We start from the raw sequence: 461,373 nt of genomic DNA, 5'->3' as shown, positions 1-461,373 counted from the left end.
AATTGTTCATTTTTTACAAATGAAACTAATTTAGGAAGAGGAAAAAACATCAATTCGTTAGCGCAAAAAGCAAAATACAATTGGCTTTTGATTTTAGACTGCGATACTTTTCCAGCCAAAAATAATTTCATTAAAAACTATATTTCAGCAATTTCAGAATCAAAAAATATTCTTTTTGGTGGCATTATATATGACGAAAAAAAGCCAGAAAAAGAACAGCTATTGCGTTGGATTTATGGACAAGAAAGAGAGATTTCGGCCGTTTTGAGTTCTAATTTATTAATCAAAAAAGACATTTTTCTTCAATTTCCTTTTGATGAAGAAATTACAAAATACGGCTATGAAGATTTGCTTTTCTTTTCGGTTTTAAAAAGAAATCATTTTGAAGTTTTTCAAATTGAAAACCCAACTTTTCATCTGAATTTAGAAACATCCAAATTGTTTTTATCAAAAACCAAAACGGCTTTAGAGAACTTAGTTTTTCTTTATAATTCGAATAAAATTTCGAAAGCAGACAGTAAAATCATTAAAGCTTTTGATTTTCTTAAAAACTTAAAATTAACTGGTTTTGTAAAATTTATTTTCGACAAGAATAAAAATAAAATCGAACAAAATTTACTTTCTGAAAAACCATCTTTATTTCTTTTTGACCTTTATAAATTAGGATATTTTTGTTATCTGAAAGTCCAGAGTTCCAGCGGGGCGAAATATTTATAGCAAATAATTTAGAATTGCTACAAAGCTCCAGCGGAGCGAAATCTTTGTGTTCAAAAATATCACCCCGATGGGGTTTTCTTAAAAACCTAGAATGCTTTTCTATAAATATTGCGTCCCACTGGGACTAAAAAGCAATGAATCTCACTAGGAATTAAATAATTTTTATGTTTTCTAGAAACTGCCTCCACTGCTCCATTATTTTTTCAACTGAATAATTTTCAGATGTTGCTTTTGCATTCTTTCCAAATTCAAATCTTGCTTCTTCATTTTCAATCAAAAAAGCAAGTTTTTCAACATACATTTCAAAATTATTATCTGGAATCAAAAAACCATTTTCTTTATTTATAATAATCGTTCTTGGACCAATTGGACAATCATAAGCAATACACGGAATCCCAAACGACATTGCTTCCAATAAAACCATAGGAAATCCTTCTGATCTCGAAGTCATTACGTAAATCGAAGATTCTAAATATTTCTCTTCTATATTTTTGGCGAAAGAAAAATAATTTATGTTTGGTGTTTTTTCTAAAGAATCAATTTCATCTGTATAAATATCCAGAATCCAATCCGGATGTTTTTCGCTCATTTTTTTCCAAATCAACAATAATCGATCTAACCCTTTTTCATAGGAATTTCGGGCAATGGCAATTACTTTTTTACTTTTTAAATCCGAAGTTTTTTCATCTTTAATCCAAGAAGGATTCGGAATTACGATTCCGTTTTTTATGTTCCATTCTCTCAAACTTTCTTCAGAAAGTGCTACTATATTTGCAAATTTTTGCGCCCCAAAATCTTTAAATCGATATTTTATTTTCTGAATTGATTTAGAAACGAAATCTGTTTTCAAAACGTTTTCTTCGACAAATTTTGAACCGTGAACTTCAAAAACAATTGGTCTTTTTGTTTTGACAATAAACGGAAAAACAAAGGCTTTCAAACCATTGTCGGCAACTAAAATTACGTCTGGTTTGATTTCTTGAATGGTTTGATTTATTTGTTTTTGATAGGATTTTAAAAACTGAAAAGCGTTTCCTTTTAAAATCATATTATGAAAGACAATCTCAGAATTGAAGTCATAAAAAAGCAAGTCATTTTCTTCATTTTGAGATAAAATATGAACTTCATAATTAAAATGCTCTACAAAATAATTCGCCTTAATCGACAAGACGCGCGCAACTCCGCCGGAATTTTTTATTTTGGGAACAATATAAAGAAGCTTCATTTTTTAGATTTCAGAAAAGTTTCATAATCCCGAATATAATCGGTTTCTTCAAAAACATCTGAAGCCAAAACAAGACAAACTGAACCTGAAGAAAAATTTTCAAGTTCGCGCCAAATTCCTTTTGGCAAATGCAAACCAATATTTGGCTTGTTCAGCAAATAGCTTTTTTTGTCTTTTCCATCGTTTACAATCACTTCAAAACTGCCACTTAAAGCAATCAAAACTTCATGTTGCTCAATGTGTGAATGTCCGCCGCGAAAAGCAGTGCTAGGAACATCAAAAAGATAATAAACGCGTTTGAATTCAAAAGGCAAAACGCCATTTTGAATAAAAGCCAAATTTCCGCTCAAGTCTTCGACAACGGGAATTTTTAATAATGAAATATCTTGAACTGTTGTCATATATTTAATGTTCCTGCAACAAATTTAGCCATTGCTGTCCAATTTTTTCCAATAAAAATGGATCGATACTATTCTGCGAATTTTGACGGCATTTTTGATATAAATCTTTACTAGAAATCAATAAATTTAGAGCTTCTGTCAATTTTTGCCAATTCTGATTTTCGACTAAAATGCCATTTTCAAAATTAACAATCATATCTCTCGGCCCAAAATCACAGTCAAAAGAAACAACCGGAATTTCGCAGGCCAAAGCTTCTAAAATAACATTCGGGAAACCTTCATTTTTACTGCATAAAACTAAAAATTTAGCTCTGCACAAATATTTAAACGGATTATTTTGATATCCTAAAAGATGCACAAAATCTTGAATTTGATGATCTGATATTGCTTTTTGAAGTTTTGATTCGTAACCATTTCCAACAATCACCAAATGGATTTGTTTCTCAACCAAATCAGATTTTGCATAACTTGAAATCAGTTTGTCAAACTGTTTTATTTCGTTTTCATATTGTCCAATTGCAATTATATAATCAAATGCAATGTCTATTTTTTCAATTTGCTTTTTCACAATTTCTTCTAAATAAACTGGATTATGAATTGTGACTACATTTTGCAATTTATGTTTCGTCTCAATCAGCGTTTTCATTTCATCTGTAAGCGCCACATTTGCCAGACAATGATTGTACATTAATCGTGTCAGCCATGAATTATTGGGCATATAATGATCAATCAAAAAACTATGAACGGTAAAAATTGTCTTGGCATTATAGATAAATCGGGCCAAAATAAGCTCCTGAATAACTTTCGTGCGGAAACGGAAATCAATTATAAAATCAAAATGATTTTCGTTCAAATACTTTTTTAAAGCCTTTAAACGCTTTATTTTATTAAAAATTCCATTTGATTTATTCTTCAGCAAACCCAAATTCACCAATTTCCCCAAATACGGAAAACTTACTTCATCCAAAACAATAATAATATCGACTTCAAAACCTTTATGATGAAAAAAGATGGACAAATTTGCCATTACTTTGTCGCTCCCGCCTCCGCTAAGACGGTATCCAATTAAAGCAATTTTCTTTTTTTGTGAGTCGATATCATTCGTGATTTCTTATTTTCGTATCAAATATAACTCTTTAAAATAAAATACGATTTAGAACCATTAAGGCATTAAGTTGCATAAAGTTTTTGGCTTAATTTTCTTAACGGAGAAAATTAAGCTTATGTTGAACTTAATTTCCTTAATATCTTAATGGTAAAACAAAAAACATGAAGAATAATTCATTGGTGACCATTATTTGCTTGTGCTACAATCATGAAAAATTTGTTGTGGAGAGTTTATTTTCTGCGCTGAACCAAGATTATTCTGCCATTGAAATCATTATTGTTGATGATTTTAGTACGGACAATTCCAGAGATGTCATTAAAAATTTCCTTGTCGATTATCCCCAAATTCAGTTTATTGAAAATGAAATAAATTTAGGAAGTACAAAATCTTTTAATAAAGCATTGAAACTAGCCAAAGGTGATTTTATAATTGATTTGGCTTGCGATGATGTTTTATTACCAAATTGTGTTTCATTGCAAATAAAAGCCTTTCAGAAAAACACATTTAAAAACCTCGGAATTGTTTACGGAAATGCCGAATTAATTACTGAAAATGGCAATCATGATTCGTATTATTTTCCAGTTGATTCAAATAAAAAAACAATTGAAAAACGAAAAACCAGAGATATTTATTTAAGCGTAATTTCAGGTGGAAACAGTATTTGCTCCGTTTCTTCGATGGTTAAAAAATCTGTTTTTGATGATTTAAATGGTTATGATGAAAATCTGGCTTATGAAGATTTAGACCTTTGGATTCGTGCTTCTCGTAAATACGAATTTGATTTTATTGATGAAATTTTGATCAAAAAACGAATTTCTGACAACTCTTTAGGAACTCATTTTTTTATTAAAAACGATTCACGATCCAGAAAAATAAATTATTCTACGTATTTGATAATCAAAAAAGCAATTTCGTTAAACCAAACAAAAGAAGAACATAAAGCGATTTTGAAACGCATTCATTTTGAAATGATTTTGGTGTTTAAAACTTCGAATTTTAAATTATTGTTCCGATATATTGTATTGGAAATAAAGCAACGAATTAAAATATTTTTATCTTTTGAATAAATTATTAGCCACGAATTCACCAATTATTTTTAAAATAAAATTCGTGAATTCGTGGCTATTTTTCTTCATTAAATCGTCAAAAAATCATCTAGTAGCTCTTTTTCTCCCTCCCAATCACGAGAAATATTTGTTTTGATTAATTTGGCAGGAATTCCACCAATTAAAATATTATTCCCCCACGAAGTATAATCTTTATTGCAAAAACTATTTGTCGCAATCGTGCAAAAATCAGGCGTTTCGGTGTTTTTCATAATCGAAATTCGGCTTCCGCTATAATTGTAGTTTCCAATAAAAATTGGTCCTGTTTTCCGTTGTTTTTCTCCAGTAACCGTATCAATCATATCATGAAAATTGGTGTCTATAATTTGGCTTTCAGCTCCTAAACGAACGTAGTTTCCCAGAACAACTTTCTCTAAACAAATCAATTTTCCGCCGGTTCCCATTGAAGACATATTGCCAAATTCGCAATATCCGTTTTCACCAATAAATACAAAATAATCTTTTCCAAATTGCGCGTGGCCTTTAAAAACCATTTTCCCCTGAATATTGATTTCTCCTATTCCTTTCGCAACCGTATTCAATTCATAAGGCTGACCAAAACCGATCATTCCTCTTTTGATGTTTCCCTCAATTTGAATTTCTCCAGAAATGGAAGTTAATTTTACTCTTTTATAAAAGAAAACCGGAAGCTTTTTTGCAATTTCAAAAGGAAACTTCTTGAAATTAAAATACAGCGTTTTGGTCCAGTTTACTGAATAGTAAAACCGGAATTTGTGATAAAATGAGCGACATTTTCTATACGTACTCTTAATCATTTTTATCTTTTTTTCGCTGAACAAATGACGTAAATATTTCGCTTAAATTCATCTTTTTATTGATTTCATAAAAACTAAAACCAAAAGAAACTAAAATCATTAGTGAAAACAAACTATATTTAAAAATCTCATTTTCGATAAATCGCAACAAGAATGAAACGATACATATGACAAAACAAATAAAATAGATTTGGTAAAATTCTTTTTGAAAATAAAAATTATATCGGTTTTTGGTAATGATTTTCAGTCCAATAAAATGACATAAAAAGTAAAGGCAGAAACTAATTCCCAAACCTTCCAAACCATAAAAATAATACCCGGCAATATTCATTAATAAAGACAAAGTATTGAAACCAATAGCGGTTTTAATAAACATTTTCGAATCGCCTTTTGCAATCAAAATAAATCCCATTGACCAGGAAACGGCACGAAATAACATCCCGATAATTCCGGCACAAATCATAGGAATAATAACTTCAAATTTTGAAGTATAAATTACTTTTACAATTAATGAGCTTAAAACCAAAAACAAAACAATAACAGGCGTAATAATTAAAACTGAAATAAAAGCCTGTTGCTGAACGCTTTCTCTGACTTTATCATTATCTGTATTTATAGAGGCTAATTTTGGGAAATAATCCGTGCTCATAACTGTGAAAATAATCCCGACATAGGAATTCAGCAGAGTAAAGCCGGCGTTATAAAAACCAACTTGTTCTAAACCGCCCATTTTTCCAACATAAATTTGAACCAAATATGTTGACAAAAGCGTCAAAACACTGCTAATTGTTAGCATAAAGCCTAATTTCACAATCAGTTTACTTTCAATTAAAAAAAGCGAATTGGGTATTTTTTCCTTTTCAATTTTAATTTTATTCGAATAATAAAATGAAAAAAGCAAAGCTGAAAATGAAGCAATTATAATGGTTGGAAGAATGGCATCAATTTTCAGAAAATAATACAACGGAATCGAAAAAAGTAGTCCAAATAAATTACCGTATAAATTGGCTTTCGCCAAAAGTCGAAAAGATCGCAGACCTTGCAAAACGGCCAATTGTCCTGAACTTAATTGCTTGAACAAAATCGTAACCGAAAGAATTGCAAAAGCATATGTCTGACTTGAATCGCCAAAAGTCATTATGCTCAAAGCTTTCGAAAAAACAAAAGTCAGAAGCATTCCAAAAATTCCGGTAAAAAAACAATCTTTTTTACGATTTGAATGGTTTTCGCAACCGTATTCAAATCTTCATTTTTATAATTTTCAGAGATATTTTTCACCGAACTCGTTTCAATTCCGAAACCTGAAATACTGCTTAAAACTCCTAAAGTTGAGTTCAGCAAAGCGATAATTCCCATTCCGGCCGGACCGATAAAAACGGCAATTAATTTGGTACGAATTATTGAAATTAAAATCGAAAAAAACTGAACACCTCCAAAAAGTGAAGTTGTTTTTAAAATCTGCTGATATGATTTTTTATCAGACACGAATTAGTATTTATTTAAAATTTCGATAATAAAATCTACTTCTGTTTCGGTTAAAACAGGACTTATTGGCAAACTCAAAACTTCGTTGTGAATCTTTTCAGTAATTGGAAATGACAGATTATTCCAGTCTAAAAAAGCTTTTTGCTTGTGTGGCGGAATTGGATAATGAATAACCGTTTGAATGTTATTTTGAGCTAAATAATTTTGCAGAGCTTCTCTGTTTTCTGTTCGGATAACAAATAAGTGAAAAACATGATTTTCGGATAAATCCCAAAACGGAATTGCAATTTTTTCGTTTTTTATTTCTGATAAATAGCGCTTTGCAATTACTCTTCGCTTTTCATTGTCTGCGTCTAAATTGGGTAATTTTAAGTTTAAAAACCCAGCCTGAAGTTCATCTAATCTTGAATTTACGCCAATATATTCGTTGTAATATTTCCGTTCAGAACCATAATTTCGAAGCGAAAAAAGCACTTTTGCCAATTCTGAATCATTGGTTGTAATGGCGCCACCGTCGCCCAGACAGCCTAAATTTTTTCCTGGATAGAAACTATACGCTGACGCTGATTTTAGATTGTAGATTTTTGATTTTTGATTTTTGATTGCACCGTGAGATTGTGCACAATCTTCCACAATTATCAAATTATTATTTTCTGCAATCTCATTTATTTTATCCATTTCTGCTAATTGTCCGTAAAGATGAACCGCTAAAATGGCTTTTGTTTTTGAAGTTATTTTTTCTTCAATTAAATCGGGATTTAGGTTGTAGGTTTCTAATTTTGGCTCGACCAAAACCGGAACTAAATCGGCTTGCAAAATTGCCAAAATGCTGGCAATGTAAGTGTTTGCCGGAACAATAACTTCGTCGCCTTTTTTGAGTTTTCCTAATTCGATATAAGCTTTAAAAATTAGAACCAAAGCGTCAAAACCATTTCCAACGCCAACGCAAAATTGAGTTTGATTGTATTCGGCGAAAGCCCTTTCAAAAGTTTCGACTTCCTTTCCTAAAATATACCAGCCGTTTTCTAAAACCGATTTCAGTTTTTCCTGAAAAGCAGTTTCATACGGTTCGTTTATTTTTTTAAGTCTAGAAATGATATCATGTTTTTTGCTTTGCCCCATTTTTTAAATTTATCAAATAAAGTCACAAAGTTTTTTTTTTAAGCTATTCTTTATTTTTTAATCTCGCAAAGACGCGAAGTCGCTAAGCTTTTTATTTTTATTTTTTTTATAAACTTTGTGACTTCGCGACTTTGCGAGAATTTTTCCTATTGGACATAATATTTTAATCTGTAGCTATTTATTTAAATCGATTTTATAAAAATCCTGATTGTAAACTGTACAGCCTAATTCTTCTTTTTGTTGCAAAAGTCCAGCATTATAGTCCTTTTCGTTTACTGAATTTACGATTCCCATGTCAAAAAAGTGTTTTCCTTTTCGCTTGTATTTATGAATCAAATTGATGAAAAGAAAATCTAAAGCTCTTACTTTCTCGCCTTTTTCAGAAGTTGCTCCATATTGTGATTTTACCACATTTTCAGTTTCAAAAATAGTTATTCCAGCAATAATTTCATCATTTTGGCAGACTGAATATTGCTTGATTTTTTCTGGGAATCGTTGTTTTAAAAAAGTAATCTCTTCGCAAGTATGAACTGGTTTGGCATTGAATTTTTCCAGTAATCTTGGTTCTAGAACATTTTTCCAAAAAGGCTGAAACTCTTGCTCTTCGACAATATCCAAATCAAGATTTTCAATTCTTCTGAAATGCTTCATTTTGCTTTTAGAAATATGCAAAGGCGATTTTAAATCCACAACCAAATTCATTTCTTTTCTTTCTAAAACGGCATTTCTTTTAAACAAAAAAAAGTCCATTTCCTGATTTCCATTTAAAAAATAAAAAGACGGAATTGGCTTATAATGAAATGTTTCCACTTTGTTTTCTTTCAAAAAAAACAAAACAGCATCCAAAATTTCTTCTGCTTTTTCTGCTTTTAACTTTGTAGAAAACACCAAACCTCCATAGGTCAAACCTTGATGCGAGAAAACCGAATTTCCTTTTTTATTTGCTGGCAGAATTGCCTTAAGCTTTTCATTTTCGAATACTAAAAGCGAAAAATCATCAAATCGATCTTTGTGATATTCCATAAAATCGCGATGAAACAAAAAAGTTGCATTTTTAGCTTTTGCAACAAAATCGTTCCATGAATTATAATCATTTTGATCGTATTTTTTAATATTAAATTCTCTCATTTTTTAGCCACGAATTTCACGAATATCACTAATTTACTTTTGTTTCCCTATAAATTTTGAATCAAATTCCATACAATTACACCAATCAAATTCGTGAAAATTAGTGGAATTCGTGGCAGAAAAATAAATTTTCACTTATGATCAAATGCTTTTAAATGCCATTTGTATTTTACAGCCATTAATCGTACTACGATGATTACTAAAGAAGTAACCAAATACAAAATATCATCATTAAGATTTAGTTTTCGCAAACCAAAAAATACGATTCCGCCTAAAATACAAATCGTGGCATAAATTTCTTCTCTAAAAACATTTGGGATTTCATTGCACAAAATATCTCTGATAACGCCTCCAAAACAAGCTGTCATAGTTCCTAAAGCGATACAGATAACAGGATGAAGTCCAGTCAAAATTCCTCTTTCGAGACCAATTAATGTAAAAACACCAAGACCAATTGTATCAAAAAGAAACAAAGAAGTTCGAAGTTTGTCAAAACTTTTTCTGAAAAGAATAGCCAGAAAATATCCTAAAATAATCACATAAACATATTGTATATCGCGCATCCAGCCTACCGGAGTTCTTCCAATTAAGACATCACGGAGCGTTCCTCCTCCTACTGCAGTTACAAACGCAATAATAAAAACCCCAAACGGATCGAGTTTTTTATGCATTGCCGTTAAAGCGCCAGACATGGCAAAAGCCATTGTCCCAATAATATCTAGTAAGTGAAACATTTTCTATTTAGGTGCAAAGGTTCAGAGTTGCAAAGGTGCAAAGGTTCTGTTTAATTCTACTTATTTTTTAACACTATTTCTACTTCAGGGTTTATTTTTTTTATTGCTTCAAAAAATCCGCTTTTGTCTTTTGGAGAAATTACTATTGAATCAGATTTATTATATAAAATCTCCAGTCGATCAATAGAAAGTGCCGGAGCGCTCAACAAACTATTGGTTTCAGAAATTCTTTTTATTTTTTGAATGTCAATTGTAGAATTAATCAAAAAGCCGCTTTTAATTTTTAGTTTTTGTCCAACGATTGTATAGAAAGTAGTTAAGAACATGTGTACTATAAAAACTATTGTAACGAATAAAATTCCACTTGCATCCCAAACTTTATCAAAAAGTGTACTCATTAAAGCGCCTCCAAGAACAACACTTAAAAAAAGAACAAGCCAAATATCTATTTTAGATTTAAATTTTTCCATTTTTAAGCATTTTATTTTTTCACGTAAATCGGACTTCTTTTCAGCAAATATTGGACAGATTCCATCCAGCTATCTTTTACTGCCAAAAAGGGTTTACGCGTTTGAGAGTATATTTTTGTAGCATTTTTGTACATATCAAAATAAACGGTGTAATAGTAATATTGCTGATTATTTGCTGTTGTAGTCGAATAATCATTTGTGGTCACTTTTTTATTATTGTCACTCACTTTTGCATTTCCGCTGTTATATGTCGTTGCAGTTGTTCCAGTTCCAATTGTAAACGAAACTTTTGCCGCAACAATATTATCAACGCCCAATATTTTTTCAAGATCTTCAATAGGAGTTGAATCGATATTGCGGTAATCAATTCCGGCTTTGCTCAATAAACTGTTGGTTGTTCTTAAATCCTGAACCGTCAGTGGTGCAATATTTCCAGACTTATCTAATAATTTGTTATACATATCATTTTGCGCAAATTTTGCCATTTCTTCTGAACTTTGCTGGCTGTCCGAATTTAAAAACGGAACCGGCAATACCGCAATTGTATTCTGCTTTATTTCCGTCGCCGCCACATATCCTGAACCTGACGATGGCGCAGAACTGCTTCCTTGACTTACATCAAATGTCTGAGAACGCCCGCTTGCAAAATCGATTCGGGCAATTTGAGAGACATTCAGAACTATTAAAAGGGTTTCTCCAGGCAAAGAATATTCAACTGTTTTATCTGATATTTTAGAAATTGTACCTTCAATAATCGTATAATCTCTTTTTATGATTTTATCTAATTTTTTTCCGCCTTGAGCGAAAGAAAAAACACAAACAAAAAACAGTATTAATAACGCGGCGACTTTCTTAATTTTCATGGTATTTACGCTTAAGTTTTCCTACTCTTCGGCTTTTCGGTTACTCCTTTTCTAAATATTAAACTTGTTAAATTTAAAAAATTAAATCCAAATCAAGGTTAAGCCACCATTTTAAAGTAAAAAAACTAGAAGAAAAAATCTCGCAAAGACGCGAAGTCGGAAAGTTTATAATATAGCGAATGTAAAAAAGCAATCGAGTCTAAGAACAAGCTTAGCAACTCAGAAACTTAACCACTTTCCTTACATATTCTGAGTGTAGAAATTATAATCTTTCAAAACCACACGAATAAAATCGCTATTGTTTCCAGATTGATTTTTGATTCCGGTAACGCTTTCAATTTTTGCGACTAATTTTCCAATGATTTCAAAATCATTTTTAGCAATACTTTCTTGAAAGTCTCTTTGATGATTCGCATATCATTATCAGATAATTTAATTACGAGCGGATAAGTTGGCACATAAGCCGTTCCAATCTCTTCTAAAATCGTATGACTAATATCGATTTTATTTTTCAGTGTAATTACAGCTGTTCCTGTCGCCATATCACCAAAACGTTGCGTTTTACTATTTGATATTGCAGTAATTAATGCCACCAATCCATAAAATGGCGGAATAAAAAAATCGACCGTTCCAAAAACCAGCGAATCAAATAATCGCCAAACCCAGCTTGATAGCCATCAATTTTAACGACTTTTATCTTCACCAATATTTTCCCAATAGATTGTCCCTCAAAAAAACTTTCCAAGGCAAGCGAATAAAATATAAGCGGAATACCAAACAATAACACAATTGCTCTTTCTGACCAACTGTCTAAATTATCTATTATAAGACCCAGTTTCAGCCAGCTAAAAAAGACAAACCACACCACAAGAATATAGGCAATTTTGACTCCTAAATCAATAAAATAAGCACCCAATCGTTCTCCTACCGAAGCCGATATAAAATTTATTTTGACATTTTGTGTTGTGTTAATAGATAATTCTGACATATTTTATATTTTAGCCTTCAATGAGAGAAGTTGCCTTCATAAAACAAAATAAAGAAAAATGGCTGGAATTTGAGCTAGCTATTTTTGGTAAAGCTAAAAAAATCCTGACGAATTAGCTAATTTGTACATTCAAATGATGAATGATTTGTCGTATGCACAAACGTATTATCCTAAAAGTAAAACCGTTATTTACTTAAATCATCTTGCATCGCAGATTTACCAAAAGATCTACAAAACCAAGAGAACAGAAAAAAACAGAATTCTCGAGTTTTTTGTAACCGAAGTTCCTTTGCTGGTATATCAATACAGACGTTACTTGATTTACGCCTTTATTTTATTTTTTGTGACCGTTTCCATTGGAGTGATCTCCGCAAAATACGACCCAAATTTTGTTCGTCTTATTCTCGGTGATGATTATGTCAATCAAACTTTAGAAAACATTAAAAAAGGAAATCCAATGGCCGTTTATGGCTCTGGAAGCAATTGGGGAAGTTTTATTTCCATCACAGTAAATAATCTTTTTGTGGGTGCGAAATGCTACTTTTTTGGACTTATTGCAGGAATCGGGACCTTTTATATTAGCATGCAGAATTCAATTATGTTGGGTTCTTTTCAATATTTCTTTTATGAACAAGGCGTTTTCTGGAAAAGTGTAAGAGGAATTTGGATTCACGGCTCAATGGAAATCTTCGGAATTGTAATCGAAACCGCATGTGGATTTATTTTAGGTGCTTCTATTTTGTTTCCAAAGACATTTTCTAGATTAAATTCGTTTAAAATTGGCTTCAAAAATAGTTTCAAAATTTATTTAAGTACATTTCCGTTTACCATTGCGGCAGGATTTTTAGAAGGTTACATTACGAGATATTCTATTGATATGCCAAATTGGTTAAGCAGTTTTATTATATTATTTACTTTAGGAATAATTTCATTTTATTATTTGGTTTATCCTTTTATCGTGCACAAAAAAATACAACAATTAGCGGCCCTAAATTGACTTAATCGGAAACCATAATGAATAAGATTTTCTTCATTTTACTTTTTGTTTTCAACTGCAGTTTTTCAAATGCACAAGATTCTATTGTGGCTGAAGAACCGCCAAAAATGGCTTCGATAAAATATACCGAGAAAGATATTCAAATCGATTCAGCAACAGTTGAGCCTAAAACTTTTGAAAAAAAATTCAAAGAACGATACAAAGGCGAAGACTTTGTTTATGAGGTAAAACCTCCTGAAAAAACACTTTGGGATGATTTTCTGGAATGGCTTGCGCGCCTCTTCAGCAAAATATTTACTTTCAGCGATCATAAGTCTTCAGTAAATTTTGTAGCGATACTTTTTAAAACTTTGGCGACAATACTTGTTGTCGTTTTTATTTTTTTGATTGTAAAAGCCTTAATCAATAAAGAAGGCCAATGGATTTTTGGCAGAAATTCGCAAAAAAAGAACATCTATTACTCTGATATTGAAAAAAATATTCATCTTTTAGATTTTGAAAAACTGATTGCCGAAAACATTCAATCTGGTGAAAAAAGAATTGCAATACGATATTATTATTTGTGGTTGCTAAAAGTGATGGCACAAAATAATTACATTGATTGGGATATTGAAAAAACAAATTCGGATTATTTATACGAGATTAAAAGTCCTGCTCATAAAGAAGAATTCACATATTTATCTTATTTGTACAATTATATTTGGTATGGTGAATTTGAAATTAACGAACCTATTTTCCTGAAAGCCGAAAACCGATTTAAAAAAGCTATAAAAACCTTTAACCATGGATAGATCTATAAAAATTTACCTAGGAGTTCTGGTTTTTATTTTTGGCGTGATTTTGTTTACAGGCAAAAAAGAACCAAAACCAATTGACTGGCGCCCTACTTTTTCTGTACATGACAAAATTCCGTACGGACTGTTTGTATTTAATCAGGAAATCAACAAAGTTTTAAAAAATCAGAAAGTTGAACGAATTTCAACCGTAACGCCTTACGAATATTTAGACTCAAAATACAATCCAGACACTTTAGTTGAAGATTACCGAATAAAAGGCACTTTTATGAATATTGCCAACAACGGCGATATTGACGAGCAATCTGTAAAGGAACTTTTTTACTTTGTTTCGCGCGGGAATAGTGCGTTTTTAAGCATGCGAACTTTTCCGCAAATTTTGTTAGACAGTTTAAATCTGAAAGTTCAAAATGATTTAAAACCTGTTCACAACACTACAATTTGGATGGCAAATCCAAAAGCAAGCAAAAAGAAATACATTTTTAAGCAAGCCATTGAAGATTATTTTTCAAAAATTGATACGGCAGAAACTACTGTTTTGGGATATCAAAGCACCGCAAAAAATGAAAAGCATATCAATTTTATAAAAGTCAATTACAACGGAGGTTCTTTTTATTTGCATACACAACCGGCGGCTTTTACTAATTTTCATTTGCTGAGATACAATCACTATCAATATGTCGAAAATTTGTTGTCTCAGATTCCAAAAGGGGATATTTTTTGGTACACCAAAGGGCAAAATAACGAATCGGTTTCAGGTTCTCCGTTGCGCTATATTTTTAGTCAGCCGGCATTAAAATGGGCTTATTTGTTTGCAATATTTGGAATACTGATTTTCATTATTTTCAATGCCAAACGAAAACAACGCATTGTTCCGATACTAAAACCATTGGCAAATTTAACAGTCGATTTTACAAAAACAATCGGGAATTTATATTATCAAGAAGGTGATCACACAAATATTATCGACAAAAAAATCATTTTTTTCTTGAAAAAATGCGAAACGAATATTTGATTGACACCACAAAACTTGACGATGATTTTATTAAAAAACTGCATCACAAAACAGGAAAAAACATTGCCGACATTCAAGAGCTTGTCTTTTTGATCAATGAACATAGAAAGAGTTACCACGGAAGTCTCGAAGAAGATTTAATCCGAATTAATAATGCAATCGAAAAAGTTATACATTAGTATTTTTAATCGAAATTCACCACAAGAAAACATACCAAAACATGGACGAAAATAGCATCACAGAAAACGAAATCACAAACGAAAATGTGAATTTTGAAACCAGAATAAACTTAGCTCCTCTTTTAGAGCACGTAAATGCCATTAAAAAAGAAATTGAAACTGTAATTGTTGGGCAACATAAAATGGTCGATCAGCTTTTGGTTGCTATTTTGTCAAATGGTCATGTTTTGCTAGAAGGTGTTCCTGGTGTTGCCAAAACTATTACCGCAAAATTGCTAGCAAAAACGGTAAATATTGATTTTAGCCGAATTCAGTTTACACCAGATTTAATGCCATCAGACATTTTAGGAACTTCGATTTTCAATTTAAAAAGTTCAGAATTTGAATTTAAAAAAGGGCCTATTTTTTCTAATTTAATTTTAATTGACGAGATCAACCGTGCGCCAGCAAAAACACAAGCCGCTCTTTTTGAAGTTATGGAAGAGCGCCAAATTACAATCGATGGTTCAGCATATCAATTAGACGCTCCGTTTTTAGTAATTGCAACCCAAAACCCAATTGAGCAGGAAGGAACTTATCGTTTGCCAGAAGCGCAATTGGATCGTTTTTTATTCAAAATCGCGATTGATTATCCAAAATTAAATGAAGAAATCCTGATTATTCAGCGTGAGCATTTATTAGAAAATCATGGCAAATTAGAAGCTATAAAAGCGGTGCTTTCTGCGGCAGAAATAAAAGAATATCAAGCGTTGATAAAACAAATTAGAGTGGAGCAGAATTTATTAGAATACATTGCACGAATTGTAGTCAACACTCGTGAAAATGCCTTTTTATATTTAGGTGCTTCTCCTCGTGCGTCAATCGCTATTTTGAATGCTCGCTAAAGGTTTTGACGCTATTCGCGGACGCGATTTTGTTACTCCTGAAGATATTAAAGAAGTCGCCATTCCGGTTTTACAACATCGTGTAATCGTAGCACCAGAAAGAGAAATGGAAGGAATTACAAGTTCTGAAATTATTAAACAAATTATTGAAACGGTCGAGATTCCGAGATAATTGTTAATGATGAATGGTGAATGAAAAATGGTGAATGAAAAATATTAAAATGAAAAATTCTAAAATCTTTATTTTGTCTTGTCTTTTAATTTTGTTTGTTGGTTTTTCGACTGCAAACGCGACTCAATTACAAAACACAAAAAAGTCAATTTATTTTACAAGTGACAAACAACAGCTTGAGACATTAATAAGAAAAACTTATGAATGGGTAGAAACTAAAAACAGCAACAATGATTTTGATCCAATTGATGCTAAAAAAGGCGGTAAATATAAAGGACTAGATCAAAATTCACTTAAAAAAAGATTAGAAGAATTAAAAAGAACCAATTTCTTCTCACAGCAGTTTTTAGACAATTACAGCAAAATTGCATCAAAATTGGATGCAAATCTTAAAAACAAAAAAATTGAATGGCTTGTGGGCGATATGCCTCCTTTTGGAAATGGAGCAAATCCTTGGTGCAATTGCCAGGATTTTCCCGATGAATATTGGAAAACAATGAAAATTAAGGATCTTAAAATTGATAATAACAAAGCTAGTTTAAAATGGATTTGGTTGTGGGATGGAGTTTGGAGTGGTAACTATAAAGTTGAAGCAGTCAAAGAAAATGGAGTTTGGAAAATATCCTATTTAGAAGGTTTTGATTTTACTGAGTTTACCAAAATTTATTAATTTTTAAAGTATCTAAACTTGAAATTCATAAAAAGTCTATATCTCAACAACTTCTTTTTCTATGTGCTAACGGGCATTATAGGACTGTTTGTTTGTGCTTTTATTTTTCCGAATATCTATAATGCTGTTTGGTTTGGAGTTTTGGTTTTGATCACATTTTTGGCTCTTGATATTTTGCTTTTGTATATGACCAGAACGGGATTTGAAGCAGATCGAATTACTCCTGAAAAATTATCAAATGGAGATTTGAATCCGATAAATTTGATTCTGAAAAATCATTATACTTTTCCGGTTTCGGTTAAAATAATTGATGAGATTCCGTTTCAATTTCAGGTTCGTGATTTTAAAATCATCAAAACGGTAAAAGCTTCTGAACAAAAAGAAATCAGTTACGATTTACGCCCAACAGAACGTGGCGAATATTTTTTCGGATATTTGAATATTTACGTTTCTTCGCCTTTGCGATTAATTTCGAGAAGATTTACGTTTAATAACGACCAAATGGTTCCAACGTATCCTTCTTACATCCAATTAAGAAAATACGATTTGCTGGCTTTTTCAAACAATTTATATCAATACGGAATCAAAAAAATTCGTCGAATTGGCCACACAATGGAATTTGAACAAATTAAAGAATATGTTCAAGGCGATGATTTGCGAACAATAAACTGGAAAGCAACCGCAAAGAAAAATGCTTTGATGGTCAATCAATTTCAGGACGAAAAATCGCAATCGGTTTATATGGCGATCGATAAAGGGCGTGTAATGCAAATGCCTTTCGACGGATTAAGTTTACTGGATTATGCAATCAATTCGACTTTAGTTTTATCAAACGTAATTCTGAAAAAACAGGACAAAGCCGGGCTTTTTTCTTTTTCTAAAAAAGTAGAAAACAGAGTTTTTGCCGAAAAAAGAGGCTCGCAAATGCAAAAAATTCTGGAATCTTTGTACAACATAAAAACAGATTTTTTTGAAAGCGATTACAGCCGATTATATGTTGATATCAAAAAAAATATCAATCAAAGAAGCTTGATTATTTTGTACACCAATTTTGAAACAATGGATGGATTGAACCGACAATTACCTTATTTGAAAGGAATTGCAAAAAGCCATTTGTTAGTTGTAATCTTTTTCCAAAACACAGAACTTAATTCGATCATCAACAAAAAAACCGATACGATTCAAGAAGTTTACGACAAAATTATTGCCGAAAAATTCATGTTTGAAAAACGTTTAATTGTCAATGAACTAAAGAAATACGGAATTCATTCGGTTTTAACGCAACCTGAGAATTTGACTTTGGATGCTATTAATAAATATTTGGAAATAAAAGCGAGAGGGATTTTGTAAATCTCAAGTTTTGTATCTTATTGTTATTTTATAAAAAAAACTATCTTGGATCAATTTTATAAATTAGTTTTGGAATAAACATGAAATCTGAACAAATTTAAAACGTATCAAAAATGAAAAAAACAATTCTAATACTGTTCGTTTTATTAAGCTTCAAATCTCAAGCCCAAAAAACAGAAAACATTATCATCATCACAACAGACGGATTTAGATGGCAGGAAGTTTTTAAAGGCGTTGATCAGGCAATTGCCAATGATAAAAAATTCAATCAAGGCGACAGCGCTTACATTTATAAAAAATATGGAAGTGCCGAAATCAAAGAATCTCGTAAAAAACTAATGCCATTTTTCTGGTCTGAAATTGCTTCAAAAGGGCAAATCTATGGCAATCGCGATCTCGGAAACAAAGTCGATGTTGCCAATCCGTATTGGTTTAGTTATCCTGGATATAGCGAAATTATGACCGGAAATGTTGATGTAGCAGTAAATTCAAACGGCTATAAAGCAAATCCGAATGTAAATGTTTTGGAGTTCTTGAACAAGCAACCGAAACTTAAAGGAAAAGTTGAAGCATTTGGCGCATGGGACGCTTTTGATCGAATTTTAAATGAAGAACGAAGCGGATTTCCTGTAATTTCGGCATTTGACAAAGTAGGTGGAAACAAGCCAACTGCATCTCAAAAATTATTAAATGAAATGCGTGACAACTCTTATAAGCCGTTTCATGAAGATGAATGCCTTGATGTTTTCACACATTATCAAGCCATGGATGAACTTAAAACCAAAAAGCCAAAAGTACTTTATATTGCTTATGGAGAAACTGATGAATGGGCGCATCACGGCCAGTATCGTTCGTACTTGGATGCTCGCAAACCAAGTAGATAAATGGATTCAAGAAATATGGAATTTTGTACAAAATGATCCACAGTACAAAAATAAAACAACATTATTCATAACCGTTGACCACGGACGCGGCGACAAAGTAAAAAAACAATGGACAGATCACGGTTCAGATGTAGAAGGTGCATCGCAAATTTGGTTTGCCACAATAGGCCCAGAAATTGCTCCGAAAGGCGAAATCAAAACAGAATCACAATTTTATCAAAAACAATTTGCGCAAACTTTAGCCAAATTAATGGGATATGATTTCACAACAGACCATCCTGTTAATGAAGAGATAAAAGAAGTTTTTGAAAAATAGTTTTTTTTCTGCCACGAATTTCACGAATTACACTAATTTTAATTTGTGGAAATTAGTGTAATTCGTGGCAAACATTAAACAACTTTTTTGAAAAATCTCAGTACCTTAGCACCTTAGAATCTTAGCATCTCAAAAAAATGAAACAAATCACTTCAGTTCAAAATCCGTTTATCAAATCTTTGGTTTTACTTCAAGAAAAATCCAAAGCCAGAAAACAAACCGGAACATTTTTAATTGAAGGCTTACGTGAAATTTCATTAGCCACAAAAGGCGGTTACGAAATTGAAACTGTTTTATTTTTGCCAGAATTAGTTTCCGAATCGGAAATCAACAAGCTAATTTCTTCACCGTTTCAAATAATTGAAATCAACAAAGAAGTTTACCAAAAACTGGCTTATCGTGATACAACAGAAGGTATTTTGGCTGTAGCCAAAACCAAATCTCTTAAATTATCGGACTTAAAATTATCAGACAATCCGTTGATTTTAGTTGTAGAATCATTAGAAAAACCAGGAAATATTGGAGCTGTTTTGCGTACAGCAGATGCGACTAAATTAGATGCCGTTTTAATTGCCAATCCTAAAAGTGACTTATACAACCCAAATATTGTTCGTTCTAGCGTTGGTTGCCTTTTTACCAACCAAATTGCAACTGGAACATCCGAAGAAATCATCGCATTTTTAAAAGAAAAAAGATCAATTTCTACAGTGCAACTTTACAAAACTCTACTTCTTACCACACTCAAAATTTTACAACTCCAACTGCTTTGGTTGTTGGTACAGAAGCAACTGGATTAACGCAAGAATGGCGTGATGCCGCCACCCAAAATATCATCATCCCGATGCAAGGCGAAATTGACAGTATGAATGTTTCTGTCGCGGTAACAATTTTAATTTTTGAAGCCAAACGCCAAAGAGAATTTAAGTAATTTTAATTACCACGTTATGAAGTACAAGTTATTGTTTTTAGCACTATTATTCAGTTTCGCAACCTTTGCACAAATTACCAATCAGGAAGTAGACAATTTAGTAGAACGAACAATGAAAGCATTTGACGTTCCTGGAATTTCAGTTGCAATTGTAAAAGACGGAAAAGTAGTTCTAGCTAAAGGATATGGCGTAAAATCGATCGTAACACAACAAAAAGTTGATGCTAATACACTTTTCGGAATTGCATCAAACAGCAAAGCCTTTACCACTGCTCGCATTGGCAATGTTGGTAGATGAGGGTAAAATAAAATGGGATGATAAAGTGATAAAATATCTTCCAGATTTTAAAATGTATGATGATTTTGTAACTCGTGAATTCACCATTCGTGACTTATTAACGCATAGAAGCGGACTTGGCCTTGGTGCCGGAGATTTGATGATCTGGCCAGACGGCAGTGATTTTACAGCAAAAGACATAGTGCATAATTTACGTTATTTGAAACCAGTTTCGAGCTTTAGAACAAAATATGATTACGACAACCTAATGTATATTATTGCAGGCGAAATTGTTCATGTTGTGAGCGGAAAAACCTGGGCAGATTTTATCGAAGAGCGCATCATGAAACCTTTGGAAATGACTAACAGTGTGGCTTCAATAAAACGCTTAAAAGATACTTCAAATGTAATTACACCACACGTTCCAATTGATGGAAAACTAAAAACGATAAAACGCTACCAAAATCAGCTTTTTGATGGCGCGACCGGAATTTACTCAAGTGTAAATGATTTGAGCAAATGGGCCATTTTGCAAATCAATAATGGAAAATACGGCGATAACAAACAATTATTCTCTGAAAAAGAGCATGATGAAATGTGGCAACTTCAAACTATTCTTCCTGCCAAAACCAGACCGCCATACAATACTCATTTCTCAGGTTACGGATTAGGCTGGTTTTTAAGCGATGTAAAAGGATACAAACAAGCATCACACACAGGAGGTTTAGAAGGTAATGTGACACAGACAACCTTAATTCCGGAAATTGGTTTGGGAATTATTGTTTTAACGAATCAGCAGTCTGGGGCCGCTTTTAATGCGATTACGAATACTATTAAAGACAGTTATTTAGGCATTAAATCGGATGATTATGTCACTGTTTACAGCAACAGAATGAAAGCCACAGAAGAAAAGGCAGATAAAATTACAGACGAAGTTTGGGCTGTTGTTGCTAAGAATAAAAAAGCTAAAATAAAAACTGATTTTTCTAAAATTATCGGGACTTACAGAGATAATTGGTTTGGAGAAATCACGATTATAGAGAAAAAAGGAAAGTTATATTTTGCCTCAAAACGCTCTCCGCAATTAGCTGGGGAAGTTTCTTTTTATAAAGATGGAAATTATGTCGTGAAATGGAATAATGCTTTTTTTCATGCCGATGCCCATTTACTCTTCAAATATGATGAAAGCGGAAAAGTTACTAATCTAAAAATGCTTCCAATCTCTCAACTGACTGATTTTAGTTATGATTTTCAGGATTTGGATTTTTCTAAAGAATAATTTTAGATTTTAGATTTTAGATTTTAGATTTTAGATTTTAGATTTTAGATTTTAGATTTTAGATTTTAGATTTTAGATTTTAGATTTTAGATTTTAGATTTTAGATTTTAGATTTTAGATTTTAGATTTTAGATTTTAGATTTTAGATTTTAGATTTTAGATTTTAGATTTTAGATTTTAGATTTTTCAAAAATCGCTTCGCTCTTTTTGGAATTTGGGATTTAAAAATTGGAACTTATTTCTAAATTATTCTTTTTCCTATGTCAGGCTGAGCGAAGTCGAAGCCCAATTCTTTCATGAAAAAATCTAAAATCTGAAATCTAAAATCTACAATGGAAAAGCCTTGCGTATATTCAAACTAATGCGTATTTTTAGTACTTGAATATGCCGTTATGATAGAAATAGATATTGAGAAAGAAAACAAAGCGATTGCGCAGGAATACAAAGAATTACTTCGAATAAGTTATCAAACTTTAACCCCAGCCGATAAAAAATTAATTCGGAAAGCTTTTGACGTCGCTGTCGATGCTCATAAAGAACAAAGACGCAAATCTGGAGAAGCGTATATCTTTCATCCTATTGCAGTTGCAAAAATTGTTGCCTCAGAAATTGGTCTGGGAGCGACCTCTATTGCCGCGACCTTATTGCACGATGTTGTAGAAGATACACCAATGACTGTTGAGGAAATTGAGCGATTATTTAACCCAAAAGTTGCTCAACTGGTTGAAGGTTTGACTAAAATTTCATTGGTTCAAAAAGACTTGAATGCTTCAATGCAAGCCGAGAATTTTAGAAAAATGATCCTCACATTGAATGATGATGTACGCGTGATCTTGATAAAATTGGCCGATCGTCTTCACAATATGCAGACCATGGATTCGATGGCAGAATACAAACAAACCAAAATCGCATCAGAAACACTTTATATTTATGCTCCTCTAGCGCACCGTTTGGGACTTTACAACATTAAAACCAAACTAGAAGATTTAGGATTAAAATATACTGAACCTGCAATCTACAACGACATTGTAAGCAAAATCAGAGAAACAAAAGAAGAGCAAGACGCTTATATCAAAGATATTTCGGATGTTTTGAAAAAATCTCTTGATGCTGAAAATATCGATTATATCATAAAAGGACGTCCGAAATCGATCTATTCGATTCGCCGAAAAATGCGTGCTCAAAATGTAAGTTTTGACGAAGTGTACGACAAATTCGCTCTTCGAATTGTTTACAAATCTGATTCGCATGACGAAAAATTCATTGCTTGGAAAATCTATTCAATCGTAACCGATCATTATAGACCAAGCCCGAGCCGTTTGCGTGACTGGATTTCATCTCCAAAATCGACTGGTTATGAAGCACTTCACATCACGGTAATGGGACCAAAAGGACGCTGGGTCGAAGTTCAGGTTCGAAGCGAGCGTATGGACGAAATTGCCGAAAAAGGTTATGCGGCGCATTATAAATACAAAAATGGTGCAACCGAAGAAAGTGGACTTGACACTTGGCTGAATTTGCTTCGCGAAGCATTGGAAAATCCAGAAACAAACGCAGTTGATTTTGTGGAAGATTTCAAAATGAATTTGTATTCAAAAGAAATCTTCGTTTTTACGCCGAAAGGAGAAATAAAATCGCTTCCGAAAGGAGCAACTTCTCTGGATTTTGCTTTTAGTATTCACTCTGAAATTGGAATCAAAACTAGAGGAACGCGTGTAAATGGGCGCCTTGTTCCGTTAAATCACGAATTAAAAAGTGGTGATCAGGTTGAAGTGATTACATCTGCAAACCAGAAACCAACGGTGAACTGGTTGGAATATGTTACGACTTCGCGTGCCAAAAATAAAATCAAAAACGTTCTTAACGAGAATACGAAAAAATTGGCGAAGAAGGAAAAGAACTTCTTACGAGAAAATTAAAACACTTAAAAATTACGCTTAACGAGCAAGTTACAAACGAGCTGGTTAACTTTTTTAAACTAAAAACAAGTTTAGATTTATTTTACAGAGTTGGAATTGGTGCGATCGAAAATCAGCAATTGAAAGATTATGCGGCGCAAAAAAGCAATTCGTTTATCAATTTCTTTAAAAATAAAATCAAAAGAAATAAAGATACTGCAGACGAAGATATTCATAAACCAGTCATCAGCGACAATTATGACATGCTGGTTTTTGGAACTGAACATGACAAGCTAGATTATAAGCTTTCGCAATGTTGCAATCCTATTCCGGGCGATGATGTTTTTGGCTTTGTAACGATTAATGAAGGAATAAAAGTTCACAAAAAAGATTGTCCAAACGCAATTGGAATGCAGTCTAATTATGCGTACCGAATCATGAGCGCCAAATGGATTGATTCCTCTCAGGAAGAATTCAAAGCCATTATCAATATTACCGGAATGGACGTTCTTGGACTTACAAATCAATTAACACGAGTAATTTCAAACAATATGAACGTGAATATTCAAAGTATTTCATTGAGTACCGATGCTGGAATTTTTCATGGACAGGTCGCCGTAATTGTTAAAAACAACACTATTTTGAAAAAAATGATCAATGCAATCAAAAAAATTGATGGTGTAGATAAAGTTACCAGAGAATATCGAACGTAAGTAAGTTGAAAGTTTAAAGTCTTAAAGTCAAAAGAAATACAATATCATAATTACTTAAATAAAGTTTTTTATGGAAGATGAAACCTTAGAAATTCCTGAAATAAAGTTTGATGAAAACGGAGAACTTATCATTATCGCTTCTGAATCTTCTTCAAAAGATGATTTTGATTTTTTTCAGGGAAAGTCTTTCATTCGAAATAAAAAATTAAAACAAAGATTTGCCAATTGCACCGAATGGATTGAGTTTCCATCGACTCAGGAAATGTATAAAATCCTGAACGGAATTGGAAATATTGACAATTTTCTAGCCACTTTTGACGGAGAACCTTTTGAAGGAATGACTGTTCGATTATTCAATCCAAAAACAAGATTATGGAGCATTTATTGGTCAGATTCAAACACAGGAATTTTAGACAAACCTGTTGTTGGTTCGTTCGAAAATAATATTGGACATTTTTTTCAAAAGATGTTTATGAAGGAAAAAATGTACTTCAGGTTTTTCGCTGGGATGCCAGAGATCAAGATAATCCAGTATGGAGTCAAGCAATGTCTGATGATAAGGGAAAAACTTGGGAATGGAATTGGTACATGTACATGACAAAAAGCAAATAGGAATTTGTTAATTTTATTGTAATTAAAAATATTTATGTTAATTCAGCTTTTTTAGATTCTCCAAAACTTATCATTGCCAAACCCTGTAAATATTACATTTTTGCCATTCTGATATGATTTTGAACGTTAAACTTTAAAGCCGAAACTTTTATTGATTAAAAATAAAAAATTATCTTTGCAGGATATGACACTTATTTCAACTGACAACACTAAGAATCAAGAAATTGTAAAAAATGTTTTTACAATGTATCTTGAACAAAAAGGGCATCGCAAAACTCCTGAGCGTTATGCTATTCTACAGGAAATTTACGATAGCGAAGAGCATTTTGATATTGAAAACTTATATATCAAAATGAAAAACAAAAACTATCGTGTGAGTAGAGCTACTTTATACAACACGATCGAGTTATTGTTAGACTGCGCTTTGGTTAGAAAACATCAATTTGGACAAAATCAGGCTTACTACGAAAAATCATATTTTGATAAACAACATGATCACATCATTATGACTGATTCGGGCGAGGTAATTGAGTTTTGTGACCCAAGGATTCAAACCATCAAAAAAACGATCGAAGAAATATTTGATATCGAAATCACAAATCATTCGCTTTACTTCTACGGAAACAAAAAGCAGAATTCAAATTCATAGTCTGCAAAATCAGACTTTTCAAAAATTAAAAAAAGAAAATTAACTACATAATCAGTAGGACAACTTAAATTGTCCCAACGCAAATTAAAACAGAATGACCGTAGATTTATTACTAGGCTTACAATGGGGAGATGAAGGTAAAGGAAAAATTGTTGACGTACTTACCTCAAATTACGATATTATTGCACGTTTTCAAGGAGGACCAAATGCAGGACATACATTAGAATTTGACGGAATTAAACATGTACTTAGAACTATTCCTTCTGGAATTTTTCATAAAAACTCAGTAAATATCATCGGAAATGGTGTTGTAATTGATCCTGTAGTTTTTCAAAAAGAAATTGAAGGTTTGGAGAAATTCAATCTTGATATCAAAAGCAAATTAATCATTTCAAGAAAAGCACACTTGATTTTACCAACGCACCGTTTGCTTGATGCTTGCTTCTGAAGCTTCAAAAGGAAAAGCAAAAATTGGTTCTACTCTTAAAGGAATTGGACCAACTTACATGGACAAAACGGGTAGAAATGGTTTACGTGTTGGAGATATCGAATTAGAAGATTTCAAAGATCGTTACAGAGCCTTAGCTGACAAACACGAAGCGATGATCGCTTTTTACGATGTTAATATTCAATATAATTTAGCTGAACTTGAAAAAGAATTCTTTGAAGCTATCGAAGAATTGAAAAAATTAGATTTCATTGACAGTGAAGAATATATGCACCAAGCTCAAAAAGCGGGTAAATCTATTCTTTGCGAAGGTGCTCAAGGATCTTTATTAGATGTTGATTTCGGAACTTATCCTTTCGTAACTTCATCAAATACTACTGTCGCTGGAGCTTGTACAGGTTTAGGAATTGCTCCTAACAAAATCAAAGAAGTATACGGAATTTTTAAAGCTTACGTTACACGTGTTGGTAGCGGACCTTTCCCAACTGAACTTTTTGACGAAGTTGGTGCTACAATGGCAAAAGTTGGTAACGAATTTGGTTCTGTAACAGGAAGACAAAGACGTTGTGGATGGTTAGATTTAGTTGCTTTAAAATATGCTGTTCAAGTTAACGGTGTAACGCAATTGATGATGATGAAAGGAGATGTACTTTCTGGTTTTGAAACTTTGAAAGTTTGTACTGAATACAACTATAAAGGAGAAAACATTTCTCATTTTCCTTATAACATCGAGCCAGAAAATGTAACTCCAATTTACAAAGAGTTCAAAGGATGGAAACAAGACTTAACTGGATTGACAACTTACGATCAATTGCCAATTGAGCTAAAAGAATATATCGAGTTTATTGAGAAAGAAATCGAAGTGCCAATCAAAATTGTATCGGTTGGACCAGATAGAAAGCAAACAATAACAAAATAATACATTTTAAACGCTCTGATAATCAGAGCGTTTTTTTATACAAAATTATTCGCCATATGAAAAATCCAGAAATTAAAATTACAGAAACGAAGTTATTATCAGACAATTGGTATATCTTAAACAAAGTCACGTTTAGTTATCAGAAAGAAAATGAAGCATCTCAAACACACACGCGTGAAGTATACGATCGTGGAAATGGAGCTGGAATTCTACTTTATAATTCAACCAAAAAAACTGTTATTTTAACGCGTCAGTTTCGTTTGCCTAGTTTTCTTAACGGAAACAAAACCGGAATGATGATTGAAGTTTGTGCAGGACTTTTAGACAAAGATAATCCTGAAACCGCAATCATTCGTGAAACCGAAGAAGAAACGGGATATCGCATTTCTAAAGTTCAAAAAGTTTTCGAAACTTATATGTCGCCAGGCGCTGTAACTGAGATTCTATATCTTTTTGTTGGAGAATATAACGAAAACATGAAAGTTAGTGAAGGCGGAGGGTTGGATTCAGAACAAGAAAATATTGAAGTTTTAGAATATACTTTTGATGAAGCTTATGCGATGATTGAATCTGGCGAAATTGTTGATGCTAAAACTATTATTTTACTACAACATGCTAAAATAAAAGGATTGATATAATCGATTTTTACTATTTTAGTATTTGATTTAAAACACTATGATATGCTAACAATCGGACTAAGTAGACTTATAAGACCTTATAACAATATACTCGATTATTATTCAAGTTTTAAAAATGGAATTGTAGAAAATTATCCAATTGAAATATTAGTAAATGATAGTTATGTTTTTAGATTTAAACAAAAATTATCTGATTGTAATTTAGATTTAACTATTCAATTAAGACGTGAGTTAGAAAATTATGGGAGGGCATTTATATTTGTCAATTGCAGAATAATAAATAGTCTCGAACAACAAGATTCCTTAGTATTTAAAATAGAGCCAGAAAAATTCAATAAAACTTTAATTCTAAATTTTTTAAATAATAACAAAATTTTTAAGGAATTTCACTTGTTTAATTCTCACATTGAAAACTGGAATTTAATTACAGATGAACTACATACATATAGTGAATCTAAAAATTCCAATCATTTAATAATGTGTCCCAAAAATCCAATTATTGATTATCAGAAGATTAATATCAATCCAGCAATAATAAAATTTAATAATCGATGGCATGAGAAACATTTAAAGAGATACTCGTTTTGCTTAATTATTATATTTAAAGATTCTCAATTAAGTAAAATTTTTAATTTAAAAGAATATTACTCGCATTACTTTCATCTAGAAAAAATAAATTTTGAATTCGGAAATAAAGAAATAGGTTTTAAAATAAACTCAAATCTTGTAAGTACAGAGTTTGACGAGGATTCTGACCCTGAATTAGATTTTTATATACGTACTCTTTCAATAAATTTAGATGCTATTTCTAATGAAGTTTTTAATCAAAAAAATGATAACAAAATAAACAAAATAGTCCTAGAATTTAAGCATGTCAGAGAAATAGTAAAATACAATTTGGAATTAACAGATATAAAAAACATCGAAAATTTATATTCTCAATGTAAAAATTATATAGATATTTAAGGTGAACGCTTTGAAATGAAAATGAAACAAACAATTTAAAAAATTATGTAACCCTTTTCGGCTATCCTCATTATAACTTTACTTTCATAAAATTACTACCTATGAAAAAGTTATATTATTCAGCAAACGCCCTACTTCTATTGATGTTAGTTTTACTAGGTTCTTGTAAAAAAAGTGAAACCGTACAATTATCAGAAAATAAAAAAGAAAGAAAAGTAATTGAATATAAAAAACCTGAAACAACTGTTTCTTATCAAATTCAAAACACTAAAGAATGGCTTAAAATAAATGAAGCCGACAGCACAAAAATGAATCTTGTTTACGCTTTAAACAGAACCGATAAAGCCAATTTCAAGAAACTGGATTCGGTTGTTATTCCTGCAGATTTCAGTGGCGATTTGGTGTATTATATGCCATTTCCACTCCATGTTTCTGCTTTAGAAGAGGTTTCAAAAATCATTATTTTCTCCTATCCTACTCAAGCTTTTGTCGCTTATGAAAACGGCGAATTAGTTCGTACCGGCCCAACAAACATGGGAAGAAAAAAGATCCTACTCCAACCGGATTATTTTTTACCAATTGGAAAGCCGAACAAACGACAAGTACTTTCAATGACGAATGGGATTTGAAATGGAATTTCAACATCGAAAACAAACTTGGCGTTGGTTTTCACCAATATGAATTACCAGGTTATCCGGTGTCGCATTCTTGTTTAAGACTTCAGGAAAAAGATGCCAAATACCTTTACAAATTTGCCGATGAATGGATTTTGAAAGACAGAGAAAACGTGAAAGTCAAAGGCACCCCAGTAGTTGTTTTTGGAAGTTATAATTTTGATGAACCAAAACCTTGGCTAAAAATGGCTTCAGATCCAAAAACATTAAATATTTCAGAAAATGAAATTGAAAATCAAACCAAGCCTTTTCTGCCTCAAATATTAGAAAATCAAAAACTTAGAGAATCTGAACATACAGAAACACTTTAAAAATATATTATACCTATCAGACAAGAAAGACCGCAACTTAAGCGGTCTTTCTTATTTAAAATTCATTTTGTTTGGTATGCCATTTCAAACGTATTGTAAAAACATCACAACAAGTAAGTTTCTTTTTTTACAATAAATGAATAAACACTCATTTATTATTATATCTTTGCATCGAATTATTAGCTTGATATTATTCAAGCAAATTTTTATTATGAATTAAATCTTATTGACAAAATGAAAACTTCACTTATAGAAAATAAAAAAATTGCCATTATTGGCGGAGGGCCAGTCGGGCTTACAACCGCTCGAATTTTACAAATCAATGGTGCTGATGTAAAAGTTTATGAAAGAGACATGAATGCGCAAGCCAGAACTTCTGGAGGAACTCTTGATATTCATTCGGATTCAGGCCAATATGCGATCCAAAAAGCTGGGTTGATGGAAGAGTTTTATAAATATGCACGCCCAACTGGCGAAAAAATGGCTGATATAGACGGAAATATTACTTCTGATGAAATGCCGAGTGAAACACACGCCTATTCAAGACCAGAAATTGATCGTAATGATTTGCGAAAAATTATGCTGGAAAATCTTAAAGAAAACACTGTTGCTTGGGACAGTCAATTAATAAATATTGAAAAAGAAAAAGGTCAATACATTTTAGAATTTAAAAACGGAACAACAACAAAAGCCGATTTCGTAATTGTGGCGAATGGCGGAAGATCAAATGCCAGAAAATTTGTAAGCGATCAAGAACCTCAACTTTCTGGAACTTATATTATTCAGGGTGAAATCACAAATCCAGAACAAGATTATCCAGAATTCAAACCGAAATACGGGAACGGAAATGTAATGGCAATGGGAGAACAAAAAATGTTTTATACGCACACGATGCGAGATGGTTCTGTGCATTTTGGGGTTTCTTTTAAAGCTCATGAAAACTGGATTTCAAATCACGGAATCAATTTTGAAGATGACAAAACAGTCATTTCTTTTTTGAATGAAATGTTTAAAAACTGGGGAGAAGATTATAAAAAATTCTTTGCTGTTGCTACTGAATTCTCTGGATTACCTTTACGATTATTTTCTTTAGAAGAATCCTGGAAAAAGCATTCAAATATCACGCTTGTTGGTGATGCTCGCACATTTAATGCCTCCGTTTGCTGGCGAAGGCGCAAATATGGGATTATACGATGCTTTTCATTTAACCGAAAACCTGACCAACGGAAAATTTGAAACAATTGATGATGCAATTACTGATTACGAACAAAAAATGTTTGGTTATGCACTACAAGCACAAAGAATGACCAAAAAAATGGAAGATTTACTACATTCTGATATAACTGCAGAAGATATTTTAAGTAGTAGAGTTGAGTAAAGTTTTAATTTCATATTTTCGTTTTGAATAAGCAGAAAAAACTGCATAAAAAACAACCATGAAAAAAATATTCCTTTTCCTTTTTATTTGTACAACGGCTTTAAATTATGGACAATCTAATCAAGTTTTAGATTTCAAAGCAGGTTATGCGCCAGAAACCATCTATAATCAAAACACAAGCAATTCTTCAGATTATGAAATAGCTTATTCAGGGTCAGAAAAATTTCTAGAAGTATTAAAGGAAAACGGAACTGAAAATCCAACAAAAATAAAAAACACTTTTAATGTCGAGACGGTCTCTAAAACTGGAAAAACTGGCAAGGATGGAAATTTTCCGATTACTATCGAGTACCTAAAATCTTATGATGCAAATGGAAAAACCATAATCCCGAGCGGCACTCTATTGTATGGAAAAAGTTCTTTAACTACAATGCCTAAAATGGATTCTATTGTTGCCAAAGGCATGGAAGAAAACCTAAAAAATACGATTTTCCAAATGGTTCAAAGCACCTTTTCGCAACTGCTTTTGCCACAGAAAAAACTAAAAATTGGAGAATCATTCAGTCAAGATAATCCGCTAGTCATACCGATTGCTGGAATCAGCTTTGAAATGGTGATTACCACAACTTACACCTTAAAAAGCATGGATTCAAAAAATGCCTTTTTTGATATTGTACAAACGTACACAATGAAAATGTCAGACAACAGATTTGAAACAAGTGGAACTGGAAAAGGAAAAGGCAATTTGGTATATGACATTCCAAATCATTTTATGGTTGAAAATAATTTAGACATGGAATTTAGTCTCGGCCTGAAACACACTGATTTTTCTATGCAATTGAAATCAAAAAGTGATTTTAAACAAATTTGCAAAATTTCAAAAAATAAAAAAGGCGTAAGATTTATTTCTTACGCCTTTTGCTTTATAGTGAAAACTAAAAATTATCTAGAATAATTTGGAGCCTCTTTTGTAATAGTTACGTTGTGTGGATGACTCTCCGTGATTCCGCTAGAAGTAATTCTAACAAAACGCCCAGTTTCTTGTAAAGTTGGAATATCCTTTGAGCCGCAATATCCCATACCTGCACGAAGACCACCTATAAATTGAAGCATACTTTCGTTCAATTCGCCTTTGTAAGGAACACGTCCAACAATTCCTTCTGGAACTAATTTCTTAACATCATCCTCAACATCTTGGAAATAACGATCTTTTGAACCAGTTTGCATTGCTTCAACAGACCCCATTCCGCGGTAAGATTTGAATTTTCTTCCTTCAAAAATGATAGTTTCACCTGGTGATTCTTTTGTTCCTGCTAATAATGAACCTAACATTACGCAGTCAGCACCTGCGGCGATTGCTTTAGGAATATCTCCTGTATAACGAATTCCACCATCGGCAATAACCGGAACACCAGAACCTTTAATTGCTGCAAGCAACTTCTAAAACTGCTGAGAATTGAGGAAAACCAACACCTGCAACGATACGTGTAGTACAAATAGAACCAGGTCCAATTCCTACTTTTACACCATCAGCACCATTTTCTACTAAATATTTAGCGACTTCTGGAGTAGCAATGTTTCCAACAATTACATCTATTTGAGGGAATTTTGATTTTACTTCTTTTAATGTATTTACCACACCTTCGGTATGTCCGTGTGCGGTATCAATAATGATTGCATCTACACCTGCATTTACTAAAGCTTCAGCTCTTTGAACTGCATCTCCAGTAACTCCAATAGCGGCGGCAACTCTTAAACGACCAAAAGAATCTTTGTTTGCGATTGGTTTTTGAGTCAGTTTTGTAATATCTCTAAAGGTAATTAAGCCTACTAATTCGTTTTTAGCATTTACCACCGGAAGTTTTTCAATTTTATGACCTTGCAAAACTACTTCTGCTTGCTCTAATGAAGTTCCTTCGGCAACAGTAACCAAGTTTTTGCTTGTCATTACCTCAGCGATTGGTCGAGAACCATTTTTCTCAAAACGTAAGTCGCGATTAGTAACAATGCCCTTTAAGATTTTGTTTTCGTCAACAATTGGAATACCGCCAATTCCGAATTCTTTCATGGCATTTTTTGCGTCAGCAATTGTTGAAGTCATTGGCAAAGTAACTGGATCAATGATCATTCCAGCTTCTGCACGTTTTACTTTTCGAACTTTTCCTGCTTGTTGTTCGATAGTCATATTTTTATGTAAAACACCAATTCCGCCTTCTTGTGCCATAGCAATAGCCATAGCGCTCTCAGTAACTGTATCCATAGCCGCAGATACAATTGGAACATTTAATGTGATGTTTCTTGAAAATTTTGATTTGATACTCACTTCGCGAGGAAGCACATTCGAGTAGTTAGGTACTAATAATACATCGTCGTAAGTTAAACCTTCGCCGATAATCTTGGAGTTGTGTGCTATCATGGTGCAATTTCTAGTTGAATTGCGTGCAAATATAGTGAATAAATTGCTAACTTGAATACTAACTAATTCATAAAATTGCATTTACAGGAAAAAACTTACGAATTTAAAATTCCAAAAACTAAGTTCCAAATTCCAATACAAACCGAAAATGAAGTTTTGTTCTTGGAATTTGAAATTTCCTTTTTTTGGAATTTATTCTTCTGGATCTTGAAAAACAAAATTGATTCCGAGTTGAAATGCCGCGCTGTTTGCTTTTGAAATATCTTTATATTCTAAAACATTATTTACTAACGCATAAATATTAAGTTTCCAAATTGTTCCCGAAAGCCCGAGGCCAATATTGGTGCTCGAAAATGTATCGACTGTGTAAGTCGCTTTTAGATCTAATTTTTCAAAAATATTTCGCTTATAAAAAGCCGTTAAAGCAACAAGCGGTTCTCTAGGGGCTGTCATAGCAAAAAACTGAAGTCCCACTGCATTCCTATATCTTTCCTTTACTTGGTCTTTACAATTACAATCAGTATTTGAGCGATAATTGCCAAACGAATATTCGGCAGATGCATATATTTTTGTCGGGCGCCATGTTGTATACTTATTGTATAATGTGTCTCGCGGAATTGCTTTCTTAAATTCATCAAAAACATTTTCAGGGTCATCTGGATTTGTAAAATCTGGATTTGCTCCTTGATATTGATAAACTCCTTTATAGGTAAGCGTTTCAATGTCTTTTGACTGATTTACAAATCCGAGGTCAATAATACTGGCAGTAAACTGAAGATTTTCTTTTGGATAATAAGTCACTCCAGCATCTAATCCCAAACCCAAACTTCCGTTGAAAAAAGTGTTATGAGCAATATCTCTTGCAATATTTCCGTCATATTCATCTTTCGTGAAAGGAGCCAGCCCAGATGTTTTAAGTTCTAAATTTGACGAAATAATTTGGGTATAAAGATTGGGTGTTCCAGGTTCTTGTGCAGTAAATATATAACCAGAATTGTGAACAGAAGTTGCATTTGCACCACTGGAATAAATTTTCGCACGACCACCAAGCACTAATTTGTCGTTCATTTTTTTGTGAAATCCTACATGAAAAACAGAAAGAACTTCGGCTTTGACATTTAAATCATCCAGATGAAAAACTTTCCCCATGTAATTTTTGTTTCCGTCTAAAGCTAGTATTGCTAGGTCTTTTGGCATGTACATAAAAAAATCAAATTCCTGATAGAGACCGAATGAAACATAAGATCGGCTTTCTCTTCCTCCAACTCTGAATCCGCCAGAAAACACTTCCAGCTGTTCATTTGTAACTACTTTGTCATTTCGCGAAGATTTATTGACAACGTCTCTCACTTTCTGATTAAAATCGACTCCATTATTTGCAAATAAATCATAAGCCGAAAAACTGCTCGATCCTGCATTGAATGAGATTCCAGACAATACAGGAAATCCAAAATAATATTTATACGAAACATCTGCACCAGGATTTACTAATGACGATTGCGGAATTGATGTGAAATTATACAACACTTCCTTATTTTGAGAAAAACAAGAAAGCTGAAAAAGCAGTCCGAAAATCAAGAATTTTGCCCTCATTCTACTTCGATTTCAAAATAAGTTGTTGCACTTGATCGCAGTTTTATATTCCCCACGCTGTTTTCATCTAGAGGAGCTCCAGAAGTCATCAGAACAACAAAACCAATTTTCTGGGTTTGCTTTAAAAGTGCTAATCTTTGATTTTCAAAAACTTCGGTAGGGTATTTAATCACATTTGGACTTCCTTTATAAGCAGGTACAGTATAAGATGAAGTAGTAAGAATTTGATCTTGAGAATCTAAAAACAGCATGTTGATCACAAAGCCTCGCGCAATAGTGTTTTCAATCTCTACATCAAATTCAGCTTTTGCCAAATAGTCTCTGAGAAACTGTTTTTTGAAAACATCAAAATTTCTGGAATCATAAGCGATCTGAACTCCTCCATCGGCAATTAGCTCATTTGCCGGAATATCAAAATAAGCGAGATTGGCAACATATACTGGTTCTAGTTTTAAATCATGTACCTGATCAAAATCTAGATCACTTGAACACGATAAAAACAAAATCGCTACCGCGAAAACCCTTACTATACTATTGATGCAATTCAATTTCATGGCTGAAAGAATTTTAAAATAATAGTAACAACTGGGGACTGTTGCTTTTATTGCTTTGATAAGTAAATATAAGATTTTTTTAATGAAACTTACCAAATAATTTTGAAGCCTCATTATAAGCACTTTCAAAACTTAATGAATTTAAGCCTGTAATTTTTTTATTTGCAGTAAAGTACGAAACCAATTTTTCTGTAGGCATATTTCCCGTCAACTTATCAGTTGCCATAGGACAACCTCCAAATCCTTGAATCGCACCATCAAAACGGGTGCATCCAGCTTTCTGTCGCGGCATCGATTTTTTCGAACCAACTGTCTGGGGTCGTATGCAAATGTGCTCCAAACTCGATTTGAGGATATTTCGGAATCAAATTAGAGAAAAGATACGTTATAACATCTGGTGTCGAACTTCCTACGGTATCTGAAAGCGAAAGGATTTTTACGCCCATTCCAGCCAATTTTTCTGTCCACTCGCCTACAATTTCAACATTCCAGGGATCTCCATACGGATTTCCAAAACCCATTGAAAGGTATGTTACAACTTCTTTATTTTTTTATCGGCAATTTCTAGAATTTCTTCTAAAGTAATCAGCGATTCGGCGATTGTTTTATGTGTATTACGCATCTGAAAATTCTCAGATATCGAAAAAGGAAATCCTAAATAGTGAATCGATTCAAATTCTGAAGCCAGAGCCGCACCTTGCGTATTAGCAATTATTGAAAGCAATTTGCTTGAAGTCTGCGAAAGATCAAGCTGTGCCAAAACGGCGACCGTATCCTGCATTTGCGGAATCGCTTTTGGAGACACAAAACTTCCAAAATCAATAGTATCAAAACCTACTCGAAGCAATGCTTGAATATAAGTAGCCTTGTTTTTTGTTGGAATAAAATCCTTGATGCCTTGCATTGCATCTCGCGGACATTCGATAATCTTGATTTCTTTATTCAAAACTTTTTCTTTTGTAAAGCTAAGTTAGTTTCTTTTTTAAAGAAATAAAAATTATGTCGCCTTTCTGTTTCTGAACATGTATTTTTTGTAGAGATGCACTGCATTGCATCTAACGTATTGTGTTCCCTACATTTTGGATTCTCTTTGTGTAGACGCACTGCTGTGCGCCTCTACTATGCTTCGCTATAATTATTGCGGAAAATTGTAATTATAAAAATTATTACCAAAAATTGTAATAAAACAAAATATTACCAAAAAACGTAATAACAAAAAACATTACTTATATTTGTAATAGAAAGTTTATAATTTTTTAATTATATTTGGTTATGACTAGTGTAATTACAGGCGACATTATTGGTTCAAGGCAACAGAAATCAAATCATTGGGTTGAGGATTTAAAAAAATCCTGAGTCCACTTGGCGTTACGCCCAAACAGTGGGAAATTTATCGCGGAGATGAATTTCAAATTGAAGTAAAAAACCCTGAAGAAGCTTTAATAACGGCCATTTTAGTAAAAGCTCGTTTAAGAGCCATAAAATCGGATGCGCGTATGAGTATTGGTTTTGGAGATAAAACACATGATGCTGAAAAAATTTCCGAAAGCTATGGTTCTGCATTTATACATTCGGGAGAGCTTTTTGAAACTTTAAAAAAGCAAAAAGTCACTTTAGCTATGCGAACCGACAATACAGATTTCGATGAAAAAATGAATTTAATGATTCAACTGGCTTTAACTTTTATGGACAGTTGGCTGGCACAATCAGCTGAGTTTGTCGCTTTGGCAATTGAAAATCCAAATTTGTCTCAGGAAGAGCTTGGACAAAAATTAGGCATTAATCAAGCCGCCGTAAGCCGAAGACAAAAACGCGCCCAATTTGATCTAGTCATGAATTTAGACCGATATTTTAGAACTCAAATAAAACAACTTGCCCCATGATTATATTTATAAAACTGCTTTTAGCACATTTATTAGGCGATTTTATCTGGCGACCTAATTCCTGGGTTATCGACAAGGAAAACAAAAAATATAAAAGTATCTACTTATATCTTCATATTTTGCTTCACGGAGTTTTGGCGACCGTTTTAGTTGGAGAAATCTACTTTATCCCTTATGCTATTTTGATTGCTGTTACTCACGGCATCATCGATTTAATCAAATTGAATTTTCAGAAACCCGAAAACAAACGCACTTGGTTTGTAGTCGATCAAATTGCACATCTTTTGATTTTAATTGGAATTGCACTCTTGTATCACAGAAATAGCATTATCCCTTTTCTTCCTTCGAATGAATTTTGGATTTTAACGACAGGTTTTATATTGGTTACTAAACCCACATCTATTTTTATCAAAACCATCATTTCTATTTGGAGTCCGGAGAGCCAGAACAGCCATCAAGACAATTCGCTTGCCAATGCAGGAAATTACATTGGCATATTAGAACGTCTATTTGTAGTTTGTTTTATTTTGACAGGACATTTCGAAGCAATCGGTTTTTTATTGGTCGCCAAATCTATTTTTAGGTTTGGAGATTTACAAGAAGCCAAAGACAGAAAACTTACCGAATATGTAATGATTGGTACTTTAATTAGTTTCGGAATTTCTATCCTTACCGGATTAGCAATTCAAGCACTATTACAGCTGTGCTAAAACTTTTTTGTTGATTGCTTTAATCAACGCCGGGCCTTCATAAATAAATCCTGTGTACAATTGCACTAAACTTGCTCCTGCGTTTAGTTTTTCGATGGCATCATCGGCAGAATGAATTCCTCCTACTCCAATAATTGGGAATGCTTTATTACTTTTTTCTGAAAGAAAACGAATCACTTCTGTAGAGCGTTTTGTCAATGGTTTTCCGGATAAACCTCCCATTTCAGATTGATTAGCAGATTGTAAACCTTCTCTCGAAATTGTAGTATTTGTTGCAATTACACCTGCAATTTGAGTTGTTTTTACAATATCAATAATATCTAATAATTGTTCATCTGTCAAATCCGGAGCAATTTTTAAAAGAATAGGTTTTACTTTTTGAGTGCTTGTTTTTTGTTTTTCAACATTTCTGTTTTGCAAAGTCTGCAACAAAGCTGTCAAAGGTTCTTTATCTTGAAGCGCTCTTAAATTTGGCGTATTTGGTGAACTCACATTTACCACAAAATAATCAACATGGTCATATAAAGCATCGAAACAAATGATATAATCTTTAACTGCCTCTTCGTTATCAGTCACTTTATTTTTTCCGATGTTTCCTCCAATTAAAACACCTGAATTTTTCTTCAAACGTTCTACAGCTTCCAGAACTCCGCCATTATTAAATCCCATTCGGTTAATAATCGCTTGATCTTCTTTTAAACGGAATAAACGTTTTTTGGATTTCCTTCCTGACCAACTGGAGTCACGGTTCCGATTTCAATAAAACCAAAACCAAAATCGCCTAATTCTTTGTACAGCTTGGCATCTTTATCAAAACCTGCGGCAAGTCCAACAGGGTTTTTAAATTTTATTCCAAAAACTTCTCGCTCTAAACGACTGTCTTTTACTTCGTAGATTGCTCTTATAATTGATGAAACTCCGGGGATTTTTGAAATGAATTTTACGAATGAAAAAGTAAAGTAATGCACTTCTTCAGGATCAAACCAAAAAAGTATCGGACGAATTATCAATTTATACATAAGAATTTTGTTGTGTTGTTTTCGGGTGCAAATTTAAATATTATAGTTTAAAAAGGTGCTTTTTTATAAAAAACAAATAATTTGAATTTTGTTCGATTCTTTAATATCTTAAAGTTGAATTCAAAAAAATGCTCCGAAACATGTTTTTTTTGGTTGCAAATTATAAAATGAAACATGTCCCTACCCTGAAAAAGAGCCCCTTGGGTTAGAGATTGTTTAAATTTGAAGAATTTACACACAATTTCTATAATCTTAAACTCATTTCTGATTTTCTGACATTATCAATATTCAAAATAAATTAATTAATACCTTAAAATTATGAAAGCCAGCAACAAATTATTGCTTTTAACACTTCTGTTATTCCTTTCATTAGGTTTAACTACGAAGCTATCAGCTCAGGCAGATCCTAGAGAAGATGTAAAGAAAAACTTCCATGGTGTCATCGAACTTGACATTAGAAATTCAAAACCAGACTGGAAACCCTATACCAAAAAGCGGCTCCAGAAGGCGCACCAAACATATTGTTTATCTTATACGATGACACAGGACAGGTCGCCTGGTCACCTTATGGAGGAGCCATCAACATGCCAACACTACAAAAATTAGCGGACAATGGTATTACCTATACCCAATGGCACACTACGGCATTATGTTCGCCAACTCGTTCTACTTTATTAACAGGGCGTAACCACCACTTAAACGGTATGGCATCCATCACCGAAACTACAGATGGTTATCCTGGAGCAAACGGACAAATCCCAGCTCAGTGTGCTACTATTGGTCAAGTATTACAACAAGCAGGATGGAGTACTTTCTGGATTGGAAAAAACCACAACGTACCGGAACAAGACGTTTCTTCTGGAGGCTCCAAAGTACAATGGCCAACTCAAATGGGCTTTGACCGCTATTACGGATTCATAGGGGGTGAAACCAACCAATGGTATCCTGATTTAGTAGAAGACAATCACTTTATTGAGGCACCTTACACTCCTGAAGAAGGATATCACTTATCTAAAGATTTAGCCGATAAAGCCATTGAATATATCAAAGACCAAAAAGCCACCAACCCTTCTAAACCATGGTATATGTGGTATTGCCCTGGAGCGAACCATGCACCACACCATGCACCAGCAGAGTACATTGCTAAATACAAAGGAAAATTTGATGCTGGTTACGATGCATACCGCGAATGGGTATTACCTCGTATGATTGCTAAAGGAATTGTACCTAAAGGAACTAAAAACACCGATTTCAATTTCTTACCTCCTAACATTGCTAATCCTGGTGATTATGTAAAACCTTGGAATACACTAAGTGCTGATGAGAAAAAATTATTCTCTAAACTAGCCGAAGTGTATGCCGGTTTCTCAGAATACACTGATGCTCAAGTAGGACGTGTTATTGAGTATTTAGAAAAAACTGGTCAGTTAGAAAATACTGTGGTTCTTTATGCCGCCGATAATGGTGCTTCTGGTGAAGGCTCTCCAACTGGATCTGTAAACGAAAACAAATTCTTTAACGGTTATCCTGATGAATTATCTGAAAATTTAAAATATTTGGATAAACTAGGAGGTCCTGATACATACGAACATTATCCAACTGGTTGAGGCTGCAGACTTTCTCTGCTCCTTACAAAATGTTCAAACGTTACAGTAACTATGCAGGAGGAACATGTGATGCATTAGTAATTTCGTGGCCAAAAGGAATTAAAGCACGAGGTGAAATCCGTAATCAATACCATCACTCTACCGATATTGTTCCTACCATTTTAGACATCTGTGGTTTAGAAATGCCTAAAACATTTAATAATATACCACAGTACCCTCTTTCTGGAGTTTCTATGAAATACTCCTTTGATGCCAAACCAGACGCTCCTACTCAAAAACACATACAGTACTATACAATGTTAGGGACTCGTGCCATTTGGAAAGACGGTTGGAAAGCAGTGGCTGTACACGTACCGCTTACAGGTAAAAGCAACTTTGACAAAGACGAATGGGAATTGTATAATGTAGATGTGGACAGAGCTGAATCAAACAATTTGGCTAAAAAGAACCCTGAAAAATTAAAAGAACTTAAAGCCGCTTGGTTTGAAGAAGCGGATAAAAATTTAGTTTTACCACTAGACGACCGTTCTCCTATGGAATTATTAAGCACGGAACGTCCTTCTCAAGAAAAACCAAAGACTCGTTACATTTACTATCCTGGAACTGTCGCCGTACCAGAAGGTGTAGCAGTAAACGTACGTGGTCGTTCATACAAAATTGTAGGTGATGTAGATATTAAATCGGGAGCTTCAGGAGTAGTTTTTGCTCACGGATCCCGCTTTGGAGGACACTCTTTATTCATCAAAGACAATAAGTTATACTATGTTTATAATTTCTTAGGAATTCAGCCAGAACAAACTTTTGTTTCATCGGCTACCTTAACTCCTGGTAAACATGCCTTAGGATTTGAGTTTGTAAGAGAAAGCACCGGTAAAAACGGAGAACAAATTGGTACAGGTCATTTATACATTGACGGCAAAGAAGTAGCCAAAGGCCCTATGAAAACACAACCTGGTAAATTCACACTTTCTGGTGATGGTCTTTGTGTAGGATTCGATAGTGGCGACGCTGTAAGTCATCAATATAAATCACCAGGCACTTTTAAAGGTGGAGAAATCTTAGGTGTTGGTGTTGATATTAGCGAACAAAGCTATGAAGACCTTAACAAAGAAGCTTTAAGAATTATGAAAAGCGAATAGCCTATAGAAAAACAGAATTAAAAGAGGTATTTATGTACTTAAAAAAGTGAATAAAATACCTCTTTTTTATTAAAGATTAAAAACTAATTCACAATGACTAGTACAAGCCATCTTAAAAAAACACTTTTTCTAACAGCCTTTTTGTACTTAATCATTCCAAACAAAGTCTCAGCTCAGGAAAACGAAGAAAAAACTTTTCATCCGCATCATCAAATAGGCATTTCGATTAATCATGTTCATGTTTTTGAAGGACGTGATGACGAAGGAAATCGGGAAACTTTAACGCTTCCTGCGTGGGGAATTGATTACACTTATCAATTTCATGAAAAATGGGCCCTTGGTCTTCATACCGACTTTATAATGGAAAAATATAAAGTCGAAAAAGTATATGCCAACGAAGAAGATAAAGAAACTGTTGAAAGAAGTTATCCTATTGCCCCTGCTCTTATGGGAATTTACAAACCAAACGAACATTGGAGTTTTCTATTGGGGTTTGGAGGTGAATTTGCCAAAGAAGAAGATTTTTCCTCACTCGAGCCGGTGTCGAATACGGGTATGAACTTCCGAAAGACTGGGAAATATTTGGCACTGTGAGCTATGACTTTAAATGGAATGCTTATGACAGCTGGGGAATTGGTCTAGGAATCGCAAAAAATTTTGGAGGAAAATAAACTTATCATCTAAATTATTAAACCTACTATGCACATATATAAAACAAATAAAATTGTTTCGATGTCAAGATGCTTTTTGACATCCTTAATGCTTTTAATTGGTTTTAATGGAATGGCACAGCTCGAAGAAAAAGAAAAAGATACCTCAAAAATAATGACGGTTCGATATGGAGACAAGGGATTTGAATTGCGCACAAAGGACAATAAATTTTTATTCCAATTACATAGCCGACTCCAATTTCGTTTTTCAACACCCAATGATACAGATCCACTAACTTATGATGATTACAGTCAGGATGCTAAAACTACTTTTAAAATAAACCGTGCTAGATTAAAAGTCGGCGGTCATGCTTTTGAGCCTTGGCTTAAATATTACTGGGAATATGAATTGAGTCAATCCAATTTGCTTGATTTCAGATTAATGATTGAAAAATGGGATTATTTGAGTTTTAAAGTCGGACAATGGAAAACAGAATTTACTCGTGAACGTTTCATTAGTAGTGGCGAACAGCAAATGGTGGATCGATCACTAATTAATCGACCTTTTACGGTCGATCGACAATTAGGAGCCGAAGTTTATGGCCATTTAAAAGGAAAAGGTATTGCCGATTTTAATTATTGGTTTGCGACCTTGACTGGAACAGGTCGCGGAAGCACTTCAAATGACGATAATAATCTCATGTATTTTGGAAGAGCACAATGGAATTTCTTAGGCCGATTTTTAGATTTTGAAGGCTGTGATTTAGAATTTCACGAAAAACCAACACCTATTGTTGCTTTTTCTGCTATTACCAATCGAAGCCCATATACTCGATTCTCACAAGCTGGAGGAGGCTCTCTAGACGGATTTGAAGATGGTGGTCCCGGTCAATATAGAGTAAATCAATGGAATTTGGAAACTGCTTTTATGTATCGCGGTTTTTCATGGCAAAGCGAATTGCACACAAAAGAAATAATTGACAAATACAACAACGACAACATGACTGTCATGAAAGGTTATTATGTTCAGGCGGGTTATTTCTTTCATAATACTTTTAAATGGTGGCCTGAACACCTAGAGATGGCGAGCAAGACATGCCGCATATAGACCTGACAATAGTTTACGAGAAAATTTACAAGATGAAACTACTATCGCTTTTAATTGGTTCTTTAATGGTCATAAAAACAAACTGACTTCTGAAGTCAGTTACTTTAGTTTTCAGGATAAAACCTTGCCATTAGAACAAGGCTGGCGCTTTAGAATACAATGGGATATTTCATTATAAGCCGAGAGAAGCATAAAAGGAAATTTCGTTAAATTTTAATGATAAATCTTTTTTTTAATAACTTTATAAAACTAAAACTCTGAAAATGAAAAATATAACCAAAACAATTAGAAAAACGGTTTGTTTGTTTTTCGTTACATCGCTTTTTATGATTTCAATGGATGGTTTTGCGCAACGTGGGCGTGGTGGTTTTCACGGAGCTGGAGGCGGTGGAGCTACAAGACAAGCAAGACCAACAAGAGAAGCGCGTCCAGCTATGCAGTCTAGACCAACTGCAAGCAGACCTCAAGTAAATAGACCTTCTAATACAACTAGGCCAGGAGCAAATAATGGCGGTACAAGAATTAATCCTTCGACAAATAATAGCAACATCCGCAATAACGGAACTGTGAACAATACCAACCGTATTAATAATTCTGGAAACCGAAATACGAATATCAGCGGCAATACTGTAAACAGAAACAGAAACAACGTTAATATAAACGTTAATAATAGCGTTCATGTTCGCAACAACCGAAATACTGTTGTTAGACCAGGTTACAGACCATATACCCGCCCTCCATATGTATATGGTGGCTACAGATACAATTGCTATCATCCTTATTATCCTCGCCCTTATGTACCGTTTTATTGGGGACCAGTTTGGCATCCCTGGGGATTTTTCGTAGCAACATTGGCAACTACTGCAATAATTGTTAGCGTTCAAAACGAAAAATATCATTACGATCAGGGAGTTTGGTACACCTCTACCAATGGAGGTTATACAGCCGTCCCGGCGCCTGTTGGTGGTACTGTAAATAATATTCCAAGTGGAGCAGAAACAGTAAATACCGGAACCGTTAATAATTATTATTACGGAGGTACTTATTACGAAAAAGATGGCGGAAAATATACTGTAGTTGCACCAACCGCTGGAACAGTAGTCGATAAATTGCCTGAAGGAGGTGAAGAAGTAACCATAGGAGATGCAAAATATGTAAAATTTGGCGAAACCTATTATCAACCAGTTCAAGTTGACGGAAAAGATAAATATGAGGTTGTTTCAGTGGAGAAAGAATAATTAAAAACAAATTATCCTATAAATTCTATAAAATAAATAGACTATTAAATATTTATTTTTATAATTTTATCATCTATTAACAGCCAATACATACTTAAAACTATTTCAATGAAAAATAAAACATTTTGGATTTTCGGAATATTGACAATTTCAATAATTTCACTTGCTTACGGTGTAACAAAATTTATCGAGCCGAAAGAAAAAGTGGTTGCAGAAGCAACAGAATGTCATGAAACTCCAAACACTTCAGAAGCATCTGCATTTAAACCCACAATTGAAAACAAAACAAAACCTGCTGGAAAAGCACCAAAAGGTATGGTTTGGATTCCGGGTGGTGAATTTTCGATGGGATCAAATGTTGAAGATGAAAGCTTATGTAGCATAAAAGGTGTCACAAAAGATGCCGCTCCTATTCATCGTGTATATGTTGATGGTTATTATATGGATCAAACCGAAGTAACCAACGAAGAATTTGAAAAATTTGTCAAAGCAACTGGTTATGTAACAGTTGCCGAACAAAAACCAACAAAAGAGGAATTCCCAACGGCAAATGAAGAAGATTTAGTTACAGGTTCTGTTGTCTTTACTCCTACACCTTCAGCAGTTAATTTAAATAATTTTCTGCAATGGTGGCGCTATGAGCCAGGCGCGGACTGGAGACATCCTGAAGGTCCGCAGAGCACTATTAAAGGAAAAGAAAAATATCCTGTGGTACATGTAGTATATGAAGATGCAGTTGCTTACGCAAAATGGGCAGGAAAAAGACTTCCAACTGAAGCAGAATGGGAATTTGCGGCTCGTGGAGGTAAAACCGGAAATCTTTACGCTTGGGGAAATTCTTTAAAACCTAATGGAAAATTTCAGGCTAACATTTATCAAGGCCACTTTCCTATAAAAGATGGCGATTCAGGCGAAGATGGCTTCAAAGGAATTGCACCAACAGCACAATTTGCTCCAAATGCCTACGGTTTGTATGATATGGCTGGAAATGTATGGGAATGGGTCAACGACTGGTATAGTGTGGATTATTACAAAACTTTGGCCGAAAGTGGCGAAGTAACAAAAAATCCGCAAGGACCAAGTGCGTATTATGATCCTAGCGATCCATCTGAAGTAAAACGAGTTCATCGAGGTGGCTCATTTTTATGTACAGATCAATACTGCACACGCTATATGGTGGGGACAAGAGGAAAAGGCGAAATCAGATCTGCTCGCAAACCACGTTGGTTTTAGATGCGTAAAAAGCAAATAATAAACTTAAAACATCAAAAAGGGATTCATTATCGAATCCCTTTTTTTATTAATTCAGATATTGAAAGCTAAATTTTCTTGGAGAAAAAATTTCTATATTTGCTAAAAAAACAAAAAAATGCAACATATCATAGATCGTTTTATCAGTTATGTAACAATTGATACTGAATCAGATCCGAATTCACAAACAACACCAAGTACAGAAAAACAGTGGAATCTTGCCAATAAATTAGTCGAAGAACTAAAAGCTATTGGAATGCAAGAGGTTACAATAGACGATAAAGCATACATTATGGCCACTTTGCCTAGCAATGTTGAGCATGAAGTTCCTACAATTGGTTTTGTTTCGCATTTTGACACTTCGCCGGACTTTAGCGGAGCAAATGTAAAACCTCAGATTGTTGAGAATTACGATGGAAAAGATATCATTTTGAACGCTGAGAAAAACATTGTTTTATCCCCAGATTACTTTAAAGATTTGCTTTTATATAAAGGCCAAACCATCATTACAACCGATGGAACGACTTTGTTAGGTGCCGATGATAAAGCTGGAATTACAGAAATCGTTTCGGCGATGGAATATTTAATTCAGCATCCTGAAATTAAACACGGAAAAATTAGAGTTGGTTTTACTCCAGATGAAGAAATTGGTCGAGGCGCACATCATTTTGATGTTGAGAAATTTGGAGCACAATGGGCTTACACAATGGATGGAAGCCAGATTGGCGAATTGGAATATGAAAATTTTAATGCGGCTGGAGCCAAAATCACTTTCAAAGGAAAAAGCGTTCATCCAGGTTATGCAAAAGGGAAAATGATCAATTCGATGCTCTTAGCAAATGAATTCATCAACGAACTTCCGAAAGGCGAAACACCTCAGGAAACAAAGGGTTATGAAGGATTTTTTCACGTTCATCATATTAAAGGAAATATCGAAGAAACCGTTCTAGAATTGATTATTCGTGATCACAACAAAAAGAGATTCGAAAAACGAAAAGAACTTATTTTCAAGATTGCGAAAAACTTCAATAAAAAATATGCCAAAAAATTCGGGGAAGATATTGTAATTCCAGTTGTAAAAGATCAATATTACAATATGAAAGAAAAGGTTTTACCTGTAAAATACATTGTCGATATTGCTGAAAAAGCAATGAGAGAATTAAACATAAAACCGATCATCAAACCAATTCGTGGCGGAACTGATGGTTCTCAATTATCATTTATGGGATTGCCTTGTCCGAATATTTTTGCCGGCGGACATAACTTCCATGGAAAATATGAATACGTTCCTGCAGAAAGCATCCAAAAAGCTACTGATGTAATTGTAAAAATTGCTGAGTTAACTGCAATTCCAGGGATTTTTGACGTAAACGAAAAACCTAAAAGAAAATAACTATTGGAACCAACAACTGAAAATAAAGGCATGTGGAAATATGGTGGTCAGTGGGAAGAAGAATTGATCCTGCTGAAAGCCATTATTGACAAAACAATTTTAACCGAAACCACAAAATGGGGAGGCTGTGTTTATGTTTTTGACAAAAAAAATGTTGTTGGAATTGGAGGATTTAAGGATTATTTTGCCTTGTGGTTTTTTAATGGCGTTTTTTTAAAAGATGAAAAAAGAAATTAATTAATGCTCAGGAAGAAGTAACAAAATCTTTGAGACAATGGCGATTTTCTTCAAAAGAAGAAATAGACGAAATAGTCATTTTGGAATACATAAAAGAAGCCATCGAAAATGAGAAACAAGGGAAAGTCATAAAACCTTCTAAAAAAGAAGCAATTGTATCTGAACTTTTGAATAAAGAAATGAATCAGAATCCTGCTTTAAAAGAAGCTTTTGAAAAGTTTTCTCCTTATAAACAATATGAGTTTTTAGAATATATTGAAACTGCAAAACAGGAAAAAACCAAAATTTCAAGAATCGAAAAAGTGATTCCGATGATATTAGAAAATATTGGATTGAATGATAAGTACAGGTAGATTAAAATCCAATATTTAAAATCCTAATTCCAAAACTATACGAGACTAAACCTTAGTCAAAGTTTAAAACTTTGACTAAGGTTTTTTAATTTTTCTATCTCTAACAAAATTTATCCGTAAAGTTTGTCATTCCGAGGTACGAGGAATCTTCGCAAGTAGCTCCGTAACGAAAATCGTCAATCTTTGTAGAGTTTCTTGTGGAGATTCCTCGTACCTCGGAATGACAAGATTGAGGCGAATTTCATCACAAAAAAAATCCCAAACTCCATTGGAATTTGGGATTTAATATTTTTTTGAAATTTAAAACCTTAAGCTTTTTTAGCATTCAAAGCGACCGTTTTTTCAATTGAAAGTGACGATCTATCTAATTTCAATTTTCCTGACATTGTTTCAATTACAATTGTCGTTTCGCCTAATTCAGTTAATTTTCCATGAATTCCTCCAATAGTAACAACTTTATCTCCAACTTTTAAAGCTTCTTTAAATTCTTTTTCCGCTTTTGCTTTTTTCTGAGCTGGTCTAAACATAAATAAGTAAATAATTACTCCCATTAGACCTAGCTGAAGATACAACATGTAATTTCCCATTTTTTATATTTTATAATTATTGATTATTAATTTATTTTTACATTAATCCTCGTCCTACTTTTACCATCTTTTTATTGGCAGTAAGTTCTTTTACCAGATTATCTAAAATTCCGTTGATAAAAATACTGCTTTTTGGTGTAGAATACTCTTTTGCAATTTCTAAATATTCGTTAAGAGTTACTTTTACAGGAATTGATGGGAATTTCAAAAATTCGCAAATTGCCATTTTCAAGATAATAGTATCAATTTCTGCAATACGCTCGCTGTCCCAATTTGGCGTTTTGTCATCGTATTCTTTTGCTAAAACTGCTTCGTTCAAAACAGTTCTTCTGAATAAATCTTTTGCAAAATCCTTATCCTCAACATCTTTATATAATTTCGGAACTCTAAAAGCATCTGGGTCTTCCGTTTTGATTGCTTTTAATTGTTTAACGATATGCGTGTTTACAACCGGAATATCATCAACCCAAGTTAATTTATCATCTTCCAGATATTCGTATAATTTTTCATTCGGAACAATAACATTTTCAAACAAATCAACTATAAATTGTCTGTCTTCTTCAAATGTATTGACATTGTTGCTCATGTATTTTTTGTAAATATCACTTGCTTTAATATCATTCAAAAGCAAAATGATATAATCATCATTTAATGACCAATTATTGATTTTACGAGTTTCTAAAGCGATGCTAAGAGAATTGCTTTCGGCAAGAAGTTGAAAAATTTTGTTTTTTACAAACTTTTCGTTAGGATTACGTTCTGCGGCAGTTGCAAGATGTTTTTTGCTTGAAAGATGTAAAAAAACTGACTCTTTTTTGCAAATTTCAATCAATGAAGAAAGCATTATAAGGTATAAGTCCTGAATATTGTCAATGCTGTAAAAAAGAAATTTCTCTTCTTTTTCCATATTGTCAGAACCGCTTTGATGCATTGCATAAATGGATTGCATTACTTTAACGCGTATGTGTCTTCTATTTACCACCTTGTAAGAACATTTAAAAATTAGTCTGCAAAAGTATAACTTTCGAAGCTTATTTTAAAATTATTTCGTAAAAAAGTGGTAGTTTTTAGTCACAGTTTGCAGTCGCAGTCACAATTTACTACAATATATTAAGAATCAAATAAAAAAGTCTCAGTTTCCAGATAAACTGAAAACTGAGACTGAGACTGTAAACTAAAAAAATTATTTCTTAGCGACGTTTTCTAATTTTCTTGCGTCAATACGATTTTGAGCAATTGTAAGTGCCGCCTTATGCGTTGTAATTCCGTTTTTCACAGCATAATCGATAATTTCTAAAGTAGTGTTATAGATATTTTCGGTTTTAGCCATAATTTCTGGTTTACCATAATGAGCTAATTCAGCGTAAACATTGATGATTCCACCTGCGTTAATCAAGAAATCAGGAGCGTATAAAATTCCTCTTTCTTGCAATCTTGCCCCGTGAACATTTTCATCTGCTAATTGATTATTTGCCGCACCAGCAATAACTTTAGCCTTAATTTTGTTTACTGTGTTATCGTTAATGATTGCTCCCATTGCACATGGCGCATAAATATCAACATCAGCAGTGTACAAATCTTCACCTGTATAAATTGTTGCGTTGTATTTTTGAGCTACCTCATATAATTTTTCTTCGTTGATATCAGAAATAGTAACCTGTGCTCCTTCTTTAGTCAAATATTCAACTAAAGCCTCACCTACGTGTCCAATTCCTTGAACCAAAACTTTTTTGCCATCTAAAACATCAGAGCCAAATTGGCTTTTTGCTGTCGCTTTCATTCCTAAATAAACTCCGTAAGCTGTAACAGGCGAAGGATTTCCAGATCCGCCTCTTTCTTCAGAAATTCCAGTTACATAAGGTGTAACATCTCTTACAGTGTCCATGTCTTTTGTTTCCATTCCAACATCTTCAGCTGTAATATATCTTCCGCTCAAAGAATGAACAAATTCTCCAAACTTGCGCATTAGCTCAGGCGTTTTTTGGGTTTTTGCATCACCAATAATAACCGCTTTTCCTCCACCAATATTAAGCCCAGTAATAGCAGATTTATAAGTCATTCCTCTTGAAAGACGCAAAACATCGTTTAATGCCTCCCACTCGGTGTTATAATTCCACATTCTAGTACCTCCTAAAGCTGGCCCCATAACCGAATTATGAATACCAATAATTGCTTTTAAACCTGTATCTTTGTCATTGCAAAATACAATTTGTTCGTGATCGTCAAAAGATAATTGACCAAAAACAGGATCCATTTTTTGAAGTTCCTTTCCAGTTGCGAAAGTTGCATCCATAGCGCTAGTATTAATTAGTTAAAATTATGAATTTGTCAAAAAGACTTCTCAAACATAATTAAAAAATACACATGTGCTAATTTTTTATCTTTAAAATAACAATTTTACAATATAATTGTTTTGATTAAATTGCATTTTATTATAATTTTAATTAATAATAATTCATAATTTTAAATCAATTCGATATCGCATTTCTTAAAAAAATGAAAGAATTAAGCTATTTAAACAAATATTTCATCAAATATAAATTCAGTTTTTCCTTTGGAATTTTAATCACAATAATCGCACAAATTTTCTTTTTGTTTACACCAAAATTGGTCAGCCATTCATTTGACGTTATTGAGCGATTTCTAAAACTTTCAGAAGCAGACCAAAATTCAGCCATTATTAGAGAATTTTACAAACAAGATTTGATTCATAATGTGCTGTTAATCATTGGAAGTGCCATTGTAGCAGGGTTCTTGACTTTTTTAATGCGTCAAACTTTAATTGTAATGTCGCGTCATATTGAGTTTGATTTAAAAAATGAAGTTTTCAAACAATACGAAATCCTTTCACAGAATTTCTACAAACAAAACCGAACCGGAGATTTAATGAACCGAATTTCTGAAGACGTTTCAAAAGTTCGTATGTATGTGGGGCCGGCCGTGATGTACACCATCAACACATTCATTCGTTTTGCGATCGTCATTATATATATGTATAATGTATCGCTGCTTTTGACTTTATATACAATTCTTCCGTTGCCAATTTTATCGTATTGCATTTTCAAATTAAGTTCTGAAATCAATAAACGAAGCACAACTTTCCAACAATATTTATCAAAAGTTTCGAGTTTTACGCAAGAAATTTTTCAGGAATTCGCGTAATAAAAGCCTATTCATTAGAAAATCAGCATCAAAACAATATGATTGATCTTGCTGATGAAAGCAAAAAGAAAAGCTTGGATTTAGCCAAAGTACAATCGCTTTTTGGACCGTTGATGATTGCCCTTATCGGAATCAGTAATTTGGTTGTGATCTATTTTGGAGGCATAATGTACATTAATGGAAGCATTCCAAATATTGGAACAATTGCCGAGTTCATATTATATGTAAACATGTTAACTTGGCCAGTAGCATCATTAGGCTGGGTTTCTTCAATGGTCCAAGAAGCCGAAGCGTCACAAAAACGTTTGAATGAATTTTTGAAACTGGAACCAGAAATTAAAAACAACAATCCAAATTCATCTGAAATTCACGGTTCAATTGCTTTTGAAAATGTGAGCTACACTTATGAAGACACCAATATCGAAGCGCTAAAAAACGTAACTTTTTCAGTGAAAAATGGAGAAACATTAGCCATTTTAGGAAAAACCGGCTCTGGAAAATCGACGATTTTATCGTTGATTTCGCGTTTATATGATGTCACAGAAGGAAGAATTACAATTGACCAAAATGAAATCAGCAGTTTGAACTTAAATGACCTAAGAAACAATATTGGTATCGTGCCTCAAGATGCTTTTTTATTCTCTGATACTATCAAAAACAATATCAAATTTGGCAATGAAAATGCTACTGATGAAGAAGTGATCGAAGCGACTAAAAATGCTGTCGTTCATGACAATATCGTAGCATTCAACAAACAATACGATACTATTTTGGGCGAACGAGGCATCACGCTTTCGGGCGGACAAAAGCAACGTGTCTCCATTGCACGCGCCATAATTAAAGATCCTGCAATTTTGCTTTTTGACGATTGTCTTTCTGCAGTTGATACTGAAACAGAAGAAACTATCTTAAGCAATTTATTTGAAATTTGTAAAAATAAAACTACAATAATTGTAAGCCACCGAGTATCGTCAGCCAAAAACGCTGACAAGATTATCATTTTAGAGGATGGCAAAATTATTCAACAAGGTTCTCATAATCAATTAATAAATCAAGACGGTTATTATTCGTCGTTATATTTAAAACAACTTTCGGAAAAAGAATTACTTTAATTGTTGTGTAATAGATAATTTTTTATGATTTTTGATTACTATTAATTCCAAAAAATGATAGAACGTATTATGAGAGAAAATGACATGTTAGAAAAAGAAGAGATTTTTTCTAAAGTATTACGCGCAGGAAGAAGAACTTATTTCTTTGATGTGAGAGCTACAAAAGCTGACGATTATTATATCACAATTACCGAAAGTAAAAAATTCACTGAAGAAGATGGTTCTTTTCATTTTAAAAAACACAAAATTTACTTATACAAAGAAGATTTTAGTGCTTTTGCTGAAATACTAGAAGAAATGACTTCATACGTCTTGAACCACAAAGGCGAAGAAGTAATCTCTGAAAGACACCAAAAAGATTTTAAGAAAGAATACAGTTCTGATAAAGCTGAAACACAAAGATCTAGCTTTACCGATATTGATTTTGACGATATTTAGTCTCCAGATAACTTTTCAAAAAGTACGAGTCCAATTTGTATAGCATTTTGGACTTTTTTTATATATTTATTTGTGAGATGTGAAATGCAAAATGTGAGATGCACGATTCACAAAACTTCATACATTACATTTTACTTCTAACATTTTACTTTTTAACCAAAAATGAAAAAATTACTTTCTCTACTCGCTTTTATTTTAATCAGTTTTTCAGCATTTGCGCAAAAACCTGAATATGAAACCAAATCAAATATTCAATACTACAACGCCGCAACAAATAAAGCAGACAGCTATATTAACGAAAGATGCGTTTTAGATATTTACTACCCAAAAAACACTAAAGGTTTTGCAACAATCGTGTGGTTTCACGGTGGAGGATTGACTGGCGGAAACAAAGAAATTCCGGAAGCATTAAAAAATAAAGGTTTTGCCATTATTGGAGTTAACTATAGGCTTTCGCCAAAGGTAAAAGCCGAAAAAGCAATTGAAGATCTGCATGTTGCAATAGCGTGGACTTTTAATAACATTGCCAGTTATGGAGGCGATGTTTCTCAGATTTTCGTTTCAGGACATTCGGCTGGCGGTTATTTGGCTTTAATGACAGGATTGGATAAAAAATGGCTTCAAAAAGAAGGAATTGATGCCAATAAAATTGCCGGACTTATTCCGTTTAGCGGACAATGTATTACACATTTTGAAATTAGAAGACAGAACGGAATCCCCGAAAAACAACCAACAATTGATGCTTTTGCTCCTTTATACCACGTTCGTGCCGATGCTCCGCCTCTTTTATTGATTACAGGAGATCGCGAACTGGAAATGTTAGGACGCTATGAAGAAAACGCTTATATGGCCCGAATGATGAAACTTGTTGGCCATACACAAACGAAACTTTATGAATTGGACGGTTACGGACACGGAATGACAGAACCTGGTTTTCCGTTGCTTGTCAATGAAGTAAACCGCATTTTAAAAGAAAAACAAACCAAAAAATAACACTATAAAATCCACGGCAATGGAGACACAACTTTTAATTTTACCTGGACTTGGAGATTCTGGAGAGAAACACTGGCAGACTTTTTGGCACAAAAAATTCGAAAATTCTATTCGAATTGTACAAGATAATTGGGACGAACCACTTCGTGAAGATTGGATTTCACGTCTGAACGAAGAAGTTTCAAAACTTGAAAATCCGACTATTTTAGTTGCGCATAGTCTAGCCGTTTCTTTGGTATTGCATTGGGCAGAAACTAATTTCAATAAAAATATAATTGGCGCTTTATTGGTCGCTCCTGCAGATGTCGATTCACCAGAACACACACCAGAAGAAGTTAGAAATTTTTCGCCAATGCCACTTTATAAATTGCCATTTCCATCTATTGTTGTTGCTAGTGAAAATGATCCTTATGCTTCTTTCGAAAGAAAAAAATATTTTGCTGAAAAATGGGGAAGCGATTTTGTAAACGTAGGCGAACAAGGCCACATCAACTCTGATTCGGATTTAAAATATTGGGAAGAAGGGCAGATTATTTTACAGAAGTTGATTGAAAAGGTTAAATAAGTTTTCAGTCGCAGTCTCAGTTTGCAGTCTCTGTTCAAAACTGAAAACTGAGACTGCGACTGAATACTAACCTATACGCAAACCATTCTCTATCTTAAAATCCGGAGCCAATAAAATAACATCTCCTTCCTCGCCTACTGCACCAAGTACCAAGCATTCGCTCATAAATTTCCCGATTTGTTTTTTAGGAAAATTGACAACCGCTACAATTTGGCGATTTACCAGATCCTCTTTTTTATATCGTTTTGTGATTTGTGCCGATGATTTTCGAATTCCTATTTCGGAACCAAAATCTATTGTTAATTGAAAAGCAGGCTTTCTTGCTTCGGGAAAATCATTCACTTCCATAATTGTCCCAACACGCATATCTGTTCTTTCAAATTCGTTCCAAGTCAAGTCCATTTTATATTCGATCTAGTTTATTTACAAACCTATAATTTTGTAATGAATTGCACTAATTCTATAATGAGTTTTTCTTCCATCCATTTAATTTTAACTATTCATTTTTTTACTAATATTTAAAATATGCAAAATGGAAAATAATATAATAACTCCAGGCATTTCCCTTAAAGATTTTGATTATGAGGTTAATAAATCAAATAGCGATAAATATATTGAAACTGCAAAAGATGTAAAACTTTATGTAAAAGATTATGGAAAGGGAAAACCAGTCATTCTAATTCACGGCTGGCCGCTTTCAAACGAAATGTGGGAATATCAAACAGAATTTCTGATCCAAAATAATTACAGAGTAATTGCTTATGATCGTCGTGGTTTTGGCAAATCTTCTCAGCCTTGGGACGGATATGACTATGATAGTTTGACGGATGATTTAAGCGAAATTATTGAACAGCCGCAATTAGAAGACATTACTTTAGTTGGTTTTTCAATGGGTGGTGGCGAAGTTGTTCGTTATTTTAGCAGACATCGGGGAAAAGGCGTTACTAAAGCAGTTTTAATTTCCTCTATTATTCCATTTTTAGCAAAAACGGAAGATAATCCTGAGGGGCGTCCGAAAGAAAAAGGCGAATCTACTGCCGCGGCAATTAGAGAAGATAGAATTGGTTTTTTGGATAATTTTATCAAAATCTTTTTTGGCGTAAACATCATCAACAAGCCATTAAGCACTTCTTTATTAGAATATTACAGGAACTTATGTACTGTAGCTTCTCCGAGAGCAACTTTGCAATGCGCCGAATCTTTAAATACAACCGATTTTAGAGATGAACTTCACACGATAAAAGTTCCAACTTTAATCATTCATGGAACCGATGATAAAAATGTTCCTATTGAAATCAGTTCAGAAAAAACAGCCAAAGCAATCGAAAACAATACTTTCATTACTTACGAAGGCGCACCACACGGTTTATTTTATACTGAAAAAGACAGATTAAACAAAGATTTACTTGAATTCTTGAATTCATAAAATTAAGTTTTGCCACTCTCGATGGTTTTCTAGAGTGGCAAAAAAATACAATTTGCCACAATATTAAATAGGAGTAAACTTTCAAAAAAGTTTACTATCTTTGCTAAACAAGCAAAATTACTCATTGTGAACACTCTAACAACATTTACAGTTTCTTCTTTGCCGTTTTCTTTTAGAAGAAGACCGCTTTCTGCTGTATTTATTTCACATAGTAAGGCCTTTATTAATTAGGCCTCCGTCTATTTCACTTTTCTTCTTTCAGGCGGAGGATTTACATTTTTTTTAAAACTTTATCTTATTTGACAAAATCAATTTTAGTCAGATATTTTTTTGTTTTTCCACATTTAAGCATTTCAAAAAATCTGCCTTTTTAAAGGTTCTGTAACGGACTGCTTTTACATTTTAAAAGAAGAAAATTCATTCAAAAAAATAATATAAAATTCAAACAGATATGAAACCAACACCCACTTTTAGCAAATCAGATTATCAATTTTTAAGAGAATTGATATTAAAGAGCAAGAATTCTACAAATACGAAAGAAGCGAATCAGCTTTCGCAGGAATTGGATCGCGCTGTAATTAGTAAAGAAAGCGAACTTGATCCTTCGGTAATCAGAATCAACTCTTTGGTAACTATTGAAGATGTAAAAGCTCAAAAGCAAATGAAAATACAGATTGTTTTGCCATCTTCTGCCGATTTAAAACAATCGAAAATTTCAATTCTTGCTCCTTTAAGTGTTGCCATTATTGGATTTAAGGAAAATGACCAAGTTGATTGGGAATTGCCTGCCGGAATCAAGACTTTAAAGGTAATTGCTGTTGATAACACAGAAGTATTCACTTCATAAATTTTTAAACACCTCCAATTGTGAAGGTGTTTTTTTATATCTGTTTGAAAACAAAAAAACTATTCAATAGTAATACTGAATAGTTTTTTTATGTTTTTCTCAATCGTAAACTACTACAATTGCGAATGAATATAGTTTGTTATTGAAGCCATGTTAGTATCATCTAACTTCGCTTTTTTCTGCATGCGAACCAAAATTGGTCGCCATTCTTCTTTCGTAAATTTCGTTGGTTCGAACAATTTATGACATTTTGCACAATTGTTTTCGTATAAACTCTTACCTGCGGCAAGTTCAGGAGTTAGTTCCTTTGCTTTTGCAGTCTCAGTAACTGCCGGAGCAGACTGGAGTAGCAGGTGCTTTTTTTGAACCGCAAGAAGTCGCAAATAATGCTATAGCGGCTAAAGTTAAAATTTTTGATTTCATCGCTTGGTTTCGTTTTTATTTTAAGTAAATATAAAAAAATCCCATACGCCGCGACATATGGGATTGCTATTTAAAACAATACTAAATTGCTTGTAAAATCTTATTTTACGTCCATTAATTCAACGTCAAAAATCAAAGTTGCGTGTGGTGGAATTACTCCTCCTGCTCCTGATGGTCCGTAAGCTAAATCAGATGGAATTACAAAACGAGCTTTGTCACCAACTTGCAATAAAGCAATACCTTCGTCCCATCCTTCGATAACTTGTCCAATTCCTAATTTGAATTCGATTGGTTTTTTCTTGGGTAAGAAGAATCAAAAACTTTTCCGTTTTCTAAAGATCCTTCGTAGTGAACAGAAACTGTTTTTCCAGCTTCAGCTTTTTTACCTTCACCTTTTTGGATCATTTTATAACGTAAACCGCTTTCAGTTTTATCAAAACCAGTCGCTAATTGTTCCATTTTTGCTTCAGATTCTGCTTTCAAAGTCGCTTCTCTTTTCATGCGAGCACCTTTTAAAGAAATGAAAGCTTCGATTGCATTCCATTTTTCAGCTTCTTCACCAACTCTAATGATTTCTACAGATTCTAAAGCATCACCTTGAGCAACCGCATCAACGATATCTTGTCCTTCAACAACATGTCCAAAAACTGTGTGTTTTCCATCTAACCAAGGAGTTGGAACGTGAGTGATGAAAAATTGAGAACCATTAGTTCCAGGCCCAGAGTTTGCCATAGACAAAACTCCTGGACGATCGTGTTTTAAACTTGAAACAAATTCGTCATCAAATTTATAACCTGGATCTCCAGTTCCAGTTCCTTTAGGGCATCCACCTTGAATCATAAAATCAGCGATTACTCTGTGAAAGTTCAATCCGTCATAGAATTTTTGTCCTTGAGGTTTTACTTTATTTTCCATATTTCCTTCTGCAAGAGCTACAAAGTTTCCTACAGTTCCTGGTGTCAAATCATGTGTCAATTTTACTAAAATCGAACCTTTGCTAGTATTGAATTTAGCGTATATTCCGTTTTCCATTGTTGTATTTTTTTATTTGAATGCAAATTTACAAATTAATTTTTTATCAATTTGTCTTTCTATTTTTTAGTCCCGATGTTTCGGGATTGATTTATAAGTAAGTCCGTAAACAGCCAATGACATTAGCGATAAAACCATACAACCTATTGCTACAGCATGCCATTCGCCAAGTTTCCAAAGCAATAATCCGTATGCTGATCCAGCGACAGTTCCTAAAAAGCTAAATGACATAAATACAGTATTTAATCGGTTTCTGGCTTCTGGCAATAACGAATAAACTCGGGTTTGATTTGAAATGTGAACACCTTGGATTCCGATATCAATAAACACAATTCCAATTGCAATTCCGATTACACTTTCGATCGAAAAGTAAAAGATCAAAAAGCTGATTAAAATCAACAAACATCCATAACCAACTGCAATTCTTGAATTTCCTTTATCTCCAATTTTTCCAACCAAAGGCGCGACCAAAGCTCCAGAAGCACCTACAATTCCGAATAAACCAATTGTAGCACTATTAAAACCAAACGGCTCGCCAGAAAGCAATAAAACCATTGTAGTCCAGAAAGCGCCAAACTGAGCAAAGCTGAAAACATTTATTGCCGTTGCTTCACGCAAAACAGGCTGTGTTTTTATAAGTGTAAACAGCGATTGGATTAGTTGCCCGTAAGTTCCTTGAAATTGTGGTTTATTAACGGGGAATTTACTTTGAATAACAAAAAAGATCAAAAGACAAATTCCGGCGACGATATAAAACATCGATCTCCAACCCAAAACCTGACCAATAAATCCGCTTAATGTTCGCGAAAGCAAAATGCCGACCAAAAGACCACTCATAATAGTTCCAATGACTTTTCCGCGCTGTTCATGTGTGCTTAATGACGCGACCAAAGGCAGAATAAGTTGCGGCACAATCGAAGTAATTCCGACTAACAAAGAAGCAATTTGCAAAATCAAAAAGCTTTTTGCCGTCGCCGCAATCAATAATGCAATTACAGAGGCAAAAGTGGTCATTAAAATTTGCTTTTTTCGCTCAATTTTATCTCCAAGTGGCACCATAAAAAACAACCCTACGGCGTAACCTGCCTGAGTTAAATAAGTTATCGTTCCGGCATCAGCTTCAGGAATTTTAAATTCGTTGGCAATTAATACGATCAAAGGTTGGCAGTAATAGAGATTTGCAACTATAAGACCAGTGCAAACTGCCATAAACAGTACGTTGGTTTTAGATAAATTCATGATGCAAAAATACCAATCTAATCTTTAGCAAAACTTTAAAAAAACTATAAATTTTCAAAGTTTAAGTGACTTACCAAACAGAACATAGTGATTTTTTAAACCATATAAGTAATATAAGCTCATTTAAATCTATGTCGGTCAAAACATATAAAAAAAGCTTTTTATTAAACCATATAAGTGATATAGGCTCATTTAAACTAAACGCTTAAATTTTCTTATATCACTTATATGGTTTATTTTTTTAACTTTTAATAGTTCAAAAAGTCTTCTCTTGCTGGACTAAAAACATCAGTAAGCATTCCCTCTTCCAGACAAACCACACCGTGAACAGCGTGAGGCGGAATGTAAAAACTGTCGCCTTCTTTTAACGTTTGTGTTACGCCGCTAATGGTTACATCAAATTTTCCGCTTGCGATATAGGTAACCTGAGAATGATAATGATCGTGCAAAACGCCAATTCCGCCTTTTTCAAAATGAACATTTACAAGCATAATTCGGTCATCAAAAGCAAGTATTTTTCTTTTTATTCCTTCACCAACTACTTCCCATTCTATTTCGTCTCCTTTTATAAATTCTTTGCTCGTTGCCATTTTTAATTATTTTTAATTTTATCAATATCTTTTTTCATTAACGCTAATCCTTCCGCCAAATTATTTTCTTTAAAATATTGCTCCAGCTCTTTCAGCCTTTTTACATTATCATATTTGAATCCGGAATTTAATTTTCTTTGGCAAACTGAACACAATCTAAGCGAATGCTCATCGGTTTCAGATAAACTATTTGTTCCATTCATGGCACAATCGGCTTCAATGCAATGATGCAAACCAAACATGTGCCCTATTTCATGAGAACAAATTTTTAATAATCGCTCTAAACACAAACTGAAATCTGCTCCTGCTAACGTTTTGTCATACAATCTGTGAATCGAACTTACAGCAATTTTATCCCTATAAGATGCAAGTCCAAAAACATAATTCCATTCTGGTTTTGGATACAAATCCATTTCAGTTATTGCCATCAAAGCAATGCCTTTTTCATGTTTCTCTTTCTTTAGAACACTATCTAAAATATAACCTGCCAAAAACTGTTCTTGACCTAGATCTCCTTTTTTCTAACATTTTTCGGAATTATATCATTTGAAACTTCTTTCAAAACTTTCGTCTTCAACTGAAAAAATATTTCCAAATATTGACGAACCAATTCAATTTGTTTGACTTGAAGTGAATCGAATTGACCTATAGGCTGTAAATAAATAATATCTTCCTCTTTTGTTGGCACGACGTGTTTTGTATTCATAAATTGCTCAAAACTCTGTCCTTTTTCCGGATGAGAATATAACCAATCCCCAAAAACAGGTTCACCAAGCTTTATGTCATTTACTTTGATTTTCGTAAAATATGGATCTTCGGGCAGATTTAATTCGGGATTTTCTTTTTTATTGGATTGGCATGAACAAAGAATAACAAAAGCTAGAAAAAGAAGTTTTTTCATAAAATCATCAACGAATTAAATTATATTTTTTGAAATAAAATCACAGCTTGTTTTTATAGATTCGAAAGAATTTGGCACATAATTATTTTCCTGCTCCACAAAAAAGTGAATCATTCCAGATTGTTTTGCTTCTTTGAATAAAAGTTTAAAATCAATTAATCCTGAACCAATTTCGGTATTCAGTGCCTGATTAACTTTATCCATATCTTTTACATGCCACATTTTAAAACGACCCGGATTTTCTTTAAACAATTTTAAAGAATCATTCCCTGATCGTGCGACCCAATATAAATCCAATTCAAAATAAACCAAATCTTTATCTGTTTCTTTCAACAGAATTTCATAGCCTGTTACGCCATCATGCTTTTGGAATTCAAAATCATGATTATGGTACGCCAATTTCAAACCTGCCTTTTTACACATTTTTGCGACTTCATTTAAACGTGCCGCTATTATTTTATAATTTTCAATATTTTTTCTAAAATGTTCCTCAACCCATGGAATAGTCAAAAATTCATTCTTCAAGATTTTAGTCACCTCAATAGCCGCAACAAGTTCAGCAGTATTTCCATCGTATAAAAAAGTTCCTAAATTATAATGTCCGCTCACCGCTTTTAGATTATTAGCATCTAGAATCTTTTTCAATTCTATTGGCGATAATCCCCAAAATTGATCTTTTATAGAAAAACCATAAGTTTCGACGGTTGTATAACCTGCTTTTGCGACTTTCTCTAAAGTTGATTTTACATCCTTTGGCAATTCATCACGCAAAGTGTATAACTGTAATCCAATTTCTTTTTTGTTCATAGTAAAAGCTAATGATGGAGGCGGCTAAAACTGCGTACTGCAGCCAAGCTTGTGTTTATAATAAAGTTTCTTCTTGTTACCATTTTAATTAATAAAATCTAAAAGTAAATCTACTCTTTTTATTGAAACGCGCTACAATTCGCTCAAAAATTGATTCTCAAAATTATGTATAAAAGATGCCAGAGTCGCTTCGGTAGATGTATTTACAATTTTTCCTTTATCATTAACTTTTCCGCGAATGCCTTGTATCAGGATTTGTTCCGAATTTTCAAATTTAGCTTCAACCGTTTTCATAATAAGCAAAAGTTGTTCGTGCGCCATTTCACCTGATGCCGAAGCCGTAATTAAACCAGTTCTTTTTCCAGAAAAAACAGTGGTTGAAACACACCATTCTAATGCATTTTTCAAAGTTCCAGGCAAACTGAAGACATATTCGGGTGTACAAATTAAAATGCCGTCAGCCTGAGCAATTTTATTTCTGAATTCAGTAACTTTCTTCGGAGGAGTTTCCTGATCTAAATCGGGATTAAAATGTGGTAATTGATCTATTTCTTCAAATATTTCAATTTCAAATTGTGAATTTATTTTTTCTGAAATGTATTTCAGGATTTTATAATTGCTTGAATTTTTTCTTGTACTGCCAATAATGGCAAAGATCTTTATTTTTTGAGAAGGCATTTTTCAGATAAAAAAATTAGATTAAGTCTTTAAAAATAAACTTTTCATCATAATCAATTTCAAATTTTTCGAGAAAGTTCAAGTACTCGTCCTTAAAAGTCTTCTTTTTATGATGCAATTCTTGATTCTCAATATAATTTACAACTGCTTTTATTTGCGATTTACTGTATGAAAAAGCGCCATATCCTTCCTGCCATTCAAAATGAGTTTTTGCGAATTTATTTTCGTTTATCCATTTTGACGAATTCTGCTTTACAATTTTCATTAATTCAGAAATCGATTGTGCAGGTCGTATCCCAATTAAAACATGAATATGATCTTCGACTCCGTTTATAGCCAGAAGCTTATAATTATTATTTTTAATAATTCCTGAAATATACTTATACAATTCCTCTTTCCAGTTCTTGTGTATGGTTGCATTTCTATACTTGACCGCGAAAACAAAATGAATATGTATTTGTGTATATGTATTTGCCATATATATAGTCCCTACGGGACATTATTGTAAATCGTTATTTTTTTCTACCAACATTTTATTCCTAGCGGAATAATCATATCGTTGTAAATATAAAAAAGAAAGAATTATCTTTCAATAAATTTATTTGATTTCTAACAGATCAATCAAAAAACTTAAAAGAAAACTTCATATTTAGCAAAAAAGGCGACAACAAAGATGTTCCATTAGGAACAAAATATGGGTAGAAAAAATAGTACCACAAAGCAATTTTGTCCCGCAGGGACTAAACTATAATCTATTTTAAATAGAAATAATTACAAAATAAAATCTATAAGTTGCGCTAGGAACAAAATATCGGTAGCTAAAAAATTATTGTGATAAAGGAATTTTGTCCCGTAGGGACTATATTTATTTCACCGTTAGCAAATTCATTCCCGCTAATTTATTGGAATCTATAGATTGCGGAGAATAATTTTGTTTCTCATTTCTAAAAGAAGATATTTTTCCTGTTTTGTCGACATACATATAAATATAGTTCCAATACATTGGGCCGGCCATTCTCGAATCATGATCATTATCTTTTTCAAAAACCTGATCTGCATAAACTAGAATTTCGCCATTGGCGGCTGTTATCAAATGTTCGGACTGGAGTTCCCCAACTTTTTATCAAATTTTGTTTGGTTTTCCCAATCCATTTATCTCCAGTATTTTTCGAACTTGAGCATGCATATAACATCATTACAGCAAACCATAAAAATATATTTTTCATTAGATCATCGATTTAGATTTAAGGCAATACTTTCATAAGTAAAAACTATGTAATACTAATTAAAATTAAACATTAATTCTTACATAAAAGCTTTTAAATGTTATATAATTATTATTTATTCATTTGACAAACAGACAATTGAAATAAATCCAAAAATTCATCTGTAAGAATCCCAAAACAATGCTTTTGAATATCCTTTTTTCAAAATTTCTCCACATTTACTTTGTATCTTTGCAACCAAACTTTTGAAAAAGAGAAATGCGAATTGATATTATTACACTTTTACCTGAATTATTAAGAAGTCCGTTTGAGGCTTCGATTATGAAACGTGCCATTGATAAAGGTTTGGTCGAAGTACATTTTCACAACCTTCGTGATTATAGCACCAACAGACAAAAAAGTGTTGATGATTATCCATTTGGCGGAGGCGCCGGAATGGTAATGACAATTCAGCCAATTGATGACTGCATTACGCATTTAAAAAGTCAGCGTGAATATGACGAAATCATATATATGTCTCCCGACGGTGAAACCTTGAATCAAAAAATGGCCAATAAAATGTCGATGTACAAAAACATTATCATTTTATGCGGACATTATAAAGGTGTGGACCAAAGAGTTCGAGATCATTTTATTACAAAGGAAATTTCGATTGGCGATTATGTTTTATCTGGCGGAGAATTGGGCGCTATTGTTTTATCTGATGCATTAATTCGATTAATTCCAGGAGTTTTGAGTGATGAAACCTCAGCCTTGACAGACAGTTTTCAAGACAATTTGTTATCTGGACCAATATACACAAGACCCGCTGATTATAAAGGATGGAAAGTTCCTGAAGTTTTAACCAGCGGTCATGCTCGCCAAAATTGACAAATGGCGTGAAGACATGGCTTTTGAACATACTAAAAATAGACGTCCGGATTTGCTGGAAGGGCATTAAAATTTAGTTTCAAGTTTAAGGTTATTTTTGTTTCAAGTTAAAACTCTCGATAGCAACAACTTGAAACCTGAAACCTGAAACAAAACAAACTAAAAATAATTCACAATTTATAATTCATAATTTATAATTATTTTTTACATTTGCACCCGAATTTGACCAACCTCTGGCGAGATCCGTGAATGTTGTTCGAAATAAAACTATAATTTACATTATCATGGCAGATTTATTAAAATTCGTTCAAGACGAATTCGTTGCTAAAAAAGATTTCCCAGATTTCGGAGCTGGAGACACAATCACTGTTTTCTACGAAATTAAAGAGGGTGAAAAAACAAGAACTCAGTTTTTCAAAGGAGTTGTTATTCAAAGAAGAGGTTCTGGAAACACAGAAACTTTCACAATTCGTAAAATGTCTGGAGCTGTTGGTGTTGAGCGTATCTTCCCAGTAAACTTACCAGCTTTACAAAAAATTGAAATCAACAAGAAAGGTCACGTACGTAGAGCTAGAATTTTCTACTTCAGAGAACTTACTGGTAAAAAAGCTAAGATTAAAGATAAAAGAAGATAATCATTTATCAATCTGTTATAAAAAAACTCGTTTCATATTATTTGAAACGAGTTTTTTTATGTCTTCATTTGAACCAATATCAAAACCGTAATTTTTTAATATCAAAATCATCGATTTGACAATTTAAGAAGCACGAAATAACAATCTGATAATTCATCCATTTATAAACAAAACTACACCGTTTTCGGACTGTTTTTATTATATTTGCTCCGCTCGTTTTGAGCCGACTATACTTTTCATATCGTCACCCTTTGACGACACGATTATAAAAAAAAAAATGACACAGAATTCAAAAATTTTTTACACCTTAACTGATGAGGCGCCATTATTAGCGACTTATTCTTTGTTACCAATTGTGCAGGCGTTTACTTCTACAGCAGGTATCGCTATTGAAACAAGAGACATCTCTTTAGCAGGAAGAATTTTATCAAACTTTCCTGAATCATTGACAGATGCTCAAAAAACTGGTGATGCTCTTGCTGAACTTGGTCAATTAGCTACTCAACCAGAAGCTAACATCATCAAATTACCAAACATTTCAGCATCTGTACCACAATTAAAAGCGGCTATTGCTGAATTACAATCTCACGGATACAACGTTCCAAATTATCCAGAAGATCCTAAAAATGATACTGAAAAAGAAATTAAAGCAAAATATGCAAAAGTATTAGGTTCTGCTGTAAACCCAGTTTTACGTGAAGGAAACTCTGATCGTAGAGCTCCAAGAGCAGTTAAAAACTTTGCAAAAGCAAATCCACACTCAATGGGTGCTTGGTCTGCTGACTCAAAAACTAAAGTGGCTTCTATGTCAGGTGGTGATTTTTACGGAAGTGAAAAATCGTTAACTGTTGCTGAAGCAAATGATGTAAAAATCGAATTTGTTGCTAAAGATGGTTCAACAACTGTTCTTAAAGCAAGTACTCCATTAAAAGCTGGAGAAATCATTGACAGCTCTGTTTTAAGCGTAAGCAAATTAAAAGCTTTTGTCGCTGATGTTATTGCTGAAGCTAAAGCCGCAGGAGTTTTACTTTCTGTGCACTTAAAAGCTACAATGATGAAAGTTTCTGATCCAATTATCTTTGGCGCTATCGTTGAAGTATATTTTGCAGATGTTTTCAAAAAATACGCTTCTTTATTCGCTGAATTAAATGTTGATACAAGAAACGGTTTAGGTGATATCTATGCTAAAATTGCTGGAAGACCTGAGCAGGCAGAAGTTGAAGTCGCTATCGATCAAGCTATCGCTAACGGGCCAGCTTTGGCAATGGTGAATTCTGATAAAGGAATTACAAACTTACACGTTCCTTCTGATGTTATTGTTGATGCTTCTATGCCAGCAATGATCCGTACTTCTGGACAAATGTGGAACAAAGAAGGAAAAGCACAAGATACATTTGCTGTTATTCCAGACCGTTCTTATGCTGGAGTTTATACTGCAACTATTGATTTCTGTAAAAAACATGGTGCTTTTGATCCAAAAACAATGGGAAGTGTTCCTAACGTTGGATTAATGGCTCAAAAAGCTGAAGAATACGGATCTCACGACAAAACTTTCCAAATGAAAGCTGACGGTGTTGTTCGTGTGGTTGATGCAAACGGAAATGTTTTAATGGAACAAAACGTTGAAGCAAACGACATTTTCAGAATGTGTCAAGCAAAAGACGCTCCAATTCAGGACTGGGTTAAATTGGCTGTAAACAGAGCTCGTTTATCTGATACTCCTGCTGTTTTCTGGTTAGACGAAAATAGAGCACACGACAGAGAATTGATCGTAAAAGTTCAAAAATACCTTAAAGATTACGATACGACAAACTTAGATATCCGTATTTTAAATCCAATAGTCGCTACTGAATTTACTTTAGACAGAATCATCAAAGGCTTAGATACAATCTCTGTAACAGGAAACGTTTTACGTGACTACTTAACAGATTTATTCCCAATCTTAGAATTAGGAACTTCTGCAAAAATGCTTTCTATCGTTCCATTAATGAACGGTGGTGGATTGTTCGAAACTGGTGCTGGAGGTTCTGCTCCTAAACACGTTGAGCAATTTACAGAAGAAGGATACCTACGTTGGGATTCATTAGGAGAATTTTTAGCTCTTGGTGCTTCTTTAGAGCATTTAGGACAAACTTTAGACAATTCTAAAGCAATTGTTTTATCTGAGACTTTAGATCAGGCAAACGATAAATTCTTAGCAAACGATAAATCTCCAGCTCGTAAAGTGGGACAGATTGACAACCGTGGTTCTCACTTCTATTTAGCATTCTACTGGGCTCAAGCTTTGGTCGCTCAAACTAAAGATGCTGAATTGAAAGCAATCTTTACTCCAATTGTCGCTGAATTTGAAGCTAACGAAGCTAAAATCGATGCTGAATTAATTGGTGCTCAAGGAAAAGCGCAAAATATTGGTGGTTACTATCAGCCAACTCCAGAATTAGTTAGCAAAGCAATGCGTCCTAGCGAAACTTTCAACGCTATTATTGCTAAAATCAAATAATTTCAAGGCATTACAAATGCAATACTGTAAATAAATAAAAAAAGACAACCTTATACGGTTGTCTTTTTTGTTTATCTTAACTAACATTTAACAACCAATTCTTTTTAATATATTAGTAAGAATTCTTAACTATGTAAACCAAAATATAAAAGATGATTATACGAAAGATTGGCATACTTATTTTTTTAGTTTTAACTGCGTTTACATCGTATTCTCAAGAAAAATTTACTCTTAGCGGCACTATAAAAGATAACAAAAGCAATGAAACTTTAATTGCTGTCAATGTTTATATTCCTTCTTTAAAAATTGGAACTACAACAAACGAATACGGATTTTACTCTCTGACAATTCCAAAAGGAGAACATCAAATCGAAATTAGTTATGTAGGTTATCAAATACTGCAACAAACTGTTCTTTTAAATCAAAATACCAAAATGAATTTTAGCCTAAGTGAAGGCGCAGGTCAGGAACTTCAGGAAGTTGTAATCAAGGAAAACAAAGGTAAAATAAATACCAAATCTCCCGAAATGAGCGCCAACAAGCTCTCCATTGCTACTATTAAAAAAATGCCGGTGGTTTTGGGAGAAGTTGATGTCCTAAAATCTATTTTATTGCTTCCAGGGGTTACAAATGCAGGCGAAGGTGCATCTGGCTTTAATGTTCGAGGTGGCGGTGCTGATCAGAATTTGATTTTATTAGACGAGGCGACTATTTTTAATTCTTCTCATGTTTTTGGATTCTTTTCGGTTTTTAATCCAGATGCGATCAAAGATTTAAAATTATACAAAGGTGGAATTCCAGCACGCTTTGGAGGAAGAGCTTCTTCTGTTTTGGATATTTATCAGAAAGATGGAAACAGCAAAGAATTTCATGTAAATGGAGGAATCGGATTAATTTCCAGCCGACTTTTAGCTGAAGGTCCTTTGGTAAAAGATAAAGGTTCTTTTTTAATTGGAGGAAGAGCTTCTTACGCACATTTATTCTTAAAGCTTTCTGAGGATCAAAAAGATAATTCAGCTTATTTTTATGATCTGAATACCAAATTGAGCTATAAATTAAACGACAATAACAGTTTGTATTTATCCGGATATTTTGGGCGAGATGTTTTCAGTTTAAATAAAAGTTTTACGAATATTTATGGAAATTCTACTTTAAACCTGAGATGGAATCATTTGTATTCTGATAAATTGTTTTCGAATTTATCCTTGATCTACAGTGATTATTATTACGGCTTGGATCTTGATTTTGTTGGATTCAAATGGGATTCAGGAATTCAAAATTACAATATCAAATACGATTTCAAACATTATATTTCAGATAAATTTAAATTGAGCTATGGCTTAAACGGAATTTATTACAAATTCAACCCCGGAACCATTAAACCAAGCAGTCCAGAATCAGGAATTAATCCAGATCAATTGGATAAAAAATATGCTTTTGAGCCTTCTATTTATATTGATGCCGAAAGTCAGCTTTCGAAAAAAATCACAATTGCTTACGGATTACGATACAGCTTGTTTTATCGTTTGGGACCTTCTTCTGTAAATCTTTACGAAAACAACAATCCGGTAATTTTCAATTCTGATATGCAGATTTATGAAAAAGCAACACCCATTGGTACTGAATATTATGGCAAAAACAAATCAATCAAAAATTATAATAATCTAGAGCCTCGCTTTTCTATTTCTTATCAATTAAATGACGAACAAGCGATAAAGGCAAGTTACAACCGAATGGCACAATATCTTCAGTTGATTTCAAACACCTCATCACCTACTCCGCTTGATGTTTGGATGCCGAGCGACAATTACATCAAACCTCAAATTGCTGATCAGGTGGCGCTAGGTTATTTTAGAAATATTGAAAACAGTGCTTATTCGTTAGAAGTTGAAACCTATTACAAAGAAATTCAAAACCGACTTGATTATATTGATGGAGCCGATTTAATTGCAAACAATGCCATTGAGCAAGTAATTCTAAACGGGCAAATGCGTGCGTACGGATTGGAAATTATGGTAAAGAAAAACGAAGGGAAATTCAATGGATGGATTTCTTATACTTTATCAAAATCAGAACAGCAAACGCCGGGCAGAACTCCAGAAGAAACTGGAATCAACAATGGCCAATGGTACAGTTCAGCTTATGACAAAACACATAATTTGGCTATAACTTCGGCTTATAATTTAAACGAAAAATGGTCGTTTGGTGCTAACTTTGCATTACAGTCTGGAATGCCGGTCACTTACCCGAACGGACAATATCAATATTTAGGAATCACGGTTCCGAGTTATGGCTTAAGAAACGAAAACCGTTTGCCAGCTTATCATCATTTAGATGTTTCGGCGACTCTGACTCCGAGAAAAAACAAAGACCGAAACTGGAAAGGAGAATGGGTTTTTAGTATCTATAATTTATATAATCGCAAAAATGCGGCTTCAATTAATTTCCGACAAAATACGGATACAGGCGATAACGAAGCAGTAAAAACATCAATTTTCGGAATTGTTCCTGCGGTAAGTTATAATTTTAGGTTTTAAATATCACTTTTTTATTAAAAAAGAAAGCTATGAAAAAAGTTGCTTTATTACTGATCATTTTTATTTCGATTTTCTTTACAGCCTGTGAAGAAGTTGTTGATGTTGATTTAGATACTGCGCCTCCAAAATTAGTTATTGAAGCCGCAATTAATTGGCAAAAAGGTACAAATGGAAGACAACAAACCATAAAATTAACCACTACAACTGGTTATTTCGAAAATGTAATTCCGACAGTTTCTGGCGCTAAAATTTATATAAAAAACAGTGCTAATGAGCAATTTAATTTTACCGAAGTTCCAAAGACTGGCCGTTACATATGCACCAATTTCAAGCCGGTATTAAATCAAGAATATACCTTGACTGTAATTACAAATGGACAGACTTACACCGCTACCGAAACGTTGATGTCTGTTGCGCCTATTACACATATTGAACAAAACAATCAAGGAGGTTTTACAGGAAAAGACATCGAAATCAAGGCTTATTTTAATGATCCTGCAGATGCTGATAATTTCTATTTGTACAAATATGTTTATTCGAATAAAATCAAATCCAATTATTACGTTGATGAAGACAAATTTTTTCAAGGCAATGAATTTTTCAGTCTTTCAGATGACGACGAATTAAAATCTGGCGATGAAATTGAAATAACACATATTGGAATCTCAAAACAATACTACAACTATATGAATATTCTTGTAAGCATTGCGGGAAGCAATGTTGGCGGGTCTTTTCAATCCCCTCCGGCAACTGTGAAAGGAAATATCATAAATAGCACAAATAAGGATAATTATCCGCTTGGATATTTTTCTCTAAGCGAAACTGATCTCAAAAAATACACTATAAAATAAACCGCCCAAAATGGAAGCCCAAATTAAAATTTTGACCGAGAAGAAATTAGTCGGCAAGCATATTATAATGTCATTTATGGAAAATCAAACCTTTCAATTATGGAGCAGTTTTATGCCAAAACGAAAGGAAATTAAAAATACAGTCGATGCTAATTTATATTCCCTAGAGGTTTTCCCAAACGGATATTTTGACAATTTTGACGCGAGTAAAACTTTTCAAAAATGGGTCGCAGTCGAAGTGAAAAATTTTCCTGTAATACCAGAAGAAATGGAAACTCTAATAATACCGACAGGAATTTATGCGGTTTTTATTCATAAAGGCCCGGCAAGCGAAGGTCATAAAACATACCATTCTATTTTTGCAGAATGGCTTCCAAATTCTGAATATACTGTTGACGATCGACCTCATTTTGCCGTAATGGATGAAAAATACAAAAAAGATGATCCCGATTCTGAAGAAGAAATCTGGATTCCGATAAAAAACAGACCTTAACTAAAAATAAAATCATGCTGATCGAAACCATAAAATCATTATTTGAGCGCGATCTCAACAAATTAAGAATTGAAATCGAATCGTATCAAAATGAAAACAATCTTTGGAAGACTGACAAAGACATTTCAAATTCGGCAGGAAATCTTTGTCTGCATCTTATCGGGAATATCAACACTTATATAGGTGCAGAAATTGGAAAAACGGGCTATATTCGAAATCGCCCTTTAGAATTTTCTTTAAAAGATATTCCAAAAGCAGAATTGATTCAAAAAATCGAAAAAACATTAATTGTCGTAAACAATGCCTTAGATTCTTTAACAGAAACTGATTTAGAAGCAATTTATCCGCAGATTGTTTTCGAAAAAGAAATGACAACAGAATTCTTTTTGGTTCATCTTTCGACACATTTGGCTTATCATTTAGGACAGATAAATTATCACCGAAGATTGCTAGATTTTTAATTAGCCCACAGATTTCACAGATTAAATGGATTAATCTTTTTAATCTTTTTAATCCTTCTAATCTGTGGCAAAAAAATCTAAAATATAAAATTCTAACCTTACCTTTGCATCACAATCAAAAATACCAATATGTCATCACATCATATAGTTCGCGACGATCAGGAACCTGCTTTAATTATTGCTAACGGAGTCGCCTGCAGTCCTGAACTATTGGGACAATTGCTGGAATGGTCGCCATTGGTTGTTGTTCTGGATTCTGCTATTGAAAGAGTTCTTGAATTGGGAATAAAAGTTGATGTGCTTCTAGGTGATTTTGATCGCGGGTTTGATCCTGAAATTTACAGAACATCTCAATATCCTATTGAAATAGTTCATACAGAAGATCAAGACAAAACCGATCTTGAAAAAGCCTGCGATTATCTTGTTGATCGAGGAATTCCGGCCGTAAATGTGGTTTGGGCAACAGGAAAACGTGCCGATCATACCATTACCAATCTTACCAATATTGTTCAGCATCGCGATTCTCTTAAAATTGTAATTCTCGATGATCACTCAAAAATATTTCTTTTGCCACGGAAATTTGAGAAATGGTACACAGCGCAAACTCCAATTTCGCTAATCCCAATTGGGGTTGTAAACGGTATTTTTTCAACTAATTTAAAATATGAATTGAATAACGATACTTTGACAATGGGCTACAGAACCGGAAGCAGTAATTCAGTTGAAAAAGATGGACTTGTGACTATTACACATCGTGAAGGTGATCTTTTAATGATGGAATGTTTTGATTAATAAATCCCAGCGGGATGGAATGTTTATAGATGAAAACATTCTCGTGATGAAAAACCCCAGCGGGGTGATACATAAAGCACTATTTCGCTCCGATGGAGCTTATGTTTACTCATAATTTAACAGACTATAAATATAACGCTCCTATGGAGCTTTCGACGAATCCTAAAAAAGGAATACCTATCTTTGTAGTCGAAATCAATCAAAATGAAAGCAAACGACAATTCACAAAAAGACAATTTACATACAAGAAATCTTCATCGCAATCGCTATGATTTTGAAAAACTGATTTCACATTGCCCTGAATTGAAAGCTTTTATTTCTGTAAATAAATACGGAATCGAAACTATTGATTTCAGTAATCCAGCGACTGTAAAAACATTAAACAGAGCTCTTTTACAAACTTATTATAATATTCAAAACTGGAATATTCCTTTACATTATCTTTGTCCGCCAATTCCAGGACGCGCTGATTACATTCATTATATCGCTGATTTATTAGCCGAAAACAATAACGGAATCATTCCGAAAGGAAATTCTATTTTAGGTTTAGATATCGGAACTGGAGCAAATTTGATTTATCCGATATTAGGATATAGTATTTACGATTGGAGTTTTGTTGGAACAGATATTGACCAAAAAGCGATTAAAAATTGCAGTAAAATTATCGAAGCTAATCCAAAACTAATCGATGCTATTGCGTTGCAACAACAACCTGAATCCAGATTTATTTTCAAAAATATTTTTATTCCGGAAGATAAATTCACTTTCACAATGTGCAATCCGCCATTTCATGCATCGGCACAAGAAGCAAATAAAAGTGCTTCCAGAAAAGTTTCGAATTTAAATCCGAAAGAAAAAGAAACACAAATCCTGTTTTAAACTTTGGCGGTCAAAATGCAGAATTATGGTGCAACGGTGGCGAAATCGGGTTTATTACACAAATGATTTACGAAAGCGTCAAATACGGTTCGCAATGTTTGTGGTTTACTACTTTGGTTTCTAAAAAAGAAAATCTTTCTTCGATTTATAAAATTCTGAAAAAGGTAAATGCCATTTCTGTCAAAACAATTGATATGGCGCAAGGCCAAAAAAACAGCCGTATTGTGGCTTGGAGTTTCTTAAATGAAGTAGAACAGAAAAACTTCAAAATCTAAAATACTGATTTTCAGAATCAACTCTTGATAATATAATTTCATTTCACTACATTTAGTGTAAACAATTAAATATCAAGATTATGGCAGAATATGTTGGTTATCTCGCATCTGTTTTTATTGTTGGAGGTTTTTTACTAAAAAACCTCAGAACAATTCGGTTTATTAATATGTTTGGCTGTATCTGTTTTGTCATTTATGGTATTTTTTTAAATGATTATCAAGATTTTAATCAATGGCTTTGGCCTGTTATTATTCCGAATGCTATTTTGGCTTTTGTACAGATTTATTATCTGACTTCTAAAAAAGACCAATCTTAAAATTATGATAGTTTCAGATAAAATTCTGAAAAAGCTTCGAAATTAGATTGTTGTACCTTTAAAAGTAAATTTAATTTTATGCGTACTTCAAAAATATTCTTTTGGTTATTCTTTATTATTTTACTGACAGCTTGTGCTTCTTCGAAAAAAACTAAATTCGAAGATTATGTTTTTAAAACAGAAAGCGACAAACAAAATTATACTGCATCTTACGACAAAGCCCTAAAACTTTGGGATGTTCCTTATACTGAAGAAAATGTAAAAACCAGTTTTGGAACAGCGCACGTTATTATCGCCGGACCAAAAAACGGAAAAGACTTAGTTTTACTTCACGGAATGGATGCAAGTTCTACTATGTGGTATCCAAATATCAATGCTTTGGCAAAAACTCACCGTATTTACGCCATTGATTTTTTAATGGAACCAAACAAATCAACTTTAACCGCAAAACCACTTTCAAAAGAAGAAATTGTCCTTTGGTACAATGAAGTTTTCGATCATTATAAATTAAAGAAATTTGATATTGTCGGCGCTTCACGCGGAGGCTGGATTGCAACATTATTGGCCGTTCAAAAAAACAATTCGATTGACAAAATTGTTTTATTGAGTCCTGCTCAAACCTTTAAATTTATTGATAAACCCAGAAAAACATCCTCGGCTTTGCTTTTAAAATTGTTTCCAAGCGAAAAGAAGTTCAGCAAAACATTAAAAACATTTTCTACTCATCCAGAAAAAATCAGCCCTATTTATAACCGACAATTTTATTTGGCGAATAAATATGCAAAATCCAACTCAAGCATGCTCAAAATGACGCCTTTTTCAGATGATGAATTAGAGTCGATCAAAAATCCGGTTTTGGTATTAATTGGCGATAAAGACGTTATCAATTCAGACGAAAGTTTGGAACGTGCAAAAAAATATCTACCAAACGCCAAAACAATAATGGTTAAAGATGCTGGACATTTTTTAAGTATCGATCAGTCGAAATTTGTAAATGATGCAATGATTGATTTTTTAAAATAGTACGTAATGTGTAGTCCCTACGGGACAATTTTAAAATGTGAAAATATTTTTTCTACCAATATATAATCTCTACGAGATAATTCTGATGCCAATTGATTTTTTTTAATCTCGTAGAGATTATATATTGGTAGAAAAACATTAATCAACGGAAAAATTGTCCCGTAGGGACTACACCACATAAAATCCATGCGATCCTATGCAACCTTATTTGTCTTTTTTATAGCCTTCAAACTTTGTATCTTTACAAAACTAATTTTTCATCAATAAAAAATGAATTTTCAAGTAGCTTCAGAATATAGTCCAAAAGGAGATCAGCCACAAGCCATACAAAAACTTGCACAAGGTGTTGAAGATGGCGAAAAATATCAAACTTTATTAGGAGTTACAGGATCCGGAAAAACATTTACAGTTGCTAATGTTATTCAGGAAGTGCAACGCCCGACATTGGTTTTGGCACACAACAAAACTTTGGCGACTGCAATTGTATTCTGAATTCAAACAGTTTTTCCCAAATAATGCGGTTGAATATTTCGTTTCTTACTACGACTATTATCAGCCAGAAGCTTTTATGCCTGTTACAGGTGTTTTTATCGAGAAGGATTTATCTATCAATGAAGAATTAGAAAAGATGCGTTTGAGCACTACTTCTTCCCTACTTTCTGGGCGTCGTGATGTTTTGGTTGTTGCTTCAGTTTCTTGTTTATATGGTATCGGAAATCCAGTGGAGTTTCAAAAAATGTAATTGAAATTACCCGAGATCAGGTTATTTCGAGAACCAAATTATTGCATAGTTTGGTTCAAAGTTTATATGCCAGAACGGAAGCCGATTTTAATCCGGGAACTTTCAGAATCAAAGGAGATACGGTAGAAGTATATCCAAGCTATGCTGACGATGCGTATCGAATTCACTTTTTGGAGATGAAATTGAGGAAATAGAATCATTTGATGCTCAAACTTCCAAAGTAATCGAGAAATTCAAAAGATTGACCATCTATCCTGCCAATATGTTTGTGACTTCTCCAGAAGTTTTACAAGGCGCTATTTGGCAAATCCAGCAGGATTTAGTGAAACAAGTAGATTATTTTAAAGAAATAGGAAAACATCTGGAAGCAAAACGTCTTGAAGAACGAACTAATTTCGATTTAGAAATGATTCGCGAATTGGGCTATTGTTCTGGAATTGAGAATTATTCCCGTTATCTAGACGGACGTGAAGCTGGAACAAGACCTTTCTGTTTGTTAGATTATTTCCCAAGCGATTATTTGATGGTTGTTGACGAAAGCCACGTAACCGTTTCACAAGTTCACGCTATGTATGGAGGCGACCGCGACCGTAAAGAAAATTTGGTTGAATATGGTTTCCGTCTGCCTGCCGCAATGGACAATCGACCTTTAAAGTTTGAAGAATTTGAAGCCTTGCAAAATCAGGTCATTTATGTTTCTGCAACTCCCGCCGATTATGAATTACAAAAATCAGACGGAATTTATGTGGAGCAAATTATTCGTCCAACCGGATTATTAGATCCAATAATTGAAGTACGCCCAAGTTTGAATCAAATTGATGATTTGATCGAAGAAATTCAGGTGAGATGTGAATTAGACGAAAGAGTTTTGGTCACCACTTTAACCAAAAGAATGGCCGAAGAATTAGCAAAATATTTGACCAAAGTAAATATTCGTTGTCGATACATTCATTCTGAAGTCGATACATTAGAGCGAATCGAAATCATGCAGGATTTGCGAAAAGGTATTTTTGATGTTTTGATTGGAGTCAACTTGCTTCGTGAAGGTTTGGATTTGCCCGAAGTTTCACTTGTAGCAATTTTGGATGCCGATAAAGAAGGTTTTTTAAGAAACCACAGATCTTTGACGCAAACAATCGGTCGTGCGGCAAGAAACTTAAACGGAAAAGCCATTATGTATGCTGATAAAATCACAGCCAGCATGCAAAGAACAATTGACGAAACCAATTATAGAAGAACCAAGCAAATCAATTTCAACACCGAAAATAATATTACGCCTCAGGCTCTAAATAAAAAGATCGATAGCGCCTTTACTAAAAATCCTTTGGTTGAATACGAATTAGGCCATACGTTACCAGTTGTCGCTGAACCAGAAACGGCCTATATGTCTAAAACAGATTTAGAAAAGCTAATTCGTGAGAAACGAAAATCAATGGAAAAAGCGGCAAAAGAATTAGACTTTTTGCAAGCGACTAAATTACGCGACGATATCAAAAAACTTCAGGAACAATTATCTTAATTGTGTTGTTCCTGAAAAACACTAAGCAACTTTTTAGGATCTATAATAGCGTTTGGCGCCTTTTTCATCAGTTCTAAAACTCGTTTTACCGCAGTTGGATTTAATCCCATTTCGAGTGCAATTTGATGTATCGCATTTGATTCTTTTTCATGCAAGATGCCATCGCAATGCATAATCAAAGCCAATCTATAAAATTGCTGAATACGCTGAAACTCAGATCTAGCTACTTTGGTCTTATTCTCTTGATGAAATAAATCCTTAAATTCTTCTTTGCTGATATTCAATTCTTCAGCAACAATCCACAAAAAATCTACCTCACGTTTATGCAAATGCCCATCAATAGTCGCAAATGCAATCATTTCTAAAAGTAAACTTCTTTTTCTTCTTCTGTGTTCATCAAATTATTATTTTTAGCTAAATTATTACATTAAATCTAAAACGCAAAAACGAATGATTCGAGGATTTTTCTTTTTTATATTTCTACTGACATTTACGGTTGGAAATGCACAGGAAAGCACGGCTTCAAAAAACGTATCCACTTTTACCATTGAAGCTCCTCAGCTCAAAACTACCAAAAAAATATGGCTTTACTTGCCCGAAGGTTATTCGGCTTCGCCTAAAAAAAGGTACAGCGTTATTTATATGCATGATGCTCAAAATTTATTTGATGCCAAAACTTCTTATGTTGGCGAATGGAATGTAGATGAAAAATTAGACAGTTTAAAAGCTCCAGTAATTGTTGTGGGAATTGAGCACGGAAACGACAAACGCATCGACGAATTGACTCCTTATAAAAATGAAAAATATGGCGGAGGTAATGCCGATAATTATCTTGATTTTATAGTTAAAACTTTAAAACCTTATATCGACAAAAATTACAGAACTAAAACCAAAGCAAAAAACACAACAATAATGGGAAGCTCTCTTGGTGGTTTGGTTTCTTATTATGCTATTTTAAAATATCCGGAAGTTTTTGGCAATGCGGGTATTTTTTCCCCATCATTTTGGTTTACAAACGACATTTATACTTTAACAGAACAAGCTCCAAAAATAAAACGCGCATCTATTTTCTTTGTGGAGACAAAGAAAGTGATGATATGGTAAATGATTTACATAAAATGGAGCGCTTACTAGACAAGAACCGCTGTTATTGTCTTCATCTAACCAAAACTAGAATTATACCTGGTGGCCAGCATAACGAAAAATTATGGAGAGATGGCTTTGTAAAAGCAGTTCTTTGGCTTGGTTATTGAGCAAAATACACCTAAAAAAACAACATAAAGACGATGAAACTAATTTTAAGAGAATACAACCTAAAACTAAAACATACCTTCACGATTTCAAGGGAATCTATTGATTTTCAACCTTCTTTAATTGTAGAATTGCAAAGCGATGGCTTTTCTGGTTTTGGAGAAGCTACTTCAAATCCGTATTACAAAACTACGGTTCCAATGATGATGGCGGATTTGGAAAAAATCAGAAACATTATTGAAAATACCGAAGACGAAACTCCAGAAGTATTTTGGTCAAAAATACATCCGTATTTAAAAGACGATATGTTTGCTCTTTGTGCTTTAGATCTTGCTTATAATGATTTGTATGCTCGCAAAAAAGGCAAAAAATTATACGAATTATGGAACTATACTACGGAAAGAAATCCGATGACAGATTACACAATCGGAATTGCTTCTATTGACAAAATGGTTTCAAAAATGCAGGAACTTCCTTGGCCAATTTATAAAATTAAATTAGGAACCAAAGAAGATATTGCAATCGTAAAAGAACTCAGAAAACATACCGATGCTATTTTTAGAATCGATGCTAACTGTGGCTGGGGTGTTGAAGAAACGATCAACAATTCTGTAGAGCTTAAAAAATTAGGTGTTGAATTTCTAGAACAACCCATGAAAGCCGACAATTGGGAAGGTCACAAAGAAGTTTTTAAACATTCTGCACTTCCTGTAATCGCAGACGAAAGCTGTATCATTGAAGAAGATGTTGCTAAATGTCATAATCATTTTCATGGTGTAAATGTGAAATTGGTAAAATGTGGCGGATTAACTCCTGGAAAACGTATGATTGAAGAAGCTAAAAAACTTGGCTTAAGAACAATGGTTGGCTGTATGACCGAATCTACTGTTGGGATTTCGGCTATTGCACATTTGCTTCCACAATTGGATTATGTTGATATGGATGGCGCTTTGCTATTAGATAAAGACATTGCAACTGGTGTAAAAATAAAAGACGGAGTCATTTCGTATTCTGATCTTAACGGAACTGGAGTTACACTTTTATAAAAAATGATAGTCGAAAAATTTCCTGATCGCGTTATTGAAATTGACCAAGAACATTATCTGTATTTTGGTGGGACTGCTTATTTAGGCCTTCCAACAAATAAGGATTTTCAGAATTTAGTTGTTCAGAATATTTTAAATTGGGGAACAACTTATGGAAGTTCTAGAACTGCAAATATAAAGCTGAGCGCTTATGATAAAGGCGAAAAATTCTTAGCATCGCATATTGGTTCAGAAAGCGCTATTACCGTTTCTTCAGGAATGCTTGCCGGGAAATTGGTTGTCCATTTAATGAAAAAACAAACCGATTGTTTTTTTCATTTGAATGATACGCACAATGCAATCCAAACTGAAAATAGTTTTCCTGTATTCTTAAACGGAAATTTAAACGATCGTCTATTAGATTCAAAACCAGAAAAGATAACCATTCTTACCGATGGCGTTCCTTCGTTTGAGACAAAACCTGTCGCTTTATCATTTTTAGAAAAAATTCCAAACCACAAAGAAATCACATTGATTGTTGACGAATCACATTCTTTGGGAATTGTTGGCAAAAACGGCAATGGAATTTATTCTTCCATTTCTTTTCCAATTAAAAGAAAAATCATGGTTTCTTCGTTAGGAAAAGCATTTGGATTAACGGGCGGTGTCATTGCAAGTGATTCTAATTTCATTGAACAAATAAAGGAATTAGAAACTTTTACTAGTGCGGCCGGAATGAATCCAGCTTTTGTTCAAACAATTTTTGATGCAAAAGAAATTTATAAAGTACAGCATCAAAAACTGTTGGATAATTTGAATTATATCGATTCTATTTTACTCCCAAACAGTAATGTAAAGTTTGACAAAAGTTATCCTCTGATTTATATCTTATCGCAAGAATTAGTAGAAAATCTAAAAGAAGAAAAAATTATTATTGCCAGTTTCAAATATACCAAAGAAGCTGATCCACTAAACCGAATTGTGATTACAGCAAATCATTTAAAAGAAGATTTAGATAAAATTGTAGCTGTTTTAAATGCGCATTAATTAGTAATTATTTCTCAACATAAAAAATAAAAAAGAGGAAATCCCGTAGTGAGATTTCCTCTTTTTTCGTTTAAGTTATAGTGACTAAATTAATTAGCCCACCATACTTTTGTTTCCATTTTGTCAGCTCCTTGAGCGACAATTGCGGCATTGTAATTTTCTAAATTCAATGTTTTTACACTTGCACCATAAGCTTGCCTTTGCGGAATTGTAGCAGACCCAATCGCTCCAACAGGAACAGTTAGAGCAACAGCATCAGCTCCAAATCTTCTCCACTCATTCCATCCTTCATAACCTTGCATATACAAAGCAATGTGTTTTTGGTAAGCAATAGATTTTAAATTTACATAAGGAAATTGCAATACATAAGCGTCAGCCGCCGCAGTTGTAACTCCCCATTGTGCCATAGAAGCTCTAATTCCTTCAGCATAAAAAGTTGCCGCTGATCCCGGAATCCATCCTAAAGATGCCGCTTCAGCTTTCGCAAAAGAAACTTGTGCATAAGTATAGAAAAATGCAGGAGCAGTTTTATTTTTGATAATAGTATTCGTTATAAAAGAATAATTGGCAACAGTTGTGTTTCCTACAGCCGAAGTAAGACCACCTTTGTAAATTCCACCACCGTTAGTCGCTTTTTCTGCAAATTTTACCAACCTAGGATCTTGTGGTGCAACATTTGTCCCTGTACCAATCAATAAATTTACGAAAGGCTCACTTACTAAATAATCTGTTCTAGTTTCAAAACGGTCTTCCCAAGGATTATCATAAGCCTCATCAGTAATATAAGGATATGTAAAGTTTTGTAAATTTGAAGCAATAGTTCCAGCGTTTAAAGCCTCAACAAATTTTGTTGCGAGCATAACCTCCTGGAGCAGGAAACCTCTTCGATAAGCGCATCGCCATATTTAACTTTAAAGTATTTGCAAAACGTTTCCATTCAGACATCTGAGTCGCTTTTGTGGTAAAAATCACATCGCCTTTTGGTCCTGCACCAGCATCCATAAGTGCTACTGCATCAGTAAGATCTTTAAACAATCCATCATAAATAGCTTCTTGTGTATCAAATTTAGGAAATGGATTATCTAATCCTTTTAAGGCTCCAGTATAGGGAACCATTCCCCAACGATCTGTAATATGCTGAAAAACATAAGCTTTCAAGATCATTGCTACAGCAATTTGGTTATTGTTTGAACCATTAGCTAAAGCGACTCCAGCCGTTGCCGCATTTTTGTTTAAATCTATAACAGCTTGTAAATTGTTTAGAATAGATACATAATTGCTGGTATATTCAAAATTTACTACATCATAAATCGTTTCCTTAGGATATTGTCCGTTTGTGATATATTGTACATAACAAAGTGGCTCAGTTGCAGTAAGAATAGGCGACATTGATCTTTCGGCTCCTGTAAGCAAAGAAGCTGTATTTGCGACACTAGGATAATTTGGATTTAAGTTGGTATCGCCAAAATCAGCATTATCACAAGAAACTGACAACAAAGCAGTTGTTAGTGCTAAAATTGATGTTATTATTATTTTTTTCATTTTTATAATTATAAAGTTAAAACAACATTTAAACCAATAGATCTAGAATTTGGCAATTGAGCCGTTTCTATAAATGGCGTACTTGATGTATTATACGATTGAAGTTCTGATGGATCGATGTCACGATTTGCGGCATAAATCAACCATACATTGTTTGCATAAAGCGCAACATTGATTTTTTCGAAGGGTGTTTTATGCAACACACTTTTAGTTAAAGTATATCCAATTCTAACTGTTCTCAATTTTGCGTATGAAGCGTCTTCTAAGAAAGGCTCAGTAATAGCTCTAATGTTTGACCAATATGTTCTAGTACTTACACGGTAAGCAACATCAGCGCCAGTTGTGGCATCTACACCTTCTACCAAAAGTCCTCCTGAAGTTGGAGTTACTGCAGAATTTAGCATTGCTCCTGTAGCAATACTTGCGCCAGTAGTAGCGTTTACGATTGGATCTCTTTTTGGATTTCCTAAATCATTGTTACCAACTGTTTCAATACCAACTCCTGTTCTATTAATCAATGAATTAGAAACAGAGTAATATTTACCACCTTGTTGGAAATCAAATCCTAAACTTAAATCAAAATTTTTCAGCTTAAAAGATGTCGTTAAACCTCCTGTATAGTTTGGCAAAACATTACCTAAATAGACTCCCAATTCTCTCACATAAGCTCCGGCAGTAGTTAATTTTGGTTTTCCATTTTCATCTCTTGCAATTCTGCTTCCGTAAATAGCTCCCCATTTTTCCCCTACTTGCTCCACCAACTGAACGTTACCCATATTTGAGTTTCCAGACTGAATAATATTTCTCGTAATTCCTGGAGCAATAGCTACTACTTGTCTATCTAAAGTGGCGAAATTGACGCCGATATTCCATTCAAATTTATCTGTTTTAATTGGTGTTCCAGACAATGCAACTTCAAAACCTTTGTAAGTTTGTTTTCCTCCGTTTAGAAAAACGCCACCAATTCCTGTTGAAGCATCCAAATCTACTCTATAAGGCAATTCATTATCTAATCTGTCAAAATAAGAAACATCTAATGAAAGTCTATTATTAAAGAATTTCAAATCTACCCCATATTCTTTTTCTTCGCGATTTCCACCTTTCAATCTTGGATTACTTGGTGTTGTTTGTGTTGACGAAACTGGATAGGTCCCATAAGCCGTTCCGATTCCGTAAATAGGGCTTGTTAAATAAACTCCAGGAAACTGAGGCGCCATTGCATAACCAGCTCTTAATTTACCAAATGTGAAAAAACGATTTTCTGGAATAAATTTAGAGAAAACGAAACTCCCAGAAATACCATAAGTAGCTAATTTATTATCATTTACATCGGCAGTAGAAGCATAATCATTACGATAAGAACCATCAATATAAACAAAATCATCATAACCCACAGAAGCTGTTAAAAAGGTCGCGCGATTTTTTGTTTTGTACCTTTTGTTATCAATAAGCGGTGTTCCCACTGAAGTACTTATACTGTAGAATCCTTCTGAAACTAAACCTCCAACAGTAGTATCGTCCATGTATGTTCTATCATAAAATTGATATTCGAAACCTAAATTTCCTGTGATATCAAATTTGTTGATTTTCTTTTTATAATTTAAAATACCTGAAATTTCATCTTTATTCGTGATTTGAAGACTTTCTTCATAAACAGGAACTTCGGCACCGCCCCAAGCTTTGTAGATATCATAATAATTGTTTCCAATATATGTTTTTCTTATCTCTACAGTAGCCGCCAAATCATCAATAATTTGGTAAGAACCGCCAATTTTTCCATTAAAAGATTTTTGGTCTTCGTTGTTTGGTTGTTCGTATTGATCAAAAAATGGAGAGTTCCAACCTATCGATTTTCCATTTGTCGGACTCGTTCTGTTCCAAGTTACTATTTTACCATTCATACGATAATTTCTTAAATCATCCATATTTAGTTGCCTTTGAAACCATTGTCTCAAACTCGCAACCGCTGGTAAGATTAAGTTTTTATCATTATATCCTGTAGTTTGTCTATCTTGAAATAAAACAGTTGAGAATACTTTAAATTTCTTACTTAAACTAGCCTCTACAGTAAGATTTACATCATACTGAGTTCTTGCTGTATTTGGTACTATACCTTCTTTATCTGTTCTAGTTATACCAAAGTTTATAGAATAGTCTTCACCACCTTTACCAACAGACAAACTAGATCTTTTGGTAACTCCAGTATTGTAAAAATCTTTAATATTATTTGGATTTGGAGAAAAAGGAGTTAGTTTTCCAAATTCTGGCGTCCCTTCTTCCCAGCTATTCCATGCACGTACCATTTGACCTTGCATTCTTGGTCCCCAACTTTCATCTGCCGTATAATCAACAATATCCTGACCGTTGAAAGCGAGCAAAAGAAGCAGGGTCAGTAGCTGGATTATAAGTATATTTTGGAAAAGTTTGAGAATAACCTCCACCATATTCATTTTGAAATTTAGGCAATCCATAAGCATTTTCTAATGAAGAACTTACGTTAAACTCTACTGTAGTAGCTCCCTTTTTACCTCTTTTTGTTGTAATTACAATTGCACCATTTCTACCTTCTGGTCCGTAAAGCGCTGTTGCAGATAAACCTTTTAAAGTATTGATACTTTCAATGCTTTCTGGGTTAATATCACTAATTGTACTAACTTTAATGTTATCAACCACATACAATACTCCTGTATCTCCACGAAGTCTAAGCAAAGAGGTTCTAAAATCGCCACTCGGAGAACCTTGAAATTGAACACCTGCAATTTTTCCAGCCAAAGCGTTATTAAGATCTGTTTCTCTCACCGTAACAACATCTGCTACTCTTACTTTTTGCGTAGCATAACCAAGTGATTTCTCGCTTCTCTTAAGCCCCAAAGCGGTTACTACAACCCCGTCAAGCTCTTTTGCATCAGAAATCATTTTTACATTTAATGTGGTGCTGGCTGTTGTAGCTTTCGTTGATTTATATCCGATAAACGAAAAAACTAAAACAGAACCTTTATTGACACTAATTTGATAATCGCCGTCAAATCCAGTCGTAGTTCCAGCCGAGCCTCCCTCTTCTTGAATGTTAACTCCTGGCATAGGCATTCCTGTCTCATCAGTCACTATTCCTTTGACAGTTATTTTTTGTGCGAACAAAATGCTCGAAGCAAATAAGAACAAAACGAAGGAAAAGATAAAATTCTTTTGTTTCATAAACTTTAGTTAAAAATTAGTTAATAGATTGGTTCGTTAAAGTTGCAATTTAACGTTTTATATCAACAAAATGCGTTTTTATAAGAAAAAAGCACTAAACATTTCTTAAAATATGCATTTATACGCAACAAAAACGCATAAAACAGCAATATTATTAATTTAATTTGCTAATTTTTAACAAGTTATAAATTACAAAAGATTCTAATTTTAATTAACAAGAAACAAAATCATCAAAATTAAAATTTGATGATAACAACAATTTTAGCAGATTGTACCGTACCTTTGTAAAAAATAAACGATGACAAATAACGATATACTTAAAAAACTTCGCGTGGCTTTGATGCTCCGTGATGACCAAATAGTTGAAATTTTAGAATTAGTAGATTTCAGAATTTCAAAATCAGAATTAGGTGCTTTTTTCAGAGCCGAGGACCATCCAAATTATATGGAATGTGGCGATCAGATTCTGCGCAACTTCTTGAATGGTTTGGTAATTCATTTAAGAGGAACAAAAGAAAATCCTAAAAACCCAAATGACGTTTTAGCAAAACATAGAGCTGAAATTCCTAAAAAAGAAACTTCTAAAGAAAGACCTGAATTCAAAGCGACTCCAAAAGATTCTGAAAAATACAGAGGTGATCAAAGTCCATCAAAGTCAGGTTCATCAGCTGGAAAACCTAAGAAGAAATCATTCCCAAAAGGAAATGGAAAACCAGTTGTGGTAGAAAAAGTGGTTTTCAAAAACGGGAAGAATAAAAAGTAATTTATTTAACCGCAAAGCACGCAAAGAATTACGTAAAGTTCGCAAAGTTTTTAGCCACAGATTAAAAAGATTAACACAGATTTTAAAAAATCCTGCGAATCTTTTTAATCTGTGGCTATATTTTTTTACGAGTTGCTGAAATTTTTGTTTCCCGCAGATTTTACAGATTAAGCAGATTTATTTTTTCTTTATCATTAAAAATCTGCTCAATCTGCGAGAGAAAATTTTAAACACATTTATTGTAGAGACGCACTGCTGTGCGTCTACGCAAAGTATTTCCCATTATGGATTCACGAGACGTAGACGCACAGCAGTGCGCCTCTTCAATATACTTTGTCTTAAAAATATTCTTAACCGGAATGTTTTTTGACATAATTACAAACAAAAAATCCACCCCTTTCGGAATGGATTTTCTATATAAATTGATTTCTTATTTTAATTAAGAAAGAGCGACTTTAACTTGGTCAGCGACTTCTTGGAATTGAACTGCAGATAAGATTGGCATACCAGAGTTGTCAATTAATTCTTTTGCAATTTCAGCATTTGTTCCTTGCAAACGAACAATAATTGGCACTTTAATAGCGTCACCCATGTTTTTGTAAGCATCAACTACACCTTGAGCAACACGGTCACAACGAACGATACCTCCGAAGATGTTAATTAAGATAGCTTTTACGTTTGGATCTTTCAAGATAATTCTGAAAGCTGTCTCAACACGTTTTGCATCAGCAGTTCCTCCTACGTCAAGGAAGTTAGCAGGCTCAAAACCAGCGTATTTAATTAAGTCCATAGTTGCCATTGCAAGACCAGCTCCATTTACCATACATCCTACAGTACCGTCAAGGTCAACATAGTTAAGACCAACTTCTTTAGCTTCAACTTCGATTGGATTCTCCTCACGGATATCTCTCATTTCAGCATATTTTGGTTGTCTGTATAAAGCGTTGTCGTCGATGTTAACTTTAGCATCAACAGCTAAGATTTTGTTATCAGAAGTTTTTAAAACTGGGTTGATTTCAAACATTGAAGCATCAGAACCAATGTAAGCATTGTAAAGTGCATCGATGAATTTCACCATTTCTTTAAAAGCATTTCCAGAAAGTCCTAAATTGAAAGCAATTCTTCTAGCTTGGAAACCTTGTAATCCTACAGTTGGATCAATTTCTTCAGTAAAGATTAAGTGTGGAGTGTGCTCAGCAACTTCTTCGATATCCATTCCACCTTCAGTAGAATACATGATCATGTTGCGTCCTGTACCTCTATTCAATAAAACAGAAACATAAAATTCAGAAGTTTCGCTTTCACCTGGATAGTAAACATCTTCTGCAACTAATACCTTATTTACTTTTTTACCTTCAGGCGGAGTCTGAGGTGTGATCAATTGCATTCCGATGATTTGTTCTGCTAACTCTTCAACTTGCTGTAAGTTTTTTGCCAGCTTAACTCCACCACCTTTTCCACGACCACCTGCGTGAATTTGTGCTTTTATTACGTGCCATCCTGTACCAGTTTCGGCAGTTAATTGTTTTGCAGCTGACTACAGCTTCAACCGCATTGTTAGCCACAATTCCGCGTTGCACGCGTACTCCGTAACTTGCTAAAATTTCTTTTCCTTGATATTCGTGTATGTTCATAATATAGAATTTGTCTGGTTCTGAATTTATTTCAGAATAAAAGTGCGACAAAAGTAGCAAAATTCAACTTAATAGTAAAATCTTTTTCGAATTAAAAAACGAGTCATTTCGTTAATAATTGGATATTCTTTTTGAAAGCAAATTTACCGTTAACGAATTGCATCGAAAAAGTTAACACAAAATCACTATATCGTTTGATATTTAACAAAAAACCCTATTGAATTCTAGGCCTCACGACGATTTTTCCTAATATTATTTAATTGTTATTATGATTTTATCATTTCGCAATGCCTTAAATAATATTATTATCATTTAAGAACCGTTTTTCTAATATTACGGTAAAAATGAAAGCAAAAGCACAATTTCAATACATTATGTTTAACGAAATCTTTATTTTTGTAGAAAAAATATCAAGAATGAAAGTTAAAGAACAAGGGCTCTATTTGCCTGAATTTGAACACGACAATTGTGGTGCAGGATTTATTTGTAATTTGAATGGTATTAAGTCAAATGATATTATTCATAAAGCATTGGACATCTTAATAAAATTGGAACATCGTGGTGCCGTTAGTTCTGATGGAAGAACTGGAGACGGGGCTGGAATTTTATTTGATATCCCACATGCGTTCTTTAAGAAAGTATGTGACTTTGAAATCCCTGAAGCGCGTGAGTATGCAGTAGGAATGGTTTTTTTACCAAAAAGCAAAAACCAGGTTTCTTTTTGTATTAATGCATTTGAGGCTACTATTAAAGACCAGAACTTAAAAGTTTTAGGTTGGAGAGATGTGCCAGTTGACGTTGAAAATTTAGGTGAAATCGCCGCCAGAAAAAGAACCAACAATTAAACAAGTTTTCGTTTCTAAAAACGGACAGGATTTAACTGAACAAGAATTTAATGCAAAACTTTTTGCGGCTAGAAAAATTGCTGAACATGCCGTAAGAGGATCTAAAACCTCAGAAAGCCACATGTTTTATTTTACTAGTTTATCGACAACTACTATAATATATAAAGGTCTATTGATGCCGGAAGACATCAGCCGTTATTATATAGATTTGAAAGATCCAGACTTGGTGACGCGTCTTGCGCTTGTACACCAACGTTTCTCTACCAATACATTCCCATCTTGGGATCTAGCTCAGCCGTTTAGATACATGTGTCATAATGGTGAGATCAACACACTTCGTGGAAACGTAAGCCGTATGCGTGCTCGTGAAGAGCTTATGCAGAGTAAAGTTTTTGGCGAAGACATTAAAAAATTATTCCCAATTATCTTAGAAGGAAAATCAGATTCTGCTTCTATGGATATGGTGATTGAGCTTTTATTAATGACAGGTCGTTCTCTTCCAGAGGCAATGATGATGGTGGTTCCTGAAGCTTGGGAAAAACACCAAACAATGTCTCCTGAGAAAAGAGCTTTCTATGAGTACAATGCTTGTATCATGGAACCTTGGGATGGTCCAGCTTCTATTCCGTTTACAGATGGTAACGTAATTGGAGCTTTACTAGACAGAAACGGTTTGCGTCCTTCTCGTTATACATTAACACATAGCGGATTCGTAATTATGTCATCTGAAATTGGTGTATTAGACATCGATCCGGAAGATGTAATTCAGCACGGTCGTTTAGAGCCAGGAAAAATGTTCTTGGTTGACATGAACGAAGGCCGTATCATCGAAGACGAAGAAGTTAAAAAAGCGATCGTTACAAAACGTCCATACAAACAATGGGTTGACGAAAACTTATTGCCATTGGCTAGCGTTCCTTACACTAACAACCCTACTCCTGTTGAAAAATTAGATTTCTTAACAAGACAGCGTTTGTTTGGTTATACTATTGAAGACTTAAAAACAATCATCAATCCAATGGGAAGCGACGGAGCTGAAGCTATCAGTTCTATGGGTAATGATACACCTTTGGCAGTTCTCTCAGATCAACCTCAGTTGTTGTACAATTACTTCAAACAATTGTTTGCTCAGGTTACTAACCCGCCGTTGGATGGTATTCGTGAAGAAATCATTACGGATATCAGTTTAGCGATTGGTGGCGATTTCAATATTTTCGAAATTGAATCTAAACAATGTAAAAAACTAAAAATCCAAAATCCGGTTATCTCTAACGAGGATTTGGATAAAATCAGAAATATCGATCACGCAGATTTCAAATCGGCTACCATTTCTACTTTATATAAAATAGAAAAAGGAGTTAACGGTTTAGAGCGTGCACTTGAAAAATGTGTTCAGGCTACTTTTAAAGCGGTTGAAGAAGGATGCAACATTATTATCTTATCTGATAGAGGTGTTAGCGAAGAATTAGCTCCAATTCCGATGTTATTAGCTTGTTCTTACATTCACCACTCATTAAACATTTTACAAGTTCGTTCTAAATTCGGAATCATCATCGAATCTGCTGAACCTAGAGAACCTCATCATTTTGCTTTATTGTTCGGATACGGAGCAAGTGCAATTAACCCTTATATGGTAAACGAAATCATTCACGATCAAGTTGAAAAAGGTTTCATTACAAAAGTAAAAGCGGATTATGCTGTAGTTAACTACAACAAAGCGATTGCGAAAGGAATCGTAAAAATCATGAACAAAATTGGTATCTCTACTTTACATTCATACAGAGTCAGCTCAGATTTTCGAGATTTTAGGTTTAAACAAAACATTTACATCTAAATACTTCCCATACACTCCATCAAGAATTGAAGGAATTGGTTTGATGGAAGTAGAGAAAGAGGTTAAAAAACGTTTCCAAAAAGCTTTCCCAAATTCAAAAATTGCAAACTTGCTTTCTCTTGAAATTGGAGGTATTTACAGATGGAGACGTGGTGGTGAAAAACACATGTTTAACCCAACTACGATTTCTAAATTACAACAAGCAGTTCGTTTAAACAGCCCAGAAAGCTATAAAGAATATGCAAATGCTGTAAATGAGCAAAGCTCAAACTTAATGACCATTAGAGGTTTATTTGAATTCAACAATTTGGATCCAATTTCTATTGACGAAGTAGAACCTTGGACAGAAATTGTGAAGAAATTCAAAACCGGAGCAATGTCTTATGGTTCTATCAGCCAGGAAGCGCACGAGAACTTAGCGATTGCAATGAACAGAATTGGAGGAAAAAGTAACTCTGGAGAAGGTGGAGAAGATCCAAGACGTTTCCAGAAAGAAATTAACGGAGATTCTAGAAACTCTGCCATCAAACAAGTTGCATCTGGACGTTTTGGTGTTTCGATCAACTATTTGACAAACGCTAGAGAAATCCAAATCAAAATGGCTCAGGGAGCAAAACCTGGAGAAGGTGGTCAGTTGCCTGGAGAAAAAGTGGTGCCTTGGATTGCTGAAACCAGAAACTCTACGCCTTATGTAGGTTTGATTTCGCCTCCGCCTCACCACGATATTTACTCTATTGAGGATTTATCTCAGTTGATTTACGATTTGAAAAACGCAAACCGTGAAGCTCGTATCAACGTGAAATTAGTTTCTGAAGTTGGAGTTGGAACCATCGTCGCCGGTGTTGCCAAAGCAAAAGCTGACGTTATCTTGATTTCAGGTTATGACGGAGGAACTGGAGCCGCTCCATTAACATCTTTACAGCACACAGGTATTCCATGGGAACTTGGTTTAGCTGAAGCTCAACAAACTTTGATTCTAAACGACTTAAGAAGCCGTGTAGTTTTAGAATGTGACGGACAGTTGAAAACAGGACGTGACGTGGCGATAGTCGCTTTATTAGGTGCGGAAGAATTCGGATTTGCAACTGCTCCGCTTGTAGCTTCTGGATGTATCATGATGAGAGCTTGTCACTTAAATACTTGTCCGGTTGGTATTGCAACTCAGGATCCTGAATTGAGAAAAAATTTCAAAGGAACTCCAGAGCACGTAATCAACTTCATGTATTTCATTGCTGAAGAATTAAGAGAAATCATGGCACAGTTAGGTTTCAGAACTTTAAAAGAAATGGTTGGCCAGTCTCAAAAATTAAACGTAGACAAAGCTATCAAACATTATAAAGCTAATGGTTTAGATTTATCAACTATTCTATACAAACCGGAAAAAGCGAAAACGGTTCCTAATCATAATACAACAACTCAAGATCATGCTCTTGAAAACGTATTGGATTTTGACATCATTAAAGAAGCTATTCCATCTATCTATAGAAAAGAGAAAACGAGAGTTACCTTCAAAATCAAAAATACAGACCGTTCTGTAGGAGCGATTTTGAGTAACGAAATCTCAAAAATTTATGGCGCACAAGGATTACCAGATGACACTATTTTAGTTGATTTTGAAGGTTCTGCCGGACAAAGTTTTGGTGCATTCGCAACAAACGGATTGTCATTTAAAATTCACGGAAACTGTAATGATTATTTAGGAAAAGGTCTTTCTGGAGGAAAACTAATTGTAAAAGTACCTCCTACTGCAACTTTCAAACCTGAAGACAACATCATTATCGGAAACGTTGCCCTTTACGGAGCTATTACCGGAGAGGCTTATATTAATGGTATCGCAGGAGAGCGTTTCTGTGTGAGAAACTCTGGAGCAACAGCTGTTGTAGAAGGAATTGGAGATCACGGTTGCGAGTACATGACTGGTGGTACAGTAGTAGTTTTAGGAAAAACAGGAAGAAACTTCGCGACTGGTATGAGCGGTGGTGTGGCTTATGTTTACGATCCAAACAAGAAATTCGATTCTACAGTTTGTAACATGGAAATGGTTGCATTCGATCCAATGGAAGAAGAAGATCTTACAAAACTAAGAAAACTGATCAAAAACCATTCATTGTACACAAGCAGTCCATTAGCAAAAAGAATTTTAGCAGACTGGGAAAATCAAACACAGCACTTCGTAAAAGTAATGCCAACAGATTATAAAAAAGCATTAAAACGAATTGCAGAAGAAAAACAAATAGAAGAATTAATAGCGGGATAAATGATTTTAGAATTCAGATTTTAGATTTTAGATTGAAGTTAACCTCAAAGCTTTGCGAACTTAAAACACTCCAAAAAGCAAAACAAAAACCTTGCGTTCTTTGCGGTTAAAAAAATTGGAATTTGGAATTTAAGAATTGGAATTTGATCATTTAGATTTAATAAAAAAGTCATGGGTAAAATAGGCGGATTTAAAGAATATAACAGAGCCGACGAAAGTAATTTAGCAGTAGCAGAACGTGTTTCGAACTACAACGAATTTACTATTCCGGTACCAAAAGATAAATTAAAAGAACAAGGATCAAGATGTATGGACTGTGGAATTCCTTTTTGCCACAGTGGATGTCCGTTAGGAAATTTAATTCCTGACTTCAACGACATGGTGCATCAGGAAGAATGGCAAAGCGCATTAGAGATTTTACAATCTACTAATAACTTCCCTGAATTTACAGGACGCTTATGCCCTGCTCCATGTGAGAAATCATGTGTATTAGGAATCATCAAAGATCCGGTTTCTATCGAAAACATCGAGAAAAGCATCGTAGAAAGAGGTTTTGCTGAAGGATGGATCAAACCACAAGCGCCAAAAACAAGAACTGGTAAAACTGTTGCCGTTATTGGTTCAGGACCTGCAGGTCTTGCGTACCGCTCAGCAATTAAACAGAGCTGGTCACACGGTTACTGTTTTTGAAAGAGACAATGCAATTGGAGGTTTATTACGTTACGGAATTCCAAATTTCAAATTAGAAAAAGGAATTATCGATCGTCGTGTAGCTATTTTGGAAGCAGAAGGAATCACTTTCAAAACTAACGTAAATGTTGGTGTTAATTTCAGTGTAGAAGAATTAAACCAATTCGATTCTATCGTTTTATGCGGAGGAGCAACTGAAAGAAGAAGCTTGCCAACTAAAGGAATCGAAAGCAAAGGTGTTGTTCAGGCAATGGATTTCTTGACTCAACAAACTAAAGTTTTATACGGAGAATCTATTCCAGACCAAGTAAAAGCAACTGGTAAAGATGTAATCGTTATTGGTGGTGGAGATACTGGTTCTGACTGTATCGGAACTTCTAACAGACATGGAGCTAAATCGGTAACCAACTTTGAGATTTTACCAAAACCTCCAGTTGGAAGAAGCGAATCAACTCCATGGCCTTTCTGGCCGTTGCGGCTTAAAACGTCTTCTTCACACGAAGAAGGTTGCGACAGAAACTGGTTAATCAACACTAAAGAATTCATTTCTAACGAAAAAGGCGAATTAACTGGATTAAAAACAGTTGAAGTGCAATGGAAAATGACTCCAGGTCAGCGTCCAGAATTAATCGAAAAAGAAGGTTCTGAAAAAATCTGGCCTTGCGACTTAGCTTTATTAGCTCTTGGATTTACAGGTCCTGAGAAAACTTTAAGCGAGCAATTAGGAATCGAAACTGATGCAAGAAGCAACTACAAAGCGCATAATTATCAAACAAATGTTCCTCACATCTTCACCGCAGGTGATATGAGAAGAGGACAATCATTAATCGTGTGGGCTATTTCAGAAGGTCGCGAAGCCGCAAGAGAGGTAGATTTATTCCTTATGGGATCTACAAACTTGCCTACTAAAGGAAAAGGAGATTTACCGAGTCTATAATTTTTTTTAAAGATTCTAAGATGCTAAGGTTCTAAGATACTAAGTTTTTTTCCTTGCATTTTATTTAATCTTATTCCGACAACAACATAACTACTAACAAACCCTTGAATTTATATTCAGGGGTTTTGTTTTTGCTATAATTTTTTTTAGCCACGAATTCACGAATTACTCTAATTTATATATGATGTTTAAAACTATTCTTTCCTTTAAATTTCACGAATTTCTATTTTTTTTAATTTCTCTTAATTCGTGAAATTCATTACAAAACAATTTCAACAGCATTTTTAGAATTAGTCAAATTCGTGAATTCGTGGCGGAAAAATTTTCTCATTTTAAAGCATCACAATAGGCATTTTAATAAACATAGTTCCCGCTTTCGGCTCTATCTCTCCGTTCCACTGCGAGGATACCGCCTCCATCGGGGCTAAATTCAAACATTTGGCTTCTTTTAAAAAATTAGGATAAAATAATCTGTGGCAATCAGATAATCTGTGGCAAGAAAAAATCAAATCCATGCAATCTATGGCGAAAAAACTTACTATATTAGCAACTTTCAAAAAGCAGTTATAAAAATCGAAAATAAGCAACTTATTGTTTAAAATAAAACAATTTGTTATAATTTGTTATTTTTCTACAATTTATTTGCTGATACACAAAAGAGTAATAACTTTGTCCAAAATAAGTTTAAAAATGCAAGCAAAAGATTTACTGCAGTTAGCAGACCAATTTGGAAGTCCATTGTATGTTTACGATGCCGAAAAAATCCAATCACAGTACAACAGATTAACTAAAGCTTTCTCTAAGGTAGAAAACTTAAGAGTTAATTATGCCATGAAGGCATTGTCAAACGTTGCGATTCTTCAGTTATTAAAGAACATGGGGTCTGGTTTAGATACTGTATCAATTCAGGAAGTTTTGTTAGGACTTCATGCTGGCTATGAACCCGAAAGAATTTTCTTTACACCAAACGGCGTTTCTCTAGAAGAAATCGAAGAAGTTGCCGCAATGGGTGTACAAATCAATATCGACAATTTATCTATTTTAGAGCAATTCGGAACAAAACATCCTCATATTCCAGTATGTATCCGTATCAACCCACACGTAATGGCGGGTGGAAATGCTAATATTTCTGTTGGACATATCGATAGTAAATTCGGAATTTCTGTTCACCAGATTCCGCATATCTTGCGAATTGTTGAAAACACAAAAATGAGCATTGTGGGAATTCACATGCACACAGGATCTGATATTTTAGATATCGAAGTATTCTTGTATGCTTGCTGAAATCTTGTTTGATACCGCAAAACATTTCAAAGATTTACAATTCTTAGATTTCGGAAGCGGATTCAAAGTGCCTTACAAAAAAGACGATATCGAAACCGACATCGAAGAATTAGGTAAAAAATTATCTAAAAGATTCAACGCTTTCTGTGCTGAATATGGCAGAGATTTGACACTTATTTTCGAACCAGGAAAATTCTTGGTGAGTGAGGCAGGTCATTTCTTAGTAAAAGTAAACGTAGTAAAACAAACAACCTCAACAGTTTTCGCTGGAGTTGACAGTGGTTTCAACCACTTAATTCGTCCAATGTTGTACGGATCTTCACACCACATTGAAAACATCTCAAACCCAAAAGGAAAAGAGCGTTTTTACTCTGTTGTAGGATACATTTGCGAAACAGATACTTTTGCAAACAACCGCAGAATTCAGGAAATTACTGAAGGAGACATTTTATCTTTCAGAAATGCTGGAGCATATTGTTTCTCAATGTCTTCAAACTACAATTCAAGATACAAACCAGCTGAAGTATTATGGATGAACGGACAAGGAATCTTAATTCGCCAAGCCGAAACATTTGAAGATTTACTTAAAAATCAAATTCCGTTGCCTCAAGAAATTGTTGCTACGGTTTAACAATAGAAAAAAAGGAATATCACCTTAATCCCGTTTCTTAATTGAGGCGGGATTTTTTATGCATTTTTATCTCAAAAAATATTAGATCAGATTATAAAAGCTTTAATTTTGTAAGAAATTTATATATTAATGAATTACAAAAAATATGCTCTTATCAAAAATGAATTATCTACAGTATTTCATTTTATAAGTATTGGTCATAAAGGAAATTTCAGAAAAGTAGTTGTTTACTCTCCGACTACAAATCCAAATGTCTTTAATCTTGGTTTTGGAGATTTAAAATATGATTCTTTAAAACAGAAATACATTGTAGACGATCAAGTCACAAATGATAATGGAGATATTAAAATGATTTTAGCAACTGTAGTAAAAACTGCATATGAATTTACTAGTGCTAATCCGCATATAACAATCTTTTTCAGAGGGAGTGATATTAGAAGAACAAATACTTACAAAAGAGCTATAATGTTAAATCAAGAGGAATTATCAGAAACTTTTGATATATTTGGTGCAAGAATGATTGATAATAATAAAATCATAGATGAGCCATTTGATTATAAGAAAGACTATGATGGTTTTTTAATTAAAAGAAAATGAAAAATATAAAAAAAATAATCAAGACAAAAAGATCAACAACTAAGGACTCAAAAATTATAGTTGACACATCTCTCGATAATCTAAAAAATATCGAATTTAAGTCTGGAAAACAAGATGAAATAAATAGAATTGAGTTTAAACTTAGTTTTTAATCTTAAATTAAATATCACCTTAATCCCGTTTCTTAATTGAGGCGGGATTTTTTTTGGTTTCACGCAGATTTTGCAGATTTGAGCAGATTTTTTATATACAATCTTATCATTTCGAAGAATTAGAAATCTTCCTTTCAAATTAGACAAAGAATAGTGCTTAAAAATGAATCTCATACTTTGTAAATATTATTTCAATATTTTAGCATAACCAAAGTTAATTTTTAACAAGGCAAATAAAGTTAAGAGATTATAATTCAGATAGTATGATAAAAAAATTACACTTCTATTATTATGTTTTACAGGAATATGTTTTGGCCAAGAGTTTCCTGAAAAAGATAAAAAATACGACATTGATATATTTGAGTTTCTAATGAAACATATAGAAAAGGATTCAGTCACATTTGAAACATTTTTAGTAAATAGTAAACCTTTTTCAAAATGGGACATCAGACCTTTAAAGAGAGAAAAAGTTTGGGCCTTAGATACTTTTCATAATGCAAGTGAAGTACCCAATTTTATCTTCGGAGCGTTCGCTCACAATTATAATATACAGCAAAAAATGGCAATGGAAATGCCAAATCAATTTTTAGAAAAAGGTCGAGAGAGGAAAAACTTTTTAGAAATTTATCTAAATGAAAACCTGAAAAAATTCGAAAATCTTACCAAACTTATTTCAGATAATAAAAATGAGATTTTTACATCTTATCAAGGAATTCAAAGAGTTGATAATCTATATAAAGAAAATGGACTTTATTGGAAATATATAATCCCTTCAGATTCTCCTTTTCCCATTTCAAATAAGATTGAAAGTAATTTAAAAAAAGCTTTTCGAAACAACTAATCAAAATTTTTGACTTACTTAAGGAGTTAAATATTTATTCCGCTGTTAAAACAAAAAAAGGTATTTTCTATTTGGTTGATGGACTTACTGATAATTCATACGGATTTTATTTCAACACAAAAGGAGAAATGGAAACAGATAATTTTCTTTTCGAAATCTTGACGTTTGAAAAGATTAACAAAAATTATTTTTACTATATAGCAAATTAATTCCCCGCTAGCGCGAGCCTCCCGCTCGTGAACTCAAATTAAGCAAATAAATAAAAACTTTGCATGCTCGAGCGGGAGATTGCAAATAAGGACTATATAAAATGAAAGCTGTATATTAGATATAAAATCAAAAAACTGATTAGCCATAAAACGTTAACAAACCATATATACACTCATGAATAAATTATTTTTTATTATTGTACTTGCCTTTCTTTTATGTTCTTTCAACGAAATGAAACAACTAGAAGAAAAATTCAATTTAAGAGAAAACTATATCACAATTAATCAAACTGATCCTCTTTACACAAAAGGACGGAATATTTTTAAAAGAGATTGCGCGACCTGTCATTACATCGGAATGGATCAAATTGCAACCGCACCAGCCCTAGGAGGTATTACCAAATTGAGAGAGAAGAAGTGGCTTTACAATTATACTCGATATTCTTATCAAATGTATGAACGAGGCGATAAAATTGCGAAAGAAATAAGAGCTCAAGGCTGGGGACTTATGACTTCTTTTCCATATCTCACAAATACTGATCTAGATGCTGTATATTACTTTGTTGAGAAGAGATACGAAATGTCAAAAAAAGGAATTCCGCTTGAAAAATAATTTTGCAAACAAAGTAAAACACGTTTATCCCTGCTAGCGCGAGCGTCTCGCTCGTGAACACAAGTTGAAGAAATCTACAATATAAAAACTTTACGGGCACGAGCGAGACAGCAAAAAGGAACGCAAAGTTTTTATAAGTTGCCTCCAGTTTTAACTGGAGAAATATGTCAAGATCAGAAAAGGCTTTAGCCAAATATTACAATTTGGCTAAAGCCTTAAGCTCCTTTATTATTTTCTCATCCAGCTAAAGCTGGACGCAATTAAACTTTTTTCCTCCCCTCAATATTCGGCAAGAAACCAGTAATAATCCCAATCAAAGGCAGAAACGCACAAATTTTAAAAACATATTCTATACTTGTCGCATCGGCGATTTTTCCTAAAACTGCAGATCCTAAACCTCCCATTCCAAAGGCGAATCCGAAGAAAAGACCGGCTACTAAACCTACTTTTCCAGGCAATAATTCAGTTGCATAAACTAGAATTGCAGAGAAAGCAGAAGAAAGAATCAATCCGATAATTACAGATAAAGTTCCGACCCAAAATAAATCTACATAAGGCAACATCAACGTAAATGGCGCAACTCCAAGAATTGAAACCCAGATTACATATTTTCTTCCAATTCGATCGCCAATTGGTCCGCCAATTAAAGTTCCTGCTCGCAACAGCTCCAGAAAACAAGAATAAATACACCTGCGATTGCTGAATCGAAATATGGAATTTATCAATCAAAAAGAATGTATAATAACTCGTAATACTGCTCATATAAAAGTATTTAGAGAAAATCAAAACCAATAAAATGATCAACGAAGCAATCACTCTATTTTTTGATAAATGATGCGTTTCAATTTTATGCGTGGCTTTATTCGCATTTCTTTCAGCTAAATGTTCTGTGTACCAAAGCGCAATTTTATACAAAGCAAAAATTCCGATTAAAGCGATAATACAAAACCAAGCCACAAAACTTTGTCCATGCGGAATGATTATAAACAGCCGCCAACAAAGGTCCGATTGCGCTTCCGGCATTTCCTCCCAATTGAAAAATAGACTGCGCCAGTCCTTTTTTACCGCCTGAAGCCAAATGTGCGACTCTCGAAGATTCAGGATGAAAAATCGAAGATCCAATTCCGATTAAACTTACTGATAACAATAGAAAAGTGAAATTTGTAGCGATCGAAACCAAAAATAATCCCGTCATGGTGAAACACATTCCGACAATCAATGAATAAGGTTTAGAATTTTTGTCGGTATACATTCCCACGAAAGGCTGTAAAATTGAAGCGACGATTTGATAGGTAAAAGTGATAATTCCGATTTGAGTAAAACTCAGTCCGAAATTTTCTTTAATGAGCGGATATATTGAAGGAACGACAGCTTGTAAAAGATCATTGATTAAATGCGAAAAACTGATTATAAAAAGTATCGAATACGTTGTTTTTTTAATTACTTCTGGTTGTACTTTAACGGTTTCCATGAGTTGTTTTTAGGTTAATGGTATTTTTTAAAAATAACAGCTGTATTATTTTATTACAAAATTGGAATAAATTAGAATGTCAAAATTGCTATATTTGGACAATGAATAATCAGATTCGGACATATCGAATGGCGCAGGATTATGGATACCAAGTCAATCCATTAATTCCTGTTATTGGCTATACTGAAATGGTCAACAACGAAATGTGCATTTCGCACTCGCATCCGCGCGGACAATTGATTTATGCTACTCGTGGCGTCATGAATGTTGTGGTTGGAAATCATATTTGGGTTGTAAATCCGTTGCAGGGATTGTGGCTTCCGGGCGGTGTCGAACATCAGGTTACTTTTCAGAAAGACGTTAATTATTATAGCGTTTTTATTGATCCGTCGGCAAGTGAAGGACTGCCTATAAACAGTTTTTCATTTGATATTCCGATGTTTTTAAAACAGTTGGTCTTCAAAATTATTTCTTTTGGAACAGATGGAAACCTGACGCCTGCGCAACGCAGAGTTATTTCCGTTTTTCTGGATGAACTTGCATTGATTGAGCCAAGCGCTACTTTTTTGCCAACGACAAATAACGAAAGACTTCAAAAAGTAGTTGAACTTTTAATGAATGACGTAGCAAGCAAAAATACAATTGATTATTATGCCGAACTTTCGTTTATGAGCAGTCGAACTTTATCGAGATTATTCATAAAAGAATTGGGAATGAATTTCAGCGATTGGCGTACGCGTTTAAAATTACTTGAAGCGATTAAACGTTTGGGCGAAAAACAATCCATAAAAGAAATCGCTTTGGATTTAGGTTATGAAACTGCCAGCGCTTTCATTTTCATGTTCAAAAAACATTTAGGAAAAACGCCTTCTAATTATATCTTGGAAGATGAAAATGATTCGGATAAAATTTCTGCTTAAAGCTTTTTGACCGCTTTAAACTCAAATAAAAAACTTATTTTAGCTTAGCAAACCCAAAACCCAAATCATGAAAATTACAATTTCCTTGTCAGCTTTATTCATATTGCTTACAACCAATTTATTCAGTCAAACTATTGCTGATTTAAAATTAAAACCAAAAGAAATTCCCAAAGCTTACACGTTCAACGACGGCAATATTTGCATTACGCCACAAGCCTGCACTTTTTATAATGATATTGAAACCTACAGCAATATTGTTGGAACTGTAAAAAGCAAAGCCATTCAGAATTTTAGAAGCAAAGGCGATCGTGGTTCGATTATGTATTTTGAATTTGATCACGTTTTTAAAGGCGATCGTTTTCTGCAAGGATTACTTTGGGGAAAAGACGGCCAGCCAACTGATGAACATCCAGAAGAATATGTCGTAAAAGGAAAATTTCTAATCATTTGGAGTTTCAAACCAGATAGCGTTTTAAAGGAAAAATCAGAAGAAAAAATAGAAAAACTATTGCCATAAAAAACCGAAGAACATCTAAAGAGTAAATTAACTTCATTTAGAATTCATCTTTTCGAATTACTTTTGCTACTGCGAAACTTCATCTTAAATAATAAAAAATGAAACCACAAATACGAATTCTTTCTTATTCAATACTTTTCTTTTTATATCTAATTTCAACACCAATTATTTTAAAGATAGGTGAAAAATTAAAAACGGACCCTTTTGTAACCCTAGGATTCGGTTATGCGGTTTTCAATATTATTTATGCTTTTGTGGCTTTAAAATGGAAACCTATATTGAATGTAATCTACGCTGTAGCAATTGCAACATTGGCCCTTTTTCTGGCTTTGAAGTTTACAAACCTGCATTTGCTTTTTGAGTATGATCCGTATCAGGTTAAAACAGCTATACTTGCAAATGCTGTTTTTGCTGTTATTTTTTGGGAGATTATTTATCAGATTAAAAACAAATTTTCATAACCAAAAAATGAATAGACAAGGCGCCGTTGGAGCATTGCTTGACATTTACGAACAAGCAATTAATGATCTTAAAGATGTAATTAAAACCTTTTCCGATAATGCTTTAACAAAAATCACAGACGAAAAAACAACAAACGAAGATTGCAAATCGATACAAACAATTTTATCACATGTTGTAAGATCGGGCTACATTTATGCCATAAATATTCAGAATCTGAAAGGCCATACTATTGACCGCCCTGAAAAGGTTTTCCATTCAACTATTGAAGAATATTTGAACGACTTAAACAATGTTTTCGAATATACTGAAAATGTTCTCAGAGAAATTAAAGACAATGAACTAGAACAATATGATAATTCATTGAAAATGATGACTTCGTGGGGACAACTTTATGATATTGAACAATTAATGGAACATGCTATTGTACATGTTTTGCGCCATAAAAGGCAAATTGAAAAGATTAAATAATTTACTAAATTTACTCTTAATCATTTCAAAACCAAACTAATGAAACGACTTCCATCAATCGACATCGTACGAGGCATTGTAATGATTATTATGGCTCTTGATCATGTTCGTGATTTGATGCATGTTGATTCGCTAACACAAAGTCCGACAGATTTGTCAACAACTACACCTTGGTTGTTTTTTACACGATGGATTACGTATTTATGTGCACCAACTTTTGTTTTTTTGGCAGGAACTTCGGTTTATCTTTCTCTTCAAAATAATAGTTTAGCCGAAACAAGAATGCTTTTATTTAAAAGAGGTTTTTGGTTAATATTCCTTGAATTTACAATTTTCAATTTCGGATTGTATTTCGATATTGGATTTCACACACTTCTATTTGAAGTAATTGCCACAATAGGTTTTGGATTTATTATTTTAGGATTGCTATTGAAAATTCCATCCAGAATCTTAGGAATTATTGGACTCTTTATTTTAATTTTCCATAATCTTTTGCCTTTTATTTTGGTTTCGCAAAACGTGACTTTAAATCCAATTTTAACGTCTTTTATAAGTCCGTTTGGAACTCCATTTGGGAACCCTTTGTTAGGAAGAGTATTTATTATGGCTTACCCACCTTTTCAATGGCTGGGAATTATGTTTGTTGGGTTTGCTAGCGGAAAATTCTTTGAACTGGAAACCCTAAAAAGAAAAAAACTATTTATCAAAATTGGTTGCAGTGCTTTGGCTTTATTTGTCGCGATTCGCTTCTTGAATATTTATGGCGATCCAGCATTGTGGAATGTTCAAAAAGATGCTGTTTTTACTTTTTTGTCTTTTATCAATGTTACCAAATATCCGCCTTCACTCCTATTTTGCTTACTCAATTTAGGTATCATGTTTTTGCTTCTTGCCTTTGCAGATCAATTTCATAATAAAGTCAAAAAAGTCACTTTAGTTTATGGAAGAGTACCTTTGTTTTACTTTATTGTTCATTTTTATGTCATTCATATTCTGACTATAATTATGCTTTTCGCACAAGATATCAGTTGGTCACAATTCGAATTTGCATCAGGAACTTTTGGGCGTCCAAAAAATACTGAAAGTGGTTTGCCTCTTTGGGCAATTTATTTAATGTGGATTTTTGTTGTGGTAATTCTTTATAAACCTTCAAAATGGTTTGGAAAATATAAACTTGAGAATAAATATTGGTGGCTGAAATATTGCTAAAATTGTAACTATTCCAAAAATTATTTGAACATGAAAAATACAGTTGAAATTGCAAATCGGTTTAGAGAGATTATTTTGAACGGAACTTGGGTTGCCAATACCAATTATAAAGACCAGCTCGAAAATCTGGATTGGAAAATTGCCATTGCTCCGCTTCAAAACTTAAACACCATTGCAATTCTGGCACAACATATTCATTACTACATCAACGGAATAAATCAGGTTTTTAAAGGCGGAACTCTCGATATAAAAGACAAATTCAGTTTTGACTTTCCTCCTATTCAATCGCAATGGGAATGGGATATTTTTCTAAATAAATTTTGGGACACAGCTGAAGAATTTGCTTCTCTGGTTGAAAAAATGCCAGATGAAAAACTAGACGAAGGTTTTGTAGATGTAAAATATGGCACTTACAGAAGAAACATTGACTGTATGATCGAACACAGTTATTATCATTTAGGCCAAATTGTATTGATTAAAAAGTCGCTATCAAACTAAAAAGCATAGACTTAACTTTAAATTTTCTTTCAAATCAGAAGAAATTCTTAATTTTAGAATTCAACTTTAAAACTTTAGTAATGAGAAAATTATTTTTAGCATTTGCATTTTTAATTGGATTGTCTGCCACGGCTCAAACTTCTAAAGAATTGATTGGAAAATGGCAATTGGTAAAATGGACTAAAAACGGAAAAGAAAAAGATATCAAGAAACGTTTTAAAACAGATCAGGTTTTTCAGATTTTTAAAGAAAATGGTGATTTTGAAAGCGTAATTGGTGATGAATCTCATAAAGCAAAATGGAAATTATCAAGCGACAATTCTCAGTTGACTATCGTTTCTGTTATTGTGCCAGTCGTATTTAAAATTAATTCTTTTGACAGTGAAAAACGCAGTATCTCAAATCCTGAAGTAGGCACTTTTGAGTATAAAAAAGTAAGTAACTAAATCACAATCGTTTTTATTACTCGAAAAAAACAAAACTTCTCATCTAGCCCCGATGGAGGCGGCATCCTTTTGTGGTGGGGTTCACCACAAAAGATATAGCGGACAGCGGGACTAAACATTCTTATGAAAACATAGGTTTCTGCTCCTTAAAAAATCTAAAAAAAGGCATAGTTGTTGAAAGTTAAAAAAAGATATATTTACACCTTCAAAAAATACAACATGCAAAAAACTACTTTACTATTTTCTATATTTTTTCTAATTCTTTCTTCGTGCGGTGTAAAAACAACACAAGCGCTAATAAGCGATGGCAATTATGACGGCGCAATTGACCGCGCGGTCGAAGCTTTAAGAACGAATAAAGATTCAAAAGGAAAACAGGATTATGTATATCTGCTCGAAGAGGCTTTTGCCAAAGCAAAAGATCGAGACTTGCGTAATCTGGAAATGCTCAACAAAGAGAATAATCCTGCGAATGCTGAACGCATCTATAATACTTATTTACAGCTCAATAACCGTCAGGAAAAAATTAGGCCGATTTTACCTTTGAAATTATTAAAGCAGGGAAGAAACGCGATTTTTCCATTTGACAATTATTCGAATGAAATTGTAAACAGCAAAAACGCACTTTCAAAATATTTGTATGAAAACGCTTCTGCTCTTTTGAAATCGAACAATAAATTGGATTTCAGAAAAGCTTACGATGATTTTGCCTATTTGGAAAGTATAAATCCGAATTACAAAAATGCAAAAAAATTGATGGACGATGCTCAGTTTAAAGGAACTGATTTTGTAGATGTTTATGCCAAAAATGAAACTAATATGGTAATTCCGAAAATGCTTCAGGACGATTTATTGGATTTCAAAACCTACGGATTAAATGATAAATGGACGGTCTATCATAGTGCCAGACAAAAAAATGTAAACTACGATTACAGTCTGATTATTAATTTTAGAGATATTTATATTTCTCCAGAGCAAATCAAAGAAAAGGAATTTACTAAAGAAAAACAGGTAAAAGATGGCGTAAAAACACTTTTGGACAGCCGAGGAAAGGCTGTAAAAGACAGTCTTGGAAAGGAAGTTAAAGTAGATAATTATAAAATTCTTCGTGCAACAGTTTACGAATTCCGACAATTCAAATCGTGCCAGGTTACTGCAAAAGTGGATTACGTTGATTTGAAATCGAATCAGCTGGTTCAGACATTTCCAATTAGCAGTGAATTTGTTTTTGAGAATATCTATTCGACTTATAAAGGTGATAAAAATGCATGCGAGGACAATTATCTAGGCAACTTCAATAAACGTGCAGTTTTGTTTCCGAATAACGAGCAAATGGTTTACGACACAGGCGAAGATCTGAAAGCCAAGCTAAAAGACATCATTGTAAAGAATAAATTTAGACGATAATTATATAACATGATTATAAAGAAAAAGGCGCATTTTTGATGCGTCTTTTTTTGTTTAGGTTCTTTTCTTTAAAAAAAATATGCTTTTTCTAATTGCGCAACCAAAAGGTTGCGTATATTTGCAACTAATTAGTTGCGTAATTCTATTTAAAAAATGAAACGAGATATTTTTCAAGCAATCGCCGATCCGACTCGAAGAGCGATTTTAGTTTTGGTTTCGACAACGGCATTAACACCAAATGCCATTGCAGAACAATTCAAAACCACAAGACAAGCAGTTTCTAAACACATTAAAGTTTTGAACGAATGTGATTTATTGGAAGAAAAAAACTGGGCAGAGAAATTTATTATCAGCTCAAAATTGATAAAATGAAAGAAGTAGATCAATGGATGGAGCAGTTCAAGAAAATTTGGGAAAGCCGTTTCAGCCAATTGGATCAAGTATTAATGAATTTAAAATCTAAAGAAAATGAAATCTGATCTTTTAATGAATTTTTCCCTAGACAAGGAAAATAAAACGGTAAACGTAAAACGCAAATTCAATGCGCCATTGTCAAACGTTTGGTCGGCATGGACAGAAGCAGAAATTCTGGATCAATGGTGGGCTCCAGCTCCGATAAAATCAAAAACAAAAAGAATGGAATTTAAGGAAGGGGGACGAAGATTATATGCAATGGTTACTCCTGAGGGCGACGAGCGATGGAGTTTTTTTGAATACACTTCTATTTCTCCAAAAACGAATTTCAAACATACATCAACTTTTTGTGATGCTGATGAAAACCCAATTCCGAATTTTGGAAGTTCAAACTGGAGCGTTACTTTTTCCGAAGAAGAAAATGCGACAATTGTTGACATTGCCATTCACAGAGATAATTTGGCCGAAATAGAACAATTAATAGAAACTGGCTTCAAAGAAGGTTTTACATCTGCAATGGACAGCTTGGATAAAATTTTGGAAGCTGAAAAATAAAAGTCTTTTTAAATCACACAACGAATTTAAAATCTAAAGAAAATGAAATCAAATTTTTTAATGAATTTTACAGTAGATAAAGAAACGAGTACCGTAAATGTAAAACGCGAATTTAATGCATCCTTACCTGATGTTTGGTCGGCGTGGACAGAAGCTGAAATTCTGGATCAATGGTGGGCGCCAGCTCCTTGGAAAGCCCGAACTAAAAGTATGGAATTTAAAGAAGGCGGACGCCGACTTTATGCAATGGTTGGTCCAGAAGGCGAAGAACATTGGGCAATTGCCGATTTTACTTCTATTAGTCCGAAGACAAATTTCAAATATTTGGATGCTTTCTGCGACAGCGAAGGAAATTTAAATACCGAATTTCCGAGGTCTAACTGGGATGTCAATTTTTCTGAACAAGACGGTTCAACTTTTGTTGATATTGCAATTAAACACGAGAAACTTTCTGACTTGGAAATGATTATTCAAATGGGATTCAAGGAAGGTTTTACTATTGCGATGGAAGGTCTGGATGCAATTTTTGCAGATAAACAAAAATAATTTTTCATGTTCTTATAAATGAAATCCTGCTTTTATTTAGCAGGATTTTTTTGTTTTAATGAGCTGATTGTATTAATATTAAAATTCGTATTTTCGATTTCAATTATATATCAAAACACAAAACCTTTAACAAAAAAACTAACCGCTCTAAACCTGAAAAAAATGATCAAATTTATTACCGCAATACTTTTGTTTGCCTCTATTTCGGCATTTTCCCAAAGCAAATATGAACTCTCTGATGAAGGAAAAGACAAATTCTATCTTTCTGATTCGATTGCAAATTTGGCTAAAGCCGGAAAAATTAGCGATAAGCCAATTGTAGTTGTTGACGGAATACCACATCGTTTTCAGGACTTGGAAAAAGAAAAGCTTGTTTTGTCTAAAATGGAAATTTCCAAAATTATCGCCATGGACAAACAAAAAGGAATCAGCATTTATGGAAATTATGGAGAAGCCGGCGTGTTGATTGTTACTACAAATAGAAGCAGTTTTTATAAGCCTGTTCAAGTAGTAAAAGAAATAAAAGGAAATTAAGTTTTAGTTCAGGTTTCCAGTTTCAATTTTCATTCGCAATTGTCAGGCTGAGCGAAGTCGAGGCCCTCGTTTCAATAGGAGCGCCCTTCGACTTCGCTCAGGGTGACAATCGGTTTTACAATTAACAATTTATAATTAACAATTCACAATTAATTATCCAAGCCATCCTTCACGATCTAGACTTCTATATTGAATAGCTTCAGCGATATGTCGCGAAATAATTGACGGAGCATTGTCTAAATCAGCAATTGTTCTCGCGACTTTCAGAATCCTATCGTATGCTCGCGCGGAAAGATTCAAACGTTCCATTGCGGTTTTTAGCAATTCTTTTGATTGTGCGTCTAAAACGCAAAATTCACGAATCAATTTACTGCTCATTTGGGCATTATAATGTATGTTTTCGATTTCCTGAAATCTTTTAGTTTGAATTTCCCTTGCCGCCGTAACACGTTTTCTGATTTCGACACTGCTTTCGGCTTTTCGGTCATCTGCCAGTTTTTCGAAAGGAACAGGTGTTACTTCGATATGAATATCAATTCGGTCTAAAAGCGGTCCGGAAATTTTGCTCATATAGCGTTGCATTTCATGCGGTGATGAGGTATTCGGCATACTTGGATCGTTAAAAAATCCACTCGGACTAGGGTTCATGCTCGCCACCAACATAAACGACGACGGATATGTAACCGTAAATTTGGCTCTAGAAATAGTTACTTCACGATCTTCAAGTGGCTGACGCATTACTTCTAAAACATCACGTTTAAATTCTGGCAATTCATCCAAAAACAAAACACCATTATGCGCCATCGATATTTCGCCCGGTTGTGGATAACTTCCGCCACCAACAAGAGCCACATTTGAAATTGTATGATGCGGACTGCGAAACGGTCGCTGATTCATCAAACCGACTTCTTTCAGTTTTCCAGCAACACTGTGAATTTTAGTCGTTTCAAGCGCTTCGCGCAAAGTCATTGGAGGCAAAATACTGGGAACGCGTTTTGCCAACATTGTTTTTCCAGCTCCCGGCGGACCAATTAAAATGATGTTATGTCCTCCAGTCGCCGCAATTTCCATACAACGTTTGATACTCTCTTGACCGCGAACATCTGAAAAATCATGTTCAGGAAAATCGAGAGTTTTGTAAAATTCTGCTCTCGTATCAATTACAGTTGGCTGAAGCGTTCCTTTTCCTTTAAAAAAATCTATTATTTCCTGCAAATTTGAAACACCATAAACATCAAGTCCGGCGACAATTGTCGCTTCTTTTACATTTTGAATTGGCAGAAAAAATCCTTTGTAACCTTCTTCTTTTGCTTTTATTGCAATTGGCAAAGCGCCACGAATAGGTCGCAAACTTCCATCTAATGAAAGTTCGCCCATAATAATATATTGTTCAATTTCGGGGGCCTTTATTTGGTCTGAACCGACTAAAATTCCCATTGCGAGTGGTAAATCGTATGCAGAACCTTCTTTTCTAAGGTCGGCGGGCGCCATATTTATGGTTATTTTTTTCCCGGAAGACTTAATCCGTTGTTTTTTAGAGCGATTGCAATTCTAAAACTGCTTTCTTTTATGGCATTATCTGGAAGCCCAACTAAATGATAACCAATTCCTTTGTCCATATGAACTTCCATTGTAATGGTAGTTGCTTCTACTCCAAAAACGGCACTTCCGTAAACTTTTACTAGCATAATTATTCTTTCATTAAATGATTTTTAAATCTAATGAAAAAATAATTATTGTAAATATTTTATTACAAAAAAATAATCTAGAAAGGTAATTTAATTTGAGATTTGATTTCTTCCACTATTTTACTCAAATCCAAGCAATTCTGGTGCGACCAAAATTCACTTTCAATTTGACTATTTCGAATACAATTATGGCATTCCATAATTTCATGCGAATATCCTTTTCCTAAAACCGGCAAACTGATAACCGCTTCTTTTTCATTGTTTATAGATAAAGAATATCCATCGGCAACAAACCAAGGCGAATTGAGCTCGATTCTTCCTTTACTTCCCGCAATAACCGCTTTCATTTCTGAATCAGAAACAATGGAAGCGTGCAAAATAGATTGTGCCGATTCATATTGCAAGATCATCGAAGTCTGCAAATCAATGTCGTTTTTATGTTTTATGGCTTTTGCAATAATCTCTTTCGGATTTCCCAACAATATATACGACAGAAATAAAGGATAAACGCCAATATCAAATAATGCGCCTCCGCCAAGATTCTTGTCAAAAAGTCTTTGATTTTCAGTTTCGCTTCCGCGGAAAGCAAAATCAGCATTGATGTATTTCACATCGCCAATTGCTCCGTTTTTTACTTGTTGCAAAACTTCTTTTATTGACGGATTAAATCGCGTCCAAAATGCTTCCATAAAAAATCTATTATTCTTTTTTGAAGCTTCAATCATTCGGATTGCATCTGGATACGAAAGTGCCATCGGTTTTTCGCATAAAACATGTTTTCCGTTTTCTAAGGCTTTAATAGACAATGCTCGCATGAGAATTGTGTGGCGTGGCAATGTAAATAATTTCGACTTCTTCATCGGCAAAAAGTGCTTCATAAGAATCATATGCTTTAGTGCAATTAAATTTTTGGGCAAAATCATTGGCTTTAACCAAATCTCTAGAAGCAACTGCTGTCAATTCAGCATCTTCTAGCAATAGCAAGTCTGAAGCAAATTGATTGGCTATGTTTCCCAAACCAATAATTCCCCATTTTATTTTTTGTGAATTTTCCATAAATGTTCTATATACACTATCCATCAGCGGTTTACCAAAATCTTTATCTAAAATAGAGAAAAAACATTTTGGAAAATTAAAACTTATCTAACATATTTTCATATTTTTAGCAACAAATTAGCAAATACCATATGAAAAAAGCCCTACTACTACTCTTTTTGAGCGTTTTTTTAACAAAAACGTATGCTCAAGACTATTTCCCTGTTAATGAAAGTGTGCATAACAAAAGTAAAAATTACACTGTTTTTACAAACGCCACGATTTATGTTACACCAACTCAAAAAATTGAAAAAGGAACATTGCTGATCCAAGACGGAAAAGTAGTTTCTGTTGGAACTTCAATTGCAATTCCTAAAAACAGCATCACAATTGATCTGGCAGGAAAAACAATTTATCCATCATTTATTGATGCTTATACAAGTTTTGGAATCGAAAAACCAAAATCAAACTTACCTCCAGGACGCAACCGCAATCAGATTTATGACACAAAAAGAACGGGTTATTACTGGAACGAAAGCGTTAGACCTGAAGTAAACGGTTACGAAACTTTCAAATATGACCAACCAAAAGCAGAAGAATTTTTGAAAGCTGGTTTTGGTGTTGTTGGAACTCACACTGTTGACGGAATCGCTCAAGGAACTGGAGCTCTAGTCGCTCTTAATAATGAAGACAACAGCAAACAAATCATTTCGAACAAACTAACAAATCACTTTGCTTTTACAAAAAGTGCTTTGACAAGTCAAGCATATCCAAGCTCTTTGATGGGTATGATGGCTTTATTGCGCCAAATGTACCTTGACTTAGATTGGTATAAAAAAGGAAATTCTGAAACCAAAGATTTATCATTAGAAGCTTTGGCTAGCAATGAAAAATTAGTTCAGATTTTTGCAACAGAAGATAAATTGAACAGTTTAAGAGCTTCGAAAATTGCAAAAGAATTTGGCTTAAACTACGTTTTAAAAGGAAGCGGTAACGAATTTGAGAGAATTGAAGAAATAAAAGCTACGAATGCAAAATTCATCATTCCGATAAGTTTCCCAGATGCTTATGATGTTTCTAATCCATATTTATCAAACCAAATTGAATTGGCAGATATGCGTTTCTGGAATCAAGCGCCAACAAACTTGAAAGTGCTTTCAGAAAACGGAGTTGTTTTTGCTCTAACAACAGACAAATTAAAAAAGATTGAAGATTTTAAACCTAATTTATTGAAAGCAATAAAATATGGTTTTGATAAAACAAAAGCTTTAGAAGCGTTAACGACAATTCCGGCGGCGATCTTAGGAAAAAGCGACGAAGTTGGAAGTTTGAAAACGGGAAGTTTTGCCAATTTCATTATTACTTCTGGCGAAATTTTTGACGAAAAAACAGTTTTATATGAAAACTGGGTTCAAGGAAGCAAATATATCGTGAACGATATCAATGCAAAAGATATTCGTGGAAATTACAACTTGACTGTTGGAAAAGATATTTATAAATGGAAAATTGACGGAACGGCTGATGCTCAAAAATCAGAAATCACAACTGCTGATTCTAAAAAAGTAAAAAGCACTTTTTCTATCGCAAAAAATTGGGTTTCACTTGTCATCAAACCTGCGGATACTATTAAATCAAACTTTGCTCGTTTAACTGGATTTGTTGAAAAAACAGATGCGCTTTCAGGAAAAGCTGTTTTAGCAAACGGAGATGAATTAGTTTGGAATGCAGTAAAAACTAATCCGTTTGTGGCAGTAAAAGATACTGTTAAGCCAGAAAAACCAAATGCGGTTATGCCTGTAACGTATCCAAACGTTGCTTTTGGAGATACTAAAAAACAAACGGCTCAAACTTTATTATTCAAAAATGCTACAGTTTGGACGAATGAAAAAGAAGGAATTTTGACTGAAACAGATGTTTTAATCAAAAACGGAAAAATCGTCGCTGTTGGAAAAAACCTTTCAGATGCATCTGCAACTGTGATCGATGCAAAAGGAAAACACATTACAAGCGGTATTATTGACGAGCATTCGCATATCGCAATTTCTAAAGGTGTAAACGAAAGCGGACACAACTCAACTGCCGAAGTTACGATTCAGGATGTTGTTAACTCTGAAGATATTAATATTTATAGAGATTTAGCTGGAGGTGTTACTATTTCGCAATTATTGCACGGATCTGCAAACCCAATTGGTGGTCGTTCTGCAATTGTAAAATGGAAATGGGGTTCTGCGACAGAAGATATGTTGTACAAAAACCAACCAAAATTCATCAAATTTGCTTTGGGTGAAAACGTAAAACAAGCGAATTGGGGAATTGACAATCCAACACGTTTTCCACAAACCAGAATGGGAGTTGAACAAGTTTTCACAGATTATTTCCAATTGGCTAAAGAATACGACGAAAACTGGAAAAAATTCAATGCTGGAAATAAAAAAGGAAAAGCTCCGAGAGTGGATTTGGAATTACAGACTCTTGCTGAAATCTTAAACAAAGAGCGTTTCATTACTTGTCACTCTTATGTAGAGTCAGAAATTTTGATGTTGATGAATGTTGCTGAAAAATTCAATTTCAGAGTAAACACTTTCACGCACATTTTAGAAGGTTACAAAGTTGCCGATAAGATGAAAGAACACGGCGTTGGAGCTTCTACATTCTCTGACTGGTGGGCCTATAAATTTGAGGTTAATGATGCAATTCCGTACAACGGACCAATTATGCACAATGAAGGCTTAGTGGTTGCTTACAACTCTGATGACGCTGAAATGTCAAGAAGATTAAATCAAGAAGCCGCAAAAGCTGTAAAATACGGAAATGTATCTGAAGAAGATGCTTGGAAATTTGTGACTTTAAATCCTGCAAAATTATTACATATTGATGATAAGGTAGGAAGCTTAAAAGTAGGCAAAGATGCCGATGTAGTTTTATGGAGTGAAAATCCATTGTCTATTTATGCTAAAGCTGAAAAAACAATTATTGAAGGTGTAGTTTATTTTGATATCGAAAAAGATGCTCAAAAACAATTGGCCATCACTAAAGAAAGAAACGAATTGATTGGACAAATGTCGCAAGAAAAAAACAAAGGAAACAGCACTCAGGCGCCAACAAGAAAAGAGAAAAGAGAATATCACTGTGATACTTTAGAACAGTTATAAGAGCTTTAGAAAATTCATAATGATAAAAAGATACAACATGATAAATAAGAATATATATAAACTGTTGCTGTTGTTTTGTGCTTCTATACAAATGAATGCACAACAAATTCCAGCGCCAAAGCAATCAAAATCGGTTTTGATTTTAAATGCTACTGCGCACTTGGGGAACGGAAAAGTAATTCAAAATAGCGCAATCGGATTTAAAGATGGAAAACTGACTTTAGTAGCCGATGCAACAACTATCAGACTTGCCGCTGATGCCTATGACACTACAATTGATGCGACTGGAAAACATGTTTATCCAGGTTTTATTGCGTCAAACGCGACTTTAGGTTTAGTAGAAATTGATGCTGTAAAAGCATCAGATGACGAGGAAGAAATTGGAACTTTTAATCCGAATGTGAGAAGTATTATTGCTTATAATTCAGAATCAAAAGTAGTCGAAACTGTTCGTCCTAACGGAATTTTAATCGCACAGGTTACTCCACGTGGTGGAACAATCTCTGGAACTTCATCAATCGTGCAATTAGATGCTTGGAGCTGGAAAGATGCTATTTTAAAAGAAAATGACGGAATTCATTTAAACTTTCCATCAAGTTTCAAAAGATCAGGATCTTGGTTTGAGCCTGGAGTTATTGAGCCAAACAAGGATTATGCAAAACAGTCTGAAGAAATCAATGCATTTTTGATTAATGCAAAAGCGTATAATCAAACCACTCCAAAAGAAAGAAACATTGTTCTTGAAGCTACAAAAGGTTTATTTGACGGAACTCAAACACTTTATATCCACGCTGATGAAGAAAAGCAAATTGTAGATGCCATTCAATTAGCGACAGACAATCAAATTAAAAAGATTGTTATTGTTGGCGGATTTGAAGCTTACAAAGCAACTCCTCAATTATTAAAATACAATGTAGGCGTACTTTTAAGACGTGTACACGATATGCCAACAAGCGCAGATCAAGATGTGAATTTGCCTTATAAAATGGCAAAAATGCTTACTGACAAAGGAATTGTTGTAGGATTAGAAAACAGCGGTGATCACGAGCGTATGAGCGTGAGAAACTTGCCTTTCTTGGCAGGAACTTGCGCCGCTTTTGGTTTAGACAAAGAAATTGCTGTACAGTTAATTACATTAAATACCGCTAAATTATTAGGTATTGATGCTACTTGCGGTACTTTAGAAACGGGTAAAGACGCCACTTTATTTATTTCTGAAGGAGATGCTTTAGATATGCGTACAAACAAATTGACAACTGCTTTTATTCAAGGAAGAAATATCAACTTAGATACTTTCCAAAATAAACTGAACAGAAAATTCAAAGAGAAGTTCGGTCAGAAATAATACATCTTTTTTAATACAAAAAGGCATCAATTGAAATATTCATTTGATGCCTTTTTCATTTGAAGCAACACACTTTAAACAATACATTGAATAATTTGAGAAGAAAAAATCAGTATTTTAAGAATAATAGTATCTTTTTTTCATCATAATTTGCATAAATGGTACTTTTTACCCATTTCAAGATTAATAAATTGTAAAATTTAAGTCTTTTTTAAGATATACACGCAAAATTTAGGGGGTCAAATTTTAAAATTAACAAAAATTAAACAATAGGCTCTATTTTTTATAGGGGTGTCGAATGATTTTATACTTTTATAAAAAATTTAAAACTAAATAACTATGCGAAAAATTATTTTAAGTGTGATCCTCATCACGATTTTGTTACTATCTATTTTTTCTATCTCATTTGTTACTGAATCAAAAACATTAGGCGCTCATGTTGTTGAATTAAAATTAGACACGGGTGATACAGCATGGATGGTTGTTGCTACGGCATTTGTATTATTAATGACTCCGGGATTAGGATTTTTCTATGGCGGTATGGTAGGCAAGAAAAACGTAATCAGCACAATGCTTCAAAGTTTCATGGCAATGGTAATTGTTACAGTACTTTGGGTAGTAATTGGTTTCGGATTATGTTTTGGGCCATCTATAGGCGGTTTCATTGGAGATCCTTCTTCAAATATATTTTTCCAAGGAGTAAGCGCAAACACTGCGTGGGAATTAGCACCAACAATCCCGATGATTCTTTTTGCTTTATTTCAAGCAAAATTCGCAATCATTACTCCAGCATTAATCACAGGAGCTTTTGCAGAGCGTGTACGTTTCTGGGCTTACTTATTATTCATGGTTTTATTTATCTTATTCATATACGCTCCATTATGCCACATGACTTGGCATCCTGATGGATTATTCTTTGGCTGGGGAGTTCTTGACTTCGCTGGTGGTACTGTAGTACACATGAGTGCTGGATGGGTCGCTTTGGCTGGAGCAATTTTCTTAGGAAAACGTAAAGTTCAAAAAGTTAACCCTGCTAGAATTACTTATGTATTATTAGGTACAGGTTTATTATGGTTTGGATGGTTTGGTTTCAACGCAGGTTCTGCTCGCTGGAGCCGGAAGTCTTGCTCGCTCAAGCTTTAGGAACTACTACAATCGTCGCCGCTTCTGTCGCTATGGCTTGGGTTTTCCTTGACAAAATTTTAGGACACAAATTATCTGCAATGGGAGCTTGTATTGGAGCTGTTGTAGGTTTAGTTGCAATCACTCCTGCTCGCTGGTTTCGTAACTATTCCTCATGCTTTAGCAATCGGTATCATCGTCGCAGTAATCAGTAATATTGTTGTGAGCAAATTCCCTAAAGGAAAAATCGATGACGCTCTTGACGTTTTCGCTTGCCACGGTGTTGGTGGAATGGTAGGGATGTTATTGACTGGAGTTTTTGCTTCTAAAAGTGTAAACTCAATTGTTGGTGACCACGAAGGATTAATCTTTGGAGATGCAACATTGTTCTTAACGCAATTGAAAGCTCTAGTAATCGTTTCAATCTTTGCATTCTGTGCTTCTTACGCTTTATTCTTCATTGTAAACAAAATCACTCCTTTAAGAGTTACTGAAGAAAAAGAAGAATTAGGATTAGACATCTCTCAACACGGAGAGTACTTATAATAATTAATTGTCTCTTTTTGCCTTTACAAAAAAATCCCTCTAAGCTAAAACTTAGAGGGATTTTCATTTGAATTAATATTAATCCTTGCTTGTTATTTTAGATTTTAGATTGCAGATTGTAGATTTTAGAACTAAACTCTTATCATCAAAATATTGTAAACACAAACTTTTTAAAACATAGCCCGCGGTTTCAACCGTGGGGACGCATAGAATATAGGTTTGATATTGATTGTGTTCCCGCGGTTGAAACCGCGGGCTATATTTTTAATCGCAATAAGATTGAATCAGAATCTATCTCAATTCATAATTTATAACTCATAACTCATAACTAAAAAATCTTATTTAAAGTTAGAAATCCCTTCCTTAAGCCATTGTAAATATTCTTCAGTAGGAACATAACTTATTGTTGGTTTTGAACTATTTAAATTATTCCCTTCTAAATCTGTAATCACATATAAAGGCTGTGTGTTGGTTTTATATTTTGAAATCATAAAATCAGTCCATTTATCCCCTACAGTAATGATTTCATCACCTGCTTTTGTCACAAATTGCTCATTTTTTGGAAGCTCTCTTTTGTCGTCAACATAAAGAGAAATCAAAACAACTTCATTTTTCAAGATTGGCAAAACCGAAGGATCTGACCAAACATTATTTTCCATTTTTCTACAATTTACACACGCATATCCTGTAAAATCAAGCATTATGGGTTTATTGATTTTTTTGCGTAAGCTAGACCATCTTCATAATCGTGGAAAACCATTATTCCATGCGGTCCTAATTCTGCACCTTCTGGAAGGCCTTCTATCTCTCCAGAAGTTGCATTAGAATTTCCAGAACCCCCAACTCCAAATGGGCTTTCACTATATTGTGGCGGTGGTGGAAATGCGCTGATTAATTTCAACGGAGCACCCCAAAGTCCAGGAATCAAATAAATGGTAAATATTAAAGATAAAATTCCTAAATACAATCTTCCAACTGAAATATGCTGAATTGGGCTGTCGTGAGGCAATGTAATTTTTCCAAATAAATATAATGCTAAAGCTCCAAAAATTGCAATCCAGATCGCTAAGAAAACTTCTCTTTCTAAGAAATGCAATTGCAATACCAAATCAGCATTTGATAAGAATTTGAATGCCAAAGCCAATTCCAAAAATCCTAATACCACTTTTACAGTATTCAACCATCCACCCGATTTTGGCAATGAATTCAGCCATCCTGGAAACAACGCAAACAACATAAATGGAAGTGCTAATGCAGAAGAAAAACCTAACATTCCAACAATAGGTGCAATTCCTCCATTTGAAGCCGCTTCAACCAATAAGGTCCCGACAATTGGCCCTGTACATGAAAATGACACGATTGCCAATGCCAATGCCATAAATAATATTCCGATAATTCCACCTTTGTCAGCTTGTTGATCCGCCTTGTTTGCCCATGAATTTGGAAGCATGATCTCGAAAGCTCCTAAAAACGAAGTTGCAAAAATGATTAAGATCACGAAGAAGATTAAATTGAACCAAACATCTGTAGATAATGCATTTAAAGCATCAGCACCAAATATTTTAGTTACAATCAAACCTAGAATTACATAAATCGCAATAATTGATAATCCGTAAATAATTGCATTTCTGATTCCTTTTGCTCTGCTTTTGCTTTGTTTTGTAAAAAAGCTCACGGTCATTGGAATCATTGGGAAAACGCAAGGCGTAAATAAAGCGACGAAACCACCTAAAAACGCAAAGAAAAAGATAGACCACAAACTTCTTGATGGCGCTGGAGCTGGCATATCTTCTTTAGAAATCGGCTCTTCAATATTTGATTTTACAACTTGAGTTTTTGCTGAATCTGCCGCTTTTGAAATGGTATCCACCGCAATTCCAGTTACTTTTGTCTCATCTTTTTTCGCTTCTGTTATTGCTGGAACTGCGTCCATATTAAAAGTCGACGGAATCGCAATTGAGAATTTTTTATTCGAATTGATGCAAACTTCTTTACAAACCTGAAAATCAAAATCAACATCAACCGTTTTTAAATTTGGGTTGATAATCTTGATTTCTTGCTCGATATGCGCTTTTCCTTCAAAGAAAGTTTCGTTTACGCCAAAAACGTCATTAAACGCCGTTCTGGTTTTTCCTTCTTTTGCCTTTCCAACTAATTCGTAATTTCCTTTTTGATTTTTAAATGCAATTTCCAATGCCAATGGCCCGCCTTCTGGCGTGAACTGCGAATACATATGCCAATCTTTTTCAATTGTCCCATCAAAAATCAAAACAGCATTATTGCCTGCCTTTTTTTCAATTTTAGAAGTCCATTTTACTGGCTCTAAAACTTGAGCATTACTTTTTGCATAAGAAAAAAGCAAAAACAGTAAAAATAAAAGGGATTTACTCCAGTAATTTTTTGTCATTATCGTTTGACGGTATTGATTAAAGTTCATTATTGCAGTTCTATTTTAAGTATATTATTTGTGGTATTTTCAATTTTAAAACGTTCGTCTTGCCTAATTCCAACAACCCAAACTATCTGGTCATCTGAACACAAAATCCACGTTTTTTCTTTTTCAATCAGAGATAATTTTTCGTCTTTAAAAAGCTTGCTCACTTTTTTGATTTCCCCTGCATTCCAAAAGGATGAAAAACATCGCCTTCAGTCCATTTACGTAGAATCAAAGGAAACTGGATTTTTTCAGCATCCACAAATATAGACTTATTTGAGGCTATACTTATGTGACCTACGTTACAAAGTCTCATTTTTAAGGGAAAATTAACTTCTGTCTCATTTTCATGAATTTCAAATTCTTCGTTTTTAGGCTCGTATGAAATGGGGCTCAAAATTAAAGTTTCTCTATTTTTAAGCAATCTGAATTCTTCCGAAAGCACTTGTTTTCCAGATTGTCCATTTACCAAATCGTAAATATCATTCCACGCTGTGAAACCAAATTCATTCAGCCATTGATACAAATACGATTTATAATTGGGTAATTTTTTCAACTGATTTAAATCGAAATGAATATCTTCCCCTTCTTCTTTTGCCACTTGCTGATAAATCATAATCGATGCATCTTCAGCCATTTCCTGCGATTCCTGCAAATACGATTGCGTTTTCTGAAAAGCATTCAAAAAGTTCGGATTGATTTCTTTTAAAATCGGAACTAAATCATGACGGATTTTATTTCGTAAATATTTATTCGAAGCATTACTACTATCTTCACGCCATTCAATATTATTTTCTTCGGCATATTTCAGAATTTCTTCTCTAGAAAAAGGCAAAAGCGGACGAATTATTTTATCATTTTGTTCCGGAATACCAGTTAATCCGTCTAATCCTGTCCCGCGAGTTAGATTGATCAAAAAGGTTTCTAGATTATCATCAGCGTGATGTGCTGTTAAAATATAATCGAAATTTTCTTCATCCAAAATCTCATAAAACCAATTGTAGCGAAGCTCTCTTGCGGCAACTTGTGTCGATAATTTATAATCTTCGGCAAAAGCTTTGGTATCGAATTGTGTGGTAAAAAACGGAATGTTGTTTTGCTTGCAGTAATTCTGAATAAATTCTTGATCTCCAAAACTTTCTAATCCGCGAAGCTGAAAATTACAGTGCAAAACCGCAATTTCGTAAGGCAATTTTTCCAACAAATGCAACAAAACCATACTGTCTAATCCACCGCTTACAGCCAGAAAAAGCTTTTTTTCTGCTAAAAATGGAAAACGAGAAACGATATGATTTTGAAAGTTTGAAAACATTTGATAAATGTAAAAAATTAAATTCTATCTATTTTTAAACGAAATGTTAAGCCGAATATTTTCTTTGCCACGAATAGCACTAATATTTTCTCACGCAGATTTGGCAGATTAAGCTGATTTTTTTACCCTTGAAAAGATTTACGCAGATTTTATTTATTCCTAAATTCAAATTAAATCTGCTCAATCTGCCAAATCTGCGTGAAACAAAAAAACATTTTCAATCCTTTATTGCAAAACTTCGTGCATTGCTTTCGCTTTCAATAAACATTCTTCGTATTCTTTTTCAGGAATAGAAAGCGATGTTATGGCGCTTCCGACAGAAAATGAAACGTATTTATTTTCCTGATTATATAAAATACTTCGGATCACTACATTAAAATCAAAATCGCCTTCGGGAGTAAAATATCCAATAGCTCCGCTATAAAGACCGCGTTTAGTCTCTTCCAGATTTTCGATAATTTTCATCACCGAAATTTTTGGTGCTCCGGTCATGCTTCCCATTGGGAAAGTTGTTTTTAAAACATCAACTGATGAATATTGTTTGTCTAATTTTGAAGTAATTGTTGAAATCATTTGATGAACCTGCAAAAACGAATAGATTTTGCAAAGTTCCGCAACCTCAACAGAGCCTTTTTGCGCAGTGTGAGAAAGATCATTCCGAACCAAATCGGTAATCATAATATTTTCGGCACGTTCTTTTGCATCGTTTTCCAAAAATGTTTTGATTTTTCATCTTCAACAGGATCTGCAAAACGTTTTGAAGTTCCTTTTATGGGTTGCGAAATTATTTTATCGCCAACTTTTTTCAGATATCTTTCTGGCGAAGCCGAAAGCAGATATTGCTTATGATTTTTAAAGAAAACCGAAAATGGTGCTTGTGAAATAACATTCAATTTCTCGAATTTTTCTAACGGATTTATAGTCGCATTTTCAGCAAAAATTCCATGCAAAAATTAGCTTCATACATATCACCTTTGTGAATATGCTCAAGCATTTTTGTCACTTTTTCAACATACAATTCTTTCGAAATTCTCTGTTCAATCTTTAAAGATACAGCACTTTCGACTTTAGACTTTGGGCTTTCGACTATCTCAACTATTTCACTAAAATCATCTTCAAATTCGTCGTCACAAAGTAATAAATACTGAATTTCAAGTTGGTTTTCTTTCAATAAAAATATTTTTTTTGGCTGAAAGAAAAACAAATCCGGAAAATCCAATCCGTCAAAATTATCTGATTTTAAATCTTCGGTACCATTTTTCAAATCATACGAAAGATAGCCAAAAAGCCAATCTTTTGTGGTTTGTTGATATTGTTTTAAATCTTCGAAAGCATTTTGAAAATCGGTTTTTACCGAAGTAAAGGCGTCAACAGCCAGCAGACAGTCAAAACTTGAATATTCCTGAGGATATGAATTGCTGTCCAGAAAAACAATTTCGCGAAAATGTTGCGACCAAACTAAAAGCTGTTGTTTGAATTGTTCTGGATTGGAAATATGTTTATGGATTGAAACTCTCAAAGAAGCATAAATTTTAGACTTCAAAATTACGACAAAAAAATCCTTCATTAATTTTTTTACCATTAAGACATTAAGAAAATTGAGTTCTGAATTCTAAGCTTAATTCCCTTGTATAGTCAAGAAAATCAAGACCAACGCTTTATGAAGCTTAATGCCTTAATGGTTTAAAATAAATTAACAAAAAAATATTGGCACACTTTTTAGTATATCGATTTTAACACTAATCCATAAAATTCGCCATTTGATTAAAAACTACTCTTAAACTTTAACAACAAACCGTATTTACATCGTGTAAATATTTCATTTATTAATCAAATTTTAAAAATTTTATGAAAACAACTGCAAAATTAGGTTTGACCACCTTAATTCTTATTCTAGTATTATTTTCTTGCAAAAAAGCAGATTATGCAACAGCTGAAGCTTCGGAAAATGTTGCAACTATGGACAGCACTGCAATTTCGTCGTCGGCGACAGTCGAGCAAAAAAACAGCAAACAGAAATTTATTCGTACCGCTGATATTAAGTTTAAGGTTAAAAATGTCGTCAAATCTACTTATGCAATTGAAAATGCTACGCAAAAATTCGGTGGATTTGTGACTTACACTAATCTTCAAAGCAATATTCATGATCAGATTAAGACAAAAATCAGCCAAGACAGCACTTTAGAAACCACAAAATATTCTGTCGAAAACAATATCACTATTCGAGTTCCTAACACAAAATTGGACACCGTAATAAAAACAATTGCCAAACAAATTGATTTTTTAGATTTCAGAGTCATCAAAGCCGATGATGTTTCTATAAAAATGTTAGCCAATCAGCTTTCGCAAAAAAGAAACAGTATTTCTGAAAAAAGAGTTGCAAATGCAATTGATTCAAAAGGAAAAAAATTAATGATATTGTAGAAGCTGAAAATACGCTGGACAATAAAAGAGAAGAAAAAGACAATAGCACCATTGAAAATCTCTCATTGCAGGATCAAGTTAACTTTAGCACCATTACGTTGCGGCTTTATCAAAACGAAACCATCAGACAAGAGGTAATGGCAAGCGAAAAAGACAGCGTTGCGTACAAACCTAATTTAGGAATCCAAACCATTGATGCTTTAAAAAGCGGTTGGTACATTCTAGAGTCTATCTTGATTTTCTTTATCAATATTTGGCCGATCATTTTAATAAGTATTGGAGGATTTTTTCTTTACAGAAAATATATCAAGAAATAAGAAAAGTGTTAATAAAATAGCAATTTAATAATGAAAAAATCGTTATATTTGATATAGATTTCAATTAATCCCAAAACAAGGTTAGATCAATTGAAAAATCCTCAATAAAACAGAGTCAAAATACCAATTCTGTTTACGAGGAATTTACGTTAGACGATTTCCAAGCACATTATTTATATTTTTTAACTTATTTAAAAATCCTAAGTATTATGAAAATTGCTACTATTATTGTCCGTGTTTTAATTGGCCTCTTGCTTCTTTTTGCTTCTATTAGTTTTTTCTTTCACTTAATGCCAGCAGAACCAGCAACCAATAATGATTTTAAAGCCTTTAATACAGGTTTAATGGCTTCTACTTATTTAATGCCCTTGGCTAAATCAATTGAATTGCTTTGCGGAATTGCATTTGTAACAGGACGTTATGTAACATTAGCTAATATTTTGATCTTGCCTATTACGGTAAATATCTTGTTCATCAATTATTTCCTGACGCCAGAAGGCCTGCCAATTGCGGGACTATTATTTTTAGGCAACTTATTCTTGATTTACAGATATTGGGATAACTACAAAAGTGTCTTTACAGCTTAATTTATTTTCAATCAGAAATAAAAAACCCGATACCTTAAAGTATCGGGTTTCTTTTTAATTTGTTTTGTCATGTTTTACCCAAATTAGATCGGAAATTTTATATCCAATTTCTTGGGCTTTAATCAGAAAATCAGCTTTAATGCTTTCAGGAATTGTAGTTTCCCTCGAAAGTATCCACATATACTTCAAACTTTCGCCTGCAACAAGAGCATATTTATAATCTTGATCTACTGCGATAACATTGTATCCAGCATAAAAAGGACCAAAAAATGAAACCTTAAGCATACCAACATTGTCCTTTTTGACAAACTTGGCTTTCCCGATACTTTCCTCCCATTTGTCTTTTTTGACATCATAGCCCTTATTATCAACTTTTATAGTGCCATTGTCATTCAGCGAATACTCGGCGGTGACGTTATTTAAATCTTTTTCCCATTTATAATCTAACCTTGCGATTTCATACCATTTTCCTAAATATTTTGCCTTATCAAAGTTGGTGACGGCAACCGCTTTTTTAGGAATTGTAGAACTGCAGGAATAAAGTACTGCCGCAATTCCCGCCCCAAGAAGAACTGGAGCTATATATCTATTCTTCATAATGTTATCTTTTTAATTTAAGTAAAGATAGCATCTGAAATACACATCTAATTTACAAAATATTTCTGTGATTTTATATTTTTCAAATCAAAATATTTTTCGCATTTAGTTTTCAAAACATTTAGTCCCTACGGGACATTTTATTCCCATTAATTTTGTTCTACCAATATTAAACTCCTAGCGGAGTTGAACCATATATTCAATAAAAAAAATCGATTACAAAAGATTGTTATCTCGTAGAGATTATATGTTGGTAGAAAAGAATATTAACGCAATTACAACTAGTCCCGTAGGGACTACACAATATAACCAAACCTAAATATTCTGTACAAAAATGAAACATTAAAAAAAACCGTCAAAACTAAATTTGACGGTTTTAAATATATTTTACGTAAAAAATTATACGTGTAAAGCTCTATTTTCAGTAGTCGCCAATGTTGCTTCTTTTACCGCTTCCGCGAAAGTTGGGTGCGCGTGGCTCATTCTTGAAATATCTTCAGCAGAAGCTTTGAATTCCATTGCAGTAACTGCTTCAGCAATTAAATCTGCTGTACGAGCACCGATCATGTGAACTCCTAAAACCTCATCTGTTTTTTCATCAGCTAAGATTTTTACGAATCCATCTAAGTCAGCACTTGCTCTTGCACGTCCTAAAGCTTTGAATGGGAAACTTCCTGATTTATATTTTACTCCAGCCGCTTTTAACTGCTCTTCAGTTTGTCCAACCGCGACAACTTCTGGCCAAGTGTAAACAACACCAGGAATTAAGTTATAATCGATATGTGGTTTTTGACCTGCTAAAATTTCAGCAACCATTACTCCTTCTTCCTCTGCTTTGTGCGCCAACATCGCTCCACGAACAACGTCTCCAATTGCATAAATATTTGGAACGTTAGTTTGTAAATGATCGTTTACTTCAACTTGTCCTCTGTCAGAAATTTTTACTCCGGCTTTGTCAGCGTTTAATCCGTCTGTGTAAGGACGACGACCAACAGAAACTAATGAATAATCTCCTTCAAGAGTGATTGTTTCTCCTTTTGCATTTTCAGCCTGAACTGTAACAGCATCGCCGTTTCTTTCAACTGATTTTACTTTGTGAGAAACGTAGAATTTCATTCCTTGTTTTTTCAATACTTTAGTCAATTCTTTAGAAAGCGCTCCATCCATTCCTGGAATGATTCTGTCCATGAATTCCACTACAGAAACTTGAGCTCCTAAACGTAAGTAAACTTGTCCAAGCTCGATTCCGATAACTCCACCACCAATAATTACTAAGTGTTTTGGAACTTCTTTTAAAGCCAAAGCTTCAGTAGAAGTGATGATTCTTTCTTTATCAATTTTGATAAATGGTAAAGAAGATGGTTTTGATCCTGTAGCAATTACAGTATATTTTGCTTCGATAGTTTCAGATGTTCCGTCAGCTTTTGCAACAGCAATGTGCGTTGCATCTACGAAAGAACCTAAACCGTTGAAAACAGTAATTTTATTTTTATCCATCAAGTAGTTGATTCCACCTACAGTTTGATCAACAACGGCTTGTTTGCGCGCGATCATTTTCTCTAAATTGATTTTTACATCGCCAGAAACTTCGATTCCGTGATCTGCGAAATGAGCGATTTCTGAATAATGGTGAGAAGAAGATAATAATGCTTTTGAAGGAATACAACCTACGTTAAGGCAAGTTCCGCCTAATGAATTATATTTTTCTACAATTGCAGTTTTGAAACCTAATTGTGCGCAACGAATTGCTGATACATATCCTCCAGGACCTGAACCTATAATGACTACGTCAAATGAACTCATAGTATTTTGTTTTTATTTTAGCGGTTACAAAATTAAGCAATAAAGTTCTGTTTAAAGTTTAATTTTCAATGTTTTTTGCGTGAAATTTTGGGTGTGAGTTTTACCGCAAAGGGCATTAAGAATTACGCAGAGGTTCGCAAAGTTTTGTTTTTTAATCTCGCAAAGACGCAGAGTCGCAAGGTTTTTGATTTAAGATTGAATAGCGTCCAGCTTTAGCTGGATGAGAAATATTGTCAAAATAAAAGGGCTTTAGCCAAACTTATGCAGATTAAACTAAAACCTTTTTCTATCTAAATACAAAACCTCCAGCTAAAGCTGGAGGCAATTCAATCAAAAACTTTGCGACTCTGCGTCTTTGCGAGATTATAAAAAACCTTAGAATCTTAGAACGAAATCACCGTCGAATTCTTCACTTCACTAATCATAAACATACTTTGTGTGCTTCCAATATGTTGTAATGAAGTCAGTTTTGTTACTAAAAATTCCCTGTACGCTTCCATATCTTTTACCAGAACTTTTAAAATATAATCATAATCGCCGCTTACGTGATGGCATTCTAAAACCTCATTTAGTTTGATGACTTCACTTTCGAATTTGGTTAAGAATTCTTTTGTGTGCTGAATGAGTTTTAAATGACAGAAAACGACAAATCCTTTTTCGATTTTGGATTTATCGACTAACGCGACGTAGTTTTTGATTATTCCTTCGCGTTCTAACTTTTTAATTCTTTCATATACCGCTGTAACAGAAAGATCAAGTTTTAAGGATAATTCTTTGGTTGTTTTTTTACTATCGGTTTGTAGTAAAACCAAGAGTTTTTTATCTGTAGCGTCTAAAATCATTTTTTGTTGATAGTTTTTGGTTGATTGTTGATAGTTTTTCTAAATGATAGAAAATCTATTTAAATGCTTTTTACGAATCAAATTTAGATTAAAAATCATTATAAACACATTTTTATAGTTTTAAAATCTAATTATCCGTTTTACGATTGATTATTTTTCTAATTCAATCTTACTTTGAATAAAATTTCTTTTCAAACAACTTGAAACTAACTAAATATGAAAGACTTTAACCCAGCAGATAAAATTCAGGATTTACAATACTTTGGAGAATTTGGCGGTGTGAATCCGTCGATTTCTGATTCTTCGACTTATACCTTTCTTTCGGCTAAAACCATGTTTGATACTTTCGAAGGAAATATGGAAGGCTGTTATTTATATTCTCGTCATTCTTCTCCCAGCAATTTATATCTCGATCAGGCTTTGGTCGCAATGGAAGGAACTGAAACGGCAAATGTTTCTGCATCAGGAATGGGAGCTATTACGCCTACTCTATTGCAATTGTGCGGTGCTGGCGACCATATTGTTTCAAGCCGAACAATTTATGGCGGAACTTACGCTTTTCTGAAAAACTTTACACCAAGATTTGGGATCGAAACAAGCTTTGTTGACATTACAAAATTAGACATTGTAGAAGTCTGCGATTACGCTAAAAACGAAAGTTTTGTATTGTGAGACTGTTAGTAATCCGTTATTAGAAGTAGCTGATATTGCTGGTTTGGCTAAAATTGCTAAAAGACACAATTTGAAATTGGTAGTCGATAATACTTTTTCACCGCTTTCTGTTTCTCCTGCAAAATTGGGGGCCGATATTGTGATTCATAGTTTAACAAAATACATTAACGGAAGCAGTGATACGGTTGGTGGTGTAACTTGTGCGTCGAAAGAATTTATTAATTCACTGAAAAATGTAAATTCTGGCGCGAGTATGCTTTTAGGACCAACAATGGACAGTCTGCGTTCTGCAAGTGTGATGAAAAACCTTCGCACGCTTCATATTAGAATTAAACAGCACAGTCATAATGCACATTTTTTAGCTGATCAATTTGAAAAAGACGGTTTAAAAACAGTTTATCCAGGATTGAAAAGTCATCCAAGTCATGAACTGTATAAAATGATGATTAATCCGGAATATGGTTTTGGAGGAATGCTGACGATTGATGTTGGTACTTTGGAAAAAGCGAATGAATTAATGGAGTTAATGCAAGCCCGAAATTTAGGCTATCTAGCAGTAAGTTTAGGTTTTTATAAAACATTATTCAGCGCGCCGGGAACCTCAACTTCTAGTGAAATTCCGCTTGAAGAACAAAAAGAAATGGGATTAACAGATGGTTTAATTCGTTTTTCGATTGGCTTGGATAATGATATTGATCGTACTTACGAAATGATGAAACAATGTATGATTGAACTTGGGATTTTGAATTCCGCAAAGAATCACAAAGAAGTTTTCACAGAGATACACTAAGAAGTTTCACGCAGATTTAAAAAGATTTAAGCAGATATACGCAGATTTATTTATTATAATAAAATTAAAAAAATCTATTTCAATCTGCTTAAATCTGCAGAATCTGCGTGAAACAAAAGACTTTTTTAATCATTAATATATGGCAAAACAAAAAAGCCGTTTTGAAACAATTTTCAGAACGGCTTTTTCATTTATAATTTATAATTCACAATTAATAATTACCTACGTTTAGTTTACTGTTTTTTCTACTGTAAGTAAAGTAGATTAATAGTCCAATTAATAACCAGATTGTAAAGTAAATCCAGTTCCAAACGCTTAATTCGGCCATCATATACAAACAGCAGATTAATCCTAATAGTGGAATTAAAGACAAGTTTCTTCTAAAAGCCCAAACTGCTAATCCAACTAAAACGAATAGGAAAATCCACATTGGTATTTTGTGTTTGAATAAACCAAAACCTGATTCGTATTTTGCAGAATCAGCAATTGGCAATCCTTTTACCACTTCAGCATATTTCACTTCGTCGTCTTGGTATTGTCCTAATAAATGCTCTAAATCTGATGTTTCAGCAGTTTTATTGTTTACTTCGATACTTTCTAAATATTTAAAAACTTGCTCTGATTCTGATTTATCTAAAGAAGTTACAATTGAAGTAGCATCGTAAATCTGCGGATCGTTATTGATAAACGCCATTGTTGCTTTATTGTTGAATGCAAAAGCATAATACAATCCCGCAATCATTAAAACTGGCAGAATAAATTTTGAATTGATATAAGGCGTTTTGAATTTTCCTCTTGGAATTTCTGGTTTGTTTTGCGGCACTAAAACCCCTGCACAAACTAATACAAAGGCAAATAATGTTCCGATACTGCATAAATCAGTTACCATTGTAAGATTTAAGAATAATGCCGGAATTGCTACTACAAATCCTGTAACTATAGTTGCAAAAGAAGGTGTTTTAAATCTTGGATGAACCGTTGAGAATTTCTTTGGCAATAAACCATCACGGCTCATACTCATCCAGATACGAGGCTGTCCCATTTGGAAAACCAATAAAACGCTTGCCATTGCCACAACTGCGCTGACTGCGATTATTCCCGACATCCATTTTAAGTCTAATTTATCGAAAACGAATGCAAGAGGATCTCCAACATTTAATTCGTGATATTTTACCATTCCGGTTAAAACCAAAGCAATGGCAATATATAAAAGCGTACAAATAATAATAGCCCACATCATACCGCGTGGCAAATCACGTTGTGGATTTTTACATTCTTCTGCCGTTGTCGAAATAGCATCAAAACCAATATAAGCAAAGAAAACGGCTGACACTCCTTTTAAAACGCCGCCAACTCCATTTGGAGCAAACGGATCCCAATTTGCTGTATCCACATAAAACACTCCAACTGCAATTACCAAAAGAACCACACAAAGTTTTACAACAACCATTAAGTTACTTGCATTACGAGATTCTTTCATTCCTCTGTAAACCAAAGCTGTAATTAGAATAATAATGAATAAAGCTGGCAAATCAGTTACAAAATGAAAAGATCCTATTGTTGGCGCTGTCGTCCAAGCTGTATGAGCTTGCTGTAAAGCCGTGCTCAAATTTTCGAATGATTTTCCGCCTCGCATCAAGGCTTCGGCATCATTAAATCCGTTTGAAGCGGTCAGATAATCCATCTGAATCCATTGCGGGAGATGAATCCCGCCACTTTGGAGCAGTCCTGTAAAATAATCACTCCAGGATATGGCAACAGTTATGTTTCCGACTGCATATTCCATGATTAAAGCCCATCCGATAATCCATGCAATTATTTCTCCAAAAGCAACATAAGAATAGGTATAAGCACTTCCTGAAACCGGAACCATCGAAGCAAATTCGGCGTAAGCAAAAGCGAAGAAACTACATGCAAGAGCAGTAAAAAGAAACAAAAATATTACGGCTGGTCCTCCGTCTGCACTCGCTTTTCCGATGGTGCTAAAAATACCTGCGCCGACAATAGCGGCAATTCCGAAAGCAGTTAAATCTTTGGTTGTAAGGTGTTTTCCTAATGCCTCATGTCCGTCTGCCTCATTCTTTGCAACCTGTTTCAGAATATCCTGCACCGTTTTCTTTCGGAATAAACTTGAAAATGCCATATATGTTTTTGCTATTATTAATTAATTTAATTCAGTCGTTCTGGTTTTATTTTGCAAATAATGCAAAAATTATCTTGATTTCAAATATATAAAACCATTTTGTTTTTCTGTGATTTTTTTTGCCACGAATTCACGAATTATTTTTTCAAATCTTTGGCTACAAATTTTCTCTCGCAGATTGAGCAGATTAAATTTTAAAATCTGCATAAATATTTTCATCACAGTAAAAATCTGCATTATCTGCCATCCCGATAGTTATCGGGAGCGAGAGAAATAAAATCTTTGTGAACTTTGCGTTACCGATAGTTATCGGGATTGCGCTCTTTGCGGTTAAATCGAAAACACGAATGTAACATTTCACAAAATGAGCTTACTAATTAGAAGTATTTAATTTTTAAAGAATCATTTTATGGAAAAAATTACGAGACGTTCTTTTGTAAATAAATTTGGGCTTGGTGTTGGAGCTTCGGTTGTGATGACAACACTTCCGTCTTTTATCACCGAAACAGAAAAGACTCATGCGCCTTACACTGGAAAAAAATTAAATATTGCTTTGTGTGGTCTAGGAAATTATGCCTCATTACTAGCTGAAGGACTTCAGGTTTCTGAATATTGTCAACTTGCGGGAATCGTTACGGGAACGCCTTCTAAAGCAGAAATATGGAAAAAAATATAATATTCCTGAAAAGAATATTTACAACTATGAAAATTTCGATTCAATCATAAAAAATAAAGATATTGATTTGGTTTATGTTGTAACTCCAAATGCGTTGCATAAAGAATTTACTGTTCGCGTTGCAAAAGCCGGAAAACACGTAATTGTAGAAAAACCGATGGCAATTACTGCCGAAGATTGCGAAGAAATGATAAAAGCCTGTAACGATAACAACGTGCAATTGGCAATGGGTTATCGCTTGCACTACGAACCGAATCATTTAGAAATAAAACGTCTTGGACAAGAAAAAGTTATGGGACAGGTTCGTTATATTGAAACTGGTCTTGGTTACAGCACCTACGATGTTCGCGATATCAATAAACCGATCGATTTAAATGCCCGAAACGAATGGAGACTTACTAAAAAATGGGCAGGCGGCGGTGCCTTAATCAATTTAGGAGTGTATTGCATTCAGGTTTCACGTTATGTTTTGGGAGAAGAACCAATTTCGGTTACGGCACAATTTGGACATGTGAATAACAAAAATAGATTTGCGCAAGTAGAAGAAAATATCACTTGGCAAATGGAATTTCCGAGTGGTGCTGTTGCGAATTGCGACAGTTCTTATGGTTTTGGTATTGATAGATTTTACGTCGCTACAGATGAAGGTTTTTTCGAAATGAGCCCTGCTGTGAGTTATGGTCCTTTTATAGGCAAAAGATCTGATGGAAAACCATTTAATTTTCCGGCTATAAACCAACAGCAAACTCAAATGGATGAAATTTGTAAAGTAATTTTAGCCAATAAAAAACTTCCAAATCATATTACAGGTGAAGAAGGAATTAAAGATGTTAGAATCATCAACGCCATTTATAAAGCCGCTGAAACTGGAAAGAAAATTATACTTTAATTTTAGCCACAGATTACAATGATTCACACAGATTATTATTTTGTTTCACGCAGATTATTATTTTGTTTCACGCAGATTTAAAATGATTTAAGCAGATAAAAGCAGATTTTGTTTATTTAAATCTAAAATAAAATCTGCTCAAATCTGCAAAATCTGCGTGAAACAAAAATCTTTGCGGTTAAATTATTTCAAGCAATTCCGCAAAATACTAACCGGATGTTGCGCTTCACGTTTTGTTCCATCATAAATTTGATGACGACAGCTTGTTCCTGCCGCAGACGAATTTTTACGTTTTCGGCGGTGTTACGAACTTTTGGGAAAAGCGTATCCTCTCCCATTTGCATACTTACTTGATAATGTTCTTTTTCATAACCAAAAGAACCCGCCATGCCGCAACAACCTGAATTATAAATTGTAACCGTATTATTTTTTGGAAGATTCAGCATCGCAAAAGTCGCTTCAACTGAACTTAAAGATTTTTGATGGCAATGTCCGTGAATTTTAATTTCTTTGGTCTCTTCAGAAAATGAATCTGGAGTTATTTTTCCGTCGATGATTTCTTTTTTGAAGAATTCTTCGATTGTGAAAGCATTTTGCGAAATTCTCTCCGCATTTTCTTTATCCGAAGCCAATCGCAAATATTCATCTCTAAAAGTCAAAATTGCCGAAGGTTCAATCCCAATTAATGGCGCTTTCGCGGAAATTAAGTCTTTAAAAATATTGACATTGATATCCGTTATCTTTTTGGCTTCTTCCAAAAATCCTTTTGAAAGATAGGTTCTTCCGCTTTCTTCGTGATCGACAACTAAAACCTGATAGCCTAATTTAGTCAATAATTCGAAAGCATCGATTCCAATATTTACGTCGTAATAATTCGTGAATTCATCCACAAACAAATACAATCTTCCGTTTGGAAAATCAGTTGCCGCAGGTTTATTGTTTTGATACCATTTTCTGAAAGTCTTTTTCGCCAAAAGCGGCACTTGTCTTTCGGGCGCAATTCCCATTGTTTTTTTAACCAAAGACTGATTCGAAATAAAATTCGTAATCGACGGGAATTTGCTTCCCATTTTATTCAATTTCGCGTTGTTGGCAAAAATCTTGTTTCTGGTCGAAAATCCGTTTGCTTTTTGGTATTGGTATAAAAATTCAGCTTTAAGAGTCGCAACGTCCACATTACTCGGACATTCGCTGGCGCAGGCTTTACAGCTCACACACAACTCAAAAACTTCATATAATTCTTTCTGGTCAAATTTGTTTTCTTTTTCAGAATACGTCAAATATTCACGCAACGCATTTGCTCTTGCACGAGTGGTTTCTTTCTCATTTCGCGTCGCACGATAACTCGGACACATTGCTCCTCCTGCCGATGGCATTTTTCGGCAATCGCCAGAACCGTTACATTTTTCGGCAGAGACGCAAAATTCCTAAACTATCAGAGAAATCCTGAAACGTTTTGATATCTGGTTCTACTCTGCCCGAAATTACACGATGATTTTCGTCCATTTTCAAGGCATTTACAATCTTCCCGATATTTAAAACCGAATTTGGATCAAAAGCTAATTTGATTCTTTTCAGCAATTCGTAATTCTTATCGCCAATCATAAACGGAATAAACTCACCACGCACAATTCCGTCGCCATGTTCACCGCTTAACGAACCTCTGTATTTTTTTACCAAATGTGCCACTTCTGTCGCAATGGTTCTGAATAATTTTAAATCTGATGTTTTCTTCAAATTCAAAACCGGACGCAAATGCAATTCTCCCGCACCTGCATGCGCATAATAAATCGCTTCTTGTCCGTGGCTTAACATCATTGCTGAAAACTCCGCAATATAAGCTGGCAAATCGCTTAATTCTACCGCCGTGTCTTCAATAGAATCGGCGGCTTTGTCGTCGCCCACAATGCTTCCTAAAAGTCCGAGGCCGGCTTTTCTTAATTCATTGGCTTTATCAATATCTGGTCCGTAAATTTTTACGAGCGCGTAACCAAAATTATTTTTTCTAAATCGGCAATTAAAGCGTTTGCCTGATTTTCGGCATCTTCCAACGTGTGCGATGCGACTTCAAACAACATAATCGCTTTAGGTTCTCCAACTAAAAAGAAACGGTTTTTAATGTGTTCACGATTCGTTTTCGTACAATCCAAAATCGTGTCGTCGATCATTTCGCAAGTGTACAAATGATGTTTCATCGCCACCACAACAGATTCCAAAGATTCTTGGATCGTGTGATAATGCGCCACAACCATAATGCTGTGAGGTGGCGGTAAATCGTCCACTTTTAAAGTTACTTCGGTTGTGAAGGCCAAAGTTCCTTCGCTTCCGCAAAGCAGTTTTCCAAGGTTTATTGTACGTTCAGTTCCGCCAAATAATTCTGATCTTAGCAGAATATCAACAGCATAACCTGTATTTCGTCTGTGAATTTCTGGTTTTGGAAACTCTTTTATAATTTCTTCCTGATTTTCTTTTACCAAAAGTTCGTCGTAAACGCTTTTGTAGATTTTATTTTCTAAAGAATCGCCTTTGGTTTTCTCAATAAATTCTGCCGAAGTCAATTCGCCAAAAGCCACTTCCGATCCATCGCTCAAAATCGCTTTTACCTCGGCAATTTTATCACGCGTAACGCCATAACGAATTGAAGTTGTTCCCGATGAATTATTCCCCACCATTCCGCCAATCATTGCACGGTTTGAAGTAGAAGTAATTGGCGCAAAGAAAACGCCATGAGGTTTCAAAAATAAATTCAGTTCGTCGCGAATAACGCCGGGCTGAACTGTAACTGTTTTTTCTCAGCATCGTAACCTAATATTTTGGTAAAGTGTTTCGAAACATCGATCACAAGTCCGTCGCCAACGGCTTGTCCCGCAAGTGAAGTTCCGGCTGTTCTTGGCGTAACCGAAATATTATGTTCTCTAGCAAAACGAATTAATTTGCTAATATCAGCTGTAGACTTAGGCAAAGCCACCGCATTTGGCCGAATCCGGTACACCGATGCATCTGTCGAATAAAGTGTTTTATGAAGATCATCGTATAAAATTGTGCCCTCGAGTTCGCCGGCTAACTGCTCTAAATCCTTAAGTCGTAACATTATTGCTTTCTTTTGAAATACAAAAATAGGGATTTTTTTAAGGTTCAAAGTGACATAGTGACAAAGAGGCAAAGGTTTTCTTTGAGATTGTTTTTGGAGTTGGAATTTGGACCCGAGCGTTAGCGAACAGGCGTAGCAATTTTATTATTTGGAATTTTAACCTGTTTGTCACCCTGAGCGTAGTCGAAGGCCTTTGAAAAAGTAAATTTTCTCTTTTTAATCCATAATTCCTTCTGTAAACTTTTTAGAAAGAACACCAAAAGTCGGTTTCATGAAATCTTGAAAAGCATTTGCCTCTTCAAGGGTTTGAAAAGTTATCGAATGTTCCTCAACCAATGCGTTTAATGTAAAGTTTAAATGCATAATGTAATCTTGAAAACCATCCAGATAATGAGATTTTGCATCTAGTAGTTCCATACCTGATAATTTTTCAAATGGCTGGCGCTTTGCGTTTATATACGCTTCCGCACTTTTAATAAATTCTTCTTTGATTTTTTCGTAACTCATGTCTTAATGATATATGAACTCTAACATTTTTGCCTTCTGTTTTAAAATCCGTTATGGGCAATTTCCCGAATAAGTCTAACGGACAACATGAGTATATGACTTTCTATTTTGAGTAATTCGTTTAATCAAATTTAAAAAAAATAGCGAGTATATCAAAATTTTGAAATACCTCGCTCTGTGAAGCCTCCCGAACTCGAAGCGACAACGATTAGCAAATACAGTTATTAAAATTGGAACGGGTACGAAGTAAGGAGACTTCGCACAGCAAAACTTCTAAATACACTTTAGGTTTCTATAAGACTTTGGAGAGCGGGGCCTAATCCAATTCTCAGTATCTAATTACTTTATCTTTAATGTTGATCCTATTTCTTTAGCCTGATTGAATAAATTATCCAGATAAGTTATACTGCAAAAATTAATAGTTGCTTTATTGTCACCCAAGACAATTTGATAAACCGTTACAGGTCTATCATTAAACTTGCCTATAATAGTAATTTCATAAGCACTTAGATCATTTATTACAATTTCTTTTTCTACTGCTTTTTGAATTTTAATGCCATCGTTTTTATACCAATTTATCATTGATTGGGCATATTTCTTTCGTGCTTCAAAATTTACCATTGAAGGTAGCGACAAAACCTTTATAATATTTAGGTTGGCAGTAGAAAAACTTCCTATGCCATTTTCAGTAAAATAGAAATCTTGTGCTGATAAATTACAAAAAAACTTAAAGTCTGATTTTGAAAGATCCAAATTAAATTTAGCAAAAGCCAAGTAATCTTGATTTTCAGTTTTATCAAAACTGCAGGTTAATAATGCCGAAAGTATATCTTGACGGATTTTTTCATCATCCTTTAAAAACTTTCCTTCAACCATAACAGAGAAATCATTATCTCCAAACATTAAAATAATTCCGTCTGATTCTCCTTCCAATTGAGGGCAATACATTAAATACGCATCGTAGTCTCCAAGTTTAAATTCTTTTTCATAATAAATTATTGCTCCTTTTAATTTATTTTTTGCTATTGATTCTTTAAAACTTGCCTTGTCTTTTGAAAAACTTGTTTTTGTATTTTCAAACACACGAACATTGCCATCATGCTCCTCTTTTCTATACTTTTCAGAAATTACCATTGAAACCCTTGTATTTGGAAAATACGCCTGATTCCCAGATTTCTGTATCTCAACTTTGTCTGGAATTTGAAGATCAATTTTATTAGTTTGAGAAATTGCGCAATAACTTATCAGGTTAACACAAAAAAGTAAAATTAATGTTGATAATTTCATGTCGTTTATCTTTAAGATATTTTCAGTAATGATAGTGTGAATTATTGTAATTGCAAGTTTAATTAGGAGCTATTTCCTGCTGTCCGCTATATCTTTTGTGGCGAACCCCGCCACAAAAGGATGCCGCTCCCATCAGGGCTAGGGCACTTGATTTCATAAAAGCATTTATTGAAAAACCGTTTAAATAAAAGTTTTAGGACGCAACGATAGCGCGGATTTGTAATCCGTGCCCACAAAGTATATCTTTTTCAACTTATATTGTGTCCAATCTTTGCGGGCACGGATTACAAATCCGCGCTAACGGGTGAGTATATCAAAATTTTGAAATATCCTGAATATCATGCGTGCAGTGAGCTATTTCCTCTAAACGCAAGAAAAAACAGGACGACTAAAACCACACAAACAACCAGAGAAAAAGATTGTAAACGTTTATTTATTTCATTTGAAATTTCAAAAGAAAGTGTAAATACATACAGAAACAGCCCCACAAAAAACAATACAAAAGTCGATACTACCATAAAAATTATGCCTTCTCCTACTACAATTTGTTTCAATGTTATTATTTCTTGAGTAGTATAAAAGAAAAAATAGATAAACCAAACCCAATATAAAAAATGGAAAATGTAGGCAAATGTTGACTTCATTTTTGTTTAATTTTAAAATAAAAGTGATTCCTGAATAATCCTATACGTCATAAAAACACATCCAAAAGGAGTTCCTTCTATTCCTTCGATAGTTAACCATTCTAAAATTCCTTCATTTATAAGTTGATAAAGTTCATACTCAATGTAATCTTCACTATAATTTAATTTATGATATTCAGGATGAGTACGAATAAACTCTGAAAATTTCCATTGAGAAAATTTAATTTCATTTATTGTACTATCATACTCATAAACAACTCCGTCTTTCTTAGCTGTACAACCACTTCCGTGAAACCAATATTCAATTCCATTAATTGTTCCTTTTCTTTCAAAAAAGTCACTAGAAAATGAACATGGATTTATATTTTGTTTGTACTTATCTTTTAATAAAGCTTCGAAGTTTCTGATAAATGTAACGTAGTCTGTTAGGATTTTTTCAATCATAATTCAATCAAATGTAAATCGAATATTTTAATCCACAACAACGATAGCTTGAATTTGCAATTGGTGCCCGTAAATTATATATTTTTCAAATTATTATTGCGTTCTATTTGTGCAGGTACGGATTGCAAATCCGCGTTATAGGAAAATTTTAATGATTTTTGTAAACTCCTAAACTTGTAATATTACCAATAGAGCCTTTAAAATCGTATTTTTTTATTCCTTCTTTAACTTTCAATTCTAAATTGATAACTGCCGCTTCGTACTTAGTAGTATCCTTTGTTTCGCCATCTTGAAATTCCATTGCGCAAGGAACCAAATTTGCATCCAAATTCAAAACATCTACTTTACTGACAAACTTTTCATCTTTTACAATTTTTAAATAAACAATTCTATTGCAAGATTCCTTATCTAAGCCCGAAAGCAAGGCTAAATTAAATGGAATTTCATAATCTCTAAATTTGAATTTTATTGACCTCTTCAAAGTATCTTTTGACAGAATTAAATCCTTAGTATCTAAAAAGTCCTAGAAAACTCAATAGGTTTTTCTTCTCTAACTTTTAAATCAGATTCATTTTTAGTGTCTTTGCATGACTGCAATACAATAATGATAATTGTTAAAAATGCGAATAGTCTTGTTCTCATAGTTTTAGTTAAAAAAAATATTATTAGTTACTTGATGAAACACTATAAATTAGTAGAACCTGTCTTTTACAAACTCTAATCAACTTCGCACCAAAAATATTAATTAACTTATTTAAACAAATACGTACTTATACCTGTTTATTTTTCATTATTTTTTACAATTTCAATGTAATTTTATCCAAAATAATCCCATTTTAGCATTATCAAAAAAAGCATTCCATCAAAATGAATAAAAACATAACCGCCCTTTACAATATAGCTCAAAAACAAACCCGAAAAATAATAGGTTTAATGTCTGGAACTTCACTCGACGGGCTCGATTTGGCACTTTGTGCAATTTCCGGCGAAGGCGAAAACACGGTTGTAAAAATCGAACAGTTTGAAACCATCGATTACAACGAAGACATTAAAACCGAAATCAGAAAGGTATTTGCTAAAAAAACAATCGATTTTCAGCATTTGGTTTTACTGAACGCATGGATTGCAGATTTACATGCCGGAATGATCAACGATTGTCTTTCAAAATGGAATATTCCCGCAAGCGAAGTCGATTTGATTGCATCGCACGGACAAACGGTTTTGCATGCACCAAAGTTTTTGCATCAGCAGGAAAAATTCCCAAATGCAACTCTACAAATTGGCGACGGTGATCATATTGCGGTAAAAACCGGAATTATAACATTATCAGATTTCAGACAAAAACACGTTGCAGGCGGTGGCGAAGGCGCGCCTTTGGCGGTTTATGGCGATTATTTGTTATTCAGCAAAAAAGGCGAAAACCGAATCATGCTTAACATGGGCGGTATCGCAAATTTCACTTATTTGCCAGCCTCACAAAACGCCGAAGAAGTCTTTGTAACCGATACTGGAACGGCTAATACGCTAATCGATATTTTCACCAAACAATTTTTCCCTGAAAAAAGCTTCGATAAAGATGCTGAAATCGCCAAAAGCGGTACAGTAAATCAAGAACTTTTAAGCGAATTAAAAAGTGACGCTTTCTTCCAAAAAGCTTCCCGAAAACAATAGGTCAGGAATTATTCAATCATGATTTTGTGAATTCTGCTTTGATGAAATTAGGCTTAGAAAATATTTCGGCACCAGATTTGCTGGCCACTTTAACACGCCTAAGCGCCGAAACGATTGCCGAAGCGGTTTTGTTTGTTGTAGAAAATACTAAAACTCCAATCGATGAGTTTACAGTTTATATGTCAGGCGGTGGCGCTAGGAATCCGTTATTGGTGAGATGGTTACAGGAATTATTGTCTTGTAAATTTGAAAAAAGCGACGTTCTCGGAATTTCAGGCGATGCTAAAGAAGCGGTTTTGTTTGCTGTTTTGGCGAATGAAACGGTTGCGGGAGGAAATTATAATTTTGGTTCAAAAAAGGAATTCCATCGGTAACAATGGGGAAAATTTCTTTTCCTGATTAAATTAAGTTTGCCACGAATTACACAAATTTCCACTAATTTTTTCTGACTGTATAAAAAACAATTCGTGATAATTCGTGCAATTCGTGGCTAAAAAAACACCATTACTTGCGCAAATTGCACTATTTTTTCTTTTTAATTATTCCTTTCAAAAATAATTTGTGAAAATTCGTGTAATTCGTGGCAAAAGAAACTATTTTTGGTTTTTGTTAATATAAAGATTGAAATGCATAAAAATCAGCACTTACTATACTCTATTCTATTTTTGTTTTTCTTTGGATGGAAATCCTTTTCACAGGAAAAAATACTGCATCCTAAAAACGAATTCAGAGGTGTGTGGATTGCGACTGTAGTGAATATTGACTGGCCAAAAACAAGTGCAGACAATGTTGAAAAAGAAAAAGCTGATTATCTTGAAATTTTAGAAACATACAAAAAACTGAATTACAACGCCGTAATTGTTCAAGTTCGAAGCGTTGGCGACGCGATTTATCCTTCTGAATTGGCACCTTGGTCGCGATTTTTGACAGGGAAAGAAGGTTTGGCTCCGAATCCATATTATGATGCATTAGCTTGGATGATCGAGCAAGCGCACAATCGAGGATTTGAGTTTCATGCATGGCTGAATCCGTATCGTGCGACTTTTGATTTGAATAAAAATCTTTTAAGTCCGGGACACGATCTTTTTAAACATCCGGAATGGATGATCGAATACGGCGGAAAATACTACTACAATCCTGCTTTACCTGAAGTTCAGGAACATTTGACAAAAGTGGTAAAAGAAGTCGTTGATAAATACGACATCGACGCCATTCATTTTGATGATTATTTTTATCCGTATGCTGTTCCCGGAAAAGTCTTTAATGATACTGCTTCATACAAAAAATACGGAGCAGGTTTAAGCCTTTCTGATTGGCGTCGTGCCAATGTGAGCAACTTTGTACACACCATTTCAACTACAATTAAAGCAAGTAAACCTTGGGTACAATTCGGAATCAGTCCGTTTGGGGTTTGGCGAAATAAATCTCAGGATCCAAGAGGTTCCGAAACACAATCTACCTCAAATTACGACGATTTATACGCAGATCCAATGCTTTGGATGGATCAAAAATGGATCGATTACATCTTGCCTCAATTGTATTGGAGCATGAACAATACGAGAGCATCTTATTCTAAACTAGTAAAATGGTGGTCAGAAAATGCTAATCCAAATACTGCGATTTATATTGGTCATGCGTCTTATAAAATTAGAGGCGACGGCGATAAAAGCTGGAATTTCATTACCGAAATCCCAACACAAATCGATTTTCTAAGAACCTTCAAAAACGTTTCCGGAAGTGCTTATTTCAGCTCTAAATGGTTTATGGATAAAAACTTAGACGTGGCTCGTCATCTAGAAGAAAATCAATATAAATATCCAGCGCTTCCTGCTCCGGTTCCAAATTTGAAACATGTTATTATTGATACGCCACAAGTTCTTGAATATGCAAAAGACAGCATAAAATATACCTTTACAATAAAAAGTCCGCTGAATACTAAAGTGCGTTATATGGTGGTGTACGGTGGCGACAATATTTCTAAAATCGACATTAACGACGCTACCAAAATCGTTGAAAAAGTTACCATAAAAGAAGTTGATGGAAAAATCACTTTTTCGATTGCTGGCGGAAAACTAAATCTTTACAAAGCCTGCGCCGTAACTTTCATTGATTACTATGCCAACGAAAGTACACCAACTGCCATTGATCTAAAAAAACTTTTAAAAACTATACACCAAATCAACCTAATGAAAACAGATAATAACCCTTGGTTCTGGATTCCCTTTTTAAACTTTGCATCTGGATTGCCATATGCCATAATTATTTCGGTTTCGGTAATTATGTACAAAAATCTTGGAATTTCAAATGAAGACATCGGAATCTACACCAGTTTATTATATCTTCCTTGGGTAGTAAAACCGCTTTGGAGTCCGCTTATCGAATTAATCGGAACCAAAAGAAAATGGTTTTTAGGGATGCAGTTATTAATTTCGATTGCCTTTTTATTAGTTGGATTAACGATTCCGACAAACGGGTTTTTCATGATGTCTTTGGCCATATTTTGGGTCGCCGCTTTTGCTTCTGCTTCAAATGATATTGCGACCGACGGTTTCTATTTATTGGTTTTGCCGGAAGACAAACAATCTTTCTTTATCGGAATCAGAAGTACTTTCTACAGACTTTCTATGCTTGCCGGAAACGGATTGGTAGTACTTTTCGCTGGATATTTGGAACATAAATATGGAGACAATACCAAAGCTTGGTCGTACACGATGATTTTTGTTGGTTTAGTAATGACATTCATCACAGCGTACAATTTTATTTTTACGCCAAAAAATGAGATTAATGTCGTAGAAAACAAGAAAGAAACAACGCACCAAAATTTTGGAACGATATTTACCAGCTTCTTTCAGAAAAAACAAATCGGATTGGTACTGGCTTTTATTTTGGTTTTTAGATTAGGAGAATCACAATTGCTTAAAATGCTAAGTCCATTCCTATTAGATTCTAAAGAATTAGGCGGAATGGGATTAGACACGGAAGCAGTTGGAATCATTTATGGGACATTAGGAATCTCAGCTTTAACAATTGGCGGAATTTTGGGTGGAATTGCAATTTCAAAACACGGACTTACTAAATGGATGTTTCCAATGTTTTTAGCAATGCATCTCCCAATTCTTGGTTTTATTGGCTTGGCTCATTTTCAGCCACAAGAATTATTTCATCTTCATTTAAATTTATATTTTTTCGAAATAAATTCTCCATTAAATCTTTATACTTGTATTACTGTTGTTTTAGAGCAATTTGGTTATGGTTTTGGATTTACCGGTTTCATGATGTTTTTAATTCATGTTGCCGAAGGAGAATCAAAAACAGCACATTATGCACTTGCAACCGGATTTATGGCATTAGGAATGATGCTTCCGGGAATGTTGAGCGGTTTTATACAACAATATTTAGGCTATCAGAACTTTTTTGTTTGGGTTTTGATTACCACAATTCCAGGTCTTATTTTATCACGTTTTTTAAGTTTCCCAAAAGATTTTGGGAAAAAATCAGAAGAAGTTTAAACCCCAAATCAAACTTTTACCTATGGAAATCAATGAAAATTTGCAGGCCGAACGCAACTTGAAAGGAGCTGAGTTCGAAAAAAATGGAAATCTTGAAAAAGCAATTGAATTGTATGAGGAAAATGTCGCAGAAAGCTTTAAAGGAAATCACCCTTACGATCGATTAGCTACGATCTACAAAAATCAACTTGATCTCGAAAACGAAATCAGGGTTTTAGAAAAAGCCATTTTGGTTTACGAAGAAATCACTCTTGTAGACCGATTGGAAGGACTTCCAAAACTTTTCAGATTCAAAAACCGATTGGAAAAAGCTATTGAAACTAAAAAACAATTGGCTAAACAAAAGAAAGCAAAGTTGAAATAATTTTTACCATTAAGATATTAAGTAATTTAAGCCAAGCTTTATGAACTTTCTTGTTGAAAAGAAAAGAATAAAGTAAAACTAAGACGATAAGCTTAATTTTCTTTTACCTCGAATAGATTAAGCAATTTAAGCCATAGCTTTATGAACTTAATGCCTTAATGGTAAAAACATGATAACTAAATTTATTTGACATGGTTACTTTAAAACGTACGAATTCAGACGATATTGATTTTATAAATCTGGTTGCTTTATTAGACCAAGATTTAGCAATTCGAGACGGAGACGATCATGCTTTTTACAATCAGTTTAATAAAACCGATAAAATAAAACATGTAATTGTTTATTACGAAAATGACATTGCTGTTGGTTGTGGCGCTTTCCGCGAAAAAGAAAGCGACAAAACCGAAATCAAACGAATGTACGTTCATCCTGATTTCCGCAATAAAGGAATTGCTTCTAAAGTTTTAGCCGAATTAGAAATCTGGGCCAAAGAAGTGGGTTATACTTATACTATTTTGGAAACCGGAAAAAATCAGCCGGAAGCCATCAACTTATATCAAAAACTAAATTATACCATCATTCCAAATTATCCGCCTTATGAAGAAATGGATAATAGTGTTTGTATGAAAAAGACTTTATAATAATGAAAATTACAGAACAAGCTTTACGACAAAGAATAGGACAATTTTTCTTTCCTGCCGTATTTATGAACGATACAGAAGAAAACATTCAGGAAATGGAACGTTTCATAAAAGAGTATAATATTGGCGGATTGACCTTTTTCATAGTCGTGCGAGCGCGGCAACTAACTACGAAAGCAAGAAAAAAGTAGTTTTTAATGACGACAGCTACGAAAAAATCAAAGCTCTAATTGTTCGTTATCAAAAAGCCGCTTCTACTCCACTTCTAATCAGTATTGATGCAGAATGGGGATTGGCCATGCGTATCGAAAAAACACCGCAATATCCGTATGCAATTACGCTTGGCGCTTTGCCAGAAAGCAAATCAAAATTGGTTTATGAAGTTGGAAAACAAATTGGTTTGGATTTAAAAGCGGCCGGAATTCAGTACAATTTATCGCCTTTGGCAGACATTAATAACAATCCAGATAATCCCGTTATTGGTTATCGCTCTTTTGGTGAAAACAAAGAAAAAGTAGCCGATTTTGCTGTCGAATATTTAAACGGAATGTCAGAAGTTGGAGTTTTAGGATGTTTGAAGCACTTTCCTGGACATGGAAATACGAATGTCGATTCACATTTAGGATTGCCGGTTTTAAAGGAAACTTTAGAAGAATTGATGGAAAACGAATTGCATCCGTTCATCAAAGGAATTGAAAACAATGTTGATTCGATTATGATTGGGCATTTGGCTGTTCCAAGTTTAAATGATGGAAAAGATACTTCAGCGACGTTGTCAAAAGCAGTAATTCAAGATCTTTTGCGCGATAAATTAGGTTATGATGGTCTAGTAATTTCTGATGCTCTAAATATGCACAGCGTTTCTAAATTGTACGAAACCAAAGGACAATTAGAATGGGAAGCTTTTAACGCAGGAAACGATGTTTTATGTTTTGCCGAAAATGTTCCCGAAGGAATTGAAGCGATTTATAAAAACGCTTCACCAGACCGAATCGAAGAAAGCTTTAACCGAATCATGAAAGCTAAAGAAAAAGCAGGAATTCTTTCTGGAAATACCGGTATTTCGGGCGAATTAAATTTCGAAAAAACATCAAAAATAAACTTAGAAATTGCTCAAAATGCGATTACCAAACTTATAGACAACGCAAGTTCAGAATTGGCTTTTGAAGCTCAGAAAAACAACAAATTAGCCAAACTGAGTTTATATAAAAATACCGAGAATACATTCTTCAAAACTCTAAATTCAAAATTACCTTCGCCTGAATTTGCTTTTGAAAATTTAGAAGTTTCCGATATTTCATCCATAAAAAAAGAATTAGAAAATTTTGAAACGATTATCATTTCATTATTTGTTCCAAAAGCAAAACCGCTGAATAATTTCGAAATTGACAATGAAGTTTTAGACTTGCTTTCTGACTTACTACAAACTAAAAAATGCATTGTTTACGTTTTCGGAAATCCGTATTCTTTACCATTAATTCCGAATCTTAAAAAGGCTTCAGGATTAATTGAGGCGTACCAAGATTTTGAAGTGTTTCAAAAAACAGCAGGAGTTCAATTTTTAGAAAAAAATATTTTCAATGGCGCTCTGCCAGTAAATATTGACATTCAATAAGTTAAAACATCAAATAACCAAAATTTATCAACTTATAAATTTTTATAATCACATCTTATTGTAAGAACCTGTACTTATGCCCTACTTTTGCGGCAAATAAATATTTAACGTAAAACGAAAATTATGTCTTTAGTAGGAAAAAATTCCCAAGTATTGCAGTAGATGCTATCTCAGAAATGGGTGACAATTTAAAAATCAACATTTTTGAAGAAGCAGTAAACAACAATAAAAAAGTACTTTTATTTTGGTACCCAAAAGATTTTACTTTTGTATGTCCAACTGAATTACACGCCTTTCAAGCCGCATTACCAGAATTCGAAAAAGAAATACTATCGTAATTGGTGCTTCTTGCGACACAAACGAAGTTCACTTTGCTTGGTTAAATACTCCAAAAAACAATGGTGGAATCGAAGGTGTTACTTACCCAATCTTGGCTGACACTAACCGTAACTTAGCTAACATTTTAGGTATTCTTGATATCGAATCTACAAGCTACAGTGAAGATACTGATTCAGTTATCATCGAAGGTTCAAACGTAACTTACAGAGCTACTTACCTAATCGACGAAACTGGAAAAATCTTCCACGAAAGTGTAAACGATATGCCATTAGGACGTAACGTAAACGAATACTTAAGAATGGTTGACGCTTACACTCACATTCAAACTAAAGGTGAAGTTTGTCCTGCAAACTGGGAAGCTGGTAAAGAAGCTATGTCTGCTGACAGAATCAGTACTGCTGAATACTTAAGCGCTAATTAAGTCGCTAAGATACTAAGGTTCTAAGTTGCTAAGTTTTTAAACTTAACTTTTGAATCTTAAATACAATTCTACAATACAAAGTCAAGAGATTCTAAGGTCAAACTTAGATCTTAGAATCTCAATGACTTAAAAAAATCAAAATAAATCCACACAAAGTTATTCGGTTCGAGAGCAAACTTAGCATCTTAGAACCTTAGCAACTTAGTGTCTAAAAAATAAACTTATGTTAATCGACTTAAACGAAGATACGTTAGCAGATTTAGTTGCTAAAAACGAAAAAGTAGTAGTACAATATTCAGCTTCATGGTGTGGAAATTGCCGTATTATGAAACCAAAATTCAAAAAATTAGCAACAGAAAATGAAGCTATCACTTTTGTTTTGGTTGATGCTGAAAATTCTCCTGAGTCTAGAAAATTAGCTAATGTGAGCAACTTGCCAACATTCGCAACTTTCGTAAACGGACAATTAGTTGGCGAAACGCAAACCAACAAACAAGAAGTATTAATTGACTTAGTAAACGCTATTGTTTAATTGGTTATTTGTTTATTCGTTTAATCGATTAAACAAAAAAACGATTTAACGCTTAAACAAAAAATTATGAAATTACCAGTAATTAAGCATTTAACGCAATTCATCGAAGAAAACGATCAGGATTATATCATTGAAACGATCGAAGTTCTAGAAGCGATGACCGAAATTCCTTCTCTTAAAGATGAAGAACTAGACGTTATCGGCGAATTGATTTCGAACATGTACGGCGCACTTGAAGTACAAAAACTTGTGGCTCAAGGAACTGATAAAAAAGAAGCTTTAAACACGTTTATGAAACGTGTTTTAGGCTCAATCGATAAATAAATCGGCCTCTTTTTCAAATAAAAAACAAAAAAACATGACTGAGAAAGCGTTTCTATTTTAGGGACGTTTTTTTTGTTTTCAGTCTCAGTGGCAGTTTTCAGTCTCTGTTTTGACATAATCTTTGTCAGGCTGAGCGGAGTCGAAGCCAACGCAAAGCAATTCGACAAAGATTATCAATTTAAATTGTGGATTGACTTACGCGGGCTTCGACTCCGCTCAGCCTGACAAGCGTGACGCAAATCTAAAATCTACCTGTTAAAAACTAAAATTATGAGATAAATTCGTGAATCCGTAGCCATCAAAAAACCACTCTTAATCTCTCCTTAAACCCATAACAAATACTTTTAGATTCAAATATTAATCCTTACTTTTGAGCCTCATTAATTTTAAACAAAAATCATGGCTACAATAACTTTAGGAGGAAATCCAGTTCATACATCAGGTGAATTACCAGCAATTGGATCACAATTAGCTGACTTCAAATTAGTTCAAAACGATTTATCTGTTGCTTCATTAAGCAATTTTGCAGGTAAAAAATTAGTTCTAAATATTTTCCCAAGTGTGGATACAGGAACTTGCGCAACATCTGTTAGAAAATTCAATGCAAGTGCAAGCGGATTAGAAAACACTACAGTTTTATGTATTTCAAGAGATTTACCTTTTGCTCAAAAACGTTTTTGTGGTGCTGAAGGTTTAGAAAATGTAGTAAACTTATCAGATTTCCAAACTGGTGCTTTCGGAAAAGCAAACGGATTAGAAATCGTTGACGGACCTTTAGCAGGTTTACACTCAAGAGCAATCATTGTTGTTGACGCTGACGGAAAAGTTCTTCACACAGAACAAGTTGGAGAAATCGCAAACGAACCAAATTACGAAGCGACATTAGCGGCATTATAATATTTTCCTATAAATGGAGTTTCAAAAAGATAATACATTTGTTACAGGTCGGTTAAAAAGCATGACTTATGCTTTTAATGGAGCTGTAAAATTGATTAAAACAGAACACAGCATTATGGTTCAATTCTCACTGGGAATTATCATGACGATAGCTGGCTTCTATTTTCATATTTCACAAACCGAATGGCTATGTCAAACCTTAGCCATTGGTTTAGTTTTAGCTGTTGAAGGATTAAATACAGCTGTTGAAAAAATTGCCGATTTTATTCATCCTGACTACAGCAAACGAATTGGATTTATTAAAGATATTGCTCGCCGGAGCGGTATTTTTTGCCGCAATGACTGCAATAGCAATTGGCTTAATTATTTATATCCCAAAATTTATATAGGCGAAACGCAAGAATGGCAAAAGCAAAAAAAGAAACTGCAGACAAAAAAACAGAATCAAAAGTCGAGAGTATTAGGTCTTGGAAACTAACCAAACAACAAAAGTTTGTTTTGGGATGTCTTCTGATACTCTTTTCAATCGCATTATTAGTTGCGTTTATTTCATTTTATGTTAACGGACAATGGCAGACCGACCAAAGCGCTGTCAACAGTCTTGGAGACCGAGATGAAGTAGTAGAAAACTGGCTCGGAAAATTCGGGGCTTATCTTGCTGATCTGATCGTTTATCGAGGTTTCGGAATAGCATCTTTCATTTTTGTTCGTCTATTTTTCTTAACCGGACTTTTTTAGCATTAGAGCTTTCGACCAAAAAACTAAAAAATACTTGGTTCTGGGATTTATTTGCCTTGATTGTTGTTTCTATTCTTTTTGGTTTTTTCGCTACGTCAGCACCGGAATTAGGAGGAACGATTGGCTATGAATTAAATCTTTTCCTTCAGGATTACATCGGAAAAACAGGAACTTTATTAACCTTGCTTTTCGGACTGATTGTTTATTTGATTTTCAAAATAAAAGTATCGCCTGAAAAAATTCAGTCTTATTTTGATTCGACAAAAAAGGAATTCAACTCTGAATTAGAATCAATAAAACCAATTCAGCCACAACAACCGCAACAACCTGAAAGCGCTTATAATTTAGAAGAATTTGCAATTGAGGAAGAAGATCCTGAATTGGACAATATTCACCTAAAAACCGTTGACAGTCAATTTGAAATCAACAAAGAAGCTTTAAAACCAACCATTTCACACTCATCAGAAATTGACCTGAGTCCGGTTTTAAAACCTATTACACCGTCTACTCCGCAAGTCATTCCAACGCACGACGAAGCATTTGTAATCGAAAAAGCAGAAGAAGAAGATATTATTGAAGAAAATCTAGCTTCTAGATTAGTTGCCGATTTTGGTTTGTTTGATCCAACTTTAGACCTTTCAAATTATAAGTTCCCAACTATCGATTTATTAAAAGAATATTCGACTGGCGGAATTACAATCAATCAAGAAGAATTAGAAGAAAATAAAAACAAAATTGTAGATACACTTCGTAATTACAAAATTGAAATTGCCCAGATTAAAGCAACCGTTGGACCATCAGTAACTTTATATGAAATTGTTCCAGAAGCCGGAATTAGAATTTCGAAAATTAAGAGTTTAGAAGATGATATTGCCTTGTCATTATCGGCTTTAGGAATTCGTATTATTGCACCAATTCCAGGAAAAGGAACTATCGGTATCGAGGTTCCGAACAAAAACCCAACCATGGTTTCCATGAAAAGCGTTATTGGAGCAACAAAATTCCAAGAAGCTGAAATGGAATTGCCAATTGCTTTAGGAAAAACAATTTCTAACGAAACTTTTGTTGTCGATTTGGCCAAAATGCCTCACTTATTGATGGCAGGTGCTACGGGACAAGGAAAATCGGTTGGATTGAATGCTGTTTTAACTTCTCTTTTATACAAAAAACATCCTGCAGAAGTAAAATTTGTTTTGGTTGACCCGAAAAAAGTGGAGCTTACGCTTTTCAATAAAATTGAAAGACATTATTTAGCCAAACTTCCTGATACAGAAGATGCTATTATTACTGATAACGCAAAAGTTGTAAATACTTTAAATTCACTTTGTACCGAAATGGACAATCGTTATTCTTTATTAAAAGACGCGATGGTTCGTAACATTAAAGAATACAACGAAAAATTCAGATCAAGAAAATTAAACCCAGAAGCCGGTCACCGATTTTTACCATACATTGTTCTGGTTGTCGATGAGTTTGCCGATTTGATTATGACAGCAGGAAAAGAAGTCGAAATTCCTATTGCGCGTTTAGCTCAGTTGGCTCGTGCTATTGGTATTCACTTGATTATAGCAACACAAAGACCATCTGTAAACGTAATTACAGGTTTAATTAAAGCCAATTTCCCTGCCAGAATTGCCTTTAGAGTAACTTCAAAAATTGACTCAAGAACGATTTTGGATACTCAAGGAGCTGATCAGTTGATTGGACGAGGAGATTTATTATACACAAATGGAAACGACGTTGTGCGTGTTCAATGTGCATTTATTGATACGCCAGAGGTCGAAAAAATTACGGATTTTATTGGTGGACAAAAAGCGTATGCCACGGCTTATTTACTTCCGGAGTTCATCGGAGAAGAAAGTGGCATCAATCTTGATATAGACATTTCCGAAAGAGATACCCTGTTTAGAGAAGTCGCTGAGATTATTGTCAATGCACAGCAAGGTTCTGCTTCGTTACTGCAAAGAAAATTAAAACTAGGCTACAACAGAGCCGGAAGATTGATCGATCAATTGGAAGCGACCGGAATTGTTGGTCCTTTTGAAGGCAGTAAAGCTCGAAGCGTAAACATTCTAGATTTAAGTGCTCTTGATCAATTTTTTAATAATGAACAAAATTAACCCCATCATGAAAACGAAAATTCAGGAAATCAGAAACAATTCTATCACAAACATGACTAAAAAGTGTCTTCAAATTGCAACTATATTGCTTTTGAGCTTCACTTCTATTCAGGCTCAGGATAAAAAAGCCAAAGATTTATTGAACGAAGTAACAACTAAAATAAAAAGTTACGATAATATTGTGATCGACTTTAAATACTCTTTGAATAATGCTAAAGAAAACATTAATCAAGACAGTAAAGGAAATGTAACAATGAAGGGAAATCAATATGTATTGAACTTCATGGGAGTTACTAAAATATTTGACGGACAAAAAACATACACTATCAATCCTGAAGACGAAGAAGTTACTATTTCTAAAGTAAATGAAAAAGATGACAATGCTATTACGCCTTCTAAAATGCTCACTTTCTTTAATTCTGGATACAAATACAATATGGATATTGTTCAGAATGTTAAGGGAAGAAAAATTCAATACATAAAATTAGTGCCAACTAGTGGTAAAGACCAAAGAAAAGAAATTCTTTTAGGAATTGACGTTCAAACAAAACACATCTATAATTTGATTGAAACTGGAAAAAACGGAACAAAAACGACTTTAACCGTTAATTCTTTTAAAACCAATCAGCCTTTATCAAAAAATCAATTTACCTTTGTAGCGAGCAAATATCCAAAATACTACATCAACAAATTAGATTAATTACGGGTTGAAAATTTTAGACAAATACTTACTAAAAACATTCTTGATTACGTTTACTACGGTATTCGTAATCCTTTTTTTATATTCATTCTTCAAACGGTCTGGCTTTTTATCTCAGAGCTTGCAGGTAAAGACTTGGATTTGATTCTGATTGTAAAATTCCTATTATTCTCGATGCCAAGGATTATTCCGTTAGTTTTACCACTATCGGTTTTACTGGCTTCGATTATGACTTTCGGAAATTTAGCCGAGAATTATGAATTTGCGGCGATGAAATCTTCAGGAATTTCACTTCAGAGAGCAATGCGTATTTTGATTGTATTTATCTTTGTTTTAAGTATTGTTGCTTTTTGGTTTGCCAATAATGTCATTCCGTATGCGGAATACAAATTCGTTAATTTCCGAAAAAATATTGCTCAAGCGAAACCTGCAATGGCAATCGCCGAAGGACAATTTAACGATGTCGGATTTTACAATATCAAAGTAAATAAAAAATCAGGCGAAAACGGAAACATCTTAACAGGAGTTACAATTCATGAAAAGAACAACAATATTGGTGAAAACAAAACTGTCATAAAAGCCAAACACGGTAAATTAATCAGTAATGAAAAATCAAGTATTTTAAAATTGGTTTTAAATGACGGTTATTATTACCAAGACGTTACACCAAAAAAATATGAAGATCGCGCCAAAATACCATTTGTAAAAGCCTCTTTTAAAAAGCAAATCATCAATATCGATTTGTCTGAATTAAACAAAGTTGACGATGACAAAGAAAGCGTAAATAGCACAAACGGAATGCTAAATGTCAGCGAATTACGCTATACTTTAGATTCTTTAAGCAAAAATCTAGACAATGAAATAATTTCTTTTTCAGAAAATATCAATCAACGAGTGGGAATCAAAAAATCCCTATTCCGACAAAAACTGACATAAAGAAAAAGCAAATGCCTAATGATCTTTTGTCATTATATAATACAAAACAAAAGGTAGATATCTTAAAAATGGCCAACAGCAATGTATCCAGCAATATCTATTCAATCGAGGCAACTCAAAAAGATTTAAAAGACAAACAACGCGAGATTAACAAACATCTAACTGCATTGTATGAGAAGTTTGTGATTGCTTTTGCGTGCTTTTTAATGTTTTTTATTGGAGCTCCTTTAGGCGCAATCATCCGTAAAGGAGGATTGGGATTGCCTATCGTATTTGCAGTTTTGATTTTTATTACTTTCCACTTTATCAATACTTTTGGGAAAAGACTTTCGCAAGAAGGCGGTATGACTCCTTTTATGGGATCATGGATGTCATCTTTCATATTATCACCATTGGCAATTTTATTGACCTATCGTGCAACAAACGACAATGGTTTAATAAATTTTGATGCAATCACAACGCCAATTTCTCAAGCATTTCAGAAAATTTCCGAGCGATTTTTTCCCGCTCAAAACAAACAATAATTATGTCAGCAAAAATACAACTAAATACCATTGAAGAAGCTATAGAAGATATTCGTCAAGGTAAAGTGATCATTGTAGTCGATGATGAAGATCGTGAAAACGAAGGTGATTTTTTGGCGTGACCGAAAAAGTAACTCCAGAAATGATTAACTTCATGGCCACACACGGACGCGGATTAATTTGTACACCACTTACAGAAAGTCGTTGCAAGGAACTTGATTTGCGTGCCATGGTAACTAACAATACAGATCACATGGAAACTGCTTTTACAGTTTCAGTTGATTTGAAAGGCAACGGAGTTACAACTGGAATTTCTGCGGCAGATAGATCAAAAACGGTTCAATCCTTAGTTGATCCAAATACAAAACCACATGACTTAGCACGTCCTGGACATATATTCCCATTAATTGCAAAACAAGGTGGTGTTTTAAGAAGAACTGGACATACTGAAGCCGCAATTGATTTTGCAAGATTAGCAGGATTCAAACCTGCTGGCGTTATCTGCGAAATTTTAAATGAAGACGGAACAATGTCGCGCCTGCCTCAACTTATTGAAGTAGCGAAAAAATTCAACTTAAAATTAGTTTCGATTGAAGATTTAGTTGCCTACAGAATGCAACATGACAGTCTGATTGTAAAAAAAGAGGATTTTGATATTGAAACTCGTTTTGGAACATTCAGATTAAGAGCTTACGAACAGACAACCAACAAGCAAATTCATATTGCGTTGACTAAAGGAACATGGAATTTAGGCGAGCCAATCTTAACTAGAATCCACTCTTCACAAGTTAACAATGATTTACTTGGCACTTTGACAAACAATGCAGAACAGCAATTAGACGATATGTTTAAAGTTATTAATGAAAATGGCAAAGGAGCTATTATTTTCATTAATCAAGATATGACAGCCGTTAACCTATTGAATAGAATTTCTGAACTTAAAGCGCTACAGTCAGAAGGAACGTTAAAAGCACCAAAAGTGATTATTGATAGCAAAGACTACGGAATAGGAGCTCAAATTCTTCATGATATTGATATCTCAAAAATTAGATTAGTTTCAAATACTCAGCAAACAAAACGTGTTGGTATGATTGGCTACGGCCTTGAAATCACAGAGTACGTAAACTACTAATTTATGGGGACAATTGAAGAAAGAATCATAAAATCTGAGACTCGAATTTTTAAAGCCGTTTTTCCAAGTACAACCAATCATTATGACACTTTATTTGGAGGAACAGCGCTTCATCTAATGGATGAAGTTGCTTTTATTTGTGCCACACGTTTTAGCCGCAAAAAAGTAGTAACGATTTCAACTGGTCAAATCGATTTTAAAAAAGCAATTCCAGCTGGAACTTTGATCGAATTAGTGGCAAAAGTTGTTAGTGTTGGAAACACGAGTTGCAAAATCCATGTCGACATCTTTATGGAACAAATGTATTCTGAGCTTCGCGAAACGGTAGTTTCTGGAACTTTTTCATTTGTTGCAGTTGACGAAAACAAAAAATCAGTTCCTATTTTAGATGATTTAGGATAATTTTTCAAAAAAGCTCAATTTCAGAAATACTGATAATTAGACACTTGAAAATTATTTCAAAAAAGTTTCAAAAAAACTCCAAAAAAAGTTTTGAGAACCGAAAAACCGTCTTATATTTGCACCCGCAATCAGGCACTGATAGCAACATACTGGAGAAATGGCAGAGCGGTCGAATGCGGCAGTCTTGAAAACTGTTGACTGTAACAGGTCCGGGGGTTCGAATCCCTCTTTCTCCGCTGAAGGCTTAAAAACTAAAGGATAGCAATCTTTACAAAGTTTTCAAAAATGCCTATAAAGAGCGGTAAACCCTGCAAATCCAACGATTTTCAGGGTTTTTTCTTTTATACCGCTTTTCAATATTTATAAAATCGAACAAAAACTTTGTGGCGCATTCGTGGCGCATTTTCAAAGTTCAAATCTGCGCCACAAAATTTCATCTTAAGTCCCGATATCAAAGGGGTTAAGTACGTTTACATCTTGTTTAAATGAGGTTATAATTCTACATTTACTAATCTAATAAGTTGAATTATGCTAGAGAACAGCTTTGGGTTGATTTTCTTTTGAAAGCACCCCGCCACAATGAGAGTAACATTAGAAGTGTTTATTTCAGGATAACCGTTGACGGAATCCCGAAAGAAGCATCCACCAGACGCCAGTGGGACACTGAGCGCTGGAACAAGAAAACCGAAAGAGCAACAGGCACAAAAGAAGATGCAAAGTCCCTGAACTTTTTCTGGATTCACTCACTGCGAAAATCCATGAAATCAAAGCCGAAATTATGTACACCGGAAAACCTATAACTTCCCAAAAGATCATGGACCATGTCATGGGAAGAATAACTCCTAGAGCCAGGGTACTTGAAGAATTTCAAAAACACAATGATGAATTGAAAGCCCTGATTGGAAACGGATATACAGCGACTACATTGGAGCGGTTCAATATTACTAAAAATCACTTAACGGCTTTCATTAAATCTAAATACAATAACAGTGATATTGAATTTGCTGACTTAAATTTTGAATTCATAAAAGACTTTGAATTCTATCTTCGTACCGTAAGGAAATGTGCAAATAATACCACACTAAAATACATTTCCAATTTCAAGAAAATTGTAATACGAGCAATCGATAAAGAAATCATTATCAAAGATCCATTTAAGAATTTTAAAGGAAAGAAAACTAAAATTGTAAAGAAGCCTATATCTGCAAAAGAATTGGCTGAACTGGAAAGACGCGAATTTTCGACTGACCGGCTCAATACAGTGCGTGATATTTTTATTTTCCAGTGTTATACTGGACTTGCTTATATTGATGCATTTCAGCTTCAGAAAGCTGACATAAAAGATGGCGTCGACGGAAATCAGTGGATTTTATCTGAGAGGCAGAAAACAAATTCGACGGCAAGAATCCCGCTTCTTCCAAAGGCGATCGATATTCTTGAAAAATACAAAGATCATCCACTCTGTCTTAAGCGAGGAACTGTACTGCCCGTTTCTTCTAATCAGAAAATGAATGAATACCTCAAAGAAATTGCTTCATTGTGCGGTTTTCCGTTCACACTTAATACACATATGGCACGCAGAACTTTCGGAAGCACGGTAACATTAAACAATAATGTACCCATCAACGTAGTAAAGGAAATGCTTGGACATTCTTCAGTAAAGCAGACTGAGTCTTACGCTATAACAGAACAAGCGACGATAGGTCGAGAAATGTCTGTTCTAACTCATAAACTCAATCAGCAAAAACCTGAGCTTTCTCAAGAAGATTTGAGTACCCTTGAAAAACTAGAAAAAGAAATTCAATTGATTAAAAATAAATATAAAATCGCATCACTTTAGCATAAAATTGAGTTCTAACTAACATCCGACATTATAGAGCTATCAACCTAAGTTTTGATTCACATATTAACTTCTCTAACATGTTAAAATGATACCTCATAGGTTCCAATACTGCTCTCCCCACGGAAAGGCCGAAAAGCCTGAAAATTTAAAGTTTTCAATCTTTTCAAAAAGCCATAAAAAATGTCTGAAGACCTGCAAATTCAAGGATTTGCAGGTTTTTTGCTTTTAAGAGCTATCTTCAAAATTTATAAAAGTGCACAAAACAAAAGGTGCAGAATCGGTGCACTTTCCAGTGGCCCGAAAAAGTGCACCAGAAAAGGCAATAATCCCAGCACTGGCAAGGGGTAAAGAAGGTTAACGACTTGATTTGACAGTAATATTATTCTACATTTATTAACCTAAAAAGTGGAATTATGTTAGAGAGCAGTTTCGGTTTGGGATTCTTTTTAAAAAGACCCAAAATAACAAACAAAGAATGGATTGTATACTTCAGAATTACTGTTGATGGTATACGCAAAGAAGGTTCAACCAAAAGAAAATGGGAAAATGCACGATGGGATCAAAAGTTTGAACGAGCCCTCGGATCAAAGGAAGATGCAAAGTCGCTGAACTTCTTTTTGGATTCGCTGACTTTAAAAATCAATGAAATCAAAACCGAAATGATGTACAGCGGCAAAACCATAACCGCTGAGAAAATTATGGACGAGGTTCTGGGCAGGACAGCGCCAAAGATTAAGGTGCTCGAAGAATTTCAAAAGCATAATGATGAAATGGAGGCGCTTCTTGGAAAAGGCTATGCAAAAGGCACCCTTGACCGGTTTACCATTACTAAAAACCATTTGACTGCGTTTATAAAATTCAAGCTTAAAAAGCACGATCTTGAATTTGCGGATTTGAATCTTGAGTTTGTAAAGGACTTCGAGTTTTATCTTAGAACTGTACGCGACTGCGGCAACAACACCACCCTAAAGTATATTGCAAATTTCAAAAAGATTGTAATCCGCGCCATTGATAAGGAGTTAATCACCAAGGACCCATTTAAGAACTTTAAGGGACGTAAAACAAAACTGGTAAAAAAACCACTCACCGCACAGGAATTGTACGAACTTGAAAGTCATTATTTCACAACTGACAGGCTCAATGTCGTAAGGGATGTATTTGTCTTCCAATGCTACACTGGTCTGGCTTACATAGACGCTTATCAATTAAAGAAAACTGATATCAAAGAAGGCATTGATGGAAATCTATGGATTATGTCCGAAAGGCAGAAAACAAACTCATCATTTAATGTCCCTCTTCTTCCCCAAGCACTGAAAATAGTTGAAAAATATAAAGAGCACCCGCTATGTATCCAGCGTGGAACCGTGCTTCCTGTTTCATCCAACCAGAAAATGAATGAGTATCTAAAAGAGGTGGCAGTCTTGTGCGGCTTTCCTTTTACATTAAACACGCATATGGCACGCCGTACTTTTGGAAGCACTGTGACATTAAATAACAACGTCCCTATTAATGTAGTTAAAGAACTGCTGGGTCATGCATCGGTAAAACAGACTGAGGCATATGCTATAACTGAGCAGGCCACAATCGGACGTGAAATGTCTATTCTCAATAAAAAACTCAATAAAACTGGCTCCAAAATGTCTAAGCCTGATTTGGCGGTTCTCAGCAGGCTCGAAAAGGAAATTCAGGCAATCAAAAAGAAATACAACATTTCTTCGTGATAAATAAATTTCAAAATATATTTAAAATTAAAAGAGGCTATCTCAAATATTTTGAGATAGCCTCTTTTACACAACTTAACTTCGCTTTTATATCCTGGATGATAAGATGGGGTGTACTTAATGTATCCTAAATCCTGAAGCTGTTTAAAATACTTATGATAAGTCGGTAGCGTATTCACATGTGACAGCTCCATAATTTTACTGCGGCTGACTTTAATCCTTCTTCTTTGGCCCTGCCTATAGCCTAATTCCAGTATTGCTGTCAAAATTGATAGATGCCAGACATTTAGTTTAGGATCATTACTATACATTGACAGATAACTCATTATAAAGCTTTCTTTTAATCTTTTAGTGTTTATCATCATCAAAAAGTTTTAGAATATCTTCTTTATTGTAGTAGTACGAGCCAAGCACTTTTTTGAAACGGACTTTTTGGCTTGTTCTAAGATTCTGTACTGAACCTGCTGAAATATCAAGCAGTTTTCTCACAGACTTGCTTTTAATCCACTCTGGTTCCAAAGTTTCTTTCCGTCCAGAATCCTTATCTTTAAATACAGCCTGTATTTTATCAACTAGAAAAAGACCAAACTGTCTCAGATCTTCCTTGGTTACAATTTCATTCATAATACAATTTCATAAAATTATTAATTGCAGAACCTTTAACTGTCCGCATCTGCTGAAAACAAAAAATATACTTCACTGCCACGATTTTTTTAAAAGATGGTCTATACTTTATGTATCCATACTGATGAAGTTCCTGGACACATTTATGATACGTATTTGCTGAAGAAACTTTAGCAATAACAATAATCTCCGAGCTAAAGACAAAAATTGGATTAATGAAGCCCTTAACGGATCTAAATTGTAATAGAGCCGCATAAATGGCAATATGCATCGGACTAATCCGGTAATCATTCTCTATTGCGGTAAAAAAATCCGATAAAGGCTTTAATTTTTCCATAACTTTAAAGTGAAGGAGTTTTTCTTTTCTTTACTTTATTATCTTTCCTCCCTAAATCAACTTCATCAGAATCTAGATTTTTTTTGATCTTTAGATACTGATTCTTTTTGAGATTCAGCCTTTTTTCTTCCTTGCTCTCTCGATGATTAATTCTTTGTAAATTTTCATCATAAACATTAACAGTCTTAAACTGGGGATTTGCCTCCACATACATTTTGCTTTCGACACCGCCGACAACAAAAGTCGCCGACTGAAGGTTTCCTTTCTTTAGCGAATTCAAAAGGTCTTCTTTATACTTCGGAGTATTCAGTTCCTTGATTGAATGTTTTGCCAGACTTGCTTCCAGATCATACCCGTAGTTCTCATGGTATTGATTGAGTTTAAAATTTCCCTGAGAATCTGATTCTTTGAAGTTCATTTTTAACCAGCAATTATAGCTCTCCCCTTCTCTATTTTTAAGATCTTTATTGACAGATCTGCCTTCCATCAAATTATAAGCCTCTTTCATTGTAATACTGGCGCTGTCTTTGTTGATGTAAAAAGTGTGTTCCAGACCAGGTTTGTTCTCTTCTTTCTGCAGATTGACGTGATAGGAATTAAAAAAGTACATATCTGTCTGCTCAGACTTTTTGAAATTTAAATCTACAGTTAGGGTATCTTTATTAGGAACACCATTGTTCATAATGCCAGTGTGCATGATTTTAAAATCCTGATCACCTTTCATCATTTTCTCTCTCAGTTCAGCATCAAACGTCTCTCCAAAGCCAGTGTATTTCAGCTGATCTTTCAGGAATTCAAAATTTTTCTGATTCATAATATTTGTATTTAAATTGTTATCTAATATTTCTTTACTCTCCCTAAATCGCTTAGCAAATCCAGTAAGTTCAAAAGCTTCATTATCGAACGTATTAATTCCGCTCTCTAAAACTGCTCGTAAGTCATCAATAACTGATTCAACCGGCAGGCTCTGAAAATAATTCGCATCATTGGTCATAACCAGACAGTACTCCTTCGCATCCAATGGGTTTCTAAAAAACTCAATTGTGTCGGTATCAGTCACCTCATCGGTATTAAAGGCGACAAATCGATGGCCGATACAAGCCATTTCCTCGGCAAACGACAGCATCATTTCAGTGTCAGCTAAATTGAGTATCATAATTTATTCTAAAGCTTAAAAAGTGTCACTGCTTAATTCTGTAATCGGAAAAACCAGATCAGTCAGGTTATTATTTATATCTACTTCCAAATGTCTTCCGCCGTTTTTTTCAATCATCTGAATCGTTAGATACTTATTCTCCGGGATGGTAAATTTCTCCAGCGCATAGACTTTTATTATTTCAGATTTAAAAGGAATTACAGAAGATGACGAAGTTGCATACAAAGGCTCCAATTCAATTTCCTGTGAGGCAGTTCGTTTTGATTTTCTCTTATCCCTGATAAAGAAACGAAACTGATCAATATCGTAGTTAATCTTTGATTTGTTTTCAAAAACAACACGCAGATACAAAACATTCTGCTGAATAAAGATGCCGTTCACCGCCAGTCTGATCTGATACTTTGATTTTTTTAGACCACCGATTTTTTCTTTTTGGAATATGCGGCCCAAGCACACTGTTCAATTCTTTTCTGATTTTCGTTTTCTAAAGAAAACAGCACGTCCCTGCTTGCGACCACTGCGTTTTCAGCCTTAAAATTTAAGTCAGGGCACAAATCGTCATAATTCAGTACAAAAACGTACAATTTCCCGTCAGAAGTTACAACTGTCAGATTGGTCTGGAAAAAATGCTGTTTAGCGGCTTTTACAAGTAGTATATTCTCAACTCCTTTTGCTTTCTGTACAAGCACTTCTGCGCTTCCTTTATCTATACTCTTGATTGTATAAGGAAAAATAATGCTTGTGGTTTTAGAAAAACCTATTTGTAGATTTTTATACTGGTCTTCGTAAAAGACAGTTTCCCTTGCGTTTGACTGTGGATTAACTGAAACACAAACCAGCGGCAAACTGATTAAAAACAAATAATTCGCTCTTTTCATATTTTCTCTCTTTTAAGGTTTTAAATTCTTTTGTTTTTCATCATACAGCGGCACCTGGTACCCTGCCTTTACAACTACTTTTATGAGTTTTACCTTTTTGCTCATAAGACTTTTGGTCGCCTCGATGCCCATACCTGCGGCCTGTGCTCCCCATGAATCCGAAATCCCAGTAAGACCGAGAGTCTGAATGGATCTGTCAGCTGATGCTTTAGCCACATCCCTGTTAATTGCTCCGGGAATATAGATGCCGTCAATCCCGTCAATATCATAGACTGCCAGCTCGACGGGAAATATCGAATTATTGTACTGGATGTTTGTGATTTTTACCTCAAGCCTCTCCCCTTTTAAAGCCGCCATACCATACAGAAAAGTATTTCTGGGTATCATTGTTCCTTGGAGAAAAATATCATTCGTAAGTCTTAATTTAACCACCGAGCCATTGACAATAGTCTGCGTCTGATGCACAACTGCTTCAATAGAATTTTGTATTTCTTCATCAGGCTGTGCTTCCTCCAGAGAATAAAATTCATTTGTTTTCAAAGAGGTCTGCCAATCGGCATTCCGCTGAAGTGAGCTTATGTTATTCTCTGCTTCTTTTTTCTGCACTGAATATATTTTGCCTTTTTTGCTCTCAGATGTTTGTTTAAGCCTTTCCTGCACATGCGTCGCGGATGCTGTATATCCAAAATATTTTCCAGCATACCGCCTAATTGCTGAAGTTCCGGATCAGGTTCCTGAGGCGTGCTCATCGTCGACATTAGCCCTTCAAGTTTTTTAATCTCTTCCGATTCTCCACTAGAAGTGCCGTAATTTTCAAATTCCCTCATGTCCTGACCGTAAGCAGGGACAGCAGGCTGGCTGATTATGTTTTCAAGAGCCCTCAGCTTCTCATAAACTTTCTGTTCATTGCGGTCCTGAAAAGACTGAGAATTAAAAGCTGATCTGTTTTTTGGAAGCATGCGGGATTCAAAATCACTTGTGGAAAAAGAATCTGATTTATCTTCCGAGACTTTATTATCAATATAGTTAGGATCTTTTTTTATCTGCTCCCGCAGTTTTATCGAATCAACTGCCGCCTGATCGTAATAGCTCATCTTATCCAGTGCTGAATCTGCTTTAAATTTAGGCAGTGGCAGATTAAAATTGAATCCTTTCCTTTCATCGTTCTCTGCCATCTTGGATTCCATTCTTCCGCCGCCTAATGAATAAAATAAGAATGTGAGAAATGGAAATGTTATAAGAGGCGACATTAAAAGCATCTTTCTCTTTTTAGATTCCTTTGGAGATAATGTTTTCTCTTGCATAATTTTAATTTTTTAAATTGATTGTCTTAATTTTTGAAGCTGTTGAAACCTCAGCTTGTTTATAAAATGTCCTATACAGGTTATAAATTAAATAACCCGATGTCAAAACCATAAAGAACAGAAGTCCCCAGATCAGTTTTGTTTTAGAGAGCCCATCTGTGACTCTCTTCATTTTTTCTGCCCATCTTCTCTGCACTAGCAGATAATACTTGTGATACACAAAAGGCTCAGACTTTCTTGTATAAAAGGATTTCATAAATCTCTATTTTCTGGTTTCTGCTGAAAGATCTTTGTTTTCAATAGTATTAAACCGCTCGATAAGAAAACCATGCGGATTATTATCGCTTCTTGATACATTGCGAAGCGCACCTTCTGTAAGCAGGCTTCTTTTCAAAATACTGGTAGTACGGATAATGTTCTGTCCGGCATAACATCTAAAACGGTAGGGATATTCACGGATATCAATACTCACACTGTCAATCTGGATGGTCTGGCTGATATTTCCTGATATAATACCCGAATAAAAATTGTTTTCCTTCAGGTCATCATAAACCCGTTTTGCACTGTCGTCTGCCAGATATAGCGCTTTTGTGATATTGGTTTTAATGACCTTATCATCAGGATCAAGGGTAAAGAAAAACTTGTGAAAGGTTTTCACATGGTCCCTTGCTTCAACAGCAATATTATCTTTTCTTTCCGAAGCGTAAGCTTCCAGCGCTTTGCCGTTTGCCAGAATATATACTTTATCCTGCATAAGGCTCACTGTCTGGAAACTTTTATAGACAGCATAACAGCTTATTATGATGCATCCTGCAATTACAAGCATCGTGAAACCTCTCACATATCTAAATGCCGTATCAATGTTTTTCATTTTGGTAAACATATGCTCCTTTTATTAAGTCTGTTTAGAATTTCCTTTAAGCCTGTCATTCATATAGTTTCCTTTATCAGTAAAATAAGGACTGCTTCCTGCTGTCGCGACCATGCTCGCTGGTCATTCTCCGATCCGCATCTCCCATCGCATCAGCGACCATTCCAACCGCATTTGAAGAGGTTCTCACAACAGAACTAGCTGAATTGCTAAACATGCTTGTCACTTTATGACCCAAGGCTCCTCCTCCGCCTGCATGAACTATATAATTGGCAACAGAAGGCACGGTAAAATATCCTATGATACCTATTATCATGAAAATTAAATATGACATATCGGTCCTGCTGAAAAAAGTGTCACCTGTTGCCTGCACCTGCGAGAGGTCCAGCTTGAGCATGAGTTCCTGAATCTTTCCTATAATACTTCCGAATATATTGGCAACAGGAAGCCAGAGGTAAATATTGATATATCGGGCAAGCCAGACAGTGAGCGTGTGCTGGAAACCTTCAAATACTGCGATTCCAAATACCAGCGGACCTAAAATGGAAAGCACCACCAGCTGAAAGGTCCGAAGGGTGTCAATGCATAAGGCGGCGACTTCAAACAAAACCCTCAGCACCTCGCTCAGCCATTCCTTGACCGAATTTCGAAAACTGTAAGAAGCTTTTTCCATCGCAAATTTGACATCATTGCCTATGCCTGCGAGCATGCTCTCATCCGATGGATCAGCACCGTCATGCGTATACTTATACCATCTGTCACGATCACCCGTACCTGCAGTCCCGACATACATCTTCCATGGATCGGTTTCTTTAATTGCTTTTTCTTTCTCTTTAAGCAGAACAGCAACTGCATTGTTAGAGCCTGTTACCATAGCCGCAGTAGCTGTAACAGTTGGTTTCATAACTCCGTTAATAAGTGCCAGGACCGACGGAAAAATCATAATGCAGAATCCTATAACAAAGGGGCGGAAGAGCGGATAAAAATCAATGGGCTCGGCACTTGCTATATGCCTCCACACGCGTGAGGCGATGTACCATATAGTTCCAAAGCCTGCTATTCCCTGCCCTACTGCTATAAGATTAGAACACAACGGCATCATTTGATCATAAAGCTGGTCTAAGACCCCATGAAGACTACTCATATCTTCACCAAGTCCCTGTGCTATTATTCTGCAGGGAAGCAGTAATATGATAAGCATCACACAAACTGCTTTTTTGTTTAATAGGCATTTCATACTCTATTCTTTAAATTCCTGAAAACTCTTTGAGACATAAACATCATTTTTCTCTTTTGATCTCTGAAGGGCCAGCACATTAGATGAGGCATTAAAGTTTCTTAAGAAAAGTAGCTTATCCTGCATCTGCTCATAGATATCGTCAACGGCCTTTAGCCTCTCGTCATCCGACATCCTGAGCTTATCCGCAGTTATGACCATCGTAAGTTCATCGAGATTTCGCAGGCTCTGATTAAGCAGGTTTCCGTAAACTTTCTCAAAGTAATTTATTTCCTGTCCGCTGAAATTTCCGCTTTTTATAAATCGGTTCATTCCGTTGCGGCTTTCCTTGACTATTGAAATCTGATATTCTACTATCTCTGCTACCCTTTTGTAATTCCTCACCGCTGGACTTACCTGCATAAGCGCATCTAGAAAAGTTTTATGCAGGCTGAAGTTTCCTTCAGTCATATCTTTCACCGTTTTGTATCCACCTGAAAGCGGCTCATATCCCTTTTTCATATCACTGAGAATTTTCTTGAACTGGGATAGCTTTTCGATATTCAAAATCAGTCGCTGAATTTCTGCTGACTGCCCCATTGATTTAACTGGAATCATTAACAAAGTGATCAATATTGTCAAAATCAAAATCTTTTTCATAGTAGCTTAATTTATAATCCATATAATTCATTAACATTCTTAGAATCATTTTTATCGGCAGATTTTGAAATCGACAGCAGTCTGGCATCGCCGCAGAAAGAAAGACAGAAATTATAATCCTCCAGCATAGTTTTGTGCAGGAGATCAATGCGCTCAAGCCTCTGGTCATCTTTTAGTTCCAGTTCTGCATCGGTGGTAATAACAAGCGGCTGGTCGAGAGTCTGGCCGCAGTTCTGAAGAAGTTTCTCAAAAGACCTCTCTATATAGTCCAGTTCATTACCGTGAAACAAATCAACAGTCTTAAGATCTGCCAAAGTCTTGTCGCAGAGTTTTATTATTTTAAACTGCATGGAAATGATCTCAACAGTTTTATAATAATTCCTAACCTTTGGATTGATTTTTAAAAGTGAGGTAAAATAATCACCATGCAGGTTTAGCTCTCCTTTTCTGGCATCACCTATGAAATTAAGCCCCTTTGATACTGCCGAATATCCTTTCTTTGCATAGTCAATATAAACCTGAAGTGCCGCTATTTGCAGGATTAGTTCCTTCCTCTGCTTTGCCTGCCCGCTCATATTTTGATTAAAAACACAGAGCGCTACTAGTAGTACACCTATCTTTTTCATGTTTTTTTATTGAATTATGGAATTCCGTAAAATTGTTTCACTTGGTTTACATCTGCTTCTGTTTTGGCCCTCTGAAGACTCAGCAGTATGTTCTGCTGGTGAAACATTGTAAGGTCGTCGTAGTTCCCATCAATCTGATCAGCGACCTTGTTGATGATTTCCAGACGTTTGAGATCGCTCATCTGGGTGGCAAAAGAATCCAGAATCAAAAAAATCTGGTCGATATTCTTCACACTTTCCTCTAGTATTCCTGTATAAACGCGCTCCATATACTGGATTTCGCTGTCTTTAAAATGAGTATCCTGCCTGAAAAGATTCCAGGCTCTTTCATATTCCTGAACAAGCTGTGTCTGCTTTTTGGTAATCTCTTTTATCCTCTGGTAGTAGGTGATTATTGACTTTACTTTAGCGAGCTCTTCATAGTAGCCTTTGTAAAGATTTTTTTGTTTCTGGGTCCAGTCCGAGATCTCATCGAGCTTCAATTTGGAAAGTACATTTTCCACCTGCTTCTGTGCATTCTGAAGCCAGATCGTTTTATTCTGCAGTTTCTGGATTCTAAGATCGATTGCTTTGATTACCTTCTTAGTTACTGCTTTTACAATTTCCAATATCGGGAGCGCCGCAACTTTTTCCGCAGGTCTTACCGAGGTGCCCACTAGCGACAGGCAGACCATCAAGAGTATTAATTTCTTTTTCATTATTCCTTTTCATTTAATTCCATTTCTCATATCCTGAGCCATTGCGGCTATTCCTTTCTTTATGTCCCCGCCAAACTTCTTCGCATAGGCATTCATTTTCACTTTCTCGCTTTCCTCTGTTGTATAAGCTAAATATTCCTCCGGCGAAACTTCGGTTCTGTAGACCTTTGAAAGCATCCCTCCCAAGGAGATAAACACTTCTTTGTATTTTCTGGCTGGATCATTGGCTTTATTTACAGAAAGTACAAGTGCCTTTTCTTTGTCTGTAAGTCCCAGCGGCTCCTGAATCTGGTTAAACTTATTTTGATATTTGCTCTGGTCCAGAAGGATCTTGCAGTCGCTGTTGTTAATAATGGCCTGCTTGACCACTGGCGAAGAAATAATATCCTCCACTTCCTGGGTTACCACTATCGCTTCCCCGAAGAATTTACGCACTGTTTTAAAAAGATACTTTATGTAATCTGCAAAACCCTCCTTCATTAGTGCTTTCCATGCTTCCTCAATAAGTATCATTTTTCGGATACCCTTAAGTTTTCTCATCTTGTTTATAAAAACTTCCATTATTATGATGGTCACTACTGGAAAAAGAATCGGATGGTCTTTAATATTATCCAGCTCGAAGACAATAAACCTTTCTTTTAGAAGATCCAGATTTTCTGTCGCGTTCAGCAAATAATCAAACTCGCCTCCCTTGTAATATGGCCTGAGCACATAGAGAAAGTTATTCACATCAAAGTCCTTCTCCTTTACTTTATCGCCTTCTAAAATCGAGATAAAATCCTCTTTCAGGAAATCATAGAAGCTATTGAAACAGGGAAATATCTTTGAGTTTATATCCAATTTCTCGTAATACAGCCGCAGGGCATTTGAGAGTGCTACATACTCGCTCCGGTTAAAGGTTTCGTCGTCTTTTTTCCATAGTGCAAGCAGAAGCGTTTTAATGCTCTCTTTTTTCTCCGTATCCAGACTGTCTCCTTCTGAAATATAAAATGGGTTAAAACGGATAGGATTCTTTTCATCGTAAGTAAAATAATAACCGTTTACCATATCGCAGAGCCCTTTATAGCTGTGCCCAACATCCACCAGCACAATATGCGTTCCCTGCTCGTAATAGCTTCTCACCATATGATTGGTAAAAAAGGACTTGCCATCGCCCGAAGGTCCCAATATAAACTTATTGCGATTGGTGCAGATTCCCATCTTAACAGGCTCATCGCTGATATCAACATGAACTGGTTTTCCTGTCAGCCTGTCTCCCAGCCTGATACCGCAGGGACTCAGCGAAGATTTATATCCCGTTTCCATATTCAGAAAGCATACCGCCTGTTCGGTAAAGGTGTCGAAGGTGTCATTCATGGGAAAGTCCGCAACATTTCCCGCCATTCCAGCCCAATAGATCTGCGGAGCTCCGACAGTTTCCTGCTTTGCCGCCGCATCCATCTGGGCAAGAGCTGATGACACTTTGTTTTTAATCTCTTTGAGTTCTTCCTTATCCGTGCTCCAGGCCAGTACATTAAAATGGGCTTTAACCGGAAGCCTCTGCTGTGATACTGCCTCGTTCAGGAAATCATTCGTCGCATCCCTGGCAATCATATTCTCCCGGCTGTAGGCAGAGAGTGACTGCAGTCTGAGTCGCTTGCTTTCCAGTTTTTGAATGGTTTTCTGTGCGTCTTCAATGAAGATATACTGATTGTAAATATGATTACAGGATAAGAGCTGGCCGAGGGTTGACGCAAAACCAATGCTGAATTTGGTCTTATCGGTCGAATAGCGGTCAAAATTAATTCTTGATCCGCATAATCCGGGCAGATCAGCCGCATCACCAAGTGTAAACAATTGGCAGTGTTTATCCCCTACTGCTAATCCTTCGTCAAACCTGATATCCTTAAATACGAATGAATTTTCCTGCTCTGATAAAAAACAGTACTTTTCCACCAGCCCGATTCTTCTGCTCTCGCTTCTAAGCAATTCATTTTGCAGACGCTCCAGCTTTATAAATCCGCTGTCTTCCATAATCCTTTTAAACTGTCCGCAGGTATCTGCAAAATCCTGCAGAAGCTGGGTTTTTAAGGTTTCCTCGGGTACTATAGAACTTCTAAGCAGATTAGAAAACAATGAGGTTCCATTTCTTCTTCCCGCTGGTTTCATGGTCAGCATGATATAGCAGGAATGATCCAGAAAAGGTCTTTCGTTAAAGAAACGCTCGTCGCTTCTGGTCAGAAAACTTCTGTCTTCACTTGAAAAATCAGCTTTATAAGCACTTTCTAAAAACCAGTCCTGTTTATGGAAAACACAAAACTTCGGCAAGCACCTTTAACGCCTTTATCCACGATTGGTGGAAAGCTTCATACTCCTGATCTGACAGCGTAAAAATCTCAGGCAGTTCTGCCTTAAAAACTATAGTTACATCGCCCTGTTTTGACAAAATACAATCATGCTCCACTGCCATAACCGGCGAGCAGATCTTCCATCCTCTTCTCCATTCTTTCTCCATTATATCATTAACGCTCTACAGCTATAGCTTCATAAAAACCTCTCTGCTGTAAACTTTAATCCGCTTAGGAATCTGTTTTTTAGCCAGAGCCTTCATCATTCCGTATTCACCGTAAGTATTACTCATTCTGTATATTTTAAAAACAAGAAAACCTCCCGCCGTTCCAACAAAACCAATGCATATCAAGGAAGGAATTCCAATTATATACAAGACAGCAAATAGAATCATAAGACCTACAACACCTCCGCCCAAATACCAGATGTACTGCGCTTTAAGTCCCTTAAATTCTATGCTCTGATTGATTCCTTTATTGATCGAATAAACGCTGTTACTCATCTTCTCTATCGTTTAAACCCCGAAAAAGGATTTAATGACAGTAGCGACTACCACCAGAAACACACAGCTTCCAAACCAGGTCTGCAGCAACTTTTCCAGTATCAGGATCGCCCGCATTCCATTTCTGGTACACTTTCACGGCACCTATCAGCCCGAGGATTGCTCCTACTGCGTACATCAGTTCAGTGCCGGCATCAAAATAGCTTCTCACTTTCTGGTTGGCTTCATTAATTCCCGCCACACCATCCTGGCTGTAAATAACATTACTCAGCAAAATCATCAGCGACGACGATCCCATAGCTCTAAATCGTCTAAAAAGACTTTTTAATTTCCATCTGCATTTTTTCATCACAAATCATTTTTAAAGTTATTCTTTGATAAAAAGAAGAGGAATACCGCCGTTGTCGCTCTATTTTCCTGTCACATAAAGCCATACCGCACCAGAGAGAACGGGGAATATTCCTCCTCTGAATTTTTTAAAATATCGGTCCTTCCCAAAGACTGTCTGCTTCGCTGAGCGTTAAGAGCAGATTGGGATACTTTTGAGATTCAAAGACCATTTGTTGGTTAATGTTTTCTCTGACGGAGGAAACTTTGACATAAGGATATTCATCCAGAAGCATTCGCAGGTAGTTTTGAAACTGCTCGCTTTGTTAGTTGTTTTTCTGCGCTTTCTTTAACAGCTTCTTTAATACGCTGGGATAGATTTTCCGCATCTTCCAGAGTATCGAAAGATTTCGGAAATGAATCGGATATCGATTTTATTTCCTGTAACTTTTTAGAAGTTTTTTTAGAAATGGTATTTGCAGTTTCTTTTCACCTGATAAGATTTTTTTAAATCACTACTGTGAAATTTCAGTAAGATTATTAGATACCAGAAAATTATAGTAATACCAGTCGCGGTCAGATAACTGCCCCATGAAATATTTGTAAACATAGCTCCTCATTTTATCGTTCAACATTTTATCCTCCTCTATGAAAATCACTATCCGTTAAATTTTGATGTGATTTATTCTACAGGTCAAAGGAACGATAAGAATAAATTTTCTACAAGTACAACTTTTCTGTACCCTTTTTGTACCCTTTCAGAATACCCGAATTTAAAGGGTTATCAGATTATACACTACAATAAAATCTAATACGTTTTTATCTTGCGGATTATTTTCTCAAGACTTTCAATAGCAATTTCCTTATCACGCTCTTCCGCACTATATGATTTGCTTCTGACCGACTGGTAAGAAAGATTTCTCTTTACTGGAGTAGAGAGATAAGGCACTATACTTTTAAATATGTAGTTCATAGACTTGGCTTTAATAATTCTCGCCTCATCTGTCGCCCTTAAAATAAGTCCAATCTGATCCCCTGAAAGTATACATTCAAGTTTTGAATCTGCCTTCTCCACAAATTCACTCCCGACAGAAGCATCAATCTGTTCCTGTATTAGAATTGCGGCCTTTTTTTCAGCAAATCTGATTTCGCTGGAGAACCAGTATTCCAAAAATGAGATAAGATTCTGTTGAGATGGATTAAAGGTCAATTTTAAATCTGCGTTTATTTTAGATAGTTTCTTGCAGAAGTATAGCGACTTTTCAAGTCTTTCAGATAAATTCTCAAAACCTTCTAAATACCTGCCTATTCTAGTTACCAGTCTATCGGTATATTCTCTGGAATTAAAATTCATTCTTATAAGCACAAGATCCAGATTTGAAAAACCTTCTGATTCCGTAACTGGATAATTTAATTTTTCAAGTTCGATGATTATCTCTCTATAATACAAAATCTGGCGATAGGTATACTTACTATTTCTGCTGTTATGAAGTGGCGCGGCAAGAAGATTAACAACAAATACCATTTCTGGATCATTGTCCACAGTATTTTCTTTTTTTAATCACATTTTTTAAAACCTCTAGTGTCTCTTTTTTCCAAATTGAAAAATAGCTGTAGGACACCCTTTGGTCCAAACTCATAAAGGACGAATATCTGATTTCTACAAATGACAGCAAATCGTCCAGGGAACTAACGATCAGGTCAAATATTCTAAAAAAATCAGGAGAATTGAATTTTTCGATCATTCTTATTTCTACTATCCTGTCTAATAAAAAAACCAATGAAGAATGATATTTTCTTATAAGAAGTCTAATCTGCCTTTTACTTTTCAGTTCGAAAAAAGAATCTTTAATTTGAATTTTAATTATTTTCGATTCAGATACTATTGTTTTTCTCAAATTCTCCAATTCATATTCCGATACTTTTAAAGAAGAATTATCAGCATCAAATGAATTTATAATCAACGAATCAAACCATTCCAAAGGATATATTTTAATCATCGTCTTATCGTTTTAATTAAACAATCTCTGGCAGAATAAGGAGCTATCTCAGCGACTTACTTTTTATTAGAACGAAATTCGGTTGGCGAGCATACCAGTATGTCTTTTAAAAAATACGCCAAAGTTTTCAGCGCCGCTGAATTCTAATTCATCGGCAATATTAGCCACGGAATAGCTTGAGTCCGTAAGAAGATTTTTTGAAACATTGACAATAGCTTCAATGATAAATGCTTTAGCAGTTTTACCTGTGCTTTCTTTTACCATCTTATTCAAATGTCCTGGAGTGATAAATAATGCTCCTGCATAAAACTGAACATGATGCTGTTTTCTCAAATGTATTGATAATAGAGTCAGGAACTGTATTACAATGCTCTCCCTTCTTGAAAAGTCAAGATTTAAGTCGGGTTTATATTTCGAATGTATAAATTTGAGTTCATATATAAATAAATTAAAGCATATCCGGCGCGACTTAGTAATTACTTCCGGTTTGTCATTGCTGTTCTGCAATACATACATTAATTTATAAATAAGTGACAAAACTTTAAAATCCGTTTCCTGAAGACTAATCTTTCGATCTGATTTTAACATTAGAAAACTAAAAGCATCCGAAAGCTCTTTCTCATAACAATTATTAAATGCAAAATCAAAATTTGTCCTTACAAGATATAGCTGGATATTATTCGTGGCTTCAAGCCTGGTGCATATGGAATTAAATGGGATTACCAGTAAATCTTTCCGATTAACTATATTAGTTTCGTCATGAAATTTGATATTCATTTTACCACTTTTGATTAAAAGCACTGAAAAATTTGAAATGGAAAATGGGACCGGGACAATATTTTTTGCCTTATAGTCTGTAATGTATACTACATCGATACCATCATTTTCAATGCTTTTAATCTCAGTATTTAAGATTTCTCTAATCATTTTTGTTCTTTTAGTTTAGATCTCCTTTAGATTTCATCCTTGAAAAAATATTCCATCCATGTAAAAAACTGGAAATATAAATTAGACAAACAGCAGACGTATAAAATATACGCTGTTAATCTCGGACTCTCAATTATATTGTCCTCGTAAAGTACGTACTGAACCAGCTGATCAGCGGCAAAAAGCTTCATTATAAAATAAAGGTCTGCAAAGATTAAAAAGGAACAATAAAATATAAAACAAAGCTCTTTTTTTCATAAATCAGATAGATTAGAAAATTATTAATCAACTATATTAGTAGGAAGTGATTCAACTTCAATCACCTCGTTACATCATTGATGTCCGGTACTCCTACTGGTGGTGGATGTCTCCCAATCTCTGTCCTTTCTGTCCTTTTCACTAAATAAAACTGCTTCCGAAATTGAGGAAATAGATAAAATGGATTCCTTTTCATCTGTTAGAAGTGTTGAATCCTGTCTTTTTGAAATCTCGTATTGAATTATAAAATCATCCACGATGTAGTACTGCTGGTCGCGAAGATTTCCGAGATTAACTATATACCCCTTCAGATCAAGTTTTAATGACGTTCCCAGTGTACTTTCATCAACAATTATAAATAATGTTGAGACTGGATCCTCCGTAGAAGAAATTGTATCTAATGCAGAACTGTTTTTCTCAAAAGTCTTTAGTTCATTTCGCCCAGGTTGGGCTTTTAATACTGAAATGATCTTTTCTTTTAATTGGGCGGGAACTAGAAGTACGTAATCCCCCGCCTGAACTTCCTTAAAGTTTTCCTCTAAAGCAGACCCATTTTTAAAATCTGCAGTTTTCTCTTTGCTGATTGCTTGGCTGGAAACCAATCTTAAATCAGAATTGTCAAAATCGTCATTTGAACATGAACCTAATAAAATAATTAAACCAGTTAATAATAAATTTTTCATAATGCAAAATGGTTTGGTTAATTGAGAACTTGTCTCAGTCCATTTTACCCGGGCCAGCAGAACTTTTGCTCAGTACTTTACTGAATCTTTTGCTGTTGAATTCAAGGCAAATCTAAATTGCAAAAAATCATAAATCAAGTGCATGTATGTGGATTTTCGGAAAATCCACTGTCGATTTCCATGAAATCAATAATGTATTTTTCTTACATTAAATATTGAAATTCAAATAATTGCATTATTTTTGAAAGTTGCTCTATAGCGACTTCTACATTTTTTTATTAATCTGATTTATGCTTTCATCAGAGCATAAACTCAAAATTTCTATGTATTATGAAATGTAATTTATCGGTACTGTCGCTTCTATTTCTAATTAAATCTTTAACTGCCCAGAATACTCCGAACAGAATTCCTGATTCCCTTATTTTTAAAAGTTATGGATATCTGGATGATAAAATTTATCAATACAAAAATGACAGCCTGAAAGCATCTCCATATTTATATGCCTATTTAAGAAAAGCGCGCAGGGAAAAGAATCATGAAGAGTTAGTTAATGCATATCAAAATATGTCGCATCAGTCACCTATGATTCTCCGTTTAAAATACGCGGACAGCATGGTGCAGACAGCTTTGAAGTCAAAAAGCAATGAACTGATCGGATCTACTCAGCTATCCAAAGGAATAGTCTATTACAGCCAGAAAAACTATGTAAAAGCCTATGATTATTATATTAAAGCAAATAAAAGCATTTCCAAAACCGAAAATGATTACCTGATCTATAAAACCAAATATCACATTGCCCAGATTAAATTTTACCTCGGATTTTATGATGAAGCCATTTCTCTTTTTAATGACTGCATTGAATATTTTAAAAAAATCAACCCCGCCCCTATTTAAATTCACTGCATTCACTTAGTGTTTGTTACAATAAGATTGGAGATTACAATAAATGCTCCGAAACTAATGCCTTTGGAATTAAAGAATGTGAGCGCCTTAAGATTCCCGAGATGGAATTATTTTTTAAGCACTCCGAAGGAATCAACCAGTTCTTTCTAAATAATTATCATACTTCGATTCAATTGCTTCAGGAAGTCATGCCGCATTTAGACAGCATGACAGAATTTGCAAATGAATCAATCGCCAATTTTTACATTGGAAAAAACTATTGGAAACTACAGCGTCCGGCAAAAGCAGTTCCTTACTTTAAAAAGGTGGAAAAAGCATTTATTGAGAAAGGTTACATTCGTCCGGATTTAAGAGAAGTTTTTGAATTAATGATTAAATATTACAAGAAAGAAAATAACCTGAAATCCCAGTTGTATTATATAGACCAGCTTTTAAAAGCAGATTCTATATTAACAGATACCAATAAGTACCTAATGAGCAAAATTCACAAGGAATATGACACGAAGGAAATTCTGCTTGAAAAAGAAAAAATACAGCGAAGACTTGTAAAAGAGAAATATTATGACGTTATTTTAATCAGCGTGGTTGTCGTTCTGTTCTCCGCTGTAATTTATGGGACCTATAACCACTTTGAAACGAAAAAGCGCAATAAGATCAAATTTGATCTGCTTCTTGAAAAAAATGAAAAGAGCACCTTCCAAAAACAGTCACCAGATAAATTCGAAATAACAGATATTTCGCAGGAGACTGTACAGCAGATAATAAGACACCTTGAAAAATTTGAAAGGGATAAAAAATTCCTGCACAAAGAGGCAACACTAGCCACTTTAACTGTCCGGTTTAATACAAACAGCAAATACCTTTCAAAAGTAATATACCATCGTAGCGGCAAGCGTTTTGCCGATTATATCAATGATCTAAAAATTGATTATCTTGTGGAACTGCTCCAAAACTCAAGCATGCATAGAAATTACTCCATAGGCTCACTGGCGGAGGAAGCCGGTTTTACTTCCACTCCCCGATTCACCAATGCATTCCACTCTAAAACAGGAATTTCGGCCAGTTATTTTCTTAAAGAGCTGAAGAAAGAGAATTCGTGAAAATATTTTATTACCAATACCGTTTTCATTTAAGGCAAAATTTTACTTTTGCCCACTTAATTAAAAAATTGTACAAATGAAAGACCTAGTTGCAAAAATCAACGCTGAAATCGAAACGTTTAAAACAGAATCTGAAGCTGTAGCTGAAAAAGGAGTTAAGGCCGCAGGGGCTAGAGCAAGAAAATCATCTTTGGAAATTGAAAAACTTTTAAAAGAGTTCAGAAAAGTTTCTATAGAAGAATCTAAGAAATAATTTTTCACACTCTTACTTAAATAAAAGGAGAAAATGGGGTTTTACGCCCCATTTTTTTATTCTTATTGTCTGGCGACTTCTCCCGCTTTCGTCGCAATCTTTTTGGCATAGCCCTTGCCAAAAAGGATTTCTGCTTCAATCGAGGCTGGAGAGAAACATACTGATATATAAGAATAGAACTAATGTAACAATATTTGTATCTGATATCTGTAGTTTTTATTTAAATCCGAATAATTCCGTCTCTTGAAAATCAATTATTCCTTGATTGCGAAGTATTTCAGTATATGCATCTATCCTTGTTGCGATTAATCTGTTTCTATTTGTTATTGACCACTCATTCATAATTCCAATTAATTTGGGTTCGCTTTTTAAATCAAAATTATTGATATACCATAGCCCACATCCGCTAATTCCAAACAAATTAGGCCCATAACTAATCGATTTAGATTTCAGATTGGGAGTATTTTGTCGGTCATATTCTACAATTAAATTTAAATATTCATTTCTTTTTAGTTTCCTATACTCGTTTATATGCACACATTTTGTGATACCAATAAACGGAATTGAGTGAAAAGAATTTCTTGAATGTGATTTTTTTGACCAGTCGCTTGGATATCCAAAAACTATGTAACTCATAAAATCAATCGAAGAATGATTAATCTCTATATCTGAACTATCAAGAAAAGAATAATCAATGCTTAAATCTTTTACAGAATGATTGTCCAAAATTAAAATTGCCACATCTAATTCATCAGACTTTCGATCTTTTTTCGGATTATTTTTAATGATCCTTCCGCCAGGTTTTATTAATGTTTTGCCTTCTTTAATTGGGATGAATAACTTTTCAAAATCATCAAAAACGTGAGTCGCAGAGAATAGGAAATATTTCGTTCCAATTTTTACAAAAACACCTGTTCCATGCTTGCTTGTAAGAATCCAGATCTTTAAAAAGTGTACAAGTGAAATTCCTAATTTTTGGAAGACTTTTTATATATTTTTCTGCAATTTCGTTCATTTCGTGAATTTTAAAATTTCAGATAATTTTCTAGTACCTGCGACTTGTTTGAGACTAAATTAATACCTGTTTTCAGATTTTCTACTTGATTGATAGCGAATAGACCAACTTAATCATCTCAAATAAAAAAGTTGCTTTTATATATGCCTGTTACTAAAAATACAGTTATTTCCGTAGTACAAAAACATTCAAACAAAACCGCTTTTGTATTATTGTACCGGTTCCCATAATCTGAAGCATTAGTTAGCTGTAAAGTAACTCTTCACAAGTGAAAAGTTTACTGTATAAATGCCTGTTGTAATTTTTAGTTGAAAATAAAAAAAGATGCCTAAGCATCCTTATTAAATTTTTCATCATCAAAAAAATCTTTCAATGTTATATCTAACATTTTACAGAATTTTTGAATTGAATATATTGTAACTCCTCTTTTATTTTTTATGCTTTCCCATCTATTAATAACTTGGCGATCAATATGGTGTTTTTGAGCAAAATCTGTTTGTGAAAGCCCAGTTTTTAAACGTAAAAACTGAATCCTTTCTGCTATTTTTATTTGTAGTATAGTATCTTCGGTTGTCAATTCTGCCATACTGCAATTTTGCTAAATTCTTATAATATTCTGTAAACCACTTGGATTACAAATAATATTTACTATCTTTGAATAATATTTAATCTATAATTCGAAATAATAGATTTTCATTTATTAAATTTGCGATTCTTCATAAAAAAAATTGAAGCATTCGCTTTGAATCTCGTATCAAAAAACTGGCGTTTTACATACCACGAGAGGATAAGTAAGATGCTCACGTCATATGGCGTGGGCTCACTTATTTGTGGTAGGGTGCCGCCAGTGCCTTTGATACGATAAGTTGAGTTCCGCGCCTTTTTTATGCTCAAAATTCTCTTAAAATTCTTAGCAAATCAGACTTCTATTTTTAAGTTTCGCTCAAGTCGAACTTTTAAAACAATCAAAGCCCGTGCATTAAATTTATGTTCATTATGATAATTAAGTAGATTCCTTAATACATAAAAATGGCCCTCAGTCATAGCTGACCAAACTAGAGCAGAGGACCTTAGCTAATCAAATATCCATTTAACTAACCAATCCCAATATTATGAATTATTTTTCATTATTTAAGGATGGAAGAGCTCTTTATTGCCTATTTTTTGCTGGCATACTGTTATCTTTTTCATCGTCGTACGCCAAAATTTCAAAACGGCATTTCAAAACCATTTTACAGCATCAGGTACAGGGAACAGTCACCGACGGCATAACTCCCCTTCCCGGCGTAACTATTGCTGTAAAAAGCAGATCAAATAATAGTTCCATTACAGATTATAATGGGCAGTTCTCAATCAATGTGTCGCCGAGCGACACGCTTATTATTTCATTTCTGGGATTTAAAACTCTTAATATGCCAGTCGCGGGGAGAACCAAAATCACCATTGTGATGCAGTTTGATACCACAACCCTGCAGGAAGTGAAGATTAATGCCGGATATTATTCGGTTAAAGAAAGCGAGCGCACCGGCAATATTGCACGAATTACTTCTAAAGACATCGAAACCCAGCCCGTAACCAATATCCTTGCCGCCATGCAGGGTCGAATGGCAGGAGTGAATATAATCCAGACCACAGGTGTGCCGGGAGGCGGATTTGATATCAAAATCAGAGGACAGAATAGCCTTCGGGCGGCGGCAAATAACCCGCTTTATATTATAGACGGAGTTCCCTATGCTTCTGACCCTATCGGATATTCGCAGACTTCCACTATATATCCTAGCAGTACAAGCCCTTTAAACAGCATTAATCCCGAAACAATAGAAAGCATTGAAGTGCTTAAAGATGCCGATGCCACTTCCATTTATGGATCAAGGGGTGCCAATGGCGTGGTCCTTATAACTACCAAAAAAGGAAAAGCGGGCCGTACAAAGTTCACTCTCTCAAGCTCTACCGGAGCAGGAAAAGCAACAAAATTCATGAAACTGATGGATACGCGACAATATGTTGCTATGAGAAAACAGGCGTTTATAAATGACGGCATTACGACGTACGGCGCTTCGGATTACGATATAAACGGTACCTGGAACCAGAATCGATACACCGACTGGCAGAAAGAACTGATGGGAGGCACTTCTCAGCTCAACGATCTGCAAGGTTCCGTATCGGGAGGATCTGATAAAACACAATTCCTAATCGGCGGAAACTATCATCAGGAAACCACTGTCTACACAGGCGATTTCAAATATAAAAAAGGAGGAGTCCAGTTAAGCCTCAACCACGTTTCAAAAGATGATAGATTTCAGATTAATTTCTCGGGAGTATATAATATACAGAACAGCAACCTTCCTGCAAATGAACTGACTTATACCGCACAGACGCTTGCGCCAAATGCCCCTTCACTTTATAATCCAGATGGAAGTTTAAACTGGGAGAATCAAACCTGGCAGAATCCTCTTGCAATGCTGAATTCTAAATTTAAGGCAAAGACAAAAGATCTTGTTGCAAACGCACTGCTGTCATATAAAATTACGCCGGAGATAACCGCTAAAAGCGACTTTGGATACACAGACCTGAAAACTAATGAAACCCGAACCACACCCTCCACAATCTATAATCCCATCTATAATATAAGCAGTGCGCGTTCTTCGATGTTTAGCAATATTACCGGCAGGTCATCCTGGATTGTTGAACCGCGACTTAATTGGGAGAAAGATGGTGATTTCGGAAAAGCAGGATTGCTGATTGGAGCAACTTTCCAAAACCAAATCAACAGCGCATTATACCAGTCTGGTACAGGTTTTAGTTCAAACAGTTTGATTTACAATCTTGCGGCAGCAAAGACCGTATCCATCCTTGCAGACGATGAGACGCAATACCGATATCAGGCCTTTTTTGCCCGTTTGTTTTACAGCTATCAGCGGCGCTACATCATAAATCTTACCGCCAGACGCGACGGATCGAGCCGATTTGGGCCCGGCCGGCAGTTCGCCACATTCGGAGCGGCAGGATTTGCCTGGCTCTTCAGCAATGAAAAATTCTTAAAGAACAGTTCATGGATGAGCTTTGGAAAAATCAGAGGCAGTTACGGCACGACCGGAAACGACCAGATTGGAGATCACCAATATCTGGATACCTATACAATTACAGGAATCAGCTACAATGGAACCATAGGAATGCGGCCTTCAAGACTGTTCAATCCCGATTTTGGATGGGAAATAAATAAAAAATTGGAATTGGCTCTGGAAACTGGTTTTCTTAATGACAGAATCTTTGCAACCTTTTCATGGTATTCCAACCGTTCTTCAAATCAGCTGGTCGGCATACCGCTGAGCGGCGTTACCGGTTTTGCTTCCATTCAGGCAAACCTGAATGCGGAAGTCGCAAACTCGGGTCTGGAATTGACTTTGCGCACAGCAAATATTAAAAGGGGAAACTTTCAGTGGCAGACCAATTTCAATCTTACTTTCCCAAAAAACGAACTGGTTTCGTTTCCAGGGCTTGAAAGCTCGACCTACAGCCAGAAATACAGGATCGGACAGCCGCTAAATATTGCCCTAGTTTATCAGCTCAAAGGAGTAAATGTGCAGACAGGAATATATGAATTTGAGGATATAAATGGGGATGGCAAAATTTCTTATCCGCTAGACAGGCAGAAAGCCGTAAACCTAAATCCAAAATATTATGGCGGTCTTCAAAACCAGCTGGCTTATAAGAATTGGAATCTAGATTTTCTATTTCAATTTACAAAACAGCAGAACCGTTTGATTCCTATGGGAGCCGCAGGGTCGATGTCCAATCAGCCGGCGAGGATCGCTGACGCATGGCTCCAGTCAGGCGACAGCAGACCATATCAGATATATACTACCGGTGTCAACAGTGCGGCGGTAAATGCCGACTCTTATTTTTCTGAAAGCGACGCCTTGATTTCCGACTCGTCCTTTATAAGGCTCAAAAATATCGCCCTCACCTATCAGTCGCCTCTTAGTCTGACAGAAACTAGCCGCAAGGTTATTTTACAGGGGCAGAACCTTCTGACTTTCACAAAATACAAAGACGGCGATCCGGAATTTACCAGTTACGGATTTCTCCCTCCTCTTAAAACAGTTACAGCAGGGATCCAGCTAACCTTTTAAACTTATAATCATGAAAATATTCTACAAACAACTTCCAATACTGATTGTCCTTTTGACATTCACCTCATGCGATTCATTTGTCGAAACAGATCTGCCAAAATCACAGCTTGCAAGCAGTTCCGTTTTTGAAAACTATGAGACGGCAAATGCGGCGTTGATAAACGTTTACGCTAAACTTCGTGATACTGGACTGCTTACAGGCACCGGTACCGGACTTTCCAATATATTGGGAAATTACACCGACGAGCTGACTGCGTACGGAGGTACAACAAGCACCAATATGGCCTTTTATAATAATGCACTGTCGCCCGGATCGACAGTAATATCAAACTTATGGAACGCATCCTACAATCAGATTTATGCTCGCTAACGCAGTAATTGAAGGTCTTGATAACAGCGGCGGGATTACAACGAAAAATAAGAAACAGCTTTTAGGGGAAGCGCTTTTTCTTAGGGCGGTGGTGCATTTTTATCTGACTAATCTTTTTGGTGATGTGCCTTATGTTACTACAACAGACTATCAGAAAAACAACACGGCTGGCAAAGTCGGAAGCGCGGAAATATACAAAAGCATAATTTCCGACCTTCAGACTGCATCGGCGCTATTGCCTGAAACCTATAGCAGTGCTTCGAGAGGCAGAGCCAATAAATTTGTATGTCGTGCATTGCTGTCCAGAATTTACCTCTATAACAAGTCATATCCTGAAGCGGCAAATGAAGCATCTGCCCTCATAAACAGTACTGCCTTGTTTGCTCTCGAATCAGATCTCAACAATGTCTTTTTAATCAACTCAAAAGAAACGATCTGGCAGTTTGAATCAGCCTCCGCAGGACAAAATACGAAAGAGGGGCCTATCTTCATATTTACAGCCGGCCCTCCCGCATCTGTTGCGGCAAGCACGATACTCACCAGTTCATTTGTCGCGCTTGACCAGAGAAAATCAAAATGGTTGAAAGCCGTATCAAAAGCAGGTGAAATCTGGTATCATCCGTATAAATATAAAGAACAGACCAATACTTCAGTCTCAAAAGAATACTCGGTAGTGCTGAGGATGGCAGAACAATACCTTATAAGATCTGAAGCCAGAGCAATGCAGGGCGATCTAATAGGTGCAAAAGAAGACCTAAATAAAATTAGGTCGCGTTCTGGTCTGCCAGGAACACAGGCTCTCTCCAAAGAAGATTTGCTTAGCGCTGTACTGGAGGAAAGAAGATGGGAACTTTTTACGGAATACGGACATCGCTTTTTTGACCTTAAAAGGCTGGACATGCTTGATGCTAAATTACAGCCTGTCAAAGCAGGATGGAATACTGAAGACCGCCTTTTCCCAATTCCGCAGACCGAACTGGGAAACAATCCAAAACTTCTTCCGCAAAATCCGGGATATTAAAGAAATAATCATGATTCACACTGGTATTAAAAATATTGCAATAACCCTTTTTAGAGCTTTGGCTCATGTTTTTTTTATTTTGCCATTAGTAACCTGTCCCGTTTCGGGACAGGCGGTGCAAAAGAGAAAACTCGCTTTTAATGACTATAAGCTTTGGGGACAGCTTAGACTGGACAAATCCTCACCCGATTCACATTGGATCAGCTATGCTGTGCAGTATGAAAACGAAGCAGATACACTTTTTGTCGCCAGTACCGCCGGCAATGAAAAATACGCGCCGCCTTCGGGCTCAAAATCACTTTTTACAAAGGAAAACATCTTCATTTTTATGAAAAAAAATGAGTCGCATGTATTAGACCCTGTGACTGACAGGAACGAAAGTTTTGAAAGTGTTAGCCGATATGAATACTCTATGGCATTAAATAAGCTTATCATCCTATGTAAGGAAAAAGACAACACAGAAAAACTGATTACTAAGAGTCCTTTGGCAGACAGCAAAAATGAGATTACAGGTGTGTCGGATTTCTCCTTAAGTCCAAACGGAGAATTGCTTGCTTATTCCTTTTACAGTGATGGGAAAAATTCCGCATTGCTATTTGACCTTCGCAAAAACCAGATGCTAAAAAGCATGGCTCAAGACAGCAAGATTGGATATAAATTTTCAGCCTGGAGCAGAAACAGCAGGGCCTTGGTTTTCAATGGGCAGTCAGGTAAAAAATCTTCCAGCCACTTATACTATTATGTCGTTACACAAAGCAGGCTTTATGTTCTTGATGCCGGCGACCATAAAGGCCTTAAGCCGCAAAGCAGAATCATTAACTCGGCGCTGAATCCGATATTGATTGCAGATGATCTGGAAAAGGTTCTGTTTTCTGTAGGACCAGACAAAAAAAGGACACCATTGAAAAACCCAGTGTTGAAATATGGAATGGGAATGATAAATGGGTTTATGGACAGAACCAACGCTATGGCAGATTTGACTTGAGTCCTAAATTAATGCTCTGGAAACCTAAGAAGGAATCCCTGCTTCCGATTACTTCTGAGACTTTTCCATCGGTTATGCTGAGTCGGGATTTGAGCTATGCGGTACTTTCAAATCCCAAACAATACGAGCCTCAATTTGAACATCGCGGCCCAAGGGATTACTACATATTAGATCTGGATAATTTCCAAAAAGACACCCTCCTTTTAAAACAATCTGCGAGCACTAGAATACATGTATGGTTCGCCTAACGGAAAATACATTTCCTATTTTAAAGACAATGACTGGTGGACTTACAATGTCAAAAGGAAAATACATGTCAATTTAAGCGGAAAACTCAAATATCCCTTTTTCGGAAAGGTAAATCTGCTGGCATCGGACGATCCGTATGGAAATCCTGGCTGGAGCCGCAGCAACGATGAAATCCTGCTTTATGATGAATTTGATATTTGGGCGCTGAAACCTGACGGCAGTTCGGCCAGAAGACTCACCCGTGGAAGGGAGAAAAAATCAGATTCCGTCTTCATGTCGATAGGCAGAACTTTAGAAAATCATTATATGATGCACCGCTTAATGAAACTTTCGATCTCAATGATGAACTGTATCTCAGTGCCGCAGGCGATGACGGAAAGACTGGCTATTGGAGTTGGAGCCGTTTTAAAGGAGAAAAGGAAATTTTGTTTACAGATTCCTATGTTGATAGATTCATCTTCAATGTGAAAACCAAAACTGCTGTAATGGTTGAGCAGAAATTTAATATCCCTCCCAGAATCATTTCTAAAAAAGGGGAACGTGAAACTCGCGTCATAGTGCAGAGCAATCCGCAACAGGTAAATTATTTCTGGGGAAAAACTGAATTGGTCACCTTTCAGAATTCAAAAAAACAAAATCTAAAAGGTGTTCTATATTATCCTGCAGATTATAAGCCATCTAGAGATTATCCGATGATAGTGGGAATATATGAGAAGCAGTCGCACCTCCTGCATCAGTACATCAATCCGACACTGCTTAACGAACCAGGCTACAACTCCACTGTTTTCACAGCAGAAGGCTATTTTGTATTCCGGCCGGATATAATTCATGAAAATGAAAACGTCGGCTTTTCAACACTTGACTGCGTTGAATCAGGCACCAGAAAAATAATTGAAATGGGGCTTGTAAATCCAAAAAGGATAGCTTTGATGGGACATTCATTCGGAGGCTATGAGACTGCTTTTGTTATCAATCATTCAGATCTGTTTGCTACCGCAGTTGCCAGCGGAGGAATTTTTGATCTTACCCGCAGATTTTTGACTTTTGGAGCCAATATGGCTATGCCGGAAATGTGGCGTTTTTCCAGTGGCGGATGGCGTCTGGGAAAAAAACTCCGTTCAGCGACCGCTTGGATTTTGATCGAAATTCTCCTTTGGAATCTGTCACAAATTTAAATATCCCTCTGCTGATGTGGTGCGGGAAAGAAGATACGCAGGTAGACCCTTTTCAAAGTATGGAATACTATCTGGCGCTCCGCAGGCTGGGCAAGAAATGCATCTTTCTTCAATACCCTAAAGAAGACCATACGCTGATGGATCCAATGAATCAGGAAGATTTATCGCTTCGCATATTGCAATGGTTTGATTACTTTCTGAAAGATCAAAATAAAGCCGAGTGGATTACAGCTGGGACACTATGATTCTCTGGAAATTTAAAATGCCGTTCCATTGGAACGGCATCATTATATGGGTTAATAATTCAATTTGTTTACTCGGGGCGATATAGTTTTACCACACAGTCGCCATTACTGTCTTTTCCCCAAGCCTGCGCTCCTGTAGTGCCATTGATACGGCAGACAAAATCATTTTCCTGAGTGTCGCAGTCTGCTTCAATATTGGTACAATTACCCAAAGCATCCAATTGATATCCTGGCTCTGGAGCCGCTCGCAGAAGCTTTCTGCATTGAAGTAGTAACAAAGGCTCCTGAAAGTCCAAATGCCAGTACTGCAAATGGAACAGCATTTTTTAAAAATTGCGTTTTCATAATAACAAATATTAAATTAAAACTCTGATCTACTTTTTTCTACAGGTGTTCGATCTTTATTTCCTGATACTGGCCGGTATATTATAATTGCCGCATTTTATTCAGCACTTTTCATTTCTTTTTTAGAATTGCCTTGAAATCATAAACTACTAATGAATTTCCGATGATGGCATATAAATGGTCTCCCGTTGCCATGATGTTTTTTAGCTTTTCATCTTTGATTTTATAAATTGGAAAACTCATTATATAAGCCTGTCTGCTTATATCGTAAACATCAATTATGAAAGCCTGATTCCAGGTTGTCTCATCCTGAAATTTCCCTCTCACTTTCGAATGGATAAAAAGAAGATTTCCATAGACGGCAAGCACCCGCATTCACAATATAGGGAGGAGCAGACATTTTCCTTTCCGTACTGTTTTTCACATAAGAAACTTTTAACCTGGCATGGCTAGTGGTATCGATTGTGCGGCTTCGCGAAATTAATTCAGCATCTTTTCCTGCGGCGATAAACTGATTGCGATAAAAATACACATACACTATTTTTTGGGTAGTTTCGTCGTATAAAAGTCTTCCATCCGTATCAAAAACGCCGTCTAGCTGTTTTTGCGGCTGACCGTTCATTGTAGTTTAACCGCCCATTATCATTATCAAATACACCTAGAATATTGGCAAGATCATTTCCCTTATTGGATCGAAGCACTATTCTGCCGCTGTCCATAGGCGACGCCTGATCAAAATAAGGCAGTCCATTGAATTTTTTGTTTAGGGTCCAATCTTTTGAGCTTCCTCTGAAAATAACTGGAACCGTTCCGTCAGTTAAATAGAAATAATGATTCTGAACTCTTACAGTTGGTCTGTGGAATAATATTTTCCCACCATTGAAAATAATTCTGTCAACCTTCTGGTTTCCTAAATTTTTATCTACGGAAAAAAGCTGAAGAGGTGCTGTAGAATTGCCCAGATAAATTCGGCCGCCGGAAGTGCCTGCAAAATAATAAGAATTATATTTTAGGTCCAGCTCATTGCGAAACATTGTCGCATGGCGGGGATATCTTCTAATAAAAGGATTTTCATAATGCATTATCCGTTCCGAACAGATAAATAAAAAGATAACCGCAGACAGTACCGCTGAAAGCAATACTAAAAATCCAAATAAAGCTTTTCCTGTAACTTGTTCTGATGTCTTGCTTATCAAAATTTGCGCTAAGCAGTATTGCGACTATCCCTAAGAAAATAAAAACAACATTAAAAGCAAGATGGGCATTCCAGCTCATTTTTCCCAAAACACCTCCGCAGGAACAAGGTACGAAAGAGGTGTAGTGCAGGATTATAAAAATATAGGCCGTAAACATAACCATTAGCCCATACGCCGCAAAAAGTCCCACAAGCTTAAATCTGGGGATTAAAAGAAGCACGCAGATAATAATTTCCAATACCGGCACAAATACGGAAAACTGATCGGCAAATGCACTCAGAAGCGGTGACTGTCCAAGCTCTATTTTAAAATGCTGGAAATCCATTAATTTGCTTGCCGAAGCGTAAATGAACAGCAGGACAAAGAGCAGACATATAGTGTCTCTGATAAAATATTTGGTGCGGAGGCTTATCATAATGATCTAATATTTTTAAAGTTTATTATAAATTTCTTTCATATTTAAACTGTAAGTTGTTGTCAATACAAATTTAAATGGGATAATTCTTATACATACTTTAAAAATCAAGCTAAAAACTTTGAAAATCAGGCTGTTTTATATTTTTACTATCATCAAAAAAAATGCCCGCACTTTGTAAGAATAGTGCAGGCATTAAATCATAGTGGGTCTTTTGTGGAATCAGCCTTTTATGGAGGCGCTGATTTCTGCAAGTTTTTCATGCAGTTCTATAAGCCCTGCCTTCTGAAGGCAGTCTTGGGAGAGGCTCTCCAATTCTGTTTTTCCCTGCTCGCTTACGCTCTCCAGAAGAACCGAAGATCCTTCCCTTATCTTTAGCCCGTCCTGTATCAGATGGCTTAAAAGCGAGCACATTTTTTCGTGAAATTTTCAGATCCATTTTCACCGTCTCATTCATGCCAGGGATACTTAGCACCGTATCAAAAACCTTGGTCGCATCATTTGCTGTAATCATACTTCATCATTTTAAATTAATATTCCACTTGCCGTAAAATTATAAAGTATCTACCCTATCTACCCTACTCAAAATTTGGGGAGGATTGCAGGGCTTGCAGGCCTTTTCTAATTTAGCGCTCAGATTAATCCCTGGTATCTGTGCAATGGGTACTTTTAGAATTTTAAAGCAGATTCTGAAATGGATTTCCTTAAAATTTTAAGGGAGCTAACAGCTTCTTCATAGCTTATTGCTAAAGCTGAAAAAATCCTTTTAGAAGCTTTCGGACTGCGGTTTTCTGCAGTCAGCAAGATGTCTGGTTGTATCACAACCAAAAATCTTGTCGCCCCTCTGCTCGGAACTCGCTGGCAGTGAAACTTTCAGATTAAATGAAATGGATATCAATGAAAAAGAGAAGATTTATAGAAGAGCAAAACAGCGGCAGAAACAGATGGTCGCACATCCGGCTGAACAAAGAAGAATTCGATCAGATTGACAAAAATTTCAAGGCATCAGCCTGCCGTAAACGCAGTGATTTCGTCCGCAGAAATCTCTTGCGTAAACCCATTGTAATAAAGTACAGAAATGAGTCGCTCGATATGCTTTTGCAGGAACTTATCGAGTCACGGGCACAGCTGAATTTAATGGGAAATAATTTCAATCAAAGCGTTAAAAAACTCCATACCCTTTTTGAAATTTCCGATTTAAGAATATGGATACTGTCCTTTGATTCCGACAGGAACAGATATTTTTCCCTCATTGAAGAAATAAAAAAAGCATTGAAAATCTCGCCCAAAAATGGTTGCAGTCATAAATACAGGACGCTCGATAAGAGGCATTTTCATGTACAATGAGAAAAAAGTTTCTGAGGGAAAGGCGGAATGTATTAGCGAGGGAAATTATCCGATGGATCTTGAAAAAATGTCAGAAAATTTTAAGCTCTGCGTATTTTTAAAACAGCTCCAGCTCAATGAAAATGTCAAGCGCTCCGCAGTGCACATCTCACTGAATTTTGACCGCTCCGACACGGATTTATCGAAAGAAAAACTCATGCAGATTGCTTCTTCCTATATGGACAAGATAGGATTCGGCTCATGACCTTATCTGGTTTATCAGCATCACGATGCAGGCCATCCTCACATTCATATTGCCTCCATAAATGTGAAGGCAGATGGATCAAGGATCAACATGCACAACATTGGAAGAAACCAGTCTGAAACGGCCAGGAAAGAATTAGAGATTGCTTTTAATCTGGTACGGGCAGATTCAAGAAAAAAACAGGATCCAAGGGAAATTCATGCCATCGATGCTGAAAAAATAAAATACGGGGCAATAGATTCCAAAAGAGCCATCAGCAGTGTACTAAATGCAGTCATTCCTCATTACAAATACACCACGCTGGGTGAGCTCAACGCAGTATTAAACCTGTATAATGTAAAAGCAGAAAAGGGAAAGGAAAATTCAAAAATGTTTCAGAATAAAGGGTTGGTCTACCAGATTCTGGATGAGAATAAAAAGACTGTAGGGATTCCAATAAAAGCCAGCGACTTTCATTCCAAGCCTACCCTTTCCCAGCTTGAAATTAATTTTACTGCGTCCAAAAATTCGCGTGTAGTAAACATGAAAAGAACGCGTAATGCCGTGGATTTGTCGCTTTTGAAATATCCTTCCATTACGCTTTCCCAGCTTGAAACCCGGCTCGCAAATCAAGGCATCACCGCTGTAGTCAGAAAAAATGAAAACGGTTTAATCTACGGCATGACCTACATAGATCATAACACCAGATGCGTATTCAACGGAAGCAGTCTGGGACCAGCTTATGCGGCCAAGGGGCTTCTAGAGCGTATTGGCGGATCTTCTGAATTTGGAAAACAGTCGGCTGTTTTGGAAAGACCACTGAGCCAGCAGAACTCTTTTATTTCCGCGACTGAAGTCCAGCGGATAATTGATGAAGTTCTTTACGCTGAATCGCCTTCTGACTACGTTCCCAATCAGCTTAAGAAGAAATGGAAAAAAAGCAGGAGAAAAGGACAATCTGACAACCATTAAAAACTAAAAATCAAAAGCATGCAGACAGGAGAAAATGAACAGGCGCTTAGAAAAATTTTAGACATGACTAGACTGATGGGAATTGCAGTTCTGCTCATCCATTTTTATTTTTACTGCTTCCATTCTTTCAGGCAGTGGAATCTTACTCCAGATTTTGCCCAGCGGATCTTGGAAAATATTTGTCGCACAGGACTTCTGGACAGCTTTCATAAATCCAAGTTTTTTGCCTTGGGACTGCTTACTATTTCCCTTATGGGGGCCAGAGGAAGAAAAGATGAAAAACTGCATTTTAGAATTGCTTTTTACTATATCTCGCTGGGGTCGCTGTTTTACTTTGGATCTTACACCGCATTTATAATATTTGCGGATGCCGAAGTCTGTTCTGCAGTGTATATTTTGCTGTGTTCTTTTGGCTATCTGATGATTCTTTCAGGTGGCACGCTCCTTTCTCGCATTATCCGAAGAAAACTCAGCTCGTCTGACATTTTCAATAAGGAAAATGAAACTTTCCCGCAGGAAGAAAGGCTTATTGAAAATGAATATTCGGTCAACCTTCCCGCCCGCTATCACCTCAAAGATAAAGTGCGCAAAAGCTGGATTAACGTCATCAATCCCTTCCGCGGCATTCTGGTTCCGGGAACGCCGGGTTCGGGAAAATCATACTTTGTTATCCGCCATGTAATCACCCAGCACATTGCCAAGGGATTTTCTATGTTCATATACGATTTTAAGTTCGACGACCTCACCCTTATCGCCTATAATGCTTGGCTCAAATTCCGCCATCTATATGCCGTGGAGCCAAAATTTTACATCATAAATTTTGATGACCTCTCGCGAACCCACCGTTGCAATCCCCTTGATCCTGCGGCAATGGGAGACATTACCGATGCCGCCGAATCGGCGCGCACAATCCTTATGGGGCTAAACCGAGAATGGATTAAAAAGCAGGGAGATTTCTTTGTCGAATCTCCCATAAATTTTCTCACAGCGGTCATCTGGTATCTGAAAAAATACAGCAATGGTGAGTTCTGTACTCTGCCACATGTAATTGAAATGATCCAGACTGATTATGAGGAGCTTTTTACGCTTCTGCGAACCGAAAAAGAGATTGAAGTGCTGATCAATCCCTTTGTAAGTGCATTCCTGAACGAGGCAGTCGACCAGCTGGAGGGCCAGATAGCTTCTGCAAAAATCTCACTGGCTAAACTCTCCTCCCCACAGCTATATTATGTATTGTCGGGCTGTGATTTTACACTCGACATCAATAATCCTTCTGATCCTAAAATTGTTTCCATCGGAAATAATCCGCAGAAAATACAGACGTACGGTGCGGTGCTTTCCCTATTTGTCAGCCGTCTTATCAAACAGGTAAACCAAAAGGGAAAACTAAAAAGCAGTTTGATTTTTGATGAGTTCCCGACCATCTACCTCAACAATATCGACAGCCTGATTGCAACGGCAAGAAGCAATAAGGTGAGCACCTGTCTTGGCATTCAGGATTTCAGCCAGCTCCGCAAAGACTATGGGCGCGAACAGGCAGACGTAATCATTAACATAGTTGGGAATATTGTATCAGGACAGGTCACAGGCGATACGGCAAAACAGCTTTCAGAACGTTTCGGAAAAATAATGCAGGACCGTGAAAGCCTTTCGATAAATAGCGACGATACCTCCATCAGCCGTTCAAGACAGCTCGAATCAGCAGTGCCTCCTTCAAAGATTTCTTCGCTGAGTTCGGGGGAGTTTGTTGGCATGACAGCAGATAACCCAGACTGTCGAATTGAGCTTAAAACCTTTCATTGCGAGATCATCAATGACCATAAAAAAATAAAAAAAGAGACCGATAATTATAAAGAGATTCCTGTCATTCGCACAATTGATAATGTAATGGTCCAGAAAAATTATCTCCAGGTTAAAATCGAAATTCAGGAAATAATCCACAGTGAAATGGAAAGGATAATCAAAAGTCCGGCACTTTCATCTTTGGTTCTCAAAAAAGAAAAATAGCCTTTATTTATTTGATGTTTTCTTTTGGCTTTGAAAAGAAAAACTTTTTTAGCCGGTGGAGTCTTTTATAAGCCGCAGAGTCGTTTCGTCCTTCTCTCCTCCATAATATTTTTCAAGCACCTTCACAAAATATTCTGGCGCTTGCGGCACCAGACTGAACAAGGTCATGCAGGATTTCAGTTTTCTCTCATCTGGCCTGCCAAGGATTTCCAACGCCGTTTTATTTTCGATTTGAAGCATGGCTCTGGTAATTTCCTCAAGTCGTTTTCCCAATATCGGATGATTAAGATACAGCCTGGCTTCCTTCAGGCTTTCAATGCCATAATAGATATTGTAATCCTTAAAACCCAGTCCTCTTAACTGAGGAAAAATGAACCACATCCAATGGCTTTGTTTCTTTCCTTTTTTTATTTCATCCAAAGCTTGCTCATAGACATTTTCCTGTGCAGATAAATAGCGCTCAATACCTTCCTTTAAATTCATAATTAGCGACTTTTTCAAAACACTTCCTGATACATCATCTCAATTGTTATCTCTTTTTTGGCTCGCCCCTCCTCTGTAATGATTGTCGTCCATCTAGGCTCAAAATTTTTAATCAGATAATGGAATGCACCTAATATTTCTTCTGCAGGACTTTCCATATTGATCCCCAGATTATTCTGATAGCCCATAATTCGGTAGAATACTCCGTCCTCCAAAAGTTCATCTTTTCCATCGGATGTATTGTCGGGCGCTGGGCCAAAGAAGTAAATTTCAGTTGCGGGGTCGCAAAGCAGTCCGAGAACATCAGTGCGGACAGTCAAAAACAGGCATTCGTCCTTCAGATGATAAGGAACCTGCAGATTCTTTGCCCTGACAGTTAATGCGAGATCTTCAAAATGTCCTTCCATAAATGGCAAACTTAATTTCCATATCTATTGTGGCAATGCCCCTAGTCTTGCACTTAAATTTTCAGAGTCAGTCAAGAATACCCTTCCCGAATATTTTTTCAATTTGAAAAATATAGCTTTTCAATATTGGAGTCGCCAGGTAAAACCGGCTGACCGCTGCGGCTTTCGCATCGAGCTTCTGACTGTCGAAGCGGCGCTCCAGCAATGCCTTATAATCCTTAAGCTGGCTGTCATCGAATATTTTGCGCAGATCCTTTTCGGTGTTTACAATTGATTTGAGCATTGGAAAATCATTATTGTTATCCAGCTCATACCTTTCGAGCCCCGACTTTATTTCGAGAAACTGCTTTCTGAACAGGCTCATTACTTCAGGTATATTATGTCCATAAAAAATATCGGGTATCAGTCCTGCCTTATAGTGCGCATAATGTTCCTGCGAAGCATTCGAATCGGATAGATACTTTTCAAAGGTCTGGATTCGATATATATAATCCACCTCAAAAACATTAATATCCTGATAGTCAACATTCATACGATGCTTTATTTAAGTTATATATAAAAATAGCGAAATTTTTGATTGCATCCAACTATTAAAGAAGCTGGTTCAATTGCAATACCTGTCACTTGAAAATTGTACACTGAACATGAATTGCAAAGAAAGAAATGACCTCATTTTAAACTCTTGAAATTTATTGCTTAAATTTGTGGAGGCAGGGCTTTTTATAAAAATAGTTTCTACTAAACATCTTGAATATGACCGATCCGATATTAGAAAATTTAAACCCAAAACAGCTTCAGGCAGTGAAGACCACTGAAGGCTATGTACGCGTTATTGCGGGAGCCGGATCTGGAAAAACCAAAGCGCTTACATCTCGTTTTGCCTACATCGTGGACCGCCTGGGCATCAACTCTTCCAATATCCTGTGCGTAACCTTTACCAACAAGGCGGCGCAGGAAATGAAAAAAAGGGTTAAAGCACTCATTGGCGACCTTTACGATGTCTGCTTCATAACCACCTATCACGGTTTCTGCGTGAGGTTTCTGCGAGAAGAAATAAACAAAATCCACTATCCGAAGAATTTTATAATATTGGATGCCGAAGATCAGAAAACCATCCTTCGCGATGTGTTCACCGAACTGGACATCAATTCCAAAAACCTTACCTTCAAGCAGGTCTTAAGATTTATCTCCAAACAGAAAAGCACCTCTGATTACCTAGGCTATATGCTGGATAATAAAAGTTTTCAGGATGATGAAAAAGATTCGCTTTCAAGCCGTGTCTACCAGAAATACCTTGATAAGCAGAAGCGCAACTATGCATTGGATTTTGATGACCTGATCCATTTTACGGCTTTTATACTGGACAGCAATGAAGATGTGCTTTCCAAATGGCAGGAAATGATGCATTACATACAGGTAGATGAGGCACAGGACAGCTCCGACAGCCAGTTCCATCTTGTGGAAACGCTCTCGCGTGTGCACCAGAACTTGTTTCTTGTAGGAGATCCCGACCAGACCATCTATGAATGGAGAGGCGCCAAACCCGAATACCTTGTGGAATTTGATAGGATGTTTCCCGATACGAAGACCATAATAATGAACCAGAATTACCGTTCCACACCAAACATCCTCAAAGTTGGCAACCATATCATCAAAAACAACAAGGTAAGAGTGGATAAGGATATGGTCACTGAGAATCCCGAAGGAGTTGAAGTAGTCCATTTTCATGGCAAAAATGACTTTGAGGAAACACTTTGGGTGGCATCGGAAATCAAAGAAATACTTAAAACGGAAAATGCATCCTATACCGATATAACCATCTTATACCGTTCCAATCATCTTTCCAGAAATATCGAGCAGGCGCTAATTAAGGAAAACATTCCCTATGCCATATTTGGCGGCGTGCGTTTTTTCGAACGTAAGGAAATCAAGGATGTGCTTTCCTTTTTAAGGCTTATTGTGCAGGGAGACAATTTCTCATTTCTGCGCATGTTCAACCATCCGTCCCGCGGACTGGGCAAAAAGTTTCTGGAAAGGCTGAGCTTTCTCATGACCGAGCAGAACCTTTCCCTGCTTGATGCGCTGCAGCCGCAATATTGAAGACAAAGAACTCAATAAGAAAGGGGCTTCAGATTTTCTGGCACTGGTTTCAGATCTTAAAAAAGAGGCCGATCAGAATTCCATCTCGGATCTGGTCAAGATCATACTCGACAAAAGCGGGCTCTCCGAACTCTACCGCAAAGACGGCGATGAAGACAGACTTGAAAATATCAAAGAGCTTGTAAGTTCCATGATGCTCGCTGGAGAAAGAAAATAACGCGCCTGTCAATATTGTGGAATACCTGCAGGAAATAGCACTTTATACCGATCTTGATAAAGATACCGAAAATCAGGACAAGGTTCGCCTGATGACTATTCATATCTCTAAAGGTCTTGAATTTCCATATGTATTCCTTTGCGGTTTTACCGAAGGGGTGCCGCCAAGTGCACTGTCAATTAAAGAAAGAAGAAAAAGGGCGATTGAGGAGGAAAGAAGATTGATGTATGTCGCTGTTACAAGAGCCGAAAAGAGGTTTTATATGACCGACTCGGAAGGGTTTAATTTTACCACGGGCCTCAGCAAGCACCCTTCAAGATTCCTGTTTGAAATAAAAGAAGAATTTTATGTGCGGAAGGGAAAACTTTCACCTGAAATTCTTCAGGCGGCGCAATCATCTTCTGCGACTTCCAAAAACAGTGAAGATACGGCATTCAAACAGGGAGATTTTGTAATGCATCCTGTATGGAATAAAGGAAGGATAGAATCAGTTGATCTGGAGAAGAACCAGTACATCGTGCACTTTTTTGAAATGGATAAGGAAAAGCCTATTGATTTTGCTTTCCGTTTTCTTACGGCCGTTTCCGATGCACAAGAAGACGCCGCATCACCTGCCGATCTGCTGGAACTGCATGATAGCTTAAAGAACACGCCGGATCCCTTTGAAGATAATGATTCTACACAGGATTTTTGGAAAAGGAAGGCAATTCTTCAGACATATTTGACCAAAGTACTGAAAGCAGTGAAAAAAATGGCCGGAATAGGTCATCACGTAATTGCTCTGGCAATATCATACTGGCTTGTGAAGCAGAACTGTTATTCCTTCTGCTGATTTTCCATGCCGTCAATGATCTTTCCCACTTCTGCCTCGGTGGCTTTAAGCCTGCCCTGACAGAAGGCGATTAATTCTGAGGCCCTCTTGACTTTAGATGCAAGCTCATCTACTGAGATAGTCTCATTTTCTATTTCTTTTGAAATGGCTGTCAGCTCGCTCCAAGCCACTTCATAGGTCAGTTTCTCTTCCATCATATTGTATTTTTCCCTAACGGTGCTTTTTAGTATAGTATCATGAAGGATGACCTCGATATCATCCCCTTCTTTTATATTTTCTGTATTGCTGGTAATACCTCCTCCTGCTCTTACGATAGCATAGCCTTTTTTAAGTATGTTCTGCGGGGACATCAGCCTGATGCTTTTCTGCATATGTTCCAGATGCAGGCTTCTGGTTTTAAAATATCCTTGCGCAGATCGTTTCAAGTTTCCGGCAAGATAATCAATATCACTTCTTTTGAGGGCAAGCAGGTCGCGCGAAATCTGCGACGTACTCTGCGCCATAAGCGATAACTCCCTGTTTTGCTGAAAAAGGATTCTTCTGCTGTCCGATGCAAGCTTTTGATTGGTGCTTGACAGCTTTTCCTTGTAAAGGCCCACAAGCCCCATTGCGTTTCTGGAAATATTTCTTTTAAGCTCTTCAAGTATTCTGAAATGGCCCATAAAAAGCCGCTGTGATTTGATGACGATATTCTGCTCGCAGAGAAAGCGACCTCATCTCAAAACTTCGGTTGTGGGCAATAATAAACTCTGCTGCTTTTGTGGGGGTTTTGGTACTGGTATGTGCCATAAGATCCACTATGGAGACATTTTTCTGATGCCCGATTCCCGTTATGACAGGAATTGGAAATTTAGCCACGGCACGTCCTATCTGGTAATTGTCAAAAATCAAAAAGTCCGATTGTGCTCCTCCTCCCCTTATAATGATAATAGCATCATATGGTATGCCGCTACTGTACACTTCTATCAGCTTATTTAAAAACAGTTTTGCGTTATTGTCTCCCTGTACTACGGTATAATAGTCATCAGCCTGAAAGGAATAGCCAAAATCATTATGCCGCAGAGTATGCCTGAAATCTTCATTGCCTGCCGAATTGCTGGCTGAAATGACTGCCACCCTCTGAATGACAAGCGGCGGTGCAGACGGCTGTTTAGCGTAGAGTAGCCATCTGGTGTTTTGGTGATAAAATCATTTTCAGCTTCCAGCCTTTTCAAGGTAGCATTGCGCTCGCTGCTCGAGAACACCCAGCGTGAAATTGGCATCTATATCCAGAACGTTTACCGAAAGTCCGTAAAGTGCGTGGTAATCCACACTCACCTGTACCAGCACATGAAGATTGTTCGTAAAAATCTGCCCTGTCTTCTTTTGAAAATCCGTAAGCCTAACCGCACCTTCCCCCACGCCTTTCCCATAATCTTGGCTGTAATCGCACTGTTTTTCTCCCCTTTCTCAACCAGCTCAAAGTAATGGATCTTTTTATCAGCCTTATAGGTGTGGCTGGTCACATCTGCAACTACCCAGTAAGTGCGTCCCTTGAACCGCTCACTTATAGTCTGATGGATCTGATAGTTTAGCTGAGAGAGTGTGATAAAGTTTTCTGGTTCCATAAAGTTAAGGTGAAACTGCTTCCTTTTGCTGTGATTATTCCGCCCAGCTAAAGTAAGGATAATCCGTAAGATACTAAAACATTAAAATCTGTTGGACTTTTTCAATTAAAACGGATTAAAAGAGCCGCGAAAATAGCACCCGCAGGCTCCTGCATGCGCATAACGGCCTTGCCGCCCTTCGGGACTTATAGCACTCCGGATCCTTTATCGGATGCTTGATTTTGTGCTTTCTTTTTTCCCGTTTTTCTTTTGAAAAATTTCATGCGGGGCTTGAGAAAAAACAGAAAAGTATTCACTTAAAATTATTCAATCATGGAAATCTCAGGACGAATTACAAAGGATGCCGTAACGGCAAAAGTTTCAAATGACAGAGAGGTGGTAAACTTCTCCATCGCAGTAAACGACAGCTACAGACCTAAAGGGGCTAGTGAACTTAAAAAGATTGTGACCTACATCGACTGCTCGTATTGGATGGGTTCCAAAATGGCGCAGTGGCTTAAAAAAGGCACTATGGTCGAACTCTTCGGGCGCATCGGTCTGAATGTCTACACCAATGCGGAGGGCAAAGCACTCGGCTCTTTGACCTTTCACACCAGTAATATCAAAATACTGGTTTTCCCGAAAGCAGAAAACGCTTCTGCTGTTCCCCCATCTGCAAAGAAAAACACGTCTGAAAACGAGCCTGACGATCTGCCTTTCTAAACATGTCACATTTATTTTTTATACACGCCTAAAGACAATATTATGCAAGCCTTATCAAAATCCAACTACAGCGAATACCGTGTAGCCGGTGCCTTTAATGGGATAATCCTCAAAAGCATCACTTCCTATAACGGAAAAAAAGAGAGCAACTGAAATCATTCTTTCTTGACCTGCAGCAGAAGGGGTCGCGTGAGCGGTATGATTTCCGAATTTATCTACCACGCCGACTGCAAGGAATTTTACATCGAGCATATCGATGACCTTGAAAATATCAGAACCGAACTCGAAGAGGCAGTTGGCGAAGCGATTGAAAACCGATTCCAAGCCCCTCACTACACTTTTGTATGCTGGCTCTGCTTTGAAGAATACTGCTATGACCTCTATTCAAGGCTTTTTGAATAACAGTTTAATCTTAAATCTTCTCTTATGAAAGCTACAGAACAATTCAAATCCGTAATGGAGAAATACCTGATTGATAAGGCGCAGAACGATACTGCTTTTGCGCCTGCCTTTGCCAAGCATTCCAAAAACCTAGAAAGCTGTTTCAATTACATTTTCGGAGAGGTCAAAAAAACAGGATGCTTGCGCTTTTGATAATCAGGAAATCTATGACATGGCTGTCAAATACTATACCGATGATTCAATCGGTGTTCCTCCACCAATCAGCCGCAAGGCTGTTGTCGCTCCGCCTGCAAAAGCTGATTTATTCTCGGTCGCTTCCTGCGGTATCTGAAACTCCAATTCAGAAAACCGAAGTGCCAAAACCTGTAAAACCTGCTTGCCCAAACCTTAACCCTCTTTGACCTATGACACCGAAAACCATCATCGAGAAACAGATTACTGAATTAAGCAGTAATCTGAAACCCATTACTTCACAAACGCAGTCTTGGGCGGAAAAAAATATTTTCCTGAAATGGGCGGTGCTCTCAAGAGGAAAATTCCACTGCTTGGAATGCGCCCACTCGTGGAAGCCCGATAGCCAAATACAGTCCTGCCAAAAGTATATCAATTGTACTGCCTGTCAGGGCAGACTAAAAATGCATCAGTACAATCAGGTGCATTTCAAGGAAATCGAATACTTCTCCATTTTGCAGACCTGCGGCGGTTTTCAAGTAGTGCGCATCATCTGTTCGTACAAACACATGAAAAAGAATTTTCAGCCGTCTTATTTTCATAAGGAAGTCATGCGACATTGGATAAGTGCCGACGGCGAAGTCCGAACCATGTCGCTCAGCACTAATGTATTTGCACAGGTATATGACCAATGGAAATTTTATTCCCCTCTTGAAATACGACCGAAAGATTTTCAAGGCGACCAAAAATACCGAATCAATCCCTATAAGATTTACCCTAAGATGAAAGTGTTGCCCATATTGAAAAGAAACGGTTTCAAGACCTCCGTGCATGGCATTGCACCGCAGATACTCTTTACCGCACTTTTGAAAGACCCCGTTTCAGAAACACTTTTAAAATCGGCGCAGAACTCCCTGCTGAAACATTACCTGACTTCCCATGAGCAAGCATTTGCGTGAAAACTGGCAGGCAGTGAAAACCTGTCTTAAACACCGCTATAAAATTCAGGACATCAAAATTTGGGAGGATTATATTGCCCTGCTCCGATGGTTTAAAAAAGACCTCAGCGCCCCTGCGCTTGTCTGCCCCCAAAACTTGGACGATGCGCATGACAGGCTTGTTGCCAAAAAAAGGGATATTCAAAGAAGAAAGCATCTTGCGCAGATGCGCGCCGAAATACAGCAGGCAGAGCCGATTTATGAAAACGATAAAAAACAGTTCTTGGGACTTTCTTTTACCGATAATGACCTAACGGTAAAAGTGCTTGACCGTGTGCAGGATTTCCTCAACGAGGGCGACACGCTCCATCACTGCGTATTTACCAACGAATATTATAAAAAGAAAGATTCCCTTATCCTTTCTGCACAGATAGAAAACAGACCTATTGAAACCATTGAAATTTCCCTTTCAAAAATGGAAATCATCCAATGCAGAGGGCATCGAAATAAAGCTACTAAACACCACAGCAGAATTTTAGGCATTATCCGAAGAAACCTGCCTGAGATTGCCAAACGGTTGAAGAAACAGAAAAAGCAGACCGTTACTGTTTAACCCCTTTTAATACTTACACCGCAGACTTGTACTGCGGTTTTTTTCGGCGCGCAGACACTTTAAGGCTAACGGGGCAATCTTGGTTTAGGGGCTATTGGGGAATGTTAAGTCAATTTCATCACAAAGTTCGGACACGGCTTTCGGTTCTCCGCAAAAAATTCCCCCATAAATGCAGGGCCGCACTCCTGCTTTATTGCGTTGCTTTCTGCGTTCGCTCGTCCCTGTCCGCCAGCGGTGCTGTAATTAATCTTAAAACTATTGCGGCTATGAAAAATCAAAATCAAAACACAGAATGGCAGAAAGTATCAGAAATCGAACTGATCTATAAAACCAAAGTAAAAAGCGCCGACAGGCCTTATATCAGCTCTTCCAAAGATGCTTACCGAATTCTTCTTGACAGCTGGGATCCCGGCAAAATAGAATTCTTTGAGCAGTTCAAAGTGCTCGCTGCTCAACCAGTCCAACAGGGTTCTGGGAATCTACGAGGTCTCCTCAGGAGGCATTGCAGGGACTGTGGTTGATATGCGCCTGCTTTTCGCGGCGACCCTGAAAGCGTACGCCGTCGGGATCATCATCACCCACAACCATCCCTCAGGAAAAACAGCGCCTTCAGAGGCCGACAGAAACATGACCCGAAAAATCCATGAAGCGGGAAAGTCGCTGGACATACCGCTGTTTGACCACATCATCGTGACTCCTTATACCTATTACTCTTTTGCAGATGAAGGCGCCCTATAAGGGCGTTTTCATCTTTCATGCCCTTGGTCTGTTCTGGTTTTTTAAGTAATTTTGCCCTATGAATCATGAAGAAATAAAACGCCATTTTGAGAACAATCCTCCCCCAAAGGAAGTTAGATTGACGGAATGGGCAAATATCACCGACACGCAGGTTTTCCTCAACAGTCGCTATTCGACTATAAGAAACTTTAACGGCCCGATAGATCGATGCCCTGCATGGTGGCATCTGCGGGATTTTTACATTCTAATGAAGAAAACAGCCGGCCAGCCGACCGGCGAAGAGCCTGCTTCAGAATAATTCTGATCCTTCCGTAAATTCTTAATAAAGCAAAAAAGCACCTAAATCGGTGCTTTTTTTATGCCCTGAAAAATAAGGCTTTTTAAATTTTGTTATTAATTAGAACATTTTATTTTTACAAATTGTTATTATCTGTAATAATTTTGACTGATATAAAATGATTAAGATTATGAGCCGGGCAATTGTACATATCGACATGAACACGTTTTTCGTATCCTGCGAAAGACTGACAAATTCAGAACTTAACGGCATACCGCTTATCATCGGCGGCGGTGACAGAGGCGTTGTGGCTTCGTGCTCTTATGAAGCTCGAAAATTCGGCGTGCGTTCTGCCATGCCTATCCACATGGCCATGAAACTCTGTCCTCAGGCAAAAATTATGAAAGGAGACATGGAACTCTACTCCAGGCTTTCCCACGACATTACCGAAATCATTCAGGAAAAGGCACCCGTGGTGGAAAAAGCCAGCATCGATGAATTTTATCTGGACATTACCGGCATGGATAAATTTTACGGAAGCTACAGATGGACAGATGAACTCGCCCAGCGTATTACCAAAGAGACGGGACTTCCCCTCACCTTTGCGCTTTCGGTCAACAAAACCGTTTCGAAAATCGGAACCGGCGAGGGTAAGCAGAAGCAGAACCTTGAAATTCCCGAGCACTTGGTGCAGTCTTTTTTGAATCCGCTCTCCATTAGAAAAATCCCGATGGTCGGACAGAAAACCTTTGAGCTTCTTTCGCGAATCGGAATCCGCACCATCCAGACACTCTCTGAAATGCCTGCCGAATCCCTGCGAGCAGATGATCGGCAAAAACGGAACCGAACTCTGGAAAAAAGCCAATGGGATTGACAACACTCCTGTGGAACCCTACACGGAAAGAAAATCCATTTCAACCGAACATACCTTTTCTCAGGACACTATTGATGTATTGAAACTCAACAGGATCCTGCAGGGCATGGTGGAAAAACTGGCTTATCAGTCACGAGCCGAAGAGTGGCTCACCTCAAATGTAACGGTTAAAATAAGGTACGCCAATTTTGATACCGAAACCAAGCAGTCAAGGGTTCCCTACACCTCAGCAGATCACATTCTGACCCAAACCGTCACTGATCTCTTTACCAAGCTGTACCAGCGCCGTATGCGCCTCCGCCTCATAGGCGTACGCTTCAGCGGACTGGTCAGAGGAACCTATCAGATTGACCTTTTCAATGATACCGAAGAAATGCTTGCCCTCTATCAGGCGATGGACAGAATGAAGACCCGTTACGGCTTTGATGCCGTGATGAGATGTGCCGGTGCCTCTTTCAAACCCAATACTAAAGACGAAATTTTAAAACGCAAAAAATAAATCATGTACCTCAACTGCCACTCTTTTCATTCGTCGCGCTACGGCACCATTCCGCTGGATGATCTGATAAGTCAGGCGGCGGATTGCGGTGTCACGGCAGCGACCTTGACCGATATCAATACCGTAACAGGGATTTATGATTTTATAAAAGGTCGCCAGGCTCTAGGCATAAAACCGCTTGTCGGGATAGAATTCCGCCGCAGGCATAAATTGCGCTATATCGGTCTAGCCAAAAATGCCGCAGGACTTGCCCAGATGAACCGTTTTCTGACCGATCATAATTTCAGCGGCGCTCCGCTTCCGCAAAAGGCTCCGTCTTTTGATTCGGTTTATGTTATCTATACGCTGGAAAATGCGCCAGCAGAGCTCAGCGAAAATGAATATATAGGCATCCAGCATGACCAGCTCGGCAGGCTTTTTATGCCTGAGCTTAAAAAGAAGATTTCCAAAATGGTTATCCTTCAGCCTGTGGTATTCCGTACCAAAAGGGAATACAACCTGCACCGGATCCTGCGCGCGGTTGACCTCAATGAGCTTCTTTCTAAACTTGGGCCTGAGGACTGCCGCAAGAAATCCGATATGATGATTCCCGAAGCGGAACTTATAGGGCTGTATAAAGATTATCCCGAGATTATCCAGAATACACGATACATCATCGAGAACTGCAATTTTCAGTATGATTTCGAAAGCCCGAAAAACAAAAAGCATTATACCAAAAATAAAGCGGGAGACATTGCACTTCTGACCACCCTTGCCGAAGAAGGTCTGGTCTGGCGTTACGGAAGACATAACGCCGAAGCAAAAGCGCGTGTGGAGAAAGAGCTTAAAGTGATCAATGATCTTGAATTCAGCGGGTATTTTCTCATTACCTGGGATATCATACGCTACAGCAACAGTCGCGGTTTCCTTCATATCGGAAGGGGCTCGGGAGCCAACAGCATTATCGCATACTGTCTGGGAATAACGGACATCTGCCCCTTGGAGCTTGACCTTTATTTCGAGCGCTTTCTGAATGAGAACCGCAAGAGTCCTCCCGATTTTGATATAGACTGGTCATGGAAAGAGCGTGACGTGATCCTGAAATATATCTTCGACCGTTACGGCTATGAGAATGTGGCTTTCTGCGGCACGAATGTGGAATTCAAATACCGCTCTATTTTCCGCGAGGTCGGCAAAGTTTTCGGGCTTCCGAAAGACGAGCTGGATATGCTTGCCAAAAATCCCATGAAGCTCCACCAGACCAACTCCATAGTCAAATTGGTGCAGGAATACGGTATGATGCTCGAAAAATATCCTAATATGCGCAGTATGCATTCCTGCGGAATCCTGATCTCGGAAGAACCGCTGACCAATTACACGCCGCTGGAAATGCCGCCGAAAGATTTTCCCATCGTGCTCTTTGATATGCATACAGCAGAGGATATCGGTTTTGATAAATTTGACATCCTCAGCCAGAGAGGCATCGGACATATTGATGATACCGTAAAAATAATTGAGCAGAACAGAGGCATTCGGATCAATATCCGCGACACGAGAATCTCAAAAAACGAACAGTCCGCAAACGTCTATCTTGCAGAGGGACGCACCATCGGGTGCTTTTACATTGAAAGCCCTGCCATGCGCGGTCTATTGCGCCGTCTGAAATGCGATAACTATAAAACACTTGTGGCAAGCATCGTCAATCATCCGCCCGGGAGTAGCGCAGTCCGGAATGATGAAGGAATATATTTTCCGTCATAACAACCCATCAAAATTTGAATATTTTCATCCGGTTTTTGAAAAGGAGCTTGGAGAAACCTACGGTATTATGGTCTATCAGGAAGACGTGATCAAAATTGCCCTGCATTACGGCGGGCTTTCGGCCGCAGACGGAGATATCCTAAGGCGTGCCATGTCGGGGAAGGGACGCTCAAAAGCCGCGCTTCAGAAAGTAAAGGACGATTTCTTTATCGCGGTACGCGGCAAAGGGGCATCCCGAACAGCTGAGCCAGGAAATCTACCGCCAGATCGAATCCTTTGCAGGCTATTCCTTCTGCAAGGCGCATTCTGCCTCCTATGCCGTGGAAAGCTACCAGAGCCTTTATCTTAAGGTGCACTACCCTATTGAATTTATGGTTGCCGTCATAAATAATCAGGGAGGATTTTACCGAACGGAAATCTACATCCATGAAGCCAGAATGGCCGGCGCTGTTATCCATACTCCCTGCGTGAATAAAAGCCAATATGAAACTGCTCTTCACGGCGCCGACATTTATCTGGGATTTATGCACCTGCAGGGCCTGGATTCCAAACTCTCGCAGTTCATCGCTTTTGAGCGCGAGAGAAACGGTGATTATAAATCGCTCGAAGATTTTATAAACAGGGTACCGATGGGCATTGAAAATGTAAAGGCTCTTATTTTCATCGGTGCTTTCCGCTTTACCGGAAAAACAAAAAATCAGCCGCTGGTGCAGGTCAGCCTTTTGATGAATAATTTCAAGCCCGAGAACCGCGGGCTTATGCTCATTGAACAGCCCGCCAAAGAGTTCAAGTCGCCTGTTCTGGAGCGTTCGATATTTGAGGATGCCTTTGATGAAATCGAGTCGCTGAATTTTCCAGTTTCCTGCACCGTTTTTGATCTGCCGCAGACCAGACACCGCGGGGACGTGATGGTCAGGGATTTATTAAAATACCATAAAAAGCAGGTCCGCATGCTGGCATACCTGATTTCGACCAAGCAGGTGCCAACCAAAAGGGGAAATATGTATTTCGGAACGTGGATCGATCATGAGGGAGCCTATTTTGATACGGCACATTTCCCAGACAGTCTGGTAAATAACCCGTTTCAGGGAGGAGGTCGCTACCTGCTATTGGGAACAGTGGAAATTGACTATCATTTCCCGACGATAACCATTTCTAGAATGGCGAAAATGCCCTTCATCCCTGATCCGAGATATTCGGATTCGGAAAAAAGGTATACCACACAGCACAATATCAAACAGGATGTCAGCGACACCCATCGCCAGCCTTATCCGCAGGATCATGAAATTAATCTGCCGCGCCACAGAATGAAATTTTGACAATTAAGTTATGCAATATCCTAAGAATGAATTAATTTTGATAAAGAAGCAAAAACAGAAAGAGGAAAACAAGCATGCCGTACATCAGTTTTCTGCTGTTTCTTTTTCTAAGCATTTGTTTTCGCTGTTCATTTTCTTTTATAAGTCTTTCGATGCGTTTAATGTCTATTGGGCATAATTCCATAAGATCGTTTATTCAAACTTAAGCCGCATGAAAATGACAAAAGCCCTTAAAAGGGCAAATTAGTATCAGGATAAGACATTTTTAAAACAGCCTTTAAAACGGAATATTATGTGCTATTATACCCAGCAGAATGCCTCGATAGAAAATCTAAAAAGACGCTTTAATGCCGAACTCGACAACGAGGAGACCTTTCTGCAGTCTGATTTCATAAATGGGTTCTCCCATCCTAACATCCCCGTGATACTCAATTCCTCACCGCATCTTATCACAACGGACTACACATGGGGGCTTCTGCCTTCTTGGGCAAAAGACATCGATTTCAGGAAAAATACGCTCAATGCACGCATTGAATCCATTGATGAGAAGGCATCATTCAAGAATATAACCCATAACCGATGCCTGATAATCGCATCTGCCTACTACGAATGGCACTGGAATGATGAGAAGGGAAAAAGCAAGGATAAGTACCAGATCAACTCGCAGGATGATGAAATCTTCACCTTTGCGGGATTGTATTCCTCATGGACTGACCCTGTAACGGATGAAATTAAAAACACATATACCATGGTAACCACGAAAGCAAACAGACTAATGGATTTCGTGCACAACCATAAACACAGGATGCCCATCATGCTCAAAAAGCAGGATGAAACAGCTTGGCTGGACCAGTCTGTGGCTATTTCTGAATTTGCTTATCCCTATGAAGGAAACCTAATCGCGCTTCCGTCAAATTAATACCATTTTTATGAAACAGGATATCGATTATTTCAATGGCATGAGCACCGAAGACCTGCATCAGAGATTTTTGCAGAAGCTGTATTCCAAAACAGAATTTATACAGTACAATGATCCTGATGATTTTTTCGATCCAGAGCAGGAATACGGGAATCATATAACGCAGTGCATTGCCGAGGAAAGAGATTTTTTAAGAGAATTGATTCGCGACGCATCAGGCGAAGCTGGAATAGTACTGGCAAACGAGCGTGTGGAAGAAATGGTGCGACAGAAAATAGAAGAAATCAATCACCTTATCGGAACGGCAATCGAAGATTATATTGAAAAGGTTTCAGTTACCTATATTGATCCTGTGCCAGAATGCGGCCAGACATCTATATTGTATAGATGGTTTTGCAGACTTTTGAAATTTATAAAATCATTCTTCAACAGCTAACTGCTTTAATTGAACCAGATTCTTTGATAGAATAAATAGAATAACTAACTCCTCATCGTCAAATTATATTTATTTAAAGACTTATTGAAAGCCAACCACATAAAATACTGAAAGACTTGCAGTTGCTTCTTGTTTTATAAATGAACGTTTTTAAAAACAATGCTTCCAAATATCACAAACAGATATTTAATCTGATGAATAGAATCATTCATCAGATAAAGGAGCGGGCGAAAAGAGCAAAATCAGCTGAAAATAGTTAAGCCAGCCTTATGACGTTTTTTTAACGCCGGTAAGATACTTTAAGTATTTTAATTCCTAACTTTTAAAGCATTTTCATATTCCACAATTTACTCGGAAGTCACTTGTAGCAGTACCTCTGCACGGTCAAATTAGGCATTCAATAAAAAATGTTCTATTTGGTCCGGACAGAAAAGAAAGTTAAAATATCAAGCTCAAATTAATATTATAAGCTCAATAATGCATGTGTTGTTTTTATATTTTGTTAATTTGTATCAATTAAAAGAATATAGAAATTTATGTCTGAAACAGCGACCAATCCACTGAATAAACTTACTTTTTCTGGGCATGAAACTTTCCATTGCAGGCAATTGTGGCTGAAAAAAGGTTATGATTTTGTAAAAAAGGGAAGCAGATTCAGCGATAGCGAGGCAGTAGTTCTGTTGGGTGTCGGTAAAAATATGGTTTCAGCCATACATTTCTGGATGAAAGCATTTGCATTAATCGACAAAGAAGGGAACACTACTGAGTTGGCGGATTATATTTTTTCTGCAAATGGCAGAGACCCGTATCTGGAAGATGAAGCTACTTTGTGGCTTCTGCATTACCACCTAGTAGCTCAGGGCTCAGCATCGATATATGATTTGGTATTTAATCAATTGAGAAAGGAGAAAATTGAGTTTACAAAAGAAAATTTCCTGGTGTTTGCTGAAAGGAAGGCAAATGAAATTGGATTTACGCAGTACAACAGGAAGACCGTTTCGGCGGATTTTGAGGTATTGACAAAAATGTACATCCGAACAACCGACCAAGCAAAAGATAAGGAAGACACCTTTTCCGGCCTTTTGACGGACTTAAATCTAATACAGGAAGAAAAGAAGCATAATTCTCTATATTCCATTCCTAATGAGAGCCGAAATAGCCTGCCTGAAGAAATTATTTTATACACAATTTTGGATAAAGACGATTTTCAAAAATCTGTAAGCTTAAATGTTCTTGCTCAGGACCGAAACAAGGCCGGATCTGTTTTTGCAATTACGAAAAATGCATTGATGGAAAAATTAGACTCAGCTACTAACAGTCTTAAATATAAGAAATACGGTATAACGTTAAGTGATCACGCGGGTATCAAAGAACTACAGTTCACAGTAAAACCCAATAAATTTGAAATACTAGATCATTACTATGGCAACTAAATTCACCACATCAACCAATATAATTCGTGATACGGACAGGGAACTTATATATATTCCTACTCCAAATGCCATTCGAATTAGTAATCAGATAAGTAATGACTTTAAACAAGGGGCAAGGTCATTTAATATAATCGGATCATACGGAACCGGTAAAAGCTCGTTCTTATGGGCTCTTGAGCAGACCCTGAAAAAAATAAATCATATTTTGGATTAAACATGCTTGCTGATCCGAAAATTGGTTTCGTTAAAATAATTGGTGAATATCAGTCCTTAAAGCAGACCTTTGCTGATCTGCTTGAAATCAAGAATGATAAAAATGTTATTGAAAATATCTTTTCTGAAATTTTTAACCGCTATTACGATCTGGACAGGAAAAACCCCTTGCTTTTTATTGTCATAGATGAGTTCGGCAAATTTCTTGAATATGCATCACAGAATAAGCCTGAGCAGGAACTGTACTTCATACAGCGGCTCTCTGAGTTTGCAAATAATTCGGATAATAATATAGTATTATTGACGACAGTGCATCAAAATTTTGATGCCTACGCCATGAATCTTGGGTCGTCGCAGAGACAGGAATGGACAAAAGTTAAAGGAAGATTTAAAGAAATTACTTTTAATGAACCCGTAGAGCAGTTATTGTTTCTTGCATCCGAACATATTGAAGAGAGGCAATCAGTCAATAAGAAAGAACGAACTGTTGGTGAACTGGTTGAACTGTTGGCAGATTCTAAGGCTTTTAGGATTAATGAAGACTACATTAACGGAATTGCTAAAAGATTATATCCCCTAGACGCTATTTCTGCCTACGTGCTGACTTTGTCATTGCAGAAATACGGACAAAATGAAAGGTCATTATTTTCTTTTTTAGAATCAACAGATCATACTGGATTATACCAACACAGTATCTTGTCTGATGGTTTCTATTCGATAGCTGAAGTGTACGATTTTCTGGTGCATAATTATTTTTCATTTCTTAACTCAAGGTATAATCCTGATTTTAGTGCGTGGAAAGCTATAAGGACTTCATTAGAAAAGGCTGAAGTTTTATTTGACATAAACTTGGCCGATTATGAGAAACTTATCAAAACAATAGGCTTGCTGTCAATAAATGCGCAGGCAGGCTCATTCATTAATCGTGATTTTCTTATAAGATATGCCCAAAAAAGTCTAGGTATTGTCTGCCGCTGATGCGCTAATCGAGGATCTGGAGGTAAAAAAGTGATTCTTTACAGAAATTACAACAACAGATATATCCTTTTTGAAGGGACAGATTTAGATATACAAACCGCACTTTACGAAGCAGGCAATAAAATCGATGACATTACAGATGTAGTGACTTTGCTGAACAAAAATTACGAGCTCCCTCCCGTCTTGGCTAAAAGAGCTATGTTCGAGACAGGAACGCCACGTCTGTTTGAATATAAAATTACCTCACAGCCTATTTCTGCAAAGCCCGAAGGAGATGTGGACGGTTACATTAATCTGATTTTTAATGAGAAGGACATTTTGTCCGATATTGAAAGCTTCTCATTTGAGAATCAGGAAGCAATTCTATATTGCTATTATTTAAATTCGAAAGAGATCAAAGATCTCCTATTCGAAATAGAGAAGACAAGAAAAGTTATAGAAGAAAACCGCGATGACAAAGTCGCGGTTATAGAGCTTAAAAATATTGTTTTGCACCAGAGAAATTTATTGAATCATAAGATACTCAATAGTTTTTTTGGAAGTAAAGCGACGGTAAAGTGGATCTTTGATGGACAGCAGATAGAACTGAAATCGCAAAAAGATTTTAATGCATTCCTGTCTGAGATTTGCCGCAAGGTTTATCATAAAACGCCTTACTTCAATAATGAGCTTGTAAACAAGCATAAGATCTCGACATCTATCCATACAGCAAAAAGAAATTATTTCAGGGCTTTGGCCAATGATTGGGATATTCCCCAGCTTGGTTTTCCTGCAGAGAAATATCCACCGGAGAAAACAATTTATTTATCCTTGCTGGAAAACAATGGCATAAAGTTATGTAATGATAATGCATCCAACTTAATTGAGCCTCATAATGAAAACGGTTTTGATGATTTGTGGAAAGTCTCTGTGGAGTTTTTAAACAATGCCAAGCTGGCCAAAAGAAACTTAACAGAATTCGTAGAAATATTAAGCAACAAGCCTTTTAAGCTCAAGCAAGGTTTCATCGACTTTTGGGTTCCTACTTTTTTATTTATCAAAAGGGACGAATATGCCTTATTTAATGGAAATATCTACACTCCTACCATTAATGAGGATATTTTGGAACTATTGGCAAAAGTGCCAAAAGATTTTGATGTAAAATCTTTTGTGCTTGAAGGCGTCAAGTTGGATATTTTCAATAGCTATCGCAAATTTTTAAATATTGATATAAATAAAAACGGTAATGCACAGACTTTCATAGAAACCATAAAGCCTTTTCTGGTGTTTTATAGAGGACTCCCGCAATATTCGAAGGAAACCAAACGTCTGTCAAAAGAAAGTTTTGCAATCAGGGAGGCAATAGCAAATTCCAAGGACCCGGAGCAGTCTTTCTTTGAGGATTTCCCTGTCGCATTAGGCTATTCTGTTTCAAAAATACAGAAGGACAGGACGGAATTGCGAGCATTTTATTGTACAACTGCAGGATTCCATAAAAGAGATTCGCAACTCTTTCGATGAATTGGTCAACCGTTTTGAATCTTTTCTGCAGGATAAATACTTGGACAAGCCTATGCCGTTTGACCAGTACAAAATCAAATTTCAAAATAGATATAAGAGTTTACACCGCCACTTGCCGCTCAACACGCAAAAATCATTTGTGCAAAGGCTTGATTCTCAAATAGAGGATAAGAAAGCATGGTTAAGCTCATTAGCGCAATCTTTAACGGGCAAATCGCTCGAAAAGTTTAAAGATGATGACGAACTCGTGCTCTATGATAAGTTTGCAGATATGATTTTAAGCCTTGACAGCTTAAATAGGATTTCAAGGACTAAATTTGATGAAGATAAGGAAATAGCCTTGGATGTCCAGATCAACTCTTTTGAAGGAGGAATGGCAAACAAGGTCATACGGCTTCCGAAAGGAAAAAGCAAAGAGGTCGAGAATCTCGAAGAAAAGATAAAACAGTCGCTGTCTAAAGATAAAAGTATAGACCTAGCCGCTGTAACAACTGTTTTAAAAGACTTGTTATAATGGGTAAAGTAAGACACGTATTGGGCATATCTGGAGGAAAGGACAGTGCGGCCTTGGCTATATACATGATGAAGAATTATCCGGAACTGGATATAGAATATTATACATCAGATACAGGAAAAGAACTTGATGACACTTATAATCTGATAGAAAATCTTGAAAATTATTTGGGCAGGGAAATATACAGACTTCCTGTACTTTCTGACGACAGCCTGAATCCATTTGATCATTTTGTGAAAATGTACAATGGCTATCTCCCTGGAAATATGTCACGCTGGTGCACAAAAAAACTGAAGCTGGAGCCGTTCGAAAAATTTGTTGGAGACGATTTGGTTATATCTTATGTGGGTATCCGTGGTGATGAAGACAGAGAAGGCTATATATCTAAAAAATCCAATATCCAATCTATTTTTCCGTTCCGTAAAAATATCTTCAGCGAGGATGTTACCGCCAAATTTCTTTCAAACAGCAATATCAATAATGTTTTAAAATATTATGAAGCATGTGATTTAGGCGAAAAGCGTGAAAGAATTTTTGAAGCCATAAATGAGGAGGTTTCGATTAACTTCAGTCAGGCGCAAAAACTCAATAATCTCTTGGATCTTGGAATCAAGGAGTACAATCAGGCTGTTTTTCAATTTCTGCAGACAACTGAATATCCATTGTCCAAAGAAACTGAATTCCCTTTGATAGATAATCAAGAAGTACTGGTCAGGGATGATATTTTCAGAATATTGGAGGATTCCGGCGTTGGGGTTCCGGCATATTATAAAGCTATAGAATTTGAGGTAAATGGCAAAAAATCAACTTATGCGCGCGAATCAGCTCAGGTCGCTTCTTTTGTTTTTATCAGCAGAAAATTGAGTGGGTTTGGCTGTATGAACAGCATCCCGATTTGTTTATGAAAGCTATGGAGTATGAGAAAGACGGCTATACCTGGATACAGGATGAATCCTTGTCTGAATTAATTCATCCTGATCGTATTGAAAAAATAAAAGAAGAGTATATCAAACGTAAAGAAAGAAAAAACTCAAAAGTACAGTCGCCTTATCTTTTAGACATTTTGGAAGATGCGGAAGGAGAAGGTTGTGCAAGTTGTTTTATATGATAGAAATACACGATGGCAGAACATAAAATTTTTTAATTTACTACAGGGGGACATGTCTAGTATCAAAATGGGTGAAAAATAAATTGGACATCTTTCGACAACTATGAATTAGTTAGTAAAAAATCTATATGACGCAGATGCTGACAAATGTTAGATTTATACCCAATATAATACGGATCCGAATAAAAATTTAATGATAATAAAATACATAAACAAAGTGTTACTGTTTAAATTTTCTTATACTTAAAAATCAATCCTCTAAACTTCCAATCAACTGCTCCATTCCAAAATTCAACAGAAAATCAGAGTAATAACTGTCGAATACATCGCTGATGTAGGTGTCTATCGTTATTTCTTCCTCAGTATTATCAGAAGTAGTAAGCCTGTAATTCTTCTTTTTGGTTATCATATACAAAAACAATGAATGGAAGTACACCGCCGCAATATATCTCTTCTGTGCAACTATTATCTGATCTTCATTTTTTAGCTTTTTTCGATAATTGAGAAAGACATTACTGTCGATATTAATGTAGATTTTCTCCAGAATATCTCCAGAAGCTACAGGAGCCAAAACCGTATCATAATTCATGGAAATACCGCTCTTTATTTCGAGTTCATCCCATTGTTCTTTGGAAACTTTAACCAGTTCCGGTAGCCCTATGTTATCAAAACTTTCCGTTTCCACGGGAGCAGGTTCTTTCTTCTGCTCAGGGTCGACGATTTTAAGGAAAACAATTTCCTGAAAAAGTCTTCGCCAACACCTTTCAGGCTTGCCTCTATTTCTATTTCGTCTCCTTGACGTAAGTCAGTGTCAGGATTCAATGTGATTTTGATTGTACCTTTGTCAGGACTAGATTTGATGATATTCAGCAACTCTCCGGGTTCTTTTGTATTTCCTTTTTCATTCCCACCGTTACTATCTGTTCGTTTAACCCTCAAGATACTAACCTGCAAATCTCCTGGATTATCAGTCCTGTCAAAATAGTGGTCTTCCACATCTGTTTCAAAGCGTAAGGTCTTTTCACCTCCAACTGGAACGGGCATAGGACTGTTTGCTTTATGCTCGCAACTTAAAAAAACTTGGAAAGCGCTCGGGTTTGAATGGCACCTGTTCTTTGGCAGGCCTATTTGGTGTCTGCTTTTTTCGGGTTTTTCTTTTGCTCGCTCCTCAAGTTTAAGTGTATTTTGCAATAACTTGAATAGATCACTGTCTTTTGACAGGTTTTTTGCAAAACTTTTTATAAGCTCGGATGTGTCTTCACTTTCTAAACCAATAGAATCCTTCCTGCGTTTGTTAATTTCGTCAAGTTTGGATTTAGTTAATTTCTTGCGCAGATAGTCCCTTAATTCTTCGGCTTTAGCTCCATTTTTTAAACGATCACGCGAAGCCATAAAAAGATCTTTTCTAAACTCATATTTCATTTTAGTACAATCTACATTGATCAGAAGGTAATCCTTCAATAAGTTGTATTTCAGACCTCTGGTGATAAATTCGGACGTATAGTGTCCATGTACCTGCCCATTCATCGAAAACAAAGTTGACATATTATTTTTAAAGAATCTGCGCTGTATATCTCCTTTGGTTTCTTTTACGGTTTTGCCGTCCTGTTTTGCCTTGAAGAGATAGCACGTTACTTTCATCTTACCGAATAGAACGTCTTCGTATTCTTCAGAAAACCAGTCTTCGACATAATCCTTTTCCTCTTCCAAACGTCTTTGCAGTCCATAAACTGTAGTTTCTAAAACCTTGTTATTAGGATAACGCTCTTTGGTATCGATTGTAAAGACCGGTAGAACAGGTTTGAACAAAAATTCATTCAGATTTTGATTTAAATCCTGGGCAAAACCGGAAACTCCTTTCATCTGGTACGAATACATCTTAATCACCGTGCCGGTGGTAAACTGGCGGTTGAGCTGACTTTAAATCCAACTTAGTTGTATCAAAAGACGGAATATTGTTGTCAATCTTTAAATACTCATACCATGTGTTTTTTTTAATTTCCAATTCATCTTTGGACAACGGATGTTCCCTCACAAGTGTAAAACCAAATTTTCCTAAACCGTCAAATCTTTTAGAGGCAATCAGTTGATATCCTTTGCCACAAAAGACAATGGCGCCACTTCCTCCCATATTGTATTTCCCCTGTACGAAATGAATTTCATTTTTGTTTCCACGCATCAAGGAGAGGAAAGTACTTTCGAAATTTTCGGGATGCTGTCCCTCTCCATTATCGTAAATGATTACTGAACTTTGTCTGGTGGGACCGTCAGCAATAATTTGTATGTCTTCAGCCTGTTTCCTTCTGGTAGTGTTCAGATCCCAATTTTTATTGTCAACGAAAAACAATTCAACAGCTTCGTCCATTGATTTTGGAGCATTTTTAGCTTTAGGGTCCAAACCTGCCTCAATACATTTTTTCATCAGGATGGCATCTATAGAATTGGTTACCTTTTCGACGAGCGCCGCAATTGGGTTAGACTGCTGATTTTCGATTATACTGAAATTTGATTCGTTTTGCCCAATTGGAAACCAGTTCTCCGCCTTGGACAGATGGGTATCAACAGAAATTAATTTGTCTATATCAGATTCAGTCTTGCAATTATATATGGATTCAAATAAAGCTTTCAACATAAGGAGTTTAATTGGTTATTTTAAAATAAATATATTAATTTTTAAGCAATTTCTTAATAATACAGATAAAATGCTGTAGGTAAAAACGGAATCGGTATTAATTATAAATCTAAAGTCCTCTTCAAGTCCGTTTTCGATATGATATCATAAGAGTACTTTGAAAGTGATCTTTTGCCGATACTGCCGCTGTCAGCATATGTACCAATTATTACCCTTTTAAGAAAATTGTCGTCAATGCCTGCCTGGTCGCCCAATATGCTTTTCAATTCATCTATTTTTGTTTCATTATAATAAACTGATTTGAACAGCAGTTCCTGCGCAACGTCTTTATGCAGATTGTATAGTTCTTTTATTAGAAATGTCTTGCAAGAATTGTCGATGCTGGTTTTTAAGTCCGCATCTTCGGTCAAAGTTGTCACAACGATTTCAAAGCTATCCACATCGGCGACTATTTCTTCAATAACGTCTTCACTATATTTGATTTCAAATTGGAAATCGTCGTTCTTAAACTCCATAAATGGGTGGAGATGCGGTTCGAGATAAAAATCCTTAGCACCTTTTAAACTTGAGTTGCAGATATGGCAACTAGGTATCAAATTGTAAATTGATATTGATAGAAACGGATATTTTGATTTAGGAAAAAAGTGGTCAAGTTCGGGCCTCGTTTTTCCATGGTCGTTATAGCTGGTGTTGATATAGTTCCTGTTGCAATAGGGGCATACATTAACATTGAGTTCATTTGTCAATTTATAGGCTCCCCAAGGTTCTTTTGCCTCAATTAGGGCATCATAATTGAAAATGGTGTAAATCTTGGAATAAAAGTCCTTTACGCTTTCAGTAAATTGTCCTTTAAGCGCTGAAAACATTGATTTTAAAAGATTAATGGGAATTTTTGCTCCTGCATTTGGGTTTGGAAATAAGGCGGGATTCAGTTCCGTTTTTAAGCCCACCAAAGTGTCACGATATTCATTTTTCCTGCGTAGGACCTCAACTTTTCCGACAAAACTCTCGGCCTTTCTGTTGATGCGCTCACATATTTGATCAAATGTACCGAGAGCTAAAAAACTTTGATACTGTGAAAGTAAAGCTATTTCATTTATTATATTTGTTTGATAATGTTCAATTTCTATTTTTAATTCATGCGGTCTGCCGACAACAATGGATTTCAAAATATCAGGATTGTCCCGTAATCTGATAAAATAATTGCGTTGGGATTCTTCAATTCCTTCATCTTCGGCAAATGAGTTTATTTTTGCATAACCGTCAGATGCTGTGAAATAGGTCCAATGAGAATCGAGTATGGATTCGGGTATACTTCCTATAAAAATCATGATGCAGTCAGTTTAGAAATTTCTGATTTATGCCATTTGATCTGCGTTTCTTTTGATAATTGGCTCAATCTCTTTTTTAATTCATCTTCCAGCCTAAAGCGTAAAACCGGTTCTCCAATCATATCAACCCTTTTTTGGTATAATTCAACATTATCCTCGGTCATTTCCTTTATGTCATTCAAAAGAGTTGTAATCTTCCTTTTTGCGAATTCCCCAATCGAGCCGTTCTTCAGAAAAAATTGTTTTGTATACAACTGATGGATATTTGCCCCAAAAGAAGATTCTTCATTTAGCTGTCTGGTTGGATTGCAATTATCATCTAAAAGAATGATATTTTCTTTTGGAAGATCAGAGATAAGGAATGGGGAATGCGAAGTGAGAATCAATTGAACCTTTGAGGATTCAAATACTTGTGAAATAAACCAGATAAGATCATTTAGAAAATTCTTTTGCCATTCTGGATGCAGATATAGGTCACCTTCGTCTATACATATCAATAGACTTTTGGAGTTTCCCCTAACTTTTTCGCTCACCGAGTATAGTTGCGAAAATAAATTTAGGTAGGCTCTCATGCCTGAACTCAATTTTGACCAGTCATGCGATATAAGAGATGGATTATTGAAAAGGTCTTGTTTATCGTCTATAAGATCTTTGAACTCATCACTAAAATCCACAAGAATTGAATTGCTGTATTTTTCTACCTGTCCAAAGTTAAAATTTTGGGATTCCAATTCCTGCGGCAAATCATTGTACAAACTGTAATCTGATTCGCTCAGGTCTTCAATTTCACTGTGATGAAAACTGTTTAGAAAGGCAACAACTTTTGGATTTAAGGTCGCAATAGCTTCTGCCATTCCTTCCTGTCCAACTAATTGAACACCGTCCAAAAATTCATCCATCGAAACGTTTTTAGAAATTAGAAAACTAAGCAGATTAACTGCCAATCCGTATTTAAACCTATTGTAGTTAGATGTTGATTCCTGGTAAATTGCCTTTCTGTAACGTTTGATGATACCTTCAATTTTATCGTCAGCCATAAAAACACTTTCAAGTTCCGTAAAAGCAATTGGATTAAAAATGAACCTGATCTTTCTTTCTGGATTGTTATTGGGATTTAATTTTTGCCAAGTGTCACTAAAAATTGGAGAATCGACAAATCTGATCTTATTTGACTGCAACTTGTTCATTGCTTCGAATGAACAATTATTGATCGTACTTCCTTCGAACAGATATTCCTTATTATCTGCAACATTGGAATAGAACATGGTCTCCCATTCGCTGTTAATAACAGCTTTTTCTAATTCAACTTCCAAACATTTAACTTTCGAAGTCGTAATACTCTTGCCTTCAGTTCTGCCAAAAAAATAAGGTTTGTCATCTTTTTTAAAAATCAAAACATAATTGGGGCTTAATCTATCCCTTCGCCCTTTACTTATTGCTGTAAGTATAAAATCTATAATATTGCTTTTACCGGATGAGTTTTTTCCGATAATTGCAGTGACCTGAGAAATATTAGATATCGTTTCTGAAGGTTCAGAACTGAAGAAATTCTCAAGATAATTAATATCATCGTCTTTAAATTTCAAGTTACGGTAGCGTTTTTTTAATGCATTACTGCCGTCAAACAGGTTAATTGTCAAATTATTTGACAATCTGTCGTAATTGATTTCATATTGATTGGAAAAATTTAAGCCCTTATTATTGATATTTCTGAAATTCTCAATCCATACGTAGAGTAGTTCCATTATAGTTGTTGGTTAATAGTTTTTTATAAATATATTTTTTGGGTGTAGTTGATAAAGAAGATACTCAATTAATTGATGAAATTTTTGATCCGCTCGATGAGTTGGTGAATCTCATTCTCAGTATTATATTTACCAATGGATATGCGTAAGCTATTCATGGCATCATTATTACTTAGTCCCATTGCTAACAGGACATGTGACGGTTGAACAAGTGCCGAGTTACAGGCTGATCCATTGCTGACGGCAATATCATGGTTAATCCCAATGAAAACTTCACTATCAAGGCCGGTTATACAGACATTTACGGTATTGAAGATTCTTGGTCCTTGCGCACCATTAATAAAAGTCTTGCCAATTTTTGATAATTCATATTCCAGCAATTTTCTGATCTGCTCTATGTGATCATAATTTTTCTGCATTTCTTCCTGCGCAATTTCAAATGCTTTACCTAATCCGGCAATTAAAGGCACATTATACGTTCCGCTTCTTAAATTGCTTTCTTGACCTCCGCCGTGAATTAAAGGCTGTATTTTATCATTTCTGGTTATTTCTGAATCGATATAGATTCCTCCGACGCCTTTACTGGCGTACAATTTATGGCCAGAAAAGCAAAGAATGTCAATATTAGAGCTCGTTACACTGATAGGTAGTTTTCCGACTCCCTGAGAGCCGTCGCAGACGAAATACACCCCCGTGGCTTTAGTTATTTTCCCAATTTCATTTATGGGGTGAATGACACCAGTTTCATTATTTACCCACATTAGACATACCAAAAGTGTATCTTCTTTTATACTAGATTTAAGCAGTTCCAAATCTATGGCTCCAAATTTATTGACAGGAAGATAATCGATTTCATATCCGATACTTTGTAAGTATTCGCATGTTTCCAGTACAGCCTTATGTTCGGTACTGCATGTTATAATGTGTTTTTTAGAATTTTTAGGGTTTAATGCAAGCCCTTTTAAGGCCAGATTGACACTTTCTGTCGCTCCGGATGTAAAATAAATGCTATCTGCTTCAACGTCCAGCAATTCAGCTACACTAGCCTTCGCATTGTCTACTGCTATTTTAGATTTATGTCCAAAGGAATACAAACTAGACGCATTGCCAAAGAGTTCATTAAAGTAAACATTTACTATATCCACAACTCTACCATCAACGGGAGTTGTCGCGTTATTATCTAAATATGTTATTTTATTTTTCAAAAGATTATAATCATTTAATAAAAGCTAATATATGACATTTTACAGTTTGAACTATGTCAGTTATTTAATAATTCTCAGCACCTTTATCGGTTGCTTCTAGATCCAAAAAATCATAATCTAAAATACTTTTAAAGCCAAATTGCACCACATTATAAAAATACATAAAATGCGGCTTTTATAAAATGGATAAGCCTTATAAGGAAATCAGAACGGTGATTCGGAAGAGAGCCAGTCTGCACTGAACTGCCATAAGACATAATTGCCGCCTTTTACCCATCACACTGATTCTACTTCCTATCTTTAGCTGATTTTTTTAATTTCTTTTCTTTGTTTCTGTCTTTAAAATAAAACAATCTCATATACAGCTATCTTACTGATCGATATACGTTTGTAAATACAGTCTGTATAGTTCTCTAAATATTTCATCTATTAGCACAAGAGTAGAAAACCATATAAAATAATTTTCATATTTATAATTCTGGCTGACAAGTGTATTTAAGGTTGGAAGATTTTGCTGATAGGACTGCGTATTATGGGCAATCCTATTTCTGAACCTGTAAAGGTAATCTCTGTATATCACCTGCAGTGAAAGTTCACCATCCTTTAGTGCCGTGAAAAGGTTATTATTATCGTTTGCAAAATGTTTGGTTTTAATTTCGTTCCATATCATGCCGTATTCATTAAAACTTTTCTGGGACCAGATAGAAAGATTACTTTCTGCAAAAATTTCTTTTACCGCAGTAGTTGTTCTGTCTAGAATTCCATTTTTATCCAGATCACTGGCCACCTCAAAATTCTTCGACCTTTTCTGAAGTCGCCTGATTAGATCCTTATAGAGGGTCTGTTTATCATTATATGAGGAGCGCTCCCCTACAGGATTAGTTTTATAATCGTATCTGTACTCGAAATCAACAGACGCCAGTTCCCAGCAGATGCATTTGAGTTTTTGTTCCTGAAATCCTGTCATTTTTAAAAATGCGGACTGCATTACGTAATCGCACATTGGGAAAGTTTCGATGCCAGAACCGATTCCTACACTCGCCGAAACGACATCAGTCAGAATTTCGGTAATTGGCGAAATGATAAACGAAGTATGAATGTTAGGTCGCATAGGCTGTGAAAAATGAAATTGAACTATATATTCGATACCTTAAATGCCCCAGATTATTTGGCGCCCTAGTGTGTGAGGGATCATTTTTCATGCCCTTTATTGCGGCCTCAACTGCAAGTTTTAAATCAACTTTTTTGAAGTGTTAATCTTTCGATTTCGAAAGACGATAAGATAAACCAGACCAAAAAAGAACATATCCAGATCAATAATCGAAGGAAATTCCGTTTTTATCTCCAAATCTGATAAGGCCTGTTTCAGATTTTCAATTTGTACCTCGTACTTCCGTCCAGGAAAAAACTTGGAAAATTGACCGTACTTTGGGCTATTGATGTCAGATACTACAGTATATATGTATTCCTCGTAATATTTTTCCATATTTGGCTTATAGCCCCTTGCTATATATTTTGAATCATTGTCATTTTTGTATTGAGCCAATAAGGACAGTATTCTGACAAAGTCTAGTTTTGCTTCCCCACTGACCCCCTTTACAACATATTTCTTCAAAAAGTCAGGCGCAAAAAACTGCACGAGGTCTTTGTCCAAAAAATACAGCGATGCCCTGCTTTCCTGAGCCAAGAGAGGTGCTCCCTGAATATTTATATTTCTGAAAACAGAAGAATAATAGTTTTGCTGCTGCTTCTCATCTGAAATTACCGGAACCAGATAAGAAAATCCCAAAAATGTATTTTCAAAGAACTCAGCCGCAACATCGAGATTTATTTTTTTGTAATTGCCTTCCTTGATACCTGAGATAATACCTTCCTTGGTTTTGCCTTTAGCAGTTAGTTTGCCAAAGGTCCACTCCACCACATCATCAAGACGTTCATCTTCCTCCTCTTCGTCATCGTTTTCAGAGGCAAACATTTCTATCGTTTTTTTATATACCACCTGATCTGGAAACAATCCAAGATAAGCCAAGAGTATACTGGTTAATCTCTGTCGCCCATCCAGAATCAAATTTTGATTAGTCTGATCAAATTTAAAGGCGCCTATAGTTACAGGAGGCACAAATTGTTTGTCTTTAAAAGTTTTTATTAAAGTTTCAACCTTTTTTTCATCCCAGACAAAAAAACGCTGGTATTCGGGCAGTATTATATTTTTCCTGAGTATTAAATCAATCCAATGCTTCAAAGAATACTCTCCGTAATATACTCTATTGTCCATATTTAATTCGGCTTTGTTTGTTATAATTTTTGAATGCGAAATCTTTTTGTAAAAAATTGCGCCGACTGGAACTATCCTCGGAGGCGACGCGGCGATTAAAATATACAAACGTCGTCTAAAATCGATGAGTGACAGCAGGTAGATTTACCTGTTTTTCCAGTCACAGCAACGTGTAAAATCTTCGTTGGCATACAGCTACTAATGTATCAAATTACACTTTCATCACCTTACGGAAAACCGTAACGGTCTTCAATTGACCGCCAGGCTTTTTCTTTTTTCTTCTGTCGCAGATATTAGTGAGTTATTTAAAAGTGTCGTTGTTCCTTAAAAGGGCAGGAGTTTTCTTGGACTTGAAACCTTTTGTTCGCAAAAAACTAAGGTTTACTTTTTCTATTTTAGAACATCTAAGCTTTGTGGCTCTTTGGGTGCAGAATCGGTGCAATTAGAATTAACACTCAATTAAAACACTGTAAAAAAGCTATTTAAAACCATAAGTTCGAAACATTACTAGATCATTGAAGATAAATATTGAATCGAAAAAATAAGTTCGGGAGTCTAATACTCCGACTTGAAAAATGTTTTATTGGGTTACATTGAAGGAAATGAGCTACTGCCTTAACTAGTAAATTTCATAATTTGGTACGTTTCGTAAAATATCAATAATAGATTAAACTCTTTTTCAATTTATACAGAATTATCAATATATTTGGATTAACGAAATGCATTGAAAAAGGCGATTTCGGATCGATCATTATTTGCGTTAAAAACAATTTATCGGCCTTGTCAATAAAATGATTACTATCCTTTCGGAATGCTGGTGCCGAACAGACATCAAGATACCAAAGAGTATCGCTATGGATTCCAAGGACAGGAAAAGGATGACGAGATTAAGGGGGAAGGAAATTCGATTAACTACAAATATCGTATGCATGACCCGAGAATTGGTAGATTTTTCGCAGTTGACCCTTTAAGTGCAAAGTTTACATGGAATAGTCCTTATGCTTTTAGCGAGAATAGGGTTATTGATGGAGTGGAATTAGAAGGAAAAGAAGTTCTATTAGTTGGTAAAACAGTTAGTGGTGGTGCAGGAATCACAGGTAATTCTGGTGCAGGTATTGTAATTGCTCCTGACGGAATTTATGCTTACGGTTCTTATGGTTTAGGACTTACTACAAATGTTTCAATAAGCACAGGGATAAATCTAACAATTTTCCCTACAATGCCTTCAGCTAGGGATGCATCTGGTTGGGGACATACTGGTGGAGCGTCTTTTAATGCAACACTTATTGGGGTACCTGGTGGTGCTTCTGTGGGACTTGCTACTTCAGGAGAATATATAGGAGGTTATTTTTCCTTTGGTTTAGGTGCGGGTCTTCTCCCTGTTTCTGTAGACTATGCATATAGTAATACTGAAATAAAACCTATTTCAAACTTAGCGAAGTATACTACTTTGTTGCAAAGTGCTAGGGAATCTTTATCAGGTCAGATTAAAAGTGCAAAGGAGACATTAACTAGTGTACAAAAAGATAAAAAGGAGGCTCTTTCCAATATAAAAGATGCAAAAGAAAAAATTTCTAAGTTTAAAACTTCAGATTATTACAAAGGTCAAAATGGAGAGCTTCATAAAAAATGGGCTATAGAGCAATATAACAAAGGTAAAGAAGATTTAAAAAATGCTAATGCAAATATCGCAACAACGCAAGGAAATATTAAAACTATGGAAACAACAGTTCAAATGATTGATAAAAAATTAGATAAATGATGAGTATACGTAATTTATATATTAGTTTTTTAAGTGTAACAATCATTACAGGACTTCTGATTATTCTGAAAGTGCCATATTTCAATTTTTTATCTTTAATTTATGGATTTATTTTGTATCCCTTCTATATTGCTAAACTTCTAAATTTAGCTTTTAAAATGTCATCTTACGTTAAAAAAAACATCCTGAATTCTATGAAAAGCATAAAACATTTACAAGTTCTTTTGAAGGAAAAATGATTTCACTTGATAAAAGTGATGTTTTAAAACTAAACGATAAACTACTTCTTGAGTATCATTATGAAACTAAAAAATTAATAGCGTTGTTGTTTTACATTTTTCTATCTATATTTATACTTACTGTTTTAATAATAGTAATTAAATAATAATTTTAATTTCTTAAATTTTAAAGTTATAAAATAATAAAACCTAATACTGGATATGATTCTGGTATTAGGTTTTTTCTTTTTCACACTTTTTATAAAATTTTCAAACTTTGAACCTAGAACGATAAGCTACAAAAGATTAAAGTCGCAAACGCCAAAAATGGTAGTTTTTTATTTTTGTATTCAAACCATTTCAACTCTCCTCTAAAATTATATTTTTGTCAAAAAACACAACCATGAAAAAAACGAGTCCAATTATTCCCTTATTCAAACAATTCATTAAAGAAACTGAAAGCGGAAAACGGCTCAAAAAAAATGGCGAAAAAATAAAATCTGGTTCGATACAAAACTATTATTATGTATTAAACAATCTTATTCAGTTTTCGAGCGATACAAAATTTGAATTACGGATTTGTGATGCATCTAAACTTGACAAACGCGAACTAGTATCCGAAAAAAGTTATTGGAAAAAATTTTATCAAAAGTTTACCGAATTTCTATACAAAAAAGGTTGTCACGATAATTATGTAGGCGCTAATGTTAAAGTAATTAGGGTGTTTTTTAATTATCTTAAAAACGATAAAGATATTATAACTGGAGATTTTCAACGTTTATTTTATGTTCGTAAAGAGGAAATTGAAATCTTCGTTCTTTCACCAGAACAGTTAAAATTTTTAATTCATGATAAAGAATTTGAACAATCACTTATTCCAAGCCATAAACGAATTAAAGATGTCTTTGTTTTTGGATGTTCTACAGGTTTACGTTATTCAGATATCTTTTTACTGACAAACAAAAATTTTGAACAAATGGAAGGAGATTGGTATTTAAAACTGAAATCTCAAAAAACAAAAACCTTTAGCTTTATTAAACTTTCTGCTTATGCCGTTACGATCTTTCACCGTTATAAGGCTGTAAATGATAGAACGCCAATTTTTGGAAACATCAGTCTTTTCAATTTTAATAAAAGTCTCAAACAAATTGGCGAACAAGCTGGATTTACAATGCCCATTGAAGTCTCCAGAGAGAAACAAGGGAAAACTCAAAAATTAACCAAGAAAACGGATTCTGCAAATAATCGTTTTTGTGATAAAATGAGTTCTCACATGATGCGACGTACTGCAATTACTACGTTGCTTATTTTAGGAATGCCTGAGCATTTGGTTCGTAAAATAAGCGGACATAGTAATGGAAGTACTTCTTTTAATCGATATGTTCATTATGCACAGGCTTATATGGATAAAGAGATTGAAAAAGTATATAGTAAATTAGAGAGTTATTAAATAGAAAAGCTACAGCTTTTTTTAGGTTGTGTTTTCAATAGAAATACAATTTTAGATGAAAGTTAAACCTGATACATACGTTCAATTGTGTAAAAATGAAAAAGAAACCTCGCATAGCTGTGAGGTTTCTTTTTTAAATTCCATTTGCTAATTCGTCGATGGTTTTAAACGACAAAAGAGTTTCTGAGCATCGTTAAGCATAGATGATATCTAGTAATTTAGAGGTTGTGTAGTTGGTTCATCTAATAAAATAATAGAACGTTTTGGGTTTTCAGTCCAATATTTTACTTTATATTTATTTCCTTCCCTTAAGTTTGGATATTTTAATTCTGAATTTTTCATAGGCAAATAACTTTGTTTGTATTTATTTCCATTAACAAAATATATAAATGAAATTTCTCTAAAATAATTTGGATTGTAATTTTCTACAATACCAATAGTAATATTTGTTTTCTCATTTGTTAAAAAGACTGGCTTATCTATTCTAGCTTTATTTATTTTGGGTTCATTTTCCTCATATTCGACTACAAACTTTTCTCCAACATCATAATTGCTAGATATATATGTGATATATTTTTCCCCTTTTACACTGAAAGCTAATTCAGCAGGCCTCATGCTCGTGCCTCCTTCTTGATAACCAGTCACGGTTCCTATTGCTTCTTTAATATTTTCTCGAGGAATTTTTGCCTTATAATACTGTATAAAAAAAGCAACAATTGAAAACAAAATTATTAATGGCATATAAGGTAATATTTTCCAAAAAGATTTTCTAATAATTTCATATTAAACTTTTATTGTTGTCCCGACAGTAATTTTATTTGGATCCGTAATTTTATTTTGATGTGATAAACCCTTAACAGTTCTATTATTTCTCTTTGCAATATCTTGTAGTGTATCTCCTTTCTGAATTGTATAATTCTTGTAAGCAGGAACTCTCACATTAGATTTTTCTACATTCCCATATTTTGCGGCGCTCAAACTTTCAAGTTTATCATTTAAGCCTCCTGATAAAAATTCAGCAGTACGCTTGCTCCAGGAAATGAAGTTACAAAGTCTGCAACTCCACCAGAAGCCTTTATTGTAACAATAGCTCCAGTTGTTGAAATTTGACCGCTTGCAATTCTAGGCACTAATTTTCCAGCAACTTTTGCTTCTACTACATCTACCAGTTTACCTACTTTAGAATTGGAGATTAACCCTCCTGTAGCCAATCCAGTCGCTTCTTCCCAACTATCAGCTAATACTTTTTGAGGCCTTTTATTTACACCAATTACAGCAACACCTTCTTCTGAACTATAGTCAAGCGATACTCTTCCGACAGAAGCTACACCGTGTACTATGTTAGGTGGTAAACCGGCACCAATCGTCGCCCCTTCTGCCGCAGAAATGCCAACATCTGCCCAATCAATATTTTCAAACATAGGCTTACCACTTGCACGATTTGCAAGCATTTGGCCTCCCAAATCAATACTCGCCCCAACAATGGCTCCAATTCCGCCTGTTATTAATTGAACCTCTTTTCCTTCTAATTCAACACCATCAATTAATCTATTTTCACTAAAAGCATAAGTTGAATTATGTGGGTATTTTCTAAATAACGGATCAATTGCAAAAAACCTACCAACCCTAGGATCATGCATCCTGAAAGTATAGTTAATAGAATTCCCATCACCGCCTCTAATTTCATCATCTTTTTCCTGCCCCTGGAAACCATAACGATACTCTTTGGTATCTTGATGTCTGTTCGGCACCAGCATTCCGAAAGGATAGTAATCAAAAAACCGCTACATTGGTATATATAAGAACATTCGCCATATAATAAACATCTTAAAACTACCTTTTTTAAGTGATTTTAAGTTACTTCAAAAATAGGCGAAATTTTTCTGTTTTTTATTTTTATACTTATTTATTTTAAAATAAGTAAGTCGGATATTTAAACAAAAACTGGAGACTTAGAAAGGAAATCCGATATGAATCATTTTTTATATTTTAAATGTACAATTGATTTTTATTTGTACATTTATCACAAAAATTCACATCAACTTGGGAGTTGACCTGTTAGTTGACCACAAATTTGACAAGCCACAAACGCCAGTATTTGCTAGGAATAAGATATCAGTTCGGAGACCTCTTTCTCCAAAACCTGCATTTGAAAAAATCTGGATTTTCAAAAAATCAATTTTCGGTGCAGAATCGGGGCATTCGGATTTAAAAAACCAAGTCTTTCCTGTATTTACAGCCCTTGCCAGGGAGAAGTTCGAAACTTTAAAGCATCAAAATTATTCTTATGGTTCGAGTCCTGTTCCCACTACAAAATCGTACTTCTAAATATGTTCGCAACCTGTAATTTTAAATTTGTGTCAGAATCGTGGCACATTGTATTTTTGAAAACCAGATAGTCAACAAAATCAAAGGTTAAGCAGTATACGTTCGAAACTTTTAGAGAATATTGTTCCTGTAATGCAAAAAATTGATTGATATCGTAACATGAATGGAGAAATTATGGAAATCAGAGAAGGAAGATTCGATTTAAATTATTAAAATACAAAATATATGAAAAAATTTGCATTAATGATTATCTTACTTTTGAATATAAATGTCTTTGCAGGCTATTCCATGATAAAAAGTCAGACTACTGTCGGGTAATATGAAACTTATCTAAAACTGAAAGCCCACAGACCTTTCATCAACAGAAAAAGAACTAAGACCGCCAAGTTATTTAAACTATTACATAAAAGGTAGATTAATGTATAAAACGCGAAAGATTTTTTTATTTAGCTACAACAAAATTACAGTACAAAAAACTACTGTTTTCGAATCAACAAAAAAAATAAATTAGTTCAAAAACAATATGTAAAATGCCTGCATAGAAAACTTAAATACTATTTATTGCACTTTTAAGAATTTGTACCGCATGGACTAATTTTTGTTCGTTCACTGATGCAAACCCAAATCTAAAAGCATTAATTTTGGAATCTGTATCTTGATAATAAGGGATTCCCTGCAGTATAAGTCCCTTCATATTTGCTTTATTTATAATTTTAGATACGTCGTATTCCGGTTTGAACTCAAGCCATAATGCCATTCCTCCTGAAGGTTTGGTAAACGAGACTACTTCTGCCAATTCATTACGAATCAAGTCAGATAATACAGTACATCGATGCGCATATATTCTATTGGTTTTTTGAATATGCCGCGATAAATCTCCATTTTCTATAAAAGAGGCGATCGCATTCTCAAAAATCGTATTTCCCTGCAAGTCTATAAGTATTCGAAGTCTGCGAGCTGATTCGAGAAAATCTGAAGTTGCTATCATGTAGCCTATACGGAAAGAAGAGCCCAACACCTTCGATAAGGATCCTATATAGATAACACGACCGCCATGATCACCACTTGCCAGTGGCAAATAAGGTTCATATTTGTAGTGAAAATCATAGTCATAATCATCCTCTATAACGGCAAAATTGTTGGCGTTAATAATTTGCAAAAGCTCATTGCGTCTTTCAACGCTCATTGTTACAGTGGTAGGATGATGGTGATGAGGAATAACATATAACAATTTTATTTTGTGTTTTTGTAGCACCTCTTTCAATTTATCAGTGCACATACCATCATTATCCATAGGAACGCGGATAAGTTCTGCTCCCAGTCTTGTAAATAGAGTTTCGGCAATGAAAAAGTTGGTTCACTTATGGCAACTTTATCCCCACGCTTAATAAGCAAGGAAGCCGCAATGTAAATTGCCATTTGTGCACCGCTAGTTGTAAGTACATTTTCAATTCCCATATCAATTCCACGTGTTTTGCAAAGAAAGGAATGAAGTGCTACTGTCAAACGCGAAAATGACTCATGGGTACCGACAGAATTTGCCTCTGAAGCGACATATTCAAACTGCTTTTTTACGTGCTTTATAATCGCATTAGTAGGAAGTAAGGAAGGATCGGGGTACCCATCATTTATGATAATAGTGCTTTTAGCACTTGGGATGGCAAAATCAATAAAGGTTGGAACTGGCTCAAAATCAAAACTCCCTCTAACAGCAAATGAATTTAGCCTTTTGCTATTATAGGACCTTGGTTTTATAACCGGTAGTATTGCTGATACTGTATACCTTTTTCGCGGTAAGTTGCTAACCCAATGCTCAGCAATTAGTAGATCATATGCCGCTATAATTGTCTTTCTGTGGACCTGCAAATCAAAAGCAAGTGAACGTGTACTTGGCGACAGAGTTCCGGGTTGAAGTTTTCCTTGTTGGATCAATAAAATAAGTTCAAGAGAAATCTGTTTGTAAATTGGAAGACCTTTATTTTTGTCAAAGACAATGAGGTTTTTGTAAGGAAGCATAGCGTCTTTTATATCGATTTGGTAAGTCATATATTTAAAAAGCAGTATTTACGTGTTTATGACGGTACCTTTTTTTGTAATCAAAGCGGAATTCTACATAATTCTTTTCACAGTTGGCAATTCAACTACTGTACTGCCAGAAATACATGAATACTTTTTAATGATAAATTCTTTTGGAAAAATCAGAGAATCACTGATCAAGTATAATTCTCCGGAGTTATCACTGTTTTCCAAATAGAAAACATTCATATTGCATCCCTTCGGGTTACTACTCATTTGATTAACCTCCATTGAAAAATCATCTTTTGCATAATTTATATCAAATAGCCTTATATAGTAAGCTGAAAATTCAATTTTTTTAATGAAATAGACTTTAAAATTAACTAAATTCTGCATTTTTGGTAATGCACTTTTAAATAGTCTAAGTTTTCGGTTCTCAGTCATATAATTTTGTTGTAATAAAAATATTGGTAAATCCAATTGAATACGCATTAAAAAAAAAGACAAGTAAACGTCAACTATATAAAAATTTCTGTCTTGGTGCCCTATGTTTAACGAGCAACTCAATAACAAATTTATCACAGAAATAAAATTGAAAAAGGTACCAAATCAAACTATTCTTGTAGTCCAATAATATTATTTATCGTAAGATGCGATATTAGAAAAATTTAAAGGCATTTCGGAAATGAAAGTTCGCTCTTAATTCCAATTTAAAGCTATCGAATACCTGTAAATATTTAAAATATTGTTTATCAATAATTTAAATCGCAATTAAAAATCTGAGCGACTTACTTTTGACACGATAAAAATGCATACACTAACTATTGCAATCTGTATGCAACCCACAATCCCAATTTTTAAGAGAAATTGAATAATTGCTTGGCGAACTGCAATTTCTTGATACATAGAAAAACACCATCATAAACAATTCACAGACAACAAGATTACATAAAACCATATAACTACGATCATTAATACTAAATCCAGATTTAATCAAAGAAATGCAAATACGTTTATGATGTGGTTCTTCGCAAAGTAGCACACTTCCGCCATCCTATGCATACGTTTTAGTTGACAGCCTTCGGGGCCTAAATTTCTGCATTTCTATTTATTAAGTATTTCAAATGGCCAGTTCAGCTTCAAATTGGGAAGCTTGAACCTCTTATGGCTTTTAGTACCATAAACCCTGTTTTACCTTTGCCAAAAATATTGAAGCGGGAAACAATATTAGACCGCAAAAAACAATTTTCACTCATTTAAAAATATGGAAATCATGAAAATAGCACAAACTATCTTTTTTCTCCTTGCGGCATTTCTTGTTGTGTCTGTGGCGCTGGTTCTCTCAGTAGTGCTCGAAGGATTACTTTAATTATAAATCATTTAAAAAAACATTTACCTTATGAAAACATTATTTATTTCCCTTGCCGCAATTGCGGTTGTCCTCGCCTGCGGCCTTGAAGTCTCAGGTCCCGTTTCGGAATACTTTTCAAAAAAAGATCTGAAAATCATTGCTTCCAGCTATAACCCTAAATTGGAAACCAGGGCTGTGCTTTACGGCAATGAGCAGGCAGAAGCAGGCTACAACGACGCTGGGCACAAACAAAAGCAAGGCGCCATTTTTAAGCTCTATACCTATAAAGAATCAACAGATCCAGCCTCATATGATTTTAATGTGAAATCGACCCTTCTGAAAACAGAAATCGTAACAATTAAAAACAGTTATCCAGATAGCATCATTGCAACCTATAATAGGGTGGAAGGCAGAAAATTACAAAAGGATTCTGCTGAAAGTTCAAGTCAAAGAATCTCTTCTATCACCAGACTGGACGGCAATTTACTTCAAAATTAACAACCAAAGTTACTGGCAGATGGGTTCCATTTCAGATTACATACATCTTAAAAGCCTCGCAGTCTAGTGTGAGGCTTTTCATTTTAAATTAAAAACCATACAAATCCATGATAAATTAGTCAATTGATTGTCTTAAAAAATTGCTATGACATATTCTTTGACACAGTGCATCGGTATTTGACCTCAACTTTAGTTACAAAGATTTTCAATTGTAATCCTGTTAAAAAATATAATCAGTGCTAAGGAAATTAGAATCATGATCTCGAACAATACTATTAAATAAAGTCTTGTTGGACGCAGTTGCTTTTGTGGCAACTAATGAGCGAATTGAAAAAGACCTCAACGCATCTGCTATCGATAAAGTTCCCTCGGCACTGTCCTTTCTTCCTGTAAAAGGAAACACATCAGGCCCTCGCTGTGACTGGCAATTGATGTTTACTCGGCTTACCAGATTAACAAACGGATCAATCAGACTCGCTACTTCTCGAGGGTCCTCACTAAAAATACTCACCTGCATTCCATGCGACGCATTGATCTGGTAATTAATTGGCTCATCAATGGAATCAAAGGGAACAATTGGAATAATAGGCCCAAACTGTTCTTCATGATACAATTTCATTTTATCATTAACAGGATATACCACGGAAGGAAAAACAAAGGAATTATTGGCATATCCTCCATTTTCATTAACAATTTTTGCGCCGTTGGCTATAGCGTCATCAAGACAGGTTTTAAGATAATCAGGTTTGTCAAATTCTGGGAGCGGTGTAATTTTGACATCTTTATCCCAAGGTAAGCCAGGCTTTAAGGTCGTAACAGCATTACTTAATCTAGTTACAAATTCGTCTGCTATTTCCCTCTGTACAAAAATAAGTTTCAGAGCAGTACAGCGCTGGCCATTAAAAGACAGCGCGCCTAAAAGGCATTCATTAACTGCTACCTCAAGATCTGCATGTTTGGTTACTACTGCCGCATTTTTAGCATCAAGGCTTAAAATAGATCGCAGTCTGTTTGGTTTAGGATGGAGTTTTTTCAACCCATTGGCTACTTTGCTGGAGCCTATGAATGCCAGAACATTGACTTTCCCGCTTTCCATCAGTGGAGAAATGATATCAGCACCCCGGCCGTAAAGCGTGTTTACAGTCCCCGGCGGAAAAGCTTCCTTAAATGCGCTAAGCAATGGATAATGCGATAGCACTCCATGTTTGGGAAGCTTAAATAGTATAGTATTACCCATAATAAGGGCAGGTATGAGCGTGGTAAATATTTCATTCAAAGGATAGTTAAAAGGCCCCATGCTCAGCACCACGCCTAAGGGAGATCTTCTAATCTGTGCCAAGATTCCTTCCGCTTCCTCAAATCGTGAGGAAACTCTGTCCAGATCCTTTAATGCATCAATAGTAGCGTTGATATACTCTACCGTGCGGTCAAATTCCTTAATGGAATCGGGAAGAGTTTTTCCAATTTCCCACATCAGCATTTTAATGACCGGTTCACGCTGTAGGATCATCAGATATACAAATTTCTGCATACATAGAATGCGGCCCTCAATGCTCATCGTAGGCCACATCCCCTGGCCTTCATTATAGGCTTTAACTGCCGCATCCAGGGAATCCAAAGCCTCTTTGGGAGAAGTATGAGGAATTGTACCGAGAAGTTTTCTCCTAAGACCTTCATCACCTTTAACAAAAACAGGAGAATAAACTTCCGCAACTTCTCCATTCCAAGGAACCAGTTTGCCATTAAGTAAGTATTCCCGCTGATGAATCTCCGTTATTTTATACTGTTCCGGTATCTGGCTTTCCTCTACAAACAGATTATCAATTGCTTTCAAGGATTCTTTTAAATTTCCCATAAGAATTTATTTTTTAGACAGTTAACAATTCAAATTCAAATGCAAAGTTTAAATTGGTCTATCAAATATAAACCCAAAAATTAACAAAAACACCATTATTTATTCATAATATCAATCACATAAGCGCCTGAAGTTTAGTTATTTAAAAAAAGTAGTATTTGCCTTAAAGATAATTGGAGCCAGAACTACGATTTCAGTTTAACGGCAATTTGCCAATATTTTAAGCAAAAAAATGGTTATGCCGACGCGACTCTATCAAACTTATGACAGGTTTTTTATTTAAACATACTAGGTTTATACTAATGATCCATGAAAAAACAATGCAAATTACCCCATCTGATTAAATTTCAATGGAATAAGATTGCAACTAAAAGAAAGATCTATTTACGATTAGAGGATAATACTCCGCTTGTACCTGAACCTATTTTAGTTTCAATAGAATTTTAACAATATAAAATTTCCGGTAGTAAAATTTTACAGAATCAACAAAGATCCTTAATCTATAAACTAACAGAAGACTAAATTAAGACAAATGCCTTGTATAAATCACACCTTTTGTGTGCATCCCCACTGGCAGATTATTTAGTCATATATGAATAAACAAAAGCCGCTCTTAAAAGAAAGAGCTGCTTTTTGCCAAACAAACAAAAACCAATTATAAAAACGAATTTATTTTTTTAGTGATGCTCGCAATTATAACATCGGCTACAGCCTGAGGTTGTGATATATAAACTAAATAACCTCCTTTTAATTCGGTAGTTTTCATTTTCGCATTTTTGTACATGCTTTTTTGCAGATCCGGATTAATAGCCCTGTCATTGATGGTTACAATTCCATAACTTGGTTTTGTTCTCCAAGCCGCATTAGTAACTGGCGTTCCAAAACAATCTTTATAGATTGGAAGCTGGGAGGCATTTAAAAAATCAGCATCTTCCTTGCTTAATTCGCCGGTCGCACCAACTCTAAAAGAGCTTCTGTCATAAAATATGTATCCACCTGTGTCAGGAGCCTCGGTTCTCATTTCAGGAAGTGTTGGAAATGATCTTGCTAACTTCCATGTAGTTTCTCCAATATCAGGTACAAACCCCGTTACGTAAACCAGACCTTCAACTTTTGGATGAACACCTGCTTCTGTTATCACAGTTCCGCCCCATGCATGCCCTACCAAAATAGTTGGTCCATCCTGACTCTCTAAAATATGGTTAGTTGCCTCTACATCATCTTTTAAAGAAGTCAAAGGATTTTGAACCAAGGTTACATGATACCCTTTTTTGGTTAAAATCGAATACACTCCCTTCCATCCCGAAGCATCCAAATATTGGCCGTGCACGATAACTATATTCTTAATTAATTTTTCTTGTGCCACACTTGTAGTTGTGGAAAATAGCGCCGTTGCTATTAGAGCAATGGTCGCATCTTTTTTATGCTCTTCAATACGTTTTTCATTTTGTAATTATTTAAATTAAGTTAATTGTAACTTTAATGTTACCTCGTGTAGCTTTTGAATAAGGGCAGGTTTGATGAGCTTCATCAACAATACTTTGTGCTATTTCAGGATCTAAACCCGGTAAGCTTACATTTAAACGCGCCTGAAGCTCATAACCATCATTAATTAATAGTAAATCAATTTCAGTGTCCACATAATGGTCTGCGGGCAATTTTACATTTAAGTTAAGTGCGGCCTTTCCCATAGCGCCAATAAAACAAGCTGACCAACCTGCGGCAAATAATTGTTCAGGATTGGTACCTGGTCTGTTACTGCCCGGCGATGAGAGGATGATGTCTAATTCACCGTCCGAACTTTTAGAATTACCTGTTCTGCCACCTTTAGTTTGTGTCACTCCGGTATACAGTACTTTTTCAATTGTTGTTTTCATTTATAAAATTTAAAGTTAAAATTATGGGGCAAAGATATCTGGACATTGCATTGAACTATAGCATTAATATGGTTAACCGGACAAATCCTATCCTGAATCAGACATTTTAAAACCTGACTTAAACGGCTTTGATGAACGGCCAAATGACTATGATTCACAGCAATTAAAAGTGTTGGGGCTAAAAATAAAGACAGTGTTTTATTTTAACTTGTTAAATGGCTGGTTTACCATTAAATATGTCTGGTTCATAATTTTTAAGATTCTATTTACTGAGGGTTGTCTATAATTTTGCTGAAAATTTCAAGATTATGAGACACTTAAAATATTTTATCTTAATTCTATTATTAGGATTTATAAATGCAAATGCACAGATTATTAACCCTGTAAAATGGGAAACGAGAATTGAGAAACAATCTGCTACGGATTATCTCCTAATAATTGATGGCACTATTGAAAAAGACTGGCATCTTTATTCCCAAAATACTCCCAAAGGAGGAGGAGCTCCTTTAAAACTTTTATTTCCTAATAGCACCGGTAATTTTATTATAGAAGGAAGCGCCGCCGAAAGTCCCGAGACAACAACGCAATTCAATGAAGTGTTTGGTGTGTCCGAAACCTATTTTACAGATAAAATACAGCTAAAGCAAAAAATTGTAGTAACAGAAAGAAAAAATCAGTTGATTCAGGTTGAACTTTCCTATCAAGTATGCAAGGATGTTTGTATTCCGCAATCGTACTATTTTGAATTTAATACTGCCACATTAACGGGTAAAAATGTCAAAAGCTTTACTGTGTTAAAAAATAAAATAGAAACGCACACAGTAAGCAATCAACCAGTATCTGACAAGGGTCTTTGGTCTATTTTTCTGATCGCCTTCTTATCAGGTTTTGCGGCTTTATTAACACCCTGTGTTTTTCCGATGATTCCAATGACCGTAAGTTATTTTACCAAGCAAAGCAAAAGCAAGGCTAAAGGAATTAAGAATGCAGTTGTATATGGTATTTCTATAATTTTAATTTATGTATTCTTAGGTAGCGTGATTACACTGTTATTTGGTTCAGATGCACTCAATGCTTTATCAACCAGCGTTTGGTTTAACCTGATTTTCTTTGTTCTGCTGGTATTTTTTGCTTTATCCTTTCTGGGCGCCTTTGAAATATTATTGCCTAATTCCTGGGCAAACAAAGTAGATCGACAAGCAGATAAAGGTGGTATCTCAGGTATATTATTTATGGCTCTCGCCCTTGCAATAGTTTCCTTTTCATGCACAGGTCCGATAGTAGGAACACTATTGGTGGAAGCGACTTCAAAAGGAGGCTTGGCGCCAATTGTGGGTATGCTGGGATTTTCTTTGGCCTTGGCTTTGCCATTTATGTTGTTTGCTTTATTTCCGGGATGGTTAAATACCTTACCTAAATCAGGAGGTTGGCTACATACAGTAAAGGTCTCTTTAGGATTTTTGGAATTGGCATTAGCTTTCAAATTTTTATCGAATGCTGATTTAGTTCTGCAATTGCATTGGTTTGAACGTGAAGTATTTTTAGCTATCTGGATTGCAATTTTTATCACGTTTACACTTTATTTATTAGGAAAGATAACAATGCCGCATGAACCCGCGACGGAACAGCTTACGGTAGGAAGACTGGCTATGGGACTATTAGTCCTCTCCTTTACGGTTTATATGATTCCGGGTCTTTGGGGAGCGCCCTTAAAACTTATCAGTGGTTTTCCGCCTCCCTTAACTTATTCTGAATCGTCACATGGCATTGGAAGCACTTCTGATTCTCAAACTGATGATTCATTGCCCCCAGACGCAGAATGGGGACCACACAACATCGTAACATTTACCGATTATGAAAAAGGACTGGCATATGCCAAATCAGTAAACAAACCTATTCTTCTGGATTTTACGGGTTATGCTTGCGTGAATTGCCGAAAAATTGAAGATAATGTATGGTCAAACGGCGAAATTTTATCCATTCTAAAAAATGAGGTGATTCTGGTGTCATTGCACGTAGACGATAAACGCTTACTTCCGGAAAAGGAACAATACATATCTAAAGAAACCGGTAAAAACATTGAAACAGTCGGAAATAAGTGGAGTGATTTTCAGATTGCTCGCTATAAAGCCAATGCACAGCCTTATTATGTCATTTTGGATTCTGATGGCAATGATTTAAACCAACCGGCTGGATATTTGCCAGATGTACAAGAATATAAAGTCTGGTCGCAAACAGGTATTTCAAAATAAAGGAACGGAAGCGTCGACTAATTGGATAATTAATTTGTGTACTCAAATGGTTTTCGATTTACAGCGTACGTTCTGAGACTAAATTTCTTCTAATAATTAATAAATATATACAAAAAAATGAAACACATTGAATTAACAATCGCTTTTGTGCTTTTAGCACTAGTACTTAACGTATCGGCTTACGGGCAAAAAAATCATACAGGTAAAACCAATAAAAAAGGTTTTGCCGTTTTGGAATTATTTACCTCCGAAGGATGCTCCAGTTGTCCAACCGCAGATGAATTAATGGGGAAAATCCAGAATGAATACAAAGACCAACCCGTTTATGTTCTTTCCTATCATGTAGATTATTGGGACGATCTTGGCTGGAAAGATATTTTCAGTAACGCAGATTATACTAAAAGACAGTACAGCTATGGCAAATGGTTACAAAAGGAACCCATTTACACACCACAACTTATCATAAACGGCAAAACGGATTATGTTGGCTCACAAGAAACTGCTGTTAGAAGTGGTTTTACAAAATTGCTGTCAAAACCAGCCGAAGCAAACTTGGTTATATCGGCACAACGTTTAAAAAACGGGTCACTAGTAAGCTACAAAGCTTCAGGAAACTCAAGAAACACACAATTAGTACTGGTACTGGTCCAAAAATCTGCTAAAAACAAAGTAAAGCGTGGTGAAAATGAAGGAAAACTGCTTTCTCATTACCAGATTGTGAGGAATTTAACCACTAGGAGCATAACAGCAGACGAAAAAGGAAGGACCAATTTGTATTTTCCTAAAAATTTTAACACCCAAAATGCTGAGATTGTTGGATTTATCCAAGATACAGCTACAGGGAATATTTTAGGAGCTACGAAAGTCAATTTGTAACAACAATAATTTAAAACTAATACAATGAAAACTAAAGCGAAAATAGTCTGGATCACCGGTGCGTCATCAGACATAGAGAAGTCCACGGCAAAGTCGCTATTAAAAAATGGATTTGTGGTTTATGCATCAGCAAAAAGAAAAGAAGAAATCTTAAACCTGCGGCAACTGGGCGCTCACATTATGCTTATGGATATCAGCGAAGACAGGGATATGCAGAGCGGAATTGATGAAATAATTGCCAATGAAGGACGTATAGACATCCTAATAAATAGTGCTGGATTTGGGCTGTTAGGAGCAATTGAGGATGTCTCGATTGAAGAGGTGAAATATGAATTTGATGTAAATGTCTTTGGATTGGCCAGATTATCGCAATTGGTTTTGCCTTATATGAGAAAACAGAAGTCAGGTAAAATTATTACCATATCTTCTGATTACAATGATGCCGAAATTGGCCTGTCCGGTTGGTACAGTGCCAGTAAATATGCCATTGAAGCGATAAACAAGAGTATAAGAAAAGAGGTAGAACCTTTTGGTGTTGATGTGGTTCTTTTAGAGCCACATGGTATAAAATCGGAATGGAGCAGAATTGCCGCACAAAGCCTGCAAAAAATATCGACAGGAAAGGCGTATGCTAAACTGGCTGAAGAATTTTTGCTGTTTTTAAAGAAATCATTCCCTAAAAATGATGAACCGTCAATAGTAGCAGAGTTAATTTTAAAATCTATTCTCGAAGCAAAACCAAAAGGAAGATACTATGCAAGAAATAAGGCCAGGGCTATCATTGAAAAGGTGGCCTTACCAGACAAGCAATTTGATAAATCAAGATTAGGCCAATTGGCTTAAATAAGCGTATAAATTTATACCTTTGTTTATGATCCAAACAAATTATAATGGAATAATTCACCTCTTCTTGCAAACAGAGAACAACTGGACCTATACTTTGATTAGGCTGGTTGCCGGAATTATTATTTTTCCTTATGGGATGCAAAAACTAATGGGATGGTTTAAGGATTTTGGAGGTGGGGTAGGAATAAAGCAATCTCTCGAAAGTTTTAAGGATAAAAATGTGCCGATAGTTGTGGCTTGGCTTGTAATAATTGGGCAGGCATTCGGAAGTGTAATGTTGATCGCCGGATTTTTTGGAAGATTTGTCGCCTTTGCTAATTTTATTATTTTCACTGGTGCCCTCCTGACCCACCGTAAGGATGGATGGACCATGAATTGGAACAATAAAAAACGAGGTGAAGGCATTGAGTATTTTGTTTTATTACTGACCTTTCTTTGCATAATACTACTAGAAGGAAGTGGAGCGTTTTCAGTTGATTTTTGGATGCTCGCAAATGATAAAGTAGAACCAGAAGGACACATTATGAATAAAAAGGGGATCGTTAAAAATGATAGTACCCAAAGATAGATACTCCATTATTATCATAAACTTTTTACAACGTGTAGTGTCGAGTCTGCTCATTTTTATTTTAGCACTAGCCTTTGGTAACCAACCGTTTATTTACAATTTAGCATTATACTTGAAAGCCCTGAGGCTTTTATCCTACAATTTACTTGCCCCTTCAAGCGGAGGATAATCCATAGATGCATGCTTATAAATAAAGAAAAGAAAAAAACAGGTCCGCTGGCTTTATCTATTTTCCAACCAGCTCAGAAAAGCGGTAGCCTTTTCTTTGCCTATAAGTAGTTTTTCTTCAGTTGCCACAACGAGTTTAACAAGAAGCTTGCGTGAAAAATAATGTTCAACTTCCTTAATCGCCGAAAAATTGACTAAATATTGTCTGTTAATCCTAAAAAACTGGTTGGGTGACAGCAATTTATGAACCTCATCAAGAGACTGCGTTATTTGATACTCCCCTTTGTCAAAGGTGAAAATCGTCGGAGTTTCATTTTTAATAAAAAAATAAGCAATACTTTCGGTCTGAATTGTCAGGTACTTATTGTTTTTAAAAATCAGAAAACTGCTTTTTCCATTCTGTTCTCCCGTTCTGGTCAGTAGATAATCAAAATCCGGCAGGTTCTTTTTATTTCGCTGGAAAAAATTTTTCAGCTCACTGGTTTTTTTAATCGCCTGAGCAATGCTCTCTCTCGAAAATGGCTTTAGGACATAATCAATTCCATTGGATTTAAATGCTTCAATGGCATAGTCATCAAAAGCCGTGCAGAAGATGACAGGAGAAACCACCTCAACATTCTTAAAAATCTCAAAACATAAGCCGTCAGCAAGCTGTATGTCCATAAAAATAAGATCCGGCTGGTCATTTTCCATCAAGTAATTCACTGCCCCATCCACACTTTGAATGTAGGACAGAATTTGTATATCAGGCCTGATACTTAAAATAAGCTGACCAAGGGCTTTTGCCGTTTTAACTTCGTCTTCAATTATTATGATATTCATGGATCACCGGTATTTTTACTTTAAAAGTAGTTTCGTTTTTATCTATTTCAATTTCTTTATGAACCAGATGGCTGAAGCGCTGATTGATATTATCAAGGCCAACGCCAGTAGAAAGCGTTCCCTTTTTTAACTGGATGCGGTTTTCAACCACAAGAAAATCACCCTGATCGTACAATCTTATCTCCAAGGGCTTGTCCAGTGAAACAATATTGTGCTTAATACAGTTTTCTATCAGTAACTGAAGGGTAAAAGGCGGGATTCCGGCTTCATAATGCCTCTTGTCAATCTGATTTACCATAACAAACCCTTCTTCAAAACGCGCTTTAAGCAAATAGGTATAGGCATCCAAAATTTTCAGTTCTTCACGAAGTGGAATCAAATCCTGTTTTCTGCTTTCGAGTGTAAAACGATAAAAATCAGAAAGTTTCAAAATAAAATCAGCACTCTGAGGGTCCTGTATTTCCACCATTGACTTTAGGGTGTTTAGGCTGTTAAAGAGAAAATGTGGGTTCACCTGCTGTTTTAAAAGCTCATACTGCGCGCCTAAATTTACCGAAATCGTCCGCTCTAATTCCAGTCCTATCTGCTGGGTCCAGTAGTTTTGAAATAATAGATGTAAAAACATATACACAATCAGATTGATCAAAACACCTCTAAGTTCAAACATTATAGGTGCATCCATATGAGAAACCTCAAAAAGTTCCTGATGCACAACAACTAGTATGACCATCATGACAATACCCAATACTACACTGAGCAGAAGCCTTGCGTTTAAAAAGTTTTTTGAGTACGCGTCGCGCCGTATACTTTGGCAGGCTGTATATATTATAAAACCAGATAAAAAGCGAAAATAAAAACGTAATGGATGCGTTTATTATAATATCAACCGGAGTCGAATACATGTCAAATAATTTGGGGATTGAACCAAGTACAGCCAGTGAAAGGGAACTTCCCCATATAACACGTCGTGAAACCTGAAAACTTCTTTTTTGCTTTTCCATAATTTATATGCTGTAGTAAAGATGCTTCCTCTCAAAGGTAGCATATTTTAACAAGAACTGTATTTGAAAAGAATTAATAATCTTTAAGCTTTTTTTCATGGACCACTATAAAGTAGCTTTGGAAGCTCCTAAAATTGCTCCTGTTGTTATATCCTGTACAAATCCAATAACCTCAAATTCACCTCTGTTGATATTCTTGGGTAGGTTCAGTGAGACATTTCCAGCGGCGTCCGCTTTTAATGCAGTGTTCTGCAGTTTTTGTACAATCTGAAAATGAGATAAAACGCGATTGGCATTTTCTCCTCTTTTAACATTGCTTACCGCCGATTTTTGAATAAGTGCCATCATCAGTCGGCTATTCTTAAAACTGCCCTCTATTTTGTAGCTAACTGTAAGTTTACTAGCCGTCTGACTTGCGTTTAAAGCAATATTTACAGTGGCAGGTTTGGAAAGTGCCTTTTTAATACCCGCTTTCACTAGAGATTCCTGTGCGGCGATATATTCTGCTTTTCCATTGATGAGTATCTGCGGGGTAAAAATAGTTTCAGTTCCGAACCAATCTGAATACTGATGCTGTCTTTTGGTATATTCTGCACTACTGAAAATATCTTTCCAGCCAAGTCTGTCCCAATAATCTACGTGGTAGGACAAAATGTAAACCGGACTCTGCTTGTACTCCTGCTGGATTTTACCTATCAGTTCATCCGCAGGGGGACAGCTTGAACATCCTTCTGAAGTAAACAATTCTAAAACAGCAATTCCTTTCTGAACATTTTTCTATGCATTGCTTTGCGCCTTTACACTGCTTACAAGGAAAACCAGTGCTATAAAAGTTGGTATTAATTTTATTTTATTCATGATATTTTTTTTAATTTTTCATCAAAATTACGCGGATCATACAGATTCAAAAGCTAATAAAAGTAAAGTGGACATATTAGATTGTAAAGTGTCCGAAAAACAATCTGAATATATCTGCAGATAATTAAGATCGCTTAGGTATAGGAATAGAAAAATTGCACCAACATCGGCGCGGATGCGATTTACCTTTAATTAATAACAACACATAATTTAATTTTTGTGAAACGGCTTTCACTGCGATAGGACTAAATCTTGAAAGATATCAAAGCCAAAAAGGTTCACTTTCCTTCATCATTTCCAAAAGGACCGCTTTTTGATTTGATGCCGCCCTCAAATCCGAACTATGCTTTTGCGGATATTTTGCCTTTCGTATCTCCTTGTAATCCTGAGTAAATATGTTATTCTGGAACTCAAACACATGCTTTAATTTTCTCAGGCTGTCTGTTGTAAGATTTATAATCCGCTCACTTATTCTATATAGAGTTTGTAATTTCATTTTTTATATTTTTTAAAGATTGAAAAAAGTGCCCCTGATTTAAAAACGGTAAACCAAAACTGTATTATTAATTAACCCAGGTTCTTCAAATGAAGGCTGTCTTATCGTTAACGGGCTCAGAGGATACCCTAAAAATCAAGTTTTGTCTCCACATTTTTAATTAGGGAGGGAGCTGTGTTTGTTTTTAAATCGGCATCTGTACTCACTTGCTTTTTGTATAAAGTTGTCCAGTTTCTCACATTGAAGGATGGCGGAAGGTTCATCAAAACCATCAGGTCTTGTTCTTTGATAGGAGATGCTATGGTTTCCCTTTTAAAATCAGGAACCAGCTTGTCCATAAATGATTCTTTTGTATCAAGAGAAGCTAATTGAACTGAGACTGCCTGATCTAAAGCGGTAAAGTGAGATTGTGCCTTCATTGTGGTAGCTGAAATTACAAATACAAGCACAATAGGTAAAAAAATTGTTTTCATGATTATTGTTATTAGTTAGATTGTTATTTTATTGTGTAAAACTGCTAGAGATTCATTTGTAAATCAGACTTAAATTCTTTCTCTTTTAAGCTGACAAAAAACAGACTTCATCCATAACTCATTAATTTCCAACAAATTTACAGCGATATTGCAAGAACATAAACCTAAAACAAGTTAAACCGGACATCTTTAAAGCTGAAGCGTACACACACTACTTTGAACATTTTGGTGCGCTCTGTATCAAGTGCATTTTTTTTTAAATCAGTACTATTGCAAACCACAAAATCCCCTTGTCGGGGATTTGAACTATAGCTAAAAGCGTGTGGCAGACTTGCAAAAAATTTGTAAAGTCTATATGTATATTTTTTTACTTAAAGTAACGGCCTATGAAACCCTTAAATTGTTAAAGTCAAAAAGCTGACATAAAAAACAAATATTAAAGACAAATCTCTAGAATGTTTTTGACGGCGACTCAATAAAATAGTTAAATGCCTCACCAAGAATGGCAAGTCTAAAATCTTATTTGTTTCTAAACAAATAGTCTACAAATCTCTTCACTTTGGGGCCAAAAAATAGAATCGTCGGAACAATTATCGTTAAGGCGGTCATCCATGATCTACACCATTTGCCAAGGAAATTTTCAGTAAAACCTGCATTGGTGCTGATTATTATAAATGAAATAAGCCCTGTAGAAATAAAGCCCATAATAAAAGCGGCAGCAATTTTTTTTTCATTTTTGTTTCATTTTTGTTAATCAATTAATAGTAAAATGATCTGGCTTGCCGCAAAAGGCAATAGAACCAAATAAGTTTTACTAGCCAGCCAATTTACAGGAAAGTGTCAAACCTCTCAAAATGGCAAGTGTACCCATTGGGATTCTTCACCAGGTAATTCTGGTGCTCTTCTTCGGCAGACCAGAATTTTGTATAGGGTTCTAATGTTGTAACCGCTTTGCCTCTCCATCTTCCGGAATCATCAACAATAGTTATGATTTCGTTGGCAACCTCTTTCTCGTGATCATCTTGAATAAAGATGGCAGATCGATAACTGGATCCTATGTCATTCCCTTGACTGTCAACTGTTGTTGGGTCATGCATTCTGAAAAAGTAATCCAATAGCTCCAAGTATGATGTCTTATCCAGATCATATGTGATTTCTATTCCTTCAGCATGTCCGGGATGGTTATGATAAGTTGGATTCTCGTTCTCTCCGCCAATATAGCCAACTTCAGTATGAATTACGCCCGGGCGCACTCTAAAGAGGTCTTCCATTCCCCAAAAACAGCCACCTGCTAGGTATGCTTTTTTTAATTTTTTCATAATCATTCTTAAATAGGAGTAATTCTAAATTTTTTAATAAACAGCCTCTCACCTTATATAATCAGCGAAGACAGTTTAGTACTGTAGTACTTATAGTAAAATAGGTTCCGATCTCTTTAATAGACACCGGAACCGATTTATAAGAAAATCTTAGATAAGATTATACTCAGTTTTAACGTTACCTTTGATAGCTTTAGAATAAGGACAGGTCAAACTAGCTCCTTCTATAACTTTTTGAGCTACTTCGCGGTCGATACCCGGCAAACTGATATTCAAACGTGCTTTCAATTCATATCCATTATCGCTTGATACTAAGTCAATCTCGGTGTCTACATAATGATCAGCAGGTAATTTTATGTCTAAACTGCTGGCGGCTTTACCCATTGCACCAATAAAACAAGCCGACCAACCGGTCGCAAATAATTGTTCAGGATTGGTACCCGGTCTATTACTTCCTGGTGACGAAAGAATGATATCTAATTCACCATCAGAACTTTTAGATGTACCGGTTCTTCCACCTGTTGTTTTTGTAAATGCTGTGTAAAGCACTTTTTCATTGTTTGTTTCCATTTTGAAATTTATTTAAATTAATTTTTATTTAAGACGTTTTGTTATTTTTTCATGACCAAAAGTGGCTTATCCTTTTCCACAATATATGTGGCCAATTCAGAACCTTTAACCTTGCCCACATTTTTAGCGGCGTGGTTCTTTCCTGCCGGGATAAAAAGTACATCTCCAGCATGAAGAAGTACCGGCTTTTCGCCTTCAATTTCATACTCTAGGGAACCATCCAGTACATAAATGATCTCTTCACCGGGATGTGAATGCATTCCGAAAGCCGAACCAGCTTCAAAGTCAACTCGTACCTGAATAGACTCGTGTCCTGGAACACTAATATTATGACGCTGAAGGTCTGTACGGTGTATTCCCGACTGCTGTGCTGAGGCATTGCTTGGGAACAGGAGCACTGCTAGCCCCATGATAATACTTCCAAGAAGTATGTTTTTTTCTATTTTTCATAATTTTTAAATTTTAATTCGAAAAGGGCAACCAATGTGCATTGCCCTTCGTAAGGATTAACGCAATGATTTAAAGGCGACCCGCAATTCTTGCGTAAATAATTCTGGTTGTTCCCAGGCGACAAAATGACCACCTCTGTCAACTTCATGAAAGTAGATTAGATTTTTGTAGGCTTTGCGTGCCCAGCTTTCAGGTGATGCATAAACATCTTCCGGAAATGTGGTAACAGCTACTGGAATGGTAATCTTGTCAGACTGCATTGATCCTGCACTAATAAGGCTTATTTTTTGGCTCTCCCAATAAATTCTTGAAGCAGATGCTCGCTGAATTAGTAAGCCAGTACAGCGAAATATCGTCAAGTACATCATCTTTGCTTAGCGATTGTTTAGGATCGTTTCCATAGGCCCACGCGACAAAACCAGGATGCAAGAGAAGCCATCCAGCAAGACCCGCAGGTGAATCTGTCAGACCATAACTAACTCCTTGTGGTCGGGCTTCCATAGTAGATTTATAGATAAATCCACCACTAACAATCGCATTTCTCAATTGCGTAAAAGATGCACGCTCCTTGGCAGTAAACGATTCAGGTATTACACCTGTTCCCAGTGCCATCCCTGCTTCATTTGGCAAGGTAGCAGGTAAATTACTATGGATAGCTTGTAATCCTGCCGGTGCTTGAAGTGCCATATAATGAACGATAGTCGCCCCCCAGTCACCACCTTGAGCGACATAATGCTTGTACCCCAATCGGTTCATTAATTCTGCCCATGCTTTTGCAATATGAGGTGTATCCCAACCGGCCTGAGCTGGCTTACCTGAGAATCCAAAACCTGGCAAAGAAGGTATGATTACATCAAAAGCATCTTCTGCTTTTCCACCGTAAGCTACTGGGTCGGTTAGAGGACCAATGACTTTCATAAACTCAAATACTGAACCCGGCCATCCGTGGCTTAAGATAAGAGGCATAGCATTTTTATTTTTCGACTTAACATGGATAAAGTGAATATCCACCCCGTCAATTTTAGTAATAAATTGTGGATAAGCATTTAGTTTTGCTTCTGCTTTTCTCCAATCATACTTCGTACCCCAGTACTGTACCAACTCTTGCATTTTAGAAAGCTGAGCTCCTTGTGACTGGTCAGCAACAGTTTCTTTACTGGGCCATTTTGTGGCCAATGCACGTTCCCGCAAATCTTTCAAATCGGCATTTGAGATTGCTACTTTATAAGGGTGGATAGCCTCATAATTCTTTACATCCGCTTTTTTAATCCCCCTTGCGCTGAAGCGACTGTCAACTGTAAAGCTAACACTCCTGTCCAAAATGCACGAGTTATAATCGTTGTTGAATTTTTCATTGTTTTATTCTTTGTTTTTTTACTCTTTGTTATTTATTCATAATTACTCTGCTGAAACTTGATCAGCAGTTAGTCCTGTTTGAGTATATACCTTGCGTTCGTGCACATGAGCAGTCGGTGTGCGGTCAATTACCAAACTTAATAATTCAGGTCTGCTGTAGTGTCCACTGGCATCCATTAATCGTTTACGCGCATCTATCTGGGCAAAATCAATATCAGCAATCACTTCACCTTCTCCCGATTTAAGTGGCTCCCCGATTAGTTGTCCGTCCGGACCTACTATAGCCGTAAAACAGCCTCCTGAAATCGGTCCAATAGGCGCTCCTGTATCTTTTGCGATTTGAGCTTGCTGGTCTGCATCAAGCCATCCGGTTGCGCAAACAACAAAACAGGCAGATTCTAAAGCATGTTGACGAACATTAACTTCAGTTTGTTCGCTGAACAAGGGGCCAAAAATAGAACCCGGATACATAGCGGAATGGATTTGTTCCCCATCAGCTATAAGCGCATAACGGAATAAAGGATTATAATGCTCCCAACAGGCCAATTGACCAATTCGTCCTACAGTACTATCGGTAGCACGTAATCCCGAAGCGTCACCCTGACCCCAAAGCATTTTCTCATGATAGGTAGGTGTCAGCTTGCGGCGTCTTTGAATTAAAGTGCCGTCTGCATCAAAAAGAAGTTGCGTATTATAAATAGTTCCTCCGTCTCGCTCATTGACACCGATAGATACAACCATGTTGGCTTCTTTTGCCGCTTTTCCTATTGCATCAGTCGCCGCAGATGGAACTGTAACCGATTGTTCCAATAATTGTTGGTGTTCTTTCCCCATCATAAATGGTGCCTGTACAAAGGCAAAATAAGGATAATATGGCACTATGGTTTCTGGAAAAGTGGCAAATTGAACCCCTTTCTTGCCCAATTCTAGAATCTTGTTTACCACCTTTTCAACGGTAGCTTCACGACTATATAAAACCGGGCTGATTTGTACAGCGACAACTTTGACTACTTTACTTGTTTCTGAATTTTTAGTATTTTTCATTATTTCTTTTTTAAAAATTATTATTTTTAATATGGATCAAAATTAGTACGACAAAAAAATTTATGCTAGTAAGAAATTGGTCAACTGGACAAAATAAGGGGTGAACTAGACAATGCTAAAAGTGAAATGTTTTTAATATTATTCAACATAAAAAAATTTGTACCACTTCGATGAAGCCCTGATTATTTCTTTATTTGAAAGTGGTCAGCCCGTCTTAAAAAATTGCTTGTTGCTCTTCAATACAGTAATATCTACTTACCTAGAATCTTCTTTTAAAAGCCCTGAAACTATTTTCAATGCTGTTGTTCTCCCATCGATTCAAGCCATCCTACTAGCTCTTTACATCAAGGATATTTATCTAAACTGGGGCACTATATATTCACCAAATTCATGAATCATTTCATCTGCAGGACGAAACGAAGGTTTGGGATTAAGTACAGCATGGGACAAACCACCTTTTTGCTGTTGATTCCAAAAATTAATCAGAGCTTTTCGACCACCAGCAAGATAATTAGGCCCAAAGGTTATTGGCGCTTCCGGATCCTCTGAAAGATCAAAGAAGTGGGCATACCCATAAGGCTTATAAATACCATCAGTGGCGTCGTTCCATTGTTTCATTCTCAAGGAAATATGCCTTGCGGGTTCACCATGCCATATCCATCCATCCATGTTTTCTCCAATCCATTCTATACTCTGACCTGCCCTTCCTATGGCAATTGTTGGAATATGATTTACAACAGGTTTAGGAATAAGGTCTAATGAACCGTTAAGATTACCATAATATTCTGAAGTATAATTAGGGAATCTTTCCTCGGTCAAACTTCGAATAATTCCCCTTGCCTCGCGATATCGCTCAGCACGATTCTCAAAATTGCTTCCAAAAGCCGGATATTCACCTTGGCGATCTCCCGATGAAAGTCCTAAAATAAAGCGTCCTCCTGATAATTGGTCCAGTGTTGCGGCTTGTTTGGCTACAATTATTGGATCCCGCAGCGGCAATACAATACCTGCTGTACCAATTGCAATACGTTTTGTCATTCCTGCCAGCAATCCTCCATAAACCATCGGATCGTATACTTGCCCAGCATCACCGAAGTTAGGATCTAGAAAAGGAACATCTCTTAACCATATAATGTCTATTCCGCTTTGATCAGCTTGACGGACTACCTTCTCAAAAATGTTCATATTGGGTATTGGTCCATTTGGATACCCGGCAATCGGGGCAATAAAACCAAATGTAAGTTTATCTGGCTGAAATACTTGTGAATATCCTTTGTGCATTTTTAAAGCACTTTGAACATTATTTTTTTCTATATTTTCCATTTATATTTTGTTTTGCTTGAAATGATATTTTATCACAAGCGGGTATATATTTGTCTTTTTTTATTTATCTTAGGTAAATCTTAATCTTAAAATCCTAAAAACACATTTTTTAAAAACAGCCACTACTACAAAACCATTGAAAAAATGCTTGTTAGCTAATTAGCGCAGTGATTTGAATGCGGCACGCAATTCTTGTGTAAATAATTGTGGTTGCTCCCATGCCGCAAAATGCCCTCCTCTATCCACCTCATGAAAATAAATCAGATTTTTAAATGCACGATGTGCCCATGATTCAGAAGATGTAAATACATCATAAGGAAATACGGTAATTGCAACTGGCAATTTGATTTGATCGGTTTTCATAGCACCTGCATTAATATTGTCTTTATTTCTGTTTTCCCAGTAAATTCGAGCTGACGAAGTCGCAGAGTCGGTTAACCAGTAAAGCGTAATATCATCGAGTACCTCATCTTTTGTTGGAGATTCTTTAGGATCAGTTCCGTAAGACCAATTGTAAAAACCAGGGTGCAAAAGAAGCCATGCGGCAAGGCCAACCGGAGAATCGTTCAAGCCGTAACCAATCGCTTGTGGACGCGCAGTCATAGTTGCCTTGTAGGCAAAATATCCTCCTTTGTTCAATTTAATGCGATAATCAAAAGTCGCTTTTTCCTGAGCAGAAAACCCCTCTGGTGCTGTTCCGCTTCCGAGTGCTTTAACTGCTTCTGCAGGTAATGTTGGAGGAAAGTTACTGTGGATGCCCAATAATCCTTCTGGTGCTTGCAAAGCCATTGAATTGACAATCCCACCTCCCCAGTCTCCGCCTTGCGCAACATAATGTTTATATCCAAGACGATTCATTAAAACACCCCATGCTTTTGCTATTCTGTCAATATCCCATCCTGTCTCTGTTGGTTTTCCTGAAAAACCAAAACCAGGTAAAGAAGGTATAATTACATCAAAAGCGTCTTCGGCTTTTCCGCCATAAGCCACTGGATCAGTGAGTGGGCCTATGACGTTTATAAATTCAAATATTGAACCCGGCCATCCATGCGTTAGTACAAGAGGCATTGCATGAGGCTCTTTGGAACGAACGTGGATGAAATAGATATCCACTCCATCTATCTTTGTCATAAATTGTGGATAGGAATTCAGCTTAGCCTCTGCTTTTCTCCAATCATAAGATGTACCCCAATATTGCGCTAAACCTTTCAGTTTAGCAAGTTGTACTCCTTGCGATTGATCAGAGACAGTTTCTTTTTCTGGCCATTTTGCGGCCAAGACACGCTGGCGAAGATCCTTTAAGGCAACATCCGAAACATGAACTGTATATGGACGTATTAGCTCTGATGGTTTAACATCCGTTGTAATTGCATTTTGTGCAAAGCCACTACTAGCCGCTAACAAAATAAATACGCCAGACATTATTGTTGAGTGAAGGTCACTTTTAATCTTTCTTAATGTTTTCATTTTTATGTGGTTATAAATTATGAGTCAAAAGTATTTCGCAATCTGACTCTGGCAAAGCACTAAATCATGAAACAGACCAAAAGGCAGTTGAAACCGGCATTTCGAATGTTGAATAATATTAGACCAAGCAAAACAGATATAAATAGTTAGTATCCTATTATATAATATTGTGCATTTAAAAAAAAGAATAGGAGCACCGACGTATTCTATTTAAAATTGACAATGATTGAAAAACCAACTAAAATAAATTGGAAGATTAGATTTGTACAAAGAGGGTAAAATCGTATATATCCACAACAATCAAAAATAAGTTGATTCTAATACGGGTTAAGAAATACATCTGAAACCATAACTACACCTTCACTAGTACAAGCTCAATGCATTGTAGTTCATCATGAAAGTAAAGTACAAATCTAGAACAACCGATTTAGTAAGAAGAAGGTCCCATTATAAGAGATAGTATCATGCCTCTGAAATCTTGAATATTAGAAGTAATGAAGATAACTCCAGCATTTAAATTTTCAAATTTGGGGGTATCCATTTGAATATCAAATTTGACTATTCGAACTATTTAAAAGCTTAACTATAAAGAACACAGACACATAACTTCATCAAAATTACAAACATCCTAATTTAAAAACAAATAAAATGAAAGTAAATAAATGGAAATTGAAAATACTCACAGTCGCATAGATATTGACAATAAAAAAGGAAGACTAAAAGTCATTATACTTTTAGTCTTCCTTTTATACTTAGAAAAAAATTATAATGTTTAATTAGCTAAATTGTATTTCGCTATAATCGATATGAACCATTAGATTCTCAATTCTTGGCATATTATCATCCTGCTTTTTATAGGCTTTTCTTTTAGTAGGGAGTTTAATACCATTTGCCTCCACATAATCGGATGAGATACTGTGTCACGTTAAATTCACCAGCTACATCAATAAAATAATCATGACGACGCAATAAGTAGTCTTTGTCAAAATAAAAATCTTGAATTGTGCAGTGGGTTGCTATCGTATCGGGAAAACTAACTCGTAGTCCGGTCCATATTTCATCATGGTACTGAAATGGAGCAATTTCAGTAACTTTTATTCCAGTTGATGCAAGGAAAAAAGGTGTTGTCAAGTATGTCCAGTTTGCGTAGCCATTAAAGTAAGCTCTGTCTAATACATCCCAACCCTCCATTTGCATATGGCTATGAAGATTTTTTATAGTGCCAGTACGCTCGGAAATCACTTCTCCGTCTAAAGTTTCAATAGCAATTCTATTTGGTGTAAAGCTCGTCTTCCTATTAGAGCCACCGTAAGGTGTCATTGATAATCTCTGTTCATGAAGGTACACTTCCAAAAAACGAGGTAATGCATCTTGTGGCTGATTAATAAGCTCAAAAAGTTTACCGCCACTTACAATTGTTGCATTTACCTTAGTAAATTTTTTCCATTGTTCGAAACCTCCATGGGTTTCCAATATTTTATCGATAACATCTTGCATTTCTATTTTAAAACAATTTCGCTTAAATCAATTGAAACTAAAAGCGGTTCAGGTAAAAGTGGAGTATTATCCTCTAATCGTACATATACTCTTCTTTTAGTTGCAACCTTAATTCCTTGAACTTCAATATAATCAGACAGATAATGTGCAGTCGCTGAATTTCCTAAAATGTCTGCACTGTAATCGTGTCTTTTAATAAGTCCTTCTTTGTCAATATAAAATGTCTGGATCTTACTGTGGGTGGCAATTTCGGAAGGGAATTCAACCTCTAATCTTCGTAGTTCCTCTCCATTTTCTAACCATGTCTCCAATTCTTTTACCTTATAAGCAGGATCTGCAAAAATGAAAGGAGCATTAAAATAGGTCCACATTGCATAACCCGCAAAATAAGCAAGCCGCAGTTTGGACCAGGGAGTATCCCTCTCGTGCCCATTAAAGGACTCTCTGGGAGTAAAAGCTCTTCAATTATTTCCCCTCTATCATTTTCTATTGCTACACGTCCAGCTTCAAAAGAGGTATGCCAGTCTTTCTCAATAAAAGGGTAGTGGGTCGTAAATTCTTTTTTGTATCTGAAGTAACATTTACAGTATCAATGATACCGGATTGTCGCTTCATAGGCCATAGTACTCCTCCTGTAACGAGTTTTGCACTAATGTTTTCAAATTTCTTCCAAGTATCAATGCCACCGTGGGCGTTGATTGTAAATTCTAATAAATTGTTCATATTGATGTGTTTTTAAATTAATGAGCTTTACAGCTACAGAATATTGTTTAGTTTTTGTGTTGGAGTCTGGGATCCGATTTCTTATCGACATATTCCAAGCCCAGAGGACCAATGGCATATACCTGGGTAATGTACTCTCCTGATTTTGCAAGATGAAAGTGAGCAGTGTTGCCTGGCAAAACAATGACAGCACCAGGCGGATACGCTTGTAATTTTGTTTCGTCAAATATTTCACCTATTCCAATATAGAATACGCCTGATATTACGGTATAAATCCTATCTTCCGGATGTGCATGCGGCATGATTTTTTCGCCATTCGACACCTTGACTCTAACTATAAAGGTTTCTGGTTTAGTGGGGTCACCAACCAAAATGGCCAGCTTTACTTTTTCAGGAAATGCAGGAAAGGAATTCCATACTATATTTTCTGAATTAATAGAACTGAATTCTTTTAGATTCTTACTTTGTGCTTCACCTTGTTCAATATAACTGAAAAGAAAGAATACTATCAAAAAGCTTTTAATGAATATATTAGATTTCATGGGTTGCTTATTAAAATGAAGATTTGGTATAGTTTTTTCTTCATTCATACCAAATCTTCAACTATAAATGTATTACTTAATTTTTGACAAAATTTTAGCGACTACTTCTTCTGCAGATTGCGGATTTTGACCTGTCAATAATAAGCCGTCTTCCATTACATAAGAACTCCAATCAGAACCCTGAGAATATTTACCTCCGCGCTCTTTTAATTTATCTTCCAATAAAAATGGAACCACTTTGGTTAATCCAACAGTCGCTTCTTCAGTATTAGTGAAACCTGTAACTTTTTTCCGGCAATTAGATATTTTCCGCTTTTGTCTTTAACATTTACTAAGGTCGCTGGCGCATGACATACAAATGCAATAGGTTTGTTATTATTGTAAAAATCCTGTATGATTTTTATAGAGTTTTTATCACTTGATAAATCCCACATTGGACCGTGTCCCCCAGGATAGAATACCGCTTTAAAGTTTTTTTGATTTACCGTCTCCAATTTAACGGTAGTGCTTAATGCTTTTTGAGCATTTTTATCGGCATAAAATCGTTTAGTTGAAGGTGTTTGGAATGAAGGATCATTGCTTTTTGGGTCAATAGGAGCCTGTCCTCCTTTTGGAGTAGCAATAACTACATCAATTCCTTTGTCTAAAAAGTAGTAGTATGGCGTAGCAAATTCTTCAATCCATGAACCTGTTGGTTTTCCAGTATCTCCTAATTTATCGTGAGAAGTTAAAACAAAAAGTACCTTTGTTTTTTTGTTTTCTTGCGCATTAGTTGCAATGCTTGCTATTGCAAAAAGTGCAATAAATAATGATTTAATTTGATTTTTCATTTTATTTAATTTTTAGGTTTTGATGCCCGAAATGCTATCGGACACCAAAAGATTTTGTTCTTACTGTTGTTTTTTTTAATTAAAGGTTGTGACCAGCGGCTTTACCACCATCTACATTAATAATCGATCCGGTAATAAATGTACTTTTTGCTACGGTATACACCATTTCTGCAACATCCTCAATTTCGCCTACACGGTTTAATAAATGCAGACCAGCATTCTGATCTGCTTTATCTCCATGCATTGGAGTACGGATAACACCAGGTGCAACTACATTTACTCTAATATTTTGTTTCCCGAATTCAGCCGCCAATTGAGTCGTCAATGCATGTATTGCACCTTTACTTGCTACAGGTGCGCTTGCAGGCCAACCACCCAATCCGTGGTTTACTAATGGAGTACCTATATTAATGACCACACCATCTTTTTGTTTCAGCATTTGAGGAATTACTGCTTGGGTAGTAAAGTATACTCCTTTTAAATTGGTTGTTAGAAACTTATCAAGGTAAGCTTCATCAACTTCCAAAAATGGCCTGCTGTCAAAAATACCTGCATTGTTTACTAAAACGTCTGCTGAACCAAATTTTTCAATTGCAGTAGCAACTAATTTTTCACCAACAGCTTTATTGCTAACATCTCCGGCAACCATCGCCAGGTTTTCACCAGCGCCAAATTCTTTAAACGTTGCTTCTAATGAATCACTAGTGCGTGAATTAATTACTACATTATCGCCTCTGTCTAAAAAATATTTTGCGATTCCTTTTCCGATACCAGAAGTCGCTCCGGTAACAATTATTGTTTGTTTTTTCATTTTATTTATTTTTTATCGGCTGTTATGCCTTTTTCTCTTAACACTGACACTTGTTCCCCTGCATATCCCCAATCGTCCAAATCAATTTCTTGTATTACTACATGAGTCAAATGAGGATCTTTGTTTAATGTGTTTGTAATTAAGTCTGTTATCTCTTTGATAAGTGTCTGCTTCTGCTCGCGAGTAACTCCTTCACGAGTGAGCTCAATTTTTACGTACGGCATGTCTTTTTATTTTAGGCTAATCATGCTTTTAAGCAATCGTAGCAGTTACGTTAAGATTAAGATCAAAGTCATTGTGGATTAGAGTATCTCCGAGGTCTTTAAAAAGTTTCCTGAACGAAATTTTATTCCGTATTTTGTTCTGTCGATTACAATTTTTCCAGATAGAGTCAAACTATCAGCAGTAATATTGATAAATGCATCAAATATTATTGTATTTGTAATACCTTTAATAGTAAGCTTTCCTTCAACGGTTGTTGTGTTGATATTAATTGGTGTTGCTGAAGTGATCACGAATTGTGCTTCAGGATATTCTCTTGAATTAAAGAAATCATCTGAAGCTAGGTGATCAGCAAATTGTTCATTCGCAGTGGGGTCAGTGATATCTAGTATTTTAATTGAAGTAGTATCAATGACTACTGTTCCTTCTGAGAGGTTACCATTACTAAATAGTAGTGTACCCTCTTTAATATCAATAGTTCCATTATGTGAACCAGTTACTTTTCTGCCAATCCAATCTATGTTGCTTTTGGCACTTTCTAATTTAAATTTTTTTGTTTCCATTTTATGTGTTTTAATAATATTAGTTGTTATTATGGGACAAAGGTGTTTCAATTTTTTGCGGCATAAAACCTTTAAATAGCCCAAATGGTCAAATTTGATAATGAAATGGACATTCGAAACCCTGAGTATTAATAAGTTTGATTTTAAATCTTAAGCTATTAACTCTTTTGAAGCAGTTACGTAAACATTTAGTTCGAACTCATTATGGATAAGTGTATCTCCTAGGTCTTTAAAGAAATTTCCTGAACGAAATTTTATTCCGTATTTAGTTCTGTCGATTATAATTTTGCCTGCTAATGTTACATTATCGTCGTTAGAATTGATCAGTGCATCAAAAGCAGTTGCATGTGTTATTCCTTTTATAGTAAGGTTTCCTTCAACATGCGTTTTACCAGAATTGTTCGGTATTGCTGAAGTGATTACAAATTGTGCTTCAGGATATTCTGTTGAATTAAAAAAATCATCTGAAGCCAAGTGACCAGCAAACTGTGCATTTGTATTGGGATCAGTGATGTCCAGTATTTTAAGTGAAGTAGTATCTATTACAACTTTTCCTTCCAATAGTTTACCATTGTTAAATACAAATATTCCCTCTTTAACGTCAATAGTCCCATTATGCGAACCAGTTACTTTTCTGCCAATCCAGTCAATATTACTTTTGGCTCTTTCTAATTTAAAATTTTGTGTTTCCACTTTTTGTAGATAATTAATTGTTTAATTATGGTACAAATTTCAATAGAAGTGTTGAGTAACTTATGTGACCTATCTCACATTTAAAAAAGTATGGGATTATGTGATCTACGTCACTTTTTTGTGAATGGTAAGGTAGTGAATGCTTATACCGAAAGTTCTCCGCATTTAATTATTAACGTTTTATGTTTTTTAGCAAGTTCTAATCTCATTCTTATGAATATAATTATGATTGAAAAAAGATTTATCTTTGTTATCTATGCAATCAAAAGATATATTAAGAAAACATATTGCGAAGACCATTTCGCTGACTGAAGAGGAATTCGATTATTTTTTTTCGTTTTTTAAAGAACACTCTTTTCAAAAAGGGCAAGTTATAATTTCTGCTGGAGAAACTATAGATTGCGAATATTTTGTTCTGGATGGAGTTTTGAAGTCTTTTTACATCACAGATAATTTAAAAATGAATATACTTCAATTTGCTATGTCAACATGGTGGATATCTGACTTTGAAGCGCTTTATAGCGGAGCAAAAGCTACAATTAATGTAGATTGCATATCAGATGCAATCGTGTTAAGTATATCAAATCACGATAGAGAAAAACTTTGCAGTGAGATGCATCAAGTTGAATATTTTTTTCGATGGCGTACTAATAAGGGATATATAGCTTCACAAAAAAGATTATTATCATTAATGAATAGTGATGCCAAACATCGTTATGAAGAACTGATGGAACAATACCCTACTTTATACAATGATGTTCCCAAATATTTAATTGCGGCGTATCTTGGTGTTTCCAGAGAAACCTTGAGTCGTCTGTATAATTCTTGATAAGTTTAATAGAATAAATAAGTTGTCCCTCTTCTTGAATGTGATATAGGTCACATAGTTTGTATGTTTTTTCTGTTGAGTTTTGTACAGTAATCGAAATGAGAACAAAAAAATAAATTATTATGAAGACTATTTTAGTAACCGCTTTTATACTCTTTTTTGTACAAGGGATAGATGCACAAAGCACAAAGAAAATGGAAAATAATCAGAATGATATGGGCGCTATTAGAGTTGCGCTGGAGCAGAACTACTTTGAAGGAATTTATCAAGGAAATGTTGATTTGTTAAAACAAATCTTTTACCCGGACACTTTACTTTTTGGCGATGTCAATGGAGTTCCTTATTCCAAAACACTGGTTCAATATTTAGACGGAGTGGCCAACAGACAAAGTCCTAAAGATTCGGGAAAACCTTTTAAAGGGGAAATAATTACAATCAAAGTCGTTAATTCAATTGCGATTGCCGAAGTAAAGGTGAAGATGTACGATTTCTATTATCATGATTTATTGTCATTTCACCGCATTGATGGTCATTGGTTTATAGTAAATAAAATGCTTACCAATAGTAACGAATAAACTTTTGTGTCATGTGGTATAACAAAAGTATCGAAACAATTAGGTATTTAATATCCAATTATGCAGGGCCATTTGGTGGAGGTCTTTCCACGGTGGAACTGACTGTCTGCGGTATCCAATGCTGGTGATTTAGGAGGTTTTGGGGCTTATACTCTAAGTCCACGAGAAATATATGAAGCAGATAAAAAGCTAAAAACTGCAACAAACAAACCTTATAATATTAATTTTTGGGTATCTGATACTGATGCTGTAAACGGAACGGTTTCGGACGAGCAGTTTGAAAAAACAAAAGCATTGTATAAACCTTATTTTGATGAAGTCAATATTCCTTTACCTGAAAAACCAGCAATTTTTGCACCACGTTTTGAAAATCAGGTCAATGTAATATTATATATTCGCCCAAAAGTGTTCAGCTTTATGTTTGGTATACCGTCCCAAGATATCCTGGAGGAATCCCGATAACGAGGCATCAAAACTATCGGCTAGCTGCTGCAGCAATCGATGAAGCAATTGCATAAGAGTCCGCTGGTGTAGATATGATCGTAGCTTCGGGGTTTGAAACAGGTGGGCATACGCCTTCGTTTTTAGCTTCTGCCGAACAATCCATTATTATAGGAACTTTTGTTGTGCTTCGATTAATCAAAGAAAAAGTAAAAATACCTATCATTGCTCGCTGGGGGAATTGCAAATGGGAGAGTAGTAGTCTGCAGCCATGATATTGGGAGCTGATGCGGCTCAAATTGGCACAGCTTTTTAGCTACAAATGAATCGGGAGCATTACCTATTCATAGGTAATTGTTATTTTCTGAGGCGGCTAAATATACTACCCTGTCATGCGTTTAGACAGGTCGATTAGGTCGTTGCATTACTAGTAGAATTGCGGCAACCCACAAAAAAACAACTACATAAATGAGATGAACAATACAATTTACGACAGACTATTGGACGAAATTTCAAAAATAGGTAAACCAACAATTCAGGACATAGAATATATTCGTATAAGTTTTATGCCAACTAATTCAGCAAAAAATTCAGTTTTAGAAGAACAGGATAAAATTCCAGAATATTTATATTTCATAAATTCTGGTTTTATGCGACTTTTTTATTACGACGAAAATGGCGAAGAACAAACCACGTTTTTATGCTCAGAAAACGGTTTTATCGCATCATTTTCTTCACTTGTAAACCAATCAAAAGCTACTGAAAATATAGAATGCATTACAGACTGTGAATTATTAAGAATTTCGTACATCGATGCAAAACGGCTTGTAGAAAAAAGTGAGACTTTGAAAAACTTTTTTTTAGTGGTTTTTGAAAAATCTATATCGGCGACATCATTGAGAGCCAACGATTTGGCAGTCCTAAACGCAGAGCGGCGCTACCAAAAAATGCTGGAAAAACAACCCCATTTTATTCAAAACATTCCACTTCAATACATTGCTTCCTATTTAGGAATAAAACCACAAAGTCTGAGCAGAATTAGAAAACTGGCAATTAAGTAACATTTGTGAAGTGGATTGAGAACTTGTTTTAAGACTTTTACATTTCATTAATCACATTCAAAAATGGAAGCATTACAAGAAGCCTTAAAACAATTACCGGCGACATTCGGACAATCCTTAATGAACTATGGTATCATTGCAATAATTTACATAGTGGTTTGGAAACTATTTAAAAAACGTCTTCAAAATTGGAGAATACAATTGAAAGAACGTGCTGATAGCAATCAGATCAAATCAGAATTGCTAAATAGTATTTTCACATTAATGATAAGCACCATATTTGTGCTTATTATCTATCTTTTAAAATCACTAGGTTACACGAAAATTTATACAGACATCAATCAATATCCCAAATTCTTTGCTTATGGTGGTTTTTTTATTCTTTTAATCTTTGACGACACTTGGTTTTACTGGGTACACCGCCTTTTGCATCATCCAAGAATTTTCAAATATATACACAAAGTACATCATAAAAGTATTGACGTTAATCCGTTCACATCACTTTCGTTCCATTGGGCAGAAGCATTATTGCTTACCGTTTGGATTGTTCCTGTAAGTATGATTTTTCCAATGTATGTTCCTGCACTTGTACTGACACAAATTTTCGGTTTCTTAAACAATATAAAATCACATCTGGGCTACGAATTTTTTCCGGGCTGGTGGAACAGAAGTTTTGGAAAATTAATGACATCAAGCACACATCATAATATGCACCACAGTAAATTTAATGGAAATTACGGAGTTCATTTCCGTATTTGGGACAAACTGTTAGGGACAGAATTTAACGATTATGAAAAAACCTTTGACGAAATACAAGAACGGAAAAAGGGAAGCCGCTGATAGCGATTTCGTACAATTGATGCCTGCTTAGTTACCTGAACTCTTTCTTCTAAAAAAACTCATTATTTGCAACGTAAATGTTAATTTATGGAACCTGACCTTGTTTGAGTCCTTTTTTCGATTCAGAGCATTATAAAATAAAAAACCGCCTAAAGACTGTTTAAGTTTTAGGTGGTATTAATATCTTATTTTTTATAAATACTCGATTTTTTATTACCTATAAAAGCAAAAATGATTATTTTTGTTTAACAAAATTAAAAAATAGTTAAACAATCTGATGAAGCCAATTCTGGAAAAAATCGATAAAAGCGCCCTAAATGAAATTCATATAGACCGGATCTTAGAAATGGCATGGGAAGACCGAACCCCATTTGATGCCATACAATTTCAATTCGGACTGGCCGAGGCAGATGTCAAGGCTTTAATGAAAAAGGAGCTCAAATTCAGCGGCTACAAACTATGGCGCGAACGGGTTGAAAACTGCAAGACCAAACATGTCGCCAGACGACCCGAAGCGATAAATCGTTTTAAATGCGACGAGGCGACGCTCTATTTCAAATAATAGAATATCCAAAAGGTAAAACACAGTTACAGATTATGGAAAAAGACAAACCCGATAATGTAGTATTTTCCAATGAACACGGTTATAATGCAAGTCTATTGCCGTATGGAACCAGTGTTGGTGCGCCGGTGATACAGGCAGTTGATCTGGCAGGCTGGAAAAACATCGGCATTAGCAAGGTGAATAAGGAATTTGAAAGCAGGTTTAACGAACTTAAGGTCCAATATCAAAATTTGATCGACGAATTTCAGTGGAATGAGCTTCTGTACAACGCCAGATTTTCTTTTGAACCCATCGTGGGTGAAATTTATCATTTATATAAAGATGCCGACGGTTTTAATTTTCTCTCGCTCATTGCGTCAAAATAATGGAATAAGGAACTTATAGATACGTTCAGGCTCAACAGCGATAAAAAATGGATACTGCTCACTAGTGGAGGTGCCGCAATTTAATACAACCAAAACCAGATGAAAAATAAAATTAATTTTAACACCAGTGACCTCGAAAAAATGGAAAAACAGACTGTGGTTCATCTGATCAACAGCCTTGGGGGATTTAAGAGCGTGGCACTGGCAGGCACTTCTGATTTGCAGGGAAACACCAATTTGTCTGTTTTTAGTTCTCTTTTTCATATTGGCGCCAATCCCCCGCTCGTAGGGATGATTTTTCGTCCCAGTCCGCCAGAGCGTGATACTTTAAGAAATATTCTCAGTACTGGATTTTATACCCTTAACCATATCAACGAGCAGATATACAGACAGGCACACCAGACATCGGCCAGGTATGACAGAAACGTTTCAGAATTTGACGCCGCATGCCTGACAGAAGAGTATAAAAATGATTTTTTCGCTCCCTTTGTAAAGCAGAGCAACATCCAACTGGCCGTTGAGTATAAAGAAAAAATAGACATTACAATCAACAATACGACTTTAGTTATAGGCGAAATCGTTCAAATCTTCATACCTGGAGACTGCCTCGGCGATGATGGTTTCGTTGATTTGGAAAAAGCCAATACCATTACATGTTCCGGTCTGGACAGTTATCATAAAACCGTGCGGCTGGACCGTTTGAGTTATGCAAAACCCGACAGGGAAATCACATCACTGCTGGATAGGTGAACAGAAAAAAGTAAATATCATATGGTTCAAACGGGATCTTCGCCTTACAGATCACGAGCCGCTGTTTTTGGCCCAGCAGGAAAATACACCTTTACTTTTATTTTATTTCTTTGAACCTTCGGTGATGGCCCATGATGATTCTGACGTGCGCCACTGGCGGTTTGTTTATGAATCCCTGCAGGAAATGCAGTCAAGGTTAAAGACAGTCCAAACACAGATCTATTGTTTTCATAACGAAGTCCATACTGTCTTTGAGCAGACTTGGTCTGCACTATGACATCAGAACAGTGTTTTCGCATCAGGAAACCGGCAATATGCTTACATTCGAAAGGGATATTGCAATGCAGTCTTTTTTTGACCAGCACAACATTCTATGGAAACAATCGCAACTGCATGGTGTCATCCGAAAACTGAAATCAAGACGGGACTGGGAAAAACGATGGGAACTCACAATGCGTGCTGACCCGAAAATAATTGATCTCAACAGTTTTAAATTTCAAAATCTAGACACTGATCTTTATGCCAGCTTACAAGGAAAACCGCTTTCAGGAGATATTGCCACGCGCAATAAAAATTTTCAGCAGGGCGGCGAATACTGGGCCTGGCGCTATCTGGAAAGTTTTGCAAAAGAGCGGCATGCAAACTACAGCAGGCATATTTCAAAACCCTATTTAAGCCGTAAGGGCTGCGACCGTCTCTCCCCTTATCTGGCCTACGGGAATATCAGCATGCGCATGGTGTATCACTACACCAATCAGTTCTACGAGAAGTCTGCCAATAAAAAAGCCATGCTTGATTTTGTATCGCGTACTGCACTGGCACTGCCATTTTATGCAGAAATTCGAAAGTGACTGCCGCATTGAGTTTGAAAATATAGACCGAAGTTTTGATGTTCTTATAAAACCTAAAAATGAAATTTATATCAAGGCGTGGCAGGAAGGAAAAACAGGAGTTCCAATTGTAGATGCCTGCATGCGCTGTGTAGTCCGGACCGGTTTTATTAATTTTAGGATGCGCGCTCTGGTTGTCTCCTTTTTTGTATTTAATCTCTGGCAGGACTGGCGCGAACTCCACTTTCTGGCCCGGCAGTTTCTGGATTATGAGCCCGGAATCCACTATCCGCGGTACGCAGATGCAGGCAGGGGTAACCGGCACGGGAACTATCAGAATTTACAATCCCGTTAAAAACTCGGAGCAAGCACGATAAGGAGGGTATTTTTATCAAACAATGGGTGCCTGAATTAGCGGCTGTCCCGCCTCACCTTCTTCACGAGCCCTGGAAGCTGAGCCTTATAGAACAGCGGCTATACCATTGTGAAATAGGAACCGATTATCCGTTTCCGATTGTTCCGATCGAAGAGACCCGCAGGCATGCCAGTGATGCAATCTGGAGTGTCAGAAAAAAGAATACATGCTAATAGAGAAATAGTCGCTCAAATCACGGTATCATGCGAAGCGTAAAAAAACAAAATCTTCCCGCTAAAACCTGCCCGGTCTGCGGCAGGCCTTTCTCCTGGAGAAATGGGAAAAAGTCTGGGCGGAAGTAAAATACTGCAGTTATAAATGCAGAAGAAATAAATAATATGGCAGATAAAACTTTAAGGCTAATTCTTGGAGATCAGCTGAATTCCAATCATTCGTGGTTTGCAAAGACAGATCATTCGATTACCTATGTAATGATGGAAATCCGGACAGAAACCGATTATACAACGCATCATATCCAGAAAATAGCAGGCTTTTTTGTCGCCATGCGCCAGTTTGCCGATTTTCTGAAATCCAAAAAACACCACTGCATTTATTTAAAAATAAATAACAAAGACAATTTACAATCGTTTGATGCCAATCTGTCTTTTCTCATACAAAGAGATCATTACACCAAATTTGAATACCAGTCGCCTGATGAATATCGTGTCGATCTGCTGTTGAAGAATTTCACTACGCAACTTGCTATTGCATCTGAAATTTACGATACCGAGCACTTTTTCAGCACGCGCGGTGAACTGGAAAAGTTCTTTGAAGGCAGAAAAAGTTTTTTGATGGAAAGTTTCTACCGTGCTATGCGAAAAAAGCACCACATTCTTATGTCAGGAGATGATCCTATGACTGGACAGTGGAATTATGACCAGGAAAACAGAAAGAAAATGCCTAAAAATCATAAGCCGGTCGCCTCCGCTGGTTTTCAACAATGATGTTTCGGATATCGTGGAAGCTGTTGGGCAGACCGATATTAAAACCATGGGCGTTATTGACAAAACTAATTTTATCTGGCCTGTAAACAGGCAACAGTCTTTGGAACTGCTGGCTTATTTTACAGCAGAGTGTCTTCCCCTTTTCGGATCTTTTCAGGATGCTATGGTTCCCGGTGAATGGTCTTTATACCATTCCCGATTATCCTTTTCATTAAACACGAAAATGCTTTCTCCCGCTGAAGTTATACAGACCGCCATTGCGGCATGGCGTGCAGCAGCCTGAACGTATTGCCTACCACCAGCTGGAAGGTTTTGTGCGGCAGATTATTGGCTGGCGCGAATACATGAGGGGTGTTTACTGGCTGAAGATGCCGGAGTACTCCGCCCTTAATTTTTTCAGTCATACAGAAAAATTACCGGATTGGTTCTGGACAGGCAGAACGAAGATGAACTGCCTTAAAGAGGCCATAATGCAATCTCTTAACTATGCTTATGCGCACCATATCCAGCGTCTAATGGTTACGGGAAATTTTGCCCTTTTGGCCGGAACAGATCCTGATGAAGTGGACAAGTGGTATCTTGGCATCTACATTGACGCCCTGGACTGGGTTGAAATTACCAATACTCGGGGCATGAGCCAGTTTGCAGACGGAGGGATTGTCGGTACAAAGCCTTATGTAAGTTCAGCTTCCTACATGGATAAAACGGGTCATTATTGCGGCACCTGTTTTTACAATAAAGCAAAAAAATCGGAGACTGGGCCTGTCCGTTTAACAGCCTATACTGGAATTTTTATGACAAGCATGAAGCCCTTCTGGCACATAATCCCCGAATTGCAATGATGTATAAGGTATGGCATAAAATGAAGACTGAAGAAAAAACAGCGTTACTTCAACAGGCAGATTATTATCTAAAAAATATAAACAGCTTATGAAAACAGCGATAGTGTGGTTTAAGACAGATTTACGACTAACCGATAATGAAACTTTATTTAAGGTCATGCAGCACAAAACGATCTTGTTGTCCCTATTTATTGTTTTGACGATTCGCATTTTGCGGCAACAGCGTATGGATTTAAAAAAACCGGTCATTTCAGGGCCCAGTTTCTGATTGAATCCCTGCTTGATCTGGACGCCAATTTAAGGGCATTGGGATCGGGCCTGCTTATTTTAAAAGGAAAGCCTGAAATTGAAATTCCAAAAATTGTAAGGCAGTATAAGGTTTCCAAAGTATATGCCAAGCGGGAAGTTGCTTTTGAAGAAAAGCATACTGAAACCCTTGTACAGTCTGAACTTTGGAAACTGCGCTGTGAATTCCTGACCTTTAGCACCAGTACTTTGTACCATGCCGAAGACCTGCCTTTTTCTATAAAAAACATACCCGACGTATTTACTGATTTCAGAAAAAAGTAGAGAAAGATTCCATAATAAGGCCAGCCCTGCCAAAACCGCACACTTTTGCCTCGCCCGAAATTCCGGAACTTGATCTGCCGGATCTGCGGCAATTAGGGTTACAAAAAACATCTATTGATTCCCGCGCCGCTTTGCAGTTTATTGGAGGTGAATCACAGGCTTTAAAGAGAATGCATTATTACTTTTTTGAATCGCACTGCATTTCCGCCTATAAGGAAACCCGAAACGGGATGACCGGCGCTGATTATTCTTCCAAGTTTTCTCCCTGGCTTGCCCTGGGATGCATTTCGCCACGGCTTATTTATCAGGAACTTAAAAATTATGAATTGCTTTACACGGCCAATGAATCCACCTACTGGCTGGTATTTGAGCCGCTGTGGCGCGATTACTTCAGGTTTATGATGAAAAAATATCACAACAGCTTTTTTCAGAAAAACGGAATAAAAAATACAGGTTCTATTGCTAAAATAATAAATTTTGAGCGTACTCCGGCCGCTGGATTGACGCAGAGACCGGAGTAGATTTTATTGATGCCGCCATGACCGAACTTCGACTGACCGGTTTTATGAGCAACCGCGGCCGTCAGAATGTGGCGAGCTATTTATGCAACGATCTGGAAGTGGATTGGCGCTATGGCGCCGCTTATTTCGAGCGACAGACTAATCGATTATGATGTCTGCGGCAACTGGGGCAACTGGGCTTATTTGGCCGGTGTAGGCAATGATCCCAGAGCAAGCCGGTATTTTAATATTGAAAAACAAGCTCAGGATTATGATAAAAATAAAATTTTTCGAAATTTATGGTTGAAAGGTTAAGAGCTCAACTCCAATATACCAACGAAGTTATGTAGCATATTTACAATATAATTGATTAAATATCAATAACCAAAAAAGCATGCTAAGTTTTATTGCAAAATCGTGACACTTGAAATTTGGACTTGATACTATTTTTGCCACAAAAATTTAAGGAGAATTTTTACAGGTCTTCCTTCTATTTAACTTTAGTGGCAAAATCGTGGCACATGGCTCTTCAAATGTTGTTCAACTCTGTAAAATTAAGCTCTTCATTACTGGAGGTTCGAATGGCGGAGCGAACATAACCTAATATAATTTGTTAAGTTATTTCGTTACTTTATAATTAAAAGCAATCAAAGAAAGCTTATATAAACTTTCAATTATCTCCTCCCCATCCGCATCTGAAACATCTGCAAATCCTTCGCATTTTCTTAATTCCGCTAAAGTTAATTTGCCATTGCTCTCGTTTACTTCCTTTTTACTGCATACAGAATTTTGCAGTTTTGACTTGTCATTTTTTTTATCGGATTTCATATCTCATATATTCAGTGGTTCAAAATCATTCATTGTCTTTTAATGTTAGTTTATATATTTTTTTAAACCTGTCAACTTTCTTAATCCAAATGTGTTAATTAGCAATAATCAATTTCAACTTCGCGTATAATGCAAACTATTTCTAAAACATTTCCTAAAAAGCAAGGCATTAATTACCTCTACTCTAAGGTTTGCAATAATGTTATAGCAATATTACTAGGATATATTGAATCATATAAAATTTTGGATATAATTCCACCGCCAACAATCATAGTTTTTTTGTTTTCTGGGTTCGTCAGTCTAATAGCTCGCTTGTTAATTATAAACATGACCTTCATTTTTTCACGTTGTTTCAACTTCATCGTTTGTTTTTCACTTAATAGTTCAACTTCAAAACCTGTATCCTTGAAAACTTGGATTAGGGCATCGATATTTAAACCAATAATCAATTTTATGTCTCCTACAAGAATATCTATCATAAGTTTTGGAGGTAGTGGTTTTGCAAAAAGAGGTTCTGAGACATTTCCTGCAATTGAAACAAAATCAATAATTACATGATTTGTAGTTTTCTTATCAAGAATATCCTTTATCAAACCAGTCATAAATCTTCCTTCATCTCTGTAAAGACCTACATGTAAACATCCTCTATCAATCACATCATATGCCCAAATAGAAGATTCAAGCTTTTTAAATAATTTTTCAAATTCATGAGAATAGAACTCAGTTCTATTCTTTGGGGTCGACACACTTATTTTTTCCCCTGTTTTTGGATCATTACCTTCATCTTTATTTATAATTTCCACAGCACGAAAAGCCCTTTCTTCTTGACGTAAAACTCTTTGCAGTTGTTTATTCGTGTTTAAGTCAAGATTACTTATTTCGTCTTCTAAATCTTTTAAGGGAAAACCTGTATCATGAATTTTTTTAACCAAATCCGCAATCTTGTTATTTACAGATCCTTCTTTTAGCTCCATTATAGCTAACCCTTTTGGAGTTCGTGTTAATAAATCGCCAATTTGCACAAAATGAGTTAAATCAGATATTAATGCAAAATTTTCTGGAGATTCATTGATTTCTAAACTAACCTTAATTGCATGTTCAAGATTTGAGGAGTCTAATTGTTTTACAGATTCACCTATATATAATCTTCTAGAAACATGAATTTCACCTCTAATTAACTGCCAAGCAATACCATCTGCAATATGAAAATACGCGCTCAAACGTTGTTCAATTACTAATATAATATGTTGATTTTCTTCAATTGCTTTTTTATCTCTTAGCCTTCTACTTTCTTTTAATTGAACTTTTTTTCACGCAATAAACTTTGATAATACAGAACTTCGTCAATAATTAGTCCTTGAGCCATTTTGAATCCCTCATGGCATTTTTCCATGAACAATTTAAGGACTTCTTTGCTCCAAGAGTTTGGAAACGAAAATCTTTCTACATATGGTTTAATGGCTTCTACACCATGGCTAAACGCGAGATCGCTTATTTGTTTCAATTTAATCTTATGTTCTTCTTTCGTTTTCATTTAATTTATTGTGGTAAAAGTTAATAATAATAAAAAAACAACTATACAAGTCCAGTAATAGACACTAAATGTGAATTAGATAAAACACAATATCAAAAATTTTAAGTTTATTCTTAAACATTTTTTGTATTTTTAGCCCAAATGTAAAGGCTTATGCAAATACTATTACTTTTCATTAATTTTTGTCAGTTATGCTAAAATTAGATCTTTTTCAAGCAGGAAAAGGAGACAGCTTCATGCTAACCTGGACGGAATCAAATACCCATCGACTGCTGATTGACTGCGGAAATCAGGGTACTTACAGATTTTTTAAAAGTAAAGTTAAAGAATTTAGTTATGCAGACGCTGTTATTATAACTCATGTTGATTACGATCATATAGGAGGTCTTTTTAAATGGTCATGAGATAAAGAAACAGAACTATCAGTTTCATCAAAAGTTTATATGAACACTCCCCAACTGATATTCTCTCCTTCAGAATCTAATCTTGTTGGAATCGAACACGGAGTAAAACTGGAACAGCTTCTTCTTGAGAGAAATATCAAGTGCATTCCGATATTTTTAGACGACAAAAACGAAGATACTATTACCATTAACGGTTTAGTCCTGACAATATTATCTCCAAGGCAAAACGTGGTAGAGGAACTGCTCAAAAAATGGACAGCAGATAAAATATATCAGCAATATCAGTCCCAGATCAAATCAGCAGACCCTAAAATTACTGCGGAAGGACAAAACCTAAAAAGCATACAGTCAATTCTGGAAAATCCGCCATTTCCGCACAAGTGGGAAGATGACCTGTTAAACTCATCCTCTATCGCTTTTCTGTCGCATTATAAGCAGATCAGCCTGTTCTTTTTAGGAGATGCAAACCCGGAACTAATCTGCAGAGAAATGGAAAGGATTGGATATAGATATGATAACAGACTTGAGCTGGACCTCTTCAAAATAAGCCATCATGGTTCCAAACATAATACCACCAAAGAACTATTGGAAATGGTGGAATGTTCGAATTATTTGATTTCAACAGATAGCAGTGACCCCTATTATCATCCTTCGAGAGAAACATTGATCATGATCAGCAACTTCGGAAGACATTCTCCTGAAACTGCTCTTACAATCTATTCAAATTACCCATTACGTCTAAAAAGGCTTTTCACGGACGATGAATTACTGACTATAAATATAAGATTTAAGCCCGTTAAAGAATTAACCTTTCCTTTAATATGAATGAAGAAGATCTATATTCAACAACCGGCCTGCTTTATAAAAACGATATATTTATCGGAAGCGGTGTAATCTTTTGTGTTAACTATACTTTATTGTGCCTGACGGCCGGACATAATCTATACGGTAAAAACTTTGATATCACCCCTGACTTGAGTCAATGGACTGTCCAAGATCACCATGGAGACCATCATCGTTTAGCCGCATTGAACAGCGACCTTAATTTTGCAGAAAAAAATGATATTGTGCTCGCTTCAATTAGAATGTGCTTCAACGCTGGAGAACTTTATCTGCCCTAAATTCCTCACAGCTCCAAAAAACCCGTCGCACAGTTTAATGTTCAGAGGAAAATATGAGAGCTCTGAATATCCTGTTAATAGAAGAAAAATTAGTTACAATGGTGTCTGCAATGGAAATAAAATGCATTTTATATGCGATATTGAACGCAGTATTCTAACTGATGATTTATACAACTCAGGCAGTGACTGGCTTGGAGGCTGGTCAGGTTCAGGGTTGTTTATTGATAATCATACTGAACTTCTATGCGTGGGGATTCTTATTGAAATACCAAATAAGGGAAATGACGGCCAGCTTCATTTTGTTAATTTAGAAGTTCTTAACGGACTAAATCCGAATGTTCAGATTCATAATTCTGAAATACTTGACTATGATAAAAAATTGAGAGCCATATCATTAGATTCCATATTTAATGATATAAATGAGCAAGCAGTAGTTGAATGGGAAATGAATGATATTAATAAACCGCATGTTGCAATTCATTAACGACAAAATTCCTCTGGTTTACGCAAAAGCAGAACTGGAGAAACAGAAACGAACAATTATCAAGGCAATTCTGGTAGGCAAATCATATCTTGCATTGGAACTGAAGAAAAACGAACACCTTAATAATGCATTCAATAATGCGAAAAACACCTATAATCTTGAGGGTTTAACCATTTATGCAGACAACAAGCCAGAGGCAAGAGCCGGCCTGTCCGCAATCAAAAAAGATTATGAAGCATTTTTAAGAGAATGTCTTGCTCCGGACTTTGATGAATCTCATATTAAATTACTTGCATTGTACAGCGTCAGCGAATGGATCGCTGTATGCGGCTTAAGTATATTGGAAAATGACTAGTAGAGTAGAAATAAAAGGAAATAAAATAAAAGTTTTTGAAGCGTATCAAGATAATGATCAGATTAATATTTTGATGATACTCCTTATCATTAATTTTTCAACCGATAAAAGGACACTATCAATTCCTCTCAAAAAAATTGCTTTTATTTTAGATGCAGTAAAAAAAATATTCCAGTAAGTAAAATTTCCACGTGACTCTCCATTCCATGGTCCATCAGCAACATGTCGCGTAAGAATATTATTTTAGCGCATGAAAAAAAGTACGTTATTTTAAAAGACGGCGATGGATCCTTCGGAGTAGGACTTGATAAAAATGGTGAAAATGTTGTCAAGGAAGTGGAGGAAAATGATCTAATTCCTGAAATAAGGAAAGAAATTATGAAAATGTGTAAAGCCGTAAACAGCAAAGAACTAAAAAAACAAATATTAATCTGGTAGTAAAATGATAACAATTCATTCCATAAAAGCGACTGTTACAGATTCGCAGAGAAAAGAATTCGGTTTTTTTATGCATTTACTGCAGGGCTAAATATCCTTTCCGGAGACAATTCAAGCGGAAAATCCACTGTGTTATCTTGTATTTATTACTGCCTTGCTATGGAACAGCTGGCAAGCTACGGCAATAATGACGGTCTTAAAGAATGCCTGAAAACCAGTTTTAAATATGATAACCAAAAGCATTTTGTTGCCTCATCATACGCGGAACTGCATCTAAGCAATGATGCGGGAAAAACCGCCGTAATAAAAAGATGGATTAAACCTGCATATAATGAAGACACAAATCTGCTCGCTGGTGCGAGCAGAATGACGGAGAGCCTGAAGAGAAATTTGTTCATAAAGCAGGCGATACAGATCATCCTGACGGGTTCTACAGATGGCTTTCTGAATTTTCTGATATTGCAGTTCCTTTATTTAAAGATGAGGACGGAAAATTTCAGAAAATTTTGTATCTCCAACAGATTTTCGCTAGCTCTTTTGTCGAACAGACAAAAGGCTGGTCCGATTTTTTTGCGCAGATTCCTGTTTTCAGCACTAAAAAAGCAAAACAAAAAATTGTTGAATATACTTTAGGGCTGAGCGGTCTTGCCGAAGAATTTGAACTTGAAGTTCTCAAACTGCATGAAAAACAATATAAAGCGGTATGGACCAATACTATAGACAGCTTTCAGACCATTACTGCGTATTATAATTTTCAGACTCCAAATCTTTCAGATACTTTCACCTCTGATCTATCCCCTGCCAAAATAGCAAAACTTGATCTTAAAACTAGGGACGAAAATGGTAAATATAATAATATCTCTGAAACCATTAGTGTACTTGAAAGGAGTAAGAAAATCATTAATATCAGCAACACTGTTCAATATGACAAGGCGACGCCTTATCCCATTCTTAAAAAGCACGCGGAACTAAGAAAAAACATTACTATTCTTAGTGAAGAACTAAATGATATAATTGTTAAAAAAAACAATGAAAATCTTAAAGTAAAGAATTATCAGCTAACCATAGAGCGACTTAATCGGGAAATTGAAGCTCTGGAGGGTATAAATAAAATCACAGGGCTAAAGTCTTTTAAGATTAACGACGTGGAAAACTGTCCTGTATGCAATTCTTCGCTTTTGGGCAATCCGGATATTAAACTTACTAACATTGAAAAAGTAAATAGTTCTAAATCTCTTCCTTTCTTTAAAGCTGAAAAGAGTCTGTATGAATCCTACATTAAAAGCTCCGAGAACCTTTCCAAACGAATTAGTAAAACCATCGTTTATTACCAGGAAAAAATAAATGACATCAAGAATGCCCTTACCATGCTTGATGAAGAGCTTACAGAGAACTCCAAAACACCTTCAAGAATGGAAATCGCAGAAGAAATGAGAATTGCATTTGAACTTCAAAAAATGCAGAAACTCTCAAAACAGTTCGATTTATTTAAGTCTGATCTTTCTACAATTTCTGAAAAGCTGGCAGATATTAGGACAGAAATCTCTATCTTGAAGGATCATATAAAAATAGATCATGCGCAAATTCTTCAATTTACTAAAAAATATGTTTCTTATCTGGATGAATTTGGTTATTCGCGAGAAATTCTTGACCGCATTTTCATTTCAACGGAAGAGAACACAAAAATGTTTCCAGTAGTTAAAACAGGATCATTATCACCACAGCCTATCAGGCTTGTTTCTTCTGCAAGCGATTTTATTAGAGCTCAATGGGCGTTTTATATGACGCTCCTTGTACAAGCAAAACATCATCTAGGAATTTTGATTATAGATGAGCCTGGACAACACGCAATTGCTGATGCAGATTTACAGCGACTTTTAAAAGAAGCAAGCAAAATTAAAGACCGGCAAATTATCGTTGCTATCTCAAAAGAAGATAAAATCCGCACCATCAGTGATAATGAAAAACCTGAGATTGAAATTGATTTACTAAAAATTTTAGAGGAGTCAAAATTAGAAAAAGACAAGGATTACAAAATTAATATCATAGACTCACATAACAGAAAAGACAAATGCATACAACCTTTACCTTAAAATATGACTTCAATACTTTTCACACAAGCATTTATAAGTCTTTTCTTAAATCATTTAGCACGATTTAAAAAGTTGTAAAATCATTTTTGGCACTTGTAAGAAAAAATTCTTATTTTTAGCATCGAATCATTTAAGGAATTACAACCAAAATAAACAGATAAGTTAAGTTACAAACGTTCAAAATCCCACAAAATTGCTCAAAATCTTCGTGGCAGAATCGTGGCGCGGTATCGAAAAAAATATAGAAATGCGGCATAAAAGAGGGATGAGAAAAATTTGTTCGAATCCCTCTTTCTCCGCTGAAATTTGAAACCCTTAACTTTTGTTAAGGGTTTCTTTTTTATATAATTTTCTTTGCAAATAGTTGCAAAAAAGTTTTGAGAACCGAAAAAGCGTGTTATATTTGCACTCGCAATCAGCAAAGGATTGCATCTTACTGGAGGAATGGCAGAGCGGTCGAATGCGGCAGTCTTGAAAACTGTTGACTGTAACAGGTCCGGGGGTTCGAATCCCTCTTCCTCCGCTGAGAGCTTAAAAAGAAACTTTTCAAAGTTTACAAAAAAGGCAAAAATTCACGGAAAACCCTGCAGATCTAGCGATAAGCAGGGTTTTTAGCTTACTACACATTTTCAATATTTATAAAACCACTCAAAATTTTAATAGCAGATTCGTGGCAAATTTCAAATAGAATTGCCTTCATACGTGCTACAAAAAGCCAAGGCGAATTCTGTTTAAAGCGGTTAAAAAATTCGTGAAATCTGCGTTATGATCCTCAATACCCCTATCCTTGGACGGAATAAAGCTAATAACTTTTAACTGTATTGAAATCTGCTAAAAAAATACAGTACCGATTTTAAAACCTGGACCGTCAAGACCTGCATCGAGCATAAAAGCATGCGGCTCATGCCGATAATCTTAAGACCTACAAAAACAGCCTGCAACACTGGAAAGACCTTTTCCGAAACGGAAAGCTGACTCAGTAAAAGAGAAGAGACCCGCATCCAGACAGGTCATGGAAAGAACTCAAAAATATCAGACTGGAATGGGATATTCTAAAAGAAGACGCACGAATTCTACATCGGGATAAACGCTCCGTAAAACAATTATTACGGGAATTATACTTCAATGTTACACCGGACTTACATATATTGATGCATACCAGCTCACAAGCACCAATATCAAAGACAACGTTATTCCATCGCTATTAACATCCAAAATTTTCTTTTACTCATTAAAATCAATATTGGCAACTTGCATATTTGCCAGCAATTCCTTCATTGTCGATCAAAACAGTAAAGTGTCAAAATATTTTTTTGAATAATAATAAACTTTGTATTCATTTTTTTCACAGAGTTAAGCCCTAAAAATAGCTATTACATACTGTAGGACAAATACAAAATAAAAAAAAGTTTATTTTAAAACATACAAAGTGTTAACATTCAACATGTTAACATTTAACCAACTAAAAAAAGCACTCATATAGGCTCAGAATGAGGAAATCCGTAATGCTTTGCTAAAAAAATAATATAGATTTGGACCAAAATAAATTAACATTTATTTTAACATAATAAACAAGTGTTGTATTAAAGTATTTAACAATAAATACAAGATAAAAATTAATATTAACATAAATAATTTATTATAATTCACGCAAGCATTTCATTTTAAATCATAAAACAATAATTCAAAAACAAATTTTAACCCAATTATTCTGTGAAAAAAACGTCTTTAAGATATTATTAATATGTAATATTTTATTAATAATTCTAGTGGTATTTAAATATTATGCCAGCACAACAACAAAAGTCGTCTACGTTGACAATTCAAAGTTATTTGAAAACTTCACCATGACTAGAGAGCTGAAAATTTCTGCCGAGAGAGAGTTCAACATCATGAAAACAAATACAGACTCGTTATTTAACAGACTTCAAAATCCACAAAATTCTGGTTCTCAAAAGAAAGGCTTAATGTTGCAATTTCTGCAGTCAAAAGAAAACCTTGAAAAATTTAATGAAAACTTTGCTTCAGATCAATCATTAAAAATTTGGGCTAGAATAAAAAGTTATAGCCTAGAGTTTTCGCAAGAAAATAACTATGACCTCATAATTGGTTCGGAAAAAACGAACATTTTATTCGCATCCGAAAAAATTGATGTAACAAATGAACTACTAACCTACATAAATAAAAAATATGAAGGGATCTAGTAGTTTTTTTGGTTTACTATTTCTTCTACTTCTATTTTCTTGCAAAAAAGAAAAGATTGACGATTCTGATATTAGGGACAGGTATTTTAATCTAGAAAAAATAGGCTGGAAATCTCGTTCTTATACACAAGTTGTTGATGATATTGGTTTTACAGCGACAGAAGTTCCAATTCAATACTATTTACTAAAAGATCAAGGAACTGAAAATCTCCAACGTGTTGATTCTCTTTATGAAGAAAATAAAACCGAACGTATAATAGAATTTGTGTTTCAACAAGATGAAGAGAACGACTTACTTGCTAAAGATTTTACAGGCATGGACTATGATCAAGCTGTAAAATATATGTCTTTTGGTCTAGATAAAGATTTTTGTGTTGTGACTTCAAAAAAGATACTATCCATTGTTCTGGGGTAAATTTTGAGCGTAATTATAAAATTGCGCCTTTTCAAAAAGTGCTATTATTTTTTTCTGGAATAGACCCTAATGATAAAATACAATTGATTTATAACGATTACCTTTTTAAAAGGGAACATTAAAATTTAAATTCAAAGATCCTTTTACTCCTATAGCCTTATGATCAAGCCAAAAAAAGTAAGTAAATTTAAAAAAGTTGTTGCTATTTATTTAGCCATGATGATTCTTCTGGAAACATTGCAACCAACACAAATGTTTGCTTTAACGAGCGGACCTACGCAACCTGAATTCAACGCTTTTACACCTATCGGTACTTCAGATATGGTAGATTTAGCAAGCGGTGATTTTAATTACAATATTCCAATAATGGATATTGGCGGATATCCTATAAACCTTGCTTATAACTCTGGAATAACCATGGACCAAGAAGCATCCTGGGTAGGACTTGGCTGGAATCTCAATGTAGGACAAATAGAACGACAAGTTCGTGGCTTACCTGATGATTTTAGAGGTGATGAAATGGTCTATGAAAATTATCTCAAACAAAATAGAACTGTAGGTATTAATGTAGGTGTTAATGCCGCATATACAGGTTTTGATGCTTTGCAATTGGGTGTCGGATTAGGTGTAGAATCTAATAATTACGAAGGAATATCATTTAAACCTTCTTATGGCATCGGATTTAATTTTAACGGAAATGTATCTGTCGGGATGGATTTTGCAAGTTCTCTTGATGGAGGTGCAACTGTGACACCAAGAATTGGTATTTCTACTAAAATGATGGATAATGGTTGTGAGAGTACTTCTTTAAAAAGTTCTATTTCTTTAGGTTTAAATAGTAGAAAAGGAGTTGAAAATCTTAACGTCTCTGCTAGTGTAAGTCAACGAGGAGAAACTGCAAGCAAACACACTAACGCCCAAGGACAAACTTATTATGATAACATTAAAAATGCAAGTGCCAGCCCTGGCAGTATAGGTGGTAGTATTTCTTTTAACAATTTAAGTTATACACCTACAAAGAGAATTGGGTTCAGAAATGAAAATTTTTCTTTTAATGGTGCCCTTGGAGGTGAAGTTTTTGGTGTAGAAGGACAAGTTCAGGTTACTGGTTATGGTTCTTATCAAACCATTGCTGATGAATACAAAAACAGAAAAGAAAAAGCGTATGGTTATGAAAATACAGAATACAAAAAAGCCGCAGAATCTGGAATTCTAGATTTTAATAGAGAAAACGAAAGAGTTGTAAGTCAAAACACATTAGCACTTCCCGTGACTAACTATACATATGACATCTATAGTATCGATGGTCAAGGGGTTTCGGGAATGTTCAGACCCTATCGATCTAAAGTAAGCAGTGTATCTAATGATGAAGTTAAGGATCTAGGAAAAAGTCAAAATTTTGGAGCTGAAGTTGGATTAGGCAACTTATTCCATGCGAGTGGTGATTTCAAGAAAGCTCCATCTGAAAGTACAACAGGAGGATGGGTAGAGAATAATCATGTACTTGCTAATTTTAATGAAAAAAATACCGATAAAAAAGTTTATGACTACGAATCAATTACCTTCAAAATGGTGGGTGCCACAATTGTGGATCCTGAAACTATTTATAAAGACAAAATATACGAAACAAAAGCATTACGTGTAGATATTGATGGTAATAAGAAAAACACTTACACTAGTCCATATTCATTTGCTGGTGGAACATATGGAAATACTGAAATAAAAAGAAGTAAACGTTTTCTACGTAGTCAAGTGGTTCAGAAAGTTACCAATTCAGAAGCATCTCGAGATAAATTTATTATCAAAAATGCCAATGCTAAACCACACCATACAGCAGGAATAAAAATTCTTCAAACAGATGGCAACACATATGTTTATGGGGAAACAGCATATAACATCAAAAAATCAGAAGCTACTTTTGATGTCTCAAGCCAAACAGGTAATAACACAACTGGCCTAGTAAGCTATAACGGGTCGTTATATGGAAATGGAAACAATACGAGTGATCAATATGTAAACAGAGTTTCTACTCCTGCATATGCGCATACGTATTTATTATCTACCGTTTTATCATCAGATTACCAAGATGTTGATGACAACGGTCCAACGATTAATGATTTGGGTGCTTTTACTAAATTCGAATATACAGCCACATCTGAAATTTATAAATGGAGAGTGCCTTTTGAAAAAAACAAAGCCACTTATAACGAAGGCCTAATTTCAAAAAAAGACGATCAAAAGGGTAGCTATTTATATGGTGAAAAAGAACTAAAATACTTAGATAAAATTGTAACCAAAACTCATGTAGCTTTCTTCGATCTTGAAGACAGAAAAGATGCTATTGGAGTAGCTGACGAAAATGGAGGCGCCGGTTCTGGAAGAATGAAAAAACTTAAATCTATAAGATTATATTCTAGACCAGAGGTTACCGATGCTTCAGGTGCTATTACTGATCCTTCTAAAATCTCAGGAAGTACTGTAAAACCAATCAAAACAGCTCACTTTATATACAGTTATAACCTATGTAAAGGAATGCCCAATAACGACAAAAGCACAGTTTTGTCTTCTAACGAGTTAAATAATGCTGGAGGAAAATTGACCCTCGAAAAAGTCTACTTTACTTATAGAGGATCAAATATGGGAAAATATACTCCATATGTTTTTAATTATGGAACTGATAGCGAAACCGACAATCCAACTTATGACATGAAAGGTTTTGATATATGGGGTGATTTTAAAAAGAATCCGGCAAACAGTGGTTATATTAATACCCCGTTATCCAATACTGAGTTTCCTTTTGTTGACCAAAGCAAAACAAAAGCAAACCCTGAAAAAACTAAAAATCAAGCGGATATTAATACCGCTTCATGGAATTTAAAATCAGTTACATTACCTTCTGGAGGTAAAATCACTATTGAAACAGAAAGTGATGATTACAAATATGTACAAAACAAAAAAGCAATGCAGATGTATAAGGTTGTCGGGGTTGGAAATAACAATTACCCTGACACTAATGATCTAAATAGTAAAAACATATTGTACAACGGCAATAGTCATAAAAAATACCTGTATGTAAAACTAAGCGATGAAGATCTTTCTTCTAGCAGTGACCCGCTTACGAGACAGAAGTTTTTGGATAAATATTTAAGTGAAAATTTAGACAAACCAATTCAGTTTAGATTCATGTTGAATATGTCTGATAACAAAGAGCATTTTGAATACGTATCTGGTTACTTCAAAATAGGTAATGTTGACGACATTGAGGTTGAATACAATAATGACTTAAAAGGAACAATTGCTTCTATTCCTGTAGAATTTTTGAAAAAAGATAAAGCAAATTCAAATACAGTTAATCCAATTGCAAAAGCTGGATGGGGCTTCGGACGTACTTTTTTAAATAGATTAACATGCGGTATAAATGACAATCCTGCAGATGAAGATTTTAATTCTATTATTAAGAATTTAAGAGGAAGTTTAAGCATAATCAAAGAAATTTTTGATGGACCAGACGGCTATTTACAAAATAAAGGACGCGCTAGAGTTTTTAAACCAGAGAAATCTTGGGTCAGATTAGAAAATCCTGACGGTCATAAACTTGGCGGCGGACTTCGCGTTACATCTCTAAAATTAAGCGACAACTGGACTCGAATGTTGGAAAATAATTCGGGGACACAATTTGATATGGAATACGGCCAAACCTATTCTTACAATAATACAGATGGAAGTTCTAGTGGAGTTGCCACTTTTGAACCTAATATGTGTGCAGAGAACCCTTTTGTTGAACCGTTTTACAATGGAAAAGGAAATTATGCTGAAACTATAGCGGCGCCTATGGAAAGCAATTATGTAGAGAAACCTTTTGGTGTTAATTTTTTTCCATCGCCAAAAGTTACTTACGGACGAGTTACAGTCAAAAATTTGGATCGCAAAAACGACCAAGGAAATATAATTATCAAAAAACACGCAACAGGTAGCGTTGTAACTAAACACTATACTAGTTATGATTTTCCAACAAAAGTATTATATACTGATTTGAAAATGATCAACGGAATTACTCCAACAAATATCGTAAAAGATATGTTGAAGAATATTGTACGAGGTGGTAATATAGATGTCAGAAACTTAGTAACAATGACTCAGGGCTATTCTATAGAAACCAACGACATGAATGGCAAAATAGATTTTCAGGAAATATATAATGAAGCTGACGAAATCGTTTCTTCGGTAAAATACAAGTATAATATAGACGATCAGAATAATATTGACAATAATATTACCACTATTGATGAAAAGGGGAATGTTTCTAAAAAAACAATTGGTGTAGATTATGATTTAATTAATGACTTTAATCGCAGTTACGCTAAAACTGAAACTTCTGGCTTTAAAGCGAACGTTGCTGGAATGCTAATTCCTGCGGGGCCATTTCCAATTCCTATATTTATACCAACTGTTTTTCCTGAATCGTCTACTAATATAAACGAACTTCGTACTGCAGTAACTACAAAACATGTACATAAAACAGGAATTTTAGTTGAAAAAATCGCAACCAATCTAGGTTCGACAGTTTCTACAAAAAATCTCGCATGGGATGCAAACTCAGGTGAAGTTCTAATGACTGAAACTGTAAATGAATATAGCGATCACTACTATTCTTTTAACTTTCCAGCGTACTGGATGTATGATGGAATGGGACTAGCATCGCAAAATATTGGTATTGAAGGAAAATTGATTGCAAATGTACCAGTAACAGCACCTAACGCATCTAATAGTCCTACTGGTAATCCTTATTTTAAATTAGATAAATACAGTGCAGATTTATCTAAGGTATTCCATATTGGTGATGAACTTATGGTGTTAGATGAAAATGGAATTGTTCAGTCTTCAGAGATCTTAGGGCAAAATTTACCTGCTCAATACAAAGTATGGATCGTAGGTTTTGGTCCAGGCAACACGACAGTATTACTTATGGACAGAAATGGTGTTTACATTAACAAGTGTGAAGATTTAAGCAGTTTCAATTTTAAAATTGTTCGTTCAGGGTATCGAAATATGCAGACAGCATCTATGGCGTCAATTACTTCTATGATTAATCCAATAAAAGATGGAAAATTAAATCTGGAATCATTACAATTTAGTGCCAATGCAAGTTTCAATCCAAGAATCATTAATGCAAATGCTGTAGTTTATAAGGATTATTGGAATACCCAAATAGAGTCCAATCTTCCCTACTATCCTAGTTACAATTCTAGTAATGTTACCTCACATACAGATCCAATCACTGGTAATATTATAATCGATACAGATTCTAACTGGGTTAAGCCTTCTGGCGATGTAAAATATCCTATTGATGTTAAAGTAAATCCTTACCTCTGGAATATTAAAGGAAATTGGAGAGCCGAAAAATCATACGCTTACCTCACTGGTAGAAATGGTGGAAACTCGATTAATAACCCTAGAAATGAAGGATTCTTTACAAATTTTAATCCATTTTACAAATTAGATAGAACTTCTTCTATTCCTGTTTGGAAAATAGATGAAACAAACTGGACATATGCTAGCAGTGTAAGTCAATACAGTCCATACGGAGCTGAGCTAGAAAATAAAGATGCTTTAGATCGCTATAGCGCCGCACAATACGGCTATATGTATAAATTACCAATGGCAGTTGCTTCTAACTCTAAATATCAGCAAATTGGATATGAAGGATTTGAAGAGAAAAAACGGTAACAACTAAAAAACATTTTGGTTTTATAAACGACAAAGTAAATATAGATTCTAACCACTCTCATACTGGCAAAAATAGTCTAAAAGTAGCTAAAGGAACTTCCAGTGTAATGAATAGAAATCTATTTGCTACTTCTAAAAATATTGAAGATGCTAAATGCCCAACTAGTGGCCCAGTGGTAGTAGATCCTCCAGTAAATAACATTACGATAGAATGCAAAGATGGCTGGCAGATTTTTTCAAGAATTGATGATATAATATATCAAGTAACTTACAATATACCTATTAGTCTTAATTATTCTTATGCATCAATAGTTGATTTTCAAAACCCAACCGCACCATCAATGCCTGCCGAGGCTGGAAAATACAGTATAACATTAAGTGCTGACAGGAAAACCGTAATATTTAAGCTTAATCCTGCTTATCATGGTACGCTAAATTCTACGAACAAAGGAATTATACTGCAAGCCGTTATAAATCCAAACTCGCCTGGTTATGTTGGACGTATGACAATATTAGCAGGAACAACAATGGGCAATCAAGGGATACGAACAGCGTGTGCAAACGGATATGATACACCCAAATTTTAATTTTTAATTAAAATGAATGCTTATAAACTAATTGACTGATTTTAAGACTTGTTTCATTGATCAATTCAAAAGATTCAAAACGAATTAATAAACAGCATTTGATTAGTTATAATACTATTTATGAATAAAATGATTTTTTATATATAAAAATTAAAAAATGAAAAAAATAATATTGTTTGTCTTTTTTACATTTTCGACCATTGCATTTTCTCAATCATATGCTATAAAAGTATACGATTTAAATTATCAGATAACAGCAGGAGTTAAGAATAATACTTCTTCAAATATAAGAATCACATTATTCTTTGAAAACGGAACATCTGAAGATATTTACAAAAGAAACATCAATAACAATGGCGATAGAGAAACCAATTTAATGGTATTTTCTAATGTTCGCACTTCAAAACCAATTAGAATAGAATGCTATGCTTTTGTAAATTTTAGAACAGGAACAGATGCAAATTCTACTGTTCCTCAGAATATCACAACAACCTGTGGGAGCGGTAGTTTTTCGGCTAACTATTCACCAAGAATGACTGCTGTAACTTTCAAATATACAGTTGGTCCTGATCTTAAAATCTTTCCAAATTCGGACAATTACCTGACTTTAAATGACAACATCAAAATATCAAGTCAAGCAGGATACATAAGCAGTTCTTATAAATGGCAGTATACCCTGAATTCCGTAAACTGGATCGATATGCCACAATTTGATGGATTATCAGAACTAAATGTTAATGCTCGCCGCAATTTTGGGCACTACTGGTGCAAATAGCAACATTGACAAAACAATTTCTATCAGACAAAAAGCATGTGAGCAATTTTCAAATACGGTAACCTTCATTATAAAAAAATATTCGCAAGCAGAGCAAGCGGCAATTGATGAAATGGCTAACAGTTCGTTTATGCCTATTGCGGGTAAATATATTGTGTCAGGCTGGGTCAAAGAAAATGTTGCTCAACAAGTAATTAATTATACTAATAGCAATCTTACTATATCTATTGCAAATGGTAATGGGGCTCCATTTTATTCCGAAACCTTTAAACCATCTGGAGCAATTATTGACGGCTGGCGGCGAATTGTTGGAATTATAGAAATTCCAACTATAATTCCGGCAAACAGCCCAAAATTGGAAATAGCTTTAAACTGTACCAGCACCACAGCAGATTGTTACTTTGATGATATTCGATTTTTTCCTTTCAACGGAAATCTCAAAAGTTTTGTCTATGACGAAGACACACAAAAACTCATGGCAGAATTAGACGAAAACAACTATGCCTCATTTTATGAATATGATCTCGAAGGTGGTTTAGTCAGAGTAAAAAAAGAAACTGAAAAAGGAGTATATACAATACAAGAAACAAGAGGAAATAGTCCGAAAAGAGAATAATTAAATCTTGAGTTAAATAAGGCTCGATTGGCGGCCAAAATTTATCACTCAAATAAAGTTTTACCACAAATCGAGTTTCTTTAACCATTATCTCAAGAATAAGAAAATCTCTTAAATAGAACATATAAGTTAATCACGTTATAATTATAATATGAATATATCATTGAATGTGTTAAGTAGAAAAATAAGTTTAATTGGGCTATTGCTATTCACACTAATGCTTAGTGCACAAGTACAAGAAAAAGAATACAGCAATTTTACACCAACAGCAATTACCAGCTTTGGCAATGCTCCTATTACTATTTTTGATTCAGAAGCTAGTCTTCCTAATCAAAATAACTTAGGCACCTATTGTTACCTGTCATTAAATATTAATAATAATCTGGCCCCTTTTGTAAATTACGAGCTTAAGGCAACTTTTAGAATTACACCTTTAAAACAAGATGGAAGTAATGATACTCCATTTAATAAAGAGTTAATTGTCAATTATAATCCAAATCATGCTAATAACGGAGGCGCTAATTTTAGTGATTTAAGTTATTTAAAAATCGGAAATAGATTTGGTATAAAGGTACAATTGCTTTCTTATAAAGCGTTAAATACGAATAACGGAAATGTAATTCCTAGTAATGCCTTTGTTAGCATGGGCTTTAAAAGTAAAAGATACTACGCGGTATCAGAACAATTGTTGAATCCTATCGGATCAATAAATGCTACGGCAAATGCAGTTACTATTAAATGGGAAAATTTGGCTGGTGCTTTAGAATATGAATTAGAGTGGACTTGGCTTGATAATTACAGTAACGAAAATATTACTGCAAATTTGCCTGGAAATCAAATTCCATTGACACAAAGGGATTTTGAACTAAATAACAGCCGAATTGTAACTACTAAAAACACATTTGAAATACCTTTAATTTACGGTAAAGGATATTTAATATACAGAGTAAGAGGCATAAGCAGGAATACCGAATTTGTTAAGTATTATGGTAATTGGAGTTCTGGAACAGGTTCTAAAAATACTGTTGCCGATTGGCCACATCAAAGTATAATTTCTGAACATGAAGCTGGAAAAAACTGGCAATTTCAAGCCTCTTACGCCGAGGATGGAAAGAAAAAAGAAATTGTTAGCTATTTTGACGGCTCACTAAGAAATCGTCAGACTGTGACAAAAATTAATACCGACAATACTACAATTGTAGGAGAAGTAATCTATGATGCTCAGGGTAGAGCCGGAGTAGAAGTTTTACCTACACCAAATACAGATCCAAATATTCATTTCTTCAAGAATTATAATTTAAACAACCAAAACAACTTATTCACTTACAAAGATTTTGATATTGATGGCGGGAGCTGTACCAGCAATGTTTCTGGAATGTCTAGCAGTTCTGGCTCTAGTAAATACTATTCTCCTGCTGGATATGCCGATTTTTCTTCAAGAACAAATCAAGCGTTTGTTCCAGATGCAAAATTGTATCCTTTTTCACAAATAGAATATACTCCTGACAATACAGGCAGAATTTCTAGAAAGGGAGGCGTTGGACCTGATCATCAACTGGGTAAAAACCATGAGATGAAATATTTCTATACAACACCCTCTTCAACAGAATTATATCGATTATTTGGTTATAGTGTAGGAGAATCTTCTCATTATCAAAAAAATATTGTAGTTGACCCTAATAAACAAGTATCTGTAAGTTATTTAGATCCACAAGGGCGTACAATTGCTACAGCATTATCAGGAAAATCACCAACTAATCTTGAGGGTTTACCAGACGAAAACATAGACAGTTCTGCTCAAGCTGAAGCTAATGGACATGGCAGTACAACTACTGATTTACTTAATAAACTTGCTGTTACGGATCCAGATACTGCAAAAGATAATAATATTTTGAAATCTTCTGGAAAGTTTTCGCAAAACAATGATGTTTTGTTTCTTTCAAAATCAATAGAAGTAACAAATGACGGAGAGGGATATAAATTTGAATATGGTTTAGATCAAAAAAGCTCTTTTTCTCCTTTTTATTGTCCTACAGGATTATATCCATTTGTTTATGATGTTCAATTAAGTCTAAAAGATGATTGCGGTAACGAAAAATTAGATAATCCTATCTCTAAATCCGCTGGGATATTTAGTCTATCAGGAAGCCATATTGCGGCAGGAATACCAAAAACTACTGCAAATGCTACTTTAAATACAGGTAGTTATAGTCTAAAAAAGAAATAAAAATAAATGAAAAAGCCTTAAATGATTATGCTAATGATTATTTAAGAAAATTAACCACAGTTGGTTCTGAGTGTTATATTGACCCCGCAGATCCGAAATTTGGGTTATCGCCAAATGCTCAGTTTATTTTTGATTCTTGTAACATGACTTGTCAAACTTGTACAGATAATTTAGGAACAAGACTAAATTATGTACAGAAAGCTTTCAATAATTTATACTCAAAAGTAATAGTTACTGTATCAGAATCAGGAAATACAACAAATATTGTCTTAAACTCTGGAGCTACAGATACGCAAGGCAACTTAGTATTACAATCTGACGTAAATGCATTAAATATCCGCTTCAATAGAGAATTTGATTTATTACTTCAAGAATGTAATAAGGTATGTAATCCTACTGCTATAGAATTTGAGACTGCTTGCCAGATGAATGAAAATTTATTGGTTTCAGATTTAAGACCAAATGGTCAATATGGAGCTACAGACATAAATATTATCGATGTTAATGGAAATCCTCTGCCCAACCCAAATTTTGACAAATTAAGTATTTTCAATTCTAACGGTTCGCTTTTTTATAATGGCTCTACAGCAGGAAATAATTGGAAACATCCTAAAAAAGCCATCAGTCCAACTCAAGATCAGGTTGATACTTACAAAGATATGTATGGTGTGCCGTCAGTTATTGAGGTAAAAATTGTTGACAATACTAGTAATCCAAAAAAATACTCGCCTGAAGTTGATCCTGCTTTTACTCCTACTCTAAGTTCTGTAAAAGCTCCAGACGGAAGTGATATATGGACTGTACAGCCAGAGCAATTAAAAAATGTATCTGATTTTATCGCAAATTGGGAAGACAGCTGGGCACAATCTTTATTGCTTTATCATCCTGAATACAGATATTTAGAGTACAGTCGTGAAATATGTAAGAGAACATCAAACTTTTCTATCGCAAAAAGTACTGGAACAGTTTCAACACCATTATCATCTGACGGATATGATTCTTATTTAATGAATACGTCAACTTATGCAGATGCCAGATCAAAAGGATTTGTTGATTTTGACAGTGCAGGAAACTCTGGTAAATTATTAATTTACAATAATGACCCATACTTTAAACAAGTGCAAGTCGTTGCTCCTTTTGAAGATGGTACTCTTTATAATATGAGAACTGGCAACAATAGCATAATGTATTATGCTTTAAATAATAGCTATATAGCTGGAAGTGGTACTAATTTGACTATGTATCAAGTTGCCTTACAAGGGGTAATGTGTAACTCTTTCTCCGTATGTGATTTAAACAACGTAAGCTTAAGTGAAGCTCAAAAAAATGAGGTTTGGAATGCTTACAAAGCTTTATATATTGGACTAAAAAATAAAATTAAGCATATCTTTAGCAATATATATGCAATGCAACGCAAATCTTACAATGGTTGTATTGGCACAGCATCTTCTAGCGTAATAACAGACGTTTTGAGTGATAATTTCCCTCAAAAAAATACGCTATATAATTATATTCAAAGCAATACTTCTACTGCTGGTTCTTTATGCGAAAGTAGCAGTGCAACATTGTATCAAACGAAACAAAAAAATTATCTTCCAGCAGATTTCGGATACAATTCTAGCCTGAATCCTACAGATGCAGTAGCCGATTTAGTTAAAGCCAATCATTTTGAGTATTATGCACAAACAGGAAACTGTCCTCTTTTATTCGATTTTGATATGCTTCTTAATGGTTTGTTCAAAGATCAAGATCCTGCTTTTACTCAACTGGCTTCTTTAACAAATAAACCATTCAACAAACAGTACATTACCAAAGAATTAATGAAGAAATTAATGATTCCTGCTGTTAATCAAACTGTTGAGGGATTATTTGGAGCTGGGTTATCTCCGCTGACGATTACAACAAAAATTTCGGGATCAACATTAAATATAAACTTTGATCCAAAAACGGGTGCCGGTTTTACAACTTGTCCAATTACAGTTCAAATGCCCTCAGGGGCAGGTTACAGTTGGTCTGGTTATGGTTCTAACTGGAATATTAAGAACCTAAAACAAATTTATTACGATTTAGGAAATTCAGATCCTTCAAATGGGAAATTCAAATTTTCTGTTGTCGCAGAAATAGGCCCTGTTAACAGTAACATTGTATATACGGAAGTGGTTTTATCTGGAGAAACTTGCGCGCCTATTGGTGAATGTGGTATTTCTCCTAATTCAATTGGTGAAGTGCTGGATCCTAATCAGGCTACAAATGATCAGGGAGTTGGCTGTAACAGAAAATCTAAATTCGAAAAAGCATTAATTCCTTTATTTAATGAATTAAAAACCAAAGGAACATTTAACAGTACAACACCTGTTGACATCACGAACTATACTGCCTATAGAGATTCTTTCCTACAAGAGTTTTTCGGAATCAATGCTGGTGTAACTTGGGAAAGAAACGCACAATATGTTTATATCAAACAAGGAGCAAATGTTATTGCAAAAATTGTTTGGCAGTCAACTACTGGTGGTGATGGCGGAAACCATACTGCACCTACAATTACTTTATTAGATTCATATACTTTCAAAAAATTCGAATCTATATCTATCAAAAGTCCTGATGCTAATGCAGAAAATCAATTTCAGTTAGTAACTTCTGGAAATACAAATTTTGCTGTTGGTACGGCAATTCTAAATGGAATGCTACAACTTTTCACTACTAATTTCGACTGTTGTCCTATTGTTACTATTATAGATTCTGATCATGATGGTGTTCCAGACGAGTTAGACAACTGTCCGACTACACCAAATACAGATCAATTAGATTTAAATAAAGATGGTATTGGAGATGCATGCCAGCAGGCTCCTGGTTGTAACCCTAGTCCTAATGTTAATTCTTGCGCAAATACTGAAGATGAAATTGCTTTTGAAATTGGACTTAAAAATATTATTAATCAAATTTTGTCTGATCCATCTTCTTACAATGAATATGGGTATTTACTATCACCTCGTAGAATTTGTACTGATTATCCTCTAATGATTGATCTAATAACTAGTTCACACTTAAGAGAACATTTTCAAGCTCTAAAAGATAGAGATCAATCTTCAAGTTGTCTTGATAAAGGTCCTGTAAATCTATATCAATTCCGATTAGGTAAAGATGTAGATGATTCGATAACATTATACTTTTATAATGAAAATGATGAAGTCCAAGGAGGTTTTAAATTAGGAGTACATTACTTAACTACTGGAGATGGTGCATATGAAGCATCTACTCATTTTAACAAAATTGATATCGCTGAAGGAAGAACTGTTAATACAAATTACGATTCAAAAAACATTAAATGTTTTGATGTCGTTGTTGGCTGGAGTTATATCGTAATTAATGATTTCTCTTGTTATTCGCTAACATATGATTTTTGTGATTTCTTGGCTCCTTTAACATCTGGAGATTCGTGTTTAGTAGTAACTGCATGTAATCCAAATACTATATCAAAAGAGGTTAAGTTTGAAACTGGACTAAAAAGGTTACTTGAACAAGCTTTGCAAGATAATTTTATTCTTAAAGGCGAAAGTAAATACATGACTTCTTTTGATTACCCTGCAATGAAAGATTTTATTATTGAATCTGACTTAGTAAACCATTTTCAAGCATTAAGAGATAGTGAGAATCCAAATAGTGGATTACCTCCAATTCAATTACACACATTTGGTATTTGGTTTGCGGGTTCAAGTCCAATAATATGGATTGATTTTTTCAACCAGAATGGTCTTAAAGAAGTTATAATACAAATAGATACGCCTTATGTTCCAGGTACATTATCAGGAGATGTTACTCATTTTAATTGTTTTGACATTTCTGGAGATAATGATATAAATTCAAAAATTACATCGAAAGATAATAACGAATATACAAGAACAGGAGGTAAAATATATTATAGAGTAAAAGTAGACAATAGCCCATTTTACTATTATGATGGTAAATTTTGTGATTTTATTAATGATAATTATTCTAGTAATTTAAGAGCGACAGTTAGTTCGCGCATCTCTGCCAAATCATCTCTAGCAACAGTAGAATCATGCTCAACCTGTATTCCTCAAACAGTTGCTCCAGTTGCTTGTGAACAAAAGAAAACTGCTTTTGAAAACGCAATGAAGAATCTAATTCAAGATTATACAGTGCCACAAGCTACACTTGATAACTTCTGCAATAACGGATATCAGTACATTTCTGATAGTTATGTTCGATATTTAAAAGAATTAAATGTTACGCGACTTTATGACATTCGTTTTAGAACCCTTGCAGAATTTGGTGATACTTATCTGCATTATGGTTTTAATGGTATCAACGCCGTAATAGACCAATATAAATCGTACGTAGAAGCAAATACCAGCAATAATGAAATAAATCCTGATACACTTAATTGGAACGATTGGGTTCAAAATGTATTCAGACCAGCTAATAATGGAAAAATTTGTCCTCCAGCCGCTTTAATTAATACCGTTTCACCTGAATTGCCAGAAGAAACAGAATCTACTTGCGAGAAGTTAGTTAAAAATATTGCAGAAGCTTTCTCTGCGGATAATTATAATAATTTATTACAAGAAAAACGTAAAGAATTTATTGCATCTTATATCAAAAAAGGAATGTCTGAAGTGGTAGAAACTTTAGATATGACCTACTACGATCAAGAATATCAATATACGCTTTATTACTATGATCAAGCAGGAAATCTTACTCAAACGGTAGCGCCAGAAGGTGTAAAACGTTTTTTACCAGCAGAGGTAAAAGCTAAAACTCCTCAGATAGAAGCTTTCAAAGCGACAGATGATCCACTAAAATTCATTATTGGTAATGGTAGTTTACAACCAAATCATCAATTTAAAACAATGTATCGTTACAATTCATTAAACCAACTGGTATATCAATCTACTCCAGATGGTGGCATAACACGTTTCGCTTATGATAAATTAGGCAGGATTATAGCTTCACAAAATCAAAATCAAGTCGGTACTAAAGCTAAAATGAGCTATACTTCATATGATAGTTTAGGAAGAATTGTTGAGGCAGGTGAAATAGAGAGTTTTGTATTCAATGTCGCTAATCCATCTACGCCACTAAGTTACAGTATATCCGCGGAAGGAAGACTTGTGCGTAGTCCAAAACCAAATGGAAATGTTAATGGAATTGTTGACGGATTTGATCCTGATTTATCAAAAACACAAGTAACAAGAACTGTTTACGATGATGACCCACAAGTAGAGACAGCAGTTAAAGCTTCAAACCTTTTTACAACTAATACTGAATCAGGTTACAATGCGGCATACAATAACCGTAATCGAGTAACTGGTATTTTTTATCATACTACTTATACTAATCCGTTGGTATTTGATAATGCTATATTATACAATTATGATGTGCACGGTAATGTAAAGGAAATTGTTAATTATTACACCGCTCTAAAAAATCCGAATTGTACACAAACTGTTATTGATGCAACTACAGGACAGACAAATGACTGTGAAGCGCATTTAAAAAGGATTGTTTATAATTATGATCTTATAAGCGGAAATGTAAACAGCGTAAAATTCCAGCCTAAGAAAGCTGATCAATTTATTCATCGCTATAACTACGACGCTGACAATCGTATTGTAAATGTTGAAACTTCTTCTGATGAAGTATTATGGGAAAAAGATGCAAGCTATCAATATTATGCTCACGGACCATTAGCAAGAGTAGAACTTGGAGACAAAAAAGTTCAAGGTATCGACTATGCTTATACCTTACAAGGATGGCTTAAAACTGTTAATGGTGAAAATTTGGCCAGCAGTGCTAATGATTTAGGTCAAGATGGATCGCTAGCCGGAACAACCAAAACAAAAGATGCTTTTGGTTACTCTTTAAGCTACTATGATAACGACTATAAAGCGATCTCTGGAGATACAGGTACAGATTCTTTCAAACCTTTAATGGTAAGTCGCAACGCTACTGGGGCTACGCTTAAAAACTTGTATAATGGAAATATCAAACAAATGACAACCGCTATTCGTAAAGAAGGCGATCAGTCGCTTGCTATTCAGAAAAACAATTATACTTATGATCAGCTAAACCGTATTAAAACAATGACTTCTCAAGCTTTTGATGCTTTCACAATGAATTCGGAAAATAGTTATGAGTCTAGTTATTCTTACGATAAAAACGGAAACCTGCAAACTATGCGTAATACTGCACCAGGTCTTTATCCAGAATCTAAAACACCAAATAAGAAAAATCCAGAAATGGATAACTTTACATATAAATATGTTCCAGGCACTAATAAATTAACAAACGTATTTGATGTAGCCGATGATATATTTACAGCGACAGGTATAGACATCAAACAAAACCTTAGCGAAAAGGCCGCTTACATTATAAGCGATAATAGTACCCATAACTATAAATACGACAATATAGGTCAATTAATAGAAGACAGAAACGAAGGTTTAACTATTAACTGGCGTGTAGACGGCAAAGTAGATAAAGTATCAAACAGTAAATCTGGAGTTACTATTAACTTTGAATATGACGGTCTTGGCAATAGAATTGCAAAGCGCGTACAGCGAGGTCTTGATGTAGAACGTACACATTATACACACGATGCGCAAGGTAATGTATTAGGTGTTTATGTGGAAAATTATAAAGTTAATGCACAAGGTAACAGTGGCGAATCTCTATATCGTTTAAAAGAGCATCATCTTTTTAGCGTGACCGTTTAGGATTAGAAGAAGCAAATTTATTGGTATACAAATATGGCAACAATGCAAATGTTGCTAGCAGAATGACTGCAAAAGCAAGTGCTTTGGTTAGCAATAGCATATTAACAGGAACACCAGTTATCAGAGATTATGCTTTGCATTTTGACACAGCAACGCCATCTTCTGTTTGGAACATGCAGTCAGATATAGATGCTGATCTAAAAAGCTTGAATCTAGATACTAGTATCTCGTTGCTAAATACTAATCCAGCAAACGGAACTTACTTTATAGGTGAATTACAATATAAAGGCACTAAAGAAGAATCTATTACAAAAAGCAGAAAAGTAGATATCTCCGGAGTCGTTAACACTTGTGTTAGAAAAGTAGACAATGGCGATGCTATCAATATTTTTAGAGCCACAGGAAGTAGTTGTTCTTTAGCCAATCCGGTAGATGTTTTCAACCCTTCAGAAACAGGTTCGCTAGAATATAAAACTGTCGCATTATTTTCAAATAGTGATAAAATAAAAGTAGGACTTACTGTAAATAATGCTTTTTACGGTTTTATCGCTAAAAGAGTAAGAGTTTCAATCTTATATACTCCAAGATTATATTATTCTAACGGAAGCACAGAAGTTCTAATTGGTGCATATAACGCAAACGAGACTTTAAAAGTGGAGAAAACGGTAGAATCTGGCAGAATGTTCATTACACTATACAGAGGTGCAACAACAGTATTCAAAACTCAAATTACACCTGGAGTAGCGACAACTACTATAGATGCTCGCCGTATCTAACATAGCTGTGGTCGCAGTTCAAGATCTTAAAGTTATGAAGGATGTAATTGAGACTCAAACTAAAGAAATTACGAATCAGGTCTTGGTAAATTTGGTTAAAACTAATAATTCGATAAGTCCGAAATTTACAGTTAATCAATACACTAAAATTACGTCAGATAGTCCTGCAACAGCGACTATTAAAACGTATGATGTCAGTTTACCTGCAAATGTATTGACTACACCTACAAGTAACATTGCTATAAAACTGAACACTTCTTTTGGTGAAGGAACAACGCAATTGAACGTAAATGGCTTTACACAAATTGTAGAAAACAAAGCAGATTGGGTTACACCAAAAACATATAATCCTGCGAATATACCAGCCGGAACTGACAGTAAATTAGGTGGAACTGGTAATGCTAGAGCTCTAGGGTTTGATATGTGTTACTTTAATTACGGCCTAAATAATGTTCAAGATGCCTTTAATTTTGACGATGCCGCTAGTAAAACAATAACTAACAATCCACCGGTATCAAGTAAAGGGGTTGCAATGAACAATAATGTAACTAGAACTTTAGGACCATGTCTAGTAGATACAGATGGAGATGGAATATTTGATCTTTATGAGGTAAACGATGATTTAAGTTTTATTGATACAGATGGTGATGGAATTGCCAATCATGATGATAAAGACGACGATGGTGACGGTATTTATACCCTTTACGAAGGTGCAAATCCTGATGGAGATAAAAATCCGGCAACAGGAGCAACTTTAAACACCAATGCACAACCATCAACGCAAAATCCAAAAGCGACGACCAACACCATACCAAACTATCTGGATGTTGACGACGATGGCGACGGTTATGCAACATGGGAAACTTATGAAGGCGGAAAAGGTTATATCAATGCAGAAACAAACGGTATGCCTTATACATTGAATACAGACAATCCTAATGATGCAATACCAAATTATTTAGATCCAACGAATGGACTTTACACTCCTACTCTGCCGATTACTTTAAATAATTATATATCTTTGATTGGAGATAAGCGATATGAGTTGTCAAATCACTTAGGAAACGTACTTTCTGTAGTGTCAGATAAGAAGATTCCAACGCTATCTTCAGGTTCTTTGAGCTACTTTAATGCTGAAGTTCTAAGCTATTCAGATTACTATCCTTTTGGAATGCTGGTGCCGAATCGTCATGGAAGCTCGGATTCGTATAGATATGGGTTCCAAGGGCAGGAAAAAGATGATGAGTTAAAAGGCGAAGGAAATTCGCTTAACTATACGTATCGTATGCATGACCCTAGGATTGGTAGGTTTTTTGCATTGGATCCTCTTGCTCCTAAATATCCATTCTATTCTCCATATCAATTTAGCGGGAATCGTGTTATTGATATGATAGAGTTAGAAGGATTGGAACCAACTGAACCTACAAAAAATATTAATGCAATTCAAAATATAGACGAAAGAATGATCAATTCTCTCGTTGATATGGCAAATTCAAAAAAGTTAATACAAACTCACTAGGATGGCCAAGAGATCCAAAATATTTTTGGAAAGAATTTGCTAAGTCTGAATTAGGGGGAGAAGCATTGAGTAAAGACAATTTAGCTAGAATAAATGGTAAAAATTTTAGAGCTCCCAAAGTAGATAAACAATGGAATAATGTTATGGATGTTTATGATTTAGATGGAATTATTGGTGAAGGACTAGAACATCATCATCACAATAAAGGTAGGACAGCATATCCGCGACCAAGATCAAAACATATATCTGAAGCGTGGAATAAAGTTTTACATGATTTAGAACATAGATTTGGGAAAACCTATCAAGATAAAGGAGCTATATCTAAACTAGCAAAGAGAAGAGGAACTTTTCGAGGAGGGTTAAATAGTTTAATGACTATTTTAGATATTCTTCCAATTATACTTGATAGCCCACATTCTCCAATTTATATGTTCGGTCCGACAAAAACATTAAATAGGGCATTCTATAATGAAGATACTGGTTTATATTTTGAATATAGAGAAATATCAGATGATTTTATAAGGATTCAATTTTTTAAAGATTACGATAAAATTAATGGGGAATGGAGAGGTATAATGAAAGTCGGGGAAGAAAAAACATATATTAAAGGACAACATGGAGAAGCAATAGAAGCCATAAAATCATAAAAATATTAGGCATTATTAATTGAAACTTTTATAAAACGATATGGATTTAAAACAATTTAAAGAAAAGCTTTTTAGTTTGCAACCTAGCTTAAATGACTTATTGGATGAGGGGTATAGTCATGATGGGGCTATGGATATTATTGATAACGAATATGTGCTCAAACCCAAAAAAATCAAAATCATTACAATTCATTACTATTTGATTTTTTAAATAATTACAATTTAGAATTCTTCAGCATAAGAAATATTTTTTTTAATGATGTTTTGCACTATATCAATGGGTATTTAATAGTTGGAAATATTGATGGTGGGTATTTAGGCTTAAATGAAAAGACAGGATTTATCTATATAATGTATGTAGATCAATTAGATAGTATTAATACAATATTTGTTGAAAATGAAGTTCAGTTTTTTGAAGTTTTGCTGATTTTTGCTGAATATTCCACCAATGGATCAGAAGAAGAAATTGAAAACTATGTCGAACGCTGTGAGAATATTTGTCCTTCAGGGAATTTTGATCTATTTTTTTAAACCATTTGTATTTTTTTTATAATTATCAAATTTCCAAAATTTATAATTGATCACGTATTACGATAAATCATGCTAATTCATTTCTAGCTTGACGATTAATGCCCTATCAATGAATTTTTACTAATTCGGATGATGTATCAAAAAACTACAACTTTTTTAGAGTTGTAGTTTTTTTTACATAAAAACTCTCTAGTTACAATATACCTTTCACTATATCAATCCGTATTTTGTGAATATAATGCATATATTGACGATGATATGATATAAATAAAAATTTTGCAAACGAAGTGTTCAGTCATTTCTAAAACACAAGTATTATTCAATAGCTTAGAACGTATTATATTAAGTGTATTTATACTATAAAACGTTTCTTACTATCTCCCTCCTTTACTTTTTTTAGTTTTTTCTTCTGAAACTTAGATTAAGTCTCATTTTAACATAACACAAGCTATAATTCATTTAAATGAGCGAATAGTTACATAAAAGATATCTTGTTATTTGAAAATGAGTAATGTTGAAAAAATTAGCTATGACATGTACCAAAAGTTTAATATTCTTAAACGATATAGTTTTCTTTTCAAAGTTTTTAACAAAAAAATCCAAAATGAGGAAACCCGTAAAAAAATCAGAAAAATTAAAAATACATTTGCTTTCCGGAGATAGTGATCACATTTAAAAATTAAAATTGCACCTTGAAAACATATACAATACCACGTTATATTATATTCTTTTTTGCATTTGCATTAGTTTCTTTTTCAGATCCTTATATGATAAAACGAATTTCTGATAAAGATTTTCGCTATGAATTTTACACTACCGATAAAAAAGTAAATCCGAAAATCAATAAAACGTACAGCTGGTTCAAAGGCGGACTTATACACGAAGCCCAAGGCGGTATTGGCGGTGATCTATTGAATGATAAATTTGTTAAAATGTATCATAGTAATCAATTGGCAGAACAAGGTGAATTTAAAAACGGGCTCCGCGTTGGTTTATGGAAAACCTGGCATCAAAATGGTGTTTTAGCCACTACTCTATCATATAGCAAAGGTCTCAAATCTGGAAAATATTTTAGATATGATAAAGACGGAAATTTAGTAGAAAACGGAAAATTCAGTTCTGGCCTTAAAACCGGAAAATGGACAAATGCAGAAAGCAAAGAAATAATTACATACAGAAAAGGTGAAGTTGTGAAGAAAAAACAAACTTTCACTAAATCTGAAAAATATAAAATAAAGCAAGATGCCCAAAAATTAGAAAATGCAGAAAAGAATCAAAAAGAGCTTGACGCAATTTCTGACGCAGAAAAGTTAGCTGGTTATAAAGCTAAGGCAAAAGAAGAAAAAACATTAGAAGAAGAAAAGGCTAAAAGAGACAGGGAGACAAAAAAAGTTGCTCAAAAAACTGCAAGAGAAAATAAAAAACTATTAAGAGAACAAGCTAAAAACGAACCTAAAAAAGATTCAAAAATAACCACATTCTTTAAAAACATCTTTAAAAAGAAAGACAAAGCACCCCAATAATGGTCAAAGCTCATAGTTTATTATATGCCATTTATATCTGCTTAATTGTCTCTATTATTTGCGGAGCGCTGTTGTATTTCTCAAATTTATACAACCAGCTTAATTTGTACTATAATTTACAGGAAGAACTGTATATTCAAAATCAATCGCTTTTGAATTTTGCTTTGGGCAATAAAATGGCTGTTCAAGAAATTGAAAAAGATGAAAATTCGGGAATCGAAGGCAGTTATGAATCAAAATCGTACGGATTACTTTCTTTGGTATTAACCAAATCTTTTGTTTCAAACGATACTGTTTCTTCAGTCCATTTTGCTGGTGCTTACAATCATGATAAAAATGCTGTTTATCTAACCAATTTTTCAAAATCATTATCCTATTCAGGAACAGTAAAACTAATTGGCAATAACCAACTTCCAAGTACTTTTATCGAGACCTCATATATTACAAGTGATTTAAACAAACTTACAACTGAAGGCAAAATATCAATTTCAGAAAAACAGTTACCAGAGATCAATCCAGAATTCAAAAAGATTTTTGATGTACTGAAATCAGAAAAAACTACACTTTCTAATGTTGAGAAAATTCAGGATTCTATCTATTATAATTCCTTTTTTAATACTACAAAAGAGATTCAAGTGAAGCCAAATTTGGCAAATATCATTTTTAAAGGAAATTTTATATTACGATCTCCAGATTCCATTCGAGTAAAAAAACACAGTGCTTGAAGATGTTATTTTAATTGCTCCTAAAATAACTTTTGAAGAAGGTTTTACCGGAACTATACAAGCATTTGCTACAAAAGGAATTGAACTAGATGAAAAAGTAACTTTAAATTATCCATCTGTAGTTTGCGTTTACAACGAAAGTACTGACGAATCAAAAATTAAAATAAAAAAAGGATGCCAAATATATGGAGCTGTAGTTTTATTTGGCAATACGAATGAACTTCTAAATAAGAATACAATAGAAATTGACGAAGATGGATTACTAACAGGCGATTTATATTGTTCTGGAAAATTAATGCTGAAAAGTAATGTTTATGGTTCAGTTTATACAAATCGATTCTTTCTAAAAACTGAGGTTTCCAGTTATGAAAACATGATTAGCAATATTGAAATCAATTCAGCAAAACGTCCGGAATATTTTATATCAATTCCTTTGTTCGACACTCAAAAAACAACGTATGGCATCATTAAAAAAGTATTGTAACCTTTCGGCCAATTCGTTGTTAGAGTCTGTGATTGCTTTAACAATTATTTCAATCTGTCTCTATTTTGCAGTGTTGATTTTTGCGTCTGTTTATACACCAAAAACATCAGCGAAGTTTTACAGCACTCAAAATAAGGTAAACGAACTTTTTTATTTATCAGAATTAGAAAATGATTCGATTAGAAATGAAAATGAAAAAATTCGAATTGAGGAAGAAGTAATTAACGAGAATTTAAAAAAAATAGCAGTAGAATATAAAGATAGTATTCAATTTAAGTTTGAAAAAAGTTTCTATGTGCAGACCAAAAAATAACATGTTTAGTCTTCCCGCCTTCTCTATGATTGAAGCTGTTATTGGCATGGCTATAACAGCAATTATTTTGGGAATATTGTTTGTTATTTTTTCGATTGTTACAGGGCGAATGTTCGATTTTAAAAATCAGAATCAATTGGTAAACGATCTAAATCGACTAACATACAGTTTGAATAAAGATATTTTTGAAAAAGAGAAAATGATGGTTGCAGAAAGTGAAATCAATTTTACTGGATATAATGGTGAAAAAATAAACTATTTATTTTCTGAGGAATACATTTTAAGAAACAGCGAAACATTTATAGATACATTCAGAATTAAACTGAATACTTTAAAAATAGATACAATGAAAAATAATACCGAAACTGTTGTTTTTCAGAAAATCAGAATGAATTTAAAAGCCAATGAAGAAGATCTGGATTTAAGTTTTTACAAAAGAATTTTTCCAAACGAGTCGCTTCAAAAAATGAAAAAACAATGAGTTTTGATTTAAGTACATATAACGCTCCAAAAGCCGCAAAAAAAGATTTCAAAATTGAAACAGCTTCTTTTCAGTTTTCTAAAAAGCTTTCTGATAAAAAAAGGAAGTATTTTATAGAGAACTCGGAATGTTGTCGCGATCTGGAGTCGATTTTAAAAAAGCATTGGAAATACTCAGTAATCAATCGGCTAATAAATTTGAGAAAGAATTAATTCTGCAGATCAAAGAAAAAGTCGTTGAAGGAAAAAGTATTTACGAATCGATGCGAGAAAGCGGTCAGTTTTCGGCTTACGAATATTACAGTATCCAGATTGGAGAAGAAACCAGAAAACTAGAAGAAGTTTTAGCCGAACTGCAAAAATATTTCAACCGAAAAATTCAGATGAAAAGACAAATTGTTTCGGTAATGACATATCCGACAATTGTAATGCTGGTAACCATTTTAGTCCTTTATTTTATGCTAAATAAAGTAGTACCGATGTTTAGCTCGGTATTCAAACAATTTGGAAGCGAGTCGCCAAAAAGTACTCAGATTATTTTAAAAATTTCAAGCCATTCCGGATTTATTTTTTCGATTGTAATCGGAATGATAATCGGACTTACAGCAATTCATGTTCTTTTTAAAGAAAAAGAAAGTTATAGAGCAATTACAACTCGTTTGATTTTAAAAATTCCGTATTTCGGAAACCTGATTCTTAAAATTTATATTTCGAGGTTTTGCCAAGCGATGAATTTATTGATTACCTCAAAAACGACCTTGATCAACTCCTTGACGCTGACATCAAAAATGATCGGCTTCTACCCTATCGAAATTGCCATTTATCAAATTAAGGAAGACATTACCAGAGGCGCTTCATTAAACGAAAGTTTAAAAAAACATTCCGTTTTTGAGAACAAACTTGTTTCTATGGTAGAAGTAGCAGAACAGGTAAATCAGTTAGAAACAATGTTTGAGCGATTAACTGAGCAATATAATGAAGAAATCAGTCATCAGACCAAAATGATTGGTGTCATTTTAGAACCGTTGATAATCATTGTGATAGGTGTAATTGTAGGGGTTATTATGGTCTCGATGTATGCACCAATGTTTGATTTAAGTAAAATTATAAACAACTAATAATTTATTCAGTATAAGTATTTCGTCCCAATAATAAATTTTAATAAAAGTAAAACCAGAATGTTGAAAACCATAAAAAAATACCGCAAATTAAGCCAAAAACTATATGCTAAGGCGTATTCACTTACCGAAATTTTAATTGTATTATGCATCATTGGTATATTATTGTTAATGGTTCTTCCAAACCAGACTTCGGTAATCGGGCAAGCAAAAGCAATTGAAGCTCAAGCGATGCTAAATCAAGTTTATGGTTTAGAAAAAAGCTATTTCTACAGACATTCAAAATATTCTGGAGACTTAGAAGAAATTGGTTTCGAACAAGAAAAAACAGTAGATGAAGGCGGTCAGGCAGTTTATAAAATTGAAATAATAGATGCCACTAACGATTCGTTTTTAGCAAGAGCAACTGCCACTTCAGACTTGGATGGTGACGGAAGTTTTAATACTTGGGAAATCGACAGCAAAAAAATATTAACCGAAGTAACCAAAGAATAAATTGAAACTAGCCCCCATAATCTTGATGATTTGCTTGATATTGGTTTTTATTCAGGATTGGAAATTTCGCAAAATACATGTTGTTTTACCGCTTGTCATTTTTGTAATTTCTTTCTATCTAATTCCAGTAAAAAAATACCAGTTAGCTGAAGTAGTATTATACAATACCGTTTTTTTCTGATTACATTAGGATTTCTTACGCTATATATGAGTTTGAAATCTAAACAATTTCTAAACCCTTTCCTTCACTATTTTGGATTGGGAGACTTGCTATTCTATATCGCTGTTAGTCCTTTGTTTTTACTAAAGAACTACATTTTGTTTTTCGTATTATCTCTTGTTTTTGCCATTGTGATGCAATTTGGACTAAAAAAGATCATTACGGAAAACACCGTTCCGCTGGCAGGATTTTCGGCTTTATTTTTATTCATTGTTTTAATGAAAGACTTTTTCTAACCTTTCAAAAACTTACCTTATTGTAATGCTACAAAATATCGAAATATTTCCAGAGATTCAGCATGTTATATCAAATGATTTGGCCAACCAATACCGCATTATTCCGAAGTCAATTCACGAAAATACGATAGAGGTTTACGTAGACCATTCTAACAATAAAGAAGATGCTAAAGAAGAGCTTGAGCTCTTTTTAGGAAAAAATATCGTTTTCCATTCTGCAGAATCTAGCGAAATTGAAAAAGCGTTGTCTATTTATTATAGAAAAGAACGTGCATTGGCTTCAAACAAATCTTTGAATGTTGACAAAGGGGATTTTCTTGAAAATTTATTGGCCGAAGCCAAGTCCTTAAAATGTAGCGATATCCATTTTGAAGTTTACGAGAATTCGTCTCGAATCCGTTTCAGAATTGATGGACAATTAATTGAACGCTACAAGATTGAGCAGGACAATTATCTGGAATTGGTTAATAAGGTTAAAATTAAAGCCAAACTAAATATTACCGAAAAAAGGCTTCCGCAGGACGGACGAATCACCAATGAATCTTTTGATATCAGGGTGTCTATTTTACCAACTTTATTTGGCGAAAAAATAGTAATGCGTCTTTTGGGGCAAGATGCTTCAAATATTGATTTGAGTACGCTGGGCTTGCAAAAAGAAGAACACGAAAAATATTTGGAAGCGGTTAAAAAACCAAATGGAATTATTCTAATAAGCGGTCCAACAGGTTCGGGAAAAACAACGACGCTTTATGCTACTTTAAGATTACTAAATGACAGCAGAAGAAACATCGTTACTGTTGAAGATCCTATAGAATATACGCTTAAAGGAATCAATCAGGTACAGCTTAAAGAAGATATTGGTTTAACGTTTGCCTCTGCTCTAAAATCGTTTTTGCGTCAGGATCCTGATGTCATTATGCTTGGAGAGATTCGCGATTCCGAAACTGCTTTAATGGCAATTCGAGCTTCTTTGACAGGGCATTTGGTTTTATCTACCATTCATACCAATTCAGCTATCGGAACAATTTCAAGGCTGATTGATATGGGTGTGCCATCATATTTAATTGCCGAAACTTTAAACTTGTCTGTTGCGCAAAGACTAATTCGAAAACTTTGCGACAGCCGCAAAAAAGAAACCACGAGCGATCCTAAAGATTTTCCTCTCAACTTCAAATTTCCGTATGATATTTCATCATATTACAAACCAGTGGGATGTAATAAATGTTTTCACACGGGATACAAAGGAAGAACAGCTATTTATGAAATCTTAAATATCGACCACACTATTGCAGAATCTATTAAAAATAACACCATTACAAAATTACACAGCAATGATAGCAGTTATAAATCGTCGCCTGAAAAAGCATTTGAGATTCTAGCATCGGGAGAAACATCATTAGAAGAAATTTATTCAATTTTAATAAACATATAAATAAATGCTTAAACAGATAGTTTTCGCACTAGTCGCGTTATTTTTTTCAAATTTAATTTTTGCCCAGCAGGATCTAACTGAACTGAGCCGAAAATTTGACGAATTTTCAGTACAAAAAAAGGGTTAAATGAAACCATTAAAATTGATGTTTCAGGACTTACTCTTCATGATTTCATTTCCTCGATAGCAGAAGAACATCAATTAAATGTCGATGTAGATATAGAATTAAACCAGCCAGTTGCAAACAATTTTTTTGATGTAACGGTAAAAGATGTCTTTCTTCATCTTGTGCAAAAATATGATATCGATGTTTCTTTTATGAGCAATATTATTGTCTTTAAGAAAAGAAAAATTGTTGCTGTACTCGAAAAGAAACAGCCAAAAATTATCGATGTAACTTACAATCCTCAAAATGATTTCTTGTCAATAAAGCTGGAAAACGACACTTTATCGGCTGTAGCAAAAGCAATAATAGACAAGTCTGGAAAGAATTTAATCTTAGCGCAGGATGTAAAAACAATGAGAGTTTCCTCGTATGTGCTAAACCGTCCTTTTGATCAGGTTATCGAGATGATGGCAAAATCAAATGATTTAAGCGCCACAAAAGACGATAATGGCATTTATTTTCTGCAAAAAGGTACAGCGCAAAGTGCAAGCGCTTTGGCAACAACTGCAAAGCCAAAACAGCCAAAAGTAAGTCTTGGCGTTCCTGGATATTACGAAGTAAACATTAATAAAAACGGTTTTTTGCAAGTTAATGCCTATATCGCAGATGCATCTGATTTATTGACTGAAGCGGCCGAGAAACTTCATATCAACTATTTTTTATACAATAAACCTGAAAACGAAAAAACAACGCTTTCTGCTGATAACATAACCTTTGATGATCTTTTGGCTCATATTTTTAAAGGGAAAAAATATACGTATAAAAAACAGGACAATTTTTATTTGATTGGCGAAGAAGGTACTGAAGGACTAAGGATGACCGAAATGGTTCAGCTGGAAAACAGATCGATTGAATCTGTTATGTCTACTCTTCCGAAGGTTTTTTCAGAAAAATTAGAAATAAAAGAATTTATAGAATTAAACGGATTAATCGTTTCAGGATCAAGATCAATTTTAGAAGAGCTGAAAGTATATATCAAACAGATTGACAAAGTGGTTCCGATGGTTCAGATCGAAGTAATCATCGTGCAATACAATAAAGCATACGATATTCAAACCGGTATGAAAGCTGGTCTTGATAAAATAAATAAAGTTCAAACTGGTGGCGTATTATTTCCAAATTCAGATATTAGTTTAAACGGTTCTTCTGTAAACAGTTTAATAGATGCTTTTAATGGTTTTGGACTTTTTAAATTAGGGAAAGTAACAGAATCATTTTATCTCAATTTAAAATTACTTGAAAACAATTCTGCTTTAAAGATAGAGTCAACTCCAAAAATTGCTACGATTAGCGGACACGAAGCAAAACTATCTATAGGAGAAACAAGCTACTACTTTGAACAAAATAACCGATTGATAAATAACAGTATCGGAAATGACATATTGAATTCTGGAACTTGGAAATCTACAGACGCCAATCTTAGCGTTTCTATAAAACCGTATGTTTCTACAGATGAAAATGTAACGCTAACAATTGCAGTAGAAAAAGTTCTTTCTTGGCGCGTGTTGGCGAAGATGCTCCTCCTGGAAAGGCGACCCAAAAATTTGAATCGCTAGTAAGAGTTAAAAACAGTGAAATGATTTTATTGGGAGGTCTTGATGAATTGAAAAAGAAAATTCTGGAACTGGAACGCCTTTGCTTTCACGAATTCCAATTGTTAAATGGTTCTTTAGTAGCAGAAAAAAGGGAAAAAGCGATTCTAAACTTCATATTTTTATTAAACCAACAGTAATTTACTAAAGATGATCGCCGCTTTATCTAAATTCATAAAAATAAACGACTTAAATGTTGTTAGCGTAGTCAAAAAAGAAGATTGCGAAATTTATAATTTGCTTACAATAAAAAAGAAGGCAAATAAAATTTCTATTGTTTCTCAACAGTCTTTTGAAACCTTTGATAGCTTAATAAAAACTGCTGATAAAAAATTGCCTGTTTTGCTTGCTGTTGAAGGAAAAGGGGTTTTAAATAAAGAAATAAATTTTGAAAATGAAGCCGATTTAAACTGGCAGAAAAATATAGATTTTAATACTATTTATTATACTGATCTAAAAGGAAGCAAATCTAACTTTATAAGCTTTTGCAGAAAAAATATTGTAGAAGAAAGCATTTCTCAGTTTCAAAAAAGCGGTTTCCAGATTATTGATGTCTACATTGGATCGTTTCTTGGAGCATTGCTCAATAATGCGCTAAATAAAGATATTTTATATTCTGGCGATTTGAAGCTTGAGTTTGAAAATGATATTATTTCTGGTTTTTCAAAACAGAATGAAATTCAAAACACAGCTAATTATCAAATTGGTGAACAAACCGTATCAAATGTTTTTCTCCCATTATACGGTTCGGTCATTCATTTTTTTGTAAAGCCAAAAGAAGTCTCCAAAACAATAAACTCCAGTTTAAACAATGAAGAACTGATTTATAAGAAAGCATTCCATTTTCTTGGCATCGGAATGCTGGTGACTTTTCTTGTTTCTTTATTAATCAGTTATTTACTGATTCAATATTACGGCACTAAAAATTCAGAATTAAACCTTCAAACCGTTTATTCTAACCAATCCTATCAGCTAATACTGGATCTAGAAGCTCAAAAAGAAAAAAATCAGTCTTTTAAAGGAATCTGGAGTTTTATCATCTAAGTTCTTCACTTTTTATAGCTATGAAATTATTAGAACAGTACCGGAGGCCATTTCTTTAACAGAATTAAATATTGCTCCTTTAAAAGAAGAATATAAAGAGAATAAAAAAGTCTTATTTGAAAGCGGTACTATAATTGTCAAAGGCGAAACCTATCAGGAAGTATCTTTTAATTCTTGGCTTGGAAATTTAAAAAAATGGACTGGTTGCAACGTTTTGAAATCGTTAGTTTAAAAAAAGACAAAAAGAACAAATCAATATTTGAAATAAAAATAATCCTTAAAAATGTTTGAAAACTATTCTTATAAACAAAAATTTCACGCCTTGATCGTAATCTTTTTTATGCTCTCGATTACGGCATACAAACGATCTTTTCACACATTGTTTGAAGTAGTTTCAGAATATCATATGCTTTCAAAAAAAGCAGACGATATCAATAAAAAAGCAAAAAACACGGGAACTCTTAAAAATGATGTCGAATATCTAGACAGAATAATTGGCAAAGAAGGTGTTACAAAAGAAATGGTCCAGCAAGGCATAATCGGTTTTGCTACAACAAATTCTGGAGCTTCCATAAACGATTTAAAGCCTATTCATGATTATCCGGAAGCAGATTATCATATTATAACCAATCAATTGGATGTTACCGGAAATGCAAACCAATTATTAGACTTGGCATATAATTTTGAAAAAAACTTTAATTATTCCCGTATGGTGAGCCAGAACTTTTACACAACAAAAAAATAATAAATCTGACGTTTTACATTTAAAAATGATCTTTCAAAACTATGAAAACACTAAATAAAATTATTCTAATCGGCCTTTCTCTTTTTATGTTCTCATGTGAGGACATCCTTGAAGAAGATATTACTGATGATATCGTACAGATTATTTCACCAACAAAAGATGCAGTTGTAGAAAGTAATGTTGTCAATTTTAAATGGAACAGTCTAAAAGGCGCCGACAAATACCGTGTTCAGATTTTCGAATCTAACGAGACGCTAGTACTAGACTCTTTAACGACTAAGACAAATTTGACTTTGCCACTAGAAGCAGGAAGTTATATCTGGCGCGTGCGTGCAGAAAATTATGCATATCAGTCTACCTATTCTTTTCCTTCAAATTTTTCAACCAAAATCCCAGATGATTTAACCAATCAGCAGGTTATATTACTGACTCCCGACAATAATAAATATTTGAATTTTAAAAAAATCACCTTAAGTTGGCAACAGCTTGACAAGGCGACTTCTTATAGTGTAAGAGTTGTAAACACAGCAAACGGCCAAGAAGTTTATCCACAAACAGATGTAACAGACACCTCTGTAACATTAGATTTGCCAACAATTGACGATGGAAATTATGAATGGAGAGTAAAAGCTAAAAATGCTAATACTGAAACAAAACAATACGGAGCAAAAAAATTCAATATTGACACCACTGTTCCAAATCAACCAAAAAATGCAACGCCAGCCGATAATTCGACTCAGACAGTTAATACTCCTGTAAATTATACTTGGACAATAGCAACCGATACTGGAACTATAAAATCTCCTGTATCTTATGTATTAGAAATTGCAAGCGATGTGGATTTTACCAATATATCTCAGACATTATACAGCAATACCACAACGCTTTCATATACATTTTTGAATGCTGGAACTTACTATTGGCGAGTAAGAGCTGTAGATGTTGCCGGAAACATAGGAGTCAACAGCACTGGGTCTAAGGTTACAGTAAATTAATTATGGCTAAGAAAAAATTAATATTGTTCTAATTCTAATAGTTCTAGGTCTATGGGGAACCGTAGGCTATAGAACTATTACTAGATATTTTGGCAGTAACGATGCCGTTTTAAATACAGAAATGACAAATCACAACGTATCTTTAAAAAAATTAATAAAGATACTTTTGATCTAAAAAAGTTGGTCGCGATCCTTTTTTAAATAGGCAATTTAACGAAAAAACTCTACCTGTAACTTCTGTTTCTTATCATGCCCCTATAAAAAAAGTAGCAAAACCTGCACCAGTTCCAAAAATAATGTATGATGTTCCTTGGCCGCAATTGCAATATTTTGGCTATCTTAAATCTAATAATTTAGAATTAGTGCTTTTAAAAATAGATTCGAAACTCCATAAACTAAAATTGAACGATGAAGTAAATGGTTTAATAGTCAAGAAAAAATTTAAAGATTCAATAGAAGTTGTATTCAATTCCCAAAGCAGAATTTTACGTTTAAAAAAAACTAAGTTTTACAGGTAAAACATAGGAGAAATGAAAAACTTTATCTTGAATTTTTACTTTTTGAGTTTCATTGCAAAATATTGGCTCTCTAGTTTTTAAAATTTAGGAATATAGGAAATACAGGAATTTCTAGGCTTAGGTTCGAATCCCTCTTCCTCCGCTGAATTTCAAACCTTCAACTTTGTTGAAGGTTTTTTTATTTTCTGCAACACCGTAATCTTTTGCAGATTTTCTTCAATCTGGTTCATTTTTCATTTTTTATAAGTAAATTCACACTCTCTTTCTTGATAAGATTTTTTAATTTAAAAAAAAATCTTGAAATTAATTGCGTCAGACTTAACTTATGATAGAAAACCAAATAAAATTTATTGAATTAAATATAAAAGCCATAAATGAAGCAAATTTTAATCTTAATGATATAGAAGATGGCATTGCTTTATTTGGTTCGATAACGAACTTAAAAACGTTTTTAAAAGGTTACTTCATTACACGATTAAACGAAAGAAATTTTAGCGATAAGCTTGTAAAAGAATTTGCCGAAATCAATTTTGTAAAAGCCAGAATTGTCGAAATTGCAAATCAACATTATATAACAAAATCAGATCTTCAATCATTTTATGATGATATTCTTCAAAGAAATTTAATAAACGAAATATCCAAAGATGACTTTATCAATAACTCATTAAATTTTATTCAAAACAGCATTCCAAATTCATATCATTTTGGATATACAAAAACTTCACTTAAAAAAATACTTGAAAAACAATACGATTTTATTTTCTCAAATGGTTTTCCAACAAATCTTTTAAATATAAATACCGGTGTAATGACTGCAAATGCAGGAGATAGTGCGCAGTTTTTATTTTTAGCCAGAGCTATATTAGCAGGATATAATTGTTCAAATGTTGACGTCCGTTCCAGCAGATATGACGCTGTAGTCGATTTCAACAATGTTCTTTTGCGTCTTCAAATCAAAGGGGTTTCTAGTAGCAACGCTATAAGTTTCAAAGATCGAGATAGAGGCGGACAAGGCATCGACCATACACACATAACGAATAAGGGAAAAGAATCACTTCCGCAGATTGTGATATTTATGTTGCCGTGGATAAAGAAGTTGGGATTTGTTATTTGATCCCTATGAATTATGTTGATAATCTAGATGAAAGCCAAATTACAAGCATTAATTTAAACAGCTTGAAACAATATAAAGAAAATTGGAATATAATTGCTGAAGTGGCAGAAACGAAAAAAGTATGAAATTGACATATGAAAAGAAAACTGATGGTGATTATTATTTTGTAAACAACCCAAAGCTTTTTAATGGTATTTCAATAGACAAAACGGATATCGAAAAAGTTCTAAATTTTGCCTATTCAATGTGTTTTGGAGAAGGTCATCATAGATCCACAAGAACTGGAGGTCAAAATAGTCGAAAAAACGGTGAAAAATTCTGTAATACTTTTCAAGGAAAATTAGCTGAACTTGTCCTTTACAATCATTTTAAAGCAAATTCGATTGAATGCAACGAACCTGATTTTGGAATTTATAAAGAAGGAATTTGGGACGATTCAGATTTAGAAATTCAAAACAAAAAACTCAATATAAAATCAGCCGCATCGCAATCCAATCTCTTGCTTCTTGAAACAAAAGATTGGACTTCAGAGGGGAAATATATTCCAAATCTTATTAATGGAGCCACAAATACATACGACTATTTTATTTTGGTTCGCATAAATCCCGATGTCAAAAAGCTTTTTCGCTCCAAAAGTTTAATGTACACTAATCAGATTCCAAAAACAGTAATTGAAGAACTCATTTTTTCATTATTCTGGACATATGATATTGCAGGATATTGCAGTAATGAAGATTTAAAAATGGCGATCGCTAATAAAAATATACTACCTCAAAATTCTTTTTTAAACAAATACACAAAAATGGATGCTGAAAACTACTACATTCAGAGCGGAAACATGAGGAGTATAGAAAATCTTATTTCAAAATTCATTAACTACTCTCAAACACAAAATTAATCTATTTAACAGATTTCAAAACCTTCATTATATTCTTTGAAACAGCTTCAATAACTGGTACGCTAACTGAATTTCCTGCTTGTTTATATAAATGGGAATTAGCTATTTTTGGAATTTTAAATCCATCAGGAAACCCTTGGAATCTTAAACACTCTCTAGGTGTCAATTTTCTAAATCCAAAATCAGTTTTTATTAAAGGCACATTATGTCCACCCGTTCCCATATTCGCAGTCAGCGTTGGACAAACATTTGATTTATTCTCTCTCACATACTGTCTTCTGAATTGGTAAACGGTTTTATCAGAAGTCATTTCTTGTTGAAGCATTTTATACATATAACGATCTTCGTTATAATAAAATTCGTCTTCCACTTTTTCATTAATCACAAGATCTTTGATCGTTTTTGTCAATTTATCTTCTTTCGGAAATTCAAAAACTTCCTCCGGATTTTTAATCACAGTCTTATCAAAAGCAACTATAAAAATACGTTCTCTATTATGCGGAATATTCCCATAGTCTTTAGTATTCAAAACTTTAGACTGAAAAGAATAATTTCTATCACGCAATGATTTTTCGATCACTTTCATCGTATTTCCGTGATCATGCGTTACTAAGTTTTTTACATTTTCCAAAAAAACCACTTTTGGCCTCATGGTGTCAACAAAATCTAATATTCTAAAAAAGTGATTTCCTCTATTGTCATCAAAACCTTTTCTATAACCAGCTACAGAAAATGGCTGACACGGAAAACCCGCTGTAAGAACATCAATTTTAGGAATTCCATCAACATCTAATTGCAATACATCACCTTCAATTAAATTATGTTTAAAGTTTTCTTTATACGTAATGCAGGCATTTTTATCATATTCATTTGCCCAAAGCAAATCAAAACCCGATTTTTAAATCCCAAACAAATTCCCCCAATACCGGCATATAGACTTCCAACAGTAAATTTATTGCTCATTTTATATCTCACTAATTATACTATGCGACTTTAATTACATTTAGTCGTTTTTACAAAGATAGCTATTCAAAATCGAATAAAATATTGCTTTTAAAATTTCGAAAAATAATTTTAAATCAAAATTACAATACTCAGAAACAAAAACAACATAACATTAAAAATCAATAACTTAAATAGAAAACCAACATTAGCTCTTTATTTTGACAGACTAATTATTAATTCGTAATTTAGTTAGAATAAACTTTGAAATAATAACTTTAAAACCATAAAATATGCGTCATATTCTACTTCTTTCAGTTATAATTCTAACTTTTTCATGCAAAAAAGACGTTCAATCCACTAATCTAAAAGATTATTTCACCTACGAAAAAAATAATACCATAGAAAGCGCAGGAGTAAAAATGATTCCAATAAAAACACCCATTGGGGATTTCAAAGTTTGGACAAAACGTTTTGGAAACAACCCAAAAATAAAAATACTTTTATTGCATGGCGGCCCAGCAATGACACACGAATATATGGAATGTTTTGAGACCTTTTTTCAGCGTGAAGGATTTGAATTTTACGAATATGACCAACTTGGCTCGTATTATAGCGACCAACCAAAAGACAGCAGTTTATGGACCACGAACCGATTTGTTGAAGAAGTCGAGCAAGTTCGAAAAGCAATTGGCGCAGATAATAGCAATTTTTATATTTTAGGAAATTCATGGGGAGGAATACTTGCAATGGAATATGCCTTGAAATATCAAAAAAGCATGAAAGCATTATTAGTTTCAAACATGGTTGCCAGCGCGCCAGAATACAAAAAATACGCTGAAGAGGTTTTAGCCAAGCAAATGAAACCAGAAATATTAGCCGAAATAAGAGCATTAGAGACCAAAAAAGATTTCAATAATCCGAGATATATGGAGCTTTTAATTCCAAATTTCTATCACGAGCATTTATGCCGATTAAAAGAATGGCCTGATGGCTTAAACAGATCAGGAAAACATATAAATAATGAAATTTACACTATTATGCAAGGTCCGAGTGAATTTGGGATAAGTGGTAGATTAGCAAAATGGGATATCAAAAATCGATTGCACGAAATGGAAATTCCAACTCTTATGATTGGAGCCAAATACGACACAATGGATCCAAAAGCAATGGAAGAGCAAAGTAAATTAGTTAAAAATGGACATTATTTATACTGTCCAAATGGAAGTCATCTTGCAATGTGGGATGATCAGCAAGTATACATGAATGGCGTTATTGAATTTATCCATAATGTAGATTTGAAAAAAATCTAATTCTCAAAATATACAATAGATTACGGCCTCACTTCGTTCCGTACTATCGATACGTCCTCTGCCGCATTCCGCCAAGCCACGAGCTTTTCGCAAAAGAATCCATTCTTTTTAAAAATAGAAAAAACAAAAAAAATCCCCATCAAGTGAATGATGAGGATTCTCAAAAGAAAGTTCCGGTTTTAATGATTCCCCGCAAACCATATAAAACAAAAAACCCCGTCCGAATTGGACAGGGTTTTCAAAAGAAAGGCGACGACATACTCTCCCACAATGATGCAGTACCATCTGCGCAGGCGGGCTTAACTTCTCTGTTCGGGATGGGAAGAGGTGAGCCCCGCCGCAATAACCACCTTAAGGTTTTAAGTGATTAGCTTTTAGTGATTAGCAATTAGCTTTGGACTAATCACTAGTTACTTTTTACTAGTCACTGCTCTTGCGCGAGCTAATATCTTAACATACTGAGACAAAGAAACAATATCCATTATAGAAAGTTCTCTCCCTCCGATTGCTCGGAGGGAAAAGGGATGTACATAAGCTTACGGATTATTAGTACTACTCGACTGTGACATTGTCGCCTTTACATCTGTAGCCTATCAACGTGGTCATCTTCCACGATCCTTAAAAGAAATCTCATCTTGTGGTGGGTTTCGCGCTTATATGCTTTCAGCGCTTATCCCTTCCCAACGTAGCTACTCTGCGGTGCCCCTGGCGGGACAACAGATACACTAGAGGTTGGTCCAATTCGGTCCTCTCGTACTAGAATCAGATCCACTCAAATTTCTAACGCCCGCAGTAGATAGAGACCGAACTGTCTCACGACGTTCTGAACCCAGCTCGCGTGCCACTTTAATGGGCGAACAGCCCAACCCTTGGGACCTTCTCCAGCCCCAGGATGTGACGAGCCGACATCGAGGTGCCAAACCCCCCGTCGATATGAGCTCTTGGGGGAGATCAGCCTGTTATCCCCGGCGTACCTTTTATCCTTTGAGCGATGGCCCTTCCATGCGGAACCACCGGATCACTATGCTCTACTTTCGTACCTGATCGACCTGTATGTCTCTCAGTCAAGCTCCCTTATGCCATTGCACTCTGCGCACGGTTACCAAGCGTGCTGAGGGAACCTTTAGAAGCCTCCGTTACTCTTTTGGAGGCGACCACCCCAGTCAAACTACCCACCAAGCAATGTCCCCCGCGACCGCGGGGTTAGGCCTCAGATAAACAAAGGGTTGTATTTCAACAATGACTCCACAACGCCTGGCGACGCCGCCTCATAGTCTCCAACCTATCCTACACATCATTTATCCAAGGTCAATACTAAGCTATAGTAAAGGTGCACAGGGTCTTTTCGTCCCACTGCGGGTAAACGGCATCTTCACCGTTACTACAATTTCACCGAGCTCATGGCTGAGACAGTGTCCAGATCGTTACACCATTCGTGCAGGTCGGAACTTACCCGACAAGGAATTTCGCTACCTTAGGACCGTTATAGTTACGGCCGCCGTTTACTGGGGCTTCAATTCAATGCTTCTCCGAAGATAACATCTCCTCTTAACCTTCCAGCACCGGGCAGGTGTCAGGCCCTATACTTCATCTTGCGATTTTGCAGAGCCCTGTGTTTTTGATAAACAGTCGCCTGGACCTCTTCACTGCGGCCCCGCCGTGGGCGGGGCGACCTTTCTCCCGAAGTTACAGGTCTATTTTGCCTAATTCCTTAGCCATGAATCTCTCGAGCACCTTAGGATTCTCTCCTCAACTACCTGTGTCGGTTTGCGGTACTGGTACTAATTACCTGAAGTTTAGAGGTTTTTCTTGGAAGCCCTTAGGCGCACTATCTCTTTGTCCGAAGACTCCGAGTACTATCGTATTTCACCATTCTCTACGGATTTGCCTATAGAGAATATAGCTAGGTACTTCAACGAACTATTCCGTCAGTTCGCGGCGCTTTCATCACTCCGTCACCCCATCACAGTAATTAGTAGTACGGGAATATTAACCCGTCGGCCATCGACTGTCCCTTTCGGGTTCGCCTTAGGACCAGACTAACCCACAGCTGATTAGCATAGCTGTGGAAACCTTAGTTTTTCGGTGTGCGGGTTTCTCGCCCGCATTATCGTTACTTATGCCTACATTTTCTTTTCCGACCGGTCCAGCATGCCTTGCGACACACCTTCAGCCCTGTCGGAATGCTCCCCTACCACTTTGCATTGCCGCAAAATCCATAGCTTCGGTAATATGCTTATGCCCGATTATTATCCATGCTCGTCCGCTCGACTAGTGAGCTGTTACGCACTCTTTAAATGAATGGTCGCTTCCAAGCCAACATCCTAGCTGTCTGGGCAGACAAACCTCGTTCTTTCAACTTAGCATATATTTGGGGACCTTAGCTGATGGTCTGGGTTCTTTCCCTCTCGGACTTGGACCTTAGCACCCAAGCCCTCACTGCTGTGAAACATTATATAGCATTCGGAGTTTGTCAGGAATTGGTAGGCGGTGAAGCCCCCGCATCCAATCAGTAGCTCTACCTCTATATAACTATCATCAGCGCCGCACCTAAATGCATTTCGGGGAGTACGAGCTATTTCCGAGTTTGATTGGCCTTTCACCCCTACCCACAGGTCATCCGAAGACTTTTCAACGTCAACCGGTTCGGTCCTCCACTGTGTGTTACCACAGCTTCAACCTGCCCATGGGTAGATCACACGGTTTCGCGTCTAACACTGCCGACTAAAGCGCCCTATTCAGACTCGCTTTCGCCGCGGATCCATGGCTTAACCACTTATCCTTGCCGGCAACGTTAACTCGTAGGCTCATTATGCAAAAGGCACGCCGTCACCCCACTTAAGGGCTCCGACCGCTTGTAGGCGCATGGTTTCAGGATCTATTTCACTCCGTTATTCACGGTTCTTTTCACCTTTCCCTCACGGTACTGGTTCACTATCGGTCTCTCAGGAGTATTTAGCCTTAGCGGATGGTCCCGCCGAATTCAGACAGGGTTTCACGTGCCCCGCCCTACTCAGGATACCGCTATCCATTACACTCGTTGCCCATACGGGGCTGTCACCCTCTATGGCGCTCCTTTCCAGAAGCTTCCGGTTCCTTGTGCATGAAATGTCGCGGTCCTACAACCCCAGATATGCCGCAACATGCCTGGTTTGGGCTAATCCGCGTTCGCTCGCCACTACTTACGGAATCACTTTTGTTTTCTTCTCCTCCGCCTACTTAGATGTTTCAGTTCAGCGGGTTTGCCCACCTATCGGTGTGCTATGCCTTCAGCATAGCGGGTTGCCCCATTCGGATATCTGCGGATCGATCTGTGTGTGCCAGTCCCCGCGACTTTTCGCGACTTATCACGTCCTTCTTCGCCTCTGAGAGCCTAGGCATTCCCCATGCGCCCTTGTTTTGCTTATTGTACCAATCTCGTTTTCAAAACGAGACCGTTTTTTTGTTTCCGCCATCGCTGGCAGAAACGCTTTCTACTTTTTGTATTTTTCTTATCTCAATATGTCAATGAACTTTTTCCCGATCCATCGGGATTGTGGAGAATAACGGAGTCGAACCGTTGACCTCCTGCGTGCAAGGCAGGCGCTCTAGCCAGCTGAGCTAATCCCCCATTTTGAATCTCAGATTTTAGAATTCAGATTTTAGATCCCTTGATTCTTCTCTAATCTCTTTTGGCGAATCCCAGCTTCCAGAATTTCCTTTGCTCAAGTCAAATAGTAGTCCCGGGCAGACTCGAACTGCCGACCCCTACATTATCAGTGTAGTACTCTAACCAGCTGAGCTACGAGACTCTGTTTTTCTTAAGTTTTATCATTTTTTTTAAATCGACAGCAAGAGTAGCGCAGTCTTGGATCCCAAACCATCCGGTCCGCATCTTTTTTCCTCAGCGTGTATTGCTACCAACACTAAGGCTCTAGAAAGGAGGTGTTCCAGCCGCACCTTCCGGTACGGCTACCTTGTTACGACTTAGCCCTAGTTACCAGTTTTACCCTAGGCGACTCCTTGCGGTCACCGACTTCAGGCACCCCCAGCTTCCATGGCTTGACGGGCGGTGTGTACAAGGCCCGGGAACGTATTCACCGGATCATGGCTGATATCCGATTACTAGCGATTCCAGCTTCACGGAGTCGAGTTGCAGACTCCGATCCGAACTGTGACCGGCTTTGTAGATTCGCTCCCCCTCGCGGGGTGGTCGCTCTCTGTACCGGCCATTGTAGCACGTGTGTAGCCCAAGGCGTAAGGGCCGTGATGATTTGACGTCATCCCCACCTTCCTCACAGTTTGCACTGGCAGTCTTGCTAGAGTTCCCGACATGACTCGCTGGCAACTAACAACAGGGGTTGCGCTCGTTATAGGACTTAACCTGACACCTCACGGCACGAGCTGACGACAACCATGCGAGCACCTTGTAGACTGTCTTGCGAAAGTTCTGTTTCCAAAACGGTCAGTCTGCATTTAAGCCTTGGTAAGGTTCCTCGCGTATCATCGAATTAAACCACATGCTCCACCGCTTGTGCGGGCCCCCGTCAATTCCTTTGAGTTTCAAACTTGCGTTCGTACTCCCCAGGTGGGATACTTATCACTTTCGCTTAGCCACTGAGGTCGCCCCCAACAGCTAGTATCCATCGTTTACGGCGTGGACTACCAGGGTATCTAATCCTGTTCGCTACCCACGCTTTCGTCCATCAGCGTCAATCCACTGGTAGCAACCTGCCTTCGCAATTGGTATTCCATGTAATCTCTAAGCATTTCACCGCTACACTACATATTCTAGTTGCTTCCCAGTAATTCAAGTCCTGCAGTATCAATGGCCGTTCCACCGTTGAGCGATGGGCTTTCACCACTGACTTACAAGACCGCCTACAGACCCTTTAAACCCAATGATTCCGGATAACGCTTGGATCCTCCGTATTACCGCGTACTGCTGGCACGGAGTTAGCCGATCCTTATTCTTACGGTACCGTCAAGCTCCTACACGTAGGAGTGTTTCTTCCCGTACAAAAGCAGTTTACAATCCATAGGACCGTCATCCTGCACGCGGCATGGCTGGTTCAGGCTTGCGCCCATTGACCAATATTCCTCACTGTCGCCTCCCGTAGGAGTCTGGTCCGTGTCTCAGTACCAGTGTGGGGGATCTCCCTCTCAGGACCCCTACCCATCGTCGCCTTGGTAAGCCGTTACCTTGCCAACTAGCTAATGGGACGCATGCTCATCTTCCACCGTTGTGACTTTAATCGCTTCCCGATGCCGGAAAACGATGCTATGAGGTATTAATCCAAATTTCTCTGGGCTATCCCTCTGTGGAAGGCAGATTGCATACGCGTTACGCACCCGTGCGCCGGTCTCAAAATCCGAAGACTTCTACCCCTCGACTTGCATGTGTTAAGCCTGCCGCTAGCGTTCATCCTGAGCCAGGATCAAACTCTTCATCGTATATTTTAATAATGTATATTCGACGCTTATCTAGTGGTTATATTCGGATCTTCCGATTCCGTTACTCTTATTCTGTTTGTTCCGATTCTCATCGGAACGGCTGTCAATTCAATATGTCTACGAACGTAATTTCTTGTATTCCGCTTGTCTCTCAAAGCGGGTGCAAAACTAAAACTTCTTTTTGTTTCTCGCAAGAAAAACTTGAAAAATTTTGAAACTTTTTTTTCGCTTCCATTTTCTCATTTTTCTTTCAATCTCTCAAGGAACTTTCCGTGTTTTGCGGGGTGCAAATGTAGAACGCTTTTTCAAAACCTGCAAGCTTTTTTTGAACTTTTTTCAGGAATCTCTTCCCGCTTGGTCCGTATTGCCTGCCAGTATTTCTGTGAACGTTTTCGCTGTTGCGGGTGCAAAAGTAGCACCTTTTTCCAGTTGTGCAAGGCTTTTCCAAATGTTTTTTCGGTCTTTTTTTTATTTTTCTCCTAACTCGCTGATAACATACAACTTGCATTTCGTATTTTTTTGATCCCATGCAGGAATTTTCTTGTTTTATGCGCGGTTTCGGCAGTTTCTGCCTCTTTTAGGATTCCGTTTTTGATGGGTTTTCAGCTTTTTTGATAATTTTCTGAAGAGATATTAAGTTTTCATCAGCCGGTTTTATGCCACAAAGACGCCAAGACGCCAAGTTTTATCCCTTTTATCCCTGATTCTTCTTCTGAAAACCTATGCCATAGCCCCGATAGCGGCGGAAATCCTTTTGTGCCGGGGTTCGGCACAAAAGATTGGAGCGGATAGCGGGATCAGCTCCTTATATATATCAAGACTGCAATACTGAAATTCCAAATTCGCTCTGTCTTAAAAAAAACACTAAGCAGTCTGTTAATATATTAATATGTATGTCAACCATGTGCATAAGACGCACTGCTGTGCGCCTCTACGGAAGATTGGGACCCAATTCAAACTGTGCATACATATATATGTATAAAAAACAAACCCGACAGGTTTTGGAAAACTGGCGGGTTGCGAAGAAATTGGTACCTATATATTATAGTATGTTTTTGTACCTACTTATATATAGTATATATGTGTCGTTTTTAATTCAGACTCTCTATCACTTCTTTTGTTATTTGAATACTTCTTAGTTTTGCCTGATGATCATATATTGGACTTGTAACCATAAGTTCATCAATTTGGGCATAATTGACAAATTTTTTCAAATCAACAATTAATTGTTCTTTGTTTCCTGTAAATGTTCCTGCTGTCATTTGATTGACATGATAACGTTCTGCCTCATTCATAATATCGTCGAGTGATGGAACTGGTGGTTGCAATCCTTTACGATCGTTTCTAATTAAATTTAAAAACATTTGGTACAAACTTGTAGACAATAGTTCTGCTTCTTCATTTGTGTCAGTCGCTATTACATTTACACATGCCATTGTTTTGGGTTTATCCAAAAACTCGGAAGACTGAAAGTTTTCACGATAGAACTCAAATGCCTGAATCATGAGTTTTGGAGCAAAATGTCCAGCAAAGGCATAAGGCAAACCATAAGTCGCCGCTAGAGCCGCACTTTCCATGCTGGATCCTAAAATCCAAATTGGGACTTTTAATCCCTCGGCTGGAAATGCACGGACTTTTCCTGTCGCATTTTCGCTTGAAAAATACTCTTGGAGTTTGCTTACGTTTTGCGGAAAGCGCTGTGCCTGCTCAAAAAAGTCTTTTCTGATTGCTTCGGCGGTTGGTTGATCTGTTCCTGGTGCTCTTCCTAAACCTAAATCAATTCGGCCTGGATAAAGCGTTTCCAATGTTCCGAATTGTTCAGCTACTACTAAAGGCGAATGATTCGGCAACATGATTCCACCAGAACCTACGCGGATATTTTCTGTTTGACTTGCCACATATCCAATTAAAACTACAGTTGCCGTACTGGCAACGTGTGCCATATTGTGATGTTCTGCCAACCAAATTCTTTTGTATCCTAATCTGTCGGCTAATTGTGCAATGTCTTTTGTTTTTTGAAATGTTTTTGTTGCGTTGCTATCTTGGTTGATAATTGCAAGTTCTAATATTGAGACTGAAATTGGTTTTTTCATATAAATTAAGGCTAAAATGCAAAATTAAGTCATTTATATGAATGCGTTTTGCTTTCTTCTGTTAAGAGAATTATAATATTTGTAACTACAAATATCACCGCTACAATTGTAACAAAATTAGTTTATGATTTGTTTGACCATCATTTTTAATCTTTAAATCTTTAGTCGACTCTATTTCAAATTTAGATTTTGTTTTTATGTTTAACGAAACAGCTCGATTTCTAAAATTTTGGGGAATTTCTGGAAGCTGAATCGTCACAATTACTTCTTTGTTTTTCTGCTGAAAATCGACTTTAATTCTATCTCTTAACCAAATATATTCGTAAACTTCCTGCCACGGTGCCATCCAGATGGAATCGTTTCCTTTTTCGCCATATTTATCGGCTAGTGTTGTCATATAATACTTGAAATCTGGAAAACGCATGCTTAAATTCCACAGATTTGAATTTCCTGTTCCGTGCGTAAATTCGTTGAACCAAATTGAATTTGGTTGTTTTACAATCGAATCTACAGTTTTCAAAAAACGGTCCATTGTTTTAAAACTGGTTGTATCTTTTGAACTTTGAACAAAAGTTCGGGCAGAAATCATTTTATCTAAATCTACTTTTGAATCAACTTTAAAAACTGGTCCGACACCATAATAAGACGCTACCGAAAAATGTTCATTATTAAGAGCGTCTTTTTCATATTCCAAATAATATTTTTCATCACCTTCTCCGCCAGGAACCACAAAATGCGACATTGTGAAATCTAGATTTTGTTTAATCGAAGATACATTTTCAGTTACTTCCGTCAAATAATTAGTCCCGTGTTTGGTAGCGTGATGAAATCCGTGGTTCAAAATATCCCAACCGGCATTATAAATTTCATTTACCTCAGCCCATGAAAGGTGCCCACGATTTTCTGGCAAAGCACGAATTGATCCGCCGTTGATGGCTAATGCGAGTTTAAATGGAATTTTATTTCCCATTCCATCCGAATAAAAAAGACCTTTTGAAGTTGTCCCATCTCCACCTTGATCGATTTTCCATTCATTTATATTAGAATTGCTTATTTTTCCTCCATTCAATAATGGGAAAGCCGTCAAATAAGCAGACCTGTAACCGTCATCGAGCGTGAAACTGTAGGCAAAATGTTTATTATATTTTAAAGGAGAAACGGCAATTTTGATTTTATCTGCCGATTTTAGTTTTATTTTGAATGAAATGGTTTTCGGTTTCGAAGAATCTTTTTCAACAATTCCATTTGAAAAACTTTTAAAGCTTCCGAAAATTACGATAGCTACTATAAGGAGAATTCGTTTTGACATAAATTTTAGTGGTTCATTTTCTGCTTTAAAAGTACATTTCTTTTCCAAAAGAATATTTTAAAACTTATTATTATCCTAAAAATAATTTCTGCAGATTCAAAAAAGCGAACAGATTTTAAACCTAAATTTGTACATCAAAATACTAAATTCGGTTTTAGCTTATCTGCAAATGACACACAAAATTTTAATTATAGACGACGAAGAAAAACTGAGAAGTCTGCTGGCACGAATTATAAAATCGGAAGGATTTGAAGTTTTTGAATCGAAGGATTTAAAATCGGGTTTCAAAAAACTGGAACAAACCGAAATTGATGTTGTTTTATGTGATGTAAAACTGCCCGACGGAAATGGTGTCGATTTTGTTCAAAATATAAAAGGAAGTTTTCCGCTGGCAGAAATAATTCTGTTAACTGCTTTCGGAAATATTCCCGACGGCGTTCAGGCCATGCGAAACGGTGCTTTTGATTATATTGTAAAAGGTGATGATAACGACAAAATTATTCCACTTCTTTATAAAGCTGTCGAAAAAGTGCAATTGCAGAAAAAAGTACAGCAGTTAGAAAAACGAATCAATGATAAATATTCCTTTTCTACTATTATAGGTAAATCAAAAGGAATTGAACAAGTCATTGATCTTGCACAAAAAGTGGCCAAAACTGATTCGACTGTTTTATTAACTGGCGAAACCGGAACTGGAAAAGAAGTTTTTGCACAGGCAATTCACGAAAACAGCAATCGCGTTGGAAAATCTTTTGTGGCTTTAAACTGCAGTACTTTCAGTAAAGAAATTCTGGAGAGTGAACTTTTCGGTCATAAACAAGGTGCTTTTACCGGAGCTTTAAAAGATAAAAAAGGTTTTATTGAAGAAGCGAATGGCGGAACTTTGTTTCTAGATGAAATTGGCGAAATGCCGATTGATCTTCAAGCTAAATTATTGCGTGTTTTAGAAACCAGCGAATATATTCCCATTGGAGATACGACTCCAAAAAAATCAAATTTCAGATTAATTGCGGCTACAAATCGCGATTTGAAAGAAGAAAGTGAAGCACATCGTTTCCGTTCTGATTTGTATTTCCGTTTAAATATTTTCGAAATTAAATTGCCTTCTTTACGAGAAAGAATTAAAGACATTCCACTTTTGGCGAATTATTACGTTAAACAGTTTTCCGAAAAAACGAATAAAAAAGCATTGCAGATTGGCGATGATTTTCTTCAGAAATTAGAAAATTATTCCTGGCCGGGAAATATTCGTGAACTTAAAAATGTTATCGAAAGATCGGTTATTTTGAGTAATGGAGATATTTTGACTGCAGATGTTCTGCCTTACGAAATGCAACATCAGGCTGAAAACAATTCAAAACCAATGTCGGCTTTTTCGATGCAGAGTATTGAGAAACTGCATATTCAAAAGGTTTTAAATTATACGAGAGGCAATAAAGCAGAAACGGCTAGATTATTAGAAATTGGGATTGCAACTTTGTATCGAAAGATTGAAGAATATAATATACAACCGTGATCCTACAAGGTTTTGAAAACCTTGCAGGAAATGCAATCGACCTTATCATTTCAATAAAAGCTTATCATTTTGATAGGCTTTTTTTATGCTCTTTTTTTGGCATAAAACTACATTCCTTTTATTTACAACACTTTACATCTTAACTTCTTTTTTCGGAACATATTTTGGCATAGAGAGGAAAAAAACATTAAAAAAATCCTTCTCATGAAAAATCAAGTTACCTCAATCTATAAACAAGCGGAACGCTTTGCTGAGATTACTAAAAAATCAATTATCTGTGGCAATATCGTTCGGGCTAAAAAATGTTTAGCACTTGCTGAACGGTTGTTTAATACAGGGAGTATCGAAACTAAAAACGCCATTTCAAATGTGTATGTTTTCTCCGTTTCATCTTTTATGGAAATGCGTCACTGCAATATCTCACATCTTTTTCCACAAACTCTTAAAGCAGAATATATCAAACAGGTTAATGCTTCAGGAGTGTAAAAAGTTTAATCGGTTAACTGTTTAATTGTTTAATCGATAAAAATCTAAAATCTAAAATAAAATTATGATCACCATCCTCCTTCTCGCTTTAGCAGTTTTACTGTTTGCGATTTGTTATTTATCAGTTGAATTCTTTGAAAAAATCTAAATAATGACAGCACTATTTATTATTTCAATCGCCGTTTTTGTGTATTTGATTTACGTATTAATCAAACCTGAAAAATTCTAAAATGAAAAAGTCAAATTATAAAAGTAAAAATACACCATTATTATATGCGTGCGCAGTCTGGGCGTTAACCTTCATTGTGCTGGTTCTATTTTTATAAATGCCAAAAAATAAAATAATTTCTAACAAATAAAATATGAATACAGAATTAATAGGTGTTATAGGAGTTTTTCTCTTGACGATTGTTCTGGCAATTCCATTCGGAAAATATATTGCCAAAGTTTTCTTAGGAGACAAAACAATCCTTGACCCCATTTTCAATCCAATTGAAAAATTTATTTTTAAAATCAGCGGTATTAATCCAGCTGAAGAAATGAACTGGAAACAACACTTAAAAGCACTTTTAAGCATCAATATGCTTTGGTTCTTTCTCTGCTTCTTTGTTTTGCTTTTTCAGGGCTCTTTGCCTTTAAATCCAGATAATAATCCGTCAATGACTCCCGATTTGGCTTTTAATACTGCTATTTCATTTTTGGTCAATTGCGATTTACAACATTATTCAGGCGAAAGTGGTGTTTCTTACCTGTCTCAGATGGTTTTAATGTTCCTGCAATTCGTTTCGGCTGGTGTCGGAATCGGCTGCCGCGGTAATGGTTTTTACTGCAATGCGCGAAAGAACTACAGATAAACTAGGGAATTTTTATACTAATTTAGTTAAAAGCTGTACTCGAATCTTGCTTCCTCTTTCTGCTATTGTTGCCATTGCATTAGTTTTTAGCGGAACTCCTATGACTTTTGAAGGAAAAGATACTATTACCACTTTACAAGGTGATCAGGTTGAAGTTTCTCGCGGGCCAGCAACTGCATTCGTGGCAATCAAACATATTGGTACAAACGGAGGCGGATTTTTTGGAGCTAACTCAGCACATCCTTTAGAAAACCCAACATATCTCTCGAATGCAATTGAACTTTGGGCACAATTGATCGTCCCATTTGCGATGATTTTTGCACTTGGATTTTTCCTAAATAAAAGGAAATTATCGTATGTAATTTTTGGTGTAATGACCGTTGGATTCTTACTCTTGGTAATTCCGACAATGTCTGCCGAAATGAATGGAAACCCTGCTATTGAAAAAATGGGAGTTTCACAATCAACCGGAGCAATGGAAGGAAAAGAAGTTCGGTTTGGCCCAGCTATTTCAGGGTTTTGGAGTATTGCTACAACCGTGATTTCTACAGGATCTGTAAATAGTATGCACGATAGTTCTATGCCGATTTCTGGAGCAATGCAGTTATTAGCCATGATGGTAAATGCTTTTTACGGCGGATGTGGTGTCGGTTACCTCAACTTTTACATCTTTATTATTCTAGCCGTATTTATCTCTGGTTTAATGGTTGGCCGAACTCCTGAATTTTTAGGAAAGAAAATTGAAGCACGGGAAGTTAAAATTGTCGCTTTTATCGCGATTATTCACCCATTATTGATTTTAGCCGGAACTGCTTTAGCTTCTTATTTTGCCGCACATGACACTGCAATGGGTTATTGGTTCAGCGGAAACGCAACAGGCTGGCTAAACAATCCAGGCAATCATGGTTTCTCAGAGATGTTATATGAATATACTTCAAGCGTCGCTAACAACGGTTCTGGTTTTGAAGGTTTAGGAGATAATAATCCGTTTTGGAATATCACAACTGGAATTGTTTTATTGTTGAGCCGTTTCATTCCGATTATTGGGCCTCTTGCAATTGCAGGTTTGTTAGCCAATAAAAAATACATTCCTGAAAGTGCAGGAACTCTTAAGACTGACACAACTATTTTCGGAATTATGACTTTTGCCGTGATCGCTATTATTGTCGCTTTATCATTCTTTCCTGCATTAGCTTTAGGTCCATTAGCAGAATACTTTACACTAAAATAATAATTCATTTTTCAATGCTTAAATTATTTTAAACACATAGAAACATATATTTTTTCTTTTCTAAAAAAGATGAATAAAAAGAAACTAGTTTCTAACACATAGTTGAATAACAAATTGTTCATTCTTATTTTAAATATAGCCCGTGGTTTCAACCACTGGAAACGGATTGCCGAGACACAGATTGTGATATGCGTTGCGTCCCAGCGGTTAAAACCGCTGGCTATGTTTTATAACCTATATGTTTTTTACGCATAACATTTTACAAATAACATTTAACTTTTTACAAGAAAATGACAACTAATAAATCCACATCATTATTTGAGAGCCAGCAGGTAAAAGAAGCCTTCGTGCAGTCTTTTGTGAAGCTGAATCCAAAATTGATGATCAAAAATCCGGTAATGTTTACCGTAGAAATCGGAACTGCCATTATGTTTGCAGTCTGCATTTCGATCTTAATGGGCGCAACCGATCAGGGAAGCTTAGCTTACAATATTGTCGTATTCCTTATTTTATTTGCTACTCTTTTGTTCGGAAATTTTGCCGAAGCCATTGCTGAAGCTAGAGGAAAAGCACAAGCCGACAGTTTAAGAAAAACCCGTGAAGAAACTCCGGCAAGACAGATTCTTCCAAACGGAGAAATCAAAAACGTAAGTTCTTCAACATTAAAAAAAGACGATATTTTCATTTGTGAAGCAGGTGATTTAATTGTCGCGGATGGAGAGATTATTGAAGGGCTCGCTACAATTGACGAAAGTGCGATTACAGGAGAAAGTGCTCCCGTGATTCGTGAAGCAGGCGGTGACAAATCATCAGTTACAGGAGGAACAAAAGTACTTTCAGATAAAATAAAAGTACGAGTAACTTCTGAACCTGGCGAAAGTTTCTTAGATAAAATGATTGCTTTGGTTGAAGGTGCGAGCCGTCAAAAAACACCAAACGAAATTGCTTTAACAATTCTGTTAGCCGCTTTCACTTTAATCTTCATCATTGTCTGTGTAACCTTAAAATCTTTCGCAGATTATGCTAATGCACCAATTACGATTGTCGCTTTTATTTCGCTTTTTGTCTGTTTAATTCCAACCACAATTGGAGGTTTATTATCTGCTATCGGAATTGCGGGAATGGACAGAGCTTTACGTGCCAACGTAATTACAAAATCAGGGAAAGCGGTTGAAACTGCCGGAGATATTGATGTTTTGCTTTTGGATAAAACAGGAACGATTACAATTGGAAACAGAAAAGCAACGAATTTTTATCCAACAAAAGGAATCTCTTTTGATGATTTTGTGAAATCGGCTGTATTGAGTTCTCTTGCCGATGATACGCCTGAAGGGAAAAGTATTTTGGAATTAAGTGAATCTATCGATGTAAAAAGTGATACTAAAGCAAGTGCTTTGAAAAACACTTCTGAAATTTCACAAACTATCAAATTTACTGCTGAAACCAGAACATCAGGTGTTATTTTAAAAGATGGAACAAACATTCGTAAAGGCGCACAAGATGCTCGCAAGGAATATTGCACAACAAGCTGGAAATTCTTTTCCAGAAGATACAGCACAGCAAGTAATTTCTATTTCTTCTAATGGAGGAACGCCTTTAGTAGTAATAAAAAACAACGAAATTCAAGGTGTTATCGAACTTCAGGATATTATCAAAACCGGAATGAAAGAACGTTTTGAACGCTTACGCCGAATGGGAATCAAAACGGTTATGGTCACAGGAGATAATCCGTTGACTGCTAAATTTATTGCCGAAAAAGCTGGTGTTGATGATTTTATTGCTGAAGCAAAACCAGAAGATAAAATGAACTACATCCGAAAAGAACAAGCAGAAGGACGTTTGGTTGCCATGATGGGTGACGGAACAAATGACGCTCCTGCCCTTGCACAAGCCAACGTTGGAGTTGCCATGAACAGTGGAACTCAAGTCGCAAAAGAAGCTGGAAACATGGTCGACCTTGACAATGATCCAACGAAACTAATAGAGATTGTAGAAATTGGAAAACAGCTTTTAATGACTCGTGGAACTTTGACGACTTTCTCAATTGCCAATGACGTTGCTAAATATTTCGCTATTGTTCCTGCCTTATTTATTACAGCAATTCCAGCGTTGCAAGGTTTAAATATCATGCATTTGCATAGTCCTGAAAGTGCGATTTTATCGGCTGTTATTTTTAATGCGATTATCATTCCGATATTGATTCCGCTTGCGCTAAAAGGTGTTGATTATCGACCTATTGGAGCTAGTGCCATCTTAAAAAGAAACCTTTTGATTTATGGTTTAGGAGGAATTATTGTTCCCTTTATCGGAATCAAAATAATTGATATAATCGTTACTCTCTTCATGTAAAAAAAGTTGCTAAGGTACTGAGATACTAAGATGCTAAGTTTTTTTACTTAGTCCCTCAGAGCCTTAGTCCCTTAGAACCTCTAAAAGCAAAAAAATGAAAAATATATTCTCACTCATAAAACTTACAGTAGCATTACTATTGTTATTCATCGTTATCTACCCTTTAGCTATTTACGGGATAGGTCAGCTCGCTCCAAATCAAGGAAAAGGAGAAACTATTTCGGTTAACGGAAAAGTTGTTGGCTATCAAAAAATCGGTCAAAAATTCGATAAGTCGAATTATTTCTGGGGAAGACCTTCATCTGTAGATTACAACAGCGCGGGAAGTGCCGGAAGCAACAAAGGCCCAAGCAATGCTGATTATCTGGCTTTGGTTCAAAAAAGGATTGATACGCTTTTATTAGTTCATCCTTACTTGAAAAAATCTGATATTCCGTCTGATATGGTAACCGCTTCGGGAAGTGGTTTAGATCCGAATATTTCTCCTCAAGGCGCTTTGATTCAGGTGAAACGAATTGCTAAAGAACGAAAACTGGATGAAGCTAAAGTAAAAGCTTTGGTGGAATCTAAAATTAATACGGCTGTTGTTGGGCCTGAAACGGTCAATGTTTTGGAATTGAATGTGGCTCTTGATCAGTTGAAATAAAGGTTCAGAGGTTTTACTCGCGTATTCTTGTCATTTCGACGTAAGGAGAAATCTTCGCAAGAAGCTCCGCAAAGAATATCAATCTGTGTCGATTTAGCAACGAAGATTTCTCCTTACGTCGAAATGACAAACAGAACGGTAACTGGAATCGAAAAACTAAAACTTAAATGAAATACCTAACAGGTTTTGGAAACCTGTTAGGATATAAAACCTATATAATACTAAAACGCCTTTTTACCCCAAATGTCCTAGCCCCGATAGTAGTGGAAATCCTTTTACTTTTTTCTTTAAAAAGCAAAAGATTGAAACGGATAGCGGGAAATAGCTCCTAAAAAATCTACTTAATAATTTAATAACGAGGACGAGATTGCTTCGTTCCTCGCAATGACTAACAAAATGAAAAAAATAATACTTACCGCTTTAATCACTTTTGGTTATAGCAATTTACACGCACAGTCAGCATCTAAAAGTCCGTTTACGTTTTCAGGATATGTAGACGTTTATTATAGTTATGATTTTGGGAAACCGGAAAATCATACTCGTCCAAACTTTTTTTACAGTTATAATAAAAGCAATGAAGTGAACCTGAATTTGGGAATGGCAAAAGTGAATTATTCGACAGAAAATGTTCGTGGAAATTTTGCTTTGATGGCTGGAACTTATCCGCAATATAATATGTCGGCTGAACAAGGTCTTTTGCAAAATGTTTATGAAGCGAATGTTGGCGTAAAGATTTCGCAAAAACATGATTTATGGATTGATGCGGGAATTATGCCTTCGCATATTGGTTTTGAAAGTGCGATTGGAAAAGATTGCGCCAATTTAACCCGAAGCATTTTGGCGGAGAACTCGCCTTATTATGAAGCGGGAGTAAAAATTGGTTATACTTCTGATTCTGGAAAATGGTATTTGGCCGGAATGTATTTGAACGGCTGGCAGAGAATTCAGAAAATTGATGGAAATCAAACGCCTGCTTTTGGAACGCAAGTTACGTACAAACCATCTGATCGGGTTGTTTTGAACTGGAGCACTTATGTTGGAAACGAACAGACGGATATTGATAAAAAATGGCGTTACTTTAATAATTTCTATGGACAATTTAAAGTAGCCGAAAAAGTAAATCTGACAACTGGATTTGATATTGGTTCTCAGCAATCGGCTAAAGGAAGCGATAAATATGATGTTTGGTTTTCGCCTGTTGTAATTCTGCAATACAAGCCAACTGATAAAATTCAGCTTGCAACACGAGGTGAATATTACAGCGACGAAAAAGGTGTAATAATCTCAACTGAAACACCAAACGGATTTAAAACTTACGGATTTTCAGCTAACTTTGATTACTTAGTTACGGATAATGTTATGTTTAGAGTTGAAGCGAGAAATCTATCAAGTAAAGATGAAATTTTCACAAAAAACAATCAGCCAACGGATACGAATACGTTTGTAACAACTTCGCTGGCAATTAGTTTCTAGAAAATATTTTTTGCCACAGATTACACAGATTAAAAGGATTCTTTGTGTTTGCCACGAATTGCACAAATTTTCACGAATTAATTACTTTAACGTTTATGCCATTTTTAAAATAAAAATTTGTGCAATTCGTGTAATTCGTGGCAAACACAAAGAATCCTTTTAATCTGTGAAATCTGTGGCTAAAAAAACTTAGTGTCTTAGCGCCTTCGTGGCAAAACAAAAAAATGGAAAACGAAAACAACGCACAGCATTTTCTGGATTTGATTCAGAAATCACGGAAAGGGAAATTTAAAATCTACATTGGAATGAGTGCCGGTGTGGGCAAAACTTTTCGTATGCTTCAGGAAGCGCATTCGTTATTGAAAAACGGAATCGATGTAAAAATCGGCTACATCGAAACGCATATGCGAAAGGAAACACATGAATTATTAGCTGGCCTTCCTATTATTCCAAGGCGAACAATTTTTTATAAAGGAAAACAGCTTGAAGAACTTGATGTACAAGCAATTATTAATCTTCGTCCGGAAGTTGTTATTGTTGATGAATTGGCGCATACCAATATTGAAGGAAGTAAAAACGAAAAACGCTGGCAGGATGTTCTGGAAATTCTCGATGCAGGAATTAATGTAATTTCGGCGGTTAATATTCAGCATATTGAAAGTTTAAATGAAGATGTAAAACGAATTACGAATATTGATGTTCAGGAACGAATTCCCGATAATGTTTTACGATTGGCGGATGAAGTCGTGAATATCGATTTGACTTCTGAAGATTTGATTGCTCGTTTAAAGGAAGGAAAAATTTATACGGCAGATAAAATTCAGACCGCTTTAGCGAACTTTTTAAATCGGAACAGATTCTTCAATTGCGCGAATTGGCGTTGAAAGAAGTAGCGAGTCAGGTGGTTCGAAAAGTAGAAAGTGAAGTTCCGAATCTGCATGCTTTACGGCATGAAAAATTATTGGCTTGCATTAGCGGCAACGAGAAAACAGCCAAAATTATAATTAGAAAAGTAAGCACGTTTAGCGAGTTATTATAATGGTTCCTGGTATGTTTTGTATGTCGAAACGCCAAAAGAAAGTAGTAATAGAATTGCACTTGACAAACAAAGACATTTAATTAATAACTTTAAACTCGCTGTGCAATTGGGTGCGGAAGTTATTAAATTAGAAAATTCAAATATTACGGATGCTATTTTGAAAACGGTAGAAGAAAAACAAATTACAACGGTGTGCATCGGGAAACCGCATTTTAATTTGTTTAAAGTAATTTTGTCTACAACAATTTTCAGACGTTTGCTGAACAAATTGTCTCTGTCAAATGTTGATCTTGTTATACTATCATGAAAAAATATTAAACCATATAAGTTATATAAGTTCATTTAATACGGGACGTTGAAGTTTAACCGCAAAGAGCACAATGATTTACGCAAAGTTCGCTAGAGTTTTTGCTCGCAAAGTCGCAAGGGCGCAAAGTTTTTCATCTAATCCTTGCGTGCTTTGCGAAACCTTAGCGCTCTTTGCGGTTAAAAAAGCAACTCTAATATTTCCTTACATAACTTATATGGTTCAAAAAAACTAAATGTTTTATAAAATGAGAATTAAAACCAAATTGAATCTGGGTGTTGGATTGTTATTTTTAATGATCATTATACTTTCGCTGGTTAGCGGATATTCTGTTTTTTGATAAAAGCAGATACAGAGAATATTCTAAAAGCAAATTATAATACGCTGGAATATTCCCGAAATATGATTTTGTCTTTGGATGAAATCAAAATGAATGATGACAACAAGATTCATGTTTTCAAAGAATATCTTGAAAAACAAACTCAAAATGTTACCGAACCCGGAGAAAAAGAAGCTACGGCGAATCTTGAAAAAAGTTTCACTCTTTTAGAACAAAATGGCGCTAATGAAGCCATAAAAACACAAATTCGGAAAGACATTTTTGCGATTATGAAGCTTAATCTCGATGCGATAAAACAGAAAAGTGACATTGCAAAACTCACCGCCGAAAATGCTAATTTATGGATTGCTATTGTGGGAAGTTTATGCTTTTTGATTGCTTTTAATTTACTGGTTAATCTGCCAAATAATATTGCAAACCCTATAAAAGAATTAACACTGAGTATCAGAGAAATTGCTAATAAAAATTATTCTGAAAGAGTTCATTTTACGAGTCACAGCGAGTTTGGCGATTTGGCAAAATCGTTCAATACGATGGCGCAGAAACTTCAGGAATATAACGACAGTAATTTATATAAACTCTTTTTTGAAAAGAAACGTCTCGAAACGCTTATCAATAATATGAATGATCCAATTATTGGTTTGGATAATGAAAATATTGTTTTGTTTGCCAATGATGAAGCATTAAAAATTATTGGTCTGAAGTTAGAAGATGTTATTGGAAAATCGGCTTCAGAACTGGCTTTGTCAAATGATTTGATTCGCTCTTTGATTTTAAAAGAAGATTCAGATATTCCTAAAAAACAACCGCTTAAAATCTTTGCTCATGGAAAGGAAAGTTATTTCGAAAAAGAAATTCTGAACATTACCATAGTTCCAACGGGAGAAGAAAAGGAAATCAATATTGGCGATGTAATTATTCTGCGAAATATTACGCTTTTTAAAGAATTGGATTTTGCCAAAACCAATTTTATTGCGACAGTTTCACACGAATTAAAAACACCTATTGCGTCTATAAAATTAAGTCTTCAATTGCTTGAAAATGCTAAGACAGGCGATATGAACGACGATCAGAAACAATTGGTTGAAAGCATAAAAGATGACAGTCAGCGACTCTTGAAAATTACAGGCGAATTACTGAATTTATCGCAATTGGAAACTGGAAATATTCAGCTTAATATCGAAAAAAGTAATCCGCATGAAATTGTAAATTATGCGGTTGAAGCAGTAAAAGTTCAAGCCGACCAAAAACAGATTCAGTTAATTGTTCATGCCGATGAAAACCTAACCGAGGTAAAAGCCGACAGCGAAAAAACAGGCTGGGTTTTGATTAATTATTTATCGAATGCGATTCGATATTCATCTGAAAAAAGTATGATCCACATCAAACTGAAAAAGAAAACAATCAAATCGTATTTCAGGTTATTGATACCGGAAAAGGAATTGATGCACGATATAAAGACCGAGTTTTTGATAAATATTTTCAAGTTCCGGGAAGTCAGAAATCTGGAACGGGATTAGGTTTAGCGATTAGCAAAGAGTTTATTGAAGCACAGAATGGAAGTGTTGGTGTAGAAAGCAATTTAGGATTGGGAAGTACTTTTTGGTTTGCATTAAAAGTTTAAAAAATAAAACAATTCTTATAAAATTTAAAAAAATATAATATATTTATAATTGAATTTTGTCTTTAATTAATATTCACTTAAGGTTCAATTAAGTACAAAATACTAGGTTCAAAACATTCGTTAATTTGTAAAATATAACAACCCAAAAAAATGTTCTACAAAGCGATTTTCCTTCTATTTCTGTTCGGATTCTTTTCTGCAAACGCGCGACAAAATGATTCTATTACAAAAATTGACAGCACGTCAAATAATTTGAAATTCAATTACAAACAGCTAATTATTCCGTCGGTTTTGATTGGGTACGGCGTAATTGGAATTGGAAATGATCAACTTTTAAGCTTCAATCGCCAGATAAGAGCAGAAGTTAAAGAAGATATTGACGAAAAAATCACAATTGATGACTTCTCTCAATACGCACCTGCGAGCATCTGTTTATGCTTTGAATGCTTTTGGCGTAGAAGGGAAAAATAATATGCGTGATCGCTCTGTGATATTTGCAACTTCGTATATTATTATGGCAACGACTGTTTTGAGCTTGAAATCGATTGTACATGAAGAAAGACCTGATGGAAGTTCAAACAACTCCTTCCCTTCTGGACATACTGCAACTGCTTTTGCTGGAGCAGAATTTTTATATCAAGAATACAAAGACAAATCGATTTGGTACGGAATTGCAGGTTATGCCGTTGCAACAGGAACCGGACTTTTTAGAATTTACAATAATCGTCATTGGCTGACAGATGTTGCCGCTGGAGCGGGAATCGGGATTTTGAGTACCAAAATTGCGTATTGGATTAATCCGTATATCACAAAAAAATTATTTAAGTCAGATTCTGAAAACAAATCAACTTCGATGATAATGCCTTTTTATAATGGACAGCAATATGGATTGGGTTTTGCGAAAGTTTTTTAGTTTTTTGCCACGAAGGCGCTAAGACACAAAGTTTATTTTAAAAGCCACAGATTCCCCAGATTAAAAAGATTTTTTTCGCCACGAATTACACAAATTTCCACGAATTATATTTGAATAAAAATTTGTGTAATTCGTGTAATTCGTGGCGAAAAAATCAAAAAAAGTCATTTTTAAATCCTTTTAATCTGGGGAATCTGTGGCAAAAACTCTTTTTATGTATTCGAAGTATTATTCTTAATCTCTCGAACTTCACGTTTCAATTCTAAAAGCAAATCTTTCATTTCCCCAGTTTCCGTCGTTTCTTGTTTTTTATCTGAACGGCCGATATTGCATTCGTATTCCCAAATCTCCAAAATATCAGAAGCTTTCACTTCATAATTCGGATAAAAACTATTATCAGATTCTAAAACCAAACTATTCTTTTTGTTTTTATTGAGACGTTTATACACCATTCCTTCACTTTTAGTGATAAGAATATAGGTTTTGCCGTCCATCACCTCTCCTAGCTTTTCTACATAACGACCAATAATAATAGAACCATCTTCGTGTGGAGGCATTGAATCGCCTTCAACTGGAAAACCTCTATGCTTACCTGGTCCTAAAAACGGAAGTGTAATCTGCTGTAAACTTTCAATATATTCTGGATCAGCATATCCGTTAAGGTAACCGGCTTTTGCTTTTTGAGATACAATTTCAATAAAATTTTCTCCAAAACTATCCACCTGAATGGGCAAAATAAGTCGGTTGCCTTCCAGTTTTATCAAATTTTGCACATCAATCTTACGGATATCGACAGATAATATCAAGTCGATACTCATATGAAAATATAATGCAATCTTCTTTAAAATGTCATACGGTGCTTCCGAAGTTCCATCTTCGTATTTTACGTATCTACCTCTGGTAATGCTAAGGTTTTCAGCTAATTTCTCCTGCGATATTTTATGCTTAACCCTTAATGCTCTGATGTTGTCTGAAAATAAGGACATAATTAATTTGTTATAATTTGGAACAGCAAATATACAAAAAATTGTTATCACCTGTACTAATTTTGTTTCATACAAAAACAAAGGAAAATGACACGGGCAATTGTACATATGGATTTGGATACCTTTTTTGTATCCTGCGAAAGACGCACCAACTCAGAACTCAACGGAATTCCACTTATTATTGGCGGAGGCGACCGAGGCGTTGTGGCATCTTGTTCTTATGAAGCTCGTAAATATGGAGTGCGTTCTGCCATGCCAATTCGTATGGCATTAAAACTTTGCCCAGACGCAAAAGTGATGAAAGGCGACATGGAATTATATTCGCAACTCTCTCATGATGTTACCGAAATTCTTCAGGAAAAAGCGCCTGTTTTAGAAAAAGCGAGTATCGATGAATTTTATATGGACATTACCGGAATGGATAAATTTCACGGAAGTTATAAATGGACAAATGAATTGGCGCAGAAAGTCATTAAAGAAACCGGACTGCCAATTAGTTTTTCGTTATCCATCAATAAAACCGTTTCTAAAATCGCTACAGGCGAAGGAAAGCCTGTTGGAAATCTTCAAATTCCGGAACAAGAAGTCCAAGACTTTTTAAATCCGCTTTCGATTCAAAAAATCCCGATGGTTGGCGCTGTTACTTTTCAACTTTTATCTCGAATTGGCGTTCGTAAAATTCAGACTTTAGCCGAAATGCCTGCTGAGGTTTTACAACAAATGATTGGCAAAAATGGCCTGGAACTTTGGAAGAAAGCGCACGGAATCGACCACACGCCTGTTGAACCTTATACCGAAAGAAAATCAATTTCAACCGAAACTACTTTTTCTCAGGATACTATTGATCTTGCAAAACTGAGAAGAATATTATTAGGAATGGTCGAAAAACTGGCTTTCCAGCTTCGTGCGGAACAATGGCTGACCTCAACTGTGACAGTCAAAATACGTTACGCCAATTTTGATACTGAAACCAAACAATGCCGAGTAGCTTATACTTCAGCAGATCATGTTTTGACCAAAAATGTAATAGAACTTTTTGAAAAAGTCTACCAGCGTCGTATGCGTCTGCGCTTGATTGGTGTTCGCTTTAGCGGATTGGTCCGCGGAACGTATCAAATTGATCTTTTTGAAGATACTCAGGAAATGCTTTCACTCTACGAAGCGATGGACAAAATGAAAAGTCGTTACGGTTTTGATGCCGTAATGCGCTGTGCTGGAGCTCACTTTAAACCAAATACTAAAGACGAAATTTTAAAAGAAAAAAATAATGTATCTCAATTGTCATTCATACCATTCATTACGTTACGGCACAATTCCGCTTAAGGATTTGATTGCCGAAGCCGTTTTGCACGGTATAAAAGCAATGGCATTGACCGATATTAATACCGTTACCGGAATTTACGATTTTATAAAAGCGTGTCAGGAAAACGGAATTAAACCTTTGGTTGGAATGGAATTTCGATGTAATCACGAATTCCGATATATTGGTTTAGCGCAAAATGCAGAAGGTTTGGCAGAAATGAATCGATTCTTAACAGAACATAATTTCAGCGGAGAAACTCTGCCTTTGCGTGCTCCAAAATTCGAATCCGCATTTGTGATTTATACTTTAGAAAATGCCCCTGAAACGCTTTTTGAAAATGAATTTATCGGAGTTCGTCCTGAAGAAGTTTCTGGTCTTCTGACTTCAAAACATAAAAATAAAATCTCCAAAATGGTGATTTTACAGCCTGTAACTTTTAGAAGTAAAAAAGAATACAATCTACACAAAGTGCTTCGTGCTATTGATACGAATATTATTTTATCGAAACTTACAGAAGCAGATTATTGCAAAGTTTCTGATGTGATGAAACCTGTAGTATCGATTCTACCTTTCTATGAAAAATATCCTGAAATCATTTTAAATACACAACGCATCATTGACGATTGTAATTTTCAATATGATTTTTCAGCTAAAAGAAATAAAAAATTCTTTACTAAAAACCGTCAAAAAGATTTAGAAAAACTGACCGAATTGGCTTGGGAAGGATTTGAAAAACGTTATGGAAACGAAAATATTGAAGCAAAAGCTCGCGTAGAAAAAGAGTTAAAAGTAATTGACGAATTAGAATTCAGCGGTTATTTTTTAATTACTTGGGATATTATTCAATACAGCAATAGCCAAGGTTTTATGCACATTGGTCGTGGAAGCGGTGCCAACAGCATCATTGCCTATTGCCTCGGAATTACAGATATCTGCCCTATCGAATTAGATTTGTATTTTGAGCGTTTTCTAAATCTAAACCGTAAAACTCCGCCAGATTTTGATATCGATTGGAGCTGGCAGGAACGCAATACAATTTTAGAATATATCTTCGGAAAATACGGCAAAGATCACGTTGCTTTTTGCGGTACGAACGTCGAGTTTAAATATCGTTCTATTTTTAGAGAAGTCGGAAAAGTTTTTGGTCTTCCTAAAGAAGAACTGGATATGCTGGCTAAAAATCCAATGGCTTTGCATGAATCCAATAAAATCGTAAAAATGGTTCAGCAATACGGAATGTTGCTTGAAAAATACCCGAATCAACGAAGCATGCATGCCTGCGGAATTTTGATTTCTGAAAAGCCCATTACGAATTATACGCCTCTGGAAATGCCTCCAAAAGGTTTTCCAATCGTGCTTTTTGACATGCATATTGCCGAAGAAATTGGTTTTGATAAATTCGATATTCTGAGTCAGCGAGGTATCGGACATATTGATGACAGTGTAAAACTAATTGCCAAAAACCGCGGTATAAAAGTTAATATTCGTGACACTTCAATTTCTAAAGACGAAGCGGTTTGCAATTCTTATTTAGCAAAAGGACATACGATTGGCTGTTTTTATATCGAAAGCCCTGCTATGCGTGGTTTACTGCGTCGTTTAAATTGTGATAATTATAAAATTCTGGTCGCCGCGTCGTCTATTATTCGTCCCGGAGTAGCACAATCGGGAATGATGAAAGAGTATATTTTCCGTCATAATAATCCAACGCAGTTTGAGTATTTTCATGAGGTTTTTAGGGAACATCTCGGAGAAACTTACGGTATTATGGTTTATCAGGAAGATGTAATTAAAATCGCCCAGCATTATGGCGGACTTCCCGCTCCTGACGGCGATATTCTGCGTCGTGCCATGTCTGGAAAAGGAAGATCTTTGGAAGCGTTGCAGAAAGTAAAAGATAATTTCTTCGCGAGTTGTGCTCAAAAAGGGCATCCATTATCGCTGAGTCAGGAAATTTACCGTCAGATTGAATCTTTTGCGGGCTATTCTTTCTGCAAAGCGCATTCGGCTTCTTATGCGGTTGAAAGTTATCAGAGTTTGTATTTGAAAGTCAATTATCCCGTCGAATTTATGACGGCAGTAATCAACAATCAAGGCGGATTTTACAGAACCGAAGTTTATGTACACGAAGCAAGAATGTCTGGCGGAACGATTCATAATCCGTGTGTGAATAAAAGCGAATATCAAACTACTTTGTATGGAACTGATATTTACCTTGGTTTTATGCACATTCAAAGTCTGGAATTTAAAATTGCTCATTTGATTGAAGAAGATCGAAACAAAAAAGGCGATTTTAATTCTCTGGAAGATTTTATCAACCGAATTCCAATTGGGATTGAAGGCGTTAAAACATTGATTTTTATTGATGCTTTTCGCTTTACAGGAAAAACCAAAAATCAGCTTTTGGTAACTGCAAGTCTGTTATTGAATAATTTTAAGCCTGAAAACAGAGATTTGAAATTACTGCAAGAGCCCGTTAAAGAATACAAACTTCCAACATTGGAACGCTCTGTTTTTGAAGATGCTTTTGACGAAATCGAACTTTTGAGTTTTCCTGTTTCCTGTACTGTTTTCGATCTATTGCAAACCAAACATCGTGGAGATGTTATGGCGAAAGATTTGGTTCAATATCATAAAAAACAAGTCAGAATGCTGGCGTATTTGATTTCCAGAAAACACGTTCCGACAAAAAAGGAACGATGTATTTCGGAACCTGGATTGATCATGAAGGCACTTATTTTGACACCGCTCATTTTCCGGATAGTTTAGAAAAACATCCTTTTCAGGGCGGAGGTTGTTATTTGTTGTTAGGAAATGTCGAAGTCGATTATCATTTTCCGACCATTACGATAACCAAAATGGCCAAAATGCCTTTTATTCCAGATCCGCGTTATATGGATGCTAAAGATCAATACAGAACACAAAACCAGATTAAAGAAGATATAAGCCTTACACATAGAAAACCTTATCCGCAGGGACATGAAATTAATCTGCCGAGACATAGAATGAAGTTTTAGTTTTCAGTCGCAGTCTCAGTATTCAGGACTGAGACTGAAAACTGAGACTGAGACTGAGAACTGAACACTAAAAAAATAACTAAAGAACAACTTACGTTATATAAAGATGAAAAATACGGAATATGCTATAGTCGATATCGAAACCACAGGCGGAAATGCCAGTGGAAGTCGCATTACTGAAATTGCGATCATTATTCATGATGGTAAAAATGTACTGGATCGTTATGAAACACTTGTAAATCCTGAGCAGGAAATTCCTCCTTCTATTTTTGGATTAACGGGTATTAATAACGAAATGGTTGCCAATGCGCCAATCTTTGATGACATTTCTGAGAAAGTACTCGAAATGCTAACCGACCGTATTTTCGTCGCACATAACGTAAACTTCGATTATTCGTTTGTGCATCATCAGCTGGAACAAGCTGGTTTTAAATGGTCTGCAAAAAAACTTTGTACCGTTCGCGTCGCTCGAAAAATCAAACCGGGTTTAGGTTCTTATAGTTTAGGAAATCTTTGTAACTCGTTGAATATTTCTTTAGAAAACCGACATCGCGCCGGCGGAGATGCCGATGCTACTGCTCTACTTTTTCTCTTTTAATGGAATGGGACGATGCAGGAGAAATCGAAAAAATGATTAAAAAAACGGCACAAGATCAACGTCTTCCTCCTAACCTTCCGCCAGATGATTTCAATAATTTACCAGACAAACCTGGTGTATATTATTTTTATAATCAAGCTAAAAAAGTGATTTATGTTGGAAAAGCGATTAATCTAAAAAAACGTGTGGCTTCTCATTTTAGCGGAAATAATATTAATCCGCAGAGACAGCATTTTTTAAGGGATATCCACGGAATTTCTTTTGAAGTCTGCGCTACAGAATTGATGGCACTTCTTTTAGAATGCACCGAAATCAAAAAACTTTGGCCGACTTACAACAGAGCCTTAAAACGTTTTGAAGCCAAATTTGGTATTTACCAATACGAAGCCCGAAATGGTTATAAATATCTTGCCATTGGGAAAGTGAGCAAATTTCAGATCTGTTTGCATGAATTCAGCAGTTTATATGAAGGCACTAATATTCTTAGAAGTTTAGCTGAACGATTTGAAATTGATCATCGTTTCTGCAAATATTCAAAATCTGAGGAAGGAGAGTTTTTCCAGAATAATAATCCGCAAAGCCTGCCTGATGTTATCATGCATAATGCACAAATCGATAACGCTATTGACTTCTTATTAAACAACAGACCCACTTTTGCTATAATCGACAAAGGAAGGTCTAAAGAAGAAAAAAGCTGTATCTGGATCGAAAATGGCCATTTTTATGGAATGGGATATATTCCGTCAGATATTTCAATTCAAGATCCATTGGAAGCAAAAAATTATACCGAACCTTATAAGAGCAACCAATATATCGAGCAGTTAATCTTTTCTTATGCAGAAAAAAATCCTAGAAAAGTATTCTTCAATAAACCGTTATTAAACCAAAACTAATCTGTTTTCAGATTCCGAATTAAATTAAAAAATAGAGCTGTAAAAAATCCAAATTATGACACTATTTAGCGATACCGAATTATTCACGACAGGTTTGGGAGGAAAAAAATATTTGACATTCCAGATTCTGAACTCATTTTGATTGAGAATTTCTTCACTAAAGAAGAATCGGATCATTTTTATGAAAGAATACTACGCAAAACCAAATGGCGAGAATATGAAATGGAAATTTATGATAAAACCTATACCGTTCCTCGAATGATTTCTTGGTACGAAGACAAAGATAATCCTGGCGCAGATCCAAAAGGTCCAGACTGGACGTATGAATTATTAAAAATCAGAGGCCGTGTAGAAAAAGAAACTCAGCTTGATTTTAACAGCCTTCTGTTAAATTTATATCGAAACGGAAAAGACGGAGTTGGCTGGCACAGCGACCGGGAAGACAATTCTGGAAAAGATCCGATTATAGCTTCGGTAACTTTTGGTGAAACGAGAATATTTAAATTGCGCCATAAATTCAATAAGGAAATTCCTCAGATTGAAATTCCGCTACATCATGGTTCGTTTCTACTGATGGCAGGAACGACTAATAGTTTTTGGCAACATCAAGTTCCAAAAACAGCTCGAGATGTTTTGCCAAGGATCAATCTTACCTTTAGAAGAACCAATCGAAATCTTTGATTTTTATAACATTGAACTCTAAAAAAAGCATTTTTTATTTAAAACCACGTAAGATATTCCTTCTTTAAAAAGTTAAAACATGCACTGTATGAACCTTTTATTAGGCTAACCCTATCTTTTTTACTATTTTTGCAACCTTTTTCAAAATACAATACCATAATGGCTTATTCTAACAATGATTTATCGCGTTTCTTAGATGCGCAAAACAAACTTTATCTTACTGCTCTTTCTGAAATCAGCAAAGGGAAAAAAGAGACCCATTGGATGTGGTTTATTTTTCCTCAAATAAAAGGTTTGGGCAAAAGCGATACAGCAAATCTTTATGCCATTAACGATTTAAAAGAAGCTTCTGACTATTTGGAACACCCGATTCTTGGAAAACATTTAATCGAAATTTCAGAACTTTTACTAAGCTTTAAAATGAAATCGGCAGATGGGATTTTTGGAGATTTAGATGCACGCAAATTGCGTTCGTCTATGACACTATTCTCATTAGTTGAAAACACAAATCCTATATTTCAGGAAATTCTGGATGCTTTCTTTTCAGGAGAATCTGACCCGCTTACCTTGTCTATTATTAATTCAACAATAAAATCATCTGCTGAACCTGTTGCATTATAACAGTTTCCAGATTATTTGCATCAAAGGAGACATTGCTTAATTGCAATGTCTTTTTTTGTTCCATATCTTCTCTTCAGAATTTTTCGTTGTAATTTTCTTCGTTTACTTTTTATTCTCAACAAAAAAACAATCAATTAAGATTCTTAACTCTAAAAATAAGAATTTTCAGAGAATTAATTTCTAACTTGCATATTAGAAACCACCCCTAACTAACCAAATCATGTCTGAAAAAATTAAAACCTTACAAATCATTCATCTCGGCATTTGCGCTGGTACGATTGTATTCTATTATATCTTAGGTGACCTTTCGATTGAAAAATTGCGAATTCCCACCATCGACTCATCATCGATAATTTATGTTGCAATTCCAGTTGTAGCATTTGTTTTGAGTACTTTTTTATTCAAATCCCAATTGAAACAAATCAATCCCAAATTAAAACTCGAGGAAAAGTTTCCAATTTATCAAACCGCGTCAATCATGCGCTGGGGTGTTCTTGAAGGTGCGACATTTCTGATCTTAATTTTAAAACCAGATTTTATATTATTTGGAATACTGATTTTAATTTATCTGATTTTTTTAAGACCAACCGCAGAAAGAATTGACAATGATTTATCGGATACCAACAATTAGAAACAAAAAAAGCGCATTGTATACAAGACGCTTTTTTTATATACTCAAAGTTTTAAACTTGAAACCTCAAACCTGAAACTTTAAACTTAAATTTTATTCTTCTTTAGGTTTTGTCAAATAGTAAACGGGAATTCCAGTTAACATAATTAGCACACCCCAGCCACAAGTAGAAAATTTTGTAATCAACAACGAAACGCTAATTGCTGTTGCCGCAATAATATATACCATTGGCAAGAATGGATATCCAAATGCTTTATATGGCCTTTCGGCATTTGGCATTTTTCTTCTCAAAATAAAAATTCCGTAGATTGTTAAAATATAGAAAATCAAAACAATGATGATTACGAAATCCAACAAATCGCCATACTTCCCAGTCAAACACAAAGCAGAAGCCCAAATACACTGTGCCCAAAGTGCCCAAGCAGGAACACTTGATTCATTTAAAACAGTCGCTTTTTTAAAGAACAAACCATCATTTGCCATTGTATAATATACTCTTGCGCCCGCCATAATTAATCCGTTGTTGCAGGCAAAAGTCGAAATCATAATCATAATTGCGATAATCAATGTTCCAACATTTCCAAAAATATATTGTGCCGCAACAACTGCAACTCTATCTGATTTTGCCGTAGCAATTTCATCTAACGGAACTACCGCCAAGTACATAATATTCGTTAAAACATAAATAAGCGTCACGATAAAAGTTCCAAGAAACAGGCTTAAACCTACATTACGTTGCGGATTTTTAATTTCGCCAGCAATAAAAGTTACACCATTCCAAGCATCACTAGAAAATAATGAACCAACCATTGCGGCAGAAATTCCAGTAATCAAAGCCGTTTCGCTAATTGGAAGCCATGAACTGCTTTCGGTATTATATGTGCGTGTTGTCCAGGCATCTGCCCAGTTGGCATCCCAAACTGAAGCTTTTGTCGCGAGCGTTAATCCAAAAACGATCAACCCTAGCAATGATAAAATTTTAATTATTGTTAAAACTGTCTGCAGGATTTTTCCGTTTTTTACACCGCGACTGTTAATATAAGTCAATAAAATAATCGTGAAAATAGAAACGAGTTGTGCGGCATTAAGCTTAAAAAAACCAGCTTCATAAAGAATGTTTTCATCGCTAAAAGGTTCATATAAATATGCGGCAAACTTCGAAAAAGCCACTCCCACTGCGGCAATTGTACCGGTCTGAATTACTGCAAAAAAACTCCATCCATAAAGAAATGCTATCAGTTTGTTGTAAGCTTCTTTTAGATAAACATATTGCCCTCCGGCTTTTGGAAACATCGAACTTAATTCTCCGTAACTCACTGCGGCAATAATCGTAATTAATCCCGAAATCAGCCAAATTAAGGTAAGCCATCCGGCAGATCCTACTCGCCTTGCGATATCAGCACTTACTATAAATATTCCGGATCCAATCATCGAACCTACTACAAGCATGGTTCCGTCTAATAATCCTAATTCTCTTTTAAAATGTTCATTTTCTTGGTCGTGTTCTTGCATTTTTTTTGGTTTTGGGTTGGTTAAAGATATACTTTTTTCTGAAATCCTAATCTTCAAATTCCAAATTCTGATTATTCTTTAAAAACAAAAGCTCACTTTCTTAGAAAACTTTGATTTTGCAAAAAAGTCTTTGCTTTACGTCTTTCCGTAACTTTATATTAGTTCGACTGCTTAATTTTGGAATACTATTCCCAAAAAGAAACTAAACCATTTTGAAAAAGATAGAAAAAATAATCAACAAAACTGCTCAAGATCATATCGATTTTAATACCGGCTTAGAGCTTTTATTAGAAAATGATTATAATTTTAAAGAGCTTTTTACAACGTTGCATAATTATATCATCAATTCGATTCCAGATAAAGTCAACTATAATTCGCCATCTTACCAAGAGGCATTAAAAAGCATTCCATTAAAACCAACTTATACACCAATAGTGCTTTTAAAAACATTCCCAACCAAAATTGCATTTCAAAAATTAGCTAAACTTCCTGAGGAAGAAAATAAAAAAACAATAACCGCCTTGCTATGGATTTTTAAAATAACTGACACCGAAAGAAGAAAAACAGAATGCAAGGATGGTTGCAAACATTTCTGGCACGAACTTTATTAATAAAAGCCGCAAATTAACTTGCGGTTTTTATTATATCAAAATTTAACATTTACGGTTTTCCGCAATTATTTGCCAATTCAACTATTTAAATTTGAGAACTATAGCAATGATTCAATTTCGTCAAACAATAATTCAATCTAATAGATCTATTTTTTAACCACATAACTTTAATAAGGCTTCTAACCAAACCTACTCCAATGAAACTAAACCTATCTTTAATTTTAATCCTTCTGCTAGCATTTACACTCTCTTTAAATTCATGTGGCGCTATTGCAAAAGGACATGCAAAAAAACATTTTACTGAAAAAGAAGATGCTATTCCGCCAGAATTTGGAAAATTTGACAATCAAGTTCTTTTAATTGTTCTCAAAAAACGTTCTAGCTACGATAAATATGTAAAAAGCGCCGCAAAACGATATTTAGGGAAATATGAATTTATTACTTATGACAAAATTGAATCCGAAAAGTATAAAGACAAAACTATCTATCGCTATGTTTTTGATTATGATGAAGGAACTTCACGAACTGTATATTACTCAGGCAATTCTCAATTTCATACACCACCCTCAAGCAGTACAATAATATTCAAGCAATTTTATGTAAGAGACAGATTTACAAACAAACAATATAAATGCGGATATGAAAGTGCTTATTTTGGAAAAGCTCTAAAAGCTTATATGGAAAATTTAGAACTGAAAAGATCATCAACTGTAAAAATATAAATTAGATCACAATGGTTTTCAATAAAAAAGTGGCAAATTTTCATTGCCACTTTTTTTATTGAAAAAAATTTTCCCATTTACGTCTTCCCGTAAGCATATAATTTTTCAACTATTTATATTTGACTTAGCATATAAAATCCCCATTCTAATGAGAATACTATCAAATAATATGATAGCCGTAGAAAGTATTTATATTTTATTCATAACTAACCCAAAACTAATCCATGGAAACGACCCAAAATGCCCCATCTGATGTATCAACACATCACTACAATTATGCAACAAACCTGCTCATCAATGAAAACAAATCGGCTTATGAAACCAAAGCAAAACTTGCAGAACAAGGGGTAAGCGCCGAAGTTGTCGCATTGATTGTTGAAAACCTAGAAATAGAAATTCAAGAAGCAAAATACGAAAAAGCCCGAAAAGATATGGTTTATGGAGCGTTATGGTTTTGCGGAGGCACCATTTTGACGCTTGCTAATATTGGATTTATATTTTGGGGCGCTATCTTATTTGGCGGTATTCAGTTTTTCAGAGGATTGATTAATGTGAATTCTTAATGCAGAAAATTTAGTCCGGATAAGGCAAAAGGACTTAAAAAAATATAGGCTTTTAATTAAAAACTTAAAATAATGATAGTTTGGTCAGGCAGAGGAATTTTCTCTCTATTAATTTTATTTGTTGCTCTTTTAATCAGCGTTTCAATTTTTCCAGAAACATACGTTGATTTATCATTTATCGTTCCACTATATATAACTGGAATTTTTAGCTTTATATTGGGAATAAAATGGAACAGAACATTACGAGTTATTATTGACAAGGAAACTGGAAATAAAATAAATTACAAAAGTAATCACAGTTTATTTTGGGTCAAAATGGAATATTGGGGTATTATATTTACCGCTTTTGGCTTAATTATTTTAGCTCAAAATTTAAGCCGAACTGGAATTGAGATGTATATCAACATTTTTCTTGCTTTATTTGGCATTGGAGCTTTGGCATTTTTTATCAGTACTCTTTTGAAAATTAAAAATTCAACTATGGCTAATCCTGTTTTTGAAAGCAATCCTGCTAAAGCTGAACCAAAATTAAATTTTATTAAAGAAGAAATTTCAACATCAAAATTTAAAAATGAGGACAATAGCCAATATTTACCAAAATAAACCACACCTTTATGGGAATATTTGACAAACTTTTTGGCAAGAAAGAAAAAGACATATCTATTCAATCTGCAAAAAAAAGATTTCAAAATTTCTGACGAATTGATGGATGAAGATTTATTTTGGAAAATAATTCAAAAAACCAAAGATATCTCCGGAGGCAATTTTGAAGAACAACAAGAAGAATTAGCAAATGAACTTAGAAAACTAACTGCAGATGAACTCATTTTATTTGGCAACAGTTTTCGAAATTTTAGAGGCCAAGCCAATACTTGGGAGCTTTGGGGCGCCATATACATTATTCACGGAGGCTGTAGCGACGATAATTTCAATGATTTTCGCGAATGGGTAATCGCTCAAGGCCAAGGCTTTTATTATAAAACAATCGCTGATCCAGAATCACTTTCAGAAATTGAAACTCACTTAATTGAGGATTTTGAATGGGAAGGATTTGGGTATCTACCAGGAATAATTTTTGAAGAACTTACTGGGCAAAAAATGCCATATCCATTTCAGGAAAACTATATCACAACTGGAAATGAGTGGAACGAAGATAATGACGATTTAAAACGAATGTTCCCAAAATTATCTGCTAAGTATCTATAAAACTTTTTCTGTGTTCACTAAAAAACAAATAAAAATATAAATTTTACTACATGACATAACTCTACTTTTAAACAAAAGCGGCAGGCAAAAGCTGCTGCTTTTTCTTTTAAAAACTCTGAACTCTGAAAAAGAACACTATTAATTTCTTACATTTTATCAAAACTTATTTTTTATTCTTCCAAAAAAATAAAAATTAAATTCTTAAAAAAATTTAATTTATAAAACCTTAAAGTAGTTAAACAAAATTATTAGTATAAAAAATAAATTATTCCAAAAATGATTACTAAAAACTTGATTCAAAGATAGCAGAAAGCGTTAAAAAATATCTTTAACAAACATTCAATTAATTGATAATCAAATAATTAAATTAAAAAATATTAAATTTCAGAAAAAATAAAATCCCATTTGTCAAAGCAAAATATATTTTTATTAAATTTGGTTGAGAGGATAAAAGTTTTAAAATTCTTTCTTTTTTATTAACATTTGTTTACCCAAGACATTAAAAACATGAGCAAACCCAAAAAAGATTAGTGAGATATAAAAAGCATCTTTTACAAGTTATTAGACCCCCAAATCCAAACTATTAACCTACAAAACAAGAAATATGCAAAAGATCCAGTTTCTCAGAAAAATGCGTTTCCCAAACGTCTTCGTTCTTTTGTTAATTGTTTTTATTACATGCGCCTTATTAATTTGCATAAATTTCTTCACCATCAAAATATTATCTGCCAATAGAGCTTATGTAAATGGTGAATCACATTACTCAAAAAGCCAAAAAGATGCTTCCAGGCACCTTATAACTTACCTCTATACCAAAGACCAAAATCAATGGAAACTATTTCTGGAAGAATTGACTGTCCCTCAAGGTGACGGAATTGCCCGAAAAACACTTTTAAAAGCTGGCGACAATCAAATTGCAAGACAAGGTTTTTTAGCAGGAAGAAATCATAAAGATGATTTAGACGATATAGTTTGGTTATTTGTCAATTTTAAAAAAGTTCCCTTTTTAGCAAAAGCAATTCATGAATGGGAACAGGGAGATAATTTGATCTATGAGTTATTTGTGATTGGAACAGAAATCGACGCCAAAATCAAACATAATTCACTAACCGTTGATGAACAAAGAAAATTCCTTGAACGAATCAGTTCGATTAGTGATCGATTGACGGTGAATGAACGTAATTTTTCAAACACCCTTGGAGCCGGAACTCGAAAAATAAAAGATTTATTGACTATTACAAATATTGTTTTCATCCTCATCATTATATGCGAGCATATGTCTTTACTATTCTATAATGGTAAAACGCTTGCTGACATCAAAAAAAGAAATTGAGGTGAAAAATGAAAATTTATTACTGGCAAATCACGAACTGGACTGTTTTGTCTATAGCGCTTCACATGATTTAAGATCACCGATCACTTCTCTAAAAGGCTTGATAAAAGTTACTCAATTAGAAGACAATATGAGTCAGATCAAAGAATATCTCCATTTAATGGAGCAAAGTTTAGCTAAACAAGATCAATTCATCAGTGATATTATTGATTATTCAAAAAACAAGCGTGCACAAATAGTGATGGAACCTGTAAGCTTAAAAGAATTGTTTGAAGAAGCAATTTCGCAACTGATGCATATTGAAAACGCAGACCGAATAATATTCACAAAAGAATTATTAGTTGATCAAATTCATAGCGACAGCCTAAGATTGAAAATCATTATCTCGAACTTACTTTCTAATGCGATAAAATATGCCGACGCAAGTAAACAAGAAATGTTTATTTCTATTAAAACTTCACTGACTGACGGCTTTAACAAAATTGAAGTAACAGACAATGGAATCGGAATCAAGGAAGAATTTAAGGCTAATATTTTCGAAATGTATTTCGGAACAAACAAAAATAAAGGCTCAGGGCTCGGGCTTTATATTGTCAAAGAAGCCGTTGAAAATATAAAAGGAAACATATCTGTATGTTCAGAAACTACAATTGGAAGCAAATTCATCGTAACAATACCGAATCATTATGCCATTTAGCCCAACATTTTTATTAATCGAAGATAATTTGATTGATCAGCTTGTAATGAAACAATTGCTGAAAAAAGTACTTTTTGTACATAAAATTCATATTGCCAACAACGGGCAAGAAGGACTTCAATGGTTAGCGAACAGCAAAGAATCCGATAAACCTTTGATTATTCTTCTTGATATTCAAATGCCATTTATGAATGGATTCGAATTCTTAAAAGAATATGACAAACTGGATTCAAAACTAAAGAGTGAGACCTTAATTTATGTTCTTTCGTCTACCTTAGATCAAGACGAAATTGCTGAAATAACAGAAAATAAATATGTCTCTAAAATGCTAACCAAACCTTTTCCAATCGAAGAATTCAAAGATGACTTTTATATCAACATTATAGCTTCTTAGACTCTTCTACTAAAACACGATTTACTTGCGAAAAAGCTCTTTCGTAATATGGTTCTTTTGTAGAAGAAATCATTACGCCACCATGAGTTGATGAGTGAACAAATTTAATTTCCCCATCGCTTACCTCAACGACCATACCAACATGATTAATATGGCGTCGCCCATTGGTTTTAAAGAAAATCAAGTCTCCTTTTTGCGCTTCGGCGTTGCCTACTTTTGTACCAATTCGGGATTGCTCGATTGAGCTTCTTGGCAATTTAATATCGAAGTTTCCAAAAGTGCAAAACATCAGACCTGAACAATCAAAACCGGCTTTTGTCGTTCCGCCAGAACGGTAGCGTGTCCCTATATTTTGTGTCGCATTTAAAATCAGCAAATCAATTAATTCAGAATGATTACTCACATGCACCATCGCTGAATCCATTTTAACATTGGTTTTGTCTGCAATCTGAATATTTTCTTCCTGAAGCGGTTTCATTTCAGTTTGCGTAGAACCCGAATTTAGCGCCGCAATAGCATCCGCTTTTTCTTTAGGTATTTTTAACTTTAAAACATAACCTACTGGTAATTTCCCTTTTATAAATGGGTTTTGCTTTTCTAGTTCCGCAACCGTAATTCCATACTTCTTGGCTATTGCGTATTTTGTCTCTTTTGGCTGAACCTCCACCACAACCTCAACATCTGATGAATTTATAGCAACTTCAGCAGGCTTTTCGGCAATTTCAACATTCTTAGAAGGAATAGCAATTCGTTGACCAATCTTCAATCCATCGGTTTCAATTGACGGATTTGCTTTTTTAAATCATCGACCGAAACGTTGTATTTTTTCGAGATTCCCCAAAGCGTTTCTTTTGCCTCAACTTCATGTGTATCATTTGAGACATTATCTGGGGGCGTATTATTTACAGCAAGCTCAGTAGACTTAGTTTTTGCTTTTGAAGCGCTGTTATTTTTATCGGGGATTAATAGTATCGAATTTAGTTTTAGAATTTTTGGCGCATCTGGGTTAGCGTCTGTAATTTCTTTCACTTTTACTCCGTATTTTTTAGCAATAACAGAAAGGTTTTCTCCTTTTGAAATTTTGTGCTTGATATATTTTTCCTGAGAAAAAACACCTACACTGAAAAAAAACATCAGTATTATTAATCTATAAATCATTCCTATTCATTTTATCAATCGCATTTTTCGAGCTTTTCTACATGTAAAACTCAAAAAAAGCAATTTTGTTGTTTGGGGCAAGGCGAATTTAACTTTTTAAAGTAAAAAAAGCACATTTTTTAACAACTAATTTTGCTCAAATTAACAAGTCGGCACAGAAATTGTGATAATACTCTGACAATATGCCTTTTATAGAAAAAAGTTTTTCTCATAAATTCGGAACAACCAAAATCTGAAAAACCAAATGAAAAAATTATTTTTAATTTTCGTTTTATGTCCTTTGTTATCATTTGCTCAAAATATAAGCGGAATTATCGTTTCTGAGAAAGATAATAATCCAATTGAAAACACTAACATATTGGCACTCTCGAGCAAAACCAGAACAATAAGCGATAAAGACGGCAAGTTTTCTTTACAACTACTTTCGCAATTTAAAAATGATGAAATACTGGAATTTTCTCATATTGGCTATACCACAAAAAGACTTAGTATAAGCTATTTAAAAAGTCACAATTATAAAATTATACTTAACGAAGACGTTCAAAATTTATCCAATGTAACTATTGCCTCCAGCAAAAAATTGGAGAAAAAACTTTCCTTTAAGGAATTGAACTCAATGAAAAATGATATTTCAGCATTTGGATCATTTCTTAAAGATGATAAATTGTACATAATTGGAGGCGATGCATCACGAGAAACAGATGCATTTGAAAAATTTAGATCAAGAAGAGCAGACGCTGATTTGATTAACTTTCTTCAATCTGGAACAGAAGATAATATTCTATTTTATAAACGTGACCTATGCATTTATGATTTTAAAACGGATTCGTGGGAAATCAAAAAGTTAAAACTAAAAAAAGAGCCTATCATAATATTCATTATTACGACAATTCAATTTACGTTTTAGGTGGCAAAGAAATCAAGATGAATATTAAAACTGATGGACTTACCTATGTCTGGGAATATATACAAGATAAAATTGAAGTTTTAAATATTAATGACCAAGCTATTCAAGTAGATAATACCAATCCGCATCAGGCCGCAAATTTTGCTTCATTTTCTTACAAGGATAATATTATCGTAATGGGCGGTTATTTGAGAACCGGAACAAAAGGAGTAAAAGATTTTACAAGTAAAATTCATCTTTACAATATTACTTCAGGATATTGGTATGAGCTTGGAAATCTTCCTACTCCCCGAGAAACTACTGGAATTCTCATTGATGACAAAATTTATTTAATTGGAGGCAATGATGGAAAACCGATCACTAAAATTCAAAGTTATGATTTGCATACAGAAATATGGGAAACTGAAGCTGAATTATTCTCAAGTTTAGAAAGACCCGCGATAACCTGCTACGAAAATATTATTTACTTTTTTGAAGATCGAAAAATGTTTACTTATGACCTCAAAACACAACTGCTCAATGAATATCAAATTGACTTAAACTTAAAATATTCTTCAATGTACTATTATGACAACAAATTATATATTTTTGGAGGACGTGTCGAAACTCCATACTCTAAAACAGCCTCATCAAAAGTATTTACTATTGAAGTCGAAAACTTAAAAAAAACGAGACCGGTTAGAACTAAAAATTTCAAGAAAGAAATAACCTTAGCCAAGGTTAATTAGTAATTCTCTTTTAAGAATCATCCACAAAACAAAATCCAGTTTTTTACATAATTCAAGATTTAATAGTAACTTAACTTTCAAAAACTTGTGAAAAAATTACTCTTTCTTTTACTTATCTTTCCGCTAATTTCCACTGCACAAACACAAAGAGGCTTTGTATTTTCATCAACAAACGAACCTCTAGAAGATGTAAATATTTTTGCTGTAAGCAGTAAAACGGGCACCATAACAAACAAAAAAGGAGAATTTTCATTAGCCTCTTTTTCAAATCTAAAAGCCGATGAGATTATAGAATTCTCTCATATTGGATACAAAACCGCTCAATATTCTTTTAGATATTTAACAGAGCATAAATTCAAAATTTACCTTGAAGAAAGCATTCAGAATTTATCCGAAGTAGCAATTTTACCCAATGCAAAATTGAAAACCAGTCTTTCTTTTAATCTACTTAGTCCGTTAAAAAATCCTACTTTTTCCTTTGGATCTTTTTTAAAAGAAGACAAAATTTATGTCAGTGGCGGAGATGCTTATCCTGAAATCGATTATTTGAAAAGAGGTCAAGCAGAAAGAGCCGATTATAATACGGGCGATTATTTAAAGGAAGCACAGATGCCTAAACCAAAAAGACATTATAAAAAATACCTTTCTATTTATGATATTGGAACTAATACGTGGGAAACTTCCAAATTAAATCTAAAAGCAAGAGGTTATCATAGTTTACATTACTACAATGGCATGATTTATGTTTTGGGCGGAAAAAGAATGTTGGTTAACTCAGTAAGCAGTTGGGAATATCTAGAAAATCAAATTGAAGTGATCGATCTTGATAAACAAACTGTAAGTTTAGACCATACAAATCCGCATCAAGCGACAGATTTTGCTTCGTTTTCGTATAAAGATAATATTATCGTAATGGGTGGCTCTGTAAAAAGATCTGAAAAAGACGTAAAGGGATTTACTAATAAAGTGCATTTGTACAATATCACATCCGGAAATTGGTACGAACTCGATCCTATGCCCACTGCAAAGGAAACTACCGGAATCTTAATTAATGATAAAATCTATCTCATTGGAGGCAATGATGGAAAACCAATTTCTCAAATTGAGACTTTTGATTTAGTAACCGAAACCTGGCAAATTGAAGGTGAATTGTTTTCGGAATTTGAAAGACCTGCAATTACTTATCATGATAATATGATCTATTTTTTGAAGACAAAAAAATGTGTACCTACAATATAAAAACCAAACAATTGAAAGAATACGACATCGACATTCCATTAAAATATAGTGCGATGTATTACTACAATAACAAATTATATCTTTTGGGCGGCCGTTTGGACAATTCTTATTCTAAAGTTCCTTCTTCAAAAGTATACAGTGTTGATGTGGAAGAATTTAAAAACACTAAACCCTATAGAATCAAAACCTTATCGGAAGAAAAAATCACAGCCAAATCAAATGATTAATTTTTTTTGAAATGTTGAAATCACTCTGAAAATCTTCTTTTAAAACCGAATGCCCTAGCCCGGATAGAGGCGGCATCTCCCGATTTAGAAAAACAAGGCTTTTTAGCCGTAGTTTTTCTAAATCGGGAATACAGCGGATAGCCGGATTAGCTCCTAATAAAAAATGCCCTGTTTTCACAGAGCATTTTTACTATAATTGAATCTTAAAAATTACGCTTTTCCAGCCGCAATCAAATTTAATGCAGAACCTGCAACGAACCATCCAATTTGGCCTTCGTTGTATGTATGGTTAGCTAAAATAATATCTTTTGTGCCATTTGCATGGACAAATTCCAATGTCAATGGTTTTCCTGGCGCGAATTCTGTTAAATCTAAGAAATTGATTGTGTCATCTTCTTGAATTTTATCATAGTCTGCTTCATTTGCAAAAGTCAATCCTAAAAGACCTTGTTTTTTAAGGTTTGTTTCGTGGATACGAGCGAATGATTTTACCAAAACAGCCTTTACACCTAAGAAACGAGGCTCCATTGCGGCGTGCTCACGAGAAGAACCTTCTCCATAATTGTGATCACCAACTACAATCGACGGAACTCCAACTGCTTTGTACGCTCGAGCAACAGCAGGAACAGCATCATACTGGCCTGTTAATTGGTTTTTAACCGAATTTGTTTTTTGGTTATACGCATTTACAGCACCAATCAACATGTTGTTTGAAATATTATCTAAATGTCCGCGGAAACGCAACCAAGGTCCAGCCATAGAAATGTGGTCTGTAGTACATTTTCCGAATGCTTTGATCAACAATTTAGCGCCTGTGATGTTTTTGCCATCCCAAGCATCAAAAGGAGCCAATAACTGCAAACGCTCTGAAGTTGGATTTACCACAACCTGAACTCCTGATCCGTCTTCTGCTGGAGCTTGGAATCCTGGATCTTCAGCATAAAATCCTTTAGCTGGAAGTTCATCTCCTGTTGGAGCATCTAGCATTACTTCTTCTCCATCTTCATTGATTAATTTATCGGTTAACGGATTAAAACCTAAATCGCCCGCGATTGCCATCGCCGTTACCAATTCTGGAGAACCAACAAAAGCTAAAGTATTAGGATTACCATCAGCACGTTTTGAGAAGTTACGGTTGAATGAGTGCACAATCGTATTTCTTTCTTCTTTTTCTGCTCCTTCTCTATCCCACATACCAATACATGGTCCGCAAGCGTTAGCAAAAACAGTTGCTCCAATTTTATGGAATGTATCAATAAATCCGTCTCTTTCAATAGTTGAACGAACTACTTCAGAGCCTGGCGTAATAGTAAATTCAGCTTTTGTTTTTAAATTTTTAGCGACAACTTGTCTTGCCAAAGATGCAAGCACGAGAAATATCTTCGTAAGAAGAATTTGTACATGAACCGATCAAACCAACTTGAATTTGCAACGGCCAGTTATTTTTGATGGCTTCCTCTTTCATTTTAGAGATTGGTGTAGCCAAATCTGGAGTAAAAGGTCCGTTTAAATGTGGCTCTAATTCAGACAAATTGATTTCGATAACCTGATCAAAATACTGCTCTGGATTTGCATATACTTCTGGGTCTCCAGTTAAATATGAAGCTATTTTGTCTGCAGGCATCGGCAACATCTGCACGGTTTGTAGAACGTAGATAACGCCCCATTGAAGCATCATAACCAAAAGTTGAAGTTGTAGCTCCAATTTCAGCACCCATATTACAGATTGTTCCCTTTCCAGTACAAGACATAGCTGTTGCACCTTCTCCAAAATATTCTACAATAGCACCGGTTCCTCCCTTTACAGTAAGAATACCTGCAACTTTAAGAATAACATCTTTAGGAGCTGTCCAACCTGATAATTTTCCAGTCAATTTAACTCCGATAAGTTTAGGGAATTTAAGTTCCCATGCCATTCCTGACATTACATCTACAGCATCTGCTCCACCAACACCAATTGCTACCATTCCCAAACCACCTGCATTTACAGTGTGAGAATCGGTACCAATCATCATTCCGCCTGGGAAAGCATAATTTTCGAGTACAACTTGGTGAATAATTCCAGCTCCTGGTTTCCAGAAACCGATTCCGTATTTATTCGAAACAGAAGACAAAAAGTCAAAAACTTCATTACTTTGTGTCTTCGCTCTAGCCAAATCAGTTGCCGCATCGACTTTTGCCTGAATCAAGTGATCACAGTGTACCGTTGTTGGAACTGCTACTTTAGATTTTCCAGCGTGCATAAATTGCAATAATGCCATTTGTGCTGTTGCATCCTGACAAGCTACACGGTCTGGCGCAAAATCAACATAATCAACTCCTCTCTTAAACACCTTAGATGGCGTTCCATCCCAAAGGTGGTTGTATAAAATTTTCTCCGTTAAAGTAAGTGGACGCCCAACAAGCTCACGCGCTTTATCAACACGTGCAGGCATATTCTCGTACACTTTTTTAATCATTTCAATATCAAAAGCCATAGATTTTTTTGTTTTTATTATTGTTTTTTGAACATCACAAGATACAAAAAATAGAACAATTATTACAAAAAAAGCCCGAGTTTTATGACTCGGGCTTTGAAAATATTATTTAAATAATCTTTCGATTACATAACTAATTGCTTATTAGATGGAGCGAACTTCGTTAAGTTGATTCCATCAACAGCGACAGTATACTCTTCTATAGTTGGAGTTCTACCTAAAATTGTAGAAAGAACCACAACTGGTGTAGAAGAAAGCAATGACTCTCCTTTTTTACCATCAGCATCTTCCACAACTCTTCCTTGGAATAAACGAGTAGATGTTGCCATTACAGTATCTCCTTTAGCCGCTTTTTCTTGGTTACCCATACAAAGGTTACATCCAGGACGCTCTAAGTACAACATGTTTTCGTATTCTGTACGAGCCGCACCTTTAGGAGCGTTATCGTCAAATTCGAAACCAGAGTATCTTTGTAAAACTTCCCAATCACCTTCAGCTTTCAATTCATCTACGATGTTGTAAGTTGGAGGAGCAACTACAAGAGGAGCATTGAATTCAACTTTTCCTTGTTGCGCTTCAACGTTTTTCAACATTTGAGCAAGGATTTTCATATCTCCTTTGTGAACCATACAAGAACCGATAAATCCAAGATCTACTTTTTTCTCTCCACCATAGAAAGATAATGGTCTAATTGTATCGTGAGTATAACGTTTAGAAACGTCTTTATTATTAACGTCTGGATCCGCAATCATTGGCTCAGCAATTTGATCCAAATCAACTACAACTTCAGCATAATATTTAGCATTCGCATCTGGAGTTAAGGCTGGTTTTTCACCAGATTTAATTTCAGCAATTCTCTTATCTGCTTTGTTGATTAATCCTTGAAGAACTTGTCTATCATTATCCATTCCTTTGTTAATCATGATTTGGATTCTGCCTTTAGCAATTTCCAATGATTCAATCAAAGTATCGTCTTCTGAAATACAGATAGAGGCTTTAGCTTTCATCTCTGCAGTCCAGTCTGTAAATGTAAACGCTTGGTCAGCAGTAAGCGTACCAATGTGAACCTCAATGATTCTTCCTTGGAATACGTTCTCACCGTTGAATTGCTTAAGCATTTGCGCTTGTGTAGCATGAACCACATCACGGAAATCCATATATCCTTTCATCTCTCCTTTGAAAGTCACTTTTACAGATTCTGGAATTGGCATAGAAGCCTCTCCCGTAGCCAATGCTAGAGCAACAGTTCCTGAGTCAGCACCAAAAGCAACACCTTTAGACATTCTCGTGTGAGAGTCACCACCGATAATGATCGCCCATTCGTCGATAGTAATATCATTAAGTACTTTGTGGATAACGTCGGTCATTGAGTGATAAACACCTTTTGGGTCACGAGCCGTGATCAAACCGAAGTTGTTCATGAACTTCATTAATTTAGGGATATTAGCCTGAGCTTTTTTATCCCAAACTGAAGCAGTGTGACAACCAGATTGGTAAGCACCATCAACAATTGGAGAAATAACTGTAGCGACCATAGACTCTAATTCTTGAGCCGTCATAAGACCTGTAGTATCCTGAGAACCTACAATGTTTACTTCTACACGAACGTCAGAACCAGCATGCAATACTTTTCCTGGAGCAATACCTACAGCATTTTTATTGAAGATTTTTTCAACTGCTGTTAAACCTTGTCCTTCGTTAGAAATTTCTTTAGATGGAGCAAATACAGCTGGAGCTTCAATATCTAAAACTTTTGCGACAAATGTTTGAAGTTTTTTACCGAATACAATTGCATAAGATCCTCCAGCTCTGATGAACTCTTTTTTCTGAGGAGTGAATGATCTAGAAATATCAATTAATTCTTGATCACCGTTGTATAATTTTTTAGTTTGAGTATTGATCGTCAACACAGTTCCTGTAGCAACAGAATAAGCTTGCTCAAGAATTGGCTCATTATTTTCGTTCAATACTGGTTTTCCATCTGCATCAACTTTTTTAACCCAGTTTTTAAGGTCAATTCCGATACCTCCAGTTACATCAACTGTAGTAAGGAAAATTGGAGAAATACCGTTCGTACCTCCAACAATTGGAGCAATGTTTACGAATGGAACATACTCACTTGCTTGTTTTCCTGTCCAAAGCGCCACGTTGTTTACACCTGACATACGAGAAGAACCAACTCCCATTGTTCCTTTTTCAGCAATTAACATCACACTTGCATCTGGATGTTTCGCCTGTAAAGCTTGAATTTCCTCTTGTGCTTGAGGTGTAATCATACATTTACCGTGAAGCTCACGATCTGAACGAGAGTGCGCTTGGTTTCCTGGAGACAATAAATCTGTCGAGATATCACCTTCTCCAGCGATATAAGTAACAACTTTAATTTCTTCAGCTATTTCTGGAAGTTTAGTGAAGAATTCAGCTTTTGCATAACTTTCAATAATTTCTTTAGCGAATGCATTACCTGCTTTGAAAGCTTCTTTCAAGCGATCAGTATCTGCATCATAAAGGAAAACTTGTGTTTTAAGAACGTCTGCGCCTTGTTTAGCAATTGCGGCATCATTTCCTAAAGCTAGATCTAATAACACTTCAATTGAAGGTCCTCCCTTCATGTGTGATAATAATTCAAAAGCAAAAGCAGGTGTAATCTCTTTTACTACAGATTGACCTAAAATGATTTCTTTTAAAAACTTTGCTTTTTCACCTGCAAGCACTTGTAGTACCAGGTAACGTATTGTAAATAAAAAACTTAAGAGAGTCTTCGCGGTATGCGTTATCAACATCTTTAATTTGAGCAATGATTTCGCTTAATAATTCAGCTCCATCAATTGGTTTTGGGTGTAACCCTTGATTTTTTCTTTCTTCAATTTCTTGAAGGTAATCCTGATAAATATTCATAATAAAAGCGGATTTATTTTTTTGAGGCAAATTTAAACATTAAAGACCGTAATTAAAAAAATTTAATAGAAGTCGTCTTTTCAAAAATTATTATTGCTAAAAAACGATTTTCACTGCTTGTTTTTATCAAAAAATCAATTTTATATTAAAAAAATGAATTATTGGTATTTTAAAATCTTTTCTTTAACAAAGTCGAAATTTAATGTTACGGCGTAAGTACGATTTTACTTCTATTTTAGCTAAGAACCTTTCTAAATAACAAATTATAACGTTATAGTTATCTTTTTTCTTCTTCAAAATACAATTTCAGACAAAAAAGTCTAATCAAGAATTTTCTTAAAAAAACTAAGTCAAAAATTTTGTTTTTCAGATTTTCTATTAACTTTGCAATTCAAAGTACTTTTAAAAACACATAACTATGAAATACAAAACAGAAATTTTAGATTACTATCAAAAACCAGGAGTACAAGCAAGTCTTGTGGTTACAATTTTCAGCACCATATTTATGATTTGTGCTTTAGCCTCTCAAAAATTATCTTTTTATGAATATGAATCAATCGGGGTAATCAGCCTTATTATTGAATTTTTATATGGAACTATTATCTCTTTTTCAATTTTAAAAGACAAAAACGAATACGTTCATCTGATTCCTTTTCTAATGCTGAATTGGCTTATCGGTTGTTTTAGCTTAAATGTTTTTATTCCGGTTTTTCAAGATTTGCCAATATGGGTTTACGTCACCACTTTTGTTTTTTGCTTTACGAATTTTATTCTGTATCAAGATTTTATTGAAACCCCTCGTACATTCCTATTTTATTTTATAAATGGAATTTCATTTTGGATCATCTTTTATTTTGCCTTATACCTTATTCCACTTACACCATTTTCATTTATTGGAATTTTAGCTCTCGGAATGGGATTTTATGGTCTGGTGCCCGGAATAATTTTAATTATTCATTTGCTAACCGTTATTTTGTATTTGCCAAAAAACAGACTTTATTTCCTTTCCTTTAGTGCCGGATTTGGGCTTGTATTAGTCGGTTTTTCGATTTTCACTATTGGATTAGTTGTGGAAAACAACAAAATAATTCAAATTGCCAAAATCAATTCTTTTAATTCTAATGAAGATTTACCACGATACATTTTGGTTTCTCAAAATTTAAAACCTAATTTTTTTAACGAGATCTTGCTAAAGAAGGATATTGTATATTTTGACAAAAATGACTTTTTCTCATTTGACGGATTTGATTCATTCAGCAATCAACAGTTCAACGAAACCAAAATCCATAATCCATTTATTAGCATTGCCTATTGGTTTTGTGAAGATTCAGGCTTAACAAATGATGACAAAATAAATATTTTAAAATCAAATTTTGACAAAAGACTTGAAACCGAAGAACAGCTTTGGAACGGTGAAAATGTACTCACAAAAGCCATTAAAGAAGATGTAAAGCTTTACCCTAATACTCGATTGGCTTATACTGAAATCACGATGGATATTGCATCTGACGCAAAAGCTTGGAATAATCAAGAAGCCATTTACTCTTTTCAATTGCCGGAAGGTTCTGTCGCCACTTCACTTTCACTTTGGGTAAACGGAATCGAACGAAAAGGCGTCTTGACAACAAAGGAAAAAGCAAAAAAAGCATACAAACAAATTGTTGGCGTAGAATATCGTGATCCGTCTTTAATGCAATGGAAAGAAGGTAACAAAGTTGTCGTTCGAGTTTTTCCAGTAAACAAAAGAACGCCAAGAAAATTTAAATGTGGCTTTACCACTCCTATGAAAGTAGAGGATAATATTTTGAAATATCAGAGCCTTGCTATAAAAGGACCAAATATTTCAAATGCAAAAACAATTTCAAGAATACAAACTGTTGGAAACACCGCTATAGAAACCAGCAAGGATTTTGAACTTGAAAAAGGATTTTTCATCAATCAATCTGAAGGATTAGACGAATGGGAAGCAACTATGCCTTTGCCTAAAATTAATTCGCAAGCATTTGTATGGAAAAACAAAGTGTATGAAATTCAAAATATTCAAAAAAAGGTTATCCCTTTCACTCCTTCTGAAATCATATTAGATCTGAATAACAATTGGACCACCAAACAAATCGAAGCTTTTATAGATTTAAACCAACAAAATCTTTATGCTTTTGTTAATGGCAAAAAAACACCAATTAATGCCGAGAATTTCAAAGCCATTCAATTGGATTTTGAAAACTACCACTATTCTTTGCTTCCTCTTTACAAATTGGCTAAGAATACTTTGATCATTACAAAATCGGGAACATTTTCTGCCAATTTTGAAGAACTTGAAGATTCAAATTATCTGAAAGAAATCAAAATCAATACAAAAGAAAGAAACATAAAAGTCATTAATATTAGTACCGATATTAATCCGTTTTGGCAAACTGTAAAAGAGCAAAAATACATTGATTATTTTCAATGCGACTTGGACAAAAGCTTAGATCTGATCAAAAAACAACAATTTCCATCGTATAAAACAGATGAAAACAGCATCAATATTGAACCTGCTCAAATTTCAATTCATGAAAACATTGCAGACAGCACTTCAAAAAGCAACGGCCCAAATCATATTTACAGAATGTATGCTTTTGGAAAAGTTTTAGAAGAACAAGTAAAAATACAGAATGACACTTTAGCGACAAATCAATTTGTTGACCTAGCGAAAGATGCCAATATCGTCACGCCGATTTCTTCTTTAATTGTCTTGGAAACAGATGAAGATTATGCAGAAAATGGTATCGAAAAAAATGTGAATACTTTAGGAAACGCGTCTATAAATAATGACGGCTCGGTTCCTGAACCTCATGAATGGCTTTTAATCATAATTGGAATCTCAGCTTTATATCTCTATTACAGAAAAAACAAAAAACAACTAGCATAAATGAATTCAACACTTCAATACAAAAAAATGCCGCACTGCTAATCGTTTGTTTTCTTTTGTTTTTAAACTACAGTATTGTACTTACGGGATTAAACAATAATTTATTCGGAATAATAGCCTCAATTGGATTGTTTGTTTTTGGTGGAAAAAAACGAGTCTTAATCTCAACTATCCTCTTTTAGCATCAATTATTGTTTTAGAATTCATTAGTTATCGACTGCACACGCAATCTGTACATTTTCTGGCTTTAGCTTTGTTTGTGTGCCTTTTGTATTATAGCGTTACCCAAAAATTTTCATTTATTGCTTTTATCTGCATCTTATTGTTTTCTTCCATCTTCAATACGTTTTTTGACTATTTGACAACCGAAATCAAACAATCTCTCTGTTACTATGTTTATTTAATTTTGAAGAACTTTATTTCGATCGACAAAATAGAAGGCGTCAATTTTTACATCGATAATGCAAAAATTACTATTGATACCGCTTGTATGGGATTGTCCATGTTCAAAACCGGATTGTTGTCTGGCGCATTTTTATTGACGCTTGAAGAAAAGAAACATCAAAAACATTTCAATATTTTGCAGATTTTTCTTTTTTGCGCCGTAGTAATAATTCTAAATATTATTTCAAATTATTTTAGAATTATCACATTGATCTTATTCAATTGTACCGAAGAAAACGCGCCGCATCATTCTATCGGAATTCTTTGTTTTATATTTTATCAAATTCTTCCCATGCTTTTTTTCATCCGATTTTTTAAGCCCAAAACAAAAGAGGCTGGAACAAAAAAACACAACATGCCGTTTTCTTTGCCATCGCTGGAACAATCGTAACCGTTGGGACTAGTTTTGAAATTAAAAAAATACAGCCTCATAATTTACTTGAGAACATAAGTCCGGAATACGCTATTAAAGATGGTATTTGGGTCAATAACGAAGTGTTCAAGATTTCGACTTCTAACAAACTTATTTATATTAAAACTCCTGCCCATAACCCTTTAATATGTTGGACTGGAGCAGGCTATAAAATCATCGAGAAAAAAGAAATAAGCGACGCAAATGAAAAAATCTGGTTGGTGAAAATGGAGAAAAACAATGTCAAATATAATTCTTACTGGTGGTACGAATGCGATTCCAGAAAATATACTTCGCTTCCGGAAGTTCTTTTAATCAAATTATTTTCAAACAAACCTGTCCGTTTGATCAACGAAACAGTCAAAATCTAAAAACAAAAAAGCCTGACAAATTTATTTTTGCCAGGCTTTGATTATATGATGAAACTATTTACAACAATTTCTTAATAATAACTTCTTCAGTTATTCCTTCAGCATCAGCTTTATAGTTTTTAATAATTCTGTGTCTTAGAATCCCAACTGCAACAGCTTTTACATCTTCAATATCCGGAGAGAATTTACCATTGAAAGCGGCGTGCGCCTTTGCGACCAAAATCAAATTCTGAGAAGCTCTTGGTCCTGCTCCCCAATCTAAATAGTTTTTCACAAAATCATTGGTCAAACTATTATCTGGACGCGTTTTGCTTACTAGACTGACAGCATATTCAATTACATTATCTGCAACAGGAATTCTGCGGATCAAATGCTGAAAGTCGATAATTTCCTGAGCCGAAAATAACGGATTAATTTGTGTTTTAACGTCAGACGTAGTACGTTTTACCACTTGAACTTCCTCTTCAAATGTTGGATATTCTAATTTGATTGCAAACATAAAACGGTCTAACTGCGCTTCCGGCAACGGATAAGTTCCTTCCTGCTCAATTGGGTTTTGAGTTGCCAATACAAAATAAGGCAAATCTAATTTGTAATTCTGTCCAGCAATTGTAACCGAACGTTCTTGCATCGCTTCAAGCAAAGCGGCTTGAGTTTTTGGTGGCGTTCTGTTGATCTCATCGGCCAAAATGATATTAGAAAAAATCGGTCCTTTTATGAATTTAAAATGTCTATTTTCATCCAAGATTTCGCTTCCCAAAATATCAGACGGCATTAAATCTGGCGTAAACTGGATTCTTTTAAAATCCAATCCTAAAGCCTGTGACAACGTATTTATCATTAATGTTTTTGCCAAACCTGGAACTCCAATCAATAAGGCATGCCCTCCTGAAAATATACACAATAATATTTGATCAATAACGGCATCTTGGCCTACAATGATTTTTGCTATTTCTGATTTTAACTCGTTTCGTTTTTGAACTAAATTATGAATTGCTGTAACGTCAGACATTTAAGTATGTTTTAAAATTAAAAAAGAGTCAGCTCTATAGATTCATAAAACTAACTCTTTTTATTTATTTAATAAAAATTATTTTTTTAACCAGTTGTTTGTAAAAGTACAATCTCTGTATTCTCCAATAATTTTAATATAAGTATCTTTTATCTTTGTATCAAACCATTTTGCAATCGCTTGAATTTGCTTTTCTTTTAGTGCTAATTCTTTGATTTTTGTATAATCTTGAGCATAATCAGCAGTATGCTCGTTAATTCTATTTGTTACAGTGATTATCTTATATGTTTTTTTGCCTTTATCGTCTACGTTCAAAAGTGGTTGAGAAATCTCTTTATCTTTCAAATTTGAAACTTGGCCATATAATTGCGGATCCATTTTAGTCAATTCAAAACGTGTATCTTGCGTGTTAGGATTTACTAAAGTTCCACCATTTGCTCTTGTTTCTTTCTCATCAGATTCTGTTCTGGCGAGCATCAGCAAAAGAGATTTCTTTATTCATAATCTTAGTACGAACGTTCATAAGTCTTTCTTTTGCTTCTTTCAACGTCGCTTCAGAAACAGTTGGTGAAATCAAAATATGACGTAATTCAACTTCCTGACCTTTAATTTTATCAACCATAATAATGTGGAAGCCATAAATAGTTTCAAAAGGCTGTGAAATTTCACCTTCCTGCAAGCTAAAAGCAACATCTTTAAATTCCTTTAAGAAAGGAGTTTTTCGAGTCATTTTGTAATAACCTCCATTTGAAGACGATCCAGGATCTTGCGAATACAAAACAGCTTTTGTTGCAAAACTGGCACCATCTAAAACATCTTGTCTAATCGCATTCAATCTGTCAATTACTTTTTGCTTGTCTTCTTTGGAAACTTTTGGCTCCGCTACAATTTGCGCAACTTCCATTTCAGCTCCAAAAGTTGGCAATTCTTCTTTTGGTATTTTTTTAAAGAAATTTCGAACCTCTTCTGGAGTGATTTCTACACCTTCAACAATTTTTTTCTGCATTTCAGAAGCAAGTTTTTGCTCTTTCAAAATATCTGCAAAATAAGTTTTGAATTCTTCAACTGAACTTTTGTGGTAATATTCAACCACTTTATTGATGTCTCCAACCTGTTTAACCATATAATTCAAACGGTCTTCCATCATACTTCTAATTTCGGCATCACTTACAATGATACTATCTTGAATCGCTTGGTGCGCATATAATTTATCTTCAAGAAGCTTACCTAACATCTGGCATCTTGTAATATCTTTTGTACTACCACCAGAAGCCTGGATTTCTAAAAAGCCTTTATCAATATCTGAATCTAAAACAATATAATCTCCAACGGTAGCAATAATACCATCAATTTTTTGTCCTCCAACATGAGGTTCAGCTGGCTTTTGAGCTACAATCTCTGGAATAACCTCCTGAGCTGAAACCATTGAGCTGAAAAAAGTAAAAAACACATTGTCAATACAAGCTTGTAATCAATTGTTTTTAGCTGTAATTTTTTTAATAACATTATTCTAGATTTAATTTAAATGTAAGATCTTGTTTTTAGAATTATTCTTTTTAAAAACTAAACTCTCAATTGTCTTATTTTAAAAGATAAACTTTAAAAACAGTAAACAATTAAACTCTAGTTCTTTTACTTATAACGAACAAAAATAACAATTCAATTACATAATACAACTATCGCCTATACTATTAACAAAAAATTATAGTGATTGTCTTTTTATAAAAATCAAAAATCACTTTTGTCGCTTATTTTAACATGTCGTGTAAATAAGAAGCAAAGCCTACAGAATCTATTCCTTGCAAAACTTAATCCTTTAATAATAAAGGGCCTAAAAAAGTTTTTAACACTACAACGTTTTCGTTGTATAACTATTTTCAGACAAAAACGAATCGAATCAAAAAAACCTACATTCGTAAGCAATTAACAATTTTAGCTAGCAAAATTTAAGAATAAACTCTTTAAAAAGCCTTAAAATTGCGTAATTACTAACTTTATTAACCATTTTAACCAAATCTATTATGAAAAAACCACAAACAAAATTTTTGTTTATGAGCATGCTTACAGCATTGTTATATTCGTGCTCTCAAAATGAAACAATTGAAGCTGATTCAAAAGCAGAGAGTCAGAAATTTGAAATCATTAATGTTACACATCACGACGGAAAACCTTTTAGTACAGGTGCAAAATCATCACTTACAGGAAAATATGTTGACAATCCAGGCGGTGGCGTCATGATGCAGGCGTTTTATTGGGATGTTCCTGCAGGCGGAACTTGGTGGAATACTGTAAGCAGTAAAGTAACGGCATGGGGAAATGCTGGAATTGGGTCTATCTGGCTTCCACCGGCATCTAAAGCTCAAAACGGAGCATTTTCAATGGGATATGATCCTACTGATTATTTTGACTTTGGAGATTACAATCAAAATGGAAGTACAGAAACCAGATTTGGATCAAAAACCGAATTGGTAAACCTAATCACTGTCGCTCATGCTGAGAATATAAAAGTATATGCAGATATTGTAATCAACCACAACAGTGGCGGTCAATCTGAAGCAAATCCTTTCACTGGAACAAATACATGGACTAATTTTAATGGAATAGCTTCAGGAAAATTTAAGCGTACTTATGCTAATTTTTATAAAAATAGCTACGGTAATAATGATGAAGGCTCATTTGGAGGATTTCCTGATTTATGCCATGCTGATCCTTATGTAAAAGACTGGCTGTGGATACGTGCAGATGGAGTTGGGAAATATTATAAAAATACCATGAAGTTTGACGGTTGGAGATTCGACTATGTAAAAGGCTTTGGTGCTTGGGTTGTAAATGCATGGAATGCCAATGTTGGCGGATTTTCTGTTGGAGAATTATGGGATTCAAATGTAAACATATTAAATGACTGGGCAAACAATGCTAATAGTTCTGTATTTGATTTTGCATGTTATTACAAAATGAATGATGCTTTTGATGGAAACAATTTGGCATTATTGAATGATGATATGATGTGGAAACGTAATCCCTACAAAGCAGTAACGTTTGTAACCAATCATGATACTGATGAAATTTGGAGCAAAATGTTAGCTTACTCTTATATTTTGACTCATGAAGGTTATCCAACTATTTTCTACAGAGATTATGAAGAATGGCTAGACAAAAACAAATTGAACAATCTAATCTGGATTCACAACAATAAAGCAACAGGAACAACTTCAATTTTATATTCTGATAATGACGAATACGTTGCAAGAAGAAATGGATACAACGGAAATCCAGGTTTAGTGGTTTACATCAACAACTCTGATGTTTGGCAGGAAAGATGGATTCAGACTAATTGGGCTAATACTCAAATTAAAGATTTCACAGGAAATTCAACTTGGTACCCAACTACTCAAGCAGACAAATGGGTAAAAATACAATGTCCGCCAAAAGGATATTCAATTTGGTCAATTAATCAGTAATTTTAAAAATGACTATAATAAGGCTGTTGCAAAACAGCCTTATTTTTTGCTAAAAATATATTTGAAAGATATAAGTCTTTTAAATTAAGAACTGAATATTTTTAAAAAGCCGTAATTTAATAGTACTTTTGCAACCTATTTATACAAAATATGAGCTTTTTAAAAGAAATACAACGCAGAAGAACATTTGGAATTATATCGCATCCCGATGCCGGTAAAACGACATTAACAGAGAAATTACTTTTATTTGGAGGTGCTATTCAAGAGGCAGGAGCTGTAAAAAATAACAAAATTAAAAAAGGAGCAACGAGTGACTTTATGGAGATCGAACGCCAAAGAGGTATCTCGGTTTCAACTTCTGTACTTGCTTTTAATTATAAAGACAAAAAAATCAATATTCTTGATACTCCGGGACACAAGGATTTTGCTGAAGATACTTTTAGAACTTTAACTGCTGTTGATAGCGTGATTGTTGTAATCGACGTTGCAAAAGGGGTTGAGGAGCAGACAGAAAAATTAGTTGCAGTTTGTAGAATGCGTAACATTCCTATGATTGTTTTCATCAACAAATTAGACCGAGAAGGTAAAGATGCTTTCGATTTGATGGATGAGGTTGAACAAAAATTAGGATTGAAAGTTACTCCTCTAAGTTTCCCTATCGGAATGGGTTACGATTTTCAGGGAATTTATAATTTATGGGAAGAAAACATCAATCTTTTCAGCGGAGACAGTCGTAAAAATATTGAAGAAACAATTGCTTTTTCTGATGTGCAAAACAATCCAGAATTAGATAAAATTGTGGGTGAAAAAGTCGCTAATAAACTTCGTGAAGAATTAGAATTGATTGATGAAGTTTATCCAAAATTTGAGCGTCAGGATTATTTAGATGGAAAAATTCAGCCGGTATTTTTTGGTTCTGCTTTGAACAATTTTGGAGTTCGCGAATTGTTAGATTGTTTTATTACAATCGCTCCGTCTCCAAGAGCAAAAGATTCGGAAACTCGTACAGTTGAGCCTACAGAAGAAAAAATGTCTGGATTTGTTTTCAAAATCCACGCCAATATGGATCCGAAACACCGTGACCGTTTAGCATTTATCAAAATTGTTTCTGGAACTTTTGAAAGAAACAAACCTTATTACCACGTTCGCCAAAAGAAAAATTTAAAATTCTCAAGTCCGAATGCCTTTTTCGCTGAGAAAAAAGAAATTGTAGATATTTCCTATCCTGGTGATATTGTTGGTTTACATGATACTGGAAACTTTAAAATTGGAGATACTTTAACAGAAGGTGAAGTAATGAGTTTCAAAGGAATTCCGAGTTTCTCTCCAGAGCACTTTAGATACATCAATAATGCCGATCCTATGAAAGCTAAGCAATTAGAAAAAGGAGTTGATCAGTTGATGGACGAAGGTGTTGCTCAGTTATTTACTTTAGAAATGAACAACCGTAAAGTTATCGGAACTGTTGGAGCACTTCAGTACGAGGTAATTCAATATCGTTTGGAGCATGAATACGGTGCAAAATGTACTTACGAAAACTTCCCTGTACATAAAGCATGTTGGGTAAAACCAGATGATGCAAAAAACGAAGAGTTCAAAGAATTTAAAAGAATCAAGCAAAAATTCTTGGCACACGATAAATATGGGCAATTAGTATTTTTAGCTGATTCTGATTTCACAATTCAAATGACGCAAAGTAAATATCCAAGCGTGAAATTATACTTTACATCGGAGTTTGATTAATTTACATTTAAAAAATAAACTATAAAAAAAGCGCTATACATAATATAGCGCTTTTTTTATTTGAATTAATTACAACCTTACTCAGTTATTATTCTAATATATTTTTTTCTAATTCGGAATTGCTAAAATACTGCAAACTTCAATAATGCAGAAATTTAGTCGATGAAATACCGATTAAATCGGATAAACTGCAAAATAGAAAATTAATACTAAAAAAAGCCCCATTACTGGGGCTTTAAAATTTATGCTTGTCCCGCAGGACCGAAATTAAGCGGAATTGGTGCTTGTTCCGTTTCTTTGATTTCGCCATGGGTCGCTTCAAATCTGTGGATATTTTCACCAATTGCTCGTAATAATCTTTTAGCATGTTGTGGTGTCAAGACAATTCTTGACTTTACCTTGGCTTTAGGAATCCCTGGCATAATACTCACAAAATCTAAAACAAACTCAGATGATGAGTGATTAATGATTGCAAGATTAGAATAAATTCCTTCTGCAATAGTTTCGTCTAACTCAATATTAATTTGCTCTTGTTGTTGTTTCGGATTACTCATAGTTTCCTAATTAATAAATGTATTCTTCTTTATTAGCCATCATTTCGTTGTAATCGTCTTTAGATCCTACGATAGTGTTATCGTATTCTCTCATACCAGTTCCCGCAGGAATTCTGTGTCCAACAATTACATTTTCTTTTAATCCTTCTAAATCATCTACTTTACCAGCTACAGCGGCTTCGTTAAGTACTTTCGTTGTCTCCTGGAATGAAGCCGCAGAAATGAATGATTTAGTTTGTAACGAAGCTCTCGTAATACCTTGTAGAACTGGCGTTGCAGTTGCAGTGATTACGTCTCTTGCTACAACAAGATTTTTATCTGTACGTTTCAATAATGAATTTTCATCACGTAATTCACGAGGCGTAATAATCTGACCTGGTTTCAATACTGAAGAATCTCCAGCATCTTCAACTACTTTCATACCGTATAATTTATCGTTTTGAACGATGAAATCTTTAGTGTGAATTAATTGATCCTCTAAGAATAAAGTATCACCTGGATCCTGAACTCTTACTTTACGCATCATTTGACGGATAACAACCTCAAAGTGTTTGTCATTGATTTTTACCCCTTGTAAACGGTAAACCTCTTGAATTTCATTTACCAAGTACTGTTGAACAGTCGCTGGACCTTGAATTCTTAGGATATCATCTGGTGTAATTGCACCATCAGACAATGGAACTCCCGCTCTTACGAAGTCATTCTCTTGTACCAAAATTTGGCTTGAAAGTTTAACTAAATACTTTTTAACCTCACCAAATTTAGACTCGATAACGATCTCACGGTTACCTCTCTTAATTTTTCCGAAAGATACAACACCATCAATTTCAGATACAACTGCTGGGTTTGAAGGGTTACGAGCCTCTAAAAGCTCAGTAATTCTTGGTAAACCTCCCGTGATATCGCCTGCTTTAGAAGAACGACGAGGGATTTTTACTAATACTTTACCTGCTTTAATTTTCTCACCGTTTTCAACCATTAAGTGTGCACCTACTGGCAAGTTGTAAGAACGAATCAATTCACCTTCTTTACCGTAAACCAATAAAGTTGGGATTAATTTTTTGTTTCTAGCCTCAGAAATTACTTTTTCTTGGAAACCAGTCTGCTCATCGATCTCAACCATGAACGATTGTCCTTGCTCTAAATCTTCGTAAGCAATCTTACCAGTAAATTCAGAAACAATTACACCGTTATATGGATCCCATTTACAGATTACAGTTCCTTTAGCAACAGTATCTCCATCATTAACAAAAATACTAGAACCGTAAGGAATGTTATGTGTATTTAAAACAATTCCGGTTTTCTCGTCAACTAATTTCAACTCAGTTGAACGTGAAACTACGATATCAACAGAGTTACCTTCTCCGTCTTCACCTTTAACTGTTTTTAAATCTTCAATTTCAAGTCTACCTGCGAATCTTGTAATAATACTAGACTCTTCAGAGATACCTCCAGCAACCCCTCCAACGTGGAACGTACGAAGTGTCAACTGTGTACCTGGCTCTCCAATAGACTGAGCCGCAATAACTCCGACAGCTTCTCCTCTTTGTGTCATTTTTCCAGTAGCTAAGTTTCTACCGTAACATTTAGCACAAATACCTTTTAAAGCTTCACAAGTTAATGGAGATCTAACTTCTACTTTCTCAATTGGAGAAGCTTCGATAGTTCTCATAATTGATTCTGTAATTTGCTCTCCAGATTTAACCATTACTTCATTAGTAAGAGGATTAATAACGTCTTGTAATGCAACACGTCCTAAAATTCTCTCTCCTAAAGATTCAACGATTTCCTCATTTTTCTTCAATGCGACAACTTCAACACCTCTTAAAGTTCCACAATCCTCGATGTTAACAATAACATCTTGAGAAACGTCATGAAGCCTTCTTGTCAAGTAACCAGCATCGGCCGTTTTAAGAGCCGTATCCGCAAGACCTTTACGAGCACCGTGAGTAGAAATGAAGTACTCAAGGATCGAAAGACCTTCCTTAAAGTTAGAAAGAATCGGGTTTTCAATAATCTCACCACCACCAGCAGTAGATTTTTTAGGCTTAGCCATCAAACCACGCATACCAGTTAACTGACGAATCTGTTCCTTAGAACCCCTCGCCCCAGAGTCAAGCATCATATATACAGAGTTGAAACCTTGTTGGTCTTCTCTAATATTTTTCATTGCTAACTCTGTTAACTGAGCATTTGCTGAAGTCCATACGTCAATAACTTGGTTGTAACGCTCGTTATTTGTGATAAGACCCATGTTATAGTTAGTTGAGATACCTTCAACTTGCTCTCTAGCATCTGCAATTAACTTCGTTTTTTGTTCTGGGATTCTAATATCACCTAAAGAGAATGATAAACCTCCTCTAAATGCGAATTTATAACCCATATCTTTCATATTATCCAAGAAAGTCAGCTGTTGTAGGTACATCAGTCACACTTAAAATGTGTCCGATAATATCTCTAAGGTTTTTCTTAGTCAATACGTCGTTGATATATCCAGTCGCTTCAGGTACTACTTCGTTAAATAATACACGTCCTGCAGTTGTTTGAATGATTTTGTACACTAATTCTCCAGCGTCATTAAAATCTTTTGCTCTAATTTTCACACGAGCATTCAATTCTAATCTTCCTTCGTTTAATGCAATGTTTACTTCTTCAGCAGAATAGAAAGTCAAATCCTGACCTAAAATAATGTGATCTTCTGTAGAAATACGTTCTTTGGTCATATAGTATAGACCCAAGACCATGTCCTGAGAAGGTACAGTAATTGGAGCACCATTTGCAGGGTTCAAGATATTGTGAGAAGCCAACATTAATAATTGTGCCTCTAAAATAGCCTCTGGTCCTAATGGTAAGTGAACCGCCATCTGGTCACCATCGAAATCGGCGTTGAAAGCCGTACATACTAATGGGTGTAACTGGATCGCTTTTCCTTCAATTAATTTTGGTTGGAATGCTTGAATACCAAGTCTGTGCAAAGTAGGAGCACGGTTCAGTAATACTGGGTGTCCTTTAATTACATTTTCTAAGATATCCCAAACTACCGGCTCTTTTTTGTCAATGATTTTCTTAGCAGATTTTACTGTTTTAACAATACCTCTTTCAATCAATTTACGGATAACGAAAGGTTTGTATAATTCAGAAGCCATATCTTTTGGCAATCCGCACTCATATAATTTTAACTCTGGACCAACGACAATTACCGAACGAGCAGAATAATCCACACGTTTACCAAGTAAGTTTTGACGGAAACGTCCTTGCTTACCTTTTAATGAGTCAGATAATGATTTTAATGGTCTGTTTGATTCTGTTTTAACAGCAGAAGCTTTACGAGTGTTATCAAACAATGAATCTACAGATTCTTGTAACATACGTTTCTCGTTTCTTAAGATAACCTCAGGAGCTTTAATCTCCATTAATCTTTTCAAACGGTTGTTACGGATGATTACACGACGGTATAAGTCGTTCAAATCTGAAGTTGCAAAACGACCTCCATCAAGTGGCACAAGTGGACGTAATTCTGGTGGAATAACTGGAACCACTTTCATGATCATCCATTCTGGACGGTTTTCGCGGTTTTCGTTAGACTCACGGAAAGATTCAACAACTTGTAATCTTTTTAAAGCCTCAGTTTTTCTTTGTTTAGAAGTCTCGTTGTTAGCGCTGTGTCTTAATTCATAAGATAAAGCATCAAGGTCAATACGAGCTAATAAATCCATAATACACTCTGCTCCCATTTTGGCAACAAATTTATTAGGATCTAAATCATCTAAATATTGGTTTTCTTGTGGAAGAGTATCTAAAATGTTTAAGTATTCTTCTTCAGTTAAGAAATCTAATCTTTGTAAAGATTCTCCATCTGCATTTTTAGCGATACCAGCTTGGATTACTACGTATCTTTCGTAGTAAATGATCATATCTAATTTCTTAGATGGAAGACCAAGGATATAACCAATTTTGTTTGGAAGAGAACGGAAGTACCAGATGTGAGCAATTGGCACAACAAGGTTGATGTGTCCTACTCTATCACGACGTACTTTTTTCTCAGTAACTTCAACACCACAACGGTCACAGATGATGCCTTTGTAACGAATTCTTTTATACTTACCACAAGCACATTCGAAATCTTTTACTGGTCCGAAGATTCTTTCGCAGAAAAGTCCGTCACGCTCTGGTTTGTGAGTTCTATAGTTGATTGTTTCTGGCTTTAAAACCTCTCCTCTTGATTCTTTCAAGATAGATTCTGGTGAAGCCAATCCAATAGAAATTTTGTTAAATCTTTTTACTGGATTCTTATCTTTATTGTTTCTGTTATTCATCATAGTTTTTACTATTGATTTATTTGCAATTAAAAAATTGAATTTAGATTTATAATCTACTCTTTAAAAAATAAAGAGTTAATCATTCAGCTACTACCTCGGGTTACTTCTCTAAACCTCAAATTTTTATTTGAAGTGCTAGTTATAAAATGCCTCGCATCGTTATAAAAAATCGGAACGGTTTACGGGTATAAATCTTTAAAAACTTTTATAAATATGAATGTAGAGACGTGATTAATCACGTCTCTACATTTTTTATTATTCTTCCAAACGAAGATCTAAACCTAGACCTTTCAATTCGTGCATTAATACATTGAATGATTCTGGTAAACCTGGTTCTGGCATAGTTTCACCCTTAACAATAGCTTCGTAAGTTTTAGCTCTACCAATAACGTCATCAGACTTAACAGTTAAGATTTCACGTAGTGTACTAGAAGCTCCATAAGCCTCAAGTGCCCAAACCTCCATCTCTCCAAAACGCTGACCTCCAAATTGAGCCTTACCTCCAAGTGGCTGTTGCGTAATCAATGAGTATGGTCCGATAGAACGTGCGTGCATCTTATCATCAACCATGTGTCCTAATTTAAGCATGTAAATTACACCCACAGTTGCTTTTTGTGCAAAACGCTCTCCAGTTCCACCATCATAAAGATATGTATGTCCAAAACGTGGTACGTTTGCCTCATCAGTCAAAGCATTGATCTCGTCAAGAGAAGCACCGTCGAAAATTGGAGTAGCAAATTTTCTACCCAAGTTCATACCTGCCCATCCTAATACAGTCTCATAAATCTGACCAATGTTCATACGTGAAGGTACCCCAAGTGGATTCAATACGATATCTACCGGTGTTCCATCTTCTAAGAAAGGCATATCTTCATGACGAACGATTCTTGCAACAATACCTTTGTTACCGTGACGTCCCGCCATTTTATCACCAACTTTTAACTTACGTTTTTTAGCGATATAGATTTTAGCCAATTTCAAGATTCCAGATGGTAATTCATCTCCAACTGTAATAGTGAATTTTTCTCTTCTTAAAGATCCTTGCAAGTCATTCAGCTTAATTTTATAGTTATGAATCAAATCATTAACCATTTTATTTGTAGCATCATCAGCAACCCATTGACCTTTGCTTAAGTGAGCGAAATCTTCTACTGCGTAAAGCATTTTTTGAGTATATTTTTTACCTTTTGGTAAAACTTCTTCACCCAAATCATTCATTACACCTTGAGATGTTTTTCCGTTAACGATCAAGAATAATTTCTCAACCAATCTGTCTTTTAATTCAACAAATTTAGTTTCGAATTCCATTTCTAAAGCGCCTAAAGCATCTTTATCCTGAGTACGTTTACGTTTATCTTTTACGGCTCTTGCAAATAATTTTTTGTCAAGAACTACACCATGTAAAGATGGAGAAGCTTTTAATGAAGCATCTTTCACATCACCTGCTTTATCCCCGAAGATTGCACGAAGCAATTTCTCTTCTGGAGTAGGATCTGATTCTCCTTTTGGTGTAATTTTTCCGATCAAAATGTCGCCAGGTTTAACCTCTGCTCCAATTCTAATCATACCGTTTTCATCTAAATCTTTAGTAGCTTCTTCAGAAACGTTAGGAATATCGTTTGTTAACTCTTCGTTTCCTAACTTAGTATCTCTAACCTCTAATGAATAATCATCAACGTGGATAGATGTAAAAATATCATCACGAACTACTTTTTCAGAAATTACAATCGCATCCTCGAAGTTGTACCCTTTCCATGGCATGAACGCAACTTTTAAGTTTCTACCTAAAGCTAATTCTCCATTTTGAGTAGCATATCCTTCTGATAATACTTGTCCAGGAATAACTCTGTCACCTTTTCTTACGATTGGTTTCAAGTTAATACTTGTACCTTGATTGGTTTTTCTAAATTTAATTAAGTTGTACGTTTTCTCATCAGCATCAAAACTAACCATTCTCTCGTCTTCTGTACGATCGTATTTAATAGTAATGATGTTAGCATCAACGTATTCAACAGTACCATGCCCTTCAGCATTGATTAATACTCTTGAATCAGAAGCTACCTGACGCTCTAAACCTGTACCTACAATTGGTGCTTCAGGACGGATCAAAGGAACTGCCTGACGCATCATGTTCGATCCCATCAACGCACGGTTCGCATCATCATGCTCCAAGAAAGGAATCAAAGATGCAGAAATCGAAGCGATCTGGTTAGGAGCAACGTCTGTATAATGAACTACTGATGGCTCAACAACTGGGAAGTCACCTTCCTCACGAGCAATAACATTGCTAGCTGTAATTTTACCAGTAGTATCCATCTCAATGTTTGCCTGAGCAATCATTTTACCTTCTTCTTCTTCAGCACTTAAGTAAACCGGTGCGCTTTCTAAATCAACAACACCATTTGTTACTTTACGGTATGGAGTTTCGATGAATCCCATTCCGTTTACTTTTGCATAAACACCAAGAGAAGAAATCAAACCAATATTTGGTCCCTCAGGAGTTTCAATCGGACATAAACGACCATAGTGAGTATAGTGAACGTCACGAACCTCGAAACCAGCTCTCTCTCTCGAAAGTCCACCTGGTCCAAGTGCAGAAAGTCTTCTTTTGTGTGTAATCTCAGCTAATGGATTCGTTTGATCCATAAATTGAGATAACTGGTTAGTACCAAAGAAAGAGTTGATAACTGATGATAATGTTTTTGCATTAATCAAATCAATTGGTGTAAACACCTCGTTATCTCTAACGTTCATTCTCTCACGAATAGTTCTAGCCATACGTGCTAAACCAACACCGAATTGTTGAGACAATTGTTCTCCAACTGTTCTAACACGACGGTTTGATAAGTGGTCGATATCATCAATCTCTGCTTTAGAGTTGATCAATTCGATCAAATATTTAACGATTGTAATGATATCCTCTTTAGTAAGCACTTGCTTATCCATAGGGATATCTAAATCTAATTTTTTATTCATTCTGTAACGACCAACTTCACCTAAGTTATAACGTTGATCAGAGAAGAACAATTTATCTATAATACCACGAGCAGTTTCCTCATCAGGCGGTTCAGCGTTACGCAACTGACGGTAGATGTGCTCTACAGCTTCTTTTTCAGAGTTAGTTGGATCTTTTTGTAACGTGTTGTGGATAATAGCATAATCTGCTTGATTGTTATCCTCTTTGTGCAACAAAATAGATTTTACATTAGAATCGATGATCTCTTCAACATTATCTTTGTCGATAATAGTATCACGATCAAGGATGATTTCGTTACGCTCGATAGAAACTACCTCTCCAGTATCCTCATCTACGAAATCCTCGTGCCATGTGTTCAAAACACGTGCGACAAGTCTTCTTCCAATATATTTTTTAATACCAGTTTTAGAAACTTTAATTTCTTCAGCTAAGTCGAAAATTTCAAGGATATCCTTATCTCTTTCAAAACCGATAGCACGGAATAAAGTTGTTACAGGTAATTTTTTCTTTCTATCGATATATGCGTACATTACGCTGTTAATATCAGTAGAGAATTCTATCCAAGAACCTTTAAAAGGAATTACTCTGGCAGAATAAAGTTTAGTTCCATTTGCGTGGAATGACTGTCCAAAGAAAACCCCTGGAGAACGGTGTAATTGAGATACTACAACACGCTCGGCACCATTAATAACAAAAGTACCACTAGGAGTCATGTAAGGAATTGTTCCAAGATAAACATCTTGTACAATAGTTTCAAAATCTTCGTGTTCTGGATCTGTACAGTATAGTTTTAACCTAGCTTTTAAAGGCACACTATAAGTAAGACCTCTCTCTATACATTCTTGAATTGTATAACGTGGCGGATCAACAAAATAATCTAGGAATTCCAATACAAAGTTATTTCTTGTATCTGTAATTGGGAAGTTTTCCATGAAGGTATTGTATAACCCTTCGTTGCCTCTTTCGTCAGATTTCGTTTCTAATTGAAAGAAATCTTTAAAAGATTTAACCTGAACATCCAAGAAATCTGGATAGTCAGGGATATTTTTTGTAGAGGCAAAATTCAATCTTTCAGTCTGATTTGTTATCATCAATGGACAAAATTTTGATTAAAAAAAGTAATTTTTTTGTGTAAAAACACACTGCGTAGTTTATACTTTCTTTTTAAAATCAATACATCTTTAAAAATAAAACGATAAAATTCAGTTCCATTTTTTTCTTCGTATTGATCAAAAACTCTTTCGTATATTAAACTATTTGATAATAAAATTTAATGTATTTTATTATACGAAAAATGGTTTAGGCCTTTGAGTGTTAACTCAGGACCTAAACCTAGTTCTTAAAACCGAGTTGAATTATTTTAATTCAACTACAGCTCCAGCTTCTTCTAATGATTTTTTAAGACCTTCAGCCTCTTCTTTAGAAACACCTTCTTTAACGTTGCTTGGAGCTCCGTCAACTACATCTTTAGCTTCTTTCAAACCTAAACCTGTAAGTTCTTTTACTAATTTCACAACTGCTAATTTAGATGCACCAGCATCTTTCAATACAACTGTAAATTCAGTTTGTGCTTCTTCAGCGACACCTTCTCCACCAGCAAGACGAACTACTACAGTCGCAGCAGCAGGCTCGATACCATACTCGTCTTTTAATATTGTTGCTAATTCGTTAACTTCTTTAACTGTTAAGTTAACTAATTGTTCTGCGAATTGTTTCAAATCTGCCATTTTTTCTATCGTTTAAAATGATTTGTAAAAATATAATTTAATTATTGTGCGCTAATTAAGCAGTAAGAAAGTATTCTTTCTTACGTTGATAATTACTCTGCTCCTTCTTCTTCGCTTCCTGCGAATTTGTTTTGTAAAGCAGAAATAATTCTTTGAGCTGGAGATTGTAATAATCCAATGATTTCTCCAATAAGCTCTTCTTTAGATTTAATTGTAGCTAATGCATCTAATTGGTTGTCACCAATATATACTTCAGAATTGATGTAAGCTCCTTTTAAAACTGGTTTATCAGATTTCTTACGGAAATCTTTGATAATTTTTCCAGGTGCGTTAGCAACATCAGAAATAAATATAGCACTGTTACCTGATAAAACTGTAGGTAAATCACCATAATCATTAGAAGAAGCTTCCATTGCTTTTGCAAGCAAAGTGTTCTTTACAACCTCTAATTTGATACCTGCTTTAAAACAAGCTCTACGCAAGTTTGAAGTTGTCTCTGCGTTTAAACCAGAAATATCAGAAATATAAATGATATTTGTACCAGCTAACTGCGCAGTTAAATTTTCAATCGCGATTGATTTTTCTTCTCTAGTCATACTAAAAATTTTTAACTACCAATTATACTGCTTTTGGGTCTAATGCGATAGCAGGACTCATTGTGCTTGTAAGGTGAATACCTTTGATGTATGTACCTTTAGCGACAGTTGGCTTAAGTTTTATTAATGTTTGAATAATTTCGTGTGCGTTCTCAACGATTTGCTCAGCTCCAAAAGAAACTTTACCAATACCAGCGTGAACGATACCAGTTTTATCAACTTTAAAGTCAATTTTACCAGCTTTAACTTCTTGAACAGCTTTAGCAACATCCATAGTTACTGTACCTGTTTTAGGGTTTGGCATTAAACCTCTAGGTCCTAAAATACGACCTAATGGACCTAATTTCCCCATAACAGCAGGCATAGTAATGATCACATCAACATCTGTCCAACCGTCTTTAATTTTTTGTAAGTAATCATCAAGACCAACGTGATCTGCTCCAGCTTCTCTAGCTTCCGCTTCTTTATCTGGAGTAACCAATGCTAATACTTTAACGTCTTTTCCTGTTCCATGAGGTAAAGTAACTACACCTCTCACCATTTGATTCGCTTTTCTAGGATCTACACCTAAACGAACTGCGATATCAACAGACTCATCAAATTTTGCAGAAGCAACAACTTTTAATAATGCGGCGAGCATCCTTAAGAGAGTATAATTTGTTCTTTTCAATTTTTGAAGCGACCTCTTTTTGCTTTTTTGTTAATTTTGCCATGTCTTTTTCTTAATTAAAAAGGAGCATCTCCTGATACAGTTATACCCATAGATCTAGCTGTTCCTGCAACCATACTCATCGCTTTTTCAATTGTAAAAGCATTTAAGTCTGGCATTTTGTCTTCAGCAATAGTTCTAATTTGTTCCCAAGTAACGCTAGCTACTTTTTTACGATTAGGCTCACCAGAACCAGATTTTAGCTTTGCGGCTTCCATTAACTGAACTGTCGCTGGAGGAGTCTTAACAACAAAATCAAATGATTTGTCTTTGTACACAGTGATTTGCACTGGACAAATTTTGCCAGGTTTATCTTGAGTTCTAGCATTAAATTGCTTACAAAACTCCATGATGTTTACCCCAGCGACTCCTAAAGCAGGTCCAACCGGTGGCGACGGGTTCGCGAGCACCTCCCTTAACTTGTAGTTTAACTACCTTACTAATTTCTTTAGCCATTTTTAAAAAATTTAACACTGTAATCAATGGAAGCGATTACAATGGTTTATTATAGTGTAACAAAAAATTATACTTTTTCAACTTGCATAAAACTCAATTCTAATGGAGTTTTTCTTCCGAAAATCTTAACCATTACTTCAAGTTTACGCTTTTCTTCATTTATTTTCTCAACCGTTCCGTTAAAACCATTAAAAGGACCATCGATCACTTTTACAGTTTCACCTAAGCTGAATGGAATTGAACGAGTATCTGTATTTACAGCTAACTCATCTACTTTTCCTAACATACGATTTACCTCAGACAATCTCAAAGGAACAGGTTCTCCCCTTTAATCTCTCCTAAGAAACCAATTACACTTGTAATAGACTTAATAATATGAGGGATCTCACCAACTAAATTAGCTTCGATCATAACATATCCAGGAAAATACACTTTATCCTTAGATGATTTTTTCCCATCTTTTACAGTAACTACTTTTTCAGTAGGAACTAAAACCTGAGAAACATAATCCTCCATACCTAATCTCGCAATCTCAGTCTCGATATAAGCTTTCACTTTATTCTCTTGACCACTAACCGCTCTAACTACGTACCATTTTTTCACATTATTATCTGCCATCACAAAAAAATTATCCTTTTAACCAGTTAAAAAATCCAGCTAAAGCTTTTGCAAAAAATTCGTCTACTCCCCATGTTGCCAAAGCAAATAAGATCGAAAATACAGCCACAACAATTGTCAATTTTTGAACCTCAGCCCAAGCTGGCCAAGTAACATTTGACTTTAACTCCTCGAAAGCCTCTGATAAATAATTAGTAACTTTTGTCATTTGATATATTTTTTATTGCACGGGCGGAGGGATTCGAACCCCCATCAACGGTTTTGGAGACCGCTATTCTACCCTTGAACTACGCCCGTAATTAAAGCCAGTGATTAAAAAATTAATCACTGGCTTTTTATTTATTTTAATAGAATTACTCTACGATTTCAGTTACCTGACCAGCACCAACTGTTCTACCACCTTCACGGATAGCGAAACGTAAACCTACGTTCATAGCGATTGGGCTTAATAAAGCAACCTCAATAGTTAAGTTATCACCTGGCATTACCATCTCTACACCTGCTGGTAAAGAAATAACTCCTGTTACGTCAGTTGTACGTACGTAGAACTGTGGACGGTAGTTATTGTGGAATGGAGTGTGACGTCCACCTTCTTCTTTTTTCAAGATATAAACCTCAGCTTTGAATTTAGCGTGTGGTTTTACTGAACCTGGCTTAATAATAACCATACCTCTTTTGATATCAGCTTTATCAATACCTCTTAACAATAAACCTACGTTATCTCCAGCTTCACCTCTATCAAGGATTTTACGGAACATCTCAACTCCTGTAATAGTAGAAGTTAATTTTTCAGCTCCCATACCAATGATCTCAACAGGATCTCCAGTGTTAGCAACTCCAGTTTCGATACGACCTGTAGCAACAGTTCCACGACCTGTAATTGTAAATACGTCCTCAACTGGCATCAAGAATGGTTTAGCAACGTCACGTACTGGCTCTTCGATCCAGTTGTCAACAGCTTCCATTAATTCGATAATTTTAGGTACCCAGTTTGGATCATTGTTTAATCCTCCTAATGCAGAACCTTGAACTACAGGACCATTATCTCCGTCATATTCGTAGAAAGATAATAAATCTCTAATTTCCATTTCAACAAGCTCCAACAACTCAGCATCATCAACCATATCCACTTTGTTCATGAAAACAACGATTCTTGGAATACCAACCTGACGACCTAAAAGGATGTGCTCACGAGTTTGTGGCATTGGACCATCTGTAGCGACAACTACTAAGATAGCTCCGTCCATTTGAGCAAGCACCAGTAACCATGTTCTTTACGTAATCCGCGTGACCTGGACAGTCAACGTGAGCGTAGTGACGGTTAGCTGTTTCATACTCTACGTGTGATGTATTAATAGTAATACCTCTTTCTTTCTCCTCTGGAGCGTTATCGATTTGATCAAACGATTTTGCTTGACAGTAACCAGCATCTGACAATACTTTTGTAATTGCGGCAGTTAATGTAGTTTTTCCGTGATCTACGTGTCCAATTGTACCTATGTTTAAGTGCGGTTTGGAACGATTAAAATTCTCCTTTGCCATTTTACTTAATTTTTAATCTTAGTTATATATTAATTTTCAATTTCCTACTTACTTGAGCCAATGTCGGGATTTGAACCCGAGACCTCTTCCTTACCAAGGAAGCACTCTACCCCTGAGCTACACCGGCAGAGAGTTCTGATTTTAGATTTTTGAATTTAGATTTCAGATTTAAAATCTCCAAGATCTGCATTTCAAAATCCAAACTTCTTTTTTTTTGTGGGGAGAGCAGGATTCGAACCTGCGAAGTTCACACAGCAGATTTACAGTCTGCCCTCGTTGGCCGCTTGAGTATCTCCCCTAATTTTTAAAATTCCATAATTTTAAAGAACCAATTTCAAATCGCATTTGAAATTTTCTGAGCCGATAGAGGGACTCGAACCCACGACCTGCTGATTACAAATCAGTCGCTCTAGCCAGCTGAGCTACATCGGCGAATGCATTAAAAAAGTCCGCTATTTCTAACGGACTGCAAATGTAGCTATTTTATCTTTTAATCAAAACATTTTTTGAAAAAAATTTCAATTATATGTGTGCTCTTATTTTTTCTTTCCTTTTTACTAGCAAACGTTCTAATGATTCTGCCGAAAGCTCTACCGCTTCTTCAAATGTTTTACATTGCTTTTTTACCAAAAAATCATCTCCAGGAACATTGATCTTTATCTCCACCGCTTTATTCTCCTTATCACTTGTTCTTTCCACTTTTAAAAAAACGTCCGACGACACTATTCGATCGTAGTATTTTTCTAACTTATCCATTCTTTCTTGAATAAAATCCACCAATTTTCTGTCAACAGTAAAGTTAACTGCATGAACATCTACCTTCATAATACTAATTTTAGGGTTAAACATTTCAGAAATCATTATTTGTTTCGAGGATGCGCATCATTATATGTCTTTTTGAGCTCCGCCAAACTATTATGAGTATATACTTGTGTCGACGCCAAACTCGAATGCCCTAATAATTCCTTAACTGAATTTAAATCTGCCCCATTATTTAACAAGTGAGTTGCAAAAGTATGCCGAAGCACATGCGGACTTTTTTCACCTTTTCAGAGACCCTACTAAAGTAAGAATTTATTAATCGATACACAAAAGATTCACTCAATTTTAATCCTTTTTTTGAAATAAAAAAATAATCCTCATCCTGAATGTTTTCTACCGAAGAACGCTCATTTAAATACACGTTCACTTCGTCGGCCACAATAGGCAAAATCGGAATAAGGCGCTCTTTATTTCTTTTCCCCAAAACCTTAATTATTCTTGAAGATAAATCTACATTATAAAGCATCAAGTTTATCAGCTCTGCTCTACGCATTCCTGTGGTATAAAATAAATCGACAATCAATTTATCCCTGACTTCTTCAAAGCCAACAGGAGAATCAATTCCCGACATCAAATCCCCTAGTTCTTTTTCTGAAAACGGAATTTGAACATTTTTTGGAGTTTTCAAAGCTTTATGCTTCAACATGGGATTCACATCAATTTGCTTTGCTTTTAAAAGAAATTTATAAAACGACTTTAAAGAAGCCATTTTTCTATTTACAGAAACATTTGAAATCCCGTCATCAACCAAAGAAACAATCCAGCTTCTGATTTGGCTATAATTTACATTTTCGACGCCGTCCTGTTCAAAATTAATTTTATTGAATTCCTCAAAAAACGAAATATCATTCAAATATGCATTAACTGTATGCATTGAATATTTTTTCTCCAACTGAAGATAATCGCGAAAAGCTTCTTTATTTGATTTCATCAGATTCCGTTTTATTTCCCAATAATGATTTCAGACCTATTTCAAAATTAAGCATAAAAAAACCGTTAGTATCAAAATTTTTGACAACTAACGGTAATTATTTTGCAAAAGCTAAATACTAACTCTCTAAACTATCTTTCAAGCCTTGGATGTAAGCCGCTTTTTGAATTTGAGCTCTTTTGATAACAGAAGGCTTAATAAAAGCAGTACGTGCTCTTAATTGACGAACAGTTCCTGTTTTATCAAATTTTCTTTTATAGCGCTTTAATGCTCTATCGATATTTTCTCCGTCTTTAATTGGTATAATTAACATAATATAGACACCTCCTCTCGTTAAGGTCGCAAATGTAAATATTAATTATGAATTATGAATTATAAATTGTGAATTATTTTTCATAAACTCGATTTCGCCCTTATGCGTGAGGGATTGCAACGGAAATCCTTTTTGTTTTTTCTTTAAAAACAAAAAGATTGCAGTGAAAAGCCCGACCCTAAAAACAAAAGCCACTCTGCGTTTGCTGAATGGCTTTTGTTTTTAGGGGCACGCCCAAAATACTATTATTCTTTTAACAGATTTCTAGAAATAACAAGTTTTTGAATTTCTGTTGTTCCTTCACCTATTGTACAAAGCTTAGAATCTCTATAGAATTTCTCGACCGGAAAATCTTTAGTATAACCATAACCTCCGTGAATTTGAACGGCATCATTGGCGATTTTAACGCAAGCCTCTGAAGCATACATTTTAGCCATGGCTCCTGATGTAGTTACTGGCTTATTGTGCTGTTTTAAATAAGCCGCTTTATGCAAAAGTAATTCCGAAGCCTCAATTTCTGTGGCCATATCGGCTAATTTAAAAGATATCCCTTGAAAATTACTAATTGGCTGACCAAATTGATATCTTTCTTTTGAATATTTCAAAGCCGCATTGTAAGCGCCTTTTGCAATTCCTAATGACAAGGCGCCAATTGAAATTCGGCCACCATCAAGTATTTTCATGGCTTGGACAAAACCTTCCCCTACTTCACCTAGTCTATTTGCATCTGGAACACGACAATTATCGAAAACCAATTCTGCTGTTTCACTGGCACGCATTCCAAGTTTATTTTCTTTTTTCCTGATGAAAATCCGGGCATTCCTTTTTCAAAAACAAATGCCGTCATACCTTTTGAATCACCTTTTTCTCCTGTGCGAACTACAACCACAGCAACATCCCCTGAAATAGCGTGTGTGATAAAATTTTTAGCTCCGTTGACAATCCAAAAATCGCCATCTTTTACTGCTGTGGTATTCATACCGCCCGCATCAGAGCCTGTATTATGTTCTGTTAATCCCCAAGCGCCAATAAATTCTGCAGTTGCTAATTTCGGAAGCCACTTTTTCTTTTGTTCTTCGTTTCCAAAAGTCAAAATATGATTTGTACATAATGAATTGTGCGCCGCAACTGACAAACCTATTGATGGATCTACTTTCGAAATTTCTTCGATAACTGTTATATATTCATGGTATCCCAATCCGGAACCACCGTACTCTTCTGGCACTAAAACGCCCATAAATCCCATTTCTCCTAATTTTTTGAAAAGCTGGATAGGAAAAATTTGCGCTTCGTCCCACTCCATAATATTAGGTCTAATGTTCTTCTCCGCAAACTCTTTTATGGATTGCGCAATCATTGACTGTGTTTCGCTGTAATCAAAATTCATTGTTGGCTGTTTTTTTAGAACTCCAAATATAAACTAATTATTTTTGCTTTTTCAACAGGAAAACCTTTAATTTTTGCTAAATCCTCAATATTATCAAAATTTCCGTTCATGCTTCGATAAGTTATAATTTGTTTTGCCAATCCATATTTGAAATAGGGAAATTGCGATAAATCTTTTAGTGACGCATCATTTATTGCGATTTTTTTCAAATCTTTAGGAATTACAACTTTAAAATGAGAATTCAGCTCTAGGATGACCTCTGGAGACAATCCCCAAATTTCACTCATCTGTTCCATAGATACAAAGCAACCTAAAATTTCTTTTTGCTTTAAGATCCTTGCAGACAATGCTTCGCCAATACCATAAACTTTGATCAAATCTTCTTGTGTAGCTTGGTTAATATCCAAAACAACTAACTTTTCCTTTTTATTTTCCTTTTTGAAATCTGTTTTTTGAACATATTCTTTTTTGTCATTTTTGAAGTTTGTTTTATTTCGAGACCAATCTGGAAATTTAAACAACGGAGAAATCGCCCTCAATAAAGAATCGGATATTTTGGTTACTGCCTGAAATTCCTCTGCCGAATTCACATATTTATTTTCTTTTCGAAATGCCAATAAGCGATCAATTTCTTGAACAGACATTCCAAGCTTGTAACCTTTATAATCTGAAATAAAGTTTGGGTTAAATAAATATTGTATCGGCTTTTTTTCGTTTTTCATCATTTTGAGAGAATCAATCTCTGACTGAAGCGCCATCCATTGCTCTTTTTCAGGAAAAGCTTTTTCTGCAGAATTAAAATCTAGACAGAAATACAAAACCTCTAATACAATTATAATTATAAAAAGCCCCACAATGCCAGTTCGCTGTTGATTTGAGAATTTAAAATAGGACAACAATTGTTTATAATTTTTCATTTGACTGAACTCATACATTTAAAAGATCTCAAAAATATAAAATTAACAAGTATTTTACTAAATTTATTTTTAACCTAAAATTATGCAATCAAAAATTTTAACCTAAATAGATTGACAAATTCAAAGCTGAAAACCTTGTTTCTTGTGACTTTTATGAATATTTTAAACATTTTATAACTTAAAACTCTATAATTGTTTTTATTTTTTACAAAAAACAATACATTTGGAGCTTAATAACAATAAACCAATATAATTATATGTCAATTTGGAGAGTTAAACCTATATCTGCTTTTGAAGCCGATATGAAAAAAAGTGATTTAAAAAGAGTTCTTGGAAAATGGAGCCTTACTGCCATTGGAGTTGGTGCTATCATTGGTGGTGGAATTTTTGTTCTTACTGGTACAGGAGCTTACTATCATGCAGGGCCAGCATTAGCTATTTCCTTCATTATTGCAGGTATTGCCTGTGTTTTTGTCGCTCTTTGTTATTCTGAGTTTGCATCAATTTTGCCAGTTGAAGGTTCTGCTTATGCTTATGCATATGGAACGATTGGAGAAATTTTTGCCTGGATAATTGGATGGGGATTAATTCTCGAATATGCAATGGGATCCATGACAGTCGCCGTTTCTTGGTCGGGATACTTTAATAAATTGCTTAAAATGTTTCATATCAAACTCCCAGAGTGGCTTACAACAGATCCTGCGAGTTACACAGGAGAAGGTTTCTCAATGAATCTTCCAGCTTTTTGTATCGTTATTTTAGTTATTTCGTTATTAATCAAAGGAACAAAAAGTGCTCGCAAAAGCAAATAATGCTATCGTTATCCTTAAAGTATCTGCTGTAATTTTCGTAATCGTAGCTGGACTTTTCTTCATCAATACTGCAAACTGGAGCCCTTTTATTCCAGAAGCTACTCAAATTATTGAAAAAGAAACTACTCATAATGCCTACGGAATTGGAGGTATCGTTTCTGGAGTCAGCTGCAATTTTCTTTGCTTATGTTGGTTTTGATGCTGTTTCTACTCAAGCTGGAGAAGCAATCAATCCTAAAAAAGACGTTCCTTTTGCCATTATTGCCTCTTTATTAATTTGTACGACTTTATACATTCTTGTTTCTTTAGTATTAACAGGAATGATGAACTACCAAGATTTCAATCCACTAGGAAAATATCCTGAGGCTATTAAAGCTCCTGTTGCTTATGCATTTGATATTGCTGGACAAGGCTGGGCTGGATTTATAATCACTGTTGTCGCTACTATCGGTTTAGTTTCAGTATTAATGGTAATGATTATGGGACAATCTAGAATTTTCTTAGGAATGTCTAAAGATGGTTTAATCCCTCAAGTTTTCTCAAGAGTTAACCCAATTTCTGGAACTCCAAAAACAAACTTAATGATCCTAGGAGGTATCATTGCAACTGTTGTCGCTTTTACTCCAATCAATAAATTAGCAGATATGACAAGTTTTGGTACTTTGTTTGCCTTTACAATGGTTTGCATCGCTGTTTGGATTTTAAGAGTAAAACAACCTGGATTAAACAGAACTTTTAAAGTTCCTGCTTTGCCGGTTATTGCTGTTTTAGGAATCGCGATTAATACTTATTTGATTATCAATTTGAGTATTGATGCTCAATTATTGTCTCTTGGATGGTTAGTAATTGGTATTTTGGTCTATTTTGGATATAGCAAAAGAAGGTCAAAACTTAACAATACAGATGCAGATGTTGAATAATTTTCAATTCTAGTTATAAAAAAAGCTCCAAATTTAAATTTGGAGCTTTTTTTATAAATCAAATACTGATGTTCTTTTTGAGCGAATTAAATCTTTTAGCCTAATCCAAAAAGCAAGAGTCAAATAAACCCCAAATCCTAAACCAGCAGTAACAAAAGATATGTAGATAAAAAATAAACGCACATTCGTTACACGCATTCCGAGTTTATCTGCTAATCTTGACGAAACATGGAATCCATATTTTTCAAAGAAAAACTTAAGTTTTAAAATTGCTGACATTTTTTATTTTAGATTTAAGTCCCGAAGTCTCGGGATAAATTTTAGATTTCTTTGACTTTGCTTAAGTTGACAAAAATACAAATTATCTCATTATCTCATTTTTCTAATTGTCTAATTATTTTTAAGCAACTCCATTCCTAGCGCACATTTCAAGCAAGCATTATGATTGCAATATTCATTTTTGAGTTCTATCAGAGTCTGGCTTTCAAAGGCATTTTTTGATTTTATTCCAAAAGACTCAAACTTTTCAATTATCGAATTTTTCTCTGCCGAAACATCATTCATAAAGTCAATTAAATCCTCAGCAATTGTACCGCCCATTATATTTGAATAAGCAAACTGAATTGGAATTATTGTATTTATAATCAATAAATCGATAAATGATTTTGACAGTTTTTTAGCTTTTTTGGACTTTCTTTATCAAACTGATAATGATTCTCCCAATACAAGCTTACCGAAACATCCAGTAAATTATAGACACTTTCTGCTGACTTCAGTTCGATTATTTTCGAAAACAAATTATGGCAATTGTAATAAAGACTTGCTAATTGGGAAAGTCTTATAGTAGGAAAATTATCTGGCCGATGCTTGAAAAACTGTACTGGATCAACATAAGTTCGTTCCAAATTATATTTATGAAGCAGAAAAAAATACCTGAATTTTAAATCCTTAAAATAAACATCTTCTTTCTCTGCATCAAGCAAACCACAGATGCCGAAAAGCAATGCTTCGAGATTTTCTATTTCAAAGCTTTCCTTTCTTAAAACAGAAAAAGGAATTGACTTTGACATCTGAAAAAAGAATTTCCGTTTGTATTAAGTCCAAAATTCTTAGCCAACATGCAAAACAAAACTGCTTCCCAATCTTGATTTGTTTCTTCTAACAATTGAAAAACAAACCGTGATTTGCGTTCTAATCTTTCGAAAAAAGTCGCTCCTGCCAATTTTTAAAAACAAATTTGTTGATTTCCTTTAGCTGTCTTTCACAAAAAATCCATGATTTAACTGAAACAAGTGCGTTATAACTTTCTATAGTTTCTTTAGGGACATAATCTTTTAATACCAAAACAGGAATTTCAGAATTGTCTTTCCTAAAGACCTCAGTATCATGTTCCCAAACAACATGTAAAATTACATTCTCATAAGCCGTATCCTTTTCATGATAATGCAAATACCAATCAGAGGATTTTAAATGGATTTCAATATTGCCCGCCCATTTTTGCTCTCCAATTTTAATTTGTGCATTGAAAAAATCGGGGCCGGAAAGACCTAAATAATCACCTGTCTTAAAAATAACAAGTTCGTCGTTCTGGACCGTTTTTAAACTCAAAGTGTCAAACTTTTTGAATCGCCAGAGATAATGAAGAAAATCTTCTTTCATTTTTAGATTTTATAAAAAATTACAAAACCTAAAAATAATTAAAAATTAATATTATTCTTACAAATTTATGGTTTTTTATCGCGACATATATAACTTTGCACATGCTCGCGCATCTGACAATGCTTCGTGGTGATTCAATTTAATATTCATTTCGCGACAGCAATCACTTAATTTTGTAGGCTTTATGCCTTTAGCTTTGTAAATTCTGACGGTACATTCCCATTTTGAGGCAATATTCAAATCCTCATAATTCAAACCATTTGCCAACATGGATTTCACAAGCACATTTCGATCAAAACTTTCATTATGAGCCACTACGACTCTATTTTTTAATCTCTTTTCGATTTCTGGATAAACTTGTTTAAACGATTTTGCATTAACGGTATCTCTTGGATAAATTCCATGCACTTGAATTGTAAACGGATTGTATATATTATTTGGTGGTTTTATCAAAGTGACAAATTCATCGACAATTACGCCATTTTGTACTGTTACAATTCCAACAGAACATGGATGAAATCCTGTTGCGGTTTCAAAATCTATCGCAGTAAAATTCATAATAAATCTTTTTAAAAAACAAATCCATAAATCTAATTATATGTTTAATCAGATTTATGGACAAATTTTATTTCTAGTACCTTATTTTATTGAACCGATAATATCATATTTGGTGATAATATGGTGATGTCCATTGCCTAAATCTACTAAAACCGCATCGTTTTCTTTTGAGAAAAGCTTAGATACTTCTTCAATTGGAGTTCCCATTTTTACAATCGGAAATGGTTTACCCATTACTTCTTTGATTGGTTTTTCGGCAACGTTTTTATCGGCAACATAACTTCTGAATAAGTCGGTCTCATCAACAGAACCAACAAATCCATTAATATCAACAACCGGAATTTGCGAAATTTTATATTTACGCATACGCTCGATTGCATGCGAAACTAATTCTTCTGTGCGCACTACAATCAATTCTTTGTCAATATGATCTTTGATAACATCTTCAGCTTTAGTTACGTTTTCTTCCAAGAATCCGCGTTCACGCATCCAATCATCATTGAACATTTTACCGACATAACGGCTTCCAGAATCGTGAAATAAAACCACAACAACATCATCTGGCTTAAAATGCTCTTTTAATTGAAGCAATCCTTTGATACAAGCTCCAGCAGAATTTCCAACAAAAATTCCTTCTTCAAGTGCAATTTTTCTCGTATAAACTGTCGCATCTTTATCTGTAACTTTGGTAAAACCATCAATTAAAGAAAAATCAACATTTTTAGGCAAAATATCTTCCCCAATACCTTCTGTTATATAGGAATAGATTTCGTTTTCATCAAAAATACCCGTTTCATGATATTTTTTGAAAACAGAACCATAAGTATCAATTCCCCAGATTTTGATGTTTGGGTTTTTCTCTTTTAAATATTTTCCAACGCCTGAAATAGTTCCTCCTGTTCCAACACCAACCACGAAATGAGTAATTTTTCCATCTGTTTGTTTCCAGATTTCTGGTCCAGTTTGTTCATAATGCGCCAATGAATTTGACATATTATCATACTGATTCACATACCAAGAATTTGGGGTTTCTTCAGCTAAACGTTTTGAAACCGAATAATAAGAACGTGGATCTGTTGGCTCAACATCTGTAGGACAAACAACAACTTTTGCTCCAACAGCGCGGAGTATATCCATTTTTTCTTTTGATTGTTTATCAGAGATAACACAAATCAATTTATATCCTTTAACGATGGCAACAAGAGCCAATCCCATTCCTGTATTTCCAGAGGTTCCTTCAATAATTGTTCCTCCAGGTTTCAATCTGCCATCAGCCTCAGCATCTTCAATCATTTTAACAGCCATTCTGTCTTTTACAGAATTACCTGGATTAAAAGTTTCGACTTTTGCCAATACCAACGCATCAATTTCAGCAACAATTTTGTTGAGCTTTACAAGCGGCGTGTTGCCTATTGTTTCTAAAATATTATTTGAAAAGTCCATTTTATTGTAATTTAATATTTGGTTTAAAAAAATAAATCACGTCTTAATTTTATTCGAACCAGTTCCATACCAAACCAAATCGGATAAGAAAATCACGATATGGATTATTAGGCGCCGAATAGTAATCGTTTTTAGAAAATGCAGAATTAAAATGTTCTGCTTTTAAATAAAAACGAGTTTGACGAATTCTCGCATTTACGAAAAAGTCGAATCTTGCATAATTACCAATTTCCTTGGTGTTTTGAACAAAAAATTCTCCAATTACCGGATTGTAATCATTTCCGTAATATTTCGTAAAATAGTTAAAAACAAGTCCGGTTTGCATGAACAAGGCTTTTTTGAAAAAGTAACTTGAGTAATACAATGTATTTCTGGTCACAAAATCTGGTACATTTACGATCAATTCAGACTGATCTACTTTTTGATACAAAAGTGTATTATCAAACCCGAATCTTCCAAACTTAAATTCTTTGTTTGCTTTTATAGAAAAATAATTAATAACGTTTCCATACTGAGCCGGATTTATAATTTGAGTGTGAACCATGACTTGTTCTTGCGTCGAAACATCAGCAAAATACAAATGATCTTTTAAAACAGAATATTGAACTTCTGCATTCAGCCAAGGCGTATAGACATTTGCACCTAGTTGATTGATTTTTTCATTTTTAAAACTATTTGACCAATTATATTCTACATAACTACTTTGGTACAAATTATAGTTATTATTTGGCAACTTATTGATATTACGGTATCTAAAATCAAACTGAAAATCTTTATTTAAATTGTATCGCAATTTTGCATCTAAATCAGAAAGCGACTGGTTTGTAATTGATCTTGTATACAAGAAACGTCCATTCCATTTATTTTTTTGATATTCATATTGTCCCCCAACATTATTAATCTGCAAAAACAAATTGTTTGGAATAATATGTCCATCTTCTTTTACAATAATTCTATTATACTCATAATTTGATCTATAATCGTCAATAAAAAAATAGAACTTCCCTAAAAGTGTATTTTCATATGCCAGTCCAGCTTTGTTATATAATTTTTCAAAACGAGTTTTGTCATTTATATTACTAGTCACATATGATTCTCCAAAACGTTGCACATTTGTCGCATTACCTACAGAAGACAGAACTGTTGGCTGTTCGTATTCAAAAATTTTATACTCGTAATTAAATTGATGCGTTACGTACAAATTATTATCGGCATCTTTTGGGTTAATTCTAAAGGCGTGATCGAAAAAGAATCGATGCCCTTTTAATAATGTTTTAGCATCTGTTAAATAAACCTGTAATCGTTGTCGGTTTTTATAATCAGGGTTGTCACTTTCAAAATCCTCTGGCCTTGTAATTCCGCCATTTTCTTCATTTGTCACATCTTGATACGTTACGTGTGCATTCAAGATATATCTTTTATTGGTTGTTGCATAACTTGTTGTAAATCTAAAGTTACCAACACTAGTCAGTTGATTTATATAATTCCCCTCTGAACGCAAGCCTCGATATGCAATTGAAAAATTCAAGTTTTTCGAAGTATTCAAGGTAATAAACGAATCTACGTTTTGTCCTTTATTTATAGTGGTATTAAAAAACAATTCAGTAAACGGAGTTGGTGCTGAGTAATATTTAATATCCGACGGTTGCATATAATCAAAATGCTTGCCTGTAAAACCAATTTCTGGATACGGAGAAAAACTATTCAAACTATATTGCAAAGTATTAAACGGTCGCCTGATATTTGAGAATTCCAAAAGTCCAAAATAATCTTTACGAAGATAATTTTGTCTGTAAGCACTTTTTAATGTTAAAGACGTATCTGCATAAGTTGTATCGTGTTCTAAAGTAATAATCTGGTATTGCTCAATCTTAGCCACTAATGATTTTTTCTTTTTTACTGTATCAGTAATACTAGAATACTTTGTATTCATATCCAAATTATTTTTGGAGCGTTTTTTCTTGAGAAAACAATAAGGCGGGCATTATTATTAGGTATAGAAAAAGAGTATTCTCATTTGATTGTTTTATATGAAATTATAATCGACAAAATTAGTCAAGCAAAGGTAAAAGATAAAAACGTATAAAAAAACAAATCAGTATGATTGCAGAATTTTTATCACAATATATTGCAAATAGAAAAACCCCCAATCAAAAATGATTGAGGGTTTTTAAAAAAATCAAAATATTTATTTTCTTACCAGTTAGGGTTTTGTCCTAAACCTGGGTTTGTATTCATTTCAATTTGTGGTATTGGCCAAATAAACTTGTAATCAGAGTAAGGCAAAGCTGGCACACCGTAAGGACCTGTGTAAGGAGTTCCTAAAGTGTATAATGCGGCGACTGGAGCGGCATTAGCAAGTTTTGCAGGGATACCGTTGATTGGAGCAATATCATCATTTTGTAATCTGTGAATATCAGACCATCTACGTCCTTCCATTAAAAACTCAATTCTTCTTTCCACAAGTATTGCTGGAACTAAAGTTTGTGGTGTATTTAAAGTAGCGACAGTATAAGCTTGAGTTGCAGGATTAGCTAATGATCTGTTTCTTACTTGGTTCAATAAAGCTAAAGATGAAGCTAAACTAGCAGGAGTATTTAAACGAGCTTGTGCTTCAGCCATGTTTAATAAAACCTCTGCATATCTAATAACTGGAGCGAGCATCTGTCAAGTTAACAATATCAGAATATTTGTTAGTGTATTTTCTACCAGCAACAGTTTTGATCATAACACCTTCTTCTCTTCTTTTATCATCAGCTAACCAGTTTGGATTTCTCCAAATGATTGGACTAATGTTAACTAAAGCTCTACTGTTCAAGATACTTGCTAATGCGGCATTAACCTGAGGGTTAGAAGTAGCAGAGTGAGCGATAGAGAAAATAGACTCTGAGTTTGTTAAGTTACTAGCTGGTACGAATGGATCACCTGGCTTAGCAGTCAACGTATATTTACCATTTAATTTAGTTCCTTCAACAACTACATTTGCCCAGTCTCTTTTTTGAAGATAAACTCTCGTTTTGAAAGCAATCGCAACATTTTTAGATGCTCTTGAAGTAGTTGCGGCTGTAATTAATTTTTCAGCATCATCTAAATCAGCAAGTACTTTAGCATAACATTCTGCTACAGTATTTCTTGGTTTTGCATTTTCAGAATCAATTTCTGCTTGAGTATTTATACCAACTTCTCTGTAAGGAATACCTAAGTGAGTAGCTCCTGCAGTGTGGTTGTAAGGTCTTGCGAAATAATTCAATAATTCAAAATGTGTAATCGCTCTTAAAAATTTAGATTGACCAATATAGTCATCACCTACAGCTTTAGTAATTACACCTTTTGCAACAGCGTCAGTAACACCTTCGATCATTAAGTTACATCTGTTGATTAATCTGTAACCATCAACCCAGTAGTAAACGTTATTTGCAGATGTTGGATCGTAAGTTTGAGTATATGTTAATTGGTAGAAAGTAGCATTGTTTACTGCATCTTCTCCCATACATTCTCCCTGCTCAACAAAAGCGACTCCCCATACGTATCCTCTACCACCATTTGAAGTACCACTGTTATAAGTACCAATCGTTGCAGACATTGTACACACCAGCCATATAAGTTTCGATATATGTTGGAGTTGTAAAAGCTAGGTCAGTCGGAACGTTATTTATAGGTACAAGGTCTAAGATCTTTTCTTCAGTACATGAGCTCATCCCAAGTACTACTGCAGAAAGTAAAATTGATTTTATTATATTTTTCATATTTTTCATATTATAAACTAACATTTATTCCCATTGATATAACTTTAGAACGTGGAGTTCCATTGATATCTACTCCAGATGTTTCCATTTCAGGGTTAATACCTTTGTAATCAGAAATCAACCAGATATTTTGAGCCTGAACATAGATTCTGAAGTTTTCTACTTGAATTTTATCTAACAAGATTCTAGGTAAAGTATAACCTAAGCTAATGTTATCTAAAGAAATGAAATCTCCTTTTTCTACGAAACGAGAACTCGCGTTTCCAGAAAGGTTAGTAAATGTATTTGAACTTGCCCATAATCTTGGAGTCCATCCGTCTCCAGGATTGTCAACACTTTGCCATCTTCCTAAAATCTCTGTTCCGTTGTTGTTGAAGTTTTGGTTCATCAACTCTCTTCTTGTAGAGTTGAAAATTTTGTTTCCTCCACTGAATCTGAACATAAATCCGAAATCAAGATTTTTGTATTTCATGCTAGAAGATACAGATCCGTAGTAAGTTGGTAATGTATTACCTAAAATCACTTTATCAGTAGCAACACTTAAAGTAGCTGGAGTTGTTAATGCGGCTGGGTTGCTTGGATCGTAAACATAGTAAGTAGATGTTGGAATATTTCCTTGAACTAAACTACCATCAGCTTTATAGTAAACTGGGTTACCGTTTGCTTTGTTAACTCCCCAATATCTGAAACCATATAAAGAGTTCATTGATTCACCTTCTCTAATAATGATATTTGGTGCAATGTTAGTATCTGTAGAAGATCCTCCAATGATATCTTGACCATTAAATACGTCAGTAACTACGTTTTTAGACAAAGTCAAGTTTGAAGACACATCCCATTTGAAGTTTTGGTTGTTGATAGCTTTGTAAGCTACAGCGAACTCTAAACCTTGGTTGTACAATTTACCAATGTTTTTGTTTGTTGTGTTAAACGGAACCCCTAATGATGGAGAAACCGGTACAGCCAAGATTAATTTATCGATATTGTTTCTGTAGTAATCGAAACCAATAGTCAAACGATTATTGAATAATCCGAAATCAGCACCAAAGTCGATTTTCTCACTAGATTCCCATTGTAATTGAGGATTTCCAAATTGGAAATATCCAATACCATTTGCAGTTGCATAAGGAGAACCAGTTGTTAAATCCATGTATGGGTAGTTTCCAATTTCAGTATTTCCAACTTTAGAGTAAGATGCTCTAAGTTTGAAATCAGAAAGCGTATTGCTGATTCCTTGCATGAAATCTTCTTTAGAAACTGTCCAACCTGCAGAAACTCCAGGGAAGTTAGTCCATCTTGTATCTGCACTTAATTTAGAAATACCGTCTCTTCTGATAGAACCTTGAATAAAGTATTTCTCTTTGTAGTTATATGTAAAACGTCCTAAGTAAGAAATGATACCGTTTTCAGTAACAGATCCACCTGAATCTTTAGTAACGTATGAGTTAGTAACTAAGTTTTTGTTGAAGAAATCACTGATGATATCACTTCCAGATCCCCAGAAATTTTGGTATCTCTGTTTTTGGTACTCAGCAACAGCTGTAGCTCCTACGTTATGATTTTCGCCAAAAGTATGCTTGTAGTTCAAGATATTTTGCCAGTTCCATCTTAAGTATTCTGTATTATCATTGTAAAGGTAACCGTTTCTAGAACGTCCGTCACCGTGAATAGGATTCCAGTATTGTAATCCACCAGTGATAGAGTTATCAGCACTTACTTGTAATTTATAAGTTAAATCAGAAGTAATTTTTGCGTTAGCAAAAATGCTTAACAATGTTCTGTTAACTTTTGAGTAATATTTATTATGATCTAATACATAAATAATATTTGTAATGTTATCTCCTACTGGATCAGTATTATCCCATCTACCAACTGTATTTGTGCTTAACGGCAATGTTAAGTTATATCCTGTTGGGTTTGCGAGCATCATAAATTGGCACGTTAGGTAATTGTCTGATTGTGTTGAAGATATTACCAGAAAGTCCACTAGCACTTGTATTTAAACCATTGTACTCAGTTCTAGAAACACTTAAGTTTGTACCAATGCTTAACCATTTATTGATATCTTGATCAATATTAGCTCTTACAGAATATCTCTGCATACTATTTGACAAGTTGATACCATCTTGATCAGTATAACCTAAAGATAAGTAGTATTTAGTTTTATCAGAACCACCACTGAACGCTAAGTTGTTAGTGATTTGAGGTGCGTTTCTTAAAACAGCACTTTGCCAGTCTGTATTATAAGTACTTCCAACAGCCCATGGAGCTTGTCCTCTATTAGTTCTTTTTTCGTTTGCAATTGTTAAGAAATCAGGAGTCTGTAAAAGATCATATTTTTTAGCCGCACTTGCAACACCAAAATTTGAAGAGAAATTAACTTTTAAAGTTCCTTTTTTACCGCTTTTAGTAGTAATCAAAATTACTCCATTCGCGACTCTAGATCCGTAGATAGCCGTTGCGAGCACCATCTTTCAAGATGTCGAATGATTCGATATCGTCTGGGTTAATATCAGCTAAACCGTTTGTATTTGCAACACCTCCGATATCACCAGAAAGAATTGGCACACCATCTACTACGATTAATGGATCACTTCCACTTGAGATAGAAGCAATACCTCTAATTCTAATTTTTGGAGCAACACCCACAATACCACTGTTAGTTACAACTTGTACTCCAGTTGCTCTACCAGCTAATACTCCTTCAAAAGATGGAGTTACTAAGTTAGCGATGTCGTTACCCGCAATTTTAGAAATAGAACCTGTAACCTCTTTTCTTTTCTGAACACCGTAACCAACTACGACAACCTCATTCATTAATTGTGCTTCAGATTCCATTTCAACGTTTACTGTATTTGAAGTTCCTACAGTAACTTGTTTGTTGTTCATACCAACATATGAAAAAACTAAAACATCACCAGTCTTTGCTTTGATAGAATAACTTCCATCAAAATCTGTCTGAGTATTTGTTTTAGATCCTTTCACAAGAACATTTACTCCTGGAATAACACCTGTTTTATCAGATACCTTTCCAGTTACAGTTCTCTCTTGAGCGAAAGAAAACTGCATAGATAACGCTACAAGGAGCGTAAAAATCCATTTAAATTTTAATTTCATTTTAATTTATTTTGAATTAGTATGCGACAAACATCTTAATTATTTCTTAAAATAACAAACTATTTCAATTTAAATTTCCTTAACATTATTAACAAAAGCTTAATACATTTTAATAAAATGTAACTATTTTCAAGTTTACGTATTATTTTTCCCTCAAAAACAAGCAAGAAAGGGTTCTTTCAAATTGTTAAATTTTAGTAAATTTTAACATTTCAAAAAATCGAACAATAAAACTCATAAAAAACATCAATTTCTTTTACTAAGTTCTTTAATTTGATAAGATTTTTTGAACTTTTGACAAAAACAAGAGGTGAATAACCAAAAACATTAATTTTCTAATGATTTTTTAATCTTAGTTATTCAAAAAACTTAAAAAAAATAACTTAACGACCAAAATTATTAAGATAAAGTGTAAAAAACATGGGAAATTGCCGTTAAAAAATGTCAATAAATCATAAAATTTATTAACCCTATTAAACCTTTATACTTAAATTCAGTCGCTATTTTATCAATTTGCTGATTTTTTTACAATCTTTGCTATTCAAAAAAAGCCTAAAAATGCTCAAAAAGAACTTCTCTGGATTTATTTTAGAAACGGGAACCGATGAAGCTGGTCGTGGGTGCCTTGCCGGCCCCGTTACAGCGTACCGCGATAATTTTGCCTGAAGATTTTGAAAACACTATTTTGAATGACAGTAAACAATTGTCTGAAAAAACAAGAGCGCTTTTGAAACCTATTATTGAAGAACAAGCAGTCTGTTTTGCAGTAACACATTTATTTCCGGAAGAAATTGACGAAATAAATATTCTTAATGCATCTATGAAAGGAATGCAGGAATGTATTCTAAAATTAAAACATGTTCCTGAATATATTATTGTCGATGGAAATCGTTCTTTAAATGCAAAGCTCGGACTTAAAAACACTTTTGGAAAACAATTCTCCTCTGCTGAAATTGAATTATTGAAATCGATCCCAAATCAAAGCATTATTAAAGGTGATGCAAAATTTTTAAGTATTGCCGCAAAGCATCAGTTTTGGCAAAAACGTATCGAGATGAATACATGGATCAAATTCATGAAGAATTCCCAATGTACAATTGGAAAAAAATAAGGGATATCCAACCAAGGAACATCGAGAAGCGATTAAAAAATACGGAACTACAAAATATCATCGAATGAGTTTCAGACTTTTGCCAGAACAACTCACTCTTGATTTTTTCGAATAAAAAAAGCGACCTATATATTAAGGTCGCTTTTTTTATTATTTTTTGCTCTTCAAAAATTCAGCAAATTGTTTTGTATCATAATAAAAAGGTCTGATTGCCGTAATTTTTCCATTCTTCAAATCAAAATGCTCTGAGATTGGCATCGACATTGTTTTGCCGGATTTTTTGGATTTACAATTTATGGTAAAATAAATAATCACTTCATTCTTTGATGCGTCGCTAAAATATGTTGGTTCCTTTTCAATTTGCAAATCATAAAACTCAGCCGCTTTTGCAAACATTTTAGTCCATTCTGCAAAACCCACATAAGTCCCTCCGTAAGGCAAACCCGTCGCTTGAGTATAAATAGCCCCATCTTCTATTAAAGTTGCCATTGCATCAAAATCTCTTGTTTTAAAAAGACATTCATAATATTTAGCTACAACTTTAAAATTATCAGCTTCAAGATTTTTCAGAATATCCACTTCAGACAAAGTTGCATCCTTATCCCAAAAACCAATAATCTTGCTCACTTGACCTTTGCCATTCAAACGAGCAAAATCTCGTCCTGCCATTATTAACTGATTTTTTGAATCGACAATTTTCCATTCCCATGTCACATAATTGTCTTTCACGATTTTTGCTCCAGATGTTAAAATAGCATCTGGGAATTTCTTATAAAATTCGTTGATTACATTATTGAATGCCACAGTTCCTTTTATAGAAGCGGAAGGATCTTCAAAAGTGCTATCTTCCAACCAAATTGATTTGATTAGTTTTAATCGGGTATCACTATTTTTTCTTGCCAAATTTTTTCATAAGCGGTAATTGGATATAATTTATCTTTCTTTTGAGCAAAAAGACCGTTGAGCATAAAAAGGAAAAAAGGAAGTAAAGTTTTCTCATAAGCCATCAGGGATAAAATGAAATTTAAATTTAATAGTACAAAACCAAATTTAGCATAAATAGCTAAGAGAATTACATGAAGTTTAGAATTTGCCATCCCTTCAAAATCTTAGCTTTTGCGAAATGGTTTTTCGATTTTTTGAACATAAATTTAAGAAAAAAAGGTTTCTATTAAAAAACAAGCCACAATTCCCTACTGAAGAATGTCATAATTATCCTGAAAAAATTATGACTAGCCCCAAAATAAAAGCCCGTTTCAAACAAGATGCCTGAGACGGGTTTTTATTTTGACAATTTTTTTAAACAAATTCGGCTTCAAACAAATCCCTCAAATGCTTAATGATTTTAGCTTTTACTTCTTCCTCATCCACTTTTTCTACACCAAGTTCAACGTTCAAAGAAGTCACTCCTTTTCCTCGAATACCACACGGAATTATATTATCAAAATAACCCAAATCTACATTTACATTTAAAGCAAAACCGTGCATGGTGACCCAGCGCGAAGCACGAACGCCCATTGCACATATTTTGCGTGCAAACGGAGTTCCAACACCTAACCATACTCCTGTTTCACCTTCGCTTCTGCCCGATTCTAAACCGTATTCTGCTAATGTCAAAATGATTGCTTCTTCCAGAAATCGCAAATATTTATGAATATCTGTAAAGAAATTTTCCAAATCCAGAATTGGATAACCTACAATTTGTCCTGGCCCGTGATACGTAATATCGCCACCACGATTGATTTTATAAAAAGTTGCTCCTTTCGCTTCGAGCTGTTTTTCGTTCAATAATAAGTTTTCAAGATCACCACTTTTTCCCAAAGTATAAACGTGCGGATGCTCGACAAATAATAAATAATTTGGAGTTGGTAAATCTTGTTCTTCTCTTCTGTTTTTGATTTTCAGATCGACTATATCTTTGAAAAGCTCTTCCTGATATTCCCAAGTCGATTTATAATCACGGTTTCCCAGATCCTGAAGTTGAATTTTTGTATTCATTTTAATTATTTTTCAAACTCAACATCAAAGTTAAGTTTGTCCGGATTCTCCATATAATCCGTGAAAGAGTATTGAATTGTAATTGATTTTCTGTCGTCGCTAAATAAAGCGTTCGGATTTGAAACTTTTTTGATTTTTTTCGGAAAATGATATTTCACAATATAATTTGACGAAGCAAAAATCATTTTCGACATATCGGCAGACGAATCGTTAAGCTTTTCAGTCAATTTTTGCTGATCGATGGTAGCTTTTCTGGTAAATTTCTTTCCGTCATATGTATAACTTAGTTTGCTTTTATTATCTCCAAAACCACTTCCTAACGGATTTGCATTTGCACCGCCTTCAAGTTTTTGTAAAGTGCTAGCAGTTTGCAAGATATCTTGAAGCTCGTTTACACTCTTAAAATCAGTTGCCAAGGTCATTAAAAACTGTTTTTTCTCGGCATTCATTTTTGTTGTGACTACAAAGTTTTCAAGCTTTTTAAGCTCTTTCTGTGTTTCTGGCGATAATTTTGCGATACTGTCTTTTTTCTCCGCAAGCAACTGCTTGAAAGTAAAAGTTGTATCAATATCTTTTTTATTATCTGCTCCCATCTGGCTCCCTATTTGATCGCCGGCCATTTGCATTAAAGAAGAACCATCCATATCTACAGAAAATTTTCCGGTTCCGTTATCGTTGATAGTTATGTTTTCTGTGAAAGTACAGCTTGCTAGAGTTGCTAATAAAAAAGAAAAAAACAGTAGTTTATATAATTTCATAATGATTTTATTTTTTATCAAAGATACGAAGTCTATTTTTATTTTTAAGAATCTAAGCAACTAAGCTTCTAAGACACTAAGTCTCTCTTAATGAAAGCCTTTTAGCTCTAAAACTACTTCCAAATTTGTCATTTCAGGGTTTTGAAGACAATCTGAAAGCTGAAATTCTAAGCTTAACGACTTTTTATCTTCGCTTAAAATAGCTTTTTCATTTGATACCGATTTTATTTTTCTCGGAAAAGTATAGTGTAAGGTATAAGATTGTATCACTTTATATTTAGCATACCATTTTTTTCTTTGATCCACCATTTTTTTGTCCTCCTCAAATTTTTCCTGATCTAGAATTATTACACCTCTTTTAAAGGTAGTCCCGTCAAATCTGTAATTTATTTTATAAGATTTTCTTGCTATCGGAAAATTTTCTTTTAAAGAATTGGCTAGACTAAGGCTCTCATAAAGATTTGGTACTTCTTCTATTTTTTTGAAATCTGAGGAAACGATATTAAAATGTTCTACTTGAATGGGGTCGACTTTTATTTGCATTTTAACATTGGCATGTTCTTGAAATATTAACTGATCTTCTTTGAGAAATTTTACAAAAGTTTCCTGGTATTTTTTTATATAATCCCGAAAAACAAAGGTAGTGTCAATAAATCTTTCCGAACTAAAATTTTGTCTTCCTATCTGTACCATACTATTTTCATCCTGAAGACTGTACACTTCAATATTTCCACTTCCGTCTGGATTTATATTAATAGTTTCTGTTATTTGACAACTTGTTAGGATACAAAAAAGCAAAAAGGCTGATAGGTATTTCATTTTTTAAGGTTCTGAGATGTTAAGGTTCTTAGATGCTAAGATAAAAATATTTTAAAATAATTTCTTACAGGAATTATTTTCTACACACACTATTGTCATTCCAAGGAACGGGTAATCTCCACAATCAGAAGGACAATCTTTGTCGAGCTACTTGCGGAGATTCCTCGTTCCTCGGAATTGACAAGAATACGTTAAAACTTTGATGCGCCCCCAACTAAAACGTCTTTTGAAAACAGAAACTTCTAAACTAGCCCCGATAGAAACGGTATCTCCCGATTTAGAAAAACAAGACTTTTTAGTCGTAGTTTTTGTTAATTGGGAATTTAGTGGATAGCGGGACAAAACGCCTCAAAAAACCATATTTTCTGCTCCTGATAAAAAACATTACTCTTTTCTAAAACTTTAGACTTTATGACTTTGCAACTTTGCGACTTAAAAACTATCTTTGCACACTTAAAAAACAGAGCACAAAATGGCATTATCAGAACAAGAAATCATTAGAAGAGAAAAACTTCAGAACTTACGCAACTTAGGAATCAATCCTTACCCAGCTAATCTTTTTCCTGTAAATCATACTTCGAAGCAGATAAAGGAATCGTTTGAAGAGGGCAAGAAGGTTATCGTTGCGGGACGTTTGATGAGTGTTCGTGATCAGGGTAAAGCTTGTTTTGCTGAATTACAAGACAGCGAAGGACGTATTCAATTGTACGTGAACCGCGATGTTTTATGTGAAGGTGACGATAAAACTTTATACAACCAAGTATTCAAAAAATTAACCGATTTAGGTGATTTTATCGGTATCGAAGGTGAATTATTTACAACTCAAGTTGGTGCAAAATGTATTCGTGTAAGCGGTTTTACATTCTTAAGTAAAACATTACGTCCATTACCATTGCCTAAAGTTGATGAAGAAGGAAATGTACACGATGCTTTCAACGATGCTGAATTACGTTACAGAATGCGTTATGTAGATTTAACTGTAAATCCGCAGGTTAAGGAAACTTTTATTAAGCGTACAAAATTATTTAGTGCAATGCGTGGTTATTTTAACGACGCTGGATATCTTGAAGTTGATACGCCAGTTTTACAATCTATTCCTGGTGGAGCTTCGGCAAGACCATTTATTACGCACCACAACTCGCTTGACATTCCGCTTTACATGCGTATTGCAAACGAATTATACTTAAAAAGATTAATTGTTGGTGGATTTGAAGGTGTTTATGAGTTCTCTAGAAACTTCCGTAACGAAGGTATGGACAGAACACATAATCCTGAATTTACTGCAATGGAAATATATGTAGCCTACAAAGACTACAACTGGATGATGGAATTTGCTGAAGGCTTATTAGAGCATTGTGCAATTGCAGTTAACGGAACTAGCGAAGTTACTTTTGGCGAGCATAAAATCAACTTTAAAGCGCCTTATGCGCGTGTTACAATGACAGATTCTATCAAAAATTTTACTGGTTTTGATATTTCTGGAAAAACAGAACAAGAATTGTTTGAAGTCAGCTCGCGGAATGGGAATCGAAGTTGACGAAACAATGGGTAAAGGAAAATTGATTGATGAGATTTTTGGAGCTAAATGTGAAGGAAATTATATTCAGCCAACTTTCATTACAGATTATCCTAAAGAAATGTCTCCGCTTTGTAAAGAGCACCGCGATAATCCAGATTTGACGGAGCGTTTTGAATTAATGGTTTGTGGTAAAGAAATTGCAAATGCATATTCTGAATTGAATGACCCAATTGATCAACGTGAACGTTTTGAAGATCAAATGCGTTTGGTCGCAAAAGGTGATGATGAAGCAAACGGAATTATCGATGAAGATTTCTTAAGAGCGCTTGAATACGGTATGCCTCCAACGTCTGGAATGGGAATTGGAATGGATCGTTTGATTATGTATTTGACGAATAATGCTTCTATTCAGGAAGTTTTATTGTTCCCACAAATGCGTCCGGAGAAAAAACAAGCTCAGATTGAACTTTCTGATGAAGAAAAATTCATTATTGACTTGCTTACAAAAAATGAAAATAGAATGGATTTAACGCAACTAAAAATTACAGCTAACTTAAGCGGTAAAAAATGGGATGCGTCTATGAAAAATTTATCTAAACACGGTTTGACAAAAGTTGTTGTTGACGGTGAGTTTAAGTTTGTGGAATTGGTGGGTTAAATTCCTTTAAAATCATACAAAATTTAAAAAGGAGCTTTTATTTAAGCTCCTTTTTCATATATAAATATTTTCCTTAATTTTGGAAACATGGAAAGAGCAAAACTTATTGTTAAAAATTTCGGGCCTCTAAAAGATATTGAAATCGAAGTTAGAGAAATGGTTACTTTTATTGGCGCACAGGCTTCTGGGAAAAGCACCTTGGCTAAATTGATTTCTATTTTTGAAGATGATGAATTTAGAAGAAATTCAGAAACTACATTTGAAATTGAATTAAAGAAATATAACATTTACTCCTACTTAAATAAGAAAACTTTTATTGAATACACGAATAGTAAAAATATATATCCATTTGTTTTAAGATATTCTTCAGAAAAATTTGAAAAGAAAACTATTCAAAATATATTAAAAATTTATAAAGGAGTAAAGAATGAGAAATTACTTGCGCAATTTAATTCACTTGAAAAATTTAAATCTTTAACAAAATCCAGTTTTTCATTCTGTAAAAGAACTGATTCTAAATTTAATGAAAAAATTCTCGATTTATTTCCTTTAAAAAGTCAAAAAGATAAATTCAAGCGTCATAAATTAAATCAAAAAGATAATCTTTTTTTCGACGGGAATTATATAGATGATATTTTAGTGATTCTGGAAAAAGAAAAATCTTTTGAGAATTATCTTAATCTTTATGAGGATTTAATAGCAATTTTTCCAGATATTTTTTTATATGATTCCATCTACATACCAACCGAAAGAAATATATTACAAATAATATTTTCTAATGTCTTAGGGCTCATAAACAATGATATTCAAATTCCTAAATACTTATTAAACAGTGGGCAAGAATATGAAAAGGCCATTCACGCAATAAAAGAATTGCCTCTTAATATTATTGGGAAAAATTTCAAATATAAAAGAGAGGGAAAAACTTCATTTATTTATCATAATGATAATGAAAAAGTTGATTTATTAGAATCTGCATCTGGCTTACAATCAATAATTCCAATTTTACTTTTAATAGAATATTCTAAATCACTAAAAGATAAATATAATTTCAACTTCGTAGTTGAAGAACCTGAATTAAATTTATACCCAAAAGCACAGCATGAATTAATTAAATACTTAGTAAAAAACTGCTTGTTTGACAGAAAGAATTTAATCTTAACAACTCACAGTCCTTTTGTTTTAGCTTCTATAAACAATTTATTATTGGCATATGATAAAGGACAAAAAAATCCGAAAGAAGTAAACAAAATTATAAAGAAAGAGTCTTGGCTTAATCCCAAAAACTTCATTGCTTACGAATTGAAAAATGGAAAAGCTAAAAAAATTATGAATGATAAATTAGGGCAAATTTCTGAAAATATGATTGATGGTGTTTCCGATGCTTTTGCTAATGAATTTGACAAATTGCTGGATTTATGATTCAACGTCTTAGACAAGCATTCCCTGAAATTGGAGCAAATTGCTTAAAAACAATTATTGACAAGCATACATTTGTCTTTGAAGCTGATCCCGTTTTATTTGTTATAGTAAAAGAGCCTTGGCATTTACATATTGAAAACAAATCAAATACTGAATTCTATTTTATTCAAAATGATGATTGTGTAATGAAAAATGTTAAAGGTGGTCAATGTGATTATGTTATTTGTAACAATAAAGATGTCTTTTTTACAGAAGTTAAGGTTGCCAAAGGAAATCAGGCAAATCACAGAAAAGATGCTTATTCTCAGTTAGAAAACACATTTAAACATTATTCAAGTTTAATAGATTTTAATCCATACACCCTTAATGCCGTTGTTTGTTTTCCAAGCAAAAGAAGAATTATAAAGGCAAGTGCTTCCACAAAAAGAAAAGAATTCAAAGATTCATATAAATTAAATCTTATTGAAAGTAATTATATTTCGTTCGAATAATTTCAAACCCGACAGGTTTTTAAAAACCTGTCGGGTTTTGTTTTTTAAAACGAATACTTCTTCAATTTCTTCGTTTGAATATCCAAAACTTTTGTACTTTCTTTTGGAGCATTTCCTTTTATAACTTCTTGAACAGATGGATTTGATGGATATTTTCCATTTTTCATTTTTAAAAGATGAAATTCTCCTCCACTTTCAAATATAAGATCATAAAATTTTTCTGTTGTTGAAGTTGTTATAGAAATCGGGAAATCGGTTACTGAGAAGCGATTTATTACACTTCCGTCATTATTCAAAATATAACCTGAACAGCCTCCGCTTCCGCAGAAATAGGAATTGGAGAAACCAACGAAATATTCGTTTTTCTGATCGTTATTTAAGTCGAAAGCATCATAATAAAAATAACGATCGTTTTTTGTCATAGCGGGAATATCATTCTTTAATAAAACCTGCAATTGTTTTCGAATCAATTCAACTGCCTTATCATCTTTTTCAGAAACTTCACTTAAATCTGCTGTCCCTCCCATTGTTTTTGATAAAGTATCTTGAACAATTGTTTTGACAATATTTTTTGAATTGTCTTTATTTTGACAAGAATAGAATGCCAAAATACCTACTAGAATTAGAATTTTATTTTTCATAATCTAATATTTTAAATTAGAAAATTCTTCCAAACCCGACAGGTTTCAAAAACCTGTCGGGTTTACGCTTATGATAATTTAAACCAGCAAAGCCGCCTTATTTTCAATATCATTTTTCTCTAATAATGATTTTATATTATTAAAAGTAACCAATGCAATCTGAGTTAAAGCTTCATTTGTGAAAAAAGCTTGATGCGCTGTAACCAAAACATTAGGAAAACTCATTAAACGCTGAATTGCATCATCTTGAATAATATCTGCAGAAAGATCTCTAAAGAATAATTTTTCTTCTTGCTCATAAACATCGATTCCTAAATACCCAATTTTTCCGTCTTTCAAACCTTCAATTGCAGAAGCTGTTTCTATCAATCCACCGCGACTGGTATTGATAATCATGACGCTATCTTTCATAAAAGAAATAGAAGTCGAATTAATGACATGCTTTGTCTGATCATTTAACGGACAATGCAATGAAATAATATCACTTGATTTGAAAATCTCCTCCAAACTCACAAACGAAACGCCGTCCTTTTTCATTCCCTCATTTTCAACAATATCATAAGCCAAAACTTTACAGCCAAAACCTAATGCTATTTTTGAAAATGCTTTTCCGATATTTCCTGTTCCGATAATCCCGATTGTTTTTCCAAATAAATCAAAACCTAATAATCCGTTTAGCGAAAAATTTTGTTCGCGAACTCTGTTGTACGCTTTATGCGTTTTTCGGTTTAAGGTCAAAATCATTGCCATAGCGTGTTCAGCCACAGCCTGAGGAGAATAAGCAGGAACTCGGCAAACTTTTAAATTGTATTTTTTAGCGGCTTCTAAATCAACATTGTTAAATCCAGCGCATCGAAGTGCAATTATTTTTACTTTTTTCTCTGCTAATTGTTTTATAACCGTTTCGTTTACAATATCATTTACAAATACGCAAACAATTTCACATTCTTCAATCAATACTACCGTTTGCGGATTTAGTTGTGTTTCAAAAAATCCAATTGAAAACCAAAATCAGCATTGTATTTATTGAAAAAAGTTTTGTCGTATGGCTGTGTTGAAAAAAAGCGATTTTATTTGATGTGGTATTTGTGCTCATAAAAATTTATCCTAAACGTTGATTCATTAAAAATACGCAATTATTTCTATACTATTACTCTTATAAGAAACGTTTTAATAGATTACGAATCAATTTGTTAAATAAAACACAAATCTTTTAAGCAAATTAAACCTAATTAATTTCTAAAAGTCTAATCGGTATAACAATTAAAAAACGTAATCATGAAAAAACTATTTATCGCGACTATGTTATTTGTTGGAGTAGCATCTTTTGCACAAGACATGGATCAAAAATCAGGACGTGATCAAAGAGAAAGAATGACGCCTGAACAGCGTAATGAAAAACAGTTGCAAAAACTGACTTCTGAATTGACTTTGGATGCTAATCAGCAAGCACAAGTAAAACAACTTTTGGCTGACCGAAGCGCTAAAGCAGAAAAATTAAGAGAAACTCGCCAAGCGAATAAAGACAGCGGCACTAAACTAACTGCGACTGAAAGAGAAGCCTTTAAAAAAGAAATGATCGCCGAAAGAGATGCTAACGATGCTAAAATGAAATCGATCTTGAATGCTGACCAATACACCAAATGGAAAAAAATTCAAGAAGAAAACAAAGACAAAGCAAGAGAAAAAATGAGAGAATACAGAAATGACAGCAACTAATTTGTTTTCATAAAAAAAGAGGCTTTTTAAGGCCTCTTTTTTGTTTTTATTACTATTTAATCGGATTTAAAATCAAATCAATTCGTTTGATGCAATCTTCATAATGGTATTTTGTTTCTGTGTTTATTCCGGTTGCTTTTGCTCGCAACAAGCGATTTTTTCAAAGCATTCAATTCACCACGAACCAAAGCTCTAAGATCAGATTGTGCAACATTATAATATGTTGCTCCTCTTTCTGTTGGCTTCATTTCTTCGGTCATTAAATTGCCCATCCTGTCAATGTAAGCTCTTTGCAGATTTCTGCGGTAAATCGTAACATTCGAAGGCTGCTGCAGTTTCTTTCCAAATTCCTTTTCGAAGATCTTTGAAGAAATCCAATGCTTTGTATGTATCAGCGCCTAGAATTTCGTTGTCTATTAATCTTCCAATGCGAGGCAAACTCAGCAAATTGTTCAAATGTTTAACCTGAATATTTCTGAACATTTCAGTGTAACCAGCATATTCTGTATTTTTCAACGTATTGATGTTTACAATCCAAGTTGGCGATGCAAAAGCATTTGCCTGAAGCCAGTTCATTGCGTCGATTTGTTTTGCTTTTGGAACTACTTCATAAACATTTCCAGGCTGATTTGGATTTTTTGTGTTTTCGTAAACACCTCCAACATTGGTCACAACATGTCCAACATATCTTCCCCAAACATCCAACATTTCTTTATATAATTCACTTAAATCATCATAATCGTTTGTCACTTTGCTTGTCCATTCGCTCAAATGATTTGCTACGTACTCTAGATTTTTCATTCCATACGTACTTGCTTTCATTGAATTATTTCCAATATCTTCTGTTTGAGAAGAAGGATCAAACGTACTGCTCTGTTTTCCGAATTTATAAATTGGATTTCCAGCTTTGTCTAAAATCCATTTGTCTAAAGTTGCTTTTTCATCCTGAGGCGATTTTGCATTCGGAATCACTCTGTATCCCCAATTTAAAGCATAATGATCATATGCTCCCATTTTACGAATAAAACGAATATTTTGGTCGCCAGGTTGCGCAATATAATTATAGCGTGCATAATCCATTATACTCGGAGAAATACCGTTTTCCTGTGTGAAAGCTCCATTTCTATAACTTTCGCAATCATAAGATGAACTTGCGCCCATATTGTGCGGAAAACCTAAAGCATGACCTACTTCGTGCGCAATTACCATTCGCATCATTTCGCCCATTTCTTCATCGCTCGTCTGCAACGTTCTCGCTGATGGATTTGCGGCTCCAGTTTCAAGCAAATATCTGTTTCTGTACGAACGCAAATGATTGTGGTACCAAATTACATCACTTTCAATAATTTCTCCTGTTCTAGGGTCTGAAACGCTTGGTCCAACAGCATTTCTTGTTGTGCTCGCTACATAACGAATTACAGAATAACGAATATCTTCCGGGCTAAAATCTGGATCTTCTTCTTTCGTTGGCGCATCTTTTGCAATAATGGCATTTTTGAATCCGGCAGTTTCAAAAGGTTTTTGCCATTCTTCAATTCCTTGCTTGATGTATTTTTTAGTTTTTCAGGAGTTGCTGGATCTAGATAATACACAATCGGTTTTATTGGTTCAACCAATTCTCCTCTTGCATAAGCTTCTGGATCTTTTGGCTCCAATCTCCAGCGACGGATGTATGTTTTTAAATCTGATTTTAATTCATTGCTTCCATAATCATATTGACTTACTGTAAACCAACCCACGCGCGGATCTGCCAATCTAGGTTTCATCGGGACTTCTGGCAATAAAATCATCGATTGATTCATCTGAATGCTGATTGATTCAGTATCTTCCAACATTGATGGTTTCGAAGCATTGTAAGTCATATCCTGAATAACCTCAATATTCATTGGAAAACTTTTAATTTTATTGATGAAACTTCTAGATTCATCCAATCCTTTTACTTTGTAGGTATCTCGCATTTCTGCAGAAATTCCGCTGATTGCCTTTACATCTGTACTGTAAAATTTAGTCACATCGATTACAGTATTTGCAGAATCTTTGCTGAAAGCTACAATATCAAAAGCAAATAATGTTGGATTATAATTGTTTGATTTAACCGAAATACTAATTGGCAAAGTATCATTTGCAACTGAATTGTATGATTTTGATTTGATCAGAATTTTATCCTGAAAACGCTCCCAAACAACTAATTGCTCATTAGTTTCAGAACCTGCATTTACATAGCCTCCTCCTAAATTTGAAGGCAATTTTGCTAATCTGCTGACAAGCAACATATCTTTATTTAAATATTTGTTTGGGATTTCGAAATAATACTTTTTATCCACTTTGTGAACTGTAAAAAGTCCTTCGTCTGAAACAGCATCTTTTGTAATTACTTTGCTGTACTCTTTGATTGATGATTCTGGCTTCTTTTCAGGCGGAGTTGCTTGAGTTTCGTCTTTTTTCTTTTTCGACTGGGCAAATTGGTTGTTTGGAAATAGTGCAAAAGCCACTATTGTAGATAAAATGAAAAATTTCTTCATTTATTGCAGGTTTAATGGTTATTTATCAAACAAAAATAATTTTTGATTACAATAACACAAGACAATACGTCTTCATTAACTTTTTATTAACTACAAAATAAGGTTTATAATCATAAAAAAAGGTTCAGCTGAAAACTGAACCTTTTAAAAATATTTCTTATTCGATTTAAAATGTTTTCGAAACTTTATCGATCGCATTAATTGTAAAATCTAAATCTTCATACGTCAAAGCGTCAGTAATAAACCAAGTTTCATATGCCGATGGCGCAATATAAACGCCTTCTTGCAATAATCCGTGGAAGAATTTCTTGAAGGTTTCATTATCTCCTTTTGTCGCTGTTTGAAAATCAGTAACTGGATTTGCATCAAAATGTACCGAAATCATAGAACCTACTCTATTGATCGTAAAAACAACATTGTTTGCTTTTAAAACCCTATCTATTCCTGCTTCTAAATAAGCCGTTTTTTCTTCTAAACGTGTAAAAATTTCTCTGTCTGAATCAAGCGCTTTCAACATTGCTAATCCAGTCGCCATTGCCAACGGATTTCCAGATAATGTTCCTGCCTGATAAACTGGTCCAAGTGGCGCTAAATAATTCATGATTTCTTCACGTGCTTGCAAAAGCTCCAACTGGCAATCCTCCACCAATAACTTTCCCGAAAGTCACGATATCAGCATCAATGCCATACAATTCCTGAACTCCTCCACGAGCCAAACGGAAACCTGTCATTACCTCATCAAAAATCAATAAGATTCCGTTTGCGGTACACAATTCTCTTAAACCTTCTAAGAAACCTTTTGCTGGCGGAATACATCCCATATTTCCTGCAACTGCTTCGATAATAATTGCGGCAATTTCTCCTTTATTAGCTTCAACTAATGTTTTCACATTTTCTAAATCATTGTATTTTGCCAATAAAGTATCTTTTGCGGTTCCTTCTGTAACGCCTGGACTATTTGGAGATCCAAAAGTTACAGCGCCACTTCCTGCCTGAATCAAAAACGAATCAGAATGTCCGTGATAGCAACCTGCAAATTTTACAATTTTATCTCTTTTTGTAAAGCCACGAGCTAGACGAATCGCACTCATACAAGCTTCTGTTCCTGAATTTACAAAACGAATTTTATCAATATTTGGAACCATAGAAACGGCCAAAGCCGCAATTTCTGTTTCCAATTCTGTTGGCATTCCAAATGAAGTTCCCAGTTTTGCTTTTTCGATTACGGCATCAACAACCGGCTGATACGCATGACCCAAAACCATTGGTCCCCAAGAGTTGATGTAATCTATTAATTTGTTTCCGTCTTCATCATACAAATAAGCACCTTTGGCACTTTTTACAAAAATTGGAATTCCGCCAACGGCTTTAAACGCTCTTACTGGTGAATTTACTCCTCCCGGAATTACTTTTTCTGCTTCAGCAAAAAGCTGACTACTTCTTTTATATAACATTCTTAATTTTTGATTTTAGAGTTTAGATTTCAGATTTAATTTATCGACTTAAACCCTGATCCAAAACAAACTCATTGAAATATTTTTGTTCTCTTTTTTCTTCTTCCGAAAGCTCTTCAATCTTTTTATCTGACATTCCAATTGGAGAATAAAATCTCCATTTCCAAGTTGGCCGACGTTTTATGAAAAGGTTTGTTTCTGCAAATTCATCATGCTGATAGACTCCACAAAAACATCTAATTATTGCAACTATTGTCAAAATAAAAATCCCAATTGAGGCTTTGCTTTTCATTAATAATTCACAATTAACAATTGATAATTATTTCACCTTAAGCCTCTGTCCTATCGAAATGGCATTGTCAGTCAAATTATTTTTTTGCTTCAAATCGTCAACTAATAAATTGAACTTTTTTGAAATTGAATACAATGTATCGCCTTTTTGAACTTCGTATAAATTTGGATCGTTTGCGTTCATATTTATTTTTGGATCAGAAGCAACGTCATAAGATGATTTTTTCGTTGGAGCCGTTTTGTTAATGGCAACATAAGTTTTCCCCGTAACCTGACAATCATATTGATGCAAATTATAGCGTTCAATATAACCAATTAATTTGTCCGGATAATTTGGATCTGTTGCATAGCCACAAGCTCTCAGACCTTTTGCCCAGGCTTTGTAATCGTCTTTTTCATAAGTAAACAAAGACTCATATCTCTTTTTCCAACCAAAAACAGAGCGTGATCTCTGTATGATTCTGAAGCTTCTGGATATTTTCTAAAACATTCCTGCTCAGCATCATCATCATGACGAACACTTTCTCCAAGCCAATCTTTATGACATTTAATTCCGAAATGATTATTGGCCGAAACCGCCAAATCTCCTTTTCCTGCACCCGATTCTAAAATTCCTTGAGCCAAAATAATACTGGCAGGAATTCCATATTTCTGCATATTTCCTATTGCAATATCTTTAAATTGCAAAATATAATTATTAACTAAATCGCTGGTTACAACTGTTTTTGAAGTAGATTGAATAACCTCAGTCGTATTATTTGTAGAAGGGTAATTTTTACCAATTGGCTTAACTGGTGTTTGTTTTTTGGTCGCCACTGTCCTAGGCCTCTGAACCGCCGCCGCTTGCTTTTTAGTCGTTGCAATAGTAGGTTTGCTTGACGAACAGCTTGCCAAAACTAGAACTGTAAAAAGCAACACTATTTTTTTAATCATTTGTCTTGAGTATTGGTAATTTTTTCTGCTTCAGTTTTATATTCATTCCATCAATTCCCTGCAAACCGCCGGTGTGAATGAGTAAAATTTTTGAATGTGCAGGAAAATAATTTTTGCTGATTAAATCTATAACGCCAAAAACCATCTTTCCTGTATAAATTGGATCTAAAGGCACTTTTGTCTTTTCGAAAAAAGCATTTATAAATTCGATTAATTCTAAATTTATCTTGCCATATCCTCCAAAATGATAGTCAGAAATTAAATTCCAGTTATCTTTTTTTGCAAAAATACGAATTTCATCGGTTAAAAAGTCACCTTTTAATGCTGGAAAGCCCAAAATTTTCTGATTTGGAAATGCGCTGTTTATTAATCCTGAAATAGTTCCACCAGTTCCAACAGCACAACAAACGTAATTAAAACCCGAATCTTCATTACTCAAAATTTCTTCACAGCCTTGCACTGCGAGTTCATTTGTTCCTCCTTCGGGCACTAAATAAAAATCGCCAAATTTGTCTTTTAATTTTTCTAAATAAGAAGTTTCGCTTTTTAAGCGGTATTCTTCTCTTGAAACAAACTCAAACTGCATTCCGTTTTCCTGAGCAAATTTCAGCGTTGGATTTTCTTCAATTTTATCAAAAAGTTCATCGCCACGAATAATTCCGATTGTCTTCAATCCTTGTTCCTTTCCTGCAAAAGCAACTGCCGCAATATGGTTGGAAAATGCGCCACCAAAAGTCAATAAAGTTTTTTTGTTTTCAGCTTTCGCCTGAAGCAAATTGTATTTTAATTTTCTGAATTTATTTCCAGAAACAAAAGGATGAATAAGATCTTCTCGCTTAATGGTCAACGAAACATCATTCGGAAATTGAATATTTATGGACTGATTCATTTTAATTTTAGATAATTTAAAAACTGAAAAAAAGATCGGTTTTTTAAATAATTGATGTTGGTTTCATTTTGATAAGCTTCTCTTTCAAAACCAATATTTCGGTACGCCAAATCTTTATTTTTATATTGAATCAATCGAATCAAAAATTCTGAAAAATACCAAATAAAAAAAGGCAAAACCAGCATTTCTACTTGTTGTCTCAAATGTATTTTTTCATGATTTACGAAAACGTCATTCGCTTTATCAAAATCATATTTTACCAATACAAACGGAAATACAGCCATTCCGCGATATCCTTTCGGAATTAAATATTTGGCAACAATCAGAAACATTGGCTGTAAAATTTATAAATTTGTAGCTATAAAATTGTTCGATTTCGACAAAATCATAATCAAATATTTATATTTTTGATTTTTGAATTATCAAAATCAGAACGCGAAGCAGATTTATGAAAGAGCAAAGTAATGAAAATAAATTAATCGAAGGAGAAGATTTTTACTATACGCCCGAAGGTTATAAATGCTTTACCGAAAAACATCATTTAAAAAGGGGCTATTGCTGTAAAAGCGGTTGTAGACATTGTCCGTATGGTTTTGACAAACGAACGGGAGAAATCCGAAAAAAGCGAATTAGTCAATTTGAAAATGTGTCAATTAGATAATTCAGCAATCTAAATTCTAAAATCAACAATCTAAAATATCATATGGATATCCATTCACGAAAATTCAGGATTAAAATCCACAAGTCTTATCATAGGTCGGATATCCGCTATCCCTAGTTTTTTTAATTAGTAAATGTGGCAATTTGGAAATTAGAATAATTTAATAAATTGAAAATCTAATTGCATCGTCTATATTTCGCTCCGCTGGAGCTTTTATATTAGGATGATATTATTTTCTATAAATATTTCGCCCTTCCAAGGCTTTGCTTTTCAGTTTGCAAATTTTGCAGTTTCAACAAGCTCCGAGAGGAGCGATATATTTATAGAAACCATTTTAAACGTTTGTAACATAAGAGCCCCAGCGGGCCGACATAATTAAAAAAACAAAAAATTAATCTGTTGTTAATCTAACTAAAATACCTTAGCGTCTTAGAACCTTAGCAACTTAGCATCTCTAAAAAAAATGACCTTTAAAGAACAAATACAACAAGGAATTCCAAATATATTGCCTCAAAAACAGGAATACGATCCGGCTATTAATCATGCTCCAAAGAGAAAAGAAATCCTTTCGGCAGAAGAAAAAAGCTGGCATTAAAAAATGCATTACGTTATTTCGATCCAAAACATCATGCCGAATTAATTCAGGAATTTTTAGAAGAATTGGAAACTTACGGACGTATTTATATGTACCGTCTTCGTCCAAATTACAGAATGTACGCGCGTCCAATTGACGAATATCCTGGAAAATCTTTGCAGGCAAAAGCGATCATGCATATGATTCAGAATAATCTGGATTATGCAGTGGCGCAACATCCGCATGAATTGATTACGTATGGTGGAAATGGAGCTGTTTTTCAAAACTGGGCACAATATTTATTAACGATGCAATATTTGTCTGAAATGACAGACGAGCAGACTTTAACCATGTATTCAGGACATCCGATGGGATTATTTCCTTCGCATAAAGAAGCTCCAAGAGTTGTAGTTACAAACGGAATGGTAATCCCGAATTACTCAAAACCAGACGATTGGGAAAAAATGAACGCTTTAGGTGTTTCACAATACGGACAAATGACAGCCGGAAGTTATATGTACATTGGCCCACAAGGAATTGTACACGGAACTACGATTACGGTTTTGAACGGTTTCAGAAAAATAAAACAAAATCCAGAAGGAAGTTTATTTGTAACTTCCGGCCTGGGCGGAATGTCGGGCGCGCAACCAAAAGCCGGAAATATTGCAGGTTGTATTACGGTCTGCGCCGAAGTAAATCCGAAAATCACAAAAATTCGTCACGAACAAGGCTGGATTAATGAAGTTGTAACTTCTACAGATGAATTAGTTGCTAGAGTAACTTTGGCGAAAGCCAATAAAGAAACCGTTTCTATTGCTTATTTAGGAAATGTAGTTGATGTTTGGGAACGTTTTGATCAAGAAAATATCAAAATTGATTTAGGTTCAGACCAAACTTCACTTCATAATCCTTGGGCTGGAGGTTATTATCCTGTCGGAATTTCTTTTGAGGAAGCCAATAAAATGATGGCCGAAAATCCAGAATTGTTCAAAGAAAAAGTTCAGGAATCACTTCGCAGACAAGCATTGGCAATCAATAAACATACTGCAAAAGGAACTTACTTTTTCGATTACGGAAATGCCTTTTTGTTAGAAGCTTCCCGCGCTGGAGCAGATGTTATGGCCGAAAATAATATTGATTTCAAATATCCAAGTTACGTTCAGGACATTATGGGACCAATGTGTTTTGATTACGGTTTTGGACCTTTCCGTTGGGTTTGTACTTCCGGAAAACCAGAAGATTTACAAAAAACTGACGCAATTGCAAGTCAGGTTTTAGAAGAAATGGCAAAAACAGCTCCAAATGAAATTCAGCAACAAATGCAGGATAATATCAAATGGATCAAAGGTGCACAAGAAAATAAATTAGTTGTAGGCTCTCAAGCTCGTATTTTATATGCTGATGCCGAAGGAAGAATCAAAATTGCAGAAGCATTCAATCAAGCAATTGCAAAAGGCGAAATTGGTGCTGTTGTTTTAGGACGCGATCATCATGACGTTTCAGGAACTGATTCTCCATATAGAGAAACTTCAAATATCTATGACGGATCTCGTTTTACAGCTGATATGGCAATTCATAACGTAATTGGAGATAGCTTTAGAGGCGCAACTTGGGTATCGATTCACAACGGCGGTGGCGTTGGCTGGGGAGAGGTTATAAACGGTGGATTTGGTATGGTTCTTGATGGCTCTAAAGAGGCTTCAAAGCGTTTAGCGTCAATGCTTTTTGGGATGTCAACAACGGTATTTCAAGACGAAGCTGGGCACGAAATGACGAAGCTATTTTTGCAATAAAAAGAGCCATGCAAGCCGAGCCTTTACTAAAAGTAACTTTGCCAAATATAGTTGACGAAAGTCTGCTTTAAACAAAAAGTTACTCATAAACAGAATGTCATCCTGAGCGGAGTCGAAGGCTTATGAGTAAGAAAGGTTTCGACTCCGCTCAGCCTGACAGACATAAAACAAGAACATTAAATTTCCAATAATATGAAAACATTCAAATTAATTCCGATTTTTTTGCTTTTGATACTTGCCGCGTCCTGCGACACGGTTAGTGCTTACTCTGACTACGATAAAACCGTAGATTTCGCGCCTTACAAAACTTATGCTTATTTTAAACCCGGAATTGACAAGGTCGAAATTTCTGATTTGGATAAAAAAAGAATCCTTCATGCAATTGACGATCAAATGCAGGCTAAAGGTTTTACAAAAAGCGAAAATCCTGATATCCTAATAAACATTTTTACGAAAGCCAAAGAACAAGTTGATGTCAATCAATTTTATGGCGCATACGGCTACGGATGGGGCTATGGCTGGGGATGGGGCTGGAGTCCTTATATGTATGGAGGGACTTCCGTTTCAAGATATACTGAAGGAACTTTATTCATTGATTTTATTGATGCTAAAAAGAAAGAAATGATCTGGCAAGGTCAAGGTATTGGTACTCTTTACAAAAACATCGATAAAAAAGATGCCCGAATTACTGAATTTGTAACCAAAATTTTAGCACAGTATCCGCCTGTTAAAAAACAGTAATCAGTCTCAGTTATTAGTTTTCAGCTTTTTTAAAAAGTTGTGAACTATTTCCAGAAATAATTAATACATTTGCTACTCAGATAACAAAAATGACAAACTTTAATAACATTATTATCGCTATTATCAGCATTATTGCAATTCAGCAGTAATGGCGAGGTGTTATATAAATAAGTAAAATATAATTTATAAGAACCTCCCAAAACGGGAGGTTTTTTATTTTAAAAATAATTTATCTGCCACAGATTAAAAGGATTTTCACAGATTAAAAATCCTTTTAATCATTTTAATCTGTGGCAAAAAACAAAACATATGAGTTTATTTAACGAAGTACTTAACGCAAAAAAGCAACTTGAAAATGTAGTTGTAGCAACGCCTTTGACCCAAAATTTGAATCTGTCAGAAGAATTCAAATCGACTATTTTATTAAAAAGAGAAGATTTGCAAATCGTCCGGTCGTACAAAATTAGAGGCGCTTACAATAAGATTTCTTCATTAAATGAAAAGGAAAAAGCTAACGGTATTGTTTGCGCCAGCGCAGGAAATCATGCACAAGGTGTTGCCTATTCCTGTAATCTTTTAAAAATTCAAGGCAAAATTTATATGCCAAAAACCACTCCAAAACAAAAAGTAAAACAAGTTCAATTATTCGGGAAATCGTTTGTTGAAATTGTTTTGACTGGAGATACTTTTGATGATGCATACGCTTCGGCAACTGCAGACGCAATCAAAAATCATAAAACTTTTATTCATCCATTTGACGACGAAAAAGTAATTGCTGGACAAGGAACAGTTGGCCTAGAAATTCTGGAAAGTTTCAAAGAAACAATTGATTATGTTTTTGTTCCAATTGGCGGTGGCGGACTGGCTTCTGGATTATCTGAAGTTTTTAAACATTTGAGTCCGCATACAAAAATCATTGGCGTTGAGCCGAAAGGTGCACCTTCGATGAAAACTTCTATTGAAGAAAATAAAAATACTGCATTAAAAACGATCGACAAATTTGTTGACGGTGCTCGCAGTAAAACAAGTTGGTGATAAAACTTTTGAGATCTGCCGATATAATTTAGAAGATATTATTTTGGTTCCAGAAGGAAAAGTTTGTACCACAATTTTGCGATTGTACAATGAAGAAGCAATGGTTGTTGAACCCGCAGGCGCTTTGACCATTGTCGCTTTGGATTTTTATAAAGATAAAATAAAAGACAAAAATGTAGTTTGCATCGTCAGCGGGAGCAATAATGATATTGAGCGAACTGCCGAAATAAAAGAACGCTCCTTGCTTTATGAAGGTTTGATGCATTACTTCATGATTCAGTTTCCACAACGTCCAGGAGCTTTAAAAGAATTTGTAAATAATATTCTCGGGCCAGATGATGACATTACTTATTTTCAATTTGCAAAGAAAAACAGCCGTGAAGTTGGTTCTGTTGTAGTTGGTCTGGAATTAAAAAACAAAAATGATATTATGCCAATTAAACTGAAAATGACTCAAAACGGATTTGAATTTCAATATTTAAATGACAATCAAGATTTGTTCACCCAATTGATTGGATAAAACAAAAAGGCTGTCTATTAACCGTAGACAGCCTTTTAAAATCAAATATAAAATTACTAATTGAATTCTAGATTTGTAATTTATTGTTTTAAAACTTTTTTCGAATAGGCTCCTTTGCTGTCGTTTACTCTCACCACATAAATCCCTTTTGGCAATCTCGAAATTTCAATTTCAGCTTGCCTTCCTTCGAAATTCATATTTTTCTTTAAAACGCTTTGTCCTTCAAGTGAGAATATTTCAACATTGGCACTTCCGGTATGGTTAGTATCAATTTTTAAATAATCATTTGATGAATTAATAAAAATCACCATATCATTTGGATTTTCTTCTTCGGCTGGAGCGGTTTGCACCAATGCTTTTTTTGCTGTAGATTCCACTTGAACAAACTGCCATTGCTGATTTAATCCGCCAGTATAATCCCATACCTGAATATTAGCTCCATTTGCTGTCGAAACATTTTCAACATCAAGAGACTTTCCGGTATTTACATTGGTAATTTTATAATATCCACCACTAAGGCTTGCCACTGTCCATTTAAATTCATTAGAATTAACAAAAGTCCTTTGCTGTACTTTTAGACCATTTGCGGTTCCGTTATTTTCAACTGCCAAATACATTCCCGTTGATTTCACAATGATGTAATAATTTCCACTTCCATCTGAAACAAATTTCCATCTTTGGTTGCTTCCTCCGCCATTGGTAACATCATATTGCTGAATTCTTCCACCGCTACTTGTAGAATTATCAGCAACATCTAAACCTTTGTTACTGTTTCTTGAAAGGATATTATAGTACCCAGGAAACCCAGTACTTGAAGCATTTACTGTAATTGCACTTGTCGCCGTTTTAGCTCCATCTACAGTTGTAACTGTTATTGTTGCGCTTCCTGCGACAACTCCTGTAACTAATCCGTTTGAGTTTACGGTTGCCACTGAAGTATTGCTTGAACTCCAATTTACAGCTGTATTTGATGCATTACTTGGAGAAACTGTTGCTGTCAACTGTTGTGTTTGTCCTGCTGTAATTGTTGCCGCAGTCGGGCTTACACTTACTCCCGTTACTGCGACCGTACCTCCTGTTCCCCAAGTAAAAGTAACTGCAGATGATCCTGGAACTGCATAATTAAATGCTGATGAGCCAGAAACCACTTTTATCGTATTTGACGATCCAGAAGTATTATAAAGTACAAGAGCAATAGATCCGTCAGTGTTTTTAAATCCAACTGATAAAATGCTTCCGCTTGTGCTAGAAGAACTAATTCTTACTGCGCCCGGTTTCACATATTTAGAAATTTGGCCGATAATATAGTACGCAACATTTTTAGTATAGCTTGTACTATTATTTACCGTAATAGCTCCTAAACAGGTATTGCAACCGCCTGGCGTATGTGGCCCCATGCTTGAATTATTGGCCGCATTCCATTCTAAAACTGTTTTCGACCAGTTGTTTGTACTGCCAATAACAACATTTTGCATATGCCAGCCAAAATCGCCACTGAAGCTTCCTCCAGAACCTGTGTATTGTTCTGTAAAATAAACGTTTTTATTAGTCTGCGTTTTTACGGTTGACATTGCAGAGATATTTCCTAAATACAAGTGAAACAGCCGCACCATCAACATAACTGCTGTTGTTTAAAACATCAATTGGATATGCAGTATTATCGCAATTGTGATCAAAAGCAATAATCTTGACACCGCCATATCCAGCGATGACCAATTGTGGCCCAAGTTGCTGATTGATAAAATTCTTTTGTTCTGTAGAATTCATCAGCATGCTTGGCTCGTTGTTTGGATTTTCAGGTTCGTTTTGCGGCGTGATTGCCCAAATCGAAATTCCTTGCGCCTGCATAGCCTGAATATATTTCACAAAATATTTGGCGTAAGCCGCATAATATTGCGTCTGTAAACTTCCGCCAACCCAAGAACCGTTGGTTTTCATCCATCGCGGTGCCGTCCAAGGAGTTGCCAATATTTTAATATTCGGATTGATCAACTGAATCTTTTTGATAATCGGAATCAAATAAGTCAAATCTGGACCGTTTAAACTAAAGTTATTCATATTAGTATCTCCCGAAGTTTCATTGTAACTATATGAAGAACTGCTTAAATCTGAAGTCGCTATACTAATACGAATCACACTTGCGTTTAATCCTGTAGTTGGATTATACAAATCATTCAATAACTGATTTTGTCGTCGTTGTCGCCATTCCGCTTATCACTTCGGCACTACCTTCTGTAAGCGTGTAACCAAAGCCGTCCATTGTTTGATAGGTTGTCCCTGCATTAACTGTAACTGTAGAAGGATTGGTTCCTGAGTTTGTTCCAAAACTTACAGTTGCCTGCTGTTGAAGTAATTTTGTCTGATCGCCTGATGTTATAAAAGGCGTAACCGTCTGAGCATTTGTTTTTGTAATACATAAAAGCATTATTATAATGACTTGTGTCATAAAAGCTTTTACCCGATTTGTAGGTTTTTGAGTAGTTTTGTGCATAAATCTTGTGGTTTTTGTGGTTTGTTGATAGTTAACGTTTTCTCATTTTATTATGATTATTTTTATTAAAACGAATCAAAAATATATCAATTTTAGCGAAATCGATATAATTGAAACTTTACAAATACACATCATTTGTAAAATTTACCTTAACAAAAACTTATCTATTTAAAAATCAAAACATTGACTACTAAACATTTAAACAAAATAAAAACACAAAAAATCTTACTTTTTATCACACAACCGCCTTTATACTCAAAAAAGAGGATGTTTTTATAAGTTAAATAGATTGTTTTGAGAGCAAAAAATCCTCTTGTTAAATGACAAATATCATGGATTAAGCAAGAAGTTATATCGTATTTTTGCAATTCATTTTAGAAAAAAACAATGAATGCCCTTAAAGATATTTCGACTTTAGAAGATATTAAACAGATGGTGAACAGCTTTTATGACAATGTTAGAAAAGATGATCTCATTGGCCCGATATTTAATGATAAATTACAAGATCGATGGGAGCCACATTTACAAAAAATGTATGGCTTTTGGCAAACTATTTTATTTGATGTCCGTGCTTATTCAGGAACTCCCTTTCCTCCGCACAAACAATTACCAGTCGATAAAACTCATTTTGATCGTTGGATTGAAATTTTCAACACTACAATTGATGCACAATTTGCAGGTCCATTAACTGAAGAAGCTAAAATGCGTGCCACCAATATGGCTTTTATGTTCAATCATAAAATTGAATATTTCAGAAATGCCGAAAATGAATTGAGAAATTCACTTAAGAAATCCTAAAAGTAAATTTCAAAAATTTAGAAGATGTTGTTATTTTTTAAATAAATTTGGTTCAACGCAAGCCCATCTTAACCAAATTAAAAACCTACTAAATGTTTTTCGTATGAAAAAAATAATATTGCTTTTTATAATTTGCTTCTCATTTTTCAATACAATTCAGGCCCAAACAGCACCAACTTCAAATTTATATCAAGGAACTGTTGATGGAAAAACACCGATAACAGTTTATATAAAAACGGAGGAAAATCCATGCACAGCCGATTTAATGTACACTTCGATGTACCGTTACAATAAATCCAAAAACTGGATTCAGCTCAATATTACTCAAAACAGAAAAGCTGAAAATGAATTTATCATGGTAGAACATGACTTTAGCGGTGTACTGATTTTAAAGAAAACGAACAATACTTTTTCAGGGTTGTGGATTAGTCCAGATACCAAAAAACAATTAAAAGTTGATTTGAAAGAAGCAACAATGACCAAAAAAGAACTAGAAAACTTTGAAAAAACAATGGAAAAAGTCAATTATGAGAATAATGACTGTTAAAATCCATTTTCTTGCAAAGCTAGAAAAACCTATAAAAACGCAATAAAACACACTTTCGAATAAAAATTTTGTGATGAATAGCAAAAATTAGCGGTCTAAATTCGTAATTTTACATTCTAATCTACAACGTTTTCGAAATGAATGCATCTATAGAAACAAATCCGTTATTGGAGCGATTGCCAAAACATTTAAAGCAATTTATTAAGCCTCAAGATTATAGTGATTACACACCTATCAATCAAGCGGTTTGGCGCTATGTAATGCGCAAAAATGTAGATTATCTTTCAAAAGTTGCTCATCACTCCTATTTAGATGGTTTGAAGAAAACCGGAATCGAGATTGATTCTATTCCGAGTATGTATGGAATGAACAGAATCCTGACTGAAATTGGCTGGGCGGCGGTAGCCGTTGACGGATTTATTCCGCCAAATGCTTTTATGGAATTTCAGGCTTATAATGTTTTAGTTATTGCTTCAGATATTCGACAATTAGAACATATTGAATATACGCCAGCTCCGGATATTATTCACGAAGGCGCCGGCCACGCTCCTATTATTGCTAATCCTGAGTATGCTGAATACTTGAGACGTTTTGGTGAAATTGGATGTAAAGCGATTTCTTCTCATAAGGATTACCAAATGTATGAAGCGATTCGTTTGCTTTCGATTTTGAAAGAAGCTGAAGATACTCCACAGGAAAAAATCGACGAAGCTGAAAAAGCGGTTGCCGATTTACAAAACAACATGGGCGAACTTTCTGAAATGGCTCAAATTCGTAATTTACATTGGTGGACAGTTGAATACGGATTAATCGGAACTGTTGAAAATCCAAAAATATATGGCGCCGGATTACTTTCTTCTATTGGTGAAAGTGCTCACTGTATGACTAATAATGTGAAAAAAATCCCTTATGATATTTCGGCGACGAATCAAAATTTTGATATTACGCAACTGCAACCTCAACTTTATGTAACACCAACTTTCTCTTATTTGAGTTTGATTTTGGAAGAATTTGCAAATAAAATGGCTTTACGAACTGGAGGGCTTTCTGGAATCCAAAAACTGATTCAATCAAACGCTTTGGGAACAATCGAATTGAGTACAGGTTTACAAATTTCCGGAGTTTTCACGAATGTAATTGAAGAAGAAGGAAAACCGGTTTATATACAGACAACCGGAAAAACAGCTTTGGCTTACCGCGAAAAAGAATTAGTTGGCCACGGAACTTTAACGCATCCGCATGGATTTGGAAGTCCGATTGGGAAACTGAAAGGTTTTAATCTGGCTATTGAAGATATGAGTCCGAAGGATTTACAGGCTTACAGCATTGTTGAAGGAGAAAAAATAAAACTAGAATTTGAAGGCAATATTATTGTTGAAGGTGAAATCATTACAGGTTCTAGAAACCTTCACGGCGAAATTATTTTGATCAGTTTTAGAAATTGTACTGTAACTCATGGCGAAACAATTTTGTTTCAGCCGGAATGGGGAAATTACGATATGGCGATTGGTAAAAAAGTAGTTTCTGCTTTTTCCGGTCCAGCCGATGTGAATAGTTTTGACTTAATCAATATCGTTCCGACAACTAAAACGATAAAAGCAAAACATACTGACGAGCGTGATGAATTAGAGATTTTATACGCAACAGTTCGAAATATCCGAAATAATAAAGATGCTAAAACGGAATTAAAATCGGTTTTTGAGAAAGTTAAAAACAATCATTCCAACGATTGGTTATTGTCTGTTGAAATTGCTGAACTTTTGAAGGATTCTGATGAGAAACAACTTTTACAGGAAGTATTAGTTCATCTTGATCAATTGAAAATTAAACGTCCTGAAGTAGCGCATTTAATTTCTGGCGGATTGGATTTGATTTTTGATAGTTCTTTGCCAAATTTGCCACAAAGGCACTAGGACTCTAAGTTTTTTAAATTGCCTCCTGCTTTAGCTGGAGGAAAAATAAGTCAACAGAAAAGGCTTTAGCCAAAACTCATTTTTTGGGCTAAAGCCTTTTTCAATTCATTACAAATACCTCCAGCTAAAGCAGGAGGCAATTCAATAAATCATTTTAATCCTATAATCTGTGGCAAAAAGCCTTTGCGCCTATGTAACTTTGCCTCTTTAAGCCTCAAAAACTATAATTTCAAATCCTGAGTCAACTCGGTCTCTGATTCAATAGTTTTTCCTTCATATTGCAGTTTCCAGCCCATTGAATTTGTCATAATCAAAATCTTAGACAACTCGCTTATTAATCGGTTTTCAGCGTTTGTTTTTAATGAAGATGTTTCGATTTTTTTGCCAGATTCGCTTTTACCGATTTATTGATTTTATTGTAATCATCTCCAGTAAATTGATTCATTTGACTTTGCTCGATGTCGTAAAACTTAATATCAGGATTGATTGTGATTTCTTCTTTTGGAATATTTAGAATGGTAATTGTTTTGTTTTTTTCGTCAATATCATATTTCATTTTATGCAAATCGTAGGCAACCGTCACATTCGCATTTACAACAACAAGCGCTTTCTTTTCAAAAGAAATCATATCCATTAAGTACTTCTGCTGATTTTTATAGGTTATAACTTCTGAAAAATGTCCTTCGGTCACAACCAGTTTTCCAACATTAAGAATCTGTTGCTGAATTAAATTGGTATTATACTCAATATCTTTATCATCATCTTTTTTAAATTGGCAGAATTTGAAAGCCAAAATAATGACTAAAACAATTGCTCCAACACCGATAATTCTTTTGATTAAGTTTTGCATTCCTCTAAAATATTTTAGACCAATTTACTGCTTTTTTTCCTTTTTTTCCGCCACGAATTCACGAATTATATTAATTTTCTGAAATGTTTAAAAGTTGAATTATTCGAATTTTAATTTGTGAAATTGATTAAAAAAACCAACGCCAAGATTAGATAAAATTCGTGAATTGCTTCGCCTGTTCGCTATCGCTCGAGTCGTGGCAAAAAAACCTTAAAATGGATATCCAATAGCAATATTCAAAATCAGATTATCTTTTCGCCAGGAACTACTTCCGAAATTTATATCATCAATTACCCATCGTTGTCCGTCTGGCAAGGCAGGATTTCTAAGCGGAATCGCTAAATCTGTTCTCAAAACAAAGAATGACAAATCAAAACGTAATCCGGCACCAGCGCCAACAGCAATCTCTTTCATAAAATCTTTTGAGATTTCAGCTCCAGGTTTGTCAGGATCTGCATGCAAGAGCCAAATATTTCCTGCATCTAAAAAAACTGCACCTCTTACAATACTGAAAAGTTTTGCACGATATTCTGTATTGAATTCCAATTTCAAATCTGCCGATTGATCTGGTGTATAATTTGAATTTGTTGTGTTGGGTGGAATTACATAACTTCCAGGACCGAGCGTTCTTGCTCTAAAGGCACGAATACTATTGGTTCCACCGACTACAAATTGTTTTGATGCGGGAAGTGTATTTGAATTTCCGTAAGCAAATCCCATTCCGACAATCAATCTGCTGGCCAGTTCGCTCTCTTTTCCCAATTTCAAATAATGTCTGAAATCAGATCTGATTTTTACATATTGACTAAACGGAACATCAAATATTGTTTTTACTTTATTTGGATAATCTGCGCCCGTAACTAAGCCCGTAAGGTTTCCTGCCAAGTCTAATTCACCATTAAAATAAATAGTGTTTTTTAGGCGTTTCTGCATCGTATTCGTGTAGGTATAATTGTAAGTTGGACCAAAAATCAATTGCTTTTCAATTACTTTTCCTAATGCCGGATCAGCTTTAATATCTTCTAAATATTCTTCCGTAACATGATTCGGACTTACATATGTCACATCTACGACGTTTAATTGATGTTCTTTTCGGATATTTTCTTTCCACAAATAACCAAACGTCGAGTTGAAAGAATTCAGTGCATACAACTGCGTTCTTTTTTGGTATTCGTATCTTAAAGTAGCTTTAGTTCTTGGCACAAATTCGCTATTTCCTTCAATATGAAAAGGCGTTATAAATCTCGGCCAGGTCAAACTAACTTCTCCTCCGAGTTTGTAAATATTTTTTCCTTTATTGACACCGCCCAACTGAAAATCGGCACCACCAAAAACCGATGCTGTAAACAATTCGGCACCTTTTAAAAAGTTTCGATTATTCCAATTTAAATTGAGTTCTGTACCGGTATAACTCGCCGAATTCGTTTTTCCGATCACCTCAACTCTTATAAATTTCTTAGGCAAAAGCGTCAGATAATAATACGAATCCAAAGCATTACTGATAGAATCTGATGGCTTAAATTCATTTTTTACAAAGCTAAAAGTACCCAGATTCACAAATCGGTTCAACGTTAAATTATGGTCTTTTCTATTGTATAAATCTCCTTTTTTAAAATAAATAGTGCGATCATACACTCTTGGTTTAAAGGTTTCCGTAGTATCTATAATAGTGAAATCTTTGTATTGCGTTATGTTTCGTTTTCTATAAACTGCAGTGTCATTTCCAAAAGAATAATTGGGATACACAAATATGTTATTGATTTTGTAAGCCGTTAAAGCTTTAGCCGACGTTTCGTCTTTTATAACCAATCTGATTTTTACTTCGTGATCGCCTTTACTGCTGTCTACTTTTGCTAAAATATAATCCGGATTAAAATAGAAATAACCTTTTTCTTTTAATCGCGCATCGATGCGTTCTCTTTCCGCTTTTATGACATCCAAATCGTAGGGATTTCCAACTTTCAGCAAACTTCTTCGACTGGATCTGGCGATTATTTTTGACATTTTCAGAGAATCATCAGGAAAAGTCACGCTCTTAATAATGTATTGTTTTTTAGGAACAACAATATATTCTGCCGTTACTCTTTTGTTTCGCACAGTTGAATCGGCGCTTACACGAGTTTTAAAATAACCTCTGTTTTCGGTAAAATTGCGCAAAACCGATGCATTGTATTCTAAATCTACTTTACTGAAAAGTACCGGTTCTTCTCCCACTTTATTCTTCAGCCAATATCTAAATCCTTTTTGTTTTTTGGGTGTTCCGGCAATATTATAAAACCATAATTTCGGGCGCAAACCTAAAAATGTTTTATTTGGTTTTGGGCGAAGTAATCCTTCCAATTCTGTTTCCATTGCCTTTCTCTCTTTCTTTTTCATAATGGAATCCTTCACTTCTACAGAACCGCCAGTATAAAGCAAATCACCTTCCGGAAGATATTTTGTATTACTGCATCCCAAAACAAAAAACAGGAACGTCAGCATAAAATACTTTGCAAAATGAGATTTTATATGATTATGTTTTTTGTTCATTTCCTTTAATTTGATTTTCCTGATCTTCTTCCAGTTGCTTCTTTTCTTTCTCCTTTTGTTTTTGCTTTTCTTTTCGGAGTTTTTCTTCTCTGATCAATTCTTTTTCTTTTTCTGTACGATGAAAAAGTTCTCTGAATTTATTGTAACTCATCGTGATAACAAAAGCAACGCCTGTTTCTATGACCTGACCTTCTACTGCGACCTGGTATTGATTTTTTCGGTACGCGCGAACCATATATCGGCCATCTTTTGTTAGCTGGTAATCGAGTGCTACGTCTCCGGCAATATTGGTACTTTCCTCATTAGCACGCTCAGCGCCTTCTACACCAAAACTGCTTCCTACCGTAACTTTTAAACGATCATCTAATAATTTTTTAGAAACCTCAACATTCAGATCGGTTCTGTTTTGCATCGTTCCTGTGGTATAATCTTCAGTTGATTCTAAGTCAAAATTGACTTCAAATCCTGTGATTAAATCTCCCGCAAGATTATTTAATTGCTGTGACAGAATCTTGCTCACACTTTGTCTTGCCATAGATTCTGCACTTGTACCACCACTTTGACTCGCAAACGGATTTTCGCCTACAAATCGGTTTAATAATAAAAGCGCAAAAACCTGTTTGTTCAACTCCGCCGGATCTTGCTCTATTTGCTTTAATTTTGATTGTGTTAACGTAACAACATCAGTAGAAACATCGTAGTTTCCGTCCGGAAGCTCGATTCCAAATGAAATTTCCGGTTTCATTAATTCGCCATTCATTTTCAATAAAGTCTGAAAAGGAAGTTTTTGCTTATAGGTATTTATTACAACCTGATCTTTGCCTGCCAATTGATTGCCAAGCAAATCTATTGGAGCCGCATTGACTTTATAAATCGCAGTAATATTTACATTTGCCTGTGTAGGTTCGCCATTCCAGGTGATAAAACTTCCTTTCTGAATGTCAAATTTTCTTTTTATTCCGTTAAAGTTCATTTCGTAAGCACCATCAGAAAACTCATATTTTCCTGTCAAAGTAGTTTTTCCGGACTGATCAATTCCGCCAACCAATTCGGCTTCGCCTTTTAATTTTAAATAGTCGCCATTGGCTTTATCAATCAGCAAAGTCAGTTCAGCTTCTGGATCTATAGAAATGGCGACGTTTACATCCATTCCTTTCAATTCCGATTGATCCAATTTATTTTTCATGTCAACCGTTTGTTTCAGATACATATTATCTTCATCCACAAACTCAACAATTCCTTCCCGATCTGCAATTGACGGATCTGACTGAGGCATCACAACCGTAAACTCAGTTTCTTTATTGATTTTAATCGTTCCATCAACAACCGGACTTTCAAGACTTCCTTTGATGTTCAGTTTTGTATCCAAAAATAAATCGCCGTAAAACAAATCATTGTCGGCAGGTTTAGAATTAATTGCTCTAAAATCATTTGCCTCAACAAGAAGATTAAAATTGTATTTCACAAAATCAGCCGATTGAACGGTTCCGTTGACAAACAATTCATTATCGTTTTCATCTAAAAGAGAAAATTTATCAAACGAAATTATTCCTTCATTGAAAGTGATTTTTTCTTTACCAGTTTTAAAATAAGAATTCAGTTGGGTCACTCTAAAACCAGCGTCATTAAAATTCAATTCGCCGTTTATTTTTGGTGCCGAAGTATTTCCTGTAATTTTAAAATTTCCGGACAGAAATCCTGTTCCTTCCGAAATATTCCCCATACTAAAGCCTTGAATGCTTTTAATATGCAACGTATTAATCGCAACGTCCAAATCAAAATTTCCTTCTGCTATTTTATATTCTCCTGTAAGTTTTACATCGTTTCCTTCGTCGCTCAAAACAACATTTGCATAAAGCGTATCAGCCGTTTTGTTGTCTACTTTTATTTCTAAATCGCCAACTTTTTCTCCTTTAAAATTAAAATCATCTATTTTTAAATCAGATGTAAAAGTTGGTTTTGTCATTACATTTTCGACCAAAGCATTTCCGTTTACCAAACCTTGAATCAGTGCTTGATCTTTGGAAATCATATTCATAATGGTTCCGATTTTGAAGTTTACAAAATCGACTTGCAATGGCGAATTATTTTGTGTTCCCTGAGACTGAATTTTCAATTCATCGCCTTCATGATTCAAATAAAATTTATTGATATAAAGTCTTTTATCTCCAAATTCGATTGCATTTTCTGGATCGACATTCCATTTTTCATAATTTAAAACAAAACTCTCAGAATCAATTTTAAAGACGTTTTTTGCATTTTCATGGTTCAAGTTTCCGGCAATAAAATACTGCTGTTTCTCTTTGGCATCTTTTACTTCTAAAGCGTAAGTAAGTTCATTATTTTCTACTTTTCCGGACAAACTCGTAAACGGAATTTTGAGCGAACCGCTTTCAATGGTTGCCACAGAAACCAAATAACTTAAAGCATTATCTTTTGTTTCGATATTTATTTTTCCGTCCGAAATGGTATTTCCGCCATAAACAATTCTCGGAATCGTTCCTTTTACTTCCAAAGAATCTTTTTGGCTGTTGTATTTTCCGTTTATCTCAAAAGGCTCTAAACCTGTCAATTTTGGAAGCAATTTTAAAAGCACTGGATCATTATCAACTTTCAAACTAAACGCCAGTCTTTGCTCGTCTGATTCGGCATTGACTTTTGGGTTTTGAAGATCAATATATTTCGATAAAGATTTCTGAATTGAATTTGCCAGCGTCGTCAATTTATATTTTCCTACGACTTCTGCTTTTAAAAATTGAGACGAAATTTTGATCGAATTGGTGTCTTTGTTCGCAAAAGCAATAACACGAATGGAATCTAAAACAACAGGTTCTTTGTCCTGCAAAATCTGAATGTTTGACAGAAATACTTTTCCGTTCAGAAAATCGGGATTGCTGTTGGCAATATCAGCATCAACATTTCCGCGGAGTTTCATCGGGCCAGCGTGAAGATTCAGTTTCTCCAAATCTGCAATATCCAGGTTTAGTTTTAATTTTATTGCCGGATATTTCTCTTTTGTGTTTCCGCTGGCAACCAAATCAAAATCCAGATTTGGATCCTGCATTCCTGATTTTACTGCGAAAGATCCGTTTTTGATATTTCCTTTTAAAGCTAAATCTTTATAAGTATATCGATTAAAAACCGCTTTCTGAACCAATCCGTCAACAACTGCATTCGCCGTTTTTGGATCTAAACCGTTGCCTTTGACTTTCGCTTTAAGCGTAATTTTTCCGATTGAATCGTTTTTGATTAATCGGCCGAGATCGAAGTCATTTAAAGAAACTACGGCGTCGTATTTTTCTCTTTTTTAATTCGTTGATCGAATAACGCATCGATTTTTGCATTTCCGAAACTGCTATTTAAATCCAGATTGGTTTTAAAATTCTGCACTGCACCTTTAAACTTTCCAACCAAACTCAATTGAGAAGGAATTTGAATATTGTTAGGAATTGTTCCTTTCGGCACAAATGAATAAATATCTTTTGAAGTGCTCGAAAGTTTTTTAATATTCAAATCGTAATAGGCTTTTTGCGCATCAGGAAGCCCTTTTATCTTCCCCGAAAGGGAAATTTTTGTTGTTCCTATTCCGCTCATTTCAAATTGCGGAATATTCAAATCTTTTACTTTTCCACTGACACGGCTGTCTACATACAAAATCGCATTTGGATTACTCTTAAACGGATTCGTGTTTTGAAGCGTAGGAACAAATAATAAAATGTCTTTAAAACCGATTTTTGAATCTTTTAAGTTGGCATCAATGGCAAGATTTCCTAGATCTTTTTGAAGCGATTCTAATGATTTGTATTCGGCTATAATTTTATCCTGAATAAGCGTTTGAGGTGTTTTTAAATACAGATTTTCCAGAGAAGCATTTTTTGGTCCGTAGAAAAAATTGGTTTTTAAAGATTGTATTTGCAAACCGCTTTTTTCGTTTACCGTAAGTTTATTGATGTTTCCTGAAATTGTATCATTTCCATAATATAATTTCTCCGCTTCAAAGTTGAATTTACTCAAATCCAAATGACTATAATCTAAACCTTTTGCAACTGGTTTTGATTGCATATCATCAAATTTGAAGGCAACATTTTCAATATTTACTTTGTTTAATTTTGCTTTCCAACCGGCTTGTTTTATCGCAGTTGTATCTAAATTTGGCGTTTGAATTTGTTTGTCTTTAGCGCCTAATCGCAAATTCCCGCTTAAGTTTTTTACTTCGAAAGAATCAAAATCCAAAAGCTGTTTGTTCAAATCGATTTCGTTTACCGCCAGATTTAAATTTCCTAAGCGAATGCCTGAATTTAATTTCGAATCTTTGTTATCGTATAAAATATCAATTTTGGATAAAGTAATTTTGTTTAATGCCAATTTGAAATCCGGCCGTTTCGAAATCGTATCAACCGTTTTAACCGAAACCTCCGCAATTTTCTCTACAACATCCTGATCCAAAACAACTTTTAATCCATCTAAATTAATTGTCGGAATATTGAAATCCATTTCATCCAAATCGAATTTCTTGAATTTGGTATCGAAATGCGTCAGATTTACGCGAATATCATTTTTGGCAAAATCGTCTTTAAAATTGAATTTTACCTGATCGAGGTTTACTTTTACAACAGAAATTTTAAAAGGTTTTGCATTTGGATCATCAACTTTTGGTTCTTTTGATTCGAATGCTTTGATGATGTAATCGAAATTGAAAACGCCTTTTTTGTCTCGTGAAATATTGGCTTTTACATTTTCAAGCGAAACCGAATTGATTTCGAGTTCACTACTAACCAATTTAAAAAGGTCAACATCAACTTCTAATCGTTTACCCGCCAGCAAAGTATCTTTTTTTGATCTTCAAAATAGAAACCTTCCAGCACTACATCTTTTGGAAATTTTATCGAAATATAATCTAAGGAAACTTTTGTTTTTATCTTGTCCTGAAGATAGTTGACCGCTTTATTTTTAACGAAATTCTGAACCGACGGAACCTGAATTAACACAATAAGAAGCAATAAAAGTGCAATTACAGAAACCACGCACCAAACCAGTACACGAAATATTCTTTTAAAAATAGGAATGGATTTCTTATTCATACTTCATTAAAATACCTGATTTAATTGCTTCTGAAAAAAGCACACTTTCACATTTTACAAAATTGCAAAACATAAAGCCCTAACAATTTACATAATTATTAGGAAATATTCTAAAATTTCATTGTGAAATGGCTATTTTTCAGTTCTTACTTTACGCAAAACCTAAATAGAACTTTGCGCCTTTGTGTCTTTGCGCGATTATTTCAAAGCATTTTTTAAGCAACTTTGGTTGGTTCTCGCAAAGGCGCGAAGTCGCTAACAATAAAAGTTAAAACTTAATTTGTGGCAGTTTTTCTCCTAAAAGATTTATTTTCTTTTGAAGATTTGCCAAGAATTTTTGATGTTGATCTGATTCGGGATTGAAACTTCTGTGGCGAAGGCTTTTTTGGATTTCATCGACTTCTTGCATTGTCGAAATACTACTTTCTGAAATATAATTTTCACTGAAAAGCTTCCAGATATAATCGATCGCAATTTGGTTGGGATGCAACATATCTTCATTATAAAAACGATAATCACGAAGCTCGTCCATCATGATTTCGTAAGACGGAAAGTATTCAGTGTTCAGTTTTAAGTGTTCAGTATTCAACACAGAATGCAAAGCCGTAAATAAATGCGATTTGCTTAGTTGATTTTCTATAAATCCGTCTTTTATGTGGCGGACTGGAGAAATTGTGAAAATGAAATTTATATTTGAATTTAGTGTCTGAATTAAATCGATTGTGTTTTGAATGCTTTTCTGAATTGTATCAGCAGATAATAATTCTTTTGAAAATTGTTTTTGAGGCACTTTATGACAATTCGCTACAATTTCTTCGCTTTCTAAATTTCTGTAAATCCAGGAAGTTCCGTAAGTGATTATAATATGAGTTGCTTCTTTTACTTGTTTATTGGTTTCTGTAATCGCTTTATTTAAAGTTTCAAGCAATTCTTGTCGGTCGGAATTACTTAAATCAGAATGCACTTCATAAGAATGCCAACGTTCGTTATGAAAAAAACGTCTTTTTCTTGATAAAAATCCAACTCACAAACTCTTCGAAATATTTTCTCAATTGAAACCGGATTGAAAATAATCCCAAACGGATTTGTTTCATTCTGAAACTTGAAATAATCAAATTTCTCTGCCATATTTTCTGCAAAACAAGAACCTATCGAAAGTATTTTCGAATTATAATCGATTGGCGAATTACTTTTTGAAATTGGAATTTGGGTTCTGAATTGCATGAGAATTTATTTGAATACGAATTTCGCCAATTATGAGCAATAAAAAAACCAAATACAGAAGTATTTGGTTTTGGCAAACATAACATTATTTATATTTAATAAGTGTACTCATGTATTTCACTAACAATTACACCATCTTCTCCATAAAGCATTTGTTTAGTAGGATATCCATCAGCATTATATTCATACATTGTTTTCCTAGAATATGAACTATTATCTTTTGAATAAGTGTATGTGTGTTTAATAAGATTATTAACACTACTATTATCTGCATCAATTAATAAATTGTAACCTAAAACATTTTTAAATGGGCTATTTTTTGTGTCATATTCATAAATACTTGTGCGAACTGAACTTAATCCAGATGGTTGATCAGTGGCAACTAACTTAACTAAGTTTCCATTCTGAAAAGTATATACCTCTAAATAATCAACTTTACTTTCTTCTCCTGTTGTAGCATTTATACTATAAGTTTCTTTTTTAACAGTACCATCGGCATTATACGTATAAACATATCTGCCTTTATATTGTCCAAATGGATATTTAGAAGTGAAATTTCTAGCATATAATGTAGATGTTAGCTTCCCGTTTGTATAAGAGTATGATTCTTCTTCTGTTTTATCACCATTTGTGACATCGTACCCTATCATTTTAGCAATAACATTCCCTTCGTAAGTGAAATTTGTTCGACTTCCTTCATCTATAACACTTACAACTTTATTACCATCATAAGTAATAGTTGAAGTTGTATTCTCCAAAGGGTAATCTGGCTCAGAAAATTTGATTGTTTTAGGTAAAATTGCTGTTTCTGCTTTTCCAGAGTCATCATCATTTGATGAACAAGAAGTAATCGTTAAAGCAAAAGCTCCAAAAAGGCATAAAAATTTTTTCATTTTATATAGGTTTTGATTTTAAATTCCTACAAAATTAATTATATCTATGTCCGGAAATTGGTTTTATAAATTTAAAAACTATTAAAATAAGACATCTTTAAGCCTAATAAATAAAACTCATTAATCTCAATTATTTGTCCTGTATAATCATAAGTTATTTTTTTATCCGATAACCATTTTTATTTTATTCGTATTCCATAGCAATACAGCTGAAATTGCAGTTACAAGATGATGGCGATCTTCAATTGATTTATAAGGGAGTTGTAAAATGGCCGTCGAAAAGCAGAAAATTATAAACAAAAAAAGCCAGACAAAATCTAGCTTTTATAATTAAAATTGTCTGGTTATTAATAGAAGTACTCAATAGTACCTAAACTTTCAGATCCTTTATCAACTTCTTTAGTTGGGTATCCTTGGTCATTATAAGTAAAAGTGCTCTTTGTCCACAAATCACCGTCTGCTGTATCGGTTAAAATATTAAATTTTACGCCACTTCCTTCTCCATCAGCAAATGCAATTTTATCCATTCCTAAAATATTTTTCGCAGGATTGTTTTTATTATCGTATGTATATTTATGATCAGGTTGATTTGCAGTAATTGCTACAATCTCACTTACTTCACCATCTACAAATTTAATTGTTGATGTAACACCTCCTCCTGTTTGAGTTTTACTATCTCCAGAATATGACTTAACCAAAATTGTACCGTCAGTATTGTATGTATAAACTTCTTTATGCCCCCAATCAATATTTGGTTCTACTCTTACAAAAGTTGTTAGTTTTCCTTCTGCATTATAAGAAAATGTATTGATCTGATCAATTGTTCCATCAGGATATTTAAATTCTATTTTGGTAATTAGATCCCCTGTATAAGTGTAATATAGACCTGTATCTCCCGAATCATCTACGGCACTTACTATTTTATTGCCATCATATTTGTAAATAGTTGTGACTTTTTCTCCATCAGAATCTGTAATAATGGTTTTCTTAAGTAAAACAAGATCTGAAGAATCTGAAGAAGAGTCATCACTAGAACATGAATTTAATAATAGAGTCAGAGCTCCGAAAAGACATAAAATTTTTTTCATTTTGATTTGGATAAATTTGTTAATGAAACAAACCTAATATAATCTAAAACTAAAGCCTTACGGTTTTCCATAATCAAACGTAAAAAAATTACATTTTAAATAACATAAATGAACTTTACAAACTAAAACAATTCCTTACTTTTGCATCTTCCACTTTTCTAAAAATCATATGAAATTATTATATTCTTATATAATCAGACACAAAATGCTTTTGTTTTTTGCGCTGATTATGGCTTCGATAAACATTTGTTTCAGTTTATCAGACTCAATTATCACCGGTAAATTAATGCAGGATTGCGGTGTTGGACTACATAAATACGACGGAAACGCCGCTGGCTTTATTAAATCGTTATCTTTCTGGCTCGGGCTTTCGCTTGGCGCGGCGATGATTTCCCGAATTACAAAAAACTTTCAGGATTATTTCACCAATGTCGTAATTCAGAGAACCGGCGCTCAAATGTATACAGACGGAATCAAAAAGTCGCTTGATTTACCTTACGCCGAATTTGAAGATCAACGAAGCGGTGAAACTTTAAGCAAATTAACTAAAGTGCGTTCTGATTCAGAGAAATTGATTACGCTTTCGATTTCTTTGATTTTTCAAACCATTATTGGGTTCATTTTCGTAATCGTATATGTTGCGAGAATCGATTACAGAATTTCGATCATCTTTTTAATTACGGCTCCAATTATTGCTTTGGTAAGTTCGTATTTAGGTAAAAAAATCAAAATTGTTTCTAAGAAAATCGTGAATCAAACCAATGCTTTGGCAGGTTCTACAACTGAGAGTTTACGAAATATTGAGCTTGTAAAAAGTTTAGGATTAACGTATCAGGAAGAAAAGCGTTTGAATTTAAATACGTTTAAAATTCTTCAGTTAGAATTAGAAAAAATTCGTTTCATCAGAAGTTTGAGTTTCATTCAGGGAACAACGGTTCACTTTTTGAGAACTTGCGTGGTTTTCACATTGTATTATTTCCTATTTGGAGGAAAAATTATTGTGGGCGATTTATTGACAATGGTATTTTTCACTTTCTTTATTTTTGGCCCTTTACAGGAACTCGGAAACTTTATTATTGCAATCAATGAAACGAAAGTTTCAATGGAAAACTTTAGAGTTTTATTGAATGCTCCTAAAGAATTTCGTCCTAAAACTCCAAAACATGTTGGAGCAATCCAAAAACTGCTTTTTACCAATGTCAGCTTTCAACATAAAACTGCAAAATTCAAAGCAGTTGAAAATATCAATTTCGAAATTAAACAAGGACAGACTGTTGCATTTGTTGGACCTTCGGGATCTGGAAAAACGACTCTTGTAAAATTATTAGTTGGATTGTATACGCCTGCAGAAGGGCAAGTTTTGTATAATGACATCGACTCAACCGAAATTGATTTATTAGATTTAAGAAAGCAGTTAGGTTTTGTTACTCAAGATGCACAATTATTCTCTGGAACGATTCGCGAAAATTTATTGTTTGTAAAACCAAATGCAAGCGATGAAGATTTATATGATGCGCTAAAACGTGCTAGTTGCGAAAAGCTTTTAAAACGTGCCGAAGACGGACTAAACACCACAATTGGTGAAGGCGGAATCAAGGTTTCTGGTGGAGAAAAACAACGTTTATCAATCGCAAGAGCTATTCTTAGAAATCCGAATTTATTGATTTTTGATGAAGCAACTTCTGCTTTGGATTCGATTACCGAAGAAGAAATCAATGCTACAATCCGAAATATATCTGATAAAAACAGAATTACAGTTTTAATTGCTCACCGTTTATCAACTGTAATGCACGCTGATAAAATCTTTGTACTAGAACAAGGTAAAATCATCGAACAAGGCAAACACGATGATTTGATTGCTGAAAAAGGATTGTATTACGCTATGTGGCGTCAGCAGATTGGGGAGCGTAAGTAGTTTTCTGAGACACTAAGGTTCTAAGATACTAAGCCACTAAGACTCTAAGTTTTTTTCAGTAGCATCCAGCTTTAGCTGGATGGATACTAATTTAAAATTGAAGGGCTTTAGCCAAACTATTACGTTTGGCTAAAGCCCTTTTCTAATTCTTTCCTTTTTCATCCAGTTAAAACTGGACGCTATTGAAATTAAACACAAAATCCGGTAGGTTGTAAAAAACCTGCCGGATTTTGTGTTTATTATCTTTATTAAACTGGACTGAAGTCCAGCTCTACAAAATAGCTTGTTCCTTCGGAACTGTAAAAGAGCCTTCGGCTCGATTTATTTTGTAGGGCCGGATTTTAATCCGGTTGATATATGAATTGCAATAAATAGCAAACCCGACAGGTTTTAAAAACCTGTCGGGTTTGAATTGAATTATAAAAACTTAGTCCCTTAGTATCTTAGAACCTTAGCATCTTTAATTATTTTACAAAATCCACCGCTTTAGTAAGCGCCTCTCCAATTCCATCAACATTTTTACCTCCTGCTGTAGCGAAGAAAGGCTGACCTCCTCCTCCACCTTGAATGTATTTTCCTAATTCGCGAACAACTTGTCCAGCGTTTAAGTTTTTCTCAGCTACAATTTCCTTAGAAATATAACAAGTTAACATTGGTTTTCCTTCGTGAGCCGTAGCGAAAACTATAAATAAATTATTACAAGAACCACCCAATTCATAAGCTAAGTCTTTTGCTCCTTCTGGATTTAAATCTACTTGTTTAGCTAAGAACTGAACTCCGTTGATTTCTTGCAATTCTTTAGCCAAATCAGCTTTCATATTTTTAGCTTTATCTTTTAATAAAGCTTCTAATTGTTTTTTCAATTGCGCATTTTCGTCTTGCAAAGCCAAGATCGATTTTACTGGATCTTGAGCATTTTTAAGCGCTTCTTTGATTTCAGCTAAAGAAACAGCTTGAGACTCAAAGTACTCTTTTGCCGCTTCACTTGTGATCGCCTCAATCCTTCTGATTCCAGCCGCAACAGCTCCTTCAGAAATAATTTTAAAGTGCCAGATGTCAGATGTGTTCGCAACGTGAGTTCCACCACATAATTCGACAGAATCTCCAAATTTAATGGTACGAACTAAATCGCCGTATTTCTCCCCAAATAAAGCAATAGCTCCATCTTCAAGAGCTTGATCTTTTGGAATCGCTCTTTTTTCAATCAAAGGCAAACTCTCACGAATCCTAGCATTTACGAAGTTTTCTACTTCAACTAATTCCTCATCTGATACTTTAGAAAAATGCGAAAAGTCAAAACGCAATGAAGCATTTCTTACCATTGACCCTTTTTGCTCAATATGAGTTCCTAAAATCTTACGTAAAGCTTGGTGCAACAAGTGTGTAGCCGAGTGATTTGACGAAGTTTTAGCTCTCTGTAAAGCATCAACAACAGCAGTAAAAGTTCCTGTAAGATTTTCTGGCAATGATTTTGCCAAATGTATCGTTTGATTATTTTCTTTTTTAGTATCAATAATGTAAACGATATCTCCGTTTTGAGCTTCTAAATATCCTTTATCTCCCGTTTGTCCTCCGCTTTCTCCATAAAATGGTGTTGCATTGAAAACCAATTGAAAAATCTCTCCGTCTTTTGCACTTTCAACTCTACGATATTTTGTAATTTTTACTTGTTGTGATAATCTGTCATATCCAACAAATTCCTGAATATCATCTTCTACAATAACATTCCAATCTCCCGCCGTAACTTTAGAAGCCGCACGTGATCTTTCTTTTTGTAATTGTAATTGTTCTTGGAATCCTACTTCGTCCAATTTCAAACCTCTTTCAGAAAGAATTAAAGCTGTTAAATCGATTGGGAATCCGTAAGTATCATACAATTCAAATGCTTTTTTACCATCAACGGTATCTGCACTGTTATTTGAAATTACAGCATCTAAAAGAACCAATCCTTGATCTAATGTTTTCAAGAACGAATTTTCTTCTTCACGAATTACATTCGAACAAAGTGCTTTCTGTGTTCTGATTTCTGGGAAAGAATCTCCCATTTGCTCGCTTAGTGTTTCAACCAATTTAAAAATAAACGGCTCTTTTGTTCCTAAGAAAGTAAATCCGTAACGAATTGCACGACGCAAAATTCTACGAATTACATATCCTGCACCCGTGTTAGAAGGCAACTGACCGTCAGCAATAGCAAAGGCTACCGCACGAACGTGATCTGCCACTACACGAATAGCAATATTCATTTTATTTTGTTCTTCACTAATTCCTGTTACATCATTAGTGGTATATTTTGCTCCCGTAATGGTTTCAATTTCTCGAATCAAAGGCATAAAAACATCCGTATCATAGTTTGATGTTTTTCCTTGTAAAGCCATACACAAACGCTCAAATCCCATTCCAGTATCTACGTGTTGAGCTGGAAGTTTTTCAAGAGAACCATCCGCTTTACGGTTGAATTCCATGAATACGTTATTCCAGATTTCAACAACTTGTGGGTGATCATTATTTACTAAACTTTTTCCTGAAACCTGAGCTTTTTCTTCTTCAGAACGTAAATCAACGTGAATTTCAGAACAAGGTCCACATGGTCCTTGATCTCCCATTTCCCAGAAATTATCTTTTTTATTTCCTAAAATAATTCTGTCTTCGTCGATTAAAGTTTTCCAGATATCCCAAGCTTCCTGGTCAAAAGGAACGTTATCTTCTTTACTTCCTTCAAAAACAGAAACATAAAGATTCTCTTTTGGAATTTTGTACACTTCTGTCAATAATTCCCAAGCCCAGTTGATCGCTTCTTTTTTGAAGTAATCACCAAAAGACCAGTTCCCTAACATTTCGAACATAGTATGGTGGTAGGTATCAATACCAACCTCTTCAAGATCGTTATGTTTTCCTGAAACACGAAGACATTTTTGCGTATCGGCTATTCTTGGACTTTTTGGAGTTCCGTTTCCCAAGAAAAATTCTTTAAACTGGGCCATTCCCGAGTTGTTGAACATTAAGGTTGGATCGTCTTTAAGAACAATAGGAGCTGAAGGAACAATAGTATGCCCTTTACTCTCAAAAAATCTAAAAATTGTTTACGTACGTCTTGTGATTTCATATTTTAATTAGAAAATGTGTCAATTTGATAATGTGATAATTTTTGCAATGAGATAATTCATCAATCTAAAAATGTGATTACTAGAAAAATTCGATTAAAAACTTAAAATTCAAAACAATAAATTTCGCTTTTAATGCATTATCTAATTATCAAATTGACACATTATCTAATTGCTTTAATTCTTGAAAAAAGTCTCGAACAACTGAAACATTTTTTAATTTTGTTCGACTAACTTATTTTACAAGTCGCAAAAATAGGGTATTTTAAAATATGGCGAAAGTAAAATATTATTACGACTCAGAAAATCTGGCTTATACGAAAATAAAAACCAGAAAAAGGGCAAAAATTGGTTATGCTTTCTTGTTTTTGTTGGCCTCAGCACTGTTTGGCTTTTTAATTTTTGTTCTTTTAATCAATACCTCTTATTTTGAGACTCCAAAAGATCGTTTGCAAGCTCGTGAAATTGAAAATTTAAAACTGCAATATGCTATTCTGAATAAAAAAATGGACGAAATTGACGATGTTGCCGAGTCACTCGAAGATAGAGACAATAATATTTACAGAGTTTATTTCAATAAAACTGAAATTCCAGATTCGATTCGGAAAGAAGGTTTCAGAGATGCTCAGCGATATAAAAAATTAGAAGGCTACAACAATTCACAATTGGTTTTAAACACAACCAAGCGAATCGACAAGCTTTCAAAGCAATTAGCTATTCAGTCTAAATCTCTAGATGAGATTTTGAAATTAGCTGGAGCAAAAGAAAATTTATTATTAGCCATTCCGGCAATTCAGCCAGTTCAGAACGAAAGTTTAAAACGAGTTGCGTCAGGTTTTGGATATCGAATCGATCCTTTCACGAAAGTGAGAAAAATGCACAACGGAATGGATTTTACCGCCAACACAGGCGCTCCTGTTTACGCAACCGGCGACGGCGTGGTGGATCGAGCTGATGCCACTGCTTCGGGATTTGGAAATCATGTGGTTATCAGGCATGGTTTTGGCTATGAAAGTTTGTATGCACATTTGAGCAAATACAATTGCAGACCAGGACAACATGTCAAAAGAGGAGATATTATTGGTTATGTGGGAAGTACAGGAAGATCTGAAGGTCCGCATTGCCATTATGAAGTTCATAAAGATGGAAAAGTCGTAAATCCGCTGAATTTTTATTACGGAAATATTTCGGTCGCTGAATATGTAGCAATTTCGCAAATGGCAAATCAGGAAAATCAATCGTTGGATTAATACTATAAAAAGTGTTATTTTTGAAATAAAATAGAAAAAAACAAATCATGCATATCGAACTTTCAAAAGACAAAAGATATTACAGTATTGGCGAAGTGGCCAAAGCTTTTAATGTCAATGCCTCTTTGATACGCTTTTGGGACAGCGAATTTGATATTCTGAAACCAAAAAAGAATGCCAAAGGAAATCGAATGTTTACTCCGGAAGATATTACAAACCTACAGCTGATTTATCATTTGGTCAAAGAAAGAGGTTTTACACTTGAAGGCGCCAAAACGCATTTAAAAGAGGGACAGAAGAAAACATTAGATAAATTCGAAATAATACGTAAATTAGAATCCATAAAAACACAATTAAACGACATCAAAAACGAATTGTAATTAAATAAAAATAGAAATAAACCTAAATTAAATACTCATGAAAAGATTTTTGCCTTGGATTATCGCCGCAGTTGTTATTATTGGAATTTACAGCTGGGTTAAAGGAATTAACAATACTGCGGTAACATTAAATCAAACTGTAGAACAATCTTGGGGAAATGTTCAAACAGCTTACCAAAGACGTAACGACCTTATTGGAAATTTAGTAAACACGGTAAAAGGTGCTCGCTGATTTCGAAAAATCAACTTTAACGGCTGTTATCGAAGCTCGTGCAAAAGCGACAAGCGTGACTGTGGATCCATCTAACATTACACCGGAACAACTTGCTGAATTCAATAAAGCACAAAGTGGTGTATCTTCATCTTTATCAAGATTATTAGTTTCTGTTGAGCAATATCCAACATTAAAAGCAAATGAGAATTTCTTGAAACTTCAAGACGAATTGGCTAGTACTGAAAACCAAATTCTAACGGCAAGAACTCGTTTCAACGAAGCTGTTGCGCCTTATAACAACCACATCAAAACATTCCCAAACAGCTTGTTTGCAGGTATGTTTGGATTTAAAGAAAAAGCATATTTCAATGCTGTCGAAGGTGCTGACAAACCAGTTGAAGTAAAATTCTAAGATTTAATATTTTTGATTAACGATTTTTAGATTTCAAATTTAATCTGCAATCTAAAATCTATCCCGAGGCTTCGGGACTAAACTCTAAAATAATTTCCATGTCAAAAGTAGAAGATTTTTTAACCAAAGAAGAAGAGCAAGAAATTGTTGAAGCTATTCGCATGGCCGAAAATAATACTTCTGGCGAAATTAGAGTACATATAGAAAAAACAACTTCTAAAGCTCATTTTGACCGAGCTTTAGAAGTTTTTCATGAATTACGAATGGATGAAACTAAATTGAAAAATGGCGTATTACTCTATTTTGCAGTTGAAGACAAAAACTTTGTGATTTGTGGAGACAAAGGAATTAATGATCTAGTTGCCAATGATTTTTGGGACTGTACCAAAGACATTATGACCAATCATTTTAAAGCTGGAAATTTTAAACAAGGAATTGTTGACGGAATTACAAATGCCGGAGAACAATTAAAAAAATATTTTCCATGGTCAGAAGATGACACAAATGAACTATCTAACGAAATCTCAAAAGGATAAATGATGAAAAATTCCAATAATACAATTTCAAATTCCAATAGAATTTTTCAATTTACTTTTTTGTTTATCGCGTTTTTTATCTGCAATATTACTTTCGCGCAATTCGAAATTCCTAAAAAACCAGATTTTCAAACTTCTGTTTACGACTACGCGAATCTGTTAAGTGCCTCCGAAAAATCGCAGTTAGAAGAAAAACTTATCCGTTATTCTGATTCTACCACTACTCAAATTGTTGTAATTACAATTGAAAGCCTAAAAGGTGAAGATGTAAGTCAGTTAGCAACTAAATGGGGACAGACGTGGGGAATTGGAGGAACTGAAAAAGATGACAATGGCGTAATTATTTTATTAGCAAAAAACGAAAAGAAAATTGCCATTAATCCGGGTTACGGACTTGAAGATCGATTGACGGCAGGAATTGGCGGAACGATTATCAGAAATATTATAATTCCTGAATTTAAAGCTGGCGGCTTTTATAATGGTCTAGACAAAGGAACAGATGCTATAATTGACGTTTTCAAAGGAAAATTCAAAGGCGAAAGAAAACAAAGCAAAGGAAAAGACTTTCCGATATTGCCATTCATCGTAATTGTTGTTATTGTATTGATTTTAATGTCTCGAAACAAACGAGGCGGAGGAGGAAATTCAGGCAACAGTGGCGGAGGCCCTAGCCTACTCGACGTTATTATTCTAAGTAATCTTGGAAGAAGTGGCGGAGGCGGTTTTGGTGGGTTCGGCGGCGGATCATCTGGAGGTGGTTTTGGCGGAGGCGGTGGCTTCGGTGGCGGATTTGGCGGTGGAGGTTTCTCTGGTGGCGGATCTAGCGGAGGCTGGTAAACAAATTTTGTTTCAAGTTTTATTTGTTTCACGTTTCAAGTTTAGGTTTCAAGTTTAAAAAATCATACATTTACATTTTACAATTTAATATAGATGTTATCACATAAAGCAAAATACGCCCTTAAGGCCTTACTTTATTTAGCAGAACAAGACGAAAATCACATTTCTAGAACTATAGAAATTGCTGATGGCGCTAACATTCCCAAAAAGTTTTTAGAGCAAATTTTATTAGATCTAAAACGAGGACGTTTTGTGAGCGAGCAAGCAAGGAAAATTTGGCGGATATTATCTGATAAAATCAAAAAACGACATCACTTTGGCAGAAATTCACCGATTATTTGACGGTGCAATTGCACTTTTGCCATGCGCTTCTTTAAATTTTTACGAACCTTGCTCTGATTGCAAAACCGAGTCTGAATGCAGTCTGCGTCACGGTTTGATGCTTATCAGAGATAAAACTTTGAAGGCTATGGAAGGCATCACAATCGCCTCATTAGTAAAAAAATAAAAAAATATTTTCTAAAGTCTAGTAAATCGATAGAATTAATTATATATATTTGCCAAAAAATAATTAACAAACCAATTACAAATTTTTGACTCATGAAAGAACATTTCAGTTTATTAGGCGTAACCAAAAGTCTTTTGCAAATAAATTATAATAGTCAGTTAAAAACTGCAAAAAGCATTTCCTGTATGATGTGTATGTGTAAATAAAAAAATTTATTTTAAAACTCTACTAATCACATATACTTAATATAAAAATGAAAAATTCGATTAAAAATATACTTACAATATTATCTGTTTTAACTTTTTCAATCTCATTTGGACAAAACATAGAGGGCTACGTTAAAACAAAAGAAAATACCACATTAGAAGCCGCAAATGTTGTTGTTAAAGGAACTACAACAAATACAATTACAGACGCTACGGGAAAATTTACCATCGATACTAAAGGAAAACTTCCAATAACACTTTTAGTTCAATATGTGGGCTACAAAACAACTGAAATCGAAATTGATGATCTGCCAGCAACCCCATTGCAAATTATTTTAAACGAAGAAAACGAACTTGTTGAAGTTGTGGTTTCTTCAAGAAGAAGAATTGAAAAAGTTCAAGATGTGCCAATTGCAATTTCTGTAATTACAGGAAAGCAGGCTGAACAAACTGGAGCATTCAACGTAAACCGTATTAAAGAATTAGTTCCATCAGTACAACTTTATTCTTCAAATCCGAGAAATACTGGAATCAACATTCGTAGTTTGGGTTCTCCATTTGGGTTAACCAATGACGGAATTGATCCTGGAGTTGGTTTTTATGTTGACGGAGTTTATTACGCGCGTCCGGCGACAACAACTTTAGACTTTATTGATGTTGAACAAATCGAGGTTTTACGTGGGCCACAAGGTTCATTATTTGGAAAAAACACTACTTCTGGTGCTTTTAATATCACTACTAGAAAACCAAGTTTTTCTACAGGAGCAGATTTTGAAGTAAGTTATGGAAACTATAACTTTTTACAAGCAAAAGCATCGGTTACTGGAGCTTTGGGCAAAAAAGTAGCTGGAAGAATCTCTTTTTCAGGAACACAAAGAGATGGTTTAGTTGATAATGTTGCAACAGGAAGACCTACAAATACATTGAATAATCAAGGAATTAGAGGGCAATTGCTTTGGACGCCTTCTGTAAATACCAACATTATTTTGGCAAGCAGATATTACAACGCAACGTCCTGACGGATATGCTCAAGTTGTTGCCGGAGTTGCCCCAACTCAAAGAGCGGCTTATCGCCAATTTGATGCCATAATCAAAGATCTAAATTATCAATTGCCAAGCCTAAATGCTTTTGACCGTAAAATTGACCACGATACGCCATGGCGTTCAAATCAAGACATGGGAGGCATCTCGCTTAATATTGACACAAAAGTTGGACCGGGAACATTGACTTCGACTACAGCTTGGAGATTCTGGAACTGGGATCCATCGAATGATAGAGATTTTACAGGATTGCAAGTATTAGCAAAATCGCAAAACCCAACAAGACAAACACAAGTAACTCAAGAAGTACGTTACGCTGGCCAACTTTCTAGTAAAGTAAGCGGTGTTGTGGGTGCATTCTTTATTGACCAAACTTCGCAGACCGATGGTACAGAAGAATCTGGAAATGCACAATGGAGATTTTCTCAAAGTACTACAAGTCCGTTATGGAAAACTCCTGGGCTTTTTGAAGGATACGGAATCAAAACGGATGCAAACATTAGATCATCAAGTGCGGCAGTATTTGGGCAAATTGATTGGGCCATTACAGAGCGTTTTCACGTATTGCCAGGTTTGAGATATAACTTCGACAAAAAAGATGCACATTATTCTCGTAAAACCTATGGAGGTTTACAAACTACAGATCCTGCATTGCTTGCTTTGAAAAAATCAGTTTACTCTGATCAAGCATTTGATTCGGATACTGACAATACAGACTTTTCAGGAAACATTACGCTTACGTATAAAGCTTCAGACAAAATCAATGCCTACGCAACTTTTGCAAAAAGCTACAAACCAGTTGGTGTAAATGTTGCCGGACTTCCATCAGATGCAAAAGGAAATCCAATGCTTGATCTTGCAGTTATCAAACCTGAAAAAGTATATCACTATGAATTTGGAGTAAAAACATCTCCTTTCAAAAATTCAATTTTGAACTTAACATTCTTTAATACTGATATTAAAGATTTCCAAACTAACGTTCAAGTCGCTGAATTAGGTGTAAACCGTGGCTATTTAGCAAATGCTGATAAAGTACGTGTAAGAGGTGCTGAGTTAGATGCAAGTTTTGTATTCAGTTCTCACTTGACAGTAAATGCTGCATGACAACTTATACTGATGGTAAATATGTGAAATTTACAAATGCGCCACTTCCATTAGAAGAAACTGGTGCACCGGTAGCCTACAAAGATGTTTCTGGAACTGATTTGCCGGGAGCTTCAAGATGGGCAGGATCTTTAGGCGGCGAACTTTCTGATAATGCAACATTCTTTGGAAATAAAGGAAAAGTATTTTTAGCTGTTGATTCTTATGCACGTTCTGAATTTTCTTCAAGCCCATCGGCTTCAAAATATTTAGTAGTACAAGGTTACGCTATTTTTAATGCACGTTTAGGTTTCCGTGCTTCTCAAGGACTTTCTGTTCATTTCTGGGGACGCAACCTATTCAACAAAGATTATTATGAGCAGTTATTGCCTGCTGGTGGTAACGCAGGACAATATGCAGGAGTTCTTGGTGATCAAAGAACTTACGGAATTACTCTAAAGTATTCTCTGTAATCAGGTTAAGTTAGTTAGTTTAAATCATTGAAACGAGGCAAGTTTTTAAACCTGTCTCGTTTTTTTTATCTTTTGAAATCACAAAATAACACTCAAAGCAAATTTTAATTTGCACCAAATCAATTCTGATTTCTATATATTCGCGACCTGAATTTATGGAGATTAGATGAAGTTTCTCAAATTACTGTTTTTACTTGGCTTAATTAGCACCAATTTATCGGCACAAAATGAAAAGAAAATCGACCAGCAAACTCTAACCTGGACTCGTTATTACAATATTTTGCCTTTATCTGAAAAATGGGCGCTTCATTCTGAATTTGACAATCGGGCTTTTTTAAATCCAGTTCATGAAAACCTTTTTGTCATTAGAACTCAAGGACGGTATCGCGCAAGCAAACTTGTAGATTTAGGTGGCGGATTTGCTTTTTTAGCGTAAATACACAAAACCCAAATGTTGATCCTGATTTCTCAATCCCAGAATATCGAATTCAACAAGACATTACTCTGATTAACGATATTGCAAAAGTCACTTTTCATAATCGTTTTCAGCTTGAAGAACGTTTTATCGAAAAAGCCTCCAGAACAGAATTACTTGATGAATTTTCATTTGCCCTGAGATTCCGTTACAGATTACAATCGACTTTTGATCTTTGGAAAAAAGAAGGCAAAAGCTTAAAAGGTACAATTTCTGACGAAGTAATGTTTAATTTCGGAAAAGACAATAAACTGAACACTTTCGACCAAAATAGATTTTACGTGGCACTCCGCTATCATTTTAATCCAAATCTCGGATTAGAATTAGGCTACTTGAAAAACTTCCAAAGACGCGCCAGCGGTGTAGATTTCTATGATCGAGATATTATTCGTTTTACTGTTTATCATCGAGTTAATAGGAAGTTTTGAAAAAAGGTTCAGAGTGACAAAGTAACAAAGTTGCAAAGGTCTTTTTTATAAAAAAGGGTATAAATTAAAATTTGATTTATACCCTTTTTACCTTTGTCACTTTGTTACTTTGTTACTTTGACACCTTTGTTGCTCAAAAAAGCCTTAAAGAGACGCACAAAAAGCACGTCTCTCCAGAAAGACAAAACCTACTCCTCTCTTTCTCGGCCTCTTCTCTTGCCTTTTTCATTTCCTGCAAAATTTCCGATTTTATAGGCTAATGAAAACATGACATAACGTTTTAAAACTGTATTTTCCTCATCTCGGATTGAGGTTGCCGAGATTGTTCTTGTTGCGCTTTGATTTTGATTCAAAACGTCATATACCTTGATTTTCGCATATAATTTTTTATCCAAAAATCCGTAAGACAAACTCGTATTCCATAAATAAAAGTCCTTTTTGAAATCACTTGAGATATTAGAATTGTAAGTGTATCCAAAATCATTTCCGAAAATAAATTTAGATGGCCAATAGCTCGTAGTCTGCAAATTAATTCGGTGTACTACGTTTGAAGTCGCGTCGCGTGTGTAGTTTTCATATTTTGTTTCATTATATGACAAACTATACGATGGTGCAATGACAAGCAAATCTCCGTATTCGTATGACAAATATACTTTTGGCGTTACAGCTGTTCCTTTTGCATTATACATAACTCCATTTGTAAAACCTTTATCAAAACTATAAGTTCCGTTCAACTGCAAGCCGTATCTAAACGTATTCGCATCTTTCTTGATCGATTGATTCCAGTTTCCGCCAACAGTTAAGGTGTAGGTATCTGATATATTCACATATGTTGTTGTTCTTTTTCCGCTGTCATCATAAAATGAAGTTGACGAAATATCATTACTATAATAATCTCCTCTTGCATAAACGCTGTAACCAGAGCGCGTGCGGAAATCAAAATTTCTGAAACTAAAATTTGCACTGCTTTTTTCAATTGGTGTCAAATTCGGATTTCCTATAATTGTGTTCAACGGATTGCTCAAATTTGCAACTGGCAATAAAAAACTCGAAGCCGGAAGCGTATTCGAATAATCATATTTAAAAGTCATATTCTTTGAACGGCTGAATTTATATCGAAATTGAGCTGTTGCGTATGGCAAAGCATATTTCTGATTTAAATCGGTCGCATTTCCTAAATAAAAAGCATGATTATCATAATCAATAATCGAGGTTTTGGTATCCAGATTTATAGTGTATTTATTCTTTTGCAATGTAATTCCGACTTTCGGACTTACCGAATTTTGTTTCGAAGTAGTATAAGTCGTTAAAGACTGATTTATTTGAGAATACGATTGTGTATCAGCATCATAATCAAATGTTTTTTGATCTTTTATTTCGTTTTGCCAATCAAAATCAGAACCAAATCTGATTCTCAACGAATCTGTAATCGGTTCCGTATATTCAATATCTAACGAATAGGCATCATTAACATTATCATTTCTTGTTGTCTGATTTCGGGTATCATTTGGCTTGTTGTCTTGGTAAAAAATAGTTTCCGAAACGTTCAAAGCATCCGTAATAGCATCTGTATTATTATTATCAAAAACAAAACTCAAGTTTCGATTCTTTTTCTCAAATGCTTTGTTGAAATTTAAAGTATTAGCAAAATTAGTTGTTGTATTTTCTCGGCGAGAAACTGCTGTACTTTCGTTTAAAGCCTGTCCATTTTCATCTTGTGAAGAACTTGAAGAATCCGAATCACTATCAACTCGTGTTTGATTGAATTTTGGTGTAAAAACAATTCGCGTACTCGGATCCAGTTTGTATTCGAACTCAAAATTGGCTTTATTCCCGGTATTTTCAGTTCTCGTTTTAGCATCTGATTCCGTCAAAATATTTCCTGTCGGCAAAAAGCTCAGTTGATTTGCTTTACTGTCATTGTTAGTTATATTATTAGAAAAATTATAACTTCCAGAAGCTTGAAAATCCTTAAACCATTCATCAGAATAATTAACACCTGCTAAATTAGATTGAATAATACCTTTTCCGCTTGTACTACTTCCTTGGTTTGCACTATTATTTCTTCCCCTCCCATATTATCAAAAACATCATCCATTGAAAAACCGGTCGAATTGATATTATTAGAAGAAGCCAAAACACTAATTTTCTGATTATTATTAAAGAAATTCATAATCAAACTGCTTTCATAACGATCGTCAGAACCATAACCGCCTAGCACTTTCCCGAAGAAACCTTTATTTTTCTTTTCATCAACAGTAAAGTTGATCGATGAATTATCAGAACTTGATTCCTGTTTTGCCAGCTCTTCTTTTTTGGTTTTGAAATCTGAAACTTGAACTTTTTTATGATTTCAGCCGGCATGTTTTTCAACAACATCTGTCCGTCTTTATCAAAAAAAGCTTTTCCGTTGACTAAAAACTGAGTGACTTCTCGCCCATTTACTGTGACTTTTCCGTCATTGTCAACATCAACTCCTGGCAATTGCTTTAATAAAGTTTCCACATTAGCATCTGGCCTCACTTTAAAAGCCGATGCATTAAATTCTAATGTATCTTTCTTAATAGCAACTGGCGGCGCTTCGGTTTTAATGACTACATTTTCTAGCGCATTTATATTTTCGGTCAAATACAATTTTCCAAAATCTTTGCTTTCTATAAGTTCTTTTTGTTCTTCAACCAAGGTTTGGTAGCCCATATAGTTGACTTTTAAAAAACGGGCTTGGTAATTTTTTTGGTATTGATTCTGAAAACCCCATTTTTATCGGTAGTAGCATATTCAATTACAGCAGAATCCTTTACGGTTGTAAAATAAACAGTCGCCATTTCAAGGGGAACCTGAGTATTAAGATCAACAACGGTTCCTTTGAGAATAATATCATTTTGCGCATTGGCGGCGATGCAAAAAAGAAAAAATAATAAATAAGAAAAATACTTGGTCATAATTGGTCAGTTAGAATAAATAAGACCCAAGAACAAGTTAAAGGTTTAATTCTTTATTTAACATTTAACAGGCATTTTGTTTAAAAGCATAAAAAAAACCCCATTTTACTGGGGATTTTAATTTTATTTTTCTCTGATATAAATATCGATTGGAACTCCTGCAAAGTCCCATTTTTCTCTGATTTTATTTTCAAGATATCTTTTATATGGTTCTTTAACATATTGTGGCATATTTGCAAAAAACACAAACTGAGGCGTTTGAGTTGGCAACTGCATACAATATTTAATTTTTACATATTTACCTTTTGTTGCTGGTGGCGGATAAGCCTCAATTACCTTCAACATGTATTCATTGAATTTTGAAGTCGCGATTCTTTGTTTTCTGTTTTCAAAAACCTGAACTGTAGCTTCAAGCGCTTTTAACAAACGTTGTTTTGTCAATGCCGAAACAAATAAAATTGGCACATCTGTAAAAGGCATTAATTCTTTTTTGATTTTCTCTTCGTAATCACGAGTCGACATGGTATCTTTTTCAACCAAATCCCATTTGTTTACCAAGATTACAACACCTTTACGGTTTTTCTCTGCCAACCAGAAAATACTTTGATCCTGACCTTCAAATCCGCGAGTTGCATCAATAACCAAGATACAAATATCTGCATGCTCAATTGCTCTAACAGAACGCATTACAGAGTAAAACTCTAAATCTTCTTTTACTTTTGCTTTACGACGAATTCCTGCAGTGTCAACCAAGTTGAACTCAAAACCAAAACGGTCAAACTTTGTATCAATAGCATCACGAGTTGTTCCAGCAATATCAGTTACCATAAATCTATCTTGACCAATTAGGGCATTGATAAAACTAGATTTCCCTGCATTTGGGCGTCCTACTACAGCAAAACGAGGCAAAACCACTTCTTCCTGCACAGGCTCAGGTTTTACTGGAAAAGATTCGATCAAAGCGTCCAATAAATCCCCTGTTCCGCTTCCAGAGATACTTGCAAAAGTATAATAATCTCCTAAACCAAGATTATAAAACTCCACTGCATCTTTCTCACGCATTGCATTATCAACCTTATTTACAGCCAATAAAACTGGTTTTGTTACTTTACGAAGTAATTTTGCAACGGTTTCATCCATTGGCGTAATTCCTTCTTCAACATCAACCACAAAAATAATAACATCGGCTTCATCGATAGCAAGTTCTACCTGTTTACGAATTTCACCTTCAAAAACGTCATCAGACCCTCGAACGTATCCACCTGTATCAATGACAGAAAACTCTTTTCCGTTCCACTCGCTTTTACCATAGTTTCTATCACGGGTAACCCCAGATACTGAATCTACAATAGCTTCTCTTCTTTGTATCAGCCTATTGAAAAGGGTTGATTTCCCTACATTAGGTCTTCCTACTATCGCAACAATGTTATTACTCATTTTTTTGAATTTTAGATTTTAGATCTCAGATTTTAGATTTTCATTTCACTAAAAACCTAATTACTTGTAATCCAAAATGCTTTATTTAAATTTTTTGCAAAGGTAGTTAAAAAAAGTTGCTAAGATGCTAAGTTTCTAAGTACCTAAGTTTTTATTGTTTTTTTGTATAATTTTCAGGAGCTAATTCCAGCTGTCCACTATATCTTTTGTGGCGAACCCCGCCACAAAAGGATGCCGTTCCCATCTGGGCTAGGACACCTATTTTCAAAAGAACTTTCGTTTTCACGATTAAACAAATCAACGATTAATCGATTAAACAAAAACTATTGATTATATCCGAAACGTTTTAGCATATTAGCGTTGCTTCTCCAGTTTTTGTTCACTTTTACGTACAGTTCAATGTGAATTTGTTTTCCGAAGAATTTCTCTAAATCAGCTCTAGCATCAGTTCCCACTTTTTTAAGTGCGGCTCCTTTATGCCCGATAATGATTCCTTTTTGCGTATCACGTTCCACCATAATCACTGAACGGATTCTGATAATATTTTCATCTTCATGAAATTCTTCTGTTACGATTTCCACCGCATACGGAATCTCTTTACTATAATTCAATAAGATTTTCTCACGAATTGTCTCGTTAACGAAGAAACGTTCTGGTTTGTCTGTTAATTGGTCTTTTGGATAATAAGCCTGAGATTCTGGCAATAATTCGATAATTCTTCCGAAAACTTCTGGCACGTTGAAATTCTGCAAAGCCGAAATTGGGAAAATTTCTGCATTTGGCACTTTTTCTTTCCAGAAAGAAACTTGTTGTTCTAATTGTTCTTGGTTTGAATTGTCAATTTTATTTAAAAGCAATAAAACCGGAATTTTAGCATGAATGATTTTCTTAAAGAAATCTTCATCTTTAAGATCCTGCTCGCCTATTTCGACCATGTAGATTAAAATGTCAGCATCTTCAAAAGCCGATTTTACAAAGTTCATCATCGATTCCTGCATTTCGTATGCCGGTTTAATGATTCCTGGAGTATCAGATAGAACCAATTGAAAGTCTTCTCCGTTTACAATTCCAAGAATTCTATGACGTGTAGTTTGTGCTTTTGATGTAATGATCGACAATCGCTCTCCAACGAAAGCGTTCATCAATGTTGATTTTCCAACATTTGGATTTCCGATAATGTTTACAAAACCTGCTTTATGTGACATTTGCATAATATTTAATTTGCAAAGGTAGTCATATCAACTGAATACGGAAAATAAAAGATTTTTTTAAATTTTCGTTGGAATTCTCAAAAATCGGCGTATCTTTGCACCCGAAACATCGCGGGATAGAGCAGTAGGCGACTCGTCGGGCTCATAACCCGAAGGTCACAGGTTCGAGTCCTGTTCCCGCTACAAAGTAAAAGCTTCAGAGAAATCTGGAGCTTTTACTGTTTTTATCTTTTTACTGATTCTCTTTGCGGGCACAGATTGCAAATCTGCGCTATCGTTGTCTATATATCGGAGCGAGAATTCTATTAATTGCAATACAATAAAAAAAATTATTTTTTCAAATAAGATTCCCTGCTTGGCATTGGCCCTTTAGATACTGAATTCGTATCAATTTTAATTTTAAAATACTCGATTGTTTTTTTAATTATTAAATAATCATCGTATATATCGGGCTTACCATAAAAAAATAAAATAATTGTATCATTTGAAAGTTGTATATCTTTTAAATTTGTTGACTTAACAATTGTGTCGCTTTTACCACTTAGTGTATCATAAAGTAATACATAGTCGGCACTAGTTGAACTAACATTTGAATAATAAAACCATTCTATAACTTTATTTTTTGTTTTTATTTCTTTCAAATACAAGCGATCTTCCTGTAATTTATTTACGCAACCTAAAATTATTATAGGTATAAAGATTAAAAATTTTCTCATCGTTTGTAAAATTGTTTATAATATCCATAATAAATGTGCCCAATCGCGCAGATCTACTTTCAATCGTTAGCGCAGATTTGCAATCTGTGCCCGCAAAGATTGGACACGATACAAATCAAAACCTTTCAATTATTAGCCTTCTAAAAGATTTTTTCTTAAATCAAATCTAATAAAATCACCTCTAAATCATTTTACAAACCTGAATAATTTCGTGCAGACTAAAATAATAACCTTCTAGTCTGCCATAAGCTGATTTTTTTGTAAATCAACCAAAAAATTGCTTGAAAATTGTATCGTTAGGGCTACTAAAACAAAAAAAGATTCAGAGAAATCTGGAGCTTTTTTTGTTTTATCTTTCTGATTCTATTTTCGGACACAGATTACAAATCTTCACTATCGTTGTCCGCATATCAGAGCGATCGGGCTCTTTTTTACAAACAAGAAATAAACACTTACTA

382 protein-coding genes, 9 tRNA genes, 3 rRNA genes and 78 pseudogenes (1 of these 472 only partly in view) are annotated in these 461,373 nt (G+C 35.0%); 265 read left to right on the top strand and 207 right to left on the bottom strand.

Annotated features, from left to right (window positions below):
• On the top strand, positions 1–717 hold the 3' portion of the coding sequence (locus tag ACQ9BO_RS10295; protein WP_431244624.1) for a glycosyltransferase family 2 protein. 165 nt of this gene lie to the left of the window's left edge; the window shows 717 of its 882 coding nt (coding positions 166–882); its start codon lies off the left edge, out of view; the stop codon is at positions 715–717.
• Positions 718–868: 151 nt separating this feature from the next.
• Here the strand turns inward: ACQ9BO_RS10295 and ACQ9BO_RS10290 are convergent, their stop codons facing one another.
• From ACQ9BO_RS10290 to ACQ9BO_RS10280, 3 genes are read right to left on the bottom strand one after another with little or no spacing between them, the layout of a single operon-like run.
• Complete coding sequence (locus ACQ9BO_RS10290) at positions 869–1,942, bottom strand: glycosyltransferase family 4 protein (RefSeq protein ID WP_431244623.1); 1,074 nt, start codon at positions 1,940–1,942, stop codon at positions 869–871.
• A complete protein-coding gene (locus tag ACQ9BO_RS10285; protein WP_431244622.1) occupies positions 1,939–2,343 on the bottom strand; it encodes a sugar 3,4-ketoisomerase in 405 nt (134 codons plus the stop codon). The genes ACQ9BO_RS10290 and ACQ9BO_RS10285 overlap by 4 nt, the downstream gene beginning before the upstream one ends.
• Before the next feature lie 4 nt (positions 2,344–2,347).
• Positions 2,348–3,409 (bottom strand): glycosyltransferase, encoded by a 1,062-nt coding sequence (locus tag ACQ9BO_RS10280; protein WP_431245099.1) that lies wholly within the window; start codon positions 3,407–3,409, stop codon positions 2,348–2,350.
• Between the two features lie 203 nt (positions 3,410–3,612).
• On the opposite strand from ACQ9BO_RS10280, the gene ACQ9BO_RS10275 reads away from it, so the two are divergent.
• Positions 3,613–4,518 (top strand): glycosyltransferase family 2 protein, encoded by a 906-nt coding sequence (locus tag ACQ9BO_RS10275; RefSeq protein WP_431244621.1) that lies wholly within the window; start codon positions 3,613–3,615, stop codon positions 4,516–4,518.
• A gap of 68 nt (positions 4,519–4,586) precedes the next feature.
• Here the strand turns inward: ACQ9BO_RS10275 and ACQ9BO_RS10270 are convergent, their stop codons facing one another.
• The 10 genes and pseudogenes from ACQ9BO_RS10270 to ACQ9BO_RS10225 all read right to left on the bottom strand — a co-directional run bounded on the left by ACQ9BO_RS10270 (position 4,587) and on the right by ACQ9BO_RS10225 (position 12,123).
• Complete coding sequence (locus ACQ9BO_RS10270; protein ID WP_431244620.1) at positions 4,587–5,333, bottom strand: acyltransferase; 747 nt, start codon at positions 5,331–5,333, stop codon at positions 4,587–4,589.
• On the bottom strand, positions 5,326–6,510 hold the full coding sequence (locus tag ACQ9BO_RS10265; protein ID WP_431244619.1) for an oligosaccharide flippase family protein: 1,185 nt from the start codon (positions 6,508–6,510) through the stop codon (positions 5,326–5,328). The genes ACQ9BO_RS10270 and ACQ9BO_RS10265 overlap by 8 nt, the downstream gene beginning before the upstream one ends.
• Complete coding sequence (locus ACQ9BO_RS10260; protein WP_431244618.1) at positions 6,501–6,818, bottom strand: hypothetical protein; 318 nt, start codon at positions 6,816–6,818, stop codon at positions 6,501–6,503. The genes ACQ9BO_RS10265 and ACQ9BO_RS10260 overlap by 10 nt, the downstream gene beginning before the upstream one ends.
• A gap of 3 nt (positions 6,819–6,821) precedes the next feature.
• A pseudogene (locus tag ACQ9BO_RS10255) lies at positions 6,822–7,921 on the bottom strand (DegT/DnrJ/EryC1/StrS family aminotransferase).
• A gap of 193 nt (positions 7,922–8,114) precedes the next feature.
• The gene (locus ACQ9BO_RS10250; RefSeq protein WP_431244617.1) at positions 8,115–9,068 is read right to left on the bottom strand and encodes a FemAB family protein; all 954 of its coding nucleotides are present in this window, start codon (positions 9,066–9,068) and stop codon (positions 8,115–8,117) included.
• 131 nt (positions 9,069–9,199) lie between these two features.
• Positions 9,200–9,802 (bottom strand): trimeric intracellular cation channel family protein, encoded by a 603-nt coding sequence (locus ACQ9BO_RS10245; RefSeq protein WP_431244616.1) that lies wholly within the window; start codon positions 9,800–9,802, stop codon positions 9,200–9,202.
• 56 nt (positions 9,803–9,858) lie between these two features.
• Positions 9,859–10,272 carry a PH domain-containing protein gene (locus ACQ9BO_RS10240; protein WP_431244615.1) on the bottom strand — a complete coding sequence of 138 codons (414 nt, stop codon included), beginning with the start codon at positions 10,270–10,272 and terminating at the stop codon, positions 9,859–9,861.
• Between the two features lie 11 nt (positions 10,273–10,283).
• Positions 10,284–11,135: a hypothetical protein gene (locus ACQ9BO_RS10235; protein WP_431244614.1), complete on the bottom strand. Its 852-nt coding sequence runs from the start codon at positions 11,133–11,135 to the stop codon at positions 10,284–10,286.
• Positions 11,136–11,482: 347 nt separating this feature from the next.
• On the bottom strand, positions 11,483–11,728 hold the full coding sequence (locus ACQ9BO_RS10230; RefSeq protein ID WP_431244613.1) for a hypothetical protein: 246 nt from the start codon (positions 11,726–11,728) through the stop codon (positions 11,483–11,485).
• Positions 11,719–12,123 carry an RDD family protein gene (locus ACQ9BO_RS10225; RefSeq protein WP_431244612.1) on the bottom strand — a complete coding sequence of 135 codons (405 nt, stop codon included), beginning with the start codon at positions 12,121–12,123 and terminating at the stop codon, positions 11,719–11,721. The genes ACQ9BO_RS10230 and ACQ9BO_RS10225 overlap by 10 nt, the downstream gene beginning before the upstream one ends.
• A gap of 20 nt (positions 12,124–12,143) precedes the next feature.
• Here ACQ9BO_RS10225 and ACQ9BO_RS10220 point away from each other — a divergent pair.
• The 22 genes and pseudogenes from ACQ9BO_RS10220 (at position 12,144) to ACQ9BO_RS10115 (ending at position 32,029) form a co-directional block, all read left to right on the top strand.
• Positions 12,144–13,120 (top strand): annotated as a pseudogene (locus tag ACQ9BO_RS10220) (stage II sporulation protein M).
• A 17-nt stretch (positions 13,121–13,137) separates the two neighbouring features.
• On the top strand, positions 13,138–13,911 hold the full coding sequence (locus tag ACQ9BO_RS10215) for a DUF4129 domain-containing protein (protein WP_431244611.1): 774 nt from the start codon (positions 13,138–13,140) through the stop codon (positions 13,909–13,911).
• The gene (locus ACQ9BO_RS10210; protein WP_431244610.1) at positions 13,904–14,929 is read left to right on the top strand and encodes a DUF4350 domain-containing protein; all 1,026 of its coding nucleotides are present in this window, start codon (positions 13,904–13,906) and stop codon (positions 14,927–14,929) included. The genes ACQ9BO_RS10215 and ACQ9BO_RS10210 overlap by 8 nt, the downstream gene beginning before the upstream one ends.
• Positions 14,911–15,108 carry a hypothetical protein gene (locus tag ACQ9BO_RS10205; protein WP_431244609.1) on the top strand — a complete coding sequence of 66 codons (198 nt, stop codon included), beginning with the start codon at positions 14,911–14,913 and terminating at the stop codon, positions 15,106–15,108. Before ACQ9BO_RS10210 ends, ACQ9BO_RS10205 begins: the two co-directional genes overlap by 19 nt.
• A gap of 41 nt (positions 15,109–15,149) precedes the next feature.
• A pseudogene (locus ACQ9BO_RS10200) lies at positions 15,150–16,164 on the top strand (AAA family ATPase).
• 49 nt (positions 16,165–16,213) lie between these two features.
• Positions 16,214–16,834, top strand: coding sequence for a hypothetical protein (locus ACQ9BO_RS10195; protein ID WP_431244608.1), 621 nt, complete (start codon positions 16,214–16,216; stop codon positions 16,832–16,834).
• Between the two features lie 18 nt (positions 16,835–16,852).
• A complete protein-coding gene (locus tag ACQ9BO_RS10190; RefSeq protein WP_431244607.1) occupies positions 16,853–18,184 on the top strand; it encodes a DUF58 domain-containing protein in 1,332 nt (443 codons plus the stop codon).
• Between the two features lie 113 nt (positions 18,185–18,297).
• A complete protein-coding gene (locus ACQ9BO_RS10185; protein ID WP_431244606.1) occupies positions 18,298–19,068 on the top strand; it encodes a hypothetical protein in 771 nt (256 codons plus the stop codon).
• The gene (locus tag ACQ9BO_RS10180; RefSeq protein WP_431244605.1) at positions 19,046–19,384 is read left to right on the top strand and encodes a hypothetical protein; all 339 of its coding nucleotides are present in this window, start codon (positions 19,046–19,048) and stop codon (positions 19,382–19,384) included. The genes ACQ9BO_RS10185 and ACQ9BO_RS10180 overlap by 23 nt, the downstream gene beginning before the upstream one ends.
• A gap of 137 nt (positions 19,385–19,521) precedes the next feature.
• Positions 19,522–20,312: pseudogene (locus ACQ9BO_RS10175) on the top strand (TrmH family RNA methyltransferase).
• Positions 20,313–20,328: 16 nt separating this feature from the next.
• Positions 20,329–20,610, top strand: coding sequence for a serine hydrolase domain-containing protein (locus tag ACQ9BO_RS10170; protein ID WP_431244604.1), 282 nt, complete (start codon positions 20,329–20,331; stop codon positions 20,608–20,610).
• Positions 20,555–21,868: a serine hydrolase gene (locus tag ACQ9BO_RS10165; RefSeq protein ID WP_431244603.1), complete on the top strand. Its 1,314-nt coding sequence runs from the start codon at positions 20,555–20,557 to the stop codon at positions 21,866–21,868. Before ACQ9BO_RS10170 ends, ACQ9BO_RS10165 begins: the two co-directional genes overlap by 56 nt.
• A 392-nt stretch (positions 21,869–22,260) precedes the next feature.
• A pseudogene (locus tag ACQ9BO_RS10160) lies at positions 22,261–24,479 on the top strand (RelA/SpoT family protein).
• A 70-nt stretch (positions 24,480–24,549) separates the two neighbouring features.
• The gene (locus tag ACQ9BO_RS10155) at positions 24,550–25,077 is read left to right on the top strand and encodes a hypothetical protein (protein WP_431244602.1); all 528 of its coding nucleotides are present in this window, start codon (positions 24,550–24,552) and stop codon (positions 25,075–25,077) included.
• Between the two features lie 198 nt (positions 25,078–25,275).
• Positions 25,276–25,740 carry a Fur family transcriptional regulator gene (locus tag ACQ9BO_RS10150; protein ID WP_026729002.1) on the top strand — a complete coding sequence of 155 codons (465 nt, stop codon included), beginning with the start codon at positions 25,276–25,278 and terminating at the stop codon, positions 25,738–25,740.
• A 94-nt stretch (positions 25,741–25,834) separates the two neighbouring features.
• A pseudogene (locus tag ACQ9BO_RS10145) lies at positions 25,835–27,107 on the top strand (adenylosuccinate synthase).
• Positions 27,108–27,163: 56 nt separating this feature from the next.
• A complete protein-coding gene (locus ACQ9BO_RS10140) occupies positions 27,164–27,745 on the top strand; it encodes an NUDIX domain-containing protein (protein WP_431244601.1) in 582 nt (193 codons plus the stop codon).
• 42 nt (positions 27,746–27,787) lie between these two features.
• Positions 27,788–28,711, top strand: a complete 924-nt coding sequence (locus ACQ9BO_RS10135; RefSeq protein WP_431244600.1) for a hypothetical protein — start codon at positions 27,788–27,790, stop codon at positions 28,709–28,711.
• Positions 28,712–29,219: 508 nt separating this feature from the next.
• Complete coding sequence (locus ACQ9BO_RS10130; RefSeq protein WP_431245098.1) at positions 29,220–29,696, top strand: L,D-transpeptidase; 477 nt, start codon at positions 29,220–29,222, stop codon at positions 29,694–29,696.
• 234 nt (positions 29,697–29,930) lie between these two features.
• Positions 29,931–30,932 carry an FAD-dependent oxidoreductase gene (locus tag ACQ9BO_RS10125; RefSeq protein ID WP_431244599.1) on the top strand — a complete coding sequence of 334 codons (1,002 nt, stop codon included), beginning with the start codon at positions 29,931–29,933 and terminating at the stop codon, positions 30,930–30,932.
• A complete protein-coding gene (locus ACQ9BO_RS10120) occupies positions 30,877–31,074 on the top strand; it encodes a hypothetical protein (RefSeq protein ID WP_431244598.1) in 198 nt (65 codons plus the stop codon). The genes ACQ9BO_RS10125 and ACQ9BO_RS10120 overlap by 56 nt, the downstream gene beginning before the upstream one ends.
• Before the next feature lie 58 nt (positions 31,075–31,132).
• Positions 31,133–32,029, top strand: a complete 897-nt coding sequence (locus ACQ9BO_RS10115) for a hypothetical protein (RefSeq protein WP_431244597.1) — start codon at positions 31,133–31,135, stop codon at positions 32,027–32,029.
• On the opposite strand, the pseudogene guaB reads toward ACQ9BO_RS10115, so the two are convergent.
• The 4 genes and pseudogenes from guaB to ACQ9BO_RS10095 all read right to left on the bottom strand — a co-directional run bounded on the left by guaB (position 32,017) and on the right by ACQ9BO_RS10095 (position 36,583).
• Positions 32,017–33,490 (bottom strand): annotated as a pseudogene (gene guaB, locus ACQ9BO_RS10110) (IMP dehydrogenase). The gene ACQ9BO_RS10115 and the pseudogene guaB sit on opposite strands and share 13 nt — an antisense overlap.
• Before the next feature lie 192 nt (positions 33,491–33,682).
• Positions 33,683–35,083, bottom strand: a complete 1,401-nt coding sequence (locus ACQ9BO_RS10105; RefSeq protein ID WP_431244596.1) for a DUF5723 family protein — start codon at positions 35,081–35,083, stop codon at positions 33,683–33,685.
• Entirely contained in the window at positions 35,080–35,637 is a 558-nt protein-coding gene (locus ACQ9BO_RS10100; RefSeq protein WP_431244595.1) for a hypothetical protein, read from the bottom strand. The genes ACQ9BO_RS10105 and ACQ9BO_RS10100 overlap by 4 nt, the downstream gene beginning before the upstream one ends.
• Positions 35,638–35,716: 79 nt before the next feature.
• Positions 35,717–36,583 (bottom strand): annotated as a pseudogene (locus ACQ9BO_RS10095) (hydroxymethylglutaryl-CoA lyase).
• Between the two features lie 550 nt (positions 36,584–37,133).
• Between ACQ9BO_RS10095 and ACQ9BO_RS10090 the strand changes: the two are divergent.
• Both ACQ9BO_RS10090 and ACQ9BO_RS10085 read left to right on the top strand, forming a co-directional pair.
• Positions 37,134–37,520: a hypothetical protein gene (locus ACQ9BO_RS10090; protein ID WP_431244594.1), complete on the top strand. Its 387-nt coding sequence runs from the start codon at positions 37,134–37,136 to the stop codon at positions 37,518–37,520.
• Complete coding sequence (locus ACQ9BO_RS10085) at positions 37,517–38,230, top strand: DUF3307 domain-containing protein (RefSeq protein WP_431244593.1); 714 nt, start codon at positions 37,517–37,519, stop codon at positions 38,228–38,230. Before ACQ9BO_RS10090 ends, ACQ9BO_RS10085 begins: the two co-directional genes overlap by 4 nt.
• Here ACQ9BO_RS10085 and ACQ9BO_RS10080 read toward each other — a convergent pair.
• A pseudogene (locus ACQ9BO_RS10080) lies at positions 38,216–39,249 on the bottom strand (quinone-dependent dihydroorotate dehydrogenase). The gene ACQ9BO_RS10085 and the pseudogene ACQ9BO_RS10080 overlap by 15 nt on opposite strands.
• 521 nt (positions 39,250–39,770) lie before the next feature.
• On the opposite strand from ACQ9BO_RS10080, the gene ACQ9BO_RS10075 reads away from it, so the two are divergent.
• From ACQ9BO_RS10075 to ACQ9BO_RS10040, 8 genes and pseudogenes are all read left to right on the top strand, one after another.
• A complete protein-coding gene (locus ACQ9BO_RS10075) occupies positions 39,771–40,856 on the top strand; it encodes a sulfatase-like hydrolase/transferase (RefSeq protein ID WP_431244592.1) in 1,086 nt (361 codons plus the stop codon).
• Complete coding sequence (locus ACQ9BO_RS10070; protein ID WP_431244591.1) at positions 40,853–41,995, top strand: hypothetical protein; 1,143 nt, start codon at positions 40,853–40,855, stop codon at positions 41,993–41,995. Before ACQ9BO_RS10075 ends, ACQ9BO_RS10070 begins: the two co-directional genes overlap by 4 nt.
• A 93-nt stretch (positions 41,996–42,088) precedes the next feature.
• Entirely contained in the window at positions 42,089–42,589 is a 501-nt protein-coding gene (locus tag ACQ9BO_RS10065; protein WP_431244590.1) for a hypothetical protein, read from the top strand.
• Positions 42,590–42,694: 105 nt separating this feature from the next.
• Positions 42,695–43,753: an OprO/OprP family phosphate-selective porin gene (locus ACQ9BO_RS10060; protein WP_431244589.1), complete on the top strand. Its 1,059-nt coding sequence runs from the start codon at positions 42,695–42,697 to the stop codon at positions 43,751–43,753.
• A gap of 263 nt (positions 43,754–44,016) precedes the next feature.
• Positions 44,017–44,991: a DUF6515 family protein gene (locus tag ACQ9BO_RS10055; RefSeq protein ID WP_431244588.1), complete on the top strand. Its 975-nt coding sequence runs from the start codon at positions 44,017–44,019 to the stop codon at positions 44,989–44,991.
• Between the two features lie 108 nt (positions 44,992–45,099).
• Positions 45,100–46,224 carry a formylglycine-generating enzyme family protein gene (locus ACQ9BO_RS10050; protein ID WP_431244587.1) on the top strand — a complete coding sequence of 375 codons (1,125 nt, stop codon included), beginning with the start codon at positions 45,100–45,102 and terminating at the stop codon, positions 46,222–46,224.
• A gap of 136 nt (positions 46,225–46,360) precedes the next feature.
• Positions 46,361–47,635, top strand: a complete 1,275-nt coding sequence (gene pepT / locus ACQ9BO_RS10045; protein ID WP_431244586.1) for a peptidase T — start codon at positions 46,361–46,363, stop codon at positions 47,633–47,635.
• A gap of 30 nt (positions 47,636–47,665) precedes the next feature.
• Positions 47,666–48,225, top strand: a pseudogene (locus tag ACQ9BO_RS10040) (YdeI/OmpD-associated family protein).
• Positions 48,226–48,533: 308 nt separating this feature from the next.
• Here the strand turns inward: ACQ9BO_RS10040 and yajC are convergent.
• The 3 genes from yajC to ACQ9BO_RS10025 all read right to left on the bottom strand — a co-directional run bounded on the left by yajC (position 48,534) and on the right by ACQ9BO_RS10025 (position 51,105).
• Positions 48,534–48,812 (bottom strand): preprotein translocase subunit YajC, encoded by a 279-nt coding sequence (gene yajC, locus ACQ9BO_RS10035; protein ID WP_431244585.1) that lies wholly within the window; start codon positions 48,810–48,812, stop codon positions 48,534–48,536.
• A 37-nt stretch (positions 48,813–48,849) separates the two neighbouring features.
• The gene (gene nusB, locus ACQ9BO_RS10030) at positions 48,850–49,761 is read right to left on the bottom strand and encodes a transcription antitermination factor NusB (protein WP_431245097.1); all 912 of its coding nucleotides are present in this window, start codon (positions 49,759–49,761) and stop codon (positions 48,850–48,852) included.
• Positions 49,762–49,995: 234 nt separating this feature from the next.
• Positions 49,996–51,105 (bottom strand): Glu/Leu/Phe/Val family dehydrogenase, encoded by a 1,110-nt coding sequence (locus ACQ9BO_RS10025; protein ID WP_431244584.1) that lies wholly within the window; start codon positions 51,103–51,105, stop codon positions 49,996–49,998.
• 203 nt (positions 51,106–51,308) lie between these two features.
• Between ACQ9BO_RS10025 and ACQ9BO_RS10020 the strand changes: the two are divergent.
• The 4 genes and pseudogenes from ACQ9BO_RS10020 to ACQ9BO_RS10005 all read left to right on the top strand — a co-directional run bounded on the left by ACQ9BO_RS10020 (position 51,309) and on the right by ACQ9BO_RS10005 (position 55,082).
• Positions 51,309–53,086 (top strand): annotated as a pseudogene (locus ACQ9BO_RS10020) (ABC transporter ATP-binding protein).
• A gap of 69 nt (positions 53,087–53,155) precedes the next feature.
• Positions 53,156–53,524, top strand: coding sequence for a PUR family DNA/RNA-binding protein (locus tag ACQ9BO_RS10015; protein WP_026728980.1), 369 nt, complete (start codon positions 53,156–53,158; stop codon positions 53,522–53,524).
• 162 nt (positions 53,525–53,686) lie between these two features.
• Complete coding sequence (locus tag ACQ9BO_RS10010; RefSeq protein WP_431244583.1) at positions 53,687–54,517, top strand: alpha/beta hydrolase; 831 nt, start codon at positions 53,687–53,689, stop codon at positions 54,515–54,517.
• Positions 54,518–54,536: 19 nt separating this feature from the next.
• Positions 54,537–55,082 (top strand): RBBP9/YdeN family alpha/beta hydrolase, encoded by a 546-nt coding sequence (locus tag ACQ9BO_RS10005; RefSeq protein ID WP_431244582.1) that lies wholly within the window; start codon positions 54,537–54,539, stop codon positions 55,080–55,082.
• 66 nt (positions 55,083–55,148) lie between these two features.
• Here the strand turns inward: ACQ9BO_RS10005 and ACQ9BO_RS10000 are convergent, their stop codons facing one another.
• Positions 55,149–55,484 carry a tRNA-binding protein gene (locus ACQ9BO_RS10000; RefSeq protein WP_431244581.1) on the bottom strand — a complete coding sequence of 112 codons (336 nt, stop codon included), beginning with the start codon at positions 55,482–55,484 and terminating at the stop codon, positions 55,149–55,151.
• 130 nt (positions 55,485–55,614) lie between these two features.
• Here ACQ9BO_RS10000 and ACQ9BO_RS09995 point away from each other — a divergent pair, with 130 nt between their 5' ends.
• Positions 55,615–56,508 carry an alpha/beta fold hydrolase gene (locus ACQ9BO_RS09995; protein ID WP_431244580.1) on the top strand — a complete coding sequence of 298 codons (894 nt, stop codon included), beginning with the start codon at positions 55,615–55,617 and terminating at the stop codon, positions 56,506–56,508.
• 451 nt (positions 56,509–56,959) lie between these two features.
• Entirely contained in the window at positions 56,960–57,355 is a 396-nt protein-coding gene (locus ACQ9BO_RS09990) for a GreA/GreB family elongation factor (RefSeq protein WP_431244579.1), read from the top strand.
• 113 nt (positions 57,356–57,468) lie between these two features.
• Here ACQ9BO_RS09990 and ACQ9BO_RS09985 read toward each other — a convergent pair whose 3' ends face one another.
• The 10 genes and pseudogenes from ACQ9BO_RS09985 to ACQ9BO_RS09940 all read right to left on the bottom strand — a co-directional run bounded on the left by ACQ9BO_RS09985 (position 57,469) and on the right by ACQ9BO_RS09940 (position 64,118).
• Positions 57,469–57,594, bottom strand: a complete 126-nt coding sequence (locus ACQ9BO_RS09985) for a hypothetical protein (protein WP_431244578.1) — start codon at positions 57,592–57,594, stop codon at positions 57,469–57,471.
• Positions 57,595–57,878: 284 nt separating this feature from the next.
• Positions 57,879–58,810: pseudogene (locus ACQ9BO_RS09980) on the bottom strand (peptidylprolyl isomerase).
• A gap of 66 nt (positions 58,811–58,876) precedes the next feature.
• Positions 58,877–60,019 carry an MFS transporter gene (locus ACQ9BO_RS09975; RefSeq protein WP_431244577.1) on the bottom strand — a complete coding sequence of 381 codons (1,143 nt, stop codon included), beginning with the start codon at positions 60,017–60,019 and terminating at the stop codon, positions 58,877–58,879.
• A 278-nt stretch (positions 60,020–60,297) separates the two neighbouring features.
• On the bottom strand, positions 60,298–60,639 hold the full coding sequence (locus ACQ9BO_RS09970) for a cupin domain-containing protein (RefSeq protein ID WP_343534266.1): 342 nt from the start codon (positions 60,637–60,639) through the stop codon (positions 60,298–60,300).
• A 2-nt stretch (positions 60,640–60,641) separates the two neighbouring features.
• Positions 60,642–61,130 carry a reprolysin-like metallopeptidase gene (locus ACQ9BO_RS09965; RefSeq protein WP_431244576.1) on the bottom strand — a complete coding sequence of 163 codons (489 nt, stop codon included), beginning with the start codon at positions 61,128–61,130 and terminating at the stop codon, positions 60,642–60,644.
• 14 nt (positions 61,131–61,144) lie between these two features.
• Complete coding sequence (locus ACQ9BO_RS09960; RefSeq protein ID WP_431244575.1) at positions 61,145–61,540, bottom strand: hypothetical protein; 396 nt, start codon at positions 61,538–61,540, stop codon at positions 61,145–61,147.
• A gap of 15 nt (positions 61,541–61,555) precedes the next feature.
• The gene (locus ACQ9BO_RS09955) at positions 61,556–62,347 is read right to left on the bottom strand and encodes a sugar phosphate isomerase/epimerase family protein (protein ID WP_431244574.1); all 792 of its coding nucleotides are present in this window, start codon (positions 62,345–62,347) and stop codon (positions 61,556–61,558) included.
• Between the two features lie 132 nt (positions 62,348–62,479).
• Positions 62,480–63,025: an NADPH-dependent FMN reductase gene (locus ACQ9BO_RS09950; protein WP_431244573.1), complete on the bottom strand. Its 546-nt coding sequence runs from the start codon at positions 63,023–63,025 to the stop codon at positions 62,480–62,482.
• Between the two features lie 16 nt (positions 63,026–63,041).
• The gene (gene tnpA / locus ACQ9BO_RS09945; protein WP_431244572.1) at positions 63,042–63,503 is read right to left on the bottom strand and encodes an IS200/IS605 family transposase; all 462 of its coding nucleotides are present in this window, start codon (positions 63,501–63,503) and stop codon (positions 63,042–63,044) included.
• A 387-nt stretch (positions 63,504–63,890) separates the two neighbouring features.
• Complete coding sequence (locus ACQ9BO_RS09940) at positions 63,891–64,118, bottom strand: hypothetical protein (RefSeq protein WP_431244571.1); 228 nt, start codon at positions 64,116–64,118, stop codon at positions 63,891–63,893.
• A 391-nt stretch (positions 64,119–64,509) separates the two neighbouring features.
• Between ACQ9BO_RS09940 and trmD the strand changes: the two are divergent.
• The 12 genes and pseudogenes from trmD (at position 64,510) to uvrB (ending at position 78,145) form a co-directional block, all read left to right on the top strand.
• Positions 64,510–65,191, top strand: a pseudogene (gene trmD / locus ACQ9BO_RS09935) (tRNA (guanosine(37)-N1)-methyltransferase TrmD).
• Between the two features lie 214 nt (positions 65,192–65,405).
• Positions 65,406–65,756: a 50S ribosomal protein L19 gene (rplS, locus tag ACQ9BO_RS09930; RefSeq protein WP_132988512.1), complete on the top strand. Its 351-nt coding sequence runs from the start codon at positions 65,406–65,408 to the stop codon at positions 65,754–65,756.
• 277 nt (positions 65,757–66,033) lie between these two features.
• Positions 66,034–68,256, top strand: a complete 2,223-nt coding sequence (locus ACQ9BO_RS09925) for an NADP-dependent isocitrate dehydrogenase (protein WP_431244570.1) — start codon at positions 66,034–66,036, stop codon at positions 68,254–68,256.
• A gap of 152 nt (positions 68,257–68,408) precedes the next feature.
• Positions 68,409–70,793: a TonB-dependent receptor gene (locus ACQ9BO_RS09920; RefSeq protein WP_431244569.1), complete on the top strand. Its 2,385-nt coding sequence runs from the start codon at positions 68,409–68,411 to the stop codon at positions 70,791–70,793.
• Between the two features lie 29 nt (positions 70,794–70,822).
• Positions 70,823–71,644: a DUF4249 domain-containing protein gene (locus ACQ9BO_RS09915; protein WP_431244568.1), complete on the top strand. Its 822-nt coding sequence runs from the start codon at positions 70,823–70,825 to the stop codon at positions 71,642–71,644.
• A gap of 10 nt (positions 71,645–71,654) precedes the next feature.
• Positions 71,655–72,137 carry a GyrI-like domain-containing protein gene (locus ACQ9BO_RS09910; RefSeq protein WP_431244567.1) on the top strand — a complete coding sequence of 161 codons (483 nt, stop codon included), beginning with the start codon at positions 71,655–71,657 and terminating at the stop codon, positions 72,135–72,137.
• Positions 72,138–72,151: 14 nt separating this feature from the next.
• Positions 72,152–72,598, top strand: a complete 447-nt coding sequence (locus ACQ9BO_RS09905; protein ID WP_431244566.1) for a DinB family protein — start codon at positions 72,152–72,154, stop codon at positions 72,596–72,598.
• Positions 72,599–72,727: 129 nt separating this feature from the next.
• Positions 72,728–73,390: a thiamine diphosphokinase gene (locus ACQ9BO_RS09900; protein ID WP_431244565.1), complete on the top strand. Its 663-nt coding sequence runs from the start codon at positions 72,728–72,730 to the stop codon at positions 73,388–73,390.
• 204 nt (positions 73,391–73,594) lie between these two features.
• Positions 73,595–74,544 (top strand): annotated as a pseudogene (rlmF, locus tag ACQ9BO_RS09895) (23S rRNA (adenine(1618)-N(6))-methyltransferase RlmF).
• Between the two features lie 80 nt (positions 74,545–74,624).
• Positions 74,625–74,861, top strand: a complete 237-nt coding sequence (locus ACQ9BO_RS09890; protein WP_431244564.1) for a uroporphyrinogen decarboxylase — start codon at positions 74,625–74,627, stop codon at positions 74,859–74,861.
• Positions 74,862–74,939: 78 nt separating this feature from the next.
• Positions 74,940–75,884: an alpha/beta fold hydrolase gene (locus ACQ9BO_RS09885; protein WP_431244563.1), complete on the top strand. Its 945-nt coding sequence runs from the start codon at positions 74,940–74,942 to the stop codon at positions 75,882–75,884.
• 270 nt (positions 75,885–76,154) lie between these two features.
• Positions 76,155–78,145, top strand: a pseudogene (uvrB, locus tag ACQ9BO_RS09880) (excinuclease ABC subunit UvrB).
• On the opposite strand, the gene ACQ9BO_RS09875 reads toward uvrB, so the two are convergent.
• Entirely contained in the window at positions 78,142–78,504 is a 363-nt protein-coding gene (locus ACQ9BO_RS09875) for an excinuclease ABC subunit B (RefSeq protein ID WP_431244562.1), read from the bottom strand. The pseudogene uvrB and the gene ACQ9BO_RS09875 sit on opposite strands and share 4 nt — an antisense overlap.
• A gap of 91 nt (positions 78,505–78,595) precedes the next feature.
• Here ACQ9BO_RS09875 and ACQ9BO_RS09870 point away from each other — a divergent pair.
• The 3 genes and pseudogenes from ACQ9BO_RS09870 (at position 78,596) to ACQ9BO_RS09860 (ending at position 81,468) form a co-directional block, all read left to right on the top strand.
• Positions 78,596–79,398: pseudogene (locus tag ACQ9BO_RS09870) on the top strand (alpha/beta hydrolase).
• 33 nt (positions 79,399–79,431) lie between these two features.
• A complete protein-coding gene (locus ACQ9BO_RS09865) occupies positions 79,432–80,442 on the top strand; it encodes a dipeptide epimerase (RefSeq protein WP_431244561.1) in 1,011 nt (336 codons plus the stop codon).
• Positions 80,443–80,445: 3 nt separating this feature from the next.
• Complete coding sequence (locus tag ACQ9BO_RS09860) at positions 80,446–81,468, top strand: aminotransferase class I/II-fold pyridoxal phosphate-dependent enzyme (protein ID WP_431244560.1); 1,023 nt, start codon at positions 80,446–80,448, stop codon at positions 81,466–81,468.
• Between the two features lie 89 nt (positions 81,469–81,557).
• Here the strand turns inward: ACQ9BO_RS09860 and ACQ9BO_RS09855 are convergent, their stop codons facing one another.
• Genes ACQ9BO_RS09855 through ACQ9BO_RS09840 form a run of 4 tightly spaced genes read right to left on the bottom strand, consistent with a single transcriptional unit; the run spans position 81,558 to position 86,148 of the window.
• Complete coding sequence (locus ACQ9BO_RS09855; RefSeq protein ID WP_431244559.1) at positions 81,558–82,328, bottom strand: SusD/RagB family nutrient-binding outer membrane lipoprotein; 771 nt, start codon at positions 82,326–82,328, stop codon at positions 81,558–81,560.
• Entirely contained in the window at positions 82,306–83,010 is a 705-nt protein-coding gene (locus ACQ9BO_RS09850; protein ID WP_431244558.1) for a SusD/RagB family nutrient-binding outer membrane lipoprotein, read from the bottom strand. The genes ACQ9BO_RS09855 and ACQ9BO_RS09850 overlap by 23 nt, the downstream gene beginning before the upstream one ends.
• An 8-nt stretch (positions 83,011–83,018) precedes the next feature.
• Complete coding sequence (locus ACQ9BO_RS09845) at positions 83,019–85,388, bottom strand: SusC/RagA family TonB-linked outer membrane protein (protein ID WP_431244557.1); 2,370 nt, start codon at positions 85,386–85,388, stop codon at positions 83,019–83,021.
• Complete coding sequence (locus ACQ9BO_RS09840; protein WP_431244556.1) at positions 85,357–86,148, bottom strand: carboxypeptidase-like regulatory domain-containing protein; 792 nt, start codon at positions 86,146–86,148, stop codon at positions 85,357–85,359. Before ACQ9BO_RS09840 ends, ACQ9BO_RS09845 begins: the two co-directional genes overlap by 32 nt.
• Positions 86,149–86,503: 355 nt before the next feature.
• Here ACQ9BO_RS09840 and ACQ9BO_RS09835 point away from each other — a divergent pair, with 355 nt between their 5' ends.
• Entirely contained in the window at positions 86,504–86,968 is a 465-nt protein-coding gene (locus ACQ9BO_RS09835; protein ID WP_431244555.1) for a DUF1456 family protein, read from the top strand.
• 439 nt (positions 86,969–87,407) lie between these two features.
• On the opposite strand, the pseudogene sucC reads toward ACQ9BO_RS09835, so the two are convergent.
• Positions 87,408–88,602 (bottom strand): annotated as a pseudogene (sucC, locus tag ACQ9BO_RS09830) (ADP-forming succinate--CoA ligase subunit beta).
• Between the two features lie 416 nt (positions 88,603–89,018).
• Here sucC and gltB point away from each other — a divergent pair.
• The 6 genes and pseudogenes from gltB (at position 89,019) to ACQ9BO_RS09800 (ending at position 99,492) form a co-directional block, all read left to right on the top strand.
• Positions 89,019–93,538: pseudogene (gltB, locus tag ACQ9BO_RS09825) on the top strand (glutamate synthase large subunit).
• Positions 93,539–93,709: 171 nt separating this feature from the next.
• Positions 93,710–95,165 (top strand): annotated as a pseudogene (locus ACQ9BO_RS09820) (glutamate synthase subunit beta).
• A 690-nt stretch (positions 95,166–95,855) separates the two neighbouring features.
• A pseudogene (gene lysA / locus ACQ9BO_RS09815) lies at positions 95,856–97,080 on the top strand (diaminopimelate decarboxylase).
• 129 nt (positions 97,081–97,209) lie between these two features.
• Entirely contained in the window at positions 97,210–97,677 is a 468-nt protein-coding gene (locus tag ACQ9BO_RS09810) for a DUF6934 family protein (RefSeq protein WP_431244554.1), read from the top strand.
• 522 nt (positions 97,678–98,199) lie between these two features.
• Positions 98,200–98,670 (top strand): hypothetical protein, encoded by a 471-nt coding sequence (locus ACQ9BO_RS09805; RefSeq protein ID WP_431244553.1) that lies wholly within the window; start codon positions 98,200–98,202, stop codon positions 98,668–98,670.
• 384 nt (positions 98,671–99,054) lie between these two features.
• Positions 99,055–99,492 (top strand): c-type cytochrome, encoded by a 438-nt coding sequence (locus ACQ9BO_RS09800; RefSeq protein WP_431244552.1) that lies wholly within the window; start codon positions 99,055–99,057, stop codon positions 99,490–99,492.
• A 260-nt stretch (positions 99,493–99,752) separates the two neighbouring features.
• On the opposite strand, the pseudogene ACQ9BO_RS09795 reads toward ACQ9BO_RS09800, so the two are convergent.
• Positions 99,753–100,963 (bottom strand): annotated as a pseudogene (locus ACQ9BO_RS09795) (MFS transporter).
• Positions 100,964–101,064: 101 nt separating this feature from the next.
• Here ACQ9BO_RS09795 and ACQ9BO_RS09790 point away from each other — a divergent pair.
• The 12 genes and pseudogenes from ACQ9BO_RS09790 (at position 101,065) to ACQ9BO_RS09735 (ending at position 108,939) form a co-directional block, all read left to right on the top strand.
• The gene (locus tag ACQ9BO_RS09790; protein ID WP_320566530.1) at positions 101,065–101,883 is read left to right on the top strand and encodes an AraC family transcriptional regulator; all 819 of its coding nucleotides are present in this window, start codon (positions 101,065–101,067) and stop codon (positions 101,881–101,883) included.
• A 67-nt stretch (positions 101,884–101,950) separates the two neighbouring features.
• Positions 101,951–102,400 (top strand): hypothetical protein, encoded by a 450-nt coding sequence (locus ACQ9BO_RS09785; RefSeq protein WP_431244551.1) that lies wholly within the window; start codon positions 101,951–101,953, stop codon positions 102,398–102,400.
• Positions 102,401–102,498: 98 nt separating this feature from the next.
• Positions 102,499–102,861, top strand: a complete 363-nt coding sequence (locus tag ACQ9BO_RS09780) for a hypothetical protein (protein ID WP_431244550.1) — start codon at positions 102,499–102,501, stop codon at positions 102,859–102,861.
• A 7-nt stretch (positions 102,862–102,868) separates the two neighbouring features.
• Positions 102,869–103,330 carry a DinB family protein gene (locus tag ACQ9BO_RS09775; protein WP_431244549.1) on the top strand — a complete coding sequence of 154 codons (462 nt, stop codon included), beginning with the start codon at positions 102,869–102,871 and terminating at the stop codon, positions 103,328–103,330.
• Positions 103,331–103,369: 39 nt separating this feature from the next.
• Positions 103,370–104,539 (top strand): DUF1624 domain-containing protein, encoded by a 1,170-nt coding sequence (locus ACQ9BO_RS09770; RefSeq protein ID WP_431244548.1) that lies wholly within the window; start codon positions 103,370–103,372, stop codon positions 104,537–104,539.
• Between the two features lie 30 nt (positions 104,540–104,569).
• Positions 104,570–105,037: a DUF1572 domain-containing protein gene (locus tag ACQ9BO_RS09765; RefSeq protein WP_431244547.1), complete on the top strand. Its 468-nt coding sequence runs from the start codon at positions 104,570–104,572 to the stop codon at positions 105,035–105,037.
• Positions 105,038–105,117: 80 nt separating this feature from the next.
• Positions 105,118–105,483 carry a hypothetical protein gene (locus ACQ9BO_RS09760; RefSeq protein ID WP_431244546.1) on the top strand — a complete coding sequence of 122 codons (366 nt, stop codon included), beginning with the start codon at positions 105,118–105,120 and terminating at the stop codon, positions 105,481–105,483.
• Positions 105,484–105,702: 219 nt separating this feature from the next.
• Complete coding sequence (locus ACQ9BO_RS09755) at positions 105,703–106,890, top strand: hypothetical protein (protein WP_431244545.1); 1,188 nt, start codon at positions 105,703–105,705, stop codon at positions 106,888–106,890.
• A gap of 153 nt (positions 106,891–107,043) precedes the next feature.
• Positions 107,044–107,369 (top strand): annotated as a pseudogene (locus ACQ9BO_RS09750) (ArsR/SmtB family transcription factor).
• Entirely contained in the window at positions 107,359–107,859 is a 501-nt protein-coding gene (locus tag ACQ9BO_RS09745) for an SRPBCC family protein (RefSeq protein WP_431244544.1), read from the top strand. Before ACQ9BO_RS09750 ends, ACQ9BO_RS09745 begins: the two are co-directional and overlap by 11 nt.
• Positions 107,860–107,901: 42 nt before the next feature.
• Entirely contained in the window at positions 107,902–108,405 is a 504-nt protein-coding gene (locus tag ACQ9BO_RS09740) for an SRPBCC family protein (protein WP_431244543.1), read from the top strand.
• A 162-nt stretch (positions 108,406–108,567) separates the two neighbouring features.
• Positions 108,568–108,939: a hypothetical protein gene (locus tag ACQ9BO_RS09735; RefSeq protein WP_431244542.1), complete on the top strand. Its 372-nt coding sequence runs from the start codon at positions 108,568–108,570 to the stop codon at positions 108,937–108,939.
• Between the two features lie 153 nt (positions 108,940–109,092).
• Here the strand turns inward: ACQ9BO_RS09735 and ACQ9BO_RS09730 are convergent.
• The 3 genes and pseudogenes from ACQ9BO_RS09730 to ACQ9BO_RS09720 form a co-directional block, all read right to left on the bottom strand.
• Positions 109,093–110,558, bottom strand: a pseudogene (locus ACQ9BO_RS09730) (YifB family Mg chelatase-like AAA ATPase).
• 146 nt (positions 110,559–110,704) lie between these two features.
• Positions 110,705–111,442: a Gfo/Idh/MocA family protein gene (locus ACQ9BO_RS09725; protein WP_431244541.1), complete on the bottom strand. Its 738-nt coding sequence runs from the start codon at positions 111,440–111,442 to the stop codon at positions 110,705–110,707.
• Positions 111,423–111,683, bottom strand: a complete 261-nt coding sequence (locus tag ACQ9BO_RS09720; RefSeq protein ID WP_431244540.1) for a Gfo/Idh/MocA family protein — start codon at positions 111,681–111,683, stop codon at positions 111,423–111,425. The genes ACQ9BO_RS09725 and ACQ9BO_RS09720 overlap by 20 nt, the downstream gene beginning before the upstream one ends.
• Positions 111,684–111,814: 131 nt before the next feature.
• On the opposite strand from ACQ9BO_RS09720, the gene ACQ9BO_RS09715 reads away from it, so the two are divergent.
• The 3 genes and pseudogenes from ACQ9BO_RS09715 to ACQ9BO_RS09705 all read left to right on the top strand — a co-directional run bounded on the left by ACQ9BO_RS09715 (position 111,815) and on the right by ACQ9BO_RS09705 (position 117,827).
• Positions 111,815–114,814: an amidohydrolase family protein gene (locus ACQ9BO_RS09715; RefSeq protein WP_431244539.1), complete on the top strand. Its 3,000-nt coding sequence runs from the start codon at positions 111,815–111,817 to the stop codon at positions 114,812–114,814.
• Between the two features lie 91 nt (positions 114,815–114,905).
• Positions 114,906–116,159, top strand: coding sequence for an amidohydrolase family protein (locus ACQ9BO_RS09710; protein WP_431244538.1), 1,254 nt, complete (start codon positions 114,906–114,908; stop codon positions 116,157–116,159).
• 339 nt (positions 116,160–116,498) lie between these two features.
• Positions 116,499–117,827 (top strand): annotated as a pseudogene (locus ACQ9BO_RS09705) (ammonium transporter).
• A 338-nt stretch (positions 117,828–118,165) separates the two neighbouring features.
• Here ACQ9BO_RS09705 and ACQ9BO_RS09700 read toward each other — a convergent pair.
• From ACQ9BO_RS09700 to ACQ9BO_RS09690, 3 pseudogenes are all read right to left on the bottom strand, one after another.
• Positions 118,166–120,264: pseudogene (locus tag ACQ9BO_RS09700) on the bottom strand (cytochrome c biogenesis protein CcdA).
• A pseudogene (gene tilS, locus ACQ9BO_RS09695) lies at positions 120,264–121,573 on the bottom strand (tRNA lysidine(34) synthetase TilS). The pseudogenes ACQ9BO_RS09700 and tilS overlap by 1 nt, the downstream one beginning before the upstream one ends.
• A gap of 225 nt (positions 121,574–121,798) precedes the next feature.
• Positions 121,799–123,092, bottom strand: a pseudogene (locus tag ACQ9BO_RS09690) (anthranilate synthase component I family protein).
• Positions 123,093–123,421: 329 nt separating this feature from the next.
• Between ACQ9BO_RS09690 and ACQ9BO_RS09685 the strand changes: the two are divergent.
• From ACQ9BO_RS09685 to ACQ9BO_RS09675, 3 genes are all read left to right on the top strand, one after another.
• Positions 123,422–123,997 carry a DUF4349 domain-containing protein gene (locus tag ACQ9BO_RS09685; RefSeq protein WP_431244537.1) on the top strand — a complete coding sequence of 192 codons (576 nt, stop codon included), beginning with the start codon at positions 123,422–123,424 and terminating at the stop codon, positions 123,995–123,997.
• On the top strand, positions 123,982–124,314 hold the full coding sequence (locus tag ACQ9BO_RS09680) for a DUF4349 domain-containing protein (RefSeq protein WP_431245096.1): 333 nt from the start codon (positions 123,982–123,984) through the stop codon (positions 124,312–124,314). Before ACQ9BO_RS09685 ends, ACQ9BO_RS09680 begins: the two co-directional genes overlap by 16 nt.
• Positions 124,315–124,523: 209 nt before the next feature.
• Entirely contained in the window at positions 124,524–124,901 is a 378-nt protein-coding gene (locus ACQ9BO_RS09675) for a DoxX family membrane protein (protein WP_026728810.1), read from the top strand.
• A gap of 54 nt (positions 124,902–124,955) precedes the next feature.
• Here ACQ9BO_RS09675 and ACQ9BO_RS09670 read toward each other — a convergent pair whose 3' ends face one another.
• The 3 genes from ACQ9BO_RS09670 to ACQ9BO_RS09660 all read right to left on the bottom strand — a co-directional run bounded on the left by ACQ9BO_RS09670 (position 124,956) and on the right by ACQ9BO_RS09660 (position 128,143).
• Complete coding sequence (locus tag ACQ9BO_RS09670) at positions 124,956–125,498, bottom strand: lipocalin family protein (RefSeq protein WP_431244536.1); 543 nt, start codon at positions 125,496–125,498, stop codon at positions 124,956–124,958.
• 399 nt (positions 125,499–125,897) lie between these two features.
• Complete coding sequence (lpdA, locus tag ACQ9BO_RS09665; protein ID WP_431244535.1) at positions 125,898–127,301, bottom strand: dihydrolipoyl dehydrogenase; 1,404 nt, start codon at positions 127,299–127,301, stop codon at positions 125,898–125,900.
• Positions 127,302–127,684: 383 nt separating this feature from the next.
• Complete coding sequence (locus ACQ9BO_RS09660) at positions 127,685–128,143, bottom strand: Lrp/AsnC family transcriptional regulator (protein WP_035649236.1); 459 nt, start codon at positions 128,141–128,143, stop codon at positions 127,685–127,687.
• A gap of 216 nt (positions 128,144–128,359) precedes the next feature.
• Between ACQ9BO_RS09660 and ACQ9BO_RS09655 the strand changes: the two are divergent.
• Positions 128,360–129,605 (top strand): annotated as a pseudogene (locus ACQ9BO_RS09655) (aminotransferase class I/II-fold pyridoxal phosphate-dependent enzyme).
• 211 nt (positions 129,606–129,816) lie between these two features.
• Here ACQ9BO_RS09655 and ACQ9BO_RS09650 read toward each other — a convergent pair.
• Positions 129,817–131,748, bottom strand: a complete 1,932-nt coding sequence (locus tag ACQ9BO_RS09650) for an amino acid permease (RefSeq protein WP_431244534.1) — start codon at positions 131,746–131,748, stop codon at positions 129,817–129,819.
• A gap of 409 nt (positions 131,749–132,157) precedes the next feature.
• Between ACQ9BO_RS09650 and ACQ9BO_RS09645 the strand changes: the two genes are divergently transcribed.
• Complete coding sequence (locus ACQ9BO_RS09645) at positions 132,158–132,424, top strand: hypothetical protein (RefSeq protein WP_431244533.1); 267 nt, start codon at positions 132,158–132,160, stop codon at positions 132,422–132,424.
• Positions 132,369–133,313 (top strand): Gfo/Idh/MocA family protein, encoded by a 945-nt coding sequence (locus ACQ9BO_RS09640; protein ID WP_431244532.1) that lies wholly within the window; start codon positions 132,369–132,371, stop codon positions 133,311–133,313. The genes ACQ9BO_RS09645 and ACQ9BO_RS09640 overlap by 56 nt, the downstream gene beginning before the upstream one ends.
• 183 nt (positions 133,314–133,496) lie before the next feature.
• On the opposite strand, the pseudogene ACQ9BO_RS09635 reads toward ACQ9BO_RS09640, so the two are convergent.
• From ACQ9BO_RS09635 to ACQ9BO_RS09625, 3 genes and pseudogenes are all read right to left on the bottom strand, one after another.
• Positions 133,497–136,404 (bottom strand): annotated as a pseudogene (locus ACQ9BO_RS09635) (FAD-binding and (Fe-S)-binding domain-containing protein).
• Between the two features lie 216 nt (positions 136,405–136,620).
• A complete protein-coding gene (locus ACQ9BO_RS09630; protein ID WP_431244531.1) occupies positions 136,621–136,911 on the bottom strand; it encodes a hypothetical protein in 291 nt (96 codons plus the stop codon).
• A 339-nt stretch (positions 136,912–137,250) separates the two neighbouring features.
• Positions 137,251–138,198, bottom strand: a complete 948-nt coding sequence (locus tag ACQ9BO_RS09625; protein ID WP_431244530.1) for a hypothetical protein — start codon at positions 138,196–138,198, stop codon at positions 137,251–137,253.
• Between the two features lie 321 nt (positions 138,199–138,519).
• Between ACQ9BO_RS09625 and ACQ9BO_RS09620 the strand changes: the two genes are divergently transcribed.
• Positions 138,520–138,768, top strand: coding sequence for a hypothetical protein (locus tag ACQ9BO_RS09620; protein WP_431244529.1), 249 nt, complete (start codon positions 138,520–138,522; stop codon positions 138,766–138,768).
• Between the two features lie 86 nt (positions 138,769–138,854).
• Here ACQ9BO_RS09620 and ACQ9BO_RS09615 read toward each other — a convergent pair whose 3' ends face one another.
• Both ACQ9BO_RS09615 and ACQ9BO_RS09610 read right to left on the bottom strand, forming a co-directional pair.
• Positions 138,855–139,286 carry a DUF6896 domain-containing protein gene (locus ACQ9BO_RS09615; RefSeq protein WP_431244528.1) on the bottom strand — a complete coding sequence of 144 codons (432 nt, stop codon included), beginning with the start codon at positions 139,284–139,286 and terminating at the stop codon, positions 138,855–138,857.
• A gap of 148 nt (positions 139,287–139,434) precedes the next feature.
• Positions 139,435–139,767, bottom strand: coding sequence for a hypothetical protein (locus ACQ9BO_RS09610; protein WP_431244527.1), 333 nt, complete (start codon positions 139,765–139,767; stop codon positions 139,435–139,437).
• A gap of 386 nt (positions 139,768–140,153) precedes the next feature.
• On the opposite strand from ACQ9BO_RS09610, the pseudogene ACQ9BO_RS09605 reads away from it, so the two are divergent.
• The 22 genes and pseudogenes from ACQ9BO_RS09605 (at position 140,154) to ACQ9BO_RS09500 (ending at position 159,715) form a co-directional block, all read left to right on the top strand.
• A pseudogene (locus tag ACQ9BO_RS09605) lies at positions 140,154–141,331 on the top strand (anhydro-N-acetylmuramic acid kinase).
• Between the two features lie 252 nt (positions 141,332–141,583).
• Positions 141,584–142,552, top strand: a pseudogene (locus ACQ9BO_RS09600) (glycoside hydrolase family 10 protein); the annotation flags it as partial.
• A 591-nt stretch (positions 142,553–143,143) separates the two neighbouring features.
• A complete protein-coding gene (locus ACQ9BO_RS09595; RefSeq protein ID WP_431245095.1) occupies positions 143,144–144,466 on the top strand; it encodes an MFS transporter in 1,323 nt (440 codons plus the stop codon).
• Positions 144,467–144,488: 22 nt separating this feature from the next.
• Positions 144,489–144,830 carry a hypothetical protein gene (locus ACQ9BO_RS09590; protein WP_308092541.1) on the top strand — a complete coding sequence of 114 codons (342 nt, stop codon included), beginning with the start codon at positions 144,489–144,491 and terminating at the stop codon, positions 144,828–144,830.
• A gap of 191 nt (positions 144,831–145,021) precedes the next feature.
• Complete coding sequence (locus tag ACQ9BO_RS09585; RefSeq protein WP_431244526.1) at positions 145,022–145,471, top strand: GNAT family N-acetyltransferase; 450 nt, start codon at positions 145,022–145,024, stop codon at positions 145,469–145,471.
• A gap of 2 nt (positions 145,472–145,473) precedes the next feature.
• Entirely contained in the window at positions 145,474–145,662 is a 189-nt protein-coding gene (locus tag ACQ9BO_RS09580) for a hypothetical protein (RefSeq protein WP_431244525.1), read from the top strand.
• A gap of 101 nt (positions 145,663–145,763) precedes the next feature.
• Positions 145,764–147,086 carry a glycoside hydrolase family 3 protein gene (locus ACQ9BO_RS09575; protein WP_431244524.1) on the top strand — a complete coding sequence of 441 codons (1,323 nt, stop codon included), beginning with the start codon at positions 145,764–145,766 and terminating at the stop codon, positions 147,084–147,086.
• Between the two features lie 176 nt (positions 147,087–147,262).
• Positions 147,263–147,846 (top strand): annotated as a pseudogene (locus tag ACQ9BO_RS09570) (peroxiredoxin).
• Positions 147,847–148,069: 223 nt separating this feature from the next.
• Positions 148,070–148,378: a thioredoxin family protein gene (locus ACQ9BO_RS09565; RefSeq protein ID WP_008462030.1), complete on the top strand. Its 309-nt coding sequence runs from the start codon at positions 148,070–148,072 to the stop codon at positions 148,376–148,378.
• A 66-nt stretch (positions 148,379–148,444) separates the two neighbouring features.
• Positions 148,445–148,702: a DUF6952 family protein gene (locus ACQ9BO_RS09560; RefSeq protein WP_008462029.1), complete on the top strand. Its 258-nt coding sequence runs from the start codon at positions 148,445–148,447 to the stop codon at positions 148,700–148,702.
• A 399-nt stretch (positions 148,703–149,101) separates the two neighbouring features.
• Positions 149,102–149,599, top strand: coding sequence for a thiol peroxidase (gene tpx, locus ACQ9BO_RS09555; RefSeq protein WP_431244523.1), 498 nt, complete (start codon positions 149,102–149,104; stop codon positions 149,597–149,599).
• 13 nt (positions 149,600–149,612) lie between these two features.
• Positions 149,613–149,988 (top strand): annotated as a pseudogene (locus ACQ9BO_RS09550) (diacylglycerol kinase).
• Between the two features lie 13 nt (positions 149,989–150,001).
• A pseudogene (locus ACQ9BO_RS09545) lies at positions 150,002–152,457 on the top strand (DNA translocase FtsK).
• A gap of 7 nt (positions 152,458–152,464) precedes the next feature.
• On the top strand, positions 152,465–153,157 hold the full coding sequence (locus ACQ9BO_RS09540; RefSeq protein ID WP_132987534.1) for a LolA family protein: 693 nt from the start codon (positions 152,465–152,467) through the stop codon (positions 153,155–153,157).
• A 135-nt stretch (positions 153,158–153,292) separates the two neighbouring features.
• Positions 153,293–154,093, top strand: coding sequence for an LptF/LptG family permease (locus tag ACQ9BO_RS09535; RefSeq protein WP_431244522.1), 801 nt, complete (start codon positions 153,293–153,295; stop codon positions 154,091–154,093).
• An 11-nt stretch (positions 154,094–154,104) separates the two neighbouring features.
• A complete protein-coding gene (locus ACQ9BO_RS09530; RefSeq protein ID WP_431244521.1) occupies positions 154,105–154,617 on the top strand; it encodes an LptF/LptG family permease in 513 nt (170 codons plus the stop codon).
• 2 nt (positions 154,618–154,619) lie between these two features.
• Positions 154,620–155,749: pseudogene (gene ribB / locus ACQ9BO_RS09525) on the top strand (3,4-dihydroxy-2-butanone-4-phosphate synthase).
• A gap of 3 nt (positions 155,750–155,752) precedes the next feature.
• Positions 155,753–156,151, top strand: a complete 399-nt coding sequence (locus tag ACQ9BO_RS09520) for an acyl-CoA thioesterase (protein ID WP_431244520.1) — start codon at positions 155,753–155,755, stop codon at positions 156,149–156,151.
• A 151-nt stretch (positions 156,152–156,302) separates the two neighbouring features.
• A tRNA-Ser gene (locus tag ACQ9BO_RS09515) sits at positions 156,303–156,387 on the top strand.
• A 285-nt stretch (positions 156,388–156,672) separates the two neighbouring features.
• The gene (locus ACQ9BO_RS09510; protein WP_431244519.1) at positions 156,673–156,951 is read left to right on the top strand and encodes an Arm DNA-binding domain-containing protein; all 279 of its coding nucleotides are present in this window, start codon (positions 156,673–156,675) and stop codon (positions 156,949–156,951) included.
• 14 nt (positions 156,952–156,965) lie between these two features.
• A complete protein-coding gene (locus ACQ9BO_RS09505; protein ID WP_431244518.1) occupies positions 156,966–157,991 on the top strand; it encodes a site-specific integrase in 1,026 nt (341 codons plus the stop codon).
• Positions 157,992–158,407: 416 nt separating this feature from the next.
• A complete protein-coding gene (locus ACQ9BO_RS09500) occupies positions 158,408–159,715 on the top strand; it encodes a site-specific integrase (RefSeq protein ID WP_431244517.1) in 1,308 nt (435 codons plus the stop codon).
• Between the two features lie 348 nt (positions 159,716–160,063).
• Here ACQ9BO_RS09500 and ACQ9BO_RS09495 read toward each other — a convergent pair whose 3' ends face one another.
• The 18 genes and pseudogenes from ACQ9BO_RS09495 to ACQ9BO_RS09410 form a co-directional block, all read right to left on the bottom strand.
• Positions 160,064–160,339 carry a DNA-binding protein gene (locus ACQ9BO_RS09495; protein ID WP_431244516.1) on the bottom strand — a complete coding sequence of 92 codons (276 nt, stop codon included), beginning with the start codon at positions 160,337–160,339 and terminating at the stop codon, positions 160,064–160,066.
• Between the two features lie 341 nt (positions 160,340–160,680).
• Positions 160,681–161,832, bottom strand: a complete 1,152-nt coding sequence (locus ACQ9BO_RS09490) for a hypothetical protein (protein WP_431244515.1) — start codon at positions 161,830–161,832, stop codon at positions 160,681–160,683.
• Positions 161,833–161,847: 15 nt separating this feature from the next.
• Positions 161,848–162,288 carry a conjugative transposon protein TraN gene (gene traN / locus ACQ9BO_RS09485; protein ID WP_431244514.1) on the bottom strand — a complete coding sequence of 147 codons (441 nt, stop codon included), beginning with the start codon at positions 162,286–162,288 and terminating at the stop codon, positions 161,848–161,850.
• Positions 162,243–162,710 (bottom strand): conjugative transposon protein TraN, encoded by a 468-nt coding sequence (traN, locus tag ACQ9BO_RS09480; RefSeq protein WP_431244513.1) that lies wholly within the window; start codon positions 162,708–162,710, stop codon positions 162,243–162,245. The genes traN (ACQ9BO_RS09485) and traN (ACQ9BO_RS09480) overlap by 46 nt, the downstream gene beginning before the upstream one ends.
• 12 nt (positions 162,711–162,722) lie before the next feature.
• Positions 162,723–163,370 carry a conjugative transposon protein TraM gene (gene traM / locus ACQ9BO_RS09475; RefSeq protein WP_431244512.1) on the bottom strand — a complete coding sequence of 216 codons (648 nt, stop codon included), beginning with the start codon at positions 163,368–163,370 and terminating at the stop codon, positions 162,723–162,725.
• The gene (locus ACQ9BO_RS09470; protein ID WP_431244511.1) at positions 163,286–164,014 is read right to left on the bottom strand and encodes a hypothetical protein; all 729 of its coding nucleotides are present in this window, start codon (positions 164,012–164,014) and stop codon (positions 163,286–163,288) included. Before ACQ9BO_RS09470 ends, traM begins: the two co-directional genes overlap by 85 nt.
• Positions 164,015–164,276: 262 nt before the next feature.
• Entirely contained in the window at positions 164,277–164,885 is a 609-nt protein-coding gene (traK, locus tag ACQ9BO_RS09465) for a conjugative transposon protein TraK (protein WP_431244510.1), read from the bottom strand.
• Between the two features lie 76 nt (positions 164,886–164,961).
• Complete coding sequence (traJ, locus tag ACQ9BO_RS09460) at positions 164,962–166,122, bottom strand: conjugative transposon protein TraJ (RefSeq protein ID WP_431244509.1); 1,161 nt, start codon at positions 166,120–166,122, stop codon at positions 164,962–164,964.
• A gap of 3 nt (positions 166,123–166,125) precedes the next feature.
• Positions 166,126–166,761: a TerB family tellurite resistance protein gene (locus ACQ9BO_RS09455; protein ID WP_431244508.1), complete on the bottom strand. Its 636-nt coding sequence runs from the start codon at positions 166,759–166,761 to the stop codon at positions 166,126–166,128.
• A gap of 11 nt (positions 166,762–166,772) precedes the next feature.
• Entirely contained in the window at positions 166,773–167,387 is a 615-nt protein-coding gene (locus tag ACQ9BO_RS09450) for a hypothetical protein (RefSeq protein ID WP_431244507.1), read from the bottom strand.
• Positions 167,388–167,401: 14 nt separating this feature from the next.
• Complete coding sequence (locus tag ACQ9BO_RS09445) at positions 167,402–168,085, bottom strand: conjugal transfer protein TraI (protein ID WP_431244506.1); 684 nt, start codon at positions 168,083–168,085, stop codon at positions 167,402–167,404.
• Positions 168,086–168,094: 9 nt separating this feature from the next.
• Positions 168,095–170,534: pseudogene (locus tag ACQ9BO_RS09440) on the bottom strand (TraG family conjugative transposon ATPase).
• Positions 170,535–170,600: 66 nt separating this feature from the next.
• Positions 170,601–170,915: a DUF4133 domain-containing protein gene (locus ACQ9BO_RS09435; RefSeq protein ID WP_431244505.1), complete on the bottom strand. Its 315-nt coding sequence runs from the start codon at positions 170,913–170,915 to the stop codon at positions 170,601–170,603.
• A 12-nt stretch (positions 170,916–170,927) separates the two neighbouring features.
• Positions 170,928–171,213, bottom strand: a pseudogene (locus tag ACQ9BO_RS09430) (DUF4134 domain-containing protein).
• 837 nt (positions 171,214–172,050) lie between these two features.
• Positions 172,051–172,785, bottom strand: coding sequence for a hypothetical protein (locus ACQ9BO_RS09425; protein ID WP_431244504.1), 735 nt, complete (start codon positions 172,783–172,785; stop codon positions 172,051–172,053).
• Positions 172,775–173,242 carry a hypothetical protein gene (locus ACQ9BO_RS09420; protein ID WP_431244503.1) on the bottom strand — a complete coding sequence of 156 codons (468 nt, stop codon included), beginning with the start codon at positions 173,240–173,242 and terminating at the stop codon, positions 172,775–172,777. The genes ACQ9BO_RS09425 and ACQ9BO_RS09420 overlap by 11 nt, the downstream gene beginning before the upstream one ends.
• A 66-nt stretch (positions 173,243–173,308) precedes the next feature.
• Positions 173,309–174,169 (bottom strand): helix-turn-helix domain-containing protein, encoded by an 861-nt coding sequence (locus ACQ9BO_RS09415; protein WP_431244502.1) that lies wholly within the window; start codon positions 174,167–174,169, stop codon positions 173,309–173,311.
• Positions 174,170–174,501: 332 nt separating this feature from the next.
• A complete protein-coding gene (locus ACQ9BO_RS09410) occupies positions 174,502–175,110 on the bottom strand; it encodes a hypothetical protein (protein ID WP_431244501.1) in 609 nt (202 codons plus the stop codon).
• A gap of 330 nt (positions 175,111–175,440) precedes the next feature.
• Here ACQ9BO_RS09410 and ACQ9BO_RS09405 point away from each other — a divergent pair, with 330 nt between their 5' ends.
• From ACQ9BO_RS09405 to ACQ9BO_RS09395, 3 genes are all read left to right on the top strand, one after another.
• Positions 175,441–176,004, top strand: a complete 564-nt coding sequence (locus ACQ9BO_RS09405) for a tetratricopeptide repeat protein (protein ID WP_431244500.1) — start codon at positions 175,441–175,443, stop codon at positions 176,002–176,004.
• A gap of 110 nt (positions 176,005–176,114) precedes the next feature.
• Positions 176,115–177,113 carry a helix-turn-helix domain-containing protein gene (locus ACQ9BO_RS09400; protein WP_431244499.1) on the top strand — a complete coding sequence of 333 codons (999 nt, stop codon included), beginning with the start codon at positions 176,115–176,117 and terminating at the stop codon, positions 177,111–177,113.
• Positions 177,114–177,189: 76 nt separating this feature from the next.
• Complete coding sequence (locus ACQ9BO_RS09395) at positions 177,190–177,366, top strand: histone H1 (RefSeq protein WP_042565375.1); 177 nt, start codon at positions 177,190–177,192, stop codon at positions 177,364–177,366.
• Positions 177,367–177,582: 216 nt separating this feature from the next.
• On the opposite strand, the gene ACQ9BO_RS09390 is transcribed toward ACQ9BO_RS09395, so the two are convergent.
• Complete coding sequence (locus ACQ9BO_RS09390; RefSeq protein ID WP_431244498.1) at positions 177,583–178,107, bottom strand: hypothetical protein; 525 nt, start codon at positions 178,105–178,107, stop codon at positions 177,583–177,585.
• 602 nt (positions 178,108–178,709) lie between these two features.
• Complete coding sequence (locus ACQ9BO_RS09385) at positions 178,710–178,967, bottom strand: helix-turn-helix domain-containing protein (RefSeq protein ID WP_109192301.1); 258 nt, start codon at positions 178,965–178,967, stop codon at positions 178,710–178,712.
• Positions 178,968–179,493: 526 nt separating this feature from the next.
• Between ACQ9BO_RS09385 and ACQ9BO_RS09380 the strand changes: the two genes are divergently transcribed.
• From ACQ9BO_RS09380 to ACQ9BO_RS09350, 7 genes are all read left to right on the top strand, one after another.
• The gene (locus ACQ9BO_RS09380) at positions 179,494–182,514 is read left to right on the top strand and encodes a SusC/RagA family TonB-linked outer membrane protein (protein ID WP_431244497.1); all 3,021 of its coding nucleotides are present in this window, start codon (positions 179,494–179,496) and stop codon (positions 182,512–182,514) included.
• Positions 182,515–182,524: 10 nt separating this feature from the next.
• A complete protein-coding gene (locus tag ACQ9BO_RS09375) occupies positions 182,525–182,884 on the top strand; it encodes a hypothetical protein (RefSeq protein WP_431244496.1) in 360 nt (119 codons plus the stop codon).
• Positions 182,874–183,905, top strand: a complete 1,032-nt coding sequence (locus ACQ9BO_RS09370; protein ID WP_431244495.1) for a RagB/SusD family nutrient uptake outer membrane protein — start codon at positions 182,874–182,876, stop codon at positions 183,903–183,905. Before ACQ9BO_RS09375 ends, ACQ9BO_RS09370 begins: the two co-directional genes overlap by 11 nt.
• A 10-nt stretch (positions 183,906–183,915) precedes the next feature.
• Positions 183,916–184,890 (top strand): hypothetical protein, encoded by a 975-nt coding sequence (locus ACQ9BO_RS09365; protein WP_431244494.1) that lies wholly within the window; start codon positions 183,916–183,918, stop codon positions 184,888–184,890.
• A 231-nt stretch (positions 184,891–185,121) separates the two neighbouring features.
• Positions 185,122–185,607 carry a hypothetical protein gene (locus tag ACQ9BO_RS09360; protein WP_431244493.1) on the top strand — a complete coding sequence of 162 codons (486 nt, stop codon included), beginning with the start codon at positions 185,122–185,124 and terminating at the stop codon, positions 185,605–185,607.
• A 17-nt stretch (positions 185,608–185,624) separates the two neighbouring features.
• Positions 185,625–186,314 (top strand): alpha/beta hydrolase family protein, encoded by a 690-nt coding sequence (locus tag ACQ9BO_RS09355; RefSeq protein ID WP_431244492.1) that lies wholly within the window; start codon positions 185,625–185,627, stop codon positions 186,312–186,314.
• Complete coding sequence (locus ACQ9BO_RS09350) at positions 186,233–186,559, top strand: alpha/beta hydrolase family protein (RefSeq protein ID WP_431244491.1); 327 nt, start codon at positions 186,233–186,235, stop codon at positions 186,557–186,559. The genes ACQ9BO_RS09355 and ACQ9BO_RS09350 overlap by 82 nt, the downstream gene beginning before the upstream one ends.
• Positions 186,560–186,627: 68 nt before the next feature.
• On the opposite strand, the gene ACQ9BO_RS09345 is transcribed toward ACQ9BO_RS09350, so the two are convergent.
• The 6 genes and pseudogenes from ACQ9BO_RS09345 to ACQ9BO_RS09320 form a co-directional block, all read right to left on the bottom strand.
• Entirely contained in the window at positions 186,628–186,870 is a 243-nt protein-coding gene (locus ACQ9BO_RS09345; RefSeq protein ID WP_431244490.1) for a hypothetical protein, read from the bottom strand.
• A 145-nt stretch (positions 186,871–187,015) separates the two neighbouring features.
• Positions 187,016–187,231, bottom strand: a complete 216-nt coding sequence (locus ACQ9BO_RS09340; RefSeq protein WP_431244489.1) for a hypothetical protein — start codon at positions 187,229–187,231, stop codon at positions 187,016–187,018.
• On the bottom strand, positions 187,209–187,526 hold the full coding sequence (locus ACQ9BO_RS09335) for a hypothetical protein (protein ID WP_431244488.1): 318 nt from the start codon (positions 187,524–187,526) through the stop codon (positions 187,209–187,211). The genes ACQ9BO_RS09340 and ACQ9BO_RS09335 overlap by 23 nt, the downstream gene beginning before the upstream one ends.
• Positions 187,486–188,100, bottom strand: a complete 615-nt coding sequence (locus tag ACQ9BO_RS09330; protein ID WP_431245230.1) for a hypothetical protein — start codon at positions 188,098–188,100, stop codon at positions 187,486–187,488. Before ACQ9BO_RS09330 ends, ACQ9BO_RS09335 begins: the two co-directional genes overlap by 41 nt.
• Positions 188,101–188,125: 25 nt before the next feature.
• Positions 188,126–188,515, bottom strand: a pseudogene (locus ACQ9BO_RS09325) (MauE/DoxX family redox-associated membrane protein); the annotation flags it as partial.
• A 259-nt stretch (positions 188,516–188,774) separates the two neighbouring features.
• Complete coding sequence (locus ACQ9BO_RS09320; RefSeq protein ID WP_431244487.1) at positions 188,775–189,029, bottom strand: hypothetical protein; 255 nt, start codon at positions 189,027–189,029, stop codon at positions 188,775–188,777.
• Positions 189,030–189,412: 383 nt separating this feature from the next.
• Here ACQ9BO_RS09320 and ACQ9BO_RS09315 point away from each other — a divergent pair, with 383 nt between their 5' ends.
• The 3 genes and pseudogenes from ACQ9BO_RS09315 (at position 189,413) to mobC (ending at position 193,064) form a co-directional block, all read left to right on the top strand.
• Positions 189,413–189,862 carry a plasmid mobilization protein gene (locus ACQ9BO_RS09315; protein ID WP_431244486.1) on the top strand — a complete coding sequence of 150 codons (450 nt, stop codon included), beginning with the start codon at positions 189,413–189,415 and terminating at the stop codon, positions 189,860–189,862.
• Positions 189,807–191,057, top strand: a pseudogene (locus ACQ9BO_RS09310) (relaxase/mobilization nuclease domain-containing protein). Before ACQ9BO_RS09315 ends, ACQ9BO_RS09310 begins: the two are co-directional and overlap by 56 nt.
• 18 nt (positions 191,058–191,075) lie before the next feature.
• Positions 191,076–193,064: a conjugal transfer protein MobC gene (mobC, locus tag ACQ9BO_RS09305; RefSeq protein WP_431244485.1), complete on the top strand. Its 1,989-nt coding sequence runs from the start codon at positions 191,076–191,078 to the stop codon at positions 193,062–193,064.
• A 48-nt stretch (positions 193,065–193,112) separates the two neighbouring features.
• On the opposite strand, the gene ACQ9BO_RS09300 is transcribed toward mobC, so the two are convergent.
• The 3 genes from ACQ9BO_RS09300 to ACQ9BO_RS09290 form a co-directional block, all read right to left on the bottom strand.
• The gene (locus tag ACQ9BO_RS09300) at positions 193,113–193,547 is read right to left on the bottom strand and encodes a DUF1810 domain-containing protein (protein ID WP_431244484.1); all 435 of its coding nucleotides are present in this window, start codon (positions 193,545–193,547) and stop codon (positions 193,113–193,115) included.
• Positions 193,548–193,561: 14 nt separating this feature from the next.
• Positions 193,562–193,954 (bottom strand): hypothetical protein, encoded by a 393-nt coding sequence (locus ACQ9BO_RS09295; RefSeq protein ID WP_431244483.1) that lies wholly within the window; start codon positions 193,952–193,954, stop codon positions 193,562–193,564.
• Positions 193,955–194,021: 67 nt separating this feature from the next.
• Positions 194,022–194,486 (bottom strand): hypothetical protein, encoded by a 465-nt coding sequence (locus tag ACQ9BO_RS09290; protein WP_431244482.1) that lies wholly within the window; start codon positions 194,484–194,486, stop codon positions 194,022–194,024.
• A 221-nt stretch (positions 194,487–194,707) separates the two neighbouring features.
• Here ACQ9BO_RS09290 and ACQ9BO_RS09285 point away from each other — a divergent pair, with 221 nt between their 5' ends.
• Genes ACQ9BO_RS09285 through ACQ9BO_RS09275 form a run of 3 tightly spaced genes read left to right on the top strand, consistent with a single transcriptional unit; the run spans position 194,708 to position 197,103 of the window.
• Entirely contained in the window at positions 194,708–196,054 is a 1,347-nt protein-coding gene (locus ACQ9BO_RS09285) for an ATP-dependent helicase (RefSeq protein WP_431244481.1), read from the top strand.
• A complete protein-coding gene (locus ACQ9BO_RS09280; protein ID WP_431244480.1) occupies positions 196,029–196,271 on the top strand; it encodes a hypothetical protein in 243 nt (80 codons plus the stop codon). Before ACQ9BO_RS09285 ends, ACQ9BO_RS09280 begins: the two co-directional genes overlap by 26 nt.
• Positions 196,255–197,103, top strand: a complete 849-nt coding sequence (locus ACQ9BO_RS09275; RefSeq protein WP_431245094.1) for a 3'-5' exonuclease — start codon at positions 196,255–196,257, stop codon at positions 197,101–197,103. Before ACQ9BO_RS09280 ends, ACQ9BO_RS09275 begins: the two co-directional genes overlap by 17 nt.
• Here ACQ9BO_RS09275 and xseB read toward each other — a convergent pair.
• The 3 genes from xseB to ACQ9BO_RS09260 all read right to left on the bottom strand — a co-directional run bounded on the left by xseB (position 197,088) and on the right by ACQ9BO_RS09260 (position 198,710).
• Complete coding sequence (gene xseB, locus ACQ9BO_RS09270; RefSeq protein ID WP_431244479.1) at positions 197,088–197,765, bottom strand: exodeoxyribonuclease VII small subunit; 678 nt, start codon at positions 197,763–197,765, stop codon at positions 197,088–197,090. The genes ACQ9BO_RS09275 and xseB overlap by 16 nt on opposite strands.
• Complete coding sequence (locus tag ACQ9BO_RS09265) at positions 197,743–198,219, bottom strand: exodeoxyribonuclease VII large subunit (RefSeq protein WP_431244478.1); 477 nt, start codon at positions 198,217–198,219, stop codon at positions 197,743–197,745. The genes xseB and ACQ9BO_RS09265 overlap by 23 nt, the downstream gene beginning before the upstream one ends.
• A gap of 197 nt (positions 198,220–198,416) precedes the next feature.
• Positions 198,417–198,710 carry an exodeoxyribonuclease VII large subunit gene (locus ACQ9BO_RS09260; protein WP_431244477.1) on the bottom strand — a complete coding sequence of 98 codons (294 nt, stop codon included), beginning with the start codon at positions 198,708–198,710 and terminating at the stop codon, positions 198,417–198,419.
• A 312-nt stretch (positions 198,711–199,022) separates the two neighbouring features.
• On the opposite strand from ACQ9BO_RS09260, the gene ACQ9BO_RS09255 reads away from it, so the two are divergent.
• From ACQ9BO_RS09255 to ACQ9BO_RS09245, 3 genes are all read left to right on the top strand, one after another.
• Complete coding sequence (locus tag ACQ9BO_RS09255) at positions 199,023–199,412, top strand: single-stranded DNA-binding protein (RefSeq protein ID WP_431244476.1); 390 nt, start codon at positions 199,023–199,025, stop codon at positions 199,410–199,412.
• A 198-nt stretch (positions 199,413–199,610) separates the two neighbouring features.
• Positions 199,611–199,814, top strand: coding sequence for a DUF7222 domain-containing protein (locus ACQ9BO_RS09250; RefSeq protein ID WP_431245093.1), 204 nt, complete (start codon positions 199,611–199,613; stop codon positions 199,812–199,814).
• Positions 199,815–199,838: 24 nt separating this feature from the next.
• Positions 199,839–200,006: a Cas9 inhibitor AcrIIA9 family protein gene (locus ACQ9BO_RS09245; protein ID WP_431244475.1), complete on the top strand. Its 168-nt coding sequence runs from the start codon at positions 199,839–199,841 to the stop codon at positions 200,004–200,006.
• 33 nt (positions 200,007–200,039) lie between these two features.
• On the opposite strand, the gene ACQ9BO_RS09240 is transcribed toward ACQ9BO_RS09245, so the two are convergent.
• Complete coding sequence (locus tag ACQ9BO_RS09240) at positions 200,040–200,198, bottom strand: hypothetical protein (protein WP_431244474.1); 159 nt, start codon at positions 200,196–200,198, stop codon at positions 200,040–200,042.
• 20 nt (positions 200,199–200,218) lie between these two features.
• Here ACQ9BO_RS09240 and ACQ9BO_RS09235 point away from each other — a divergent pair, with 20 nt between their 5' ends.
• The 14 genes and pseudogenes from ACQ9BO_RS09235 (at position 200,219) to ACQ9BO_RS09170 (ending at position 214,084) form a co-directional block, all read left to right on the top strand.
• Positions 200,219–200,944: a hypothetical protein gene (locus tag ACQ9BO_RS09235; RefSeq protein ID WP_431244473.1), complete on the top strand. Its 726-nt coding sequence runs from the start codon at positions 200,219–200,221 to the stop codon at positions 200,942–200,944.
• A complete protein-coding gene (locus tag ACQ9BO_RS09230) occupies positions 200,925–201,536 on the top strand; it encodes a PcfJ domain-containing protein (protein WP_431244472.1) in 612 nt (203 codons plus the stop codon). The genes ACQ9BO_RS09235 and ACQ9BO_RS09230 overlap by 20 nt, the downstream gene beginning before the upstream one ends.
• Positions 201,537–201,802: 266 nt before the next feature.
• Positions 201,803–202,274: pseudogene (locus ACQ9BO_RS09225) on the top strand (JAB domain-containing protein).
• Between the two features lie 58 nt (positions 202,275–202,332).
• Positions 202,333–202,572, top strand: a complete 240-nt coding sequence (locus tag ACQ9BO_RS09220; protein ID WP_431244471.1) for a DUF6965 family protein — start codon at positions 202,333–202,335, stop codon at positions 202,570–202,572.
• Between the two features lie 169 nt (positions 202,573–202,741).
• Positions 202,742–203,924 (top strand): annotated as a pseudogene (dinB, locus tag ACQ9BO_RS09215) (DNA polymerase IV).
• 3 nt (positions 203,925–203,927) lie between these two features.
• Positions 203,928–206,983 (top strand): annotated as a pseudogene (locus ACQ9BO_RS09210) (DNA polymerase III subunit alpha).
• Positions 206,984–207,275: 292 nt separating this feature from the next.
• On the top strand, positions 207,276–207,902 hold the full coding sequence (locus ACQ9BO_RS09205; protein ID WP_431244470.1) for an SOS response-associated peptidase: 627 nt from the start codon (positions 207,276–207,278) through the stop codon (positions 207,900–207,902).
• A gap of 10 nt (positions 207,903–207,912) precedes the next feature.
• The gene (locus tag ACQ9BO_RS09200) at positions 207,913–208,338 is read left to right on the top strand and encodes a hypothetical protein (protein WP_431244469.1); all 426 of its coding nucleotides are present in this window, start codon (positions 207,913–207,915) and stop codon (positions 208,336–208,338) included.
• A gap of 536 nt (positions 208,339–208,874) precedes the next feature.
• Positions 208,875–209,771: a DUF4007 family protein gene (locus tag ACQ9BO_RS09195; protein WP_431244468.1), complete on the top strand. Its 897-nt coding sequence runs from the start codon at positions 208,875–208,877 to the stop codon at positions 209,769–209,771.
• 216 nt (positions 209,772–209,987) lie between these two features.
• Positions 209,988–210,962, top strand: a complete 975-nt coding sequence (locus ACQ9BO_RS09190) for a hypothetical protein (protein WP_431244467.1) — start codon at positions 209,988–209,990, stop codon at positions 210,960–210,962.
• A 30-nt stretch (positions 210,963–210,992) separates the two neighbouring features.
• Positions 210,993–212,462: a hypothetical protein gene (locus tag ACQ9BO_RS09185; RefSeq protein ID WP_431244466.1), complete on the top strand. Its 1,470-nt coding sequence runs from the start codon at positions 210,993–210,995 to the stop codon at positions 212,460–212,462.
• Between the two features lie 40 nt (positions 212,463–212,502).
• A complete protein-coding gene (locus ACQ9BO_RS09180; RefSeq protein WP_431244465.1) occupies positions 212,503–212,976 on the top strand; it encodes a hypothetical protein in 474 nt (157 codons plus the stop codon).
• Complete coding sequence (locus ACQ9BO_RS09175) at positions 212,976–213,881, top strand: phosphoadenosine phosphosulfate reductase family protein (protein ID WP_431244464.1); 906 nt, start codon at positions 212,976–212,978, stop codon at positions 213,879–213,881. The genes ACQ9BO_RS09180 and ACQ9BO_RS09175 overlap by 1 nt, the downstream gene beginning before the upstream one ends.
• Positions 213,878–214,084 carry a hypothetical protein gene (locus ACQ9BO_RS09170; RefSeq protein ID WP_431244463.1) on the top strand — a complete coding sequence of 69 codons (207 nt, stop codon included), beginning with the start codon at positions 213,878–213,880 and terminating at the stop codon, positions 214,082–214,084. The genes ACQ9BO_RS09175 and ACQ9BO_RS09170 overlap by 4 nt, the downstream gene beginning before the upstream one ends.
• A gap of 250 nt (positions 214,085–214,334) precedes the next feature.
• Here the strand turns inward: ACQ9BO_RS09170 and ACQ9BO_RS09165 are convergent, their stop codons facing one another.
• The 8 genes from ACQ9BO_RS09165 to ACQ9BO_RS09130 all read right to left on the bottom strand — a co-directional run bounded on the left by ACQ9BO_RS09165 (position 214,335) and on the right by ACQ9BO_RS09130 (position 223,272).
• Positions 214,335–214,769, bottom strand: a complete 435-nt coding sequence (locus ACQ9BO_RS09165; protein ID WP_431244462.1) for a hypothetical protein — start codon at positions 214,767–214,769, stop codon at positions 214,335–214,337.
• Positions 214,742–215,947 (bottom strand): hypothetical protein, encoded by a 1,206-nt coding sequence (locus tag ACQ9BO_RS09160; protein WP_431244461.1) that lies wholly within the window; start codon positions 215,945–215,947, stop codon positions 214,742–214,744. Before ACQ9BO_RS09160 ends, ACQ9BO_RS09165 begins: the two co-directional genes overlap by 28 nt.
• Positions 215,948–215,963: 16 nt before the next feature.
• A complete protein-coding gene (locus ACQ9BO_RS09155) occupies positions 215,964–216,716 on the bottom strand; it encodes a hypothetical protein (protein ID WP_431244460.1) in 753 nt (250 codons plus the stop codon).
• A 101-nt stretch (positions 216,717–216,817) separates the two neighbouring features.
• Positions 216,818–218,047, bottom strand: a complete 1,230-nt coding sequence (locus ACQ9BO_RS09150) for a hypothetical protein (protein ID WP_431244459.1) — start codon at positions 218,045–218,047, stop codon at positions 216,818–216,820.
• On the bottom strand, positions 218,044–219,792 hold the full coding sequence (locus tag ACQ9BO_RS09145; RefSeq protein ID WP_431244458.1) for an AAA family ATPase: 1,749 nt from the start codon (positions 219,790–219,792) through the stop codon (positions 218,044–218,046). The genes ACQ9BO_RS09150 and ACQ9BO_RS09145 overlap by 4 nt, the downstream gene beginning before the upstream one ends.
• A 68-nt stretch (positions 219,793–219,860) precedes the next feature.
• Positions 219,861–220,997 (bottom strand): cysteine desulfurase family protein, encoded by a 1,137-nt coding sequence (locus ACQ9BO_RS09140; RefSeq protein ID WP_431244457.1) that lies wholly within the window; start codon positions 220,995–220,997, stop codon positions 219,861–219,863.
• Between the two features lie 370 nt (positions 220,998–221,367).
• Positions 221,368–222,108, bottom strand: a complete 741-nt coding sequence (locus tag ACQ9BO_RS09135; protein WP_431244456.1) for a hypothetical protein — start codon at positions 222,106–222,108, stop codon at positions 221,368–221,370.
• A gap of 120 nt (positions 222,109–222,228) precedes the next feature.
• A complete protein-coding gene (locus ACQ9BO_RS09130; protein ID WP_431244455.1) occupies positions 222,229–223,272 on the bottom strand; it encodes a DUF262 domain-containing protein in 1,044 nt (347 codons plus the stop codon).
• A gap of 808 nt (positions 223,273–224,080) precedes the next feature.
• On the opposite strand from ACQ9BO_RS09130, the pseudogene ACQ9BO_RS09125 reads away from it, so the two are divergent.
• Both ACQ9BO_RS09125 and ACQ9BO_RS09120 read left to right on the top strand, forming a co-directional pair.
• Positions 224,081–225,034, top strand: a pseudogene (locus ACQ9BO_RS09125) (RHS repeat-associated core domain-containing protein); the annotation flags it as partial.
• Between the two features lie 621 nt (positions 225,035–225,655).
• A complete protein-coding gene (locus ACQ9BO_RS09120; protein WP_431244454.1) occupies positions 225,656–226,702 on the top strand; it encodes a tyrosine-type recombinase/integrase in 1,047 nt (348 codons plus the stop codon).
• 210 nt (positions 226,703–226,912) lie between these two features.
• Here ACQ9BO_RS09120 and ACQ9BO_RS09115 read toward each other — a convergent pair whose 3' ends face one another.
• The 6 genes and pseudogenes from ACQ9BO_RS09115 to ACQ9BO_RS09090 form a co-directional block, all read right to left on the bottom strand.
• Entirely contained in the window at positions 226,913–227,443 is a 531-nt protein-coding gene (locus tag ACQ9BO_RS09115; RefSeq protein ID WP_431244453.1) for a hypothetical protein, read from the bottom strand.
• A gap of 42 nt (positions 227,444–227,485) precedes the next feature.
• Positions 227,486–227,680, bottom strand: coding sequence for a LysM peptidoglycan-binding domain-containing protein (locus ACQ9BO_RS09110; RefSeq protein ID WP_431244452.1), 195 nt, complete (start codon positions 227,678–227,680; stop codon positions 227,486–227,488).
• A gap of 17 nt (positions 227,681–227,697) precedes the next feature.
• A pseudogene (locus ACQ9BO_RS09105) lies at positions 227,698–228,462 on the bottom strand (hypothetical protein); the annotation flags it as partial.
• 1,115 nt (positions 228,463–229,577) lie between these two features.
• Entirely contained in the window at positions 229,578–230,324 is a 747-nt protein-coding gene (locus tag ACQ9BO_RS09100; protein ID WP_431244451.1) for a PLP-dependent aminotransferase family protein, read from the bottom strand.
• Complete coding sequence (locus ACQ9BO_RS09095; RefSeq protein ID WP_431244450.1) at positions 230,291–231,076, bottom strand: GntR family transcriptional regulator; 786 nt, start codon at positions 231,074–231,076, stop codon at positions 230,291–230,293. Before ACQ9BO_RS09095 ends, ACQ9BO_RS09100 begins: the two co-directional genes overlap by 34 nt.
• Before the next feature lie 63 nt (positions 231,077–231,139).
• Entirely contained in the window at positions 231,140–231,442 is a 303-nt protein-coding gene (locus ACQ9BO_RS09090) for a hypothetical protein (protein WP_431244449.1), read from the bottom strand.
• A gap of 1,003 nt (positions 231,443–232,445) precedes the next feature.
• On the opposite strand from ACQ9BO_RS09090, the gene ACQ9BO_RS09085 reads away from it, so the two are divergent.
• Positions 232,446–232,895 carry a hypothetical protein gene (locus tag ACQ9BO_RS09085; RefSeq protein WP_431244448.1) on the top strand — a complete coding sequence of 150 codons (450 nt, stop codon included), beginning with the start codon at positions 232,446–232,448 and terminating at the stop codon, positions 232,893–232,895.
• Between the two features lie 220 nt (positions 232,896–233,115).
• Here the strand turns inward: ACQ9BO_RS09085 and ACQ9BO_RS09080 are convergent, their stop codons facing one another.
• The 3 genes from ACQ9BO_RS09080 to ACQ9BO_RS09070 form a co-directional block, all read right to left on the bottom strand.
• Entirely contained in the window at positions 233,116–234,750 is a 1,635-nt protein-coding gene (locus ACQ9BO_RS09080; RefSeq protein WP_431244447.1) for an NADP-dependent glyceraldehyde-3-phosphate dehydrogenase, read from the bottom strand.
• 655 nt (positions 234,751–235,405) lie between these two features.
• The gene (locus ACQ9BO_RS09075) at positions 235,406–236,116 is read right to left on the bottom strand and encodes an alpha/beta hydrolase (protein ID WP_431244446.1); all 711 of its coding nucleotides are present in this window, start codon (positions 236,114–236,116) and stop codon (positions 235,406–235,408) included.
• Positions 236,117–236,207: 91 nt separating this feature from the next.
• The gene (locus ACQ9BO_RS09070; protein WP_431244445.1) at positions 236,208–236,627 is read right to left on the bottom strand and encodes an organic hydroperoxide resistance protein; all 420 of its coding nucleotides are present in this window, start codon (positions 236,625–236,627) and stop codon (positions 236,208–236,210) included.
• A 308-nt stretch (positions 236,628–236,935) separates the two neighbouring features.
• On the opposite strand from ACQ9BO_RS09070, the gene ACQ9BO_RS09065 reads away from it, so the two are divergent.
• From ACQ9BO_RS09065 to ACQ9BO_RS09050, 4 genes are all read left to right on the top strand, one after another.
• Positions 236,936–238,879, top strand: coding sequence for a cytochrome c biogenesis protein CcdA (locus ACQ9BO_RS09065; protein ID WP_431244444.1), 1,944 nt, complete (start codon positions 236,936–236,938; stop codon positions 238,877–238,879).
• 117 nt (positions 238,880–238,996) lie between these two features.
• Entirely contained in the window at positions 238,997–239,755 is a 759-nt protein-coding gene (locus tag ACQ9BO_RS09060; protein ID WP_431244443.1) for a DUF1223 domain-containing protein, read from the top strand.
• A gap of 24 nt (positions 239,756–239,779) precedes the next feature.
• Positions 239,780–240,598 (top strand): SDR family NAD(P)-dependent oxidoreductase, encoded by an 819-nt coding sequence (locus ACQ9BO_RS09055; protein ID WP_431244442.1) that lies wholly within the window; start codon positions 239,780–239,782, stop codon positions 240,596–240,598.
• A gap of 67 nt (positions 240,599–240,665) precedes the next feature.
• On the top strand, positions 240,666–241,169 hold the full coding sequence (locus tag ACQ9BO_RS09050) for a DoxX family protein (protein ID WP_431244441.1): 504 nt from the start codon (positions 240,666–240,668) through the stop codon (positions 241,167–241,169).
• Between the two features lie 222 nt (positions 241,170–241,391).
• Here ACQ9BO_RS09050 and ACQ9BO_RS09045 read toward each other — a convergent pair whose 3' ends face one another.
• From ACQ9BO_RS09045 to ACQ9BO_RS08930, 24 genes are all read right to left on the bottom strand, one after another.
• Entirely contained in the window at positions 241,392–242,159 is a 768-nt protein-coding gene (locus ACQ9BO_RS09045) for a LytR/AlgR family response regulator transcription factor (RefSeq protein WP_431244440.1), read from the bottom strand.
• Entirely contained in the window at positions 242,140–242,892 is a 753-nt protein-coding gene (locus tag ACQ9BO_RS09040) for a sensor histidine kinase (RefSeq protein ID WP_431244439.1), read from the bottom strand. The genes ACQ9BO_RS09045 and ACQ9BO_RS09040 overlap by 20 nt, the downstream gene beginning before the upstream one ends.
• A 373-nt stretch (positions 242,893–243,265) precedes the next feature.
• The gene (locus tag ACQ9BO_RS09035; protein WP_431244438.1) at positions 243,266–243,904 is read right to left on the bottom strand and encodes a DUF1223 domain-containing protein; all 639 of its coding nucleotides are present in this window, start codon (positions 243,902–243,904) and stop codon (positions 243,266–243,268) included.
• A 376-nt stretch (positions 243,905–244,280) separates the two neighbouring features.
• Positions 244,281–244,514, bottom strand: coding sequence for a hypothetical protein (locus tag ACQ9BO_RS09030; RefSeq protein ID WP_431244437.1), 234 nt, complete (start codon positions 244,512–244,514; stop codon positions 244,281–244,283).
• A gap of 128 nt (positions 244,515–244,642) precedes the next feature.
• Positions 244,643–244,987, bottom strand: a complete 345-nt coding sequence (locus ACQ9BO_RS09025; protein ID WP_431244436.1) for a hypothetical protein — start codon at positions 244,985–244,987, stop codon at positions 244,643–244,645.
• A gap of 519 nt (positions 244,988–245,506) precedes the next feature.
• Positions 245,507–245,692: a DUF2798 domain-containing protein gene (locus ACQ9BO_RS09020; protein ID WP_431244435.1), complete on the bottom strand. Its 186-nt coding sequence runs from the start codon at positions 245,690–245,692 to the stop codon at positions 245,507–245,509.
• A 122-nt stretch (positions 245,693–245,814) separates the two neighbouring features.
• Positions 245,815–246,306, bottom strand: a complete 492-nt coding sequence (gene msrA, locus ACQ9BO_RS09015; RefSeq protein WP_431244434.1) for a peptide-methionine (S)-S-oxide reductase MsrA — start codon at positions 246,304–246,306, stop codon at positions 245,815–245,817.
• A gap of 150 nt (positions 246,307–246,456) precedes the next feature.
• Positions 246,457–246,876, bottom strand: coding sequence for an Ohr family peroxiredoxin (locus ACQ9BO_RS09010; protein WP_431244433.1), 420 nt, complete (start codon positions 246,874–246,876; stop codon positions 246,457–246,459).
• A 41-nt stretch (positions 246,877–246,917) separates the two neighbouring features.
• Positions 246,918–247,286 carry a cupin domain-containing protein gene (locus ACQ9BO_RS09005; protein ID WP_431244432.1) on the bottom strand — a complete coding sequence of 123 codons (369 nt, stop codon included), beginning with the start codon at positions 247,284–247,286 and terminating at the stop codon, positions 246,918–246,920.
• Positions 247,287–247,382: 96 nt separating this feature from the next.
• Positions 247,383–247,586 (bottom strand): alpha/beta fold hydrolase, encoded by a 204-nt coding sequence (locus tag ACQ9BO_RS09000; protein ID WP_431244431.1) that lies wholly within the window; start codon positions 247,584–247,586, stop codon positions 247,383–247,385.
• A 10-nt stretch (positions 247,587–247,596) separates the two neighbouring features.
• Positions 247,597–248,646 (bottom strand): epoxide hydrolase family protein, encoded by a 1,050-nt coding sequence (locus ACQ9BO_RS08995; protein WP_431244430.1) that lies wholly within the window; start codon positions 248,644–248,646, stop codon positions 247,597–247,599.
• A 78-nt stretch (positions 248,647–248,724) separates the two neighbouring features.
• Positions 248,725–249,726: a nitrilase-related carbon-nitrogen hydrolase gene (locus tag ACQ9BO_RS08990; protein WP_431244429.1), complete on the bottom strand. Its 1,002-nt coding sequence runs from the start codon at positions 249,724–249,726 to the stop codon at positions 248,725–248,727.
• A 354-nt stretch (positions 249,727–250,080) separates the two neighbouring features.
• Positions 250,081–251,049 (bottom strand): LLM class oxidoreductase, encoded by a 969-nt coding sequence (locus ACQ9BO_RS08985; RefSeq protein ID WP_431244428.1) that lies wholly within the window; start codon positions 251,047–251,049, stop codon positions 250,081–250,083.
• Positions 251,050–251,208: 159 nt separating this feature from the next.
• A complete protein-coding gene (locus tag ACQ9BO_RS08980; protein WP_431244427.1) occupies positions 251,209–252,516 on the bottom strand; it encodes an epoxide hydrolase family protein in 1,308 nt (435 codons plus the stop codon).
• Positions 252,517–253,395: 879 nt separating this feature from the next.
• Positions 253,396–254,013: a hypothetical protein gene (locus ACQ9BO_RS08975; RefSeq protein ID WP_431244426.1), complete on the bottom strand. Its 618-nt coding sequence runs from the start codon at positions 254,011–254,013 to the stop codon at positions 253,396–253,398.
• 2 nt (positions 254,014–254,015) lie between these two features.
• Positions 254,016–254,384, bottom strand: a complete 369-nt coding sequence (locus ACQ9BO_RS08970) for a hypothetical protein (RefSeq protein ID WP_431244425.1) — start codon at positions 254,382–254,384, stop codon at positions 254,016–254,018.
• A gap of 121 nt (positions 254,385–254,505) precedes the next feature.
• Entirely contained in the window at positions 254,506–254,736 is a 231-nt protein-coding gene (locus ACQ9BO_RS08965) for a hypothetical protein (protein ID WP_431244424.1), read from the bottom strand.
• 47 nt (positions 254,737–254,783) lie between these two features.
• Complete coding sequence (locus ACQ9BO_RS08960; protein WP_431244423.1) at positions 254,784–255,326, bottom strand: cupin domain-containing protein; 543 nt, start codon at positions 255,324–255,326, stop codon at positions 254,784–254,786.
• 24 nt (positions 255,327–255,350) lie between these two features.
• Positions 255,351–255,515 (bottom strand): hypothetical protein, encoded by a 165-nt coding sequence (locus ACQ9BO_RS08955; RefSeq protein ID WP_431244422.1) that lies wholly within the window; start codon positions 255,513–255,515, stop codon positions 255,351–255,353.
• Positions 255,516–255,520: 5 nt separating this feature from the next.
• On the bottom strand, positions 255,521–256,108 hold the full coding sequence (locus tag ACQ9BO_RS08950) for a type 1 glutamine amidotransferase domain-containing protein (protein WP_431244421.1): 588 nt from the start codon (positions 256,106–256,108) through the stop codon (positions 255,521–255,523).
• A 79-nt stretch (positions 256,109–256,187) separates the two neighbouring features.
• Positions 256,188–256,919 carry an SDR family NAD(P)-dependent oxidoreductase gene (locus ACQ9BO_RS08945; protein ID WP_431244420.1) on the bottom strand — a complete coding sequence of 244 codons (732 nt, stop codon included), beginning with the start codon at positions 256,917–256,919 and terminating at the stop codon, positions 256,188–256,190.
• A gap of 5 nt (positions 256,920–256,924) precedes the next feature.
• Positions 256,925–257,143, bottom strand: coding sequence for a tautomerase family protein (locus ACQ9BO_RS08940; RefSeq protein ID WP_431244419.1), 219 nt, complete (start codon positions 257,141–257,143; stop codon positions 256,925–256,927).
• Between the two features lie 78 nt (positions 257,144–257,221).
• Complete coding sequence (locus tag ACQ9BO_RS08935; RefSeq protein WP_431244418.1) at positions 257,222–257,704, bottom strand: YceI family protein; 483 nt, start codon at positions 257,702–257,704, stop codon at positions 257,222–257,224.
• A 150-nt stretch (positions 257,705–257,854) separates the two neighbouring features.
• Entirely contained in the window at positions 257,855–258,397 is a 543-nt protein-coding gene (locus ACQ9BO_RS08930; RefSeq protein WP_431244417.1) for a YceI family protein, read from the bottom strand.
• A 229-nt stretch (positions 258,398–258,626) separates the two neighbouring features.
• Here ACQ9BO_RS08930 and ACQ9BO_RS08925 point away from each other — a divergent pair, with 229 nt between their 5' ends.
• From ACQ9BO_RS08925 to ACQ9BO_RS08825, 21 genes are all read left to right on the top strand, one after another.
• Positions 258,627–259,226, top strand: coding sequence for a Crp/Fnr family transcriptional regulator (locus tag ACQ9BO_RS08925; RefSeq protein WP_431244416.1), 600 nt, complete (start codon positions 258,627–258,629; stop codon positions 259,224–259,226).
• A gap of 122 nt (positions 259,227–259,348) precedes the next feature.
• A complete protein-coding gene (locus ACQ9BO_RS08920; RefSeq protein WP_431244415.1) occupies positions 259,349–259,801 on the top strand; it encodes a nuclear transport factor 2 family protein in 453 nt (150 codons plus the stop codon).
• Positions 259,802–259,903: 102 nt separating this feature from the next.
• On the top strand, positions 259,904–260,263 hold the full coding sequence (locus ACQ9BO_RS08915; RefSeq protein WP_431245092.1) for a nitronate monooxygenase: 360 nt from the start codon (positions 259,904–259,906) through the stop codon (positions 260,261–260,263).
• 74 nt (positions 260,264–260,337) lie between these two features.
• Positions 260,338–260,517 carry a hypothetical protein gene (locus tag ACQ9BO_RS08910; protein WP_431244414.1) on the top strand — a complete coding sequence of 60 codons (180 nt, stop codon included), beginning with the start codon at positions 260,338–260,340 and terminating at the stop codon, positions 260,515–260,517.
• Positions 260,518–260,715: 198 nt separating this feature from the next.
• Positions 260,716–261,303: a Crp/Fnr family transcriptional regulator gene (locus tag ACQ9BO_RS08905; protein WP_431244413.1), complete on the top strand. Its 588-nt coding sequence runs from the start codon at positions 260,716–260,718 to the stop codon at positions 261,301–261,303.
• 63 nt (positions 261,304–261,366) lie between these two features.
• The gene (locus tag ACQ9BO_RS08900; RefSeq protein ID WP_431244412.1) at positions 261,367–262,143 is read left to right on the top strand and encodes a sterol desaturase family protein; all 777 of its coding nucleotides are present in this window, start codon (positions 261,367–261,369) and stop codon (positions 262,141–262,143) included.
• Between the two features lie 277 nt (positions 262,144–262,420).
• Positions 262,421–262,705 (top strand): TIGR03643 family protein, encoded by a 285-nt coding sequence (locus ACQ9BO_RS08895; RefSeq protein ID WP_431244411.1) that lies wholly within the window; start codon positions 262,421–262,423, stop codon positions 262,703–262,705.
• Positions 262,706–262,740: 35 nt separating this feature from the next.
• Positions 262,741–263,073: a DUF2452 domain-containing protein gene (locus ACQ9BO_RS08890; RefSeq protein WP_431244410.1), complete on the top strand. Its 333-nt coding sequence runs from the start codon at positions 262,741–262,743 to the stop codon at positions 263,071–263,073.
• Between the two features lie 99 nt (positions 263,074–263,172).
• Positions 263,173–263,823, top strand: coding sequence for a flavin reductase family protein (locus ACQ9BO_RS08885; protein ID WP_431244409.1), 651 nt, complete (start codon positions 263,173–263,175; stop codon positions 263,821–263,823).
• Positions 263,780–264,100, top strand: coding sequence for a deoxyribodipyrimidine photo-lyase (locus ACQ9BO_RS08880; protein WP_431244408.1), 321 nt, complete (start codon positions 263,780–263,782; stop codon positions 264,098–264,100). Before ACQ9BO_RS08885 ends, ACQ9BO_RS08880 begins: the two co-directional genes overlap by 44 nt.
• A gap of 37 nt (positions 264,101–264,137) precedes the next feature.
• Positions 264,138–264,674, top strand: coding sequence for a hypothetical protein (locus ACQ9BO_RS08875; RefSeq protein WP_431244407.1), 537 nt, complete (start codon positions 264,138–264,140; stop codon positions 264,672–264,674).
• Positions 264,655–265,008, top strand: a complete 354-nt coding sequence (locus ACQ9BO_RS08870; protein ID WP_431244406.1) for an FAD-binding domain-containing protein — start codon at positions 264,655–264,657, stop codon at positions 265,006–265,008. Before ACQ9BO_RS08875 ends, ACQ9BO_RS08870 begins: the two co-directional genes overlap by 20 nt.
• A complete protein-coding gene (locus ACQ9BO_RS08865; RefSeq protein WP_431245091.1) occupies positions 264,999–265,241 on the top strand; it encodes an FAD-binding domain-containing protein in 243 nt (80 codons plus the stop codon). The genes ACQ9BO_RS08870 and ACQ9BO_RS08865 overlap by 10 nt, the downstream gene beginning before the upstream one ends.
• Before the next feature lie 30 nt (positions 265,242–265,271).
• Positions 265,272–265,370, top strand: coding sequence for a DUF2256 domain-containing protein (locus ACQ9BO_RS08860; protein WP_431244405.1), 99 nt, complete (start codon positions 265,272–265,274; stop codon positions 265,368–265,370).
• Positions 265,371–265,406: 36 nt separating this feature from the next.
• Positions 265,407–266,012, top strand: coding sequence for a cryptochrome/photolyase family protein (locus ACQ9BO_RS08855; RefSeq protein WP_431244404.1), 606 nt, complete (start codon positions 265,407–265,409; stop codon positions 266,010–266,012).
• Between the two features lie 13 nt (positions 266,013–266,025).
• On the top strand, positions 266,026–266,295 hold the full coding sequence (locus ACQ9BO_RS08850) for a hypothetical protein (RefSeq protein WP_431244403.1): 270 nt from the start codon (positions 266,026–266,028) through the stop codon (positions 266,293–266,295).
• Positions 266,270–266,854: a hypothetical protein gene (locus ACQ9BO_RS08845; protein WP_431244402.1), complete on the top strand. Its 585-nt coding sequence runs from the start codon at positions 266,270–266,272 to the stop codon at positions 266,852–266,854. Before ACQ9BO_RS08850 ends, ACQ9BO_RS08845 begins: the two co-directional genes overlap by 26 nt.
• Before the next feature lie 186 nt (positions 266,855–267,040).
• Positions 267,041–267,424, top strand: a complete 384-nt coding sequence (locus ACQ9BO_RS08840; protein ID WP_431245090.1) for a deoxyribodipyrimidine photo-lyase — start codon at positions 267,041–267,043, stop codon at positions 267,422–267,424.
• A 230-nt stretch (positions 267,425–267,654) separates the two neighbouring features.
• Positions 267,655–267,945 (top strand): hypothetical protein, encoded by a 291-nt coding sequence (locus tag ACQ9BO_RS08835; RefSeq protein ID WP_431244401.1) that lies wholly within the window; start codon positions 267,655–267,657, stop codon positions 267,943–267,945.
• 17 nt (positions 267,946–267,962) lie between these two features.
• Positions 267,963–268,097 carry an FAD-binding domain-containing protein gene (locus tag ACQ9BO_RS08830; protein WP_431244400.1) on the top strand — a complete coding sequence of 45 codons (135 nt, stop codon included), beginning with the start codon at positions 267,963–267,965 and terminating at the stop codon, positions 268,095–268,097.
• Positions 268,057–268,239 (top strand): FAD-binding domain-containing protein, encoded by a 183-nt coding sequence (locus tag ACQ9BO_RS08825; RefSeq protein WP_431244399.1) that lies wholly within the window; start codon positions 268,057–268,059, stop codon positions 268,237–268,239. The genes ACQ9BO_RS08830 and ACQ9BO_RS08825 overlap by 41 nt, the downstream gene beginning before the upstream one ends.
• Positions 268,240–268,542: 303 nt before the next feature.
• Here ACQ9BO_RS08825 and ACQ9BO_RS08820 read toward each other — a convergent pair whose 3' ends face one another.
• From ACQ9BO_RS08820 to ACQ9BO_RS08810, 3 genes are all read right to left on the bottom strand, one after another.
• On the bottom strand, positions 268,543–268,752 hold the full coding sequence (locus tag ACQ9BO_RS08820; RefSeq protein WP_431244398.1) for a hypothetical protein: 210 nt from the start codon (positions 268,750–268,752) through the stop codon (positions 268,543–268,545).
• Positions 268,753–268,931: 179 nt separating this feature from the next.
• Positions 268,932–269,972, bottom strand: a complete 1,041-nt coding sequence (locus ACQ9BO_RS08815; RefSeq protein ID WP_431244397.1) for a hypothetical protein — start codon at positions 269,970–269,972, stop codon at positions 268,932–268,934.
• A 74-nt stretch (positions 269,973–270,046) separates the two neighbouring features.
• On the bottom strand, positions 270,047–270,286 hold the full coding sequence (locus ACQ9BO_RS08810) for a hypothetical protein (protein WP_431244396.1): 240 nt from the start codon (positions 270,284–270,286) through the stop codon (positions 270,047–270,049).
• 191 nt (positions 270,287–270,477) lie between these two features.
• Between ACQ9BO_RS08810 and ACQ9BO_RS08805 the strand changes: the two genes are divergently transcribed.
• The 37 genes and pseudogenes from ACQ9BO_RS08805 (at position 270,478) to ACQ9BO_RS08625 (ending at position 312,040) form a co-directional block, all read left to right on the top strand.
• A complete protein-coding gene (locus ACQ9BO_RS08805; RefSeq protein ID WP_431244395.1) occupies positions 270,478–270,690 on the top strand; it encodes an MBL fold metallo-hydrolase in 213 nt (70 codons plus the stop codon).
• Positions 270,691–270,729: 39 nt separating this feature from the next.
• Positions 270,730–271,515 (top strand): hypothetical protein, encoded by a 786-nt coding sequence (locus tag ACQ9BO_RS08800; RefSeq protein WP_431244394.1) that lies wholly within the window; start codon positions 270,730–270,732, stop codon positions 271,513–271,515.
• Positions 271,512–271,811: a hypothetical protein gene (locus tag ACQ9BO_RS08795; protein WP_431244393.1), complete on the top strand. Its 300-nt coding sequence runs from the start codon at positions 271,512–271,514 to the stop codon at positions 271,809–271,811. Before ACQ9BO_RS08800 ends, ACQ9BO_RS08795 begins: the two co-directional genes overlap by 4 nt.
• Before the next feature lie 121 nt (positions 271,812–271,932).
• The gene (locus ACQ9BO_RS08790) at positions 271,933–272,295 is read left to right on the top strand and encodes a hypothetical protein (RefSeq protein WP_431244392.1); all 363 of its coding nucleotides are present in this window, start codon (positions 271,933–271,935) and stop codon (positions 272,293–272,295) included.
• Complete coding sequence (locus tag ACQ9BO_RS08785; protein WP_431244391.1) at positions 272,279–272,650, top strand: hypothetical protein; 372 nt, start codon at positions 272,279–272,281, stop codon at positions 272,648–272,650. Before ACQ9BO_RS08790 ends, ACQ9BO_RS08785 begins: the two co-directional genes overlap by 17 nt.
• Positions 272,651–272,872: 222 nt before the next feature.
• Complete coding sequence (locus tag ACQ9BO_RS08780) at positions 272,873–273,088, top strand: hypothetical protein (protein WP_431244390.1); 216 nt, start codon at positions 272,873–272,875, stop codon at positions 273,086–273,088.
• Positions 273,089–273,145: 57 nt separating this feature from the next.
• Positions 273,146–273,481, top strand: a pseudogene (locus ACQ9BO_RS08775) (AAA family ATPase); the annotation flags it as partial.
• Positions 273,482–273,594: 113 nt separating this feature from the next.
• Positions 273,595–275,181, top strand: a complete 1,587-nt coding sequence (locus tag ACQ9BO_RS08770; RefSeq protein WP_431244389.1) for a hypothetical protein — start codon at positions 273,595–273,597, stop codon at positions 275,179–275,181.
• 438 nt (positions 275,182–275,619) lie between these two features.
• Positions 275,620–275,704: transfer RNA gene (locus tag ACQ9BO_RS08765), tRNA-Ser, on the top strand.
• A 1,246-nt stretch (positions 275,705–276,950) separates the two neighbouring features.
• Positions 276,951–277,385, top strand: a complete 435-nt coding sequence (locus tag ACQ9BO_RS08760; protein ID WP_431244388.1) for an OmpH family outer membrane protein — start codon at positions 276,951–276,953, stop codon at positions 277,383–277,385.
• Positions 277,372–277,800, top strand: coding sequence for a hypothetical protein (locus ACQ9BO_RS08755; RefSeq protein WP_431244387.1), 429 nt, complete (start codon positions 277,372–277,374; stop codon positions 277,798–277,800). Before ACQ9BO_RS08760 ends, ACQ9BO_RS08755 begins: the two co-directional genes overlap by 14 nt.
• Before the next feature lie 159 nt (positions 277,801–277,959).
• Positions 277,960–283,527 carry a hypothetical protein gene (locus tag ACQ9BO_RS08750; protein ID WP_431244386.1) on the top strand — a complete coding sequence of 1,856 codons (5,568 nt, stop codon included), beginning with the start codon at positions 277,960–277,962 and terminating at the stop codon, positions 283,525–283,527.
• Positions 283,528–283,634: 107 nt separating this feature from the next.
• Positions 283,635–284,114 (top strand): hypothetical protein, encoded by a 480-nt coding sequence (locus tag ACQ9BO_RS08745; protein ID WP_431244385.1) that lies wholly within the window; start codon positions 283,635–283,637, stop codon positions 284,112–284,114.
• Between the two features lie 157 nt (positions 284,115–284,271).
• Positions 284,272–284,889, top strand: a complete 618-nt coding sequence (locus ACQ9BO_RS08740; protein ID WP_431244384.1) for a hypothetical protein — start codon at positions 284,272–284,274, stop codon at positions 284,887–284,889.
• Positions 284,852–285,505 (top strand): hypothetical protein, encoded by a 654-nt coding sequence (locus ACQ9BO_RS08735; protein WP_431244383.1) that lies wholly within the window; start codon positions 284,852–284,854, stop codon positions 285,503–285,505. The genes ACQ9BO_RS08740 and ACQ9BO_RS08735 overlap by 38 nt, the downstream gene beginning before the upstream one ends.
• Before the next feature lie 217 nt (positions 285,506–285,722).
• Complete coding sequence (locus ACQ9BO_RS08730) at positions 285,723–287,732, top strand: DUF6443 domain-containing protein (protein ID WP_431244382.1); 2,010 nt, start codon at positions 285,723–285,725, stop codon at positions 287,730–287,732.
• Positions 287,733–287,875: 143 nt separating this feature from the next.
• Positions 287,876–294,469, top strand: a complete 6,594-nt coding sequence (locus tag ACQ9BO_RS08725; protein WP_431244381.1) for a thrombospondin type 3 repeat-containing protein — start codon at positions 287,876–287,878, stop codon at positions 294,467–294,469.
• 20 nt (positions 294,470–294,489) lie between these two features.
• Positions 294,490–295,245 (top strand): hypothetical protein, encoded by a 756-nt coding sequence (locus tag ACQ9BO_RS08720; RefSeq protein WP_431244380.1) that lies wholly within the window; start codon positions 294,490–294,492, stop codon positions 295,243–295,245.
• Positions 295,229–296,764: an RHS repeat-associated core domain-containing protein gene (locus tag ACQ9BO_RS08715; RefSeq protein ID WP_431244379.1), complete on the top strand. Its 1,536-nt coding sequence runs from the start codon at positions 295,229–295,231 to the stop codon at positions 296,762–296,764. The genes ACQ9BO_RS08720 and ACQ9BO_RS08715 overlap by 17 nt, the downstream gene beginning before the upstream one ends.
• 38 nt (positions 296,765–296,802) lie before the next feature.
• Positions 296,803–297,411: pseudogene (locus tag ACQ9BO_RS08710) on the top strand (hypothetical protein); the annotation flags it as partial.
• A 40-nt stretch (positions 297,412–297,451) separates the two neighbouring features.
• Positions 297,452–297,622, top strand: a complete 171-nt coding sequence (locus tag ACQ9BO_RS08705) for a hypothetical protein (protein WP_431244378.1) — start codon at positions 297,452–297,454, stop codon at positions 297,620–297,622.
• Between the two features lie 53 nt (positions 297,623–297,675).
• Positions 297,676–297,942, top strand: coding sequence for a hypothetical protein (locus ACQ9BO_RS08700; protein WP_431244377.1), 267 nt, complete (start codon positions 297,676–297,678; stop codon positions 297,940–297,942).
• A gap of 692 nt (positions 297,943–298,634) precedes the next feature.
• Positions 298,635–299,465 carry a toxin-antitoxin system YwqK family antitoxin gene (locus tag ACQ9BO_RS08695; protein WP_431244376.1) on the top strand — a complete coding sequence of 277 codons (831 nt, stop codon included), beginning with the start codon at positions 298,635–298,637 and terminating at the stop codon, positions 299,463–299,465.
• Positions 299,465–300,190: a hypothetical protein gene (locus ACQ9BO_RS08690; protein ID WP_431244375.1), complete on the top strand. Its 726-nt coding sequence runs from the start codon at positions 299,465–299,467 to the stop codon at positions 300,188–300,190. Before ACQ9BO_RS08695 ends, ACQ9BO_RS08690 begins: the two co-directional genes overlap by 1 nt.
• Positions 300,183–300,674, top strand: a complete 492-nt coding sequence (locus ACQ9BO_RS08685) for a hypothetical protein (RefSeq protein WP_431244374.1) — start codon at positions 300,183–300,185, stop codon at positions 300,672–300,674. The genes ACQ9BO_RS08690 and ACQ9BO_RS08685 overlap by 8 nt, the downstream gene beginning before the upstream one ends.
• Positions 300,649–300,987 carry a hypothetical protein gene (locus ACQ9BO_RS08680; protein ID WP_431244373.1) on the top strand — a complete coding sequence of 113 codons (339 nt, stop codon included), beginning with the start codon at positions 300,649–300,651 and terminating at the stop codon, positions 300,985–300,987. The genes ACQ9BO_RS08685 and ACQ9BO_RS08680 overlap by 26 nt, the downstream gene beginning before the upstream one ends.
• Before the next feature lies 1 nt (position 300,988).
• Positions 300,989–301,468, top strand: coding sequence for a PulJ/GspJ family protein (locus tag ACQ9BO_RS08675; RefSeq protein ID WP_431244372.1), 480 nt, complete (start codon positions 300,989–300,991; stop codon positions 301,466–301,468).
• Between the two features lie 163 nt (positions 301,469–301,631).
• Positions 301,632–302,585: a type II secretion system F family protein gene (locus ACQ9BO_RS08670; RefSeq protein WP_431244371.1), complete on the top strand. Its 954-nt coding sequence runs from the start codon at positions 301,632–301,634 to the stop codon at positions 302,583–302,585.
• Positions 302,586–302,645: 60 nt separating this feature from the next.
• Entirely contained in the window at positions 302,646–303,080 is a 435-nt protein-coding gene (locus ACQ9BO_RS08665; RefSeq protein ID WP_431244370.1) for a type IV pilin protein, read from the top strand.
• A gap of 481 nt (positions 303,081–303,561) precedes the next feature.
• Positions 303,562–304,968: a GspE/PulE family protein gene (locus ACQ9BO_RS08660; RefSeq protein ID WP_431244369.1), complete on the top strand. Its 1,407-nt coding sequence runs from the start codon at positions 303,562–303,564 to the stop codon at positions 304,966–304,968.
• A 318-nt stretch (positions 304,969–305,286) separates the two neighbouring features.
• Positions 305,287–306,690, top strand: a complete 1,404-nt coding sequence (locus tag ACQ9BO_RS08655; protein WP_431244368.1) for a type II secretion system protein GspD — start codon at positions 305,287–305,289, stop codon at positions 306,688–306,690.
• Between the two features lie 79 nt (positions 306,691–306,769).
• Positions 306,770–306,874, top strand: coding sequence for a hypothetical protein (locus ACQ9BO_RS08650; protein WP_431244367.1), 105 nt, complete (start codon positions 306,770–306,772; stop codon positions 306,872–306,874).
• 2 nt (positions 306,875–306,876) lie between these two features.
• Entirely contained in the window at positions 306,877–307,770 is an 894-nt protein-coding gene (locus ACQ9BO_RS08645) for a hypothetical protein (protein ID WP_431244366.1), read from the top strand.
• A 283-nt stretch (positions 307,771–308,053) separates the two neighbouring features.
• A complete protein-coding gene (locus ACQ9BO_RS08640) occupies positions 308,054–308,515 on the top strand; it encodes a hypothetical protein (protein WP_431244365.1) in 462 nt (153 codons plus the stop codon).
• A gap of 41 nt (positions 308,516–308,556) precedes the next feature.
• Complete coding sequence (locus ACQ9BO_RS08635) at positions 308,557–309,510, top strand: hypothetical protein (protein WP_431244364.1); 954 nt, start codon at positions 308,557–308,559, stop codon at positions 309,508–309,510.
• Positions 309,511–310,353: 843 nt separating this feature from the next.
• On the top strand, positions 310,354–311,142 hold the full coding sequence (locus ACQ9BO_RS08630; RefSeq protein WP_431244363.1) for a hypothetical protein: 789 nt from the start codon (positions 310,354–310,356) through the stop codon (positions 311,140–311,142).
• Between the two features lie 121 nt (positions 311,143–311,263).
• The gene (locus tag ACQ9BO_RS08625; protein ID WP_431244362.1) at positions 311,264–312,040 is read left to right on the top strand and encodes a hypothetical protein; all 777 of its coding nucleotides are present in this window, start codon (positions 311,264–311,266) and stop codon (positions 312,038–312,040) included.
• 1 nt (position 312,041) lies between these two features.
• On the opposite strand, the gene dcm is transcribed toward ACQ9BO_RS08625, so the two are convergent.
• Entirely contained in the window at positions 312,042–312,923 is an 882-nt protein-coding gene (gene dcm / locus ACQ9BO_RS08620; protein ID WP_431244361.1) for a DNA (cytosine-5-)-methyltransferase, read from the bottom strand.
• A 352-nt stretch (positions 312,924–313,275) separates the two neighbouring features.
• Between dcm and ACQ9BO_RS08615 the strand changes: the two genes are divergently transcribed.
• Positions 313,276–314,295 carry a proline iminopeptidase-family hydrolase gene (locus ACQ9BO_RS08615; protein ID WP_431244360.1) on the top strand — a complete coding sequence of 340 codons (1,020 nt, stop codon included), beginning with the start codon at positions 313,276–313,278 and terminating at the stop codon, positions 314,293–314,295.
• A gap of 244 nt (positions 314,296–314,539) precedes the next feature.
• Here the strand turns inward: ACQ9BO_RS08615 and rrf are convergent.
• The 7 genes from rrf to ACQ9BO_RS08580 form a co-directional block, all read right to left on the bottom strand.
• Positions 314,540–314,649: ribosomal RNA gene (gene rrf, locus ACQ9BO_RS08610) — 5S ribosomal RNA — on the bottom strand.
• Positions 314,650–314,821: 172 nt separating this feature from the next.
• A 23S ribosomal RNA gene (locus tag ACQ9BO_RS08605) occupies positions 314,822–317,704 on the bottom strand.
• Between the two features lie 127 nt (positions 317,705–317,831).
• Positions 317,832–317,905, bottom strand: a tRNA-Ala gene (locus ACQ9BO_RS08600).
• A 107-nt stretch (positions 317,906–318,012) separates the two neighbouring features.
• Positions 318,013–318,086 (bottom strand) — tRNA-Ile (locus ACQ9BO_RS08595).
• A 126-nt stretch (positions 318,087–318,212) separates the two neighbouring features.
• A 16S ribosomal RNA gene (locus ACQ9BO_RS08590) occupies positions 318,213–319,728 on the bottom strand.
• Together the 16S, 23S and 5S rRNA genes with 2 tRNA genes alongside form the textbook arrangement of a ribosomal RNA operon.
• 1,091 nt (positions 319,729–320,819) lie before the next feature.
• On the bottom strand, positions 320,820–321,821 hold the full coding sequence (locus tag ACQ9BO_RS08585) for an LLM class flavin-dependent oxidoreductase (protein WP_431244359.1): 1,002 nt from the start codon (positions 321,819–321,821) through the stop codon (positions 320,820–320,822).
• 100 nt (positions 321,822–321,921) lie between these two features.
• On the bottom strand, positions 321,922–323,130 hold the full coding sequence (locus ACQ9BO_RS08580; RefSeq protein ID WP_431244358.1) for a polysaccharide deacetylase family protein: 1,209 nt from the start codon (positions 323,128–323,130) through the stop codon (positions 321,922–321,924).
• 169 nt (positions 323,131–323,299) lie between these two features.
• Between ACQ9BO_RS08580 and ACQ9BO_RS08575 the strand changes: the two genes are divergently transcribed.
• The 10 genes and pseudogenes from ACQ9BO_RS08575 to ACQ9BO_RS08530 all read left to right on the top strand — a co-directional run bounded on the left by ACQ9BO_RS08575 (position 323,300) and on the right by ACQ9BO_RS08530 (position 335,908).
• On the top strand, positions 323,300–324,646 hold the full coding sequence (locus ACQ9BO_RS08575) for a sigma-54-dependent transcriptional regulator (protein ID WP_431244357.1): 1,347 nt from the start codon (positions 323,300–323,302) through the stop codon (positions 324,644–324,646).
• Between the two features lie 204 nt (positions 324,647–324,850).
• Positions 324,851–325,132, top strand: coding sequence for a DUF7674 family protein (locus tag ACQ9BO_RS08570; protein WP_431244356.1), 282 nt, complete (start codon positions 324,851–324,853; stop codon positions 325,130–325,132).
• Positions 325,133–325,283: 151 nt separating this feature from the next.
• A complete protein-coding gene (gene kdpF, locus ACQ9BO_RS08565) occupies positions 325,284–325,361 on the top strand; it encodes a K(+)-transporting ATPase subunit F (protein WP_073099479.1) in 78 nt (25 codons plus the stop codon).
• A gap of 133 nt (positions 325,362–325,494) precedes the next feature.
• A pseudogene (gene kdpA / locus ACQ9BO_RS08560) lies at positions 325,495–327,217 on the top strand (potassium-transporting ATPase subunit KdpA).
• Between the two features lie 290 nt (positions 327,218–327,507).
• Positions 327,508–329,566 (top strand): annotated as a pseudogene (gene kdpB / locus ACQ9BO_RS08555) (potassium-transporting ATPase subunit KdpB).
• Positions 329,567–329,660: 94 nt separating this feature from the next.
• Positions 329,661–330,212, top strand: a complete 552-nt coding sequence (locus ACQ9BO_RS08550; RefSeq protein ID WP_431244355.1) for a K(+)-transporting ATPase subunit C — start codon at positions 329,661–329,663, stop codon at positions 330,210–330,212.
• 396 nt (positions 330,213–330,608) lie between these two features.
• Positions 330,609–331,685, top strand: coding sequence for a porin (locus ACQ9BO_RS08545; protein WP_431244354.1), 1,077 nt, complete (start codon positions 330,609–330,611; stop codon positions 331,683–331,685).
• 224 nt (positions 331,686–331,909) lie between these two features.
• A pseudogene (locus tag ACQ9BO_RS08540) lies at positions 331,910–333,031 on the top strand (sensor protein KdpD).
• A gap of 247 nt (positions 333,032–333,278) precedes the next feature.
• Positions 333,279–334,995: pseudogene (locus tag ACQ9BO_RS08535) on the top strand (ATP-binding protein).
• A 150-nt stretch (positions 334,996–335,145) separates the two neighbouring features.
• A pseudogene (locus ACQ9BO_RS08530) lies at positions 335,146–335,908 on the top strand (phosphatase PAP2 family protein).
• 212 nt (positions 335,909–336,120) lie between these two features.
• Here the strand turns inward: ACQ9BO_RS08530 and ACQ9BO_RS08525 are convergent.
• Positions 336,121–336,894, bottom strand: coding sequence for an XRE family transcriptional regulator (locus ACQ9BO_RS08525; RefSeq protein ID WP_132989572.1), 774 nt, complete (start codon positions 336,892–336,894; stop codon positions 336,121–336,123).
• Between the two features lie 87 nt (positions 336,895–336,981).
• On the opposite strand from ACQ9BO_RS08525, the gene dinB (ACQ9BO_RS08520) reads away from it, so the two are divergent.
• The 7 genes and pseudogenes from dinB (ACQ9BO_RS08520) to ACQ9BO_RS08490 all read left to right on the top strand — a co-directional run bounded on the left by dinB (ACQ9BO_RS08520) (position 336,982) and on the right by ACQ9BO_RS08490 (position 344,638).
• The gene (gene dinB, locus ACQ9BO_RS08520; RefSeq protein ID WP_431244353.1) at positions 336,982–338,217 is read left to right on the top strand and encodes a DNA polymerase IV; all 1,236 of its coding nucleotides are present in this window, start codon (positions 336,982–336,984) and stop codon (positions 338,215–338,217) included.
• Positions 338,162–341,214: pseudogene (locus tag ACQ9BO_RS08515) on the top strand (DNA polymerase III subunit alpha). Before dinB (ACQ9BO_RS08520) ends, ACQ9BO_RS08515 begins: the two are co-directional and overlap by 56 nt.
• 106 nt (positions 341,215–341,320) lie before the next feature.
• Positions 341,321–341,812, top strand: coding sequence for a 3'-5' exonuclease (locus tag ACQ9BO_RS08510; protein ID WP_431244352.1), 492 nt, complete (start codon positions 341,321–341,323; stop codon positions 341,810–341,812).
• Positions 341,812–342,705, top strand: a complete 894-nt coding sequence (locus ACQ9BO_RS08505) for a nucleotide excision repair endonuclease (protein WP_431244351.1) — start codon at positions 341,812–341,814, stop codon at positions 342,703–342,705. Before ACQ9BO_RS08510 ends, ACQ9BO_RS08505 begins: the two co-directional genes overlap by 1 nt.
• A 138-nt stretch (positions 342,706–342,843) precedes the next feature.
• On the top strand, positions 342,844–343,386 hold the full coding sequence (locus ACQ9BO_RS08500; protein WP_431244350.1) for an alpha-ketoglutarate-dependent dioxygenase AlkB family protein: 543 nt from the start codon (positions 342,844–342,846) through the stop codon (positions 343,384–343,386).
• 159 nt (positions 343,387–343,545) lie between these two features.
• Complete coding sequence (locus ACQ9BO_RS08495; RefSeq protein WP_132989567.1) at positions 343,546–344,007, top strand: DUF1810 domain-containing protein; 462 nt, start codon at positions 343,546–343,548, stop codon at positions 344,005–344,007.
• A 220-nt stretch (positions 344,008–344,227) separates the two neighbouring features.
• Positions 344,228–344,638: an MFS transporter gene (locus tag ACQ9BO_RS08490; RefSeq protein WP_431244349.1), complete on the top strand. Its 411-nt coding sequence runs from the start codon at positions 344,228–344,230 to the stop codon at positions 344,636–344,638.
• Positions 344,639–344,731: 93 nt separating this feature from the next.
• Here the strand turns inward: ACQ9BO_RS08490 and ACQ9BO_RS08485 are convergent, their stop codons facing one another.
• Positions 344,732–346,150, bottom strand: a complete 1,419-nt coding sequence (locus ACQ9BO_RS08485) for an APC family permease (RefSeq protein ID WP_431244348.1) — start codon at positions 346,148–346,150, stop codon at positions 344,732–344,734.
• A 212-nt stretch (positions 346,151–346,362) separates the two neighbouring features.
• On the opposite strand from ACQ9BO_RS08485, the gene ACQ9BO_RS08480 reads away from it, so the two are divergent.
• The 8 genes from ACQ9BO_RS08480 to ACQ9BO_RS08445 all read left to right on the top strand — a co-directional run bounded on the left by ACQ9BO_RS08480 (position 346,363) and on the right by ACQ9BO_RS08445 (position 351,676).
• Positions 346,363–346,761 carry a DUF5958 family protein gene (locus tag ACQ9BO_RS08480; RefSeq protein ID WP_431244347.1) on the top strand — a complete coding sequence of 133 codons (399 nt, stop codon included), beginning with the start codon at positions 346,363–346,365 and terminating at the stop codon, positions 346,759–346,761.
• A 197-nt stretch (positions 346,762–346,958) separates the two neighbouring features.
• Positions 346,959–347,483 carry a hypothetical protein gene (locus ACQ9BO_RS08475; RefSeq protein ID WP_431244346.1) on the top strand — a complete coding sequence of 175 codons (525 nt, stop codon included), beginning with the start codon at positions 346,959–346,961 and terminating at the stop codon, positions 347,481–347,483.
• Positions 347,484–347,707: 224 nt separating this feature from the next.
• Positions 347,708–348,046, top strand: a complete 339-nt coding sequence (locus ACQ9BO_RS08470) for a hypothetical protein (RefSeq protein ID WP_431244345.1) — start codon at positions 347,708–347,710, stop codon at positions 348,044–348,046.
• A 72-nt stretch (positions 348,047–348,118) separates the two neighbouring features.
• Positions 348,119–348,649: a hypothetical protein gene (locus ACQ9BO_RS08465; protein ID WP_431244344.1), complete on the top strand. Its 531-nt coding sequence runs from the start codon at positions 348,119–348,121 to the stop codon at positions 348,647–348,649.
• 102 nt (positions 348,650–348,751) lie between these two features.
• Entirely contained in the window at positions 348,752–349,252 is a 501-nt protein-coding gene (locus ACQ9BO_RS08460) for a DUF4240 domain-containing protein (protein WP_431244343.1), read from the top strand.
• A 604-nt stretch (positions 349,253–349,856) separates the two neighbouring features.
• Complete coding sequence (locus tag ACQ9BO_RS08455) at positions 349,857–350,585, top strand: hypothetical protein (RefSeq protein ID WP_431244342.1); 729 nt, start codon at positions 349,857–349,859, stop codon at positions 350,583–350,585.
• Position 350,586: 1 nt separating this feature from the next.
• A complete protein-coding gene (locus ACQ9BO_RS08450; protein WP_431244341.1) occupies positions 350,587–351,282 on the top strand; it encodes a sensor histidine kinase in 696 nt (231 codons plus the stop codon).
• Positions 351,272–351,676 (top strand): response regulator, encoded by a 405-nt coding sequence (locus ACQ9BO_RS08445; protein ID WP_431244340.1) that lies wholly within the window; start codon positions 351,272–351,274, stop codon positions 351,674–351,676. The genes ACQ9BO_RS08450 and ACQ9BO_RS08445 overlap by 11 nt, the downstream gene beginning before the upstream one ends.
• On the opposite strand, the gene ACQ9BO_RS08440 is transcribed toward ACQ9BO_RS08445, so the two are convergent.
• Both ACQ9BO_RS08440 and ACQ9BO_RS08435 read right to left on the bottom strand, forming a co-directional pair.
• A complete protein-coding gene (locus ACQ9BO_RS08440; protein ID WP_431244339.1) occupies positions 351,663–352,442 on the bottom strand; it encodes an NlpC/P60 family protein in 780 nt (259 codons plus the stop codon). The two genes, ACQ9BO_RS08445 and ACQ9BO_RS08440, sit on opposite strands and share 14 nt — an antisense overlap.
• Positions 352,439–352,834, bottom strand: a complete 396-nt coding sequence (locus ACQ9BO_RS08435; protein WP_431244338.1) for a LysM peptidoglycan-binding domain-containing protein — start codon at positions 352,832–352,834, stop codon at positions 352,439–352,441. Before ACQ9BO_RS08435 ends, ACQ9BO_RS08440 begins: the two co-directional genes overlap by 4 nt.
• A gap of 244 nt (positions 352,835–353,078) precedes the next feature.
• On the opposite strand from ACQ9BO_RS08435, the gene ACQ9BO_RS08430 reads away from it, so the two are divergent.
• The 4 genes from ACQ9BO_RS08430 (at position 353,079) to ACQ9BO_RS08415 (ending at position 355,935) form a co-directional block, all read left to right on the top strand.
• Positions 353,079–353,741, top strand: a complete 663-nt coding sequence (locus ACQ9BO_RS08430) for a carboxypeptidase-like regulatory domain-containing protein (protein WP_431244337.1) — start codon at positions 353,079–353,081, stop codon at positions 353,739–353,741.
• Positions 353,663–354,469: a hypothetical protein gene (locus ACQ9BO_RS08425; RefSeq protein ID WP_431244336.1), complete on the top strand. Its 807-nt coding sequence runs from the start codon at positions 353,663–353,665 to the stop codon at positions 354,467–354,469. The genes ACQ9BO_RS08430 and ACQ9BO_RS08425 overlap by 79 nt, the downstream gene beginning before the upstream one ends.
• A gap of 87 nt (positions 354,470–354,556) precedes the next feature.
• Positions 354,557–355,708, top strand: coding sequence for a Kelch repeat-containing protein (locus ACQ9BO_RS08420; protein ID WP_431244335.1), 1,152 nt, complete (start codon positions 354,557–354,559; stop codon positions 355,706–355,708).
• An 11-nt stretch (positions 355,709–355,719) separates the two neighbouring features.
• On the top strand, positions 355,720–355,935 hold the full coding sequence (locus ACQ9BO_RS08415) for a hypothetical protein (protein WP_431244334.1): 216 nt from the start codon (positions 355,720–355,722) through the stop codon (positions 355,933–355,935).
• A 210-nt stretch (positions 355,936–356,145) separates the two neighbouring features.
• Here ACQ9BO_RS08415 and ACQ9BO_RS08410 read toward each other — a convergent pair.
• A pseudogene (locus ACQ9BO_RS08410) lies at positions 356,146–358,412 on the bottom strand (aconitate hydratase).
• 125 nt (positions 358,413–358,537) lie between these two features.
• Positions 358,538–361,310 (bottom strand): annotated as a pseudogene (locus ACQ9BO_RS08405) (bifunctional aconitate hydratase 2/2-methylisocitrate dehydratase).
• A 418-nt stretch (positions 361,311–361,728) separates the two neighbouring features.
• Between ACQ9BO_RS08405 and ACQ9BO_RS08400 the strand changes: the two are divergent.
• From ACQ9BO_RS08400 to ACQ9BO_RS08390, 3 genes are all read left to right on the top strand, one after another.
• Positions 361,729–364,221, top strand: coding sequence for an XrtN system VIT domain-containing protein (locus ACQ9BO_RS08400; RefSeq protein WP_431244333.1), 2,493 nt, complete (start codon positions 361,729–361,731; stop codon positions 364,219–364,221).
• A 103-nt stretch (positions 364,222–364,324) separates the two neighbouring features.
• On the top strand, positions 364,325–365,056 hold the full coding sequence (gene xrtN, locus ACQ9BO_RS08395) for an exosortase N (protein ID WP_431245089.1): 732 nt from the start codon (positions 364,325–364,327) through the stop codon (positions 365,054–365,056).
• Between the two features lie 104 nt (positions 365,057–365,160).
• A complete protein-coding gene (locus ACQ9BO_RS08390) occupies positions 365,161–365,448 on the top strand; it encodes a hypothetical protein (RefSeq protein ID WP_431244332.1) in 288 nt (95 codons plus the stop codon).
• Positions 365,449–365,506: 58 nt separating this feature from the next.
• Here the strand turns inward: ACQ9BO_RS08390 and ACQ9BO_RS08385 are convergent, their stop codons facing one another.
• Positions 365,507–366,460 (bottom strand): AAA family ATPase, encoded by a 954-nt coding sequence (locus ACQ9BO_RS08385; RefSeq protein WP_431244331.1) that lies wholly within the window; start codon positions 366,458–366,460, stop codon positions 365,507–365,509.
• 78 nt (positions 366,461–366,538) lie between these two features.
• Positions 366,539–367,966: pseudogene (locus ACQ9BO_RS08380) on the bottom strand (peptidylprolyl isomerase).
• A gap of 515 nt (positions 367,967–368,481) precedes the next feature.
• Here ACQ9BO_RS08380 and ACQ9BO_RS08375 point away from each other — a divergent pair.
• Both ACQ9BO_RS08375 and ACQ9BO_RS08370 read left to right on the top strand, forming a co-directional pair.
• Positions 368,482–369,921 carry an alpha-amylase gene (locus ACQ9BO_RS08375; protein WP_431244330.1) on the top strand — a complete coding sequence of 480 codons (1,440 nt, stop codon included), beginning with the start codon at positions 368,482–368,484 and terminating at the stop codon, positions 369,919–369,921.
• 150 nt (positions 369,922–370,071) lie between these two features.
• Positions 370,072–371,664 carry a peptide chain release factor 3 gene (locus ACQ9BO_RS08370; RefSeq protein ID WP_431244329.1) on the top strand — a complete coding sequence of 531 codons (1,593 nt, stop codon included), beginning with the start codon at positions 370,072–370,074 and terminating at the stop codon, positions 371,662–371,664.
• Between the two features lie 242 nt (positions 371,665–371,906).
• Here the strand turns inward: ACQ9BO_RS08370 and ACQ9BO_RS08365 are convergent, their stop codons facing one another.
• The 19 genes and pseudogenes from ACQ9BO_RS08365 to ACQ9BO_RS08275 all read right to left on the bottom strand — a co-directional run bounded on the left by ACQ9BO_RS08365 (position 371,907) and on the right by ACQ9BO_RS08275 (position 389,532).
• Positions 371,907–372,218 (bottom strand): DUF3467 domain-containing protein, encoded by a 312-nt coding sequence (locus ACQ9BO_RS08365; protein WP_431244328.1) that lies wholly within the window; start codon positions 372,216–372,218, stop codon positions 371,907–371,909.
• A gap of 10 nt (positions 372,219–372,228) precedes the next feature.
• Positions 372,229–376,537: pseudogene (gene rpoC, locus ACQ9BO_RS08360) on the bottom strand (DNA-directed RNA polymerase subunit beta').
• A gap of 255 nt (positions 376,538–376,792) precedes the next feature.
• The gene (gene rpoB, locus ACQ9BO_RS08355; RefSeq protein ID WP_431244327.1) at positions 376,793–380,605 is read right to left on the bottom strand and encodes a DNA-directed RNA polymerase subunit beta; all 3,813 of its coding nucleotides are present in this window, start codon (positions 380,603–380,605) and stop codon (positions 376,793–376,795) included.
• Between the two features lie 264 nt (positions 380,606–380,869).
• The gene (gene rplL / locus ACQ9BO_RS08350) at positions 380,870–381,241 is read right to left on the bottom strand and encodes a 50S ribosomal protein L7/L12 (RefSeq protein ID WP_431244326.1); all 372 of its coding nucleotides are present in this window, start codon (positions 381,239–381,241) and stop codon (positions 380,870–380,872) included.
• 92 nt (positions 381,242–381,333) lie between these two features.
• Positions 381,334–381,837: a 50S ribosomal protein L10 gene (gene rplJ / locus ACQ9BO_RS08345; protein WP_012024014.1), complete on the bottom strand. Its 504-nt coding sequence runs from the start codon at positions 381,835–381,837 to the stop codon at positions 381,334–381,336.
• Between the two features lie 22 nt (positions 381,838–381,859).
• Positions 381,860–382,550: pseudogene (gene rplA / locus ACQ9BO_RS08340) on the bottom strand (50S ribosomal protein L1).
• A 13-nt stretch (positions 382,551–382,563) separates the two neighbouring features.
• Positions 382,564–383,002, bottom strand: a pseudogene (rplK, locus tag ACQ9BO_RS08335) (50S ribosomal protein L11).
• Positions 383,003–383,069: 67 nt separating this feature from the next.
• Positions 383,070–383,620, bottom strand: a pseudogene (gene nusG, locus ACQ9BO_RS08330) (transcription termination/antitermination protein NusG).
• A 10-nt stretch (positions 383,621–383,630) separates the two neighbouring features.
• Positions 383,631–383,828, bottom strand: a complete 198-nt coding sequence (secE, locus tag ACQ9BO_RS08325) for a preprotein translocase subunit SecE (protein WP_008466927.1) — start codon at positions 383,826–383,828, stop codon at positions 383,631–383,633.
• Positions 383,829–383,846: 18 nt separating this feature from the next.
• Positions 383,847–383,917, bottom strand: a tRNA-Trp gene (locus ACQ9BO_RS08320).
• Between the two features lie 56 nt (positions 383,918–383,973).
• Positions 383,974–385,162, bottom strand: a pseudogene (gene tuf, locus ACQ9BO_RS08315) (elongation factor Tu).
• Positions 385,163–385,217: 55 nt separating this feature from the next.
• Positions 385,218–385,289 (bottom strand) — tRNA-Thr (locus ACQ9BO_RS08310).
• 90 nt (positions 385,290–385,379) lie between these two features.
• A tRNA-Tyr gene (locus tag ACQ9BO_RS08305) sits at positions 385,380–385,460 on the bottom strand.
• A 60-nt stretch (positions 385,461–385,520) separates the two neighbouring features.
• Positions 385,521–385,594 (bottom strand) — tRNA-Thr (locus ACQ9BO_RS08300).
• A 90-nt stretch (positions 385,595–385,684) separates the two neighbouring features.
• Positions 385,685–385,987 carry a ribosome hibernation-promoting factor, HPF/YfiA family gene (gene hpf / locus ACQ9BO_RS08295; protein ID WP_132989543.1) on the bottom strand — a complete coding sequence of 101 codons (303 nt, stop codon included), beginning with the start codon at positions 385,985–385,987 and terminating at the stop codon, positions 385,685–385,687.
• Positions 385,988–386,022: 35 nt separating this feature from the next.
• Positions 386,023–386,915: pseudogene (locus ACQ9BO_RS08290) on the bottom strand (tyrosine-type recombinase/integrase).
• 118 nt (positions 386,916–387,033) lie between these two features.
• Complete coding sequence (gene rpsU, locus ACQ9BO_RS08285; RefSeq protein WP_026730435.1) at positions 387,034–387,228, bottom strand: 30S ribosomal protein S21; 195 nt, start codon at positions 387,226–387,228, stop codon at positions 387,034–387,036.
• 245 nt (positions 387,229–387,473) lie between these two features.
• A pseudogene (locus tag ACQ9BO_RS08280) lies at positions 387,474–388,615 on the bottom strand (acyl-CoA dehydrogenase family protein).
• Between the two features lie 14 nt (positions 388,616–388,629).
• Positions 388,630–389,532: a ComEA family DNA-binding protein gene (locus tag ACQ9BO_RS08275; RefSeq protein ID WP_431244325.1), complete on the bottom strand. Its 903-nt coding sequence runs from the start codon at positions 389,530–389,532 to the stop codon at positions 388,630–388,632.
• 257 nt (positions 389,533–389,789) lie between these two features.
• Between ACQ9BO_RS08275 and ACQ9BO_RS08270 the strand changes: the two are divergent.
• Positions 389,790–391,264 (top strand): annotated as a pseudogene (locus ACQ9BO_RS08270) (APC family permease).
• Between the two features lie 51 nt (positions 391,265–391,315).
• Here the strand turns inward: ACQ9BO_RS08270 and ACQ9BO_RS08265 are convergent.
• The 11 genes and pseudogenes from ACQ9BO_RS08265 to ACQ9BO_RS08215 form a co-directional block, all read right to left on the bottom strand.
• A complete protein-coding gene (locus tag ACQ9BO_RS08265; RefSeq protein ID WP_026730439.1) occupies positions 391,316–391,543 on the bottom strand; it encodes a PspC family transcriptional regulator in 228 nt (75 codons plus the stop codon).
• Positions 391,544–391,654: 111 nt separating this feature from the next.
• Positions 391,655–392,923 (bottom strand): annotated as a pseudogene (locus ACQ9BO_RS08260) (DUF2851 family protein).
• Between the two features lie 75 nt (positions 392,924–392,998).
• Positions 392,999–393,481 carry a 3'-5' exonuclease gene (locus ACQ9BO_RS08255; protein WP_431244324.1) on the bottom strand — a complete coding sequence of 161 codons (483 nt, stop codon included), beginning with the start codon at positions 393,479–393,481 and terminating at the stop codon, positions 392,999–393,001.
• Between the two features lie 81 nt (positions 393,482–393,562).
• Positions 393,563–394,924 carry a pyridoxal-phosphate dependent enzyme gene (locus tag ACQ9BO_RS08250; RefSeq protein WP_431244323.1) on the bottom strand — a complete coding sequence of 454 codons (1,362 nt, stop codon included), beginning with the start codon at positions 394,922–394,924 and terminating at the stop codon, positions 393,563–393,565.
• A gap of 49 nt (positions 394,925–394,973) precedes the next feature.
• Positions 394,974–396,857, bottom strand: a complete 1,884-nt coding sequence (locus ACQ9BO_RS08245) for a putative porin (RefSeq protein WP_431244322.1) — start codon at positions 396,855–396,857, stop codon at positions 394,974–394,976.
• Positions 396,858–397,120: 263 nt separating this feature from the next.
• Entirely contained in the window at positions 397,121–397,588 is a 468-nt protein-coding gene (locus ACQ9BO_RS08240; RefSeq protein WP_431244321.1) for a RagB/SusD family nutrient uptake outer membrane protein, read from the bottom strand.
• Complete coding sequence (locus tag ACQ9BO_RS08235) at positions 397,569–398,507, bottom strand: RagB/SusD family nutrient uptake outer membrane protein (protein WP_431244320.1); 939 nt, start codon at positions 398,505–398,507, stop codon at positions 397,569–397,571. Before ACQ9BO_RS08235 ends, ACQ9BO_RS08240 begins: the two co-directional genes overlap by 20 nt.
• Entirely contained in the window at positions 398,482–398,670 is a 189-nt protein-coding gene (locus ACQ9BO_RS08230; RefSeq protein ID WP_431244319.1) for a hypothetical protein, read from the bottom strand. The genes ACQ9BO_RS08235 and ACQ9BO_RS08230 overlap by 26 nt, the downstream gene beginning before the upstream one ends.
• A 10-nt stretch (positions 398,671–398,680) precedes the next feature.
• Positions 398,681–400,600, bottom strand: a complete 1,920-nt coding sequence (locus ACQ9BO_RS08225) for a SusC/RagA family TonB-linked outer membrane protein (protein ID WP_431244318.1) — start codon at positions 400,598–400,600, stop codon at positions 398,681–398,683.
• Positions 400,572–401,141 carry a hypothetical protein gene (locus ACQ9BO_RS08220; protein ID WP_431244317.1) on the bottom strand — a complete coding sequence of 190 codons (570 nt, stop codon included), beginning with the start codon at positions 401,139–401,141 and terminating at the stop codon, positions 400,572–400,574. The genes ACQ9BO_RS08225 and ACQ9BO_RS08220 overlap by 29 nt, the downstream gene beginning before the upstream one ends.
• Positions 401,110–401,787, bottom strand: a complete 678-nt coding sequence (locus ACQ9BO_RS08215) for a carboxypeptidase-like regulatory domain-containing protein (RefSeq protein WP_431244316.1) — start codon at positions 401,785–401,787, stop codon at positions 401,110–401,112. The genes ACQ9BO_RS08220 and ACQ9BO_RS08215 overlap by 32 nt, the downstream gene beginning before the upstream one ends.
• Positions 401,788–402,345: 558 nt before the next feature.
• Between ACQ9BO_RS08215 and ACQ9BO_RS08210 the strand changes: the two are divergent.
• Positions 402,346–403,013: pseudogene (locus ACQ9BO_RS08210) on the top strand (ribonuclease HII).
• A 35-nt stretch (positions 403,014–403,048) separates the two neighbouring features.
• Here ACQ9BO_RS08210 and ACQ9BO_RS08205 read toward each other — a convergent pair.
• The 5 genes from ACQ9BO_RS08205 to ACQ9BO_RS08185 all read right to left on the bottom strand — a co-directional run bounded on the left by ACQ9BO_RS08205 (position 403,049) and on the right by ACQ9BO_RS08185 (position 406,473).
• On the bottom strand, positions 403,049–403,750 hold the full coding sequence (locus ACQ9BO_RS08205) for a nuclear transport factor 2 family protein (RefSeq protein ID WP_431244315.1): 702 nt from the start codon (positions 403,748–403,750) through the stop codon (positions 403,049–403,051).
• Positions 403,751–403,770: 20 nt separating this feature from the next.
• Positions 403,771–403,995 (bottom strand): hypothetical protein, encoded by a 225-nt coding sequence (locus ACQ9BO_RS08200; protein WP_431244314.1) that lies wholly within the window; start codon positions 403,993–403,995, stop codon positions 403,771–403,773.
• Between the two features lie 202 nt (positions 403,996–404,197).
• Complete coding sequence (lipB, locus tag ACQ9BO_RS08195) at positions 404,198–404,896, bottom strand: lipoyl(octanoyl) transferase LipB (RefSeq protein ID WP_431244313.1); 699 nt, start codon at positions 404,894–404,896, stop codon at positions 404,198–404,200.
• Between the two features lie 5 nt (positions 404,897–404,901).
• Entirely contained in the window at positions 404,902–405,654 is a 753-nt protein-coding gene (locus tag ACQ9BO_RS08190; protein ID WP_431244312.1) for a hypothetical protein, read from the bottom strand.
• 87 nt (positions 405,655–405,741) lie between these two features.
• Entirely contained in the window at positions 405,742–406,473 is a 732-nt protein-coding gene (locus ACQ9BO_RS08185; protein ID WP_431244311.1) for a hypothetical protein, read from the bottom strand.
• 472 nt (positions 406,474–406,945) lie between these two features.
• Between ACQ9BO_RS08185 and lysS the strand changes: the two are divergent.
• The 3 genes and pseudogenes from lysS (at position 406,946) to ACQ9BO_RS08170 (ending at position 410,563) form a co-directional block, all read left to right on the top strand.
• Positions 406,946–408,650, top strand: a pseudogene (lysS, locus tag ACQ9BO_RS08180) (lysine--tRNA ligase).
• A gap of 87 nt (positions 408,651–408,737) precedes the next feature.
• A complete protein-coding gene (locus ACQ9BO_RS08175; RefSeq protein ID WP_431244310.1) occupies positions 408,738–410,072 on the top strand; it encodes an AAA family ATPase in 1,335 nt (444 codons plus the stop codon).
• Positions 410,069–410,563: a hypothetical protein gene (locus ACQ9BO_RS08170; RefSeq protein ID WP_431244309.1), complete on the top strand. Its 495-nt coding sequence runs from the start codon at positions 410,069–410,071 to the stop codon at positions 410,561–410,563. The genes ACQ9BO_RS08175 and ACQ9BO_RS08170 overlap by 4 nt, the downstream gene beginning before the upstream one ends.
• Positions 410,564–410,607: 44 nt before the next feature.
• Here ACQ9BO_RS08170 and ACQ9BO_RS08165 read toward each other — a convergent pair whose 3' ends face one another.
• Together ACQ9BO_RS08165 and ACQ9BO_RS08160 are read right to left on the bottom strand one after the other, a co-directional pair.
• Positions 410,608–411,204: a hypothetical protein gene (locus tag ACQ9BO_RS08165; RefSeq protein WP_431244308.1), complete on the bottom strand. Its 597-nt coding sequence runs from the start codon at positions 411,202–411,204 to the stop codon at positions 410,608–410,610.
• Positions 411,205–411,282: 78 nt separating this feature from the next.
• A pseudogene (locus ACQ9BO_RS08160) lies at positions 411,283–412,268 on the bottom strand (2-hydroxyacid dehydrogenase); the annotation flags it as partial.
• A gap of 214 nt (positions 412,269–412,482) precedes the next feature.
• Between ACQ9BO_RS08160 and ACQ9BO_RS08155 the strand changes: the two are divergent.
• Positions 412,483–412,923, top strand: a complete 441-nt coding sequence (locus tag ACQ9BO_RS08155; protein ID WP_431244307.1) for a hypothetical protein — start codon at positions 412,483–412,485, stop codon at positions 412,921–412,923.
• Between the two features lie 52 nt (positions 412,924–412,975).
• Here the strand turns inward: ACQ9BO_RS08155 and ACQ9BO_RS08150 are convergent.
• The 6 genes and pseudogenes from ACQ9BO_RS08150 to ACQ9BO_RS08125 form a co-directional block, all read right to left on the bottom strand.
• Positions 412,976–415,445: pseudogene (locus ACQ9BO_RS08150) on the bottom strand (zinc-dependent metalloprotease).
• Positions 415,446–415,611: 166 nt separating this feature from the next.
• A pseudogene (gene hemL / locus ACQ9BO_RS08145) lies at positions 415,612–416,899 on the bottom strand (glutamate-1-semialdehyde 2,1-aminomutase).
• Positions 416,900–416,939: 40 nt separating this feature from the next.
• On the bottom strand, positions 416,940–417,191 hold the full coding sequence (locus tag ACQ9BO_RS08140; protein WP_431244306.1) for a hypothetical protein: 252 nt from the start codon (positions 417,189–417,191) through the stop codon (positions 416,940–416,942).
• A 27-nt stretch (positions 417,192–417,218) separates the two neighbouring features.
• Positions 417,219–418,123, bottom strand: a pseudogene (locus tag ACQ9BO_RS08135) (glucosaminidase domain-containing protein).
• Positions 418,116–419,012, bottom strand: coding sequence for a 1-aminocyclopropane-1-carboxylate deaminase/D-cysteine desulfhydrase (locus tag ACQ9BO_RS08130; RefSeq protein ID WP_431244305.1), 897 nt, complete (start codon positions 419,010–419,012; stop codon positions 418,116–418,118). Before ACQ9BO_RS08130 ends, ACQ9BO_RS08135 begins: the two are co-directional and overlap by 8 nt.
• Positions 419,009–419,344, bottom strand: coding sequence for a hypothetical protein (locus tag ACQ9BO_RS08125; RefSeq protein WP_431244304.1), 336 nt, complete (start codon positions 419,342–419,344; stop codon positions 419,009–419,011). The genes ACQ9BO_RS08130 and ACQ9BO_RS08125 overlap by 4 nt, the downstream gene beginning before the upstream one ends.
• 116 nt (positions 419,345–419,460) lie before the next feature.
• Between ACQ9BO_RS08125 and ACQ9BO_RS08120 the strand changes: the two genes are divergently transcribed.
• The 4 genes and pseudogenes from ACQ9BO_RS08120 (at position 419,461) to ilvA (ending at position 424,336) form a co-directional block, all read left to right on the top strand.
• On the top strand, positions 419,461–419,673 hold the full coding sequence (locus ACQ9BO_RS08120) for a DUF5522 domain-containing protein (RefSeq protein ID WP_431244303.1): 213 nt from the start codon (positions 419,461–419,463) through the stop codon (positions 419,671–419,673).
• 463 nt (positions 419,674–420,136) lie between these two features.
• Positions 420,137–422,111, top strand: a pseudogene (locus ACQ9BO_RS08115) (urocanate hydratase).
• 121 nt (positions 422,112–422,232) lie between these two features.
• Complete coding sequence (locus ACQ9BO_RS08110) at positions 422,233–422,781, top strand: DUF4136 domain-containing protein (protein ID WP_431244302.1); 549 nt, start codon at positions 422,233–422,235, stop codon at positions 422,779–422,781.
• 309 nt (positions 422,782–423,090) lie between these two features.
• Positions 423,091–424,336, top strand: a pseudogene (gene ilvA, locus ACQ9BO_RS08105) (threonine ammonia-lyase IlvA).
• 80 nt (positions 424,337–424,416) lie between these two features.
• On the opposite strand, the gene ACQ9BO_RS08100 reads toward ilvA, so the two are convergent.
• Genes ACQ9BO_RS08100 through ACQ9BO_RS08090 form a run of 3 tightly spaced genes read right to left on the bottom strand, consistent with a single transcriptional unit; the run spans position 424,417 to position 426,827 of the window.
• Positions 424,417–425,907, bottom strand: a complete 1,491-nt coding sequence (locus tag ACQ9BO_RS08100) for an RICIN domain-containing protein (RefSeq protein WP_431244301.1) — start codon at positions 425,905–425,907, stop codon at positions 424,417–424,419.
• Positions 425,882–426,514: a hypothetical protein gene (locus ACQ9BO_RS08095; protein WP_431244300.1), complete on the bottom strand. Its 633-nt coding sequence runs from the start codon at positions 426,512–426,514 to the stop codon at positions 425,882–425,884. The genes ACQ9BO_RS08100 and ACQ9BO_RS08095 overlap by 26 nt, the downstream gene beginning before the upstream one ends.
• Complete coding sequence (locus tag ACQ9BO_RS08090) at positions 426,507–426,827, bottom strand: hypothetical protein (protein WP_431244299.1); 321 nt, start codon at positions 426,825–426,827, stop codon at positions 426,507–426,509. The genes ACQ9BO_RS08095 and ACQ9BO_RS08090 overlap by 8 nt, the downstream gene beginning before the upstream one ends.
• A gap of 387 nt (positions 426,828–427,214) precedes the next feature.
• Between ACQ9BO_RS08090 and ACQ9BO_RS08085 the strand changes: the two genes are divergently transcribed.
• The 3 genes from ACQ9BO_RS08085 (at position 427,215) to ACQ9BO_RS08075 (ending at position 430,085) form a co-directional block, all read left to right on the top strand.
• Entirely contained in the window at positions 427,215–427,625 is a 411-nt protein-coding gene (locus tag ACQ9BO_RS08085; RefSeq protein ID WP_431244298.1) for a group III truncated hemoglobin, read from the top strand.
• Positions 427,626–427,728: 103 nt separating this feature from the next.
• Positions 427,729–428,172, top strand: a complete 444-nt coding sequence (locus ACQ9BO_RS08080) for a hypothetical protein (protein ID WP_431244297.1) — start codon at positions 427,729–427,731, stop codon at positions 428,170–428,172.
• A 137-nt stretch (positions 428,173–428,309) separates the two neighbouring features.
• Complete coding sequence (locus tag ACQ9BO_RS08075) at positions 428,310–430,085, top strand: aromatic amino acid hydroxylase (RefSeq protein ID WP_431244296.1); 1,776 nt, start codon at positions 428,310–428,312, stop codon at positions 430,083–430,085.
• Positions 430,086–430,306: 221 nt separating this feature from the next.
• Here ACQ9BO_RS08075 and ACQ9BO_RS08070 read toward each other — a convergent pair.
• The 6 genes and pseudogenes from ACQ9BO_RS08070 to ACQ9BO_RS08045 all read right to left on the bottom strand — a co-directional run bounded on the left by ACQ9BO_RS08070 (position 430,307) and on the right by ACQ9BO_RS08045 (position 441,750).
• A pseudogene (locus tag ACQ9BO_RS08070) lies at positions 430,307–430,935 on the bottom strand (DUF4230 domain-containing protein).
• Positions 430,936–431,145: 210 nt separating this feature from the next.
• A complete protein-coding gene (locus ACQ9BO_RS08065; protein WP_431244295.1) occupies positions 431,146–433,464 on the bottom strand; it encodes a BamA/TamA family outer membrane protein in 2,319 nt (772 codons plus the stop codon).
• Positions 433,448–438,545: pseudogene (locus ACQ9BO_RS08060) on the bottom strand (translocation/assembly module TamB domain-containing protein). The gene ACQ9BO_RS08065 and the pseudogene ACQ9BO_RS08060 overlap by 17 nt, the downstream one beginning before the upstream one ends.
• Before the next feature lie 268 nt (positions 438,546–438,813).
• Positions 438,814–439,769, bottom strand: a pseudogene (locus ACQ9BO_RS08055) (GSCFA domain-containing protein).
• A 95-nt stretch (positions 439,770–439,864) separates the two neighbouring features.
• Positions 439,865–440,662 (bottom strand): hypothetical protein, encoded by a 798-nt coding sequence (locus ACQ9BO_RS08050; protein WP_431244294.1) that lies wholly within the window; start codon positions 440,660–440,662, stop codon positions 439,865–439,867.
• Between the two features lie 347 nt (positions 440,663–441,009).
• On the bottom strand, positions 441,010–441,750 hold the full coding sequence (locus ACQ9BO_RS08045) for a hypothetical protein (protein ID WP_431244293.1): 741 nt from the start codon (positions 441,748–441,750) through the stop codon (positions 441,010–441,012).
• Between the two features lie 169 nt (positions 441,751–441,919).
• Between ACQ9BO_RS08045 and ACQ9BO_RS08040 the strand changes: the two genes are divergently transcribed.
• On the top strand, positions 441,920–443,665 hold the full coding sequence (locus ACQ9BO_RS08040; RefSeq protein ID WP_431244292.1) for an ABC transporter ATP-binding protein: 1,746 nt from the start codon (positions 441,920–441,922) through the stop codon (positions 443,663–443,665).
• Positions 443,666–444,129: 464 nt separating this feature from the next.
• Here the strand turns inward: ACQ9BO_RS08040 and alaS are convergent.
• Positions 444,130–446,768: pseudogene (gene alaS, locus ACQ9BO_RS08035) on the bottom strand (alanine--tRNA ligase).
• 270 nt (positions 446,769–447,038) lie between these two features.
• On the opposite strand from alaS, the gene ACQ9BO_RS08030 reads away from it, so the two are divergent.
• The 11 genes and pseudogenes from ACQ9BO_RS08030 to ACQ9BO_RS07980 all read left to right on the top strand — a co-directional run bounded on the left by ACQ9BO_RS08030 (position 447,039) and on the right by ACQ9BO_RS07980 (position 454,609).
• Positions 447,039–448,016 carry a peptidoglycan DD-metalloendopeptidase family protein gene (locus ACQ9BO_RS08030; protein ID WP_431244291.1) on the top strand — a complete coding sequence of 326 codons (978 nt, stop codon included), beginning with the start codon at positions 447,039–447,041 and terminating at the stop codon, positions 448,014–448,016.
• 47 nt (positions 448,017–448,063) lie between these two features.
• On the top strand, positions 448,064–448,396 hold the full coding sequence (locus tag ACQ9BO_RS08025) for a MerR family transcriptional regulator (protein ID WP_012023968.1): 333 nt from the start codon (positions 448,064–448,066) through the stop codon (positions 448,394–448,396).
• 37 nt (positions 448,397–448,433) lie between these two features.
• Positions 448,434–449,022: pseudogene (locus ACQ9BO_RS08020) on the top strand (LemA family protein).
• A 98-nt stretch (positions 449,023–449,120) separates the two neighbouring features.
• Positions 449,121–449,558 carry a TPM domain-containing protein gene (locus tag ACQ9BO_RS08015; RefSeq protein WP_320566378.1) on the top strand — a complete coding sequence of 146 codons (438 nt, stop codon included), beginning with the start codon at positions 449,121–449,123 and terminating at the stop codon, positions 449,556–449,558.
• 3 nt (positions 449,559–449,561) lie between these two features.
• Entirely contained in the window at positions 449,562–450,395 is an 834-nt protein-coding gene (locus ACQ9BO_RS08010) for a TPM domain-containing protein (protein WP_431244290.1), read from the top strand.
• Between the two features lie 93 nt (positions 450,396–450,488).
• Positions 450,489–450,903 (top strand): annotated as a pseudogene (locus tag ACQ9BO_RS08005) (RrF2 family transcriptional regulator).
• A 253-nt stretch (positions 450,904–451,156) separates the two neighbouring features.
• Positions 451,157–452,128, top strand: a complete 972-nt coding sequence (locus ACQ9BO_RS08000) for a TonB-dependent receptor (RefSeq protein ID WP_431244289.1) — start codon at positions 451,157–451,159, stop codon at positions 452,126–452,128.
• 91 nt (positions 452,129–452,219) lie between these two features.
• On the top strand, positions 452,220–453,254 hold the full coding sequence (locus ACQ9BO_RS07995; protein ID WP_431244288.1) for a TonB-dependent receptor: 1,035 nt from the start codon (positions 452,220–452,222) through the stop codon (positions 453,252–453,254).
• On the top strand, positions 453,251–453,706 hold the full coding sequence (locus ACQ9BO_RS07990) for a TonB-dependent receptor (RefSeq protein ID WP_431244287.1): 456 nt from the start codon (positions 453,251–453,253) through the stop codon (positions 453,704–453,706). Before ACQ9BO_RS07995 ends, ACQ9BO_RS07990 begins: the two co-directional genes overlap by 4 nt.
• A 166-nt stretch (positions 453,707–453,872) precedes the next feature.
• The gene (locus ACQ9BO_RS07985) at positions 453,873–454,142 is read left to right on the top strand and encodes a hypothetical protein (protein ID WP_431244286.1); all 270 of its coding nucleotides are present in this window, start codon (positions 453,873–453,875) and stop codon (positions 454,140–454,142) included.
• Positions 454,124–454,609, top strand: coding sequence for a DUF2490 domain-containing protein (locus ACQ9BO_RS07980; RefSeq protein ID WP_431245088.1), 486 nt, complete (start codon positions 454,124–454,126; stop codon positions 454,607–454,609). The genes ACQ9BO_RS07985 and ACQ9BO_RS07980 overlap by 19 nt, the downstream gene beginning before the upstream one ends.
• A 188-nt stretch (positions 454,610–454,797) precedes the next feature.
• Here ACQ9BO_RS07980 and ACQ9BO_RS07975 read toward each other — a convergent pair whose 3' ends face one another.
• The 6 genes from ACQ9BO_RS07975 to era form a co-directional block, all read right to left on the bottom strand.
• Complete coding sequence (locus tag ACQ9BO_RS07975) at positions 454,798–456,501, bottom strand: outer membrane beta-barrel protein (RefSeq protein WP_431244285.1); 1,704 nt, start codon at positions 456,499–456,501, stop codon at positions 454,798–454,800.
• A gap of 110 nt (positions 456,502–456,611) precedes the next feature.
• Positions 456,612–456,830 carry a hypothetical protein gene (locus ACQ9BO_RS07970; RefSeq protein ID WP_431244284.1) on the bottom strand — a complete coding sequence of 73 codons (219 nt, stop codon included), beginning with the start codon at positions 456,828–456,830 and terminating at the stop codon, positions 456,612–456,614.
• Entirely contained in the window at positions 456,824–457,306 is a 483-nt protein-coding gene (locus ACQ9BO_RS07965) for a hypothetical protein (protein ID WP_431244283.1), read from the bottom strand. Before ACQ9BO_RS07965 ends, ACQ9BO_RS07970 begins: the two co-directional genes overlap by 7 nt.
• An 11-nt stretch (positions 457,307–457,317) precedes the next feature.
• A complete protein-coding gene (locus ACQ9BO_RS07960; protein ID WP_431244282.1) occupies positions 457,318–457,551 on the bottom strand; it encodes a hypothetical protein in 234 nt (77 codons plus the stop codon).
• Between the two features lie 123 nt (positions 457,552–457,674).
• The gene (gene der / locus ACQ9BO_RS07955) at positions 457,675–458,988 is read right to left on the bottom strand and encodes a ribosome biogenesis GTPase Der (RefSeq protein ID WP_132989495.1); all 1,314 of its coding nucleotides are present in this window, start codon (positions 458,986–458,988) and stop codon (positions 457,675–457,677) included.
• 323 nt (positions 458,989–459,311) lie between these two features.
• Entirely contained in the window at positions 459,312–460,193 is an 882-nt protein-coding gene (era, locus tag ACQ9BO_RS07950; RefSeq protein WP_431244281.1) for a GTPase Era, read from the bottom strand.
• 116 nt (positions 460,194–460,309) lie between these two features.
• Here era and ACQ9BO_RS07945 point away from each other — a divergent pair.
• Positions 460,310–460,382 (top strand) — tRNA-Met (locus ACQ9BO_RS07945).
• Between the two features lie 146 nt (positions 460,383–460,528).
• Here the strand turns inward: ACQ9BO_RS07945 and ACQ9BO_RS07940 are convergent.
• A complete protein-coding gene (locus ACQ9BO_RS07940) occupies positions 460,529–460,915 on the bottom strand; it encodes a hypothetical protein (RefSeq protein WP_431244280.1) in 387 nt (128 codons plus the stop codon).
• Positions 460,916–461,373: the final 458 nt, after the last annotated feature.

Origin of the sequence: Flavobacterium sp. P21, assembly GCF_050632225.1 — a bacterium.
Taxonomy (GTDB): Bacteria; Bacteroidota; Bacteroidia; order Flavobacteriales; family Flavobacteriaceae; genus Flavobacterium.
This window is presented reverse-complemented; position numbering and strand designations above follow the sequence as displayed.

Coding starts and splice junctions, on each gene's coding strand:
- ACQ9BO_RS10290 (WP_431244623.1), bottom strand. CDS start 1,942: ATGAAGCTTCTTTATATTGTTCCCAAAATAAAAAATTCCGGCGGAGTT.
- ACQ9BO_RS10285 (WP_431244622.1), bottom strand. CDS start 2,343: ATGACAACAGTTCAAGATATTTCATTATTAAAAATTCCCGTTGTCGAA.
- ACQ9BO_RS10275 (WP_431244621.1), top strand. CDS start 3,613: ATGAAGAATAATTCATTGGTGACCATTATTTGCTTGTGCTACAATCAT.
- ACQ9BO_RS10270 (WP_431244620.1), bottom strand. CDS start 5,333: ATGATTAAGAGTACGTATAGAAAATGTCGCTCATTTTATCACAAATTC.
- ACQ9BO_RS10265 (WP_431244619.1), bottom strand. CDS start 6,510: ATGCTTCTGACTTTTGTTTTTTCGAAAGCTTTGAGCATAATGACTTTT.
- ACQ9BO_RS10250 (WP_431244617.1), bottom strand. CDS start 9,068: ATGAGAGAATTTAATATTAAAAAATACGATCAAAATGATTATAATTCA.
- ACQ9BO_RS10245 (WP_431244616.1), bottom strand. CDS start 9,802: ATGTTTCACTTACTAGATATTATTGGGACAATGGCTTTTGCCATGTCT.
- ACQ9BO_RS10240 (WP_431244615.1), bottom strand. CDS start 10,272: ATGGAAAAATTTAAATCTAAAATAGATATTTGGCTTGTTCTTTTTTTA.
- ACQ9BO_RS10235 (WP_431244614.1), bottom strand. CDS start 11,135: ATGAAAATTAAGAAAGTCGCCGCGTTATTAATACTGTTTTTTGTTTGT.
- ACQ9BO_RS10225 (WP_431244612.1), bottom strand. CDS start 12,123: ATGTCAGAATTATCTATTAACACAACACAAAATGTCAAAATAAATTTT.
- ACQ9BO_RS10215 (WP_431244611.1), top strand. CDS start 13,138: ATGAATAAGATTTTCTTCATTTTACTTTTTGTTTTCAACTGCAGTTTT.
- ACQ9BO_RS10210 (WP_431244610.1), top strand. CDS start 13,904: ATGGATAGATCTATAAAAATTTACCTAGGAGTTCTGGTTTTTATTTTT.
- ACQ9BO_RS10205 (WP_431244609.1), top strand. CDS start 14,911: ATGCGAAACGAATATTTGATTGACACCACAAAACTTGACGATGATTTT.
- ACQ9BO_RS10195 (WP_431244608.1), top strand. CDS start 16,214: ATGAAAAATTCTAAAATCTTTATTTTGTCTTGTCTTTTAATTTTGTTT.
- ACQ9BO_RS10185 (WP_431244606.1), top strand. CDS start 18,298: ATGAAAAAAACAATTCTAATACTGTTCGTTTTATTAAGCTTCAAATCT.
- ACQ9BO_RS10180 (WP_431244605.1), top strand. CDS start 19,046: ATGCTCGCAAACCAAGTAGATAAATGGATTCAAGAAATATGGAATTTT.
- ACQ9BO_RS10170 (WP_431244604.1), top strand. CDS start 20,329: ATGAAGTACAAGTTATTGTTTTTAGCACTATTATTCAGTTTCGCAACC.
- ACQ9BO_RS10155 (WP_431244602.1), top strand. CDS start 24,550: ATGGAAGATGAAACCTTAGAAATTCCTGAAATAAAGTTTGATGAAAAC.
- ACQ9BO_RS10150 (WP_026729002.1), top strand. CDS start 25,276: ATGACACTTATTTCAACTGACAACACTAAGAATCAAGAAATTGTAAAA.
- ACQ9BO_RS10140 (WP_431244601.1), top strand. CDS start 27,164: ATGAAAAATCCAGAAATTAAAATTACAGAAACGAAGTTATTATCAGAC.
- ACQ9BO_RS10135 (WP_431244600.1), top strand. CDS start 27,788: ATGCTAACAATCGGACTAAGTAGACTTATAAGACCTTATAACAATATA.
- ACQ9BO_RS10125 (WP_431244599.1), top strand. CDS start 29,931: ATGAAAACTTCACTTATAGAAAATAAAAAAATTGCCATTATTGGCGGA.
- ACQ9BO_RS10120 (WP_431244598.1), top strand. CDS start 30,877: ATGGGATTATACGATGCTTTTCATTTAACCGAAAACCTGACCAACGGA.
- ACQ9BO_RS10115 (WP_431244597.1), top strand. CDS start 31,133: ATGAAAAAAATATTCCTTTTCCTTTTTATTTGTACAACGGCTTTAAAT.
- ACQ9BO_RS10105 (WP_431244596.1), bottom strand. CDS start 35,083: ATGAGGGCAAAATTCTTGATTTTCGGACTGCTTTTTCAGCTTTCTTGT.
- ACQ9BO_RS10100 (WP_431244595.1), bottom strand. CDS start 35,637: ATGAAATTGAATTGCATCAATAGTATAGTAAGGGTTTTCGCGGTAGCG.
- ACQ9BO_RS10090 (WP_431244594.1), top strand. CDS start 37,134: ATGAGTATTGGTTTTGGAGATAAAACACATGATGCTGAAAAAATTTCC.
- ACQ9BO_RS10085 (WP_431244593.1), top strand. CDS start 37,517: ATGATTATATTTATAAAACTGCTTTTAGCACATTTATTAGGCGATTTT.
- ACQ9BO_RS10065 (WP_431244590.1), top strand. CDS start 42,089: ATGACTAGTACAAGCCATCTTAAAAAAACACTTTTTCTAACAGCCTTT.
- ACQ9BO_RS10060 (WP_431244589.1), top strand. CDS start 42,695: ATGCACATATATAAAACAAATAAAATTGTTTCGATGTCAAGATGCTTT.
- ACQ9BO_RS10055 (WP_431244588.1), top strand. CDS start 44,017: ATGAAAAATATAACCAAAACAATTAGAAAAACGGTTTGTTTGTTTTTC.
- ACQ9BO_RS10050 (WP_431244587.1), top strand. CDS start 45,100: ATGAAAAATAAAACATTTTGGATTTTCGGAATATTGACAATTTCAATA.
- pepT (WP_431244586.1), top strand. CDS start 46,361: ATGCAACATATCATAGATCGTTTTATCAGTTATGTAACAATTGATACT.
- yajC (WP_431244585.1), bottom strand. CDS start 48,812: ATGGGAAATTACATGTTGTATCTTCAGCTAGGTCTAATGGGAGTAATT.
- nusB (WP_431245097.1), bottom strand. CDS start 49,761: ATGCAATCCATTTATGCAATGCATCAAAGCGGTTCTGACAATATGGAA.
- ACQ9BO_RS10025 (WP_431244584.1), bottom strand. CDS start 51,105: ATGGATGCAACTTTCGCAACTGGAAAGGAACTTCAAAAAATGGATCCT.
- ACQ9BO_RS10015 (WP_026728980.1), top strand. CDS start 53,156: ATGAGAGAAAATGACATGTTAGAAAAAGAAGAGATTTTTTCTAAAGTA.
- ACQ9BO_RS10010 (WP_431244583.1), top strand. CDS start 53,687: ATGAAAAAATTACTTTCTCTACTCGCTTTTATTTTAATCAGTTTTTCA.
- ACQ9BO_RS10005 (WP_431244582.1), top strand. CDS start 54,537: ATGGAGACACAACTTTTAATTTTACCTGGACTTGGAGATTCTGGAGAG.
- ACQ9BO_RS10000 (WP_431244581.1), bottom strand. CDS start 55,484: ATGGACTTGACTTGGAACGAATTTGAAAGAACAGATATGCGTGTTGGG.
- ACQ9BO_RS09995 (WP_431244580.1), top strand. CDS start 55,615: ATGGAAAATAATATAATAACTCCAGGCATTTCCCTTAAAGATTTTGAT.
- ACQ9BO_RS09990 (WP_431244579.1), top strand. CDS start 56,960: ATGAAACCAACACCCACTTTTAGCAAATCAGATTATCAATTTTTAAGA.
- ACQ9BO_RS09975 (WP_431244577.1), bottom strand. CDS start 60,019: ATGGCAGTTTGCACTGGTCTTATAGTTGCAAATCTCTATTACTGCCAA.
- ACQ9BO_RS09970 (WP_343534266.1), bottom strand. CDS start 60,639: ATGGCAACGAGCAAAGAATTTATAAAAGGAGACGAAATAGAATGGGAA.
- ACQ9BO_RS09960 (WP_431244575.1), bottom strand. CDS start 61,540: ATGAAAAAACTTCTTTTTCTAGCTTTTGTTATTCTTTGTTCATGCCAA.
- ACQ9BO_RS09955 (WP_431244574.1), bottom strand. CDS start 62,347: ATGAACAAAAAAGAAATTGGATTACAGTTATACACTTTGCGTGATGAA.
- ACQ9BO_RS09950 (WP_431244573.1), bottom strand. CDS start 63,025: ATGCCTTCTCAAAAAATAAAGATCTTTGCCATTATTGGCAGTACAAGA.
- tnpA (WP_431244572.1), bottom strand. CDS start 63,503: ATGGCAAATACATATACACAAATACATATTCATTTTGTTTTCGCGGTC.
- rplS (WP_132988512.1), top strand. CDS start 65,406: ATGGCAGATTTATTAAAATTCGTTCAAGACGAATTCGTTGCTAAAAAA.
- ACQ9BO_RS09925 (WP_431244570.1), top strand. CDS start 66,034: ATGACACAGAATTCAAAAATTTTTTACACCTTAACTGATGAGGCGCCA.
- ACQ9BO_RS09920 (WP_431244569.1), top strand. CDS start 68,409: ATGATTATACGAAAGATTGGCATACTTATTTTTTTAGTTTTAACTGCG.
- ACQ9BO_RS09915 (WP_431244568.1), top strand. CDS start 70,823: ATGAAAAAAGTTGCTTTATTACTGATCATTTTTATTTCGATTTTCTTT.
- ACQ9BO_RS09910 (WP_431244567.1), top strand. CDS start 71,655: ATGGAAGCCCAAATTAAAATTTTGACCGAGAAGAAATTAGTCGGCAAG.
- ACQ9BO_RS09905 (WP_431244566.1), top strand. CDS start 72,152: ATGCTGATCGAAACCATAAAATCATTATTTGAGCGCGATCTCAACAAA.
- ACQ9BO_RS09900 (WP_431244565.1), top strand. CDS start 72,728: ATGTCATCACATCATATAGTTCGCGACGATCAGGAACCTGCTTTAATT.
- ACQ9BO_RS09890 (WP_431244564.1), top strand. CDS start 74,625: ATGGCAGAATATGTTGGTTATCTCGCATCTGTTTTTATTGTTGGAGGT.
- ACQ9BO_RS09885 (WP_431244563.1), top strand. CDS start 74,940: ATGCGTACTTCAAAAATATTCTTTTGGTTATTCTTTATTATTTTACTG.
- ACQ9BO_RS09875 (WP_431244562.1), bottom strand. CDS start 78,504: ATGATTGCATTTGCGACTATTGATGGGCATTTGCATAAACGTGAGGTA.
- ACQ9BO_RS09865 (WP_431244561.1), top strand. CDS start 79,432: ATGAAACTAATTTTAAGAGAATACAACCTAAAACTAAAACATACCTTC.
- ACQ9BO_RS09860 (WP_431244560.1), top strand. CDS start 80,446: ATGATAGTCGAAAAATTTCCTGATCGCGTTATTGAAATTGACCAAGAA.
- ACQ9BO_RS09855 (WP_431244559.1), bottom strand. CDS start 82,328: ATGCTCGCAACAAAATTTGTTGAGGCTTTAAACGCTGGAACTATTGCT.
- ACQ9BO_RS09850 (WP_431244558.1), bottom strand. CDS start 83,010: ATGAAAAAAATAATAATAACATCAATTTTAGCACTAACAACTGCTTTG.
- ACQ9BO_RS09835 (WP_431244555.1), top strand. CDS start 86,504: ATGACAAATAACGATATACTTAAAAAACTTCGCGTGGCTTTGATGCTC.
- ACQ9BO_RS09810 (WP_431244554.1), top strand. CDS start 97,210: ATGAATTACAAAAAATATGCTCTTATCAAAAATGAATTATCTACAGTA.
- ACQ9BO_RS09805 (WP_431244553.1), top strand. CDS start 98,200: ATGAAACATATAGAAAAGGATTCAGTCACATTTGAAACATTTTTAGTA.
- ACQ9BO_RS09800 (WP_431244552.1), top strand. CDS start 99,055: ATGAATAAATTATTTTTTATTATTGTACTTGCCTTTCTTTTATGTTCT.
- ACQ9BO_RS09790 (WP_320566530.1), top strand. CDS start 101,065: ATGAATAATCAGATTCGGACATATCGAATGGCGCAGGATTATGGATAC.
- ACQ9BO_RS09785 (WP_431244551.1), top strand. CDS start 101,951: ATGAAAATTACAATTTCCTTGTCAGCTTTATTCATATTGCTTACAACC.
- ACQ9BO_RS09780 (WP_431244550.1), top strand. CDS start 102,499: ATGAAACCACAAATACGAATTCTTTCTTATTCAATACTTTTCTTTTTA.
- ACQ9BO_RS09775 (WP_431244549.1), top strand. CDS start 102,869: ATGAATAGACAAGGCGCCGTTGGAGCATTGCTTGACATTTACGAACAA.
- ACQ9BO_RS09770 (WP_431244548.1), top strand. CDS start 103,370: ATGAAACGACTTCCATCAATCGACATCGTACGAGGCATTGTAATGATT.
- ACQ9BO_RS09765 (WP_431244547.1), top strand. CDS start 104,570: ATGAAAAATACAGTTGAAATTGCAAATCGGTTTAGAGAGATTATTTTG.
- ACQ9BO_RS09760 (WP_431244546.1), top strand. CDS start 105,118: ATGAGAAAATTATTTTTAGCATTTGCATTTTTAATTGGATTGTCTGCC.
- ACQ9BO_RS09755 (WP_431244545.1), top strand. CDS start 105,703: ATGCAAAAAACTACTTTACTATTTTCTATATTTTTTCTAATTCTTTCT.
- ACQ9BO_RS09745 (WP_431244544.1), top strand. CDS start 107,359: ATGAAATCTGATCTTTTAATGAATTTTTCCCTAGACAAGGAAAATAAA.
- ACQ9BO_RS09740 (WP_431244543.1), top strand. CDS start 107,902: ATGAAATCAAATTTTTTAATGAATTTTACAGTAGATAAAGAAACGAGT.
- ACQ9BO_RS09735 (WP_431244542.1), top strand. CDS start 108,568: ATGATCAAATTTATTACCGCAATACTTTTGTTTGCCTCTATTTCGGCA.
- ACQ9BO_RS09725 (WP_431244541.1), bottom strand. CDS start 111,442: ATGCGAGCATTGTCTATTAAAGCCTTAGAAAACGGAAAACATGTTTTA.
- ACQ9BO_RS09720 (WP_431244540.1), bottom strand. CDS start 111,683: ATGGAAAATTCACAAAAAATAAAATGGGGAATTATTGGTTTGGGAAAC.
- ACQ9BO_RS09715 (WP_431244539.1), top strand. CDS start 111,815: ATGAAAAAAGCCCTACTACTACTCTTTTTGAGCGTTTTTTTAACAAAA.
- ACQ9BO_RS09710 (WP_431244538.1), top strand. CDS start 114,906: ATGAATGCACAACAAATTCCAGCGCCAAAGCAATCAAAATCGGTTTTG.
- ACQ9BO_RS09685 (WP_431244537.1), top strand. CDS start 123,422: ATGAAAACAACTGCAAAATTAGGTTTGACCACCTTAATTCTTATTCTA.
- ACQ9BO_RS09675 (WP_026728810.1), top strand. CDS start 124,524: ATGAAAATTGCTACTATTATTGTCCGTGTTTTAATTGGCCTCTTGCTT.
- ACQ9BO_RS09670 (WP_431244536.1), bottom strand. CDS start 125,498: ATGAAGAATAGATATATAGCTCCAGTTCTTCTTGGGGCGGGAATTGCG.
- lpdA (WP_431244535.1), bottom strand. CDS start 127,301: ATGAGTTCATTTGACGTAGTCATTATAGGTTCAGGTCCTGGAGGATAT.
- ACQ9BO_RS09660 (WP_035649236.1), bottom strand. CDS start 128,143: ATGATTTTAGACGCTACAGATAAAAAACTCTTGGTTTTACTACAAACC.
- ACQ9BO_RS09650 (WP_431244534.1), bottom strand. CDS start 131,748: ATGGCATTTTCAAGTTTATTCCGAAAGAAAACGGTGCAGGATATTCTG.
- ACQ9BO_RS09645 (WP_431244533.1), top strand. CDS start 132,158: ATGGAAAAAATTACGAGACGTTCTTTTGTAAATAAATTTGGGCTTGGT.
- ACQ9BO_RS09630 (WP_431244531.1), bottom strand. CDS start 136,911: ATGAGTTACGAAAAAATCAAAGAAGAATTTATTAAAAGTGCGGAAGCG.
- ACQ9BO_RS09625 (WP_431244530.1), bottom strand. CDS start 138,198: ATGAAATTATCAACATTAATTTTACTTTTTTGTGTTAACCTGATAAGT.
- ACQ9BO_RS09615 (WP_431244528.1), bottom strand. CDS start 139,286: ATGATTGAAAAAATCCTAACAGACTACGTTACATTTATCAGAAACTTC.
- ACQ9BO_RS09595 (WP_431245095.1), top strand. CDS start 143,144: ATGAAAACAGATAATAACCCTTGGTTCTGGATTCCCTTTTTAAACTTT.
- ACQ9BO_RS09590 (WP_308092541.1), top strand. CDS start 144,489: ATGGAAATCAATGAAAATTTGCAGGCCGAACGCAACTTGAAAGGAGCT.
- ACQ9BO_RS09585 (WP_431244526.1), top strand. CDS start 145,022: ATGGTTACTTTAAAACGTACGAATTCAGACGATATTGATTTTATAAAT.
- ACQ9BO_RS09580 (WP_431244525.1), top strand. CDS start 145,474: ATGAAAATTACAGAACAAGCTTTACGACAAAGAATAGGACAATTTTTC.
- ACQ9BO_RS09565 (WP_008462030.1), top strand. CDS start 148,070: ATGTTAATCGACTTAAACGAAGATACGTTAGCAGATTTAGTTGCTAAA.
- ACQ9BO_RS09560 (WP_008462029.1), top strand. CDS start 148,445: ATGAAATTACCAGTAATTAAGCATTTAACGCAATTCATCGAAGAAAAC.
- tpx (WP_431244523.1), top strand. CDS start 149,102: ATGGCTACAATAACTTTAGGAGGAAATCCAGTTCATACATCAGGTGAA.
- ACQ9BO_RS09540 (WP_132987534.1), top strand. CDS start 152,465: ATGAAAACGAAAATTCAGGAAATCAGAAACAATTCTATCACAAACATG.
- ACQ9BO_RS09530 (WP_431244521.1), top strand. CDS start 154,105: ATGCCTAATGATCTTTTGTCATTATATAATACAAAACAAAAGGTAGAT.
- ACQ9BO_RS09520 (WP_431244520.1), top strand. CDS start 155,753: ATGGGGACAATTGAAGAAAGAATCATAAAATCTGAGACTCGAATTTTT.
- ACQ9BO_RS09505 (WP_431244518.1), top strand. CDS start 156,966: ATGGACCATGTCATGGGAAGAATAACTCCTAGAGCCAGGGTACTTGAA.
- ACQ9BO_RS09500 (WP_431244517.1), top strand. CDS start 158,408: ATGTTAGAGAGCAGTTTCGGTTTGGGATTCTTTTTAAAAAGACCCAAA.
- ACQ9BO_RS09495 (WP_431244516.1), bottom strand. CDS start 160,339: ATGAATGAAATTGTAACCAAGGAAGATCTGAGACAGTTTGGTCTTTTT.
- ACQ9BO_RS09490 (WP_431244515.1), bottom strand. CDS start 161,832: ATGATACTCAATTTAGCTGACACTGAAATGATGCTGTCGTTTGCCGAG.
- traN (WP_431244513.1), bottom strand. CDS start 162,710: ATGAAAAGAGCGAATTATTTGTTTTTAATCAGTTTGCCGCTGGTTTGT.
- ACQ9BO_RS09470 (WP_431244511.1), bottom strand. CDS start 164,014: ATGCAAGAGAAAACATTATCTCCAAAGGAATCTAAAAAGAGAAAGATG.
- traK (WP_431244510.1), bottom strand. CDS start 164,885: ATGAAAAACATTGATACGGCATTTAGATATGTGAGAGGTTTCACGATG.
- traJ (WP_431244509.1), bottom strand. CDS start 166,122: ATGAAATGCCTATTAAACAAAAAAGCAGTTTGTGTGATGCTTATCATA.
- ACQ9BO_RS09455 (WP_431244508.1), bottom strand. CDS start 166,761: ATGAAAAAGATTTTGATTTTGACAATATTGATCACTTTGTTAATGATT.
- ACQ9BO_RS09450 (WP_431244507.1), bottom strand. CDS start 167,387: ATGAAAAAGATAGGTGTACTACTAGTAGCGCTCTGTGTTTTTAATCAA.
- ACQ9BO_RS09445 (WP_431244506.1), bottom strand. CDS start 168,085: ATGAAAAAGAAATTAATACTCTTGATGGTCTGCCTGTCGCTAGTGGGC.
- ACQ9BO_RS09435 (WP_431244505.1), bottom strand. CDS start 170,915: ATGAGTAACAGCGTTTATTCGATCAATAAAGGAATCAATCAGAGCATA.
- ACQ9BO_RS09420 (WP_431244503.1), bottom strand. CDS start 173,242: ATGATTAAAATATATCCTTTGGAATGGTTTGATTCGTTGATTATAAAT.
- ACQ9BO_RS09415 (WP_431244502.1), bottom strand. CDS start 174,169: ATGATTAGAGAAATCTTAAATACTGAGATTAAAAGCATTGAAAATGAT.
- ACQ9BO_RS09410 (WP_431244501.1), bottom strand. CDS start 175,110: ATGAAAAATTTATTATTAACTGGTTTAATTATTTTATTAGGTTCATGT.
- ACQ9BO_RS09405 (WP_431244500.1), top strand. CDS start 175,441: ATGAAATGTAATTTATCGGTACTGTCGCTTCTATTTCTAATTAAATCT.
- ACQ9BO_RS09400 (WP_431244499.1), top strand. CDS start 176,115: ATGGAATTATTTTTTAAGCACTCCGAAGGAATCAACCAGTTCTTTCTA.
- ACQ9BO_RS09395 (WP_042565375.1), top strand. CDS start 177,190: ATGAAAGACCTAGTTGCAAAAATCAACGCTGAAATCGAAACGTTTAAA.
- ACQ9BO_RS09385 (WP_109192301.1), bottom strand. CDS start 178,967: ATGGCAGAATTGACAACCGAAGATACTATACTACAAATAAAAATAGCA.
- ACQ9BO_RS09380 (WP_431244497.1), top strand. CDS start 179,494: ATGAATTATTTTTCATTATTTAAGGATGGAAGAGCTCTTTATTGCCTA.
- ACQ9BO_RS09375 (WP_431244496.1), top strand. CDS start 182,525: ATGAAAATATTCTACAAACAACTTCCAATACTGATTGTCCTTTTGACA.
- ACQ9BO_RS09370 (WP_431244495.1), top strand. CDS start 182,874: ATGCTCGCTAACGCAGTAATTGAAGGTCTTGATAACAGCGGCGGGATT.
- ACQ9BO_RS09365 (WP_431244494.1), top strand. CDS start 183,916: ATGATTCACACTGGTATTAAAAATATTGCAATAACCCTTTTTAGAGCT.
- ACQ9BO_RS09360 (WP_431244493.1), top strand. CDS start 185,122: ATGTATGGTTCGCCTAACGGAAAATACATTTCCTATTTTAAAGACAAT.
- ACQ9BO_RS09355 (WP_431244492.1), top strand. CDS start 185,625: ATGGTTGAGCAGAAATTTAATATCCCTCCCAGAATCATTTCTAAAAAA.
- ACQ9BO_RS09350 (WP_431244491.1), top strand. CDS start 186,233: ATGGCGTCTGGGAAAAAAACTCCGTTCAGCGACCGCTTGGATTTTGAT.
- ACQ9BO_RS09335 (WP_431244488.1), bottom strand. CDS start 187,526: ATGAACGGTCAGCCGCAAAAACAGCTAGACGGCGTTTTTGATACGGAT.
- ACQ9BO_RS09320 (WP_431244487.1), bottom strand. CDS start 189,029: ATGATTACAGCAAATGATGCGACCAAGGTTTTTGATACGGTGCTAAGT.
- ACQ9BO_RS09315 (WP_431244486.1), top strand. CDS start 189,413: ATGAAAAAGAGAAGATTTATAGAAGAGCAAAACAGCGGCAGAAACAGA.
- mobC (WP_431244485.1), top strand. CDS start 191,076: ATGCAGACAGGAGAAAATGAACAGGCGCTTAGAAAAATTTTAGACATG.
- ACQ9BO_RS09300 (WP_431244484.1), bottom strand. CDS start 193,547: ATGAATTTAAAGGAAGGTATTGAGCGCTATTTATCTGCACAGGAAAAT.
- ACQ9BO_RS09295 (WP_431244483.1), bottom strand. CDS start 193,954: ATGGAAGGACATTTTGAAGATCTCGCATTAACTGTCAGGGCAAAGAAT.
- ACQ9BO_RS09290 (WP_431244482.1), bottom strand. CDS start 194,486: ATGAATGTTGACTATCAGGATATTAATGTTTTTGAGGTGGATTATATA.
- ACQ9BO_RS09285 (WP_431244481.1), top strand. CDS start 194,708: ATGACCGATCCGATATTAGAAAATTTAAACCCAAAACAGCTTCAGGCA.
- xseB (WP_431244479.1), bottom strand. CDS start 197,765: ATGGGCCATTTCAGAATACTTGAAGAGCTTAAAAGAAATATTTCCAGA.
- ACQ9BO_RS09260 (WP_431244477.1), bottom strand. CDS start 198,710: ATGGAACCAGAAAACTTTATCACACTCTCTCAGCTAAACTATCAGATC.
- ACQ9BO_RS09255 (WP_431244476.1), top strand. CDS start 199,023: ATGGAAATCTCAGGACGAATTACAAAGGATGCCGTAACGGCAAAAGTT.
- ACQ9BO_RS09250 (WP_431245093.1), top strand. CDS start 199,611: ATGATTTCCGAATTTATCTACCACGCCGACTGCAAGGAATTTTACATC.
- ACQ9BO_RS09245 (WP_431244475.1), top strand. CDS start 199,839: ATGAAAGCTACAGAACAATTCAAATCCGTAATGGAGAAATACCTGATT.
- ACQ9BO_RS09235 (WP_431244473.1), top strand. CDS start 200,219: ATGACACCGAAAACCATCATCGAGAAACAGATTACTGAATTAAGCAGT.
- ACQ9BO_RS09230 (WP_431244472.1), top strand. CDS start 200,925: ATGAGCAAGCATTTGCGTGAAAACTGGCAGGCAGTGAAAACCTGTCTT.
- ACQ9BO_RS09220 (WP_431244471.1), top strand. CDS start 202,333: ATGAATCATGAAGAAATAAAACGCCATTTTGAGAACAATCCTCCCCCA.
- ACQ9BO_RS09205 (WP_431244470.1), top strand. CDS start 207,276: ATGTGCTATTATACCCAGCAGAATGCCTCGATAGAAAATCTAAAAAGA.
- ACQ9BO_RS09200 (WP_431244469.1), top strand. CDS start 207,913: ATGAAACAGGATATCGATTATTTCAATGGCATGAGCACCGAAGACCTG.
- ACQ9BO_RS09195 (WP_431244468.1), top strand. CDS start 208,875: ATGTCTGAAACAGCGACCAATCCACTGAATAAACTTACTTTTTCTGGG.
- ACQ9BO_RS09190 (WP_431244467.1), top strand. CDS start 209,988: ATGCTTGCTGATCCGAAAATTGGTTTCGTTAAAATAATTGGTGAATAT.
- ACQ9BO_RS09175 (WP_431244464.1), top strand. CDS start 212,976: ATGGGTAAAGTAAGACACGTATTGGGCATATCTGGAGGAAAGGACAGT.
- ACQ9BO_RS09170 (WP_431244463.1), top strand. CDS start 213,878: ATGAAAGCTATGGAGTATGAGAAAGACGGCTATACCTGGATACAGGAT.
- ACQ9BO_RS09160 (WP_431244461.1), bottom strand. CDS start 215,947: ATGAAAGGAGTTTCCGGTTTTGCCCAGGATTTAAATCAAAATCTGAAT.
- ACQ9BO_RS09155 (WP_431244460.1), bottom strand. CDS start 216,716: ATGTTGAAAGCTTTATTTGAATCCATATATAATTGCAAGACTGAATCT.
- ACQ9BO_RS09150 (WP_431244459.1), bottom strand. CDS start 218,047: ATGATTTTTATAGGAAGTATACCCGAATCCATACTCGATTCTCATTGG.
- ACQ9BO_RS09145 (WP_431244458.1), bottom strand. CDS start 219,792: ATGGAACTACTCTACGTATGGATTGAGAATTTCAGAAATATCAATAAT.
- ACQ9BO_RS09135 (WP_431244456.1), bottom strand. CDS start 222,108: ATGCGACCTAACATTCATACTTCGTTTATCATTTCGCCAATTACCGAA.
- ACQ9BO_RS09130 (WP_431244455.1), bottom strand. CDS start 223,272: ATGGACAATAGAGTATATTACGGAGAGTATTCTTTGAAGCATTGGATT.
- ACQ9BO_RS09120 (WP_431244454.1), top strand. CDS start 225,656: ATGAAAAAAACGAGTCCAATTATTCCCTTATTCAAACAATTCATTAAA.
- ACQ9BO_RS09115 (WP_431244453.1), bottom strand. CDS start 227,443: ATGCCATTAATAATTTTGTTTTCAATTGTTGCTTTTTTTATACAGTAT.
- ACQ9BO_RS09100 (WP_431244451.1), bottom strand. CDS start 230,324: ATGGATAATGATGGTATGTGCACTGATAAATTGAAAGAGGTGCTACAA.
- ACQ9BO_RS09095 (WP_431244450.1), bottom strand. CDS start 231,076: ATGACTTACCAAATCGATATAAAAGACGCTATGCTTCCTTACAAAAAC.
- ACQ9BO_RS09090 (WP_431244449.1), bottom strand. CDS start 231,442: ATGCAGAATTTAGTTAATTTTAAAGTCTATTTCATTAAAAAAATTGAA.
- ACQ9BO_RS09085 (WP_431244448.1), top strand. CDS start 232,446: ATGAAAACATTATTTATTTCCCTTGCCGCAATTGCGGTTGTCCTCGCC.
- ACQ9BO_RS09080 (WP_431244447.1), bottom strand. CDS start 234,750: ATGGGAAATTTAAAAGAATCCTTGAAAGCAATTGATAATCTGTTTGTA.
- ACQ9BO_RS09070 (WP_431244445.1), bottom strand. CDS start 236,627: ATGAAAACAACAATTGAAAAAGTACTGTATACCGGAGTGACACAAACT.
- ACQ9BO_RS09065 (WP_431244444.1), top strand. CDS start 236,936: ATGAGACACTTAAAATATTTTATCTTAATTCTATTATTAGGATTTATA.
- ACQ9BO_RS09060 (WP_431244443.1), top strand. CDS start 238,997: ATGAAACACATTGAATTAACAATCGCTTTTGTGCTTTTAGCACTAGTA.
- ACQ9BO_RS09055 (WP_431244442.1), top strand. CDS start 239,780: ATGAAAACTAAAGCGAAAATAGTCTGGATCACCGGTGCGTCATCAGAC.
- ACQ9BO_RS09045 (WP_431244440.1), bottom strand. CDS start 242,159: ATGAATATCATAATAATTGAAGACGAAGTTAAAACGGCAAAAGCCCTT.
- ACQ9BO_RS09040 (WP_431244439.1), bottom strand. CDS start 242,892: ATGATGGTCATACTAGTTGTTGTGCATCAGGAACTTTTTGAGGTTTCT.
- ACQ9BO_RS09030 (WP_431244437.1), bottom strand. CDS start 244,514: ATGAAATTACAAACTCTATATAGAATAAGTGAGCGGATTATAAATCTT.
- ACQ9BO_RS09025 (WP_431244436.1), bottom strand. CDS start 244,987: ATGAAAACAATTTTTTTACCTATTGTGCTTGTATTTGTAATTTCAGCT.
- ACQ9BO_RS09020 (WP_431244435.1), bottom strand. CDS start 245,692: ATGGGCTTTATTTCTACAGGGCTTATTTCATTTATAATAATCAGCACC.
- msrA (WP_431244434.1), bottom strand. CDS start 246,306: ATGAAAAAATTAAAAAAAGCATACCTAGCAGGTGGCTGTTTTTGGGGA.
- ACQ9BO_RS09010 (WP_431244433.1), bottom strand. CDS start 246,876: ATGGAAACAAACAATGAAAAAGTGCTTTACACAGCATTTACAAAAACA.
- ACQ9BO_RS09005 (WP_431244432.1), bottom strand. CDS start 247,286: ATGGGGCTAGCAGTGCTCCTGTTCCCAAGCAATGCCTCAGCACAGCAG.
- ACQ9BO_RS09000 (WP_431244431.1), bottom strand. CDS start 247,586: ATGCAGTCTGACAAGATTACCATTCCAGTAGCTGTTACCACATTTCCG.
- ACQ9BO_RS08990 (WP_431244429.1), bottom strand. CDS start 249,726: ATGAAAAATACTAAAAATTCAGAAACAAGTAAAGTAGTCAAAGTTGTC.
- ACQ9BO_RS08985 (WP_431244428.1), bottom strand. CDS start 251,049: ATGGAAAATATAGAAAAAAATAATGTTCAAAGTGCTTTAAAAATGCAC.
- ACQ9BO_RS08980 (WP_431244427.1), bottom strand. CDS start 252,516: ATGAAAACATTAAGAAAGATTAAAAGTGACCTTCACTCAACAATAATG.
- ACQ9BO_RS08975 (WP_431244426.1), bottom strand. CDS start 254,013: ATGCAAGATGTTATCGATAAAATATTGGAAACCCATGGAGGTTTCGAA.
- ACQ9BO_RS08970 (WP_431244425.1), bottom strand. CDS start 254,384: ATGTGGACCTATTTTAATGCTCCTTTCATTTTTGCAGATCCTGCTTAT.
- ACQ9BO_RS08965 (WP_431244424.1), bottom strand. CDS start 254,736: ATGAACAATTTATTAGAATTTACAATCAACGCCCACGGTGGCATTGAT.
- ACQ9BO_RS08960 (WP_431244423.1), bottom strand. CDS start 255,326: ATGAATGAAGAAAAAACTATACCAAATCTTCATTTTAATAAGCAACCC.
- ACQ9BO_RS08950 (WP_431244421.1), bottom strand. CDS start 256,108: ATGAAAAATCAAATTAAATCATTATTTATTGCACTTTTTGCAATAGCA.
- ACQ9BO_RS08945 (WP_431244420.1), bottom strand. CDS start 256,919: ATGAAAAAACAAACAATAATTGTTACCGGAGCGACTTCTGGTATCGGA.
- ACQ9BO_RS08940 (WP_431244419.1), bottom strand. CDS start 257,143: ATGCCGTACGTAAAAATTGAGCTCACTCGTGAAGGAGTTACTCGCGAG.
- ACQ9BO_RS08935 (WP_431244418.1), bottom strand. CDS start 257,704: ATGGAAACAAAAAAATTTAAATTAGAAAGTGCCAAAAGCAACATAGAT.
- ACQ9BO_RS08920 (WP_431244415.1), top strand. CDS start 259,349: ATGAAGACTATTTTAGTAACCGCTTTTATACTCTTTTTTGTACAAGGG.
- ACQ9BO_RS08910 (WP_431244414.1), top strand. CDS start 260,338: ATGATCGTAGCTTCGGGGTTTGAAACAGGTGGGCATACGCCTTCGTTT.
- ACQ9BO_RS08905 (WP_431244413.1), top strand. CDS start 260,716: ATGAACAATACAATTTACGACAGACTATTGGACGAAATTTCAAAAATA.
- ACQ9BO_RS08900 (WP_431244412.1), top strand. CDS start 261,367: ATGGAAGCATTACAAGAAGCCTTAAAACAATTACCGGCGACATTCGGA.
- ACQ9BO_RS08895 (WP_431244411.1), top strand. CDS start 262,421: ATGAAGCCAATTCTGGAAAAAATCGATAAAAGCGCCCTAAATGAAATT.
- ACQ9BO_RS08890 (WP_431244410.1), top strand. CDS start 262,741: ATGGAAAAAGACAAACCCGATAATGTAGTATTTTCCAATGAACACGGT.
- ACQ9BO_RS08885 (WP_431244409.1), top strand. CDS start 263,173: ATGAAAAATAAAATTAATTTTAACACCAGTGACCTCGAAAAAATGGAA.
- ACQ9BO_RS08880 (WP_431244408.1), top strand. CDS start 263,780: ATGCAAAACCCGACAGGGAAATCACATCACTGCTGGATAGGTGAACAG.
- ACQ9BO_RS08875 (WP_431244407.1), top strand. CDS start 264,138: ATGCTTACATTCGAAAGGGATATTGCAATGCAGTCTTTTTTTGACCAG.
- ACQ9BO_RS08870 (WP_431244406.1), top strand. CDS start 264,655: ATGCAGAAATTCGAAAGTGACTGCCGCATTGAGTTTGAAAATATAGAC.
- ACQ9BO_RS08860 (WP_431244405.1), top strand. CDS start 265,272: ATGCGAAGCGTAAAAAAACAAAATCTTCCCGCTAAAACCTGCCCGGTC.
- ACQ9BO_RS08855 (WP_431244404.1), top strand. CDS start 265,407: ATGGCAGATAAAACTTTAAGGCTAATTCTTGGAGATCAGCTGAATTCC.
- ACQ9BO_RS08835 (WP_431244401.1), top strand. CDS start 267,655: ATGACCGGCGCTGATTATTCTTCCAAGTTTTCTCCCTGGCTTGCCCTG.
- ACQ9BO_RS08830 (WP_431244400.1), top strand. CDS start 267,963: ATGACCGAACTTCGACTGACCGGTTTTATGAGCAACCGCGGCCGTCAG.
- ACQ9BO_RS08825 (WP_431244399.1), top strand. CDS start 268,057: ATGGCGCCGCTTATTTCGAGCGACAGACTAATCGATTATGATGTCTGC.
- ACQ9BO_RS08820 (WP_431244398.1), bottom strand. CDS start 268,752: ATGAAATCCGATAAAAAAAATGACAAGTCAAAACTGCAAAATTCTGTA.
- ACQ9BO_RS08810 (WP_431244396.1), bottom strand. CDS start 270,286: ATGAAAACGAAAGAAGAACATAAGATTAAATTGAAACAAATAAGCGAT.
- ACQ9BO_RS08805 (WP_431244395.1), top strand. CDS start 270,478: ATGCTAAAATTAGATCTTTTTCAAGCAGGAAAAGGAGACAGCTTCATG.
- ACQ9BO_RS08800 (WP_431244394.1), top strand. CDS start 270,730: ATGAACACTCCCCAACTGATATTCTCTCCTTCAGAATCTAATCTTGTT.
- ACQ9BO_RS08795 (WP_431244393.1), top strand. CDS start 271,512: ATGAATGAAGAAGATCTATATTCAACAACCGGCCTGCTTTATAAAAAC.
- ACQ9BO_RS08790 (WP_431244392.1), top strand. CDS start 271,933: ATGCATTTTATATGCGATATTGAACGCAGTATTCTAACTGATGATTTA.
- ACQ9BO_RS08785 (WP_431244391.1), top strand. CDS start 272,279: ATGTTGCAATTCATTAACGACAAAATTCCTCTGGTTTACGCAAAAGCA.
- ACQ9BO_RS08780 (WP_431244390.1), top strand. CDS start 272,873: ATGTCGCGTAAGAATATTATTTTAGCGCATGAAAAAAAGTACGTTATT.
- ACQ9BO_RS08755 (WP_431244387.1), top strand. CDS start 277,372: ATGAAGGGATCTAGTAGTTTTTTTGGTTTACTATTTCTTCTACTTCTA.
- ACQ9BO_RS08750 (WP_431244386.1), top strand. CDS start 277,960: ATGATCAAGCCAAAAAAAGTAAGTAAATTTAAAAAAGTTGTTGCTATT.
- ACQ9BO_RS08745 (WP_431244385.1), top strand. CDS start 283,635: ATGAATAGAAATCTATTTGCTACTTCTAAAAATATTGAAGATGCTAAA.
- ACQ9BO_RS08740 (WP_431244384.1), top strand. CDS start 284,272: ATGAAAAAAATAATATTGTTTGTCTTTTTTACATTTTCGACCATTGCA.
- ACQ9BO_RS08735 (WP_431244383.1), top strand. CDS start 284,852: ATGCTCGCCGCAATTTTGGGCACTACTGGTGCAAATAGCAACATTGAC.
- ACQ9BO_RS08730 (WP_431244382.1), top strand. CDS start 285,723: ATGCTTAGTGCACAAGTACAAGAAAAAGAATACAGCAATTTTACACCA.
- ACQ9BO_RS08725 (WP_431244381.1), top strand. CDS start 287,876: ATGACTTGTCAAACTTGTACAGATAATTTAGGAACAAGACTAAATTAT.
- ACQ9BO_RS08715 (WP_431244379.1), top strand. CDS start 295,229: ATGCTCGCCGTATCTAACATAGCTGTGGTCGCAGTTCAAGATCTTAAA.
- ACQ9BO_RS08705 (WP_431244378.1), top strand. CDS start 297,452: ATGGATTTAAAACAATTTAAAGAAAAGCTTTTTAGTTTGCAACCTAGC.
- ACQ9BO_RS08690 (WP_431244375.1), top strand. CDS start 299,465: ATGGTCAAAGCTCATAGTTTATTATATGCCATTTATATCTGCTTAATT.
- ACQ9BO_RS08680 (WP_431244373.1), top strand. CDS start 300,649: ATGGCATCATTAAAAAAGTATTGTAACCTTTCGGCCAATTCGTTGTTA.
- ACQ9BO_RS08675 (WP_431244372.1), top strand. CDS start 300,989: ATGTTTAGTCTTCCCGCCTTCTCTATGATTGAAGCTGTTATTGGCATG.
- ACQ9BO_RS08665 (WP_431244370.1), top strand. CDS start 302,646: ATGTTGAAAACCATAAAAAAATACCGCAAATTAAGCCAAAAACTATAT.
- ACQ9BO_RS08660 (WP_431244369.1), top strand. CDS start 303,562: ATGCTACAAAATATCGAAATATTTCCAGAGATTCAGCATGTTATATCA.
- ACQ9BO_RS08655 (WP_431244368.1), top strand. CDS start 305,287: ATGAGCAATATTATTGTCTTTAAGAAAAGAAAAATTGTTGCTGTACTC.
- ACQ9BO_RS08645 (WP_431244366.1), top strand. CDS start 306,877: ATGATCGCCGCTTTATCTAAATTCATAAAAATAAACGACTTAAATGTT.
- ACQ9BO_RS08640 (WP_431244365.1), top strand. CDS start 308,054: ATGTTTGAAAACTATTCTTATAAACAAAAATTTCACGCCTTGATCGTA.
- ACQ9BO_RS08635 (WP_431244364.1), top strand. CDS start 308,557: ATGAAAACACTAAATAAAATTATTCTAATCGGCCTTTCTCTTTTTATG.
- ACQ9BO_RS08630 (WP_431244363.1), top strand. CDS start 310,354: ATGATAGAAAACCAAATAAAATTTATTGAATTAAATATAAAAGCCATA.
- ACQ9BO_RS08625 (WP_431244362.1), top strand. CDS start 311,264: ATGAAATTGACATATGAAAAGAAAACTGATGGTGATTATTATTTTGTA.
- ACQ9BO_RS08615 (WP_431244360.1), top strand. CDS start 313,276: ATGCGTCATATTCTACTTCTTTCAGTTATAATTCTAACTTTTTCATGC.
- ACQ9BO_RS08585 (WP_431244359.1), bottom strand. CDS start 321,821: ATGAAAAAACCAATTTCAGTCTCAATATTAGAACTTGCAATTATCAAC.
- ACQ9BO_RS08580 (WP_431244358.1), bottom strand. CDS start 323,130: ATGTCAAAACGAATTCTCCTTATAGTAGCTATCGTAATTTTCGGAAGC.
- ACQ9BO_RS08575 (WP_431244357.1), top strand. CDS start 323,300: ATGACACACAAAATTTTAATTATAGACGACGAAGAAAAACTGAGAAGT.
- ACQ9BO_RS08570 (WP_431244356.1), top strand. CDS start 324,851: ATGAAAAATCAAGTTACCTCAATCTATAAACAAGCGGAACGCTTTGCT.
- kdpF (WP_073099479.1), top strand. CDS start 325,284: ATGACAGCACTATTTATTATTTCAATCGCCGTTTTTGTGTATTTGATT.
- ACQ9BO_RS08550 (WP_431244355.1), top strand. CDS start 329,661: ATGAAAAATATATTCTCACTCATAAAACTTACAGTAGCATTACTATTG.
- ACQ9BO_RS08545 (WP_431244354.1), top strand. CDS start 330,609: ATGAAAAAAATAATACTTACCGCTTTAATCACTTTTGGTTATAGCAAT.
- ACQ9BO_RS08525 (WP_132989572.1), bottom strand. CDS start 336,894: ATGTCCTTATTTTCAGACAACATCAGAGCATTAAGGGTTAAGCATAAA.
- dinB (WP_431244353.1), top strand. CDS start 336,982: ATGACACGGGCAATTGTACATATGGATTTGGATACCTTTTTTGTATCC.
- ACQ9BO_RS08510 (WP_431244352.1), top strand. CDS start 341,321: ATGAAAAATACGGAATATGCTATAGTCGATATCGAAACCACAGGCGGA.
- ACQ9BO_RS08505 (WP_431244351.1), top strand. CDS start 341,812: ATGGAATGGGACGATGCAGGAGAAATCGAAAAAATGATTAAAAAAACG.
- ACQ9BO_RS08495 (WP_132989567.1), top strand. CDS start 343,546: ATGGCTTATTCTAACAATGATTTATCGCGTTTCTTAGATGCGCAAAAC.
- ACQ9BO_RS08490 (WP_431244349.1), top strand. CDS start 344,228: ATGTCTGAAAAAATTAAAACCTTACAAATCATTCATCTCGGCATTTGC.
- ACQ9BO_RS08485 (WP_431244348.1), bottom strand. CDS start 346,150: ATGCAAGAACACGACCAAGAAAATGAACATTTTAAAAGAGAATTAGGA.
- ACQ9BO_RS08475 (WP_431244346.1), top strand. CDS start 346,959: ATGAAACTAAACCTATCTTTAATTTTAATCCTTCTGCTAGCATTTACA.
- ACQ9BO_RS08470 (WP_431244345.1), top strand. CDS start 347,708: ATGGAAACGACCCAAAATGCCCCATCTGATGTATCAACACATCACTAC.
- ACQ9BO_RS08465 (WP_431244344.1), top strand. CDS start 348,119: ATGATAGTTTGGTCAGGCAGAGGAATTTTCTCTCTATTAATTTTATTT.
- ACQ9BO_RS08460 (WP_431244343.1), top strand. CDS start 348,752: ATGGATGAAGATTTATTTTGGAAAATAATTCAAAAAACCAAAGATATC.
- ACQ9BO_RS08455 (WP_431244342.1), top strand. CDS start 349,857: ATGCAAAAGATCCAGTTTCTCAGAAAAATGCGTTTCCCAAACGTCTTC.
- ACQ9BO_RS08445 (WP_431244340.1), top strand. CDS start 351,272: ATGCCATTTAGCCCAACATTTTTATTAATCGAAGATAATTTGATTGAT.
- ACQ9BO_RS08435 (WP_431244338.1), bottom strand. CDS start 352,834: ATGATTTATAGATTAATAATACTGATGTTTTTTTTCAGTGTAGGTGTT.
- ACQ9BO_RS08430 (WP_431244337.1), top strand. CDS start 353,079: ATGAAAAAATTATTTTTAATTTTCGTTTTATGTCCTTTGTTATCATTT.
- ACQ9BO_RS08400 (WP_431244333.1), top strand. CDS start 361,729: ATGAAATACAAAACAGAAATTTTAGATTACTATCAAAAACCAGGAGTA.
- ACQ9BO_RS08385 (WP_431244331.1), bottom strand. CDS start 366,460: ATGTCTGACGTTACAGCAATTCATAATTTAGTTCAAAAACGAAACGAG.
- ACQ9BO_RS08375 (WP_431244330.1), top strand. CDS start 368,482: ATGAAAAAACCACAAACAAAATTTTTGTTTATGAGCATGCTTACAGCA.
- ACQ9BO_RS08370 (WP_431244329.1), top strand. CDS start 370,072: ATGAGCTTTTTAAAAGAAATACAACGCAGAAGAACATTTGGAATTATA.
- ACQ9BO_RS08365 (WP_431244328.1), bottom strand. CDS start 372,218: ATGAGTAATCCGAAACAACAACAAGAGCAAATTAATATTGAGTTAGAC.
- rpoB (WP_431244327.1), bottom strand. CDS start 380,605: ATGATAACAAATCAGACTGAAAGATTGAATTTTGCCTCTACAAAAAAT.
- rplL (WP_431244326.1), bottom strand. CDS start 381,241: ATGGCAGATTTGAAACAATTCGCAGAACAATTAGTTAACTTAACAGTT.
- rplJ (WP_012024014.1), bottom strand. CDS start 381,837: ATGACTAGAGAAGAAAAATCAATCGCGATTGAAAATTTAACTGCGCAG.
- secE (WP_008466927.1), bottom strand. CDS start 383,828: ATGACAAAAGTTACTAATTATTTATCAGAGGCTTTCGAGGAGTTAAAG.
- hpf (WP_132989543.1), bottom strand. CDS start 385,987: ATGAAGGTAGATGTTCATGCAGTTAACTTTACTGTTGACAGAAAATTG.
- rpsU (WP_026730435.1), bottom strand. CDS start 387,228: ATGTTAATTATACCAATTAAAGACGGAGAAAATATCGATAGAGCATTA.
- ACQ9BO_RS08275 (WP_431244325.1), bottom strand. CDS start 389,532: ATGAAAAATTATAAACAATTGTTGTCCTATTTTAAATTCTCAAATCAA.
- ACQ9BO_RS08265 (WP_026730439.1), bottom strand. CDS start 391,543: ATGTCAGCAATTTTAAAACTTAAGTTTTTCTTTGAAAAATATGGATTC.
- ACQ9BO_RS08255 (WP_431244324.1), bottom strand. CDS start 393,481: ATGAATTTTACTGCGATAGATTTTGAAACCGCAACAGGATTTCATCCA.
- ACQ9BO_RS08250 (WP_431244323.1), bottom strand. CDS start 394,924: ATGGACTTTTCAAATAATATTTTAGAAACAATAGGCAACACGCCGCTT.
- ACQ9BO_RS08245 (WP_431244322.1), bottom strand. CDS start 396,857: ATGAATACAAAGTATTCTAGTATTACTGATACAGTAAAAAAGAAAAAA.
- ACQ9BO_RS08240 (WP_431244321.1), bottom strand. CDS start 397,588: ATGCTCGCTCCAGTTATTAGATATGCAGAGGTTTTATTAAACATGGCT.
- ACQ9BO_RS08235 (WP_431244320.1), bottom strand. CDS start 398,507: ATGTCTGCAACGATTGGTACTTATAACAGTGGTACTTCAAATGGTGGT.
- ACQ9BO_RS08230 (WP_431244319.1), bottom strand. CDS start 398,670: ATGAAAAATATAATAAAATCAATTTTACTTTCTGCAGTAGTACTTGGG.
- ACQ9BO_RS08225 (WP_431244318.1), bottom strand. CDS start 400,600: ATGATGCTCGCAAACCCAACAGGATATAACTTAACATTGCCGTTAAGC.
- ACQ9BO_RS08220 (WP_431244317.1), bottom strand. CDS start 401,141: ATGGTGCTCGCAACGGCTATCTACGGATCTAGAGTCGCGAATGGAGTA.
- ACQ9BO_RS08215 (WP_431244316.1), bottom strand. CDS start 401,787: ATGAAATTAAAATTTAAATGGATTTTTACGCTCCTTGTAGCGTTATCT.
- ACQ9BO_RS08200 (WP_431244314.1), bottom strand. CDS start 403,995: ATGGCAAATTCTAAACTTCATGTAATTCTCTTAGCTATTTATGCTAAA.
- lipB (WP_431244313.1), bottom strand. CDS start 404,896: ATGAATACAAAAATTCAACTTCAGGATCTGGGAAACCGTGATTATAAA.
- ACQ9BO_RS08190 (WP_431244312.1), bottom strand. CDS start 405,654: ATGAAATTATATAAACTACTGTTTTTTTCTTTTTTATTAGCAACTCTA.
- ACQ9BO_RS08185 (WP_431244311.1), bottom strand. CDS start 406,473: ATGAAATACCTATCAGCCTTTTTGCTTTTTTGTATCCTAACAAGTTGT.
- ACQ9BO_RS08175 (WP_431244310.1), top strand. CDS start 408,738: ATGGAAAGAGCAAAACTTATTGTTAAAAATTTCGGGCCTCTAAAAGAT.
- ACQ9BO_RS08170 (WP_431244309.1), top strand. CDS start 410,069: ATGATTCAACGTCTTAGACAAGCATTCCCTGAAATTGGAGCAAATTGC.
- ACQ9BO_RS08165 (WP_431244308.1), bottom strand. CDS start 411,204: ATGAAAAATAAAATTCTAATTCTAGTAGGTATTTTGGCATTCTATTCT.
- ACQ9BO_RS08155 (WP_431244307.1), top strand. CDS start 412,483: ATGAAAAAACTATTTATCGCGACTATGTTATTTGTTGGAGTAGCATCT.
- ACQ9BO_RS08140 (WP_431244306.1), bottom strand. CDS start 417,191: ATGAAAAGCAAAGCCTCAATTGGGATTTTTATTTTGACAATAGTTGCA.
- ACQ9BO_RS08130 (WP_431244305.1), bottom strand. CDS start 419,012: ATGAATCAGTCCATAAATATTCAATTTCCGAATGATGTTTCGTTGACC.
- ACQ9BO_RS08125 (WP_431244304.1), bottom strand. CDS start 419,344: ATGTTTCTGATTGTTGCCAAATATTTAATTCCGAAAGGATATCGCGGA.
- ACQ9BO_RS08120 (WP_431244303.1), top strand. CDS start 419,461: ATGAAAGAGCAAAGTAATGAAAATAAATTAATCGAAGGAGAAGATTTT.
- ACQ9BO_RS08110 (WP_431244302.1), top strand. CDS start 422,233: ATGAAAACATTCAAATTAATTCCGATTTTTTTGCTTTTGATACTTGCC.
- ACQ9BO_RS08100 (WP_431244301.1), bottom strand. CDS start 425,907: ATGTCAACCGTAAAAACGCAGACTAATAAAAACGTTTATTTTACAGAA.
- ACQ9BO_RS08090 (WP_431244299.1), bottom strand. CDS start 426,827: ATGCACAAAACTACTCAAAAACCTACAAATCGGGTAAAAGCTTTTATG.
- ACQ9BO_RS08085 (WP_431244298.1), top strand. CDS start 427,215: ATGAATGCCCTTAAAGATATTTCGACTTTAGAAGATATTAAACAGATG.
- ACQ9BO_RS08080 (WP_431244297.1), top strand. CDS start 427,729: ATGAAAAAAATAATATTGCTTTTTATAATTTGCTTCTCATTTTTCAAT.
- ACQ9BO_RS08075 (WP_431244296.1), top strand. CDS start 428,310: ATGAATGCATCTATAGAAACAAATCCGTTATTGGAGCGATTGCCAAAA.
- ACQ9BO_RS08065 (WP_431244295.1), bottom strand. CDS start 433,464: ATGAACAAAAAACATAATCATATAAAATCTCATTTTGCAAAGTATTTT.
- ACQ9BO_RS08050 (WP_431244294.1), bottom strand. CDS start 440,662: ATGAAAAAATTTTTATGCCTTTTTGGAGCTTTTGCTTTAACGATTACT.
- ACQ9BO_RS08045 (WP_431244293.1), bottom strand. CDS start 441,750: ATGAAAAAAATTTTATGTCTTTTCGGAGCTCTGACTCTATTATTAAAT.
- ACQ9BO_RS08040 (WP_431244292.1), top strand. CDS start 441,920: ATGAAATTATTATATTCTTATATAATCAGACACAAAATGCTTTTGTTT.
- ACQ9BO_RS08030 (WP_431244291.1), top strand. CDS start 447,039: ATGGCGAAAGTAAAATATTATTACGACTCAGAAAATCTGGCTTATACG.
- ACQ9BO_RS08025 (WP_012023968.1), top strand. CDS start 448,064: ATGCATATCGAACTTTCAAAAGACAAAAGATATTACAGTATTGGCGAA.
- ACQ9BO_RS08015 (WP_320566378.1), top strand. CDS start 449,121: ATGTCAAAAGTAGAAGATTTTTTAACCAAAGAAGAAGAGCAAGAAATT.
- ACQ9BO_RS08010 (WP_431244290.1), top strand. CDS start 449,562: ATGAAAAATTCCAATAATACAATTTCAAATTCCAATAGAATTTTTCAA.
- ACQ9BO_RS08000 (WP_431244289.1), top strand. CDS start 451,157: ATGAAAAATTCGATTAAAAATATACTTACAATATTATCTGTTTTAACT.
- ACQ9BO_RS07990 (WP_431244287.1), top strand. CDS start 453,251: ATGACAACTTATACTGATGGTAAATATGTGAAATTTACAAATGCGCCA.
- ACQ9BO_RS07985 (WP_431244286.1), top strand. CDS start 453,873: ATGAAGTTTCTCAAATTACTGTTTTTACTTGGCTTAATTAGCACCAAT.
- ACQ9BO_RS07965 (WP_431244283.1), bottom strand. CDS start 457,306: ATGGGCTACCAAACCTTGGTTGAAGAACAAAAAGAACTTATAGAAAGC.
- ACQ9BO_RS07960 (WP_431244282.1), bottom strand. CDS start 457,551: ATGACCAAGTATTTTTCTTATTTATTATTTTTTCTTTTTTGCATCGCC.
- der (WP_132989495.1), bottom strand. CDS start 458,988: ATGAGTAATAACATTGTTGCGATAGTAGGAAGACCTAATGTAGGGAAA.
- era (WP_431244281.1), bottom strand. CDS start 460,193: ATGTCACATAAAGCAGGTTTTGTAAACATTATCGGAAATCCAAATGTT.
- ACQ9BO_RS07940 (WP_431244280.1), bottom strand. CDS start 460,915: ATGAGAAAATTTTTAATCTTTATACCTATAATAATTTTAGGTTGCGTA.